This is a genomic window from Novosphingobium mississippiense (genome assembly GCF_044029535.1).
Lineage (GTDB): Bacteria > Pseudomonadota > Alphaproteobacteria > Sphingomonadales > Sphingomonadaceae > Novosphingobium.
Map to the genome: position 1 here is coordinate 398842 of NZ_CP147001.1, position 456702 is coordinate 855543.

Annotated in this window: 420 protein-coding genes, 5 tRNA genes, 1 other RNA gene and 8 pseudogenes (2 of these 434 cut by a window edge); 232 read left to right on the forward strand and 202 right to left on the reverse strand. The window is 63.3% G+C overall.

Annotated features, from left to right (window positions below; all coding sequences use genetic code 11):
- The 11 genes from secY to WBP06_RS01925 form a co-directional block, all read left to right on the forward strand.
- Nucleotides 1-103 carry the end of a preprotein translocase subunit SecY gene (secY, locus tag WBP06_RS01875; RefSeq protein ID WP_395331294.1) on the forward strand. It extends 1265 nt beyond the left edge of the window, so the window shows 103 of its 1368 coding nt (coding positions 1266-1368); the start codon falls outside the window, past its left edge; its stop codon occupies nucleotides 101-103.
- A 35-nt stretch (nucleotides 104-138) separates the two neighbouring features.
- Nucleotides 139-786: an adenylate kinase gene (locus tag WBP06_RS01880; protein ID WP_395331297.1), complete on the forward strand. Its 648-nt coding sequence runs from the start codon at nucleotides 139-141 to the stop codon at nucleotides 784-786.
- A gap of 100 nt (nucleotides 787-886) precedes the next feature.
- Nucleotides 887-1579 carry an SRPBCC family protein gene (locus WBP06_RS01885; protein ID WP_395331300.1) on the forward strand — a complete coding sequence of 231 codons (693 nt, stop codon included), beginning with the start codon at nucleotides 887-889 and terminating at the stop codon, nucleotides 1577-1579.
- 399 nt (nucleotides 1580-1978) lie between these two features.
- Nucleotides 1979-2347, forward strand: a complete 369-nt coding sequence (gene rpsM / locus WBP06_RS01890) for a 30S ribosomal protein S13 (protein WP_395331303.1) — start codon at nucleotides 1979-1981, stop codon at nucleotides 2345-2347.
- Between the two features lie 51 nt (nucleotides 2348-2398).
- Entirely contained in the window at nucleotides 2399-2788 is a 390-nt protein-coding gene (gene rpsK / locus WBP06_RS01895) for a 30S ribosomal protein S11 (RefSeq protein ID WP_007011846.1), read from the forward strand.
- A gap of 105 nt (nucleotides 2789-2893) precedes the next feature.
- Complete coding sequence (locus WBP06_RS01900) at nucleotides 2894-3961, forward strand: DNA-directed RNA polymerase subunit alpha (protein WP_395331306.1); 1068 nt, start codon at nucleotides 2894-2896, stop codon at nucleotides 3959-3961.
- 100 nt (nucleotides 3962-4061) lie between these two features.
- Nucleotides 4062-4490, forward strand: coding sequence for a diacylglycerol kinase family protein (locus tag WBP06_RS01905; RefSeq protein ID WP_395331310.1), 429 nt, complete (start codon nucleotides 4062-4064; stop codon nucleotides 4488-4490).
- 140 nt (nucleotides 4491-4630) lie between these two features.
- A complete protein-coding gene (gene rplQ, locus WBP06_RS01910; protein ID WP_395331312.1) occupies nucleotides 4631-5053 on the forward strand; it encodes a 50S ribosomal protein L17 in 423 nt (140 codons plus the stop codon).
- Between the two features lie 159 nt (nucleotides 5054-5212).
- Nucleotides 5213-7375 (forward strand): prolyl oligopeptidase family protein, encoded by a 2163-nt coding sequence (locus tag WBP06_RS01915; RefSeq protein WP_395331314.1) that lies wholly within the window; start codon nucleotides 5213-5215, stop codon nucleotides 7373-7375.
- 124 nt (nucleotides 7376-7499) lie between these two features.
- The gene (locus WBP06_RS01920; protein WP_395331317.1) at nucleotides 7500-7919 is read left to right on the forward strand and encodes a hypothetical protein; all 420 of its coding nucleotides are present in this window, start codon (nucleotides 7500-7502) and stop codon (nucleotides 7917-7919) included.
- 116 nt (nucleotides 7920-8035) lie between these two features.
- Nucleotides 8036-8434, forward strand: a complete 399-nt coding sequence (locus tag WBP06_RS01925) for a hypothetical protein (RefSeq protein WP_395331320.1) — start codon at nucleotides 8036-8038, stop codon at nucleotides 8432-8434.
- Here WBP06_RS01925 and WBP06_RS01930 read toward each other — a convergent pair whose 3' ends face one another.
- Together WBP06_RS01930 and WBP06_RS01935 are read right to left on the reverse strand one after the other, a co-directional pair.
- On the reverse strand, nucleotides 8435-9076 hold the full coding sequence (locus WBP06_RS01930; RefSeq protein ID WP_395331323.1) for a trimeric intracellular cation channel family protein: 642 nt from the start codon (nucleotides 9074-9076) through the stop codon (nucleotides 8435-8437).
- Between the two features lie 7 nt (nucleotides 9077-9083).
- A complete protein-coding gene (locus tag WBP06_RS01935) occupies nucleotides 9084-9533 on the reverse strand; it encodes a hypothetical protein (protein ID WP_395331326.1) in 450 nt (149 codons plus the stop codon).
- A gap of 271 nt (nucleotides 9534-9804) precedes the next feature.
- Here WBP06_RS01935 and WBP06_RS01940 point away from each other — a divergent pair, with 271 nt between their 5' ends.
- Nucleotides 9805-11130, forward strand: coding sequence for a cytochrome P450 (locus WBP06_RS01940; protein ID WP_395331329.1), 1326 nt, complete (start codon nucleotides 9805-9807; stop codon nucleotides 11128-11130).
- Nucleotides 11131-11262: 132 nt separating this feature from the next.
- On the opposite strand, the gene WBP06_RS01945 is transcribed toward WBP06_RS01940, so the two are convergent.
- A complete protein-coding gene (locus WBP06_RS01945; protein WP_395331332.1) occupies nucleotides 11263-12156 on the reverse strand; it encodes a DUF3617 domain-containing protein in 894 nt (297 codons plus the stop codon).
- 163 nt (nucleotides 12157-12319) lie between these two features.
- Here WBP06_RS01945 and WBP06_RS01950 point away from each other — a divergent pair, with 163 nt between their 5' ends.
- Complete coding sequence (locus WBP06_RS01950; RefSeq protein WP_395331334.1) at nucleotides 12320-13996, forward strand: hypothetical protein; 1677 nt, start codon at nucleotides 12320-12322, stop codon at nucleotides 13994-13996.
- Between the two features lie 113 nt (nucleotides 13997-14109).
- Here the strand turns inward: WBP06_RS01950 and WBP06_RS01955 are convergent, their stop codons facing one another.
- The 6 genes from WBP06_RS01955 to WBP06_RS01980 all read right to left on the reverse strand — a co-directional run bounded on the left by WBP06_RS01955 (nucleotide 14110) and on the right by WBP06_RS01980 (nucleotide 19088).
- Nucleotides 14110-15042 (reverse strand): zinc-binding alcohol dehydrogenase family protein, encoded by a 933-nt coding sequence (locus tag WBP06_RS01955; protein ID WP_395331336.1) that lies wholly within the window; start codon nucleotides 15040-15042, stop codon nucleotides 14110-14112.
- Between the two features lie 116 nt (nucleotides 15043-15158).
- Nucleotides 15159-16631: a DUF4403 family protein gene (locus tag WBP06_RS01960; RefSeq protein ID WP_395331339.1), complete on the reverse strand. Its 1473-nt coding sequence runs from the start codon at nucleotides 16629-16631 to the stop codon at nucleotides 15159-15161.
- Nucleotides 16632-16809: 178 nt separating this feature from the next.
- Nucleotides 16810-17232, reverse strand: a complete 423-nt coding sequence (locus WBP06_RS01965) for a VOC family protein (protein ID WP_395331341.1) — start codon at nucleotides 17230-17232, stop codon at nucleotides 16810-16812.
- Nucleotides 17233-17309: 77 nt separating this feature from the next.
- A complete protein-coding gene (locus tag WBP06_RS01970) occupies nucleotides 17310-17687 on the reverse strand; it encodes a hypothetical protein (protein WP_395331344.1) in 378 nt (125 codons plus the stop codon).
- Nucleotides 17688-17866: 179 nt separating this feature from the next.
- Nucleotides 17867-18262, reverse strand: a complete 396-nt coding sequence (locus WBP06_RS01975) for a UrcA family protein (RefSeq protein WP_395331347.1) — start codon at nucleotides 18260-18262, stop codon at nucleotides 17867-17869.
- A 424-nt stretch (nucleotides 18263-18686) separates the two neighbouring features.
- On the reverse strand, nucleotides 18687-19088 hold the full coding sequence (locus tag WBP06_RS01980; protein ID WP_395331350.1) for a UrcA family protein: 402 nt from the start codon (nucleotides 19086-19088) through the stop codon (nucleotides 18687-18689).
- 549 nt (nucleotides 19089-19637) lie between these two features.
- On the opposite strand from WBP06_RS01980, the gene uvrA reads away from it, so the two are divergent.
- A complete protein-coding gene (gene uvrA / locus WBP06_RS01985; protein WP_395331353.1) occupies nucleotides 19638-22538 on the forward strand; it encodes an excinuclease ABC subunit UvrA in 2901 nt (966 codons plus the stop codon).
- 180 nt (nucleotides 22539-22718) lie between these two features.
- Nucleotides 22719-23084, forward strand: a complete 366-nt coding sequence (locus WBP06_RS01990) for a hypothetical protein (RefSeq protein ID WP_395331355.1) — start codon at nucleotides 22719-22721, stop codon at nucleotides 23082-23084.
- 190 nt (nucleotides 23085-23274) lie between these two features.
- Here WBP06_RS01990 and WBP06_RS01995 read toward each other — a convergent pair whose 3' ends face one another.
- The 6 genes from WBP06_RS01995 to WBP06_RS02020 form a co-directional block, all read right to left on the reverse strand.
- On the reverse strand, nucleotides 23275-25290 hold the full coding sequence (locus tag WBP06_RS01995) for a DUF262 domain-containing protein (protein WP_395331358.1): 2016 nt from the start codon (nucleotides 25288-25290) through the stop codon (nucleotides 23275-23277).
- A gap of 634 nt (nucleotides 25291-25924) precedes the next feature.
- Complete coding sequence (locus tag WBP06_RS02000; protein WP_395331360.1) at nucleotides 25925-26485, reverse strand: hypothetical protein; 561 nt, start codon at nucleotides 26483-26485, stop codon at nucleotides 25925-25927.
- 368 nt (nucleotides 26486-26853) lie between these two features.
- Nucleotides 26854-27429 carry a septal ring lytic transglycosylase RlpA family protein gene (locus tag WBP06_RS02005; protein WP_395331362.1) on the reverse strand — a complete coding sequence of 192 codons (576 nt, stop codon included), beginning with the start codon at nucleotides 27427-27429 and terminating at the stop codon, nucleotides 26854-26856.
- A gap of 128 nt (nucleotides 27430-27557) precedes the next feature.
- Nucleotides 27558-28778: an argininosuccinate synthase gene (locus WBP06_RS02010; protein ID WP_395331364.1), complete on the reverse strand. Its 1221-nt coding sequence runs from the start codon at nucleotides 28776-28778 to the stop codon at nucleotides 27558-27560.
- Between the two features lie 89 nt (nucleotides 28779-28867).
- Nucleotides 28868-30112 carry a class I SAM-dependent methyltransferase gene (locus WBP06_RS02015; RefSeq protein ID WP_395333988.1) on the reverse strand — a complete coding sequence of 415 codons (1245 nt, stop codon included), beginning with the start codon at nucleotides 30110-30112 and terminating at the stop codon, nucleotides 28868-28870.
- A gap of 97 nt (nucleotides 30113-30209) precedes the next feature.
- On the reverse strand, nucleotides 30210-30947 hold the full coding sequence (locus WBP06_RS02020) for an SDR family oxidoreductase (protein WP_395333990.1): 738 nt from the start codon (nucleotides 30945-30947) through the stop codon (nucleotides 30210-30212).
- A 271-nt stretch (nucleotides 30948-31218) separates the two neighbouring features.
- Between WBP06_RS02020 and WBP06_RS02025 the strand changes: the two genes are divergently transcribed.
- A complete protein-coding gene (locus WBP06_RS02025) occupies nucleotides 31219-31710 on the forward strand; it encodes a nuclear transport factor 2 family protein (protein WP_395331366.1) in 492 nt (163 codons plus the stop codon).
- A 30-nt stretch (nucleotides 31711-31740) separates the two neighbouring features.
- Here WBP06_RS02025 and WBP06_RS02030 read toward each other — a convergent pair whose 3' ends face one another.
- Both WBP06_RS02030 and WBP06_RS02035 read right to left on the reverse strand, forming a co-directional pair.
- Entirely contained in the window at nucleotides 31741-32499 is a 759-nt protein-coding gene (locus WBP06_RS02030) for a sulfotransferase family 2 domain-containing protein (protein ID WP_395331368.1), read from the reverse strand.
- A gap of 186 nt (nucleotides 32500-32685) precedes the next feature.
- The gene (locus tag WBP06_RS02035; RefSeq protein ID WP_395331370.1) at nucleotides 32686-33024 is read right to left on the reverse strand and encodes a glycine zipper 2TM domain-containing protein; all 339 of its coding nucleotides are present in this window, start codon (nucleotides 33022-33024) and stop codon (nucleotides 32686-32688) included.
- 238 nt (nucleotides 33025-33262) lie between these two features.
- Here WBP06_RS02035 and WBP06_RS02040 point away from each other — a divergent pair, with 238 nt between their 5' ends.
- The gene (locus WBP06_RS02040) at nucleotides 33263-33643 is read left to right on the forward strand and encodes a VOC family protein (protein ID WP_395331372.1); all 381 of its coding nucleotides are present in this window, start codon (nucleotides 33263-33265) and stop codon (nucleotides 33641-33643) included.
- 256 nt (nucleotides 33644-33899) lie between these two features.
- Here the strand turns inward: WBP06_RS02040 and WBP06_RS02045 are convergent, their stop codons facing one another.
- Together WBP06_RS02045 and WBP06_RS02050 are read right to left on the reverse strand one after the other, a co-directional pair.
- On the reverse strand, nucleotides 33900-35387 hold the full coding sequence (locus tag WBP06_RS02045; RefSeq protein ID WP_395331374.1) for a methyl-accepting chemotaxis protein: 1488 nt from the start codon (nucleotides 35385-35387) through the stop codon (nucleotides 33900-33902).
- Nucleotides 35388-35609: 222 nt separating this feature from the next.
- Complete coding sequence (locus WBP06_RS02050; protein WP_395331376.1) at nucleotides 35610-36008, reverse strand: glycine zipper 2TM domain-containing protein; 399 nt, start codon at nucleotides 36006-36008, stop codon at nucleotides 35610-35612.
- A 158-nt stretch (nucleotides 36009-36166) separates the two neighbouring features.
- On the opposite strand from WBP06_RS02050, the gene WBP06_RS02055 reads away from it, so the two are divergent.
- A complete protein-coding gene (locus tag WBP06_RS02055) occupies nucleotides 36167-37006 on the forward strand; it encodes a PhzF family phenazine biosynthesis protein (RefSeq protein ID WP_395333992.1) in 840 nt (279 codons plus the stop codon).
- Here the strand turns inward: WBP06_RS02055 and WBP06_RS02060 are convergent.
- Together WBP06_RS02060 and WBP06_RS02065 are read right to left on the reverse strand one after the other, a co-directional pair.
- Complete coding sequence (locus WBP06_RS02060) at nucleotides 37003-38196, reverse strand: MaoC family dehydratase N-terminal domain-containing protein (protein ID WP_395331378.1); 1194 nt, start codon at nucleotides 38194-38196, stop codon at nucleotides 37003-37005. The two genes, WBP06_RS02055 and WBP06_RS02060, sit on opposite strands and share 4 nt — an antisense overlap.
- Nucleotides 38197-38266: 70 nt before the next feature.
- A complete protein-coding gene (locus tag WBP06_RS02065; RefSeq protein WP_395331380.1) occupies nucleotides 38267-38782 on the reverse strand; it encodes a nitroreductase/quinone reductase family protein in 516 nt (171 codons plus the stop codon).
- Nucleotides 38783-39037: 255 nt separating this feature from the next.
- On the opposite strand from WBP06_RS02065, the gene WBP06_RS02070 reads away from it, so the two are divergent.
- Nucleotides 39038-39712, forward strand: coding sequence for a 2'-5' RNA ligase family protein (locus WBP06_RS02070; protein ID WP_395331382.1), 675 nt, complete (start codon nucleotides 39038-39040; stop codon nucleotides 39710-39712).
- Between the two features lie 52 nt (nucleotides 39713-39764).
- Here the strand turns inward: WBP06_RS02070 and WBP06_RS02075 are convergent, their stop codons facing one another.
- The 6 genes from WBP06_RS02075 to WBP06_RS02100 form a co-directional block, all read right to left on the reverse strand.
- Nucleotides 39765-41600 carry a putative bifunctional diguanylate cyclase/phosphodiesterase gene (locus tag WBP06_RS02075; RefSeq protein ID WP_395331384.1) on the reverse strand — a complete coding sequence of 612 codons (1836 nt, stop codon included), beginning with the start codon at nucleotides 41598-41600 and terminating at the stop codon, nucleotides 39765-39767.
- A gap of 17 nt (nucleotides 41601-41617) precedes the next feature.
- Nucleotides 41618-42073, reverse strand: a complete 456-nt coding sequence (locus tag WBP06_RS02080) for a response regulator (protein ID WP_395331386.1) — start codon at nucleotides 42071-42073, stop codon at nucleotides 41618-41620.
- The gene (locus tag WBP06_RS02085) at nucleotides 42066-43529 is read right to left on the reverse strand and encodes a PAS domain S-box protein (protein WP_395331388.1); all 1464 of its coding nucleotides are present in this window, start codon (nucleotides 43527-43529) and stop codon (nucleotides 42066-42068) included. The genes WBP06_RS02080 and WBP06_RS02085 overlap by 8 nt, the downstream gene beginning before the upstream one ends.
- A gap of 285 nt (nucleotides 43530-43814) precedes the next feature.
- Entirely contained in the window at nucleotides 43815-44306 is a 492-nt protein-coding gene (locus WBP06_RS02090; RefSeq protein WP_395331390.1) for an asparaginase domain-containing protein, read from the reverse strand.
- 229 nt (nucleotides 44307-44535) lie between these two features.
- Nucleotides 44536-47931 carry an acyl-[ACP]--phospholipid O-acyltransferase gene (locus WBP06_RS02095; RefSeq protein ID WP_395331392.1) on the reverse strand — a complete coding sequence of 1132 codons (3396 nt, stop codon included), beginning with the start codon at nucleotides 47929-47931 and terminating at the stop codon, nucleotides 44536-44538.
- 180 nt (nucleotides 47932-48111) lie between these two features.
- On the reverse strand, nucleotides 48112-48732 hold the full coding sequence (locus tag WBP06_RS02100; RefSeq protein WP_395331394.1) for a TetR/AcrR family transcriptional regulator: 621 nt from the start codon (nucleotides 48730-48732) through the stop codon (nucleotides 48112-48114).
- Between the two features lie 66 nt (nucleotides 48733-48798).
- On the opposite strand from WBP06_RS02100, the gene WBP06_RS02105 reads away from it, so the two are divergent.
- Genes WBP06_RS02105 through WBP06_RS02115 form a run of 3 tightly spaced genes read left to right on the forward strand, consistent with a single transcriptional unit; the run spans nucleotide 48799 to nucleotide 52962 of the window.
- Nucleotides 48799-50259, forward strand: a complete 1461-nt coding sequence (locus tag WBP06_RS02105; protein ID WP_395331395.1) for an efflux transporter outer membrane subunit — start codon at nucleotides 48799-48801, stop codon at nucleotides 50257-50259.
- Complete coding sequence (locus WBP06_RS02110) at nucleotides 50252-51403, forward strand: HlyD family efflux transporter periplasmic adaptor subunit (RefSeq protein WP_395331397.1); 1152 nt, start codon at nucleotides 50252-50254, stop codon at nucleotides 51401-51403. The genes WBP06_RS02105 and WBP06_RS02110 overlap by 8 nt, the downstream gene beginning before the upstream one ends.
- Complete coding sequence (locus WBP06_RS02115; RefSeq protein WP_395331399.1) at nucleotides 51403-52962, forward strand: DHA2 family efflux MFS transporter permease subunit; 1560 nt, start codon at nucleotides 51403-51405, stop codon at nucleotides 52960-52962. The genes WBP06_RS02110 and WBP06_RS02115 overlap by 1 nt, the downstream gene beginning before the upstream one ends.
- 279 nt (nucleotides 52963-53241) lie before the next feature.
- Here WBP06_RS02115 and WBP06_RS02120 read toward each other — a convergent pair whose 3' ends face one another.
- Nucleotides 53242-54285, reverse strand: coding sequence for a chemotaxis protein CheB (locus WBP06_RS02120; RefSeq protein ID WP_395331401.1), 1044 nt, complete (start codon nucleotides 54283-54285; stop codon nucleotides 53242-53244).
- A gap of 202 nt (nucleotides 54286-54487) precedes the next feature.
- Here WBP06_RS02120 and WBP06_RS02125 point away from each other — a divergent pair, with 202 nt between their 5' ends.
- Genes WBP06_RS02125 through WBP06_RS02165 form a run of 9 tightly spaced genes read left to right on the forward strand, consistent with a single transcriptional unit; the run spans nucleotide 54488 to nucleotide 61234 of the window.
- Nucleotides 54488-54748, forward strand: coding sequence for an STAS domain-containing protein (locus WBP06_RS02125; RefSeq protein WP_395331403.1), 261 nt, complete (start codon nucleotides 54488-54490; stop codon nucleotides 54746-54748).
- Nucleotides 54745-56904: a chemotaxis protein CheA gene (locus WBP06_RS02130; RefSeq protein WP_395331405.1), complete on the forward strand. Its 2160-nt coding sequence runs from the start codon at nucleotides 54745-54747 to the stop codon at nucleotides 56902-56904. The genes WBP06_RS02125 and WBP06_RS02130 overlap by 4 nt, the downstream gene beginning before the upstream one ends.
- Nucleotides 56901-57770: a CheR family methyltransferase gene (locus tag WBP06_RS02135; RefSeq protein ID WP_395331407.1), complete on the forward strand. Its 870-nt coding sequence runs from the start codon at nucleotides 56901-56903 to the stop codon at nucleotides 57768-57770. Before WBP06_RS02130 ends, WBP06_RS02135 begins: the two co-directional genes overlap by 4 nt.
- On the forward strand, nucleotides 57767-58792 hold the full coding sequence (cheB, locus tag WBP06_RS02140) for a chemotaxis-specific protein-glutamate methyltransferase CheB (RefSeq protein WP_395331408.1): 1026 nt from the start codon (nucleotides 57767-57769) through the stop codon (nucleotides 58790-58792). Before WBP06_RS02135 ends, cheB begins: the two co-directional genes overlap by 4 nt.
- A gap of 4 nt (nucleotides 58793-58796) precedes the next feature.
- Nucleotides 58797-59381, forward strand: coding sequence for a chemotaxis protein CheD (locus WBP06_RS02145; RefSeq protein ID WP_395331410.1), 585 nt, complete (start codon nucleotides 58797-58799; stop codon nucleotides 59379-59381).
- A gap of 17 nt (nucleotides 59382-59398) precedes the next feature.
- Entirely contained in the window at nucleotides 59399-59770 is a 372-nt protein-coding gene (locus WBP06_RS02150) for a response regulator (RefSeq protein WP_132386747.1), read from the forward strand.
- A 13-nt stretch (nucleotides 59771-59783) separates the two neighbouring features.
- Nucleotides 59784-60239: a chemotaxis protein CheW gene (locus WBP06_RS02155; RefSeq protein WP_395331412.1), complete on the forward strand. Its 456-nt coding sequence runs from the start codon at nucleotides 59784-59786 to the stop codon at nucleotides 60237-60239.
- Between the two features lie 4 nt (nucleotides 60240-60243).
- A complete protein-coding gene (locus tag WBP06_RS02160) occupies nucleotides 60244-60591 on the forward strand; it encodes a hypothetical protein (protein WP_395331414.1) in 348 nt (115 codons plus the stop codon).
- A 40-nt stretch (nucleotides 60592-60631) separates the two neighbouring features.
- A complete protein-coding gene (locus WBP06_RS02165; RefSeq protein ID WP_395331416.1) occupies nucleotides 60632-61234 on the forward strand; it encodes a DUF938 domain-containing protein in 603 nt (200 codons plus the stop codon).
- Here WBP06_RS02165 and WBP06_RS02170 read toward each other — a convergent pair.
- The 4 genes from WBP06_RS02170 to WBP06_RS02185 form a co-directional block, all read right to left on the reverse strand.
- Nucleotides 61221-62558 carry an MATE family efflux transporter gene (locus WBP06_RS02170; protein ID WP_395331418.1) on the reverse strand — a complete coding sequence of 446 codons (1338 nt, stop codon included), beginning with the start codon at nucleotides 62556-62558 and terminating at the stop codon, nucleotides 61221-61223. The genes WBP06_RS02165 and WBP06_RS02170 overlap by 14 nt on opposite strands.
- Before the next feature lie 34 nt (nucleotides 62559-62592).
- Nucleotides 62593-64197 (reverse strand): FAD-dependent oxidoreductase, encoded by a 1605-nt coding sequence (locus WBP06_RS02175; protein ID WP_395331420.1) that lies wholly within the window; start codon nucleotides 64195-64197, stop codon nucleotides 62593-62595.
- A gap of 1022 nt (nucleotides 64198-65219) precedes the next feature.
- Entirely contained in the window at nucleotides 65220-66479 is a 1260-nt protein-coding gene (locus WBP06_RS02180) for a cytochrome P450 (protein WP_395331422.1), read from the reverse strand.
- A 14-nt stretch (nucleotides 66480-66493) separates the two neighbouring features.
- The gene (locus tag WBP06_RS02185; RefSeq protein WP_395331424.1) at nucleotides 66494-66820 is read right to left on the reverse strand and encodes a 2Fe-2S iron-sulfur cluster-binding protein; all 327 of its coding nucleotides are present in this window, start codon (nucleotides 66818-66820) and stop codon (nucleotides 66494-66496) included.
- A gap of 162 nt (nucleotides 66821-66982) precedes the next feature.
- Here WBP06_RS02185 and WBP06_RS02190 point away from each other — a divergent pair, with 162 nt between their 5' ends.
- Nucleotides 66983-67633, forward strand: a complete 651-nt coding sequence (locus WBP06_RS02190) for a TetR/AcrR family transcriptional regulator (RefSeq protein WP_395331426.1) — start codon at nucleotides 66983-66985, stop codon at nucleotides 67631-67633.
- Between the two features lie 114 nt (nucleotides 67634-67747).
- On the opposite strand, the gene WBP06_RS02195 is transcribed toward WBP06_RS02190, so the two are convergent.
- From WBP06_RS02195 to WBP06_RS02215, 5 genes are all read right to left on the reverse strand, one after another.
- Nucleotides 67748-68158 carry an acyl-CoA thioesterase gene (locus tag WBP06_RS02195; protein ID WP_395331428.1) on the reverse strand — a complete coding sequence of 137 codons (411 nt, stop codon included), beginning with the start codon at nucleotides 68156-68158 and terminating at the stop codon, nucleotides 67748-67750.
- Between the two features lie 74 nt (nucleotides 68159-68232).
- The gene (locus WBP06_RS02200; protein ID WP_395331430.1) at nucleotides 68233-69162 is read right to left on the reverse strand and encodes a 1-phosphofructokinase family hexose kinase; all 930 of its coding nucleotides are present in this window, start codon (nucleotides 69160-69162) and stop codon (nucleotides 68233-68235) included.
- Nucleotides 69163-69279: 117 nt separating this feature from the next.
- Nucleotides 69280-71403 (reverse strand): putative bifunctional diguanylate cyclase/phosphodiesterase, encoded by a 2124-nt coding sequence (locus WBP06_RS02205; protein WP_395331432.1) that lies wholly within the window; start codon nucleotides 71401-71403, stop codon nucleotides 69280-69282.
- A 293-nt stretch (nucleotides 71404-71696) separates the two neighbouring features.
- A complete protein-coding gene (locus tag WBP06_RS02210) occupies nucleotides 71697-71867 on the reverse strand; it encodes a hypothetical protein (RefSeq protein WP_395331434.1) in 171 nt (56 codons plus the stop codon).
- Nucleotides 71868-71938: 71 nt separating this feature from the next.
- Complete coding sequence (locus WBP06_RS02215) at nucleotides 71939-73531, reverse strand: isocitrate lyase (RefSeq protein ID WP_395331436.1); 1593 nt, start codon at nucleotides 73529-73531, stop codon at nucleotides 71939-71941.
- Between the two features lie 148 nt (nucleotides 73532-73679).
- On the opposite strand from WBP06_RS02215, the gene WBP06_RS02220 reads away from it, so the two are divergent.
- From WBP06_RS02220 to WBP06_RS02235, 4 genes are all read left to right on the forward strand, one after another.
- Nucleotides 73680-75068, forward strand: a complete 1389-nt coding sequence (locus WBP06_RS02220; protein WP_395331438.1) for a short-chain fatty acyl-CoA regulator family protein — start codon at nucleotides 73680-73682, stop codon at nucleotides 75066-75068.
- Nucleotides 75069-75210: 142 nt separating this feature from the next.
- Nucleotides 75211-76764: a class I adenylate-forming enzyme family protein gene (locus WBP06_RS02225; protein ID WP_395331440.1), complete on the forward strand. Its 1554-nt coding sequence runs from the start codon at nucleotides 75211-75213 to the stop codon at nucleotides 76762-76764.
- Nucleotides 76765-77031: 267 nt separating this feature from the next.
- Nucleotides 77032-77871 carry an IclR family transcriptional regulator gene (locus WBP06_RS02230; protein WP_395331442.1) on the forward strand — a complete coding sequence of 280 codons (840 nt, stop codon included), beginning with the start codon at nucleotides 77032-77034 and terminating at the stop codon, nucleotides 77869-77871.
- Between the two features lie 129 nt (nucleotides 77872-78000).
- Complete coding sequence (locus WBP06_RS02235) at nucleotides 78001-79047, forward strand: phosphotransferase family protein (protein WP_395331444.1); 1047 nt, start codon at nucleotides 78001-78003, stop codon at nucleotides 79045-79047.
- A 246-nt stretch (nucleotides 79048-79293) separates the two neighbouring features.
- On the opposite strand, the gene WBP06_RS02240 is transcribed toward WBP06_RS02235, so the two are convergent.
- The 4 genes from WBP06_RS02240 to WBP06_RS02255 form a co-directional block, all read right to left on the reverse strand.
- Complete coding sequence (locus WBP06_RS02240) at nucleotides 79294-80493, reverse strand: amidohydrolase family protein (RefSeq protein ID WP_395331446.1); 1200 nt, start codon at nucleotides 80491-80493, stop codon at nucleotides 79294-79296.
- Between the two features lie 86 nt (nucleotides 80494-80579).
- Complete coding sequence (locus WBP06_RS02245; RefSeq protein WP_395331448.1) at nucleotides 80580-81797, reverse strand: thiolase family protein; 1218 nt, start codon at nucleotides 81795-81797, stop codon at nucleotides 80580-80582.
- Complete coding sequence (locus WBP06_RS02250) at nucleotides 81761-82180, reverse strand: Zn-ribbon domain-containing OB-fold protein (protein WP_395331450.1); 420 nt, start codon at nucleotides 82178-82180, stop codon at nucleotides 81761-81763. Before WBP06_RS02250 ends, WBP06_RS02245 begins: the two co-directional genes overlap by 37 nt.
- Nucleotides 82180-83391, reverse strand: coding sequence for a CaiB/BaiF CoA transferase family protein (locus WBP06_RS02255; protein WP_395331452.1), 1212 nt, complete (start codon nucleotides 83389-83391; stop codon nucleotides 82180-82182). Before WBP06_RS02255 ends, WBP06_RS02250 begins: the two co-directional genes overlap by 1 nt.
- A 178-nt stretch (nucleotides 83392-83569) precedes the next feature.
- Between WBP06_RS02255 and WBP06_RS02260 the strand changes: the two genes are divergently transcribed.
- Complete coding sequence (locus tag WBP06_RS02260) at nucleotides 83570-84640, forward strand: phosphotransferase (protein ID WP_395331454.1); 1071 nt, start codon at nucleotides 83570-83572, stop codon at nucleotides 84638-84640.
- Between the two features lie 75 nt (nucleotides 84641-84715).
- Here the strand turns inward: WBP06_RS02260 and WBP06_RS02265 are convergent, their stop codons facing one another.
- Nucleotides 84716-87424 (reverse strand): TonB-dependent receptor, encoded by a 2709-nt coding sequence (locus WBP06_RS02265; RefSeq protein WP_395331456.1) that lies wholly within the window; start codon nucleotides 87422-87424, stop codon nucleotides 84716-84718.
- A 405-nt stretch (nucleotides 87425-87829) separates the two neighbouring features.
- Nucleotides 87830-88546, reverse strand: a complete 717-nt coding sequence (locus WBP06_RS02270; RefSeq protein WP_395331458.1) for a dienelactone hydrolase family protein — start codon at nucleotides 88544-88546, stop codon at nucleotides 87830-87832.
- A 198-nt stretch (nucleotides 88547-88744) separates the two neighbouring features.
- Between WBP06_RS02270 and WBP06_RS02275 the strand changes: the two genes are divergently transcribed.
- The 5 genes from WBP06_RS02275 to WBP06_RS02295 all read left to right on the forward strand — a co-directional run bounded on the left by WBP06_RS02275 (nucleotide 88745) and on the right by WBP06_RS02295 (nucleotide 93287).
- On the forward strand, nucleotides 88745-89512 hold the full coding sequence (locus WBP06_RS02275; protein WP_395331460.1) for an energy transducer TonB: 768 nt from the start codon (nucleotides 88745-88747) through the stop codon (nucleotides 89510-89512).
- 44 nt (nucleotides 89513-89556) lie between these two features.
- Nucleotides 89557-90630, forward strand: a complete 1074-nt coding sequence (locus WBP06_RS02280; protein WP_395331462.1) for a mannose-1-phosphate guanylyltransferase — start codon at nucleotides 89557-89559, stop codon at nucleotides 90628-90630.
- Nucleotides 90631-90653: 23 nt separating this feature from the next.
- Nucleotides 90654-91469 (forward strand): class I mannose-6-phosphate isomerase, encoded by an 816-nt coding sequence (locus WBP06_RS02285; protein ID WP_395331464.1) that lies wholly within the window; start codon nucleotides 90654-90656, stop codon nucleotides 91467-91469.
- Nucleotides 91470-91472: 3 nt separating this feature from the next.
- Nucleotides 91473-91934 carry a DUF2721 domain-containing protein gene (locus WBP06_RS02290; protein ID WP_395331466.1) on the forward strand — a complete coding sequence of 154 codons (462 nt, stop codon included), beginning with the start codon at nucleotides 91473-91475 and terminating at the stop codon, nucleotides 91932-91934.
- Nucleotides 91935-92006: 72 nt separating this feature from the next.
- Complete coding sequence (locus tag WBP06_RS02295) at nucleotides 92007-93287, forward strand: MFS transporter (protein WP_395331468.1); 1281 nt, start codon at nucleotides 92007-92009, stop codon at nucleotides 93285-93287.
- A gap of 286 nt (nucleotides 93288-93573) precedes the next feature.
- Here WBP06_RS02295 and WBP06_RS02300 read toward each other — a convergent pair whose 3' ends face one another.
- Nucleotides 93574-95334, reverse strand: coding sequence for a fatty acyl-AMP ligase (locus tag WBP06_RS02300; protein WP_395331470.1), 1761 nt, complete (start codon nucleotides 95332-95334; stop codon nucleotides 93574-93576).
- Nucleotides 95335-95513: 179 nt separating this feature from the next.
- Here WBP06_RS02300 and WBP06_RS02305 point away from each other — a divergent pair, with 179 nt between their 5' ends.
- The 4 genes and pseudogenes from WBP06_RS02305 to WBP06_RS02320 form a co-directional block, all read left to right on the forward strand.
- Nucleotides 95514-96068, forward strand: a complete 555-nt coding sequence (locus tag WBP06_RS02305; RefSeq protein ID WP_395331472.1) for a regulatory protein RecX — start codon at nucleotides 95514-95516, stop codon at nucleotides 96066-96068.
- Between the two features lie 3 nt (nucleotides 96069-96071).
- A complete protein-coding gene (locus tag WBP06_RS02310) occupies nucleotides 96072-96572 on the forward strand; it encodes a DUF192 domain-containing protein (protein WP_395331474.1) in 501 nt (166 codons plus the stop codon).
- A 271-nt stretch (nucleotides 96573-96843) separates the two neighbouring features.
- On the forward strand, nucleotides 96844-97251 hold the full coding sequence (locus WBP06_RS02315) for an NADH:ubiquinone oxidoreductase subunit NDUFA12 (RefSeq protein WP_395331476.1): 408 nt from the start codon (nucleotides 96844-96846) through the stop codon (nucleotides 97249-97251).
- Between the two features lie 248 nt (nucleotides 97252-97499).
- A pseudogene (locus tag WBP06_RS02320) lies at nucleotides 97500-97682 on the forward strand (DUF2155 domain-containing protein); the annotation flags it as partial.
- Between the two features lie 35 nt (nucleotides 97683-97717).
- On the opposite strand, the gene aat reads toward WBP06_RS02320, so the two are convergent.
- A complete protein-coding gene (gene aat, locus WBP06_RS02325) occupies nucleotides 97718-98521 on the reverse strand; it encodes a leucyl/phenylalanyl-tRNA--protein transferase (RefSeq protein ID WP_395333994.1) in 804 nt (267 codons plus the stop codon).
- Between the two features lie 177 nt (nucleotides 98522-98698).
- Here aat and WBP06_RS02330 point away from each other — a divergent pair.
- The 4 genes from WBP06_RS02330 (at nucleotide 98699) to nusG (ending at nucleotide 101538) form a co-directional block, all read left to right on the forward strand.
- A tRNA-Trp gene (locus WBP06_RS02330) sits at nucleotides 98699-98774 on the forward strand.
- Between the two features lie 298 nt (nucleotides 98775-99072).
- Nucleotides 99073-100635, forward strand: coding sequence for a hypothetical protein (locus WBP06_RS02335; protein ID WP_395331478.1), 1563 nt, complete (start codon nucleotides 99073-99075; stop codon nucleotides 100633-100635).
- A gap of 145 nt (nucleotides 100636-100780) precedes the next feature.
- Nucleotides 100781-100978 carry a preprotein translocase subunit SecE gene (secE, locus tag WBP06_RS02340; protein ID WP_395331480.1) on the forward strand — a complete coding sequence of 66 codons (198 nt, stop codon included), beginning with the start codon at nucleotides 100781-100783 and terminating at the stop codon, nucleotides 100976-100978.
- A gap of 23 nt (nucleotides 100979-101001) precedes the next feature.
- A complete protein-coding gene (nusG, locus tag WBP06_RS02345) occupies nucleotides 101002-101538 on the forward strand; it encodes a transcription termination/antitermination protein NusG (RefSeq protein ID WP_395331482.1) in 537 nt (178 codons plus the stop codon).
- Between the two features lie 96 nt (nucleotides 101539-101634).
- On the opposite strand, the gene WBP06_RS02350 is transcribed toward nusG, so the two are convergent.
- Nucleotides 101635-102339 (reverse strand): GNAT family N-acetyltransferase, encoded by a 705-nt coding sequence (locus tag WBP06_RS02350; RefSeq protein WP_395331484.1) that lies wholly within the window; start codon nucleotides 102337-102339, stop codon nucleotides 101635-101637.
- Between the two features lie 134 nt (nucleotides 102340-102473).
- Here WBP06_RS02350 and WBP06_RS02355 point away from each other — a divergent pair, with 134 nt between their 5' ends.
- The 3 genes from WBP06_RS02355 to rplA all read left to right on the forward strand — a co-directional run bounded on the left by WBP06_RS02355 (nucleotide 102474) and on the right by rplA (nucleotide 104837).
- Nucleotides 102474-103517, forward strand: a complete 1044-nt coding sequence (locus WBP06_RS02355) for an acyltransferase family protein (RefSeq protein ID WP_395331486.1) — start codon at nucleotides 102474-102476, stop codon at nucleotides 103515-103517.
- Nucleotides 103518-103699: 182 nt separating this feature from the next.
- A complete protein-coding gene (gene rplK / locus WBP06_RS02360) occupies nucleotides 103700-104131 on the forward strand; it encodes a 50S ribosomal protein L11 (RefSeq protein ID WP_395331488.1) in 432 nt (143 codons plus the stop codon).
- Between the two features lie 4 nt (nucleotides 104132-104135).
- Nucleotides 104136-104837, forward strand: a complete 702-nt coding sequence (gene rplA, locus WBP06_RS02365) for a 50S ribosomal protein L1 (protein ID WP_395331490.1) — start codon at nucleotides 104136-104138, stop codon at nucleotides 104835-104837.
- Nucleotides 104838-104872: 35 nt separating this feature from the next.
- Here the strand turns inward: rplA and WBP06_RS02370 are convergent, their stop codons facing one another.
- Both WBP06_RS02370 and WBP06_RS02375 read right to left on the reverse strand, forming a co-directional pair.
- Nucleotides 104873-105259 carry a hypothetical protein gene (locus WBP06_RS02370; RefSeq protein ID WP_395331492.1) on the reverse strand — a complete coding sequence of 129 codons (387 nt, stop codon included), beginning with the start codon at nucleotides 105257-105259 and terminating at the stop codon, nucleotides 104873-104875.
- Nucleotides 105260-105459: 200 nt separating this feature from the next.
- The gene (locus WBP06_RS02375) at nucleotides 105460-107013 is read right to left on the reverse strand and encodes an arylsulfatase (RefSeq protein ID WP_395331494.1); all 1554 of its coding nucleotides are present in this window, start codon (nucleotides 107011-107013) and stop codon (nucleotides 105460-105462) included.
- A 410-nt stretch (nucleotides 107014-107423) separates the two neighbouring features.
- On the opposite strand from WBP06_RS02375, the gene WBP06_RS02380 reads away from it, so the two are divergent.
- Nucleotides 107424-108272: a TauD/TfdA dioxygenase family protein gene (locus tag WBP06_RS02380; protein WP_395331496.1), complete on the forward strand. Its 849-nt coding sequence runs from the start codon at nucleotides 107424-107426 to the stop codon at nucleotides 108270-108272.
- Nucleotides 108273-108286: 14 nt separating this feature from the next.
- On the opposite strand, the gene WBP06_RS02385 is transcribed toward WBP06_RS02380, so the two are convergent.
- The 4 genes from WBP06_RS02385 to rimO form a co-directional block, all read right to left on the reverse strand.
- A complete protein-coding gene (locus WBP06_RS02385) occupies nucleotides 108287-108826 on the reverse strand; it encodes a hypothetical protein (protein WP_395331498.1) in 540 nt (179 codons plus the stop codon).
- Nucleotides 108816-109577, reverse strand: coding sequence for a competence/damage-inducible protein A (locus WBP06_RS02390; protein ID WP_395331500.1), 762 nt, complete (start codon nucleotides 109575-109577; stop codon nucleotides 108816-108818). The genes WBP06_RS02385 and WBP06_RS02390 overlap by 11 nt, the downstream gene beginning before the upstream one ends.
- Nucleotides 109578-109665: 88 nt before the next feature.
- The gene (locus WBP06_RS02395; protein ID WP_395331502.1) at nucleotides 109666-111117 is read right to left on the reverse strand and encodes a serine hydrolase domain-containing protein; all 1452 of its coding nucleotides are present in this window, start codon (nucleotides 111115-111117) and stop codon (nucleotides 109666-109668) included.
- A gap of 1106 nt (nucleotides 111118-112223) precedes the next feature.
- Entirely contained in the window at nucleotides 112224-113603 is a 1380-nt protein-coding gene (rimO, locus tag WBP06_RS02400; protein ID WP_395331504.1) for a 30S ribosomal protein S12 methylthiotransferase RimO, read from the reverse strand.
- 372 nt (nucleotides 113604-113975) lie between these two features.
- Here rimO and WBP06_RS02405 point away from each other — a divergent pair, with 372 nt between their 5' ends.
- Nucleotides 113976-114368: a DUF1761 domain-containing protein gene (locus tag WBP06_RS02405; RefSeq protein ID WP_395331506.1), complete on the forward strand. Its 393-nt coding sequence runs from the start codon at nucleotides 113976-113978 to the stop codon at nucleotides 114366-114368.
- Between the two features lie 31 nt (nucleotides 114369-114399).
- On the opposite strand, the gene WBP06_RS02410 is transcribed toward WBP06_RS02405, so the two are convergent.
- From WBP06_RS02410 to WBP06_RS02440, 7 genes are all read right to left on the reverse strand, one after another.
- Nucleotides 114400-115452 carry a potassium channel family protein gene (locus WBP06_RS02410; protein ID WP_395331508.1) on the reverse strand — a complete coding sequence of 351 codons (1053 nt, stop codon included), beginning with the start codon at nucleotides 115450-115452 and terminating at the stop codon, nucleotides 114400-114402.
- A gap of 12 nt (nucleotides 115453-115464) precedes the next feature.
- Complete coding sequence (locus tag WBP06_RS02415; protein WP_395331510.1) at nucleotides 115465-116550, reverse strand: LysM peptidoglycan-binding domain-containing protein; 1086 nt, start codon at nucleotides 116548-116550, stop codon at nucleotides 115465-115467.
- A complete protein-coding gene (gene surE / locus WBP06_RS02420) occupies nucleotides 116547-117311 on the reverse strand; it encodes a 5'/3'-nucleotidase SurE (RefSeq protein WP_395331512.1) in 765 nt (254 codons plus the stop codon). Before surE ends, WBP06_RS02415 begins: the two co-directional genes overlap by 4 nt.
- Nucleotides 117311-118591 (reverse strand): serine--tRNA ligase, encoded by a 1281-nt coding sequence (gene serS / locus WBP06_RS02425; protein ID WP_395331514.1) that lies wholly within the window; start codon nucleotides 118589-118591, stop codon nucleotides 117311-117313. Before serS ends, surE begins: the two co-directional genes overlap by 1 nt.
- Before the next feature lie 93 nt (nucleotides 118592-118684).
- Nucleotides 118685-119935 carry a methyl-accepting chemotaxis protein gene (locus WBP06_RS02430; protein ID WP_395331516.1) on the reverse strand — a complete coding sequence of 417 codons (1251 nt, stop codon included), beginning with the start codon at nucleotides 119933-119935 and terminating at the stop codon, nucleotides 118685-118687.
- 295 nt (nucleotides 119936-120230) lie between these two features.
- Nucleotides 120231-121337, reverse strand: a complete 1107-nt coding sequence (locus WBP06_RS02435; RefSeq protein WP_395331518.1) for an acyltransferase family protein — start codon at nucleotides 121335-121337, stop codon at nucleotides 120231-120233.
- Nucleotides 121338-121459: 122 nt separating this feature from the next.
- Nucleotides 121460-121534 (reverse strand) — tRNA-Val (locus WBP06_RS02440).
- Nucleotides 121535-121623: 89 nt separating this feature from the next.
- Between WBP06_RS02440 and WBP06_RS02445 the strand changes: the two genes are divergently transcribed.
- Nucleotides 121624-121911, forward strand: coding sequence for a DUF3297 family protein (locus WBP06_RS02445; protein WP_395331520.1), 288 nt, complete (start codon nucleotides 121624-121626; stop codon nucleotides 121909-121911).
- A gap of 63 nt (nucleotides 121912-121974) precedes the next feature.
- Here WBP06_RS02445 and WBP06_RS02450 read toward each other — a convergent pair whose 3' ends face one another.
- On the reverse strand, nucleotides 121975-122634 hold the full coding sequence (locus tag WBP06_RS02450) for a CHAP domain-containing protein (RefSeq protein WP_395331522.1): 660 nt from the start codon (nucleotides 122632-122634) through the stop codon (nucleotides 121975-121977).
- Between the two features lie 189 nt (nucleotides 122635-122823).
- Here WBP06_RS02450 and der point away from each other — a divergent pair, with 189 nt between their 5' ends.
- Entirely contained in the window at nucleotides 122824-124197 is a 1374-nt protein-coding gene (gene der, locus WBP06_RS02455; RefSeq protein WP_395331524.1) for a ribosome biogenesis GTPase Der, read from the forward strand.
- An 82-nt stretch (nucleotides 124198-124279) separates the two neighbouring features.
- Here der and WBP06_RS02460 read toward each other — a convergent pair whose 3' ends face one another.
- Complete coding sequence (locus WBP06_RS02460; RefSeq protein WP_395331526.1) at nucleotides 124280-125437, reverse strand: AI-2E family transporter; 1158 nt, start codon at nucleotides 125435-125437, stop codon at nucleotides 124280-124282.
- Nucleotides 125438-125669: 232 nt separating this feature from the next.
- Between WBP06_RS02460 and WBP06_RS02465 the strand changes: the two genes are divergently transcribed.
- Complete coding sequence (locus WBP06_RS02465; protein WP_395333996.1) at nucleotides 125670-127691, forward strand: prolyl oligopeptidase family serine peptidase; 2022 nt, start codon at nucleotides 125670-125672, stop codon at nucleotides 127689-127691.
- A 4-nt stretch (nucleotides 127692-127695) separates the two neighbouring features.
- On the opposite strand, the gene WBP06_RS02470 is transcribed toward WBP06_RS02465, so the two are convergent.
- From WBP06_RS02470 to WBP06_RS02490, 5 genes are all read right to left on the reverse strand, one after another.
- On the reverse strand, nucleotides 127696-128751 hold the full coding sequence (locus WBP06_RS02470) for an NAD(P)H-dependent flavin oxidoreductase (RefSeq protein ID WP_395331528.1): 1056 nt from the start codon (nucleotides 128749-128751) through the stop codon (nucleotides 127696-127698).
- A 22-nt stretch (nucleotides 128752-128773) separates the two neighbouring features.
- Nucleotides 128774-129253, reverse strand: a complete 480-nt coding sequence (bfr, locus tag WBP06_RS02475) for a bacterioferritin (protein WP_395331530.1) — start codon at nucleotides 129251-129253, stop codon at nucleotides 128774-128776.
- Between the two features lie 104 nt (nucleotides 129254-129357).
- A complete protein-coding gene (locus WBP06_RS02480; protein ID WP_395331532.1) occupies nucleotides 129358-129552 on the reverse strand; it encodes a bacterioferritin-associated ferredoxin in 195 nt (64 codons plus the stop codon).
- Between the two features lie 86 nt (nucleotides 129553-129638).
- Nucleotides 129639-130940 carry a DUF418 domain-containing protein gene (locus tag WBP06_RS02485; protein WP_395331534.1) on the reverse strand — a complete coding sequence of 434 codons (1302 nt, stop codon included), beginning with the start codon at nucleotides 130938-130940 and terminating at the stop codon, nucleotides 129639-129641.
- 177 nt (nucleotides 130941-131117) lie between these two features.
- On the reverse strand, nucleotides 131118-132299 hold the full coding sequence (locus WBP06_RS02490; RefSeq protein WP_395331536.1) for an SPOR domain-containing protein: 1182 nt from the start codon (nucleotides 132297-132299) through the stop codon (nucleotides 131118-131120).
- A gap of 281 nt (nucleotides 132300-132580) precedes the next feature.
- Between WBP06_RS02490 and WBP06_RS02495 the strand changes: the two genes are divergently transcribed.
- From WBP06_RS02495 to WBP06_RS02505, 3 genes are read left to right on the forward strand one after another with little or no spacing between them, the layout of a single operon-like run.
- The gene (locus WBP06_RS02495; protein ID WP_395331538.1) at nucleotides 132581-133306 is read left to right on the forward strand and encodes an AAA family ATPase; all 726 of its coding nucleotides are present in this window, start codon (nucleotides 132581-132583) and stop codon (nucleotides 133304-133306) included.
- 2 nt (nucleotides 133307-133308) lie between these two features.
- The gene (locus WBP06_RS02500) at nucleotides 133309-133995 is read left to right on the forward strand and encodes a hypothetical protein (protein ID WP_395331540.1); all 687 of its coding nucleotides are present in this window, start codon (nucleotides 133309-133311) and stop codon (nucleotides 133993-133995) included.
- Between the two features lie 23 nt (nucleotides 133996-134018).
- On the forward strand, nucleotides 134019-135326 hold the full coding sequence (locus tag WBP06_RS02505; RefSeq protein WP_395331542.1) for a tetratricopeptide repeat protein: 1308 nt from the start codon (nucleotides 134019-134021) through the stop codon (nucleotides 135324-135326).
- Nucleotides 135327-135604: 278 nt separating this feature from the next.
- On the opposite strand, the gene WBP06_RS02510 is transcribed toward WBP06_RS02505, so the two are convergent.
- Nucleotides 135605-136846 carry a dihydroorotase family protein gene (locus WBP06_RS02510; protein WP_395331544.1) on the reverse strand — a complete coding sequence of 414 codons (1242 nt, stop codon included), beginning with the start codon at nucleotides 136844-136846 and terminating at the stop codon, nucleotides 135605-135607.
- A complete protein-coding gene (locus WBP06_RS02515; RefSeq protein ID WP_395331546.1) occupies nucleotides 136843-137823 on the reverse strand; it encodes an aspartate carbamoyltransferase catalytic subunit in 981 nt (326 codons plus the stop codon). The genes WBP06_RS02510 and WBP06_RS02515 overlap by 4 nt, the downstream gene beginning before the upstream one ends.
- Before the next feature lie 154 nt (nucleotides 137824-137977).
- On the opposite strand from WBP06_RS02515, the gene sppA reads away from it, so the two are divergent.
- Nucleotides 137978-139876, forward strand: a complete 1899-nt coding sequence (gene sppA, locus WBP06_RS02520) for a signal peptide peptidase SppA (protein ID WP_395331548.1) — start codon at nucleotides 137978-137980, stop codon at nucleotides 139874-139876.
- Nucleotides 139877-139968: 92 nt separating this feature from the next.
- Here sppA and WBP06_RS02525 read toward each other — a convergent pair whose 3' ends face one another.
- Nucleotides 139969-140130, reverse strand: a complete 162-nt coding sequence (locus WBP06_RS02525) for a hypothetical protein (RefSeq protein WP_395331550.1) — start codon at nucleotides 140128-140130, stop codon at nucleotides 139969-139971.
- 211 nt (nucleotides 140131-140341) lie between these two features.
- Here WBP06_RS02525 and WBP06_RS02530 point away from each other — a divergent pair.
- Nucleotides 140342-140426: transfer RNA gene (locus WBP06_RS02530), tRNA-Leu, on the forward strand.
- 88 nt (nucleotides 140427-140514) lie between these two features.
- Nucleotides 140515-142080, forward strand: coding sequence for a trigger factor (gene tig, locus WBP06_RS02535; protein ID WP_395331552.1), 1566 nt, complete (start codon nucleotides 140515-140517; stop codon nucleotides 142078-142080).
- Between the two features lie 170 nt (nucleotides 142081-142250).
- On the opposite strand, the gene WBP06_RS02540 is transcribed toward tig, so the two are convergent.
- The gene (locus WBP06_RS02540) at nucleotides 142251-143726 is read right to left on the reverse strand and encodes a hypothetical protein (RefSeq protein WP_395331554.1); all 1476 of its coding nucleotides are present in this window, start codon (nucleotides 143724-143726) and stop codon (nucleotides 142251-142253) included.
- A 248-nt stretch (nucleotides 143727-143974) separates the two neighbouring features.
- Between WBP06_RS02540 and clpP the strand changes: the two genes are divergently transcribed.
- The 3 genes from clpP to WBP06_RS02555 all read left to right on the forward strand — a co-directional run bounded on the left by clpP (nucleotide 143975) and on the right by WBP06_RS02555 (nucleotide 146513).
- A complete protein-coding gene (gene clpP, locus WBP06_RS02545) occupies nucleotides 143975-144643 on the forward strand; it encodes an ATP-dependent Clp endopeptidase proteolytic subunit ClpP (protein ID WP_395331556.1) in 669 nt (222 codons plus the stop codon).
- A 148-nt stretch (nucleotides 144644-144791) separates the two neighbouring features.
- Entirely contained in the window at nucleotides 144792-146054 is a 1263-nt protein-coding gene (gene clpX / locus WBP06_RS02550) for an ATP-dependent Clp protease ATP-binding subunit ClpX (RefSeq protein WP_395331558.1), read from the forward strand.
- Between the two features lie 198 nt (nucleotides 146055-146252).
- Nucleotides 146253-146513, forward strand: a complete 261-nt coding sequence (locus WBP06_RS02555) for a hypothetical protein (RefSeq protein ID WP_395331560.1) — start codon at nucleotides 146253-146255, stop codon at nucleotides 146511-146513.
- Nucleotides 146514-146522: 9 nt separating this feature from the next.
- On the opposite strand, the gene WBP06_RS02560 is transcribed toward WBP06_RS02555, so the two are convergent.
- Both WBP06_RS02560 and WBP06_RS02565 read right to left on the reverse strand, forming a co-directional pair.
- Nucleotides 146523-147095 carry a nuclear transport factor 2 family protein gene (locus WBP06_RS02560; protein WP_395331562.1) on the reverse strand — a complete coding sequence of 191 codons (573 nt, stop codon included), beginning with the start codon at nucleotides 147093-147095 and terminating at the stop codon, nucleotides 146523-146525.
- Nucleotides 147096-147245: 150 nt separating this feature from the next.
- Nucleotides 147246-148217 (reverse strand): cation diffusion facilitator family transporter, encoded by a 972-nt coding sequence (locus WBP06_RS02565; RefSeq protein WP_395331564.1) that lies wholly within the window; start codon nucleotides 148215-148217, stop codon nucleotides 147246-147248.
- Nucleotides 148218-148576: 359 nt separating this feature from the next.
- On the opposite strand from WBP06_RS02565, the gene WBP06_RS02570 reads away from it, so the two are divergent.
- Nucleotides 148577-151177 (forward strand): TonB-dependent receptor, encoded by a 2601-nt coding sequence (locus tag WBP06_RS02570; RefSeq protein WP_395331566.1) that lies wholly within the window; start codon nucleotides 148577-148579, stop codon nucleotides 151175-151177.
- A 131-nt stretch (nucleotides 151178-151308) separates the two neighbouring features.
- On the forward strand, nucleotides 151309-151701 hold the full coding sequence (locus tag WBP06_RS02575) for a DUF1801 domain-containing protein (protein ID WP_395331568.1): 393 nt from the start codon (nucleotides 151309-151311) through the stop codon (nucleotides 151699-151701).
- Between the two features lie 56 nt (nucleotides 151702-151757).
- Here the strand turns inward: WBP06_RS02575 and mtgA are convergent, their stop codons facing one another.
- Nucleotides 151758-152423, reverse strand: coding sequence for a monofunctional biosynthetic peptidoglycan transglycosylase (gene mtgA, locus WBP06_RS02580; protein WP_395333998.1), 666 nt, complete (start codon nucleotides 152421-152423; stop codon nucleotides 151758-151760).
- 83 nt (nucleotides 152424-152506) lie between these two features.
- Nucleotides 152507-152887: a winged helix-turn-helix transcriptional regulator gene (locus tag WBP06_RS02585; RefSeq protein ID WP_395331570.1), complete on the reverse strand. Its 381-nt coding sequence runs from the start codon at nucleotides 152885-152887 to the stop codon at nucleotides 152507-152509.
- A gap of 100 nt (nucleotides 152888-152987) precedes the next feature.
- Here WBP06_RS02585 and WBP06_RS02590 point away from each other — a divergent pair, with 100 nt between their 5' ends.
- On the forward strand, nucleotides 152988-153737 hold the full coding sequence (locus tag WBP06_RS02590; RefSeq protein ID WP_395331572.1) for an SDR family oxidoreductase: 750 nt from the start codon (nucleotides 152988-152990) through the stop codon (nucleotides 153735-153737).
- 71 nt (nucleotides 153738-153808) lie between these two features.
- On the forward strand, nucleotides 153809-154870 hold the full coding sequence (locus tag WBP06_RS02595; RefSeq protein WP_395331574.1) for a patatin-like phospholipase family protein: 1062 nt from the start codon (nucleotides 153809-153811) through the stop codon (nucleotides 154868-154870).
- Nucleotides 154871-155082: 212 nt separating this feature from the next.
- Here WBP06_RS02595 and rpoH read toward each other — a convergent pair whose 3' ends face one another.
- A complete protein-coding gene (rpoH, locus tag WBP06_RS02600) occupies nucleotides 155083-155994 on the reverse strand; it encodes an RNA polymerase sigma factor RpoH (RefSeq protein ID WP_395331576.1) in 912 nt (303 codons plus the stop codon).
- Between the two features lie 89 nt (nucleotides 155995-156083).
- On the reverse strand, nucleotides 156084-157028 hold the full coding sequence (locus WBP06_RS02605) for an RluA family pseudouridine synthase (protein WP_395331578.1): 945 nt from the start codon (nucleotides 157026-157028) through the stop codon (nucleotides 156084-156086).
- An 18-nt stretch (nucleotides 157029-157046) separates the two neighbouring features.
- Here WBP06_RS02605 and WBP06_RS02610 point away from each other — a divergent pair, with 18 nt between their 5' ends.
- The 4 genes from WBP06_RS02610 to rnpB all read left to right on the forward strand — a co-directional run bounded on the left by WBP06_RS02610 (nucleotide 157047) and on the right by rnpB (nucleotide 159362).
- On the forward strand, nucleotides 157047-157496 hold the full coding sequence (locus WBP06_RS02610; protein ID WP_395331580.1) for a Mov34/MPN/PAD-1 family protein: 450 nt from the start codon (nucleotides 157047-157049) through the stop codon (nucleotides 157494-157496).
- A 48-nt stretch (nucleotides 157497-157544) separates the two neighbouring features.
- Nucleotides 157545-158201 (forward strand): histidine phosphotransferase family protein, encoded by a 657-nt coding sequence (locus tag WBP06_RS02615; RefSeq protein WP_395331582.1) that lies wholly within the window; start codon nucleotides 157545-157547, stop codon nucleotides 158199-158201.
- A 16-nt stretch (nucleotides 158202-158217) separates the two neighbouring features.
- The gene (locus tag WBP06_RS02620) at nucleotides 158218-158922 is read left to right on the forward strand and encodes an N-acetylmuramoyl-L-alanine amidase (RefSeq protein ID WP_395331584.1); all 705 of its coding nucleotides are present in this window, start codon (nucleotides 158218-158220) and stop codon (nucleotides 158920-158922) included.
- A 9-nt stretch (nucleotides 158923-158931) separates the two neighbouring features.
- An RNA gene (rnpB, locus tag WBP06_RS02625) (RNase P RNA component class A) lies at nucleotides 158932-159362 on the forward strand.
- A 227-nt stretch (nucleotides 159363-159589) separates the two neighbouring features.
- Here rnpB and WBP06_RS02630 read toward each other — a convergent pair.
- A pseudogene (locus tag WBP06_RS02630) lies at nucleotides 159590-160165 on the reverse strand (metallophosphoesterase); the annotation flags it as partial.
- A gap of 237 nt (nucleotides 160166-160402) precedes the next feature.
- On the opposite strand from WBP06_RS02630, the gene WBP06_RS02635 reads away from it, so the two are divergent.
- The gene (locus tag WBP06_RS02635; protein ID WP_395331586.1) at nucleotides 160403-161167 is read left to right on the forward strand and encodes a TorF family putative porin; all 765 of its coding nucleotides are present in this window, start codon (nucleotides 160403-160405) and stop codon (nucleotides 161165-161167) included.
- Nucleotides 161168-161335: 168 nt separating this feature from the next.
- A complete protein-coding gene (locus WBP06_RS02640; RefSeq protein ID WP_395331588.1) occupies nucleotides 161336-161764 on the forward strand; it encodes a VOC family protein in 429 nt (142 codons plus the stop codon).
- 27 nt (nucleotides 161765-161791) lie between these two features.
- Here the strand turns inward: WBP06_RS02640 and nhaA are convergent, their stop codons facing one another.
- Nucleotides 161792-163006 (reverse strand): Na+/H+ antiporter NhaA, encoded by a 1215-nt coding sequence (gene nhaA / locus WBP06_RS02645; protein WP_395331590.1) that lies wholly within the window; start codon nucleotides 163004-163006, stop codon nucleotides 161792-161794.
- Nucleotides 163007-163126: 120 nt separating this feature from the next.
- On the opposite strand from nhaA, the gene WBP06_RS02650 reads away from it, so the two are divergent.
- The 5 genes from WBP06_RS02650 (at nucleotide 163127) to WBP06_RS02670 (ending at nucleotide 169613) form a co-directional block, all read left to right on the forward strand.
- Nucleotides 163127-164656 (forward strand): glycosyl transferase family protein, encoded by a 1530-nt coding sequence (locus WBP06_RS02650; RefSeq protein ID WP_395331592.1) that lies wholly within the window; start codon nucleotides 163127-163129, stop codon nucleotides 164654-164656.
- Entirely contained in the window at nucleotides 164653-165981 is a 1329-nt protein-coding gene (locus WBP06_RS02655; RefSeq protein ID WP_395331594.1) for a hypothetical protein, read from the forward strand. The genes WBP06_RS02650 and WBP06_RS02655 overlap by 4 nt, the downstream gene beginning before the upstream one ends.
- Nucleotides 165982-166028: 47 nt before the next feature.
- On the forward strand, nucleotides 166029-166943 hold the full coding sequence (locus tag WBP06_RS02660; protein ID WP_395331596.1) for a sulfite exporter TauE/SafE family protein: 915 nt from the start codon (nucleotides 166029-166031) through the stop codon (nucleotides 166941-166943).
- Nucleotides 166940-167704, forward strand: coding sequence for a TIGR02186 family protein (locus WBP06_RS02665; protein WP_395331598.1), 765 nt, complete (start codon nucleotides 166940-166942; stop codon nucleotides 167702-167704). The genes WBP06_RS02660 and WBP06_RS02665 overlap by 4 nt, the downstream gene beginning before the upstream one ends.
- Before the next feature lie 121 nt (nucleotides 167705-167825).
- A complete protein-coding gene (locus WBP06_RS02670) occupies nucleotides 167826-169613 on the forward strand; it encodes an ATP-binding protein (protein ID WP_395331600.1) in 1788 nt (595 codons plus the stop codon).
- 35 nt (nucleotides 169614-169648) lie between these two features.
- On the opposite strand, the gene WBP06_RS02675 is transcribed toward WBP06_RS02670, so the two are convergent.
- The 3 genes and pseudogenes from WBP06_RS02675 to WBP06_RS02685 form a co-directional block, all read right to left on the reverse strand.
- On the reverse strand, nucleotides 169649-171079 hold the full coding sequence (locus WBP06_RS02675; RefSeq protein ID WP_395331602.1) for an MATE family efflux transporter: 1431 nt from the start codon (nucleotides 171077-171079) through the stop codon (nucleotides 169649-169651).
- 8 nt (nucleotides 171080-171087) lie between these two features.
- Entirely contained in the window at nucleotides 171088-171834 is a 747-nt protein-coding gene (locus tag WBP06_RS02680; RefSeq protein WP_395331604.1) for a 7-carboxy-7-deazaguanine synthase QueE, read from the reverse strand.
- Nucleotides 171835-172252: 418 nt separating this feature from the next.
- A pseudogene (locus WBP06_RS02685) lies at nucleotides 172253-174935 on the reverse strand (valine--tRNA ligase).
- Between the two features lie 174 nt (nucleotides 174936-175109).
- Between WBP06_RS02685 and WBP06_RS02690 the strand changes: the two are divergent.
- The 5 genes from WBP06_RS02690 to WBP06_RS02710 all read left to right on the forward strand — a co-directional run bounded on the left by WBP06_RS02690 (nucleotide 175110) and on the right by WBP06_RS02710 (nucleotide 179624).
- The gene (locus tag WBP06_RS02690) at nucleotides 175110-176225 is read left to right on the forward strand and encodes an MlaE family lipid ABC transporter permease subunit (protein ID WP_395331606.1); all 1116 of its coding nucleotides are present in this window, start codon (nucleotides 175110-175112) and stop codon (nucleotides 176223-176225) included.
- Nucleotides 176222-177139 (forward strand): ABC transporter ATP-binding protein, encoded by a 918-nt coding sequence (locus WBP06_RS02695; RefSeq protein ID WP_395331609.1) that lies wholly within the window; start codon nucleotides 176222-176224, stop codon nucleotides 177137-177139. Before WBP06_RS02690 ends, WBP06_RS02695 begins: the two co-directional genes overlap by 4 nt.
- Nucleotides 177140-177150: 11 nt before the next feature.
- Nucleotides 177151-178089 carry an MlaD family protein gene (locus WBP06_RS02700; protein ID WP_395331611.1) on the forward strand — a complete coding sequence of 313 codons (939 nt, stop codon included), beginning with the start codon at nucleotides 177151-177153 and terminating at the stop codon, nucleotides 178087-178089.
- A gap of 23 nt (nucleotides 178090-178112) precedes the next feature.
- Nucleotides 178113-178748 (forward strand): ABC-type transport auxiliary lipoprotein family protein, encoded by a 636-nt coding sequence (locus WBP06_RS02705; RefSeq protein WP_395331613.1) that lies wholly within the window; start codon nucleotides 178113-178115, stop codon nucleotides 178746-178748.
- 321 nt (nucleotides 178749-179069) lie between these two features.
- Nucleotides 179070-179624: an outer membrane protein gene (locus tag WBP06_RS02710; RefSeq protein WP_395331615.1), complete on the forward strand. Its 555-nt coding sequence runs from the start codon at nucleotides 179070-179072 to the stop codon at nucleotides 179622-179624.
- A 107-nt stretch (nucleotides 179625-179731) separates the two neighbouring features.
- Here the strand turns inward: WBP06_RS02710 and WBP06_RS02715 are convergent, their stop codons facing one another.
- Genes WBP06_RS02715 through crcB form a run of 6 tightly spaced genes read right to left on the reverse strand, consistent with a single transcriptional unit; the run spans nucleotide 179732 to nucleotide 183661 of the window.
- The gene (locus WBP06_RS02715; RefSeq protein ID WP_395331617.1) at nucleotides 179732-180430 is read right to left on the reverse strand and encodes an ATP12 family chaperone protein; all 699 of its coding nucleotides are present in this window, start codon (nucleotides 180428-180430) and stop codon (nucleotides 179732-179734) included.
- Between the two features lie 13 nt (nucleotides 180431-180443).
- Nucleotides 180444-180674: a hypothetical protein gene (locus tag WBP06_RS02720; RefSeq protein ID WP_395331619.1), complete on the reverse strand. Its 231-nt coding sequence runs from the start codon at nucleotides 180672-180674 to the stop codon at nucleotides 180444-180446.
- Nucleotides 180671-181321 (reverse strand): HAD-IA family hydrolase, encoded by a 651-nt coding sequence (locus WBP06_RS02725; protein WP_395331621.1) that lies wholly within the window; start codon nucleotides 181319-181321, stop codon nucleotides 180671-180673. The genes WBP06_RS02720 and WBP06_RS02725 overlap by 4 nt, the downstream gene beginning before the upstream one ends.
- Nucleotides 181318-181920, reverse strand: coding sequence for an FMN-binding negative transcriptional regulator (locus WBP06_RS02730; RefSeq protein WP_395331623.1), 603 nt, complete (start codon nucleotides 181918-181920; stop codon nucleotides 181318-181320). The genes WBP06_RS02725 and WBP06_RS02730 overlap by 4 nt, the downstream gene beginning before the upstream one ends.
- Nucleotides 181920-183257, reverse strand: coding sequence for an RluA family pseudouridine synthase (locus tag WBP06_RS02735; protein WP_395331625.1), 1338 nt, complete (start codon nucleotides 183255-183257; stop codon nucleotides 181920-181922). The genes WBP06_RS02730 and WBP06_RS02735 overlap by 1 nt, the downstream gene beginning before the upstream one ends.
- Nucleotides 183254-183661: a fluoride efflux transporter CrcB gene (gene crcB / locus WBP06_RS02740; protein WP_395331627.1), complete on the reverse strand. Its 408-nt coding sequence runs from the start codon at nucleotides 183659-183661 to the stop codon at nucleotides 183254-183256. Before crcB ends, WBP06_RS02735 begins: the two co-directional genes overlap by 4 nt.
- 166 nt (nucleotides 183662-183827) lie before the next feature.
- Between crcB and WBP06_RS02745 the strand changes: the two genes are divergently transcribed.
- The 7 genes from WBP06_RS02745 to gatB all read left to right on the forward strand — a co-directional run bounded on the left by WBP06_RS02745 (nucleotide 183828) and on the right by gatB (nucleotide 190141).
- Entirely contained in the window at nucleotides 183828-184481 is a 654-nt protein-coding gene (locus tag WBP06_RS02745; RefSeq protein ID WP_395331629.1) for a hypothetical protein, read from the forward strand.
- 242 nt (nucleotides 184482-184723) lie between these two features.
- The gene (gene rpsU, locus WBP06_RS02750) at nucleotides 184724-184930 is read left to right on the forward strand and encodes a 30S ribosomal protein S21 (protein WP_132386556.1); all 207 of its coding nucleotides are present in this window, start codon (nucleotides 184724-184726) and stop codon (nucleotides 184928-184930) included.
- Between the two features lie 355 nt (nucleotides 184931-185285).
- Nucleotides 185286-185858: an FKBP-type peptidyl-prolyl cis-trans isomerase gene (locus tag WBP06_RS02755; protein WP_395331632.1), complete on the forward strand. Its 573-nt coding sequence runs from the start codon at nucleotides 185286-185288 to the stop codon at nucleotides 185856-185858.
- A gap of 11 nt (nucleotides 185859-185869) precedes the next feature.
- Nucleotides 185870-186409 carry an FKBP-type peptidyl-prolyl cis-trans isomerase gene (locus WBP06_RS02760; RefSeq protein WP_395331633.1) on the forward strand — a complete coding sequence of 180 codons (540 nt, stop codon included), beginning with the start codon at nucleotides 185870-185872 and terminating at the stop codon, nucleotides 186407-186409.
- Nucleotides 186410-186537: 128 nt separating this feature from the next.
- On the forward strand, nucleotides 186538-186840 hold the full coding sequence (gatC, locus tag WBP06_RS02765) for an Asp-tRNA(Asn)/Glu-tRNA(Gln) amidotransferase subunit GatC (RefSeq protein WP_021234714.1): 303 nt from the start codon (nucleotides 186538-186540) through the stop codon (nucleotides 186838-186840).
- A 133-nt stretch (nucleotides 186841-186973) separates the two neighbouring features.
- Nucleotides 186974-188461: an Asp-tRNA(Asn)/Glu-tRNA(Gln) amidotransferase subunit GatA gene (gene gatA / locus WBP06_RS02770; RefSeq protein WP_395331634.1), complete on the forward strand. Its 1488-nt coding sequence runs from the start codon at nucleotides 186974-186976 to the stop codon at nucleotides 188459-188461.
- Nucleotides 188462-188638: 177 nt separating this feature from the next.
- Nucleotides 188639-190141 carry an Asp-tRNA(Asn)/Glu-tRNA(Gln) amidotransferase subunit GatB gene (gene gatB, locus WBP06_RS02775; protein WP_395331635.1) on the forward strand — a complete coding sequence of 501 codons (1503 nt, stop codon included), beginning with the start codon at nucleotides 188639-188641 and terminating at the stop codon, nucleotides 190139-190141.
- Nucleotides 190142-190589: 448 nt separating this feature from the next.
- Here gatB and WBP06_RS02780 read toward each other — a convergent pair whose 3' ends face one another.
- The 3 genes from WBP06_RS02780 to WBP06_RS02790 form a co-directional block, all read right to left on the reverse strand.
- Entirely contained in the window at nucleotides 190590-190889 is a 300-nt protein-coding gene (locus WBP06_RS02780; RefSeq protein ID WP_395331636.1) for a hypothetical protein, read from the reverse strand.
- A gap of 34 nt (nucleotides 190890-190923) precedes the next feature.
- Entirely contained in the window at nucleotides 190924-193866 is a 2943-nt protein-coding gene (locus WBP06_RS02785) for a M16 family metallopeptidase (protein ID WP_395331638.1), read from the reverse strand.
- Between the two features lie 222 nt (nucleotides 193867-194088).
- Nucleotides 194089-194544, reverse strand: a complete 456-nt coding sequence (locus WBP06_RS02790) for a nuclear transport factor 2 family protein (RefSeq protein ID WP_395331640.1) — start codon at nucleotides 194542-194544, stop codon at nucleotides 194089-194091.
- Nucleotides 194545-194893: 349 nt separating this feature from the next.
- Here WBP06_RS02790 and clpB point away from each other — a divergent pair, with 349 nt between their 5' ends.
- On the forward strand, nucleotides 194894-197473 hold the full coding sequence (gene clpB / locus WBP06_RS02795; protein WP_395331642.1) for an ATP-dependent chaperone ClpB: 2580 nt from the start codon (nucleotides 194894-194896) through the stop codon (nucleotides 197471-197473).
- Nucleotides 197474-197527: 54 nt separating this feature from the next.
- Here the strand turns inward: clpB and WBP06_RS02800 are convergent, their stop codons facing one another.
- The 3 genes from WBP06_RS02800 to WBP06_RS02810 form a co-directional block, all read right to left on the reverse strand.
- On the reverse strand, nucleotides 197528-198508 hold the full coding sequence (locus tag WBP06_RS02800) for a 2OG-Fe(II) oxygenase (protein ID WP_395331644.1): 981 nt from the start codon (nucleotides 198506-198508) through the stop codon (nucleotides 197528-197530).
- A 96-nt stretch (nucleotides 198509-198604) separates the two neighbouring features.
- On the reverse strand, nucleotides 198605-201760 hold the full coding sequence (locus WBP06_RS02805) for a TonB-dependent receptor domain-containing protein (RefSeq protein WP_395331647.1): 3156 nt from the start codon (nucleotides 201758-201760) through the stop codon (nucleotides 198605-198607).
- Between the two features lie 345 nt (nucleotides 201761-202105).
- Nucleotides 202106-202657 (reverse strand): hypothetical protein, encoded by a 552-nt coding sequence (locus WBP06_RS02810; RefSeq protein ID WP_395331649.1) that lies wholly within the window; start codon nucleotides 202655-202657, stop codon nucleotides 202106-202108.
- A gap of 434 nt (nucleotides 202658-203091) precedes the next feature.
- Between WBP06_RS02810 and WBP06_RS02815 the strand changes: the two genes are divergently transcribed.
- The 9 genes from WBP06_RS02815 to WBP06_RS02855 all read left to right on the forward strand — a co-directional run bounded on the left by WBP06_RS02815 (nucleotide 203092) and on the right by WBP06_RS02855 (nucleotide 214318).
- Entirely contained in the window at nucleotides 203092-206148 is a 3057-nt protein-coding gene (locus WBP06_RS02815) for a TonB-dependent receptor domain-containing protein (RefSeq protein WP_395331651.1), read from the forward strand.
- 116 nt (nucleotides 206149-206264) lie between these two features.
- Nucleotides 206265-208319 carry a tetratricopeptide repeat-containing sulfotransferase family protein gene (locus WBP06_RS02820; protein ID WP_395331653.1) on the forward strand — a complete coding sequence of 685 codons (2055 nt, stop codon included), beginning with the start codon at nucleotides 206265-206267 and terminating at the stop codon, nucleotides 208317-208319.
- 17 nt (nucleotides 208320-208336) lie between these two features.
- Nucleotides 208337-209557: an aspartyl/asparaginyl beta-hydroxylase domain-containing protein gene (locus WBP06_RS02825; protein ID WP_395331655.1), complete on the forward strand. Its 1221-nt coding sequence runs from the start codon at nucleotides 208337-208339 to the stop codon at nucleotides 209555-209557.
- 18 nt (nucleotides 209558-209575) lie between these two features.
- A complete protein-coding gene (locus tag WBP06_RS02830; RefSeq protein WP_395331657.1) occupies nucleotides 209576-211057 on the forward strand; it encodes a 2OG-Fe(II) oxygenase family protein in 1482 nt (493 codons plus the stop codon).
- A gap of 163 nt (nucleotides 211058-211220) precedes the next feature.
- A complete protein-coding gene (locus tag WBP06_RS02835) occupies nucleotides 211221-211571 on the forward strand; it encodes a hypothetical protein (RefSeq protein WP_395331659.1) in 351 nt (116 codons plus the stop codon).
- 154 nt (nucleotides 211572-211725) lie between these two features.
- Nucleotides 211726-212511, forward strand: a complete 786-nt coding sequence (locus WBP06_RS02840; protein ID WP_395331661.1) for an SDR family oxidoreductase — start codon at nucleotides 211726-211728, stop codon at nucleotides 212509-212511.
- An 11-nt stretch (nucleotides 212512-212522) separates the two neighbouring features.
- A complete protein-coding gene (locus WBP06_RS02845) occupies nucleotides 212523-213167 on the forward strand; it encodes a TetR family transcriptional regulator (protein ID WP_395331663.1) in 645 nt (214 codons plus the stop codon).
- Nucleotides 213157-214047, forward strand: a complete 891-nt coding sequence (gene mtnP / locus WBP06_RS02850; RefSeq protein WP_395331665.1) for an S-methyl-5'-thioadenosine phosphorylase — start codon at nucleotides 213157-213159, stop codon at nucleotides 214045-214047. Before WBP06_RS02845 ends, mtnP begins: the two co-directional genes overlap by 11 nt.
- Before the next feature lie 43 nt (nucleotides 214048-214090).
- Nucleotides 214091-214318 carry a hypothetical protein gene (locus WBP06_RS02855; RefSeq protein WP_395334000.1) on the forward strand — a complete coding sequence of 76 codons (228 nt, stop codon included), beginning with the start codon at nucleotides 214091-214093 and terminating at the stop codon, nucleotides 214316-214318.
- A gap of 43 nt (nucleotides 214319-214361) precedes the next feature.
- Here the strand turns inward: WBP06_RS02855 and WBP06_RS02860 are convergent.
- Nucleotides 214362-214437, reverse strand: a tRNA-Ala gene (locus WBP06_RS02860).
- A 389-nt stretch (nucleotides 214438-214826) separates the two neighbouring features.
- Between WBP06_RS02860 and WBP06_RS02865 the strand changes: the two genes are divergently transcribed.
- Nucleotides 214827-215471: a LysE family translocator gene (locus tag WBP06_RS02865; protein ID WP_395331667.1), complete on the forward strand. Its 645-nt coding sequence runs from the start codon at nucleotides 214827-214829 to the stop codon at nucleotides 215469-215471.
- 137 nt (nucleotides 215472-215608) lie between these two features.
- On the opposite strand, the gene WBP06_RS02870 is transcribed toward WBP06_RS02865, so the two are convergent.
- From WBP06_RS02870 to WBP06_RS02900, 7 genes are all read right to left on the reverse strand, one after another.
- Nucleotides 215609-216628: a type II secretion system F family protein gene (locus tag WBP06_RS02870; protein WP_395331669.1), complete on the reverse strand. Its 1020-nt coding sequence runs from the start codon at nucleotides 216626-216628 to the stop codon at nucleotides 215609-215611.
- A 15-nt stretch (nucleotides 216629-216643) separates the two neighbouring features.
- Nucleotides 216644-217615, reverse strand: coding sequence for a type II secretion system F family protein (locus WBP06_RS02875; RefSeq protein WP_395331672.1), 972 nt, complete (start codon nucleotides 217613-217615; stop codon nucleotides 216644-216646).
- Nucleotides 217616-217676: 61 nt separating this feature from the next.
- Nucleotides 217677-218948 carry a pilus assembly protein CpaE gene (locus tag WBP06_RS02880; protein WP_395331674.1) on the reverse strand — a complete coding sequence of 424 codons (1272 nt, stop codon included), beginning with the start codon at nucleotides 218946-218948 and terminating at the stop codon, nucleotides 217677-217679.
- Between the two features lie 4 nt (nucleotides 218949-218952).
- Entirely contained in the window at nucleotides 218953-219624 is a 672-nt protein-coding gene (locus WBP06_RS02885; RefSeq protein WP_395331676.1) for a CpaD family pilus assembly protein, read from the reverse strand.
- A 14-nt stretch (nucleotides 219625-219638) separates the two neighbouring features.
- Nucleotides 219639-221189, reverse strand: a complete 1551-nt coding sequence (locus WBP06_RS02890; protein WP_395331678.1) for a type II and III secretion system protein family protein — start codon at nucleotides 221187-221189, stop codon at nucleotides 219639-219641.
- A 47-nt stretch (nucleotides 221190-221236) separates the two neighbouring features.
- Entirely contained in the window at nucleotides 221237-222244 is a 1008-nt protein-coding gene (gene cpaB, locus WBP06_RS02895; protein ID WP_395331680.1) for a Flp pilus assembly protein CpaB, read from the reverse strand.
- Nucleotides 222245-222313: 69 nt separating this feature from the next.
- Nucleotides 222314-223021: a prepilin peptidase gene (locus WBP06_RS02900; RefSeq protein ID WP_395331682.1), complete on the reverse strand. Its 708-nt coding sequence runs from the start codon at nucleotides 223019-223021 to the stop codon at nucleotides 222314-222316.
- Nucleotides 223022-223150: 129 nt separating this feature from the next.
- Between WBP06_RS02900 and WBP06_RS02905 the strand changes: the two genes are divergently transcribed.
- Nucleotides 223151-224107 carry an alpha/beta hydrolase gene (locus tag WBP06_RS02905; protein ID WP_395334002.1) on the forward strand — a complete coding sequence of 319 codons (957 nt, stop codon included), beginning with the start codon at nucleotides 223151-223153 and terminating at the stop codon, nucleotides 224105-224107.
- Between the two features lie 94 nt (nucleotides 224108-224201).
- Nucleotides 224202-225305, forward strand: coding sequence for an NAD(P)/FAD-dependent oxidoreductase (locus tag WBP06_RS02910; RefSeq protein WP_395331684.1), 1104 nt, complete (start codon nucleotides 224202-224204; stop codon nucleotides 225303-225305).
- A 31-nt stretch (nucleotides 225306-225336) separates the two neighbouring features.
- Here the strand turns inward: WBP06_RS02910 and WBP06_RS02915 are convergent, their stop codons facing one another.
- From WBP06_RS02915 to ispH, 4 genes are all read right to left on the reverse strand, one after another.
- Nucleotides 225337-226461 (reverse strand): FUSC family protein, encoded by a 1125-nt coding sequence (locus WBP06_RS02915; RefSeq protein WP_395331686.1) that lies wholly within the window; start codon nucleotides 226459-226461, stop codon nucleotides 225337-225339.
- Nucleotides 226462-226621: 160 nt separating this feature from the next.
- Nucleotides 226622-227062, reverse strand: a complete 441-nt coding sequence (gene rnhA / locus WBP06_RS02920; protein ID WP_395331688.1) for a ribonuclease HI — start codon at nucleotides 227060-227062, stop codon at nucleotides 226622-226624.
- Nucleotides 227059-228048, reverse strand: a complete 990-nt coding sequence (thrB, locus tag WBP06_RS02925; protein WP_395331690.1) for a homoserine kinase — start codon at nucleotides 228046-228048, stop codon at nucleotides 227059-227061. The genes rnhA and thrB overlap by 4 nt, the downstream gene beginning before the upstream one ends.
- A 13-nt stretch (nucleotides 228049-228061) precedes the next feature.
- Complete coding sequence (ispH, locus tag WBP06_RS02930) at nucleotides 228062-229036, reverse strand: 4-hydroxy-3-methylbut-2-enyl diphosphate reductase (RefSeq protein ID WP_395331693.1); 975 nt, start codon at nucleotides 229034-229036, stop codon at nucleotides 228062-228064.
- A gap of 68 nt (nucleotides 229037-229104) precedes the next feature.
- Here ispH and WBP06_RS02935 point away from each other — a divergent pair, with 68 nt between their 5' ends.
- Entirely contained in the window at nucleotides 229105-229779 is a 675-nt protein-coding gene (locus WBP06_RS02935) for a hypothetical protein (RefSeq protein ID WP_395331695.1), read from the forward strand.
- A gap of 147 nt (nucleotides 229780-229926) precedes the next feature.
- On the opposite strand, the gene WBP06_RS02940 is transcribed toward WBP06_RS02935, so the two are convergent.
- The 7 genes from WBP06_RS02940 to WBP06_RS02970 form a co-directional block, all read right to left on the reverse strand.
- Nucleotides 229927-230403, reverse strand: a complete 477-nt coding sequence (locus tag WBP06_RS02940) for a DUF4440 domain-containing protein (RefSeq protein ID WP_395331697.1) — start codon at nucleotides 230401-230403, stop codon at nucleotides 229927-229929.
- 105 nt (nucleotides 230404-230508) lie between these two features.
- The gene (locus WBP06_RS02945) at nucleotides 230509-231276 is read right to left on the reverse strand and encodes a lysophospholipid acyltransferase family protein (RefSeq protein WP_395331699.1); all 768 of its coding nucleotides are present in this window, start codon (nucleotides 231274-231276) and stop codon (nucleotides 230509-230511) included.
- Nucleotides 231273-231710, reverse strand: a complete 438-nt coding sequence (locus WBP06_RS02950; protein WP_395331701.1) for a Fur family transcriptional regulator — start codon at nucleotides 231708-231710, stop codon at nucleotides 231273-231275. The genes WBP06_RS02945 and WBP06_RS02950 overlap by 4 nt, the downstream gene beginning before the upstream one ends.
- Nucleotides 231711-231887: 177 nt before the next feature.
- Complete coding sequence (locus WBP06_RS02955; protein ID WP_395331703.1) at nucleotides 231888-232334, reverse strand: MucR family transcriptional regulator; 447 nt, start codon at nucleotides 232332-232334, stop codon at nucleotides 231888-231890.
- A 178-nt stretch (nucleotides 232335-232512) separates the two neighbouring features.
- Nucleotides 232513-232995 (reverse strand): GNAT family N-acetyltransferase, encoded by a 483-nt coding sequence (locus tag WBP06_RS02960; RefSeq protein ID WP_395334004.1) that lies wholly within the window; start codon nucleotides 232993-232995, stop codon nucleotides 232513-232515.
- 14 nt (nucleotides 232996-233009) lie between these two features.
- Complete coding sequence (gene tsaB, locus WBP06_RS02965) at nucleotides 233010-233675, reverse strand: tRNA (adenosine(37)-N6)-threonylcarbamoyltransferase complex dimerization subunit type 1 TsaB (RefSeq protein WP_395331705.1); 666 nt, start codon at nucleotides 233673-233675, stop codon at nucleotides 233010-233012.
- 13 nt (nucleotides 233676-233688) lie between these two features.
- Nucleotides 233689-234267, reverse strand: a complete 579-nt coding sequence (locus tag WBP06_RS02970; RefSeq protein WP_395331707.1) for a NifU family protein — start codon at nucleotides 234265-234267, stop codon at nucleotides 233689-233691.
- Between the two features lie 153 nt (nucleotides 234268-234420).
- On the opposite strand from WBP06_RS02970, the gene WBP06_RS02975 reads away from it, so the two are divergent.
- From WBP06_RS02975 to WBP06_RS03000, 6 genes are all read left to right on the forward strand, one after another.
- Complete coding sequence (locus WBP06_RS02975; RefSeq protein ID WP_395331709.1) at nucleotides 234421-237483, forward strand: M16 family metallopeptidase; 3063 nt, start codon at nucleotides 234421-234423, stop codon at nucleotides 237481-237483.
- 1033 nt (nucleotides 237484-238516) lie between these two features.
- The gene (locus WBP06_RS02980) at nucleotides 238517-238648 is read left to right on the forward strand and encodes a hypothetical protein (RefSeq protein WP_395331711.1); all 132 of its coding nucleotides are present in this window, start codon (nucleotides 238517-238519) and stop codon (nucleotides 238646-238648) included.
- A gap of 123 nt (nucleotides 238649-238771) precedes the next feature.
- Entirely contained in the window at nucleotides 238772-240145 is a 1374-nt protein-coding gene (locus tag WBP06_RS02985; protein ID WP_395331713.1) for a class II 3-deoxy-7-phosphoheptulonate synthase, read from the forward strand.
- 216 nt (nucleotides 240146-240361) lie between these two features.
- Complete coding sequence (locus WBP06_RS02990; protein ID WP_395331715.1) at nucleotides 240362-240694, forward strand: hypothetical protein; 333 nt, start codon at nucleotides 240362-240364, stop codon at nucleotides 240692-240694.
- A gap of 130 nt (nucleotides 240695-240824) precedes the next feature.
- The gene (locus WBP06_RS02995) at nucleotides 240825-242747 is read left to right on the forward strand and encodes a CocE/NonD family hydrolase (RefSeq protein ID WP_395331717.1); all 1923 of its coding nucleotides are present in this window, start codon (nucleotides 240825-240827) and stop codon (nucleotides 242745-242747) included.
- Nucleotides 242748-242797: 50 nt separating this feature from the next.
- Nucleotides 242798-243547 (forward strand): SDR family NAD(P)-dependent oxidoreductase, encoded by a 750-nt coding sequence (locus WBP06_RS03000; RefSeq protein ID WP_395331719.1) that lies wholly within the window; start codon nucleotides 242798-242800, stop codon nucleotides 243545-243547.
- Between the two features lie 268 nt (nucleotides 243548-243815).
- Here the strand turns inward: WBP06_RS03000 and WBP06_RS03005 are convergent, their stop codons facing one another.
- The 5 genes from WBP06_RS03005 to WBP06_RS03025 form a co-directional block, all read right to left on the reverse strand.
- The gene (locus WBP06_RS03005; RefSeq protein WP_395331721.1) at nucleotides 243816-245123 is read right to left on the reverse strand and encodes a glycoside hydrolase family 1 protein; all 1308 of its coding nucleotides are present in this window, start codon (nucleotides 245121-245123) and stop codon (nucleotides 243816-243818) included.
- 27 nt (nucleotides 245124-245150) lie between these two features.
- Nucleotides 245151-245720 (reverse strand): TetR/AcrR family transcriptional regulator, encoded by a 570-nt coding sequence (locus tag WBP06_RS03010; RefSeq protein WP_395331723.1) that lies wholly within the window; start codon nucleotides 245718-245720, stop codon nucleotides 245151-245153.
- Between the two features lie 232 nt (nucleotides 245721-245952).
- Nucleotides 245953-247707, reverse strand: a complete 1755-nt coding sequence (locus WBP06_RS03015; protein ID WP_395331725.1) for a chloride channel protein — start codon at nucleotides 247705-247707, stop codon at nucleotides 245953-245955.
- A gap of 215 nt (nucleotides 247708-247922) precedes the next feature.
- Nucleotides 247923-248501 carry an HD family hydrolase gene (locus WBP06_RS03020; RefSeq protein WP_395331727.1) on the reverse strand — a complete coding sequence of 193 codons (579 nt, stop codon included), beginning with the start codon at nucleotides 248499-248501 and terminating at the stop codon, nucleotides 247923-247925.
- A gap of 309 nt (nucleotides 248502-248810) precedes the next feature.
- Complete coding sequence (locus tag WBP06_RS03025) at nucleotides 248811-249605, reverse strand: SDR family oxidoreductase (RefSeq protein WP_395331729.1); 795 nt, start codon at nucleotides 249603-249605, stop codon at nucleotides 248811-248813.
- Nucleotides 249606-249820: 215 nt separating this feature from the next.
- On the opposite strand from WBP06_RS03025, the gene WBP06_RS03030 reads away from it, so the two are divergent.
- Nucleotides 249821-250999, forward strand: coding sequence for a MaoC family dehydratase N-terminal domain-containing protein (locus WBP06_RS03030; RefSeq protein WP_395331731.1), 1179 nt, complete (start codon nucleotides 249821-249823; stop codon nucleotides 250997-250999).
- Between the two features lie 13 nt (nucleotides 251000-251012).
- Nucleotides 251013-251522 carry a nuclear transport factor 2 family protein gene (locus WBP06_RS03035; protein WP_395331733.1) on the forward strand — a complete coding sequence of 170 codons (510 nt, stop codon included), beginning with the start codon at nucleotides 251013-251015 and terminating at the stop codon, nucleotides 251520-251522.
- On the opposite strand, the gene WBP06_RS03040 is transcribed toward WBP06_RS03035, so the two are convergent.
- Nucleotides 251519-252430, reverse strand: coding sequence for an SMP-30/gluconolactonase/LRE family protein (locus tag WBP06_RS03040; RefSeq protein ID WP_395331735.1), 912 nt, complete (start codon nucleotides 252428-252430; stop codon nucleotides 251519-251521). The genes WBP06_RS03035 and WBP06_RS03040 overlap by 4 nt on opposite strands.
- Nucleotides 252431-252660: 230 nt before the next feature.
- Between WBP06_RS03040 and WBP06_RS03045 the strand changes: the two genes are divergently transcribed.
- From WBP06_RS03045 to WBP06_RS03075, 7 genes are all read left to right on the forward strand, one after another.
- Nucleotides 252661-253821, forward strand: a complete 1161-nt coding sequence (locus tag WBP06_RS03045; RefSeq protein WP_395331737.1) for a glycoside hydrolase family 76 protein — start codon at nucleotides 252661-252663, stop codon at nucleotides 253819-253821.
- 23 nt (nucleotides 253822-253844) lie between these two features.
- Nucleotides 253845-253919 (forward strand) — tRNA-Gln (locus tag WBP06_RS03050).
- Nucleotides 253920-254139: 220 nt separating this feature from the next.
- Complete coding sequence (locus WBP06_RS03055; protein WP_395331739.1) at nucleotides 254140-255426, forward strand: tyrosine-type recombinase/integrase; 1287 nt, start codon at nucleotides 254140-254142, stop codon at nucleotides 255424-255426.
- 451 nt (nucleotides 255427-255877) lie between these two features.
- Entirely contained in the window at nucleotides 255878-255958 is an 81-nt protein-coding gene (locus tag WBP06_RS03060) for a hypothetical protein (protein ID WP_395334006.1), read from the forward strand.
- Nucleotides 255959-256057: 99 nt separating this feature from the next.
- Entirely contained in the window at nucleotides 256058-256387 is a 330-nt protein-coding gene (locus tag WBP06_RS03065; RefSeq protein WP_395331741.1) for a LuxR C-terminal-related transcriptional regulator, read from the forward strand.
- Between the two features lie 326 nt (nucleotides 256388-256713).
- Nucleotides 256714-257052: a conjugal transfer protein TraD gene (locus WBP06_RS03070; RefSeq protein ID WP_395331743.1), complete on the forward strand. Its 339-nt coding sequence runs from the start codon at nucleotides 256714-256716 to the stop codon at nucleotides 257050-257052.
- Nucleotides 257053-257061: 9 nt separating this feature from the next.
- Complete coding sequence (locus tag WBP06_RS03075; RefSeq protein WP_395331745.1) at nucleotides 257062-257286, forward strand: conjugal transfer protein TraD; 225 nt, start codon at nucleotides 257062-257064, stop codon at nucleotides 257284-257286.
- 169 nt (nucleotides 257287-257455) lie between these two features.
- Here the strand turns inward: WBP06_RS03075 and WBP06_RS03080 are convergent, their stop codons facing one another.
- Entirely contained in the window at nucleotides 257456-257620 is a 165-nt protein-coding gene (locus WBP06_RS03080) for a hypothetical protein (protein WP_395331747.1), read from the reverse strand.
- Between the two features lie 319 nt (nucleotides 257621-257939).
- On the opposite strand from WBP06_RS03080, the gene WBP06_RS03085 reads away from it, so the two are divergent.
- Nucleotides 257940-258521 carry a hypothetical protein gene (locus tag WBP06_RS03085; RefSeq protein WP_395331749.1) on the forward strand — a complete coding sequence of 194 codons (582 nt, stop codon included), beginning with the start codon at nucleotides 257940-257942 and terminating at the stop codon, nucleotides 258519-258521.
- A gap of 378 nt (nucleotides 258522-258899) precedes the next feature.
- Nucleotides 258900-259301: a helix-turn-helix transcriptional regulator gene (locus tag WBP06_RS03090; RefSeq protein WP_395334008.1), complete on the forward strand. Its 402-nt coding sequence runs from the start codon at nucleotides 258900-258902 to the stop codon at nucleotides 259299-259301.
- Between the two features lie 810 nt (nucleotides 259302-260111).
- Here the strand turns inward: WBP06_RS03090 and WBP06_RS03095 are convergent.
- The gene (locus WBP06_RS03095; RefSeq protein WP_395331751.1) at nucleotides 260112-260582 is read right to left on the reverse strand and encodes a hypothetical protein; all 471 of its coding nucleotides are present in this window, start codon (nucleotides 260580-260582) and stop codon (nucleotides 260112-260114) included.
- Between the two features lie 200 nt (nucleotides 260583-260782).
- Nucleotides 260783-263107, reverse strand: a complete 2325-nt coding sequence (locus tag WBP06_RS03100) for an arylsulfatase (protein ID WP_395331753.1) — start codon at nucleotides 263105-263107, stop codon at nucleotides 260783-260785.
- A 170-nt stretch (nucleotides 263108-263277) separates the two neighbouring features.
- Here WBP06_RS03100 and WBP06_RS03105 point away from each other — a divergent pair, with 170 nt between their 5' ends.
- Genes WBP06_RS03105 through WBP06_RS03120 form a run of 4 tightly spaced genes read left to right on the forward strand, consistent with a single transcriptional unit; the run spans nucleotide 263278 to nucleotide 265398 of the window.
- Nucleotides 263278-263829 carry a DUF1254 domain-containing protein gene (locus WBP06_RS03105; RefSeq protein WP_395331755.1) on the forward strand — a complete coding sequence of 184 codons (552 nt, stop codon included), beginning with the start codon at nucleotides 263278-263280 and terminating at the stop codon, nucleotides 263827-263829.
- Entirely contained in the window at nucleotides 263823-264005 is a 183-nt protein-coding gene (locus tag WBP06_RS03110) for a hypothetical protein (RefSeq protein WP_395331757.1), read from the forward strand. The genes WBP06_RS03105 and WBP06_RS03110 overlap by 7 nt, the downstream gene beginning before the upstream one ends.
- Complete coding sequence (locus WBP06_RS03115; protein WP_395331759.1) at nucleotides 263977-264702, forward strand: DUF1214 domain-containing protein; 726 nt, start codon at nucleotides 263977-263979, stop codon at nucleotides 264700-264702. The genes WBP06_RS03110 and WBP06_RS03115 overlap by 29 nt, the downstream gene beginning before the upstream one ends.
- 54 nt (nucleotides 264703-264756) lie before the next feature.
- Complete coding sequence (locus WBP06_RS03120) at nucleotides 264757-265398, forward strand: hypothetical protein (protein ID WP_395331761.1); 642 nt, start codon at nucleotides 264757-264759, stop codon at nucleotides 265396-265398.
- A 263-nt stretch (nucleotides 265399-265661) separates the two neighbouring features.
- On the opposite strand, the gene WBP06_RS03125 is transcribed toward WBP06_RS03120, so the two are convergent.
- Nucleotides 265662-265886, reverse strand: a complete 225-nt coding sequence (locus WBP06_RS03125; RefSeq protein ID WP_395331763.1) for a hypothetical protein — start codon at nucleotides 265884-265886, stop codon at nucleotides 265662-265664.
- A 172-nt stretch (nucleotides 265887-266058) separates the two neighbouring features.
- Nucleotides 266059-266634, reverse strand: coding sequence for a hypothetical protein (locus WBP06_RS03130; protein ID WP_395331765.1), 576 nt, complete (start codon nucleotides 266632-266634; stop codon nucleotides 266059-266061).
- A 142-nt stretch (nucleotides 266635-266776) separates the two neighbouring features.
- On the opposite strand from WBP06_RS03130, the pseudogene WBP06_RS03135 reads away from it, so the two are divergent.
- Nucleotides 266777-267136 (forward strand): annotated as a pseudogene (locus WBP06_RS03135) (DNA polymerase IV); the annotation flags it as partial.
- Between the two features lie 600 nt (nucleotides 267137-267736).
- Here WBP06_RS03135 and WBP06_RS03140 read toward each other — a convergent pair.
- Nucleotides 267737-268552, reverse strand: a complete 816-nt coding sequence (locus WBP06_RS03140; RefSeq protein WP_395331767.1) for a transglutaminase family protein — start codon at nucleotides 268550-268552, stop codon at nucleotides 267737-267739.
- A 5-nt stretch (nucleotides 268553-268557) separates the two neighbouring features.
- Nucleotides 268558-269496, reverse strand: a complete 939-nt coding sequence (locus WBP06_RS03145; protein WP_395331769.1) for a transglutaminase N-terminal domain-containing protein — start codon at nucleotides 269494-269496, stop codon at nucleotides 268558-268560.
- Between the two features lie 14 nt (nucleotides 269497-269510).
- Here WBP06_RS03145 and WBP06_RS03150 point away from each other — a divergent pair, with 14 nt between their 5' ends.
- Entirely contained in the window at nucleotides 269511-270371 is an 861-nt protein-coding gene (locus WBP06_RS03150) for an N-formylglutamate amidohydrolase (protein ID WP_395331771.1), read from the forward strand.
- Between the two features lie 293 nt (nucleotides 270372-270664).
- On the opposite strand, the gene WBP06_RS03155 is transcribed toward WBP06_RS03150, so the two are convergent.
- The 3 genes from WBP06_RS03155 to WBP06_RS03165 all read right to left on the reverse strand — a co-directional run bounded on the left by WBP06_RS03155 (nucleotide 270665) and on the right by WBP06_RS03165 (nucleotide 273276).
- Complete coding sequence (locus WBP06_RS03155; protein ID WP_395331773.1) at nucleotides 270665-270979, reverse strand: hypothetical protein; 315 nt, start codon at nucleotides 270977-270979, stop codon at nucleotides 270665-270667.
- 456 nt (nucleotides 270980-271435) lie between these two features.
- Entirely contained in the window at nucleotides 271436-272176 is a 741-nt protein-coding gene (locus WBP06_RS03160) for an alpha/beta hydrolase family protein (RefSeq protein WP_395331775.1), read from the reverse strand.
- Nucleotides 272173-273276: a DUF3182 family protein gene (locus WBP06_RS03165; protein ID WP_395331777.1), complete on the reverse strand. Its 1104-nt coding sequence runs from the start codon at nucleotides 273274-273276 to the stop codon at nucleotides 272173-272175. Before WBP06_RS03165 ends, WBP06_RS03160 begins: the two co-directional genes overlap by 4 nt.
- A gap of 149 nt (nucleotides 273277-273425) precedes the next feature.
- Between WBP06_RS03165 and WBP06_RS03170 the strand changes: the two are divergent.
- From WBP06_RS03170 to WBP06_RS03185, 4 genes and pseudogenes are all read left to right on the forward strand, one after another.
- Nucleotides 273426-273638, forward strand: a pseudogene (locus WBP06_RS03170) (cold-shock protein); the annotation flags it as partial.
- A 170-nt stretch (nucleotides 273639-273808) separates the two neighbouring features.
- Complete coding sequence (locus WBP06_RS03175) at nucleotides 273809-274567, forward strand: SDR family oxidoreductase (protein ID WP_395331779.1); 759 nt, start codon at nucleotides 273809-273811, stop codon at nucleotides 274565-274567.
- Between the two features lie 793 nt (nucleotides 274568-275360).
- Complete coding sequence (locus WBP06_RS03180; protein ID WP_395331781.1) at nucleotides 275361-276761, forward strand: sensor histidine kinase; 1401 nt, start codon at nucleotides 275361-275363, stop codon at nucleotides 276759-276761.
- Nucleotides 276761-277132, forward strand: a complete 372-nt coding sequence (locus tag WBP06_RS03185; protein ID WP_395331783.1) for a response regulator — start codon at nucleotides 276761-276763, stop codon at nucleotides 277130-277132. The genes WBP06_RS03180 and WBP06_RS03185 overlap by 1 nt, the downstream gene beginning before the upstream one ends.
- 53 nt (nucleotides 277133-277185) lie before the next feature.
- Here the strand turns inward: WBP06_RS03185 and WBP06_RS03190 are convergent, their stop codons facing one another.
- The 10 genes from WBP06_RS03190 to WBP06_RS03235 all read right to left on the reverse strand — a co-directional run bounded on the left by WBP06_RS03190 (nucleotide 277186) and on the right by WBP06_RS03235 (nucleotide 284875).
- On the reverse strand, nucleotides 277186-277395 hold the full coding sequence (locus tag WBP06_RS03190) for a DUF2945 domain-containing protein (protein ID WP_395331785.1): 210 nt from the start codon (nucleotides 277393-277395) through the stop codon (nucleotides 277186-277188).
- Nucleotides 277396-277771: 376 nt separating this feature from the next.
- Nucleotides 277772-278146 (reverse strand): hypothetical protein, encoded by a 375-nt coding sequence (locus WBP06_RS03195; RefSeq protein WP_395331787.1) that lies wholly within the window; start codon nucleotides 278144-278146, stop codon nucleotides 277772-277774.
- Between the two features lie 109 nt (nucleotides 278147-278255).
- Nucleotides 278256-278495: a DUF1488 family protein gene (locus WBP06_RS03200; RefSeq protein ID WP_395331789.1), complete on the reverse strand. Its 240-nt coding sequence runs from the start codon at nucleotides 278493-278495 to the stop codon at nucleotides 278256-278258.
- Between the two features lie 54 nt (nucleotides 278496-278549).
- Nucleotides 278550-279734, reverse strand: a complete 1185-nt coding sequence (locus WBP06_RS03205; protein WP_395331791.1) for a mechanosensitive ion channel family protein — start codon at nucleotides 279732-279734, stop codon at nucleotides 278550-278552.
- A gap of 71 nt (nucleotides 279735-279805) precedes the next feature.
- On the reverse strand, nucleotides 279806-280009 hold the full coding sequence (locus WBP06_RS03210) for a ComEA family DNA-binding protein (protein WP_395331793.1): 204 nt from the start codon (nucleotides 280007-280009) through the stop codon (nucleotides 279806-279808).
- A gap of 253 nt (nucleotides 280010-280262) precedes the next feature.
- Entirely contained in the window at nucleotides 280263-281090 is an 828-nt protein-coding gene (locus tag WBP06_RS03215) for a PPK2 family polyphosphate kinase (protein ID WP_395331795.1), read from the reverse strand.
- Between the two features lie 381 nt (nucleotides 281091-281471).
- Nucleotides 281472-282011 carry an MgtC/SapB family protein gene (locus WBP06_RS03220; protein WP_395331797.1) on the reverse strand — a complete coding sequence of 180 codons (540 nt, stop codon included), beginning with the start codon at nucleotides 282009-282011 and terminating at the stop codon, nucleotides 281472-281474.
- Between the two features lie 174 nt (nucleotides 282012-282185).
- Nucleotides 282186-284180, reverse strand: coding sequence for a protein-L-isoaspartate(D-aspartate) O-methyltransferase (locus tag WBP06_RS03225; RefSeq protein ID WP_395331799.1), 1995 nt, complete (start codon nucleotides 284178-284180; stop codon nucleotides 282186-282188).
- A 9-nt stretch (nucleotides 284181-284189) separates the two neighbouring features.
- Entirely contained in the window at nucleotides 284190-284579 is a 390-nt protein-coding gene (locus WBP06_RS03230; protein WP_395331800.1) for a four-helix bundle copper-binding protein, read from the reverse strand.
- Nucleotides 284579-284875 (reverse strand): plasmid stabilization protein, encoded by a 297-nt coding sequence (locus tag WBP06_RS03235; RefSeq protein WP_395331802.1) that lies wholly within the window; start codon nucleotides 284873-284875, stop codon nucleotides 284579-284581. Before WBP06_RS03235 ends, WBP06_RS03230 begins: the two co-directional genes overlap by 1 nt.
- A gap of 415 nt (nucleotides 284876-285290) precedes the next feature.
- Between WBP06_RS03235 and WBP06_RS03240 the strand changes: the two genes are divergently transcribed.
- From WBP06_RS03240 to WBP06_RS03270, 7 genes are all read left to right on the forward strand, one after another.
- On the forward strand, nucleotides 285291-286442 hold the full coding sequence (locus WBP06_RS03240; RefSeq protein WP_395331804.1) for a glycosidase: 1152 nt from the start codon (nucleotides 285291-285293) through the stop codon (nucleotides 286440-286442).
- A 486-nt stretch (nucleotides 286443-286928) separates the two neighbouring features.
- The gene (locus WBP06_RS03245; protein ID WP_395334010.1) at nucleotides 286929-287498 is read left to right on the forward strand and encodes an SRPBCC family protein; all 570 of its coding nucleotides are present in this window, start codon (nucleotides 286929-286931) and stop codon (nucleotides 287496-287498) included.
- Entirely contained in the window at nucleotides 287498-288703 is a 1206-nt protein-coding gene (locus WBP06_RS03250; protein ID WP_395331806.1) for a zinc-dependent alcohol dehydrogenase, read from the forward strand. The genes WBP06_RS03245 and WBP06_RS03250 overlap by 1 nt, the downstream gene beginning before the upstream one ends.
- Before the next feature lie 9 nt (nucleotides 288704-288712).
- Nucleotides 288713-289498, forward strand: a complete 786-nt coding sequence (locus WBP06_RS03255; RefSeq protein WP_395331808.1) for an SDR family NAD(P)-dependent oxidoreductase — start codon at nucleotides 288713-288715, stop codon at nucleotides 289496-289498.
- On the forward strand, nucleotides 289495-290097 hold the full coding sequence (locus tag WBP06_RS03260) for a flavodoxin family protein (RefSeq protein WP_395331810.1): 603 nt from the start codon (nucleotides 289495-289497) through the stop codon (nucleotides 290095-290097). Before WBP06_RS03255 ends, WBP06_RS03260 begins: the two co-directional genes overlap by 4 nt.
- 219 nt (nucleotides 290098-290316) lie before the next feature.
- Complete coding sequence (locus WBP06_RS03265; RefSeq protein WP_395331812.1) at nucleotides 290317-290580, forward strand: DksA/TraR family C4-type zinc finger protein; 264 nt, start codon at nucleotides 290317-290319, stop codon at nucleotides 290578-290580.
- Nucleotides 290577-291203 (forward strand): alpha-ketoglutarate-dependent dioxygenase AlkB, encoded by a 627-nt coding sequence (locus WBP06_RS03270; protein WP_395331814.1) that lies wholly within the window; start codon nucleotides 290577-290579, stop codon nucleotides 291201-291203. The genes WBP06_RS03265 and WBP06_RS03270 overlap by 4 nt, the downstream gene beginning before the upstream one ends.
- 87 nt (nucleotides 291204-291290) lie before the next feature.
- On the opposite strand, the gene WBP06_RS03275 is transcribed toward WBP06_RS03270, so the two are convergent.
- From WBP06_RS03275 to WBP06_RS03315, 9 genes are all read right to left on the reverse strand, one after another.
- A complete protein-coding gene (locus tag WBP06_RS03275) occupies nucleotides 291291-292217 on the reverse strand; it encodes an NAD(P)/FAD-dependent oxidoreductase (protein WP_395331816.1) in 927 nt (308 codons plus the stop codon).
- 3 nt (nucleotides 292218-292220) lie between these two features.
- Complete coding sequence (locus WBP06_RS03280) at nucleotides 292221-295346, reverse strand: DEAD/DEAH box helicase (RefSeq protein ID WP_395331818.1); 3126 nt, start codon at nucleotides 295344-295346, stop codon at nucleotides 292221-292223.
- Nucleotides 295343-295897, reverse strand: a complete 555-nt coding sequence (locus WBP06_RS03285) for a PRC-barrel domain containing protein (protein ID WP_395334012.1) — start codon at nucleotides 295895-295897, stop codon at nucleotides 295343-295345. The genes WBP06_RS03280 and WBP06_RS03285 overlap by 4 nt, the downstream gene beginning before the upstream one ends.
- A gap of 335 nt (nucleotides 295898-296232) precedes the next feature.
- Nucleotides 296233-296409, reverse strand: a complete 177-nt coding sequence (locus tag WBP06_RS03290) for a hypothetical protein (RefSeq protein WP_395331820.1) — start codon at nucleotides 296407-296409, stop codon at nucleotides 296233-296235.
- 402 nt (nucleotides 296410-296811) lie between these two features.
- Nucleotides 296812-297297: a MucR family transcriptional regulator gene (locus tag WBP06_RS03295; protein WP_395331822.1), complete on the reverse strand. Its 486-nt coding sequence runs from the start codon at nucleotides 297295-297297 to the stop codon at nucleotides 296812-296814.
- A gap of 219 nt (nucleotides 297298-297516) precedes the next feature.
- Nucleotides 297517-297714 (reverse strand): hypothetical protein, encoded by a 198-nt coding sequence (locus tag WBP06_RS03300; protein ID WP_395331824.1) that lies wholly within the window; start codon nucleotides 297712-297714, stop codon nucleotides 297517-297519.
- 707 nt (nucleotides 297715-298421) lie between these two features.
- Nucleotides 298422-298643 (reverse strand): hypothetical protein, encoded by a 222-nt coding sequence (locus WBP06_RS03305; protein WP_395331826.1) that lies wholly within the window; start codon nucleotides 298641-298643, stop codon nucleotides 298422-298424.
- Between the two features lie 144 nt (nucleotides 298644-298787).
- Nucleotides 298788-298988, reverse strand: a complete 201-nt coding sequence (locus WBP06_RS03310) for a hypothetical protein (RefSeq protein ID WP_395331828.1) — start codon at nucleotides 298986-298988, stop codon at nucleotides 298788-298790.
- 580 nt (nucleotides 298989-299568) lie between these two features.
- On the reverse strand, nucleotides 299569-300099 hold the full coding sequence (locus WBP06_RS03315; RefSeq protein ID WP_395331830.1) for a MarR family winged helix-turn-helix transcriptional regulator: 531 nt from the start codon (nucleotides 300097-300099) through the stop codon (nucleotides 299569-299571).
- A gap of 58 nt (nucleotides 300100-300157) precedes the next feature.
- Here WBP06_RS03315 and WBP06_RS03320 point away from each other — a divergent pair, with 58 nt between their 5' ends.
- Together WBP06_RS03320 and WBP06_RS03325 are read left to right on the forward strand one after the other, a co-directional pair.
- A complete protein-coding gene (locus tag WBP06_RS03320) occupies nucleotides 300158-301474 on the forward strand; it encodes an alpha/beta hydrolase family protein (protein ID WP_395331831.1) in 1317 nt (438 codons plus the stop codon).
- A gap of 419 nt (nucleotides 301475-301893) precedes the next feature.
- Nucleotides 301894-304605, forward strand: a complete 2712-nt coding sequence (locus tag WBP06_RS03325) for a putative bifunctional diguanylate cyclase/phosphodiesterase (RefSeq protein WP_395331833.1) — start codon at nucleotides 301894-301896, stop codon at nucleotides 304603-304605.
- 498 nt (nucleotides 304606-305103) lie between these two features.
- Here the strand turns inward: WBP06_RS03325 and WBP06_RS03330 are convergent, their stop codons facing one another.
- Together WBP06_RS03330 and WBP06_RS03335 are read right to left on the reverse strand one after the other, a co-directional pair.
- Complete coding sequence (locus WBP06_RS03330; RefSeq protein ID WP_395331835.1) at nucleotides 305104-306678, reverse strand: PAS domain S-box protein; 1575 nt, start codon at nucleotides 306676-306678, stop codon at nucleotides 305104-305106.
- Nucleotides 306679-307291: 613 nt separating this feature from the next.
- Nucleotides 307292-307705 (reverse strand): low affinity iron permease family protein, encoded by a 414-nt coding sequence (locus tag WBP06_RS03335; RefSeq protein ID WP_395331837.1) that lies wholly within the window; start codon nucleotides 307703-307705, stop codon nucleotides 307292-307294.
- Between the two features lie 882 nt (nucleotides 307706-308587).
- Between WBP06_RS03335 and WBP06_RS03340 the strand changes: the two genes are divergently transcribed.
- From WBP06_RS03340 to WBP06_RS03355, 4 genes are all read left to right on the forward strand, one after another.
- A complete protein-coding gene (locus WBP06_RS03340; protein ID WP_395331839.1) occupies nucleotides 308588-309169 on the forward strand; it encodes an RNA polymerase sigma factor in 582 nt (193 codons plus the stop codon).
- 28 nt (nucleotides 309170-309197) lie between these two features.
- Complete coding sequence (locus WBP06_RS03345; protein ID WP_395331841.1) at nucleotides 309198-310181, forward strand: FecR family protein; 984 nt, start codon at nucleotides 309198-309200, stop codon at nucleotides 310179-310181.
- A gap of 189 nt (nucleotides 310182-310370) precedes the next feature.
- Nucleotides 310371-312791, forward strand: a complete 2421-nt coding sequence (locus tag WBP06_RS03350) for a TonB-dependent receptor domain-containing protein (RefSeq protein WP_395331843.1) — start codon at nucleotides 310371-310373, stop codon at nucleotides 312789-312791.
- 125 nt (nucleotides 312792-312916) lie between these two features.
- Complete coding sequence (locus WBP06_RS03355; protein WP_395331845.1) at nucleotides 312917-314905, forward strand: Atxe2 family lasso peptide isopeptidase; 1989 nt, start codon at nucleotides 312917-312919, stop codon at nucleotides 314903-314905.
- On the opposite strand, the gene WBP06_RS03360 is transcribed toward WBP06_RS03355, so the two are convergent.
- The 8 genes from WBP06_RS03360 to WBP06_RS03395 all read right to left on the reverse strand — a co-directional run bounded on the left by WBP06_RS03360 (nucleotide 314790) and on the right by WBP06_RS03395 (nucleotide 320878).
- Nucleotides 314790-316634: an asparagine synthase-related protein gene (locus tag WBP06_RS03360; protein ID WP_395331847.1), complete on the reverse strand. Its 1845-nt coding sequence runs from the start codon at nucleotides 316632-316634 to the stop codon at nucleotides 314790-314792. The two genes, WBP06_RS03355 and WBP06_RS03360, sit on opposite strands and share 116 nt — an antisense overlap.
- Complete coding sequence (locus WBP06_RS03365) at nucleotides 316634-317341, reverse strand: lasso peptide biosynthesis B2 protein (protein WP_395331849.1); 708 nt, start codon at nucleotides 317339-317341, stop codon at nucleotides 316634-316636. The genes WBP06_RS03360 and WBP06_RS03365 overlap by 1 nt, the downstream gene beginning before the upstream one ends.
- 8 nt (nucleotides 317342-317349) lie before the next feature.
- Entirely contained in the window at nucleotides 317350-317469 is a 120-nt protein-coding gene (locus WBP06_RS03370) for a benenodin family lasso peptide (protein WP_395331851.1), read from the reverse strand.
- 228 nt (nucleotides 317470-317697) lie between these two features.
- Entirely contained in the window at nucleotides 317698-317817 is a 120-nt protein-coding gene (locus WBP06_RS03375; protein ID WP_395331853.1) for a benenodin family lasso peptide, read from the reverse strand.
- A gap of 84 nt (nucleotides 317818-317901) precedes the next feature.
- Nucleotides 317902-318531: a GntR family transcriptional regulator gene (locus tag WBP06_RS03380; protein WP_395331855.1), complete on the reverse strand. Its 630-nt coding sequence runs from the start codon at nucleotides 318529-318531 to the stop codon at nucleotides 317902-317904.
- On the reverse strand, nucleotides 318528-319418 hold the full coding sequence (locus WBP06_RS03385; RefSeq protein ID WP_395331857.1) for a phytanoyl-CoA dioxygenase family protein: 891 nt from the start codon (nucleotides 319416-319418) through the stop codon (nucleotides 318528-318530). Before WBP06_RS03385 ends, WBP06_RS03380 begins: the two co-directional genes overlap by 4 nt.
- Entirely contained in the window at nucleotides 319408-320019 is a 612-nt protein-coding gene (locus WBP06_RS03390) for an acyl-homoserine-lactone synthase (protein ID WP_395334014.1), read from the reverse strand. The genes WBP06_RS03385 and WBP06_RS03390 overlap by 11 nt, the downstream gene beginning before the upstream one ends.
- Nucleotides 320020-320098: 79 nt before the next feature.
- Nucleotides 320099-320878 (reverse strand): autoinducer binding domain-containing protein, encoded by a 780-nt coding sequence (locus WBP06_RS03395; protein WP_395331859.1) that lies wholly within the window; start codon nucleotides 320876-320878, stop codon nucleotides 320099-320101.
- A gap of 263 nt (nucleotides 320879-321141) precedes the next feature.
- On the opposite strand from WBP06_RS03395, the pseudogene WBP06_RS03400 reads away from it, so the two are divergent.
- Both WBP06_RS03400 and WBP06_RS03405 read left to right on the forward strand, forming a co-directional pair.
- A pseudogene (locus tag WBP06_RS03400) lies at nucleotides 321142-321195 on the forward strand (hypothetical protein); the annotation flags it as partial.
- Between the two features lie 19 nt (nucleotides 321196-321214).
- Entirely contained in the window at nucleotides 321215-321844 is a 630-nt protein-coding gene (locus WBP06_RS03405) for a DNA -binding domain-containing protein (protein ID WP_395331861.1), read from the forward strand.
- A gap of 134 nt (nucleotides 321845-321978) precedes the next feature.
- Here the strand turns inward: WBP06_RS03405 and WBP06_RS03410 are convergent, their stop codons facing one another.
- Nucleotides 321979-322557 carry a MucR family transcriptional regulator gene (locus WBP06_RS03410; RefSeq protein WP_395331863.1) on the reverse strand — a complete coding sequence of 193 codons (579 nt, stop codon included), beginning with the start codon at nucleotides 322555-322557 and terminating at the stop codon, nucleotides 321979-321981.
- Nucleotides 322558-322840: 283 nt separating this feature from the next.
- On the opposite strand from WBP06_RS03410, the gene WBP06_RS03415 reads away from it, so the two are divergent.
- Nucleotides 322841-323092 carry a hypothetical protein gene (locus WBP06_RS03415; protein WP_395331865.1) on the forward strand — a complete coding sequence of 84 codons (252 nt, stop codon included), beginning with the start codon at nucleotides 322841-322843 and terminating at the stop codon, nucleotides 323090-323092.
- Between the two features lie 161 nt (nucleotides 323093-323253).
- Here WBP06_RS03415 and WBP06_RS03420 read toward each other — a convergent pair whose 3' ends face one another.
- Nucleotides 323254-323532, reverse strand: a complete 279-nt coding sequence (locus tag WBP06_RS03420; protein WP_395331867.1) for a DUF1971 domain-containing protein — start codon at nucleotides 323530-323532, stop codon at nucleotides 323254-323256.
- Between the two features lie 1365 nt (nucleotides 323533-324897).
- On the opposite strand from WBP06_RS03420, the pseudogene WBP06_RS03425 reads away from it, so the two are divergent.
- From WBP06_RS03425 to WBP06_RS03440, 4 genes and pseudogenes are all read left to right on the forward strand, one after another.
- Nucleotides 324898-325893 (forward strand): annotated as a pseudogene (locus WBP06_RS03425) (ArdC family protein).
- Nucleotides 325890-326294, forward strand: coding sequence for a DUF2958 domain-containing protein (locus tag WBP06_RS03430; protein WP_395331869.1), 405 nt, complete (start codon nucleotides 325890-325892; stop codon nucleotides 326292-326294). Before WBP06_RS03425 ends, WBP06_RS03430 begins: the two are co-directional and overlap by 4 nt.
- Nucleotides 326295-326397: 103 nt before the next feature.
- Nucleotides 326398-328362, forward strand: coding sequence for a ParB/RepB/Spo0J family partition protein (locus WBP06_RS03435; RefSeq protein WP_395331871.1), 1965 nt, complete (start codon nucleotides 326398-326400; stop codon nucleotides 328360-328362).
- A gap of 183 nt (nucleotides 328363-328545) precedes the next feature.
- Nucleotides 328546-328755, forward strand: a complete 210-nt coding sequence (locus WBP06_RS03440; RefSeq protein WP_395331873.1) for a hypothetical protein — start codon at nucleotides 328546-328548, stop codon at nucleotides 328753-328755.
- Nucleotides 328756-329274: 519 nt separating this feature from the next.
- Here the strand turns inward: WBP06_RS03440 and WBP06_RS03445 are convergent.
- Nucleotides 329275-329406 (reverse strand): hypothetical protein, encoded by a 132-nt coding sequence (locus tag WBP06_RS03445; protein ID WP_395331875.1) that lies wholly within the window; start codon nucleotides 329404-329406, stop codon nucleotides 329275-329277.
- 227 nt (nucleotides 329407-329633) lie between these two features.
- On the opposite strand from WBP06_RS03445, the gene WBP06_RS03450 reads away from it, so the two are divergent.
- From WBP06_RS03450 to rlxS, 8 genes are all read left to right on the forward strand, one after another.
- Nucleotides 329634-329891 carry a hypothetical protein gene (locus WBP06_RS03450; protein WP_395331877.1) on the forward strand — a complete coding sequence of 86 codons (258 nt, stop codon included), beginning with the start codon at nucleotides 329634-329636 and terminating at the stop codon, nucleotides 329889-329891.
- Between the two features lie 462 nt (nucleotides 329892-330353).
- Nucleotides 330354-330674, forward strand: coding sequence for a DUF736 domain-containing protein (locus WBP06_RS03455; RefSeq protein ID WP_395331879.1), 321 nt, complete (start codon nucleotides 330354-330356; stop codon nucleotides 330672-330674).
- Between the two features lie 98 nt (nucleotides 330675-330772).
- Entirely contained in the window at nucleotides 330773-331672 is a 900-nt protein-coding gene (locus WBP06_RS03460) for a HEPN domain-containing protein (protein WP_395331881.1), read from the forward strand.
- 208 nt (nucleotides 331673-331880) lie between these two features.
- Nucleotides 331881-332111, forward strand: a complete 231-nt coding sequence (locus WBP06_RS03465) for a helix-turn-helix domain-containing protein (RefSeq protein ID WP_324698925.1) — start codon at nucleotides 331881-331883, stop codon at nucleotides 332109-332111.
- Nucleotides 332108-332692, forward strand: coding sequence for a S26 family signal peptidase (locus tag WBP06_RS03470; RefSeq protein ID WP_395331883.1), 585 nt, complete (start codon nucleotides 332108-332110; stop codon nucleotides 332690-332692). The genes WBP06_RS03465 and WBP06_RS03470 overlap by 4 nt, the downstream gene beginning before the upstream one ends.
- Nucleotides 332680-333279: a lytic transglycosylase domain-containing protein gene (locus WBP06_RS03475; RefSeq protein WP_395331885.1), complete on the forward strand. Its 600-nt coding sequence runs from the start codon at nucleotides 332680-332682 to the stop codon at nucleotides 333277-333279. The genes WBP06_RS03470 and WBP06_RS03475 overlap by 13 nt, the downstream gene beginning before the upstream one ends.
- 231 nt (nucleotides 333280-333510) lie before the next feature.
- A complete protein-coding gene (locus WBP06_RS03480; RefSeq protein WP_395331887.1) occupies nucleotides 333511-333873 on the forward strand; it encodes a hypothetical protein in 363 nt (120 codons plus the stop codon).
- Between the two features lie 211 nt (nucleotides 333874-334084).
- Nucleotides 334085-336055: a relaxase/mobilization nuclease RlxS gene (gene rlxS, locus WBP06_RS03485; protein ID WP_395331889.1), complete on the forward strand. Its 1971-nt coding sequence runs from the start codon at nucleotides 334085-334087 to the stop codon at nucleotides 336053-336055.
- A 187-nt stretch (nucleotides 336056-336242) separates the two neighbouring features.
- On the opposite strand, the gene WBP06_RS03490 is transcribed toward rlxS, so the two are convergent.
- Nucleotides 336243-337634: an RNB domain-containing ribonuclease gene (locus WBP06_RS03490; protein WP_395331891.1), complete on the reverse strand. Its 1392-nt coding sequence runs from the start codon at nucleotides 337632-337634 to the stop codon at nucleotides 336243-336245.
- Nucleotides 337635-338409: 775 nt separating this feature from the next.
- Here WBP06_RS03490 and WBP06_RS03495 point away from each other — a divergent pair.
- The 5 genes from WBP06_RS03495 (at nucleotide 338410) to WBP06_RS03515 (ending at nucleotide 344576) form a co-directional block, all read left to right on the forward strand.
- Entirely contained in the window at nucleotides 338410-339477 is a 1068-nt protein-coding gene (locus WBP06_RS03495) for a dsDNA nuclease domain-containing protein (protein ID WP_395331893.1), read from the forward strand.
- Nucleotides 339478-339524: 47 nt separating this feature from the next.
- Nucleotides 339525-341234, forward strand: coding sequence for a hypothetical protein (locus tag WBP06_RS03500; protein WP_395331895.1), 1710 nt, complete (start codon nucleotides 339525-339527; stop codon nucleotides 341232-341234).
- 363 nt (nucleotides 341235-341597) lie between these two features.
- A complete protein-coding gene (locus WBP06_RS03505; protein ID WP_395331897.1) occupies nucleotides 341598-342878 on the forward strand; it encodes a DJ-1/PfpI family protein in 1281 nt (426 codons plus the stop codon).
- A gap of 13 nt (nucleotides 342879-342891) precedes the next feature.
- Nucleotides 342892-343878, forward strand: a complete 987-nt coding sequence (locus WBP06_RS03510; RefSeq protein WP_395334016.1) for a GlxA family transcriptional regulator — start codon at nucleotides 342892-342894, stop codon at nucleotides 343876-343878.
- A 572-nt stretch (nucleotides 343879-344450) separates the two neighbouring features.
- Entirely contained in the window at nucleotides 344451-344576 is a 126-nt protein-coding gene (locus WBP06_RS03515) for a DUF3363 domain-containing protein (RefSeq protein ID WP_395331899.1), read from the forward strand.
- A 67-nt stretch (nucleotides 344577-344643) separates the two neighbouring features.
- Here the strand turns inward: WBP06_RS03515 and WBP06_RS03520 are convergent, their stop codons facing one another.
- Nucleotides 344644-344790 (reverse strand): hypothetical protein, encoded by a 147-nt coding sequence (locus WBP06_RS03520; RefSeq protein WP_395331901.1) that lies wholly within the window; start codon nucleotides 344788-344790, stop codon nucleotides 344644-344646.
- A gap of 260 nt (nucleotides 344791-345050) precedes the next feature.
- Between WBP06_RS03520 and WBP06_RS03525 the strand changes: the two genes are divergently transcribed.
- Nucleotides 345051-345608 (forward strand): type 1 glutamine amidotransferase domain-containing protein, encoded by a 558-nt coding sequence (locus WBP06_RS03525; protein ID WP_395331903.1) that lies wholly within the window; start codon nucleotides 345051-345053, stop codon nucleotides 345606-345608.
- Between the two features lie 11 nt (nucleotides 345609-345619).
- Entirely contained in the window at nucleotides 345620-346237 is a 618-nt protein-coding gene (locus WBP06_RS03530) for a YbhB/YbcL family Raf kinase inhibitor-like protein (RefSeq protein WP_395331905.1), read from the forward strand.
- A 27-nt stretch (nucleotides 346238-346264) separates the two neighbouring features.
- On the opposite strand, the gene WBP06_RS03535 is transcribed toward WBP06_RS03530, so the two are convergent.
- The 7 genes from WBP06_RS03535 to WBP06_RS03565 form a co-directional block, all read right to left on the reverse strand.
- On the reverse strand, nucleotides 346265-346465 hold the full coding sequence (locus WBP06_RS03535) for a hypothetical protein (protein ID WP_395331907.1): 201 nt from the start codon (nucleotides 346463-346465) through the stop codon (nucleotides 346265-346267).
- A 1258-nt stretch (nucleotides 346466-347723) separates the two neighbouring features.
- Nucleotides 347724-347975, reverse strand: a complete 252-nt coding sequence (locus WBP06_RS03540) for a hypothetical protein (RefSeq protein ID WP_395331909.1) — start codon at nucleotides 347973-347975, stop codon at nucleotides 347724-347726.
- Nucleotides 347976-348037: 62 nt separating this feature from the next.
- The gene (locus tag WBP06_RS03545; RefSeq protein WP_395331911.1) at nucleotides 348038-348220 is read right to left on the reverse strand and encodes a hypothetical protein; all 183 of its coding nucleotides are present in this window, start codon (nucleotides 348218-348220) and stop codon (nucleotides 348038-348040) included.
- A 140-nt stretch (nucleotides 348221-348360) separates the two neighbouring features.
- Complete coding sequence (locus WBP06_RS03550; RefSeq protein ID WP_395331912.1) at nucleotides 348361-348666, reverse strand: patatin-like phospholipase family protein; 306 nt, start codon at nucleotides 348664-348666, stop codon at nucleotides 348361-348363.
- Between the two features lie 562 nt (nucleotides 348667-349228).
- On the reverse strand, nucleotides 349229-351259 hold the full coding sequence (locus WBP06_RS03555; RefSeq protein WP_395331914.1) for a glycoside hydrolase family 2 protein: 2031 nt from the start codon (nucleotides 351257-351259) through the stop codon (nucleotides 349229-349231).
- Nucleotides 351260-352050: 791 nt separating this feature from the next.
- The gene (locus tag WBP06_RS03560; protein WP_395331916.1) at nucleotides 352051-352236 is read right to left on the reverse strand and encodes a hypothetical protein; all 186 of its coding nucleotides are present in this window, start codon (nucleotides 352234-352236) and stop codon (nucleotides 352051-352053) included.
- A gap of 235 nt (nucleotides 352237-352471) precedes the next feature.
- Nucleotides 352472-353023, reverse strand: coding sequence for a TetR/AcrR family transcriptional regulator (locus WBP06_RS03565; RefSeq protein WP_395331918.1), 552 nt, complete (start codon nucleotides 353021-353023; stop codon nucleotides 352472-352474).
- Between the two features lie 211 nt (nucleotides 353024-353234).
- On the opposite strand from WBP06_RS03565, the gene WBP06_RS03570 reads away from it, so the two are divergent.
- The 3 genes from WBP06_RS03570 to WBP06_RS03580 all read left to right on the forward strand — a co-directional run bounded on the left by WBP06_RS03570 (nucleotide 353235) and on the right by WBP06_RS03580 (nucleotide 356023).
- Nucleotides 353235-353828, forward strand: coding sequence for a septation protein IspZ (locus tag WBP06_RS03570; protein WP_395331920.1), 594 nt, complete (start codon nucleotides 353235-353237; stop codon nucleotides 353826-353828).
- Nucleotides 353829-354265: 437 nt separating this feature from the next.
- Entirely contained in the window at nucleotides 354266-355372 is a 1107-nt protein-coding gene (locus WBP06_RS03575; RefSeq protein WP_395331922.1) for a sensor histidine kinase, read from the forward strand.
- 309 nt (nucleotides 355373-355681) lie between these two features.
- Nucleotides 355682-356023: a hypothetical protein gene (locus WBP06_RS03580; protein ID WP_395331924.1), complete on the forward strand. Its 342-nt coding sequence runs from the start codon at nucleotides 355682-355684 to the stop codon at nucleotides 356021-356023.
- 17 nt (nucleotides 356024-356040) lie between these two features.
- Here the strand turns inward: WBP06_RS03580 and tnpC are convergent, their stop codons facing one another.
- From tnpC to tnpA, 3 genes are all read right to left on the reverse strand, one after another.
- The gene (gene tnpC / locus WBP06_RS03585) at nucleotides 356041-357615 is read right to left on the reverse strand and encodes an IS66 family transposase (RefSeq protein ID WP_395334018.1); all 1575 of its coding nucleotides are present in this window, start codon (nucleotides 357613-357615) and stop codon (nucleotides 356041-356043) included.
- A gap of 129 nt (nucleotides 357616-357744) precedes the next feature.
- A complete protein-coding gene (tnpB, locus tag WBP06_RS03590; protein ID WP_395331926.1) occupies nucleotides 357745-358098 on the reverse strand; it encodes an IS66 family insertion sequence element accessory protein TnpB in 354 nt (117 codons plus the stop codon).
- Nucleotides 358095-358553: an IS66-like element accessory protein TnpA gene (gene tnpA / locus WBP06_RS03595; RefSeq protein WP_395331928.1), complete on the reverse strand. Its 459-nt coding sequence runs from the start codon at nucleotides 358551-358553 to the stop codon at nucleotides 358095-358097. Before tnpA ends, tnpB begins: the two co-directional genes overlap by 4 nt.
- A 530-nt stretch (nucleotides 358554-359083) precedes the next feature.
- Between tnpA and WBP06_RS03600 the strand changes: the two genes are divergently transcribed.
- The 17 genes from WBP06_RS03600 (at nucleotide 359084) to WBP06_RS03680 (ending at nucleotide 376606) form a co-directional block, all read left to right on the forward strand.
- Nucleotides 359084-361132, forward strand: a complete 2049-nt coding sequence (locus tag WBP06_RS03600) for a conjugal transfer protein TraG (RefSeq protein ID WP_395331930.1) — start codon at nucleotides 359084-359086, stop codon at nucleotides 361130-361132.
- Nucleotides 361129-361527, forward strand: coding sequence for a CopG family transcriptional regulator (locus tag WBP06_RS03605; RefSeq protein WP_395331932.1), 399 nt, complete (start codon nucleotides 361129-361131; stop codon nucleotides 361525-361527). The genes WBP06_RS03600 and WBP06_RS03605 overlap by 4 nt, the downstream gene beginning before the upstream one ends.
- Nucleotides 361528-361559: 32 nt before the next feature.
- Complete coding sequence (trbB, locus tag WBP06_RS03610) at nucleotides 361560-362525, forward strand: P-type conjugative transfer ATPase TrbB (RefSeq protein WP_395334020.1); 966 nt, start codon at nucleotides 361560-361562, stop codon at nucleotides 362523-362525.
- Nucleotides 362446-362871 carry a TrbC/VirB2 family protein gene (locus WBP06_RS03615; RefSeq protein WP_395334021.1) on the forward strand — a complete coding sequence of 142 codons (426 nt, stop codon included), beginning with the start codon at nucleotides 362446-362448 and terminating at the stop codon, nucleotides 362869-362871. Before trbB ends, WBP06_RS03615 begins: the two co-directional genes overlap by 80 nt.
- Entirely contained in the window at nucleotides 362868-363140 is a 273-nt protein-coding gene (locus WBP06_RS03620) for a VirB3 family type IV secretion system protein (RefSeq protein ID WP_324698935.1), read from the forward strand. The genes WBP06_RS03615 and WBP06_RS03620 overlap by 4 nt, the downstream gene beginning before the upstream one ends.
- Nucleotides 363134-365563: a conjugal transfer protein TrbE gene (gene trbE, locus WBP06_RS03625; protein ID WP_395331935.1), complete on the forward strand. Its 2430-nt coding sequence runs from the start codon at nucleotides 363134-363136 to the stop codon at nucleotides 365561-365563. Before WBP06_RS03620 ends, trbE begins: the two co-directional genes overlap by 7 nt.
- 50 nt (nucleotides 365564-365613) lie before the next feature.
- Nucleotides 365614-366384, forward strand: a complete 771-nt coding sequence (gene trbJ / locus WBP06_RS03630; protein WP_395331937.1) for a P-type conjugative transfer protein TrbJ — start codon at nucleotides 365614-365616, stop codon at nucleotides 366382-366384.
- Nucleotides 366385-366556: 172 nt separating this feature from the next.
- Nucleotides 366557-367858, forward strand: a complete 1302-nt coding sequence (trbL, locus tag WBP06_RS03635) for a P-type conjugative transfer protein TrbL (RefSeq protein ID WP_395331939.1) — start codon at nucleotides 366557-366559, stop codon at nucleotides 367856-367858.
- Between the two features lie 3 nt (nucleotides 367859-367861).
- Nucleotides 367862-368680, forward strand: a complete 819-nt coding sequence (trbF, locus tag WBP06_RS03640) for a conjugal transfer protein TrbF (RefSeq protein ID WP_395331941.1) — start codon at nucleotides 367862-367864, stop codon at nucleotides 368678-368680.
- Entirely contained in the window at nucleotides 368677-369495 is an 819-nt protein-coding gene (gene trbG / locus WBP06_RS03645; protein WP_395331943.1) for a P-type conjugative transfer protein TrbG, read from the forward strand. The genes trbF and trbG overlap by 4 nt, the downstream gene beginning before the upstream one ends.
- Complete coding sequence (locus tag WBP06_RS03650; protein ID WP_395331945.1) at nucleotides 369492-370769, forward strand: TrbI/VirB10 family protein; 1278 nt, start codon at nucleotides 369492-369494, stop codon at nucleotides 370767-370769. Before trbG ends, WBP06_RS03650 begins: the two co-directional genes overlap by 4 nt.
- The gene (locus WBP06_RS03655; RefSeq protein ID WP_395331947.1) at nucleotides 370766-370981 is read left to right on the forward strand and encodes a DUF2274 domain-containing protein; all 216 of its coding nucleotides are present in this window, start codon (nucleotides 370766-370768) and stop codon (nucleotides 370979-370981) included. The genes WBP06_RS03650 and WBP06_RS03655 overlap by 4 nt, the downstream gene beginning before the upstream one ends.
- Nucleotides 370978-371238: a helix-turn-helix transcriptional regulator gene (locus WBP06_RS03660; RefSeq protein WP_395331949.1), complete on the forward strand. Its 261-nt coding sequence runs from the start codon at nucleotides 370978-370980 to the stop codon at nucleotides 371236-371238. Before WBP06_RS03655 ends, WBP06_RS03660 begins: the two co-directional genes overlap by 4 nt.
- Before the next feature lie 513 nt (nucleotides 371239-371751).
- Nucleotides 371752-372525 (forward strand): histidine phosphatase family protein, encoded by a 774-nt coding sequence (locus WBP06_RS03665; protein WP_395334023.1) that lies wholly within the window; start codon nucleotides 371752-371754, stop codon nucleotides 372523-372525.
- 10 nt (nucleotides 372526-372535) lie between these two features.
- Nucleotides 372536-373447 carry an NAD(P)H-hydrate dehydratase gene (locus WBP06_RS03670; RefSeq protein ID WP_395331951.1) on the forward strand — a complete coding sequence of 304 codons (912 nt, stop codon included), beginning with the start codon at nucleotides 372536-372538 and terminating at the stop codon, nucleotides 373445-373447.
- Nucleotides 373448-373650: 203 nt separating this feature from the next.
- Nucleotides 373651-374811: a DNA topoisomerase IB gene (locus WBP06_RS03675; protein WP_395331953.1), complete on the forward strand. Its 1161-nt coding sequence runs from the start codon at nucleotides 373651-373653 to the stop codon at nucleotides 374809-374811.
- A gap of 586 nt (nucleotides 374812-375397) precedes the next feature.
- Nucleotides 375398-376606: a glycosyltransferase family 4 protein gene (locus WBP06_RS03680; protein ID WP_395331955.1), complete on the forward strand. Its 1209-nt coding sequence runs from the start codon at nucleotides 375398-375400 to the stop codon at nucleotides 376604-376606.
- A gap of 1020 nt (nucleotides 376607-377626) precedes the next feature.
- On the opposite strand, the gene WBP06_RS03685 is transcribed toward WBP06_RS03680, so the two are convergent.
- Entirely contained in the window at nucleotides 377627-378331 is a 705-nt protein-coding gene (locus WBP06_RS03685) for a hypothetical protein (RefSeq protein ID WP_395331957.1), read from the reverse strand.
- Nucleotides 378332-378591: 260 nt separating this feature from the next.
- Nucleotides 378592-379278, reverse strand: coding sequence for a hypothetical protein (locus WBP06_RS03690; protein ID WP_395331959.1), 687 nt, complete (start codon nucleotides 379276-379278; stop codon nucleotides 378592-378594).
- A 265-nt stretch (nucleotides 379279-379543) separates the two neighbouring features.
- On the opposite strand from WBP06_RS03690, the gene WBP06_RS03695 reads away from it, so the two are divergent.
- A complete protein-coding gene (locus tag WBP06_RS03695) occupies nucleotides 379544-380071 on the forward strand; it encodes a hypothetical protein (RefSeq protein ID WP_395331961.1) in 528 nt (175 codons plus the stop codon).
- A gap of 1238 nt (nucleotides 380072-381309) precedes the next feature.
- Here the strand turns inward: WBP06_RS03695 and WBP06_RS03700 are convergent.
- From WBP06_RS03700 to WBP06_RS03710, 3 genes are all read right to left on the reverse strand, one after another.
- Nucleotides 381310-381651, reverse strand: coding sequence for a hypothetical protein (locus tag WBP06_RS03700; protein ID WP_395331963.1), 342 nt, complete (start codon nucleotides 381649-381651; stop codon nucleotides 381310-381312).
- Nucleotides 381652-381821: 170 nt separating this feature from the next.
- A complete protein-coding gene (locus WBP06_RS03705) occupies nucleotides 381822-382424 on the reverse strand; it encodes a hypothetical protein (RefSeq protein ID WP_395331965.1) in 603 nt (200 codons plus the stop codon).
- A gap of 296 nt (nucleotides 382425-382720) precedes the next feature.
- Nucleotides 382721-382954, reverse strand: a complete 234-nt coding sequence (locus WBP06_RS03710; protein ID WP_395331967.1) for a hypothetical protein — start codon at nucleotides 382952-382954, stop codon at nucleotides 382721-382723.
- Nucleotides 382955-382984: 30 nt separating this feature from the next.
- Between WBP06_RS03710 and WBP06_RS03715 the strand changes: the two genes are divergently transcribed.
- Entirely contained in the window at nucleotides 382985-383731 is a 747-nt protein-coding gene (locus tag WBP06_RS03715; protein ID WP_395331969.1) for a hypothetical protein, read from the forward strand.
- A 214-nt stretch (nucleotides 383732-383945) separates the two neighbouring features.
- Here WBP06_RS03715 and WBP06_RS03720 read toward each other — a convergent pair whose 3' ends face one another.
- Entirely contained in the window at nucleotides 383946-384599 is a 654-nt protein-coding gene (locus tag WBP06_RS03720) for a TetR/AcrR family transcriptional regulator (protein WP_395331971.1), read from the reverse strand.
- A 279-nt stretch (nucleotides 384600-384878) separates the two neighbouring features.
- Between WBP06_RS03720 and WBP06_RS03725 the strand changes: the two genes are divergently transcribed.
- The 5 genes from WBP06_RS03725 to WBP06_RS03745 all read left to right on the forward strand — a co-directional run bounded on the left by WBP06_RS03725 (nucleotide 384879) and on the right by WBP06_RS03745 (nucleotide 389636).
- Nucleotides 384879-385814, forward strand: coding sequence for an alpha/beta hydrolase (locus tag WBP06_RS03725; RefSeq protein WP_395331973.1), 936 nt, complete (start codon nucleotides 384879-384881; stop codon nucleotides 385812-385814).
- 30 nt (nucleotides 385815-385844) lie between these two features.
- A complete protein-coding gene (locus tag WBP06_RS03730) occupies nucleotides 385845-386699 on the forward strand; it encodes an SDR family NAD(P)-dependent oxidoreductase (RefSeq protein ID WP_395331975.1) in 855 nt (284 codons plus the stop codon).
- 31 nt (nucleotides 386700-386730) lie between these two features.
- The gene (locus tag WBP06_RS03735; RefSeq protein ID WP_395331977.1) at nucleotides 386731-387675 is read left to right on the forward strand and encodes an SDR family NAD(P)-dependent oxidoreductase; all 945 of its coding nucleotides are present in this window, start codon (nucleotides 386731-386733) and stop codon (nucleotides 387673-387675) included.
- Nucleotides 387676-387869: 194 nt separating this feature from the next.
- Nucleotides 387870-388658: an SDR family NAD(P)-dependent oxidoreductase gene (locus tag WBP06_RS03740; RefSeq protein WP_395334025.1), complete on the forward strand. Its 789-nt coding sequence runs from the start codon at nucleotides 387870-387872 to the stop codon at nucleotides 388656-388658.
- 12 nt (nucleotides 388659-388670) lie between these two features.
- Nucleotides 388671-389636, forward strand: a complete 966-nt coding sequence (locus WBP06_RS03745; RefSeq protein WP_395331979.1) for an AEC family transporter — start codon at nucleotides 388671-388673, stop codon at nucleotides 389634-389636.
- A 123-nt stretch (nucleotides 389637-389759) separates the two neighbouring features.
- On the opposite strand, the gene WBP06_RS03750 is transcribed toward WBP06_RS03745, so the two are convergent.
- The 4 genes from WBP06_RS03750 to WBP06_RS03765 are packed head-to-tail and all read right to left on the reverse strand — an operon-like array spanning nucleotide 389760 to nucleotide 394162.
- Nucleotides 389760-390662, reverse strand: coding sequence for an NAD(P)-dependent oxidoreductase (locus WBP06_RS03750; protein ID WP_395331981.1), 903 nt, complete (start codon nucleotides 390660-390662; stop codon nucleotides 389760-389762).
- A gap of 22 nt (nucleotides 390663-390684) precedes the next feature.
- Entirely contained in the window at nucleotides 390685-392121 is a 1437-nt protein-coding gene (locus WBP06_RS03755; RefSeq protein ID WP_395331983.1) for an aldehyde dehydrogenase family protein, read from the reverse strand.
- The gene (locus tag WBP06_RS03760; RefSeq protein ID WP_395331984.1) at nucleotides 392121-393359 is read right to left on the reverse strand and encodes a CaiB/BaiF CoA transferase family protein; all 1239 of its coding nucleotides are present in this window, start codon (nucleotides 393357-393359) and stop codon (nucleotides 392121-392123) included. The genes WBP06_RS03755 and WBP06_RS03760 overlap by 1 nt, the downstream gene beginning before the upstream one ends.
- Entirely contained in the window at nucleotides 393356-394162 is an 807-nt protein-coding gene (locus WBP06_RS03765; RefSeq protein WP_395331986.1) for a crotonase/enoyl-CoA hydratase family protein, read from the reverse strand. Before WBP06_RS03765 ends, WBP06_RS03760 begins: the two co-directional genes overlap by 4 nt.
- A gap of 131 nt (nucleotides 394163-394293) precedes the next feature.
- Between WBP06_RS03765 and WBP06_RS03770 the strand changes: the two genes are divergently transcribed.
- From WBP06_RS03770 to WBP06_RS03780, 3 genes are all read left to right on the forward strand, one after another.
- Entirely contained in the window at nucleotides 394294-395184 is an 891-nt protein-coding gene (locus WBP06_RS03770; protein WP_395331988.1) for a LysR substrate-binding domain-containing protein, read from the forward strand.
- 74 nt (nucleotides 395185-395258) lie between these two features.
- The gene (locus WBP06_RS03775) at nucleotides 395259-396413 is read left to right on the forward strand and encodes an acyl-CoA dehydrogenase family protein (RefSeq protein WP_395331990.1); all 1155 of its coding nucleotides are present in this window, start codon (nucleotides 395259-395261) and stop codon (nucleotides 396411-396413) included.
- Nucleotides 396414-396424: 11 nt separating this feature from the next.
- Nucleotides 396425-397390 (forward strand): acyl-CoA dehydrogenase family protein, encoded by a 966-nt coding sequence (locus WBP06_RS03780; RefSeq protein WP_395331992.1) that lies wholly within the window; start codon nucleotides 396425-396427, stop codon nucleotides 397388-397390.
- 15 nt (nucleotides 397391-397405) lie between these two features.
- On the opposite strand, the gene WBP06_RS03785 is transcribed toward WBP06_RS03780, so the two are convergent.
- Genes WBP06_RS03785 through WBP06_RS03795 form a run of 3 tightly spaced genes read right to left on the reverse strand, consistent with a single transcriptional unit; the run spans nucleotide 397406 to nucleotide 403882 of the window.
- A complete protein-coding gene (locus WBP06_RS03785) occupies nucleotides 397406-398470 on the reverse strand; it encodes a nucleoside hydrolase (RefSeq protein WP_395331994.1) in 1065 nt (354 codons plus the stop codon).
- 13 nt (nucleotides 398471-398483) lie between these two features.
- A complete protein-coding gene (locus WBP06_RS03790) occupies nucleotides 398484-401648 on the reverse strand; it encodes a family 78 glycoside hydrolase catalytic domain (protein WP_395331995.1) in 3165 nt (1054 codons plus the stop codon).
- Between the two features lie 14 nt (nucleotides 401649-401662).
- The gene (locus WBP06_RS03795; RefSeq protein WP_395331997.1) at nucleotides 401663-403882 is read right to left on the reverse strand and encodes a glycoside hydrolase family 3 C-terminal domain-containing protein; all 2220 of its coding nucleotides are present in this window, start codon (nucleotides 403880-403882) and stop codon (nucleotides 401663-401665) included.
- An 84-nt stretch (nucleotides 403883-403966) separates the two neighbouring features.
- Here WBP06_RS03795 and WBP06_RS03800 point away from each other — a divergent pair, with 84 nt between their 5' ends.
- Nucleotides 403967-404692 carry a TetR/AcrR family transcriptional regulator gene (locus tag WBP06_RS03800; protein WP_395331999.1) on the forward strand — a complete coding sequence of 242 codons (726 nt, stop codon included), beginning with the start codon at nucleotides 403967-403969 and terminating at the stop codon, nucleotides 404690-404692.
- Nucleotides 404693-404769: 77 nt separating this feature from the next.
- Entirely contained in the window at nucleotides 404770-405114 is a 345-nt protein-coding gene (locus WBP06_RS03805; protein WP_395332001.1) for a hypothetical protein, read from the forward strand.
- A gap of 146 nt (nucleotides 405115-405260) precedes the next feature.
- On the opposite strand, the gene WBP06_RS03810 is transcribed toward WBP06_RS03805, so the two are convergent.
- The 3 genes from WBP06_RS03810 to WBP06_RS03820 form a co-directional block, all read right to left on the reverse strand.
- Complete coding sequence (locus WBP06_RS03810) at nucleotides 405261-406325, reverse strand: hypothetical protein (protein WP_395332003.1); 1065 nt, start codon at nucleotides 406323-406325, stop codon at nucleotides 405261-405263.
- Nucleotides 406326-406494: 169 nt separating this feature from the next.
- Complete coding sequence (locus tag WBP06_RS03815; RefSeq protein WP_395332005.1) at nucleotides 406495-407376, reverse strand: crotonase/enoyl-CoA hydratase family protein; 882 nt, start codon at nucleotides 407374-407376, stop codon at nucleotides 406495-406497.
- Nucleotides 407377-407438: 62 nt separating this feature from the next.
- Nucleotides 407439-408134, reverse strand: a complete 696-nt coding sequence (locus tag WBP06_RS03820) for a hypothetical protein (protein ID WP_395332007.1) — start codon at nucleotides 408132-408134, stop codon at nucleotides 407439-407441.
- Nucleotides 408135-408368: 234 nt separating this feature from the next.
- Here WBP06_RS03820 and WBP06_RS03825 point away from each other — a divergent pair, with 234 nt between their 5' ends.
- Nucleotides 408369-409277, forward strand: coding sequence for a sugar phosphate isomerase/epimerase family protein (locus WBP06_RS03825; protein WP_395332009.1), 909 nt, complete (start codon nucleotides 408369-408371; stop codon nucleotides 409275-409277).
- A 12-nt stretch (nucleotides 409278-409289) separates the two neighbouring features.
- Here WBP06_RS03825 and WBP06_RS03830 read toward each other — a convergent pair whose 3' ends face one another.
- From WBP06_RS03830 to WBP06_RS03840, 3 genes are all read right to left on the reverse strand, one after another.
- Nucleotides 409290-410255, reverse strand: coding sequence for an aldo/keto reductase (locus tag WBP06_RS03830; protein WP_395332011.1), 966 nt, complete (start codon nucleotides 410253-410255; stop codon nucleotides 409290-409292).
- Between the two features lie 247 nt (nucleotides 410256-410502).
- On the reverse strand, nucleotides 410503-411216 hold the full coding sequence (locus WBP06_RS03835) for a TetR/AcrR family transcriptional regulator (RefSeq protein ID WP_395332013.1): 714 nt from the start codon (nucleotides 411214-411216) through the stop codon (nucleotides 410503-410505).
- 15 nt (nucleotides 411217-411231) lie between these two features.
- Nucleotides 411232-413154 carry an FAD-dependent oxidoreductase gene (locus WBP06_RS03840; protein ID WP_395332015.1) on the reverse strand — a complete coding sequence of 641 codons (1923 nt, stop codon included), beginning with the start codon at nucleotides 413152-413154 and terminating at the stop codon, nucleotides 411232-411234.
- Between the two features lie 229 nt (nucleotides 413155-413383).
- On the opposite strand from WBP06_RS03840, the gene WBP06_RS03845 reads away from it, so the two are divergent.
- The 4 genes from WBP06_RS03845 (at nucleotide 413384) to WBP06_RS03860 (ending at nucleotide 418948) form a co-directional block, all read left to right on the forward strand.
- Nucleotides 413384-414466 carry a hypothetical protein gene (locus tag WBP06_RS03845; protein ID WP_395332017.1) on the forward strand — a complete coding sequence of 361 codons (1083 nt, stop codon included), beginning with the start codon at nucleotides 413384-413386 and terminating at the stop codon, nucleotides 414464-414466.
- An 81-nt stretch (nucleotides 414467-414547) separates the two neighbouring features.
- On the forward strand, nucleotides 414548-416929 hold the full coding sequence (locus WBP06_RS03850; protein WP_395332019.1) for a TonB-dependent receptor: 2382 nt from the start codon (nucleotides 414548-414550) through the stop codon (nucleotides 416927-416929).
- Nucleotides 416930-417020: 91 nt separating this feature from the next.
- Nucleotides 417021-418451 (forward strand): NAD-dependent epimerase/dehydratase family protein, encoded by a 1431-nt coding sequence (locus WBP06_RS03855; protein ID WP_395332021.1) that lies wholly within the window; start codon nucleotides 417021-417023, stop codon nucleotides 418449-418451.
- 77 nt (nucleotides 418452-418528) lie between these two features.
- Nucleotides 418529-418948 carry a VOC family protein gene (locus tag WBP06_RS03860; RefSeq protein ID WP_395332023.1) on the forward strand — a complete coding sequence of 140 codons (420 nt, stop codon included), beginning with the start codon at nucleotides 418529-418531 and terminating at the stop codon, nucleotides 418946-418948.
- A gap of 264 nt (nucleotides 418949-419212) precedes the next feature.
- On the opposite strand, the gene WBP06_RS03865 is transcribed toward WBP06_RS03860, so the two are convergent.
- Entirely contained in the window at nucleotides 419213-420430 is a 1218-nt protein-coding gene (locus tag WBP06_RS03865) for a cytochrome P450 (protein ID WP_395332025.1), read from the reverse strand.
- Complete coding sequence (locus WBP06_RS03870) at nucleotides 420427-420633, reverse strand: ferredoxin (RefSeq protein ID WP_395332027.1); 207 nt, start codon at nucleotides 420631-420633, stop codon at nucleotides 420427-420429. The genes WBP06_RS03865 and WBP06_RS03870 overlap by 4 nt, the downstream gene beginning before the upstream one ends.
- A gap of 125 nt (nucleotides 420634-420758) precedes the next feature.
- Between WBP06_RS03870 and WBP06_RS03875 the strand changes: the two genes are divergently transcribed.
- The 3 genes from WBP06_RS03875 to WBP06_RS03885 all read left to right on the forward strand — a co-directional run bounded on the left by WBP06_RS03875 (nucleotide 420759) and on the right by WBP06_RS03885 (nucleotide 426736).
- Nucleotides 420759-421604 carry a helix-turn-helix transcriptional regulator gene (locus WBP06_RS03875; RefSeq protein ID WP_395332029.1) on the forward strand — a complete coding sequence of 282 codons (846 nt, stop codon included), beginning with the start codon at nucleotides 420759-420761 and terminating at the stop codon, nucleotides 421602-421604.
- Nucleotides 421605-421796: 192 nt separating this feature from the next.
- Nucleotides 421797-423764: a cellulase family glycosylhydrolase gene (locus WBP06_RS03880; RefSeq protein WP_395332031.1), complete on the forward strand. Its 1968-nt coding sequence runs from the start codon at nucleotides 421797-421799 to the stop codon at nucleotides 423762-423764.
- A 92-nt stretch (nucleotides 423765-423856) separates the two neighbouring features.
- On the forward strand, nucleotides 423857-426736 hold the full coding sequence (locus tag WBP06_RS03885; protein WP_395332033.1) for a glycosyl hydrolase: 2880 nt from the start codon (nucleotides 423857-423859) through the stop codon (nucleotides 426734-426736).
- Nucleotides 426737-426951: 215 nt separating this feature from the next.
- Here WBP06_RS03885 and WBP06_RS03890 read toward each other — a convergent pair whose 3' ends face one another.
- Nucleotides 426952-427530 (reverse strand): helix-turn-helix domain-containing protein, encoded by a 579-nt coding sequence (locus WBP06_RS03890; protein WP_395332035.1) that lies wholly within the window; start codon nucleotides 427528-427530, stop codon nucleotides 426952-426954.
- A 1-nt stretch (nucleotide 427531) separates the two neighbouring features.
- Here WBP06_RS03890 and WBP06_RS03895 point away from each other — a divergent pair, with 1 nt between their 5' ends.
- The gene (locus WBP06_RS03895; RefSeq protein WP_395332037.1) at nucleotides 427532-428446 is read left to right on the forward strand and encodes a DMT family transporter; all 915 of its coding nucleotides are present in this window, start codon (nucleotides 427532-427534) and stop codon (nucleotides 428444-428446) included.
- 184 nt (nucleotides 428447-428630) lie between these two features.
- Here the strand turns inward: WBP06_RS03895 and WBP06_RS03900 are convergent, their stop codons facing one another.
- The 5 genes from WBP06_RS03900 to WBP06_RS03920 all read right to left on the reverse strand — a co-directional run bounded on the left by WBP06_RS03900 (nucleotide 428631) and on the right by WBP06_RS03920 (nucleotide 432361).
- The gene (locus tag WBP06_RS03900; RefSeq protein WP_395332039.1) at nucleotides 428631-428840 is read right to left on the reverse strand and encodes a cold shock domain-containing protein; all 210 of its coding nucleotides are present in this window, start codon (nucleotides 428838-428840) and stop codon (nucleotides 428631-428633) included.
- A 414-nt stretch (nucleotides 428841-429254) separates the two neighbouring features.
- Nucleotides 429255-430553, reverse strand: coding sequence for a PQQ-dependent sugar dehydrogenase (locus WBP06_RS03905; RefSeq protein ID WP_395332041.1), 1299 nt, complete (start codon nucleotides 430551-430553; stop codon nucleotides 429255-429257).
- Nucleotides 430550-430969, reverse strand: a complete 420-nt coding sequence (locus WBP06_RS03910) for a DUF2231 domain-containing protein (protein ID WP_395332043.1) — start codon at nucleotides 430967-430969, stop codon at nucleotides 430550-430552. Before WBP06_RS03910 ends, WBP06_RS03905 begins: the two co-directional genes overlap by 4 nt.
- A 358-nt stretch (nucleotides 430970-431327) precedes the next feature.
- Nucleotides 431328-431582, reverse strand: a complete 255-nt coding sequence (locus tag WBP06_RS03915) for a hypothetical protein (RefSeq protein WP_395332045.1) — start codon at nucleotides 431580-431582, stop codon at nucleotides 431328-431330.
- 254 nt (nucleotides 431583-431836) lie between these two features.
- On the reverse strand, nucleotides 431837-432361 hold the full coding sequence (locus tag WBP06_RS03920; RefSeq protein WP_395332047.1) for a BON domain-containing protein: 525 nt from the start codon (nucleotides 432359-432361) through the stop codon (nucleotides 431837-431839).
- 724 nt (nucleotides 432362-433085) lie between these two features.
- Between WBP06_RS03920 and WBP06_RS03925 the strand changes: the two genes are divergently transcribed.
- The 21 genes and pseudogenes from WBP06_RS03925 to WBP06_RS04025 all read left to right on the forward strand — a co-directional run bounded on the left by WBP06_RS03925 (nucleotide 433086) and on the right by WBP06_RS04025 (nucleotide 454451).
- Complete coding sequence (locus WBP06_RS03925; RefSeq protein WP_395332049.1) at nucleotides 433086-433922, forward strand: YihY/virulence factor BrkB family protein; 837 nt, start codon at nucleotides 433086-433088, stop codon at nucleotides 433920-433922.
- Between the two features lie 438 nt (nucleotides 433923-434360).
- Nucleotides 434361-435638 (forward strand): cation:proton antiporter, encoded by a 1278-nt coding sequence (locus tag WBP06_RS03930; protein ID WP_395332051.1) that lies wholly within the window; start codon nucleotides 434361-434363, stop codon nucleotides 435636-435638.
- Between the two features lie 567 nt (nucleotides 435639-436205).
- Nucleotides 436206-436388: pseudogene (locus WBP06_RS03935) on the forward strand (Ku protein); the annotation flags it as partial.
- Nucleotides 436389-436476: 88 nt separating this feature from the next.
- On the forward strand, nucleotides 436477-437421 hold the full coding sequence (locus WBP06_RS03940; RefSeq protein ID WP_395332053.1) for a TIGR03557 family F420-dependent LLM class oxidoreductase: 945 nt from the start codon (nucleotides 436477-436479) through the stop codon (nucleotides 437419-437421).
- Between the two features lie 407 nt (nucleotides 437422-437828).
- A complete protein-coding gene (locus WBP06_RS03945; RefSeq protein ID WP_395332055.1) occupies nucleotides 437829-438017 on the forward strand; it encodes a hypothetical protein in 189 nt (62 codons plus the stop codon).
- Between the two features lie 152 nt (nucleotides 438018-438169).
- Complete coding sequence (locus WBP06_RS03950) at nucleotides 438170-438691, forward strand: 2Fe-2S iron-sulfur cluster-binding protein (protein WP_395334027.1); 522 nt, start codon at nucleotides 438170-438172, stop codon at nucleotides 438689-438691.
- Entirely contained in the window at nucleotides 438688-439674 is a 987-nt protein-coding gene (locus WBP06_RS03955) for an FAD binding domain-containing protein (RefSeq protein ID WP_395332057.1), read from the forward strand. The genes WBP06_RS03950 and WBP06_RS03955 overlap by 4 nt, the downstream gene beginning before the upstream one ends.
- Nucleotides 439671-442004: a xanthine dehydrogenase family protein molybdopterin-binding subunit gene (locus WBP06_RS03960; RefSeq protein ID WP_395332059.1), complete on the forward strand. Its 2334-nt coding sequence runs from the start codon at nucleotides 439671-439673 to the stop codon at nucleotides 442002-442004. Before WBP06_RS03955 ends, WBP06_RS03960 begins: the two co-directional genes overlap by 4 nt.
- Nucleotides 442005-442478: 474 nt before the next feature.
- Nucleotides 442479-443138: a cytochrome c3 family protein gene (locus tag WBP06_RS03965; RefSeq protein WP_395332061.1), complete on the forward strand. Its 660-nt coding sequence runs from the start codon at nucleotides 442479-442481 to the stop codon at nucleotides 443136-443138.
- A gap of 32 nt (nucleotides 443139-443170) precedes the next feature.
- Nucleotides 443171-445978, forward strand: a complete 2808-nt coding sequence (locus WBP06_RS03970; protein WP_395332063.1) for a 4Fe-4S dicluster domain-containing protein — start codon at nucleotides 443171-443173, stop codon at nucleotides 445976-445978.
- Nucleotides 445975-447291, forward strand: coding sequence for an NrfD/PsrC family molybdoenzyme membrane anchor subunit (nrfD, locus tag WBP06_RS03975; RefSeq protein ID WP_395332065.1), 1317 nt, complete (start codon nucleotides 445975-445977; stop codon nucleotides 447289-447291). The genes WBP06_RS03970 and nrfD overlap by 4 nt, the downstream gene beginning before the upstream one ends.
- Entirely contained in the window at nucleotides 447284-447829 is a 546-nt protein-coding gene (locus tag WBP06_RS03980; RefSeq protein ID WP_395332067.1) for a DUF3341 domain-containing protein, read from the forward strand. Before nrfD ends, WBP06_RS03980 begins: the two co-directional genes overlap by 8 nt.
- Nucleotides 447830-447837: 8 nt before the next feature.
- Nucleotides 447838-448335, forward strand: a complete 498-nt coding sequence (locus tag WBP06_RS03985) for a c-type cytochrome (protein WP_395332069.1) — start codon at nucleotides 447838-447840, stop codon at nucleotides 448333-448335.
- On the forward strand, nucleotides 448322-449389 hold the full coding sequence (locus WBP06_RS03990; RefSeq protein ID WP_395332071.1) for a hypothetical protein: 1068 nt from the start codon (nucleotides 448322-448324) through the stop codon (nucleotides 449387-449389). The genes WBP06_RS03985 and WBP06_RS03990 overlap by 14 nt, the downstream gene beginning before the upstream one ends.
- Before the next feature lie 7 nt (nucleotides 449390-449396).
- On the forward strand, nucleotides 449397-449804 hold the full coding sequence (locus tag WBP06_RS03995) for a hypothetical protein (protein ID WP_395332073.1): 408 nt from the start codon (nucleotides 449397-449399) through the stop codon (nucleotides 449802-449804).
- Nucleotides 449801-450604: an SCO family protein gene (locus tag WBP06_RS04000; RefSeq protein WP_395332075.1), complete on the forward strand. Its 804-nt coding sequence runs from the start codon at nucleotides 449801-449803 to the stop codon at nucleotides 450602-450604. The genes WBP06_RS03995 and WBP06_RS04000 overlap by 4 nt, the downstream gene beginning before the upstream one ends.
- Nucleotides 450601-451554 carry a cytochrome c oxidase subunit II gene (gene coxB / locus WBP06_RS04005; protein ID WP_395332077.1) on the forward strand — a complete coding sequence of 318 codons (954 nt, stop codon included), beginning with the start codon at nucleotides 450601-450603 and terminating at the stop codon, nucleotides 451552-451554. Before WBP06_RS04000 ends, coxB begins: the two co-directional genes overlap by 4 nt.
- Entirely contained in the window at nucleotides 451551-453239 is a 1689-nt protein-coding gene (locus tag WBP06_RS04010; RefSeq protein ID WP_395332079.1) for a cbb3-type cytochrome c oxidase subunit I, read from the forward strand. Before coxB ends, WBP06_RS04010 begins: the two co-directional genes overlap by 4 nt.
- A complete protein-coding gene (locus WBP06_RS04015) occupies nucleotides 453232-453867 on the forward strand; it encodes a cytochrome c oxidase subunit 3 (RefSeq protein WP_395332081.1) in 636 nt (211 codons plus the stop codon). Before WBP06_RS04010 ends, WBP06_RS04015 begins: the two co-directional genes overlap by 8 nt.
- Before the next feature lie 2 nt (nucleotides 453868-453869).
- The gene (locus WBP06_RS04020; RefSeq protein ID WP_395332083.1) at nucleotides 453870-454133 is read left to right on the forward strand and encodes a cytochrome C oxidase subunit IV family protein; all 264 of its coding nucleotides are present in this window, start codon (nucleotides 453870-453872) and stop codon (nucleotides 454131-454133) included.
- A 111-nt stretch (nucleotides 454134-454244) separates the two neighbouring features.
- Nucleotides 454245-454451 carry a hypothetical protein gene (locus WBP06_RS04025; RefSeq protein WP_395332085.1) on the forward strand — a complete coding sequence of 69 codons (207 nt, stop codon included), beginning with the start codon at nucleotides 454245-454247 and terminating at the stop codon, nucleotides 454449-454451.
- Between the two features lie 175 nt (nucleotides 454452-454626).
- Here the strand turns inward: WBP06_RS04025 and WBP06_RS04030 are convergent, their stop codons facing one another.
- From WBP06_RS04030 to WBP06_RS04040, 3 genes are all read right to left on the reverse strand, one after another.
- Entirely contained in the window at nucleotides 454627-454782 is a 156-nt protein-coding gene (locus tag WBP06_RS04030; RefSeq protein ID WP_395332087.1) for a hypothetical protein, read from the reverse strand.
- Between the two features lie 740 nt (nucleotides 454783-455522).
- The gene (locus WBP06_RS04035) at nucleotides 455523-456506 is read right to left on the reverse strand and encodes a hypothetical protein (RefSeq protein WP_395332089.1); all 984 of its coding nucleotides are present in this window, start codon (nucleotides 456504-456506) and stop codon (nucleotides 455523-455525) included.
- A 149-nt stretch (nucleotides 456507-456655) separates the two neighbouring features.
- Nucleotides 456656-456702, reverse strand: the end of a protein-coding gene (locus tag WBP06_RS04040) for a DUF4126 domain-containing protein (protein ID WP_395332091.1). The gene runs 430 nt beyond the window's last position; 47 of the gene's 477 nt are visible here — the last part of the coding sequence; its start codon lies off the right edge, out of view; the stop codon is at nucleotides 456656-456658.

A 456702-nucleotide genomic window follows, 5' to 3' on the forward strand; every position in this document is an offset into this window, starting at 1 on the left:
CAACGTGACGGTGGACACCATCACCCAGATCCAGTCGCACCTGCTGGCGCACCAGTATGGCGACCTGATCAAGAAGGCCAAGCTGAAGGGACGCATGCGCTGAGGGGCGCAGGCACAGGGACAATTGAGGGGTAAGGCGTGAATATCATCCTGTTGGGCCCGCCGGGGGCGGGCAAGGGCACCCAGGCGCAGCGTCTGGTCGAGAAGCATGGCATGCGCCAGCTCTCGACGGGCGACATGCTTCGCGCTGCGGTCAAGGCGGGGACGCCGACCGGGCTGGAGGCCAAGGCCGTGATGGATCGTGGCGAACTGGTTTCCGACGCGATCGTCTCGGCCCTGATCGGGGACGAACTGGATGCGATGGGTGCCGGCACCGGCGCGATCTTCGACGGGTATCCGCGCACGGCCGCGCAGGCCGAATCGCTGGACGAGATCCTGGCCGCGCGTGGCCGCAAGCTTGACCATGTGATCGAACTGGAAGTGAACGAGGATGCGCTGGTCGAGCGCATCACCGGCCGCTTCACCTGCGCCACGTGCGGCAAGGGCTATCACGACAAGTTCGAACAGCCCAAGGTTCCGGGCGTGTGCGACAAGTGCGGTGGTACCGAGTTCAAGCGTCGTCCGGACGACAATGCCGAAACCGTGCGCACGCGCATGGCCGAATACCGCGCCAAGACCGCGCCGATCCTGCCGATCTACGAAGAACGCGGGATCGTCGCCAAGGTCGACGGGATGGCGGACATGGATGATGTGACCGCCGCTATCGAGGCGGCGCTCAAATCCTGACATACCGAAGGGCTCGCGGCATACCGCGGGCCCTTTTCGCATCTGGGCACAACAGCCGTGCGGCCGGGGCAGGCAGGCGGTGATTTCGGGGGTGATGGACATGAAGGCGACGGAGATTGCCGTTCTGATGCTGGCGGGGCTGACGCCGTTCGTCGCCACGCCGGCAACTGCGCGCGTGCAGGAGGCCAGCGAGCGGGGCATGGTCATGCGTTATGTCGCGCATGTTCCGGTTGGCCCGGACGAGGCCTGGGCCGTGCTGGTCAAGCCGGCGCAGTGGTGGGATGCCGAACACACCTATTCGCACGATGCGGCGAACCTCTCGCTAGACGTCCGGCCCGGCGGTTGCTTCTGCGAAGTGCTGCCGAACAAGGATACGCCGAAGGGGGCGCCGCGCGGCGGTGTCGAGCACATGCGCGTGATCTACGCCGAAAAGGGCAGGGCGCTGCGGATGTCCGGCGCGCTGGGGCCGTTGCAGGCCGATGCGGCGGTCGCCACGTTGACGTTCCAGTTCAAGCCCGACGAGACCGGCACCCAAATTCTGGTGGAATATGTGGTCGGCGGGTTCTTCCGGGGCGATGCGGCGAAGCTGGCGCCGATGTTCGACGGCGTGCTGGGCGGGCAGGTGGATCGCCTGGTCGAAAAGCTGGGCGGTAGTTTCGCGGCGGCATTCAAGCCGGGAACGCTGGAACTGCAGCCGCCGCAGGACGCGGGGCGGCCCGCGTCCGACGCTGCGGAAACGGCAGGGCCGCCCGCTCCGGAGCCGGATGCAAAGGCAAGGATCATCGGCCGTTGAGCGCGGATTGCACGCGCCTTGCCAGGGGCAGGTACTTGCCCTTGCAGCGGTTTCTTTGACTGGCCGGCACGGATGCGTTACAGTCCGCACATAACGGGTTCCGGATCGACCGCCCAAAGGTGGCAACGGTCCCGTCGGCCATGGAGCGCGGCAGGCCGCGCAAGCCGGGTCGCAGTCCGGGCCCAGTCGCCCGAGCGCTTGAAAGCGACTTCGCGGGCGTTGACATGCCTTGCGAATCGTTCTAAGCGCGCCGCTCACTTGACACTTGCGGCAAGTCCGGATGGCACAGGCAACATGGTTGCTGTGCTCCGGACCTTTTGCCATTTCAGCAGTTTCAGGTGTTTTCGCGTTGAGATGGGAAAGCCCGAAAGGGCATTCCTGTGGAGCATGGAGAATTAAGTGGCTCGTATTGCAGGGGTAAATCTCCCCACCAACAAGCGCGTGATCATCGCGCTTACCTATATCCATGGCATCGGTCGTACCAAGGCCCTGGAAATCGCCGACAAGCTGGGCATCGACCACAGCCGTCGCGTTCAGGACCTGTCGGACGCCGAAGTCCTGCAGATTCGCGAAACCATCGACGCTGAACACACCGTCGAAGGCGATCTTCGTCGCGAAACCGCGATGAACATCAAGCGTCTGATGGACCTCGCCTGCTACCGTGGCCTGCGTCACCGCAAGGGTCTTCCGGTTCGCGGCCAGCGCACGCACACCAATGCGCGCACCCGCAAGGGTAAGGCCAAGCCGATCGCCGGCAAGAAGAAGTAAGTCGCCTTTCGGCTTCTTTCCCGCAGCGACTAATCTACAGGATATACGGACATGGCACGCGAACCCCAGCGCATTAAGCGCCGCGAACGCAAGAACATCACCAGCGGCATCGCGCATGTGAATGCTAGCTTCAACAACACCATGGTGACCATCACCGACGCCCAGGGCAACGCGATTTCGTGGTCCTCGGCCGGCATGATGGGCTTCAAGGGCAGCCGCAAGTCGACTCCCTACGCCGCGCAGGTCGCCGCTGACGACGCCGGCAAGAAGGCCGCCGAACACGGCGTCCGCACCCTCGAAGTCGAAGTCAAGGGCCCGGGTTCGGGCCGTGAGAGCGCCCTGCGCGCCCTCCAGGCTGTCGGCTTCACCATTACCTCGATCCGCGACGTGACACCGATCCCGCACAACGGTGTTCGTCCGTCGAAGCGCCGTCGCGTCTGATCGAGCTAATACGGACGGCGAACCGGTCGTCGTCCGTCTTCGGAACGTCCCGAGCCTTTCCACCAGGCTTCGGGGCGTAACCGCCATCACTCCCAGGGGAAGTCCATGACTGTCAACATCAAGAACTGGCAGGAACTCAAGAAGCCGAACAGCCTTGAGATCAAGCCGGGACCCGACCCCAAGCTGAAGGCGACCTTCATCGCCGAACCGCTGGAGCGTGGCTTCGGCCTGACGCTCGGCAACGCGCTGCGCCGCGTGCTGCTCTCCTCGCTGCAGGGCGCCGCGATCACCTCGATCAAGATCGAGAACGTCCTTCACGAATTCTCGTCGCTGGCTGGCGTTCGCGAAGACGTCACGGACATCGTCCTCAACGTCAAGCAGATCGCCCTCAAGATGCAGGGTGAAGGCCCGAAGCGTCTCCAGCTCTCGGCTACTGGCCCGGGCGAAGTGAAGGCCGGCGATATCGCCGTGTCGGGCGACATCGAGGTCATGAACAAGGACCTGGTGATCTGCCACCTCGACGAGGGTGCGGTCCTGAACATGGAACTCACCGCCGACACCGGCAAGGGCTACGTCCCCGCCGTGTCGAACCGTCCCGTTGACGCGCCGATCGGTCTTATCCCGGTCGACTCGCTCTACTCGCCGGTCCGTCAGGTCAGCTACAAGGTCGACAATGCCCGTATCGGTCAGGAACTCGACTACGACAAGCTGAGCCTCTCCGTCGAAACCGACGGCACCGTCACCCCGGAAGACGCCGTGGCCTATGCCGCGCGCATCCTCCAGGACCAGCTGGCGCTGTTCGTCCACTTCGAGGACATCGCCCCGGTTGGCGCCTCGCCGATGATCGGTATGGCTGCAGGTGGTGCGACGACCTCGGAAGAGAGCGACACCAACCAGCTCAACCGCTACCTTCTCAAGAAGGTGGACGAGCTGGAACTGTCGGTCCGTTCGGCCAACTGCCTCAAGAACGACAACATCATCTACATCGGCGATCTGGTCCAGAAGACCGAAGCCGAGATGCTGCGCACGCCGAACTTCGGCCGCAAGTCGCTCAACGAGATCAAGGAAGTCCTTTCGTCGATGGGCCTGCGCCTCGGCATGGACATCCCGGGCTGGCCGCCCGAGAACATCGAAGAGATGGCCAAGAAGCTGGAGCAGGAACTGCTCGGCTGATCGGCACCTTCGGTACCGAATTGAAAAGGGCTCCGCAGCGATGCGGGGCCCTTTTTCTTTGCGCTGGTGGAGCCTGCCAGCTCAGGTTTAAGGTGGCGGCATGGTCGAACCGTCAGACGTGCTGCAAGCCGACGCGCTTCCAGCTTCCCACCGATTCAGTGTCGCCGCGCGCTTCCGCAGCTTCCTCTACGCCTGGCGCGGGTTGCGCAGGCTGGTGCAGAACGAGCACAATGCCCGGCTGCATCTCGCTGTGTCGCTGGCTGTCGTTGCGGCCGGCCTGTTCCTGAAAGTTTCGGCAGACGACTGGCGGTGGCTGGTTCTGGCCATGGCGCTGGTCTGGCTGGCCGAAGCCTTCAACACGGCGATCGAGGAACTGTGCGACCGGACGGAGCCCGGCTTCGACAAGGCGATAGGGCGCATCAAGGATGTGGCGGCAGGGGCCGTTCTGATTGCCTCCATTGCGGCCGCGGCTATCGGATTGCTGACGCTGGGCCCACCGTTGCTGGTGCTGCTGGGGCAGGGCGCTTGAGCCTCAATGCTTGACTCTCGCGCCGTTTTCGGGTTGAGGGCGCGCTTCACACATAAGTGAACCGGCTTTGGGCGGTGGCCGCACCACATCGCCCGGCAGGCAGTACCTTGAACGGCTGCCTGACGAACGGAGAAGAAGACATGCGTCATAAGTATGGCCAGCGCAAGCTGCAGCGTACCTCGGGCCACCGCGCCGCTCTGCTGCGCAACATGGCTGCCGCGCTGATCAAGCACGAGCAGATCCAGACCACCACGCCCAAGGCGAAGGAACTGCGCCCCTACCTCGAAAAGCTGATCACGCTCGCGAAGCATGGTGGCCTTTCGAACCGTCGTCTGGCGCACGCCCGCCTGATGGACGAGGCTCAGGAAAAGAAGCTCTTCGAAGTGCTCGCCGAGCGCTATGCAGGCCGCAATGGCGGTTACACCCGCATCATCAAGGCCGGCATCCGCGCTTCGGACGCCGCTCCGATCGCGATCATCGAACTCGTTGACCGCGACACTTCGGAAAAGGGCAAGGACTCGGGTCCGGTCCTGACCGAAGAAAACGAATACGCCGAAGCGTAATCGGCTTTGGGGGAGATGCGCTTCGGCGCATCCTCCTCGATCCGGCGCCAGTCGGATCAAGGCCTCAAGCTTTCCAACAAGGAAAGCCTCCGGCGAGATTGAAAGGGCGGTTGCGGGTGCTAGGCTCGCAGCCGCCTTTTTTCATTCTCGGAGAATAACATGGTGCGTCTGGCCGGCCGTAACGGGCTTCTTGGCGGGGCCCTCGGCATGGCGCTTCTTGCGGCCACTTCGCTTTCGGCACAGGATAAGCCGATCGCCTATCCCGAAACGCGCCGGGGCGAGGTGACGGATACGCTGTTCGGCGAGAAGATCGCCGATCCCTATCGCTGGCTCGAGGCCGATGTGCGCCACGATGCCGACGTTGCCGATTGGGTTTCGCGCGAATCCGCGTTTACCGAAACCTATCTGAAGTCGCTGCCCCAGCGCGCGTGGTTCCAGAAGCGCATCAGCACGCTGACCGACTTCGAACGCTTCGGCCTGCCGCAGAAGGCCGGCAAGCGTTACTTCTACACGCGCAATTCGGGGCTGCAGAACCAGTCGCAGCTGTTCGTGCGCGACGGGCTGACCGGCACGCCGCGTCTGCTGCTCGATCCCAATGCCTGGGCGAAGGACGGCGCCACCGCGCTCGATAGCTGGGAGCCTTCGGACAAGGGGCGCTATCTGCTCTACAGCGTGCAGGATGGCGGCAGCGATTGGCGCGTGCTGCACGTGCTGGACGTCGATACCGGCAAGGTCATGGCCGACGAACTGCGCTGGGTGAAGTTCTCCGCGCTTTCGTGGATCGGTGAGGAAGGTTTCCTCTATTCGCGCTTCCCGGCGCCGAAGGAGGGCGAGACCTTCCAGAGCCGCAATTACAACCAGGGCATCTACTACCACCGCCTCGGCACGCCGCAGTCGGCGGATGAGCTGGTCTATGCGACGCCGGATCATCCGGAATACGGCCATACCGCGCATGTGACGCAGGATGGCCGCCTGGCGGTGATCGCCTCGACCATCGGCACCGATGCGCGCAACGATATCCATGTGATCGACCTTGTCGCGCGCAAGGCGAAGGGCTGGCAGGCCGCGCCGATCGTCACCGGTTTCACCGACGATTGGCATCTGGTGGAAGGGGCTGGCCAGAAGCTCTGGTTCGTCACCAACCAGAACGCGCCGCGCTATCGGCTTGTCAGCATCGATCTGTCGCAAAGCGCGCCGGCCTTCACCGAGGTGGTACCGCAGCGCGACGATATCCTCGAACGCGCGGGCGTGATCGGCAACAACCTCGTGCTCAATTACATGCGCGATGCTTCCAGTCATGCCGAAATCCTGTCGCTGGACGGCAAGAGCGCGCGGTCGCTGGCGCTCAGCGGGATCGGCACGGCATCGGGCTTCCACGGCAAGCCGGGCGATCCGGAGACGTTCTATGCCTTCTCCAGCTTCAACCGGCCGGCTTCGATCTTCCGCCTCGACATGCAAAGCGGCAAGTCGGAAGTCTTTGCCGAGCCGAAGATGGACTTCGATCCCGACAAGATCGTGGTGGAGCAGCGTTTCTACACCTCGAAGGACGGCACCCGGATCCCGATGTTCCTGGTGCGCCGCAAGGATGTGGCGGCATCGGGCAAGCCGGTGCCGACGCTGCTTTACGGCTACGGCGGTTTCGATATCGCGCTGACGCCGGGCTATTCGGCGACGACGATGGCCTGGGTGCAGGCGGGCGGCGCCTACGCCATGGCCAACTTGCGCGGCGGCGGCGAGTATGGTCGCGCATGGCATGACGCGGGCAGGCGCGCCAACAAGCAGAACGTCTTCGACGACTTCATCGCGGCGGGCGAGTACCTGAAGGCGCAGGGCATCGCCGCCAGGGACGGCCTGGCCATCCAGGGCCGCTCCAACGGCGGCCTGCTGATCGGCGCGGTGACGAACCAGCGGCCCGATCTGTTCGCCGCCGCCGTGCCGCAAGTGGGCGTGATGGACATGCTGCGCTTCGACCGGTTCACGGCCGGCCGCTATTGGGTGGACGATTACGGCTATCCGAACCGAGAGGCGGACTTCAAGGTGCTGCGCGCCTATTCGCCCTACCACAATATCCACGATGGCACGGCCTATCCGGCGATCCTGGTGACCACGGCGGATACCGATGACCGCGTGGTGCCGGGGCATTCGTTCAAGTACGCAGCGGCGCTCCAGCATGCCTCGCTGGGCGACAAGCCGCACCTGATCCGCATCGATACGCGCGCGGGCCATGGCTCGGGCAAGCCGACCGACAAGCTGATCGAGGAAAATGCCGACGTTCTGGCCTTCATGGCGCAATGGACGGGACTGACGCCGATCAAGCCCTGACGTTCATGCAATGAGCGATAATCCTGAACCGTGGCTGTCGTCGCGGTTCAGGATGCTCACAAGCTCAGGCACTTAGTGTCCATTCCATCACCGGGCATCGGGCCCGAATTGGGAAGCGCGACACATGGGTATATTCGACGGTACATCGGGCAGGCTTGGCGGCGTGCTGCTGGCTACGGGTCTGGCTTTCGCCGTGGCCGCGCCGGCTTCGGCGCAGGGCTGGTCGCGCGATGCGGTTGGCCAGTGCAGCGCGGCGGCGGAGCGCACGGCCAGTCGCTACAGCTATGGCGGCCGCGCGCGGGTAACCGATATCCGCAGCGTCGATCGCAAGGACTATGGCTACAAGGTCAAGGGCCGGATCGCCGTGAACGCCATGGGTCGCGACTGGCGCGGGGGCGATCCCGATTACGGCCGGGGCTGGGGCCGCGATTATCGCGGGTGGAACGCGAATATGCGCGGTTGGGATTCGGGCACGTTCGAATGCAAGGTCGACCGGCGCGGGCGGGTCTACAACGTCGATTTCAAGGGCATCCGGGGCCTGTGACGGACGCGACGTTCTGACAGCGGGTTGAATTTCCGGGAAATGACAGGGATTATGAGCGGGGCGTGCAGGCGTGCGCCCCGCCATGATCGTTGTCCGAACCCGAAGGAGCCCGATTCATGAACGTCCGTCTCCTCGCCGCCGCTGCGATCTGCGCGGCATCCTTCCCCACTGCCGCGCTTGCGCAGGCGGTCAGCGCTGCCAACGATCCTCGACTGAACAACCAGCGCGATGCCTTCGGCGTCAGTTCGCGGCAGGCCGCACACATGTGCCTGGCCGCTGCCGAGAAGGCCCTGCAGGCCGCCGGCTATACCGGCGTGCAGGTGGTCGGGCTGAAGCAGATCGAGTCCAAGGCGGAAGGCTATGAGCTGGAGGCCTGGGTCAGCGTTTCCGGCGGTGGCCCCGCATGGCGCGGCGCGGATGGCGACAAGGGTGGTCCCTTGCGCGGCACCGTCGATTGCGAGGTCAAGCGCGGCAGCATCGTCGATCTCGATTTCGACGATATTCCGGGCGTGTAGCTAGCCTCTATCCTCCGGCCCGATGTGGGCCGGCAGGCCGAGCGAGAAGTGGATCGCCGCCCCGCGCAGGGCAAAGCCGGCAGCAGCGGCCAGCGCCCAGCTGAGGCCGGCCGAAAGCCCCAGTGCAATCCCGGCCGCTGCCAGGGATGAGGCGAGCGCGGCGGCAGTCACGTAAAGCTCCGGTCGCATCAGGATCGAAGGGCGCCCGGCCAGCACATCGCGGATGATGCCGCCGACGCAGCCGGTCACCACGCCCATCAGGATCGCCGGAACCGCAGGCACCCCCCAGGCCAGCGCCTTGATCGTGCCGAACACCGCGTAGACGGCAAGGCCCAGCGCATCCGCCCATTCCAGCAGGCGCCCCTCCCACCAGCGCACCGGCGTGAACCACGCCAGCAGCGCCACGGCGAGGCAGACCGGCGCCACGGTATGGTCGCGCACCCAGAACACCGGCGCCCCGATCAGCAGATCGCGCAAGGTGCCGCCGCCCACGCCGGTCATCAGCGCGAAGAAAGCGGCGGTCACGAAAGTCTGGCGCATCTGCACTGCCGACAGCGCGCCGGACAGCGCGAAAACGGCGATCCCGAACAAGTCGATCGCCGGCGGCAGGGCAGGGGCCAGAGGTGGGAGGATGGTCGGCATCTCAGTATCATAGACCCGTTGCGTGGAGTTCGGGAAGCGGCGCGAGATCGGGGGCGATCCAGCCTGCGCGCGCTTCGGCGCTCATCAGCACGCCTTCGCTCCAATACGTCAGCAGCCAGCCCGAACCGCCGAGCGGAGAGGCCATGATCGCTGCCAGCACGTGCGAGAGCGGGGCGTCCGGCCCATGCCGCGCCAGTTCCAGCGCGGCGATGCGCATGGAGGCTTCGGTGATCGTCGCGTGAAAGCCGCGCGTCGGGCTTTCCGGCACGCCCACCGCACGGTTGTAGCGGCGGATCACGCTCTCGATCCCGCCATGTTCGGCCAGTACGGCGGGGTGGCGCAGCAGCCAGAGCGCGGCGGCAAAGTGGGCGGCATGGCTCCACTCGGCATAGGGCCAGGTGGTGTCGAGCACGCCATCGGCAATGCGCGCGATCGTTTCGTCATCAAAACAAGTCATCGTCGGTTTCCTGTGTCTGGAGACCCGGACTCCGACGACAAGCGCGCATGTATCCGGCCGGCCGAAGGGGCCGGGCCTTGTCGCGGGTGGAGGGAAGGGAGGCCTTACCTGCCGCGCGCGCACGACCCGACGCTTTCGCCTTGTTGGCGACCGAGCGGGGCAGTGAGGGCGGCGGTGTGGGCCATGCCGGGGCGATATCACAGCGGCCGACCTTTGACCATCTCTGCAAATGTGATACACATAGGATCATAAATTCGGGAGATGCCGCGCCGTGCTCAATCCAGTGCCCAAAACACCGTCTTACGAAACCGCCGACTGGTACACCGACGTCTCGCTGGTGGACGATCCCCACGCCTACTTCGATTTCCTGCGCGCGCAGGGCCCGGTCGTGCGCCTGCCCTATCGCAATGCGGTGGCGGTGACGGGGTATGAGGAGACCATTCAGGTCATGCTCGATACCGAGCACTTCTCCTCGATCAACGGCGTTACCGGCCCGCTGGCCGAACTGCCGTTCACGCCGCAGGGCGACGACATTACCGATGCGCTGGAAGCGCATCGCAAGCAGATCCCCTTCGCGGATCAGGTCGTCACCGAAAGCGGCAGCCGCCATGCCGACTTGCGTTCGATCCTTGCGCGGCTGTTCACGCCGAGCCGGTTGAAGGAGCTTCAGCCCAAGCTGCTCGCCACGGCGGAAGGGCTGATCGACGAGTTCCATCGCGACGGGAAGGTCGATCTGGTGCTGCAATATGGCGGCCCCTACGGCGCGCTGGTGATCTCCGACCTGCTTGGCCTGTCGGAAAAGACGCGCGTGAAGTTCCGCGGACTGCTGGAAGGCGCGATTCCCGTGCCGATGGACGCCAGCGAGGAGGAGATGCTGAAGAATCCGCTGGTGGGCGTGGGCAAGGATCTGTTCAAGCTGATCGCCCAGCGGCGCCTTGCCCTGCATCCGCTGATGCGCCCCTTGCGTGGGGTGCTGGCACCGCAGGACATCCTCTCCGAACTGGCGGAGGCGCGCTATCCCGACGGCCGCAAGCCGACGCTGGTGGACCTGACCAGCCTGGCCGCCTTCCTGTTCGGGGCCGGGCAGGACACCACCAACCGCCTGCTCGCCAATGCCTTCAAGGTCATCGCCACCCGGCCGGACATCCAGCAGGAACTGCGGGACAATCCGGCGCGCATCCCGGCCTTTATCGAGGAAGTGCTGCGCTTCGACGGATCGGTGAAAAGCGGGGGCCGCATGTGCCAGAAGACCACCGTTCTGGGCGGCGTGGAGATCAAGGCGGGCACGGCGGTTCTGATGTCGCACATGGCGGCCAACCGCGATCCGGCCCGTTTCGCCGATCCCGGCACGTTCGACATGGATCGGCCGAAGATCAAGGAACACCTGGCCTTCGGGCGCGGCGCGCATACCTGCATCGGCGCCCCGCTCGCCCGGCGCGAGGTCGTCACCAGCATCGAGCGTTTGCTGGCGCGAATGGGCAATATCCGCCTTTCACCGGCGCATCACGGGCAGGATGGCAACTGGCGGTTCCAGTACGAGCCGACCTATGTCCTGCGCGCGCTGGCGAGCCTGCATCTGGAGTTCGATCCGCTCTGAGGGTGGCTTGATGGAAAGGCGATGTGCGCAGGCTAGAGCAGCTGATCCGATTGCATCGGATCAACTGCTCTAAGAATTTGGTTTATCGCGTTTTTCGGGTCATCAGGTGATTCCACCCGATTAGAAAACGCTCTAGCCCCTGGTGCACGCGCCGATCCGTTGGGCGCTGAGTTCGGATCGCGTCACGGCGAAGAAGGGCCCCTTCGGCAGCTTCACGACAAGGCGGACTTCCTTGGAAACCTCGATCCGGTCCGCATCGACATGGCCGGTGAGCTTGCCCTGATTGATCGCGCCGCCTTCGAGGAAGCAGGTTGACGATCCCGAGATATCCTTGCCCTTGATCCTGATCTTCCAGCTTCGACATGCCGGGCTGTTCACGGAGGCGTCGGGCGTTTGCAGCGCATTCGCGAAGACATGCAGGTCATCCTCGGTCAGACAGGCCTGCCATTGCCGAGCGGCCGGTGGCAGGCCGCGATTTCGACTGGTGGAATATGTGCTATATTCGACGAAGCGCCATAGCCCGGGCGGAATGGGGTGTCGTGATCCGGTGACGGTGATCTCTCCGGGGCTTTCGGCAGGCGGAGGTGCATCGCCTCGCGGGTTGGCATCGCCCTGCGCGCTGGTATTTTCCTGCGCACTGGCGAGCATCTGCCCGATTTCCGCGTCGAACGCGGCTTGAGCCGTGGCGATCGACACGTCCTGTTCGGCGAACCGGTGGATGCGATCGTCCAGGCAGGCCTTGGCACGCACTTCGCCCGAATGGCCTTCCAGCAGGCATTGCTGCAACATGCTGCACAGGATTCGGTCGGCGGCGGGGGATCCCACCGACGGGTTCGGCATACAGGCCCTGAGATAAGGGCCGCGCACGGTGTATTCGACCTTCGTGAAGCGCATCTTGCGGGCCGTGACGGTGATCGGATCGCCCACGGTTTCGGGTGGGTCAGCCAGTCCGGCGAAACCGCTGGACATCAGGATGAGGCAGGCAGAAGCCGCGAGAAATCGGCGCTTCACGCGCGAACGGTCCATCTCTTCCCCCGGCCTTTGCCCTGCTTGTCATGGATGTCCTAGCAAGGAACGCGGGGCAGGTCTTTGCGCAGTTGCACCGTTGCGGCGGTTCTCCCGGCTTTTCTCATGCGCGGCTTGGGTCTAGGGTCCGCGCCGAAAATAGACCCGAAAGGCTTCCCCCCCAATGCCCGGCTTGAACTCCGCCACCCGCCTCGCCCTCGTTCCGTTGTTGCTGGCTGCCAGCGCCTTGCAGGCCATGCCCGCCATGGCGCAGTCGGCCGAGCCTGCCTACGATCTGGCCGCGCAGAAGGCGAAGCTGGCGACGGTGCCGATGCAGGTGGACACCAAGTTCCTGAGCGCGGAGGAACGCGACGTGGTCAACCTGCTGATCAAGGTCTCCGACCTGTTCAGCGAGGTCTATCTGCGGCAGCGCTATGCCGAAAATCCGCAGGTTCGCCAGGCGATCGCGATGAACCGCCGCGCCGACCGCGATTTGCTGTTGGAGATGTACGATCGCAATTTCGGCCCCTGGGACGAACTGGCCGATCTCCACCCGTTCTGGGGCGACAAGCCGATGCCCGAAGGCGCGGGCTTCTACCCCGAAGACCTGACGCGGCAGGAGTTCGAGGCCTATCTGACCGCGCATCCGGACCAGAAGGCGGCGCTGACCAGTGCCTATACCGTGGTGCGCCGCGACGGGAACAAGCTGGTGGCAGTGCCGTACTCGCAGGCCTACAAGCAGTGGCTGGAACCGGCGGCCAAGCTGCTGGACCAGGCGGCGGCGCGGACCAGCAACGCCAGCCTGAAGAAGTTCCTCAGCCTGCGCGCCAAGGCGCTGCGTACCGACGATTACTTCGAGAGCGAACTGGCGTGGATGGATATCGAAGGCACGCCGATCGAACCGGCGATCGGGCCTTACGAAGTCTATACCGATCGCCTGATGGGGGCGAAGGCCTCTTTCGAAAGCTTCGTGACGCTGAAGGATCCCGAGGAATCGGCCAAGCTCGCCAAGTACAAGGCCTTCCTGCGCGATATGGAAGCGAACCTGCCGATTCCGGACGAATACAAGAACTTCCAGCGCGGCTTCGCCAGCCCGATCGCCGTGGCGGAACAGGTGCGCGGCGGCGGCGACAACGTGCCGGGCCCGCAGACCATCGCCTTCAACCTGCCCAATGACGAACGCGTGCGTGAGGCGAAGGGCGCGAAGAAGGTGATCCTCTCCAACGTGCTGGGCGCCAAGTTCGACCTGATCCTGAAGCCGATGGGCGCGCTGGTGCTGGCGCCGGCACAGGCCGGGCTGGTCGATCGCAAGTACATGCAGCTGGAAACGCTGTTCCACGAACTGTCGCACAGCCTCGGGCCGGGCTCGATCGTGGTGAATGGCGAGAAGACCACCGTGGACAAGGCACTGAAGGAGCAGAACTCCGCGATGGAGGAGGCCAAGGCCGATGTCGCCGGGGTGTGGGACTTGCTACTGATGATGCAGAAGGGCGAGCTTCCGGTGGCGGAAAAGCCGAAGCTGTTCGCCACCTACATGGTTGGCGTGTTCCGCGCGGTGCGCTTCGGCGCGGTGGAGGCGCACGGCAAGGGCGCGGCGCTGCAATACGGCTACCTGCGCGCCAAGGGGGCGTTCACCTACGATCCCGCCACCCAGCGCTTCACGGTGGATGATGCGAAGATGGAGGCTGGTCTGCGCGATCTGCTGCATGACATGCTGATGCTGCAGGCACGGGGGGACTATGCGGGCACGATCGCCTTCATGGACCGCTGGGCGAAGCTCGATCCCGATGCGCAAGGCGTGATCAAGGCGATGGGTACGCTGCCGGTGGACATCCGCCCGGTCTATCCCGACGGCGTCTGACCAAGGCGCCGGTCTAGAGCAGTTGATCCGATTGCATCGGATCAACTGCTCTAAGATTTTGGTTTATCGCGTTTTCCGAGTCATCAGGTGATTCCACCTGATTAGAAAACGCTCTAGGGCCGCAACACCACGCGGCCGTAGACGCCCCCGCGCATCATGAAGGCCCAGGCCTCGCTCGCCTCGCAGAGCGCGAATTCGTATTCCACCGGGATTTCCAACTCGCCGTTGGCCACCCGGCGGAGCGCGCTTTCGACAAGCGCGTAGACCGCCGGATCGTCCATCGGCGCGGCGGGGGCGATCGGCAGCAGGTCGAACCGGGTGGAGGCATGTTCATCCGCGTGGAAGCTGGCATAGCGCCCGCCCGATACGACCAGGCGAGAGAGCATGGGATAGTCCCCGCCCAGGCCGGTATCGACCACCATGTCGAAGCCGCGCCCCCGCGTCTCCTCCACGCAGGCGGCCAGGACATCCTCGTCCCACTTGTCGATCAGGCGTGACAGGCCGAAGCCGCCGAGGTTGGAGCGATAGGACGTGTCCGCCGCAATGCCCACCGCGCGGACCCCGGCCTTCGCGGCCATCTGCAGCACGACGATCCCGGTGGCGCTGGTCACGCCGTTGACCAGCATCGTTTCCCCCGCCTGCACCCCTCCGCGTGCGAAAAGCGTGGCGTGGACAGAGGCGACGACGTGCGGCGCAGCCGCCGCGAAGGCCGGATCGATCCCCGCGGGCATGTGCCATACCGCCCCTTCCGGCACGGCGAAAAATTCCGCGAAGGCGCCGCCGGGATGATAGCCGACCACGCGATCGCCCACTGCGAACCGGGTGACGGCGGGGCCGATCGCGACCACGGTGCCCGCGGCCTGGCAACCCGGGATCAGCCGGGGCACGGGTGCCGGCAGTACGACCAACTTGTGGATGTCCACGCATTCCAGCGAAGCCAGCTCCACCTGAATGAGCACGGTGTCGGTGCCAAGTGATGGCTTCGTCGCGGATGCGTAGCGCAGATCAATCCTGCCATCGCCGCCATGCTGGAATACCGCGTTCAACTTAAACTCTGCTTCATGCTTGCATTTTATTTCGTGTGAATATTGTATACGTGGTTTGACGGAGGCGCAACGGACTCCACCTTTCGTATGAGATGCCTGCCGGGGCGTGGGGACGATTATCGCGCAACCGTGATCGTGGCGAGGCCGCTGCCATGCACCGGCAGGTAGAGGCCTTGTCCCGCCGCGCGGATGGTGCCGGTGTGCGCTTCCTTGACCTCGGCACGGATGACCAGCTTGCCCTCGCGCTTTTCGGCGATGGCGCGATGGATCTTGCCGAGCAGGTCCTGATAGTCGTGTTCGAAGTTCTGCCCCAGCGCATTGGCCAGCGTGGCCGAAAGCTCCGGCGCGTTCGCGAAGCTGAGCAACAGCTTGCCGCCCACCATGTCGGTGCCGCCGCTGACATGCAGGTTGGTGAATTCCACCTTGCGCGAATCCGGCGCGTTGGCAGGCGTGGCGGTCAGCCAGACGGTGCCGCTGGATTTCTTGAGATAGCCCTTGTCCCCCCAGACCGACAGTTCGATGCCCACCGCAATGCGCCCGCCGGTGGTTCCGTAGATGGTCGCCTTGCGGAACTCCGCATGCACCGATCCGATGTCGGACACCACGAATGGCCGCTGCTGCCGCTTGACAAGCGCCTTCAGCAGCACCGGTTCCAGTTCGCGGTAATCGGCGATCACCGGGATGAAGAACGCCACCTTGCCGGTATCGCCCTTCAGCGGACGCAGCGGGGGCAGGGCGGTGGGCGCGGGATCGGGCGGGCGATCGCCCACGAAGGTTTCGGTCAGGGCCTTCAGGCCCAGGCGCAACTGCAGGTGGTGGCCGGAAACGGTGTAGCCGCCGTAGAGTGCTTCCTGCGGGGTGATCCGCATCCACACCGGTGGATTGCGGTGGTTGAGTTCCAGCGAGGTGAAGGCCGATGCCCAGGCCCGCTCCACATGCGGCCGCACTGCCACTTTCGCCAGTTCGGCCGCCAGTTGGCGTTCCAGCCCGGCGACGATCGGCGCCAGTTTCTTGTCGGCGGCCTCGGAAAGATCGATCCGCTTGCCCAGGAAATCGATGTGCGGGCTGTCGATCCAGCGATAGGTGATGTCCACCTTGCCGCGCAGCCGCCAGTCGGGCGTCAGGTCCAGGCGGACGCGTGCGGTGGCTTCGGCCCGTGCCGTCGCCGTCTCGTGCTTCAGCACGCCGGCAATGTCGCGCGCCTGCACTTGCGCGGTGATCGGCATCGAGAACACCACGTCGCTGCCCTTGCCGGTGAAGCGCAAGGGGCCGCGCCGTGCGGCGCCGACGATGTCGCACTTGATCCTGGGCGTCTTCACTTTGACGAACACGACCTTGACCTTTTTCGACGGGACGCAGTCCAGCCCGGACTTGTCGATCGACCATAGCGTGCGGGGTATTTCGCGCTCCAGCGCGGGGCCGATTGCGGAGGCATCGGCATCGATCGGCACCGTCAGCACCGAAGCCTGCGGCTCGACGACGATGGCGTCGTGGGTGCGCGGCGGCGGCCCTTCCTCTGCAGTGCGATGGCATCCCGCCGGCGCCAGCGCCAGCAGGATCAGGGTGGAAGAAACGCGCCTTGCCTTCATCTCACCTCGGATCCGCTTTCGCTGCCACTGGATTGACACGTACGCGAGTGGCCCGGGTTGTTCCAGCGCCGGGCATCGGGTGTTTCCGCTGGACGGAACGAAAGAAGCCGCAGTTCGTGCCGGGATTTCCCGTGGGTCAGGCTGGCCCGCCCCGCCCCGCCCCGATCCGTCCGCAACATCAGGTGGCGAACAACTGCCCCAGATCGGCGAAGGCCTTCATTTCGATGGCGTTGCCCGATGGGTCGCGGAAGAACATCGTCGCCTGCTCGCCCGCTTGCCCGGCAAAGCGAATGTAGGGCTCGATCCCGAAGGCGACACCCGCCTCTCGCAGGCGCAGCGCCAGCGCTTCCCAGTCTTCCATGGCCAGCACGATTCCGAAATGCGGCACCGGCACGCCATGCCCGTCCACCGGGTTGGAGCCGCTGTCGCCGCGCGCCATCCCGGGCACGAGATGGGCGACGATCTGGTGGCCGTAAAAATCGAAATCCACCCAGGATGCGCTGCTGCGGCCTTCGCGGCAGCCGATCAGGCCGCCCCAGAATGCACGGGCGGCATCAAGATCATGAACCGGAAAGGCGAGGTGGAAGGGGCGCAGGGTCATGGGAGTGAACTACCGTCGATCTTGGATGCACGCCACGGGAAACGCTGACCCCTGATGATGCCGCGAACCGGATCCGTTCAGCGGCAGCGCGAATAGTCGCCCGCGCGGCAGGCGGCAACGTCGCGACGCCACTTGGCCAGATCGGCCTTGTACTGGCGACGGGCCTGCGCATAATTGCGCGCATCGGCGCGCCCATCGTCGTCCCCGCGGTCGTCGTTGCCACGCTGGCCCCTGTAGGATTTCCAGCCTTCGGCATACTGCGCATCACGCTTGCGCACATAGGCCAATTGGTCCTGATTGAGCTTGCGGATGATGGCACGATCGCGGGCCACGGCATCGGGCGTCATCGTCGGATCGTGCGGATCGTCGGCCAGTGCCGGGCTCGATACGCCAGCCAGGATTCCACAGGCAAGCACCGGCGCGCCAAGCGCCAGCAGGATACGCGACCCCCTCATCATTATTCTCCGTCCCTGAGGTATTTGCGCCAAGCTCTGCCGCCGGGGGGCAGGCCGTGCAAAGCCTATGCGACGAATGGTGGCGTGCGGAGATGGAGTGTGCAGGGCCTGCGGTCAGCAGAGGGAATTGGCGGGAACCGGGATCGCCGCCCACGGGGGAAGGCGGCGATCCCGTCCCGTCAGCGCGCGGAACGCCCGGCGGTCGAACCGCGGGCAACCGCCAGGACGGCTACCTGCCCGCCGTGATCGCGAGCGGCGAGCACGGTGTCGCGCGCCGCGAATGCCTGTTGGGTGCTTTGGGTGCGGCATGTGCGCATGTCGGCATAGGCCGGCAGGTCGCGGATGTCGGCGCTGCCGCAAACATGGTCGACCGCCGTTGCGATGCGCGTATCCAGCTGCGCACGGCCTTGCGGCGTACCCAGATCGAGGTCGGCATAGTGGACCTCTTCGGTGGGACGATCCTCGACGACCATCATCGCCGCATCGGTTCCGGCGCGCGCCATGGCCGGCGCCGAAGCTGCCGAAACTACGAGAGCCGCGAAAGTCAGGACATTGCGAATGTTCGATTGCATCATGCTCGTATCTCCGTTCGGTCCGGGAACCTGCCCCGGCGCGGTGGTGGACTGCGAGCGACCCTCATGCTTGTGTCGATATTCGGACCAGTTGTCTGGTGGCTCTTATGGCGGCCGGTTTGCGAAGACCCGGGGCCGTGCCGGAACCCTGCCGCGCTTGCGGGCGCGACACGATTTTTCCTGAAGACCATGCTGCAGGATGCCGCATGGCCCAGTCTATTTCATTGGCTTGAAATATAAGTCCCCTTCGTGGAAAATGAGTTCCACGTCGATAAAAGTAATTTCAATGAGAAGTATTCTATAGGGTGTGTCTATTCGCCCATGCCACGGACGGCTTGCCGAAAGTTTCGGTGCGGCGTCCGATTGGTGCGTCCCTCCGGCCCGGTTTCATCCGGGCCGGGAGGAAGCTGCCGTTCACCTCTGCCGTTCACCTCTGGGCAAAAATCGCCAGGGTTTGCGGCGTCTTGGCCATGGCAAGGGTCTGTCCCTGGGCACGGGCGGCCATGTGCTGCGCGAAGAGTTCGTCACGGGCGGCATAGGCCCGCACGGTCGACTCGCCTCTACAGTCCATCATATGGCTCAACTCGTCGAGATTGCGGTAGTCTGCGGTGCCGCAGACGGTGCGAACGGCGGAATCGAGCCGCGTCGTCAGTCGATCGCGACCGGCCTCGCTGTCGAGGTTGAGGTCGTTGTACGTGACGAAGACGTGCGGCACGTTCGGGTCGATCGTGCGGTTCTTCACGATGACGTCCTCGGCGGCGGCGGGCATGGCAAGACCAAGCGCGGCGCCGAACAGGACGACGGAAGCGATCATGGAATTCCTGGACATCTTGGGTACTCCTCCTTCAAGGGCGCAGTTCCGCATCCCCGAAACCCGTGTTTCGCGGTGCAAGTGCTGCGGCGACCCTGTGCGATCTGAAAATATCCCTCTTGCACAGACGCTTGGCGCGGCCGTGCGCGATAATCCCCACACTCTTGTTTCGATCGGCAAATGAATGCTGTCGGCCCCTCACGATCGTTTCGGCTTTCCCTGATGTCTGGTATCTACTTATTTCAAGCAGATGGACATTTAAGCAAGAAGCGAGTCGTTATTCTTTTCGGGCAGCCTTTTTATTGCTGATCTCCGTGACGCTTTCAAGTCTGCAAACTAACGGATCGGTGAACTGCATTCGACGCCCGATGGACGACATTCCACCGCCGACGAAATGCATGATGGCCGGCAAAACGGCCGATTTCGCGGCAATGCGGGTGGTCCTGTTGCCATCCACGTTGCAAACCACGTTGCAATCGGGGCCGGCATTCCCACATGGCGGCCATGGTTGCGCGGCGCCTCGGCGTGCCTTGCGTATCGCGAACAAATCTGGAACATACCTCTCCCATGAGTCTCTCCCACATCACCGTCCGCGGCGCCCGTGAGCACAATCTCAAGGGTTTCGATATCGAACTCCCGCGTGAGAAGCTGATCGTCATCACCGGCCTGTCGGGCTCGGGGAAATCCAGCCTCGCGTTCGACACGATCTATGCGGAAGGCCAGCGCCGCTATGTCGAGAGCCTTTCGGCCTATGCGCGCCAGTTCCTGGAGATGATGCAGAAGCCGGACGTCGAGCATATCGACGGCCTCAGCCCCGCGATCTCGATCGAGCAGAAGACGACGAGCCGCAACCCGCGCTCCACCGTGGCGACGGTGACCGAGATCTGGGACTACATGCGCCTGCTGTGGGCGCGCGTGGGCATTCCCTATTCGCCCGCCACCGGCCTGCCGATCGAGGCACAGACCGTCTCCAACATGGTCGACCGGGTGATGGAACTGCCCGAAGGCACACGCGCCTACCTGCTCGCCCCGGTCGTGCGCGGCCGCAAGGGTGAGTATCGCAAGGAATTGGCCGAGTGGCAGAAGGCGGGATACACCCGCGTGCGGATCGACGGCGAACTCTACGCGATCGAGGACGCCCCCGCGCTCGACAAGAAGTACAAGCACGACATCGAAGTCGTGGTGGACCGCATCGCGGTGAAGGACGGCATCCAGACCCGCCTGGCCGACAGCTTCGAGCAGGCGCTGAAACTGGCCGAGGGGCTGGCCTATATCGACCTGGCCGACGGCGTGGTTCCCGGCCGTGAAGCGGAAGGGAAGGGCGCGAAGAAGACGCTCAAGGGCACCGGCCTGCCGCCCAACCGCATCGTCTTCTCCGAAAAGTTCGCCTGCCCGGTCAGCGGCTTCACCATCGAGGAGATCGAGCCGCGCCTGTTCTCGTTCAACGCGCCGCAGGGCGCCTGCCCGGCCTGTGATGGGCTGGGTGAAAAGCTGCTGTTCGACCCGCAGCTGGTCGTCCCGAACGAGCATCTCAGCCTCAAGCAGGGCGCGATCGTGCCCTGGGCCAAGTCCAACCCGCCTTCGCCTTATTACATGCAGGTGCTCTCCAGCCTGGCCGAGCACTTCGGATTCGACCTCACCACGCCGTGGGACGCGCTGCAGACCGAGCTGAAGATCGTCATCCTCTACGGCACCGGTGGCAAGGCCGTGCCGCTGACGTTCAAGGACGGCAAGAAGGAATACACGGTCAACAAGCCGTTCGAGGGCGTGATCGGCAACCTCAACCGCCGCATGATCCAGACCGACAGCGCCTGGATGCGCGAGGAACTGTCCAAGTTCCAGACCGCGCAGCCCTGCGAAACCTGCGAAGGCAAGCGCCTCAAGCCCGAGGCGCTGTCGGTGAAGATCGCCGGCAGCGACATTGCCGATGCCGCGCGCCTCTCGGTGGCGGACGGTTTCGCATGGTTCGGGGAGCTTGAGGGCAAGCTGACCAGCCAGCAGCAGCAGATCGCCAAGGCCATCCTCAAGGAAATCAACGAGCGGCTCGGCTTCCTCAACAACGTCGGGCTCGATTACCTCAACCTCGACCGTACCAGCGGCACCCTCTCGGGCGGGGAGAGCCAGCGCATTCGCCTCGCCAGCCAGATCGGCTCGGGCCTTTCGGGCGTGCTCTACGTGCTCGACGAACCCTCGATCGGCCTCCACCAACGCGACAACGACATGCTGCTGGAAACGCTGAAGCGCCTGCGCGATCTGGGCAACACCGTGATCGTCGTCGAACATGACGAGGACGCGATCCGCACCGCTGACCACATCGTGGACCTCGGCCCCGGCGCCGGCGTCCACGGCGGCGAAGTCGTGGCCGAAGGCACGCTGAAGCAGGTGCTGAAGAGCAAGAACAGCCTCACCGCCGCCTACCTCAACGGCACCCGCAAGATCGAGGTGCCGACGGAGCGCCGCAAGGGCAACGGCAAGAAGATCGTGGTCGAGAACGCCCGCGCCAACAATCTGCGGAACGTCACGGCGGAATTCCCGCTCGGCACCTTCTGCTGCGTCACCGGCGTGTCCGGATCGGGCAAAAGCTCGCTCACCATCGATACGCTGCAGGCCGGCGCCGCACGCCAGCTCAACGGCGCGCGCGTCGTTGCCGGGGCGCATGACAAGATCACCGGCCTCGAAAACTGCGACAAGGTGATCGAGATCGACCAGTCCCCGATCGGCCGCACCCCGCGCTCCAACCCCGCCACCTACACCGGCGCCTTCACCCAGATCCGCGACTGGTTCGCGGGTCTGCCGGAATCCGAGGCGCGCGGCTACAAGGCCGGGCGCTTCAGCTTCAACGTCAAGGGCGGCCGGTGCGAGGCGTGCCAGGGCGACGGCCTGATCAAGATCGAGATGCACTTCCTGCCCGACGTCTACGTCACGTGCGAGGAATGCCACGGCAAGCGCTACAACCGCGAAACGCTGGAAGTGAAGTTCAAGGGCCACTCCATCGCCGACGTGCTGGACATGACGATCGAGGATGCGGAAGAGTTCTTCAAGGCCGTGCCGCCGATCCGCGACAAGATGCACATGCTGAACGAAGTCGGCCTTGGCTACGTGAAGGTGGGCCAGCAGGCCACCACGCTGTCCGGCGGCGAGGCGCAGCGCGTGAAGCTCGCCAAGGAACTCGCCCGCCGCTCCACCGGGCAGACGCTCTATATCCTGGACGAGCCGACCACCGGCCTCCACTTCGAGGACGTGCGCAAACTGCTGGAAGTGCTCCACCGCCTTGTCGAGCAGGGCAATTCGGTGGTGGTGATCGAACACAACCTGGATGTCATCAAGACCGCCGACTGGATCATCGACATGGGCCCCGAAGGCGGCGTGCGTGGCGGGCAGGTGATTGCCGAAGGCACGCCGGAGGATATCGTGAAGGTGAAGAAGTCCTTCACCGGGCACTATCTGAAGCCGCTGCTGGGCAAGTGATCGATCCGCCGCGCCGGGGATACGCCTCGGCGCGGCGGACCGCTGCCAAACGGCACGTGTGAGCGGCATCACGCCCTTTGCCGCCACGGAGGCGTAGGGGCACGCTCAGTCATTCGCATGGTCAGCCGCGCCGTTTGGGCGCGAGACCCCGCGAATTGGCGCTTGTTTCGGGAGGGAGACATGCGCGCACACAGCAGAGCCAATGCCATCACCATCACCGTCCTGACGACTGCGCTTGCGGTCCTGCCGCAACCCCTTGCCGGCGCGAGCACCGCACCGCCCGCGGCGGACCCAGCCGGACAGATCGACCTGTTGCCGACCGCAGCGCCGGCCTCCCCATCGATCGCAACCCAACGCCGCGTGCAGGCGGAACCGACCGTGCGCTGCGACGATGGGCGCGGCGAGCAGGCCGGTAAGGATTTGCATCGTTCCGGCGTCCGCGTCCTGCTGCGGAGCAATGGCCGCACTTGGCGGCTCGATTTCAAACCGTCCGACGTGCGGCAGGGCTACGCCACCTGGAGCAAGTCACCCTACGCGATGATGTGAGGGCCTTGCTTGGCGGCTCTGCGCCGTATTCCGCCATTAAAAACCACACAGATCGTTCCCAAAAGCGGACGCTAGTGCCAGGCCATTTTCGTTCGACGGAGCGGGAGGGATCAAGAAAATGATATTATCAAGTTGGTAAATAACGATAATTCTATATCGCCATATTCCTGATCCCTCAAACGATCCCTCGTTACGAAACCTCTTCCATAACCTCGGGTTCCCGAGATTTTCCGCGCTTTACCGCAGTCTCATTTGCCTCAATCGGAAGCTTGGAATGATACCAGTCTAGACCAAGCAGTCCCAGATGCTCCTTCATTCCGCCTAGATCGAGATGCCAGCGCTTTTCCATAAAGCGGAGCAATTTCAGCCCCCGATCAGCAATCTGCTGCGGCCCCCATTCATCAAGACAAGAAACTTCGTTTTCCGCGTACGATCCGAAGCGAAAGCCAACAACTGCCTCTCCTTTGCCAACCACTTTCTCAGGAAACGGCTTATTAGAAAGGCTTGCATTCTTTGGCCGAGAAAGAGGCAAAAGGTTTCCGAGAGAGTTTCGCAATTGAACCTTTTGCTTATGCGTCAGTCCAGAAAACCTATCAACCCAATATTCAGCACGAGCCTGCTGCGGATAGATATGCTCCACCGTAATATAATCACTCGGACACTCTGCAAATGTCTTCCAATTGATTTTCTCTCTATTAGTTTTAGATTTATTTTGCAAATCTAGGTTATATTCATACAGAAAGTATCTTATCTTCGACCATCTGTAAAAACCCCTAACCTTAAATTGCTCCAAAATCCGAGACGAAATATTGTCCTTTTTAAGAAGCTCTGCCGTTGATTCATTGATTCGCCTAACAATGGCGTCGGAAGTTATTCGCTCTTGAGCAAAATCTTCTGCCAGCTTCACTGCCACAGTAGCGTACTCGTCACGATAATAATCAAAATACCTATCAATCAGAGCGCTTGCAAAAATTCGACGTTCAATCGCACTTAAAAGCGCGACCTGTTTCGTAGGATCGTCAACCTTTCTTAGAAACACCAACATCAGTGGATGATAAGACTCTGCACCAATTCTTTGCAGCTTATCCAACCAGATTTTTGTCCGCTCATCATACTGAGATTCAGCGGGATTGAAGATATCATACCAGATTTTTATGCTATCTTGGAGAGAGCTTACGTAGTCATAAACACTTAATAATGTGACCTTTTGCTCCGATGGGGCATCCTTGGCTACATTTTTCGGCACAAACATTTCTTCAAGCAGCGCAGCCGGATAATCATATCCGATATACTCCGCTGCCGTTTCTACAGCATTATCTACAGCACCAAAGTAAGTCACATAATGAGTGTATAAGAAGGCATCATCGCTCAGTGGTTTTTCTTTATTACGACCTAAGTTATGATAAATTGCTCGCCAACACTCATTTATGGCTTTTCTTAACTTCTGCCTTTCGTCAAAATCTTCATCGAATTTAATCGAAAGGTAGATGAGGCGATTCTTAAGGAGTTCCAGATAAGACAATGGCTTACCACGATTATTCATCGTCTCAAAGGCAATGCAGACATCAACATCATTAGAAATAGTAAATATGTTAAATAGAAGGTTTTGAGTCACCTTTCTATACAATATTTGCAATCCATCATTGTCTAGCGCCCCCACGCGTTCGGCAAAAAATGACTTAGCGCCTTCCAAATTACTTGTGTATACAGTCTGTTCTATATCACCAGATACGCGCTCGCCAAATATTTTGGACTTCAAGAAATTAAAACTCTTATCACTATCCTCATATCCGAATATGTAGGATCGGGATATAAATCCGTCCTTGGATTCAAATATAAACTTCTTTCTTATATCATCCTTGTCGGTATAATTTATCTTGTCGCCGTCATTTATTTTTTCAAGTATTACTTGAATTAATATGATTGCCGTGGTCAGCCGTTGCTGCCCATCAACAACAAAGTACGGCTCATAACTTTTAGAGCGAATGATCCACGCGTCGTCTTTCCAGCTATCGACAACAGCTTTAGGAACAGCCTCTAAGGTCAGAACGCCGGTATAGTGGTTCCGGTCTAACTCGAGTTGTTGCAAGTCTGACCAGAAATCCTTGAGCTGCTTTTCCGACCATGCATAGCCCCGCTGATAATCGGGTATCCGAAAGAGCCGTTCTGTAAAAATTTTCGATAAAGTAACGAGTTGATTATCCAAAACACCCTCCTGTTAGAGGTCGGTTCTGCACATGTCGAACGCAACCGCAAGCCCCTTTAGGTATACCCCATGGATACAAACTGTGAGGCGCGATATGTCGTCTCAATAGGGTTGTTAAGTCGACGCGGCATTTTCCTACACGTCCCCATATGCGATAAATGATCCGGTTCACCCCGGCGCGGCTGCGCCGGGGCTTTGGCTCCAGTCTTGGGGGTGAACCATGTCCGACCATTCACACTCTTCCTATCCCACCGCTGCCGGGCGGGGGTGGATTCCTGCTTCTCGCGATATCGGGTTGCCGGGGGAGTCCTTTCCGCGAACTCGGCGCTTGGGTGAGGGCGATCCCAGCTTGCGCTGGGATGACGTTGAGGGGGTGGGCGACGGTATGGGGCTGGGCGGCTCTGCGGGCTCGGGTGAGGCGGCGGGGCACAGTGACGCTCCTGACAGCGGGCAGGGCGCTTGGGCGCCGTCGGGCGCTCACGGAAGGTTTGGGGAGCGCGAGGGCGATGGCCCTCGCATTTTGTCTTCTTCTTCCTCCTTTGCCGATCTGGCGTTGGTGGAGGGGGCGAGTCCCCTCCACCATCCTTCGGATGGTCCCCCTCCCCGTGCCGGGGAGGACTTTTCATCTCACAATTCATGGACGGCTGAGCGCAAGGTTCGGTTTCTGCATCATCTCGCCGAGAAGGGCGATGTGCGCGCGGCGGCGGCGCGGGTGGGGATGAGCCGGCAATCGGCATATTTGCTCCGGCGGCGGGACGGTCTGTTTGCGCAGGGGTGGGCGGCGGCTCTGGTGCTGGCGCGGGCGCATGTGGAGGAAGTGCTGGCGACGCGGGCGCTCGATGGGGTGGAGGAGGCGGTCTTCTACCACGGCGAGCAGGTGGCGGTGCGGCGGCGGTTCGATGCGCGGCTGTTGCTGGCGCATCTGGCGCGGCTCGACCGGGCGGCGGAGGAGACCGAGGCGGGCGCCGATGCCGGGCGGTTCGACGAAGTATTGGCTTTGCTGGCGGGGGAGGCTCCCGGCGAGATGGCGTTGGCGGGCGTTCCGGGGCGCGCGCCACTGCCGCCGGAGCGGGCGGACTATGTTGCGGCGCTGGGCGATGCGCTGGCCGAGGCGGAGCGGGAGGCCTGGCTCGATGCGGCGGACGCCGGGGAGGATGTGGGCGACGCGCCCGATCTGGGCCGGGCCGAATGCCACGCGCTGGCGGCGGCCGAGTGGGACGGCTGGCAGGCCCGCGCCTTCGCGGCGGTGGATGCGGTGTTGGGGCAGGGCTGTGACGCGGCCGGGCCGATCGAGTTCAAGTCGATGGATGGGGCCGCTGTTGGCGGTGCGAGCGGCACGGTTCGGGCGGGTGTGGAAAGGGCTTGGCCGATTTCCGCTGGACCGTGTCAACCGTGTCAACCGGAGCGGGCAGGGCCGGCGCAGAAAAATGCGATGGCCGGGGAACCGGATGCCTCTGACGATGTTCTATTGGGTGAAGGCCGGCGCGGTGCTTCCCCCACCCCCCTCCGATACCGCGTCGGCCTAACCCCTCAGGATCAAGCAGCAGGACGCGGAAGCGGCGATCAGTTGTCGTCGTCCTCGTCGCGGACGGCGATTTCTACCTTGCCGGAACCGGCGCGGGAGATGCCGATCTTGTCGGCGGCGGCCTTGCTCAGATCGATCAGGCGGTTCGAATGGAACGGGCCGCGATCGTTGACGGTGACGATCACCGACTGGCCGTTGGCCGGGTTGGTGACGCGAACTTGCGAGCCGAGCGGCAGCGTGCGGTGTGCGGCGGTGAGCTGCGTAGGGTCGAAACGGTCACCGCTGGCGGTGCGGTTGCCGGCGAGTTCGCGGCCGTAGAAGCTGGCCATGCCGGAGCCGATGGTCTCGAACTCCTGCTCGTCGGCCTGGATGGCGTCCGTCAGCGGATTGGCGGGCAGGGCGGCCGGAGGCGGCGTCAGCGCGGCGGGCGGCACCATGGCCACCGGCGCGGTGATCGGCGCTTGCGCGGCAACGGGCTCTGCGCCCGGAAGTTTGGCCAGACGCCCCTCGGCAATCGCCGAAGAGGCAGGAGCTGCGATAAGCGAGGCCGTCGCAAGAACGAAGCCGAGGCGCTTGGCGCGAGCTTTAGGCGGTTGGTTTTGCTTCCCCGTCATGGGGATGGACTCCTACAGGCAGTTCATCGCCTTGAGGACCCATGGAAAAGCGGCCCGTCGCACTTTGGCAACGGGCCGCCGGATGTCGTTAACGCATTGAAAGGATTCGGATGGCCGAATCCGGGTGCTTACTTGGCGTCGCGCTGGGCCAGCAGGCGGAGTCGGAGGGCGTTCAGCTTGATGAAACCGGCCGCGTCCTTCTGGTCGTAGGCGCCGGCATCGTCCTCGAACGTGACGTGGCGTTCGGAGTAGAGCGAGTCCGGCGACTTGCGGCCGACGACCGAGGCATTGCCCTTGTAGAGCTTCAGGCGGACGGTGCCGTTCACCCGCTGCTGCGAGTGATCGATGGCGGCCTGCAGCATCTCACGCTCCGGCGCAAACCAGAAGCCGTTGTAGATGAGCTCCGCGTACTTCGGCATCAGCTCATCCTTGAGGTGGGCTGCGCCACGGTCGAGCGTGATCTGCTCGATCCCGCGATGGGCGCGGGCGTAGATCTCGCCGCCCGGCGTCTCGTACATGCCGCGCGACTTCATGCCGACGAAGCGGTTCTCGACCAGATCGAGGCGGCCGATGCCGTGCTTGCGGCCCAGTTCGTTGAGCGTGGTGAGGAGCGAGGCGGGGCTCATCGCGACACCGTTGAGAGCGACGCCGTCACCCTTCTCGAAGTCGATGGTGATGTATTCCGGTGCGTCCGGCGCGTCTTCCGGGTTGGCGGTGCGCGAGTAGACGTAGTCGGGGGTCTCTTCCCACGGATCTTCCAGCACCTTGCCTTCGGACGAGGTGTGGAGGAGGTTGGCGTCGGTCGAGAACGGGCTTTCGCCGCGCTTGTCCTTGGGGACGGGGATCTGGTGCTGCTCTGCCCAGGCGATCAGGGCGGTGCGGCTGGTCAGGTCCCACTCGCGCCAGGGGGCGATGACCTTGATGTTCGGATCGAGCGCGTAGGCCGAGAGTTCGAAGCGGACCTGGTCGTTGCCCTTGCCGGTCGCACCGTGCGCAACGGCGTCGGCGCCGGTCTCATGCGCGATCTCGATCAGGCGCTTGGAGATCAGCGGGCGGGCGATCGAGGTGCCGAGGAGATAGTCGCCTTCGTAGCGGGCATTGGCGCGCATCATCGGGAAGACGAAGTCGCGCACGAATTCCTCGCGCAGATCGTCGATGTAGATGTTCTCGTCCGGCAGGCCCATCAGCTTGGCCTTGGCGCGTGCGGGTTCGAGTTCCTCACCCTGGCCGAGGTCGGCCGTGAAGGTGACGACTTCGCAGTTGTAGGTGACCTGAAGCCACTTGAGGATGACGCTGGTGTCGAGGCCGCCGGAGTAGGCGAGGACGACCTTCTTGATGCTGTCGGACATGGGCGCGGGCTCCGCAGGAAAGGGCATGGGATTCGGGACGCGCGCCTATCAGCACGCGCCCCCTTGCGCAATGAAGGAAAGGTAAGGCCCTATTCGCCGAGCAGCGCAGCCTCAGCCACCGCCATGTAACCGCGGGTCAGCGGCAGGGTGCGGCGGTTGCGCGTATACTGGATCTGGTAGTTGCACATGCCGCCGCTTTCGAAGGCGGCCGTGGCGCCCGAGAGATAGAAGATCCACATGCGATAGAACCGCTCGTCCATCATCGCGACGATCGCCTGCTTGTTCGCGACGCAGCGCTTGTACCATTCGCGTAGGGTATAGGCGTAGTGGAGGCGAAGGTTCTCCACGTCCGTCGCGATCAGGCGGAACTTCTCGCTGGCCGCGACAGTCTCGCTCAGCGCGGGGATGTAGCCACCGGGGAAGATGTACTTGCGGGTGAAGGCATCGGTTGCGCCGGGGCCGCCCATGCGGCCGATCGTGTGGAGCAGCATCACGCCGTCATCGGGGAGCAGTTGTCCGCAGCCCTTGAAGAACTGCGCGAACTGCGCCTGGCCCACGTGTTCGAACATGCCGACCGAGACGATACGGTCGAACTTCTCGCCACGCGCCGCAAGATCCCGGTAATCGACGAGCTGGAACGTGCACTTGTCCGCCACGCCCGCCTGCTCGGCGCGTTCGCGGGCGAGTTCCAACTGCTCTTCGCTGAGCGTGATGCCCAGCACGGAGACATTGGCATGCTTGGCGAGATAGATCGCCATGCCGCCCCATCCACAGCCGATATCGAGCACGCGCTGGCCGGGCTCCAGCGCCAGCTTGGCGGCGATATGCGCCAGCTTGGCGGTCTGCGCCTGTTCCAGCGTCATGCCTTCGGGATCGGGCCAGTAGGCGCAGGAATACTGCATGTGTTCGATATCCAGGAACAGCTTATAAAGCTCGTTCCCGATATCGTAGTGGTGCGCGATGTTCTTCTTGGCGCTGGCGGCCTTGTTGATCCCGTCCACCAGCGTGACCAGCTTGCCGGTCACTTTTTTCAGCGCCGACTGTTCGTGCAGTTCGCCGCCCTTGTCCCATTTGGAATTGGCGCGCAGCAATTCGACGAGGCCCATGATGTCGTCATCATCGACGAGCAGTCGACCGTCCATGTAGGCTTCCGCCGCACCCAGGCGGGGGTCGGTCAGGATCTGCCGTTCGGCCTTGGCATCCGTGAAGCGGATGCGAACATCCGGAAAGCCGGCAGTCGCGGTGCCGAAGTGCTTTACGCTGCCATCGGGGCGGGTCAGTTCAAGCGTGCCCTGACGGACGCCGCGTTCGAGGAAGCGATCGAGAATTCCCATTGCCATCAGCCGTTTGTGAAGGGCGCTTGGGCCCGGAACAAGAAGTTTTCACGTGCGAATGTCGCAAGCGAAGGCGAGAAATCCGGCAGCTTTTCTCCTACTGCCGGGCAAGGAACAGCACATCGCGCGGCTGCGCGAGCAGGTGCTGGCCTGAATCAACGAAAAGCGTCTCTCCGCTCGCCAGCCAGCCATGCCCGAGGAACAGTGCGGCGTCGGCCACGTCGACGGGCGTGGTCTTGCGTCGGAGCAGGTTCAGCCGGTGCGAAACTTCGGTTTCCGCCTCGGTCTGGTCGTGGCTGGCCAGGATCGCGCCGGGCGCCAGCGCATAGATCCGATCCTCCTCACGCGGGCGTGCCATCGAGAGCATCGGCACTGTCGCGGCCAGCGCGTGCTTGCTCATCGTGTAGGAGAAGAAGTCGGGATTGGGATTGAGCAGCTTCTGGTCGGTCACGTGGATCACCCGTCGCCCGTGCGGGCTGCGTGAACGGGCAAGGAACGCCTGTGCCAGCCTGGCCGGGGTGCCCGCATTCACGCGCATCGCCTTTTCGAACGTTGCCGGTGCAAGATCCTGCGCGGTGTCGAGGTCGAACATGCCCGCGCAGTTCACCAGCACCCGCCAGTCAGGCAGCCGTGCGGCGAGGTCTTCGACCATGGCGACCGGGGCGTCCCAGTCGTCCAGTTCGCAGCTGACGATTTCGGCGCTGGGCAGTTCGGCGGCCAGCGCCTCTGCCTGTTCGCGCGATTGGCCGTAGTGGATCACCACGTGCCAACCCGCTGCGCCATAAGCGCGGGCGATGGCCGCGCCGATCCGCTTGGCGCCGCCGGTGACGAGCATTGCCGGCTTTGCGCTCACGCCCGGGCCGCTCCGTCGCCGGCTGGTTGACACAGTTGACACGGTTCAGGGAAAAATCCGCCGGCCTTCCCGACCGAGGCCGACAGGCATCGGTTCCAATCGCTTTCCGAGTGGGATGGGAGGGGGGAATTGCATCCGAACATCGCGCGCATAGGAGCATAGTCCGTCGGCTTAGGAAAGGCCCCTATCCACCGGGCAATACCTTGATTTCCCGTCCATTGATTTTTTGCCGAGGGGGCATAGGCTGCGCGCCATGATCCTTTTCGCGCTTCTTGCGGCAGCCGCCTCTTCTTCCGGGCCGACTTCCGCGCCGGCCTCCGCCGATCCACTGACGGCAGAGATCGCCGCGATCGATGACAAGGTCTTCACCGCGTACAACGCCTGCGACCTCGATACCTTTGCCCGCTATTTCGATCCCGATGTCGCTTTCTTCCACGACACCGGCGGCGCGACCTTCGATCGCAAGACGGTGGTCGACAACACCCGCAAGTACATCTGCGGCAAGGTCCGCCGCGAACTGCTGCCGGCCAGCCTGCATGTCTATCCGATCAAGGATTACGGCGCGATCGAGGAGGGGGAGCACTATTTCTGCGACCGCGCTTCCGGACAGTGCGAGGGGATCGCCAAATTCGTGATCGTCTGGGCGCGCCGTCAGGACGGTTGGCATGCCACGCAGGTGCTCAGCTATGGCCACCGCACGATGACCGAGGCGGAGCAGCGGGCGATACCGCAGGCGGAGCGATAGAGGGCCGGGCCATAGGCCAGCCCGCCCGGATCAGACAGGCAATGCAGTGCGGTTTGCCAGCGCCCGTTCGCGCAATTCGAAGTCACGCGCGTAGAAGCGGCGCAGGAATTCCAGCTGCGCCCGGCCCGGAAGTTCGCAGGGCGTATCGCAACGGTTGAACTGCGGCAGATCGGCAAGGTCCGCGCGGCCCAGCACGCGTCCGATCTCGTTCAGGCGCTCGTAGGGGAGGAGCCGGTCGATCGCCGGTTGCCCCCGGGCATCGAGCAGATACCAGGCCTGCGGGCGGAACACGTGATCGATGTCGAAGGCGCTGCGCGCGGATGCCAGGTGATCGATGGCATCGTCGATGCCGCGAAAGCCGGCGTAACGTTCCGCGAACGGTTGCGAAATCCTGCGATGGCGCGTCCCGCCGGAACGGGCATAGCGATAGGCGGAAACGAAGCGCTCGATCGGATCGCGCACGATCGCAAAGCTGGGCAGTGCCAGCAGGTCCGGCGCCGTACGGGCATAGTAGATGGCAGAGGCGTGCTTGGTCTGCGCGCCGTACAGGCGATCGCTGATCGATGTGCCGGCATTCTTCGGAACGTGGATGAAAAGAAGGCCGCTTGCGCGGATGCGGTGCAGCCGCTCGCGCCGTTTGGCATCAAGCCAGGGGCGCACACCCAGACGGGGCAGTCGTTCATGCACGTCGCTGACGAGCCGGACCCCGAAAGCGGACGCGACGATGCGGTTCAGGCCGCTCGTTCCGGAAGTCCGGTCGAGGGCGGGAGGCTGGAGGACAGTCGCCATGGCACATGGCAATGGCGGTTTCATGTGGGGGGCGAATTTCAGGATATTTCAGTTCCCGTCTTCGGCCCTGCATCCGAATTGCGGAAGCGTCGGGCCGGAAAGGAAAAGGGGCGCCCCGGCCTGTGCCGGTGCGCCCCCTGTCCTGTAAACTCGTGCAAACGGCCTTGCGGCCGGATCCGTGGTGGATCAGCGGCAGCGCGGGGTGCTGTTGTTGCGGTCGATCGAGCGACCCAGCAGCGCGCCGGCGCCGGCGCCCAGGATCGTGCCGGTGGCGCGATCGCCACGGGTGTCGATCGCACGGCCGACCAGCGCGCCGGCTACGCCGCCGATTAGCAGACCGGTGGTGCCGTTCGACTTCTTGCAGCGGTAACGACCGTCATTGCCGCGCCAGTAGCGGATGCCGTTGTTGGTGTGATGGTATTCCGGGCCACGGCCACGGCCGTGCGCCTCTGCGGTCTCTGCAACGCTCATGCCGACGGGAACGGCAACGGTGGCGATGGCAGCGGCGAACAGGGCTTTACGCAAGATATTTCCTCCTGATTTCATCTCTATTGCGACTTGCCCCCCTCTTTGCTGCCGGCACTTCAACGCACGATGAATGAGGCTGAAATCTCGCGCCTAAGCGATGGAATGTGCCTCCGCGTCGGTGAATGCCCCTTGCTATTGGGTAAAGTTACCGGGGTAGACTCGGCTTTGCGCAGGGGCCGTTTCCGGTGCCGTATGCGCAGGCCGGAATCGGGCCATAACGGTTGAAGGAGGAAGGATGTCCGAAGATCCGTCCATCGGCGCATTCGCCATCGTTCCATGCAACGACCTGCCCGGGGCCATTCCATTCTGGGAACGCCTGGGCTTCGCGCGCACCGGCGGTGATCCGCATTATGTGATCATGACGGGGTGGGGCTGCGAGGTTCATTTGACGCAGGCCGGCACCGGCCCCTGGCGCGTTCCAGCGGAGCACAACCCGTTCGGCCTCTTCATCCGCACCCCCGAAGTGGACGCCATCGCCGCGCGCGTGGATGATCTGATTATCCGGCCCGGCGGCGTGCTGAGGCACCGCGAATGGGGGCTCTACGAAGTGGGGATCAACGGACCCGATGGCCTGCTGGTACGGATCGGCTGGCCATCGGCATTGATGCCGAGGTGAATGCCTCCGGCGAAGGAAGGCGCGATCAACTGCTCTAAGTCGCCCGGCGCTTGGATAGGTCAGCCTGAGCGGGATTTGCTGGGAAACGGACGTGCGCTTGCTCATCCCGCTGCGGCTAACTGCGCTGCGCTTGGTAAGTCTCGCGCCCCTCCCGCTTGCAGGAGGGGGTGGGCTTTCACAATGTGGGCGGATGCGGAACGACGACTCTGAGCGCCTATAGACGCCGCGTCGCGGACGGTCGTCCCACTACGACCTCTCAGTAGCCGACCGCGCGCCGCACTTCGCGCTCGCCGCTGCGTGTGTAGCCATGCTCATGCGAACCCGGGCGGCGTTCGAACTTGAACTTGCCCACGGTCGAACTCATCGCGCCGGCCTGTTCGGTCAGCGCGCGGGCGGCGGCGTTGGACTGTTCGACCATCGCCGCGTTCTGCTGGGTATTGGTGTCCAGCTGCTGGATTTCCCCGCTCAGGCCGCGCATGGTTTCCGCCTGCGTGGCCGAATAGCGCGAGATGTCTTCCGCGCGCGCGGTGGTATCCGCCAACCTGGTGATGATCTCTTCCAATGCCGCGCGGGTCTGGGCGACGAGATCGACGCCCTCATGCACGTCCTGCGTCGATTTGGTGATCAGGTTCTTGATGTTGTTGGCCGATTCCGTGGTGCGATGGGCCAGCGCGCGCACTTCCGTGGCGACGACCGCGAAGCCCTTGCCGGCTTCGCCCGCGCGTGCGGCCTCTACCCCGGCGTTGAGCGCCAGCAGGTTGGTCTGGAAGGCGATCGCCTCGATCACGTCGATGATGCTGGCGATTTCGGCGGAGCTGGTTTTGATCTTGTCCATGGCGACGACGGCCGATTCCATCACGGTGCCGCCATGGCGCGCGTGGTGCGCCACTTCGGAAACGCTGGCGTTGACCTGCCCGGCATTGTCGGCCGTGGTGCCGATGGCGCCCGTCACCTCGCGAATACCCTCGGCAACGCGGGCGATGGTGGCGGCCTGGCTTTCCGTGCGGAAGGCCAGATCGTTAGCGGCGGCGCTGATCTCCTGCGCGCTGACTTTCACGCTTTCGGAGGAATCGGTGATGTCCAGCACCAGCGCGCCAATGCGGCGGCGCATCTCGTGGAAGTCTATCGCGAGCTTTTCGAACGCCGGTGGCAGGCCGCCCAGTTCGGCCTGGAGGTTGCCGTGGGCGACTTGCTCCATCGCATCGCTCATCGTGCCCAGCGCGCGGTCGCGGTCCAGCGCCTCGTGCACGAAGTAGGTGTTCAGGGCGATCTGCATGTCCTGCATGGAGGCCTTGACCAGCGTGGCGATGGCGTGGCCGGCGGCGCGGCTGGAAAGGGGGGTGATAAGGCGGCCGGTCATCATCGCGGTGATGACTTCCTCCAGCACCATTGCATAGGAGGAGACGTAGTAGTCCGGCGTCAGGCCGACGCGGGCGTGGATTTCGCCGATCTTCTCGCTGCGGGCGCGGGCCTCGCCGTCGAAACGGTTCGAGAACAGCTTGATCCAGTGTTCGTATTGCGCGTTGGATGCACGTTCGCGCACAGCGCTGGTGGGCAGCAGGCGCGAGAGTTCGGGCGTGGCCTCGATGCGGGTGTAGAGCTTGGCCAGCGCCTTGCGGGCGTGCTTGCGCATGGCGGCGCAGAGCTTGGGGAAATGCCGATAGTTCGCCTCGTCCAGCGGCGCGATGTTGACGCGCGGCGTTGCGGTGTTCGCGGCGTTCTTGGCGGCGGAAGTGGCGCTCATGTTCGGTCCATCCCATCGGCGGCCCGCCTCTGCCGCCGGGCGTCGGGGCGGCAGGCCGCAGTCTCCTGACACGGGCGGTTCGCCTGGATGGCAGGCCCGCGATAGGGGCGGGTTTACCGCCGATAGACTAAGATGATGAGATGGAACGACTAAGGGCGGGCCCTAGGACAAGGGCCGGTCAGAAGGCGCGGCCCGCGTGTCGATCGCGGGCCGGGTTTCAGATCAATAGCACTTCAGATCGCCGCGATCGACTTCGCGGCCCAGCAGGCCACCGGCGACGCCGCCGATGATCGCGCCCAGCGTCTGGTCTCCGCTGCCGGCGATCTCGTGGCCGGCCAGCGCGCCCACGCCGGCGCCGATGATCAGGCCGGTGGTGCCGTTGTCACGCTTGCAATAGTAGCGCCCGTCACGGCCGCGCCAGACATGGTCGTTGCGGCTGACGCGCGGCGGGTTGCGATAGCGGCCGCGCGAATCGTAGCGATAGTCACGCTGCGGCGGGCGATGCTGCGACGCGCCGTAGGAGGGGCCGCCATGCTGGGGGCCGCGATACGGGTCGGCCGAAGCGGGGGCCATCGGGAGGATCGCGCTCGCCATGGACAGCGCGAGCAGAAGCTTCTTCATGAATTCTGTCCTTGTTGGAAATCTGTATCTTAGGACGGTAACGGCCCTGATGGACTAAGGCTGCGGAACTCTGGATTAATGGCCACCGCCTGCCGCGCGGTGAGAGATGAACCGAGCCATACGGGCGACGAAACGAAGGGCTTGCGATGATGACGTCAATGCTGCTGGATCTGGTCGATGTCTTTGCCGGAGCGGGGCTGCGCGGCAACCCGTTGGCGGTCGTGCGCGGGGGCGGCGGACTGGATACCGGGGAGATGCAGGCGCTGACGCGCTGGCTGGGCTTTTCGGAAACCACCTTCCTGCTGCCGCCGACCGATCCCGATGCGGATTACCGTGTGCGCATCTTCTATCCGGCGGGCGAGTTGCCCTTCGCCGGACACCCGACGCTTGGAACCGCCCATGCCTGGCTGGCGGCGGGCGGCGTGCCGAAAGTGCCGGGCAGGATCATGCAGGAATGCGGGATCGGGTTGGTGGAGGTGCGCCAGCAGGACGGCATGCTGGCCTTCCGCGCGCCGCCCCTGCTGCGAGAAGGGCCATTGGAAGAGGCCGAACTGGCGGAGACGATCCGGCTGACCGGCGCGGATCCCGCAACGGTGATCGCCGCCGTTCATGCCGCAAACGGGCCGGGCTGGAAGTTGCTTCACCTGGCCAGCGCGGAGGCCGTGCTGGCTGCCGAACCGGTGGCCAAGGCGCCCAAGGGCACCGACGTAGCGCTGTTGGGGCCTTGTGCGCCGGGCGGCCCCGCCCAGTTCGAGGTGCGCGCCTTCTTCGCCGATCCGCAGGGCCGCATGTGCGAGGATCCGGTGACCGGCAGCCTGAACGCGGCGGTGGCGCAATACCTGTTCGGGGCGGGGCTGGCCAAGGGCAGCTACGTCGCGGCGCAAGGTCGCAAGGTGGGCGCGGACGGGCTGGTTCACTGCACCCACGCGGCCGACGGATCGATCTGGATCGCCGGGCGCGTGGATACGGTGTCTTCAGGCGGTGCCCTGCAGTTTTAACCCGCCTTCTTGGGCCCCGGTTTTTTGGGGAGCGCGATTTCGGCGGTGCCGAGGCACATCTTCACGCCGCGCTGGTTGGTCATCAGGTGCTTCACGTGGACGAGGTGGCGCCCTTCGGCATCGACCGATTTGTCCACCACTTCGGCGGTCTGGATCGTCACGTCGCCGGTCAGCGCCGGGCCGCGATAGTTGGAGACGGAATGGACCAGCATGCCATGCTCGCCCACCCAGCCCGAGAGGTAGTCGGTCACCCACGAACCCATCGACGCGCCGTAGCCATAGCCGCGCGGCATGCCGATGCGGCGGGCATACTTGGGGAACAGGTGACCGCGTGAGGGGCCGTAGTAGGCGCCGTCGGTGAGGAAGGGGTTCACCTTCATCATGTCCGGATCGTTTTCATACCCCGCCATCTCACGCGTGAAGCCCAGCGCTTCCAGATCGTTCTTGCGCAAGTTCATCGTGCCCCAGGTATTGACGATATAGGCGCGCCATTCGGTGGCGAAGCTGGCCAGCGAGTGTGGGCCGAACACGCGTTCGGGCAGCTGGTCGCCCACCTGCACGTCATCCCACCAGCGTTCCTTGTGGCCAAGGTCGTGCAGCATCTGCACCCAGGCGAAGACGCGCGCCTCGATGTCGGCCACTGCCTCGTCCGACCATTCGGGATCGGCGAAATCGTCCGGATTGACCGCCGCGCCGCCGGCGTGGGCGTTGTAGCGCAGGGCGGTGGAGCGCTGCGTGGCGATCTTCTCGCCATTCTGGTTGGTGTAGTTGTTGTCGCCCCGCTGGAAACAGGTGGGGCCGAAGCCGGTTTCCTTGACGGCATAGTCGAAGGGAATGCGCGTATTGGTGATCACGTCGCCGGCCTTGATCCGGGTATCGTGGAACCACCACTCGTCGCCCGCGAACAGCAGGTGCGAATTGGGAATGCAGCCGACGCAGGCCGGCGCGGCGCCGTGGCCGTCATCGGTGGCGATCGGGAAGCTCTGCGGGGCGACAAGGCCGCCCCAGCGGCTGGCCGCGGCAAAGTCCGGATCGAAATGGACGAGGTTCGGATAATGCATGGCATGGACCCAGCGCCGGATATCGTTGGCGGCGATCGGCTCGCGCAGGGGCGAGAAGTCCATGACCTTGCCGAGGTACTGGTCGATGTCCGAACAGTCGAGCGTCTGGGCGGTAGCGGTGGCGTTCATTGGGTATCTGTCCTCACGCGGTGGCCGCTCTGGTGCACGGGCCGCCGTCGGTTCTTGAAAGGGCGAAAGGTCAGGTCGTGCGGATGCCGGTGGCTTCGTCGGACTTGAACACGGGAATCTCGGTGTCCGCCTTCAGCATGACCAGCGGCAGCACCCGGTCGGTCGACTTCTGGTAGTCGGCATAGAAGGGGTGGCAGTCGATGAAGAAGTCCCACACCTTCTGGCGCTCTGCGCCTTCGGGTTCGCGCCAGGTGCCGCGGAAGGCCTGGGTGGCGATCTGGAATTCGATCTCCGGCGTGGCAACGATGTTGAGATACCATTGCGGGTGGGTATCGGCGCCGCCCTTGGATCCGCAGATCACCACTTCGCCGCCGATATCGGCGTAGCAGAGCGGGGTAATGAAGACCTTGCCGCTCTTGCGGCCGATGTACTTGACCAGGCAATGCGTCGCGAACTTGCGCCCGCCGACCGGGGTGATGTCCATGATATGGCCCTGCACGCCGCCGGAACCGAGATACATGTCGCGATGCTCGGTCACCCAATCGCGTCTGACGGCGCTGATCGCCGCTGCCGTTTCGTCGCTCATGATGTGCTCCTCTCCACGCCGTCTTTGGGCCCGTTCGTCTTCAGGACCGTTGGTCTTCAGACAATTCGGGCAGGAAGATCGCGAAGGTCGGGCGGCGGGTCCAGAAGCGATAGGCTCTGGCCGGCAAGTATCACCGGGGCGGGTTTTGCGGGGACCTGCGCATTCGCCGCCGATGCGGAGAGAGGGTGCCGATTACGCGCTCACGACCTAAGTATGGCCGTCCCCCTCGATTCGATTGTTGGAAACAGGCTCTTCATGCGTCGCTATTTCATCCCCGCGCTTACCGCGATCATGACGGTCGCCGTGCCTGCCCAGGCCGAGGACACCGTGAGCATCGACATCTATGCCATCCCTTCGCAGCCGATCGTGGACGCGGTGGCGCAAGCCAGTCGCGATCTTGGCAAGCGCGGCATGTCGACATTCTTTGCGCAGGGCCAGGCCGCCCATGTCACGCTGTATCTGACCCGATATCCCGCCAGCGCGGAGCCGCAACTGAAGGCGGCGGTCGCCAAAGTTGCGGAGGGCTGCAAATCCTTCCCTCTGGCCATCGAGGGTTCGGAGCGCACGGCCTCCAACTGGGTGTTCCTGAGCGTCGTACGCAGCGCTGCCCTGCAAAGGCTGGCGGACGAGATCACCCTGGCGGCGGAGCCATTTCGCGCGCACGACGTCACGCCGCCTGCATGGATGCGGGAGTATCCGGCGAAGCTTCCGGCGTTCGAGCGCTATGGCTCTCCCAATGTCTTCATGCAGTTCGAACCGCATCTGACATTGCTGGCGAACGAGACCAATCCCGGCCTTGCCGCATTCATGGCGGATTTGGAGCGGAACCCGCCCAAGGCGACGGGCAAGGTGGCAGGCATCGGCATCGGCGTGGTCGACGCCAATGGGCAGATCCTGAAGACTCTGTCCGAATATCGTTGCGATAGTTGAGTGCCGCCGGCGCCCGGCTCACGATGAGCCGGGCGCCGGCATTCTCAGCCGATCATGCGTTCAATTGGCGGATCGGCGTGTTTTCCTGCCAGCCTTCCATCCAGTCCAGCACGTCCTCGTACGGCATCGGGCGGCAGATGCCGTAGCCTTGGCCGTTGTGGCAGCCGAGCGAGACCAGCAGGTTGCGGATTTCCTCGTTCTCCACGCCCTCGGCGACGAGGGGGATGCCCAGGCTGTCGCAGAGCACCACCAGGCTGTTGACCAGCGACTGGTCGAAGCGGCTTTCGGTGAAGCGCTGGATGAACGAGCGGTCGATCTTGATCTCGCTGATCGCGAAATCCCGCAAGTAGCCGAACGATGTGAAGCCGGCACCGAAGTCGTCGATGGCGAGGGCGATGCCGTTGTCGCGCAGGCTTTCCACCACGCGGCGGGCTTGCGAGGGGTTGGTGATCAGCGCCGTCTCGGTCAGTTCCAGCGTCACCCGCTTGGGGTCGATGCGATGGCAGTTCACCATGTCGACCAGATCGTCGACGAAGCTGGGGCGTTCCAGCATCCGCGCGGACAGGTTGATCGAGATCGACGCGCCGTCGACCTTGTCCTGAATCTGGGCGAACTGTTCCAGCACCTTGTCGATGCACTGGTGCGTGAAGGTTTCCAGCAGAGGGCTGTGCTCCACCGCGCGGATCAGCTGGTCGGCGGGGATATTGCCGATGCGCGGGTGGTTCCAGCGGACCAGCGCCTCGAACCCGAGCACGCGGCCGTCGCGCATGTCCACCTTGGGTTGCCAGTGCCATTGCAGCGTGTCGTGCGCGATGGCGGCTTCCAGTTCTTCCAGCATGATCTTGGGATCGACCGCCGGATGGGAAGGCATGCCTTCCTGCCAGGTGGCCAGTTTGGCCAGGCCGCGCTTGGCCTCGTACATGGCGTCGTCCGCTGCCGAGAGCAGGCCGGCGGGCGAGAAGCCGCGCTGCGGACAGAGCGCGATCCCCAGCGAGGCGCCGACATGCATGACGCGACTTTCGTGGACGATCGGCTGTTCGATCAGGCGCACCAGCTTGGCGGCCAGCGCGGCGGCGTTCTCCTCGTCGTCCACGTCCTGCAGCAGCAGCGCGAACTCGTCGCCGCCCAGGCGTGCCACGGTGTCCACCTCGCGCAAGTGGCCGCGCAGGCGGCGGGCGACGGTGGTGAGGACGACATCGCCCACGGCATGGCCGAAGCTGTCGTTGATCTCCTTGAAGCGATCGAGGTCGATCATCATCACCGCGAAGCTGTCGCCGGTGCGGCGGGCGCGGGCGCAGGACTGGCCCAGCCGGTCGAACAGCAGCGTGCGGTTGGGCAGGTCGGTCAGCGGATCGTGGAGGCTGCGGTGCGTCAGTTCCTCCTCCGCGCGGCGCAAGTCCTGCCGATACTTGCGCCAGGCGATGCCTTCCTCGACCGAGGCGGCGACGCGTTCGGGCGAAAGCGCGCGCTTGGTCAGGAACTCGGTCATGCCGGACTTGATGGAATCGGCGGCAACCTGTTCGTCCGAATTGCCGGTGACGGCGACGATCGGGCAATCGGGATCGACTTCGGCGCGGATCGTCGGCACCAGATCGCGCCCGTCACCGTCGCCCAGGCCGAAGTCCAGGAACACGATGTCGAACTGCGGTTCGGCCAGGCGGATCAGTTGCAAGGCTTCGGCCTGCGACGCGGCCTCCATCACGTTGATGCGACGCGGGCAGCGTTCCAGCATGCGGATCAGGCGTTCGCGGTCCACATCGTCGTCATCGATCACCAGCGCCTGGATGTCGTTCGTGCCGTTGTGCAGGTATTCCATGCGCAATTGTCCTTCGATCGGCACGTTCTGGGGCGGAATGGGCAGTGAGGATGAGGAAGGTTGGTAAGTCATGACAATAGGGCCTCTCGTCAGGGGAGGTTCTGGGTGCAGGCGTATCGGGAAATGAATTCGGCAAGCTGAGAAAACTGCGGGCCGACCGCGGATTTCACCATGTATCCGGCGACATGTTCGTCATAGGCGCGCGCCCGGTCCTGATCGCGCGCGCTGGTGGTGAGGATGAAGACCACGGTGCGCGCCAGATCGGGATCGGAACGCAGTGCGTGAAGGAACTGGAAACCATCCATGTTAGGCATGTTGAGGTCCAGCAGGACGATCACCGGGGTCTCGACGTGTTTCGACGGATGGCGGCCGCGCAGGATCAGCAGCGCCTCCGCCCCGTCACCGGCGGTGATTTGCGGGCAGGGCACCCGACAGCGGGCGAAGCTGCGCAGCACGCCTTCCAGCGCGACGTCGTCGTCATCGACCACCAGTACGGTGCAGTGCATGTCCTGCAGGGCCTGCGCGGCCGGCCCGGCATCAATCATCGTCCATCTCCTTCAGAAGGACGCGCGGCCAATGGATTTCGAAGCAGGCGCCGCCCAGATCGCCGGGGGAGCGTACCGTGATCATGCCGCCGTGGGCGTTGATCATCCGGCGGGTGAAGGCCAGGCCCAGTCCCTCGCCGCTGGTGCCGGGCGAGGCGCGGTGGAACAGCTTGAAGATGCGTTCCTCGTTCCCTTTCGAGATGCCCGGCCCGTCATCGTCCACCGTGAACACGGTGTAGCGCCCGTTCTCGCGCACGCCGATGCGGATTTTGCCTTCGGCGCCGCCGTGGTGCTTCACCGCATTGCCGATCAGGTTGCGCAGCGAAGTCGCCAACGGGGCGCGGGGGGCACGGAACGAGCTGCCGCCTTCCGCGATATCCACGTCCACCGTGAAGGTGTCCGGCACCAGCGCCAGGCTCAGCGCCTCTTCCACCAGATCGCAGGGGGTGACGATCTCCGTCTCCAGATCGCGGTTGCCGGCGCGGGCATAGCGGAGCAGGTCGTCGATCATCTGCTCCGCACGATCGATGCGCAGGGCGATGCGGTCGAAATTGTGCCGGACCTCCGGCGTCATGGTGTCGTCGCCCAGATCCTCGCGAATCCAGGAGATAAGATCGGCAATCCCGCGCAGGGGAGAGCGCAAGTCGTGGCTGGCGACGTAAGTGAATTCTTCCAGCTGCGCGTTGGTCTGCTGCAGGGCTTCCTGCCCGCGCTTGCGCACGGTGATGTCGGTGACGATCGCCATGTAGAGCGGCTGCGCCATCGTCTCCAACCGCGTCAGCGCCACTTCCACCGGGATCTCGCGGCCCAATCGGTGCAGCCCAGTCAGGTCGCGCCCCAGCCCCATCGAACGCGCGACGGGCGAGTGGGTATAGCCGTCGACATGGTGATGATGTTCCGTGCGATAGCGCGGCGGCAACAGCGTATCGAGCGAACTGCCTACCAGTTCCTCCCGCGCATAGCCGAACAGGTCGGCCAGCGCCTGGTTGAGCTGGACGATGCGCTGGCGGCTGTCGATCACGATCAGCCCCAGCGGCAGGTTCTCGAAGATCTGGGAAAAGCGTTTCTCCGCCGTGGCAAGGCGGATCATGTTGCGCACGTGCAGGATCGCGAACTGGTCGAATGCGCCGGCACAGGGGGCCAGCGTGATCTCGCCCGGCTGTTCCGCGCCGTCGATCCGCGTGAAGGTCGTCGGGCGGGTCCATGGCAGCCGTGCCTCGGCCGAGGTGGCGAAGTGGGACTGCAGCATCTGGAGCAGAGCCTCGCCGTCCTCCTGCTCCATCCACAGCGTGACGAGGGAGAGCCGCAATGCCGCCGGATCGGCTTCCCCCACGATCGAGGCGAAAGCGGGGTTGGCCCACGAAATGACGCCGGCGCGGTCCACCACCACGGCGCCGGTCGGCGCGTGCTGCAGCGCCGCATGAACTTCGACAAGGCCATCGACTACGATCGACACGCAACCTCCCAGTACAGAAGCAGGCCTCATCCCCGGAATGGGAAGGGTCCGGCAGGGCGACCGGGAGGGTCGTTTCGCGTTCATTCAGTGACGCGGGTGGCGAACCTCCTGCGTCATACTTGGGCCAAGGGGCGTTTGCGGCTTACCAAGGGGGCGTTCCGTCGAACCCCCTAGGATTGATCGATATCCAGCCAATGTCGGCCTGCGGGCGCGACTTCGGATGCTTTTTGCACTTTCCGGCGACTGTTCCGCGTGATGCCGGGGTGTTGCCCCGGCACGGAAAAATCAGATTTCGACGAACTTGCCCGCTTCGCGATCCTTGCGGACTTTCAGGCCGTTGAACACCGATCCGCTCATCGTGATCCACACGCCCGGCTGGGCGGCCTGGCAGCAGGCGAAGGCCATGCCCAGGTTGAAGGTGGCATCGCTCTCCGCAAAGCGTGCAGGCGCGAGGGCGCCGGTCAGCACCACGGTCTTGCCTTCCAGCCCGTCCAGCGCCTTGGCAGTCTCGGTCATGGTGTCGGTGCCATGGGTGACGACGACGTGGCTCTCGGGCGCGGCGGCGATAGTGGCGCGGATCAGGGCGCGATCGGCATCCGTGAGTTCCAGGCTGTCCTTGCGCAACAGTTCCACCACGCGAAACGGATGGGCGACGCGCGAGGTCTTCAGCAGCTTTTCGATCACGCTTTCGGCGATCTGGTATTCGCTGAGGGCGTCGAAGTACTGCTTGTCGAAAGTGCCGCCAGTGGTGACGACGAGGATCGGGGGGAGGCTCATGCCCCGCCCTTTAAACCGGCGGCGGTGGTGCGGCAACCGTCAGCCGTTCCAGGCCATCCGCTGCCACCACATCCTCCCGCATCAAATCCCGTCATCCCCGCGCAGGCGGGGATCCCGCTTCCTTCTGCAACGTCGCCAAGAAGAGCGGGGCCCCCGCCTTCGCGGGCGCGACGAGGTTGTTGTTGCGGATGCCATGCTTCGTCGACCCGGCGGTTGAGGCGACCGAGATTCACGCCTTTGCCATCTCGTTCAGCGTCACATAGTCCAGCTTGCCGGTACCCAGCACAGGCAGGGCGTCCAGCACGCGGATCTCGCGCGGGATCATCAGTTCGGCAATGCCGTTGGCACGGCCCCATTCCTGAAGCGCCTTGTGATCGGCGCCCTTGGCGGTGGTGTAGAGCACCAGTTGCTCGCCCTTCTTGGCGTCCGGCCGGGTGACCACGGCGCTTTCCGCATCGGGCCAGACCTTGGCGGCATAGCCTTCCACCGCCGGCAGAGACACCATTTCGCCCGCAATCTTGGCAAAACGCTTGGCCCGGCCGCGAATGGTGACGAAGCCGATGTCGTCGATGGTGACGATATCGCCGGTGTCGTGCCAGCCCTCGACGGGCGGCTGGAGCACGCCGGGCGCGCTCGCCAGCAGGTAGCCGGCCATGACGTTCGGCCCGCGCACGTAGAGGCGGCCGCCCTCGGTAATGCCGGGCACGTCCTCAAGCCGCGCTTCCATCGCCGGCAACATGCGGCCGACCGTGCCCGCCTTGAAGTGCATCGGCGTGTTCACCGCGATCACCGGCGCGCATTCGGTGGCGCCATAGCCTTCGAGGATGCGCAGGCCGAACTTGTCGGCATACGTACGGCGGGTTTCCTCACGCACCTTCTCCGCGCCCGCGAAGATGTAGCGCAGCGAGTAGAAGTCGTAGCTGTGCGCCATGCGGGCATAGCCGGAAAGGAAAGTGTCGGTACCGAACAGGATCGTGGCATTGGCGTCGTAGGCGAGCGCGGGCACGATGCGGTAGTGCAGCGGGCTGGGGTAGAACACCGTGCGGATGCCGTTCAGCAGCGGCAGCAGGGTGCCGCCGGTCAATCCGAACGAGTGGAACACCGGCAGCGCGTTCAGCACCACGTCGGCGGGGTTGAAGTCGATCCGCGCGGCCAGTTGTGCGCAGTTGGACAGGAGGTTGCGGTGGCTGAGCACCACGCCCTTGGGCGCGCCTTCCGATCCGGAGGTGAACAGGATCACTGCGGGCGCTTCGGGTGAGACCTTGCGGCGGGCATGGCGGCTGGCGGCCAGGCGGCCGGTCAGCATGTGCCAGAGTTTCGCGCCCGTGCCGATCTCTGCTGCCAGGTCTTCGAGGTAGAGTACCGTGCGCCCGTCCGCCTCCAGCGCGGCGATCACGGGTTCCAGCTTGCCCTGTTCGACGAAGGCGCGGGCGGTGACGACGGTTTCGATCTTCGCAGTGGCGCAGGCGGAAACGAGGCTGGCCTGACCCACCGTGAAGTTCAGCATGGCCGGCACGCGGCCCTCGGCCTGAAGCGCGAAGAAGGCGAGGGCGACGCCGCTGACGTTCGGCAGCAGCAGGCCCACCGCTTCGCCGGGGCGGGTGCGATAGGCAAGCCGTTCGCCCAGCAGTTCGGCGCCCAGGATCAGGCGGTTGTAGGCGAGCGGTGTGCGCTTGATATCCTCCACCACCTTGGTCTTGCCGCCGTGGACCGCGCGCGCTTCGCAAAGCGCGGCGAACAGCGTGCTGTTCGTATGGCTGGTGTCGAAGATCATCCGGCTCATCTCGTCATAGAGACGGCGGCCGGCGATGGCGCGGCGCTGGCGGGCGGTCATCTCGCCCTCAATGCTGAAGCGGCGCGCGGGCAGCACGTCGATCGTCACCTTGGGGAACCAGCGCTGGCGCACCTTGCCCTTGAGGTGGGAGAAGGGCGTGTACTGCGGCCCGTCAAGGCGGACGGGCACGATCGGCGCGTCGGCCTTGTCGGCCACCATGCCGGGGCCGTCGAACACTTTCATCAGCGCGCCGGTTACGGTGATGCGGCCTTCGGGGAAGATCACCAAGGTACGGCCTTCCTTGACGGCACGGACCATCGCCTTGGCCGCCATCGGATTGGTGGGATCGACGGGGAAGGCACGGAACAGCTTGAGGAAGGGCTGGATCCACCAGCTTTGGGCGATCGCGGTGTGGACCGCGAAAGTCGGTTTGCCGGGCAGGAACGCGCCCAGCAGCACACCGTCCAGATAGGACAGGTGGTTGACGACGACGACGGCCGGTTCGCCGGGCTTGGGCATGTTTTCGATGCCGTTGATCTCGACCCGGTAGAGCATGCGCAGCACGGCGCGGATCACCGCCTTGAACAGCGTTTCGGGCAGCAGCCAGATCGAGATCACCGCCACCACCAGCGTCGCGAAGCCCAATACGCCGATCACGCCGGGCACGCTCACGCCGCTGGCCAGCAGCACCGCCACCACGCCGACGGCGAGCACGGTCATGCCCGCGTTCAGGATGTTGTTGGCGGCGATCACTTGCGAGCGTTCTTCGGGTGCGGAGTGGATCTGGAGGATCGCGTAGAGCGGCACGATGAACATCCCGCCCGAGAACGCGATGATCACGAGGTCGGCGAAGATCTTCCACGATTGCGGGTGGGCCACGAACTGCGGCACCGTGGCGTCGATCACCGTGGGTACGAAGAAGCGCGTCGACAGCCAGAGGTCGATCAGGCCGATGGCCAGCATCAGGGCGCTGACCGGCACGTAGCGGGCGGAAACTTCGCCCTTCAGCAGCCGATTCACCGTCATCGAGCCGAGCGCGATAACCACCGAGAAGACGACCAGGAACAGCGTCGCCACTTCCTTGCGCGCCTGAAGCGTGTCGGAGACGAGCGGGACGAACTCGGTCAGCAAGATCGCGCCGGCCGTGAAGAACCAGCTGATGCCCAGCACGGCGAGCCAGACGCCGCGCCCGCGATGGGCGGCGACCAGCACGGCCCATGTGCCGCGCGCGATATTCCAGTCGATCGGGTGCCCATCGCGGCTGGGCGGGGCGGCGGGGACTGCTTGCGCGGCCAGCCAGCCCAGCACCGCAAGGCCCATGGCGACCAGTCCGGCCTCCCACGGAACGACCTGTCCGGCCAGCAACTGGCCGCCCAGGATGGCAAGGAACGTGCCCGCTTCGATCAGGCCGGTGGCGCCCATGACTTCATGTTCGCCAAGGTGCTGCGGCAGGATCGAGTATTTCACCGGGCCGAACACGGTGGAATGCAGGCCCATCAGGAACAGGCTGCCGAGCAGGACCGGGATCGATTCCCACGCAAAGCCGACAAGGGCGAGGCCCATGATCCCCACTTCAGCCAGCTTGATCCAGCGGACCAGCTTGGCCTTGTCGATCCGGTCGGCAATCTGGCCGGCGAGGGCGGAGAACAGGAAATAGGGCAGCGTGAACAGCCCTGTCGCCACGACCGACAGCATCCCCGCCTTGTCCGGCGCATCGCGCAGCAGGCCGTAGTTGGCCAGCAGCAGCATCGCGTACTTCAGCAGGTTGTCGTTGAACGCGCCCAGGAACTGGACGCAGAACATCGGCGCAAAACGCCGCTTCGATAGCAATGAAAAGTCTGGTGCCGCCACGCCCGTATCCCCGTCTGTGAATGTGCCGTTTGGCCTTCAACGCGTTTGCGGTGGGTTAAGCCACCACCGATTCGCAATCGCGAGCTTTGGATTGCACAAAAATATACACCGTTCAATTTAAAAATAGACGGTGTTCAATTTTGTTTCGTGCGATGGTGAAGCCCGCTTAGGGGCGGTCGGTCAGGCGGCTTGGATTTCGGCGGGGGAGGGGCGGGGCCAGTCGATCAAGCCGATCGCGTTGTCCACGAAAGCCTCATGGTCCTTCAGCGTCGGCTTGTCCGGCCGCATCAGCACGTCGGAGCGATAGCCAACCATCGCGGAGACGATCAGCAGCGTCAGCCGCTGCGCTTGTTCTTCCGTGAACTTGGTTGCGAAGAACTGGGCCACGCAATTGCGGAACTTGGAAGGGCCGCGCGCGTAGAACATCTCGTTGATTTCAGGGAAGCGCTGGCCCTCGCTCACCACCAGGCGGAACAGCTGGACGGAGTTCTCGCGCAGCAGGCAGTCGAGGAAGCGCAGGCAGGCGCGACGCAGCGCGGCAAACGTGAAGTTCTGCCCGGTCAGCACCTCGTCCACGTCCTTCGAGAAGGCTTCCACCTTGTTGTCGACCACGGCGGCAAACAGCTCTTCCTTGGACGCGAAATGCGCCCACAGCGTCGCCTTCGAGCCGCCCAGCTCATCCGCGATCGCAGACATGCTGGTGGCGCCGTAGCCACGGTCGAAGAAGGAGCGAGTCGCCACTTCGACGATCTCTGCCCGCTTCTTGGCCTTGTTGAGTTCTCTCTTACCTACGTTTGTCATCTCAGTACTGCACAGTACACTTTCCGATTGACAGAGGCAAGGTCGAGGTCGATAAAAACTGTACTGATGAGTACGATCCCGCTCCCCCGAGTCGCGGCAGCATCCATGCTGGCCGTCGGCCTTTCGCTATCCGCCTGCGCGGTGCCCGACCTTGGGCCGAAGCCGCAGTTGCGGGCCCCTTCAACGCTGGACAGCGCCCAGTCGCTGTCTTCACAGCAGGCCGATGCCCAGTGGCCGCAGCAGCAGTGGTGGACCGCCTATGGCGATCCGCAGCTGAACGCGCTGGTGGCCGAAGCCCTCGCAGGCTCGCCGGATGTCGCCTCCGCACAGGCGCGCATCATGCAGGCGCGCGGCGCGGCCCAAGTGGCCGGCGCCGCGACCCTGCCGAGCCTCAACGGGCAGGGCTCTGCCGGCATGGCCAAGCAGAGCTACAACAACGGCATTCCTGCCGATTTCGTTCCCCATGGCTGGAAAAGCACCGGCGATCTGGCGCTATCGGGCGATTTCGACCTCGATCTCTGGGGCAAGAACCGCAAGCAGCTTGCCGCCGCCACGTCGGAACGCATGGCTGCCGAGGCCGATGCCCGCCAGGCCGAGCTGATGCTCTCGTCCAACGTCGTCTCCTCCTACTTTGACCTGGCGCGCCTGATCGCGCGGGGCGAAGCGCTGAAGGACGCGGTGAAGGCGCGCGAAACGCTGGTGGACCTTACCGGCCAGCGCGTGCGTCAGGGCCTCGATCAGGAAGCACCGCTGCGCCAGTCCGAAGCACTGGCCGCATCGGCTCGCGTCGCGCTTTCGCAGAATGACGAACAGATTCTGCTGCGCCGCCATGCTCTGGCCGCGCTGCTGGGTGCCGGCCCCGATCGTGGGCTGACGATCACGCCGACCGCGATCACCGCGATCCCCGTGGCCACGGTTCCTGCCGATGCCGGAATCAACCTGCTCGGCCGCCGCCCCGACATCGTTGCCGCGCGCCTCCGTGCCGAGGCGCAGGACAAGCGGATCGGCGCCGCCAAGGCCGCGTTCATGCCGGACATCTCGATTTCGGGCCTGATCGGCCTGCAGTCGCTGGGCCTGTCGAACCTGTTCAAGAGCGGTTCGACCTACGGCAACGGCACCGGCGCGATCAGTCTGCCGATCTTCGAAGGCGGCCGCCTGAAGGGTGACTACACGCAGGCACGCGGCGGTTACGATCTTGCCGTGGCGGACTACAACTCCACCCTGATCGGTGCCTTGCAGGAAGTGGCCGATGCCTTGGCAAGCCGCAATGCCGCGCAGGATCAGGAGCGCGCTTCGGCCGACGCCGCATCCAAGTCCTCCCGCGCGCAGGACCTGGCGTACCAGCGTTACCACGGCGGCATCGGCAACTATCTCGATGCGCTGACCGCGCAGACCACCGCGCTCGATGCGCAGCAGCAGGCGGTGGATGCCCATTTCCGGACGCTTTCCGAAGACGTCGCGCTGAAGCGCGCGCTCGGCGGCGGTTACGAAGACAATTCCAGCAAGAAGGCCCCCGAAAATGACTGACGAAGCGCAGGGTTCGCCTGCTGAAAACGCTGGATCCGGCAGCGTGCTGGGCAAGGAACGCCGCAAACCGCTGCTGGTGGGCCTTGGCGTTGCCGTGGTGGTCGTCGCCGCGCTCTACGGCGCGTACGATTTCTTCATCGGCAGCCGCTCGGTCTCTACCGACAATGCCTATGTCGGCGCCGATAACGCGCAAGTGACGCCGCTCACCTCCGGCCGCGTGGTCGAAGTGCTCGTCACCGATACGCAGCCGGTCAAGAAGGGGCAGCTGCTGTTCCGGATCGAGGATGCGGACCAGCGGATCGCGCTGGAACAGGCAGAGGCGGAACTCGCGTCAGCCCAGCGCACGTATGGCCAGTCGCTCGCCAACAACCGCGCACTGGGCGCTTCGGCAGACGCCAGCGATGCACAGATCAACTCGGCCAAGGCCAAGCTGACTTCCGCGCAGGCCACGCTGACCAAGGCGCAGGCCGATTACGGCCGCCGCGCCGCACTGGCCGGTTCTGGCGCGGTTTCGGCCGAAGACCTGACCACCGCGCGTGAGGCGCTGGCTTCGGCCAAGGCATCGGAAGGTGAGGCCCGCGCCGCGCTGGCCCAGATGCAGGCCAATGCGATCAGCGCCCGCCGCCAGGAAGACGCCTCCGTCGCCATCACCCAGGGCACCACGGTCACCACCGCGCCGCAGATCCGCCAGGCCCAGGCCAAGGTCGATCAGGCCAAGCTGGACCTTGAACGCACCGTGGTGCGCGCGCCGATCGACGGCGTGATCGCCAAGCGCGCGATCCAGGTCGGCCAGAAGGTCCAGATCGGCGCCGTCGCCATGACGGTGGTTCCGGTCGGCCAGCTCTATGTCGATGCCAACTTCAAGGAAACGCAGCTGGGCAACGTGCGCCCCGGCCAGAACGCCACGCTGACGTCGGACTTCTATGGTTCGGGCGTGAAGTTCCACGGCAAGGTCATTGGCTTCTCCGGCGGTACCGGCGCGGCATTTTCGCTGATCCCGGCACAGAACGCGACCGGCAACTGGATCAAGGTGGTGCAGCGCCTGCCGGTGCGCATCGAACTGGATCCCAAGGAACTGCAGGAACATCCGCTGCGCGTCGGCCTGTCGATGGACGCTGAAGTCGATCTGACGGACGCCCACTGATGGCCGGCGCTCCCCCCGGAGCCGGCACGGCGGGATCGGAAGATAGCGGCACCTTCACCGGTGCGAAGCTGCTGATCGCCGGCTTCCTGCTGGCGATGGCGAACTTCGTCGTCGTGCTCGACATGACGATCGCCAACGTCTCGATCCCGCACATTTCCGGCGGCCTTGGCGTCTCGGTGTCGAACGGCACCTGGGCGATCACCTCCTACGCGGTGGCGGAAGCGATCTGCGTGCCGCTTACGGGCTGGCTCGCGGGGCGCTTCGGCAGCCTGCGCGTGTTCCTGCTTTCGCTGATCGGGTTCGGCGTGTTTTCCGCGCTCTGCGGCATCGCGCACACGTTCCCGCTGCTGGTCCTCTTCCGTCTGGGGCAGGGCTTCTGCGGTGGCCCGCTGATGCCGCTGACGCAGACGCTGCTGCTGCGCATCTTCCCCAAGCACATGCATCCCCGCGCCATGGCGATGTGGGCGATGACGGTCGTCACCGCGCCGATCGCGGGCCCGATCGTCGGCGGCTACATCTCCGACAACTGGTCGTGGGAATGGATCTTCTTCATCAACGTGCCGATCGTCATACTGGTCTTCTTCGGCCTGTTCACGATCCTGCGCGGGATCGAGACGCCCACGCGCAAGCTGCCGATCGACGTCGTCGGGCTTGGCCTGCTGATCGCATGGGTCGCCGCGTTCCAGATGATGCTCGACCTTGGGCGCGAGCATGACTGGTTCGGCTCGCCTTTCATCGTCACGCTGGCGGTGATCGCGGTGCTGTTCTTCATCGCGTTCGTGATCTGGGAACTGACCGAGGATCACCCGGTGGTGGACCTGAAGGTGTTCCGCCATCGCGGCTTCTCCGCCGCCACGTTCTCGCTCACCATCGCCTTCGGCACGTACTTTGCCTCGGTCGTGGTGATCCCGCAGTGGTTGCAGACATCGATGGGCTACACCGCGACGCAGGCGGGTGAGGCGATGGCCTTCTCCGGCGTGCTGGCGGTGATCGCATCGCCGTTCGTGCCGAAGCTGATGCAGCGCTTCGATCCGCGCCTGCTGGTGTTCCTGGGCATTTCGTGGATCGGCATCTGCGCGATCTTCCGCACCAGCTGGTCCACCGAGGTTCCGTTCTGGACGATCGCCTGGCCGCAGTTGGTGCAGGGCATCGGCGTGTCGTTGTTCATGGTGCCGCTGACGACCATCAGCCTCGCCTCGGTTGACCCCGACGAGACGGCGGGCGCGGCCGGCATCGCCAACTTCGGCCGCACGCTGGCCAGCGCCATCGCCACGGCTCTGGTGACGACCACCTGGGAAGACATGGGCCGCGCCAACGGGGCGGACATGGCTGCCTCGATGAACGGGGCGCAGCAGACGATGGATCAGTTGCAGGCCGCCGGCTTCTCCATGGAGCAGGCACGCCAGACGCTGGCCAACCTCGTCAACGCGCAAGGGACGGCGCTGGGCACGGTGCATGTCTTCGCACTCTGCGCGGTCCTGCTGTTCATCGCTGCCTGCACCATCTGGATTGCACCGCGCCCCCCGCGTGGTGCGAAGCCGGCCTCCGGCGGGCACTAACCGCCTTAGCCTGCCGACCGGCTAGCCGCCGACGCCTCCCCCCCCCCCCCCCCCCTATCCCTGGCGTCGGCGGCTTTTTTTGGTTGTCCGGGCTTTTGCCCGGGCGCCATTCGCATCCGCGAATGGCTTGGCGGCACCGGCCCACTCCCCCACCCACGAGTGTATCCTGATGAGTGGTCGGGTGGGAGAGTGGGTCGATGCCGCAGGAGAGGCGGGCGCCCAAGCGCTCAAAGCTTTACGCTCCGTCGTCCCCGCGAAGGCGGGACTCCGCTTCCTTTTCTACCCCTCGGCCGAGCCGCACTGCCCCAGCACATCGGCCGCCAGCTCTTCCAGCTTCAGCTCCGCATCCACCGCGCCGGCTTCAACCGCCGCCGCCGGAGCCTGCGGCACCGTCGCCGTGCCGCGATCCTGCGCCAGCGTGCGGCATCCCGCCGCCTGCAACAGCTTAAGCCCCTTGGCGCCATCCTCGCCCATGCCGGTCAGCACCGCGCCGATTGCGGGCAGTCCGCCGCGCGCGATCGTGCCGAACAGCAGCGTGGCGGAAGGCCGGAAGCCCTCCACCGGATCGCGCTCCACCATGCGCAGCCTGGCCGGGCTGCCGGGCTCCACGATCACGTGCTTGCCCGGATTGAACGCGATGTGGACGGTGCCCGGCGTCAGCTCCGCCCCGTCTGCCGCTGCCTTCACCGCGCAGGCGCAGTCCTTGTCGGCGCGGGCGATGAACATCTCGGCCAGCGCGGGCTCGGTCTGGAGGATGATGACGGTGGGCGGGCAGTTCTTCGGATAGTGTCCCAGCACTTCGGTCAGCGCGTCCACGCCGCCCATCGATGTGCTGAAAGCGGCAATCTTGCCGTTGGGCGCATAGCCACCTGCGCCGGTGCTTTCGGCCTTCGGCGCGCGATGGCGCGGGCGGTCGCGCACGTTCGAATTGGCGGCGGCGATCACGATCTTCCCCAGCTTGCCCACCGTCTTGGCGAACTGTTCGGGCGTGGCTTTCAGCGGCTTGGGAAAGCATTCCACCGCGCCCAGTTCGAAGGCCTTCAGCGAGGTTTCCGTGCCACTTTGCGTTAGGGCCGAGAGCATCACCACCGGCATCGGGTTGGTGGTCATGATCTCTTCCAGGAACTCGATCCCGCTCATCCCCGGCATCTCCACATCCAGCGTGACGACGTTGGGCCGCAGTTCGGCGATCTGGTCGCGGGCCTCCGCCGCGCTGGCGGCGGTGCCGACGACGACGACGTTCTTGGATTGCTCCAGCACGTCGCAGAACAGCGCGCGCATCGCGGCTGAATCGTCGACCACCAGGACGCGGGCGTCATGCATGAGGGGTTCGCCTTTTCGGAAGTGAGTCCGAACGATCCGATAGCCCCCAGCCTGAGACCAATTCCCTTAGCCGCCATAAGGGCATCGCCTGAGTTTGCGGCAAACGCCGTGTTGGCATCGTCGTGGCTAGGACAGGGCGTTCGGCGCGCATTCCGCATCACGTGGGCGCGGAATCGGGGCCACTCAAAAAACGGGGTTTCTCATGACCAGCATCACTTTGCCGGCCCGTTGCGACCGGGCGGCCGCCGAAGCGCTCTGGCCCGAACTCGTGGCCGCGATGGGCAATGCGCCAACGCAGATCGACGGCACCGGCGTTGCCCATGTCGGGCAGGCGGTGCTGCAATTGCTGGTGTCCGCCCGACGAAGTGGGGGTGGGGCGCGGATCACGGCTTCGCCCGCGCTGGAGGAAGCCGCGCGGCTGACCGGCCTGATCGCCGAACTGTTCGAGGAGCCGGCGCTGTGAGCCCCGAGGAAATCCAGCAGATCTTCTTCGCGGAGTGCGAGGAATCGCTTTCCGCTGCCGAAGCGGGCCTGGCGGCCTGCCGCGAAGGCACGCAGGACGCCGATACGGTGAACGCGGTGTTCCGCGCCGTCCATTCGATCAAGGGCGGAGCGGGGGCGTTCGGATACATCGCGCTTCAGGCCTATACGCATACGTTCGAGACGCTGCTGTCCGACGTGCGCGAGGGGCTGGTGGCGATCGAGCCCAAGCTGGTGGACCTGCTGCTGCGCGCGCTCGATACCCTGTCCGATCATGTCGAGGCCGCTCGCGAGGGTGGGGCGCCGCCCCCCGATGCGGCGCTGATCGCCGAGATGGAAGCGGCGATGGCCGTCGGCGGCGCCGGTGCCGGCCATGCCGCCGTTGCGGAGCCCGAACCCGAGCCCGAACCGGCATCCGACGGAGCCGACGATTTCGGGCTCGATCTCGATGCCCTGCTGGACGATCTTACCGGCGGTTTCGACACAGCGGCCGCTGAGGACAAGCGCTGGAACGTCCATTTGCGCCCGCGTGCGGGTGCCATGCGCAACGGCAGCGAGCCGCTGCTGATGCTGCGCGAAATTCAGGCGCTGGGCGGGCAGGTCGAACGCTGCGATGCTGCGCCGGTGCCGCCGCTCGACAGTCTGGTGGTGTCGGAAGGCTATCTTGGTTGGACTTTCTCGATGCCCTCTGACGTTGCCGAGGACGCGGTGCGCGACATCTTCGACTTCATCGGTGACGATTGCGCGCTGGCTTTCGGCAAGGATGAAGACATTCCCCTCGTCGAACTTTCCATAACGGCGCCCGAACCAGTCAGCACGCCCGCCAAGCCGGAAGCGGCGTCCGCATCGCCGCCGGTTGCGCCGCCCGTGACCGCCGCCCCGACGCAGGCACCGGCCGCAACCGGCCAGTCGATCCGCATCGACCTGTTCAAGCTGGACCGGCTGATCGACCTTGTGGGCGAGCTGGTGATCGCGCAGGCCATGCTGGACCAGCGGCTGGAAGGGGCGGGCGTCACCGCGACCGAGGAACTGTCGCTGCTCGAAAGCCTGACGCGTGACATTCAGGAAAGCGCCATGTCGATCCGCGCGCAGCCGATCGGCAGCGTGTTCAGCCGGGTGCCCCGCATCCTGCGCGATCTGGCCGCGACCACCGGCAAGCACGTGAAGCTGGAAGTCTTTGGAGAGACCACCGAGCTGGACAAGACGGTGATCGAACGGCTGGGCGAACCGCTCACCCACCTGATCCGCAACGCGGTGGACCACGGGATAGAGACGGCGGAGGAACGCATCGCCGCCGGCAAGTCGCCCGAAGGCACACTGACGCTTTCGGCCGAACATCGTTCGGGCCGCATCCTGATCTCGATCGGAGACGACGGCGCCGGCATCAACCGCGAACGCGTGCTGGCCAAGGCCGTGGAGAAGGGCATCGTCGGCGCCGATGTGCAGCTTTCGGCGGAAGAGATCGACAACCTGATCTTCGCGCCCGGCTTCTCCACCGCGCAAGTGGTGTCCAACATCTCCGGCAGGGGCGTGGGCATGGACGTGGTGCGGCAGAACGTGAAGGATCTGGGCGGGCGCATCACTATCGACAGCACGCCCGGCAAGGGCACGACTTTCCTCCTTACCCTGCCGCTGACCCTGGCGATTTCCGATGGGATGATCGTCAACGTGGGCGACCAGACGCTGGTGGTGCCGCTGGCGCATGTGGTGGAGAGCCTGCGCCCCGAAGAAGGGGCGGTGCAGGGCCTTGGCTCCAGTCAGGCGATGCTCAACGTGCGCGGGCGGTTCATCCCGGTGATCGCGCTGAAGGATGCGTTGGGTTCGCCGCTGGGGGCGACTTCGCCCGAGGAAGGCGTCCTGGTCGTGGTCGATACCGAAAGCGCCGGGCAGGCCGCGCTGCTGGTGGATGACATTCAGGACCAGCGCCAGTTCGTGATCAAGAGCCTGGCGACAAACTTCCGCGTGGTGGAAGGCGTGGCCGGCGCGACGATCCTGGGCGACGGGCGCGTGGCGCTGATCGTCGATGTCGACAGTCTGGTGGCCTGCGCGCTGCCGCAGCAGGACCGCCCTAATCACGACCGCCCCAATCACGACAGGCCCAATCACGACCGATCCGGCCATGAAAGACACGCCGCGTGACCGTTCCGGCCCTCACCATGGATCCGATCCCCGGCATCAGCCCGGACATTTACAGCGCGCGCGATTTCGCGGCGGTGTCGAAGATCGTCTATGACGAGGTCGGCATCGTGCTGCCGCAGGGCAAGGCGATGCTGGTCTATTCGCGGTTGGCCCCGCTGGTGCGGTCCACCGGATCGGTCAGCTTCGGGCGCTATATCGAACTGATGCGGATAGACGGGGCGGAGCTGGCCCGTGCGGTGGCGGCGCTCACCACCAACCACACGTTCTTCTATCGCGAGGCGCATCACTTCGAACATGTCGCGTCGGAACTGCGCCCGCAGCTTATCCGCAAGCTGCACGCCGGGCAGCCTGTGCGGCTGTGGTCCGCCGGATGTTCCAGCGGGGAAGAGACATGGTCGATGGTCATGACCCTGCTGGGCCCGGACCGAAGGCAGGGGCTGGACCTGGCGCGGCGCGATCTGGCGGTGCTGGCCAGCGACATCGCCCCCCATGCGCTGGCCAAGGCACGGGCAGCGACTTACGCGGCCAAGGACGTGGAGCCGGTGCCCGCCGACCTGCGCACGGTGTGGAGCAGCACGCGGGGGGATGAGACCATCATGGCGGACCCGGTCCGCTCGATCGTGCGCTTCCGCCAGCTGAACCTCCTGGGCGATTGGCCGATGAGAGGCCGTTTCGACGCGATCTTCTGCCGCAACGTCATGATCTATTTCGACGGCCCCACCAACGAGCGGCTGGTTGCCCGCTATGCGCAGGCGCTCAACCCCGGCGGCTTTCTCTACATCGGCCATTCCGAACGCGTGACCGGTCCGGCTGCCGCCATGCTGCGGCTGGTCGGTCCCACCATCTACAAAAGGAACGAGGCGTGAGTATCCGGGTCCTGATCGTCGACGATTCCGCCACCATGCGCGCGATCCTGATGTCGCGACTGAGCGAGCAGCACGATATCGAAGTGGTCGGCACCGCGTCCGACGCGGCAGAGGGGCGGGCGCTGATCAAGCGGCTCGATCCCGACGTGGTCACGCTGGATATCGAGATGCCGGGGATGAACGGGCTCGATTTCCTGGAAAAGATCATGACCCTGCGGCCGACGCCGGTGATCATCGTTTCCGGCGCCACGCAGGAGGGCAACGACGTTACCGCGCGTGCGCTGGGGCTGGGGGCGGTGGGCTGCTATTCGAAGTACGACCCCACCGGCAAGCTGGCCCTGCAGGACGGCGGCGAACTGGCCGAACTGATCCGCGATGCCGCGCAAGTGAAGTTCCACAAGCCCGGCAAGACCGCCCCGGTGGTGGCCGAGGAGAGCAGACGTTCGATCCGGCGCGATACCCGGCTGATCGCCATCGGCGCCTCGACCGGGGGGGTGGAGGCGCTGCAGGTGCTGTTGCGCGAATTTCCCGCCGATTGCCCGCCGACCATGATCGTCCAGCACGTGAACCCGCGCTTCGCGCCGGCCATTGCCCGAACCCTGGATCAAGCCGGCCCGGCACAGGTGCAGGTGGCGGAGCCCGACATGCCCCTGCTGCCCGGCCACGTCTATCTGGCGGCCACGGCCGATCATCACCTGACCGTGCGCGGCGGCGCCACCCTCACGACGCGGCTGCGGCGCGGGCCGGCCGTCAGCGGCCATGTGCCCAGCGTCGATGCGCTGTTCGCTTCCGTGGCGAAGGAGGTGGGGCCGGGCGCTGTCGGCATCCTGCTCACCGGCATGGGGCAGGACGGCGCGCGCGGGTTGCTGGCCATGAGCGAGGCGGGCGCGCACACCATCGCGCAGGATGAGCAGACCTGCACCGTGTTCGGCATGCCGCGCGCGGCGATCTCGCTGGGGGCCGCGCGCGTCGTCGCCCCGATCGGGCGCATCGCCCGCCATGCGTTCAACAAGGCGGCCTGAGGCAATGACTTTCCAGCCCACGCCGACAGGCCCTGCGAGCACCGGAGAGCCCCTGCGCCTGACCGTGCTGCAAGGCCAGTTCAAGGTCAGCGCCGGGCCGCGTGTGGAACTGGGTACCGTGCTCGGCTCCTGCGTTGCCAGCTGCCTCTACGATCCGGTGGCGGAGCTGGGGGGCATGAACCACTTCCTGCTGTCCGAACCGCCTGCCAGCCACACGCGGGGCGAGGTGGACGTGCATTACGGCGTCTACCTGATGGAGATGCTGATCAACGAGATGCTGTCCTACGGCGCGCGCAAGGATCGTTTGCGCGCGCACTTGTACGGCGGTGCCAATATCCGCGCCGGGATGCAGCGGATCGGCACTGCCAACGCCGAATTCGCGCGCGGGTTTCTGGTGCGGGAGCGGATCGAGCTGGTGAAGCAGGATCTGGGCGGCGCCAGTGCCCGCCGCGTCGATTTCCGCCCCGCCTCGGGACTGGTGCGGTGCCGCACCGTCGCCGCGTCCGACGCGCCCGATTCCGTTGCCCAACCTGCCGCTGCGCTGGCCCCCGCCCAACTGGCGCAGCGCGGCGAAGTCGAACTGTTCTGAAGGAAACGAGGCCCCTGATGTCCAAGACCACCCGTGTCCTCACCGTCGACGACAGCGCATCGATGCGCGCGCTGCTCAACCATGCGCTGTCCACCAACGGCTTCGATGTCGCGCAGGCGGATGACGGCATGTCCGCGCTGGAATGGCTTGCCGCGAACGAGGTGGATGTCGTCATCACTGACATCAACATGCCCCGGCTCGACGGGTTCGGCCTGATCGAGCAGGTGAGGGGCGGCACCCGCCATCGCGATCGGCCGATCCTGGTCCTCACCACCGAAAGTTCGGACGAGAAGAAGGCCCGCGCCCGTGCCGCCGGGGCCACCGGGTGGATCGTCAAGCCGTTCGATACCGACAAGCTGGTCGCGGCCGTGCGCCGCGTCGCCCACTGAAAGGCCGAAAACCATGCATCGTGAACTCATCACCTTCGAAGTCGCCGGCCAGATCTTCGCGCTGGACATCATGTCGATCCGCGAGATCCGGGCATGGACCCCGGTAACCCCGATGCCGCGCGTGCCGCATTACGTAGCGGGGGTGGTCAACTTGCGCGGCACCGTGCTGCCGGTGATCGACCTTGCCGCCCGGCTGGGCTGGACGCCGACCGAGGCGACGCCGCGCCACGCGATCATCGTCTGCCAGGTGGACGGACATGCGGCCCATACGCAATCGCAGGGGCTGATCGTCGATTCGGTATCGGACATCGTGGCATTCAATTCCGAAGCCCTGCAGGCCCCGCCCAGCGCCGGCCGGGACGAAGTGATCCCGTTCCTCGAAGGGCTGGTGGCGATAGAGGATCGCATGGTCATGGTGCTGGACCTGCAGGCGCTCAGCGCGTCGGACGCACCGGTCCTGGCGGCGTGAACGGATGATCCACGATGCCAAATTAATGGTGCCGAAGTTCGTCGCCATGGCCGACGTGCTGGTGGAACTGGGCGCAGAGATAGAGGCGCTGGGCGAAGTGCTCTGCCGGGACGAGGACTTTGCCGCGCGGCATGTGCGCGAACTTCAGGCGATCGACCTGATCGCCCAGAAGCAGCGCGCGCTGGCCGCCATCGTCGCCGCCGGGTTCAGCGCGGCGGAGATGCGCCGGATCAATCTGGAAGCACTGCACCAGCGATTCTGCGGCTTTCTGGACGATAGCGAGACGCTGTGCGAAGTGCCGCTGGACCCGCCAGAGCCTGACGACATGGACTCGCTGGGCTTGTGGGAGTGAGCTTCTTGCAGGCGTAATCGGCCGGGGCTACCCCCACGCCATGTCAGACCTTCGCCGTACCGCACCCGCCGTTGCCCGCAATCGCGATCCGATCCTCGATCTCCTGCCCGATATCCTGCCGCCATCGGGCACGGTGCTGGAAGTGGCCAGCGGCACAGGCGAACACGCGGTGCACTTCGCGCGCGGTCTTCCCCACCTTGACTGGCAACCCAGCGATCCGGATGCCGATGCACGCGCGTCGATTGCGGCGTGGCGTGAGGCGGAGAGCGTGCCCAACCTCCTCGCGCCACTGGAAATCGACGCCGCCGCGCCGGATTGGCCGGTTTCCCATGCCGATGCGGTGGTCTGCATCAACATGATCCACATCAGCCCATGGGCGGCGACTGAAGGATTGATGGCGGCGGCGGGACGGTTGCTGCCCGCTGACGCACCGCTGGTGCTCTACGGCCCCTATCGGCGCGAGGGCCATGCGATCGAGCCGAGCAATGCCGCTTTTGACGAGGATCTGAAGCGCCGCAATCCGGCATGGGGGCTACGCCTGCTGGAAGACGTCGCGCGGCGGGCGGAGGCGCAGGGCCTCACCCTCGAACGCGTGGTGGAGATGCCGGCGAACAACCTTACGGTCGTTTTCAGGAAGCGCTGAAGCTGCTCCGGACCTTGCGCGGCAGCACGGCCAACTGGCTGCCCGCGCGGGCGACGAAGAACAGCGTGAAGGCCGTCCACAATCCCGCATTGCCCAGCGGGTGCAGCAGCCAGATCAGCGCGCCGTAGATGGCCATGGATACCGCCATCGTCCCCAGCATCGCCCGCGTCCAACCCGCGCCCACGAAGACGCCGTCCAGCACATAGGACGCATAGCCGGCGATGGGCAGCACCATGACCCACGGCACGAACTGCGCGGCGCGGGCGATCACGGCCGAATCGGTGCTGAAGCGCGCGGCCAGCGCCTCTCCGCCCAGTACATAGCCCAGCGTCAGCGCCAGAGCCGTGACTCCGCCCCAGAACAGCGCGGCGCGAACGGCGGCGTTGAAGCGGGATCGCTCGCCGGCGCCCAGCGCCTCGCCACAGAGCACTTGTGCGGCGCTTTCGAACCCGTCGAGGATCAGCGTGGCCAGCATGAACAGCTGGAACAGGATGCCGTTGGCGGCCAGCGTCACCGGCCCGCCCTGCGCGCCGGTGCGGGCGAACAGCAGCAGCACCGCCGTCAGCAGCAGGGTGCGCAGGAACAGATCGCGGTTCAGCGCGAACAGGGCGGCCAGATCGGCGCGGCGCCACGTCACCCGCTGGCGCATGGCGGCGAAGGCGGCGCGCGCGGCCGGACGGTTGAGCACGATCACGGCGAGGACGAGGAACTTGAACCCCTCGCTCGTCAGCGTCGCCGTCGCCACGCCGGAAACGCCCCAGTGCATCACCAGCACCAGGAACAGATCTAGCGCGATGTGGACCGCATTGGCCGCCACTTCCACCACCAGGATGTGGCGCACCAGTCGCTGGCCGATCAGCCAGCCTACCAGCACGCAATTGCCCAGCCACAGCGGCGCCGCCCAATAGCGGATGGCGATGTAGTGCTGTGCGCTTTCGCGCACCGCCGCCTTGGCATCCAGCAAGTCCAGCCCCAGCGGGATTGCCAGCGGCATCGCCGCGATCAGCAGGGTGCCGATCCCCAGCGCCACCGCCATGGCGCGCGCCAGCGTGGCCGCCTGTGCCTGCGCGTCGCCACGGCCCGCCCCTTGTGCCGTCAGCGCCACGGTACTGGTGCGCAGGAAGTTGAAGACGTTGAGCAGCGCCATCATGAACTTGGCGCCCAGTTCCACCGCGCCTTGCGCCGGCGCGTCGCCCAGCCTGCCGATCGCCCACATGTCCGCCAGACCGAACAGCGCCGTGGCCAGATTGGTCAGCATCGCGGGCAGGGCGATGGACCAGAGCAGGCGCGCCTGTGCGGTGTCGGGGCGGGAGAAGCGGGGCAAGCGGAACCTGTCGGGGTAGAGTGGAGCGGCCCGCCTATCCGACCATGTGGCGCACGGCAATCATCCCGAACACCGCGCCGACGCCGGCGGCGAAGCCGGGGGCAATGTCGTTGGGCCCGGAAAGCGGCGCGGTACAGCCGCCGATGGCGTAGAGGCCGGGGATCGGGCGAAGATCGCCGCGCAGCACTTGCGCATGGGCATCGACCAGCACGCCGCCGCAAGTGCCCAAGCTTTCCGCGCGCAGCGGAACGGCGAAGAACGGCGGCTGCGAGATGCGCCCCAGGCAGGGATTGGGGTATTGGCGCGGATCGCCGTGATAACGGTCGTAGGCGGAGGCACCCTTGGAAAACTCCGTGTCCTTTCCATGGGCGGCCATGCCGTTCCAGTGCGTCACGGTGGCGTGAAGGCCGGCGGGATCGATGCCGCAGGCGCGGGCAAGCGCATCCAGCGTGCCGGCCTTGAAGATCGTGCCGTCGCGCAGCCGTTCACGCGGGAGCGTTCCGGCCCGAAACGGACCGAAGCGGTAAAGTGCGCGATGGTGGGCGTCGCAGATCGCCCAGGCGCCGGGCGCGTCATCGGTCGCTCTCTGTCTGGCAAGGCAGGCGCGTCCTACTTCCATCGGTGGAGCGGCCTCGTTGACGAAGCGGTTGCCCCGCGCGTCCACCATCACCAGGTGGGGCTTGGCCAGTGCCGGCAGGACGATCAGAGCCGGCGGTGCCCGTTCGGAAGCGAGGCGCACGAAGCGCCAGGCTTCGTTCATCCAGGCGGTGCTGGCGCCAAGCCCGGTCATCGCCGAAATCGCATCGCCGACACCGTCCCCATCGCTGCCTTGCGATGCGTTGGGTGCCACGCGGCCGCTGGCCACGATCACCCCATGGCGGGCACGAACGCGGCGGTGCCAGCTTTCGCAATCGATCATCGCGCCGTTCACGCGGCCGCGTTCGCTTTCCAGACCCAATAGCGCGGTGCGGGTGCGGATTTCGGCGCCCAGTTCCAGTGCGGCCAGCAGTAGCCGCGCCTGCAATGCCGCGCCCGCCGTGAACAGCTCCTGCGCGCGCACTTTGCCGGCAAGCCGCCGCCAGCGCAGCCGCACCGCGCCCAGTCTGCCTTCCCACGTCGTGCCGGTGCGGCCAAGCCGTGCCAGTTCGGATGCGCGCGCCGGGATCGGCAGGCTTTGCGGCCGGATGCGCCGGCGCCAGGAGCCAAGCCTTTCCGCGTCGATCACCGATGTTTCCACCGCGCGCCCTTCGGCATGGCCGCCGGGCAGGGTGTCGTAATGGTCAGGATAGCCTTCGCAGCGGTGCAGCGGCACGCCGCGCGCATCGTAGAGTGCCACCAGCGGCGCCACCCCGTCGACGAAGGCGGCGCGACGCTCGGGCGTGGAGGCGGGGTCCCCCTCGGCCACGAAGTTGGCAAGGTAGTGGAGCGCTTCGCCGCGCGAATCAAGTACGCGGTCGCGCCGCATCAGCGGGCTGTTGGGCAGCCAGAGCATTCCGCTGGACAGCGATGAAGGGCCGCCGACCAGCAGGTCCTGCTCGATCACCAGCGTATCCAGGCCGGCCATGCGCGCGGCAATCGCGGCGGTAAGCCCGCCGATCCCGCTGCCGACGATCAGGACGTCGCATTCGATATCCGGCATCTCGACCAGTCCATTGTCCCGGCGATTCGAACCTTTGGCTCCCGCGAATCACCTGCCGCTTTTGCTTAAGCTTCAAGTTGATACGACTAATGCTGCAACTGCGCAAAAATCGCCGGGCGGATGGCCGAACGAACTGCGCCCCTGTCCTCGTTTTCCGAAGGACAGGGGCGCGAATTCAAGATATGCAAATAATGCTGCACCTGCGAAGGTATCGGCGCGCCGGAGAGTTTTTGACTCTCCCCGGCGCGCTCTCTCCCAACACCGGTAAGGCCGATAACAGCCCTTCGCCTTGCACCTTGAAACATTTTTCCGGTTTCGCAAAGTCTGAATTTGCATCGGCGAATAATGGACCGGTTAACTGTGGCCGACTGTTGCATTGCTGCAGCATCATCGGGGCCGGTGCAGACGGGGTTTCGGCAGCCTGTTCGCGGTGAAGGCATAATCGGGCGCTGCGTATTCGCCCAATTATCTCCGTTTTCGGTCGGTTAACCAATGCAGCAATGCGCGGCACTGCCGCAGTTCTCTTGCGGAAAATCCGGATGACACGACGCTGAATTCACTCGAATTTGGATCGATCCCGCCTTTCCAGCGGTTTGCCGCGATGCGATCCTGCACATCCGCTTCAGACAGCTTCGCGCTCCAGACCAGGGAAGGCCGCTGATCGAAGACAGATGTTCTCATGGATAATGGATTTGGGAGAGGATTGCCCCAGCCTTGCCGGCATCACCGGCCGGCAGCGCCGCGCGCATCGCGGCCCGTAGCTGAGGCAACGATCATCCCGTGTTTTCCGCCGGAGAGTCCTTCGAGGTCGCATGGGTCCCGGTGGACCGCAGGGGGGCAGGGCGCGCGCAAGGGGCGGCGCGGATTCGTCCCGGCGGCGCAATTCGGCAAACGACTTGCGCCGCCGCCCCCGCCTTTTTCCCCAAAAGATCGGTACGGTCAGGCTCGGGAAACGGGCTGGAAACGGAAAACGGGGGCTGCTTCCCGCCGCCCCCGTTTTCCGTTTCTGCTGACGCCGGTATTTACCAGACCAGCGGCACTTCTTCCGGCCCGATCACGCCGCCGGGGCGGTACTCGATCCGGGTGCCGGGCTTCAGTTCGAAGTTCGGGATGCGCTTCAGCCATTCCTGCAGCGCGATCTTCACTTCCAGACGGGCAAGGTGCCCGCCCATGCAGCTGTGCACGCCCACGGTGAAGGCCAGGATGGTCTTGCGTGGACGGTCGAAGTCCACCGTCAGCGGATCGGGGAAGACTTCGGGGTCGAAGTTGCAGGCGGGCAGGATGAAGGTGACGCGATCGCCCTTCTTCATCTGGACGCCGCGCATTTCGTGATCCTTGTCCAGCACACGGCCGGAGAAGGTGACCGACCAGCGGCGCAGCAGTTCCTCGACGATCTTGTCGATGTCCTGGGGGCGATCGATGATCTCCTGCCGCTTTTCCGGGTTCTCCGCCAGCCAGGCCCAGATGTTGTTCAGCGTGGCGAACACGGTGTCCAGCCCGGCGATGAACAGGAAGCAGACGAAGCCGAAGATCTCCTTTTCGGACATCGGCACGCCGCCCGGTTCGGCATGGGCGATCCGACTGACCACGCCGTCGTCCGGATTGGCCTGCTTTTCGGCGATGGCTTCCTTCAGATAGGCAGTGATGTTGCGCATCGCTCCGCCCATGATTGCGCGGTCGTTGGAATGGAGCAGGTCCATCGCCCAGGACACGAACGTATCGCGCATGTCCTGCGGCAGGCCCATGATGTCCAGGAATACGGCGACGGGCAGCGGACGGCCGAAATCCTCGGTAAATTCGCAAGTGCCACCGGCGGCCACCTTGGCTTCGATCTCATCGATCAGGGCGTTGGCGCGTTCGCGGATCAGCCCTTCCAGCTTGAGCACGCCCTGCGGGCTGAACACCGGATCGACGATGTTGCGATACTTGCGGTGGTGCGGCGGATCGATCTCGATCGGGATGAAATAGAAATAGTCGTCCGGATCGCGCGGGAAGGGCGTGGCGCCTTCGTTCGAGAACACTTCCGGATGGCGCAGGCCGAACAGCGCATCCTCATGCTTGGTGAGGTGCCACATGTTGCCCATCGGACTGACGTCGTAATAGATCGGCGGCTGCTTTTCGTGCAGCGCGGCCATGAAATCGTGCGGGGAGGCCAGGAATTCCGGCCCGAAGGTCAGCCCCACCTGCCGCACCAGATCGGCGGGCACGTGATCGGGAACCTGATCCATCCCCACATGGCGCGGGAAGCTGGGCGGAACGGGGTTGGCGGCGTCGATCGGCATCGTTTCTCTCCCGCTTAGAACTGGTGTTCGGGAAGATGGACGACCAGCCCGTCGAGCGCGTCGGTCATCACCATCTGGCAGGACAGGCGGCTGGAAGGCTTCACCTCGTCCGCCGCGGATTCGAGGAGTTCTTCCTCTGCCTGCGAAGCCGGGCCGCCCACCGTGCCGGTCCATGCGTCATCGACGTAGCAGTGGCAGGTGGCGCAGGAGAGGCCGCCGCCGCATTCGCCGGTAATCCCGTCGATCCCGTTGTAGAGGGCGCCCCGCATGACGTTTTCGCCGGCTTCGACCTCCACCGTCGTCGCGTGGCCGGAATGGTCGACGTAAGTGACCTTGGGCATCTTGCTCTCCTGAATTCCTGTCCGTCGCGTTGCTTTGAGAACGCTGTTCTCGATTTTGTAGCGCGAAGCGAGGCGACGAGTCAATCTCGCCTCCATCGCCGTGCGCGGGGGCGGGGCTGGACCATGCGGTGCGGAGGCGATAACCCTTTGGCGATGGCCACCATGAACCAGAGCCTCGACCAGTCCGTGGTCTTCGACGATGTCGCCGAGGATCGCACGCGCAGGCTGATCGCCGCCGCGCATGATCTGCTGGACGAGGCGGGGCTGGAAGGGCTGACCATTCGCGCCGTGCTGGCGCGCACGGGACTGGCGCGGCGGGCGTTCTACGAACGATTCCAGGGCAAGGACGATCTGGTCCTGGCGGTGTTCGATGCCACCTTGCGCGCTGCCGCGCACCAGTTCCGGGCGATGACCGCCGATGCCGCCGGCCCGGCCGAAGCGCTGGAGGGCGTGGTGCGCGGCATCGTGGTGGGGCAGGCGCAACTGGGGCAGATGCCGGTCGCCGGCGCCCATTTGCGCAGCGCCGCGCTCAGCCGGGAACACTTGCGGCTGGCGCAGCAGCGCCCGGCCGAACTCAAGGCGGCGCTGGAGCCGCTGCTGGACCTGATCGCGGGCTATATCGCCGAGGGGATGGCGGCAGGCGTGTTTCGCCAGGCCGATCCGCCGCTGCAGGCGCGGCTGATCTACAATCTCGTTTCGACCACCGTGCACACGCTCTTGCTGGAAGAGGAGGGCCGCGCCCCCGATCGTGCCGAGCGAGAGGTACTGGCAGAGGCGATCTGGTCGTTCTGCTTAAGGGCGATCAGGGTTTAGTTGGGCGGGGCATCGGCCCACCTCGTTAAGGGAGAGGGCTACGAGGTCTGGTGAGCCACAGGTGAACTTAGCAGCAGCGGGGTGGCCCAACGCAACCCGGCAGACGCGAACTGCCTACTCGACTTCCTCAGTCGAGAAGAAGCGCTGGATCACGTCACGCGCCAGTCGCGCGGGGCGCATGGTATCGGCATCCAGGCAGCACCAGCTGGACTTGACCTCTGCCAGAACTTCCTCACCGCGGCGGATCACGGTTTCGTAGAATGCGCGCGCGCCCTGCACCTTTTCCAGCAGGACCGTGGCGATCACGTCATCTTCCAGGAAGGCGGGCTTGCGGTACGTGATCTCATGCTTGATCGCGACCCACAGGTGCTGCGTGATCGCTTCCGTGGGCGCAATCGCGCGCCAGTGATCGAGCACGGCAGCCTGCACCCACTTCAAGTAGCTGGCATTGTTGACATGACCCATGAAGTCGATGTCCTCGGGATCGATGCCGATCGGGAAGCGGTGGGGAATCGCGTAGTTCACGTATACGTCAATAGCACCTCGCCGCGGCGCGAGATAGCGTCTTTGATGGTGCGCCGTGCGGTTTCCTCACGGCCTCAGGCCGGCTCCACCATTTCCAGCAATCGTGCGATGTCGGTGGGCCGCGCAAGGTCGGTACCGGCGCGCAGGACGGCGGCGGAACCTGCGGCAAGGCCGATGCGGAAGGCCGCCAGATCGTCGTCCCCCCGGCACAGCGCGTGGACCATGGCCGCGACGAAGCTGTCGCCGGCGCCGACTGCGCTGGCGGCATCGATCTTCAGTGCGGGAAGGAATCGGGTTCCCTCTGCATGGGCCAGCAGCGCGCCTTCATGGCCCATGGTGACGGCGACGAGACGCGCCTTGCCGGCTTCCACGATGTCCATCGCTGCCTTGCCGATCGCCTCATGCGTGTCGAGCGTGCGGCCGGCGTGCTGCGCCAGTTCGCCCTGGCTGGGTTTCACCAGCAGCAGTTCGCCCTGCTCGATCCCGGCGGCCAGGGCCGCGCCGGAAGTGTCGAGCACGATCTCTATCCCCTTTGGCCGCAGCAGACGGGTGACTCGGGCGTAGAAGTCGGTCGGCACGCCCGGCGGCAGCGATCCGCTCATCACCATCACGTCGCAATCGGCCTCTGCCAGCACCTCCAGCACGTGGGTCCATTCCGCCTCGCTTACCTGCGGGCCGGCGGGGGTGAAGCGGTATTCCTTGCCGGTTTCGTGCTCCAGGATGTCGGCGGCAATGCGGGTGGGCCCCTCGATTTCGATCCGGGTGCGAACCAGTTGGTGCAGGTCGATCAGTCCGTCCAGCGCGGGGCCGGTGGCGCCGCCGGAGAGGTAATAGCTGCGCGCGTTGCCGCCCAGGCGCACGAAGACGCGGGCCACATTGATGCCGCCGCCGCCCGGCGCATAGTGTTCATTGTCGGTGCGCATCTTGTGCGTGTGGCGGACCTTTCCGACGTCGTACGACACGTCGATCGTCGGGTTCATGGTCAGCGTGGCGATGCTTTTCATCAAGCGGCTCCGTGGCGGGGGGAGGGAGGTCCGGACTGTGCGGACCATGCCCGGCATCGCGAATGGGCGTCAAGCGGAGCGGGCCCCAGCTTGGGCCAGACCGCAATGCGGCTCGCGTCAGGCTGCGTCGCGGCTGCCGGTCTCGCGCGCTTCGAAGGTGATCGTGCCGGCCGGGCCGGGGCGGCCGAACAGGAAGCCTTGCCCCTGCGTGCAGCCTTCGGTGCGCAAGTACTCGCGCTCCATCTCGCGCTCGATCCCTTCGGCCACCACCGCCACGCCCAAACTGCGGCCCAGGCCGATCACGGCGCGGATCACCGCGCGCGAATTGGCCTCGCGCTGGAGGTTCAGGATGAACGACTTGTCGATCTTGATCTTGGTGAAGGGGTAATTGAGCAGGTAGCTGAGCGAGGAATAGCCGGTGCCGAAATCGTCCAACGAAATGCCGATGCCGAAGGCGCGCAAGTTGCGGATGATCGCGGCCGGGCGAGGGCCGCGTTCCATCAGCACGGCCTCGGTGATTTCCAGTTCAAGCCGTTCGGCCGGAAGTCCCGATGCGGAGAGTGCGTTGATCACCGTGCTCAGCAGGTTGCCGTTGCGGAACTGCAGGGGCGAGACGTTGACCGAAAGGCGCACTTGCGGCGGCCATGTCATTGCCTCCCGGCAGGCCGAATTGAGCACGAAGCGGCCGACCTGATCGATCAGACCCAGCTCTTCGGCCAGCGGAATGAACACTTCGGGGGAGACCAGCCCGCGCTCGCGATGGTCCCAGCGCAGCAGCGCTTCGCAGCATTCGATCTCGCCGGTCTCCAGATTGACCAGCGGCTGGTAATGGACCGCCAGCCCGCCTTCCTGAACCGCCTTGCGCAAGTCCTTCTCAAGCCGGCTCTTGGCCTGCGCGGCCTCGTCCATGCGGGCTTCGAAGCCACGGCACGAACCGCGCCGCTCTCCCTTCGCGGCATAGAGCGCCAGATCGGCGTAGCGGAGCAGGGTCTGCGGATCGGTGGTATCGTAAGGGGCGCTGGCAAAGCCGATGGTGGCGCCGATGTGCAGCATGTTGCCGTGCACGAAGAACGGCTCGCTCAGTGCCGTGATGATCGACTTGGAAACCAGTTCCGCCTGCGTCTGGCTGGAACGGCGGAAGATGATCGCGAATTCGTCGCCGCCGATGCGGCAGAGCAGCGCGCCGGGCGGAATCAGTTCGCGCATGCGCCGCGCCGCATCGGTCAGCAGCATGTCGCCGAAGTGGTGGCCGTAGGTGTCGTTCACCGCCTTGAAGTGGTCGAGGTCGACGAAGGCCAGCGTCACCGTGTCCGCCGGGGAGGCGTGTTCCAGCACCTGGCTCAGGTATTCGCGGCAATGCGCGCGGTTGGCCAGGCCGGTCAGTTCGTCATGCCGGGCCATGTGGGCCATGCGCTGCTCGATCCGGCGCCGTTCGGTCACGTCGACGATCGAGACGATCGTCACCGTCTCGTTCTCCAGCTGCGAAAGCCGGGTGGAGACCATCGCCTCCACCGTGCCGCCATCGCGGCGGAGCAGGCGCCAGCAGGAATCGCCTTCGGGGCAATCGGTGGCCAGCATCTGCGCGGCCGTTTCGCGGTCGGGCGCGGAAAACAGGCGGACGGCTTCGATGCCGGCGATCTGTTCGCCGGAATAGCCGAACAGGCGGCAGGCGGCCTCGTTGGCCGAGCGGACGGCGCCGGTGGCATCGTCATAGACCAGCATGGCCAGTGGGTTCTGTTCGAACAGCAGGCGGAAGGCTTCCTCGCGCTGCTTGATGTCGGTGATGTCCACCCGCACGCCGATGGTGCCGCCGCTTTCGGTCTTGCGTTCCTCGATCAGGATGCAGCGGCCGTTGGAAAGGCGCTGTTCGTGGCGGCAATCGGGCTGGCGCAGCTTGGCCACGCGTTCGGCCAGCCATTCCTCCTCGCGCCCAATCGCCTCGGGATAGTCCCCCCGCGCCACGCCGATGCGCAAGGTATCGCCCAGCTTCTCGCCCCGCTTCAGCAGGTCGGCGGAGCGGCAGTAGATTTCCTCGTAGCGGCGATTCCACAGGATGTAGCGATCATCCTCGTCGAGAATCACGATTCCCTGCGGCAACGCCTCTATGGCGTCGCGCAGCAGACGTTCGGCGCGCGAGGCGGCGGCAAGGGCGGCCTCGAGCGATTCGTGCGCGTCCGCGATCGCCGGTTCACCCGCCGTTTCGCTTGCATCGCCTTTGAATTCGTCCCCAGGAATCAACATGGTGCCCCCAAGCTGGCAGCTGAGGATATAGGCAAGCCGTTAATTTTCTTGTCAATGCGGATGCGACGGGACGAGCGGGCGCGACCAATATGCGCGAGTATCGTTTCTGCCCGCCTATCCCGGCGATCCGGATATTCCGATAGCCGATGAAAAAGCCCGCCGCACAAGAAGTGCGACGGGCGGCTTTCCTCCCCAGGAAAGGTCTTGAGTGGTCCCGCCCGGCTTTTGACCAAGGCGGGATTTCGGTGCCGGTTGATCCTCCGGCACCATCATTCTTCGTATCCGGTTATCGCTCAGCGCCGACCGGCGCTCCCGAGACGATGATAGAGGTTCGAGTACTGCGACGAGATCGGATCGTCCTCATGCGCGCGCATGTAGAAGAGCACGGCTTCCTGCAGCAGCTTGAAATCCTGGTTCGAAAGCACCGCGCGGGCGCGGGCCGGTTCGGTGGTCATGGTGGTCATCTACCTTCCTTTCCTTGCTTGGCGGCCGCGGACGGTTCCCGGCGACCTTCGAAGTTCGTCTCTTTGCGCTGTCAGGCAGCGAACTGGTTCATCGTGTTGTGGGCGCCGCCGGCCTTCAGTGCGGCCTCGCCGGCGAAGTATTCCTTGTGGTCGTCGCCGATGTCCGATCCGGCCATGTTCTGGTGCTTCACGCAGGCGATGCCCTGGCGGATTTCCTGACGCTGCACGCCCTTGACGTAGCCGAGCATGCCCGCCTCGCCGAAATACTCCTTCGCCAGATTGTCGGTCGACAGTGCGGCGGTGTGGTAGGTCGGCAGGGTGATGAGGTGGTGGAAGATCCCCGCCTCGCGCGCCGCATCCTTCTGGAAGGTGCGGATGCGCTCGTCGGCCTCGTTACCCAGTTCGGTGCCGTCATAGTCGACACTCATCAGCTTCGCCCGGTCATAGGCGCCCGTGTCGCGGCCTTCCGCTTCCCAGGCATCGTAGACCTGCTGGCGGAAGTTCAGCGTCCAGTTGAAGCTGGGCGAGTTGTTGTAGACCAGCTTGGCATTCGGGATCACCTCGCGGATGCGGCTGACCATTCCGCCGATCTGGCCGATGTGCGGCTTTTCGGTTTCGATCCACAGCAGGTCCGCACCGTTCTCCAGCGCATGAATGCAGTCGAGCACGCAGCGATCCTCGCCGGTTCCGCTGCGGAACTGGTAGAGGTTCGAAGGCAGGCGCTTCGGACGCATCAGCTTGCCGTTGCGGGTGATCAGCACTTCGCCGTGGCCGACCTGGCCCGCCGCGATCTCCTCACAGTCGAGGAAGCTGTTGTAGCGGTCGCCGATATCGCCCGGCTCGCGGGTGAAGGCGATCTGCTTGGTCAGCCCGGCGCCCAGCGAGTCGGTGCGTGCCACGATCAGGCCCTCATCGACGCCCAGTTCCATGAAGGCGTAGCGGACGGCGCGGATCTTCGCGATGAAGTCCTCATGCGGGACGGTGACTTTGCCGTCCTGATGGCCGCACTGCTTCTCGTCCGAAACCTGGTTCTCGATCTGGATGCAGCAGGCGCCGGCCTCGATGAACTTCCTGGCGAGCAGGTAGGTCGCCTCGGCATTGCCGAAGCCCGCATCGATATCGGCGACGATCGGCACGACATGCGTTTCGTGGTTGTCGATGGCGTGCTCAAGCCGCTTGGCCTCCACCTCGGCCCCCGCCGCGCGCGCCTTGTCCAGATCGCGGAACATCATGCCCAGTTCGCGGGCATCGGCCTGGCGCAGGAAGGTGTAGAGTTCCTCGACCAGCGCCGGAACCGACGTCTTCTCGTGCATCGACTGGTCGGGCAGGGGCCCGAACTCGCTGCGCAGCGCCGCGACCATCCAGCCCGAGAGGTAGAGGTAGCGGCCCTTGGTGGTGCCGAAATGCTTCTTGATGGAGATCATCTTCTGCTGGCCGATGAACCCGTGCCAGCAACCCAGCGACTGGGTATAGTTGGCGGGATCACGGTCATAGGCGGCCATGTCCTCACGCATGATGCGTGCGGTGTAACGCGCGATGTCGAGGCCGGTACGGAAGCGGTTCTGCAGGCGCATGCGCGCGACCGATTCCGCTTCGATGCCGTTCCAGTTGGGCTCGGTGCCAATGGTCTGGCCGGCTTCGGTGATCTTGCTCTGGTAGGTCACTGCCAAAAGTCCCCGTCGAAAATGTGATTGGGCGATGACCTGGAGCTAAGCCCGATTTGTGCAGCGCGGAACGGGCTGCGAAGTCCGGTTGTCAAACTTTACAGATATTCCTTGTAAAGAAGTGCAGGTGTGACAAGCTGCGGAAGTCATGGCGGAAACACGACCTCTCTACCTCGGCCCGCGGCTGCGCCGTCTGCGCCGCGAATTGGGGCTGACTCAGCAGGCGATGGCGGACGATCTGGAGATCTCGCCCAGCTACGTCGCGCTGCTGGAGCGTAACCAGCGCCCGGTGACGGCGGACATGCTGTTGCGCCTTGCGCGGACCTATCGGCTGGACATCGCCGATATCGCCGGGGACGATGGCGAGGATTACGCGCGCCGCGTGGGCGACGTACTGCGCGATCCGCTGTTCGCCGATATCGATCTGCCGTCGCTGGAAATTGCCGACCTCGCGATGAGTTTTCCCGGCATTTCGGAGGCGCTGCTGCGGCTTCACGGTGCTTACACCCGCGAAAGTCAGGCTCTGGCCGAGCAGCGCGCCTCCGGCCCCGCCGCCGAGGAGAACGAACCGGTGCGCGAGGCGCAGCGCTTCCTTGGAGCTTCGCGCAACTACTTCCACGCCATCGACTTGCGGGCGGAGGAATTGGCAACCGAGATCGAGCAGGCGGGCGGAGCGGTCGCATGGCTGGCCGCCAAAGGCGTGCGCGTGCGCTTCCTGCCGCCGGACGTCATGGTCGATTCGCTGCGGCGGTTCGACCGGCACAACCAGCAATTGCTGATCGACGACACGCTCGGCGCCTCAAGCCGCGCGTTCCAGATCGCCACGCACATCGCCCATACTGCGATGCGTGGCGATATCGTTGCGGTCGTGCGCGCCGCCGCCTTCGCCCAGACGACCACGGCGACTTTGGTGCGGCGGGCGCTGGCCGGCTACGCGGCGGCGGCGATCCTGATGCCCTATGCCAAGTTCGCTCGCGAGGTCGAGGCACGGCGATACGATATCGAGGCGCTCTGCGGACTGTTCGGCACCAGCTTCGAGCAAGTCGCCCACCGCCTCACTACGCTGCACCGGCCGGGCGAGGAGCGCGTCGGCTTCTTCTTCCTGCGCGTGGACGAGGCGGGCAACGTCTCCAAGCGGCTGGACGGCGCGGGCTTCCCCTTCGCGGCGCATGGTGGCGGCTGTCCCTTGTGGTCGGTCCATCAGGTGTTCCGCTGGCCGGGCGAGGTCCGCACGCAGTGGCTGGAATTGCCGGACGGCCAGCGCTTCTTCTCGATCGCGCGCACCGTGACGTCGGGTGAGGGGCGACACGGGCGGATGAAAGTCACCCGCGCCGTCGCGCTGGCTTGCGCGGCAGAAGAGGCGGGCAAGCTGGTCTATGCTGCTGGCGATGAGCCGAAAGTCACCCCCATCGGCGTCACCTGCCGCCTGTGCCAGCGCGCCGACTGCGCCGCGCGCTCGGTGCCGCCGATCGGACGGGACGTGCTGGCCGACGACTATCGCCGCGCCGCGCAGCCCTATACGTTCTCCGAAAGCTGATTGTTCTCCATTACGAATTTAAGTTCGCAAATGTGACGATTCCGCCCCGGCGATGGAGGCGCGTCCATGCTTGCGATCTAGCTTCCCGGCACGCAGGATCGCGCCGTCACAGGGCAGAGACCCCGGCGAGAGGATGAGTGCATTGAGCAGCGAAGGCACGCCGGGTGCGGCCCGGACCTTTCCCGAATTGATCCGCTCGGCCGCAGCGGCCTACGGCGATGCGGTGGCGATCACGCTGGAGACCGAGGCTGGCACGGAGAGTGCCACGTTTGCGGACCTTGACCGCCGCTCGGCCGAACTGGCGTGCGGACTGCTGGCACGCGGTGTAGGCAAGGGCGCGCGCGTCGGCTTCATCTTCGGCAACGGTCCGGGTTTTGCCGTGGCACTGGCGGCAATCGCCCGGATCGGCGCAGTCGCGGTGCCGATCAGCACGATGATCCGTGCCAACGAACTGGTCCGCGTGCTTCGCCAAAGCGACGTGCTGGGCCTGATCGTTCAGCGGGAGATGCTGGGCAAGGACCTTGTCGCGCGGTTGGTGGAGGCGCTGCCGGAATTGGCGGCGCAGACTTGCGGTGCGCTGCGCCTGCCGCGCGTGCCTTACTTGCGCTGGGTGGTGTCGAGTGGGGATGGGTTGCCGTTGGGCGTGGCGCCGATAGCATGGCTGGCCGATGCCGGCGCGGACGTCAGTGACGACCTGCTTCGCGAAGTCGAATCTGAAGTCCATCCGACCGACCAGATGATCGAGATCTATACTTCCGGCTCGATGGCGCTGCCCAAGGGCGTGCGTCATCTCCACGGTGCGGTCATGGCGCGCAGCCATTGGCTGGTGGAGATGCTCGGCGTGCAAACCGGCGAGGAACGACCGGCGCAATTGCCGATGTTCTGGGTGGGCGGGCTGATGCTGTACCTGCTGCCCGGTTGGGAGCGTGGCGCGGTTACTACCTGCACCGAACGCACGCTTAGCAACAGCCGTTTCGCCATGGGGTCCGTGCTGGCGGAGGAAGACCTCGAACGCATCCGGGGGCCGCAGCCGTGGTGGGGCCTGGGCATGAGCGAGACGCTGGGGCCCTATGGCTGGGGCGACGAGTTCCGCGTGCCCGGCCGCCCGGTCTGTGCGCCGATGGATCACTTCGCCCCCGGCTACGACATTCGCATTGCCGACGAAGACGGCCGCTCGGTGGGGGATGGCGAAGTGGGGGAAATGCAGGTGCGCGGCCCCGCCGTCGCGCCTGCGCTGCACAAGATCGATCCTGCCGAGCACTACACGGCGGACGGATATCTACACACCGGCGACCTCTGTCTTGTCGAGGATCGCGCGGATGGTCGTCGCATCCATTTCGTGGGGCGGGGCGGGGACATGATCAAGGTATCCGGCTCCAACGTTTCGCCCGCCGAGGTGGAGATGGAATTGCAGGCGCTGGACAGTGTGCACAGTGCCTATGTCGTCGGCCTGCCGGATCGCGAGCGCGGCGCGCTGCTGGTGGCGGCGCTGGTTCCGCGCGATGGGGCAGTGCTCGATATGACCGCCATCGAGGCGCGAATGCGCGACAGTCTTTCCGGCTACAAAGTGCCGCGCGCCTGGGTGGAACTGACGCGCGAGGACGTGCCGTTGCTCCATTCCAACAAGGTCGCTCGGCGCGAGATCGCACGGATCGTGGCGGCGCGGTTGGAAGCCGAAAGAGTTGGCAGCGCCTAGACGGCACGCCATCGACAGCACGCCATCGACAGCACTTTGGCCATTGGCCTCCAAGCCCGTCATCCCCGCGAAGGCGGGGATCCCGCTTTCTTTTGCGAGCGCGGCGGAAGGAAGCGGGGCCCCCGCCTGCGCGGGGGCGACGGAGTGTGGTTGGGAAGACCGGGGCTGGCATCCTTGGTACTCGTCCTGCCCGATCCCCACCAACCCATTGACGAACCCCTCCACGCGCCATAACCCGACAGGTAATTCGAAATAGCGAAAGCACCCATGTCGCGTTCTTCCCCCGGCGTCGCCCGCATGGCCGCCATCCTCAATTTCATCGCCGATCATCCGGGGCAGTCCTTCGCGCTCACCGATCTGGTGCGGGCGCTGAAGCTCAGCCGGGCGACCTGCCATGCGCTGCTGACGGGGCTGGTCGACGTGGGCTATCTCTACCGCACCAGCGACAAGACTTACGTGCTGGGCCCGGTGCTGGCGGCGATCGGGCGCACGGCGGCGGAACACTTCTCGCCGTTGCAGGTCGCGCAGCCGGAAATGCGCAAGCTGGCGGACGATTTCGACGTGGTTTGCGGCGCCTATTTCCTGGAAGGCGACATGATCCACCTGCGCGAGCGGGCCGCATCGGCCAGCCACGTCGGCTATCCGGTGCCGCTGGGCACCCGCATGCCGCTGCGCTGGGTGCAGGCCACCTCGTTCTTCGCCCGCACGCCGCGTGACGCCGATGCCGTGCAGGTCCGCACCAATCCCGCACCCACCGCCGAGCAACTGGAACAGCTTCACGGCGGCATGGCCTTCGTGCGCGAACACGGCTTCATCGCCCTGTCGCGCCGTGCCGGAACGGCGCCCGGTGACGGCATCGCCACGATCAACGGCATGCAGGATCCGCCGGTCGTGCCCGAAATCACCCTGGACGATGCGCGGACTTACTCGCTGATGGGGATCATGGCGCCGATCTACGACGCGCGTGACCGGGTCTCGATCTCGCTGGTGCTGGGCGGCTTCAACGATGCCATGACCGGCGCCGAAGTGCGCAAGGCGGGTGAGGCCCTCGCAGAAGCCTGCGCCCGCATCTCCCGCTTTCTGATCGGCCAGCCCGAAGACTTCTGACCTCCGCCGCCCCGGCGGTTCTCGCACCGTTCAAGCGCGCTTTGCTTGACCCATCCTGCTTGTCGACTTATCAAATAGTCGAAAATAAATTCGCGATTTGGAATTGCGATATAAGCGGGAGAGTGCTGGATGTCGGACGTGATCGTCGCGCCGGAAACCCGGGACCTTGGCGAACTGGCGGGTGCGCTGGCGCAGTGGCTGGCGGCACGGATGCCGCACGCGCGTGAGGTGTGGATCACCGATCTCGCCTATCCGCGCGGCGCCGGGCAAAGCCATGAGACGGTGCTGTTCGAAGCGCACTGGCGTGAGCAGGGCGAGGAACGGCAACAGGGCTGCGTGGTGCGGATCAAGCCGGGTGGCTTCACGGTCTTCCCCGACGACCTTTTTGTACAGCAGTACCGGGTGATGAAGGCGCTGGCCGAAGGTGGGGAGGTGCGCGTCGCCCGCCCGCTGTGGTTCGAGGAAAACCCGGCGCTGCTGGGTAATCCCTTCTTCGTGATGGAACGCAAGACCGGCCGCGTGCCGGTATCGATCCCGCCCTATGCGCGCGAAGGCTGGCTGAAGGATGCCACCCCGGCGCAGCGCCGCGTGCTGTGGCGCAATGCTGTGGAGCAACTGGCGGCCGTGCAGCGCGTGCCGCTGGACGGGTTCGATTTCCTTGCCGGGCCCAACGGGGAACGGGGTCTGGCGCAAGAATGGGACAAGTACACGCGCTTCGCCCGCTGGCTTCAGCAGGTTGAGCCGCTGCCCATACTCGACGCGGCGCTGGAGCGGCTACGCGGGCTCTGGCCCGGGAATCAGCCGGAGGGCCTGGTCTGGGGCGACGCGCGGATCGGCAACATGATGTTCGACGGGAACTTCGATGTCGTGGCGGTGATGGACTGGGAGCAGCCCTCGCTCGGTGGGGCGCTGCATGATCTGGCGTGGTTCTGCGTGATCGCGGATACCATGCATGGGCCCGCCTCCACCTATGGCGCGCCGCTGGAGGGCATGGGCAGCCGCGAAGAGACGGTGGCCTTGTGGGAACACCTGGCCGGCAAGTCCGCCGCCGATCTTGAATGGTATGAGGATTTCGCGAAGTTCAAGATGACCTGCACCGGCATCCGCCTTGGCCACCTGCGCGGTGCACCGATGATGGACGAGGCGACCATGGCGAAGCGCTTGAAGGTGGGGTGAGGGCTGGCCGGTCGGAGCTGGCGCGACGTTAGAACCCAACCTTCACACGGGCGAAGGTCGTTCCAAGCGCGACCCTTCGCCCGCAGGTTACGAGCACCACGAATATCAACATGCCCCGTCATCCCCGCGAAGGCGGGGATCCCGCTTCTCCTTCTTCTCCGCTTTCTTCGCCAAAGAAAGCGGGGCCCCCGCCTTCGCGGGGGCGACGGGGTGTGTTGGGTGATTGCATTTTTTTGGCCCGAGGACTTACGACAATCCCAGCAACCGCCGGCAATTGTCATGAATGATCGCGCGCACATCGGCCTCCGGCACCCCGGCGAAATCGCGCAGGATCACATCGCGAGAGTGCGGGAAAGTCGTTTCCGAATGCGGATAGTCCGATGACCACATGATGTTGCGCCCGCCCGGTTGGTCGCGATTCAAAATGCCCGTGCGGTCCTGGATGAAGGAGCCATAGACGTTGCGATCCATGTAGTAGCTGGGCGGGTTCTTCAGCGGGGATTCCGTCCAGTAGCGCTGCTTTTCCCAGGTGCGGTCGTTGTATTCGGCAAACCACGCGAACCAGCCCACGCCCGATTCCATCGATCCGATCTTCAGGTCCGGGAAACGGTCGAACACGCCGTTGTAGATCAGGATGCCGATCGGTTCCGCCATGGCCAGCTTGCTCATCGGCATGTCGGCCAGGAAGTATTCCTTCTGCCCGAAACGCGGCACCCGCGCGCCGAGGTGGAAGGTGACGACGATCCCGGCGTCCACCACGGTCTTCCACAACGCGTCGAAGGCGGGGTTCGAGTATTGCAACGCCCCCTTGGGATCGCCGGTGAGCGCGGAGACTTGCCCATCCTTCAGCGCCTGCACGCCGGAAGTGGTCTTCCACGCTTCGGGGTTTTGCGGGAAGGCCGGCAGGTTGATTGCGCGGAAGCCCTTGGCGGCGAGCCGGCGGACGTGGCTGCACGTTTCTTCGATATCGCGCATCGGCACGTAGCCGACCGGATAGAGCCGGTCCGGCGCGGCCGAGCAGAAGTCCAGCACCCAGTTCTGATAGGCTTCGTAGCTGGCGATGTAGAGTTCGTTGTCGAGCGAACCCAGCGGGCCGCCGCCGAACAGCAGCGCAGCGTCCATGCCGTCCGCGTCCATGTCGGCCAGGCGCGTGGCGGGTTCCCACACCTTGCGCTGGTCGGCCAGGCGGCCTTTCATCTTGAAGTTCCTGCCCTCTCGCCCGGCCTGATTGTTGATCATCATGAACGGGCGGCGGTTGCCTTCGAAGCAGATGTAATCGCCATCGTCGGCATGTTCGATATAGGGCGCGCGGTCCTTGAGGTGCGCGGGCAGATAGTCCTTCCACATGTCATGCGGCGGATCGATGTGCGCGTCCGCATCGAAGATCGGGCCATAGGCCCACTCGGTTGCGGCGCTTGCGCGGATGGCCGGATCAGCCTCGCTCATCTCCCGACTCCTCTCGTTTCATTATTCGCTATTGTGAATATATTATCGTCATAACGAACGTGAAAAGTCAAGGTGACGACTCATCGTCAATCCCGCCGCAGGAGCATTGCGCCGTATCCGAAGCCGCCGTTGGAAATCAGGCAGGTGCGGGCGTCGGCCACCTGTCGCCCGCCGCCGCGATGCCACAACTGCACGCAAGCCTCGTGGATATGGCCGTAGCCATGCAGGCGTCCGGCCGAGAGTTGGCCGCCGCCGGTGTTGAGGGGCAGTTCCCCGTCCAACCCGATCCGCGTGCCGCCCTCGACGAAGCGGCAGGCCTCGCCCTGCGGCACCAGTCCCAGCGCCTCCATCCAGAGCCATGTGTGGATCGAGAAGCCGTCGTAGAGTTGTGCGCAATCGAGGTCGGCGGGGCGCAGGCTGGTGCGGGACCATAGCATCTCCCCTGCGCGTCGGGCGGCGGGCAGGCTGGTGAAGTCTCCCTCATGCCGGCCGGCCCAGAGGCCGCCGACGGCCATTCCCATCGCTTCGATATGCAGTGGCGGATTGCGCAGATCCTTCGCGGCGTCGTTGTGCGATAGGACGATCGCGGTGGCGCCATCGACATGGGCGTCGCAGTCGTAGAGCCGCAGGGGAGAGGAGATCACCCGCGATTGCAGGTAGTCGTCCAGCGTCAGCGGCGCCTTGTAGATCGCGGCCGGATTGTGCGCGGCATGGCGGCGGGCGTTGACGGCCAAGGCGCCCAGTTGCGCCTCCGTCGCTCCGTACTTGTCGAAATAGGCTTGGGCGTAGAGCGCGAACATATTGATGGGGGAGAGGGCGTTGAACGGCACCGTCCAGGCGTTGGTGCCTTCCACCCGTGCGCCGCGTCCGCTCATCAGCGTGGAGGCGCGGGCCTGCGCGCGGGCGCTGGCCTGGGCGACGGTGCGGAACACCACGACATGCCGGGCAAGCCCGCAGGCGATCGCGGTCACCGCATTGAAGATCGGCGCCATGTGGCTGAAACCTTCACCGGATGCGAGGATCCAGCGCGGGTTGAGGCCCAGCACGGCGGCCGCTTCGGACGTGCTGACCGGGGCAATGCCGCCGCCTTCGGCCGATTTGGGTGGGTAGGTGGCGATGCCGTCGATCTCCCGCGGGGAGAGGCCGGCGTCGGCAATGGCGGCCAGGCAGGCGTCGGCAGTGAGTTGCAGTGCGCTGCGCGAGGAGGGGCGGGCCACTTCTGACTGCGCCGCGCCGGTGACGCAGACTTGCTTTTCGGGCAGGGTGGTCACGCTTCGACCTTCGGCGCGAAGAAGGGCAGCCACACGTCCTCGTGCTGTTCGAACCGGACGGTGACGGGCAGGCCGATGCGCGCGCGCGTAACCGCGCCATCGAGATTGGCCATAACGTAGAGCCCAGCCTGTTCGGCCAGTTCCACCGCCGCCAGCACGAACGGCACCGGCAGGCCCGGCAGCCATGCCTCGTGATTGATGGTGTAGCTGGCGATGCTGCCCTTGCCGGAGGTCGGCTCGGCCGCCATCGCTTCGCTGCCGCAAGTGGCGCAGCGGGGAAGTGGCGGGTGCTGCCATGTGCGGCATTCGGCGCAGCGCTGGATGCGCAACCGGCCATCCGCGCCCGAAGTCCAGAAGAACGCGGTTTCGGGTTCGAGCGTGGGCAGCTTGCGGGCGGGCGCCCCTTGGGATGCCATCAGAACACCACTCCCTGCACCTTGAGGTCGATCACCGCATCCTCGTCATAGCCCAGTTCCGCCAGCACGGCATCGCTGTCCGCGCCCAGCTCCGGCGCGCGGGTGGAGGCTAGGGCCTTGCCTTCGAACAGCATGGGGCTGGCGACCATCGGGATCGTTTCGCCGTCGCCCGCGTCGATCCGGCGCAAGTACTGATTGGCCTGGACCTGTGGATCGTCCTGCAATTCACCCACGTCCTGCACCACGTCCCACTGGCCATCCTGCCGGGACAGGATCTGCTTCCATTCCGCCAGCGACCTGGACGCGAACAGGGCCGTCACTTCGGCATGGCATTCGGCGCCGTTCGCGCGGCGGGCGGCATCGTTGGCGAAGCGCGGATCGGTGGCAAGATCGGGCCGTCCGGCCGCTTCGCAGAAGCGCGCCCAGTAGCGGTCCGCCTGCAACATGCAGAGCGCGACGAAGCGATGGTCGGCGGTGCGATAGTTCGCCACCAGCACGTTGTGCGGCGGGCCGGACGGGCGCGGGAAGCGCTGCACGCCGTCCGCCGTTGCCTGGCAGATCAGCCGCTGCTGGGACCACATGGCAGTGCCCAGCAGCGACACGTCCACTTCCCCGGCCTCTCCGGTCATCGCCCGCCGCGCGATGGCCGCAGCGATCGCGCCAGCCAGCATCGCGCCGGACAGGGTATCGCCGAATGCGGGGCCGGGCGGGCCGACTGGGGCGGGCGCGTCGTTCTCGGTGAGGGAGGAGGCAATGCCGCCGCGCGCCCAGAAGGTGATCGCATCGTATCCGCCTTTCTCGCCATCCGGGCCGTTGGGCCCGGTGCCGCTGCCGCTGGCATAGATCAGGTTGGGGAAGCGCGCGCGCAGCGTGGCTGCATCGATGCCCATCGATCGGCGTGCGGGGGGGAGAAGGCTGGTCAGGAAGACATCGGCCTGTTCCAACAGTCGGCCCAGCACCGCGCGGCCCGCCTCGTGCCGCAAGTCCAGCGTGATCGATCGCTTGCCCCGGTTGTAGCTTTCCCACGACCAGTCGTAGGAAGCATCGGCCGAACCAAGGCTACCGATCTTCAGTCCGCGCAGTGGATCGCCGGCAGGCGGCTCCACCTTGATCACTTCGGCGCCAAGATCGGCCAGCATTCCGCCGCAGGCGGGAACGAAGGCCCACATCGCCACTTCCACAATGCGGATGCCTTCCAGCGGCTTTGCCATTGCGTCTCTCTCCCTGTCCCGAACCGTCGAACGGTCTTGACGCGACAGGTCTGGACGACGATCGCGTGACCGATGGAATTCTCTATTGCGAATGATGTACCGAAATGGAGAATTGGGCAAGCCGACGAGATGGCAGAGAGAAGTCGGCGAGATGCCAGCTCGCCAATGGGAGAAGCCGATGACGATGACCGCCACCCAGTTCATGAATGGGCCTGTCGAACATGCCGGGCCCGTCCCCGCCACGCTGGTCGAGGCGCTGAACCCTTACTGGTTGGCGCCGGTGCTGGCGCATGTTTCCGGCGGCAAGGGCATTGCGAGTGTCGAAACGCTGGAGGTGATCCGGACCGTGGCCACCAAGGTCCGCTTCGCCGTCCGCTTCGAAGGGGAGCAGGCCACGCACCAGTTCTGCATCAAAGGTCTGCTCGATGTGGACGAGGGGACCGCGCGCGGCGGGCCGACCTGCGTGCTGGAGGCGGACTTCTACAATCGCCTTGCCCCGGTGCTCGATCTGCGCGTGCCGCCCTGCGTCGCCACGGTGGTCGATCGCAAGGGGCAGCAGGCGGTGACGGTGATGCGCGACCTGATCGCGCAAGGGGCTTCGTTCTGTTCCGCGCTCGATCCGTTCACGGCGGACGATGCCCTGGCCAGCCTGACGCAATTGGCCCGGCTTCACGCGCGGGCGGACCTGCTGGCGGACTGGATCGCGCCGCGTGCCGCCCAACTTGCGCGGATGACCTATGTGACGCCCGAAGTGCTGCAGGATTTGCTAGACGGGCCGCGGGGGGAGGGCATCCTGCCCGAAGTCCGCAATGCCGCTCGGCTCGTTTCGGCGATGCGGGCGCTGGCGGAGCGCGATGCCGCGCGGCCGCAGTTCCTGCTCCATGGCGATGCCCACGCCGGCAATCTCTATCGCACGCTGGAGGGGATGGGCCTGATCGACTGGCAGTTGCTCCAGCGCGGCGGCTGGGCGCTGGATGTGGCCTATCATCTCAACGCGGTGCTGCCGGTGGATGTCGCCGAGGCGGAGGAGCGCTGGCTGCTGGGCGAATATCTTGGGGTGATGCGCGGCCATGGCTGCACCATGCCCGATCCGGAGGAAGCCTGGGCACAATATCGGGAGGCGGTGGTCTACGGTTATTACCTCTGGGCGATCACCCGCCGCGTCGATCCGCCGATCATCGAGACTTTCGTCGGCCGGCTTGGCCGTGCGGTGATGCGGCATGACAGCTTCGCCCTGCTGGGCGTTTGACACCTGCATTTCCGACAAACGAAAGGGGCCGCACGTCACAACGCGCGGCCCCTTTTATAGGGCGTTCCTGCCGGATCAGCCGCCGAAGTGATACTTCAGGCTGAAGCCGTACATGCGCGGCGCGCCCACCGATGCGGTTTCGAAACCGGTGCCGGTCGAGAGGCCCGGATAGAAGGTGTAGTACTTTTCCTTGGTCACGTTGGTTGCGAAGAACGCCGCGTCCACCGGCAGGCCTGCGATATTGTCCCAATTGACATTGAGGTTCAGCAGGTCGGTCGACTTCAGGTCGGTCAGGCTCTGGATATAGGCGACCGTCGCCGGGTCGGAGACCGCTCCCGCCTGGCAGTTCGGCAGGTAGGTGTTCGCCGTGCCGTTGCAGCCGAAGTAGAAGCGGTTGCCGGTGTTCGCCAGCATCTTGTCGGTATGCGTGAAGGTGGCGCCGAACGAGATCTTGCCGATGCTGTCGGACAGCGGCAGCGTGTAGGTGGCGGAAGCGGTGACCTTGTTCTTCGGGCTGAGCGCCAGCGGGTCACCCACCATGTAGGTGCCCGAAAGCACATAGGGCGAACCGGGTTCGAGCGAGAATGTCTCGACCGAGGTCAGCTTGGTGTTGAGGTAGGTATAGCCGACCTGCAGCAGCATCCCCTGGAACGGGCTGGCCGAAGCGTCCACTTCGATACCCCAGATCCGGGACTTGCCGGCGTTGACCGGCGCGGCCGTGGGCGAGACCGGGGCCGCGATGCACGCGCCGGTGGTGGCGTCGGTGAACTGGCACGGGTTGGCGTTGAAGCCCAGCTGCAGCTGCTGGTTGCTGAACTTGTTGTAGAAGCCGGCGATGTTGAAGTTGCCGGGCACCGAACCGCGCCAACTGGTCTTGGCGCCCAGTTCGAAGGCGTCGACCTTTTCGGGGCCGAACACCGCGAAGGCGGATGTCACGTTGGGCGCGATGCCGCCGGCGCGATAGCCTCTGGCGTATTTGCCGTAGATCAGCACGTCCTGGACCGGCGTGTAGTCCAGATCGATCAGCCAGGTCGGCTTCTGCGATTTCTGCTTGATGTCGCGCCGGCAGCCGTTGGCGGCGGTGGGATCCTGTATCGGGGCGTCCGGATACGTGCAGTAGGTGAACAGCGGCGCGGCCGGGATCGGCTGGAAGAACGGGAAGCTCAGCGGATAACCGGTGATCGTGGTCGTCTGGACGCTGGTATTGTCCTCGCGGTCCCAGGTGTAGCGGAAGCCGCCGGTCAGCTTGAGCTGATCGGTGAACTTGTAGGTCGCCTGCGCATAGAGGCCGACGTTGTGGAACGACGTGCGGCCCGCCGTGGTGTTGATCGCGCCGGCGTGCTGGGTGGGATCGAAGGCGCCGCCGAAGAACACCGGCGTGACGGCAGCCAGATAGCCCAGCACGTCATAGCACTGGCTGGCGGCCAGCGCGGCGGAATCGGCGCAGGACTGGATCACCGGAGATTTCGAGCCCACCAGGCCGAGCGGCTGGACGGATTCCAGATAGGCGCCGGTCTGCCAGTTCAGCTTGTCGTCGCTGCTGCGACCCTGGATCTGGAATTCCTCGGTGAACGTGGATTCCGCTGCGGTATCGCGGCCGGGCAGCGGGCGGCTGCTGGCAAAGCCGAAGCGATAGCTGGACAGGCCGATCTGCGGGATCGCCGGCGTTTCGAAGGCGGTGCCGAAGATCGGGTTGTTGAAGCTGTCCTTCAACTCGCCATAGCTGGCGATGTTCTTGAAGGTCAGCGTGTCGCTGGCGTGCCAGGTGGTGGTGTTGATCACTTGCCAGACGGTCAGCAGCGAGCGGGCATCGGGCACGTCCTGCGCGAAGTCGTAGAAGCCCGAACCCTGATAGTTGCTGCTGCCGGGGGTAAGTTGCTCGTCCGCGAAGTGGCCCAGGCTGTAGGCCGGGTCGGCGGCGATCAGCTTCTGCGCGTCACCATGCGTATCGGACCGCGAATAAGTGGCGATCGTGTAGTTCTCGAGGTCCGGCGTCAGTTCCGCGACCACGCTGAGGCGGACCGAGGTATAGTCGACATCGTTGAAATCCTTCGGGCCGACGCCGCTGGTATTGTGCAGATACCCATCGCGCTTCATGCGATCGACGCCCAGGCGGACCTTGAAGGTATCGGCCAGCGGCACGTTGATCACGGCCTGCACGCGGCGCATGTCGTAATTGCCGATCGATCCCTGGACATAGCCTTCAAGAAGGTCGGTCGGCTTCTGCGGCACCAGCAGCACGGCGCCGCCGGTGGTGTTGCGGCCGAACAGCGTGCCCTGCGGACCCTTCAGCACCTGCACGTTCTGCAGATCGAAATAGGCGCCCGGACCGGCGCCGTCACCCGAAGGCAGGCCGTTCGACGCGCCGCGCGGGGCCACCACGTCGGCGAAGTAGACGCCCACCGAAGGCGCGGTGCCCAGGTCCTGCACGAAGCCGCGGATCGCGAAGGACGAGTTCTGCGAACCGAAGTTGGTGTTGGCGGAAAGCGAAGGCGTGCTGGTGGCAAGGTCCGCCGCGCTGACGACGTTGCGGTTGGTCAGCTGGTCCTGGTTGAACACGGTGATGGAGATCGGCACGTCCTGCAGGCGTTCTTCGGTACGCCGGGCGGTGACGATGATGTCGCCGGGATTGACGGTGGGGCTTTCCCGCCTGCCGGACTGGGCTTCCTGTGGGGCGGGGGCGGCCTGATCCTGCGCCAGCGCGGGTGATGCGGCAACGGCTGCGCCGGCCCCCATCGTGGCGACACCGAGCATCAGCGAAGTCCTGAAATTCCTTGCAAGCATGTTCTTCCTCTCCTCACGGAAACCATGTTCTCACGGCAGACTGGCTCGGGATCGAGGCCATGCGCGAAGCCGGTTCTTGCCGGTCTGCGGGCACCATCGGGTCTGCATCGAAATTCTTGGGAATCGGTATTTCTGGGAAAAGGGCGCATGGCCGGCGGATCACCGCCCGGCGATGCATGCATCTTCCCGCTTCAGTATCGTTTTGGCTCCGGTTCCCCGGGACCGTCCTCCCCACGTTCTCCCGTGCCGATATGCGGCATCTTCTGGGCGGTTTTTCCGCGCGCGCCTTGATTCTGCGCCTGCGGGAAAAGTATCGCTCCTCTTGTTCCGGCGCAATTCGCCTGATGAACCTCCCTCATTTCTTCGCGTGGCAGCAATTGCCTGTAGAAGACAGTTCGGAGCGGTTCAGCTGTCTATTGTCTCTTCAAGCAGCGCGATTGTTCCTTTCCAGGCAATACGGTGTGCCGTTCGATCGTAGGCGATCCCCGGGGCGATACCGTCATGATCGGGGTCGGTGAACGCGTGTGCTGCCTTTGCGAACAGGGTTAGCTGATAATCCGCGCCCGCCGCGTCCAGTTCGGCGCGCAGCGCTTCCACGTCGGCGGGCGGGGCGTAAGGGTCTTCTCCGCCGGTCCACACCGCGATCCGCGCCAGCACGCGACCGGCGACGGCCGGATCGTGGGTGCCGAGCAGACCATGAAAACTGGTGACCGACCGCACGGCCGCGCCGCTGCGTGCCAGTTCCAGCACGCACTTGCCGCCAAAGCAGTAGCCGATCGCCGCAATCCGGTCCGGATCGACGCCGGGCAACGCGCGCAGCGTCTCGAACCAGACGAGCACGCGTTCGCGCAGCAGGGGAGGATTGGCCATCAGCGCGGCGAAATGCGTGCCGGCAGCCTGGTTGGAAGAGATGTCCGCATCGGCCCCGTACATGTCGGGCGCGATCACCAGCCTGCCGCCGGCGGCCACTTCGCGCATGGCCGCATGAAAGCTATCGGAAGGCCCGGTGGCGCCCGGAAACATCAGCACGGCCGCGCCGGATGGCGTCCCTTCCGGACGCGCGACAAGCCCGCGCAGCCTTACGCCGCCATGTTCGCATTCAAGGGATTCGAAACCCGCCATGCGCCTCCCCTCCTTGTACCCTGTTCTCTGTCGTCGGCGACGGAGGCGCTGGATAATCCGGCGAATCAATGTCGCATTGGGGAACATGGGTTCGGATATGAGAATGACGGCGACGATCCGTGCTGTCAAAGGGCAAGCATCTAGCCACTTGTTCCGCATGGCTTGCCAGCCTCGCGCCCGCCGTGGCATCGAAGGTGCATGGCACCGGTGACGACAGGAGCCGATCTGCGGCCGCCGCGATCCATCCGATGGGGCATGGCCGCGCTGGTCACGCTGCTGCATCTGCTGATCATTGCCGTGCTGGTGCAGGCCTTCGCGCCGACATTCGCAGACGAACTGGTGCGAACGACGACGCAGGCGTTCGATATCCCGCTTTCGCCCCCTCCCAGCCCGCAACCGGAAGCCCGCCAGTCCGCCGCGGTGCCCGCGCAACCGGGCGCGCAAGGCTCCGCAGGTGCGCCCGGCCAGCGCGCCCTGCCGCGTGAGGTGGCCGCGCCCCGAGCCCCCGTGGCGATCGTGCCGACGCAGGCGCCCCCCGTGGTCGGTTCCGGACGTGACGATGCTGCCGGAGCCGGTCAGGCAGGGACGGGCTCCGGCGCCGGGGGCCAAGGCGCGGGACCAGGCGCCGGGGGAAGCGGATCGGGGCAGGGGGGCGGCGGTGCTGCCAGCAGGCCGGAAAAGATTGCCGGGGACATCAACTCTGCCCGGGACTATCCCGCCGCCAGTCGGCAGCTTCGGCTGGGGCATCAGGTCGTCGTCATCCTGCGTGTGGGTGTGGACGGGAAGGCGAAATCCTGCCGGATCGCACAGCCCAGCCCCGATGCGGAGGCGGATCGCATCACTTGCGCCCTGGCCATGGACCGTTTCCGCTTCCGGCCCGCGCGGGACGCTGCCGGCAATCCGGTGGAGGCCGACTATGGCTGGCGCCAGCGCTGGTTCCTGAAAGCGCAGGGCGAGATGCCGTAATCAGCGCCGTTGCATTGCCCAGAGGGAGCGGTATGGCGATTCCCATGTCCTCCGATTCCCGCGATGTTTCGCTTCCCACGATAGTTCCGGTCATCCTGTGCGGCGGCAGCGGCACGCGGCTGTGGCCGCGCAGCCGTGCAGCCAAGCCCAAGCCGTTCCTGCCGCTGGTGGGTGACAGCACCTTGTTCGAGGCAAGCCTGGCCCGCTGCCCGGCGCATCTCGGGTTCGCCGCCCCGGTGGTGGTGACCGGCACGAAGCATCTCGATCATGTCGAGGCGCAGCTGGCCGGCGCTCCCGGCGCCAGCGTGATCGTCGAGCCTGCCGCGCGCAACACGGCGGCTGCCATCGCGCTCGCCGCCTGTCGTCTGCCCGAGGATGCGGTGATGCTGGTCTGCCCCAGCGACCATCACATCGGCCGCCCGGACGTCTTTGCGAAGGCGGCCTGCGCTGCTGCCGCGCTGGCGAACGATGGCTGGCTGGTCTCGTTCGGGATCGAGGCGACCGCGCCCGAGACCGGCTTCGGCTACCTGAAGCGGGGCGAGGCGATCGCGGGCACCCCTGGCTATCGCACCGCGCAGTTCGTCGAGAAGCCGGACCTCGATCGCGCCAAGGCGTTCCTCGAACATGGCGGCTATGCCTGGAACGGCGGCATCTTCGCCTTCCGCGTCGGTGATTTCATGGCCGAACTCTCCGCCCACCGTCCCGAGATCGCCGCCAAGGTGCGCGAGGCAGTGGCGAAGGGGGCCGAGGATGGCCACCGTTTCCACCCCGATGCCGCCACGTTCGGCGACGTGCCCAGCGATTCGGTGGACTATGCGGTAATGGAGAACACCACACGCGCGGCGATGGTGCCGGCGGACATGGACTGGTCCGACATCGGCAACTGGCAGGCGCTGCACGATGCGCTGGCGCGCGACGAAGGCGGCAATGCGGTGCGCGGGCCCGGCGCGGCGGAACTGGTCGACTGCACCAATGTGCTGGTCGACAGCGATGGGCCGCGCGTCTCGGTAATCGGGCTTTCCAACGTCATAGTTGTGGTCGACGGGAACGAGGTGCTGGTCACTACGGTTGAAGGTGTGCAGAAGGTCGGAAAGCTGCACGGCGCCGTAAATCAGTAAGTACACCAGTAGAGGATCGAGCAATGACTGCCGCACTCGCCATCCGCGAAGTCGAGAAGCCCTGGGGCAAGGATGTCCTGCCCGCGCCTTTCGTCGCCCCGGAAGGTGAGCGCATCGGCGAAGTCTGGTTCGAGCCGCCCGCCGGGCTGCCCGATCTGCTGGTGAAATACATCTTCACCAGCGAGAAGCTGTCGGTGCAGGTCCATCCCACCGATGCGCAGACCATCGCCAAGGGGCTGGGCAAGCAGGGCAAGGAAGAATGCTGGCTGATCGTCGCGGCCGAGCCGGGCGCCACGCTGGGCATCGGTTTCGACGCGCCGATCTCTCAGGAGGACATGCGCGCCGCCTCGCTGGACGGCAGCATCGAACGCCTGATGACCTGGCACGAAGTGCAGCCGGGCGATTTCTTCTACATTCCGGCCAATACCGTGCACGCCATCGGTGAGGGCGTCAGCCTGATCGAAGTGCAGCAGAACAGCGACATCACCTACCGCCTCTATGATTACGGCCGCCCGCGCGAGCTGCATCTGGACGATGGGATTGCCGTGTCGAAGGGCGAGGCTTACGATCTGGCGCGCTGGCACAAGCGCGTGTCCCCGCACGAAACGCAGGTCCTGGTCGATGGCCCGCTGTTCCTGCTCGATCAGGTGGCGGGTCAGCCCACGCCGGATATCGCCGCCCGCTATCCCGGCGCCTTGCTGGTGATCCCGCGGGAGGAATCGGTGAAGATCGGTGACGATCTGATCGCGCCCGGCGGTTGCGGGCTGGCCTCCTCGCTGGCCGAAGTGGCTTTCGCGGATAACGGAGTCTGCCTGCTGGCACGGGCCTGCGAAGCCTGATTCGTGTTTGCCATCAGCGATTCCACGATCGTCCAGACCATCCAGCTGGCGTTGACGCCGGTGTTCGTGCTGGTCGCCATCGGCAATATCCTGAACATCCTTTCGACCCGACTGGGCCGGGTGGTGGATCGCGCGCGTACGCTTCAGGAACGCCATAACGAAACCAACGGGGCCGACCACGATATCGTGGTTCTGGAAATCCGGCTGGTCGACAAGCGCATCAACATCATCACCAACGCCATCCGCTTCATGGTGCTTTCCGCGCTGTGCATCGGCACGACCGTCGCCGTGCTGTTCCTTCAGGGGCTGGCCGGTTTCGACATGCACGGTATCGCGGCGATCATCTTCCTCGCCTCGATCGTGCTGCTGCTGGTGGCGCTGGTGCTGTTCCTGCGCGAGACGCAAGTGGCCAAGGAAGCCCTCAGCATACCGCGCGATTATCTGGAACTGCATCGGACCATTTGATTGCGCGGGTATCGCACCCGCGATTGGCGTTTCCCACGCATCGCCTAGGTTCTCTTCCAAGGGAGAGAACAGATGCACGCACCGGGTAGAGCCGCGCCGGATCGCACCGGCCAGCGCGAGGAATGGCGACGGGGCTGGAAGCTGGTGCTGGCTTCTGCGGTCGGCTTCTCGTTCTTTTCCGTGCTGCTGGCCGGCACCGGGCTGTTCTTCGAGCCGCTGGGCAAGGAATTCGGCTGGAACCGCTCACTGCTATCGGCAGGGCCGGGCATCGCCACGTTCGTCACCGCCATCCTCTCGCCATTCTATGGTGCGCTGATCGATCGCGTGGGCTCTCGCCGCTTGGCACTGCCGGGGATCGTGCTGGTCATGGTGTCGATGAGTTCGTTCGCGCTGGTGAACGGATCGAAAGCGCAGTGGATCACGCTGTGGGTGGTCTTCGGCATTCTGCTCACCACGATCAAGTCGACCGTCTGGACCACGGCCGTTGCCGGCCTGTTCGACAAGGGCAGGGGCCTTGCGCTGGGCATGACCGTGGCGGGCACGGCCGTCGCGCAGGCGGTGGTGCCGCCGCTGGGCAATTTCCTGATCGAGCACACCGGCTGGCGCGGCGCCTTCGTCTGGTTCGGCATGGGCTGGGGCGGGTTGACGCTGCTGCTCTGTTCGCTGTTCTTGTACGACGTTCACGATCGCGCCCGGCGTGCCGCGCAGCAGGCGGGGCAGGCCGCCGCAGCGCGCAGCACGCTCCACCTGCCGGGCCTCACTCCGCGGCAGGCGTTGCGCAGCCGGGCGATCTGGCAACTGGCGGTATCGACCTTCATCGTCATGGTGCTCACCGTGGGCCTTGGCATCCACCTCTTCCCGATCCTGACCGAAGCGGGCGTCACCCGCGCCAACGCTGCATGGCTTACCGCGCTGACCGGTGTGGCGGGGATCATCGGCAAGCTCGTCACTGGCGCGCTGATGGACCGTTACAAGCCGAACTGGATTGGCGGTGTGACCATGGCCGTAACCGCCGTCACTTTCATCGTGCTGATCTGGTGGATCGATTCCACCGCTGCCGTGGTCTTCGGCCTGCTGGTCAACGGCTATGCTGCCGGAACGAAGACGCAGATCTGCGCCTTCCTTACTGCCGGTTATGCCGGAATGCGACACTTCGGCGCGATTTACGGGGTGATGGCGGCGATGGTGGCTTTCGCCTCGGGGCTGGGGCCCTGGCTGGCCGGCGTTGTCTACGACAAGTTCGGAGGGTACGGGCCGTTCCTCTGTGCCGGGGTGTTCGGCTGTGTGGTCAGCGGTGTGCTGCTGGTGACTTTGCCGCGTTATCCGGATTGGGAGGCAGAAGGTGCGGGCTGATTCGCAGCACGTTGTCATCACCCCACTCAAGTTCAGACTTCAAACACCTCGTCATCCCCGCGAAGGCGGGGATCCCGCTTAAGGTGCGGAGACGTCGCTGAAACCCACCTCTATGCGTTAGCCGTCAGAAAAGCGGGGCCCCCGCCTTCGCGGGGGCGACGGGATTTTATGTTCGAATGATCAGCGGGACTGAGGACGTTTACGCGAGAAGCATTGCCACCGGAATCGAAACGGGCCGGAAAGCGCAGTGCTTCCCGGCCCGGTCCTGAAATCAAAAAGCTTTAAGTCAGGCGGCGAGCTTGAACGGCTCGATCTCGCCCGAAAGGTACAGCTTCTTCGCCTTGGCGCGGCTGAGCTTGCCAGAGCTGGTGCGCGGCAGGCTCTTGGGCGGAACCAGTTCGACCACGCAGTTCATGCCGGTGATCGAGCGCACCTTGTCGCGGATCAGGTCGCGCAGTTCGATGCGCTTCACCGGATCGGAGACGCGGCAGTGGACCAACACCGCCGGCGTTTCCTCACCATTGTCCATCTCAACCGAGAAGGCAGCGATGTCGCCATGGTTGAAGCCCGGCAGCTGCTCCACGGCCCATTCGATATCCTGGGGCCAGTGGTTCTTGCCGTTGATGATGATCATGTCCTTCGCACGGCCGACGATGAACAGATAGCCATCGGCCATGTAGCCCATGTCGCCCGTGTCCAGCCATCCGTCGACGAGGCAGGCCTCGGTCGCTTCGGGGTCGCGGAAGTAGGAGTGCATGACGCTGGTGCCGCGGCACCAGACCTTGCCGATCTTGTGGTCGGTAAGGCTGTCGCCATTCTCGCCCCGGATCACCACTTCCATGTCGAGCACGGGCTTGCCGCAGTTGACGATGGCGCGGTAGCGGGCCGGGCGGCTGAGGTCGCGCGGGGAACCGGAGAGGCGTTCTTCCTCCACCAGTTCGACGCGGATGCCTTCGCCCGGGGGCATGATGGTGACCGCCAGCGTCGCTTCGGCAAGGCCGTAGCTGGGCAGGAAAGCGGTTGCCTTGAAGCCGGCCTGCGCGAATGCGTTGACGAAGCTCTGCATTACGTCCGGGCGGATCATGTCGGCGCCGTTGCCGGCAAGCCGCCAGCGCGACAGGTCGAAACGATCGTCGACATGGCTCTGGCTGGAAATGCGGCGGGCGCAGATGTCGTAGCCGAACGTGGGCGAATACGAGATCGAGGTGCCCTGGTTGCGCGTGATCAGGTCCAGCCATGCCAGCGGACGGCGGGCGAAATCCTCGGTCTTCAGGTAGTCGCCCGAGACCTGGTTGGCGATCAGCGAGAGGAAGCAGCCGACCAGGCCCATGTCGTGATACCAAGGCAGCCACGAAATGCAGCGGTCGCTGTCGATCAGTTCCATGCCGTGGCTATGCGCGGCCAGGTTCGACATCAGCGAACGGTGCGTGACGGCAACGCCGTGCGGGAAGCGGGTGGAGCCGCTGGAATACTGCAGATAGCAGATATCGTCCGGGCTGGCCTTGGGCAGCGCGACTTCCGGCGCGTCCTTCGCTGCGAAATCGGCCCAGGTCGCGTGGCCGCAGCCCTGCTTGTCAGCGGCGGCGGCGGTCATTTCGGCAATCTCGTCCGGGCCGACCAGCAGCATCGGGTCCGAGCTGGAAAGCTGGACGGCCAGCTGCTCGATATAGTTGTCCTTGCCACCGAAGCTGGTGGGCAGGGGCAGCGGCACCGGCCAGGCGCCGGCGTAGACCACGCCGCAGAACAGCGCGGCGAAATCGGTGCCGGTTTCGGCGATCAGGGCGATGCGATCGTTCGGCTTCACGCCGCGCGCGATCAGCGCATGGGCGACCTTGATCGAATCTTCGCGCAGCTCCGAAAAGGGATAGACGCGTTTCAGCACGCCACGCGGATCGTGGAAATTGAAGCCGCGCTGGCCCTGCGCCGCATAATCGAGGGCGTCGCAGAAAGTGTCGAAATCGGCAAAACGGCGGGCAAGCGCGTCCCCGTTGGGGGTTGCGACCAGTGCTTCACTCGCTTGCGGCACCATGTTGATGGTGTCGTTCATCTCGTTATAACCCGTTGTTGTTATACCGTTTAATTCTCTACGGAACCTGGGACTTCTACCCGGCCCAACCTGAACCGGACCCGACCTGGATCGGAAACAGCAATTTTCACAGCTATCCCATCTGCATGGTTCCGTGCGCTCTCCCCATTCTGAGCCGACTGTGGCACGAATAGGGCAAGATGTCCGACAAGCGTCGCAATCCACAACCGCTTAACCAGACCCGCCTGGAGGAATTGGCGCTCGCCTATGTCGCGCGTTTCGCCACGACGCAAGGGAAGCTGCGCGATTATCTGCAACGCAAACTGCGGGAGCGGGGATGGGATGGTGGCGATTTTCCCGATCTGGATGGCTTGATCGCCCGTTATTGCGAGCTGGGCTACGTGAATGACGAGGCGTGGGCGCGGATGAAGGCGGGCAGCCTGCTGCGGCGCGGCTATGGCGCAAGGCGCGTGGGCGAGGCGTTGGGGCATGCGGGCGTGGACGAGGATCTGCGCCATGCCGCCAGCCCGGATGAAGGGGCAGGGCGGCGCGCGGCGCTTGTATTGGCGCGGCGGCGTCGGTTCGGCCCGTTTGCGGTTCAGCCGGCCGACAGGCCGCTGCGCGAAAAGCACATCGCGGCCATGCTGCGCGCGGGGCACCGTCTCGACATGGCGCGCGCGATCATCGACGCGGAGAGCCCGGAGGCGGCAGAGGACTGGGTGCAGGAAGCAGAATCGGAATCCGGAGACGCCTGAACCATGCCCTTCCATCGCTTTATCGCCAGGTGCCTGCTGGCCCCCGCCCTGCTGCTGCCTGCCGCCTGTTCGAAAAGCGGCGCGGAAACCGCAATCGGCGCGGCGACGCAAACCGGCGCGGTCCATCCCGAATCGGGGCTTTCCGTCGTGCCGCTGACGGTGGCGTCCGCCGGCAAGTCGCACGTCTTCCAGGTCGAAGTGGCCGAAAGCGAGGCGGAGCAGGCGAAAGGCCTGATGTTCCGCACCGCGATGGGCGCGGACGAGGGGATGATCTTCCCCGAAAAGGCCCCGCGCAAGGCCGCGTTCTGGATGAAGAACACGGTGATTCCGCTGGACATACTGTTCATCGGGCCTGACCGCCGCGTGCTCAATATCGCTGCCAATGCCGTGCCTTATGACGAGCGGTCCCTGCCTTCCAAGGGGCCGGTGATCGGCGTGCTGGAACTGAACGGCGGCCGCGCCGCCGAACTCGGCATCGCGCCGGGCGACAAGGTGACCTGGTAAGCCGGTGACCGGCTAAGGCGGCGTCTGGCGCGGCGGTTGAAAAAGCGCGCCGGGGCTCGGCGCCGAATGCAAGCGCGCGAAGGCACGCCGAGCATCGCCGTATTGGCAATGTCCCCGCCCGCGGCGCGTTCAGGCGTGCCTCCCGCTTGAAGACCTGCTTGGCCCAGTCGGCCGGAACGGGGCGCAGGGCTGCCTCACCATGCGGCATAACTGTCGTTTTCGCGCGGGAACATGCTTGGCATCGGCGTGGAAGGGCGCTAACGCGCAGCCCATGGGAATCCTGACCAAGATCTTCACCTGGTGGGACGGCGCCACCATCGGCACCTCGCTCTGGAGCTCGCGCAATGGCGAGCACGTCGGCACCGACGCGCAGGGCAACAAGTACTATCGCTCGAAGTCCGCCAAGGTGCGGACGACCGAGGGGTACGAACGTCGCTGGGTAATCTATGCGGCCGCCAACGACGCCAGCAACGTCCCCGCCGAATGGCACGGCTGGCTGCACCACAGCTATGACGGCGTTCCCGAAAGCCACCTGCCGCCGCCGCGCATCTGGGAAGTGGACTACACTCCCAATGCCACCGGCACCGGCGCCGCCTATCGCCCGCAGGGTGCGCTCGAACGCGGTGGCGTGCGTGCGCCGGCCACCGGCGATTACGAGGCCTGGTCTCCCGAAGCCTGAGGGACGCGCCAGTGAAGCGGGTCTTCGCCTACGCGCCGATTATCGCCTTGCCGCTGGCGCTGGCCGCCTGCGGCAAGGGTGAACCCGCGCCCGAGGCGCAGGACACCTCCATCCCCGATGCCATCGCCGGCATGCAGGCCGGCCCCGCGCAGGCGGCGCAGGGCCAGCAACTGGGCACGCCCAACAAGGACCGCGTGGTCACGCTGGGCGTCCTCAACAAGCGCAACAACCTGACGCAGGACCTGGTGATGAAGCCGGGCGAGGCCAAGCGCCTGGGCAACCTGGTCGTCAAGGTTTCCACCTGCGAGAAGTCGCTGCCGTGGGAGCGTCCTCAGGAAGAGGGCGCCTTCGTGCAGGTCTTCGTGGAAGAACGCGCCAACGCCAACGAGAAGCTGGCCTGGCACAAGGTCTTCTCGGGCTGGCTGTTCAAGAATTCGCCTGCGCTCAACACGGTGCAGCACCCGGTCTATGACGTGTGGGTCAAGAGCTGCGCGATGACCTTCCCGGGCGAAGAGGCGTTGCCGCCGTCGGCAACCAGTTCCAGCAGCGCCGCGAAAGCATCGGGCAAGGCAAGCACCGCGCCGTCTTCCTCCGAAGCCACCAATTCGGCCACGGCTGCGCCGGTGACCGCCCCGACGCCATCCGCATCGCCTTCCCCTTCGGGCGATACCGCCGACTGAGCCTGCTGCAGCAGGCTCAGGTAGCGCTTCTGCGGCATCTCCACCGCGCCCAGCGAGGCGAGGTGCGGGGTCATGAACTGGCAGTCCAGCAGGGTCGTGCCGCCCAGGCGCAGCGCCGCCACCAGCCAGGCCAGCGCCACTTTCGAAGCATCGGTTTCGCGCGAGAACATGCTTTCGCCGCAGAACACCCGATCGAAGCCCACGCCATAAAGCCCGCCCACCAGCCTGCGCGCGCCGTCTTCCTCGCGCCAGACCTCGATCGAATGGGCTTGCCCCATGAAGTGCAGGTTCTCGTAACTGGCCTGGATGCGGTGGCTGATCCAGCTGCCCGATTCGTCGTCGCTATCGGGACGTACCTGCCGCGGGGCGGCGCACGCCTCCATCACCTCTGAAAAGGCGGCGTTGCAGGTAACGGTGAAACGGCCGCGCCGCAGCGTTCGCGCCAGCGAATGCGAGAGGTGGAAACCGTCGAGCGGAAGAATCGCCCGCAGGCGCGGCTCTATCCAGAAAATCTCCGGATCGTCGCGGCTGTCCGCCATCGGGAAGATCCCGCTGCGGTAGGCGAGCATCAGAAGCTCCGGCTCGATCATGCGTGTGGAACTGGGGGCGTGCACGTGTCTGGTCTGATTGAGAGGGCAAGGCTTCAGCGTGCCTCTACCGGTGGTCGGAATGCAAGTCGGGAATAGGCCTGTGGATTAAGTTCTGCAGTATCTGCCGTAATCCCCTTGTCATCCTGCGGAACAGTGTCTAGAGGCCAGCCCGCCCGCAGGAGTGTAGCTCAGTTGGTAGAGCATCGGTCTCCAAAACCGAGGGCCGTGGGTTCGAGTCCCTCCACTCCTGCCAGCATCTTCCTTCGCCGGAACGCGCTGGAAAACAAAGGCCCCGGACAATTCCGGGGCCTTTGCGCGTTCAGGGCGAAGTGATTCGCGTTCGGATCACGCGTGGGCCGGCAGGGCCATTGGCGGGCAGGGCCCGTCTTCGCATTTGCGATAAGCCGCAAGCCGCGATACCGTGATTCGCTTTGCCGATACCGCGATTGCGGTTAGGCGCGCTCAAGGAGGGGCCGCGTCTGGCGATTCGGGCACCCGTGGAGAATTCGGCAAGCTTGCCGATCTCCCGCCCCGTTGGGCACCAGACTGGCTTGAAGTCGGGAAAGATTACGCCGCAGATGCACGGTACCGCGCAACCGCAGACCCAGGACCTGTTCAAGACGGCGGCCAGTCGCTTTGGCAGCCGCTTCCGCCTGCCGACGATGGATCGCGGGCTGATGTTCGCGCTGGCCATGGCGGTGCTGGCGGCATTGCCCGTGCTGGTCGCCTGGGCCCCGCAGATGACCGACTATCCCTCGCACCTGGCGGGATACAAGGTCGCGCTCGATCACGGGCAGGACCCGTATCTGACGCGCTATTTCCGCTTCAACTGGGAATGGACCGGCAATCTCGGCGTCGAACTGCTGATGGTGCCGATGACGCCGATCTTCGGGCTGGAGCAGGCCGGGCGCATCATCGTCGCGCTGATTCCGTTCCTGTCGGTGCTGTCCGTCCATGCCCTGTGCCGTTCGCTCGGCCGCAAGATGGGCGTGGGACCGATCCTCTCGCTGGCGATGATCTGGTCGCCCTCGCTGCTGATGGGCTTCGTCAACTGGTCGCTCTCGGTGGCGCTGGCGCTGTTCGTCTTCGCGGCCTGGGTGAAGCTGGAAGGCAAGCCATGGCGTTGGGCGGCGATGGTGCCGGCCAGCTTCGTCGTCTGGCTCAGCCACGTGTCCGGCTGGGGCGTGATGGGCGTGCTGATCTTCGGCTACGAATGGAGCCACCGGAAAAGCTGGCGCGACTGGCGCCCGTTCCTGAAGCCCTGGCCGCTGATCTTCCCGCTGCTGCCGATGCTGATGGGCATGGGCAGCAATTCCAAGGTTTCCTACGGACGCTGGGTGCTCGATTACAAGTGGAGCATCCTCTACAAGTCGATGCGCAGCTTCGACTACACGTTCGATATCGCCAGCCTGTGGATCGTGCTGGGCGTGCTGGGCGGGGCGCTGGCGCTGCGCAAGATCGACGGCCGCTTCGGCTGGGCCGCGCTGATCCTGTTCGTGCTGACGCTGATCGTGCCGCGCCAGATCTTCGGCGGCGACTATGCCGACTATCGCCTGTCCACGATGGCGCTGATGGTGGCCTGCCTCGCGATCGACTGGAACCTGCCGCGCTGGGCGGTGCGGGGGGCGACCGCGCTGTTCGTGGCGCGCACGCTGGTGACCACGGCGGTCTGGTACCAGGACGCGCAGACCGCGCGTGAACTGATCGCCGCGCTGGACAAGGTGCCGGAAGGCGCCCGCGTCGCTACCGCCGTGGCGATCCCGCGCAGCCAGTGGCGCTTCGGCCCGTTCGAGCATTTCGGATCCTACGCCGTGGTTCGCCGCAGCGCGATGGAGAATTCCAACTTCGCGCTGCCCGATGTGCACATGCTGTCGATGCGCGATCTTTCCTATCGCTTCGCAGATCCGACGCAGCGGATTCTCTATTCGCCGCAGCAGCACATCGATCTGCGCACGTTCCCGCCCGCGCGCCATGCCGATTACCTGTGGTATATCGGCACGATCAAGCCGGTGGCGCTGCCCGATGGCGCGCGCGTGCTCTATTCCAGCTCCAACTCGTTCCTTGCACGTCTTGCCGATCCGGCAGACCTTGCAAATCAGGGCGACGGGCGCTAAGTCGCGCTTTCCTTCCGACATACGGATCTTATCTGCCCCTCCCGGTCTAGGCCGGGGCGGCGATGAGCCCTAGGCGGAAGCCACGAGACTTTTTCCCGCCCGGAATGCCTTTCGGGCACCAGGCAGAGACGCGAGTACGACTGACATGGCCAAGACCACTCCGGGCGAATTCTTCCGCCAGGTGCGCACCGAAGCCTCCAAGATTCACTGGCCCTCGCGCCAGGAAACGGTGACGACCGCGATCTTCGTCGGCCTGATGACGCTGCTGCTGGCAGTGTTCTTCCTGGGCATCGACGCATTGTTCGGCTGGATCGTCAGCTCGCTCCTGTCGCTGATCGGCTGAAACCAGACAACGAAGAGAGAACCATGGCCCGCTGGTACATCATCCACGCCTATTCCGGCTTCGAGAACAAGGTGAAGGAAGCCATCCTCGCCGAAGCCGAACGTATCGGCCTCTCGCAGCTCGTCGAGGACGTGCAGGTCCCGCATGAGACCATCACTGAGGTCAAGCGCGGCAAGAAGGTCCAGGTCGAACGCAAGACCATGCCCGGTTACGTGCTGGCCAAGCTGACCCTGAACGACGACGTCTACCACCTCGTCAAGAACACCCCGAAGGTCACTGGCTTCCTGGGTAACAACAGCAAGCCGCAGGCGATCAGCGAGAGCGAGGCCGCGCGCTACTTCGGCGCCGCCGAAGCCGCCGCCGCCGCTCCGCGCAAGCAGGTCAGCGTCGATTACGAGATCGGCGATTCGGTCAAGGTGCTGGACGGCCCGTTCGCCAGCTTCAACGGCATTGTCGAGGAACTCGATTTCGACAAGAACCGCGTCAAGGTCTCGGTCTCGATCTTCGGCCGCGCGACGCCGGTCGACCTCGACTTCGAGCACGTCGAACTCAGCAAGTAAGCCGGGCCGCTTCGCTTCGGCGGAGCAGTCGGTACGAAAAAGGGGCGCCTTCCACTCGGAAGGCGCCCCTTTTTCGTACCGGCCGGGTGGGTCAGCTCAGCTCCGGGGCGCGTAGATCGTCAGGCTGACCCGCGCGCGTTCCACGAAGCCCAGCTTGCGGTAGAGCGAGAGGGCAGCCTCGTTGTCGGCATAGGAATGCAGGATCGGTGTGCGTCCCCCGTCGAGGATGTCCGCTGCCACCCGGCGCGAGAGCAGGCCGGCAAGCCCGCGTCCGCGCGCATCGGGATGGGCGCAGACCGCGCTGACCTCGATGAAATTGCCGGTCCGGGTGCGCTGTCCGGCCATGGCAAGGAGGCGGCCGCCTTCCTTGATCCCCCAGAAATCGCCCAGTTCGCCGGTGCGTGTGCCGAATGGGCCGGGTTGGGTCAGCGTGGCGAGTTCCAGCATTTCCGCATGGTCCTGCCGGTCCAGCGGCGCAATCCGCGAATCGCGCGCCGCTTCGGCAATGGCCTCCAGCGCCGCGGTTTCACCGGCGAAGATCATCTGCACGCCAAGTGCGGATTTCACGAGGTCGATGCCGGGTACTTCCACCGGCTCTCCCGGTTGCATCAGCGCCAGCGGCCCGTGCGCATTGGCCAGCGCGGCAAAGTCGGCCAGGCTTTCGGCCGAAAAATCGCGCACAGCGGCCAGCGGGCCGATCTCGGGATGGAAGCGGCGGGCGTTCTGCGTGCCCAGCGCGAAACGTGCCTGTTCGCCGGAAAGTGCGGTCCAGATCAGGTGGTCGAGTTCGGCATTGTCCATGGCGGGTCGTATGGCGAGGTGTAAACACGGTGTGAAGGCGCAATTATCGGCCTTTTAACCCTGAGCCTGTAATAATCCCGGCGATGGGGATTTTCGCGACCTTGAAAGGAGAGGCGACAGGGCCGGGCGGACGCTTGACGCGTCTCGACGGTCTGCGCGGTCTCGCCGCCTGCGGGGTGGCGCTGCTCTACCACCCGCAGTCGCTGTTCACCTCGGATGTCAATGAAGCGCTGCCTGGCCTGTTGCGCTGGTTCCAGCACTGGGGCTGGACGCTGGTGGACCTGTTCTTCCTGATCTCCGGCTACATCTTCGCGCACGTCTACCTGGTCGAGCGCGCACCCGGGCAGGGTTATGCCCTGAGACGGAGCACGATGGGATCGTTCGCCGTTGCACGGGTTGCACGACTTTATCCGTTGCATCTGGTGATGCTGCTGGTCTGTGCATTGGCGTTCCTGGGCGATCCGAACAACACCCCGCTCGCCTTCATGGCGAACCTCTTCATGCTTCAGGGGTTCGTCGGCACCGTGGGCCAAAGCTTCAACGGGCCGAGCTGGTCGATCTCGGTGGAATGCCTGTGCTACGTGCTCTTCGCGCTGGGCGCCGTCGGCGGCAGGCGGATGCTGCAGCGGGTGACCGTGCTGGCGATCGCCGGTGCCTTGCTGCACTTCGCGCTGCAGGGCAGGGCGGGCGGCCCCTGGGTGGGGGATGGCCTTCCACGCGGCCTTCTGGGCTTTTTCCTAGGCCAAGTGCTCTGGCATGCGCGGGCGCGGCTGCGCCATGCGCCCACCGCGCTGCTCGTCTGCCTGATGGCGATCGGCATCGCGCTCGACATGGGGCGGATGAGTTCGCTGCTACCGCTCAGCCTGCTGGCCTGGCCGGCATTGCTGCTGCTGGCCCTGCGGCTGAAGTTCATGGGTTCGGTGCCGATGCGCTGGTTGGGCGATCGGTCCTACGCGATCTACCTCGTCCACTGGCCGATCCTGCGCCTGTTTGAGGGGCATTATGGCCCGATCTCGGGCGGGATCGGCACCTGGTTTGCAGTGACGCTGGGCTTCGGCGCGTTGGTTCTGCTGGTGTCCGACCTTTCGTTCCGCTATCTCGAAACACCGGCGCGCCGCGCTGTCCGTGCCGTGTGGCAGCGTCACGCCGAAACCCGGCGATCCGCGCAGGCGGCGTGAAGCGGTTCGGTTCGCCGGGCTGCATTCCGTCCTTTTCTTTTCATCCGATTTCGGTTAGGGGCGCGCCCTTCGGAGCGGCTTCGTGCTGCCCGATTCCCTGCGGGAGGATGCCCCGGCGTCCGTAAGACCGCTAAACATGAGCATCTGCCCGGCAGGTGCGAAAGTGTGAAAGGAGTGGCCACATGGCCAAGAAGATCGAAGGTTACATCAAGCTGCAGGTCAAGGCCGGCAGTGCCACGCCGTCCCCGCCGATCGGCCCTGCGCTGGGTCAGCGCGGCGTGAACATCATGGAATTCTGCAAGGCGTTCAATGCCGCCACGCAGGAGCTCGAAAAGGGCATGCCGATCCCGACCATCATCACGGTCTATGCGGATCGCAGCTTCACGTTCGTCACCAAGACCCCCCCGGCGACCTTCCTCATCAAGAAGGCCGTGAACCTGAAGTCGGGCTCGAAGGAGCCGGGCAAGATCAGCGCCGGTACCGTCAAGCGTTCGCAGCTTGCCGAGATCGCCCAGGTCAAGATGGCCGACCTCAATGCCAACGACATTGATGCCGCCACCAAGATCATCGAAGGTTCGGCCCGCGCGATGGGCCTGCAAGTGGTGGAGGGCTGATTCCATGGCCAAGGTGACCAAGAAGCAGAAGTCGCTGACCGAAAAGCTCGGCGAAAACCTCAAGCACTACCCCGTCGCTGACGCGCTGCAGACGCTGCGCGACCTGAAGACGACCAAGTTCGACGAAACCATTGAAGTCGCGATGAACCTGGGCGTTGACCCGCGTCACGCCGACCAGATGGTTCGCGGCATGGTTTCGCTTCCGGCCGGCACCGGCAAGACCGTTCGCGTCGCCGTGTTCGCCAAGGGTGACAAGGCTGCCGAAGCCCTCGCCGCTGGCGCCGACAAGGTTGGTGCGGAAGACCTCATGGACGACATGCAGGCCGGCAACCTCGACTACGACCGCGTCATTGCCACCCCGGACATGATGGGCGTCGTCGGCCGTCTCGGTAAGCTGCTGGGTCCGAAGGGCCTGATGCCGAACCCGAAGCTGGGCACGGTTACCCCGAACGTCACGCAGGCCGTGAAGGACGCCAAGGGCGGCCAGATCGAGTTCCGCGTTGAGAAGCAGGGCATCATCCACGCCGGCATCGGCAAGATGTCGTTCTCGGACGCCGACCTGCTGACCAACTTCAGCGCGTTCGTCGATGCGATCGTCAAGGCCAAGCCTTCGGGCTCGAAGGGCAAGTACGTTCGCAAGATCTCGCTGTCGTCGTCGATGGGCCCGGGCCTGAAGATCGACACGACCGATATCGCCGGCGCGTAAGCACCGGTTGGCGATATCGCCGGCGCCTGATTTCTTCAGGAACCGCGAAACGGATAGAAGGGCCGGGGGGAAACCTCCGGCCCTTTTTCTTTGTCTTTGAGGGAGAGCCGCCGAGAGGTTGAAATCCTGTCGACATCCCCGCGAAAGCTGGGATCGTCGTCGGCAGGATGTACGCTTTCACGCATGGGCGGCTGGACGTACAGTCTCACCAATAGCCCTCGCGGCGTGTCGTACATCGGCGTCACCAGCAATCTCGCCGCACGCATGATGCAGCAGGGTCGGTCTTCTGCCGAAAATACGGCCTGACAAGACTGGTTCCGATCGAGGAACACGCGGAGATCACGACGGTAATTGCGCGTGAAAAAGCGCCCAAGGCTTGGAACCGGGATTGGAAAATTCAACTCGTCGAGCAGCAATCCCACATGGCGCGATTTCTTCGATTGCCTTGTCCGAGGGCGAGGCGTTTGACCGAGGGCGATTCCAGCTTTCGCTGGGATGACGATGGAGGAGGATGACGCGAACGTGGCTCGCACTTCCATCTCTGGTGGCATTGAAGAAAGGGCCGGAAGGATCGCTCCTTCCGGCCCTTTTCATCGGCAGCGGGGTTGCTGCCTGCCGGTCGTCAGTTGCTGCTGGCGGCCGGGTTGTCGAGCTTGGCCATCGCCGCTTCCAGCGCTTTGTGCATGCTCAGCGTATCGGCTGCCTGGCGCGGCGGATAGGCTTGCAGGCTCTTGAGGTGGGCCGCCAGGTACGGCGTCGCCGCGGTGGGCGCCCACAGCTTGGAGGCGAAGAACTTGCGGCCGATGTAGCCCCATTCGTGGCTTTCGGGGTCCATCTTCTCCATCGGGTCCATGCGCAGGTTGAAGATGTAGGGCACCGAGGGATAGCTCTTGGCATTCCACCACGAGCCTTCCTTCTTCACGCCGATGTGCATCTTCCAGTTGCCCACGCGCACTGCGGTCAGTTCGGTCTCGTCATAGTAGTAATAGGTCATGCGGGCCGATTTCTCGGTCTTGCCGGTCCACGTGTCGAGCTGGTTGAACCCGTCAAGGTGCACCTTGTAGGTCAGTTCTCCGGTCAGCTTGGTGCCTTCCAGCAGCTTTTCCTTGATGTCCGGCATGCCGGCCGCAGCGGCCAGGGTGACGTAGACGTCCTCGTGGTTCTGCAGCGCGTTGCTCTTGCTGCCGGCCGGGATATGGCCGGGCCAGCGCGCCAGCATCGGCACGCGCACGCCGCCTTCCCAGGTGGTGCCCTTTTCGCCGCGGAACGGGGCATAGCCGCCGTCCGGCCAGAGCATCATCTCGTTGCCGTTGTCGGTGGAGTAGATGACGATGGTGTCGTCGGCCAGGTTGTTGTCGTCCAGCCACTTCAGCAGCACGCCGATCTGCTCGTCATGCTCGATCATCTTGGCGCGGACCACGTCTTCCTCGGCGCGGCCTTCGTCCACGGCCATCTGCTTGTACTTCTGCTGGGGGTGCGAGAAGATGTGGATGGCGGTGGTGTTGAACCAGCAGAAGAACGGGCCTTCCTTGTTGCGGTCCAGCCAGTCGATCGTCTTTTCCAGCACTTCGCCGTCGAAGGTTTCCATGCGCTTGCGGGTCAGCGGGCCGGTGTTCTCGATCTTCTGCTTGCCGCGTACGCCGAAGATGCCGTCATCGGTATCGTCATGCGTGTCGGTGGCCCAGGCGTGAAGCACGCCGCGCGGGCCGTACTTCTTCTTGTATTCGGGATCCTTCTGGCCCGGATAGTCCAGCTCCTCCGGCTCTTCCTCGGCGTTGAGGTGGTAGAGGTTGCCGAACCACTCGTCGAAGCCATGGACGGTGGGCAGGAAGTCGTTGCGGTCGCCCAGGTGGTTCTTGCCGAACTGGCCGGTCTTGTAGCCCGCCACCTTCAGCACTTCGGCGATCGTCGGGTCTTCCTTCTGGATGCCGCGCGGCGATCCGGGAATGCCGATAGTGGTCATGCCGGTGCGAACCGGAAGCTGGCCCATGACGAAGGCGGCGCGCCCGGCGGTGCAGCTGGGCTGGCCGTAGTGATCGGTGAAGATCATGCCTTCCTTGGCGATGCGGTCGATGTTCGGGGTGTCCCCCATCATGCCGTGGGTATAGGCGCCGACATTCCACATGCCGATGTCGTCACCCCAGATGACAAGGATATTGGGTTTTCCGTTGGGCATCGGGACTCTCCTTCTCGCCAGCGGTCTGGCAGCGAGCAGGTTGGAGGCTACCGATGCTCCCCTGAGGCGATATCGGGGTTTCCCCCTAAGAGCGGGAGAGGAAGTGACCAGCAGGGGTGTTGGAGGCATCCGGTTGGCGCAACGGTTTCCTACAGGCCCGCCCGCAGGCATGATCGCCATTGCAACCGCTCCTTGAAATCGTTGGAATTCGGCGTGTCAGGCCGCTTCGGAAACGGGGGCGGGATTTGGCTTCAGGATAGTGTCAACCGTGTCAACCTGACTGTCACCTTGCGGTGCGGGAACGGCATTTTCGGGGCAACGACGCATCCCTTGTGCGATCGTGTGCGATTGCCAAGCGGTGCGTTGCGCTGTACATGTGTTCAGCATAACGAAACGGGAGAGGCGGCCAGATGGCTATCCGCTTTGAAGACATCAAGGAACACATCGGATCGCGCGTGGTCTGGGACGATCGCGCCGACGTATTTACGCCTGAAGCGGCCAAGGCGATCCGCGCGAAGGTGGAGGAGCGCACCGTGGTGGTGTTCCCCGAACTGAACCTGACCGACGCCGAGCAGCTGGAAATCACCAACCTGATGGGCGAGAAGGTGCGCCTGACCGCGCGCAACAACGTCCAGTCGAATGACGAGGATGTCTATCAGGTCACGCTGGACGAGAAGATCAACCCGCAGCCCGAATATGTGCTGGGCACCTTCTTCTGGCACATGGATGGCATCACCGTGGACATGCCGCCTCCGTTTGCGACGCTGCTGTCCTGCCGCATCGCGCCAGACAAGGGTGGCGAGACGGAGTTTGCCAGCACGTACGCGGCCTACGAAGGTCTGCCGGACGAAGAGAAGCGCGAACTGGAAGGCATGAAGGCCGTCCACTCGGTGCGGGCCAGCCTCTCGCCGATTGCCGATGCGATCCCGGAGAAGCACCGCGAGAAGGTGCTGGGCATCGGTCTGATCAAGGAGCATCCGCTGGTGTGGACACACGAATCGGGACGCAAGTCTCTGGTGATCGGCACGACGGCGGACCACATCGTCGGCATGGAAGTGCCGGCCGGTCGCGCGATGCTGATTCGCCTGCAGGAATGGGCGGCGCAACCCGCTTACTCGCTGCGGCACAAGTGGACCAAGGGTGACTTCGTGATCTGGGACAATACCGGCGCGATGCATCGGGCGATCCCCTATGACAAGTCGACCGGCCGCATGATGCACCGCACCTCGATCGCCGGGACCGAGGCGGTAGCAGCGTAACGGCGCAGCTTGATCTATTTCTCCAGCGCCTCTCGCTGGTAGCATTCGACGACGAGGCTGATCGGTCTCCCGTCCGGCAGGCGCAGCAGCGCCCGGTGCGTCAGGAACGTGCCGGGCGGGCAGCCTTCAAGGCGTCCGTGTCGCGATTCGAGCCGTTCCCGCGTGAAGTGGAGCGGGGCGACGACTTTGCCGAACGGCGTATCGGTAGTGGCCAAGGTGGCGTTCATCGCGTCGGTCAGCCGCGCGGGCACGAACCAGTTGTGCGCTTCGGACAGGGTCACGCCATCACAAGTGAGGCGGACGTGGCGATAGCCGAGCGGTTCCTCGCCACTGGCTTCCAGCAGCGCCCGCGCGTCTGAGGGGAGGGCGGCGTCCTCGCCCTTCACCGGCTTGGCGGTGACCACCGGCGCGTCGGCGCTGCGGTGCAGGGCGCACCATTCGCCCAGCGCGGCGGTGGCGCTGTCGTTGCTGGCCAGCAGGCGTTCGAATTCGGCCTCTTGCGGCGCAGCGCCGGCAAGAAAGATCGGGGCGAGGGAGATGAGGCTAAATCCCACCCGGCACGGCCGCCTTGCCCAGTGCTGCCAGCCCTTCGACCAGCGTGCGGGTGCAGGCGGCAAGCTGGTCGGCATCGACCGAACGAATCACGAAGTTGGCACCGGTGCGACCTTCGCCCCAGAACGGGTAGGAGCCGATCTGGCAGCCTGCGAAGGCTTTCTCCGTCTCGCGCAGCAGGTCCGCCACTTCGCTTTCGCCCACCCAGCAGCCGACCGTTTCGGACAGCAGCGGCGCGCCGCCGTCCAGCGTGCCGGTCAGCGCGTCCAGCATGCCGGCGGTGATGCTGGGCACGCCGGCCATGATGAAGACGTTGTCGTAACGGATGCCCGGCGCGCCGGTGTAGCGGTTGGGGATCAGGCTGGCGCCGTCCGGCGTGCGCGCCATGCGCAGGCGCGCTTCGGTAAGGCCGCCGCGCGTCTCGTAATAGGTTTCCAGGATCGCCCGCGCTTCCGGATGGACGATCACCGGGACACCCAGCGCCTCGGCAATGGCGTCCACGGTGATGTCATCGTGCGTCGGGCCGATACCGCCGGTGGTGAAGAGGTAATCGTTGCGCGCGCGCAGCAGGTTCACCGCCTCGACGATGGCGGGCGTATCGTCCGCCACCACGCGCACTTCCTTCAGGCGGATGCCCTGCACCTGTAGCCAGGTGGCGACCTGGGCAATATTCTTGTCGTGGGTTCGGCCCGAGAGAATCTCGTCACCGATAACGACGAGGGCGGCGGTGTAGATACGCGACGAATCGACCATCCGCCTTGGCTAGCCGACCCGACGGGACACCGCCACCCGCCCGACGGCGTTTGTGCCGTCAATCGTCAGCCCGACGGCGTTTCTGCCGTCAATCGTCAGAAGGCATTACGATGAACTGCTCCCACGCGCCCTTTGCGCCGGGGTCTGCGTAAGTGGAGACTGCCAGTTTGCGCATGCCGAAGGTGGCGGTGAAGGTGCGGTTGACGAAACCGCCGCGCAGCTTGGGCTTGCCGGCTGGTTCGAAGGCGGTCAGCGGGCCCAACGGCGTCAGGCTCTCGCGATAGTCCTTGCGCACGGCGGCCGAGAAGTAGTCCTGCGCGTGGGCGGTGAAGTGCGCAGCGTCGAACTTGCCGGCGATCAGTGCTTCCAGTTCGGCGCGCGCGTCGGCGGTGCGCGGTGCTTCGCCGCTGTCGAGCGGCAAGTCGCGCGGCATGACGATATCGGCGATTGCGGAGGTGACGGAGCCGGTCACCGAACCGAAATCGGCATTGGTCAGGACGACGATGGCGACATCGCTGTCGGGATACATCGTGGCCTGCGAGAGGAAGCCCGTCGATTCGCCGCCGTGGTTGATGATGCGGCGCCCATCGGCCGTGCGGGTGAAGACGCCGAGGCCGTAAGCGCTGTTGGTGCCGTCTGCCAGGATCACCGGGGCTTCCTGCTCCGCCCAGTCGGCAGCGGGCAGCAGGGTGCGGTGGAGGCGGGCGATATCCCAGCGCGCCAGATCGGATGCGGTCATCGAGATTTCGCCGGCCGCCCAGAGCCAGCCCGAGGCAGGTGGCGTGGCCGGAACCACCGGGCCGAGGGCATAGCGGTGATAGCCCTGCGGGAATCCGGGCTTGTTGGTATCGTCCAGCTTGAGCGGGTGGAGGCCGAGGGGCTGGAACAGCTCACGCTCGAACTGCTGCCACAGTGGGGCGCCGCCCGCTTTCTCCGCAATCAGGCCGGCAACGACATAGCCGGTGTTCGAATATTGCCAGCGCGTGCCGGGCTTGTAGTCGAGCGGGGCAGTGCCCCAACGCTTGACGATCTCCGCCGGCTTTACCGGGGTGCGCATGTCGACGAAATCGTAGTCCTGTGGCCAGAAGTCGCGCAGGCCCGAGGTGTGTGACAGCAACTGACGGATCGTGATCTCGTCCCCGCCGGAAACGCCGGTCAGGTACTGCGAGACCTTGTCGTCCAGCGAGAGCTTGCCCTGATCGCGCAGCTTCAGGATCAGCGCGCCCAGGAACTGCTTGGAGTTGGAGGCGATCTGGTAGGGCTGGTCGGGCCGCGCGGGCATACCGTCTGCCGCCTTGCCCCAGGCCTTGGCCAGCACGATCTGGCCGCCGCGCGCGATGGCGACTTGGGCAGAGGGCACGCCGCTGTGGGCGAGGGCCTTGGTCACGGCCTCGTCGATCGCCTTTTCCTGCGCAGGCGTGAGCGCGGCACTTGTCGAAGCGGCAGCCGCCGGTTGCGGCGCGGGAGCGGCGGCAAGGGTGGTCGGCGTGAGGATGAGGGCGCCGGCCGTGAGCAGGCGGGTGAGAACGGTGCGATTCATGGCGCGACGCTACAGCGAAGCCCGGCAAACTCAATGCCAAGGCTGCGCGGAAGCGGGGCAAAAAGAAAGGGCCGATCCGAAGACCAGCCCGTGAAAGTTTTTGGGAGAGGATGCCTGAAAGGCCCGATCCTTATGCTGCCAGACAGGTTTTGCTGCAAATGCGAAAAAATGGAGCATGATTGCATAGTGTGCAACTCATCGCTGGGGCGAACCAGCGGAACTGCGTGCATTCGGCTTGAGGCATTTGCATTCTCCAGCGGTTTTCGCGGGTTTGAGCGTGCCGGAGGGCGCGTCGTTACATGCGCGCGAAGGGCCGGCGCTTCATGCGATGGGTAGGCGCCATGCGTATGGGGCTACCGTCGCGGACATGCCGTGGAAGAGGTGTGCGCAATAGCCTTGCCGAAAGCTGGTCGGGCTGCGGGCAAAAAAGAAGGGCCGGTCCGAAGACCAGCCCCTTGGAAAGTTTTTGGGAGAGGATGCCTGAAAGGCCTGCTCCATATGCTCGCCGGACCGATTCTCCGCAAACGCGAAAAACTGGAGTGTAGTTGCAAGAGGTGCAACTTAGGCTTGGGAAAAATCCCGGAAATGCGTGGAAGTGGTTTGAATGAATTGCATTTCCGCCGTCTTTTGACGGATTAATGGATGATCCTGGTCACTGCGGTGGATGCGTTGAAGGATCGCGAGCGACGTTCCCAGAGCACGAAAAATTCGCTGACCATCCAATCAGTCCATCCAAGTCGTCATCCCCGCGAAGGCGGGGATCCGGCTTCCTTCTGCGGGGCGTGGTGGAAGAGAGCAGGGACCCCGCCTTCGCGGGGAGCGACGAAATGTTCGGGGCAGCGTTCAGTGGCTATAGGTGAGGGGCGCTTTCCGGACCGGGCACAAGCCCAGGAGTGCTGCGCGCGCAAGCTGACCGGGGTAATTGGCGCACGCGTGCAGCAGGCAAAAAAGAAGGGCCGGTCCGAAGACCAGCCCCTTGGAAAGTTTTTGGGAGAGGATGCCTGAAAGGCCCGCTCCATATGCTGTTGCGATCGATTCTCCGCAAACGCGAAAAAATCGCCCCCGATTGCAAGACTTGCAACTCTAGGGCGCAGAACCGATCGGGATCAACCCTGGGTCAATGCGCCGTAAAGGTCGTGCTCGTCGGCATCTTCGACAAGAACGTCAACGATATCACCGACTTGCAGATCGCCTACATTGCGCAGGAAGACATTGCCGTCGATCTCCGGCGCATCGGCCTGCGAGCGGGCGGTTGCACCGATTTCGCCGTCTTCGTCAGGCTCACCCACTTCGTCGATGATCACCGGGATCACGCGGCCTACCTTGGCCTGAAGCTTGGCGGCACTGATCGCGGCGGTCTTTTCCATGATCCGCGCGTAACGCTCTTCCTTCACCTCTTCCGGAACAGGATTCGGCAGGTTGTTGGCGGAAGCGCCCTCGACGGGTTCGAAACGGAACGCGCCCACGCGGTCGAGCTGGGCTTCGTCCAGCCAGTCCAGCAGGTACTGGAAATCGTCCTCCGTCTCGCCGGGGAAGCCGACCACGAAGCTGGAACGGATGGCGATATCCGGGCAGATTTCCCGCCACTTGTGCAAGCGTTCGAGGACCTTCGCTTCGTTCGCCGGGCGCTTCATGGACTTGAGAACCGACGGCGCCGCGTGCTGGAAGGGAATGTCGAGGTAGGGCGTCAGCAGCCCTTCCGCCATCAGCGGGATTACCGCGTCGACGTGGGGGTAGGGATAGACATAGTGCAGGCGCACCCAGGGGGCGCGGCCTTGCGCATCCTTCAACTGGCCCAGTTCGCGGGCCAGATCGGTCATGTGGGTGCGGACCTCATGGTCCTTCCACATGCGCGTTTCATGCCGCACGTCCACACCATAGGCCGAAGTGTCCTGGCTGATCACCAGCAGTTCGCGGGTGCCGGCCTGCACCAACTTTTCCGCTTCGCGCAGTACCGCGTCGATACGGCGGCTCGCCAGCTTACCGCGCAGCGACGGAATGATGCAGAAAGAGCATGCGTGGTTGCAGCCTTCCGAGATCTTCAGATAGCTGTAGTGGCGCGGCGTCAGCTTCACGCCGGCTTCGTCGTAGATCTGCGGGATCAGGTCGACATAAGGCGAAAGCTCGGGCGGGGCGGCGTCGTGCACGGCCTCCACCACGGCTTCGTACTGGTGCGCGCCGGTGACGGCCAGCACATCCGGGAAGCGGGCGCGGATCACGTCAGCCTCATTGCCCATGCAGCCGGTGACGATCACGCGGCCGTTTTCGGCAATGGCTTCACCGATCGCGGCGAGGCTCTCTTCCTTCGCGGAATCGAGGAAACCGCAAGTGTTGACGAGCACGACATCGGCGCCGGCATAGTCCGGGCTCATCGTGTAGCCATCGGCGCGCAGGCGGGTGAGGATGCGTTCGGAGTCGACAAGCGCCTTGGGACAGCCGAGGCTGACCATGCCGACCTTGGGCGGGGAGGGGATTTCAATAGCCATAGGAATGGCGCGCCCGATACTCCGATTGTGCCCCGGAGTCACGAATTGAATGGAATCCGGGCGAGTCGGCTTGCGGCCGCCGGGCCGCGGTGGCGCGCAAGTCATGGAAATTGCGTTCGCAAGGGGCCGAGTTGCGGGCACGGCGCCCGATGATCGAATTCACCAAGGCGACTGTCGTGAGGCAGGGCGGCGGGTGTTTTCGTTCAAAAAGCGGCAATTCAAAAAGCGGCAATTCAAAAAAGCGGCAAGGGGGGATTCGCGTGCGTTGCTGCGCGGATCGCTTGCGAGAGTTCCGCCGTACCACTACGCCGGTGGCATCAGGATGCGGCGGGCGCGGGTTGTGCCTGTGCCGCAGGGACGAAAGGGTGTGCAATGGGTCCGGTGAACTGGCTGGCGGTGTTCCTTGCGGCGGCGCTGGCGATTGCGGTGGGAATCGTGTGGCACGGGCCGATGTTCCGCACCGGGCGGCAGCTGTTTCCGGGCAATGCGCAGCGCACGGCCAACTATGGCGTGGTCGGGCTCGTCATGCTGGTTTCCTCGATCATGCTGGGCCATAACTTTGCGCGGATCGGCGAGGCGACTTTGGCGGCGAAGCCGTGGCTCTATTTCATGCAGACGGGGGGTGTGGCCATCGCCTTCGTGATTCCGGCGGTGTGGTTGACGCACTTGCGCCTTTCTACGGAGCCGCTGAAGCGCGTGGTCGACTGTGCGTTCTGGCTGGTGGCCTATCTGGCCATGGGGCTGGTGTTCTGGGCGCTGGCTTGATTGGAGCTTGATCGATTGGGGCCGTCTGCTTTCAGCCTGACGGTTCGGCGTCGGACGCCTTGGTGGGCGCAATCTCCACCACGATGTCGCCGGCCTGCAGTCTTTTCGCATCGTCTTCCCAGAAGCCGATGCAGCGATCACCGCGATAGACCCTGAGGCCGCGTCCGCCGGTGGCCAGGCGATCCAGCGGTTGGCCGATTTCGGCCGGTTCCACCGGCCGCTCCACCAATTGTACCCGCCCCGCCACCGAGGCGAGGTCCGATAGATATTCGGCCACGTGCTGCCCCTCGGCCGATCCCGCCAGCAGCAGCCCGGTGAAGCGCACAGGGTTGATCACGTTGTTGGCGCCGGCCTGACGGGCCAACAGTTCGTTGTCGTCGGCGCGGATCACCACGGTGATCGGCACGTTCGGGGCGAGGTGGCGGGTGGTGAGGACGATCAGCACCGAGGTATCGTCCCGTCCGGCGGAAACCAGCACGGTGCTGGCGGTGCCCACGCGCACGGCGTTCTGGATTTCGTCCCGCGTGGCGTCGCCCTGAAGCACGTTGCAGCCCAGCCCCTCCGCTTGCGCAAGCCGCGCCTGTGCGGGATCGACCACGACGATCCGCGCCGGATCGGTGCCGCGCTCGATCAGTTCCTTGACCGCTTCGGAACCGCTGACCCCGAAGCCGAGCACGACGATATGGCCTTCGAGCCGTTCCTGGATGTGCTTCATGCGCCAGGTCTCCCAGCTTCGCTTGATGAGGAAATTGTAGGCGGTGCCCACGAAGATGGTGATCACCGCCAGGCGGATCGGCGTGACCAGCACCGCCTCGATCAGCCGCGCGCGGTCGCTGACCGGGGCGATATCGCCAAACCCGGTGGTGGTGATCGAGATCATGGTGAAATAGACGACGTCGAGGAAGCTGACCTGCCCGTCATGCGTGTCGTTCAGGCCCGCCCGATCGGACCAGTGGACCATGATGACGATGAAGATCAGCAGGAACGCGCCGCCCAGTCGCAGGACGACATCGGCCCAGACCGGAACCGCCAGAGAGCGGCGCAGCGGCCTGAACACCGCACGGACGGGGCGCTTTTTCGACATGCGCCGGGAAGCTTAGGGGGCCTTGGGCAACTCGTCCAGCGGGTCTACGGGCTTGCCGTCGCGGCGCACTTCGAAGTGCAGTTCGTCACCCTTGGCAAGGCCGGTTTTGCCGACCAGCCCCACGCGCTCTCCCGCGGCGACTTTCGCCCCTGCCTTCACGGTAACCCGGCTGAGGAAGCCGTAGGCGGTGAACCACCCGTTGCCATGATCGAGCAGGACGAGGTTGCCGAACTGCTGCTTTTCCGCCCCGGCGAACTTCACGGTGCCGCCGGCGGCGGCGCGGACCATCGTGCCTTCGGGCGCCTTGATGTCGATACCGTCATGCGGATCGGCGCCGGCGGCGAACTTGCGACGAAGCGGGCCGGAGACCGGCCAGAGGAAGCGCGTGGCGACGGGTTTCGCGGCGGAGGCCGGAGTGGTGGCGGATGCTGGGGGCGCAACCGGCGCCGACTTCGCATCGACCAAGGTGGGAATCAGCAGCGTTTGACCCGGTTTGACCGAGCCTTCGGGATCTAGCCCGTTGGCCAGCGCAACCTGTTCCCATGGCACGGCGTATCGCATCGCGATCGAGAAGCCGGTGTCGCCTGCTTTTACGGCGTAGCGCCGTGTGCGCGGGATCTTCAACTGCTGCCCGGTGCGCACGGCAAACGGCGGTTGCAGCGCATTCGCCTCGATGATCAGCACCCTTGCGACGCCGGCGCGCTGGGCGATGCCACCCAGCGTTTCACCGGGTTCCACCACATGGATTTCCTCCGTCTCGGCAGAGGCTGCGGCGGCCTTGCGCGCCACCGTCTGTGCCCGTGCGGCAGTGCGCGCCTCGGGCGTGGGCGTGGCGGTGGGCGTCGGTGTGGAGGCTGCCGACGGCTTGGTCGACGCCGCGCGCGGGATCGTCAGTTTCTGGCCGATCCTCACGGCGTAAGGCGCTTTCAGCCCGTTGGCCTTGGCGATCGCACTGGCCGAAACGCCTGCGCGATTGGCGATGCCATTCAGCGTCTCTCCCTGCTCGACCACGTGGACCTTTTCGGTCGCCGTTGCGGCAAACGCGGGCGCACTGGCCAGCACCAGCGTTGCAAGCAGGGTAAACGTACGGCGGATCATGCCTCGTAACGGCTCGCGATCTGCGCCAGCGAGGCGTCGTGCGTGAGGTCCAGCTGCAGCGGCGTTACCGAGATACAGCCCTCGGCAATCGCCTCCAGATCGGTGTTGTGGCCCGGCGTGTGCTCGATGCCGTGCAGGCCAAACCAGAAGTAGGGGAACCCGCGCGGATCCATGCCTTCGACCACCGAACCGCGCGCATAGTCGTGGAAGCCCTGACGGACCACGCGGATGCCCTTCACGTCGGCGGCGGCCACCGGCGGGAAGTTCACGTTGATCAGCGTGCGCGGTGCAAACGGAATGTCCAGCAGCGGGCGCAGCACTTTGGCGCCCCATTCTTCGGCCGCGGAGAAGCTGACGTTGTTGCCGTGGCCTTCGCCTGCATAAACCTGGCTCAAGGCGATCGAGGGGATGCCGGCCATCGCCCCTTCCATAGCTGCCGAGACGGTGCCCGAATAGGTGACGTCATCGCCCAGGTTGGCGCCGCGATTGACGCCGGAGAGAATCAGGTCGGGCGGGCCGGGCAGGGCTTTCTTGAGGCCCAGGGTTACCGAATCGGTCGGCGTGCCGGTGACCGAGAAACGCTTGGGCGCATGTTCGCGCATCCGCACCGGGCGGCCCAGCGTCAGCGAGTGGCCGGCGCCGGACTGTTCCTCGCTCGGCGCGCAGATCCAGATGTCGTCAGAAAGCTGCGCGGCGATCTTTTCGAGGACATAGAGGCCGGGAGCGTTGATGCCGTCGTCGTTGGTGAGCAGGATGCGCATCAGAAGCAGGGCTCCAGCTTGTCGATCCCGGCCATCCACGGCTTCAGCGCTTCGGGCACGAGGACGGAGCCGTCTTCCTGCTGATAGTTCTCCAGTACGGCGACGAGGGTGCGGCCGACCGCGAGGCCGGATCCGTTGAGCGTGTGCAGGAACTCGGTCTTCTTCGAGCCTTCCGGCTTGAAGCGCGCGTTCATGCGGCGGGCCTGGAAGTCGCCGCAGTTGGAGATCGAGCTGATCTCGCGATAGGCCTGCTGGCCGGGCAGCCAGACTTCCAGGTCGAAGGTCTTGTTCGCGGTGAAGCCCATATCGCCCGAGCAGAGCAGAACCTTGCGATAGGGCAGTTCCAGCGCCTGCAGGATCGATTCGGCGGCAGCGACCATCTTTTCGTGCTCGGCTTCCGACTGGTCGGGCTGGCAGACGGTGACGAGTTCGACTTTCTCGAACTGATGCTGGCGGATGAAGCCGCGCGTGTCGCGGCCCGCCGAACCCGCTTCGGAGCGGAAGCAGGGGGTCAGCGCGGTCATGCGCAAGGGCAGGGCCTCAAGATCGACGATCTCGTCCTGAACCGCGTTGGTCAGCGAGACTTCGGCGGTGGGGATCAGCCAGCGGCCGTCGGTGGTCTTGAACAGGTCTTCCGAGAACTTGGGAAGCTGGCCGGTGCCGAATACCGCTTCGTCCTTCACCAGCAGCGGCACGATGCATTCCATGTAGCCGTTGGTGGCGGTCTGCGTGTCCAGCATGAACTGCGCGAGCGCACGGTGGAGGCGGGCCATCTGGCCTTTCAGGAACGTGAAGCGCGCGCCGGAAAGCTTCGCGCCGGTTTCGAAATCGAGGCCGAGCGCCGGTCCGAGGTCTGCATGTTCCTTCGGCGTGAAGGCGAAAGTGCCGGGCGTGCCCCACTTGGAGACTTCCAGGTTCTCGGTCTCGTCCGCGCCTTCGGGCACTTCGGCTACCGGGATGTTCGGCAGGCCGGCCAGCGCGTTCTGAAGCTGGGCCGAAAGCTCCTTCTCCTCGGCTTCCAGCGCGGGGAGGGTGTCCTTCAACTGGGCGACTTCGGCCTTCAGTGCTTCGGCGGTGGCGGCATCGCCCTGGCCCATGGCCTTGCCGATCGCCTTTGATGCTTCGTTGCGGCGATTCTGGCCTTCCTGCATGCGCGTCGCGACCGAGCGGCGCTGCTCGTCGAGGGCGAGGATGTCAGCGGCCACGGGGGCAACCCCACGGCGGGCGAGGCCGGCGTCGAATCCTTCGGGATTCTCGCGGATCAGGCGGATATCGTGCATGGGCCGGGGCTATGCCGTCTCGCGCTCGCAGGTGCAAGCGCGAGGTAGAACGGCCAATTGTGTTTACTTGCGCGCTTGCGGCGCAACGTCATTTCAGATGCGCCCGCTCACCAGCATCGGGCGGAAACCGGCCGGAGCGGGGGTCATGCGAAAGCGCTCCGCCTCGGTGGCCAGCGCCGCCACTTCTGAAGACAGATTGCGTGCAGCTGCCGAGGTTTCCTCCACCATCGCGGCGTTCTGTTGGGTCGAATGATCCATGGCGCTTACCGCCGCATTGATTTCCCCGATCGCGGCGGCCTGCGCATCATTGTCGGCGGCGATCTGATCGGCCAGGCGTGTCACTTCCTCCCCCGAAACCGAAATAACTCCGAACGCCGAATCAACCTTGTGCACAGCCTCCACCGCCGCTTCGATGTCGGTCTGGGTCACGCCCAGCTGATCCCGTGCGCGTTTCGATTCTTCTTCGGCGCGCATCGCCAGTGCCGAAACCAGGTCGGCGACCACGGCGAAACCCCGCCCTGCATCGCCGGCGCGTCCTGCCTCAACCGCGGCATTCATGGCCAGCACGCGCGTCTGGAACGCGATCTTGTCCAGCCCCTCGATCACGGCATCGATGCCCTTGGCGCTTTCGCTGACGCGGTTCATGGCATCCACTGCTGCATCCGTGCGGGTCCGTCCTTCATGCACCGCCGCCATCGCCTGCCCGGATGTCTCTACCGAACGGGTCGCCGCCTCCGCAGTGGCTTTCAGTCGCAAGTCGATCTGCTGGATCGCGGCAGCCGTCTGTTCGAGGCTGGCGGCATTGGCTTCGGTACGTCGTGCCAGGTCTTCGGAAGCCTGCGCGATCTCGCGGGAGCCGACCAGGCTGTTCTGCGTGCCGGTCTTTACCGTTCCCAGCAGTCCGCGCAGGCTGGAAAGGGCTTCGTTGAAGCTATCTTTCAGTGCCGAATATTCGCCGGGATAGTCTTCGACGATGTCGGCCGTCAGATCGCCGGCGGAAAGCCTGCGGAAGTTATCGGCCATGCCCTGCACCACCTGGCCATGGCGTTGTGCTTCCGCGCCGCGCGCGATTTCCGCCTGCGCGGTGGCCCGGAATTGGAACATAGCCTGCGTCATGCGCCCCACGCAGTCCCGGAAATGGGTGAATTCGATCGGACTTTCGAGATCGCCGGCAGCCAGCCCCTCCATTCGGACCACCGTGGCGACATAAGGCCCGGCGATAGCCTCGCGATAGGCGGATCCCAGAACCGCTGCGACAGCGCTGGTGGCAAGAACGACCCAGAGCGCCGTTTCATGCTGAAGATAGATGCCGGCCAGCCCGCAGGCCAAAGTCAATATGACCATACTACCATATGAAATCAGCAGCTTAAGCCTAATAGGCGCGTTTGCCCTGAACCATTCCATAGATTTTACCCCAATCCCGCCTGCGAAAGCCGGAACCGTTCCAGATCTAGCAGGCCCCAAGGGGTTTATAGGTGGTGCAGCAAGTCTTCGTTTGCGACGAACTATCAACAGATCTGTTGTAAGCTTATCTTGCCAAAATTTAATGGTTTTTTTCGTCCGAATAGGACGTGCTCTTCCTGTTTTTGGCTATTGTTGGGATGGGAGCGGGAGGTGCGACGTACGCCATAGGGTGCTGTTATCCGGCGAACGGCTCGGCATCCGTGTTCGATCCAGGGTGTTGGGCTTCGGCGGGGGTGTCGGGTGTGCGGCCGTTGTTTCCGTGGGCCCGGATCCGTGCGCGAAGGTGTTCGATCTGCGGGTCGATGGTGGCCGCGGACAGCAGGCCGAACGCCATGGAGATCGGCAGGGTAAGCGCGCAGAGCGATAGGCGTTGCCACAAGTGTTCGCCCTGCCAGTCCAACATCCAGGCGATCACGAGGCCGACGATCCAGTGTGAGATGTAGATCGGATACGACAGATCTCCCAGACGCTTGTCGATACCCAGCGGAACGGGCGTCCAGTTGCCGACGGCAAGAGGTGCAATCGCCAGTAGCATGATCGGCCCGGTCAGGATCAGGGCAATCGCGTCAACGACGCTTGGCCCCCACAGAATCCGTGCTGCGATGCGCACGGCGATGACCAAGGTAATCGCCCCAAGGGCAAGGCACGCAAGCTGGGGGCCCCGACCGGCGATACGCACGCCGATTTCGTCCCGATAGTGATAGAGCAGCGCGCCGATGCAGAAGGGCAGGCTTCCGCCCGGAATGGCCAGGTAGGCAAGTGCGCCCGAGTCCCCGGAGAATATGGTCAGCACGCTGTAGGCCAGCGACAGGCCAAGCCATGCCAGCGTGGCGCGGCGGCTGCGGGAAAGCCCCAGGCTGATGAGTAGATAAAAGGCGAGTTCGCAGGTGATTGCCCAGGTGGCGGGCGCCATGCGCGGCGACACCGTGCTGGGTATGATCGCGGGGTAGACCATCGTCAGGTTCGCCAGCCATTGCGCAGGGCTGGCCGGAATTGCCATCTCCGGCTTGAAGGCGGCGCGAAATCCATCGGGTATCAGGGCGAGCAGGCCCACCGAAAACGCAATCACCAGCAGGTAGGATGGATATAGGCGCAACGCTCTGTTGCACCAGAATCGGCTGAAGCCTTCCGGCGTATATCCGTAGGCTCGCTGCATGACGAAGGTCATCAGGTAGCCGGAGATCACGAAAAAGCCGACGACGGCATTGTCTCCGCCGAACGGGAAGCGGCCGATATGCTGGATGAGGACGACGATGGCGAGGATCAGGCGAAGGGTTCCCATGTCGGGATCGTTTCGCAATTCCGGTTCAAGGCCAACCGCAGACAGGTCCATTCCGGTCGCGTTCGCAACCTTGCGTCAAGCCTGCCGATTTCATTGGAAAGTTTGCCATTCCAGGGAAGGAATGGTGGGCGCGGCAGGGATTGAACCTGCGACCCCACCCGTGTGAAGGGTGTGCTCTACCACTGAGCTACGCGCCCGTCGATTGGACCGTGTCCATCGGGGAAGCGCGCCTCTAGATGAGTCGGATCGAATTGACAAGCGGTCATCTGCAATTAAATCGCGGGGCATGACCGAAGAGACCAAGACCGGCGCAGACGTGCCGCCCGACCACCTTGCCATCAACCCGAAGAGCCCGTTCTTCGATGAGGAAAAGCTGAAGCGCGGCGTCGGCATCCGCTTCAAGGGCACTGTGCGCACCAATGTTGAGGAATATTGCATTTCCGAAGGCTGGGTGCGCGTGCAGGCCGGCAAGACGCTGGATCGCAAGGGCAATCCACTGACCGTCAAGCTCGCCGGTCCGGTCGAAGCCTGGTACGAGGATCTGGGCGAGGACGCGCCGGTCGCCAAGCTCTGAACGTAGATCGGGCCGCAGTGACGATACAGCGAGCGGCCCGATTTCTTCACAGCGCGGTTTTCTTCAACGATAAATCCCGGCGATGATGTCGCCGATGGGGTCGCTTCGGCGGCCCTTTTTCTTGGACGGCGTTGGAGGTGCGGGCGATTCGTCCGTCACGGCAATGGCGTCCAGGCGGTCGTCGCCCAGGCTCTTCGTCCCGCCGGGTCTGGCGTTGTAGATGAATCCCGAAACCGGCCAGTGCGTCGTGCCCAGGTTATGGATCGGTGCGTACCACACGCGCACTTCGCTCCAGTCGTTCTCGGGCGAGACGTCCAGCACCGTCACGTTCTTCTCGATCTGGCCGCGACGGCCGTTGATCGGAGACCAATTGGAATGGCTGACCAGTATCGTGCGCGAATCGACGACCTTGCTGACCGTCGCCACGTGGCCCAGTTCGGAATTGGCATAAGGCTGCATCGCCATGACTGCACCCACGCGCGGCGTATGGCCGGTGGCGTAGCGCCCGTGGGCTTGCTGCCACCAGGTATGCGCATCCCCGAAGATGCGGATGCCGGAGAGCTGGCGTGCGTAGGGCACGCATTCCAGATAATCCGGGCCTTTCGACGCGTCCGCGCTGCCATCAGCGCCGCCGTTCGCGCCGGCCAGGGAATCGTCGATGGCGGCGCTTGCCACGGCGGGATTGATGGCTGGTGCCGCTGCTGCAAGAGCAAGGCCCAACATGATGAATCTGCGGTAACCCTTCATATTTGCCATGTTCGACGGGCAGGGTTAGGAGCTTCCTGCATTGTATGGTTAATGGCGCAGTAACTATTTCGGCGCCGAAACCGCAGAAATTCGTGCCTTTTTGCAGGGACGTTTCCATTTCATGCGAATTCCCCTATCGGCGCGAATCCTTTATCGAGTTCTTATATGCTTCCCCAGGTGATCATCATCGGCCGACCCAACGTCGGCAAGTCCACGCTGTTCAATCGGCTCGTCGGCAAAAAGCTTGCGCTTGTCGACGATCAGCCAGGCGTCACGCGTGACCGTCGCTTCGGCGACGCAGAATTGCTGGGGCTGAAGTTCCAGATCGTCGACACTGCCGGTTGGGAGGACGACGAGGCGGAGACGCTGCCCGGCCGAATGCGCCAGCAGACCGAGGCTTCGCTGGAAACGGCCGACGTCGCGCTGTTCGTGGTGGACGCGCGCGCGGGCCTTACCCCGCTGGACGAGGAAATCGGCAACTGGCTGCGCGCCTCGCCGGTGCCGGTGATCCTGTTGGCGAACAAGGCCGAAGGCCGTGCGGGTGAGGGCGGTCTGCTCGAAGCCTATTCGCTGGGTCTTGGCGATCCGGTTGGCATCTCGGCCGAGCATGGCGAAGGCATGGCCGACCTGTTCGAGGCGCTGCTGCCGCACCTGGAGCCGCTCCAGCCCGAAGAGCAGGAGTTCGAGGAACTGGACGAGGAAGCGCTGCTGCGTGCACCGCTGAAACTCGCCATCGTCGGCCGTCCCAACGCGGGCAAGTCCACGCTCATCAACAAGCTGCTGGGCCAGGATCGCCTGCTGACCGGGCCGGAGGCGGGCATCACCCGCGATTCGATCGCGATCGATTGGGAATGGACCGATCCCAAGACGGACGAAGTCCGCCCGGTCCGCCTGATCGACACCGCCGGCATGCGCAAGCGCGCCAACGTGACCGAAAAGCTGGAACGCATGGCCGTGGCCGATGCGCGCCATGCGATCGACTTTGCCGAAGTGGTGGTGCTGCTGCTCGATGCCACGCGCGGGTTGGAGCATCAGGATCTGACGATCGCCTCCAAGGTGCTGGAGGAAGGCCGTGCGCTGATGATCGCGATCAACAAGTGGGACGTGGCCGAGGACGCCTCGAAGCTGTTCCAGGGCATTCGCGGTGCACTGGATGACGGTCTGGCCCAGGTCCGCGGCGTGCCGTTGCTGGCCGTGTCCGCACGCACGGGCAAGGGGCTGGACGAACTGATCGCCGCTGCTTTCTCGATCCGCGAGGCGTGGACGCGCCGCGTGCCGACCGCCGCGCTCAACCGCTGGTTCGACGATGCGCTTTCTGCCAATCCGCCGCCGGCGCCGGGCGGCAAGCGCATCAAGCTGCGCTACATCACCCAGGCCAAGACGCGCCCGCCGGGCTTCGTGCTGTTTGGTACGCGTCTGGATCTGCTGCCGGAGAGCTACAAGCGCTATCTGGTCAACGGCATCCGCCGTGAATTGGGCTTCGATGCGGTGCCGATCCGCCTGAACCTGCGCAGTGCGAAGAACCCGTTCGCCAAGTAAGCGGTCATTGCATTCGACATAAAAAGGCCCGCTTCCGCACCGTGCGGAAGCGGGCTTTTTTATGTGACCGTGAAGCGTTGGCTTACGAGGGGTGCGCTGCCGTTTCGGCGCTGGCGCCGCGCTGTTCGGCGGCTTCGTCTTCCAGTTCGATGGCGTCGGGTTCGATCATGCCGTCCACGCTGCGCATCTCGCGCATCAGGTTCCAGACGCAGATGAACAGCGCGGCGATCACCGGGCCGACGATGAAGCCGTTGAGGCCGAAGATCTGCAGACCGGCGAGCGTGGCGATCAGCACCACGAAATCCGGCATGCGGGTGTCGCGGCCGACCAGGATCGGGCGCAGAAGGTTGTCGATCATGCCGATCACGAACATGCCGCAGAACGCAAGGATGGAGCCCTGCCAGACATGGCCCGTCGCCAGCAGGTAGAGCGCCATGGGCACCCAGACGAGGCCGGTTCCCACCGCGGGCAGCAGCGAGAAGAAGCCCATCAGCACGCCCCAGAGCAGCGATCCGGGAATGCCCAGCAGCGAGAAGATGATCCCGCCGACAAGCCCCTGCAGGATGGCGACGACCACCGTGCCCTTCATCGTCGCGCGTACGACCACAAGGAAGTTGGTGATCAGCCGGTCGCGCAGATGCGGGCGCAGCGGCAGCGATTCACGGATCAGTTCGCCATAACGGCGCCCATCGCGCAGCAGGAAGAACGTGAGGTAGAGCATCACGCCCAGCGCGGCGAGGAAGCTCAGCGCGCCCTGACCGGCGGAAACGAGGCGCGTCGCCAGCCCCTGCAAGCCGCTGGCGATCCCGGCGCCGAACTGACGACGCAACGATTCGAAGTCGGCCAGGCCATAGCGGTCCACCAGACCCTCCACCGAATCGGGCAGGGCAGCGCGCAGCTTCGCGATCGTATGGCCGACATCCAACTGGCCGGTGGCGATCTTTTCGTAGATCGCGCTCACTTCCTGCACCAGGCTGATGCCCAGCAGGATGGCGGGAATGATGAACAGTGCCAGCAGCGCCAGCAGCATCAGCCCGGCGGCGGTATTGGGCCGCCCGCCCATCTTCTGCGAAAGGCGGAAGGTCAGCGGTTCGAACAGGATCGCGGCGACCACGCCCCAGAGCACGGCGCCGAAATAAGGCATCAGCAGCCATGCGAAGGCGACCGATACGGTAATGACCAGAAATGCGAAGCCGTAGTCTTCGAGGCGATAGGGGGGCTGTGGACGGGGACTCTCCATGGTCCTGTCTTAGCACGATTTCATATTGCGCCAGCCCGGATCGGGTGCGGGGTGGATTTTTTCGGGCGGCTGGGCAAGACAAGGCGCATCGGGCGGGGGGCGAAAGGCTTTCCGCGCATCCATAAGAAGAACCGGAGCCCGCTTCTTGCGCACAACTCTTGCCTCCAAATCGCTCAACCTGCGTCTCGCAACGCTCGCCCTTGGCTGTGCCGTCGTTCCCTTCACGCCTGCAATGGCGGACGATGCCGGACCCCAGCGCGCCTTTACGGCAGACGATCTGTTCAAGCTTTCGGGCGTTACCGATCCGCAGATTTCGCCGGATGGCAACCGCATCGCCTATGTACGCTCCAGCGCGGACGTGATGGTGGACAAGCAGGTGCCGTCGATCTGGCTGGTGGATGTGGCGAACGGCGCGCAGCGACCGCTGGTCACCGGGCAGGGCGCGCATTTCTCGCCCGTGTGGTCGCCGGATGGCAAACGTCTGGCCTTCGTTTCCAGCGATGGCGACGGTGCGCCGCAACTCTACGTGCTGTGGCTGGATTCCGGTGCCAAGGTGCGCGTCACCGGGTTGCCGGACAGCCCCGGCAGCATCGCCTGGTCGCCCGATGGCCGCCAGATCGCCTATACCATGCGCGTTCCGGGCCAGGCGATGAAGCTGGGTTCCGCCCCCGCCAACAAGCCGGAAGGCGCCAAGTGGGCCGATCCGCTGGAAGTGATCGATCGCGTGACCTACCGCGCCGATGGCGGCGGCTATACGCAGCCGGGTTACGACCACCTGTTCCTGGTCTCCACCGACGGCGGCGCACCGCGTCAGCTGACCTTCGGCAATTTCGACGATCAGGGACCGCTGTCCTGGACGCCGGACGGCAAGCGCATCCTGTTCTCCGGCAACCGCAATGCCGACTGGCAGCGGGATGCGAACAATTCCGAGGTCTATTCGCTCGACATCGCCAGCGGTTCGTTGACGGCGCTCACCACGCGCAAGGGGCCGGATGCCAATCCACTGGTCTCGCCCGATGGCAAGCACGTGGCCTATCTGGGCTATGACGATGTGAACCGGTCCTACGAGAACACCGAGCTTTACGTCATGAACATCGACGGTTCGGGCGTGAAGGCGCTGACCGGCAAGTTCGACCATTCGATCGATTCGATCGCGTGGAGCGGCAATGCGACGGTGCTTGCCCAGTACGACGATCATGCGAAGACCTATGTGGCGCGCGTGGGCCTCGACGGTTCGGTCCGCAATGCGGTGGAGGGGCTGAGCCCGGGCAAGGGCTATGACCGTCCCTATACCGGCGGCGAGTTCTCGGTCTCCGGCAACGGGCGCATCGCCTATACCTCGGGCACGGCGTCGCGCCCGGCGGATCTCTGGGTCAGCACGGGGGGCGCGGGCCGCAAGCTGACCGACCTCAACGGCACCTGGATGGAAGCCAAGGCCATGGCGCCTGTGCGCAAGCTGGCCGTGACCGCACCCGACGGTCGCTCGATCGACGCCTGGCTGGTGACGCCGCCGGGCCTTGCTCCGGGCCAGCGCGCCCCGCTGATTCTGGAAATCCACGGCGGCCCGAACACCGCCTACGCGCCGGGCTTCGCGACCGATTACCAGCTCTATGCGGCGCATGGCTACGCGGTGCTCTATACCAACCCGCGCGGCAGCACATCCTATGGCGAGGAATTCGCCAACCTGATCGACCGCGCCTATCCCGGCAAGGACTACGACGACCTGATGGCCGCGGTGGACGCCGCGATCGCCGATGGCGTGGCGGATCCGAACAACCTCTTCGTCACCGGCGGTTCGGGTGGCGGCGTGCTGACCGCGTGGATCGTGGGCAAGACCGACCGCTTCAAGGCGGCGGTCACCCAGAAGCCGGTGATCAACTGGATCAGCGAGGCGCTGACGATGGACGCCACCACCTTCACCTCGCGCTACTGGTTCGACAAGAAGCCCTGGGAAGACCCCATGGAATACTGGCGCCGATCGCCGCTGAGCATCGTGGGCAATGTGAAGACGCCGACGATGGTCGTGGTGGGTTCGGAAGACTATCGCACCCCGGTCAGCGAGGCCGAACAGTACTACGCCGCACTGCAGATTCGTGGCGTGCCGACGGCACTTGTTAAGGTGCCGGGCGCCAGCCACGGCGGCATCGCCGCGCGGCCTTCGCAATCGGCGGGCAAGGCGTCGGCGATCCTGGCGTGGTTCGACAAGTACCGGACCGACAAGGTGGCGCCGGTGGAAGCGCCTAAGGGCGAGTAAGTGACTAAGCCGTAAGAGAAAGTTCGGCGGCGAGCTGGGCAACCAGTTCCGCCGCCGGCAATGGGCGGGACAGCGGCGCGCCCTGTCCCGCCCATTGCGCGCCGTAGAGCGGCTCGCCCCTGGCTTTGGCAGCGGCGTTGAGCGCCTTTCCGGCCAGATAGGTGCGCGGATAGGCGGGGACCGGTGGGATGCCGGAACGCTCGCCGAATTCCGTAAAGCGATTGGCAAGGCAGCGGGCAGGGCGGCCTGAAATGGCGCGCGTCATCGTCGTGTGCAGCGCCGCGTCGCTGGCGAGCAGGGCGCGGTAGCCGGCGTCGGCGTTCGATTCGGAACAGGCGACAAAGGCAGTGCCCAACTGCGCGGCCGCGGCGCCAAGGTTCAGCGCGGCGCGGATACCGGCGCCGTCCATGATGCCCCCGGCTGCGACGACCGGCAGTCTGCCCCATGCAACCAGCAGCCGCGTCAGCGCGAACGTGCCGAGCCGGTCATCCCGCGCATCGGGATCAAACATGCCGCGATGGCCGCCGGCCTCCCACCCTTGCGCGACCAGCACATCGATACCCGCCGCGGACGAGAGTTCCGCTTCGGCCGGACTGGTGACGCTGCCGAGGAGCAGGCAGCCTGCCGCTTTCAGTGCCGCGATGGTATCGGCATCGGGCAAGCCGAAGTGGAAGCTGACGACGGCGGGGCAGGCTTCCAGCACGACGTCCAGCATCGCCGCGTTGCCCGCGAAGCTGTCGTAGATCGTTTCCAACGCGGCAGGCGGCTCTGCGCCATGTTCGCGGAACAGCGGGGCGAGGGCATTCAGCCACGCCTGCTCGCCCGCAGGATCGGGCTGCGGCGTCTGGTGAACGAAGAGGTTGAGGTTGAAAGGCCGGTCAGTACGACTGCGCAGATCGGCGATCTGCCTGCGGGCTTCGTCGGGACTGATGGCACCGAGCGCGAGCGAACCGAGCGCCCCGGCATTGCAGACTTCGGCGGCAAGGGCCGGCGTCGAAGTGCCCGCCATCGGGGCCTGAATCAGCGGAACGGAAAGGCCAAGGCGCGCGAGAAAATCCATCGGTCCCGCGCGCCTTCCGAAATCAGTCTTCCGCCGGCTTGCTCTGCAGCTGGCAGTAGTTCTGGATGCCCATGCGCTCGATCATGTCGAACTGCTTTTCGAGGAAGTCGACGTGCTCTTCCTCGCTTTCGAGGATGCGCGCGAAGATTTCGCGGCTGACATAGTCGCGCACGGCTTCGCAATGGGCGATGGCTTCGCGGAGCAGCGGAATCGCGTCGTATTCCAGCGCAAGGTCGGCCTTCAGCACTTCCTCGACGCTTTCGCCGATGCGCAGCTTGCCCAGCGCCTGGAAGTTGGGGAGCCCGTCGAGATAAAGGATGCGATCGGCCAGCACGTCGGCGTGCTTCATCTCGTCGATCGACTCGTGGCGCTCATACTCGGCCAGGCGCTTGATGCCCCAGTTGTCGAGCATGCGGTAATGCAGCCAGTACTGGTTGATCGCGGTCAGCTCGTTGAAGAGAGCCTTGTTAAGGAAGTCGATGACCTGCGGGTCGCCCTTCATGGGGGGATGCTCCTGAAAATTTCAGGGCGCATTATGGGCGCGTATGCAAACGGGTGCAACCCGCGGAAGTCCCGCGAGTGGAACCTCTTAGCGTGAGCGCGCGGTCAGGCGGCGGCGCTGAGTGGTGCGTCCAGTGCCGTCATCTCATCGGCAATGATGTCTTCAGCGTCTTCGAGGCACTGTCCGCACTGCGGTGTCCGGCCGAGCGCGGCGTAGAGCGCATTGGCGTCTCCACGGCAGCAGCGCGCGGCGGTGCGCAGGTCGGTTTCCTTAATCGCATTGCAGATGCAAACGTACATGGGCGAATCCTCTTACAAGGCCCATCATATGCAACTGCAAATGGATCGCAATAGCATTCTTTAGCGCCGAAAATCCGCCAAAAAACTCAGATGGATAGCGCGCGCCGATTGGGCAGAAGGCGCTTTTCGACCAGAGAACGCCACACCAGTTCCAGCGGTCCGCGCCGATATCGACGCAGGAATGGCGCGCTCCAGGCCAGCATGATCGACCAGCCCAACAGCACGAACAGCCACTGCTCCGCCGCGCCCACTTTGCCGTAGAGCGCAAAGCCCCAACCGAAGAACAGCGCGCCCATCAGCAGGCTGGTGCCGATGTAGTTGCTGAAGGCCATCTGGCCGCAGGCGACGAGGCGCCGGCCCGCTGCGGTGCGCAGCAGTGCCGGCGCCGCGGCGAGCATCAGGGCGCCATAGCCAAGCGCGGTGACGAAGTGCGCCGGCATCAGTCCCTTACCCAGCAGCACATACATGGCGATCGGCGGGAAATGGCGCGGCCATGCCCAGCCCAATGCAATCAGGGTGAGGGCGAGGCCGGCGCCTGCCGTCACCGTGCCGAAGATCGCCAGCGTGCGGCGGGGCACCGCACCTTGCGCCAGCCCCATGCGTTGAAGCACCAGGCCGACCAGCATCAGCGGGATTACCTCGCTCCAGGCGTGCAGCGTCATCGACACCAGCCAGAACGGATCGTCACGCAACTTGGCCGCGGCGATGTTCCAGAAGCCCGCGTGGTAAAGGGTGGCCTGTGCCTGGGCTGCCTCGCGGTACTGGGCGAGTCGGTCGGCAACTTCGTGCCGTTCCGCCAGGGTGGCGACGCCCAGGCGAACGGCTTCCTCAGCACGAAGCAACGGCAGCGTGGCGGTCAGATTGATGATCGCGGCGGTAAAGGCGATTCCTCCGGCCAGCCCCAACAACACCGCGCTGCGCTGGCGGCGCACGAACAGTACGGCAATGCCGCAAGTCGCGTAGACGAACAGGATATCGCCCCACCACAACAGCAGGTAATGCAACTGACCCAGCAGCATCAGCCAGGCAAGGCGGCGGACCTGCAGCACGTCTCCATCGCGCCCGGCGGCATCCATCCGCTCACAATAGAGAGCGATTCCCGCACCGAACAGCATGGCGAACAGCGCGCGCATCTTGCCTTCGAATAACAGGAATCCAAAGGCATAGCCCCATTCGTCGGCGTTGCTGGCATGCAGTGCAAAGCCGGGGGAGGCGGATCCCACTGCTGGCCCGGCAAAGCCCGAAATGTTGATGGCCAGGATGCCCAGAACGGCAATCCCGCGAATGAGGTCAAGCGTTTCGAGCCGGTCGACAGCCTCCGCCGCGCCGGTCGCCTCGAAATCGTAGTGGACCTCGCGGGCGTTATCGCCCGTCAATGCCTTCGGCATAGCCCCTGTCTCCCAAGGGGAGGCTATGCCTGCGACTCGCCGAAGTCCATGGAAATTGGTGATGGGTGACGGAAGGGCGGGGGCTATCGCCCTGACGCTTGTCTCAAGTCGCCCTCAAGTGACCCTCAAGTGACCCTCAAGTGGCCCTCAAGTGGCCCTCAAGTCGGCCTCAAGCCGTTATTTGGGCGGCGTGGCGATGCACTCGTGGCCGGAAGTCTTCAGCGCCGCGCAAGCCTTGTCGGCTTCCACCTTGTTGGCGAAGCCGGTGGCATAGAGAAAGACCAATGCGCCGCCGCGCACCTGTTCGCGGTGCCTGCCGGTCAGTTCGGGGCGCTTCGACAGGCTGGACCACAGCTTGTCGGCATTGCCGGCGACGCCGAACGCGCCCAGTTGGAGCCGCCATCCACCTTGTTTCGCAGGCGTGGGCGTAGGAGTGAGAGCCGGGGCCGACGAGACCGGTTTGGCGACAATGGCAGGTTTCGCCGCCTCGGGTTTTTGAGCCATGGGTTTCGACAATGCGGGCTTCGCCACGGCCAGCGGAGCCGGTTCGGGCGTGACTGCGCGGGGGGCGGCGGCCACGACGGCCGGCTTCTTCGCCGCTGCGACCGCCGGTTTGGAGACCGTTGCCGCGATTGGCCGCGCATAGTCGGCTCCGGCCGTCGCGGGGCCACTGGGCTGCACCGATTCGCGTGCGAGTTGCGGCCGATTCGCGGTGGCTCCGGGCGCACCCAGCGCGGCGGATGCATCCATGCGCGCCCTTGCGGCATCAGCCTCGGCGGATAGCTTGGCCGCCAGCGGCACGCTTTCCTGCCTTTGGTCCAGCGGAATGTGCTCGTCCATCTGGGCAAGCGCGCGGGTGGCCTGCGGCAAACCCGCCTGTTGCGCCAGACTGACCAGCGCATAGGCGCGCACCCAATCCTTCTCGGCAAGGTCGCCGTTGAAGCAGGCGACGCCCAGTATGTACTGCGCCCGGGCATCGCCGCGCCCGGCGGCGGCGGCGATATAAGGCATGGCCTTCTCGCGCTCTCCGCGCTGGAACAGCAGCAGGCCGTAATTGTCGGAGGCCTGAACATGGCCCTGCGCGGCGGCCTTGCCATAGAGCGTTTCCGCTTGGTCCAGATCCAACGGCACGCCCCGGCCCATCTTGTAGGCCTGCGCCATGTTGAATTCGGCGTCGGCATCGCCCTTGTCGGCCAGCGGCTGCCATTGCTGCACGGCGGCTTCGTACTTCCCGTCTGACCAGGCATCGACTCCGGCCTTCACGTCGGCGGCGGCAGGCGTCGGAATCAGGGCGCAAATGGTGCAGAGGGCGGTCGCCGAGGCGGAGCCCGTGGCAAGGAAACGAAGAATTTTCTGCATCTTGATCCGCCCCGATGACCGTTCCCGGCTGGAAGACATGCTACGCGAAGATTGACGGATGGCACCAGCCCGGGCGCGGGACAATACGGGCTACTGCCGAAAATCGCCCTTAACCGGCATGGTAAACAATTTCCTGACGCATCAGTGGCATGAAAGGATGGGCGCTGGAAAGCTGCGCCCGGGAGCGCAGGGTACGTAATTAACTCTAAATTAGGAACGATCTGCGATCCCAGCCCTCAGACAGGTTCACATTCCTTATGGAATTCTCAGGGGACAGGGCTTTGCGAGTACTGGCATTGGCATCGCAGAAGGGCGGCTCGGGCAAGACCACGCTCTCGGGACATCTTGCCGTCCAGGCGCAGCGCGTCGGCGCCGGGCCGGTCGTTCTGATCGACATCGACCCGCAGGGCTCGCTGGCCGACTGGTGGAACGAGCGTGAGGCCGAACTGCCCGCCTTCGCCCAGACCACCGTGGCGCGACTCGCCGCCGATCTTCAGGTGCTGCGCCAGCAGGGCTTCAAGCTGGCCGTGATCGACACGCCGCCGGCCATCACCATGGCGATCCAGAGCGTGATCTCGGTTGCCGAACTGATCGTGATTCCGACCCGCCCCAGCCCGCACGACCTGCGCGCCGTGGGCGCCACCGTCGACTTGTGCGAGCGTTCGGGCAAGCCGCTGCTGTTCGTCGTCAACGCCGCCACGCCGAAGGCGCGAATCACGGCGGAGGCCGCCGTTGCCCTGTCGCAGCACGGCACCGTTGCCCCGGTCACGCTGCATCAGCGCACCGATTTCGCGGCATCGATGATCGATGGTCGCACGGTGATGGAAGTCGATCCCAACGGCCGTTCCTCTCAGGAAGTGGCCGCGCTGTGGAACTACATTTCCGATCGCCTTGAAAAGAACTTCCGCCGCACCGTGTTCTCGGCCCCGCCGGTTCCCGGTCAGCCGGTGATCCAGGGTGCCCAGCGCCCGGTCGGTGGCTTCGGCCGCCGCGTCGCGGGGTCCTGATCATGTCCGGCGCGATGAGCGAGCCCCGTACATTCGCGTCGCTTTCGCCGAGCCTGCTGGCTCGCAAAGGCAGCGCCAAGCCGGCGATGCGCCGCCAGGACAACGCCTCTTTCGGCATGAGCGGCATGACCGCCTCGCCTGCACCGATCGACGACCTTGGCTGGAACGACTGGGGCGCGCCCGAACAGGCAGCGCAGCAGGTCGCTCCCGCAGCGGTTGAGGCCCCGGTCGAGGCTGTGGCACCTGTCGCAATCGTGGTTTCGAACCCGGCTCCTGAACCGGCTTTCGAGGAAGAACATTTCGAAGAGGCGCATTCGGAAGAAGCGGGCCTCGACGACATGCATTTCGGCGAGGAAGAGGGCGAGGACGGTTCGACCGACGCGCCGATGGCCTCGCTCATGCCCGAAATGCCGGCGCTTGCGCCGCGCAAGCCGGACGTGCTGCGCCAGATCGAGGATCTGGCCGAACGCATCAACCGCACCGCTGCGCCGGTGCGCCCGATGATCACCGAGGGTCGCCGCGCCGCCTTCACGCTGCGCCTCGATGCCGAACGTCATTTCCGCCTCAAGATGGCCGGCGTGCTGCTGAACCGCAGCGCCCAGACCATCGTGACCGAAGCGCTGGACAAATACCTTGCGGAATTTGCCGACGTTTCGGCGCCGGCCCGCATGGCCGCGAAGCGCAGCTGATCTGTCCTAGGGGGGACATTCTGATGGAACGCCTCAATTCTTCTCGCACCCGTACGGTTGGGCTGACGGTGGGCGCGGCCATGGCGGCGGCGCTGCTGGTCAGCTGTGCGAGCCACGGACCGGTCGCCAGCTCCGGCGCCCCCGCCACGGCATCGGCCGATGCGGGCGACAAGGGCATTGCCCGGGCCGAGCAGCGCGTAGCCAAGTCTCCCCGCGATGCCGCCGGGCGCACGGCGCTGGCGCAGGCCTACCTTGCAGCGGGGCGCTTCGATTCGGCGGCCACCACCTTTGAAGACGCGATTTCGCTGGGCGACCAGAATCCGCACACGGCGCTTGGCGCGGCCCTCGCCTATATCGGCGCCGGCCGCAATGCCGAGGCGCTGGCCGTGCTGGAGCGCGTGCAGGACAAGCTTCCTGCCAGCGATTTCGGCCTGGCCGTGGCGCTTGCCGGTCAGCCAGCCACCGGCGTTTCGATCCTGACCGACCTTGTGCGTGGTGGAGAGGCGACGCCCAAGGCGCGCCAGAACCTTGCCTATGCCTACGCCCTTGATGGTCGCTGGCGTGAAGCGCGCCTGATCGCGTCGCAGGATCTTTCGGGCGATCAGCTTGATGCGCGCCTTAACGAATGGGCTTCCAGCGCGGCACCCGCGCAGGGGCGCGAGCGTATCGCCGCGCTGATCGGCGCGCCGCTGCGTGGCGATGCCGGCCAACCGGCCATGCTGGCGCTCAACCCGACGACCGATGGCGCGCAACTCGCAGCCGCCGAGGTTCCCGCACCTGCCGCCGATGTGCCGGCCGCCGCTACAACGCCTGCTCCGGTGCAGGTTGCGGCCGCTGGCGGCGAACTGCCGGCCGTGCAGTCCGGTGAAAGCTTCTGGGGCAGCAGCCAGCCCGAGGAAGCGGCTCCCACGCCTGTCGCCGCGCCGCGACCGGCCACGACAGTTGCCGCGCGCAGTCTTCCCAAGCCCGCCTTTGCACAGGCACCGGCCGCGCGCCGCGCTGCTGCTCCGGCCCGTGTTGCAACCGTCGCTCAGCCCAAGCGGGCGGCCGGTGACACCACCCATCTCGTCCAGCTCGGTTCGTTCCGCTCGATGGACGGCGCCAAGCGTGCCTGGGCCATCTTCCAGGCGAAGAACCCGAAGCTGAAAGATCACACCCTGCGCATCACCGAGGCGCAAGTGAACGGCCAGCGCTACTATCGCGTCGCTGCCGAGGGCTTTGACCGTGATGGCGCACAGTCGCTGTGCTCCACCGTGCGCCAGGGCGGATCGGCCTGCCTTGCCTATTCCGAACGCAGCCCCTTGCCGGGCGCGAAGCTCGCGAGCCGCTGACGCGTCTCGCCTCTACCAGTTCCATGTGAACCTGAACGGCTCCTGTCCTCGGACAGGGGCCGTCTTTTTTGGTGGGGGGTGGGGAGTTGGCTGGTCAGCGATCAGCGGAGCTTATCAAAAGCAACCCGTCGCCCCGCGAAGGCGAGGGGCCCCGCTTTCTTTTTGCCCAGCGCGCAAGAGAAGCGTGATCCCCGCCTTCGCGGGGATCACGGTGCGTTTTGAGAGAGATTTGAGCGGGGCGGCGTCGCGCTCGGCCCCGCTTCGGTCCATGAAACTGCTTACTTCTGCAGAACCGGCACGCCGCCCTTGAACAGCGCCACGGCGCGGCCCTGCACGGGCTGTTTGTCGAACGGTGTATTGCCGGCAAGCGCAGCCATCTTGTCCGAATCGACGATCCACGGACGGTCCGGCGCGATCACCGCGATATCCGCTTCCGCACCCACTTCCAGCTTGCCGGCGTTCACGCCCAGCAGTTTTGCCGGGTTGGTGGCCACCAGTTCGAACGCGCGCGCCATGGAGATGACGCCGTCGCGGACCAGGTTCATGGTGTGCGGTAGCAGTGTCTCGGCGCCGGCCATGCCGGGCGCCGAATCGGAGAACGGCAGGCGCTTGTCCTCGGGGCCGCGCGGATCGTGGCCGGATGCGATCACGTCGATGGTGCCGTCGCCGATCGCGGCGATCACCGCCTTGCGATCGTCTTCCGAACGCAGCGGCGGGGAGAGGTGGGCGAACGTGCGGAAGCCCGCCAGTGCCAGGTCCGACAGCATGAAGTAGGCCGGCGTCACGCCCGCCGTCACTTTCAGGCCGCGCGCCTTGGCTGCGCGTACGAGGTCCAGTCCCTTGGCGGTGGTCACCTTGCGGAAGTGGATCGGCGCGTTCGCCAGTTCGGCCAGCGCGATGTCGCGGGCAATGGCCAGCGCTTCGGCTTCGGCGGGGGCGGAGGGCAGGCCCAGACGCGTCGCCATTTCGCCGGAGGTGGCCACGGCCTTGCCGACAATGCCCGCATCCTCGGAATGGGTCATCACCACCATGCCCAGCATGCCGGTGTACTGCAGCAGGCGCAGCATCGTGCCCGAATCGCCGATCCAGTGGCGGCCGGTGGCGACCGCCTTGGCGCCGGCATCGCGCATCAGCGCGATCTCGGCCAACGAAGTGCCCTCCAGCCCCTGCGTGGCGGCGGCCAGCGGGTGAACCCAGAAGTCCGGCTTGCCCGACTGCGCGGCGAAGCGCACGCGGGCCGGCACGTCCAGCGGTGGGTTCTGATCCGGCATCAGCGCCGCGCGGGTAATGCCGCCGAAGTGGAAGGCCGGCTTGTCGATGGCGAAGACGCCCAGATCGACAAGGCCCGGCGCGATCAGGTGGCCGCCCGCGTCATGGACGGTATCGCCCGGCTGCGCGGCAACCTGGGCGCCGATCGCGGTGATGAAGCCGCCCTCGCAGCGCAGGGCGCCGGGGGTGATGGTGCCGTCGGCCAGGACGAGCTTGCCGTTGGTGACGGTGAGGGGTGCCTGATTGCTCATGCCCAGCCCTCCACATTGCGGGCTTTTCGGGTCAGCACATCCAGGCAGGCCATGCGCATGGCAACGCCCATTTCCACCTGTGTGGTGATCTGCGAGCGGCCGACCAGATCGGCCACGTTGGAATCGATCTCGATGCCGCGGTTCATCGGTCCCGGATGCATGACGAGGGCGTCGGGCTCTGCCTTGGCAAGGCGATCGAGCGTCAGGCCGTAGAGATGGCGATATTCGCGGGGGGAGGGAATGAACTGGCCTTCCATGCGCTCCAGCTGAAGGCGCAGCATCATCACCACGTCCGCCCCCTTCAGCGCGGCGTCGAAATCGTGGAACACCTTCACGTTCATCCGTTCGATATCGGCGGGCATCAGCGCGGGAGGCGCGCAGACGCGCACTTCGGCGCCCAGCGAAGCGAGCGAGAGGATGTTGGAACGGGCGACGCGGCTGTGCAGGATATCGCCGCAGATGGTGACGCGCAGGCCGTTGAAGGCGCGCTTGGCCTGGCGGATCGTCAGCGCGTCCAGCAGGGCCTGTGTGGGGTGTTCGTGCTGGCCGTCACCGGCGTTGAGTACGGGGCAGTCCACCCGATTGGCGATCAGCTGCACCGCGCCGGAACTGGCGTGGCGGATCACGATGGCATCGGCGCGCATGGCGTTCAGCGTCATCGCCGTGTCGATCAGCGTTTCGCCCTTCTTCACGCTGGAATTGGCGACCGCCATGTTCACCACATCGGCGCCCAGACGCTTGCCAGCAATCTCGAAACTCAGCAGCGTGCGCGTCGAATTCTCGAAGAAGGCATTGATGATCGTCAGGCCGGAAAGCAGATCGCGCCGCTTCTGCGTGCCGCGATTCATCTCCACCCATTGCTCGGCTTCGTCGAGGAGGAACCAGATCTCATGCGGGGCAAGACCACCGATGCCCACGAGACCGCGATGCGGGAAGGCCATGGCGCCTTCCGGATAGATATATTCTGGGGATGTCATCGAAGATCAGGCACTAGGCCCAGCTGGCCTCGGGCTCAAGCATTTTACGGGCAATAACACGCAAGAGAAACGCTGTGACCGGAAACCTTGTTTCACGGTCTGGCGGCAGGCGGCAGTGGAGCGTATGCAGTTTTCCGGAAAGGCGGGTGAATCCATGAAGTTCGCGCACAGGGTCTGGAAATTGCTGGTCGGCGTGAAGGATGCGCTGGCGCTGGTTTTCCTCTTGCTGTTTTTCGGGTTGCTCTACGCGGTGCTGACATCGCGTCCGGCGGCGACCCGCATTCAGGACGGTGCGTTGGTGCTGGACCTCAACGGATCCATCGTCGAGGAAAAGAGCAGGCCCGATCCGTTCAGCCTGCTGGCCGGCAGCCAGGCGCCCGCCGGCCAGTTCCAGGCGCGCGACGTGGAACGCGCGCTGAAGCTGGCGGCGACCGACAAGCGCATCAAGGTCGTCGTGCTGGACATGTCGCGCTTTCTGGGCGGCGGCATGGTCCATATCGAGGAGATCGGCCAGGCGCTGGACGATGTGCGCAAGGCGGGCAAGCCGGTGCTGACCTTCGCCAATGCCTATGCGGACGATGGCGTACAACTGGCCTCGCACGCCAGCGAAGTCTGGATCGATCCGATGGGCGGCGCCTTCGTGGCGGGGCCGGGCGGCAACCAGGTCTATTTCAAGGCGCTGCTCGATCGCTTCAAGGTCAATGCCCACGTCTATCGCGCGGGCACCTACAAGAGCTTCGTGGAACCCTATATCCGCAATGACATGTCGCCCGCCGCGCGGGAGGCCTATCAGGACATCTATGGCGCGCTGTGGGGCAGCTACAAAGCGGATGTCGCCAAGGCGCGCCCGAAGTCGCAGCTTGACCGGATGACCGGCGATCCGCTGGGTTGGGTCAAGGCGACCCGCGGCGATTTTGCCGCAGGGGCGAAGGCCGCCGGGCTGGTCGACCGCATTGGCGACAAGAGCGAATTCGATGCCCGCGTGACCGAGATCGCGGGTGAGGACGATGCGCGGGACGATAACGACCTGCCTTACCGCCACACCGATCTGGCAGCCTGGCTGAAGGCCAATCCCGAAAAGCAGGAAGGTGCGAAGATCGGCGTCGTCACCATCGCGGGCGAGATCGTCGACGGCGACGCGGGCCCCGGCACCGCCGGCGGCGACCGTATCGCCCAACTGCTGGACGACAATATCGACGAGGGCTTCAAGGCGCTGGTCGTGCGAATCGATTCGCCGGGCGGCTCCGCCATGGCTGCCGAACGGATGCGCCGCGCTATCGACCGGTACAAGGCCAAGAAGATTCCGGTGGTCGTGTCGATGGGCAACCTTGCCGCCAGCGGCGGCTACTGGGTCTCCACGCCGGGGCAAACGGTGTTCGCGCAGCCGGCGACGATCACCGGCTCGATCGGTGTATTCGCGGTGGTGACCAGCTTCGAGAAGACGCTGGGCGAATACGGCGTCAACAGCGATGGTGTGAAGACCACGCCGCTGTCCGGCCAGCCCGACATTCTGGGTGGCTTCACCCCCGAAGTGGAAGGGATGCTGCAGGCCTCGGTCGAGAACACGTATGGCAAGTTCGTCGCCCTTGCCGCGCAGGCGCGCAAGACGACACCGGAAAAGATGGACGTGATCGCGCAGGGCCGCGTCTGGCCGGGATCGGAAGCGCAGAAGATCGGCCTTGTCGACAAGATGGGCGATCTTGACGCGGCGCTGGCCGAAGCGGCCCGGGTCGGCGGCGTCGGCAACGGCAAGTGGCACGCGGTCTATCTGCAGAGCGACGAGGACACTTTCAGCAAGTTTCTCAGCAGCATGACCTCGCAGGCCCCGGACGACAGCGCCCGCGTGCAGGCGGGGGCCTATGACTTCGCCAGCCTGGTGTCCCGCCGCCGTGACGAACAGGCTTCGCGCGTGGCTGGGCAGTTGACCGCGATGCTCTCAAGCCGCGGGGCGCAGGCCTATTGCCTCGAATGCCCGGTGGTGCCGGGCAGCGCCCGCAAGGCGGACGATATGTCGACGCTGCACATGCTGGCGAAGCTGGTGGGCTTCGACTGAAGGTGGGAGGAACGCGCCAGTTTCAGGCGCATAAACGTCCCCGCGAAGGCGGGATCGCGCTTGCTGCTCCAGAAACCTTGGAAAGCCGTCGCTCAATCGGGCGGCGGCATCTCCAGTGGGCCGGTATCGGGCTGGTCGAAATCCGGCCCTTCGGGCGGCAGTTCCTCGGGCAAGTCCGGCGCGCCGGGCTCCATCGGCGGAACCGGCGTTTCGGGCGGGGTATTGCCGGGATCGTCTGCGGGTTGGGTGGCCATCTTGCCTCTCGCTATCGCTGATAGACCTTTATCTGGGAAGTAACGCGCGGGCGGGCAAGTTGGTGCCATGCAAGGGGCCGGCGATCCATCCTGCGGCCGGAACGCCATGGCCCTTCCGCCCACAATATAAGGACGCGGCGAATCGCCGCCCTTGCCCTTTCCCGCGTGTCCTTATAAGGGCACGTTCCTTGAGTTTCTGGCTTTCATCCATGCGGGCGTGGCGGAACTGGTAGACGCGCTGGTTTTAGGTACCAGTATCGAAAGATGTGGGGGTTCGAGTCCCTTCGCCCGCACCAGTCTCGTCGCCCTGGGGGAGGGGAGTCGCGAGAATCGGCCCGCAGGCTCGTTGCTGGGCCCGTTGAATTGCACAGGAAGGCATTTGAAATGCAGATCGTCGAAACCACCAACGAGGGCCTCAAGCGCGCCTACACGGTGACCATTCCCGCCACGACCATCACCGCGCGCGTCGAAGGCGAAATCAAGAAGATCGCCCCGCAGGTGAAGATGCCCGGCTTCCGCGCCGGCAAGGTTCCCGCCAACCTGGTCAAGAAGATGCACGGCGAAGCGATCCACCAGGACGCGCTGAACGCCACCATCCGCGAAGCCATGGACAAGCTGGTCACCGACCACGCGCTGCGCCCGGCCATGAACCCCGACGTCGCCCTGGGCGAAGGGTACGAGCAGGGCAAGGACGCCGAGCTGACCGTCAGCCTGGAAGTTCTCCCGGTGATCGAAGCCCCGGCCATCGACGGTCTGAAGCTTGAAAAGCTGGTCGTGCCCGTGTCGGAAGACGCGGTGACCGAAGCGGTCGAGCGCATCGCCTCGCAGCAGCAGCGTTTCGAAACCAAGGACGGCGCAGCTGCCGACGGCGACCAGCTGATCATCGACTTCACCGGCAAGCTCGACGGCGTCGAGTTCGACGGCGGCAAGGCCGAGAAGGCCCCGCTCGTGATCGGTTCGGGCCGCTTCATCCCCGGCTTCGAAGAGCAGCTGGGCGGCGCCAAGGCTGGCGACGAGCGCACCATCACCGTGACCTTCCCGGAGGATTACCCGGCCGCGAACCTCGCCGGCAAGGAAACCACCTTCGACATCGTCGTGCACGAAGTGAAGGCCCCGGCCGAATCGAAGCTGGACGACGACTTCGCGAAGGAACTGGGTCTTGAGAGCCTTGAGCAGCTCCAGGGCCTGCTGAAGGGCCAGCTGGAGCAGGAAACTGCCGGCCTGACCCGCACCGCCATGAAGCGCCAGCTGCTCGACCAGCTTGCCGCCGGTCATGACTTCGACGTGCCGCCGACCATGGTGGAAGCCGAATTCTCGCAGATCTGGCAGCAGCTGACCCAGGAAGCCGCCGGCGAGGAAGATCCCGCGGCCGCTCTGGCCGAGATCGAAGCCGAGAAGGACGACTACCGCAAGATCGCCGAGCGTCGCGTGCGCCTTGGCCTGCTGCTGTCGGAAATCGGCCAGACCAACGGCGTCGAAGTGACCGCGCAGGAAATGTCGATGCTGGTCGCGCAGGCCGCCCAGCAGTATCGTCCGGAAGACCGCCAGCGCTTCATGGAATACGTCCGTCAGGACCCGATGATGGCCGCTCAGCTGCGCGCGCCGCTTTACGAAGACAAGGTCGTCGACTTCCTCATCGAGAAGGCTGACGTCACCGAGCGTGAAGTGACCCGCGACGAACTGCAGGCCGCCATCGAAGCCGACACCGACGGCGAGAAGGCGACGGAAGCCAAGAAGCCGGCCGCCAAGAAGGCCCCGGCCAAGAAGGCTGCCGCCAAGAAGGACGAAGCCGAAGCGCCTGCTGAGGAAGCTGCGGCCGAGGAAAAGCCGAAGAAGGCTCCCGCCAAGAAGGCTGCTGCCAAGAAGGACGAGGCTGCTGAGGCCGAGGCCGAGGCCAAGCCGGCCAAGAAGGCTCCGGCCAAGAAGGCGGCTGCCAAGAAGGAAGACTGATCGCGTCGCGTAGACCGCTGACCGATCGTTGAAGGCCCGCCGCGCGCAAGCACGGCGGGCCTTTCCTTTTTCGTATCCCGGTCCCTGTTGGTTTTCAGGCCTCGTCGATTTTCAGACCCAGTCGATTTTCAGGCCCAGTCGGTTTTTGGGCCTGCCAGTTCCGGGCCCGATCAGCTCCGTGGCTGCGCGATCGCGACCCAACCGTAGCCGATCCGCCTGACCTCGATGGCGTTCACCGCAAAACCGCTGTCGCGCAAATGGGCAAGGATGCTGACATCGTCGAATCGATGGCGGGTGTCGTGCTCCGCCCAGAACAGTGTGGGGCAGCCCCGTGCCAACCGGCGTGAGCTGTCCGGCTCCAGCGCGATGGCGAAGTGCCCGGCAACCTCGCGATAGGCCCACGGGGCGACGGCGCGATTGTCCGCCGGTGGCATCGCCATCACATCGGCATTCCAGAATGGGTCGACATGGACAAGCGTGCCGGGGCAGTCCCTCACTTGTCCGGCGATGAAACGGGCGGTTCCGTACCACGAATTGCGCGTGGCCGCCTTGCCGGTGTTCTGCACCATTCCCCAGATCGACAGCGCGAGCGCTGCGATCAGGCTGAGCGCGGCCATGCGCGGCCCCAAGGCGTGCAGCAGGCGGCCGCAGCCCAGCGCGATACCCACGCTGAGGGCGCCGACCATCGCGGTGAGGTATTTCTCGATCAGCATCGGATGCAGCATGTGCAGCGCGACGAGGGTGACTATGCCGAGCGCCACGCCGCCGGCCAGCAGTGCCAGCGTGCTGACGCCGGCACAGGCGGCGCGCGTGCGCATAAGGTCGCGCCCCATCAATGCAACGCCCAGCACAGAGCCGGCCAAGATCAGCGGATTGGCCTCAAGCGTGCGGAGCAGGGCATATTCGACCGACCAGCGCGCCGACGCAAACCCCGGTTCGATCCAGAACTTTTGCGTGTTGGCCTGCCAGTGCGGCAGCTGGATCAGGCAGGTCGCCACGAAGACCGTGCCGGCCAGGACCGCCGGTACCGCCACTGCCCGGGCGTAGGCCCAGTCCCGCCGCAACATTGCCGCCATCAGAAACGGCGCGATCAGCGCTCCTGCGATCAGGGTGGTGACGATATGGGTATTGAATGCCACCATGACGGTTATGGCATAGACCGCGCGCCGGGCCGGCGAGCCCCCGCTCCGCGCGAGCCCCAATGCGGCGAGTGAAAGCGCCAGCAAGGTGCCGGCGCAGAGCGAGAGGAAGTAGGAGCGCAGTTCGCTGCCGCTCAGGATCGACCATTCGTTGCCCGCCAGCAAAACAAGCAGAGCCGCGCTCGCCGGTCGCAAACGCGGCACATCGCGCACGACAAGAACCCCGCCGAGCAATGACAGCGCCCCGATTGCCAGGTTCAGCAATCGATGAGTCTCGATGGCGCCCATCCAGTCGGTCGCACGGACGAGGGCGTAGTAAAGCGGCGGATGATTGTCCGCCAGCCAGCTCTTGCCCAGCGCATCGCCCCAGCCAGGGCCGGTCTGCGTGACGTATTGCGTGTAGAACTCGTCATACCAGGGCCCGCGATGCAGGCACGCCCAGGCGATGGCCACGGCGAGGGCGATGGCGGCAAGCACCGCCGTGCCCACTTGGAGCGTCTTAGACATGCTGGGCTCCCCCCGAAGCCGGCGACAAGGATTTTCGTTATGCGGCCAAGGGATGACGGAAATATTGAGGGAGGGCAACGGGAGCGTGAAGGATCCGCCTTACATTCGGTCGGAACCGGCACAAGTTGCGCTGTTACACGCGGTTGCCCCCCGATAGTTGTGTGTCCTGCATCGAATGAAGGGTTAAAGCCCTTGAACATCGGGCAGGGGCACGCGACATAGGCGGTCCAAACCAGAAGAGGACTCCCATGCTCGACCTGTTTGGCGCCTCGGGCGCCCAAGGAAAGTTCACTACCGACCCCGTGACCGGCGCTCTCGTGCCGATGGTCGTCGAGCAGACCAGCCGTGGTGAGCGTAGCTTCGACATCTACTCGCGCCTGCTGCGCGAACGCATCGTCTTCATCACCGGCGAAGTCGAGGACCACATGGCCTCGCTGATCGTCGCGCAGTTGCTGTTCCTCGAATCGGAAAATCCGTCGAAGGACATCTCGATGTACATCAACTCGCCGGGTGGCGTGGTGACGGCCGGCATGGCCATCCACGATACCATGCAGTACATCAAGCCGCGCGTTTCGACGGTGTGCATCGGTCAGGCCGCCTCGATGGGCAGCTTCCTGCTCGCCGCCGGTGAGCCGGGCATGCGCATCGCGCTGCCGAACGCCCGAATCATGGTGCACCAGCCCTCGGGCGGGGCACGCGGCATGGCTTCGGACATCGAGATCCAGGCGCGTGAGATTCTGCGGATGCGCAAGCGTCTCAACGATCTCTACGTGAAGTACACCGGCAAGTCGCTCGACGAGATCGAGAAGGCGATGGACCGCGACACCTTCCTCGAAGCCGAGGAAGCACTGGCGTTCGGCCTCGTCGACAAGGTCTTCGAAACGCGGCCCGACGCCGACAAGCCGGCCGAAGCCTGAGCATGACGCGGAAGGTCGGTGCCTGCGGGTATCGACCTTCAGTTCTTTGCAACGGTTATCGGGGTACCCATATCGGGCTAGGATTGCAAAACCGGCCCCGTCCAAGGTAGACTCGACGAGTCGCCTGGAAATGGCCTAAAGACGGAAAATGACGAAATTGAGCGGATCTGACGCGAAAAGCACCCTGTACTGCAGCTTCTGCGGCAAGTCGCAGCACGAAGTGCGCAAGCTGATCGCGGGCCCCACGGTGTTCATCTGCGACGAATGTGTCGAGCTCTGCAACGACATCATTCGCGAAGAAACCAAGGCCGGGATTGCGGGCAAGAAGGACGGCGGCGTGCCGTCTCCCCGCGACATTTGCGAGACGCTGAACGACTACGTGATCGGGCAGGACCGCGCGAAGCGCGTGCTGTCGGTAGCGGTGCACAACCACTACAAGCGCCTGAAGCACAGCGGCAAGCAGGGCGATGTGGAACTGTCGAAGTCGAATATCCTGCTGGTGGGCCCCACCGGTTCGGGCAAGACGCTGCTCGCGCAGACGCTCGCCAAGACGTTCGACGTGCCCTTCACCATGGCCGACGCCACCACACTGACCGAAGCCGGTTACGTGGGCGAGGACGTGGAGAACATCATCCTCAAGCTGCTCCAGGCTTCCGACTACAATGTCGAGAAGGCGCAGCACGGCATCGTCTACATCGACGAGATCGACAAGATCAGCCGCAAGGCCGAGAATCCGTCGATCACGCGCGACGTTTCGGGCGAGGGCGTGCAGCAGGCGCTGCTGAAGCTGATGGAAGGCACCACGGCTTCGGTTCCGCCGCAGGGCGGCCGCAAGCACCCGCAGCAGGAATTCCTGCAGGTGGACACGACCAATATCCTGTTCATCTGCGGCGGCGCCTTCGCGGGTCTTGAGAAGATCATCGCCGACCGCCTCCAGAAGCGCTCGATCGGCTTCGGCGCGCATGTCGCCGATCCGGACAAGCGCCGCGTGGGCGAACTGCTCCAGAAGGCGGAGCCGGAAGATCTGCTCAAGTTTGGTCTCATCCCCGAATTCGTCGGCCGTCTGCCGGTGATCGCGACCCTGAACGACCTCGACATCGAGGCGCTGGTGAAGATCCTGCGCGAGCCGAAGAATGCGCTGGTGAAGCAGTACGCCAAGCTGTTCGAGCTGGAAGATGTGGAACTGACCTTCACGGACGAGGCGCTTGAGGCGATCGCCCAGAAGGCCATCGACCGCAAGACCGGCGCACGCGGCCTGCGTTCGATCGTGGAAGGGCTGCTGCTCGACACCATGTTCGACCTGCCGACCGAAGGTGATATCGCCGAAGTCGTCGTGGACAAGGACGTGGTCGAAGGCCGCAAGGAACCCGTCCGCGTGCTGAAGGGTGACAAGGCCGAAGCCGCAGCCTAAGCGCCGCCGTCAAGGCTAAGACGAAAAGGGCCCGTCCGGATTATCCGGGCGGGCCCTTTTCGTTGTCCGCCGCAATTGCCGTGTTCCTTTTGGTGTGCTTCGGTTAGGTGATGAAGCGCTATCTCTTCGTTTGTAGCCAGAACAAGCTGCGCAGTCCGACGGCGGAACAGATATTCTCCAGCCGGGGGCGATATCGAGGTGGCTTCGGCTGGAACCAACGTCGATGCGATAGAGCCGTTGACCGGTGAACTGATCGCTTGGGCCGATGTGATCGTCGTGATGGAAAAGGCGCAGCGCACCAAAGTGCAGCAACGGTTCCGTCGCCATCTCAATGGACAACGGATGATCTGCCTCGACATTCCGGACGACTATGCATTCATGGATCCGGCGCTGGTCGAACTGCTCGAACAGCGGATGTCCCGGCATCTGCCGCCCCGGCCGACTGGTCGAGGCGGATAGATACAGACTTCAGTTGCCGTCGGGCCGCGGACCCATGCCGCCACCACCGGGGCCGCGCTGGCCGCGCGGCGGCATCGGATCGCCCTTCTTCATCGTGCGCACGACCTGACCGTCGCGAGAGATCGTCATCTGCTCGGTCTCGGTCGATTTGAGCAGCCAGCCCTTGTCGCCCTGCACCCAGGTATCATGCGAAAGCTCGCTCATCGCGAACACATGCGATTGGCCATCGCGGTCCTGCCGGTTGCCCGAAGCGTCTTGGCGCTGTTCGACTTCGGCCGTCTGTCCGTTGACGGTCACCGAAAGGATCGTGTTGGTGGACTTGCGGCTGGGGTCGACGGGAATGTTGGCGAGGCGATCGATCATGTCGTCGGCATTCATCGAATTGCCGCCCAGATCGGTGCGCTTGAAGTCGGGCGTGAGGAACGGCTTGATATCGTCCGGCTCGCGCGTGTCCATGGCGGTCTTGAGGGCCGCGTAGCGCGCTTCAAGGTCGCTCTTGGTGTCGGCATGGGCAAGGCCCGGCAGCAGGGCGCAGCCAAGCGCTGCGGAGAGGAGCAGGCGGGCGGGGTATCGACGTGTCATTGCGGATCTGTCCATCCAGTCGGTGATGGACACGATTCCTAGCTGGCGGCAGCCATGCCGCAATCGGGATTATTGTACCTTATTGTCGCGGAATCGGCTGGGCGTGCATCACTCTGCAAATGCCGCCCAAGGTATGGGCCAATCCGATTCTCAGACGACCATCTCGCTTTCCAAGGCGCAGGCGGTGTCAGCTTCGGTCTCGATCTGGATGGTCGGGTGGCCGATCTTGAATTTGTGGTCCAGGTCGTGGGCAAGGCCGTGCAGGAATTCGTCGCCGGGCTGTCCGGCCGGCATCACCAGGTGTGCGGTAAGCGCGGTTTCGGTCGTGCTCATTGGCCAGACGTGAAGGTCGTGCACGCGGGCGACACCGGGGCGTTCTTCAAGGAAACTGCGCACTGCGGCGATGTCGATGCTTTCGGGCACGGCCATCATCCCCATGCGCAGCGATTCGCGCAGCAGGCTCCAACTCGACCAGGCGATGACGGCGGTGATGATCAGAGAGGCCAGCGGATCGACCATCGCCCATCCGGTCCATACGATCACGATGCCGGCGATCACCACACCCGCCGAAACTGCAGCATCGGCCATGAGGTGCACGAAGGCGGCACGAAGGTTGAGGTCGTCCTTGCTGCCCTTGGCGAACAGCATGGCCGAAAGCGCGTTGACCGCGATGCCGATCGCGGCGACGACGATCATGGTCGTGCCGGTTACCGGGGCGGGTTCGGCGAAGCGGCGGATCGTTTCCACCAGGATCGCACCGATCGCGACCCAGAGCAGGGCGGCATTGGCGATGGCGGCCAGGATCGAGGAGCTTTTCAAGCCGTAAGTGAACCGCTCCGTCGGTGGCCGCGAGGCGAGCACGCTGGCTGCCCACGCGAGCAGCAGCGACAACACGTCGGACAGGTTGTGCCCGGCGTCGGCCAGCAATGCCATAGAGTCGCTGATGAAGCCGGCCGCCACTTCCGCCACGACGAACACCAGATTGAGCCCTACCGCGAGTGCGAAGGCCCTGCCTACATTGCCGGGAACGGCATGGTGATGCCCGTGGTGATGGTGCCCGTGATGATGGCCATGGTGGTGATGGCCGTGATCGTGGCTGTGATGTTCGTGTGCGGCGCCCATGGACCGGGGGATTGCCACGAGCGGCCCGTCGCCATCAAGCGATGTCGTAACATGTCATGGCAATTCAAGGCTTCGCGACCGGCCTGCGGAAAACTCCGTTCCGCTTTTCCGTGACATTTATGCCGCAATGCGAAATCGGAAATGTTTCGGCAATTGACGGAAATCCAAGGAAAAATCGGGGCAGGCTGTGTTTATTGCGCCATACAGCAGAAAAATTGCTGCGACGTCTTCAGAAATGAATCCACTGTGTCAGAGACTTGTCATATTGCGCTGCTCTTAGCAGCCGCAGCAAAGTCTGTGGCGGGGCAAATCCTTCCGCAAATTGCAACAACCCATTCTGAAGGCTCCAGGGGGCTAAGATGAAAATTCAAACCGTTCTCTCCACGGCGACCAGCACGCTGGCCGTGGGCGCAGCGTTCCTCGCCATGCCGGCATTTGCTCAGTCGACCGGTTCGACCGAGTTCGACAACGCCATCGTCGTGACCGGCAATCGTACCGTCGACATCACTGGCGTTCGCACGCCGGATTCGCCCAAGGCGAAGGTCGAAATCAACAAGGAGTTCATCGCGAACCAGCGTGCTGGTCAGACTGTGAATGAGATGATCAACCTCGTTCCGGGCGTGAGCTTCACCAACAACGACCCCTGGGGTTCCAGCGGTGGTTCGTTCAGCATCCGCGGTTTCGATTCCAGCCGCATTTCGCAGACGTTCGACGGTATCCCGCTGAACGACTCGGGCAACTATGCGATCTATTCCAACCAGCAGGTCGATCCCGAACTGATCGAGACGGTCAACGTCAACCTCGGTTCGACGGACGTTGACAGCCCCACCGCTTCGGCCGTCGGCGGCACCGTCAACATCAACACCAAGGTTCCCGACGATCACTTCGGCGCCATGACCAGCATGTCGTACGGCGATGTCGTCGCCGATGGCTCGGGCGGCTCGGATCGCTCGTACCAGCGTCTGTTCGGCAAGATCGAAACCGGCGAGTTCACCTCGTTCGGCACCAAGGCCTGGGTTTCGGGTTCGTGGGCCCGTAACGGCGCCGCTTTCGCCAACTACGGCAAGGTCGAGAAGCAGCAGTACAACGCGAAGATCTACCAGCCGCTGGGTGGTGACGACTTCATCTCGATCGCGGGTCACTACAACGAAAACCGCAACAACTTCGGCGGTTCGCCGTTCCGCGCCAGCGCCTTCTCGGGCGACAAGACGGATCGTTTCTACGATGTCGCCGGCGGCGCGCCCTGCACCCTGGCCGACGCCCGTCCTGGTGTTGCTGATACGCCGAATGCCTGCGGCACCGATTTCGAACGTCGCTACAACCCGTCGAACACTGGCAACGTGCGCCTTGCCTCGCTGTTCCACCTGACCGAAAAGCTGACCCTGTCGGTCGATGGTGCCTACCAGTACACCAAGGCCAACGGCGGCGGCACCACGAGCGCCTATGAGCGCGCCTACACCAGCGGCGGCTTCACCGGCACCGGCAACTATGGTGGTTCGTTCTACTTCGGCCGCGATCTCAACGGCGACGGCGATACGCTTGACCGCGTGACCCTGCTCCAGCCGAGCCAGACCAACACGAACCGCTACCTGGCGATCGCCAACCTCGGTTACGAGATCAACGACAACAACCGCGTTCGCCTGTCGTACACGTTCGACCGCGCCCATCACCGCCAGACCGGCGCTGCGGGCCTGCTTTACCCGAACGGCGAGCCTGTCGACGTCTTCCCGATCAACGATCCGCTGACCGACCTGGCGGGCAACGTCCTCCAGAAGCGTGACCGTAACTCGTATGCCACGCTGCACAAGATCGCCGGTGAATACCGCGGTTCGTTCCTCGAGGACAAGCTGACGGTTCTGCTCGGCGTCGCCGCTCCGTTCTACAAGCGTGATCTCAACCAGAACTGCTTCACCACCAGCTCGGGCGGCTTTGTCGACTGCGTGCCGGAAGACCAGCAGGCTGCCTACATCGTCGCCAAGCCCTATTCGTTCAACGCGACGACCGGCAAGGCAACGGGTTCGGCTCTGCCGCAGGGGCGCAAGCTCGACTACGACAAGATCCTCCCCAACGTTGGCCTGACCTACAAGATCACGCCGTCGGTGAGCATCAGCGGCAGCTACTCGAAGAACCTCTCGGTGCCCAGCACCGACACGCTGTACAACGCCTTCTACTTCCCGGCGGACAGCGATGCGGCTTACCGCGTGCCGGAAACCGCAGACAGCTTCGACGCTTCGCTGCGCTATTCGAGCTCGATGGTTCAGGCGGCGCTGACTGGCTGGTACACCAAGTACAAGAACCGTCTCGTCACCGCTTATGACATCGACGGCAATGCCACCGACACCAACCTTGGCCCGGTGAAGAAGTACGGCATCGATGCCAGCGTCTCGGTCCGTCCGGTCCAGCCGCTGTCGCTCTACGTCTTCGGTTCGTGGATCAAGTCGGAAATCCAGGACGACACGGTCACCAGCAGCTGCGCCGCCACGAGCGACATCGCTCGCGCCGGTCTCTGCTATGCCGTGACGGACAACGGCACGACCACCTACTATCTGCGCACCTCGGGCAAGACCGAACGCGCCACTCCCGAGTGGCTCTTCGGTGGTCGCGCGCAGGTCGATCTGGGTGATTTCAGCATCGGTGCGCAGGCCAAGTACACCGGTTCGCGCTACCTGAACGACATCAACGGCGAGATCGAAACGGTGAGCGTCAACGGCACGCCGACCACGATCTATCCGGGTGCCAAGTTCAAGAGCTTCACCACGGTGGACCTCAACCTGCGCTACAAGCTGAAGAACCTGGGTCTCGCCAACAGCGAAGTCCAGCTCAACGTCACCAACCTGTTCGACGAATACTACGTCGGTTCGTACTCGGGCGGCCTCGACACGCTCCCGACCTCGACCTCGGCCTTCGTGAACTTCGGTGCGCCTCGTGCGGTCAGCGCCACGCTCATCATGGGCTTCTGATCGAAGTAAATCGCGTCACGCGAAACAGGGGAGGGGAGAGAACTTCGGTTCTCTCCCCTTTTTTGTTGCGCCTTACGAGCGCCTTGCGGGTAAAGCCGGTGGCAAAGCACTAGGCATTGGGAGAGGCGGAGATGGCCGAAGACAACGACGCGTCGCGATTGATCGATCGACGGATCGCGGAACTGGACGACTGGCGTGGTGCAATGCTCGCACGGCTGCGCGCCATCGTACTCAAGGCCGATCCGCAAATCGTCGAGGAATGGAAGTGGCGCGGGGTGCCGGTATGGTCGCGCGGCGGCATCATCACCACGGGCGAGACCTACAAGGCGGCGGTCAAGCTGACCTTTGCCAAAGGGGCGTCGCTGGCCGATCCCAAGGGCCTGTTCAACGCCAGTCTGGATGGCAACACCCGCCGCGCCATCGATTTTCATGAGGGTGACGAAGTGGACGAGGTGGCGCTGACCGCGCTCGTGCAAGAGGCGATCGCGCTCAATCTGGCAAAGAAGCCCGCCCGCTCGAAATGAGCGGGCTCATGCCCGCAGGAGAATGCTGCCGCGAGAAGTAGGCGTGCCGGAAATCCTCAGTCGTAGACGCAGGAATCGAAGCCTTCGCGCTTCACCGTGCCGATGCGCGCGGCGATGATGTTGCCGTAGCGACGCGTGAAGCCGGACGGGTTCTTGACGTCGCGGGTCTTGGGGCTGGGCAGCGCGGCGGCAATGCGGGCGGCCTCCGTCGGCGTCAGGCTGGTCGCCGACTTGCCGTAGTAGCGCTGGGCGCCTGCTTCCACACCATAAGTGCCGATGCCGGTCTCTGCGACGTTCAGGTAGACTTCCATGATCCGCCGTTTGTCCCACAGGTTCTCGATCAGGAACGTGAACCAGACCTCGAAACCCTTGCGCAGATAGCGGGTCCAGCCTTCGCCCTGCCAGAGAAACACGTTCTTGGCGGTCTGCTGGCTGATCGTGGAGCCACCGCGGATGCGGCCGCCGGCGGCATTGCGTTCGAACGCCTTTTCGATGGCGTCGGTATCGAAACCGTTGTGCGTGCAGAACTTGCCGTCTTCGCCGGCAATCGCAGCGGCCACCATGTTGCGGTCGATCCGGCTGAGCGGCTGCCAGTCCTTGGTGATGCCATTGCCGTCCACCAGCATCGTCACCGTCACCGGCGGCGGCACGAAGCGATAGAGCACGGTGACTCCCACGCTGATGGCAACGAACCCGACGATGACCTTGGCAAGAATGCGCAGCAAGGAAGTAGTGCCCCTGAGAATTTCGACAGTCGAACCCGCTGCCTAGCGAGGTTGGGCGGCGTGGGGAAGGCGGGGTGCGATCAATCGCGTGTGTCGAACGCGTCGCGTGCCGCCGCGACGTCGCCCAGATGCGCCTCTGCCCACAGCCATACGCCGCAAAACGCCTCGCCCAGGCTGTGCCCCAGCGGTGTCAGGCGATAGTCGACATGGGGCGGGATCACTGGATGGACGGTGCGGTGGACGAATCCGTCGCGCTCCATCTGCCGCAGCGTTTGCGTCAGCATCTTCTGGCTGATCCCCGGCACGAGTCGCGCCAGCGCACTGAAGCGCTGTTCGCCGTGCTCTTCCAGTGCTTCCAGGATCAGCAAGGTCCACTTGTCAGCCACGCGACCGATCAATTCGTTGACGAGCGCGTCGACACCGGGGATGCTCGAATAGTTGGTAGTGCCTGGATTTTCCATTTCTTACCTCACGGTATGTACCGTACGTTCAGGTGCCTGCTTTCCAAAAGAGAGTATAGAGCTACAACTGTCTTCACAACCTCTCACCCAGGAGTTTCCCATGAAGACCAGCGGCAACACCATTCTGCTTTCCGGCGGCGGTTCCGGAATCGGGCGCGAACTTGCGCAGCGTTGGCATGATGCCGGCAACGTCGTGATCGTTACCGGCCGCACGCTCGCCAGCCTTGAGGAAACCGCCAGGGGGCGCGGCAACATCCATCCGATGACGCTCGACGTTACCGATGGGGACACCATTCGAGCCTTTGCTGCGGATGTGTTGGCGAAGTTCCCGGCGCTCAACGTGCTGGTCAACAATGCCGGGGTCATGCCGCTGGAGGATATCTCGGTCCCCCGCGACCTGTCGCGGGCTGAGGCTTGTGTGACGACCAATCTGCTGGGGCCGATCCGGCTGACCGATGCCCTGATCGCACATCTGTCGAGCCAGCCCGATGCGGCCATCGTCAATGTCAGTTCGGGCCTTGCCTTCGTGCCGCTGGTGGCGGCGGCGGTCTATTCGGCGACCAAGGCAGCGATCCATTCGTGGACCGATTCGCTGCGTTTCGCGCTGGCTGGCACCGTGGAAGTGATCGAACTCGCTCCCCCGGCGGTGCAGACCGAACTGACGCCGGGGCAATCCACGCGCGAAGGGTACATGCCGTTGGGCGATTTCATCGACGAGGTCATGAGCCTGTTCGCGCAAGTGCCGACGCCCGAACTGATCGGCGTGCAGCGCCTTGGCTTCCTGCGCAACGCCGAAGCGGAAGGCCGCTATGCACAGACGTTTGCGACGCTGAACGCGCCGCACGCCTGAAACCGGGCTGATTGCTGGAACCATCCGGCCGCCGGTGCTATCACTGCATGCTGCAGCGCAGCAATGGCGGCATGGCTATGTTTTCCGAGGACAAGCACGTACATCGCCTGGACCTGGCGCTTCAGGGGGGAGGCGCTCATGGCGCCTTCACCTGGGGCGTGCTCGATGGGCTGTTGCAGGATGAGCGCCTGATTCCCGGCGCGTTGAGCGGGGCAAGCGCCGGGGCCATGAATGCCGCGGTGCTGGTTTCGGGCCTGGTTTCCGGCGGGCGTGCGGAGGCGCGGGACAGACTGCGCAACTTCTGGAAGGAACTCAACCGTTCCGGCCGCGAAGCGGGGCCGCTGATCCCGATGATCGAGGCGTTTCCGCAGACCTCCCGCGCACTCTCATCGTGGTGGTCGACCGTTTTCGGGGACGTGGGAATGGCCCATGCCTCCCCGGAGCTGGGCCGCGAGATGCAGGAAATCCTGCGCAAGGTGATCGAGAAGCACGTCGACTTCGCTGCCATCCGCAGCGAAGGCGCGCCGCCTCTGTTCATCTCCGCCACCAATGCCCGCTCCGGCGCCTTGCGGTTGTTTCGCAACGCGGATCTGACCGCTGATGCCCTGTTGGCCTCGGCCTGCCTGCCGCTCTATTTCCCGCCGGTCACGATCGACGGGAAGGACTATTGGGACGGCGGCTACAGCGCCAATCCGCCCCTGGTTCCACTGGTACAGGAAAGCGCCAACGACGATCTGCTGCTGATTACCGTCAATACCCAGGTGCGTTCCGAAACCCCGCGCAATGCGGCCGCCATCATCGACCGGCTGACGGAGATCGGCTTCAACCAGTCGATGCGGAAGGAATTGCAGGGATTGGTTCTACTGCAGCACGCGATCGGGCGGGCACGGACGAAAGCGGGCGCCAGAGACGGTCTGGTCGCGCAAGTGGAGCGCCTGCGCCTGCACGAAATCCATGACGAAGCGACGCTGGCGGCGATGCCGGCGCAGACCAAGCTGCTGCCGGTGCGCCACTTGTTGCTCAAGCTGCATGATGCCGGTCAGGCGGCGGCCAAGCACTGGTGCGAGACGTGCGTTGAGCATCTGGGCAAGCGGAGCACGGTGAATCTGGCGCAGCGCTTCGGGCCGGCGTGAGGGGCTCCAGTTCGGACACGCCGCTATTGTGCTCTAATTAGTCCGTCATCCCCCTTAGGCGGGCCCCCGCCTGCGCGGGGGCGACGGGGTGTTATGCCGACCGGTTGCGTCCGCGCTAATATGATTGTGCCGACGGCAAGGGCCTCTCGCCCAAAAAAGACCGGGCCGTCCCGATGGACGACCCGGCCAATCTTTCAGCATTCCCGTGAAGTTTAAACCGCCGGGACCAGCTTCTTGTCCAAGGCGATGCGGTTCATCGCCTTCTGCAGCTTTTCGAAGGCGCGAACCTCGATCTGGCGCACGCGTTCGCGGCTGACCTTGTAGACCTGGCTCAATTCCTCGAGCGTCTTCGGGTCGTCGGTCAGGCGACGTTCGGTCAGAATGTCGCGTTCGCGATCGTTCAGCGATTCCATCGCCTCGACAAGCATGTCGTGGCGAACGGTCGATTCCTGGGCCTCGGCCACGGTTTCGTCCTGCAGCGGGCGGTCATCCGCAAGGATGTCCATCCACTGGCCTTCGCCTTCCTCGCGCAGGGAGACGTTCAGCGATGCATCGCCGCCCATCATCATGCGCCGGTTCATGTTCACCACTTCCTGCTGCGACACGCCGAGCGTGGTCGCGATCGTGGCGACATCGTCCGGATGCAGGTCGGTGTCCTCGTAAGCGTCGAGGTTCTTCTTCATGCGGCGCAAGTTGAAGAACAGCTTCTTCTGGCCCGCGGTGGTGCCCATCTTCACGAGCGACCACGAGCGCAGAATGAACTCTTGAATCGACGCCTTGATCCACCACATAGCATAAGTGGCAAGGCGGAAGCCCCGATCCGGCTCGAACTTCTTGACCCCCTGCATAAGGCCGATGTTGCCTTCGGAGATCAGTTCGGAAACGGGCAGGCCATAGCCACGGTAGCCCATCGCGATCTTCGCGACGAGGCGAAGATGGCTGGTTACCAGCTGTGCAGCTGCTTCGGGATCCTCGTGTTCCTTGTAGCGCTTGGCGAGCATGTATTCCTGCTCCGGCGCAAGTATGGGGAACTTGCGGATCTCGGAGAGATAGCGATTTAGGCTCTGCTCGCTGCCCAGCGTCGGAACAGCCGGGAGATTGCGTTGCTTGGTGCTCACTGTCATCCGTCCTTTCCGGTCGGCCCGCGGTCGAAGACCCTATGCAGGCATCTTAGCTTGGGGCCACCTTTATAAGATAGCATGTTAATCCGATTTCACTGACGCAGTTCGTCGATCAGGGCCCGCATGTCGTCGGGCAAGGGGCTGGAAAATCGGACTGTCTCCCCGGTAACGGGGTGGACGAAGCCAAGTTCCGCTGCGTGAAGCGCTTGGCGGTGAAATCCGAGTCGTTGAACGACCGGGCGAATCGCAGGGGGTGTACGTCCATATACTGGATCCCCCAATAGCGAATGCCCGATTGACGACATGTGAACGCGTACTTGATGCGTTCTTCCCGTTTCGAGGCGACATTCCACGAGCGTGGCGCCTTTGAGCGCTTCGATCGTGCGATAATGAGTCACGGCGTGTTTGCCCCTGCCTTCTTCGACCAGTGCCATCTTCTTTCGGTTGGTATTCGAACGGCCGATGGATCCGGTTACAGTGCCGCTGACAGGAATCGGTTTTCCGGCGACGATGGCGCGATAGGCGCGCTCGATCGAGTGGTCTGCGAACTGGACGGCCAGCCCTTCGTGGGCGCGATCTGTCTTGGCGACCACGAGAAGGCCGGACGTATCCTTGTCGATGCGGTGGACGATGCCGGGCCGCGCCACGCCGCCGATTCCCGAAAGCTGGCCGCGACAGTGATGGAGCAGGGCATTGACCAGCGTGCCGTCCAGATTGCCGGCAGCGGGATGGACGACAAGGCCGGACGGCTTGTCTACGATGATCAGGTATTCGTCTTCGAACACGACGTTCAGCGGAATGTCCTGAGCGATGGCCTCGGCGGGAATGGCTGCCGGCACGGCGATGGCGAAAGGCGTACCGGGTTCGACCTTGAGCGAGGCTTGCGCGGCCGGCTTGCCCGAAAGCGTGACACGGCCTTCGCCCATCAGCGCCTTGATCCGTTCGCGCGAAAGGCCGCTGGCCTCTGCAAGCGCCTTGTCGAGGCGGCCACCGGCCTCCCCGATCGTACCTTCAATGATGTTTTCCATGACCCCCATTGTCTGTACGATTTGGGGATGAATGTCGAAGTGACAAGGGCAGTTGTGACCGCTTTGCTGGATGAGGCGTCACGTATTTTTCCGGAGGAGTGCTGCGGGCTGCTGCTGGGACGGGAAGGGCGCATCGAATCTGCCGTTCCTGCCGCCAATGTCGCTCCGGAACGCACCCGCCATTTCGAGATCGATCCCGCTGCACTGCTGGCCGCGCACCGCGCAGCGCGGGCCGGCGGACCGCAGATTCTGGGCTACTATCATTCGCACCCTGGGGGGCAGCCCATACCTTCCGCCGTGGATCGCGAACATTCCACCGGCGATTTGCGGATTTGGGCGATCATCGGCGACGGGCGTGTTGCATTCTGGCGCGATAGCGGGAATGGTTTTTCACCAATAATCTGCGATGTCATCGGCGGGAATCATCCGGATTCTCCTATAGATTCTGCTGATGCGGCGCGGGTTGCCAAATCCTGATCGCCACTTATCTGTTGGCCACCTGAAAGCATGGAAGTTTCCGCGAATATGAGCACCAGTGCGATCGAACTTGCCAGTCTCCTCTGTTCGCGCCTCTGTCACGATATGTTGAGCCCGGTGGGCGCGTTGTCGAACGGGCTTGAGCTGCTGTCGGACGAGAAGGATCCGGAGATGCGCCAGCGCTGCTTCGAACTGCTCGACCAGAGCGCGCGGATTTCGGCGGACAAGCTGAAGTTCTTCCGCCTGGCCTTCGGCGCGGCGGGTGGTTTCGGTGATATGGTGCCGGTTACGGAGGCGCGGGCGCTGGTCGACGCGCTGATCGTCAACAATGCGCGGATCGTGGTCAACTGGTCGCTGGGCAGCGATACGATGCCCAAGCCGGCGATCAAGACGCTGCTCAATTTCGCGCTGATCGGTATCGAGGCGCTGCCGCGTGGCGGCACGCTGGATATCGCCGCCGAACTCCGTCCTGACCAACTCACTTGCGGCACCAGCGAGATCGTGGTGCGCGCGGCAGGCCCGCGCATCGCCTTCGACCGCGACGTCGGCCGTGCGCTGGAAGGCGCGCTGCCGGAAGGCGACTTGTCGAGCCGCACCGCGCCGGCGGCGATGATCCAGCAGCTTGCGCAAAGCCTGGGCGGCCGCCTGCAATATGCCTTGGGTGACGACGCGCTGGTGCTCGGCGCGGTCCTGCCGGGCATCTGATGGAGCCGATGGGACGATGAACCGCTGGTTGGTCAACAAAATCGTCCAATCGCCCAACTGCAACGAGCGCAAGCTGCCGGTGTCGATGGTGGTGCTCCATTACACCGGCATGAAAAGCGCCGACGAAGCGCTGGAGCGCATGTGCGATCCAGCGGCCGAAGTCTCCGCGCACTACATGATAGACGAGGAGGGCGTGGTCACCTCGCTCGTGCCCGAGGACAAGCGGGCGTGGCATGCCGGCCGATCCTACTGGCGCGGGGTTACCGACGTGAATTCCGCCTCGATCGGGATCGAACTGGTCAATCCCGGCCACGAATGGGGCTATCGGCCGTTTCCCGAACCGCAGATGGATGCGTTGCTGCCGCTGCTGGCCGACATCATGGACCGGCACGATATCCCGCGCGCGAACGTGGTCGGCCATTCGGACATCGCACCCACGCGCAAGCTGGATCCGGGCGAATATTTCGACTGGGCGCGGCTGGGCGATCTGGGGCTGGCGCTGGAAATCCCGCCGGCCAAGATGAACCTGTTCTACGACAATCCCGGCGCCTTCTATCTGGCGCTGGAACGGTTCGGCTATGATATCGCGGATGGCCGCGCCGCAGTCAGCGCGTTCCAGCGCCGTTGGCGGCCCGAGATCATCGATGGCGTGATCGACGGTGAAATCGGCGGAATTCTCTTCGAACTCCTGTTGGAGCGCGACACCGGTCGTGCTAGGTGACCGCCCGCACCGGGGAGCCGGGCAGCCGCGGGCGTCTTCGGACGCGCGAGGAAAGTCCGGGCTCCACGAAACAAGGGTGGCGGGTAATGCCCGCCGGGCGAGTCGGGTTTTCAGGCCCGGCGAAGCTTAGGGAAAGTGCCACAGAGAGCAGACCGCCGACCGGGGCAACCCGTTAGGTAAGGGTGAAAGGGTGCGGTAAGAGCGCACCGCGCTACCGGTAACGGCAAGCGGCAAGGCAAACCCCACCCGGAGCAAGACCGAATAGGGGCTGCGCGCCATCTTGAATGGCGGGTCTGTTTCGGACCCAGGCAGCCCGGGTTGGTCGCTTGAGCGGCGCAGCAATGCGTCGCCTAGAGGAATGGCTGCCACCGCGGCGTAAGGTCCCTCTGTTTGGGAGACCACGCCAGGTACAGAACCCGGCTTACAGGCTCCCCGGTGCGTTTCGATCCTGAGCGGCGACCTGGATGGCAATGCCGTCGGCCGTTTCGCACGCCTGGATGAACCAGCGATTTTCGCCTTCCAGCCCGATCGCGGTCAATGTGCCGTGGACGTAGGCGCCGGTGTCGATGCCGATGCGATTGGCGCGGATTTCCGGCTGCTGCGTGATCGTGTGGCCATGCACGATCACGGCTCCGAAGTCCCCGCCATGCGTCAGGAACGGTTCGCGGATCCAACGGCAGTCGTGCCCCAACTGGTGATCCAGCGGGGTGTCCGGGCGCACCCCGGCATGCACGAACAGATAGTCGCCGATGCGCACCATCTTCTCGAACCCGTCCACGAAGTCCAAATCGTCCTGCGGGATGGCGTCCAGCATCGCCAGTTGCAGCTCTTCCGGTTCGGCGGCCATCACGAAGCCGGGGTCGACGCCATAAGATATGATCGTCTCGCGCCCGCCGTACTTCAGGAAGCTGCGGAATGCGTCCAGCTTGCGCGTGGCGACCAGCAGCATTTCCTCGTGATTGCCCTGGACGAATTCCACGCGGCGTTCGTGCGACCAGCGCCGCGCCCGGTCGATCACGCCGGCGCTGGCAGGCCCCCGGTCGATCAGGTCGCCCAACAGGATGACGTTGGTGATGGCCTCACCCCGACTGGCGTCGTCGCGCTCGATCGCGGCGATGAGTCCCTCGAAGAGGTCGAGCCGGCCATGAATGTCCCCCACGGCATAGACGCGCTGACCTGATGGCAGCTTGGGCGTCCATTGTCTGGCGGGACGGGCGACAAGATTTTTGAGCTTGGCAAGCATTCTATGCCCGCCGGTATACGCCGCGCCCGAACCCTGGGCAAGCGGGCTGCGCTGCAAGTGCGAGTGGCAAAAAGCCCACACTTCGTTTCCCGATTGTTGCTTTTGTGAAATTTTCCTTGTGCGCCCTCTTGGTGCGATGCAGCATTATTGTGCTGATGCACGCTGTCCCAAAACGAGGACGCGGCGAAAAGCGCAGGTGGGAACGAAGCACCAAGAAGAATTTGTGAGGGAATGAACATGGTTATGTCCGTCCGTGGCGTTATCGCCGCGACCCTTCTTGCGGGCTCCGCGCTCGCAGCGACCCCCGCCTTCGCTGATGAAGCTGACGCTCCCAAGGACTTCACCGTCACCGGCAACGTTGCGCTCACCACCGACTATCGCTTCCGCGGCGTCTCGCTTTCGAACGGCGATCCGGCCATCCAGGGCGGCATCACCGTTTCGCACAAGAGCGGCGTCTACGTCAGCACCTGGTCGTCCTCGATCCATGGCGGTGACCTCTATGGCGATCAGGAACTGGACCTGATCGCGGGCTGGACCGGCGGCCTTGGCAGCAGCGGTCTGACGCTTGACGCTGGCATGCTGTACTACGCCTATCCCAGCGGCCACGTGGGCGATGCCAACTATTGGGAACCATACGCATCGCTGGCCTATTCGGTCGGACCGGCCAAGCTCAAGGCGGGTGTTGCCTATGCGTGGAAGCAGAAGGGCCTTCTGACCATCGACGGCTACCACCACGACAACCTCTACGTTTACGGCAATGTCGACGTCGCCATTCCGAACACCCCGGTCACCGTTTCGGGCCACCTCGGCTACACCGACGGCGTGCTGGCGCCCTGCTACACCTGCAATGGCGACAAGACCGGCATCGACTACTCGATCGGCGCTTCGATGACCGTCTATGGCCCGCTCTCGGTGGGCGTCAGCTACATCGGCGTCAGCGGTCCCAGCATCGACAGCTACACCAACGATGCCGTCGTCGGCACGCTGACCGCTTCGTTCTGATCCAACACAATATTTGCAGGAGGACCCGCCCGGAGCATTTCCGGGCGGGTTTTTCGCGTCCGTACGCTGCAATTGCGAGAACATGGTGGAGTGGCGGCCGCGGTCTGGTCTATCGTAATGCGGCGTAGACGCCGCAGAGGCGCGCCGCTCTCTTCCAAAGGACATCCCGTGACCAAGTACCTCCACACCATGATCCGCGTGACCGATCCCGACGCGACGATCGCCTTCTTCGAACTGATCGGCCTGAAGGAAACGCGCCGCTTTTCCAGCGAGCAGGGGCGTTTCACGCTGATCTACCTGGCCGTGCCGGGCGAGGAATCGGAAGTCGAACTGACCTACAACTGGCCGGCCGAGGATGGTTCGTTCGAGGAATATACCGGCGGGCGCAACTTCGGCCATCTCGCCTTCCAGGTCGACGATATCTACGCCACCTGTCAGACGCTGGCGGATGCCGGCGTGACGATCAACCGTCCCCCGCGCGACGGTCACATGGCTTTCGTGCGTACGCCCGACGGCATTTCGGTGGAACTGCTGCAGGACGGCCGCCTCGAACCGGCGGAACCCTGGGCTTCGATGCCGAACGTGGGCGCTTGGTAAAGACCTGATGCGAAGGCCGGCGCGGTGTCAGGCCGCGTCGGTCGTTTGCCCGCTACGGCCCGGCTGCGGCGCGAAACGCAGGATCGCGAAGCCCAGCAGGGATGAGAGCAGCGATCCCGCCAGCACGCCCAGCTTGGCTTCCTCCACCAGTTCCGGAAAGCGCGGGAAAGCCAGCGCGCCGATGAACAGGCTCATCGTGAACCCGATGCCGCACAGGACGGCCATGCCCCACAGCTGAAGCCAGCTGGCGCCTGCGGGGCGCGATGCGAAACCGGTGCGGTCGGCCAGCACGATGGCAGCGAAGATGCCGATCTGCTTGCCCAGGAACAGGCCCAGCGCCACGCCCAGCGGCACCGGGTCCAGCAGACTGCCGCCAGCGCCATGTCCGGACAGCGCCACGCCGGCATTGGCAAAGCCGAACAGGGGCACGATCAGGAAGCTGTTCCAGGGCGCCAGCGCATGTTCCAGTCGCAGCAGCATCGATTCGCGGCGCAATGGACGCAGCGGGATCACGAAGGCCAGCAATACGCCGGCGACCGTGGCATGGATTCCGGAATTCAGCACGCAGATCCAGAGGCCCAGACCCAGCAGCAGGTAGACCGACAGGAACGGAACGCGCAGCCGCCCGCAAGCCAGCAGCGCGATCAACACTGCCCCTGCCGCCATGGCCCAAGCCGGATCGATCCGCGCGGTATAGAAAAGCGCGATCACCGCCACAGCGCCCAGATCGTCGACGATGGCAACGGTAAGCAAGAACAGGCGCAGCGATGCTGGCACGCGGCGGCCCAGCAGGGCCAGCACGCCGACCGCGAAGGCAATGTCCGTCGCCGCGGGAATCGCCCAGCCCCGCCGGGCCGGTTCGGCAAGGCCGGCCGTCGCCAGATAGATCAGCGCGGGGGCCATCATCCCCGCCAGCGCGGCCAGGACCGGCAGGCGGCGCCGTGCCGGGCTGGACAGTTCCCCATCGATGATCTCGCGCTTGATCTCCAGCCCGACGACCAGGAAGAATACCGCCATCAAGGCATCGTTGATCCAGGCGTGCAGAGTGTCGAGTCGCGGCAGCGGGCGCCAACTCAGCGGATGGTGGAACAGTTCGTGGTAACTATGACCGAGCGGCGAATTTGCCACCAAAAGCGCCATAAGTGCCACGAGGATCAGCAGAATCCCTGCTGCCGCCTCGCTGCTTATTAACTTTGTGAAACGAAACGCCAATTCATTGGCGTAATTGCGCTGAGAATTCATAAGTCCTGTCTCGGGCAGACTTGATGGCGATGCAAGCCACCAGGGCAGTCCGGTCGTGGGCCTGACACATCGTCGCGTGCTCCACCGGGCTGCCGTCTTGCCGGGGTTCGGGGGGACTACGTGATAACAGCTGGTGTGATCGATCAGGCGCTCGCCTGCCTGCAGCATGTCGAGCAGGAACTTTTGCTTTTCACGGCATTCTGGCTCCTGATGGGGGCCTGTGACGATCTGGGAACGGATGTCGCGTGGCTGTGGCTGCGGCTTACGGGCAGGGCGCGCAGCGTCCGCCTTTCGAGCGAGGCTTGTGATGCGCCTTTGACCGGGCGCGTCGCGATCCTTGTGGCGGCCTGGCATGAGGATGAGGTTATCGGCCACACCATCCGGCACGCGCTCGCCGCATGGCGGCAGCAGGATTTTCGCCTCTATATCGGCTGCTATGCCAACGATCCCGCCACGCTGGCGGCGGCAATGGACGGCGTGGGGCAGGATACGCGCGTGCGCCTGGTGGTTCACTCCCGCCATGGGCCCACCACCAAGGCCGATTGCCTGAACCGCCTCTATGACGCGCTTTGCGAGGATGAGCGGCGCTGGGGGCAGGCATTCCGCTGCGTGGTGCTCCACGATGCGGAGGACATGGTCCATTCCGCCGAACTGACCGTGATCGATCGCACGCTGGACCATGCCGATTTCGTCCAATTGCCGGTCCGCGCCGAACGCGAGGCGCGGTCGCGCTGGGTGGCGGGGCACTATCTGGACGAATTTGCCGAAGCTCATGGCAAGTCGCTGGTGGTGCGCGATGCGCTGGGCGCGGCCTTGCCGGCGGCGGGTGTGGGCTGTGGTTTTTCCCGTACGATGCTGGCCCGGATCGCGGGGCAGCGGGTGGCGGCCGGGGGTAAGGGGCCGTTCGCGGCCGAATGCCTTACCGAGGACTATGAACTGGGCGTGCTGGTCTGGCGCGAGGGCGGCAAGGGGCGCTTCGTGCGGGCGCGCGATCCGCAGGGCCGACTGGTCGCCACGCGGGCCTATTTCCCGGACAGGCTGGAGGATTCGGTGCGCCAGAAGACGCGCTGGATCCACGGCATCGCCTTCCAGTCGTGGGATCGTCTGGGCTGGAGCCGGATCGACGGTCGTGCAGGCCTGGGTGCGAGCATGGCCGATGTCTGGATGGCGCTGCGCGATCGTCGCGGGCCGCTGACGGCGGTGATTCTGGCGGCAAGCTATCTGCTGATCGTTGTGGAGGCCGCGTTGGCGGTGCTTCGCCTCAGCGGTTGGCAGATCGCGCCGATGCAATCGCCGGTGCTGCGGATCATGCTGGTGGCCTGCGCGATCAGCCTGGTGTGGCGCTGCGCCTTCCGGGCGCTGTTCACGGCGCGCGAATATGGGGCGATGGAGGGCTTTCTGGCGGTTCTGCGCCTGCCGGTTGCCAATATCATCGCGATACTCGCCACGCGCCGGGCCTTGACCAGTTATGTGCGGACATTGGCAGGGGGCGCGGTCGTCTGGGACAAGACGCGCCACGCGGCCCATCCTGCGGCCCATCCCACAGGGGTTCCGACCGAACGGCAGCGGGCGCCACAACATCGGCCCGCCATGGCCGTTCCGTCGATGCGCGGCGTTGCCGCGCCCGATGCCATGCGGACGGCAGCATGATGGGCGGGCGGATGCGCGGGCAACCCGTCGTCGCTCTGCTTGCCGTGCTGTGCGGATGGGCAGGCGGGCGGCTTTCGGCATGGGATGCGGAACCATCGATCGCGGCGCCCGCGGCGAATGCTGCAATTTCCGGCGCGGAAGGGCAGGGCGGCTACCGCGTCGATCCGGCAGTGGGGCCTCAGTCATTAGCTGGACAGGCGCTAGGCAGTCCTGCGCTTGCCGATGGATATGGGGCGGAGCCACCGCCGATCTACGGTCTGATCCCGGGCTACGAAGGCCGGCAATATTGGCAACCGGGCGCGATGATGCCGCGCGGAGCGGTGCTGCGGCAGGTTCGCGTCGCTGGATATCCAGGTGGCGTGGCCTACGTTCTCGTACCCGGCCCGGCGGGGCATGGGGGAGGCTGGCCGGTTGCGGAGCGCGATCCGGCGCTGTTCGCGCAGGGGGATGTTGGCGGTGAACCGGTTACGAACTGGACGGCAGGCGACACGGGACGCGACTTTCCGCAAACGCCGACCGGCGCCGTTACGGCCCGGCGACTGCCGGCCGGTCTGCCATCCTTCGCCCTGCTTTCCACGCCCTTGCCGATCGACGCGCCTGCGGGTGCCGGCCAGGTCGCGCCGCCGGAGGCGCAGGATGGCGCCGCGCGGCCCGCGTTCGCGTTGAAGCGGTGGTCCGCCGATTCCTGGGCGCTGCTGCGCGGCAACGGCGCCGGGCCGTTGGCGAATGGCGCGCTGCCGGCCACGTACGGCGCGAGCCAGACGGGCGCGATCGTCCGCTATCGACTGGCGCGGCAGTCCCCCTATCGGCCTGAAGTCTATCTGCGGACGACGACCACTCTGGGGCAGACCCAGCACGAAATCGCCACCGCAATCGGCCTTGCGGCGCGCCCCGTGCCGGCATTCCCGGTGGTGGCGGCGCTGGAGGCGCGGCTGACCCAGCAGACCGGCCAGCATTGGGTTCAGCCGGTCGCCATGGCGATCACGGCGCTGCCGCCGTTCGAACTGCCGCACCGGCTGCGTGGGGAAACTTATGCCCAGGCCGGCTATGTCGGGGGTAAGTTCGCGACACCTTTTGCGGAAGGTCAGCTTCGCGTCGATCACGGCCTGTTCACTCTGGCCCGCGCGGAAACCCGGCTTGGCGGCGGGTTGTGGGGCGGCGTCCAGAAGGGGGCGGGCAGGCTGGATGCCGGTCCTTCGGCAACCTTGGCGCTGCCGCTGGCAAAGAACGTGTTCGGACGTCTGGCCGTCGATTGGCGGTTCCGCGTTGCAGGAGACGCCAAACCGGACTCCGGACCGGCGGTGACTCTTTCCGCAGGTTTCTGATTCGCGGCTTTTCTCCGCTGCCGTGCTGCGTTAGCGAGAGAACTGGAATGGATGTATATCTTCCCATCGCCAATCTCTCGGTCAACGGTCTGGTCATCGTTGCGCTGGGTGCACTGACAGGAATCCTGTCGGGAATGTTCGGCGTGGGCGGCGGCTTCCTGACCACGCCGCTGATGATCTTCTACGGTATTCCCCCCACGGTCGCGGCGGCTTCTGCCGCCAGCCAGGTGACGGGGGCCAGCGTTTCGGGCGTCTTTGCCCATGCGAAGCGGGGCGGGGTGGATTACCTGATGGGCTCGGTCATGGTGTTCGGCGGCATCGTCGGCACCGGGATCGGCGCACTGCTGTTCAATGTGCTGGCGCGGCTTGGCCAGATCGATACCGTGATCAACATCCTTTACGTGGTCATGCTCGGCTCCATCGGCAGCCTGATGGCCAAGGAGAGCATCCAGGGGATCCGGGCGGAGCGCAGCGGCGTGCCGATCGCCGCGCGCAAACGGCGGCACCACCCGATGGTCGCCAGCCTGCCGATGCGCTGGCGCTTCTATCGATCCGGCCTCTACATCTCGCCGCTGGCGCCGCTGCTGCTGGGGATCGCCACCGGCATTCTGACGATGCTGATGGGCATCGGTGGCGGCTTCATCCTGGTTCCGGCGATGCTCTACATATTGGGCATGAGCGCCAACGTCGTTGTCGGCACCTCGCTCTGGCAGATCCTGTTCACGACGATCGCGACGACCATGATGCACGCGATGACCACGCACGCGGTGGATATCGTGCTTGCCTCGCTGCTGCTGTTCGGTTCGGTCACCGGGGCGCAGATGGGCGCCCAACTCGCGCAGAAGGCCAGCCCGGTGAAATTGCGCCTGATCCTGGCGGTGATCGTGCTGCTGGTCGCGGCGCGCATGGCCCTCGGGCTTGGCTATCGGCCGGACGAAATCTACACGGTCGCGCCGTTGTGAAGGCTCTTGCCGCATCCGCCTTCGCGCTTCTGGCAACGGTTCTGCTGGGCGGTGCGCGCGATCCGATCCTGGTGCCCGAAGTTTCGCAACACGAAGTGGCCCTGCAGCAGGGCTTCACCGGCACCGAACTGCTGCTGTTCGGTGCGATCCTGACGCCGGAGGGGTCGCGTGCGGCGCAGGACTACGACATCGTGGTGGTGCTCAAGGGGCCGACCCAGTCGATCGTCCTGCGCGAAAAACGCAAGGTGGCCGGGGTCTGGATCAATGCAGACAGCACCGAACTGCGCTCCGCGCCTTCGTACTATGCGATCGCCTCGACCCGTCCGATCGCCCGGATCGTCGACGACAAGACGGCGGCGATCTACGAACTGGGCCTCAAGTGGCTGCAACTCTCGCCGATCGGTGCGATCGATCCGGACGAGCAGACTCGCTTCGCCAACGGCCTGGTAGACCTCAACCGCCGCAATGGCCTCTATCGTGAGGACGAAGGTGGCGTGAAGGTCAGCGAGCAGGTGCTCTACCAGGCCCGCATCGGCCTGCCCTCACGCGTGCCCACGGGCACCTACACGGCCGAGACCTTCGCGGTATCGAAAGGGCGCGTGGTGGCATCTGCCAGCAGCCAGGTGGAGGTGCGCAAGCTGGGCATGGAGCGGGCGATCGCCGGTTTCGCCGAGAACTACGGCTTTGCCTATGGCCTGCTGGCGGTGGTGGTCTCGGTAGGCATGGGCTGGATCGCGGGACGCCTGTTCGCGCTGCGCTGAAGCACCGGCAAAGGCTGGCACTGAGACTTTTGTACGAGCGCGATCTTAGCTGGAAATTAACTGGCCGGTCATAGCTCTCGATGGCCCGGAATTTTCCTTCCGGTACCGTTTCGAGGGCACAATGAACCAGATGCAGATGGAAGGCTTCGATCCCGCGCGCGCGCCGCAGGCCGGGCAACCGGCAGCGCAGCACCCGGGGCAGGCTACGGCGCAGGGCGCCGGGGGGCAAGCCAACGTGCATCCGGCCACCGGTGCCCCCAATCCTCACGCGCACGCCGCAGCCCAGCGACAGGCGCCGCGTCTGGACACCGGACGCGAACCGATCGGCGTGATCCTGGAGATTTCGGGCGCCGGCACGCGCATCGCGCTGGACATCAACCGGTTGGGCGAAGTGATGAAGGATGGCGATCCTTCGGTCGCGCAGTCCGGGCAAGTCGGCAGCCAGGTGAAGATCCGCGTCGGCAACGGCTGGCTGCTGGCCAGCATCCGCAATCAGAAGAGCGACAGCAAGATTCCCGGCGGAATCGTGGCCGAGGCGGACTTTCTGGGCGAGGGCAGCGAGGAGCGGCTGACCGGGCGCATTCACGGCTTCCGCCGCGGCGTCACCTTCTATCCCTCCCCAGGTGCGCTGGTCTATCCCGCGACGACCGAGGATTTGCGTCAGATCTACGCGAGTGACGGACGCAGCGCGATCCAGATCGGCAACGTCTATCCCACCAAGGACATCCGCGCGGGCCTTTATGTCGACGCGCTGCTGGGCAAGCACTTCGCGCTGCTGGGCTCCACCGGCACCGGCAAGTCGACCAGCGCGGCACTGATCCTGCATCGCATCTGCGACCATGCGCCGGAGGGTCACATCATCATGATCGACCCGCACGGAGAGTATGCGTCCGCGTTCCGCAATACCGGCGTGATCCTCGACGTGTCGAACCTGCAGATGCCGTATTGGTTGATGAACTTCGAGGAGCATTGCGAGATCCTGCTGACCTCGCGCGGGGACGATCGCCAGCTGGATACCGAGATCCTCGGCAAGTGCCTGCTGGAAGCGCGCGGTAAAAGCCGGCTGGCCGAACAGCTGGGCAAGATCACCGTGGATTCGCCGATCCCCTATCTGCTGTCCGACCTGTCCATCATCCTCAACAACCACATGGGCAAGCTGGACAAGGGCCACTCCAGCGCGCCCTACATGCGCATCAAGAACAAGCTTGATGAGATGAAGGGCGATCCGCGTTACCAGTTCATGTTCTCCGGCATGCTGGTGGGCGATACGATGGCGGAGTTCATCTCCAAGGTCTTCCGCCTGCCCTCGAACGGGCGGCCGATCTCGATCATCGACGTTTCGGGCGTGCCTTCGGACATCACCAGCACCGTCGTCGCCGTGCTCAGCCGCATGGTCTTCGACTATGCGATCTGGGGGCGTGAGGAGAAGACGCGGCCGATCCTGCTCGTCTGCGAGGAAGCGCACCGCTATGTGCCCAGCGAGAAGAACGCCGACGGCTCCTCGGTAGGCCGCATCCTCTCGCGTATCGCCAAGGAGGGCCGCAAGTACGGCATCTCGCTGGGCCTGATCACCCAGCGCCCTTCCGACCTTGCCGAGGGTGTGCTGTCGCAGTGCGGCACGATCATCTCGATGCGCCTCAACAACGATCGCGACCAGGCCTTCGTCCGCGCGGCCATGCCTGAGGGCGCGCGCGGGTTCCTCGATTCCATCCCCGCGCTGCGCAACCGCGAATGCATCATCTGCGGAGAGGGTGTGACGATCCCGATCCGCGTCTCGTTCGACGAGCTTGAAGAGTACAAGCGGCCCGCCTCGGCCGACCCTTCGTTCACCGAACTGTGGAACAGCTCGGGCGGCGAGGAAGAGTCCGTCCTGCGCACCGTCCAGCGCTGGCGCGCGCAGGGCCGTTAATCGACCAGGGCGCCGGTGTTCGCCGGCGCCTCAATTCACAGGTCGAAGGCCGCGCGCCATTTGCCCCAGCGGTAGTAGGCCAAGGTCAGCGCCACGGTCAGCGCGGAGCCGACCGGGTAGGACCACCACAGCGCCTCACTGCCGATCACCGGATAGGCGAGGTGATAGAAGCCCAGACGGCCCGGATAGAGCCCCAGGAACATGATGATCAGCGGCACCACCACCGCCCCATAGGCGCGCAGCGTGCCGGTGAGGATCATGGTGATGGACACGATCACGAACGAGGCGGTGCAGACCAGCTGGATATGCCGTGCAATCGGCATCGCCGGGCTGTCTCCGCCCAGGAACAGCGCCAGCAGCGGGTGGTCGAACACCACGATCAGCGCGGCCATCAGCGTCGACAGCGCCAGGTTGGTGACAAGGCCGATCTCGGTCACCTTGCCCACGCGGCCGTGGTCGTGCGCGCCCAGCGACTGCGCGACCATCGCGCTGACCGCGGAACCGATCGCCATCGCCGGCATCTGCAGGTAGTTCCACAGCTGCAGCGAAGCGCCATAGGCGGCCGCCGCGTCCAACCCTTCGCGGTTGACGAGGCTGACCATGATGAGGCCGGCTGAGGATACCAGCAGCATCTGCGCGCCCATCGGCAGACCCTTCAGGATCACGTACTTCAACTCGCTGCCACGCGGGATCAGGTAGCCCAGTTCCGCGCCGCGCAGGCGCATCGGCAGGTCCTTGCGGTAGATCGTCCAGACCTGGAACACGAGGCCCGCGAAATTGGCGAAAGCGGTGGATAGCGCCGACCCGGCGATCCCCAGTGTGGGCAGGGGGCCGGGGCCGATGATCAGCAGGGGGTTCAGGATCACGTCCAGCGCCACCGTCAGGATCATTGCATAGAGCGGCGTCTTCGAATCGCCGGCGCCGCGCATGCCCATCGACACCATCAGCGAGAGCGAGCCCAGCGGCAACGTCACGAAGATCACGCGCAGATAGGCCAGTGCCTCGATCCGGCTCTGGCCCGGCGTGCCCAGCGCGTGCAGCAGCGCGTCCGCGCCGAACCAGCCGGCAAGGCCGCAGCCGATCGCCAGCAGCGAACAGAAGCCGACGCCCGATCCGAAGGTCTTTCGCGCCGCATCGATATCGCGCGCGCCGAAATGCTGGCCCACGCGCACCGTGGTGGCCATGCCGAAGCCGAACACCAGCGCGATCATCAGGAACATGATGATGTTGGCATTGGCCGTCGCCGCCAGCGCGCTTTCGCCCAGTAGCCGGCCGACCCAGATCGCATTGACCGATCCGTTCAGCGTCTGGAGGACGTTCGAGATCAGCATCGGGATCGAGAACACCAGCAGCGTCTTCAGGATCGGGCCCTGCGTCAGGTCGCCCTTCATGCGCTGCTGCTGCGCCGGGGTTTCAGGTTCCCCCGGCTCGGTTTCCCCGACGGGAATCGGCGATGCTTCGTTCATATGTCCCCTTACGTGCCCCGCGTATCGCCCCAGATGTGGATGTGCAGGCGGTCCGTGAAGCGATAGCCTTCGCGCGTGCATAAATCCGAGAGCCAACCCGAACGTTGCCTGATGACATCGCTGGAGCGTCCCTCCGGCATCAGGAATAGCCGTGCGCGCGGGATCGCGTAAGTGTCCCTAAGCGCTTCCACTTCTTCCACGTCGGCCGGTTCCGCCACCACGAACTTGAAGTAGGCGCGCGGATCGGCGGCCCATGCGGCCAGCCGTTCGGGCACCAGCGCCAGCTCTGCCGGATTGCCGCTGTGCGCCAGCTTCGGGCTGACGTTGTACTGCTGCACCCGGGCATCGAGCGCGGCGTGCGGGGCGACCGATCCGTTGGTCTCGATCTCCACATGCATTCCCGGCCGCACCTCGTCGAGCGCGGCCAGCATCCGCGCCAGTTGCGGGCCCTGCAGCAGCGGCTCGCCGCCGGTGATGACCAAGCGGTCGGGCGGCAGGTCCGCCACCATCTGCGCTACGTCCGCCTCTTCGGCCATGACCTGATTGGCCTTGCGCTCGAAGGCCAGATCGTCGCGGTGGAAGCGATTGTCGCCGGTGAAGCGCCAGGTGTAGGCCGTATCGCACCACTGGCAGGCAAGGTTGCAGCGCGAGAGGCGGACGAACGTGCTCGGCCGCCCCATGCTGGGGCCTTCGCCCTGAAGCGAGGCGAAGATCTCGGGTTCGCCGGGGGTGGTGGTGGCAAGCGCAAGCGTCACGGAAAATCTCGAATGCAAGTTTACGGTTTCGGGGCGGGCGGTTGACACAGTTTACACGGTACAGGGGAAAAAGTGTCACCTTGTGTCGGAGGTGTCACCTTGTGGCTGTTGTCGAGGGGGGAGAGCAGGGCGGTCACGCGCGGAAAAGTGGCAGATGCGCGTGGGGTAGGAAAACGAATTCATGGAGAGCAGACCGGGAACGAGGCCTGCAAAACCAAAACTCCGTCATCCCCGCGTAGGCGGGGATCCCGCTTTCCTTTTTTGAGCACGCGGAGGCGCGGAGGCACGGAGAAGTGGATTGCGGCCCTGTCTCTCCGCGCCTCCGCGTCTCCGCGTGGAACCAGAAAAGCGGGGCCCCCGCCTTCGCGGGGGCGACGAGGGAATGGGGCGTTGTTAGCCCCACTCCCTCCGCTTCATCTTAGCCCAATCGCGCCAGCGCGGCCGCCAGACGCTCCGCCTCGGCCGAGTGGTGCGCCTGATCGGCACGGGCCTTTTCGATCGCTTCCGGCTTGGCCTTCTCGACGAAGGCCGGGTTGCCCAGACGCTTGTTCGAGCGAGTCCCGTTCCTTGACCGAAGCGGCCATCGCCTTTTCCAGACGGGCCTTCTCGGCGGCGATGTCGATTACGCCTTCCAGCGGGATCGCGAGGGTCGCGTCGCCCGCGCCAACCTGCATGGCGGCACCGGCGGGAGCAGTCTCGAAGTGGATCGCATCCAGACGGGCCAGACGGTCGATCGCGGTGCCGTTACGGCCGATCACCGCGCGGGTCGCGTCCGAGGGATCGGCGACATAGGCGGTCAGGCGCGCGCCCGGTGCGATGCCGAGCTCGGACTTGGCGCCGCGCAGGTTGCCGATCAGCGCGATCAGCCATTCGACTTCGGCCTTGGCCCCGGCATCCACCTTGGCTTCCGGCGCAGGCCATGCGGCGACGATCAGGTCGTTTTCGCGCGTGCCCATCTTGCTCCACAGCTCTTCGGTGACGAAGGGCATGAAGGGGTGAAGCATGACGAGGATCTGGTCGAGCACCCAGCCGGCGACGGCCTTGGTTTCCTCATCGAAGTTGCCCTTGATGAGTTCGATGTACCAGTCGCAGAACTGGTTCCACACGAAGTGGTAGATCGCATTGGCAGCCGCGTCGAAGCGCAAGTCGGCCATCGCCTTGTCCAGCGCGGCGACGGTCTCGACGACTTCGCCGATGATCCACTTGTTGACCGCGGAGGTCGCTTCGGGCGCCTTGACCGAGGTGCTGGCGACGATGCCGTTGGACTGGCAGAAGCGCGCGGCGTTCCACAGCTTCGTGGCGAAGTTGCGGTACCCTTCGACGCGCTTTTCATCCATCTTCACGTCGCGGCCCTGGCTCTCCATGGCGGCCATGAAGAAGCGCAGCGCGTCGGCGCCGTATTTGTCGATCAGGCCCAACGGATCGACCACGTTGCCCTTGGACTTCGACATCTTCTGGCCATCGGCGGCGCGGACGAGGCCATGGAGGTAGAGCCGCTTCCACGGCACTTCCTTCATGAAGTGAATCCCCTGCATCGCCATGCGCGCATCCCAGAAGAACAGGATGTCGAAGCCGGAGACGAGCAGGTCGTTCGGATAGTGCTTCTTCAGCAGCGGCGCATCTTCATCGGGCCAGCCGAGCGTGGCGAAAGGCCAGAGCGCGGAGGAGAACCAGGTGTCCAGCACGTCGTTGTCGCGGGTCAGCTTCTTGTTGCCGGCCTGCGCCTGTGCTTCTTCCTCGGTTTCGGCGACGAAGATTTCGCCGTCCTCCGAATACCACGCCGGGATGCGGTGGCCCCACCAAAGCTGACGGGACACGCACCAGGGCTGGATGTTCTCCATCCAGTTGAAGAAGGTCTTTTCCCAGGTCTTGGGAACGATCTCGATCGCGCCCGAGCGGACGGCTTCCATCGGCGGGCCGGCAAGGGTCTGCGCATCGACGTACCACTGGTCGGTCAGCCAGGGTTCGATGACGACGCCGCTGCGGTCGCCGAACGGGGTCTGGATCACGCGATCCTCGACCTTTTCGAGCAGCCCGTCGTCTTCCAGGAACGCGACGATCGCCTTGCGCGCCTCGAACCGGTCCATGCCGATGAACTGCGCGGGGACGAGGCCGTCCTGCGTCTGGCAGACATGGGCATCGGCATCGAGCATGTTGAGCATGTCGCCGGCCTTGAAGCCTGCGCGCTTGCCCACCTCGAAGTCGTTGAAGTCATGACCCGGGGTGATCTTCACCGCGCCCGAACCCAGTTCGGGATCGGCGTGTTCGTCCGCGACGATCGGGATTTCGCGGCCGGTGAGGGGCAGGGTGACGGTGGCGCCGCGCGCCAGCAGGCCCTTGTAGCGCTCGTCCTCCGGGTTCACGGCCACGGCCATGTCGGCCAGCATCGTCTCGGGGCGGGTGGTGGCGACGTGGATGTAGCCCGAACCGTCCGAAAGCGGATACTTGATGTGCCAGAAGTGGCCGTTGGTCTCGCGCGTCTCGACCTCAAGGTCGGAAATGGCGGTGCGGAACTTCGGGTCCCAGTTCACCAGACGCTTGTCGCGATAGATCAGGCCCTGCTTGTGCAGGTCCACGAAGACCTTGACCACGGCCTTGGTGAAGTGCGGGTCCATCGTGAACTGTTCGCGGCTCCAGTCCATCGAGCAGCCCAGGCGGCGCAGCTGGCCGGTGATGGTGCCGCCGGATTCGGCCTTCCATTCCCAGACCTTCTCGATGAACTGTTCACGCGTGTAGTTCGCGCGCTTGTCCTGCTTCGCTTCCATCTGGCGTTCGACCACCATCTGCGTGGCGATGCCGGCATGGTCGGTGCCGACCACCCAGAGCGCGTCCTTGCCCTTCAGGCGCTCGTGACGGATCACGATATCCTGCAGCGTATTGTCCAGCGCGTGGCCGATGTGGAGCGAACCGGTGACGTTCGGCGGCGGGTTCACGATGGTGAACGGCTGCGCGTCAGGGCGCTCGGGGCGGAACAGCCCTTCGCCTTCCCAGTGCTGGTACCACTTCGCCTCGATCTGGGCGGGGTCGAAAGTCTTGTTGAGCCCAGAATCGGGCCCAGATTCGAAAGCGGCTTCGGGTGCGGTTTCTGGAGTGTCGGTCATGGCGCGGCGCTTTGCCAGTGCGGCGTCTCGCGCGCAAGTGCGCGTAGGGAACGGGGCGGGCCTGCCATCAAATTGCCACGGACTATTCCCAGACAGACTCTTGCGAAATCAACAATCCGTCGCAGCCGGGGAACCCCTTGCCGGTACAGGCATTTTCCCCCAATACGAGCGCACATGCGGGAATGGGCTGAATTCACTCTGTCGGGAAGCGACAACGATGGCGTCCGCACGGTGGCGCTGGCGGGGCCGCTTTGCGTGCATTCGCTGGGCAATCTGGATGCCAAGATGGCCGAGTGCGGCGGTCCGGTGAACCGGATCGACATGTCCGGCGTGACCGATATCGACACCACTGGCGCCTGGCTGGTCAAGCGTTTCGCCGAAGAGCACAAAGTTGAAATCGTTGGGCAAAGCGATGCGGCCAAGCGGCTGTTCACGGCCATCGGCCGGATGCCCGAGGACGAATCCAAGGTGGAGCCGCGCCCCGGCCTGCTGATGCGCACGCTGGGCGAATTCGGCGACGTGATCGTCAATTGGGGCAGGGGGCTGGTCAAGGCCGTCGGCTTCCTGGGCGAACTGATCCTGGCGCTGGGCGTGGCGATCCGCCACCCGTCGCGCCTGCGCGGCACGGCGCTGGTCTTCCACATGCAGCATGTGGGCATCAACTCGCTGTGGATCATCGGCTTGATGAGCTTCCTGATCGGCATCGTCATCGCCCAGCAGGGCGCGGTGCAGCTGGCGCAGTTCGGTGCGGAGATCTACACGATCAACCTTACCGGCCGCCTTGCCATGCGCGAACTGGGCATCCTGATGACCGCGATCATGGTCGCCGGTCGCTCCGGTTCCGCCTTCGCGGCGCAGATCGGCACGATGAAGCTGACCGAGGAAGTGGACGCCATGCGCACGATCGGCGTCTCGCCGATGCAGGCGCTGGTGGTGCCGCGCGTGCTGGCCGCGATGCTGATGATGCCGCTGCTGGGATTCTATTCCACCGTGCTGGCGATCATCGGCGGCGCCTTCATCGCCAATTTCGCGCTCGACATTCCATTCTGGACCTTCCTCCAGCGCACGCAGGAAGTGGTGCCGGTCACCGATATCTGGGTGGGCCTGCTCAAAGCGCCGGTCTTCGCGCTGATCGTGGCGCTGGCGGGCTGCTACCAGGGTATGCAGGTCACCTCCAATGCGGAGGAGGTTGGCCAGCGCACCACGCAGGCAGTGGTTACGGCCATTTTCACCGTGATCGTGCTCGACGCGTTCTTCGCGATCTTCTTTACCAAGATCGGCTGGCAATGACCGACCTTTCCAGCGAAACCGAAACCAGGGATGCCGTGGACGCAGCGGGCCGTCCGGAGGCGAACGCAGAATATCCGATCGTCGTCGAAGGGCTGACCAATGCCTTCGACGGCTTCGTGGTGCATGACAACCTGTCGCTCAAGGTCCGCAAGGGCGAGATTCTGGGCGTGGTGGGCGGCTCCGGCACCGGCAAGTCGGTGCTGATGCGATCGATCATCGGGCTGCAGCAGCCGGAATCGGGCGATATCACCGTCCTTGGCCACCACATGGAGGATTCCACCGACGAGGAGGGCATCGACCTGCGTTCGCGCTGGGGTGTGCTGTTCCAGGGCGGTGCGCTGTTCTCCACGCTGACGGTGGGCGAGAATGTGGAAGTGCCGCTGAAGCAGTTCTTCCCCGAGATCGGTGATGAACTGCGCGCCGATATCGCGCGCTTCAAGGTGCGCCTTGCCGGCCTGTCCGAAGAGGCGGCGTACAAGTACCCCAACGAGCTTTCGGGCGGCATGAGGAAGCGTGCCGGGCTTGCCCGCGCGCTGGCGCTCGACCCGGAACTGCTGTTTCTGGACGAGCCGACCGCCGGGCTGGACCCGATCGGCGCCGCCGCTTTCGATCGGCTGACGCGCGGGCTGAAGGAGACGCTGGGCCTCACCGTGTTCCTGATCACCCACGATCTCGACACGCTGCACGCCATCTGCGACCGGGTGGCGGTGCTGGCGGACAAGAAAGTGATCGCGGTGGGCACGATCCCGGAGCTTCTGGCGCTCGACCACCCGTGGATTCAGGAATACTTCAACGGCCCCCGCGGCCGTGCGGCGTTGAGCGCCAAGGACGAGATTTCGGAAGGCGGTGCGGACGAACCGCTGATCGCCGCCGCAGCAGACAACACCGGCAATTCTGAAGAGCCGGGGGCATAGGGCACCAGAGTATGGAAACACGCGCCAATCACGTCTGGGTCGGAGCGGTCACGTTGGTGCTGCTTGCAGCGCTTGCTGCGTTCATCATCTGGATTGCCCGCCTGAACGAAGGCGCGCGCAACGAATACGACATCTTCTTTAAGCAGTCGGTAGACGGGCTGGCGAAGGGTTCGGGCGTCGATTATGCGGGCGTGCCGGTGGGCCAGATCCGCGAGATCGAGCTGTGGCCGCAGGATCCCAGCTTCGTGCGCGTGCGTATCCGGGTCGACAAGAAGGTGCCGGTTACCGTGGGCACCACGGCGACGATCCAGGGCAGCTTCACCGGCGTTTCCGACATCCAGCTGGAAGGGGCGGTGAAGGATGCCCCGCTGCTGACCGAGCCCGGCCCCGAAGGCGTGCCGGTGATCCCCACCAAGCGGGGTGGCCTGGGCGAGATCCTGTCCAACGCACCGCTGCTGCTGGAACGTCTGGCGACGCTGACCGAGAACCTGAACCTGCTGCTGTCCGAAGATAACCGGCGTTCGATCACCGGCATCCTCAAGAACACGGACAAGATGACCAAGGACCTTGCGTCCGCGTCGCCGGAAGTGCGCAAGACGCTGGTTCAGCTCCAGGGCACGCTCGACCAGGCGACCAAGACGCTCAACGCGTTCGAGGGCGTGGCCGGCAAGGCGGACAACCTGCTGGGCGATCAGGGCAACTCGCTGGCGGACCAGTTGCGCAAGACGCTGGCATCGGCGCAGAAGTCGATGGATACGCTGGACCAGACGCTGCAACACGCGCAGCCCGCGTTCGACAAGGTATCGGACCAGACGCTGCCCGCTGCAGAGGCCGCGATCCGCGACTTGCAGGCGACCAGCCGCGCCTTGCGCTCGGTAACCGAAAAGATCGACGAACAGGGCGCCGGCGCGCTGCTGAAGGGGCAGAAGCTGCCCACCTATAAGCCATGATGGGGCCAAGGATGCGAACTGAGATGCAAACCGCGAAAAGCAGCGCCACCGCAGGCAAGGCTGGCGTCCGCAAGGTTCTCGGCAGTGTTCTGGCGGTTGCGGCCTGCCTGGCGTTGCCCGGCTGCATCAGCCTGGCCGCCAAGCCGCCCGCGCAGCTGATCCGCCTGACGCCTGACGAAAGCGCGCCCGCCGGTTCGCAGGTCAGCGGCCAGTTGGCCGAAGCGATCGTCGTGCTCGATCCCGAATCCGATCGCAGCCTGGATACGCCGCGCGTGCCGGTGAAGATCGATGCCTCCAGCCTGTCCTACCTGAAGGACGCGTTCTGGACCGAAAAACCCGCGCGCCAGATGCGCACACTGCTGGCCGAAACCTTGCGCGCGCGCACCGGCCGCCTGGTGGTGGAAGGGCTGGATTTCGAAGGGCGCGGACAAGTGCAGATCGGCGGACGGCTGCTGGCGATGGGGTATGACGTGCCGACCCGTTCGGTGATCGTCCGTCTCGACGTGACCCGATCGGAACGCAATGGCCCGATCACCACGCGCCGGTTCGAAGCCAGCGTGCCCGATGTGAAGGCCGATGCCGCCGCTGTGGCGCCGGCGCTGAACCAGGCTGCCAACGACGTTGCCAAGCAGGCGGCCGATTGGATCAAGGGCACCTGAAAAGACTTGATGGAAATTGAGTGAAGGGCGGTAACAGTAATTGTCACCGCCCTTTGTGCATTTCAGCGTCGGTGTGAAATTTTTGTAGTCCGGTCGTTTATATTTGGCGGCATGATCCGCGTTGCAGACGCTTGAATTGCCGGACCCAGCATTTCCGCGGGTCGCGCCGACATTCTCGATTATTCCTGTGTGACCGGATTGCAACGTCTGGCTGACGGGGGGTGTCTTTTGCGCCCGCCCCCGGTTGCAACATGACGGGTGCCCTGTATTCGGCCCCCACTCCGCGCCAGGGGGCGGGAGTGAATACAGGTGCGATTTAACATGAAGAAGATCACTCTCGCGGCTGCTGCTGCCGCGCTGTTCGCCATGCCTGCCGTTGCCAATGCGCAGGCCTATGTGCAGGTGACCGGCGGCTACGACAACGCGTCCTATTTTGACGACGTCAATTCGGATGGCTTCGACTACGGCGCCGCAGCCGGTTACGAACTGCCGGTCAGCAATGCCCTGTTCGTGGGCGTCGAGGCGACCGTTGCAGGCAGCACCGGCAAGAAGTGCTATGGCGATGCCGACACCGGCCGCCTGTGCATGAAGACCGGCCGCGATCTCGCCGCCGTCGTTCGCGTCGGCACCAATGTGGGCGCCAACAGCAAGCTCTACGTCCTTGCCGGCTACACCAATGGCCGCGTGACCGCGAGCTATGAAGATGCGGACATGAAGATGAAGGCCAGCGGCAATGGCGACGGTCTGCGTCTGGGCGCCGGTTTCGAGCAGGACCTTGGCCACAACATGTTCGGCAAGATCGAATATCGCTATTCGAACTACGAGGGCGGCTTCTCGCGCAACCAGGCGCTGGCCGGCTTCGGCATCAAGTTCTGATCGACTGACGTACCGTCGCTGACGGATGGGGCGTGCGACCCTGCCCCATCCGCGCGATGTGGCCCGTTCCGGTTCTTCCGGGGCGGGCCTTTTCTTTCGTCTTCGGTTTAACGGGGTCGCGATAGACGGGCGAAATCCATCGCCAGCTGGAACGCGGCGAAACGCGTGGCGCGGCGTTCGGCGGCTTCCCAGTCCTCGCCCCAGAGTTCGACCTGCCAGTCTTCCTCAAGATTGGCGGCCTTCCACAGCGCTTCCGCATCGGCTTCGGGCGCGATGGCGGCAAGCGCGATCACCAGCGATGCCGCCAGGCTGGCCAGCATCCGCAGCGCGGCAAGGGTGAAGGCGTCCTCGGCGGCCAGCATGGCTTCCAGCCGGGCCAGCGTTTCGGCGGGCAGCGGCTTGTGGAGGATGCCGGAAACGCGCGGGAACTGCACGCCGTGGCGTGCCTCGGCGGCGGTCAGCAAGGGCTCCCACACCGTCAGCTGGCGCTGGTACAGCGCGTCTTCCGGATCGGCGCGATAGGACAGCGTGTCGGTCTCGGCGTACGGAAGGATTTCGCGCAGGGCCAGCGCCGGGTCGGCGCCGATGGCGTCCACCGCGAAATCGGCAAGGTCGCGCAGCGGGAAGGTCTGCGGATCGATCTTTTCGCCTTGCGCGGCCCATTCGGCGGCCAGCGCCTCTGCCAGGGCGCGGGTCGGCACCACTTGCGGGCGGCCGCCGGCAGTCTTGATCCCGCGCCCGTCCAGCAGGGCACGCCAGCCGCCGTCCTGTTCGGCGACGGTAACTTCCTTGTAGAAACGCTTCACTTCGGTGTTCCGGTTAGTTGCGGCTGCGCCATTTGCGCGCGAGCATGCGGGGGATGACGAAGACGTCGATCATGCCGTTGGCGATGAGCAGGTAGCCCACCCAGAGCGGCCATTGCAGCTTGTTCGACCCGATCGCCAGGCCCGCGGCGACGCAGGCGACGCCGAACAGGCGGACGATCTGGATGATGATCCAGCGATTGCGGGCCGGATCCCTGGCGCCCGCGCCTGAGGTATCGGTCGTCATGCGAGAAGGTGCTCCAGCAATTCGTGCGGGGCTTCGAAGACTTTCTCGGCCCCGGCAGCGGTCAGTTCTTCGGGGTGGTGATAGCCCCAGTCCACGCCGATCGCACGGGTGCCGGCATTGGCGGCCATCTGGATGTCGTAGACGGTATCGCCGATCATCACCGTCTCCCCGGGCCGCGCGCCGGCATCGTCCATCGCTTCCTCCAGCATCGCGGGGTGCGGTTTGGACGGGTGGCGGTCGGCGGTCTGGAGCGTGACGAACAGATCCTTGACGCCGTTCGCTTCCAGGCAGAACGACAGGCCGCGATCGGACATGCCGGTGGCGACGCCCAGCGTCCAGCCGGCATCCTGCAACCCGTGCAGCACTTCGGCGATGCCGGGAAACAGCGGCTGCGAGACGCGGCCCTCGGTACGGGCCTGCCGGAAGGCGGCCTTGTAGGCATCGGCCATGGCGTGCTGCTGCGCCTCGTCGCTGTCGGGCAGCAACTGGCGCATCGCCTGCGGCAGCGAAAGGCCCACCGCGCGGCGGATCAACCCGCGCGAAGGAGGGGCGAGGCCGAATTCGGCGAATGTCGCCTCCATCGCCTCGCAGATCGGGGCCTGCCCGTCGACGAGGGTGCCGTCGCAATCGAAAACCGCCAGTTTCATCCGACCAAATCTCGCATCAATTGGGCGATGGCACGGGACCCTTCGGCCTCCAGCCCCAACGCCACCCGCTCACGTTCGTCGGCGGGCTTGTTCTGGGACAGTTTGAAGGTGGGCCGCCAGGCCTGCACTTCCAGTTCGAAGCCGACGATTCCGGCCTTCAGCTTGGCCAGGTAGCCGGGCGAGACTTTGTCCATCGTCCAGACCTTGCCTTCGGAAATGCGGGCCTCGTTACGGGCGGAGAGACCTTCCAGAAGGCCCATCAGCCCTTCGTCGTCCATCCGCCGCACGCGGCCTTCCATTTCCGCGCTGACGTAGTTCCACGTCGGCACCTGCTCGCTGTCCGCATACCAGCGGGGGGAGACATAGGCGTCCGGCCCGTTCACCACCGCCAGCACCGTGGCATCGGCGATATGACGGGTGAGGGCGTTGCCCCGCGCCAGATGGAACTGCACGGCGCCATCCCCGGTCCACAGCAGCGGCGTATGGGCCACGCGCGGTCCGTCCGGCGTGGCCGCGAAGATCATGCCGAAGCCGACCTCCTCCACCAGCGCCTCGGCCATCGCACGATCGGCCGGACGGAACTGCGCGTTGGGGTGCATCAGCGCTTGCCGCGCGGTGCACCGCCACCGGCTGGACGACCGCCACCGGCCGGGCGACCGGCAGGCTTACCGCCGCCGGTGCCGCCGGCGCCGCCGGGCTTGCGTGGGCCGGACGGCTTGCGCACGCCGGCAGGCTTGCCGGCAACCGGCTTGCCTGCGGCCTTGCGCGGACCGGCCTTGGCGCCGGCCGGTTTGCCAGCGGCCTTGCCCGAAGGCTTCCCGCGCGAGCCGGGGCGTTCGGAGCCGCCATCACGGCGCGAGCGGCGTTCGCCGCGGCGTTCCTTGCGGTACTGCTTGGCGTGGGCCTTGGCGGCGCGCTTCTCGTCGTCCTTGGTGAACTCCGGTGCGCCTTCGGGCAGTTCAGCGCCATCGGCCTCATCGAAGCCGAGCGATTCCATCGAATTGGCGAAGTGCTCGGGCAGGGGGGCGGTCACGTCCAGCGGGGCGCCGTCCGGATGCTCGATGATCAGGCGGCGCGCGTGGAGGTGCATCTTGCGGCTGATCGTGCCGGACAGGAACGCTTCCTGCCCGCCGTACTTGCCGTCACCCACGATCGGGTGGCCGATCGCCGCCATGTGCACGCGCAGCTGGTGGGTGCGGCCGGTCAGCGGGTGCAGTTCCACCCATGCAGCGCGGTTGCCGGCGCGGTCGAGCACGCGGTAGCGCGTCTTCGCCGTCTGGCCTTCCTTCTCGTCCACATGCATTTTCTCGCCGCCGGTGCCCGGCTGCTTGGCGATCGGCAGTTCGATCATGCCGTCGTTGATGCTGGGCACGCCCACCACCAGCGCCCAGTAGATCTTCTTGGCCGTGCGCCCGGAAAAGCGCTTGGAGAAGAACGCCGCGCTGCCCGGCGTGCGGGCGACCAGCAGGACGCCCGAGGTGTCCTTGTCCAGACGGTGGACCAGACGCGGGCGCGGACCCTTGTCCGCATAAGCGTCAAGCAACCCGTCGACATGCTCCTTCATGCCCGATCCGCCCTGGGTGGCGAGGCCGGGCGGCTTGTTGAGCACGATCGCGGCGCGATCCTGCGTCAGCACCATGGCGTCGGCACGCTCGATCTCTTCCTCGGTCAGTTCGCGGCGCGGGCGCGAGGCGCCAAGGCCGGGCTTGGGCTCTCCACCCGGCGGCACGCGCAGGATCTGCCCGGCGGTCAGCCGGGTGTCGACATCGGCGCGCTTGCCGTCGACGCGAAGCTGCCCGGTACGCGCCCAGCGCGAAACCATGGCGAAGCCGACTTGCGGCAAGTGGCGTTTGAACCAGCGGTCCAGGCGGACGCCCTCGTCGTCGTGGCCGACGGTGAACTGGCGGACGGTATCGGTATTCTCAGGGCGGCTCATGCGGCGCTCCTCATCATGGTAAGGCCGAGGAACAGCGCGCAAAGGCCGGCGGCCAGCGAAATCGCGACGTAAAACACGGCAAGCCCCGGCTGACCGCGCTGGGCGAGCGCGATCGTATCGAGGCTGAAGGACGAAAACGTGGTGAAACCCCCCAGCACGCCCACTCCGACGAGCAGGCGCAGGCTTTCCCCACCCGACGCCGAGCGGCCGAGCCACCCGACGAGCAGGCCCATCACAAGACTGCCGACGATGTTCACCGTCAGCGTCCCATAGGGAAACGCCAGTGCGCGGACGGGGCCGAGCAGGACACTGTAGGCATAGGCGACGACGAAGCGCAGCCATGAGCCGACCGCACCGCCCAGCGCCACCATGCAGGAGGCGAGGAGAAAGGAAGGTTGGGGCATGGTGCCCGCCTTAGCCGCGAATGCACGGATTTCCAATCGTGGTGGAAGCATGGAGGCAAACGGGCACGTCATCCGTGCAGATACTTGTGTGCAGTTTGACCGTTTGCGCGATCCGGCTCTCTATAAAGAGCCTCGGGTGCGACCCCACTCCGCAAGGAGACATTCAATGCAAGTCTCATCCGCAACGAGCGCCATGAGCGCTCTGTTCAATCCGCGCAAGGATATGGACGACAAGATCTCGTCCGCCGTCAACAGCGGTTCGATCACCGATACCGACGCCACCGCACTGGAATCGGCACTCGATTCGATCGACGGCTCGCTGTCTTCCAGTTCCGGCACTTCGGGCAGCCGCCTCGATCCCTCGCAGATGAAGGATCGCATCGATTCGCTGATCTCGGATCAGGTATCGTCCGGCGCGCTGACCGAGGACCAGGCGAGCGCGCTTCAGTCGCTGTTCGCGCAGGGCCCCTCGGGCTCATCGTCGTCCGACGCATCGGCTTCGGCCGGCGGCGAACAGGCGATGGGCGGTGTCGAAGGCATGGGGGGCATGGGCGGCCCCGGCGGCCCGCAGGGCGCAGGCGGCCCGCCTCCCGGTCCGCCGCCGTCGGGCGGAGCCGATGAAACCGATGATTCGACGTCCACCGATTCGACCGATTCCACGGACTCGACCGATTCCACGGATTCCACCGAGGATGCACTGAGCGCGATCCTGGCCTTCATCCAGAATCTGAAGGATACGCAGGGCACCAGCACCACGTATTCGGCCACCGGCGTCAGCGAAGCCACGACTTCCGGGCTGATCGTCGATCAACTGGCCTGATCGCGAACAATGGTGTAAAACTTCCCCCGTCGGGCAGCCGTGTCCGGCGGGGGACTGTTTGAAGGCAGCTTTCCGGCCCTAAAATGAGCCGAGATTGCTTGCCTTGCAGCCCCGTTGGTGCTAGCGGCCCCCAACTTCGAGCCGACCTCGCAAGGGATTCGGCGTATTTTCGTATTTTCTCAGGGCACCTTCCGCGTCGGAATGCGGAAACAGTGCTTTCGATTTGTGAGGTGTGTCGGTTTATGCAGATTCTCGTCCGCGACAACAACGTTGATCAGGCTCTCCGGGCTCTCAAGAAGAAGCTGCAGCGTGAAGGCGTTTACCGCGAGATGAAGCTGCGTCGTCACTTCGAGAAGCCCTCCGAGAAGCGTGCACGCGAAAAGGCTGCTGCCGTTCGCCGCGCCCGCAAGCTGGAGCGCAAGCGTCTCGAGCGCGACGGCGTCAAGTAAGAGCACCTGCCGATAGGGCGTGGGGATTGCCCCCCGCGCCTTGCGGCTGGCTCTGGCGGCTCGCGCCCCCACCCGATCCCGCGCCGGTTCTGCCGGTCGGAATGTCGGGTGAGGGCGCGGGCCGCTTTCGTTCGTCCGGGCCATGGGCATGGCGACCCGCTTCGGTCCGGCGATCTCCGGCCCGGCTGTGGACTTGCCTGCATATCGGGCAACCGGAAACGCGGCTTAATCGCTTGATGGTTGCGTTTTCCTGATCCATGAGGGCGCGGACGAATCCCGCGCCCTTTTGCCTATCCGCGCCCCGTGCGCGCCTATGCAGACCAAACCGGCGCCACAAGAAAACCAGGAAGGCTCCATGACAGAGATCACCCGCGTCCCGCTGCAGCCGATTGCCAAGGGCGCTGTTGCCAAGATCTGGATCGGCGTGGCTGCCATCGCGCTGGCCGCTGCCGGTATCGCCTATGCCTCGCTGCCGCCTGCCGTCCATGTCGAGACGATCAAGGCCGGTTCGGGCGAATCGCCGACCATGGATGACGTGGTGCTGATCAACTACAAGGGCACGCTGCCCGACGGTAAGGTGTTCGACGAGCAGAAGAACGCTCCGATGGCACTGGCGGAAGTCATCCCCGGCTTCGGCAAGGCGATGGTGAAGATGCAGCGCGGCGGCAAGTACGACGTCGAAATCCCGGCTGCGCTCGGCTATGGCCCCAAGGGTGCCGGCCCGATCCCGCCGAACAGCGACCTGAAGTTCGAGATCGAACTGATCGACTTCAAGAGCCGTGCTGAGATCGAGCAGCAGCAGCGCATCCTGCAGCAACTGCAGCAGATGCAGGCCCAGCAGGGCGGTGCTGCCGGCGCGATGCCGGGCGGTGCAATGCCCGGTGGCGCCATGCCTGAAGGCGCGCCCGGCGCCCCGGTCCAGCCCTGATCGCGCGCCCGGTGAAGATCGCTTCTCTCGCGCTGGCTTCCGTGCTGGCGCTCGCACTGCCCGTGGCTGCTCAGGCTGCTGCGAAGCCCGCTGCTGCCCCGGCGCCCGCCGCTGCCGCTCCGGCCGCACCCACTTCAGCCGCACCCACTTCAGCCGCACCCAAGGTTACCGTGGAAACGGTGACCAAGGGTGATGGCGCCATGCCCACGCGCGACGACTTCGTGCTGATCGCCTACAAGGGCATGCTCAAGAACGGCACCGTGTTCGATCAGTCGGACGCGACGCCGATGGCCGTGGGCGACGTGGTGCCCGGCTTTGCCGATGGCCTGGTGCAGATGCAGCGCGGCGGTTCCTATCGCCTGACGATCCCCGCCGCGCTGGGTTACGGCGCCGAGGGTTCGGGCCCGATCCCGCCGAATTCGGACCTGGTGTTCGAAGTTCAGCTGATCGACTGGAAGACCCGCGCCGAATTCGAACAGATGATGGCGCAGGCACAGGCCCAGCAGCAGGAAGCTCCTGCTGATCCGCAGGCCCAGCAACCCAAGCAATAAAGACGTCGGCGGTCCTTCGGGGCCGCTCGATGCTTGAAGCAATTCCGGCCGGGTGCTAGCGCCCCGGCCAGAACTTCTGGCGTCCGCGCGTTTTATCGGCGCGGTGCCGGTCTAACTGAAGGAACGCCATGTCGGTCGATACCGCAACCGTTGCGAAGATCGCCAGCCTTGCCCGCATCAAGGTGAGCGAGGCTGAAATCGAGGCGATGGTCCCCGAACTCAACGGCATTCTCGCCTGGGTCGAGCAGCTCGGCGAAGTCGATACCTCGCAAGTCGAGCCGATGACCGCCGTCATCCCCAACACGCTGCGCCTGCGCGATGACGTGATCGATGCTGATCCGCTGACCGGCGGCGACAAGCGCGATGCCGTTCTGGCCAATGCTCCCGCCGCCGAACACGGCTTCTTCGGCGTGCCCAAGGTGATCGAATGATTCCGACGGAGCGCCTTGCACTCCCATCCTTCGACAAGCTCAGAATGAGCGGGTCGGGGGACAGGAACGTACTTTTCCCCGCTCGTGCTGAGCTTGTCGAAGCACTGGCGGCACACAACGGCTGGATTGCAGCATGACTGATCTTACCGAATTCGGCGTCGCGCAGATCCGCGACGGCGTTGCGAACGGCGATTTCTCCGCCGTCGAAGTGGCTACGGCGTTCAACGCGAACGTCGCGGCCGCGCAGGAAGCGCTGAACGCCTTCATCGTCGCCACGCCCGAAAAGGCGATCGAGGCGGCGCAGGCCACCGATGCCAAGCGAGCCAAGGGCCAAGCGCTGGGCAAGATGGGCGGCGTGCCGATCGGCATGAAGGACCTGTTCGCCACTTTCGACGTGCAGACCACCGCCGCCAGCCACATGCTGGAAGGCTTCAAGCCGCAGTACGAATCGACCGTCTCGCAGAAGCTGTGGGACGCCGGTGCGGGCATGCTGGGCAAGCTGAACCTTGATCAGTTCGCCATGGGCTCGTCGAACGAGACCAGCTACTTCGGCAACGTGATCTCGCCCTGGAAGCGCAACGACGGTGGCAACGCCGCGCTCGCGCCGGGCGGTTCCTCGGGCGGTTCCTCGGCCGCGCTCGCCGCGCGTCTCTGCCCGGCGGCAACCGGCACCGACACTGGCGGTTCGATCCGCCAGCCGGCAGCCTTCACCGGCACCACCGGCATCAAGCCGACCTACGGCCGTTGCTCGCGCTGGGGCGTGGTTGCTTTTGCAAGCTCGCTCGACCAGGCAGGCCCGATGGCCCGCTCGGTGCAGGACTGCGCGATCATGCTCGAAGCCATGGCCGGTTTCGACGCCAAGGATTCGACCAGCCTCGACCTCCCCGTGCCGAACTGGGAAGCCGCGCTTTCCGGCGACATGAAGGGCAAGAAGGTCGGCATTCCGAAGGAATACCGCGTCGAAGGCCTGGACGATGACGTGTCGAAGTCGTGGGACGACGGCATTGCCTGGCTGAAGGATGCGGGCGCGGAGATCGTCGAGATCTCGCTGCCGCACACCAAGTACGCGCTGCCGACCTACTACATCATCGCGCCTGCCGAAGCCTCGTCGAACCTCGCGCGCTATGACGGCGTGCGCTACGGCCTGCGCGACTTGCCGGACGGTGCAAACCTTCAGGACATGTACGCTGCGACCCGCGCCGCCGGTTTCGGCCCCGAGGTGAAGCGCCGCATCCTGATCGGCACGTACGTGCTCTCGGCCGGTTTCTACGACGCCTACTACACGCAGGCCCAGAAGGTCCGCGCGCTGATCGCGCAGGACTTCGCCAAGGCCTTCGAGCAGTGCGACGTGATCCTCGCCCCGACCGCGCCCTCGGCCGCTTTCGGCCTGGGTGAGAACGTGGACGATCCGCTGAAGATGTACCTCAACGACGTCTTCGCGGTTCCGGCTTCGCTCGCGGGTCTTCCGGCGATGTCGGTTCCGGCCGGCCTCAACCGCGAGGGTCTGCCGCTGGGTCTTCAGGTCATCGGCAAGGCTTTCGACGAACAGGGCGTGCTGAACGCCGGTCTCGCGCTTGAACAGCGCGCGCAGTTCGCGGCCAAGCCGGAGAAGTGGTGGTAAGCTGGTCGTTTCTCTTCGAGCTGGTCGGCGGCATTGCAAACGTGCTGACTGACCATGCTCCGAAGCGAAAGGACGACCGACCCGCTGCCCGGCGTATAGTGCCGGAGCGGGAAACAAATGACGGGGTGAGGCAGCGGCACCGGCTGCTGCGTCGCCCCAGAAGTGGACCGAAACACGATGACTGAATCAACCTATCGCATCCAGGGCGCCACCGGTGACTGGGAGGTCGTGATCGGCCTCGAAGTCCACGCGCAGGTCACCTCGAACTCCAAGCTGTTCTCCGGATCGGCAACGGCATTCGGCGCGGAGCCGAACAGCCAGGTCTCGCTGATCGACGCGGCGATGCCGGGCATGTTGCCGGTTCCGAACCGCGAATGCATCCGTCAGGCCGTGCGCACCGGCATGGCGATCGAGGCGCAGATCAACAAGTGGTCGCGCTTCGACCGCAAGAACTACTTCTACGCAGATCTTCCGCAGGGCTACCAGATCAGCCAGCTCTATCACCCGCTGGTGGGCGAGGGTTCGCTGACCATCGAGGCGGACGAGAAGGCGGGCATCCCGGCCGACAAGGTGATCGGCATCGAGCGCATCCACGTCGAGCAGGACGCGGGCAAGCTGATGCACGACCAGCATCCGACGATGTCCTATGTCGACCTGAACCGTTCCGGCGTGGCGCTGATGGAAATCGTCAGCCGCCCGGACATGACCTCGCCCGCCGAGGCTGGTGCCTACCTGTCGAAGCTGCGCACGATCCTGCGCTATGTCGGCTCGTGCGACGGCAACATGGACCAGGGCTCGATGCGTGCCGACGTCAATGTCTCGGTGCGCAAGCCCGGCGACGAACTCGGCACCCGCACCGAGACCAAGAACGTCAACTCCGTGCGCTTCGTCATGCAGGCGATCGAGCATGAGGCGAGCCGTCAGGTCGACGTGCTGGAGAGCGGCGGCAAGATCGTGCAGGAAACCCGCCTGTTCGATCCGGGCACCGGCTCCACCCGCTCGATGCGGTCGAAGGAAGATGCGCACGACTATCGCTACTTCCCCGATCCGGACCTGCTGCCGCTCGAACTCGACGACGCTTTCCTCGAGGAATGCCGCGCCAGCCTGCCCGAGCTGCCGGACGCCAAGCGCGCCCGCTACGAAGGCGAACTGGGCCTTTCAGCCTACAACGCCGCGGTGCTGACCGCCGACGTCGATACCTTCGCGTGGTTCGAGGCGCTGTTGGCCGAAACCGCTTCGGCACAGGGCAAGGCGCCCGCTGAAGTCGCCAAGCAGGCGGCCAACTGGCTGATCTCCGAATTCTTCGGCGCGCTCAACAAGCAGGGCAAGTCGCTGGAAGACTCGCCGATCAGCCACGAGCAGGCGGCGGAACTGCTGGCGCTGGTGGGCAAGGGCACGATCTCCGGCTCGATCGCCAAGCAGGTGCTGGAAACGATGTTCGAAACCGGCGACAATGCGGGCGTGATCGTCGAGCGCGAAGGCCTGAAGCAGGAATCGGACACCGGCGCCATCGAGGCGAAGGTGGACGAGATCCTCGCCGCCAATGCCGACAAGGTCGCTCAGTACCGCGAAGGCAAGGTCGCGCTGTTCGGCTTCTTCGTCGGCCAGACGATGAAGGCCATGGCCGGCAAGGGCAACCCGCAGGTGGTGAACGAGATCCTGAAGGCCAAGCTGGGCTGATTTCGTTTCGGATCGCTTAGAAAAGCCCCGGAAAGCAGTGTGCTTTCCGGGGCTTTTTCGTGGGCGTGGTGAATGGCCCACCCCGCTGCGACTAGGTTCGCCTGCGGCTCACCAAGTCTCGCTCCCCTCCCGCTTGCGGGAGGGGTTGGGGGTGGGTTTTTGCATTCTTGTGTACGGGGAGCGTTGACGGATCAACGCGGGCTATCCCTCAATCCGGGTATCCCATTCCGTCGCCCCCGCGGAGGCGGGCGCCCCGCTTTTCTTTGCCATGCGCGCAAGAAAAAGCGGGATCCCCGCCGTCGCGGGGATGACGGGGTTTGTTTTGGGAAATGGATGGGCGTTGTTCTGGCGGTTGGCCGAACATGGGTTCGGGTGAGCGTCAACGATGCCGCCTTGCTCGGTCCGCCCCTGCGGGACGGGGCCTTGCCCGTCTCGCAGGGGCGGACAATCAGCCGACCTTGGTGCCGTTCAGCTGCATCGTGCCGAAGAAGCCGGCCTTGATCGTGCCGGTCAGGTCGGTGCCGTCGACGGTCGCCTTGCAGTCGAGGTCGATCGGCATGGGCGAGGTCATCTTCATCTTCCAGCTCAGCGTATTGCCGCTGATCGTGCCGTTGCGCAGTTCCATCGTGCCCAGATCGCCGGTGATCTGGCCGGTGAAGGTGTCACCTTCCGGCACGATGGTCAGCGTACCCTTCTGGTGGCCCATCGGGGTCTTGGTGGAGCATTCGTAAGTTCCGCCGAGCGACATCATATTCTCCTGTCCATGTCTGTGCGCGGGCGCATCATTGCGATTCGTCGCCCGCGCCGTCTTGCGCGGCGGGTGCCTGCTGGATTTCGATCGGCAGGCCAAGCCCCTTGAGCTGAGGTTCCACGACCTTGCGATCGCCGACGATCACGAAGACCAGCCCCTGCGGGCGCAGGAACTGCGTGGCGGCAGCGGCCACGGTGGGCTTGCCGATGGCGCGGTACTTGGCCGCCAGCGTGACGTAATAGTCCCCCGGCCGGCCCAGACGGTCGTTCTGGCTGATGGCGCCGGCAACCTGGCCGTTGGTTTCGAACAGGTTGGGAAGCTGGCGGATGGCGCCGTCCGTCACGCGCTGGAATTCCTCGTCCGTGATCGGCTTGGCGGCGGGATAGGCGGTCATGTCCGCCATGATCGCCTTGATCGCTGCGCCCGTGCGGTCCGACTGGACGGGGGCGGAAAGCGTGAAGGCGCTGGGCCCGATCGGCTTGCTGACGCCGCTGTAGACGCCGTAGGACCAGCCCTTTTCCTCGCGCAGGTCCTTGTTCAGGCGCGAGAGGAAGCCGCCGCCCAGCACGTCGTTGGCCAGTTGCAGCGGTTCGGTATCAGGCGTGCGGCCGGTGATCGGCAGGACCCGGCCGGCAAGGATCACCGACTGGGGCGAGTGCGGCCGGTCGATCAGCACGATGCGCGGCTTGCCGGCGGTGATCGGGGCGGCCAGCGGCTTCACGGGCGCGGGGGTGGCCGGGGCCTGCCAGTTGCCGAACGCGCGTTCGAGCAGGGGCTTCAGCTGATCCATCGACACGTCGCCCACCACGGTGATGCGGGCAAGATCCGGCCGCAGCCACTTGTCATGCGCGGCCTTCAGCGCATCCGGCGTCAGTGCGGCCAGCGTGGCGGCCTGGCCCAGTCCGTCGTTGGGCTGGGCATAGGGGTGCGCGCCGTAAAGCGCGGCGCCCAGCGCGCGGCGGGCAAGCGCCGGGGGGGAAGACAGCGTCTGCGACAACGAGGCTTCGGCCTGCGCCTTCACACGCTCCACTTCGGATGGCGCGAAGGCGGGGTGGCGCACCACATCGGCCAGCAGGTCCAGCGATGGGCCGAGGTTGTCGGTCAGCGCCGTCAGCGTGGCGCTGGAGGTATCGAGCGATCCGTCGATCGAGATGCTGGCGCCCAGCCGTTCCTGCGCTTCGGCGATGCCGGTGGCGTCCAGCGTAGCGGTGCCCTGGTCGAGCATCGAGAGCATCAGGCCCTGCGTACCCGGCGTGTCCAGCGCGTCCGCCGCGTAGCCGGCGTCGAAGTCCATCGTCAGCACCAGCTTGGGCACGGCGGTGCGGCGTGCCAGCACCACCGGGATGCCGTTGGACAGCGTGGTGCGCTCCATCGCCGGGAAGGCCAGCGCGCCCACCGGGGCGACCGGCGGGGCGGAGATCTTCGGCGCGGGCGGCAGTGCCGGGGCGGGCTTTTTCGGATCCGGCCTGGGCGCTGGCGTCTTGTCCTCATCACCCCAGCCGCCCAGCTTGGCACCGTCCATCGTGCGTTCGCCCGGCACCACGTCCAGCGCGTAGACGGGGCGGGAGAGCCACTTGTTCATCGCCGCCTTGATCTGGTCCGGCGTCAGCGCGGCCATGGCGGCAAGGTCATGCTTGTATTTGGCCGGATCGTTCGAATAGGCCTGACCCTCCGCCAGCGTGGCGCCCTTGCCGGAAAATCCGCCGACGCGTTCCAGGCCGCCGATCTCTTCGGACAGGGTGCTGACGACGGAGCGGCGCACTTCGTCCTCGGTCGGGCCGTCGCGCAGGAAATCGGCCAGCACCTTGTCGAAGGCGGCATTGGCCTTGGCGCGATCGACGCCGGGCTTCACCTGCATCGCCATGCCCAGGAAGCTGACGCTTTCCTCGATCTGTGCGGATGCCGTGACGCCCACTGCAAGCTGCTGGCCGCGCACCAGTTCGTTGTCCAGCCGCGAACTGGCAAGGCCGCCAAGGATGTCCATGCCCACTTGCAGGGCGGGCGCATCGGCATCGTTGAGGCCGGGGCCGGTCCAGTTGCGGCTGAGGTAGAGCAGCGGCACCTGATCGGCGATCTCCCGGTGGATCGGTGCGGGCAGCGTCACCGGGCCGGCGGAAACCGGCGCAACCTCAGGCCCGCGCGGGATCTGGCCGAACCATTTTTCGACCAGGGGCTTGGCGGTGGCAGCGTCGATATCGCCGGAGAGCACCAGCACGGCGTTGTTGGGGCCGTAGTGATCGGTGAACCATGCGCGCACATCGGTCAGCGTGGCCGCGTCAAGGTCGGCCATCGAGCCGATGGTGGTGTGGCGATAGGGGTGGCCGACCGGCAGCAGTCCTTCGTTCAGCGCATATTCGACCAGGCCATAGGGCTGGTTGTCACCCTGACGCTTCTCGTTCTGGACGACGCCCCGCTGCTTGTCGAGCTTGTCCTGGGTGACGGCCGGCAGCAGGTGGCCCATGCGGTCGCTTTCCAGGAACATCGCCAGTGGCAGGGCGCCGGTGGGCACCGTTTCGACATAGTTGGTGCGGTCGTAGGAGGTGGAGCCGTTGCTGGAGGTGGAGCCGGCGGCGTCCAGCGGCACGTCGAAGTCCGGCACGTTGGACGATCCGCCGAAGAACAGGTGCTCATAGAGGTGCGCGAAGCCGGTCTTGCCGCGCGGTTCGTTGCGAGAGCCGACATGGTAGTAAAGCGTGACGCCGACGATCGGCGCCTTGCGATCGGTGTGGACGATGGTGGTGAGGCCGTTGGCCAGCACGAACTTCTCGTAGGGGATATCCACCTTGGAAACGAGTGCGGCGGGCGAGGCGCGCTCTTCCGCTTCCAGCGCGGATGCTGCGGTCTCGACATCGCGCGCTGCGGCACGGGTTTCTGCTGAGACCTGCGCAGGGCTGACTGCTTTCGTGGTCGCACAGGCGGACAGGAGAAGGGCGGTGGCGAGCGCGATGGCGCTGGAACGATGGGCAAGACGCATGGCGCAAGGTCTATCACGTTGATCACGACTGACCAGAGTTTCCATTGGAGCTTGCCGATCGGCCCGTATTTATTTCAGTCGGTTGGGGCTGCATTTCTGCAAACCCTTTCGTCATCCCCGCGTAGGCGGGGGTCCCGCTTTTCTTTGCGAGCGGGGCAAGAAGAAGCGGGGCCCCCGCCTTCGCGGGGGCGACGAGGCCGTTTGGGTGAAGTCTTGGCCGGCTCAACCGCGCCGGAAGATCTGGCCCGAATCGAAGCGCGTGATGCGCCATTCGCCGTCCGGATCGCGGCGGCATTCCATCTTCACGTCGGCCACCGCCAGCGGATCGCAATACTTGTCGAACGGCGCTTCACCTTGCGCGGCGAAGAACACCAGCAGGTAGCCGACCTTGGCATTGTCCGCATCGTCGAACGACACGCGCAGGGAGGTGATGATGTGGCGCATGGTCATCAGCCCCGCACCGGCGCGCAGGGCCTCTGCCCGGCCCTGGTAGAAGGCTTCCACGGCCTTCAGCCCTTCACGCCATTCACCGCCGACGTTGTAGGCCACGTCTTCCGCCAGCACGTCGGACTTGCGCATTTCCAGGCCGTTGTGGATGTCGAGCTCGTCGCCCCATTCGTAGACGACCTGCTTGATCGCCAGCACGTCCGCTGCCTGCTGGGGGGTGAATTTCGCCACTGTCGATCCCTCTTCCCGTTGGTTCCGGCCGTTGGTTCCGGTCCTGCCCGCGCAGGCTAGGCAAAGGGCGGCCCAGCGCCAAGTGTTTGCGCGCCAAGGATCCGCTTCACCGCCCGGGCGACGTTTGCCGGAATGGGGTTAGGCAAAATTGTCGGCAGGTTCAGGGTTATCGGGGACTGGCAATCTGGCGGCGGAGCCCCATCTTGTGCGGGCCGGTTCCGGCACCCAGTGATTCACTTGTGATTACACGATTTTCCTTGCGCCACGCTGCGCGCAAAAAAGATCATGGCATGTCTTGTGTTGCAATAATGCAACACTATATGATCGGGATCAGGAGGCAATTCAGACCATGAATCTCGAAAAATTCACCGACCGGGCCAAGGGGTTCCTGCAAGCCGCGCAGACCGTGGCGATCCGCATGAACCACCAGCGTATCAGCCCGGACCATATCCTCAAGGCTCTGTTGGAAGACAGCGAAGGCATGGCCGCCGGGCTTATCAAGCGCGCGGGCGGCAATCCCGATTTCGCCGTGCAGGAAGTGGACAAGGCGCTGGGCAAGCTGCCCGCCGTCTCGGGCAGCGGCGCGCAGGCCTCGCCCGGGCTCGACAACGATGCCGTGCGCGTGCTCGATCAGGCGGAGCAGCTTGCCACCAAGTCCGGTGACAGTTTCGTCACCGTGGAGCGCATGCTGCTGGCACTGGCGCTCGCCACCACGACCACGGCCGGGCAGGCGCTGAAGGCCGCCAACCTGACGCCGCAGGCGTTGGAGGCGGCGATCACCGACTTGCGCGGTGGCCGCAAGGCCGACAGCGCGGGCGCGGAAAACGCCTATGACGCGATGAGCAAGTATGCGCGCGACCTGACCGAGGCGGCGCGGGCCGGCAAGCTGGACCCGGTGATCGGGCGCGACGAGGAAATCCGCCGCACCGTGCAGATCCTTGCCCGCCGCACCAAGAACAACCCGGTGCTGATCGGCGACCCCGGCGTGGGCAAGACTGCCATCGTTGAAGGCCTTGCCCTGCGCATCGCCAATGGCGACGTGCCGGACAGCCTGAAGGACCGCACGTTGATGTCGCTCGACATGGGCTCGCTGATCGCGGGCGCCAAGTATCGCGGCGAGTTCGAGGAACGCCTGAAGGCGGTGCTTGACGAAGTGAAGGGTGCGGACGGGCAGATCATCCTGTTCATCGACGAGATGCACACGCTGATCGGCGCGGGCGCCTCCGAAGGATCGATGGACGCGGGCAACCTGCTGAAGCCGGCGCTGGCACGCGGCGAACTGCACTGCATCGGCGCGACCACGCTGGATGAATACCAGAAGTACGTCGAGAAGGACGCGGCGCTGCAGCGGCGTTTCCAGCCGGTCTTCGTGGGCGAGCCGACCGTGGAGGACACGATCTCGATCCTGCGCGGGCTTAAGGAGAAGTACGAACTGCACCACGGCGTGCGCATCACCGATGCGGCGCTGGTGGCGGCGGCGACGCTTTCCAACCGCTACATCACCAACCGCTTCCTGCCGGACAAGGCGATCGACCTGATGGACGAGGCTGCCAGCCGCATCCGCATGGAAGTGGAAAGCAAGCCTGAGGAGATCGAGAAGCTCGACCGCCGGATCATCCAGCTGAAGATCGAGGAAATGGCTCTGGCCAAGGAGACCGACGAGGCTTCCAAGGATCGTCTGGTCAATCTGCGCGAGGAGCTGGCCAATCTGGAGCAGCAGTCGAGCGAGCTGACCACCCGCTGGCAGAACGAGCGCGACAAGATCGCTGCCGAGGGCAAGATCAAGGAACAGCTCGATCAGGCGCGGCTGGAACTGGAACAGGCGCAGCGCAATGGCGATCTGGCCAAGGCGGGCGAGCTGTCCTACGGCACGATCCCCTCGCTGGAGCGCAAGCTGGCCGAGGCGCAGGCCCAGGCCGGAAATGCCCTGCTGCGCGAGGAAGTGACCGAGGACGACATCGCCTCGGTCGTCAGCCGCTGGACCGGTGTGCCGGTCGACAAGATGCTGGAGGGCGAGCGCGAGAAGCTCCTCAAGATGGAGGAAGTGATTGGCGCGCGCGTGATCGGGCAGAAGGATGCGGTTTCCGCCGTGTCCAAGGCGGTGCGGCGTGCCCGTGCCGGGCTGCAGGATCCGAACCGGCCGCTGGGCTCGTTCCTGTTCCTTGGCCCCACGGGCGTCGGCAAGACCGAACTGACCAAGGCGCTGGCCGGCTTCCTGTTCGACGACGACAGCGCGATGGTCCGCATCGACATGTCGGAGTTCATGGAGAAGCACGCGGTGGCCCGCTTGATCGGCGCGCCTCCGGGCTACGTCGGCTACGAGGAAGGCGGCGTGCTGACCGAAGCCGTGCGGCGCCGGCCCTATCAGGTGGTGCTGTTCGACGAGGTGGAGAAGGCCCACTCCGACGTGTTCAACGTGCTGCTGCAAGTGCTGGACGATGGCCGCCTGACCGATGGGCAGGGCCGGGTGGTGGACTTCACCAACACCCTGATCATCCTGACCAGCAACCTGGGTAGCCAGTACCTGACCCAGCTTGACGAAGGGCAGGACGTGGACACCGTGGAGCCGCAGGTGATGGAAGTGGTGCGCGGGCATTTCCGGCCCGAGTTCCTCAACCGCCTGGACGAGATCGTGCTGTTCCACCGTCTGGGCCAGGAACACATGGGCCCGATCGTCGATATCCAGGTGGCGCGTGTCCAGAAGCTGTTGAAGGACCGCAAGATCACGCTGGACTTGAGCGATGCGGCGAAGCGCTGGCTGGGCCGGGTCGGTTACGATCCGGTGTACGGTGCAAGACCGCTGAAGCGTGCGGTGCAGCGGTATCTTCAGGATCCGCTGGCGGAGAAGCTGCTGGCAGGCGAGATCCCCGATGGTTCGCACGTCAAGGTAGACGACGGGGACGGGGCGCTGGCAATCAGCGTGGCGTAATCGCTGCAGTGAAAGGGGGGGGGACGGGCAACCGTCCCCCCGTTTTCGTTCCCGTCACGCGCGGCTGCGATGATTCCATACGTTGAAGGGTTCCGCGCGAATCCAGCGCGTGGCGGCCCATTTCGCGCCTTGGCGGACAGGCGCTCCCGCATGGCTGCTGCGGGGATCGGGGGAGCCGTCCGCGAGAGTATTGTGGAAGGCGACCATGTCACCGCCCCCGCCCGCCACCGAGAGGCCCTGTCGCGGGAATCGCGTCTCGCCGCCCAGATAGCCGGTGTTGAGATAGATGAGCGCGGTGGCGACCCGCTGGTTCGGTTCGTTGGGCAGGGTATCCATGTGTTCGCGATATTCCTGCCCCGGCGCGTAGTGGAGCACGCTGAGCGGTTCCCCCTGCTCGACGCGGGTGCCGGTGGCTGCGGCGATCCGTCGCAATATGGCCTGCAGGGGCAGGGATTCGCGCGTGGGGCCGAGGACCGCAGCGGAGGATGTGCGGATGGGATGGGCCATCAGCCGACCGGTTCGCGGGTCGCTTACCATCGAGGGTTCCATCAGATCGCGGGCGGCCATGGCGATATGCGCGCATTCGCCGGGCGTGAAAAGCTGGCGCCAGCGCCGCACTTGACAGGCCCGGTCCAGGATTTCCGGATCGCCAAGGGAAGCGGGATAGCCCTGCGCGTCAAGGCGCATCTGTTCCACCAGGGCAAGATCGTCTGCAGCCGGGCCGCCGTAACGATCCGCCGCCGCCTTCAGATATTCCATGGCGCATGCCCAGTCTGCGGGCGCGCCGGTGCCGTTGGCGGTCAGCGCCACTTCCATCAGGGCAGCGTCTTCATGTCCGGCGAGCGTCGCTGCGCGCAGCAGCCGCCGGGCTTCCGGCAGGTCGCGCGCCAGCGGGCTGCCGATCAGTCGCCACTGCCCGAGCAGGGCCAGGGCATCGGCATCGCCATGGGCGGCGGCATCTTCGGCGATCGCGAGGGCATCGGCATTGTTGCCGTTCTGAAGGGCGGCAAGGGCCCGCTCGCTGGCTTGGGTCATGGAACGTCTCTTGGCCTTGGATACGGTCAAAGAAAAGGGGCGGCGGGATAACCCGCCGCCCCAAGGCTTCTATCGTCTGGTTCGTGATCGCCAGGATCAGAACTGGGCGGTGATGCCCGCGTAGAAGTAACGGCCCATGTTCGGGTAGACGCCCGAACCTTCGCCCACGCCGGTCAGACCGTACGGAGGCATCTTGTTGAACACGTTGTCCACGCCGAGGTAGAACGAGTAGTCCTTGCTCAGCTCCGCTTCGAGGCGGATGTCGTGGTAGAACACGTCGGGGTACTTCTTGATCGGGGCGTAGTCCGCGTTCTGCGGAGGATTGCCGTTGACCGAGTTGTAATCCTCGTAAGCGTTCAGGTACATCGCATCCAGCCAACGCAGGCCATAGCTGAACTTCACCGGACCGGTCTGGAACGTGGCGTTCAGGTTCACCGAGTCCGACGGATAGCTAAGCTCGTCGAGGTAGGTGTCCTTGTAGCTCGGATCGGTCGGGTCGGTGAAGGTGTCGTTCTGGAGGTAGTGCGTCCAGTAGGCCGACAGCGTCAGGCGACCGAAGTCGAACCGGTGATCGTAGGTGGTTTCCACGTTGATCCCGCGAACCTTCATCTTCGCGTAGTTCAGCGAGCTTTCCAGCAGCGAACCTTCGAGGATCTGGTACGGCTGTTCGCCGTTGGCACCACCGGACGCACCGGCGCGCTGGAACAGCCCGCAGTACGGGTTGTCGAGCGAAGCCGAGTCATAGCACAGGTCCGCAATGGTCTGCGCGTCGACAGAGGCGATCACGTTGTTGACGGTGATATCCCAGTAGTCGACCGAAACCGACAGGCCCGGAATCCAGCGCGGCTGGATGACGGCGCCGACAGTGTACGAGTCCGAGGTTTCCTCACGCAGGTTGACGTTGCCGCCGCTGAGGATTTCGAGCGAGCTCGAATAGGCGTAGTCGTACGAGCTGGGGATGCCTGCCGCGGCGCAGTTGGCGGGGCGGTTGGCAGTGCCGGTCGCGATGTTGCGGGCCGAGCACGGATCGGTGAAGTTCGGCGCGTAGTTCTGGCCGACGGCCGAGTACAGTTCGCTCAGGTTGGGTGCGCGAATTGCACGGGCATAGGTGCCGCGGAACTTGAGGTCGCGGACCGGGCTCCAGATCGCTTCGGCGCCGTAAGTGGTCACGGTGCCGGTTGCGCCCTTGTAGTCGGAGATACGGCCGCTGCCGCGCACGCTCAGATCTTCGAAGAACGGACGGTCCTTCAGGATCGGAAGTGCGATTTCCGCGTAGGCTTCCTTCACTTCGAACGCAGGCGAATCGAAGCCCGGAATGGCGTTGTAGAACGCGTAGCCTTCCTGGGTCAGGTCATCGAGGTCGTACTTCAACGTCTCACGACGGTATTCGCCACCGACCGAGAAGGCCACCGGGCCGCCCGGCAGGTTGAAGAACTGGCTGGTGTCGCCCGAGATGAAGCCAACGGCGTCGAACTGGGTGATCTTGCCGGTCGCGACGCTCTTCGTCAGGATATAATCCTTGGCGGCCTGGCTCACCGAGCCCTGACCGAACGGATTGAGCGGAACGCAGGATGCGATGTCGCCGGCCAGACGCGGATCGGTGGCGGTGCCGCCACCGGTCACGTAGGAGAACGCTGCCGAGGGATCGATCTGCGAACGGCAGACGATGTTGCCGTTGGCATCGGTCGTCGAGTCAAGCGCCAGCAGGTAGCGCTGGACGTTGACGTTGCCGGTGATGACGTTGCGTTCCTTGTGCTGGCCGTAGTTGGCGGACAGCTCATAGTGCCAGTCGTCGTTGAAATCGCCCTTGACGCCGCCGACGATGCGGAAGGTCTCACGCTTGATCTGCTCGTCGCGCATACCGAAGTCGGTCCAGTTGCGGCGCAGATTGAACTGGAACGAACCGTCGGCGATCGCGGCCTGCTGCGCGGCAAGCGCGCTGGCCGAGAGCGCGGCGCCAGTGTTCACGTTGACGGTCGATGCCATGAATGCATCGGTCAGCGTCTGGCGGGCGTCGGCGCTCAGATACGGGTTGTCGAGACGAACGCGCTCACGCGGATCGCCCAGCGTGGTGCCCTGCGAGAAGAACGGGCCGCTCTGCGAACCGCGCGCGTCGGTGCGGCTGTACTTCGCTTCGAAGAACGGCACCAGCGCAGGGGTGATCTCGTAGTGACCCGCGAGGTTGACCGTGTAGCGCTGCAGGTCGGGCGACAGCGCGACGAGCTGGCCTTCGCGGCCGGTCGTGCCGTTGCCGCCCTGGAAGCTGCCGTTGGGGCCGATGCCGATGCGCTCACCGGTCTGCGGCACGAGCGAGCCGTTCGGCTGGAACAGGTAGTTGCAGGTGAACGCACGGCCGTTGCCGCCCACGCCGCAGGGGGCTGCGGTGGGGTTCACATAAGCTGCGACCTGGCCGCCCAGCGAGATGGTTGCCGAGTGGATGTCGTTGTAGAACGTACGGTCCGGAATGCCGTTCGAACCGTTGGGCGAACCGGCCGGATCGACGTCGGTGATGACGAAGTTCTGGTTGCGGCGCAGACCGGGACGATCCGATGCATAGAAATCGTCCGAGTGCGAATATTCGGCCGCCAGCGTGATGTTACCACGGCCTTCGGCGAAGTTCTTGCCCGCCACGAACGAGACGAACTGCTTGCCCGCGTCGCCATAGGTGGAAATGCCGGTCTGGCCACGGGCGCGAATGCCGTCGAAGTCTTCCTTCAGGACGAAGTTCACGACACCGGCGATGGCGTCGGAACCATAAACGCCCGAGGCGCCGCCGGTCATGATGTCGACGCGTTCGATCAGGTCGGCCGGAATCGTGTTGACGTCAACCGAGACGCCATTGACCAGCACGTCGCTGCCGACGTGGCGGCGGCCGTTGACAAGCACCAGCGTGCGCTGGGTGCCCAGGCCGTAAAGGTCGAGCAGGTTGAGGCCGCGCGTGCCGAGGAAGCGGGTCGAGTTCGCCTGGCTGAAGTTGCTGCGCAGCATCGGCAGTTCGTTCAGCTGGTCGCCAACCGACAGGTTGCCCGAGCTGAAGATCTGCTCACCGGTAAGAACGGCGACAGGGTTGGCCGATTCGAGGTTCGGCGACGAAATGCGCGAACCGGTGACCACGATGGCCTGGCCGGCTTCGGCGTCGCTTTTGGTATCCGCCGGCGCTTCCTGCGCATAGGCCTGGGTCGAGCACAGGACGGCAAATGCCGTCAGGCTCGTGGCACCCCGCAGGGCACCCTTCATGAGAGTGGATTTCAAGTGTGTGTCCCTTGTTTGCGACCCGCCTCCCGCAGCGTGACCAAACAGGGAGGGGGTTGGATGTAGCTGACGGACATCGGAAAATGCCCGCCGCCATGGGACGATGTCTTGCCTTATGAGACGGGCGGTTCAACCCGTATTGCTACCTGAATGACCAATGAATTTTGCTTTGTGGCGTTTATGTAACAGATTTGTTGCACCTAAATTTCAGGCAATTTTGACGTGATGCAATCGTTTTGGAATGATGCGATAAATCGGCAGCAATGCGGGTGGTGAAAATTCCATACGTGGCGTTTTTCTGGCAATTCTATTGCTGCGCCCGGCAAGTCACGATCAAAGTGTGAACTATTGAACGCGGCGCATCTTCAAGGCCGTCTGCCCACGTACCGAAACGAAATAGGTGCCAAGGGCGCCGCGGGTGATGCGGGCATCGTTGCCCGGCTTGGGCGACAGGACGAAATCATTGAGGTCGTTCTGCTCCCACGTGCTGCCATCGGCGAAGGTGATGACCCAGCCATTGGCGTTGTGGCGGGCGCTTTGGACGGTCGTGGTCACTTCCTTGATCTCGCCCTTATCCTCGTCGCTGCCGCCGAAGCCCATCAGCTTGGCGACGGGCGCGCCGAATCCGAATAGACCGCGCTTTGCGCGCTGCACCGCCTGCTTGTCCGCAACGACGATTTCCTTCTTGCGTGTGGCCTCATCCAGGGCAGCGGCCTGGCGGTCGAAGCAGGAAAGGCGTTGGGTGCTGTCGGTAACGGCGCGGCAGTCCATCAACTGCTGGAACAGCTCGGGCTGGGGTGGGGTTTCCTCGGCCTTTTTCGCGGCCGAGGCCGGCAGTGGGGACAGCAGGGCCAGAGTCATGACCGTCTTCAGGCTTGTGCTGATCGTCCCGCGCATCGTGTTGCCCCTTTTGCTGTGTAGCCGTCCGGTTGCATCCGGCGGTCGCGGGGTGGTTAGCAAGGCCCGGACGGCTTTCGCAAGGTTGTGCGCATGCGGTGCAATGGATGGGGAGTCTCGCCTGCGTATTGCGCAACAATACATCTCGTTTTCGGGCCGTGTTTCTTTCAATGTTGCGACAATGCCACGACCAATCGGTTGAAGTCGGCGGCGGCGAAGCGTCGCTCCGGAGCGCCGCAAATCTGTAATGTTGCGCATATGCCACAAGGTAACGGTAATGTTGCGCGGCAAGAGGCAAGGGCCTTTGCGATAGCCCAGCTTTGCGCAATGAAACGTCATCTTCCGGGGGCGCGACACATCGTCGCACGATTATTGCGTTGCCGGGGAATTCAAGGCGCATGGGTCACGCCGCGCCTTACGAAAGGGACACACCAGTGAAAAAATCCACTCTTACCGCGCTGAAGGCAGGTGCAGCACCCGTGGTGCTGGGCTTCGCCCTGGTCAGCAGCGCCGCATATGCGCAGGACGCAGCTGCACCCGCAGACGCCGCCCCCGCCGATGCCGGCACGCCGATCGTGGTTACCGGTTCGCGCATCGCCTCGCCGAACCAGACCTCGATCGCGCCGATCACCACGGTGACCTCGCAGGACATCAAGCTGCAGGGCACGATCCGCACGGAAGACCTGCTGAACTCGCTGCCGCAGGTTGTTGCCGGCCAGAGCTCGGGCCTCGCCAACGGCGCCACCGGTACCGCCACGGTCGACCTTCGCGGTCTCGGGCCGTCGCGCACCCTCGTGCTGATCAACGGCCGCCGTCTGATGACCGGCGACCCGAACAGCACCTCGTCGGCTGCCGACCTTAACTTCATCCCCGCCGCCCTGGTGAAGCGCATTGACGTGCTGACCGGCGGTGCGTCGGCCACCTACGGCGCGGACGCTGTCGCGGGCGTCGTCAACTTCCAGATGGATACGGAGTTCGAAGGCTTCCGTATCGACGCCAACTATGGCCTCTACACGCACAGCAACGGCAACGACTTTGCCCAGAGCGTGCTGGACCAGAAGGCCGGCAATCCGGCCTACACCTATCCGACCGGCACCAATGCCGACGGTGGCCAGTATGACGTGACCGCCGCGTTCGGCACCAGCTTCGACGACGGCCGTGGCCACGCCACCGCCTATGTCGGCTATCGCCGTGCCTCCGCCGTCACGCAGCGCAAGCGCGACTACTCGTCGTGCTCGATCGGCGCCAGCGCATCGGGCAAGTTCAGCTGTGGCGGTTCGGCCACCTCGAACCCCGGCAACGTGCTGTACTACGATCCCGCCAACCCCTCGTCGTCGACCATCGGCGCACTGGGTGCCGGCACGATCACGCAGGGCGCGCAGAACATCTACAACTTCGCCCCGCTGAACTACTATCAGCGTCCGGACGAGCGTTATACCGCCGGCGTCTTCACTGACTACGAGATCAGCGAAGCGATCCATCCGTACATGGAATTCATGTTCATGGATGACCGCACCGTGGCGCAGATCGCTCCCTCGGGCGACTTCGGCAACACGCTGACGATCAACTGCGACAACCCGCTGATGTCGGCTGCCCAGAAGGCCGAACTCTGCCAGGCGAGCAACCTGATCACCGGTTACATCGGCAACTTCCCGGTTGCTTCCGGCGCGCCGTTCAACTCGAACCCGGGTGCAGGACCGATCTCGTTCATCGATCCCACCACCGGCACGACCTACAACAAGGCGTTCATGCAGCTGCTGCAGCGTAACGTCCAGGGCGGTGCTCGTGAGAGCGACCTCCAGCACACCGCGTTCCGTACCGTCATCGGTTCGCGTGGCGAGCTGGGCAAGGCCTGGTCGTACGACGCCTACTACCAGTACGGCCGCACCAACTACTCGCAGGTCTACTCGAACGAGTTCTCGGCCTCGCGTCTCGCCAATGCGCTTGACGTGGTGCAGGGTCCCAACGGTCCGGTCTGCCGCGTTGCGCTGTCCGATCCGTCGTCGCGTTGCGCACCTTACGACGTGTTCAGCGGCAACATCTCGCAGGCCGCTATCGACTACCTGTCGGCTACCGGCTTCATGAAGGGCCAGACCTCGCAGCAGGTCGCCAGCGCCACCTTCACCGGCATGCTGGGCGAATACGGCATCCAGTCGCCGCTCGCTTCGGATGGCGTGAACGTTGCTCTCGGCGCCGAATATCGCCGTGACTCGCTGGAACTGAACACCGACGAAGCCTTCACCACCGGCGACCTCACCGGCCAGGGCGCTCCGACGCTCTCGACCGCGGGTAGCTACAAGGTCAGCGAACTGTTCGGCGAAATCGACGTTCCGATCGTTCAGGACGGTTTCGTCCAGAGCCTGTCGTTCAATGGCGGTTACCGCTATTCGCACTACAGCATCTCGAACGGCCGTACGTTCAACACCAACACCTACAAGCTTGGTCTCGAACTGGCTCCGATTTCGGACATCCGCCTGCGCGCCGGTTACAACCGTGCCGTTCGCGTGCCGAACATCCAGGAGATCTTCTCGCCGCAGATCGTCGCGCTTGACGGCACGACCGATCCTTGCGCCGGCGTGGATACGCTGTCGGCCGCTTGCGCCGCACAGGGTCTCACCGGCGGTACCTCGCTCAACCCGGCAGGCCAGTACAACGGCCTGATCGGCGGCAACCCCGATCTGAACCCGGAAAAGTCGACCACCAAGACCCTTGGTGTCGTGCTTGCTCCGCACTGGATCCCGGGCCTGACCGGCAGTGTCGACTGGTTCGACATCAAGGTGAAGGACGCCATCCAGCGTTACGGCGCCGATGCGATCCTGGCCGCTTGCGGTGACTCGGGCGGTACGGCGGACGCGTGCGATCTCATCCATCGTAACCCGGCCGGCTCGCTGTGGCTCAGCTCGGACGGCTACGTGGAAGACATCAACCACAACGTCGGTAGCGTGAAGACCCGCGGCATGGAGTTCAACGCCAACTACACCACCGAAGTGGGTAGCGCCGGTCGTCTGACCCTGAACATGGTCGGCACCTGGCTGAACCACTACACCGTCGATAATGGCCTGACCGAAGTGTACAACTGCGCCGGTTACTACGGCCCGACTTGCGGCACCCCGCTGCCCAAGTGGCGCCACAAGGCCCGCGTGTCGTTCAATACGGCCAACGGCATCGGCGTGTCGCTCCAGTGGCGTCACCTCTCGTCGGTCACCACCGAGTTCGCCAACCCGTCGAGCACGCTGCAGGACTCGCGCGCTCGCCAGCAGAACTCGCTGGACGACAAGCTGAAGTCGATGGACTACTTCGACCTGACGCTGACGGCAGCTCTGGGTGATCACCTGACCTGGCGTCTGGGTGCGACCAACCTGTTCGACAAGGATCCGCCGCTGGTCACCTCGACCGGTTGCGCCAGCGTGGTCTGCAACGGCAACACCTACCCGGGCACCTACGACGCCCTGGGCCGTTATGTGTTCACCGGCATCACCATGAACTTCTAATCGTTCCCTTGAACGTTTAGTCTTTGGCGGCGGTCTTCCCAGGGAGGGCCGCCGCCTTTGTATCCGGCCTCCGCGTAAATCGCGGGAAATGGCCCAGAATTTTCCGGATCCCGCGCATGACCGATACCGCCACGCCCTCCGATGAGCTTCGCCGGATCGCCGGACTTGCGCGCATGGGGCGGCTTGACGAAGCGGCCCTGGCGGTTGTCACGGCCGTGGCGGCGAACCCCGGCGATCCCACGCTGGCGGCGCTGGGCGGCGCGGTGGAGTTCCATCGCGGACAGTTCGCGCGCGCGGTACCCTATCTCGAAAGCGCCCATGCGCTGCGCCCGCAGGATCTGGTGGTGCGCGCCAATCTTGCCGAAAGCCGCTGGCGGATGGGCCGCGGTGACGAAGCGCTGGCGCTGTGCGACGAGACTTCCGCACGCGCCGACCCCAGCTTGCGGCTGGCTGGCCTGGGTGCGCATCTGGCCCAGGAAGCGGGTGATTTTCCGCTGGCAATCCGGCTCTATCGGATCGTTCTGGCGAAACGGGCCGACGACTGGTCGCTGCTGAACAATCTTGGCAATGCGCTTTCGCATGAGGGCGAACATGACGAAGCGGTGGAGGTGCTCCAGCGCGCGATGAAGCTGGCGTCGGATTCGCCGCCGATCCGCGTGAACCTGGGTACCGCGCTGCTGCGAGCCGAACTCACCGACGAGGGCATACAGGTTCTGCGCGATGCCGCGCGTGATTTCCCCGACGACCACGTGCCGATGCTGACGCTAGCGGCGTTCTACCGCGATACCGGGATGGACGCGCCGCATTACGAGGCGATTGCCGAAGCCGCCCGCCGCGCGCCCGCAGACGCCGGCCTTCGTTCCGATTACGGGCAGGAAGCCGCGCGCCGTAACGACTATGCCGTGGCCGAAAACGAATTCGAGGCGGCGCTGGCGCTGGAGCCTGCGCTGGGGCCGTCATTCGTCGGGCTGGCAGCAGTTTACGAACGCAGCAATCGCGAGGCCGAACTGGAGCCGCTGCGCGCCCGTGCCGTTGCGGGTGGTGCCGATGCGCCGACGATCGCCTTCATCGACGCCCTGCGTTGGAAGCGGACCGAGCAGTTCGAACAGGCTTTCGCGGCGCTTGAAGAGGCGGGCGAGGTCGTGCAGGCCAGCCGACGCCATCAGCTGCGCGGCATCATGCTGGACCGCATGGAGCGCTATGACGAGGCATTCGCCGAATTTACGGCGATGAACGCCAGCCTGCTGGACGATCCTTCGGGGCCCAGCGACCGCGCGGCACAGTTCCGCGCAGACATCGTGCGCAGAAAGGCATTGGTGACGGCGCCGTGGGTGGCAGGCTGGACCGATACGCCGGCCTGCGATCGCGCCGCGCCGGTCATCTTGCTGGGATTCCCGCGTTCGGGCACCACGCTGCTCGACACCATGCTGATGACCGCGCCCGATACGCTGGTGCTGGAGGAAGAGCCGTTTTTCGACCAGATCGAAACGGAGCTGGGTGGTGTCGAGGCGCTGGCGCAATTGGACGGCGCAGCCATTGCCGCCGCGCGCGCGCGCTATTTCGAACGGGTTTCGGCGCTGGGCACGCTGGGGCCGAACACCACGGTGATCGACAAGCACCCGCTTCATCTCAATAAGGTGCCGGTCATCCGCCGCCTGTTTCCCGACGCGAAGTTCGTACTGGCGCTGCGTCATCCCTGCGACGTCATCCTCAGCTGCTTCATCACCAACTTCCGCCCGAACAACGCGATGAGCAATTTCCTCGATCTGGAAACGGCTGCAACGTTCTACGACCTGACCTTCTCCAACTGGGCACAGGCACGCGCGGTGTTCGATCTGCCCGTGCGGACGGTCGTGTACGAACGGCTGATCGCCGATCAGGCGCGCGAGTTGGCGCCGCTGTTCGATTGGCTGGGCCTGCCCTGGCAGGGTGAGGATTTCGATCACCGGCAGGCAGCCCGATCGCGCGGCGTCGTACGAACGGCTAGCTATGCACAGGTGACCGAAGCGGTCTACACGCGCGCGGCCGGTCGCTGGCGGCGTTACGAGCGCCACCTTGCACCCGTTTTCGCAACGCTGAAGCCCTGGGCGGAGGGCTTCGGATATTCGCTCGATGACGATCGAGTACCGTCATGGTCGGAACCGCCCGGTTCCGACTTGCTTCAGAGCTGACCTGACCCGGGGGGGTAATGAATTCAGGCCTTTCGCAAACAGAATCGCAACTTGCGGAAATCGATCGACTTGTCGCGGCGGCGCGCTTGCCCGAGGCGGCGGATACACTTGAAAGGCTGCTGACCGGCAATGCCGGGGCTTTCGCCGGCGCGCAGGCTCTGACGCAATGGCTGAAGCTGGCGGCACTACGCCGTGCGCTGCGCCAGCCGCGCCGCGCGTTGGACGCGGTGCATCGGGCGCTGGAACTGGCGCCGCTCGACGTGATGGCGCTGGTCATGCGCGCGGGCCTGCTCGAAAGGCTGGGGGATCCCGGCGCCGGAGAGGCGTGGGGAGAGGCGATCGCGCAGAAGCCCGAAGGCGGGCTGCCCGCGCCGCTGGCCGCCGCCTACACGGCGGGCGAGGCATTCCATGCCGACTGGCAGGCCAAGCGCGAGCAGAAGCTGGCAGAAGCCAGCGAGGCCGCGCTCGCCCGGGCCGAGGCTGACGTCGGCGCGGCAGCCGCTGTCGAAGCGGTCGATCCGACGGGCGACGACGTGGCGTGGAAGCTGGCGCGGTTCCGTGACAACATCCTGCACAAGACGCGGGTCTATCACTCGAACCCCACCCATTTCCACTATCCGGGACTGGTCGAGCGTGAGTTCCATCCTCGCCACACGATGCCCTGGCTGGCCGATGTGGAGGCCGGTTTCGACGCGATCCGCGGGGAAATGCTGGCTCTGATCCAGTCCGAACGGGCCGAGTTGGAACCCTATGTCCAGTACGAGGAACGCCAGTCGCTGGACCAGTGGCGCGCGTTGAATCACAACCCCGACTGGAGCGCGATCCACCTGCTGCGCCATGGCAAGGTGGTGGAACGCAATGCCGCACAGGCGCCGCGCACGATGGAGATCCTGTCGCGCCTGGCGCAGCCGCAGGTTCCCGGTGCCTCGCCCAATGCGATGTTCTCGCTGCTGGCGCCGCGCACGGCGATTCCGGCGCATGTCGGCGTCGACAACACGCGGCTGGTGTGTCACCTCCCGCTGGTGGTGCCGCCGGGCTGCTGGTTCCGCGTGGGCGCCGAAACCCGCGAATGGCGTGAGGGAGAGGCCTTTGTCTTCGACGATACCATCGAGCATGAGGCGATGAACCCCAGCGACGTGCTGCGCGTGGTGCTGATCTTCGACGTCTGGCATCCCGGCCTTTCGCAGCCCGAACGCGATGCGGTGGCTGCGACCATCGCTTCGGAAGGGCGGGGCTGACCAACCATGCGGCCTGTCATGGCAGAACGGGACGATCCCGAAACGCTGGCCGGGCTTGCCGGGCAGGCGCTGGCGGACGGTGGCGAGGAAGCGGCCGAAGCGCGGCTGACCCGCTATCTGGATCGGCATCCGGCCGACCCCGCACTGCTGCATTGGGTGGCGATGCTGCGCCGCGCGCTCGACCGGCGCGACGGGGCAATTTCCGCGCTGGAGCATGCCCTTCGCCTGTCGCCCGACAATGGGGGCATCGCCCATGCCTTGGCGCATGTGCGGCTGGAGGCGGGCCTGCCCGCGTCGGCGGCGTTCGAGCAGGCGATCCGGCTGGCACCGGCCAAGGCCGAGATCCGGCTGGGTCTGGCATCGGCGCGCCATTCCGAAGGAGAGGGCGCGCGGGGGCTGGCTGAGATGGAGGCGATGCTCGCGGCCAATCCGGGCTGGATGGAAGGGCATCGGCAATTCGCGCAACTGGCCACGCATTTGGGCCAAAGCGCGCGGGCGCTGGCGACGATAGAGGCGGCGCTTTCGCGCTTTCCCGACAGCGATTCCTTGCGGGGACTGGCGGTGGACCTGCTGCTGGCGGGTGAGCGCTTTGCGCCCGCTTTGGCGGTGGCGGATCGTGCGCTGGCACGAAACGGCCCGAGCGCGCGGTTCCAACTGGCGCGCGCGGCAGCGCTGGACGATCTGGGCCGCATCGATGACGCGGCAGCGCAGTTCGCCGTGCTGGGGGTTCCGGCCGATCAGGGGCATGCGGTCTGGCTGGTGCGCCATCTGCTGCGCGCGGGCCGCCATGCCGAGGCGCGCGAGACCATCGAACCGTGGCTGACGGCACCGGGAGCCGAGGGCATGTGGCCCTACGCCGCGCTGGCATGGCGGCTGACGGGCGATCCGCGTTCGCAATGGCTGGACGGGCAGGCGGGCCTGACCCGCGTGGTCGATCTCGACCAGCAGGAGATGGGCCTTGGCGAATTGCGGGCTTTCCTGTCCCGTCTTCATGGCCGTTCGGGCCGGTTCCTGGATCAATCGGTGCGCGGCGGCTCGCAGACCGACGGCGCGCTGCTTTCGCGAATCGAGCCGGAAGTGGTGCGCCTGCGCAGGCTGCTGCGCCGGGAGGTGGCGCGCTATATCGCCGATCTGCCGCCGGCGGACGCGGCGCATCCCTTGCTCTCCCACGCACGCCCGGCGCGGCCGCGCTTCACGGGCAGTTGGTCGGTCCGGCTAGCGGGGGCGGGGTTCCATACCCCCCATCACCATCCGCAGGGCTGGATCAGCTCGGCGCTCTATATCTCGGTTCCCGAGGGGCTGGAGAACGGGCAGGGGCATCTCGATCTGGGCGGCGCCCCGGCATCGCTGGGAATCGAATTGGCTCCGCGTCTTACGGTGGCGCCGCAGCCCGCGCGGCTGGTGCTGTTCCCGTCGTGGATGTGGCACGGCACCCGCCCGTTCCCGTCGGGCGAGCGGATGTCGGTGGCATTCGACGTAGCCCCGCCGCCGCGCACCTGAACGCGGATGCCAGTATCTGCCTGCTATCCGCCCGCGCCTCCCTGCCGTTTTCGCCCCTGCCTGCTCATATCCTGGGCACTTGAACCGCACCGCGACGCGGCATAGATTCGGTCCATTGAGAAAACGGCGCAGTGCCTGCGGGGCGCGCGCCTGGGAGAATACAATGTTGAAGCGTACCCCTGTTCTGATTGCCGCCTTTTTGTTGACTGCGACACCTGCATTTGCCGCCGGCCAGACCACTGCGCCGACAGCCCCGGCTGCTGCCGACGCAACCAACGGCGCCGCTGCTGCCGCCAGCCCCGCGACCGGACAGGCTGCGGCCCAGCCCGCCGCGCAAGTGACGCCGATCGAAAAGAAGGATCCCATCGTCTGCCAGCGCCAGCAGGAAATCGGCTCGCTGCTGCACGCGAAGAAGGTCTGCATGCCCAAGAGCCAGTGGGATGCCCAGCGCCAGCTCAACCGCGAGAATATCGAGCGTTCGCAGATCCAGCGCGGGATGGACCCGGTTCAGTGACGGTCTGCCTCCGGCGGCGGGTAACGTCGCCGGGGCGGGTTTTCGTGCTGAGTGTTGACCTGTCCACGAAGGCCGCTTAACCGGCCGATTAAATTGTCGTGCAACCTTCCCGCACAGGCGGAGGGCGGGCGGCTTCGTGGAACGGGAGAATTCGATGATTCTGGACAGCAGCACGGCCGCCGTAGTCACCGGCGCAGCCTCCGGCCTTGGCGCGGCTACGGCCCGCGGCCTTGCGGCCAAGGGCGTGAAGGTGGCGATCTTCGATCTGAACGAGGAAGCCGGCGAGGCGATCGCGGCAGAGATCGGCGGCGTGTTCTGCAAGGTGGACGTGACCAGCGACGCCAGCGTCGATGCCGGTTTCGCCAAGGCCCGTGCCGCGCATGGCCAGGAACGCGTGCTGGTGAACTGCGCGGGCATCGCGCCTGCCGCCAAGACCGTGGGCAAGAACCGTGAGACGGGCGAACCGCGCGCGCATGACATGGCGGTGTTCGAAAAGGTGATCGCGATCAATCTGGTCGGCACCTTCCGCTGCATCAGCAAGTCGGCCGCGGGCATGGTCACGCTGGATCCCGTCGACGAATTCGGTGCGCGCGGGGCGATCGTCAACACGGCTTCCGTCGCGGCGCAGGACGGGCAGATCGGCCAGGCCGCCTATGGCGCGTCCAAGGGCGGCGTGCTGGCGATGACCCTGCCGGTCGCGCGCGACCTGATGAGCGAGGGCATCCGCGTCAACACCATCCTGCCGGGCATTTTCGAAACGCCGATGATGGCGTCGATGCCGCAGCAGGTGCAGGATGCGCTGGCGGCGATGGTGCCGTTCCCCAAGCGTCTGGGCAAGGCAGAGGAATACGCCAAGCTGGCGCTGTTCATGGTCGAGCACGACTACCTCAACGGCGAGAGCGTCCGTCTGGACGGCGCGATCCGCATGGGGCCGAAGTAACGGCGGCGGCCATGGCTCCGACCGGCACGACCAGCAGCGAAGAGACCGCGCCGCCCCCGGGCGCGCGGTCGCATCTGCTCGACACGGCGAGCGCGATCATGCGCGAAGGCGATGTGATCGACATTTCGCTGTCCGAACTGTCCTTGCGCTCGGGCCTCAATTCGGCGCTGGTGAAGTATTACTTCGGCAACAAGGCCGGGCTGCTGAAGGCGCTATTGGACCGGGACTGGCAGGCCATCGTCACCAGCGTGGACGCGCTGCTGGCGAAGGACGGCTGGTCTCCGGAGGCCAAACTGCGCCGCCATCTCTGGAAGGTGGTCGATACCTTCTACGAAGTGCCGTACCTCAACCGCCTGACCATGCGCATGGTGCGCGAAAGCGACGATGCCGAGGCGCGGCGCATTGCCGACAGCTACCTCTCGCCGATCTATCGTGCTTATGAGGAACTGATCGGCAACGGCGTGGATGCCGGGGTTTTCCGCGAGATCGACCCGCAACTGTTCTACTTCACGGTGACGGGGGCGGTGGACCGGTTCTTTTCGGCGCGGCTGGTTCTCAAGCACTGTTTCGGTCAGGACACATTGACCGAGGAACTGCGCGACCGCTATCGCGAGCATACCATAGACATCATCATGGCAGGTATTCTTGCGCGCTGAAAAAGGCAGCTTCTGGCACATCGGGGTGATCGGCGGATCGGGCCTGACCGCCGGGATCGAACTGGAAGAAGCACAGGAGATTTCGGTCTCCAGCCCCTTCGGAGACGCTTCGGGGCCGGTGGTGACCGGGCGGCTGGAAGGGATTCGCTTCACTTTCATCGCCCGCCACGGGGCAGGGCACGCGATCCCGCCGTCCGCCGTGAACTATCGCGCCAATATCGACGTGCTGGCGCGCTGCGGCGTGACCGACGTGCTGGCGCTTTCCGCCATCGGTTCGCTGCGCGAGGAGATGGCGCCGGGGCAGATGGTGATGGTCGATCAGTTCATCGACCGCACCCATGGCCGCAACGGCAGCTTTTTCGGCACCGGCATGGTGGCGCATGTCTCATTGGCCGATCCGGTCTGCCCGCGCCTTTCCGCGCTGGCGGGCGAAGCTGCCAAGCTGGCCGGGGCCACGGTGCATCCGGCCGGATGCTACCTGGCCATGGAAGGGCCGCAGTTCTCCACCCGTGCCGAAAGCCGGATGTATCAGGCCTGGGGCGCGGACGTGATCGGCATGACCGGAATGCCCGAGGCGCGGCTGGCGCGCGAGGCGGAACTGCCTTACGCGATGCTGGGCATGGTTACCGACTATGACGCATGGCGCGAGGATGAGGCCGGCGTCGAAGTCAGCCACGTGCTGGAAGTCATGCACGCCAACGCCCGGATTGCCCGCCAGACGTTGCGCCTGCTGGCCGCCACGCTGCCGGCAGAGCGGACGCATAGCCCTATCGACCATGCGCTGGACCACGCGCTGATCACCGCGCCCGATGCGCGCGATGCCGGCGTGCTGGCAAGGCTGGACGCGGTGGCGGGCAGGGTGCTTGCCCCGCAGGGGTGATCCGGCTGTGGCGAAACGCAAGAAGCGCTATCTGACGGCGACGATGCCCGATGGTTACGTAAAGACCATCGGGCCCACGGCCGATCCCTTCACGCATTACTGGCGCATCGTTGCCGAGCTGGAAAACGGCAAGACCGAGGTGTTCTGGGGGCACGAGCGTTCGCTGGCGGAGGCCAAACGCAAGCGCGCGGCCACGGAAGAGGCCAAGCGCATGCGCGGCTGGAAAAGCTATCAGTTCGAGATCGTGGAACTGGTCGAAGTCCCAATCTGAACCATTTGATCTTGGTGGCAAATCCGCATCGGCGGAAGGGAAATGGTGGAGCCTAGCGGGATCGAACCGCTGACCTCCTGCATGCCATGCAGGCGCTCTCCCAGCTGAGCTAAGGCCCCAATCATTTCAGCAGATCGATCCTGGGAAGGCCGATCCGTGCCCCTGCTTGCGCCGGGGAGGAGCGCCCTTTGGCGGGACTTTGCCGGGCTGGCAAGAAGAAAATGAAGTTATCGACAGGCTGTTTTGCCCGAGCCGCCGATCCGGCCCTGAAAATGGGATTCGCCCCATCGGCTTGCGGCGGATTTGCTGCGCCAGAACCATTTCCACACGGCGCTCTGCAGCGCGACTCGCGCGGCGCTGATTACCGGGCGGAACCACCATTCCGCCTCCTTTGCCGGGATCGCCAAGCTGGTGACCGGCGGCCTTCGCGGCGGACTCCGCAGGATTGGGCAATAGGATTTAGGGCAACAGGGGTGGCACGGTCGCAGTGCGCCTGTAGAAGCGCGTCATGACCGGCCTTTCCCTGCTGCTCGCTTTCGTCGTCGCGGCGACGATCCTGACCATCACGCCCGGCGTGGACACGGCCATGGTGCTGCGTTCGGCCACCGTGGACGGGCGCCGCCCGGCCGCCTTTGGCGGGATGGGCATTCTGGTGGGCTGTCTGATCTGGGGTGCGGCGGTGGCGCTGGGCCTGGGCGCGCTGCTGCGGGCGTCCGAAATGGCGTATGCGATCGTGAAGTTCGTCGGCGCGGCCTACCTGTTGTGGCTGGGCGCCAAGCTGGTGTTGCGCCCGCGTGAGGCTCTGGACGTGAAGGAGGGGGCGGCAGATGCGGCCCCGGCGGGGCGAGGGGCGTTCCTGCAGGGCTTCCTCACCAACATGCTCAATCCCAAGATCGGCGTGTTCTACGTAACCTTCTTGCCGCAATTCGTGCCCCACTCGGTAACGGGCAGTGCGGGCGTGGCCGGCTACACGTTCTTCCTTGCGGTGGTCCATGTGCTGCTGACGGTCGTGTGGTTCGCGGCACTGATCTGTGCGGCGGCGCCACTCGGCCGGTTCCTGCGCCGCCCTGGTGCGGTGAAGACGATGGACCGGCTGACGGGCGGGGTGTTCGTGCTGTTCGGGCTGAAGCTGGCGACATCCTCGGCGCGTTGAGCGGGTGCGTGCTCGCCCTCTGCGCAGGAGACTGCGCGGATGATGAAACCGGGCGCGTAGCCAACCCCCAAAAGCAAACCCCCTTCCGCGGCCTGTGCCGGGAAGGGGGCTGGTATCGTGGTGAGGTCGGCGGCCGTTTACTTCGGCGGCGGGTGCGGGTCACCGCCGGAGAAGGCGTCGGCGATCGAGCAGGCGGCCGGGCCCAGAATGACGACGAACAGCGTCGGCAGAATGAACAGGATCAGCGGCACGGTCATGATCGCAGGCAGGCGCGCGGCCTTTTCCTCGGCACGCATCATGCGCTCGTTGCGGAATTCGGCCGAGAGCACGCGCAGCGCCGATGCCAACGGGGTGCCGTAGCGCTCTGTCTGGATCATGGTTGTCACCACGCCCTTCATCGCATCCAGATTGACGCGATAGGCCAGGTTCTCGAAGGCCTGGCGGCGCTCGGTCAGGAACGAGAGTTCGATCGAGGTGAGCGAGAATTCCTCGCCCAGTTCCGGATAGGCGCGGCCCAGCTCGCGGGCGACGCGATCGAACGCGGCGTCCACGGTCAGGCCGGCTTCGGCGCAGATCACCAGCAGGTCCAGCGCGTCCGGCAGGCCCTTGCGGATCAGGTCGGTACGCTTGGTGATCAGGTTCTGCAGGAAGATGTCCGGGCCCTTGTAGCCCAGCAGGAGCATGGCGGCGAAGCCCATGAAGCGTTTGAAGGCGCTCCATTCGGGGAAATAGTTGATGCCGTAGATCACCAGCGCGGCGGTGCCGCCCAGCACGATCGGGGCGACCATGCGGGCGAAGACGACGGCAACGGCCCATTCCTTGTTGCGGATGCCGGCCTGCGCCAGTTTCTGCTGGATGACCTTCAACTGGCTGTCCTGCAGCACGCGCATCGCGCCCAGCACGCTGCCGATCTTGTCGGTCGTCTCGTTGCGGCGGACGACCGAGGTGCGCTTCTTGGCGGTGCTGGTGACGAGGCCGGACTTCAGCGCTTCGCGGCGCTGGTTCAGCGCCTTCACGCGCTTTGCCATCGGGTCGCGCACGGTGACGGCGGCATAGATCGCCATCAGCACCGAGACGGCGGCCACTGCGGACAGCAGCGTGGCGACGAAGTAGACGTCGAAACCGAGAAGGGTGGGGCCGGCGGATTGGTTGAGCATGGTGATTCTTTCCGCTCAGATCTCGAAGCTGACCATCTTGGCCATGATGAAGGCGCCGATGCCCATCCAGATGCCGCCGCCGATGCCGGCGACCATCAGGCGTTCGTCGATGAAGAACTTTCCGATGTAGCCCGGGTTGATCCAGTAGATCATGCCGAAGACGATGAAGGGCAGCGAGCCGACGATGTAGGCGGAGGCTTTCGATTCCGAGCTCATCGCGCGGATCTTCAGCTTCATCTGCGAACGCTTGCGCAGCACGTCGCCCAGGTTGGCCAGCGTTTCCGCCAGGTTGCCGCCGGTTTCGCGCTGGATCGCCAGCGTGATGCAGAAGAAGTTGAATTCGGGGATCTCAAGCCGGTCGGCGGTATTCTGGAGCGCTTCCTCCATGGTCTTGCCGATCTTCATGCGTTCGGTGACGAGCTTGAATTCCTCGCCCACCGGGCCGGGCACTTCGGCGGCGACGATACCCAGCGTCTCGGTAACCGGAAGGCCCGAACGCAGGCCGCGCACCAGAAGGTCGATGGCGTCGGCGAACTTCACGTTGAAGGAATTGGTGCGGCGCGAGATCAGCTTGCCCAGGACGAAGTGCGGCAGCCAAATGCCCAGGAACCCACCGAAGGCCAGCGCGAACAGAGGCACGCCGGACTTCAGATAGACCAGCAGGGTCAAGGTGACGGCCAGTCCTATCGAACCATAGATGTACTGCGATACCGTCCAGCTCTGGCCCGAACGGTGCAGGCGCAGGGCCAGCGCGTCGATCCTCGAACCCGATCCGGCAGCCTTGTGCACGCGCGGCTTGCGGGCGGCGACGGCACGGCGCATCTGCGCCTCCATCCGGTCGGTCTGGCTCTGCGAATGGCGAAAGCGCACCGACTTCAGGCGGCGGGAGGATTCCTTGGTCGGCGAAGGGCCGGAGAACGCGGCAAGAACCAGCCCGATCACTGCGATCAGGCCGACTGCCACCAGGATGAGCTGCATCACATTCATTGCCGTCGTCCGTCCGTAACCGGGCCAGGCCCGCCGCGTGGGATGGCCCCACGCGGCGGCATCAGGCCGCCGTTTCCTTCTTGGTGCTCTTGCTCATCATCGCCTTGAGGTCGAACTTGCCGAGCAGCGACGGTTTGGCCGCGCCCTTTTCGGACGCTTCGCCCGCTTCATCGAGGATCATGCGCGAGAGTTCGCGGATGGCCCCGCCCGCGCGGGTGGAGCGGTTGGCGTCGGCGAAAGTCTGGCCCAGCTTGGCCGCCGTGGAAGCGGCCTTGAGGTCATAGGGGATCGAGAGCTGAATGCGCGTCTCGATCGAAGCCTCGAAATCGGCCTTGCTGATTTCCGCCAGACCCGACTGGATCTTGTTGGCCACCACGATCACCCGGGCATGGGGGGCGTGGGCCTTCAGCCAGGACAGCATGCGAATGGTGTCGCGCGCGGAAGCCAGCGTCAGTTCGGTGGCGAGCACCACCACGTTCACGTCGGCCACCAACTGCGGGAAGTTGATCAGCATGTTGCGCGGCAGGTCGATCACCGTCATCTCGAAAGCCTGCCGGAACTCTTCCTCCAACTGGACGAAGGCGGAACCGTCGGTCATCAAGGGAGCGCTGATCGGCGCTTCGGCGGACAGGATCGCAAGATTGTCGTTGGCGCGGATCATCGCGCGTTCGATGAACAGGCCGTCGATACGGCTGGGATTCTCGATCGCGTCGGTCAACCCGCGGCCCGGCTCCAGATCCAGCACCAGCGCGCCGGTGCCGAAATGGATGTCGAGATCGAGCAGGGCAGTCGGCAGCTTGTTGTCGGCGCTGAACAACCAGGCGAGCGAGGTGGCGAGCGTCGATGCGCCGACACCGCCGCGCGTGCCGATCACCGCCGTTGCGATGTGCGGCTTGGTGATGCCGCCGTCATGGCTGCGCGGCGCGGTGAACACGGCCTGCGCCTGCGCCAGCGAATCGCGCACTTGCGAGGGCGAAAGCGGCTTCAGCAGATAGTCGTGAATGCCGCTGGCAATCAGGTCGCGGTAGAGGCGCACGTCGTTGACCTGGCCCACCGCGACGACGACCGTGCCCGGTTCGCACACTTCGGCCAGGGCATTGATATCGTTCAGCGGATCGCCGCTTTCCGACAGGTCCACCAGCAGGATGTTGGGCGATGCGGTAATCGCCAGCGACTGCACGGCGTTGCGCAGGCCGCCCTTGTTGCACTTCTCCGGCTGCCAGCCCATCTCGATCGCGATCGGACGCAGGACGTCGAGCGAGGCCTCGTCGCAGAGATAGGCGGCGAACTGGTCGCGGCCGGTGGGGCCGCCGGATTTCCAGGGTGCGTTCACAGGATTAGCTCCCCTTCGAAGAGGTGGAAGAAACGGCAGTACCGCCACTGCCGGTCGGGGCGGCGTTGCGCCAGGCGTCGATCGCCTTGGAGCTGCGCACGCTGGAAGTGCCATCCGATTGCTGGCCGTGAACCAGATCTTCCGGGTTGGCGACCATCGCGGCAAGGTTCGAATTGTTGGCGCAGCCATAATTGCTGGACAGGCCGTTGCCGGGATTGAAGTCGCTGTTGGTCGACCAGTTCGGGCAACCGGGCACCGACGCCTTGGCTCGCACCAGCACCACGCGCGCGCGGCCCTGATCCAGATAGCCTTCGGTGGCCGGCGCGCCTTCGCTCAGCTGCATGCCGAAGCGCGAGGCAACGGCTTCGACCGCGCTGCGCGTGGCCGGGTTGCCGCTGGTGTCTTCGATATAGACGCGGTCGCCGTAACGGGCGCCCATGGCGGTGAACCAGTCGGCAAGGCGGGTCTGCTCACCATAGGCCAGGCCATCGCCGCCGATGCCGACGTCCAGCGTATAGTTCACTTTCTCCACCACCGGCTGATGAACCGAATTCATCGAGCGGTTGGTCGGAATGCCACCGCAGGCGGACAGCGCGAGGCCAAGCGAGAGGGCGAATGCGCCCCCGGCGATGCGGCCGGAAAGAGCCCGGTTCGGGGCGCTCTTGATCAGGATCATCGGTTTCACCTTTCTCACTTCATGCTGAAGCCGGGGCGGGCACCGGACGCCGAAGCGCCCTTGGAGCCTTTCCCGTCGCTTGCGCGGGCTTCGCCACCCACCGACGGACCCGCCGGAGCGCTGTTCCCGTTGGCGGCCGGCGCGGGTGTGGCGTTGCCGGCGCCGTCGCTGGCCATGTTGCCCAGCAGGCGCTGCAGGTCGTTGGGCGCGTTGAAGCCGTCGGTCGGCAGCTTGATGTCGTTCGCGTCCACCGGGTTGACGAGGTAGGGAGTGACCACGATCACCAGCTCGGTCTCCCCACGCTTGTAGTTGGTCGACCGGAACAGCGAGCCAAGGATCGGGATATCACCCGCACCGGGCAGCTTCTGGATAGTGTTCTGCGAATTGTTGCTCAGCAGGCCAGCAATCATGAAGCTTTGGCCGGAACCCAGCTCCACCGTCGTTTCCGCGCGGCGCACGTTTAGCGCGGGGACCGAATAGCCGTTCAGCGAAACCGCGCCGTCAGCCGTAAGCTCGGATACTTCGGGGCGTACGCGCATCGAGATGCGGCCGTTCGACAGGACTGTTGGCGTGTAGCTGAGCGAGACGCCATAGTTTTTGTATTCGACGGAAATGGTGTTGCTGGTGCCGCCCTGCGCAACCGGGATCGGGTATTCGCCACCTGCGAGGAAATTGGCCGTCTCGCCCGAAAGCGTGGTCAGGTTCGGCTGGGCAAGGGTGGTGGAAAGGCCCACCGTCTCGCCCGCGTCCAGCGCGCCAAGGATGTTCATGCCGAACAGCTTGCCCATGCCCGCCAGCGTGCTGCCAGTGGTGATGGGATTGACCCCGGTGCCGGGAGTCGTCGTCCCATCAGGGTTGGTGCGGACGATAGTGTTTCCCATGCCGAGAGGGCCGCCCGTGTTGAATTTATCGTACCAGCCGCTGCGGCCTTGGCCGAGGCCGAACTGAAAGCCGCCGGTGCCGTCGATCGTGGTGATGTTCGTTTGCAACTGCTTCACCAGCGTGCGGCTGACTTCGGCGATGCGAACCTGCAGGTTGACCTGCACGGGCGTCGCCAGCCGCAGGCGGCTGATCACATTGGCCTCCTTGCCGACATAGGCCTGGACCAGACGCTCGGCCTCGGCCGCATCTTCGGGCGACTTGACGGTGCCGGTCAGCAGGAACGTGCCGGTGCCCACGGTGGAGACGCCGATCCTGGCTTCCGGCATGGCGAGGTGCAGCATCGAATCGACGCTGTCGATGTTCGAACCGACCCGGATCGTGGCCGACCAGACTACCGCGCCCGCTGCATTGCTGGCGTAGACGGTGGTGGTGCCGCCGGCCTTGCCGAACAGGTAGAACTGGTTGCGCGACTTGACCTGGACGTCGGCGACCGCGTCGTTGGCCACGAACACGTCGGTCATCGCGCCGGGCACGTTGACCAGCTGGCCGTTGCCGATTGCGAGCGAGATGTCCTGCGCCGGACGGACCACCGACTGTGCGGTAACCGGGGCGGCAAACGGCATGGCCAGCGGCGAAAGCACGCAGGCGGCGCGCAGCAGGGACTTGAGAAGGCGCGTGTTCATCGGATTGCCCTTCGTCGGATAAAAGCGGTTGAGGTGCGGCGCAGACATCAGTGGCCGCCCACGGATTCGACGGTGACGTTCTTGCCGCGGGTCACGCGGACCACCGGGCCCAGCGGAACGGTCGGGCCAGCGGCGGCGGGAACCCGTGCGGGCGACATGATCGGCGCGGCCGGGCCTGACATGGCCGGACGGCTGGAACGCTGGAAGCGCGAGACGTCGCCGCCGGTCTGGTAGGTGGTGTTGCCTTCCATCGGCTGGTTCATCGCCGTGCGCATGATCTGTTCTTCCTGCGCCTTGGTCGCGCCTTCGGGCACCTTGACCTCACCGGCGGCGAGGATGCGATCGAAGTCGCTCTGGTTGTCCGCGATCGAGCGGAGCGAAAGGCTGATCGTGCCCAGTTCCTGCGCGACGGCCACCTTCTCGGCGATGCGGGGGGTGACTTCGAGGGTGACGGTGCTGAAGGCGTGGACCACGGTCTTGCCTTCCACCACTTCGTTGTCGGTGGCCTGGTCGGTGGCGAGCACGCGCATGTTGCGCAGGATCGTTTCCGAAGCGCGCAGCGGCTGGCCGCCATCGTTGCCGGTGACCTGCTGCGTGAGCACGAGGTCGACGTGGTCACCTGGGAAGATGAAGCCGCCGACGCCGGTCTTGGCGGAAACGGGGATGGTCACCGCACGCATGCCCGGCGCCAGCGCGGCGGCCAGGAAGCCGCGATCGCCCGGTGCGACGAGGCCGCCCTGGGTGATCGGCTGGCCGGCAGTGATGGGATAGCGGACCACGGTGCCGAGCAGCTTCTGCATGTCGGCCTCGCCCTCGATGAAGTAGGCGTCCTTCACCAGTTCCTTGGGCCAGTCCTGATAGGAGATCGAATCGGCGGTGATGATCGTCCCGACCGGCAGCGCGCGTTGGGCCACCAGGACCTTGGGGCCGGTGGGCACGGCCACGGCGCCGGCCTGCGGTGCAGCGGCACCGCTGAACAACGATCTGGCGACAAAGGCGGTGCCGGCTGCGACAAGCAACGCGACGACCAGCAGCACCAGCTTCTTCTTATCCATGGCTCAAAAGCCCCCTGAGTATCCCCGACTAACTCTGTGTACCTTCGGGTAAATTGGTTAAAATCAGGTTCACCCCAGCAGGGCGCCCGATTGGACATTGGTATGAATTGCCGAAATCGCGCGGTCCGCGATCACCCAGAGCCCGGCTGCCGCGATGGCGACGCCGTAGGGCACTTTCAGCTTCGATTTCTGGCGGCGCTGAATGTGGATGAAGGCGAGGGTGAACAGGACGACCACGGCAAGCCCGATGGCTGCCGCCGCCAGGCCGGACATGCCGGCGAAACCGTTCGGCATCGCCAGCGGCTGGCCGGTCGCCAGCGTCCAGATCATGCTGGTTGCCAGCCAGACCCAGCCCGCGGCAAAGATCCATGCAAGAATGTCGCGCGCCTGTTCGCCGGGGCGACGCTGCATGTTGAGCGCGGCCATGGCGACCGAGGCGCCCCCGCCGGCAATGGCCATCAGCACCACCAGCACCAGAAAATGCTGGGGGGAGAACCACAATGCCAGCGCCGTCAGCAGTTTGACGTCGCCGCCGCCCATCTGGCGCACGATGAAGAGGAGGCAGGCCACCACGAAAGTCACCAGCGCAAGGCCGATCTGGAATCCGGCCTGCGTCCAGCTGTAGCCCATCGCCAGCCACCACAGCGGGGCGGCCAGTGCGATGCCAAGGTTAAGCGCGTTGTCTATCTCGCGCCGCTTCAGGTCGGTGAAGGCGGCGACGAGCAGCGCGGTTGCCAATGCGGCCAGCAATGCGTAGGCAAAATACGCGGCGAACATGCGTTAGGACCCCCCTTAACAGGGGAATGATCTAGCGAGTATCACTTACCAAATAGTAACCAGTGCGCTGAGGCTGGAATTAGCCACGTGACCATCGAAACAAGCGAAATTCCCCATCCTTTCAAGGTAATGGAAAAGAAGGACCAGGCCCGCCGGGCGATCCCGCACGATGCCGTGGAAGGCCGCTGGCTGGCGGCGGACGGCAAGACCGCGATCCGCCGGATCGACTGGGCGGCCCCCGAAAGCCCGCGTGGATCGCTGCTGTTCCTGCCGGGGCGCGGCGACTGCTACGAGAAGTGGCTGGAGACGCTGGAACAGTGGGCGGAAGAGGGCTGGGCGGTCAGTTCGATCGACTGGCGCGGACAGGCCCTAAGCGGTCGTCTGGGGCGTGACGGTACCACCGGCCATGTCGACGATTTCGCCACCTGGATCGACGATCTGGCGAAATTCTGGGCCGATTGGGCGGGCCGCACACCCGGCCCGCACGTCCTTGTCGGCCATTCGATGGGCGGGCACCTGGCCATGCGCGCGGTGGCGGAAAAGCGCGTCGATCCCGATGCGCTGGTGCTTTCGGCGCCGATGCTGGGCATCCATCCCACCGCGATTCCCGCCGCGCTGCTGCACCCGGTTTCCCGCGTCATCGCCGCGCTGGGCGATTCGCGCCGCCCGGCGTGGAAAGGCAACGAGAAGCCCCAGTTGATCCCGAATGCCCGGGCGCTGCTGCTGACCCATGACGAATCGCGCTATGCCGATGAGGACTGGTGGCGGCGGGAACGCCCCGCCATCGCCATGGGCCCGGCGAGCTGGGGCTGGATCGAACGGGCGCTGGCCTCGATTCGGGGGCTGGAGGCGAAGGGCGTGCTCGAATCGGTGGACGTGCCGGTGCTGCTGCTGGCCGCCCGGCATGACGGTTTGGTCTCATGGCCGGCGATTCGCCGTGCCGCTGCCCGCCTGCCGCATTCCCGGATGGTCGATTGGGGCCGCGAGTGCCGGCACGAGATCTTGCGAGAGGTCGATCCCGTGCGCGATCGGGCGATGGCCGCGATCCGGGATTTCCTGAACGATACGGCGCCCGTCAGCGTCTGAATCGGATCGCGAGCCGGCTATTTCTGGATTGCGGCATTTTCCGGAGCGCCAGGTGATGCCACCCGCGTCGAAAATGCTCTAGGGGCTGCCCCCTATGGATTCGCGGTTCGATATCGTCGTCGTCGGCGCCGGCATGGCCGGTGCCTCGCTGGCTGCGCGGCTTTCAGGCCATGGCGACGGGAATCCGGGCGTGCTGGTGATCGAGGGCGAGGATCGCCCCGGGTATCACGCCACCGGCCGCTCCGCCGCCTTCTGGACCGAGAGCTATGGCGGGCCGGGCGTCCAGCCATTGACGGCGGCGTCCGGCCCCGAACTTCGCGCACTGAACATGTTGGCGCCGCGCACGGCGCTGACGCTGGGCCGCGCGGGCGAGGAAGCCGAAGTCGAGCGCTTCGCGCGGGTCTACGGCGATCTGGGCGTAGAGGTTCATGTGCTGGACCGCGCAGGGATCGCCGCAAGGGTGCCCGGTCTGCGCGACGGCTGGACCTCCGGCGTGCTGGAGCCGAGCACCTGCGATATCGACGTGGCCGGGCTGCACCAGCACTATCTGGCCACCGCCCGCCGTCAGGGGGTGGAGATCCGCTGCCGCGCAGGCCTGCGCGCGGCCATGCGCACGGCGACCGGCTGGACGCTGGCGCTGGCCGATGGCGGCGAGATCACGTGCGCGGTGCTGGTCAATGCCGCCGGGGCATGGGCCGATCCGGTGGCGCGGCTGGCGGGCATCGCGCCGCTGGGGATCGCGCCCTATCGGCGCACGGTCGCGCAGCTGGCTGTCGGCCGCCCGGTGCCGGACGACCTGCCGCTGGTGCTGGATCTGGGCGAGACATTCTATTTCAAGCCCGAACACGGCCGCCTCTGGCTCAGCCCGCATGACGAAACCCCCAGCGCCCCGTGCGATGCCGCGGCCGAGGAACTGGATGTGGCGCTGGCGATAGATCGGCTGGAACGCGTGGTGGACTGGCCGGTCGAGCGCGTGGAGCATCGCTGGGCGGGCTTGCGCTCCTTCGCGCCGGACCGGCTGCCAGTCTATGGTTTCGATCCCGCCGATCCGGCGTTCTTCTGGTTCGCCGGGCAGGGCGGCTTCGGCATCCAGACCGCGCCGGCGGCGGCGGCGCTGGGCGCTTCGCTGCTGATGGGCGGGAAGGGCGGCGATCTCGATCCCGCGCCTTATGCACCCGGACGTTTCGTGACGGCCTGAAGCCCCGCGGGCGGCGGGTTTTCAAGAACAGTCATTCCGAACCCGGTGCATCCTCCGCGCGCCCGGCGGGTTTCCTGCCCGGCGCCACGAAATGCCATACCAGCAGCACCGGCTCCAGCACGGCCATGCCGATCAGGATGCTGATCAGGCGGTGGATGGCGGGCAGGATATGCGCGTCCGCATAGGAATCGGGCACCAGCACCACCAGCACCGTCAGCGTGAATTGCAGGCCCAGGTAGGTGATCTGCGGCAGGCCATTCTCGATATGGCGGCCGATCACGATGCCAAGGCAGGTGCCCGCGATCAGCACCGGCGCGCTGCCTTGCGCCACCAGCAGCACGATCAGCGCCAGCGCGCCGCCGGCCAGGCAGCCCAGCGTGCGATGAAACAGGCGCCGCGTCACCGGCACGAAGCCGCTGGCGCCGATCCCGCCGATCGGCACGATCATCACCGCCATCACGGTGACCGCCGCCTGCGCCATCTCCGGCAGATCGAACAGCGCATGGAGCAGCGGCAAGACGGAAATGGCGATGCCCGCCTGCATGGCGTGCCGCGCGGCGTGGGGATGCCAGCCCATCCGTTCGGGGCGGGGGCTCTGCAGGTCCAGCCACTTCCGGCCCGCCAGCGTTGCCGTCACCAGGCTGACGATCACGCAGGCGATGGTGCCCGCGATCACTTCCAGCAGGCGCGTCTGGGCGAAATCCATGGTGTCGAGCGCGGGGTGTTCCAGCTTGTCCAGCAGGACCATCTCGAACGTCAGGCCGAACAGCAGCCAGGCATAGGCGCGCCGGGCGGTGATCATGCCATAGAGGCCGATGGTGCCGACGATCGCCGCGCTGGCCATCGCCAGCGGCAGAGAGCGGGCCGCCCACGGCACCACGATCAGCGCTAGCCCCGATCCCAGCGCGGTGCCGGCGATGCGCAGCACCCCGCGCAACATCGTTTCCGAAGCCTGGCTCTTGAGCAGGACGAACGCGGTAAAGGCGGCCCAGCCGACCATCTTCGCGCCGATCAGGTGGGCGATGACGATGGCCAGCATGACCGAGGCGACGCAGGCCCACTCATCCGCCATGCGTGGCCCGGGCGTGACCAGCGCGCGTGTTTCCTGTCGGAATGCCTGCCGGAAGGCGTCGAGTGTCAGAGCCCGATCCGGCAAACCGTCAGGTCCCGTTTGAAAATCCGCCGCAGGCGGATTTTGCGGCACCGGCCCGCTCCCCCACCCGACCTCCCACCAGGGTACACTTCGTGGGAGGTCGGGTGGGGGAGCGGGCCGGTGCCGCGCAAAAATGCCTCTTCAGGCATTTTCAAACCGACTCTCAGCTCTTGCCGGCTGCGACCGCCGCGTCGCTCGCCAGCTTGTCCACGCGCTCGTTCTCGACATGGCCGGAATGGCCGCGCACCCATTGCCATTCCACCTGATGGCGGCCGCTGGCCTCGATCAGGTCATGCCACAGGTCCGCATTGCGCACCGGCTGCTTGCTGGCATTGATCCAGCCCTTCTTCTTCCAGCCGTGGACCCATTTGGTGATCCCGTCGATCACGTACTTGCTGTCGGTATGCAGCGTGACTTCGCAAGGCTCGGTCAGGGCGTTCAGCGCCTTGATGACGGCCGTCATCTCCATGCGGTTGTTGGTGGTGTCGGGATCGCCGCCCGACATCTCCTTCTCATGCACGCCCATGCGCAGCAGCACGCCCCAGCCGCCGGGGCCGGGGTTGCCCTTGCACGCGCCATCGGTGAAAACGTCTACCTTCTTCATGCGCCGAAGATACCGTGGTTCGCCGGATCGGCATAGAATTCAAGGCGTCGTGCGAAAGCCATCGGGTCCTTCGGGGTGACAAGCGCGTCTGCGGGCGTGTTCAGCCAGTCGTAGGCGCGGGTGGCAAGGAAGCGCACGGCGGCACCGCGCGCCAGCACCGGCAGGGCGGCGCGTTCGGCGGCGGAGAGCGGGCGCACGCTTTCGTAACCCTCGATCAGCGCGGCCGAAAGCGCGGCGTCGAACCGCGTGCCGTCGTTGGAGAAGCTCCACGCCGCATGCGTTACCGCCACGTCGTAGGCCAGCAGATCGGTGCAGGCGAAGTAGAAGTCGATCAGGCCGGTCACCCGGTCGCCCAGCATCAGCACGTTGTCCGGGAACAGGTCGGCATGGATCACGCCGCGCGGCAGGTCCGCCGGCCATTCGATCGCAAGCGCCGGCAGTTCACGCTCCACCAGCGCGGCCAGATCGGCATCGATCGAGGCCAGCCCGTCATGCCCGCAATCGCCCAGCAACTGCTGCCATGCCGGCAAGTCCAGCGAATTGGCGCGGTTCATCGGGAAATCGGCGGAGGCGCGATGCACTTGCGCCAGCGCCGCACCCACTGAGCGGGCCTGATCCACCGTGGGTTCGGATACCGAAACCCCCGGCAGGTATTCGATCAGGGCCAGCGCCTTCTTGCCTTCCGGCGTATCGATCAGGCGATGGCTGGCGCCGTCGCGATCATGCATGGTGCGCGGCACCGGGCAACCACGCTCTGCCAGATGGTCCAGCAGATCGAGGAAGAACGGCAGCTCCGCCACTTCGGTGCGGCTTTCGTAGACGGTCAGGATGAAGCGGCGGGCTTCGTCGCCCTGCTGCGTTTCGATCAGCCAGTTGCTGTTGGAAACGCCCTCGGCGATGCCCTTGGCGGAGATCAGCGTGCCGACGTCGAAGGCATCGACGATCGCCGCCATCTCTTCGGCGCCGAGCCGGGTATAGACTGCCATGTCTGGAAAATCCTCAGCGGACGAGCTGGCGGGGCAGCTTGAAAGTGATGGTCTCTTCGGCGGTGACGACCTGCTCCGCCGTCACGTCGCGCAGTTCCGCGATGCGGGCGATCACTTCGTTGACCAGTTCCTCGGGCGCGGAGGCGCCGGCGGTAAGGCCGACGTTGGAAATCCCGTCGAACCAGGCCGGATCGATATCGGTGGCGCGCTGAATCATGCGGCCGATCGACCCCGAACGCTCCGCCACTTCGACAAGACGCAACGAGTTGGAGCTTTTGGGAGAGCCGATCACCAGCACCAGTTCGCACTGCGGCGCGATCTGCTTGACGGCGGCCTGCCGGTTGGACGTGGCGTAGCAGATGTCTTCCGCCTTGGGGGCGACGACATGGGGGAAGCGTGCCTCGATCGCGGCGATGATCGCGTGGGTATCGTCGACGGAGAGTGTGGTCTGCGACAGATAGGCCAGTTCGCGATCGGCGGGCACGTCCACGGTGGCGACGTCTTCCACCGTTTCGATCAGCGTCATGTTGCCTTCGGGAACCTGCCCGAACGTGCCGATCACCTCGGGATGGCCGGCATGGCCGATGAACAGGATGTGGCGGCCATCGGCGATCTGGCGTTCGGCCTGGCGGTGCACCTTGCTGACCAGCGGGCAAGTGGCGTCCAGCCACTCAAGCCCGCGTGCGCTTGCCTCGGCAGGAACCGACTTGGGCACGCCGTGGGCGGAAAAGATCACCGGCACGCCGTCCGGCACCTGGTCCACGCGTTCGACGAAGACCGCACCCTTGGCCTTCAGGCTATCGACCACGAACTTGTTATGCACGATTTCGTGGCGCACGTAGACGGGGGCGCCATAGATTTCGAGCGCACGCTCGACAATCTCGATGGCGCGGTCGACGCCGGCGCAGAATCCACGGGGGGCAGCGATCAGCAGGCGCAGGGGCTCGTTCGTTTCGAGCGTCTTCTCAGGCGGAAAGGGCGCGTTCATGAATGGGCCTCTAGCGCTTTGCCGCGCGCGCCGCTAGGGCAAGCGCACGCCACTCGAGGGATGTACCGATGAATGCACGCCGCCTGACTGCTACCGTCCTCTGCTCCGCTGCTGCGGTGACCGCGCTGAGCGGTTGTGCAAAGAAGGGCGATATCGTGGTCGATTCGGGTGTCGGCATCACGGCGGTGCGTACGGCATGCCCGGCGGTGGGCGTTCCCGACTACACGGGCGACATCACGCTGTTCCGTGCGCCGAACGACAAGACCTCGACCAATATCGACGTCGTCGCCGCGATCACCAACGTGCGTTCGCAGTGTGGCGACCAGAACGGCGCGCAGGCGAACGACAAGGTTACCTCGCAAGTCAGTTTCGACGTGCTGGCCCGCCGCAACGATACGCAGGGCGCCCGCCAGGTGACGCTGCCGGTCTTCGTCAGCGTGCTGCAGGGCGGCTCTGCCGTGGTCTCCAAGCGCGTGGGCCAGGTGCAGGTCAGCTTCGCCGCCGGTCAGGACCGCGCGCAGGCGCACTTCTCCGGTTCCGCCTTCATCGATCGCGCCGCCGCCACGCTGCCCGCCGACATTCGCGAACGCATCACCCGCCCGCGCAAGGCCGGCGATCAGGACGCGGCGGTCGATCCGCTGTCGCAGCCCGACGTCAAGACCGCCGTGGCACGCGCCAGCTTCGAAGTGCTGGTGGGCTTCCAGCTCGACGAAAGCCAGTTGGCGTACAACGCCACGCGTTGAGTTTGGTGGGCGGCTTGTACCCCGAGCCGCAGAGTCGTTCGGGGGTGCACGCCTGCTCGGCTTCGGATTAGCTGCCCTTTGGGATGTCTTCCGGCGGAACCAGTCCAGGGACAACAAGCCTGCGGCTATGGTGACTGGGCGGGCCTTTTATTTCACTGGCTTTCCGCGTTCATCAAGTCTCATGTCGCCTCCGCGTAGCCGTTGGATGGTCGTTACTTTGCCATCGGCCACATCATAGGCCACCGCATCATAGGACCAGCAGCAATGCGACGGGATGTCGGTGCCCCAGCTTCCGGCTGAATTGAAATATTCAATGAACAGCAGGCGGCGCGTGGAGGAAAAGCCGGGAGATATCTTGAACGCCACACCATGTGCGGCCAGCTTCTTGCCATATTGGGCGATCCAGTCAGGTTTGCCGTGCGCTATTTCCTTGCCGTCTTCGGTAACGACAACGTCATCGGCCAAGAGGGCGGCGTAACCGTCCACATCTTTGCTCTCGATGGTGCGGACCAGTTGCTCCGCCAAAACGGCTTGCCCCGGCAACGATGGCGGAGGCGGTACTTGAGCTTCTGTCGCCAGAGGCGTGCTTAACATCAGAAGCGAAAAGATTATCCTGCCGAGCATGTCTGCTTCCCGTCGCTGATGCCAGCTTTCAGGCTCTCACACAGGCCGACCTATGGCAACAAATCGTCGTGCGGGTGGCGGCCCGTCAATTGGCGACCTTGAGCCTTATTCCGCCATCGCCCGTTCGATCGCCTCACGCGCGTGGCGGGCGATCGTCTTGCGATCGGCGCGCTGTTCGGCGGTCAGTGGCGGCAGGAAATGAAGCGTCAGGTGCAGCGGTTTCCAGCGCGCCAGGATGCGCAGGAAGTTGTCCTGACCCGGTTCCTCACCCACCCAGGCCATGTCCGCCACGCGCGGGCCATAGTCCAGCCAGACCGGCTGGATCGCCAAATCATCGCAGTTCGCCTCGACGGCGGACAGCAGCGAGGATTTGAACGGCAGCAGTCCCGTGCCGTCGCTGGTGGTGCCTTCGGGGAAGATCGTCAGGCTGCCGGTATCGGCGATGGCGTTGCGGACTTGTTCGATCTGCGCGGCGACGCTGCGGCGTTCGTGCCGGGCGACGAAGATCGTGTCGTTCAATTCGCAGAGCCAGCGCAGCGGGCCGAAATCGGCAAGGCCGTCATGCGCCACGAAGGCGGTGCCCGTCGTCCCGGCCAGCGCGGGAACGTCCAGCCAGGATACGTGATTGGCCAGAAGCACGCTGCGCGCGGCGGGGCGGGGGCCGTGTATGCTGATCCGCAGGCCGGAAATCGCCGCCACCGCGCGCAGGAACACGCGCGGCGCGGGGTTGGTGCGCGTGAAGATCGCGATCAGGTAATAGGCGGCAAGGCTGACGAGCAGCGTGGCAAGAAGCGCGGCCAGCCGGATGACGACAAGCGGCCAGCCCCAGAGCGCGATGGCGCGCCCCGGCACGGCCGCTGCCGTCTGTGTCACTTGCGGGTTTCGCCGTCCTCGCGTTCGATCTTCACGCCGAACAGTTCCATGCGGTGATCGACGAGGCGGAAGCCGAGGCGTTCGGCAACCTGGCGCTGCAGCGCTTCCAGTTCGGGATCGACGAATTCGATGACGGCGCCGGATTCGACGTCGATCATGTGATCGTGATGCGCTTCGGGCGCGGCTTCATAGCGGGCGCGGCCGTCGCCGAAATCGTGGCGGTCCAGAATGCCCGCTTCCTCGAACAGGCGCACGGTGCGGTAGACCGTGGCGATCGAGATTCCCGGGTCGAGCGCGGAGGCGCGCTGGTGCAGCTTCTCCACATCGGGGTGGTCCGTGCTTTCGGACAGGACCTTGGCGATCACCCGGCGTTGTTCGGTGATACGCAGGCCGCGTTCGGCGCAGAGGGCTTCGATGTCGATAGGTTGATGCACGTTTGACCTGTATCAATGAAAAGAGGCGCACCCGCTATTTAGGCTGGTGCGCCTCCAATCACAACCTTTGGGGGCGCTGGACCATCCGCCTTTCCGCAGTTTGGTCCCTTCGCGATGCTGCGAAGGGGTGTTTTTGCGGTGCCAGGCGGCGATCAGGCGGCCTCAGGGTGCTGTCGCTCAGGCGGCGGCAGTCTTGGGCTTGCGGCCGCGGCGCGCGTTGGGCTTGCGGCCCAGGCCGATCTTCTTGGCCAGTTCGCGACGCTTTTCGGCGTAGTTGGGGGCAACCATCGGATAGTCGGCGGGCAGGTTCCAGCGCGCGCGATATTCTTCCGGCGTCATGTTGTAGTGCGTCATCAGGTGGCGCTTCAGCATCTTCAGCTTCTTGCCGTCTTCAAGGCAGACGATGTAGTCAGGCTTTACCGAGGCGCGCACCGAAACGGCGGGCTCAGGCTTTTCTTCCTCGACCACGGGCGTGCTGCCGAGACCGGCAAGGGCGCCGTAGACATTGGTGATGAGCGCAGGGAGATCTTCCACACCGACGCTGTTGTTGCTGACATGTGCGGCGACAATGTCAGAAGTAAGCGTGATAAGTGTTTCGTTGGCGTCAGCCTGGATAGCGTCCATTTTCTTACGACCTTTTATTTTTGCGACCTATAGGAGCGGGATCGACAGGGCGATTCACGTTCCGCACTTCGCAATGAACCAATCTTGTGCAGAAAACAAGGCGTTTCCCTATTGGTTCCTACTTGTCGTAATTATTGCGCGTTAATCCAGCGTGAATACTGCCGATTTGGTTGCAATGTCAGTGCAAGCCGGTCGCAATAGCGTTGCAAATGTTGCAGGCGAAGGTGATTGCATCGATCCGCTCGCCATTGGGCAGGCGATAGTAATCCTTGCGTTCGCCAATGGGATAGAAGCCGAAACCGGAATAAAGGAACTCGGCAGGATTGCCTTTTCTCATTTCAAGCAGCAACCGTTGGGCGCCGCGCGATGCGGCATCGTCGCGAAGGGTGTCCAGAAGGGTGCGGCCAAGTCCAAGTCGCCGATATTCGGGTTTAACGCCAAGAAGAAGCAGCTCTTCTTCTTCGTAACCGGTGCGCGAAAGAGAAAAGCCGGCCGCTTTTTCGCCTTCGTCAACCGGCTGGCCTTGCGGCGAAACCAGTCGGTAATGGCAATTGCCGATCGCCAGCGCATCATCCACCTGACGGCGGCTCCAGGCTTCGCCCCATGCCGGATCGAAGGCCGCTGCCATCACGTCCATGATGCGGTCCAGATCGTCGAACATGCGTGCGCTGGTCATTACTGGGCTCCGGTGGTGGCCATCGGCTTGGCATCGGGTGCGCGGCCATAGAGCGGATGCGCCTCTGCCGTCAGCGTGAAGGCCGGCAGCAGCGGCAGGCAGCGCGCGTCCGGCCAAAGGGCAAGCGCATCGCCTGAACCGCGAGCGGCCACCAAGGCCTCTGCCTGCGTGCCGGCCACCAGTCTTTCCGCGCACTCGGCCGAGGCGGCATCCGGGCGCAGCGAGGCGAGCGGGCGGATCGTGGCGCCTGCCGCGTCGAAACCCTGCACGAACCATTCGCCGTGGCCGCCGGTCATCGCCACGGCCACCGGCGCGTCACCGCGTTGCTGACGGGCCATTGCCGCGATCAGGTCCATCGTCGGATAGCCCAGCACGTCGGCGCCCCAGGCCAGGGCCAGTGCGCGGGCGGCGGCAAGCCCCACGCGCACGCCGGTGAAGCTGCCCGGGCCCAGGGCCACGGCGATGCGGGCGGCGCGGCCGCGATCGGGCAGGGCGGCGATCATCGGCACCAGCGCCTCGGCATGGCCGCGGCCCAGCATATGGTAATCGCCCGCGATCAGCGTGCCATCGGCGAACAGCGCCACCGAGCAAGCCTCGGTCGCGCTGTCTATCGCGAGAGTCAGGCCGGGAAGATCCGGCGCTCGGCTATCGGCGGATGCGGTCACGATCGCGTCGGGATCAGGCGGCGCGAACTTCGGTGACTTCGGGAACGTAGTGCTTCAGCAGGCTTTCGATGCCGTGCTTCAGCGTTGCGGTGGAAGAGGGGCAGCCCGAGCAGGCGCCTTGCATGGCCAGATAGACCACGCCGTCGCGGAAGCCGCGATAGACGATGTCGCCACCGTCGTTGGCAACGGCCGGGCGCACGCGGGTTTCGATCAGGTCCTTGATCTGCTCCACGATGTCGGCATCGGCCGGATCCTCGCCATAGTCCTCTTCCTCTTCGGGCGGGACCGAGAAGCCGCTGGCGCTGCCGCCGGCGAACAGCGGCGCCTGCGACACGAAATGATCGAGCAGCACCGAAACCACCTGCGGCTTCAGGTCCGACCATTCCACGCCGGGCGCGGCAGTGACGGAAACGAAATGCTCGCCGAAGAACACGCCGGTCACGTCGCCAAGGTCGAACAGGCCCTGCGCCAGCGGCGAGGCTTCGGCCGCCTCTGGCGAGGTGAATTCGCGCGTGCCCGCGGGCATGACCTGCCGGCCGGGCAGGAACTTGAGCGTGGCGGGGTTCGGCGTGGCTTCGGTTTCGATGTACATGGTTCCCGCGATGTAGGAGCAGTGGCCATCGGGTCAAGTGCGGCGATTGCCGGAATGCGGCAAATTACGCGCGTGCATTGCAACCGATGGTGCGTTTCCGGTGTTATTTCTATTCACTGGCCCTTAAGCAATCGCGGTCTTATACCAAAAGTGATGACGACTACTTCGCGCGCCGCTCGCTCGCTCGCCGCCCTGCTGCTTCTGGCACCGCTCCCGCAGCCCTTCCTTGCACCGGCACTTGCCGGAACGACGGCGAATACCGGCAAGGGTGCTGCCGCCACGACCGCGCAGAAGCCGATGGAAGGCACCAGGAAGCAGCAACCCGGCGCCCCGGCTTCCGTGCCTGCCTCTGCCCGGCAGCGGCCGCTGCCGGTGGTGGTGAAGCAGGATGGGGACGATGCCCCGCTGGTGGGCGACGCCGATCCCTGGCTCTATCGCGGCAGCGACATCCCGCATGACAAGGAATGGCACTTCGGCGAACTGCCCAACGGCCTGAAGTACGCCGTGCGCCGCAACGGTGTGCCGCCGGGCCAGGTTTCGATCCGCATCCGCGTCGATGCCGGGTCGCTTTACGAAACCGATTCGGAGCGCGGCTATGCCCACTTGCTGGAACACATGCTGTTCCGCGAATCGAAGTACATTCCCGAAGGCACCGCCATCGCCGCCTTCCAGCGCCTGGGCGCGACCTTCGGCAGCGACACCAATGCGGTGACGTCCACCACGCAGACCGTGTTCAAGCTGGACTTGCCCAACGCCACGCCCACCTCGCTGGACGAGACGTTCAAGCTGATGAGCGGCATGGTCACTGCGCCGGCGCTTTCGGCATCGAACCTGAAGCAGGACCTGCCGATCGTCATGGCCGAAATGCGCGAGCGCGGCGGCGCGTCGAAGCGCGTGCAGCAGGCGATGCAGCAGGTGCTCTACGCCGGCCAGCCGCTAGCCCAGCGGGAGCCGATCGGCACGGTGGAAACGCTGACCGCCGCCACGCCGCAAAGCGTGCGCGCCTTCTATTCGCGCTGGTACCGTCCGGACAACGTGGCCGTGATCGTGGCGGGCGACGCCGATCCGGCGACGCTGGAAAGCTATGTGAAGAAGTGGTTTGCCGACTGGAAGGCCACCGGCAAGCTGGCCACCGCGCCCAGCTTCGGCGATCCGGCCGCGCCCGCCGATGCCGATCCGAAGAACCCGGTGGGCGAGACGCGCGTGCTGGTGGAGCCGGACCTGCCGCCCTCGCTGCTCTACGCCACCTTGCGCCCGTGGCGGCAGGTGACGGACAACATCGCCTATAACCAGGGCCTGATGGTGGACGCCATCGCGCAGGCCGTGATCAACCGCCGCCTGGAAACGCGCGCGCGGGCAGGCGGCAGCTATCTCTCCGCCTCGGTCGACCAGCAGGACGTCTCGCGTTCGGCAGATGCCACCTTCGTTTCGATCACCCCGCTGGGAGACGATTGGAAGGCGGCGCTGCGCGATGTGCGCGCGGTGATCGCCGATGCCTTGACCCATCCGCCCACGCAGGAAGAGATCGACCGCGAAGTGGCCGAGCTGGACGTCAGCTTCCAGGTCCCCGTCGAACAGCGCCGCATCCTGCCGGGATCGAAGCTGGCCGACGACATGGTCAACGCGCTGGACATTCGCGAGACGGTGGCCGGGCCGGAAGACGTGCTGAACATCTTCCGCGAATCGAAGCCGTTGTTCACCCCGGCCAAGGTGCTGGAACACACCCAGCAGCTGTTCTCCGGCACCGTCACCCGCGCGCTGTTCACGACGCAGAAGCCGGGCGTCGTCACCGACGATTCGCTGCGCACCGCGCTGATGGAGCCGGTGAAGCCCGATGCCGCCACGCGCACCGCCAGCAACGCGCCGCCGGTCTCGTTCGACACGCTGCCCGCCATCGGCAAGCCGCAGAAGGCGATTTCCGACAAGCCGACCGGCCTGCTGGATATCGAGCAGCTGGACTTTGCAAACAACGTGAAGGTCCTGCTCTGGCCGGTTCAGGAAGAGCCGGGCCGCGTTACTGTGAAGGTGCGCTTCGGCGGCGGCACCCGCTCGTTCTCGCCCAAGGACGCGCCGTACCTTGGGCTGGCGGACTATGCGCTGGTCGGCTCCGGCCTGGCCACGCTGGGCCAGGAAGACCTCGACCGGATTTCCACCGGCCGCAAGATGGGCTTCGACTTCAATACGCAGGACGCCTCGTTCGTCTTCACGGCCGAAACGCGTCCGCAGGATCTGGCGGACCAGCTCTACCTCTTTGCCGCCAAGCTGGACCTGCCGCGCTGGGATCCCAGCCCGTTCACCCGCGCCAAGGCGGCGGCGAAGATCCAGTACGATACTTTCGCCACTTCGCCGCAGGGCGTGCTCAACCGCGACCTGACGTTCTATCAGCGCGGGCAGGATCCGCGCTTCGCCACGCCCACGCCCGCGCAGCTGGCCGGCACCACGGCCAAGGGCTTCAAGGCGGCGTGGAGCAAGGCACTGGCCAGCGGGCCGGTGGAAGTGCAGATCTATGGCGATTTCGACAAGGTGGCCGCCATCACCGCGCTGGAGAAGACCTTCGGCGCGCTGAAGCCGCGCAGCCCGGCGCCGATCGTGCCCGCTGCCGAGGTGAAGGTGCCCGCGCCTTCGGACGTGCCGATCGTGCTGCACCACCATGGCGATCCCGATCAGGCGGCGGCGGTGATCTCGTGGCCCACCGGCGGCGGCGCCATGGGCATCAGCGAATCGCGCAAGCTGGAAGTGCTGACCCAGCTCTTCACCAACCGCCTGCTCGATGCCGTGCGTGAGAAGCTGGGCGTGGCCTATTCGCCCTACGTCTATTCGCAGTGGCCGGTGGACATGAATACCGGCGGCTCGATCACCGCGATGGCGCAGATCGATCCCAAGTCGGCCACGGTGTTCTTCCAGACCGCCGACGAGATTGCCGAGAACCTGATCGCCAACCCGCCCAGCGCCGAGGAACTGGCGCTGGTGACGGAGCCGATGCGGCAGCAGGTAACCCGCGCGGCATCGAGCACGGCCTTTTTCATGAGCCAGCTGGAAGGCGCCACCTACGATCCCACGCGCATCGGCACGGTGCGCACGATCCTGAACGACTACACCCAGGTCACCCCGCAGCAGATGCAGCAACTTGCCGCGCGCTATCTGGGCAAGGACAAGTCCTGGCGGCTGGAGGTGATGCCGGAGGGCAAAAGCTCCGGCACGGTGGCCAAGCGCTGAATGAAACGGGAGGCTTCGGCCTCCCGTTTTCGTATTAGTGTTCCGTTTCGGATGACGTGTGGGTGTTCGCCGGCGTCCGCAACGCTGAATGCGTCTACTACAAAACCACCGGCTATAAACTCACCGTCATCCCCGCGAAGGCGGGGATCCCGCTTGTTCTAGCGGCGCGGCGAAGAAATACGCAGTTTTCTCTCACGGCAGCTATCGCGATTCTCGCTGAAAAAGCAGCCGTTTTGGAGGTGCCAGCATAGCGGTCACCAAAGAGTGATCGTATGTGCTGCACATGAGGTTTGTCGACTCGAAAATTTCTCGCGATAATCGCTATGCGCTCGGTACTGACTTGGTAACAGGGGAGCATTACCTAAGCATCCTTGTCGCCAATCGAATGGTCGACTATGACGAATATTATAAGCTCTCTGAGGTGGAGTTAGACCTTTTTTACTCTAATGCCGCAGATGCCGCCGACTTCGCGGCCAAGTGCAGACGTCACGAAATGGACGCACGCCTAATAATTTCACCCGGCGCGGATCGTGGAATTGGGTAGCCCTCAACTCCACCGCACCAACGCATGCGTGTAAGCCCTGGGAAGCGGTCGGCGGTCCAGCGGAAAGGCAGCTCCGCAGTTCTTACAACGATTTTCTGCCGGTCCGGAGCCGCCAACATTGCAGTCGTACACTGCTTGTCGCAGAAATAGGCTTCGCATCCTGTCCGGCTATGGATGGTTAAGGATCAACATTGATGCTCTTCCAGCGGTTTTTACCCTGTTTGGTTAGTGCGCTTATAACCAACGCGCTCATATGGCTCGTTTTTCGAACCTTCTTTCCTTGGTTTGCGACCTGGGAGCGGCTGGTCGTTGTTAGCGCAGGGGTACTGATCGGTTTTCTGCTTTGGCCCTGGCGGGCGAAGTCAGGAAACCACTCGAACGACTGATTCCCCCAACATTCCTGTCAAACGGATCGCTAGACCGTTTTGCCGAAACCCGCCGATCATTCAGCGTAAAGAGCATCGATGTACCCGCGTAAGGAATGGCGAGGTGCTGATCCTTCAAGGAAGCCTTGACCGGATCGATGACATCGATCGAAAAACTCTTCCCCGCTCACAGCATCGCAACAATCTTGCCCATCGCCCCGGTGTTGCGGCGCAATCGATCACGCTGATCGGCTAAACCGGCTTTGCAAAAATTGCTTGGAGCGGCTATGGCGCGCGCCTTGTTTGCGGTTCTTGCCGGTTTGGCCCCATGCATTTGGCGCGGGGAGAGAAGGCGAAGGAACCGCCAGGAGTACGTAACGTGGCTAGCAATTGGACCCCGGAAAGCTGGAAGGCCAAGGAAGCCCGCCATCTTCCGGTTTATGGCGATGCGGAGAAGCTGGGCGAGGTCGAGGCCACGCTTGCAAAGTTTCCGCCGCTGGTCTTTGCGGGCGAGGCACGTGCTCTGAAGGCGGATCTGGCCGAAGTCGCCGCCGGTCGCGGTTTCCTGCTTCAAGGCGGGGACTGCGCGGAAAGCTTCGCCGAATTCAGCGCCGACAATATTCGCGATTCCTTCCGCGTGCTGCTGCAGATGGCGGTGGTGCTGACTTTCGCCAGCAAGCAGCCGGTGGTGAAGCTGGGCCGCATGGCGGGCCAGTTCGCCAAGCCGCGCTCGGCGCCGACCGAGATGGTGGATGGCGTCGAGATGCCCAGCTACTTCGGCGACATCATCAACGGCATCGAGGGCACCGCCGAAGCGCGTCGCAACGATCCGGAGCGGATGCTGCGCGCCTACACCCAATCCTCGGCCACGCTGAACCTGCTGCGCGCTTTCGCGCATGGCGGCTATGCAAACCTGCGCCAGGTGCACCAGTGGACGATGGAACACATCAACCGCAGCCCCTGGGGCCAGAAGTTCGAACAGATGGCCGACCGCATCGGTGAGGCGCTGGACTTCATGGCCGCCTGCGGCGTGGACCCCACCTCGGTTCCGCAGCTTCAGGGCACCGACTTCTACACCAGCCACGAAGCGTTGCTGCTGCCTTACGAGGAAGCGCTGACGCGTCGCGATTCGCTGACGGGCGACTGGTACGACTGTTCGGCCCACATGCTGTGGATCGGCGATCGCACCCGTTTCGAGGGTTCGGCCCACGTCGAATACCTGCGCGGCGTTGGCAACCCGATCGGCATGAAGTGCGGACCCAGCCTTGAGCCCGATGCACTGCTGCGCATGTTGGACACGCTGAACCCGGCGCGTGAGCCCGGCCGCATGACGCTGATCAGCCGCTATGGCTATGACAAGGTGGAAGCCGGCCTGCCCAAGCTGGTGCGCGCGGTGAAGGCCGAAGGTCATCCGGTGGTGTGGTCGTGCGATCCGATGCACGGCAATGTCATCAAGGCGGAAAGCGGCTTCAAGACCCGCCCGTTCGACCGCATCCTGTCCGAAGTGCGCGGCTTCTTCGCCGTTCATCGGGCCGAGGGCACCCATGCCGGCGGCATCCATATCGAGATGACCGGGCAGGACGTGACCGAGTGCACCGGCGGCGCGATCGCCATCACGGACGAGGCGCTGAAGGATCGCTACCACACCCATTGCGATCCGCGCCTCAACGGTGCGCAGTCGATCGAACTCGCTTTCGAGCTGGCCGATCTGCTCAATCTGGAAGCGACCGAACGGCAGAAGCAGGCGGCCTGATCCGCCGTTTCCCGGAAAGCCTGAAGCCAAGGATAAGCGGGCAGGGGAGCAAGCGCTCTCCTGCCCGTTTGCCTATCCGGGCCCACTCCTCCGGGCCCACTCCTCCGGTCCCACTCGCCCAGCGTCCCCCGAACTTGCCGACCCGACGATGTTGCCGTAGATTTTTCCGCAGGGTGACCGGGCGAAGCGCCGGGGCATTCATGGGGAGGCTGGGCGATGGCGGTGTTTACGCGACGAGTTCTTGAATCTGTTGCCCTGATCGGCGCCACTCTGGCGCCCGGCTCCGTTCATGCGCAGCAGACCCAGCCCGCCCCCACCTCTCCGATCGTCGTGCAAGGGGACAAGCCGGCAGCGGCGCCTCAGCCCGCCGCTTCTCCCTCCGCGATCGATCAGGCCGATCCCGTGGTCTGCGAGAAGATCCAGGAAATCGGTTCCCGGCTGAAGGTCAAGAAGGTGTGCCTCACGAAAAGCCAGTGGGATGCGCAAAGGCGTGAGGACCGGATGAACATCGAACGCTCGCAAATCACGCGCGGCGTGGGGCCCAACTGACTGCGAGCTGCGGTTCCTCCCGGTGAGATGACGGTGGAGGGGGCCGGAAAACATAGAAATCAAGCGGTCGTCGGGTCCAACGCCGCTTCACGCTTGACCGTGTGAAATGCACGGGCCACCAATCGCGGCCATGATAAGAAACATCGGGATCGCCGCGAGTCTGGCCTGCGCGCCGCTCGCTCTCGCCGCTGCCACGCAGCTTTCCGCGCAGGATGCGGGTCAAGACAGGGTGGTGGCGCACACGGACACCATGGCGAACGAGCAGGTCGCCGCGTACGATTGGGTGCGCCCGCAGGCGGATTACATCCGCCGCGTGGTGATGATCCCGATGCGCGACGGCAAGAAGCTCTACACCGTGATCGTGATGCGCAAGGGCACGCATGACGGGCCGATCCTGCTCAGCCGCACGCCTTACAATGCGGACAAGATGACCAGCCGCAACCGCAGCCAGAAGATCGAGGAGATCTTGCCGGTCGCGGACGCGGATTTCGTGAACGATGGCTATATTCGCGTCTATCAGGACGTGCGCGGGCTGGACGGGTCCGAAGGCGATTACGTGATGAACCGGCCGCTGCGCGGGCCGCTGAACCCCACCAAGGTGGACCACGCCACCGACACGTATGACACCATCGACTGGCTGGTGAAGAACGTGAAGGAAAGCAACGGCAAGGTGGGCATCACCGGATCGTCCTACCTCGGCTTCACCTCGCTGATGGCGCTGATCGATCCGCATCCCGCGCTCAAGGCTTCGGTGCCGCAGAGCCCGATGGTCGATGGCTGGATGGGCGATGACTGGTTCCACAACGGCGCCTTCCGCATGTTCGGCTTCGATTACGATCTGGGCCAGACGGTGAAGAAGGGCGGCGGCGCGGTGCCGAAGGGCACGGGCGACGAATACCAGGCCTATCTGGAGGCCGGTTCGGCGATGGAATACGCCAAGGCCTATGGCCTCACGCAACTGCCGGTGGTGCGCAAGGTGCTGGAACATCCCAGCTATGACGCATGGTGGCAGGGTCAGGCGGTGGACAAGCTGCTGGCCGCGCGCAAGCTGACCGTGCCGACCATGCTGGTCGTGGGCCAGTGGGACCAGGAAGACAGCTATGGTGCGCCGGCGGTCTACAAGGCGCTGGAGCCGCAGGATACCAACAACGACATGGTTTCGCTGGCGATCGGCCCCTGGCGCCATTCGCAAGTGAACTATGAAGCGCGTGAACTTGGCCCGCTGAAGTGGGAAGGCGATACCGGCAAGCAGTTCCGCCAGCGCTACATGAAGCCGTTCTTCGACTGCCACCTGAAGACCGACGCGCCGAAATGCGATACGCCGCCGGTGCTGACGTACGCCAGCGGCGTGGACCGCTGGGAAGTTTCGCAGAAGTGGCCGGCGGGGAACTATACCCCGCTCTATCTCTCGGGGAACTACGGCCTGTCGTGGGCGAAGCCGACCTCGGGCAGCGACAGCTATGTCTCCGATCCGGCCAAGCCGGTGCCGATGCTGCCGCGCCCTGTCCACATGCAGGGCGACGAGTGGCGCACCTGGCTGGTGCATGACCAGCGCTTCGTTGATGGCCGTCCGGACGTGCTCAGCTACACCACCGGCGTGCTGGACAAGCCGGTCCACATCATGGGCGCGCCCAAGGTGGAACTGCACGCCAGCACCACCGGGCAGGACAGCGACTATGTGGTGAAGCTGATCGACGTCTATCCGCAGGAAAACTCGGCCAATCCGGAACTGGCCGGCTATCAGCTGGGTATCGGCATCGAGATCTTCCGTGGCCGCTATGTCAACGGGTTCGACAAGCCGCAGCCGCTGGAACCGGGCAAGGGCTATACCTTCCAGTGGTCGCTGCCGAACGTCGATCACGTGTTCCTGCCGGGCCACAAGATCATGGTGCAGGTGCAGTCCAGCCTGTTCCCGCTCTATGACCGCAACCCGCAGTCCTGGGTGCCTTCCATCATGGAGGCGATGCCGAAGGACTATGTGAAGGCCACGGAGACCGTGCAGTATGGCGGCGACGCGGCCAGCGCGGTCTGGCTGCCGATCGCCGGGAACTGACGCTTATCGGATCGTCTCCCGGTGGACAGAAAAGACACCGGGAGACGATCATGAGCGGACCTTTCGACCTTTCGGGGCGCCTTGCGCTCGTGACCGGCGGCGCCAGCGGGATCGGCGCGGGCATCTGCGCGGTGCTGTCGTCCGCCGGCGCGCGCGTGGTGATCCTCGATCGGGATGAGGCCGGGGCCCGCGCGCAAGTCGACGCCGGCGTGGCCGTGGACGCGGTGCCGGTGGACCTTGCCGATGAGGCGTCCATCGTCGCCGCCTGCGCGGAGGTGGGCAGGCGGCACGGAACGCCCTGGCTGCTGGTGAACAACGCCGGGCTCCAGCACCGCGAAATGCTGCTGGAGGGCACGTCCGCGCATTGGCAGCGGATCGAGGCGATCAACGCCCGCGCGCCGTTCCTGATGATCCGCGAAGTGGCACGCATGATGATCGAGGGCGGAGAGGGTGGCCGCGTGGTCAACTGCTCCTCTTCCGGGCTGGTCGGCCAGTTCGTGCAGGGATTGGCCGCCTACATGGCCAGCAAGGGCGCGCTGGCGGCGCTGACCACCAGTGCGGCGTTCGAGCTGGCGGCGCATGGGATCACCGTCAACACCGTGCTGCCGGGCGGCGTCGGCACCCCCGGCGCGATCCATGCGGAGGGACCGCCGCCGGTAGGCCCCGGTAATCGCGTGCCGCCGCTGGGCCAATGCACGGCGGAGGACATCGCTTCCGCCGTGCTCTACTTCGCAACGCCGATGGCGCGGAAGGTGACCAATCAGGTGCTGGCCGTCGATGGCGGGTTTACGGTGACTTAGGTGCCCGCCCCACCAGCAGGCTCAATTCCTTCCCTTAGGCCACCAACCAACCTTTCCCGTCATCCCCGCAAAGGCGGGGATCCCGCTTCTCTTTTTTGATGCACGCAGAGACGCGGAGACGAAAAGAGGTTGCGCAGCGATGCGCTGCTCATCTGCGTCTCTGCGTGAACTCCAAAAAGCGGGGCCCCCGCCTTCGCGGGGGCGACGGGGTGTGAGTGTAGTGCACGAGACGTATTGGCCGCGCCTCCACCGGAGCGGCCATCCCGCCCTACACCGCATTCCGCTTGGCAATCGCCCCCAGCACCGCCGCGCTTGGCTTGGGCGTGCGGGCGAATGTCGCGCGGTCGACAGAGCACAAGCCGTACTTGTGCTTGAACCCGAACACCCATTCGAAGTTGTCCGCCAGGGTCCAGTGGACATAGCCCAGCACCGGCACGCCATCGGCAATCGCCTGCTGAAGCCCGGCCAGCGCTTCGGGAATGAACTTTGCGCGCACCGCATCGTCCTCGATGCCGATGCCATGTTCGGTGACCATCACCGGCCGTCCGGTCGCTTCATGGGCATAGCGCACCGCACCGGCGAGCGAGGCGGGGTAGATTTCCGTGCCCATCTGGTTGCGCGGGGTATCCGCCGGCGGCTGGACCTGCCCTTCGGCATTCCAGATGGCGCGGGCATAGTTCTGCACGCCGATGAAGTCGTCCTGCTTGGCCAATTCCAGCCAGGCGCCATAGAACTGCTTGCGGATCGCATCGCGCTGGGAATTCGCGCCCACGGCCTGATCGTCGCTCATGGTCAGGCTGACGCCCACCGGCAGATCGCCCCGCGCGGCCTTTATCGCGGCGCGGCCGGCCTTGTGCGCGGCCAGCATGTTCGCTTCCAGCAGCGGAATGTCGTCATGCTCGGGCAGCATGCCGTTCTTGAAGTTGCTGGCCCCGCACGCGGCCCCGGCCGCCTGGTTCATCGCCTTGACCATGCCGGCCATCTGCGGCGGCAGGCCCTTGTCCACCAGATGGATCATGTTCGGCTCGTTCAGCGTGGTGGCATAGCCCATGCCCGCCGCCAGCCGCCGCGCCGCCTTGTCGCAATAGCGCGCGAACAGGTCCGCCGCGTCCTTCTGCGTCCAGCCGCCCTGCGCCGCGAACCAGCGGGGCAGGGTGAAGTGGTTGAACGTCACCATCGGCGTCAGCCCGCGTTCGTGGCAGCCTTCGATCATCCGCGCATAGTGATCGAGCATGGCGATGGAGAACACGCCCGGGCGCGGCTCGATCCGGGCCCATTCGATCGAGAAGCGATAGGTATCCAGCCCCATCTGCTTCACCAGATCGAGGTCGCGCGGCCAGAGTTCGAAGGAATTGTTGGCGTCGCCCGAAGGCTCCATGAACATCGTGGGCTTCACCTGTTCGACCAGCCAGAGGTCGCTCAGCGTATTGTTGCCCTCCACCTGATGCGCGGCGCTGGCGGTGCCCCAGCGGAAGCCCTTGGGAAAGCCCTTCGGCGTCGCCGCCATCACCTTGCCCGCCTGTGTGGCGAGCGCGCCAGCCGCCAGCCCGGATGCCAACATCGTTCTACGGTCCATCTCTCTCTCTCCCTGTTTCGCGCCGGCTTATGCGATCAGCCGGTCTGCGGTTTCGTTCCAGCTTGCCATGAGGTCGAAGTCGCGATCCTCCTGCAGCCATTGCAGTTCCAGCCCGTCCATGGCCGCGATCACCTGCCGGGCAAGCCGGTCCGGGCTGTCGCTCAGGGGGCCGAGAATTTCCGCGAAGCGCCGGCGAGCGAGCCGGTCACGCGTGACGAAGTAGGCGTGGGCGGGATGGTCGGGCGCCAGGGCCTCCACCCGCAGCATCGCGTAGAGCCGCACCAGTTCCGGCCGCTCCGCGTTGCGCGCGACCACGGCGGCGAACACGCGCAGCACTTCGCCGCGGTCGCGGGCAGGGGCGTCGCGGGGGAACAGGGCGGCGATGGCGTGCTCATCCTGCGCGTCGCGATGGTCCAGCACGGCCAGCAGCAGGTCGGTCTTGGAGCCGAAGTGATGGAGCAGCCCGGCGTCGGTCATCGCGCAGCGCATTGCCAGATCGCGGATGGAGAAGCCGTGGAACCCACGCTCGCCGATCACGGCGATGGCCGTATCGAGGATCGCGGCGCGGCGGTCTTCGCGGTTCATGCGGGTGCGCATGGCGGGCCTCTTTCGTTACCTAGTGAGTGCTAGGTAAGCGGATTAGCCGGGCGCGGGAAGCGGGGGTGAGCAGGCATCGCCGGGGCGAATGGAACTGTCCTCCCCGGTACGGGGAGGTGGCAGTGCAAAGCACTGACGGAGGGGAGGCGCGGCGTTAGGGGGCGTCTTAGTAAACCGCGATTCCCCTCCACCACCTTCGGCGGTCCCCCTCCCCGTGCCGGGGAGGACAGGCTCAACTCTCGCCGAACAGTTCCCGTTGGGACGCTTCGATTTCCTCGAAATACCGCCGCCTTGCATGGCGCTCGGTCACGACACCGACTACCTTGCCCACGCCGTCGACCACCGCCAGTTCGTCCGCCACGGCAATGTCGAAGGCCTTGATCATCGCGCGGATGTCGGTCGCCGGGGCGAGGGTGGTGTCCACCAGCGTCGCCAATGTGCCCACTTCGGTTTCGGGATCGAGGTTCGGGTTCCACGCTGATGCAGTGGTGACGATGCCGGCATAGCGGTCTTCCGCATCCAGCAGGATCGCCTTGCTGGTGGAGCCCAACGGCACCCGCGCGCGGAATTCGGATAGCGGCAGGTCGGCCGGCGCGGAAACCCAGTCGGTGCGCATGATCCGCCCGGCGGTAAGGCTGAGCATCCAGCCGATGTCGCGCGGGGACCGGATGATCGAGCCGCGGATGTGCAGGCGCCAGGTGGAGAAGGAGTAGCCGAACGTCTCCCGTGTGAAGGCGCTGGACACGAGCGAGGCGGTCAGCACCACGCCCATCAGCGCGAAGTCGTGCGTGGTCTCCAGGATCAGCAGCGCCAGCGTCATCGGCCCGCCGACGATGGACACGGCCACGCCAGCCATGCCGACGAGGGCGGACTGCGTGGGGTCCAGCTCGATGCCGAACGGCAGCATCTGCACCGCGTCCGCAAAGATCAGCCCGACCAGCGATCCCAGGAACAGCGAGGCGAAGAACAGGCCGCCGCGAAACCCGAAGCTGAGCGAGATGACGGAGGCCATGATCTTCAGCGCCAGCACCATCAGCAGGAACTGGATCGCCGGCTGCATCGCCAGGTTGAGGTGCATCGCCCCATGCCCGGCCGAGAGTGACTGGGGGGAAAGCCACGCCAGCGGCATCAGCAGCAGCCCGCCGATCAGCGGCCGCCAGCGGGCGATGCGGGTCAGCTTCTGGACGTGGATCTCGATGAACGTCACCAGCCGCATCACCAGAATGCCCACCAGTGCGCAGGCAAGGCCAAGGATGGCGTAGATGAAATAGTCGGGCGTGGTCAGCGCGCGGGTGCTGGATGCCGCGATCAGATAGGGCTCCACGCCCAGTTGGCGGGTAATGAACGCCGCGCCGAGGGCAGCGGCGATGACGGGGGCGATCGCCGCCGGCGTATACGTGCCGATCACGATCTCGAAGGCATAGAACGCACCGGCCAGCGGCGCGCCGAACGCTGCGCCTACGGCTGCGCCGGCACCGGCGCCGACCAAAGTGCGCATATCCGCGCGGCGCAGCTTGAACCACTGGCCCAGCACCGAGGCAACGCCGCCGCCCATCTGCGCATAGGCGGCTTCCAGCCCGACGGAGGCGCCCGCGCCGTTGGAAACGATGGTCTGGGCGGAGATGATCAGGTTGTCGATGAACGGAATCCGCCCGCTGTGCAGGGCGTTCGCCTCCACCACGTCGATCGGTGCGCGGCGGCGGCGGCGCAGCAGATAGGCGATGCCGATCAGCACCAGTCCGCCCAATGGCAGGGCCAGCAGGCGGATCGGGTGGCGGATTTCGCCGATGGCGCTCAGCCGGTTGCCGGTGACGCCGTAAAGCACCTGCTGGATGGCATGCGCCAGGAAGCCCTGCAGGTTGGTCAGCCACCCGGCAGCGATGCCGGCGCCGACGGCGAGCAGGATGAACGCCAGTTCGCTTTCGCGCATGCGCCGTCGCTGGCGGACGATCAGGGCTTTGAGGGCATTGACGGCGGGACGTCGCATCGCCGCCGATTGGGCCTCACGGTGGGCGAGAGTCAAGGCGGGTATTGGGAGAAAAGGAGGAATTTGGGTGAGATCAGTCCTCCCCGGCACGGGGAGGTGGCAGCGCGCAGCGCTGACGGAGGGGAGTCGCGGCCTCATCAGACGGTTGCGCCTTGGCGAGATTCCCCTCCACCACCCTTCGGGCGGTCCCCCTCCCCGTGCCGGGGAGGACTGGCTCAGGCCCCGAACCAGCCTTTCGCGTCCGCCGCCGCCAGTTCGCGCTCCATATATTCCCACAAGGCCGGCGCGCCGAGGCTGATCTGCGGCTTCAACCGCTTGACCACGCGATCATGGCTAATGCCGTTCTCGCGCCAGCTCTGCCCTTCGTTGCGCAAGTTCAGCAGCGCGGGCATCGCGCGATCGATGGCATGGGCGAAGCGGGCCTCGACGGACTTCTCCTCCTCGAACTCGATCCACAGGCCGCGCAGGTAATCCGCCTCGGCATCGGGCAGGATGCCGAAAATCCGGTCGATGGCGGCGCGTTCGGCGGCCTTGCGGTCGGCCAGGCCTTCCTCGAAGAACACCATGACGTCGCCGGTCTCGATCTCGCCAATGTCGTGGACCAGCAGCATGGCCATGACGCGGCCGATGTCCGGCGAGCCTGAGGCGTAAGGCGCCAGCGCGACGGCGAAGAGCGCGATTTGCCAGCTATGCTCCGCCGAGTTCTCATAACGGTCCAGCCCGATCGGCTTCACCTTGCGGGTGACGGCCTTGAGCCGGTCCAGCTCCATCACGAAATCGATGACGTTCTGCATTGCCCACTGCCTCCTTTGCCGACCGGGTGGCCGCTCTGGAGGTTTGGCGGGCGATTCTCAAGCCGTGAGGTCGTTTCCGATGCCCGCCTCACCTCAGCTAACACAACCCCCGCCGAAAACTCCCCGTCATCCCCGCGAAGGCGGGGATCCCGCTTGTTCTTCTGGTGTGGCGAAAGGAAAGCGGGGCCCCCGCCTTCGCGGGGGCGACGGAGTGTTTTGTATTTGGGCAGTGCGGAGAACGGGATGTGACGGTTCGTTTTTTAGCTGGGTCGGGGTGCGCGGTGCGCTCACTTCGAAACCGTCACTCCATCACTTCGGCGGCATGCGGATGCCACCGTCCAGACGGATGCACTGGCCGTTGAAGTAGGTGTTGCGCGTCAGCTCCATCACCAGAGAGGCGAACTCGTCCGGATTGCCCAGGCGCTTGGGAAAGGGCACCGCCTTGCCGAGGCCATCGTAAACAGCTTCGTTCATTTCCTTCACCCGCAGCATCGGCGGGGTGGCGAACGTGCCGGGCAGGATGGCGTTGACGCGGATGCCCAGGTCCATCAGGTCGCGCGCCATCGGCAGCACCATGGCGTTCACCGCGCCCTTGCCGCCGCCATAGGCAACCTGGCCGATCTGCCCGTCCTGCGACGCGGCGGAGGAGGTGAGGATGATGCAGCCGCGCTCGCCATCGTCGTTGATGGGATCGGAATTGGCCATGCCCAGCGCGGCGATGGAAGCGACGCGGTAGGATGCGGTGAAGATACCCTCGGCCGACTTGGCGATCTGTTCGGTGGGCGCGCGCTTGTAGGAGCCGGTAGCCTTGTCGAAAGAGACGGTCTTGCCGCCGCCGGCCACTACCGCGCAGTGCACCACCACGCGCTCCTGCCCGTGGGCGGCGCGGGCCTTGGCGAAGCCGGCCTCCACGCTGTCCTCGTCCAGGATGTTCACCTTGCAGAACACGCCGCCGATTTCGGCCGCGAAAGCCTCGCCCGCTTCCTCGCTGATGTCGAACACGGCAACCTTCACGCCGGCATCGGCCAGTGCCTTGGCGCTTGCCCGGCCCAGGCCCGATGCGCCCCCGGTGACGACGGCGGCAAGCGTGGTGTCGATCTTCATCAATGGTCTCCCGGCACGATTCGTATTTGCGCAAGGGCTAGCGCAAGTGGACGGGCGGCCGCGCGGGAAGATTGTGGGCGGGCGGCAAGTATCGCTCCCACGCGATGGCCTCATCAGGCTTGCGCCGATTGCCGATGGCGCTGCACCTTCGGACAGGCGCGGGGCGGGCGGCAGTGGAAGACCGTCCGGCAAACGAGAATGCGGGAGAGAGTGCAATGGCCGAAGGGGATGTGGTGCTGGACACCAGCGATGTCGACAAGTGGGTGGGCAAGCCCGTTATCTTCGCGGAGTTCTGGGACCCCTGCAATGCGACCGACATCCGCCGCTGGGTGCAGGCGATGGACTATGCCAACCCCCTGCATTGGGACGAGAATTTTGCCCGTTCCAGCACGTTCGGTGGCATCGTCGCGCCGCAGAGCTTTGCGGTGGCGATGGACTACGGGCACGGTTGCCATCCTTCGTGCGTGGGCAAGATTCCGGGATCGCACCTGATCTTCGCGGGGGAGGAATGGTGGTTCTACGGCAACCCCGTCCGCCCCGGGGACAAACTGACGCAGGAACGCACGTTCGCCGGCTATCGCATTGCCGAAACGGGCTTCGCCGGGCCGACGATGTTCGCCGATGGCGATACCGTGCACCGCAACCAGCACGGCGCGCTGGTCGCCAAGGAGCGGGCGACCTCGATCCGCTACCTCGTGGAAGAGGCGAACAAGCGCAAGGTCTACGACAAGGAGAACCGCACGCCGAAGCTGTGGACCAAGGCGGAGCTGGACGAAGTGGCGAAAGTCCGGCTGGACTGGATCAAGTCCGGCCGCGAGGGAATCTCGCCGCGCTGGAGCGCGGTGAACGTGGGCGATGCACTCCAGCGCCGCGTGATCGGGCCGCACAGCCGCGTGACGTTCGCGCTGGAATGCCGCGCGCATCGCCAGAACGTCTGGGGCACCTGGCGCTGGAACGCGCCTGAGGGCATCCATGATCCCGCGCAGGAAGACGCCGGCTTCGGCGGCGACATGACCTACGATTTCGAAGCGCGCAAGATCGATCCGCGCCAGGCGGACGGCCTGTTCCACGGCCCCAGTTCCGGCCACATCAACCCCGAAAAGGCGGAGAAGGTCGGCATGGGCGGCGCCTATGGCTACGGCGCGTCGATGAACGCCTGGCATCTCGACACGGTGGCCTATTGGGCAGGGCATCAGGGCTATATCTGGCACTCCAAGACGCAGTTCCGCAGCCCCGCTTTCGAGGGCGACGTGACCTATGTGGACGCCACCGTGGTCGACAAGCAGGAGACCAGCGAATTCGGGATGCCGGTGGTCACGGTGGAGACGCGGATGACGACGCAGGACGGGTCGACGATCCTGAAGGGCACCGCCACCGTCTCGCTGCCGCTGTAAGGGAGAGGGGACCATGGCGGACCGGGACGACATCGTCGAACGGCTGAACCTCTACGGGCTCGCCATGGATACCCGGCGCTGGGATCTGTTCGATCAGATCTTCACGCCCGATTGTGCGGTCGATTACGGCCCCGGTTCCTGCTGGAACGCGCTAGGTGCCTTCAAGGACGCCTTCGGTGCGTTTCACGCGCTGTTCGACGCGACGCAGCACATGATGAGCAATCACCTCGTCCGCGTGGAGGAAGATCGCGCCTTTTCCATGACTTACGGCCAGTGGCGGCTGATCCGCCATGCGGCAGGCGACCCGCCGGTGTGGGACGGCAGCGGTTACTACGATGACGAATGGAGCCGAACCGAAGCAGGCTGGCGCATCGCGCGGCGCACCTGCCGGGTGATCTACTGGACCGGCAACCCGCGCGTGCAAACGCCCAGTGAAGACCTTGAATTCAAGCTGGATCTCGTGGCGCTGCACAAGGAGGTGGAGGGCGGGAGGATCGGCCTCCTGGCCAATCGAACGCCCTAGCCCAGCACGAAACGAGCCGGTTCCAGCCGCATCCCCGCCACCGGCGCGCGGGTGCGGTAGAGGTGGGAGTTGCGCGCGGTGATCTCGCCGCCTTCCTTCAGCGTATCTCCGCCATCGGCCGGCACCGAGTTAAAATAGAGATCGCGCATGTCGGGCCCGCCAAAGCGCAACTGGGTAATCGATCCCTTCTCCATGTCGAGGCGCGCCAGTTCGGCGCCGTCCGGATCTAGGCAGGTCAGGTGGCGGGATCGGAAGCCGGTCAGCCAGAGGTTGCCCGCGCTGTCCAACGCCATGCCGTCGGCATCCTCCTTCTCCAGCAGCAGGCGACGGTCCGTAACGGAAAAGTCGGCGGCAAGATCGAACCTCCAGGTGCCCCGGAAGGTGTCGTTGCAATAGAGGTGGCGACGGGCGGGATCGAACATCACGCCGTTCGAAAAGCCGATGCCGTCGGCAACGCGAACGAGGTGCCGGTCTGCCGTCAGTCGATAGATTTCGGTGGTTTCCGGCGTCGTTCCGGCGATCACGCTGGCGATGTCGATTGTGCCGAACAGAATGCCGCCGGCACCGTCCGAAACCATCTCGTTGATGCCGTTCACGGGCTGCTGGCCCAGCGTATCGATCAACCAGCCCGATCTGCCGGAGACCGGATCGTTCCACATGATCCCGCCTTGCCCGCTGGACAGGACGCAGCCGTCGGCGTTCATCATCACCCCGCCGGTCCACATGCGCGCGGGGTTGAGCGTGGCAATTGCGGTCCCATCCGGCCGCACGCCATGGATGCCGCCGCCGATCACATCGCTGTACCAGATCGCGTCGCGGTCATGATCGAAGGCCAGTCCTTCCAGATAGATGCCTGCCGCGATGGCGTTGCACACCGGCACTGCCCGGTCGGCCAGGTTTTCGTCCACGATCCGCTCCCGCATTGTCTTTACCGGGTCTGTTGGCGGGGGTGCCGCAAGTCAAGCAGGCGGGCAGCGCCACGGCGATCCGCGTTTTCGAAGGGTATGGGCTCCCAGATCGGCACGGGTCTGTTATGGAGGCGTGGCTGCGGCGATGATCGGTGCGCTCCGCGATTACGGGATTTTGGATTGACGTGTTCGGGTTACGAAGGCTGATGCGGGCAGGGGCTGTTTTCGGGATGCGGCGCGCGCTTCTGGCCCTGTTGCCCGGGCTGCTTCTGGCACAGGCGACAGTGCCTGCATTTGCGCAGACGGGGGCTCCCGCCCAGGCTCAGGAGACAGCATGGCCGGCCCGCGCGCGCACGGCGGTCGACTATCTGGATGCGCAATGGGGCAAGCCTGCCGATTGGAACGGGATCGAGGCCTGGCAGCGCTTCGTCGTGGTCGATGCCTTGCTGGATTATCAGCGACGGACCGGCGACCGCCGATTGCACGAGAAGGTCGGTGCTGCCGTTCGCAACCGAACCGGGCTCTATCTGAACGACGATGCCTTGTGGGCCGTCATCGCCAACATCCACGCCTGGCAGGACGATCGCGATCCGGCGCTGCTGGACTACGCTGCGACTACCTATAAGCAACTCGTCGGTACATATTGGGACGATCGCTGCGGGGGCGGCTTGTGGTGGAATCCGGCGCGGACCTACAAGAACGCGATCACCAACGAACTCCTGCTCTATGCCTCCAGCCAGCTATTCCTCGCAACGGGAGAGCAGGGCTACCGCGATTGGGCGCTGCGGACCTGGAACTGGTTCGAACACTCGTCGATGATCGGCCCGGATGGCCTGGTGAACGACGGGCTGGATGCCAATTGCCGCAACAACGGCCAGCCGTACTTCACTTATAACCAGGGCGTGCTGCTGGGCGGACTGACCGATCTGACGACGATCACCGGCGATGCCCGCTATCGCGCCGTTGCGGTGAAGACGGCCATCGCCGCCGCGCGCGGCCTTTCGACGCCGGAGGGCATCTTGCGAGAGCCCGTTCCAATCGGGTCGGACGGGCTGATCTTCAAGGGCGTGTTCGCCTTTCACCTCGGCCATCTGCTGGACGATATGGCTCCGGGCCCTGAACGCAGCGAATTGACCGACTGGGTTCGGCGCAACGCCGATGCAGTGTGGCGATCCAGCGCATCCGGCACGCGGGCGATCGGCAGCGACTGGTCGCTGGACGGAACCCTGCCAGCTAGCGCGGCGGCGCAGACCTCGGGAATCGCCATGATGCTGGCGGGGACCGGCATGCCCTTGCCCCATCGCGACGCACAGGTTGCCGGGAAGGAAATACCGGCCGCGAAGGATCCTGCGGAAAACTTCTCTCAAAGCCTCTTTTCACCGCGCCGCTAACCCGCTAAGCGCGCAATCCCTGCTGGGGCGTCGCCAAGTGGTAAGGCACCGGTTTTTGGTACCGGCATTCGCAGGTTCGAATCCTGCCGCCCCAGCCAATATTTTGACCCATTTTGACCAACAAGGTCCCAAGGGGTCTCAGTAAAAAATCCTGTTTTCAAAGACTTATTTCGCATATTCTGTCCCAGCCCGGAGCCATTCCGATCAGACAGTTTCATGCGACTTGTTGGTCATCCTGTTGGTAAAAACAGGTCTCGAAGGCAGAAAACTGGACCAGGCAGGATTCGGATCCGCGACGGCAAAGCCGGAGTGCCGACCATGCTGACCGATCAATTGCTCACCACCCTCGCTGCCCGCGACAAGCCGATCAAGAAATCCGACGGCGGCGGCCTGCATATCGTCGCCATGCCGAGCGGAAAAAAGCGATGGCGTCTGGCCTATCGCTTCGATGGCAAGCAGAAGACCGTCGATGGCGGGGAATATCCCGCCGTGAGCCTGCACCGCGCCCGCGTCTGGGGCGAAGAGATGAAGGATCTTGTCGCAAAAGGCATCGATCCCATTGCTCATAAGAAGGAGGCGAAGTTTCAGGTCGCCGCCGACAAGACAACGTTTGAAATGCTCACGCGCGAATGGATCGAGGCCCGCCGGCCGGCATGGTCGCCCCGCTATGCGCGGTTGATCGAAGGGCGCCTCAAGAACGATATCCTTCCCGTCATCGGCAACAAACCGGTCCGCTCGATCCTGCCTCGTACGATGCTGGAAGCCTTGCGCGTCATCGAGGCTCGCGGCTCCTACGAAATGGCGCATCGCATCAAGAACCACTGCAGCGAGATATTCCGTTTCGGCATCCCGGATGGGCGCTGCGAAAGCGATCCGTGCCGCGACTTGTCTGCCGCAATGATCAAGCCGCCGCCGGTCCGCCACCGCGCCAAAATTGAAATCAAGGATCTCCCCGAATTCTTTGCCCGCCTCAATGCCGATGAAGGCTCACGCCTGAGCCATCTGGCTCTTCGCTGGACCATCCTGACCATGGTTCGCACACAAGAGACCCGATTCGCGCAATGGACCGAGTTCGAGGGCCTGGGTGGCGATGAGCCGATCTGGCGGATACCGGCCGAGCGCATGAAAATGCGGTCCGAACATCTGGTGCCATTACCACCGCAGGCTGTGGATCTGCTCCGCCAGATCCGCGATGCCAATCCCTTTGGCAAAGCCGGCAACGAAAGGCTCGGAAAATTTCTCTTTCCAGTTGCTGGATCGCGTTCTGACGTCATCAGCGAGAACCGCATGCTCGATGTCATGTACCGCATGGGCCTGCGCGGGAAAGCAACCGTCCACGGGTTCCGGTCACTCGCAAGCACGGTGCTGAACGAATCGGGTCTTTTCATGCCCGACTGGATCGAGATGCAACTGGCCCATATGCCCCGTGGCGTCAGGGGGGTGTATAATTCGGCGCGGTATCTTTCACATCGCCGCAAGATGATGGGGTGGTGGGCGCAGTATCTGGATTCTGCCGAGGAGGCCGCACCGCTCGTCCTCGAGGGATACAAGACCACCTCGCGCAAGCAGGAAAAGATGCTCGCCTGGTTCCAGACCGATTGGTGAGGCCTGGCATTGCCAATGCTTGGTATAGCTGATGGTCGACAGTTTAATGGCGTGAATCGGCGAAGATGCAGCGATTGACCCTGTTCGGCAGAGGTTCGTTTCCTTTGACGAACGATCCTTCGGGAGATGCTGAAGGTTGCGTGGGAATCGAAAATCTATCCTCGGGCAAATGCTTACGGCGTTCAGGATTTGGGCACCACTAACCCTGTCAGGGTTTTTACCGATGGAGTACCCCTACTCCAATCCCTTAGGTAGTGTGGAACGAATACGGGTTGCCATAATCGTCCTGAACTATTGAAATTTTCACGGTGGCTTATGGCTCAACGATTGGCACGAATTCTGCTCGCAGACCCGTATGAAGTCCTTCGGCTAGGTGTGCGAGATATATTATCCGGCCATGGGGGGGGCGGACATAGTGGCCGAGGCGAGTGACGGTCATCAAGCGTTGCAAATGGCGCAGGAATTAGCTCCTGACATTATTATTCTCGAACACGCGATGCCGACACTGAATGGCCTGGATTTAACGAGGTGAATTCGAGAAAATCTGCCGAACTGCAGGGTGATTTCCTACACTTCATGTTACAAAGACGATTTAATAATCGATTACATTAGATCAGGTGCTCGAAGTATCGTGCTTAAGAGCGATGATTGCGAAGAATTAGTCGCCGCGGTGAAGAGAGTTTCTCTTGGTAAGCCGTACCTGTCATCGTCGATCTCGGGCACTCTGGCCGAAAAGCTCACTGACGAGCAAGGATGCGCGCAGTCGGCATTGACGCCGCGCGAACGAGAAATTGTTCAATTGATATCCGAAGGGAAAATAAACAAGCAGGTGGCGTGCCATATTGGAATAAGCACAAAGACAGTTGAAAGCCATGGGGCTGCAGTTATGAGTAAATTAAATTTGATATCTGGCGCGCAATTGGTGCGATATGCGGTCAGAAACAGCCTGGTAAGTGTTTGATTATTCAACTCTTGTGGGTCGTGTATCGACGTTATTAATTTTAACTGAGTGCAATCCGCAGGGCTGGAAATGCCGCAAGTTGAAGCAGCGTGGAGATGTGGTAGAAATTTGGCCTTTGAAAGGAAATACGGAGATGCCGCAGCGTGGCCGGCGCCTGCACCCGGTCCACGGTCATGCCTTGGGCCTTGTGGCGTGACGGCATAGCCGTGCCCTCGACCGATTTCATCGCACTCGGGAACCGAAATCCCGAGAGATTTCACGCTATTGTTCGGCGCTGAGACTCCCGATAGCTGAACCGTCCGCCTCGAACAACGAAAGGACGGACGATGCGCAAACCCCGTGACTATGACGCCGAACTCAAGGCACTCACCGACAAGGCGCGGCAACTCAAAACCCGCAAGACCAGCCAGCTCGGAGAACTGGTGAACGCGACAGGTGCCGATGCTCTTTCCGCCGAGGTGCTGGCCGGCGCTTTGCTCGACGCCGTCACCACCACCGACGCGGCGAGAAAGGAAGCGTGGCGAGGGAGAGGTGCCGCGTTCTTTTCAGCGGAAAGCAAAGTCGCTCGCGCAGGAGCTGGCAGCGAACCTCGCAGCAACTTGGGCAGCGCTGCGGCGGAACCAGGCAGCGCGCAATTGCCACTTGGCGAGCCAGGCGTGACATGATGCCCGCGCGTGGCAAGTGAAGCGGCGCCCCGCCAGCTTATCGAGCTGGGCGGGCTTGTCGCGAAGGCTGAGCTGGTGGAACTGACCGAGGATGACCGTGCGGTGATCCTCGGACTGCTCGTCGAAGCGGCGGCCAGGTTGCGCGGCGAAGATCGCGAACAAACACTGGCGCTATGGCGGCGGCGCGGCATGCGGGCGTTCGCTCAAGAACCTGCTGGCGTGGATCGAGAGTGAGCTAGCCGCAGTCAAAAAATCGGCAGGGACGGTTTTGTTGTTCTGCGTCCGACGCGGACGGATGAAATGGACGATACTGGCCTCGCAAAATTGTGCTATATAGTCGGTGCGCGGACGACTCCGTGGCGAAGAGTGGAACCCCGGCTGCGAGTTCCATCAGGCCGCCTTTTTACAGTCCTGCCGGTTTGGAGCGTCCGCGCACCTTTGACCTTACCTCCCACTGCGCGGCGAATTGCTCGTACGCCTGCTCCGCATGGCGGGCGATGTTCATTTCCCGGTCGCGCAACGCTTTGACGTAGCAGGCGTGAGCGGTGCCGGGCTTGTTGGCCTTCATCTGCGGCTTTCCAGTCTTGATTTCCGATCGCTTCGCACGCCCTTGGCGTAAGGATTCCCGTCTGTTATCCTGCCAGGGCGCTGCGCAAAGGGCAGCGCCGGGACTGGTAATCCCGCAAGTGAAACAAGCTCGGAAAACACAGTTTTCCGGGGTGCCGTCGCGCATGTCCAAACCTTCGGGTGAAAGGCGGCGGCGCATGTCACTTGCATGTTACCAGCTCCGGCGGCTCCCGCGCGTTAGCGTGCGGGAGTTCGGGACCGGTCCGCAAGTTGTCTCGAGCCTTCCGCCAACCCGCCTTGATGCGGACCCGGAGGTGCCAATGGACGTTTGTGTTCCTGCTGCTTCACCCGATGAAATCGCCGCTGTCTCTGCGGCGCTTGCTTCCTTGCCCGATGACAATTCCGCGCTCGCTGCGCTCTGGAAAATCTACGGCGCTGAGCCGGTCCGATTGCTGCGCACCCAACAGGGTCGCAGCCTCAGCCGCGCGCGCTCCAGAAGGGCCGAAGAGTTCATGCGCTCGCTTGCGCCCGACGCGCCCTTCGACTGGCACTATTTCCTCTACACTTCGGGGATCGTCACCCAGCTGGCGCTGTCCTCGCACCTGCTCGATGTCGGCTTTCCCGATAGCTGGTGCGCGCGTCATGTCGGGCTCCATGTCGACCGGTCGCTGGCTTACGCCAACGTCACCGGCTTCGGCTACGATTGCGCCGAGACCGCGCGGCTGATGCAGATGCTGTCACCGTACTGGAAATGGAACAAGACGCGTCTGGTCGACGACAAGGTTCTCGATGACGGCGGCTTCACCCCGGACCAGATCCGAGGGCTCGTCGGCGCGCTGATCGATCACGTCTGCCACGTGACGGGCCATGCCCGTTCTCGAGAGCGGTCTATGCGATCCTGAGCGGACGGCACACGGCGGCAATCTGAACGACGGCCGCACGGAGCGATCCACCGTCGATGTGCGGCGTGATTCGCGCTGCCGACATCGCGGCATTGCTCGCGCACGACGCATGCAGGCCGCGCTCTGAGACGACCTGAGACCGAACCGCCGGTCGCGGGCTCCCGGCGGCAACTTTTTGAGTGTCCGGAGAGTGCCGCCAAGGTTCACTACGGTGCACGGAGAGGAATCTCGTACGTTCCGCGCTGTTTAGCGCTGTTCTGCGCCCTTGCACCGGGCTTGATTTAGCCCAATCTTGCTCATGGCCGGCCAGTCCACCTCACGAAAACCGGAGGACATGCCACATGAACATTGCTCCCTTTGTTCGCTTCGTTCGCCTCAATGACGTTCTCGATCGCACGGGCCTTTCCTTTCGCGCGCGACCCTCTACCGCAAGATCCAGTCTGGGACTTCCCGAAGCAGGTTCGCATTGCCGAGCGCTGCTGCGGGTGGCGCGAGAGCGCCATGACCGAATGGATAAACAGCCCCATCTCGTTCTTGAAGCAGGCGGCGTGCGCCTTGGCGCCGATAGCGGCATGCTTAAACCTCGCGCGCTACTGCACGTCGGGCCCGGCGGAGGAGAAAGTTATCCGTTGTCACGTCTGGGGATGTTCTCCGCCGCTGCTTTACCGTGCCTGCGGGCGCCCGGCGACGATCGGTTCGAGGCGCCCAACCGAGGTGGTTGGGATTGACGCAGCCCTTGCGTCCGTTCTCGCAGCTCTGCCTGGCGTCGTAATTCCGTGACGGGGCCGGGCCATGCTTCCACTCGCACATGACCCGGTGGCAATACTCGTTTCGGCCGTCGACGTGCACGACGCCGAAACCTTCGGCTCTGAGACCGAACGGCCAGAGCAGGCAATCGTCACCTCTGTAGCTGCGGCGATTCTTCAGCCACGCAAGGGGAACGCCGCGAAAGTCACCCCAGCGTACGGGGTGCCATATTTCCGCACGCGGTCATTATGCGGCTCGCAATAGCCGTTGCGCAGATTTCCGCGCCTGATGCACCCCGGAACGGAGCACTTGCCGAGGAATGCCATAGTCGCCCCCGCAACGAATAGGTAGCTCACGGCCGGACAAGCTTGGATAGTCGGACCGGCTCGCGGTCCATCGCGGAAAAGGGTGACGCTATCAAGGATTAGGGCGCAGCTTGGCACGGCGAGCCCGTCCGACTCAACCGAGAGCGGCCGTGTCACGCTCAATGAAGTCGGCCGACCAGATGCCCACGTGCGACCCCTTCAGGATCTCGTTGCGAACCTCGGGTTCCGACCGCCGCTCAGCGGCTCGCCGAAGATGATAAACGCAACATCCGTATCAACGTAGACCTCGACCTCGCGCATGTGCGGGGCGACCGCGTCGATCTGGGCGGAGCATTCCCGATACGGGACGCCGCCGGCACGCGGCCCCGCGCCTTACCGCTTTAACCTGTGAGACCTGGCGCCGGCGGAACTTAGTTCTCACCGGCGCCCCCTTGGTGCGACCCGAGGGGTGTTGCCCGATCCATAGCGCGTGCAGCCAGCAACGTGAAATTACTTTTCGGACATGAAGCGATCAGTTTCATAGGAGAAACTCGTTGATCTCTGTAACCAAAAAATAACCCGGACCAGCACTGCCAGTCCGGGTTAGGTAATAGGGACACGTAGTCGTCGTCCCCTCGGGTCGCGGTCGCACAATTGCGCAAAACATCATCGCGATCAAGGCAATAAGACTACTTCCGAGAAAGATTATCAATTCTGTAACGACACAATTGAGATGCGACCTTGTGTGCTGATTTGTACACATGGTCGGTCTTAACTTGAGGGCCTCCGTATTTGCGAGCAGCAGCCCTTGTGTTTTTGCAGACGCGGCGAGTGACTTGGTGATGACGACCAGCGCGCCGCTGCAAATGCCGCGCAGGTTTTCGACCTCCTCCACCCGGACGATCAGGTCCAGCCGCTTTACCTCGTCCTCCAGCCTGGTGAGGTCGTGCGAGTCACGCCATTCGCGCACCGGATCCCAGACCGGGATCGAGATCACCTTCTTCATCATGCCGGACGTCATGTAGGCGGGAATGGCAGGTTCATGGATGAAGATGCCGGGGAGGGCTATGGACCCGGCTATACGCGCGAGTGGGTTTAGGCGGCCGACTGCTTAGGTGTCTGGTTGCGACACATCGTGCAATGAAAGTTCGCCGCCGCCCCGAGCGGACCAGTGATTTCGTACTTCACGCCCCTCGCATTACCTGCGCATCAGTCTCTTGCAAACGCCGCGGCGAGGTGCTGCTCGACATCGAGATAGTGGTCATCCGCGATGTCGAAGATAACTTTCTCGATTTTCCCGCCGACGAAATCGAAGCCCGCACCATATTCGCTGCTGACCGCATCTCCCGCATCGCGGCCGATCGCGAGACCTTCACCGCATAGCGCGTAGCGCCCGGACTGGGTGCGGAAGTTTTCCTGCGCGGTAACCTTGTCATCAAGGTAGAGCGTCATCTTGCCGGTCGCCTCGGCATACTGGCCATGGCCTTCCTTGATGAACTCGACCCCGACGATGTGTTTTCCATCCGCCGGCGCATCGCTGATCAAGCGCTGCTCGGGCGGGATGCCGAGGAAATTGTAGCTGAAGATCAGCTTGCCGCCTTTCACGAACAAGGAATAGCCGCCGAAGCGCGATCCCTGCGCAAAGATCACACCCTTGCTGTCAGGCGTGAACTCGACCTCGGCGAGGGCCTTCCACGATGCTCCCAGCGTGCGGGCTGCCGAGGCCTCGGGCACTTCGGTCGTGCCGGGATAGTAGACATACCGGCCACTCTTGAGTGGGGCAGCGTGATACTCCGCTGCGTGCATGGTAACGACGCCCAGATCTATGAGCGGCAGCACATCGTGCTTCCGGGCTTCCTCTAGCCAAAGCTCCTGCAATTCCTTGAGTTTTTCGGGGTGCTGATCGGCAAGGTCGCGTGCTTCTGAGCGATCCTCTTCGGTGTTGAACAGCTGCCAGCGGTCCTTGTCGAAATGGCCTTGGTCGGATGGAAGCGGCCCATGTTCAGCAGCAGCCTTCCAGCCCTTGTGCCAGATGCCCCGCGTGCCGCACATCTCGTAGTATTGCGTCTCCTTGGTGGTGGGGGCCGACGTGTCATCGAAGCTGTAGCGCATCGAAACACCGGCCAGCGGCGCTTGCTTCACGCCGTCGAGGGCCTCGGGCATCGGGACGCCGCAGCATTCCAGGATGGTGGGCACGATGTCCGTGCAATGGTGATACTGGTGGCGGATCTCGCCCTTGGCCGCGATGCCCTTGGGCCAGTGGATGACCAGGGGATCGCATGTTCCCCCGCTGTAGGAGGCATAGCGCTTGAACATGCGATAGGGCGTGGAGAAGGCGACCGCCCAGCCTGTGGGATAATGATTGTAAGTGTCCGGCGATCCCAGCTTGTCGATCATCGCCATATTGCTTTCGAGATCGTCGGGATAACCGTTGAAGAAGCGGTTTTCGTTGACCGATCCGTTGGGGCTTCCTTCCCCGGAGGCGCCGTTGTCCGCGCAATAGAAGATCAGCGTGTTCTCGAGCTGGCCGGATTCCTCCAGATAGTCGATCACGCGCCCGATCTGCACGTCGGTGTATTCGGAAAAGGCGGCGTAGACCTCCGCCATGCGGGCAAAAAGTTTCTTCTCGTCATCGCTCAGGCTATCCCACGGGCTTACGCTGTCCGCCTCGGGCAACACGCCTTCCGGTAATGGGTTTATCGGCGTCAGCTCCGTGTCTGCGGGCAGGATGCCGCGCTCGATCATTCTTGCCAGCACCCATTCGCGATAGGCCTCATAGCCGTCGTCGAACTTGCCCCGGTACTTGTCGATGTAGTCTTGCGGGGCATGGTGCGGCGCGTGGTTCGCGCCCGGGCAATACCACATATACCAGGGCTTTTCGGGGTCGGACTGCTTGGTATCGCGTATGAACGTGATCGCCTTGTCGGCAATGTCCTTCGAGAAATGATAGCCTTCCTCGGGCTGGTAGGGTTGCTCGACGAAGTGATTGTCCTCGATCAGTTCAGGATACCACTGGTTCGTTTCGCCGCCGATGAAGCCGTAAAACCGATCATATCCAAGGCCCAGCGGCCAGCGCTTCTTCGAGGCCCCGATGCTGAAGGCATCGACGGGCACGTTATGGTTCTTGCCGATCCAGAATGTACTCCATCCCGCATCGCGCAGGATATGGGCGATTGTGCCATTCTCTAGCGGGATGTGGCCGTTGTAGCCGGGGAAACCGGTGGCTGCTTCCGAAATGGTGCCAAAGCCGTTGGAATGGTGGTTCCGTCCGGTCAGGAAGCAGGACCGCGTGGGCGAACAGACTGCCGTTGTGTGCCATTGGGAGTACGTGAGGCCGTTCCTGGCCAACTTGTCCATCGTCGGCATCTGGATACCGCCACCGTAGGGCGACCAGGCCGCCTGGCCGGTGTCGTCGTAGAGGATGACGAGCACATTGGGCGCGCCTTCGGGCGCCTTCGCGTCCAGGTAGGCATCCCAGTCCGCCTGCGAATCGCGAATGTCCAGCTCAACGCGTCCCTGGAATGGCCGTGGCATAAGTCACCTCTCCATTGAAATGAGAGTCAGCATATGGCTCGCTCGAGACGCCTGCCATCGGGGGTAACCCCGGGATCGAGGGGCTTCCCCCACGTGGACCTAGGGACAATCCCAATGGAGGCCCTCCAAGCCATCGCGCAATCTCGCCATCTTCTGGAGGAGCAAGTCTCATGGCCGATGCCAGCGCTTCAACGAATGCGAGCGATGTCCTTTTCCGCCTCGGATTTCCCGATCCGGAAAACGCGCAGCGCGCCTATGATGCGGCCGACCTGAGCCGCGCGGTCACGGCCTATCGCTTTTTCTATCCAACTGTGGTCGGCGCAGCGATCGTGAAGGGGGATCTGGATTGCGGACTTGTGCCCAACAAGGTGTTCGGCACGATGCATTCCGGGCCTGAGCAAGTCCTCTATACGACCAACAACGACACGCCGTACGGCCCGTTGCTGCTGGACCTCGGGGTCGGTCCGCTGGTGATCGAGCTTCAGCCGGGACCGCTGATCGTCTGCTCGATCGACGTCAACCAGCGTTGGGTCGCCGACATGGGCCTACCCGGACCGGACGGAGGCAAGGGCGGGAAGCATATCCTTGTGCCCCCGCTTACCAGGGCGAGCTTCCCTCAGACGGTAGCTTCTACATTCATGAGGCGAGCAGCAACCTCCAGGTTATCGGAGCCCGTGCACTGCCCGTGGGAGGCGATGTGGAAGGCGCCAAACGCTTGCTGACCACTATCAAAGTCTACCCGCTCGATCCGGCGACCGAATGGAGCGAGCCCGAGTGGATCGACCTCACCGGTGTGCGGCAGGACGGGACGCCGATTGCCTACGAACGGGACTTTCACTTTTGGGAGGTGCTGCACGAGACCGTCGACCATGAGCCGGCCTATCAGGGGCTACCATAACGAGTACGGCGAACTGGCCGCGCTCGGCATCGAGAAGGGCAAGCCCTTTGCGCCCGACGTGCGGATGAAGGACATTCTCACCCGCGCCGCGCAGATCGCCAACGACCAGATGCGCGTCCAGTCATTTGCCGACCGTCGTCCCGACCGTTTTCCGTGGGCCGACCGCAAATGGGAATGGGCGAGCCTTCGTTTTGAGGACGGCGACTTCAACACCGCTTTCCACACGGATATTGAAGCGCGCGAGAAGTGGTTTTTCCAGGCGATCGGGGCCTCGCCCGCGATGTTTCGACGCGATGCCCAGGCCGGCTCGCTCTACTGGCTCGGCCTGAGGGACAAGGACGGCGCCTATCTCGACGGCGGAAAGAACTACAGGCTGGCGGTGCCGCTGCCCGTGCCAGGACGGCTTTTCTGGTCGGTTACCGTCTATGAGACCGACACGCGCAGCCAGATCCGGACCGATCAGAACAAGGCTGCGCTACGTTCTATGTTCGAGTTGAAGGACGTCTCGGGCGATAGCGTGGACCTGTGGTTCGGTCCACAAGCTCCCTCCGCCGGCGATGCCCGGTGGATCAAAACCACACCTGGCAAAGGCTGGTTCGTCTATTTCCGCATCTATGGTCCTGAAGCAGGGGGCGTTCGACGGCAGTTGGAAACCCGGCGATTTCGAACTTGCGAATTGAACGTCAGCGCCAGTTGATCCGGAATCCGATTTTCCCTTCCCAGGCGTGGGCCGCTGGTGCCGGATCTCGTCATGATCGATGCCGAGCCCAGTGCCGATGCCGAGGCCCTGGAAAAGCTCGCCCTGTGGTCGCTGCGCCGCTGCTCGCCGATGATTGCACTCGATCCGCCGGATGGGCTGATGCTGGACGTGACCGGAGTCACCCATACTCATGGTGGTGCCGCCGGCCTCCTGAGAGACGTGCTGCGGCGCTCGCCGATGTCGAGACGGCGGGAAGGGCGGTCTGTGCCCCGACTTATGAGGCGGCCCATGCGCTCGCCCGCTTCGCGTTATCGATCCGCTCGAACTGGCAGATGCAATAGCGGACCTGTCGACGGCAGCGCTTCGCCTGGAGCCAGACACGTTTCGCAAGCTTGCGACGCTCGCCCGGCGCTTTTGCCGCGACCCGAGACGATCGAGACGGTGGCGCTTCTGCCCGACCATCCGCCGGTCCATTTTGTGTGGCGTGGTGTCAGGCGGCGCGTGATGCGTGCCGATGGACCCGAGCGCATCTATGGCGAATGGCATTTGAGCGAGGCAGAGTGGCTCAGTGTGCGGGACTATTTCCTGGTCGAGGATGAGACGGGCGCGCGCTACTGGGTGTTCCGGCAGGGTGACGGCATGGATCTGGCAACCGGCGGGCAGGGCTGGTTCCTGCACGGGTTGTTTGGCTGAAGTGCTCAGGCCCTCATCAGCGGAGGGCCAAAAAAAAGCCGACCACATGGGCCGGCTTGGGAAGTTTTTTGGGAGAGGATGCCTGAAAGGCCCCCGGCATATGTGTTCCGAAAGCCGGTCTCGCAAATGCAAGAAATGCACTCGGTGTTGCTTCACATGGTTACATTCCGTGAAATCGCGTCCGCCCAGTTTTTGGGAGCGCTGGTGGGCGGATACGAACGAGCCTGACGGGCTTTCATCAGCTTAAACGCGACCGCACTTGATTATCCAGCGGGGGCGGGCATCGCGACCGCATCCGTCTGCCGGAAGATCGACCAGAGGCCGGTTCCGTTGGGCTGAGCCGAGAAAATATAAGTGCGATCGCGATGCACATGGACCTCGCCGCAACCGAGCCGCTCGATGAGGGGAAGAACAGCGCCGGCGTCCAGAGCGATTATCTCGACTAATTGATAGGACGTGTCTACGGGCACGATGGTGAAGCGATGCATGACTGTGCTCCTCGGTAATGGGCGGGAGCACGCAACGATCGGATGTCTCTCAGGCGCCAGCAGGCCGTTCAGGGCTGACGATGGGGATACAGTACTCCCCTTGGCGTAATGCTCCTACACATTTCGGGCTATGCTTGCCGAACTCGTGTTCATGTCGGAGCCAATTCATACCTCAAATCGCCTCGCGCCAACGCGCCATGGCTGCCTCATAGGCTTTGCAAGCCTGATCGCGGCGGCTGGCGAGTTTGGCGCGGCGACGACCGGCCGCTGCGCGCCGGGCAGAAATCTTTTCCGAAATTCGCGTTTGCTCTGCTTCAAGGGCCGCCATTTCCACTTCAATGTCACGGTCGTGTCGGGCGAGAGCTTCGTCAGCTTCTTCGAGCTTGGTCCTGCTCGGTCGTGGCGGAGGACGTTTTGGCTCTGGCGGTGGAGCAGGTTTTGGGCGCCGTTGTGGGGCCGGCTTATCCCCGGCCGCCGGGGCCGAGTGCCTGGATGACGGTTTGCGAGGGGCATCAGCAAGCGAGGACAAGTGCTCTGCGGTGGTGCCCCGCGGAACTTTGATAACCATGCCGGGACTTTCGAGCGGAGCCTTCGTCAGCGCTGGATCATCGACCCGCTCGGCAAATCCACTGGCGAAAAGATTGCTGTCTGCGCCCCAGGCCGTGAGCGCGGCTTTCTGACTGGGCGCAGCGACATAGGCATCGTGGAAACCGACAGCCGTTCGGAAAACTCTCAGTTTGGCAGCCATCGGCGATCTCCTGATTAAGGAGCGGGTCACGGCGGTAATCGTTCCATACGATGACGATCCGTGAAGGCGAAATCAATTGCAAGGCATCCCTTTTCTCAAATTGTGTTCACTTAATGTTCTTTTTTGACGTAAGGGTCAGCCCATGGCCGATTCCGCGGCAAGGAAGATCATTCACGTCGACATGGACGCGTTCTTCGCGTCGGTCGAACAGCGCGACAATCCCGAGCTTCGCGGTAAGCCTGTAGCGGTCGGATACCCGGCCGCGCGCGGTGTTGTCGCCGCGGCAAGCTACGAAGCGCGCGCCTTTGAGATTCGCTCCGCCTTGCCGTCCGTAACCGCGCTGCGCCGCTGCCCGCACCTGATCTTCGTGCCGCCGCGCTTCGACGTCTACAAGGAGGTATCGCGGCAAATCCATGCGATCTTTGCCGATTATACCGATCTCATCCAGCCGCTCCCGCTCGACGAGGCCTATCTCGACGTCACCGGCAATCGCCGGGGGTTGCGCCGGCACCCGGTTGCATTCCTGCGCGAGGAACTGGCGGCGTGGAAAGTCCTGCCGTGTGCTGCGCTTGAGGCCGCGCGCGACGGCCGATACATTTCTTTGGCGGGCCTTGTGCTTGTTCGTCAGCGACCGGGCTCTGCCAAGGGCGTGCTGTTCATTACCATCGAGGACCAGACCGGCATTGCGAACCTGATCGTCTGGCCGAATGTTCGAGGAGAATCGGCGGATCGTCATGGGTGCTCGCATGCTCGGCATCGAGGGGCAGCTTCAGCGTCGGGAAGGGGCGGAATTTCAAGTGACGGGGGTTGAGGACGAAGCGCTGCCATTCCCGAGCGAGGGTCGGAATGTCCGGCTTCGCCAGGAATGGACGGATAAGGTTTACGGTGTCCGACATCCGTCGCTAGCCCATTTTGACCAGGAAGTGACAGCCAGCTCCCGGCTTAGAAGCCATGGTACTGTCCTTAGGAGAGCGGCCCTTGCGCCGAATCATGTTCGGTTGCGACTTTGAATGCGGGCACGAAATCCTTGGACCGATCTTGCGCAAACGGCGGCGCGCCGTTTGGACCGTCTCGGTGACCCCGAAACGGGTACACCAGTTGATCATTCAGCGGACTGTATCTCGTCGGTATGGACTTCGAACCGCACCAGGTTCGCCTGACCGAATGCCGTCGTCAAAGCGACGTCGGTCGCATCGCGTCCTCGCGCCATTAGGATACGGCCGATCCGCGGTGTGTTGTGGCGAGCGTCGTAAGTATACCAGCTGCCGTCGATATATACGTCGAACCAGGCGCTGAAGTCCATCGGCGCATCGACGGGTGGCACCCCGATGTCACCCAGGTAACCGGTGCAGTAGCGGGCGGGAAGGTTCATGCAGCGACAGAGCGTGATGGCTAGGTGCGCAAAATCGCGGCACACGCCCTGCCGCTCCTGATAACCGTTCCAGGCGGTCTTGTCGGGCCGGGCGTAGTGGTAACCGAACTCGAGATGGCGGTGAACGAATTCGACGATCGCGTCCACGCGGTCGCGAGCATTGGTGTAGTGGCCGAAGTTGCTCCAGGCCACGTCCATGAGGCGGTCGGTTTCGCAATAGCGGCTGCCCAGCAGGAAAGGCATGACGAAATCGGGCAGATCCTCGACGGGCAGCTGCGGGCGATTGGCCGGGCGCATATCCGGCTCGCCGTTGTCCTCAATGACGAAATCACATGACAGGGTCACGCCGCCGGACGGTATGCCGAGGCGCGTAGCGACGTTCCCGAAGCCGTCCTCGAACTGATAGAGCGGGATATCAGGGTAGGCCAAAAGGCGCTGGGCCGTGCGCAGGTCCTGGTGGCGTGATGGATGAAGGCTAAGCATCGCCATCATCGCGGTCTTCGTTTCAGTTTCAAATCGGATATCATAGCCACAGCGGATCAGCATGGGTGTCATTTTCCTGTAGCGCCGGTGCGGCGGCTGTTTACGGCACCATGGCCGGTTGAAGGGAACTGGTCGGGATCGGCCCGGTGAACGTCGACCGTTACATCCATGCCGAGGAAGCTGGCCGGCAGGCCGAACCACGTACCCGACAGCGGCAGCGCCTGGTAAGGATCGCGCGCCACGGCGACGCGGATGAGGCCGCGATTGCCGACGATGCCGTTGGTGGGGTCGAACTCGACCCAACCGGAACCGGGTAGGAAGATGCGGACCCAGGCATGGGTGTTGCCGCCGCCGACCACGCCCTCGGACCGCGATGGATTGTAGACGTAGCCGGAGACGAACCGTGCCGCGAAGCCGAGCGCGCGGACCGCCTCGATCATCAGCACCGCGAAATCGCGGCAGGTCCCCTGACGCTGCTTCAACGTCTCGATCGGGGACTGGGTCCCCTTTTCGTGACGCGGGACATAGGTGAAGTCTCGCTTGATGCTGGTCGCGATCTTAGTCAGCAGGGGAATAGTCCCGGTGCTTGCGTCGTTATTGAGGAATGCGCGGGCCCAATTGTCGACGATGCGCTCGGGGTCGAGGTGCTGCCGCTCAATCGATCGCAGAAGGTCGGGCATGTCCTCCGCTGAATAGGTAAATGGAAACAGACGCGCATAGTTCTCGACGTCCACCTGCGTCTGGGAGAGCGGTGCATGCTCCAGCGTTGTCTCGCTGGTGATCGTAAGTCGCGCGGTGCGGCGCTCGAACGAGGCGACTGCGACCGAATTGCCGAAGACGTCATGCAGCCATCGCAGTTCACTGGGCTCAGGGTCGATGATCAGGCGCGCGAACAGCAATCGCTGGTCAAATCCTTCCCGTGGCCGCATCATGATGCGATGTTCACCAAGCGAAACGGGTTGTTGGTAGCGATACAGCGTTGTGTGATGGATTGTCAGCAACGGCATGAACGGACTTCCTGTTGACCGGGCTCATTTCTGAGAGCGTGCTGGGTCCGGAAGATCCCGCGCCATTTGGTGTTTTCAACGCACACGGAGCCTCACCGTTCCTGTTGATCGGCGACCACGCGGGATCAGCCGTTCCCCGCGCCCTGGCATCACTCGGCATGCACGCCGATGACCTGCAACGCCACATAGCGATCGACATCGGCGTGTTCGGCCTTGGCCAGGCTATGGCTCTCCTGCTGGACGCGCCATTCCTGTATCAGGTCTATTCGCGCCTCGTCATCGACTGCAATCGTCTGCCTGCTCGGCCCGACGCTATCCCTGAGGTTTCGGATGGAACCCCCATTCCCGGCAACCGGCATCTTGCAGATCGGGAGCGCGATGCCCGGACCGCCGCGATTCATGGGCCCTATCATGCCGCGATCGCGTCACTCCTCGATGCCCGGCGCACTGCCGGCGAACAGACGATTCTACTGTCGCTGCATAGCTTCACGCCCGAAATGGACGGGCTAACTCGGCCTTGGGAGGTGGGGATATTGCATGGTTCGGGTCGCACGCAATTTGCCCATGGTCTGCGCAATGCACTCGCCGAGCAGGCAGACCTGGTCGTTGGTGACAATGTTCCCTATCGCATGGATGAGACCGACTACACCGTCCCGTTCCATGCGTTCCCGCGAAATCTCAACTATGCCGAGATCGAGGTGCGACAGGATCTTATCGACAGCCAGCCCACACAAGAAGCCTGGGCATCACTTCTGGCCAAAGCGGCGCGACGGGCCGCGGGAATTTCGCCGATGCGTCACAGGTCAGCGCAAGAATTTCCTGCTCTTGGAGATGAAAGCATTCGAGGGGACGACGGGCGGACTGGCAAATCCTGACGCGGGGGTGACCGTCATCGCATCAATCCTACGTTCCGTAGCGCGTCCTCGATGATTTGCACGCCGCCGCCCCGATCGCATCCTGGGGGCGGCGAAGCGGCGTGGGCGTGGCCACGGCCGCTCGGATTAGCCCGTAAGCGGCTAGGACACGGACACGCTCGCCGACGATCTGGCCGCTGTGATCGATGCTCTCGAACTCGAAGACGCCATTCTCGTTGGCCATTCGGGGCCGATATAGTCGGGCAAGTTCACATGATAGCCAATGAGGGAGAAGGCACCGGCTGCGGCAAACGCTAGCCCAAAAGCCAACGTCGCACTTCTTCAGCCACAATATCCACCTTTCCTACAAGGCTTTCGACCTCGATGGATACCAGCGACCTTCCAAACATTCCCTTTTCCGAAACACTCACTATCAGCGCATTCTCTCCAAGCGATCTTTCGGTCAGCATCACATCGAGTTCGACCCGAGGGGATACGACGTGCAGAACAACTTCACGCACGCGCCATGCATTATAAGCACTACGGATAAACGCTTTTGATCCCAAGGCTTGCACGGCCTGAAAGAGTTCAACCTGGGCCTGCCGTTCAGGATCTAAGCCGTATGCCATAAGCGCAACTCGCCATTTGATACGATCCGAACGGCAAGAATGTCATCCGGTTACGCATAAAGCCATATTTGAAAGAGAAGGAAGGGGCGGCCAGTTCCTGCCAGAGACCTACCTTCAACTCCCAAAGCGTTAGCATCGGATGCTGGAAAGGCTTCCCGTTTCGCATTGCCCATGCCCTGGCGAACCGGGGATTCTTCTTCGCAATTGATGATTTTGAACGTGGCTGTGCGCAGTTCTGGGCAAGAAGGAGAACCGTGCGGCCTCCCACAAAGGCGGCCGCATCGGCGCATCGTCACGAAAGCTTCCGCAGCGGTGAACTAGGGCTAGGAAGCCCGCGAGGATGCGAAAAGGAGGAACCGATCATAGCACTCCGTTCGCCGAAATCTGCCGCAAAGGCGCAGGCAATTGCCAAGCGCGACTTTTGAAATGCAATCAACCGCAAACGCTGTCGCCCGTTCAGGATGCGCGCCGGATCTCGCGGACCATTTCCTCGATCCAGTTGATCAGCAGCGTATTGTACTTCCTGCGGTGGGTTTCGTCGCGCAGGGCATGGTCGGCGCCCTTCAACACGCGATAGTTGAGCGATCGGGTGCAGCGGAAGGCCGCCATGAACGAGCTGATGGTGGCATGCGGAACATAATCGTCCCGTTCGGACTCGACGATCAGGACATCCCCTGTGAACCGCTCGCAAGCTGCCAGGGCGCGATCCTGGTGGCCGCTGCGGAAATGATTGCGGTAGCGGTTGATCGTGCCGCGATCGAGCAGAGCTTTGGGTACGTCCCAGTCCGCATCCGGGTAGAGGGCAGGCACCCGCAACGCCAGCCACGCCACCGGGCGCTCGGCGGTCAGCAGAGTTGCCAAATAGCCGCCGTAGCTGGTGCCGACGACGGCAATGGCGGACGCATCCACCCCCGGCTGCGCGACGAGAAAATCGTAGGCGGCGATCACGTCCGCAAGACCATCAGACCGGGTAACCCGGTTCCGGTCCTCGTCGTGGCGGGCATGGCCCCGCAGGTCGAACGTGAAGCAGACGCACCCCAATTGGGCGATCTCCTCCGCGCGAAGCAGATCCTGATCCTGACACCCACCCCAGCCATGGATGAAAAGCACGCCGGGTGTGAGCTTTGCGGGGGTCAGGACTGTTCCGTCCAGTGTCTGCCCCCCGATGTCGAGCATAACCTGATGCGTCGTCTTCATTCCATCACCATTGCATACTTCGTCATCGGCCCGGCCACCGGATCGACGCCTGCATAGTAAACCATCGCGCCGATCGGCGCGGCGTTGTGATCGCCATGGACCTCCACGGTTGCGCAGACCGTTGCATTGCATGCTGGATCTACCTCGAACCGTTCGAAGGCCGCGATTTCGGCTGGTGTCGCGCCGCCGACACGCCAGCTCTGTTCCAGTACCCCGATCCGCCGCTGGCCCCGATGATCGGTGCCGACGGCCACGTCATAGTTGCGCCGCGAGGCAAACATTTCCGGAAACCGTTCAAAGATCTTGCGATCGTAATCGCGAGCCTTCTCGATCGCTTCAGCGAGTTCAATGGGAAATTCGCATGCGGCAAGATCGGCAAGGCCACCGCGAACCGCGTGAAGGCATGTACCGCCATAGACGGTCTCGCCCTCCCGATTGGCGGTAATGGCCTGTGTTCCCCAATAGGCGATGGATCTGTCGAATATCGTGGCGGAACCGATGCTGTAGGTTTTTACGTCCAGCAGGTTCTCCTCCAGCACCAGCCCCTCTCGACGCACGGTTTCAGGGTGTAGCTGGCGGAGCGAGGCCTCAAGTTCGTCCGGTGTTCGCACCACGGTCTGACCGCGACCCGCAGTCGCCTCAACCTGTTTGATGCGGGTCGGGCCGACGGCAAGGAGGCTGAGCCCTGCGCGGCGCGCATCGTCCAAGTCAAACGCGGAAAATCCCGAGAGTACGGTCCCCTCCAGCGAAGGACCAAGGTCCGGATCCCAACCATCCGGGATCACGGCAGCGTCGTGCACCAGCGGATGGCCGACAGCTTTGGTGGCAACAAAGCGGAAAGGGACGACGCCGCCCAAAAGATCGCTCTCGCCAAGGATGCTGATTGCACTTGCCTCGTCTATTGTGAGCGTATCGCGCGGAATGTAGAACGGCCTGGGATGGCCGTCCGCATCGAAGCAGGTAATTCGGTCCTGTTCATGAGATGCAATGCCGCGGCAGAGAGCCGCTAGTCTCCGAGCCATTTCCTGACGGGAAGACCTGTCATGTTCGTTGTCGAACTGGCCTCGTGCCGGCTCGGAACGGGTGTAATCGGCCCTCATGTGTAACCGCCAGGTGCTTTCGTCCACTGGCTTGGATAACGCACAAGTCGGATAGGGGATGCATGGGAATGGCGCGTTCTGGCCCCGTTTGCGGAACGTTCAACATGGGAGATGAAAGCTGAAATGGTCGCGTTACCGGGGGTTACGGCTTCATCGCGCGCTATGACAACGGCAACGATTGCTTCGTTCACCATAGGGAGATCAGCGAATTGGATTTTTCCCGGCTCGCGAAGGGACCGCCCGTCGATTTTCGAGAGCGGGTCACCAGAAATGGTAGGCAATTGGCCTGGGAACGCACACTTGAGCCCGCCCGGCGAGTGATTGGAAGATTGCGCGATAATTCTCTTACCTCGTGGTTTTGAAAGCAGATTTTTCAGGGACTAACTGGCTCGCTTCGTATCGAGGATACCGGCGATCGATAGTGTCCGGAAGCACGGGTCATTGTCCCCGACACCGGCCAACGGAACACTTGCGATGCCGCGAGGTTTGCTTGGGCGGGCTGCATCACAACGGGCTGAGGAACCTTTGCGACATGACTGACCTGTCCGACGCACACACCGCCGTCACTTCCCTTCGCGGCCGCAAAGCCGTCATAACAGGCGGGACTACAGGCATCGGTCGCGCCATCGCCGTGCTGCTGGCGAGCGAGGGAGTAGAGGTGTTTATTTGCGGCCGCTCTCCCGATCATCTGGCCGATGCGTTGCAGCGCATACGTGAGGTCGGGAAGGGCGATGGAATTACCCTCGATCTTGCAGATCCCGATCAACTCGAAAGCTTTTTCGCGCAGGCGCAGGCTTCCCTTCGCACTCCGGACATCGTCATCATCAATGCGGCTATCCCTGCAGGTGCGCTCTCCAGCATGACGGCCGAAGAGATCCGCTATGCGGTCGCGGTCGATTTTACCGCCTACATTCTCAGCGCCAGTGCTGCTCAGCGCATGCTTGCCGACAAAGGAGACATTGTCCTGATCGGCTCGATGTCCGCTCACGTGCTCGGTCCCGGCTCCACCGTCTATGCGGGGATGAAGGCAGGAATTGCCGGCTTTGCCGAGGCACTTCGCCGCGAATTGGGACCTCAGGGCATCAAGGTGGGTCTGATAGAGCCCGGGAAGACCGGTGCGGACTTTCAGTATCCTGACATTTCCGCCGAAAAGCAACGCGACATGATCGGTAAGGAAACCATGTTGCGTGCCGAAGATATCGCCGTCGCCGTACACTATTTGCTCACCCAGCCGAGACGCGCCGTGATCCAGCAGATCACGATTGCCCCGCGCAAACAGGAAGGCGAGTGATGTCCAGTTTCCAATGCTCCGGACGCGACGACGCGATGACAATGCGAGGGCGAGGAGCGGAGTACTTGGCGGCCGAACATATCGGCGCTGCGCTTGGCGGGCGCCGGATGACGATGCGCAGTGCTTCGAACCCTAGGCGTGCGAGCGCTTGATCCGCGCATCAGCGGGTGGATGGATGCCGTCCGCCCCGCCGGTTGAACAAGGCGCATGCCGAACGGTTCATGCGCAGGGTGGGGCGAACCGGCACCATCACGGGGCGTTAATGGTTCGGTCAGTGATACCGCGCGCGATTCCCGTCGGAGGGAGGGCACCGTTCGGGGTCTGGCGCAGGCGAGGTCGATGGAATGGCCTGAAAAATAATAGCCGGACCGACTTGGCATTTTGACCAACACGCAGTTCTGCGGGCACACCGGCTTGCCGGTCATCAACGCGATCGGCGCCTGGCGCTATCTTGTCGCATCGCCGCGCCAGGACGCGTGTGCATTTGTGCGCGCGGGGAACGCCTCGGACATTCCGCGGGTTAGCCTCGGGTAAGGCAGCATGTCGATCCAAGGGGAACTCCCATGACCGCGACGCGAGGACGAGCGATCACGATCGGTTTGTGAAGGACGTGCACGTTGCGGCTTCAAGTGGATTTATCCAGGTAAGCTTGGGAAATATTTTGTGCATCTTGCAACGGTACGGCTGGCAATCTTGGTAGCGCAACTCGTAAGGATGGAGCGATTGTCCTCCGACGGCGTTGCTGGACATTGGAAGGCAAGCGAGGACTTTGTGTATGGGCGATAGGTCGGCGATGCCGTCGCACAAGGACAGTGGCGGATCGCCCGAGGCAGCGCTGAGGGAAAGCGAAGCGCGATTTCGCGCTTTCGTGAATGCTAGCACCGATATGGTCTACCGCATGAGTCCGGATTGGTCCGAGATACGAGAGCTCGACGGGCGCGGCTTTGTAGAGAACGTTGATGCGAGCCGACGGTCCTGGATCGCGGACTACATTTTTCCCGACGATCAGCCGCACGTGCGCGCCGCGATCGATGCTGCCATTCGTAACAAGCGAAAGTTCGAGGTCGAGCATCGCGTCTGGCGAGTGGACGGGTCTGTCGGATGGACACTTTCCCGAGCGGTGCCGCTGTTTGACGAGCGTGGGGAGATAGCGGAATGGTTCGGGGCTGCCAGCGATGTGACCGAGCGCCGCGAGATGCAGGATGCCCTTGCCCGCATGACCAGCGAGCTCGATCGGCAGAAGCGCTCTTACGAGGGGCTGATATCGGCGACACCGGACCTCATCTACGCATTCGACAAGGACTATCATTTCACCTTCGCCAATCGCGCGCTCCTGACAATGTGGGGAAGGACGCTTGAGGAATCGATCGGAAAGCGCTTGATTGAGGTCGGGTACGAGCCGTGGCATGCCGAAATGCATGAACGAGAGATCGATCAGGTCATTGCCACCAAGAAGGGGATCCGCGGCGAAGTCGGCTTTCCCCACGCAACGCTGGGCTGGCGAACCTATGACTACATTTTCATGCCGATGTTGAACGACGCTGGCGAAGTGGAATCGATTGCCGGCACGACCCGAGACATAACCGACATCAAGCGGGCGGAAGAACACCTAAGGCTACTGGTCAACGAGCTCAACCATCGCGTCAAGAACACGCTTGCGACGATCCATTCGATCGCCAGCCAGACCTTCCGCGGCGACGCCGCCAGCCCGCAAGCCCGCGTCGCGTTTGAAGGGCGATTGATCGCCCTGTCGGACGTTCACACCGTCCTCACCCGTACGAACTGGGAGGGTGCCAATCTGCGCGAAATCGTCGCGCAGGCATTGTCGCCATTCGATGACGGGACCACGGATAACAGGCTTACGATCGCAGGGCCCGACAAGAGCCTCCGGCCGCAGGTTTCGCTGGCGATAGCGATGGCGTTGCACGAGTTGGCGTCGAATGCCGTCAAGTATGGTGCATGGTCGAATGCGACTGGCAGGGTGGAGGTGAGGTGGACGATCGATGCCGGACAGTTGCATCTGGAATGGGCGGAAAAAGACGGACCATCCGTAGCGGCACCGCTTCACCGGGGCTTCGGTACGAGGTTGTTGCAGCGCGGCCTTGCCCGCGAACTCGATGGAGAGGTGAACCTGGATTATCGAGAAACCGGGCTGGTTTGCACGATCGACATGATGGTTGAGGAACCGGCCTGATGGCTTCACTTCTTGCAGGTCGACGTGTCCTGATCGTCGAGGACGAGGCGATCGTCGCAATTCTTCTTGAGGACATTGTCGAGGAAATCGGCTGTACGATTGTCGGGCCTGTTTCGAAAGTGGTCCATGCCGTTGCTGCGCTGGAGAACGAGCGGGTGGATGCGGCCATACTTGACGTCAATCTGGCCGGCGAATGGAGCTATCCGATTGCGGATGCGCTTGCGGCTCGTGGCATACCCTATGTCTTCGTCACGGGTTATGGCGAAGCCGGTATCGATGCGGCGTACCGCAGCCAGCTGGTAGTACAGAAACCGTTCACCCGCCTATCGCTCGAGAGCGCGTTAGAAAGGCTCATAGCACCTCCGGCCTAGCTTGCGGGGCAGGAGTGCAAAATGGGAAGCCGACGGTGTCATGAAAGAGCAGGTCAAAGGCCCCGGCGGAGCGAAGCCGGTTTGTGGGCGGATTGCTTGCCTTCATCTGTCTCGACAAGATATTCCACATTCTCTTTCGATGCGGCGACCTTATGGCCCTTGATCCGCAACGGTTCGGTGAGCTTTCCGACAACCTTGCCATGGGCTTTGCCGCCATGGCTGTTCCAGTCCACCGGGTCGCCCTTTTTGAATGACTTTGCCATCACGTCCTCATCGCAAATGCCTGTGTTATGTTGAGGTCAACTGACGGGCGGATGTATGGTTCTGCGTGAAGCACTGGGTAGCCGCGAAGGCGCGCCACTTTGCGACGAACTGGGTGTCTGCCATACGTGGACGATCAAGGTTGACCGCTCGGCGAGGGGTGAGCGAAAATCGCCGGGCGGGGTTTTCTTCAGAACAACGCCATGACCATGACGATCGGGCAGAGTTCGGAAAAGATGAAGGACATCGACTTCGCGGTACGCGCAAGCCAACCAGCCCGAGGCACCATCTCGCTTCCCGCCGACGGCCGATCGACCGCATGATCGCAGGGTAGTCGAAGATAGCCCGATCATTCCGGTTTGGTAGGCATCGTCCAGCCTATCGGTTCCACCGCGCGGGATAGACGTCGATCGCGATGGGCGGATGCATTTCCAGCCATCCGGCCTTCAGCAACTCGTTGCTCTCCCGCGCCACGCGTCCCTGCGCCAGTGTCCAGGTGATGTGGAAATGGCTGCCATCGCCGCGATGAGTGGTACCCGCGATCTCTACCACCAGCGCCTGGACGCCCCTGCCGTCGTCAGCCTCGCCGACCACAAGGGCCGTCCGCTGGGTAGGAAGAGGAGTTTCATCGTCGGTGCCGAAGCGCAACGTCACATGGTCGGCAACAAGGCAGATGTAGCGGGGCGGGAAGCGGGCGAGCAGCCGGTCCCGTTCCTCCGCCGGCAGTTTCCATCCCGTTATCAACTCAGGCATTCCAGAACCCCTTGCGACCCAGCCCGCCATGCCTAACCGGACAAACTAGGAGGCTCTATCATCCCGCTGGAATTTCCGAAGGAATTCCGCGTGATCACATATTCCTCCTTCACCTTGTCTCTGTGCGGCCAAAGGAAGTCCGCGGCAGGTACCAAGACGCGTGGTGGTCGTCGAACACCTCCAGCGCACTGTCGATGTTCACGCCATGCTTCGGGCCGACCATATCTTCGAGCGCCTCGTCCGTGACATAGAATCTATACTGCGTGGCTTCCCACTGGCGGGAGAACTCGACCGCGCGACGATCGAGCAACCATGCCCGGGCAGCCGTCGTCAATGTCAGATTGGGCATGGCAGGCTCCCTTCAATGCGGCGATCGCAAATGGAGGATGTGGCGGCGGGTTGATCAGCGGACTTCCCTGACGGACTTTCGCTCTTCGTGGTGGTTGGCATTCGCCTGCGGGGCGGCCGCTTCTGGCGCGCCTTTCTCCGTGACGAGGTTGATCTGCGTGGGATAGGCGAAGCCGATGTCATGCCCGCGAAAGCGCAACAGGATTGCGGCAGCCACCTTGTCGCGCGCGTCGGATGGGAAATCGGTTTCGGCGGACTCGAATTCCACGTCATACTTGAGGCCGCTGTCGCCGAACCCTTTCAATCCACCATGGACGAGGGTAAATCCCTCGCTCTCAACGGCTTCGCGGAGCATCGCGGGCACCAGCAGGACGACGTCCGCCGGTGTGGCGTAACCCAGATGGAAGTCGAACTTGAAACGATTGTGCAGCCGGCGTGAGGTATTGAGTATCTCGAAATCCAGCAGGTTCTTGTTTGCAACGATCCGCTCCTCACCCGCCGCGCCGCGAATTCTGGTGGATTTCAGCCCGATCTTCTCCACCGTGCCCGACCCCGCCCCATTGTTGTAGGAAATCGCATCCCCCACCCGGAATGGCCCGTCGAACAGGATCGCAAGCGCCGCGAAGAGATCGGCGAAGATGCCTTGGGCGGCCAGGCCAATGGCGATGCCGCCGACGCCAAGACCGGCGATCAACCCGGTGACGTTTACCCCCAGGTTGCTGAGGATCAGAACCAGCGCCACGGCCGCCAGCGCGAGCGTGACGAGCAGGCGGATGATGCCGAACGCGCTGGCAAGCGCCTGCCGGTGCTCCGAGTGCTCGACCGTTCGCTGTTCGATCGCGCCAAAGACGACTTCTCTCGCCCAGAACGCCGCCTGGATTACGGTTCCCACGGTGAACAGGGAGACAATGGTGGTCAGAACAAGCGGAGGCGGCTTGGTGTAGCCCGCCACGAGACGGATGGCGACCAGCAGCAGAAAGACCCGGCTAGTTCTCGCAATCGCGCGTCCGATGATGTTGTCCCAATCCGTCCTCGTGCCTCGGCGACAAAGGCGGATACCCGTCGCCCGGATCAGATTGAGGAGAAGATAGATTGTTGCGGTGGCGGCGCATGCCAGCAGGACGTCCAGCCAGCGGGCGCTAATCCACTCCGAGGTCTGTTGGTAGAGGGGGCCCAGCTTGGTGTTGGGACCTGCCACGGCTACCGTTGCGGCAGATAGCGCGGAATAGGGTTGGGCCATCGTGTTCAGACCTGCGAATGGAGGAAGAGTGGCGGGAAGGCTTGCAGGGCACCGGCATGCTTGCCGCGTGATCAGCGCTCGCCGACCGTCAGCCGATCGTCGTAATCGACTTTGCCGGCGAGGCCGGGCACTTCCTCAAGCTGCCGCAGTTCGGTGAAGCGCCCCCGTTCGTCACGATAGCGCACGATTTCGAAGCCGTGGCCCTTGAGGCAGGCGACTGTGTCCAGTTCCTCGGCAGACGCGAGGTTCACGTCGATCAAACCGTTTCTTTCCATGGCGGGGCGAACCTTTCATCTGTTCTCAAACGACAAACGTTCCCCCCGTTGGCAGGTTGCCTCAAGGCCGGGTTTCGGCCGAATCAGCCGACGACCACTGGTCGACTCTGTGTTCTGACCGGGATTGAGGTGCCCGTCCTTGTCCGGGTGATTTCACTCGTTTGGGAAATCGTTGTTCGATCCTGAAACCGGTCATGTCCCACTAGCTGCCCACGAGATTGGGATGGGAGTCTTGACCAAGGTTTGCCTTACATCATTTTTCCGCCGTATCGTGAAATTTGCGCTTGATCTCTTGGATGTCCGCCTGGACCGGGGGAGTGCGAAGCTGCATCCGCCGCAATGATCGAAGTATGATCCGTGAGACAGCGTAATTACGGAACCATTTGTGATCCGAAGGAATGACGTACCAGGGCGCGATCTTCGTACTTGTTCGTCCAAGCATCTCTTCGGCCGCCGTCTGGTATTCCCGCCAGAGCTTTCGGTCGTCGTAATCAGCCTCGTCGATCTTCCAGTGACGTGACTTGTCCTCCAACCGGCGGCGGAAACGATTGAGCTGTTCCTCGGGCGAGATGTGCAAATAGAACTTGAGGATTTCAGTGCCATTTTCGGCGAGCAGAGATTCAAACGAGTTGATCATCGCATAGCGTTCGGCCCAGATTTCCCGTGACACCAACTTGCGCACCCGCTCGGCGAGTACGCCCTCATAGTGCGAGCGATTGAATATCGCGATCTCGCCTTTCGCAGGTGTCCGCAAATGCACGCGCCACAGGAAATCGTGACTTGCCTCAGCCTTGCTTGGTTCACCGAAAGGGGTGACTTTGACACCTTGCGGGTTCACGCCGGAAAAGACATGGCGGATCAGACCGTCCTTTCCCGAGGCGTCGGGACCCTGCAACACGACCAGTAGCGACCGATCGGCTCCCGCATAGAGCAGATACTGGAATTGGCCGATAGTCTCGACCAATTTGCGCGTCTTCGATTTCGCAGGATTTCGTTCGATGCCATCGGCCGTTCGGGTCTTGAGCGCGCCAAGGCGAACTTTGTCGTGAGTATCGACGCGATATTTTCCAGCGAAACCCATATGCGGAACCTAACACGCAATCAGATGAGACGATAAACGATCGAATTTTCCTGCGAGGCCGAGGTCTTCGCCGAGCCGACGCAATTTGTCGCAAGTCCACCTTTCCTTCCCGCAGCGCATTATCTTGGGCAGTGGGTCTGCGAGTTCGAAAGCCGCGCCCTGTTTCTCTGGGCTCGGGAAATCTATGATGGTTTCCGCAGGAGACGGCATTGGCGAACCTCCAGCTCTTAGCTTCGCATGAATACGAAACGCCAGGAATAAGGCGTAGTTGCCAGCCAAGATCGGCGGCCGCCACGTCTTCGGATACAACAGCCGATGTAACTCTCGTGCGCTCGATGCTTCTCGTGCTGATCGGAGCGTTATCCCGGATCAGCCGCAGCGCTATCGCTCGTCGCGCGTAGACCTGTCTTCTCGATCATCTGGGTGGGGGGACTGCGAAGTAGAGCCGCGGCGGTTCGGCATCTGTATTTCTCCCTGGCAATCCGGCTCGCGTTTCCGATCCGGGAAAAAGCGTTCCACGGCAGTTACAGCGGCAAGCAACATCAGCGCCAACCCGGTGCCGGCCAGAACCAGAACGTATTGGCCGGCACCGGCGGTTATGCCTATGGCGGCTGCCATCCAGAGGCTGGCCGCAGTCGTCATATTGCGCACGTCTCCCCCGCGCACAAAAATGAGACCGCCAGCGATAAATCCGATCGCCTGGGCGAGCCCTTGAATCACCCGGACGGGATCGCCCTCGCCATGCACCTCCACCAGTTCCAGAGCGGACAGGGTCAGCATGCCTGAACTGAGCGCCACCAAACCGTGCGTACGAATCCCTGCGTCATGACCTCGTCGCTCACGCTCAAAGCCGAGTGCAAGGCCCAGGAGAGTAGCCAGGCCGAGACGCATGAGTGTGGTGGTCAGATTGTCTTCAAGCATTTTGGCGCCATCCGTGTCTTGACCCTTGCCTATGTGTAACCGAGCAGCGAATACCTTTCCACGTTCGCGAGCCTGAGATGGATGTTACTGGAGCGAAAACGTGGAAATGTTCGGTCAAGTGGCCCGAAGCTTCGAATCGACATGGGGTCGCCATGTGTTCGCCATGAGTTCGCCTCAGACGCCAAACGGATAGGTTTCAGGCATCCCGCGATGATGCTCTGGACCCAGCGGTGTCACAGCCCGGGTTTCGTCGAACCAGACGAAACCGTCGAACTGCTCAGGCAGGATTGCCTGACTATAGTGGCTCCAGAGCTCGGTCTCTGGCCGGTAGATGACCCCGATGAAACGTTCGAGGAGCGGTTCGCACAGCCGCCGGCGCAGCGGCGGATGCGCCGCTGCGCCAAGATCGAGCAGGAAGCGGTCGACGCCGCTGTCGTGCAACTGGCGCTCATAGCTGTCGCGCCTTGACGGGTTGACACGCTTCACCTCCATGTCGCCGTCCCAGTCGGTCGAGGCTGCGACAGTGCCCGTATGCGTGCCAAACCCGATCAGCGCGACGGCATCGCCCCAGCGCTCGCGTGCCAACTGACCGATGTTCAGTTCGCCCCGGTTCATCCCCATATCGGTGTGGCGGGCGTCGCCGATGTGGCTGTTATGTGCCCATACGATAGCTTTCGCCGCGTCGCCTTTGGCTTCGAGAAGATGCATGAGCGTCTCGAACATATGCCTGTCGCGAAGGTTCCAACTCTCCGCGCCGCCATAATACATGGTGCGGTAATAGCGCTCCGCGGCGGCGATCAGTCGGGCATTCTGCGCCGCGTCGAGGAAATCATCGCCGTCGTTCGCATCGTAGTTGAGCCTGCGGGCGAGGAGATCGCGGCACTGGTCGATTACCGCCTGTTCGCAGGCTGCATAGCCTCTGCTGAGCGCGGCTCGCCCATAGGTCGCCGGCTCCCGCTGCCAGGGTGTGAGACAGCCGTAGCGCTCGCGCGCTACCGCCGCAGCCTCGGGATCGACCTCGTCGAGATAGTCGATCACCGCGCCAATCGAAGCTGACATATTGTAGATGTCGAGGCCGTAGAAGCCGGCCCGCTCGGTCATTGGAAGCTCGGAATTCTGCGCGCGCTGCCATTCCGTCAGAGCCCGGATATCGGTATTGCGCCACATCCAGGTCGGGAAGCGTTGGAACGGCGGTTCGGCGGTCAGGGCGGGCTCGCGATGGCGCACATAGCGGTCGACGGTCGCCGCGTCTGGCCAGTCGGCCTCGACCGCGACGATGGTAAACTCGTGATGCTTGATGAGATGGCGTGTGATCGCGGCGCGCGCCTGATAGAATTCGCTGCTCCCGTGGCTCGCTTCGCCGAGCATCACCACGCGCCGGTGGGCAAAGCGATCGAACAGCCTGCCGAACGCTGGGTCGTCGAAGTCCGGCAAGGGTTCTGCGGCGTTGGCGATCATATCGGGCAGTTTCTGATCGCGCGATGCGCCGGGCAAATGGTTGCTCGCCGCCCGGCTGCCATCCTCCCGCCAGCCCTGTGTTCCGATAAGCGGCACGAACTTGACTGCGCCCAGACTCTCCTCGTCGAAGCGGTCAGCGGCGACACGTGTCACCTTGCAAAGCGTTTGTTCATCAGCACCGCCGACCGGCACGACGAGAATTCCGCCGACCTTGAGCTGGTGCTTCAGCGTCGCCGGCACGTCGGGTCCGCTCGCCGCGACCAGGATGGCGTCAAAGGGCGCGTCTTCGGGCGTGCCACGCGTTCCATCGCCGACGCGCACCTCGACGTTGTCATAGCCGAGCGTTGTCAACCGCGCTGCGGCGAGCTTGGCCAGGCTTGCATGGCGTTCGATCGCGATCACCTGCTTCGCGATGCGGCCGATCACCGCCGCCGCATAGCCCGAGCCGGCACCCACCTCGAGCACACGATCGCCCGGCTGAACCTCGGCCGCCTCAATCATGGCGGCGACAATATACGGCTGCGAGATGCTCTGACCCGCTTCTATTGGCAGCGCGGAATCCTCGTAAGCGAACTCTTCGAGTCCTTCGCGCACGAAACGTTCGCGAGGGACCGCGCGCATGGCATCCAGCACCCGGGCGTCGCGAATTCCGCGGCCGGCAAGATGCGTATCGACCATTCGATCACGCTGCACCTCGAAATCGGTAGCCATGTGCGTGCGTCACTTGACGGTGAGCAGTGCGGCGCGGCAGTCGGCAGCGCATTCCTGGCACATTTCGGCGCAGAGCTGGCAATGTCCGTGATCATGGCGCGCGCATTCCGCGGCGCATGCCTCGCAGACCTGAGCGCAGGCCTCGAGCAGCAGGCGCATTGTCTCGATATTCTGCCCGGTGCGCCGCACCGCGAGCCGTCCGGTCGCGGTGCAAATGTCGGCGCAGTCGAGGCAGGACCGGATGCACTGGCGCATGTCCATCGGCTCGGCGATGCAGGCATCGGCGCAGCTGGTGCACATTTCCGCGCAAAACATCGCGTGGCGTGCGGCGGTCGCAAGCGTTTCGTTGAAGTCCTCACCCACATCGGGGTGAAGTGCAATCATCTTGTGGATCGACATCAGGTTTTACCCTTCTTCCGGCGGGTTTCCCAACCCTTTTTGGCCGCCTCGGAGCGCTTCTCGGCGCTCTGGCTGGAGCCACCCTTGCGGCCGCCTTTGCGCGAACTGTCGTGGTTCTCCGCTTTGCCGCGGCCTGAGCCGGACTTCTTGCCGCCGCCCGATTCCTTGTTGACGGTCGCCCATGCCCGTCGCTCGGCCTCTTCTTTGCCGACACCGCGATCCTCATAGCCTTCCTCGATATGCTCAGCCTTGCGCTTCTGCTTGTCGGTGTAGCTCGACTTGTCGCCGCGGGGCATGATCCGTCTCCTTGCTTGCGTGCCTCCACTGATCCCTGAACGCCACAGCAACGAATTGGCTTCCCATCGGTCGCAATTGCGCGCAGCAAATCCATGAGACGCGCGAAGGCCACTGTCCGCGGCTCGCTGCAGCGGTACCTTGAAGAATGCGGCAAACCGCGCCGCCGACCGCTCAAGGCCGCAGATTGCCTCGCAAAACTATCGCCGCGCTACGTGGCCTCGGCAGGTTCCGGTAGAAGCGGGCAGCCATTCAAGTCTGCAGTATCGCAAAGACAAGTGACAGCTCTGCCGCCGGTCGGCCTTGGATACGATTTTGTGTCGGGGTGATGCGGGCTTACGTCACGGACGGATGAGCGGGGACTTTTCCGGCCAAAACGAGTTTATGACAGCATCGTACACGCCACGAGGTTCTCCCATGAATTTCGACACCGATGCCTTGGTGCTGCTCCCTGACGATATCGATCTGACCCGGTCGCCCTTGGCTGGTCACCTGGATGTCGAAACCTATGTGCTGGGCGTGTTCAATCCGGGCCTGACGCGGCTGGCCAGCGGCAATCTCATGATGATCGCCCGCGTCGCAGAAGCGCTTCGCCAGCCGATCATGAATGGTCATGTCCATTCGATCCGTTGGGAAGCCAGCGAGGAGGAGGCTGGCCGCTACCTGCTCGACGCCTGGCCTCTCGAGCATGCCGATACGGCAGATCCGCGCACGTTCATGCTGCGTGGCGGCGGCTGGAAGGTGATGGCGCTGACCTCCATATCCTGGCTGCTGCCAGTAGAACTGGCACCGGATGGGCTGACAATTGTCGCGATGCATTACGACCGCGTTATCGCACCGCGCGCGAGCTGGCAGTGCTACGGCGTGGAAGACCCGCGTATCAGCAAGGTCGATGACCGCTATCTCATGACGACCTGCTCGGTAAGCCCAGAACGTCAGTCGACGACGCTCTACAGCTCGGCAGATGGTCTGAAATGGACGTTCGAGGACATCCTGCTCGACCATCAAAACAAGGACATGTTGATCTTCGAAGGATTGATCGACGGAAAATATTGGGCACAGACACGGCCGCTCGGTGATCTTTACTTCGCCTATCCGCCTGGTAGCGAATGGCGCGCCGGTCCTTCCATCAACCTTGCGCTGTCCCCAGACGGCCATTTCTGGAAGCCATTCCGTGGTCCAGGGATAAGGCCCCATTCCGGTACAGTAGCAACTGCCCGTATCGGTGGCGGGACGCCCCCGATCCTTACCGACGAGGGCTGGTTGACCCTTTGGCACGGGGTCGAGCCTAAGGAAATTATCGGTATTTACCGGACCTATTGGTCGATCCTCGACCGAGATGATCCGAGCAAGGTAATATGGACACAGCATGTGCCGCTGCTGGAAGCAAATCCGGCTCTGACGCAGCCCATCGATCACCAGATGTATATTCGAGATGTCGTGTTCACGACCGGGATCGTGGATGGTGGAGACCATTACGTTGTCGCGTCCGGCGAGGCCGACCTCGCATGCCGGATTAGCCACATCCCTAAAGAGGTATTTCGCCGCGCGCTCACAACCGCCGGATGAGACGCTGGCAGCATGAGCATCTGCCATTGCGTCGAGTCGAGCGGCCGAGGCTCATGACGGACTTGGCGCATCCGGTCGGACACGACACTGGCGGTATCAGGCTCTCATTTTGGTTTTTAAACCCCAGCTCGCTGAAGAGGCACAGCTTGCGCAGTTTTTCGCTCGGTGGCTCTTGCGTGGGCGCTCTGCGCGGGGCGCGATTGCTTGTGGGCCATCGCGCGCAGGTCGTCGCGGAGAGGTTTTGCGTCAAGGCTCGTTTTTGTGGCGGGCAGTCATAGAGCTGCCCTCTCGTCCGCGCTGGATAAGTCATTTCCTGATTGTATTTGTTCGACAGCAGCGATGTTCTGAAAATCCGCTTAGCGCAGGGAATAGTCGTTCGTCGCAAAGCTGCCCTAAGCCTGCGATCGCCGGGAACGGCAGCGCACCGATAAGGTTACACAGGTTCATCAAGGGAGAACTGCTGTGACCGACACGCCGGCCCGTGCCGTGCGCGATGACGCGCCCCTGTCCACCTCCAAGTCCGCTCAAGTCGCTCGCGAAGCTGCCGACTTGAGCGTCGACGCGCATGCAGACCAATTGGTCGGACGCACTGTGACCATCAATCGCGATCGCCATGAACTCTACGCTTTCTGGAGGGATTTCGCGCGACTTTCGACATTCATGGACAATGTCGAGCGGGTAGAGGTGATCGACGATACCCGCAGCCATTGGGTGGTGCGGGCGCCTGCAGGCAAGACCGTTGAGTGGGATGCAGTCATCACTGAGGATCGCGACGGCGAGCTGATCGCTTGGAGCTCGGCCGAGGGCGCCGATGTTCCCAACGGGGGCCGAATTGAATTCAGAGATGCGCCGGGCGGGCGCGGAACCCAGGTTACCGCCACTATCATCTACGATCCGCCCGCCGGCGTTATCGGCAAGGTCATTGCCAAGGTCTTCCAGCGTGAGCCGGCTATCCAGGCGCGCCGCGACCTCCGACGGTTCAAGCAGCTTATGGAGACAGGCGAGATCGCTACGGCTGCGCGCACGCACAAGCAGCTCGAAGAGGAGAAGGCCTGATGCGCGCGCTGACCTGGCATGGCAAACATGATGTCCGTGTCGAAACTGTCGACGATCCCGAAATCCTCAACCCGCGCGATGCGATCATCAAGATCACGGCGACCGCGATCTGTGGCTCGGACCTGCATCTCTACGATGGCTACATTCCGACCATGCAGGCTGGCGATATCCTGGGGCATGAGTTCATGGGTGAGGTCGTGGAGGTCGGTCCCCGTTCCACGCTCCGAAAAGGCGATCGAGTCGTGGTCCCGTTCACGATCGCGTGTGGGAACTGCTTCCACTGCGGCAAGCACCAATATTCCGCCTGTGACAACGCAAATCCCGCCGACAATCAGGACATTGCACAGGAACTCTACGGTCAGCCGATGTCCGGCCTGTTCGGGTACAGTCACATGACTGGCGGTTATTCTGGCGGCCAGGCAGAGTTTGTGCGCGTTCCCTTCTCGGACGTCGGGCCGATCGTCATTCCCGACGGCGTCCCGGACGAGAAGGTACTGTTCCTCTCCGACATACTTCCCACAGGATGGATGGCGGCGGAGAATGCGCAGATCGAGCCCGGGGACACCGTTGCCGTCTGGGGTTGCGGACCGGTCGGACTGTTTTCGGTCCAGTCGGCATTTCTCATGGGCGCTGCGCGCGTCATCGCCATCGATCACTTTCCGCACCGCCTCGAGCTGGCAAAGAGGTTCGGGGCAGAGATCATCAATTACGAGGAAACCAGGACCTACGAAGCTTTGATGGAGATGACCGGGGGGATCGGTCCGGACGCGGTGATCGACGCAGTCGGGCTCGAGGCGCACGGTTTCTTCCTCGACAACGTCCTTGACCAAATCAAGGCGTCGACATTCCTCGGCACCGACCGGACCCATTCGATCCGCCAGGCGATCGTTGCCTGCCGCAAGGGCGGGCGAGTGTCGATGCCAGCGGTATACGGCGGTTTCGTCGACAAGTTCCCGCTCGGTGCCTTCATGGAGAAGGGCCTGACGCTCAAGACCGGGCAGACGCACGTCCAGCATTACATGCCCGGGCTGCTGACCGCGATCCTGGAAGGCAAGATAGATACGACCTTCCTGATCAGCCACACCTTGCCGCTCGAGCAGGCGCCCGACGGCTACAAGATGTTTCACGACAAGCAGAACGAGGTGACCAAGGTCGTCCTCAAGCCCGGCCTCCAGCCCGCTGCCTCTGGCGCGGCATCAGCATAGGAGCTTCCCATGGCAGGCAAATTTGCGATTGTTACCGGTGCTTCGAGTGGCATCGGACTGGAACTTGCCAAGCTCGCCGCGAAAGATGGCTATGACCTCCTGCTGGGCGCCGATACGCCATTCACGCAGGCGGAGCGCGAACTCGAAGGCCTGGGTGTTGCGATCGAGACGGTGGAAGTGGATCTTTCGACCCTGGAAGGTGTCGACGAACTCCTGGCTCGGGCGGCAGAGCGCCAGATCGATCTTGCCTGCGCCAATGCGGGCCACGGGTTGGGCCACGCGTTCATCGACCAGAACGTGGAGGCCTGGCGCAGCGTCATCGACACCAACATAACCGGCACGATCTATTTCATCCAGCAAGTGCTTGGGCCGATGCTTGCGCGCAAGAGCGGCAGGATCCTCGTCACCGGGTCGATCGCGGGCTTCATCCCGGGCTCCTTCAACGCGGTCTACAACGGCACCAAGGCATTCGTGGACAATTTCACCGAGGCGCTCCGCAACGAGATCAAGGACTGCGAGGGTGTGACGCTCACGACGCTGATGCCGGGCGTTACCGAAACCCAATTCTTCAAGCGTGCCGGGTTGAGCGATACCAGCGTCGGCCAGGACGACAGCAAAGCGGACCCTGCCTATGTCGCCAAAGACGGTTGGGATGCGCTGATGGCCGGTAAGGGCCATGTCGTGTCAGGTTGGAGCAACAAGCTGCAAGTGGCCGCCGCGGGCGTCGTCCCGCAATCGATGCTGGCCGAGCAGCACCGCAAGATGGCTGAGCCTGGCTCGGGAGGATCACAATGAGCGTGGTGGTGCAGCCGATCAATTGCACGCTAAAGGCAAGCGGCGAGAGTTCGACAGAAGCGATGATCGCAGTCGTCAAAACGGCATTCGAGGAGAAGGGGGCGAGCGTCGAGAAGACGATCCGCATCGCTTCGCTGAACATCAAGCCGGGCGTGACGTCGGACGAAGGAGAGGGCGACGATTGGCCCCAAGTTCGCGAGAAAATCCTCGCGGCCGACGTGCTCCTGTTCGGTACGCCGATCTGGATGGGTCAGGCGGGCAGCATTGCCAAACGTGTGCTGGAGCGAATGGACGCATTCCTGTCGGAGACCGATGAAAGGGATCGCATGCCGAGCTACGGGAAGATCGCCGTCGCAGCAATCGTAGGCAACGAGGATGGCGCCCATGCCGCCTCGGCACAGATTTTCCAAGCGCTCAACGACGTGGGCTGGACGATCCCGGCGATCGGTGTGTGCTATTGGGTCGGAGAGGCGATGGGCTCGACTGATTTCAAGGACCTCACGGAGACCCCGGCAATGGTGGCGAAGACAGCAAGGATGCTCTCTTCGAATGCCGTCCACCTTGCCGGTTTGCTCAAGGGGGACACTTATCCGGGCTGAGGTCCTCGTCCGGCAATCCGAAACTGTGTTTCTTGTGGGTTCCTCCCTCTAAATCGCGCTCCCACCGATCGCGTTTCCCGTTTTCAAATCCGGCGACAGGCTTCGGGCTGGATATGCGACGAACGGTGCGCAAAGCGATTGGCAAGCCGAGGACAGAAGAACAGGAAGAGGGTGAAATCGGGGAGCCTGTTCCTATCTCCTGAGGTGAGGAGAAACCCAATGGCCAATGGCTGGGCGCCGGATGGCGCTGTGCAGGATCAGATCGAGGACAGTCTCAACGACGCGGTGTCCGCCGCCCGGGCATCGATACCGCGAGGCGATAGCCTCGCTGATTGCGAGGTCTGCGGTGACGCGATCCCCGAAGGTCGCCGCCGCGCGTTGCCCGGCGTGCGTACCTGCGTGACGTGCCAATCGGGGCGCGAGCGCCGGCCGGTGTATTCTGCAATCAATCGACGCGGCAGCAAGGACAGCCAGCTTCGATGAATTATCGCGGTGCCAGATTGCGGGCAAAGGACGATTACGCAGAGGCAGGGCAACTTGGCTTGTTCGGGGGGCTCCCGGTTACGCCGGGGAGGGGGCCTGCCGGCCTCGAGAGTTGGGGAGACGTTATTTCCCGTGGCGAAGAAATCGAGCTTATCGCCCGGATCGATGCCTCGAATCTCGAGCCGTTCCGGTTTCGGAAGTGGATGGGCAAGCGGCTCACCTGCTCGTTTGGATGGACGTACGATCACGTCACTGGCCGCGCAGAGCGCGGGGCACGTATTCCGGACTGGTTGCTTCCTGTCAGAACTGTCGTAGCCGCCCATGTCGGGTTGGTGCCCGAGCGTTTCGAGCAAGCGCTTGTGATCCGCTATGATCCGGGTGCAGGGATCGGCTGGCACCGCGACAGGCCCATGTTCGAGCATTTGGCAGGGCTGTCGCTCGGCAGATCGGCACCCGTTCGCCTCCGGCGCCGGATCAGTCAAGGCTTCGAGCGCTTCACCCACGAGGCCAGCCAACGTGGCTTGTATCTTCTGGGGGGAGAGGCTCGGCATTTGTGGGAACACAGCATCGCCGAATTGGACAGTCCCCGATGGTCGATCACATTTCGGAGCCTCGCCCTTTAGAAGGCCAGACAATCCAGGTGAGGCAGGAACTGCGCTCTGCGCCGAATTCCTACGCACAAAAAGGACGGCGGGGGAACAGCTGGACGCTCAGCGCAACAGCAGCATTTTCGCCGAGAGGTCGTTGCGGATGGTCGTGGCGGCCACTCCGGCATGGCCCATGGCGTGGCTGATCTGATCAAGCCCCTTCGCGACATCGCCGGCGGCATAGAGCCCGGGTACGCTTGTACGCTGATGGTCGTCAATGACCAGACAACCGTCCTCGGTTGCATCCGCGCCGAGCATGATCGCGAGATCCGAGCGGATAATTGAACCCAGCGCGGGATAGATGGTGTCGAAAGCGAGCGTCCCGCCCGGCACCGGTGCAAGGATTGCGTCGCCTTCTATTCGCAGCGGTGCGCACGGGCCGTCACGCAGGGTAATCCCGGCCTCCTGAATTCGGGCCATTTCATCCTTGCTGAGGTCAAGTTCGCCATCGGGAGCGATGAGCGTCACATCCTTGGAGTACATCCTCAGAAACAGCGCCTCGTTATGACCACGCGTCCTCGTTCCTATGACCCCAACCCGCCTGTCGGTAACCTCGTAGCCATCACAGATCGGGCAATAGCGCAGCAGACCGCGCGCGAGTGCCACGTCGTGAATCTCCGGTGCGATTTCCGGACGATTGTTCACCACGCCAGTGGCGAGCAGGACGCTGCGGGCTTCAACCGTCGTGCCCCCGAATTGGGCAAGGAAGTGCTCGCCATTTTGCTTCAGCGATTCCACCAGACCGGAGCGCACGGTGACGCCGAAGTTTGCTGCCTGCTCGCGCATCAGAGCCAGCAATTCTTTTCCAGGAATACCATTGGGATAACCGGCGTGATTGTGCGTGCGGGGAATGAGTGCGGCTCGGCTGTTCCCAGCATCGACCAGCCCGACCCGCAAACGGAAGCGTGCAAGATAGATTGCCGCTGTAAGGCCGGCGGGACCGGCGCCGATGATCAGGCAATCGAGAAGTCCGGTTTGCTCCCTGGACACCGCTCAGTCTCCCTCCAGCGTCAGTGTTTCAAGGAGGGCCGCCACCTGCGACGGCCTGTCCGCTTCGCCTGTTTCCTTCTTCAAAAGCCACCGGCCATTCTGCTCGACGAGATCAGTGCCGTCCGGCATCTCGCTGCGGTCCTTGCGCGGGGTAAGCCCGATTGCGGCTGGTCCGGCATCGATCCGCGCGATCCCCGCGGCACGCGCGAGAATGCCGATACGCCTTGTTGCGAGGAGACGCTCCGTGGGAGCCGGAGGCGGCCCGAACCGGTCGGCGAGTTCCTCTTCGAAAGCACCGAGTGCGCTTTCGCTGGAAAGGCGCGCAAGGCGGACATAGAGCCCGAGGCGGATGTCGGGATCGGGTATCCATTCCGCGGGCAAACCGCCGGCCTCCCCGAGATTGAGGTCGGGAGCCCACAGGCCGGGATCTCGCCCCTGCACTTGCTCCAGAGCGGCTTCGAACAGGCGCTGGTAGAGATCGATGCCGATCAGTTTCATGTGGCCTGCCTGGGTGTCAGCGAGAGGGTCGCCGGCACCACGCTGGTCCAGATCTGCCACACTTATCTCGAAACCGGCACCAAGTTGGTCAAACGTCGCTAGCGTCCGCAGCCGTTTCACGGTGCGGGAGGCGATCTCGCCTTCTTCGGTCAGGAGGATAACCTGGCCCCGGCGGTTGCCCCGTCCGACCCGGCCGCGCAGCTGATGCAGCTGCGCCAGGCCGAAGCGGTCTGCTCGCCAAACGATCATTGTGTTTGCGCGTGGAATGTCGAGGCCGGCCTCGATGATGTTGGTCGCGAGAAGGACGTCGCCTTCGCCGTCGCCGAACCGGACCATGGCGTCGTCCATCTCGCTTGCTGGCATCTTGCCGTGGGCTTCAATGAGCACGAGATCGGGAGCGATGCGCGCGAGCCGTTGGGAGAGAGGGCCCAGATCCTCGATTTGCGGGGCCACGACGAAGCTTTGGCCACCGCGGCTGCGTTCACGCAATAATGCGGTCCTTATCATGGCGTCGTCGGAATTGGCGAGGGAGGTTCTGACCGGCTGGCGCCGTGCCGGCGGCGTGGCAATGACAGATATCTGCTGAAGCCCGATCATGGCCCGGTGCAGCGTTCTCGGGATGGGAGTCGCGCTCATTGCCAGGAGATGGATCTCGGCGCGGCCGCGCAGCCTTGATTTGTCCGCGGCCCCGAAGCGCTGCTCCTCATCGATGATCACGAGGCCCAGTTTCGCATATCGCACGTCTTTCGCCATGACTGCTGCGGTACCGATGACGATATCGACCGACCCATCGGCCAGCGCGGCTTTCACCGACTTCTTTTCGCTCGCACTGGTTAGACGGGAGAGACCCGCGATGCTTATCCCAGTATCCGCGAACCGGCGCTTGAAGGTCTGGAGGTGCTGGCGCACAAGTACGGTCGTCGGAGCAGCTAGAATGACCTGATAGCCGGCGAGCGCGCAGAGCGCGGCTGCCCGCAGGGCGACTTCCGTTTTCCCGTAGCCGACATCACCGATGACAAGGCGGTCCATTGGGCTGCCGGAGGAAAGATCGTCCCGGACCGCTTGGATCGCCCGAAGTTGGTCGGCGGTCTCGTTGAACGGAAAAGTGGCGAGAAAGCGCTCATAGGCGGCGGCTTCGGGCTCTATGACGGGAGCTGCGAGTTCCCTCCTCTCTTGTGCGAGACGCAGCAGCTGGCCGGCATTTTCGGCGATCGCCAAATCGATGGTGCCGCGGCGCTCATGCCAACTCGACCCGTCGAGTTTGTCGAGCTTTACAGCTTCCCCATCGGCGCCGTAGCGCCACAACCGGCCGGCCTCGTGGGCTGGTAACAGGCGCCGACTGCCGGCAGCATATTCGAGCGCAATGAATTCTGAAGCGGGGCCGTCATGTGCCGGCTCTAGCCCGAGGACCCGCCCCACTCCGTGGTCCTCATGGACGATGAGATCACCGGTGCGGATGTCGCCGCTAGCAATGAGCAGTTCGCCTGCGCCTTGCGGAGCTTCGCCGACGAGCGCCCGACTGCCGAGAATGTCGGCGGCGGCGATCATCACCGTGTCCTCATCACCGCCACCCCGATCGATCGGTGCGGGAAGCGCAGCGATAGCCCCTCGCGGCAGATCCGCCGCATCGTCAAGCGATTGGACCGTTGGTATGTCTCTCTTCAAAGACTCAGCGATCCGGCGCCGAAGGAACCGGATATCGCGCTCGCTGCCGACAAGCAGCAGCCGCTTACCATCAGCCAGAAGCGGAGCGGCGAAGTGGCGCAAGGCCAGCATGGGCGACGGTTGCTCGGCGAAGCGTGGCACCGGATAGGTGGCGGAAGGCGCGGGTTCAGCCCAGGACGCGAGGCCTCTTGCCCAAACCACCTCCGATACCGCGTCGATGGCTGCAGCGTTTTTACCGGCAGCGTCCTGGGCAAGACGAATGAAACGCCTTCGCCGCTCGTTGGCCTTTCCAGACATAATTATCTGCCCGGGCACCAAGTGATCGAGGATTGATGACCTGCCGGCGTTTTCGGGTTCGACAGCCCTGCCAATCTCAAGGGCTTCAAGCGGTTCGTCCGTGCGCTGTGACGCAGGATCATAGCGCCGGATCCCGGCGATCCTTCCTTCCGCCACATCAATGCGTGCAGGCGAGCCGGCATCGGCGGGAAAGATATCGATGACATCGCCGCGCACCGCAACCTCACCAGGCTCGTCGACCCGGTCATCGGCGACATAGCCGAGACCTTCCATTTGGCTCGCGAACCCTGCTGTATCGATGGTCTCACCGAGACACAGGAGGGGAGGAACTGCATCGAACGCGGCAGGTGCGGCGTATAGTCGTGCCGCGGCTTCCCCGCTCATGATTGCTGCGAGGTGGGCTCTCTGGCGATCCTGAGCGAGGGAGCGAAGATGTCGCAAGGCAGCTATCCGGCGGCCAATATTTGCAGGAGAGGCCGGCGCACGATCCCCCGGCAACGTGTCGCTCGACGGCAGGAAGACCACAGGATTGCAGGGGAATAGCGCTGCCAGCGCGTCGGCCAATGCCTCTGCTTCCTGCTCGTCGTCGGCGAGATAGAGAAGATCGCCCTCCCGTAATGCGCGAGCAAGCAGGAGGATGGTCTCGCCACGAGTTTTGGAATGGCTCATCGCTGGTCCGTTTGAGCAAGTTCGCTTGGTGTCGCGGGCCAATTCCCCTCCGAGAGGGGCGGGAGGCCCTCGAACCATGCGCGCGACCCTCGCAGAGTCAATCGGTTGCAGGCGAAATCGATTTGCGTTCGGTTAACGGCCCGCAGTTCTTCGCCGATGCCGCCCGTACCGTTCGTTGCGACCACCACATAGCTGACGCTGCCGTAATCGCACGTCATCAGCGCTTCGACGGCTTTGCCGATCGTCTCGCCGTCGGCGACGACAGGCATGCCGGCGATGCCTGTCGCTGTGAAAAGGTCGGGGTAGCCGGAGCGTCTACTCGCTGCGGTTGCAGATTTACCGCCGTCTTCATACGCGCGCTGTTTGCCGAGCCAGCGCCAGATACCGATCAGGTTTACCAATGTCAGAAAACCATTGGTGGCGACGAGGTTCGTTTGTCCGGATGATAGCCCGACGAGCGACCAGGCGACCGAGCCGATCGTGAAAACGACAAAGCCCCATCCCGTTACGCGCGCGCCAAGATTGGATGCGGTCATCATTGCTGCAATCATCGTGGTGATTGGGGCGATCCACCCGGCAATGTCTTCCAAAGAGGCCGCTCCATGAGTGCAAAGGTCAGTCTCCAAGAACGCCAAGCCGCGCCTTTGGTGCCGATCCTGAGGAGATATCTGAAAAGTGCCTTCCACGTACGAAGGTGTGCCGAGCAATGCCCACGCTGAGCAACGTCGCTACTGGCGTCGTGAGGGAGTGGGTGTGCCTCGCGCGCGCCTCAAGGCTTCGTGCCGCATAGCAATTCCAAAATAATGAATGCGACGTCCAATTCTTCGCAAGCGCGGTTTGTCGTCGCAAATCTCGAAGGCCGACTTCCCTTCCTGCAACCTCGGCGTCAGTTCAGACCGTTGCGTTCCTTTTCGCCGGTCTGTTCTTCGTGTTTGAGTTCCTCGGCGTGCCAGACGTTGCGTCCTACAAAAACCAGGACGATGACAAGAAGGATCACCCCGGCGACGAACGCCCCGGCCCGACCCAGCCTTCGGGAACTCGGCTTGTCTTCATCCTTCATCATGGCGCCTGGTTCTCCCTTCCATTTTGCGGGGGCACCCGTCGAGCATAACTGCTTCAAACTCAGGGCGCTTCGCCGGCTCGGCAGCGGTCGATTATCCGAACCGGTCACCATTCGCGGTGGCATGTTCGAGCAGCAAGCGGCTCCCTGCGTTGCCGAAACGCGAGCGAGGCGGCGCAGTTCCCCTTTCGATCGCACCGGGCTTGGCGTCACCTCTTGCCAGGCCGAGGAGGAGGAACGTTTCGACTCCTGCTAAAGGTCAGGGGCAAGTGAACCGACAGCTTGGTCGCGCGTGCATCGGGGACGATGGTCCTGTTCCGCGTCTCGCCACATTTTGCCGATGGCAGTGCCAACGTGGGGGACATGCGGCAGTGCGAGTGAACCTGCCGCATGGCCGGTGAGATGTCAGGTGGTGATACCGAGCTTGCGGCGGCCCTTGGCTGGCTTGCCGGCCCCGGGTTCCGGAACATCAGTCGCGGTTCCGGCCGGCGCTTGCTTCTTGCGGCCTCCTTTGTTGCCGAGACCGATTGCGGAAGCGATGGCCCGGCGCCGTTCAGCGTAGTCTGCCGAAACCATGGGGTAACTCGACGGAAGGTTCCAGCGCGCGCGATAGGCCTCGGGCGTCAGATCATGCTCTGTTTGCAAATGGCGCTTCAAGGTTTTCAGCTTGGCACTGCATTCAAGGCAAATGAGCGCCTCGCTTTTCACCGAAGCGCGTACGGAAACGGCAGGCGTCCGCTCCTGTTCAGTCGGTTGGGGGGCGCCCAACGCTGAGAGCGAGCTGTAAACCGCCTGGATCATTTCTGGCACTTGATCTGGCGTAACAGCGTTGTTGCTGACGTGCGCGGCAATGATATCCGACGTGAGTTCGAGAAGTATCTGTTCCTGCATGTGAAATCGCTACCCGTTTTAATTGATGTGTCGCACTTCAAATGAGAAAAGCGTTTCGCTGCGCCAAGGGCAAGATTGACCGCTTTTTGATTTACCGTTTGTCGACAGAATCTTGGCTTGCGTGCTGGCATTTGGGAGTACGTCGTCACAATTTAGGACGGCAATGCAGGCCCTTTGGTTGGGCGCAATTCACTCTGTTGGCTGGTTGAAATGAGGCGCTCACGTTGAATGCTTCTCTGCGCGCAGGCGATCGACCAGACGATTCCTGATCGCCTCGGCGGCAGCAAACGCGCCCGTCATATATGGGCCATCATCCTGCTCGCCTGACCGGATTTGCCGTAGGAACTCACGGTTCTCCAAGCCGCGTTGCTCGAGGGCCTTGGCGACTGCGTCGCGAATAATGTCGATTTGCTCCATCCCATTGCTCTTCGAAAGGAAGCTTCGGTGGAGGAAAGCTCGCGATTCGGTCAACCGTTGCCGAGCGGACACCCAAAAATGAGTTCGGCGATGTGCCTTGCTCGCTGCCGCGAAGGCAACAACACGGAGGCGGTGACGGAAACTGGCAAGAACCGCCTGGCCAGGCGCATTTTACCAGGCGCGCCGCGCGGTGCGGATAGCTTGGGGATGCCCGGGGGCGAGCCGATCGTAATCGGCAGGACGGGCTATGGGATGAAGAGGGAATTTCGCAAGGGTGAGTGCGCCCTTGGCACGGTTTTCGACGGTTCCTCGACAGGATAACCGTGCCGGCACGGAAAGGGTACCAATGGAAGGCGCATGGCTGCAACACTATCGAAGAGCTGATCGCAAGCCTCGCTCCCTAGCCAGCTTGCGATAGATAAATCGAAGAGACGCTTTCCGCCTTTCGCTGGGGGACAGGCCAAATATGCCGCATGTCAACGGGACGCCAACGGTTTCGAACGCAACCAGGATGCCTGCAGCTTGTACGGCAAGACCTACCCCTAGCGCGCCACGCCGAGGCATTGGCGAACGAGAATTTTGCCGATCATGGGTCATCTTTGATTGTGGACGGTGCGGCGTGGTATCCGCGCCGCACCGTCCTTTTCGGGGACCGCTCCCCCCTCGGCGCGGTCTTGCCCGAAATCCGCTCGCTTCATGCGAGCCCGTCAGGCCATCTGTCGCATGGGCGAGAGTGCTTGCGCATCATTCTCGTTTGCTTCGCGCCGCACGGTGCAAAGCTTGCGTTCGCCATCCCAGAGTTCCGCAGTCCGGGTGGCGACCTCGCGATGGGCAATGATGAGCGCCGCTGGCAGGTCTTCGGCCTTGAATTCTACGCGCCTTGCCAGACCCTGGCCGTCGTCCCTGAAACGCAGCGTATAGATTTTCATGTCCTTCCTCCATCGGTCTTGCGGACGTATGCGGACAGACAAACCGCAATGATCGTCCAAGAGTTCCCGGCTCCTCCAGCGGTTGATCGATAGCCGCCAGGTAACCCCCACGGCCGCAACGATACTGTGCTGCGGCATCCGTCTTCAGGCGCTAAGCTGCCAAACGCCGCCGGCGCCTTGTGTGAGCGTGCAGATTTTGCGGGTGCCCTCCCAGAGTTCGGCGGGCCGCTCGGGCGCTTCTCTTTGTGCGAGGAGGAAGGCGGCGCCCGGATCGACAGCTTCGAACTGGATGTCTTTGGCCGGGCCGTGCCGATGCTCGGGGAATCTGAGTGTGAAGATCGTCATAGCGTTCTCCTTGCGCGGGCCTTGCCCCGCTATCACCAAACGACTCCTGAATTCTTCAATCGACGGGCGCCGCGATCCATATCTGCTGCGACAGACGGCCTCTCCGCTGCGACCAAATGCTATGTGTCTTCATCTTGGCGCCAAGCGCGCCTGCCGGTCGCAGACGAACAGCGCGTGGTTGGGGCCGTCCGGGCTAAGCCGCGACTTCGAAGGCAGGAGGAACGCTCGGACGCGAACGGATTGCCGTGGGACTATTGCTCTCGACGCGGATCAGCCTGCAGGTTACCGCGCATCTCGCAGGGTGCTGAAATGCGGCCGGGTTAACGGATCTGGGGAGGTCGTATGGCGGAACGGAGTTCCATGGGCGCGGCGAGGACGATGCCTTATCGCTCCTACCCAGCACTCAGCGCTCGAGTCCTGAATGCCGCCGAGCAAATATTAGACGCTTTTTACAAAAAAGCGGACGTGCAAGGTCTACGAGCGACTGCGGCTGGCGTGAACTGCCGGTATCGGCCGCGGCACCCATCATCGGCTAGGCTGCTGTAGAACTTGATAACCGACGCTTTTCGGACAGCTGAGCTTAGTGAGGATCGCTCTCGCAAGCGGCAGCTTCATCGCGCAGCCTATCCGCGAAGCGCCTTTGGCGCAGAGCTGCCTCAAGTCCCCAGAGCTCTGCAAAAATGCCCGGCGCGACCTCGTCCATCAACGCCACGGATGCCCCTTCCATGAGCACCAGCGCGCTGCGCAAGCGCACCACTTCCTGGCGCCCCTCGTCCGTCAGCGCGATGATCGAGCGTCGGCGGTCCCGAACATCGGTCTGCGCCTCGATATAACCAAGCGACGTGAGTTGTCGGCACCAGTCGATGACCAGCGGGTGCGACTGGCTGAGCAAGGCGGCGATTTCGGTCACTCCCAACGGACCATGTTCATCGAGCGCGAGGAGTGTCGAGGTGGTCCGTGGTGGCGCGGTAACACCCATTTCCGGATACCATTCACTACCCCCGCGCACGAGTTCGTCCGCCAGGCGCCGCAGAATGTGCGCGAGGTAGGCAGGGCCCTGCGCGCGGATAAAATCGTCGATGGGTTTGCCTCTGGAGTCGCCGTTTGACATAATATGTAAAACTTTACATAAAATGCGGGACGAGGCCAACGGGTTTGAGGAATCGTCTATGAGGCTGGCGTTGCTGCCGCTTTTGCTCCTTCTTGGAGCGGCCGCACCCGCACCCGCGCACGAGAATTGCGCTGTCGGAACTTATGCGTTTGCGAACCGCGACTTCATCGACGTTGCGGCGGGCGCAGGAGAGCACCTGCGTTGGCGCCGGCCCGACGGCACCACCGGTGAGCTTTCGGAAACGAAGGAAGGGCGCTGGACAAGCACTTACGGATGGACCGGACGACCGGACGGCCATCGAATTTCATTCGACTGCGCGCATGACTTGATGCGCTACGATGGGCGGAGGGCGGAACGCATAGCATTCGACGTGACAGAGACCCGCTTCGAAGTGGACGGTGCGTCGCTTGCCGGGCGCCTTGTCATGCCCAAAGGCAATGGAGCGGTCCCCGTCGTCGTCCTCATCCATGGCGCTGAACACGCCTCGGCGCGTCAGGACTATGCGTTGCAAAGAATGTTTCCGGCTGCCGGTGTTGGGGTATTCGTCTATGACAAGCGCGGCACTGGCGCATCGACCGGACAATACACGCAGGATTACGCGACACTGGCAACGGATGCGATTGCTGCATTGCATGCCGCTCGCCGAATGGGCGGTGCCCGAATTTCACGCATCGGCTATCAAGGCGGCAGCCAAGGCGGGTGGGTGGCTCCCCTTGCTGCGCGTATCGAGCCTGTCGATTTCGTGATTGTCAGCTTCGGTTTGGCGATATCCGTCGTGGCTGCGGAGCACGAGCTGATTTCCGCCGATTTGACCCGCCACGGTTACGGGCCGGAAGCAATAGCCAAGGCCCTTGAGATTTCGCAGGCCGTCGAAACCCTCGTCGATAGCAATTTCCAGACAGGCTACGAGGAACTCGAGCAGGTTCGCTCGCGCTATCAACACGAACCGTGGTTCGGGTATGTGCGCGGAAGCTTCGTCGGAATGATACTCGACATGTCGGCCGACCAGCTTAGGCGCGAGGCACCCGCGCTGGCGCCGAACATTTCGCTCTACTACGATCCGCAGCCGGTCCTGCGAAATCTCGACGTGCCGCAGCTATGGATATTGGCGGAGGATGACGTGGTGGCGCCCAGTGCCGAAACCGCACGTCGCCTCGGCGCATTGGCGCAATCCGGGCTTCCAATCACGACGGCGATCTTCGCAGGTGCCGATCACGGCATGTACAGATACGAACTGGCCCCAGACGGGTCACGCGTATCGACCCGCGCACCGGATGGATACTTCCCCATGATGCGCGACTTCATCGTCTCTGGCCGCACCGCAGAGCAGTATGACGCGAAGATCGTGAAGCCCGCTTCGGATGTGTCACGTTAGGGCGCGATGTGCCATTTAAGAGTTTGCGTCCCAAGCCCTGGCCGGATCACCAGGCTGCAGCAGATGGTCCGGTGCCGCTATGCCATCGCGCGGCATGATCTGTTTGAGCGCGTCGACAAGACCCGGTGTGGGATCCGTTTGACCGGCGGCGCTGCACAGGAAGGGGGAGGATCTCTCGGTCTGGTTGATTGCCAGAGGGTCTTCTCTGAGCAAGAGTGCAGCTTTACGCGTTTCGGCTTTCGAGGCTGGCCAGTCTTTTAGCGTGGACACGCCGATCGGTAATGCGGCACAATTCGGCGTCAGATGATCATATTGCTGATGCTGGACCTGTGCGTGGACGTTTGAACGTACAATGCTGCTATAATCAATACATGAACCGAGGATGTCGGGTGATACCTGCCGAGCCAGGTCAGGAGGCAATGCTTCAGGCGCGATACAGCGATTTGCGAGCGCAAATTCCGTTGATGTACGGTCTGATCTTTGTCGACGCCTGTTTTCTAGCGCTGGTAAGCTACGGAAAAGTCGCAGACATCCTTAGTCTGGGGGTGCCGGCCTTCCTCTCCGTCCTGATCGCATTGCGCGCTGCCCTATGGATATCTCGGCGTCGGAAACCTGCGAGTCCGAGCCAGATCCAGCGCTTTGTGAAGGGATTGATCGTCACATCGGTCGTTCTGGGCCTGGCGTTCGGGAGTTGGGGCTTCGTTCTGATGGGAGAGATCGAGCCGGGCAGGGTGACTGCTGTGGCCCTCTACGTGTTCCTAGGGGCAATCAGTTGCTGTTATTGCCTCCAGGCCTTGCCGATTGCGGGCCGGCTGGTCCTGTTTTGCGGTGCGCTTCCAGTTACGGTGCGCCTCGTGGTGTCGGGCGACCCATATCTGTCCGGTATCGGCCTGACGTTCCTGATCGCGGCGTGCGTAATCTTGCGCATGCTTGCCAATTCCAATGCAGCTTTCGAGGAAGCCATCGAAGCCCGTGCCGAGATGACAGTGCTTATCGAACAGCTTCAGGCCAGTCAGGAGCATTATCGACACTCGGTTGCATTGAATCCGCAAATTCCCTGGATAGCCGACGGAGAGGGCGCAATCATCGAGGTCAGTCCACGCTGGTCAGCCTATACCGGGCTCAATTCCCTGGAGGCGCTGGGGTGGGGATGGACGGAGGCTGTTCATCCCGATGATTTGCCGCGGGTGCGGGAGCTGTGGAGTGCTGCGCTGTTGCTGCCCGACGGCGCCGATGTCGATGTGCGTTATCGCCTGCGCCAGTCGGATGGAGAATACCGCTGGTTCCGCGCGAGGGCGCTCCCGCGTCGCGACGCGCAGGGCGATGTGCAGTGCTGGTATGGCACGCTGGAGGATATTCACGATCAGGTACTGGCCGAAGATGCATTGACGCTGAGCGAAGAGCGCTATCGGCTGGCGTCGCTTGCCACGAACGATATCATCTGGGATGTTTCCTTGGTAAACGATCTCATCGTTTGGAGCGGCGGTGCGGCAACGGTTCTCGGCTATCCGGAAGTAGTGGCCGGAACTTCCCGCAAATGGTGGGTCGAGCGGATACATCCCGACGATCGTGACCGGGTGCTGGCCCGCTTCCCTCAATTTGAGGATGCTGGCGTTGCGCATTGGGTCCAGGACTTTCGCTTCCTGGCAGCAGACGGAGCCTATCTCGATCTGTTCGGGCGCGGTCACGTCGTGCGCGACGGTGAGGGGCGTCCCGTGCGGCTCATCGGTTCACTTCAGGATATGACCAGCCAGAAGCGCTACGAAGACAAACTTCGCTGGGCGGCAAACCACGATTATTTGACGGGGTTGCCCAATCGACGACTGTTTGCGGATCGGTTGGACCGGGCTCTTGGCGATGCCGCGAGCAACGGCACCCAAGTTCGCCTCCTTGTCGTCGATGTCGATCGGTTCAAGGCCACAAACGACGATCTGGGGCACGATGCCGGCGACGCATTGCTGCGCGAGATTTCCAATCGCCTTGTGAAATACGCTCCTTCCTCAGCGACCGTGGCTCGGCTTGGGGGAGATGAATTTGCAATCATTCTGCACGAGCGGATCGAAGACGAGAACGGGAGGAAATTTGCCCGGACACTGCTATCCCGGGCAGGACAGACGGTGTTCTTTCGCGGACGCCAACTCGACATCAGCCTGAGTGCTGGCTCGGCAGTCGGATTTCGGGACGGGCAGACGCCGGAAGAGTTGCACAAGAGCGCTGATTTGGCTCTTTATGCCGCGAAAAACGATGGTCCCGGGCGGTTCTATTCATTCAGAAACGATCTTCGCGAGGCGGCAGAGCGCGAAACTCAAATGCTTCACGATGCGCGAGAGGCCTTGTTGGAAGACCGGGTGGTCGCGTTCTATCAACCCAAGGTTTGCCTTTGTACCGGGAAATGCGTGGGGTTCGAGGCGTTGCTACGCTGGCATCACGCTTCCGGTTTGCGGTCTCCGGACGCAATCGGCGCGGCGCTCAGTGATCCCGACCTTTCCACCAGCCTGACCGATCGCATGCTCGATCAGGTGATTTCCGATCTGCGTCATTGGCGAGATACCGGCGTGGATGTCGGAAGAATCGCGATCAACGGCGCGGAAGGCGACTTTCGCAGAGGTGATTTTGCGGACAGGATACTCGGGCGTCTGGCCAGAGTGGGCCTCCCTGCCGAGGCGCTCGAACTGGAAGTAACGGAGAACGTCTTTGTCGGACAACTCGCCCAGAACGTGAGCTCGGCGCTGCATACGCTGTCGAGGGCCGGGGTCAAGATAGCGCTGGACGACTTTGGCACGGGCTATGCGTCGCTGACGCATCTCAAGCAGTTCCCCGTGGATACCCTCAAGATCGATCGCTCATTCATTTCCCGGCTCGAAAATTTCGAGCGAGAGGATGCCGCAATCGTGGGCGCGGTAATCGATCTCGCCCGAAATCTCAGTATCAGCACAGTGGCGGAAGGTATCGAGACTGCTGCTCAAGCTGCCCATCTGGCCCGGAAGTATTGTGATCACGGCCAAGGCTTTCTTTTTGGAAGACCCACTCCAGCCTCACATATCCCCGCGATGCTCAGGAACTGGAATGAGACCTCGGTACTGGCCGGCATCAACGGGGGAAATGATGGCGCTGCGCGCCATCGAAGTTGATTGGACGTAGGCAGGTGAAACACGCAATTGCGCGCGATGGTCGAAATCCGCAATTGGTCTCACCGCCGGCCGAACCGTGGGAATTTCGCTGGGGGGCGCCGGCAAATCGCCGAGTTGCAACCACCAACTCGAACCCGGATTATATCATTGGCCTCCCAAGGTCTGGCCATCTTCTGCAAGAGCCGATCATCGCCAGTGTCTTCCCTTCGCATGGAAGCATCCGCCGAAGAACAGCCCTATGCTGCTTGCGTCGGATGAGGGGCAAATCATAACCCAGCGCCTTTACCCGAGCCTGCAACCTCCAGACGAAATCAGCGCTAAAGTGGGCTTGGCGAGTGAGAACCTTTAGGTATCGGCCGGAGGGCTCGCCACCGATCGACCACTTTCGCGCGCCGCGGGCCGAGTTTTCAGGGCCGAGCGCTCCTCGTTGTCTTCCTGCAAGGGCTAGCGAAGCGGAAATCCATCAGAGCGCCCTTTGGTCTCAAGGCTCGCTCACACCTAACGGGATGATTCCATTGCGGGAAGCGCAAGGACCAAGGCCAGGCCCTCGGTATTCCATGCCTTCGATACCGATGCGTTCAGACTCGCTAGGCTTGCAGCCTCGAGTTTACTGCCGAAGCCGTTGTGTGCAGGCGGTGCCAACACAGCCGGCCCCCCTCGTTCACACCAATCTACATGAACTGCCTCTCCCGCACTTCTCACGTCAATCTTGAGGCTGCCGGACGGCGTCGACAATGCGCCGTATTTCGCCGCGTTGGTGGCGTATTCGTTGAAGAGAAGTGCCAGTGAGTTAAACGCCACTCCATCGATCATCACCTCGTCCCCGGCGATCTCTACATCAACTCCCTGCGATGAATGATAAGGTTCCAAGACAGCCTTGAGCAGATCGGTCAGCCTGGCGCCCGTCTGGATAGTTGCATCCTCATCCAGCTGCATTGTCAAGCTGTGAGCCCGGGCCAGGGCATGTATACGTTCGCGAAGGGTTCGGGCCAACTCTTCGACGGATTCTGCCATGCGCGAACTGGTTCCGACTAGGCCATCGATCAGGGCAAACAGGTTCTTGACGCGATGGTCCATCTCTCGCAGCAACAGGCGTTGTCGCGATTGCGCTTCGACGCGATCTTCGATGTCCCTCGCGATTGTCGACGCCCCAACGACAATGCCTTCCTCGTCGCGGATCGGTGAAATCGACAGCGAAACTTGGAGCAGGGAACCATCCTTTCGCCGTCGCACCGTCTCGAAATGGTCGGTCCGCTCGCCAGTCCGGATACGAGCGAGGATTTCGTCTTCCTCATGAAGTCGATCTTCAGGAATAAGCAGGGTAATCGGTCTCCCGATTACCTCGTCGACCGCGTAACCGAACAGGCGCTGCGCGCTCTCATTCCAGCTTGTAATCGTGCCATTCAGCGATTTGCTTACGATCGCGTCTTCCGAGCTTTCGACGATCGCGGCGAGACGAGCACTGGTGTGGTGCGCGGCGCGGCGAAATTCCGCCTCTTGCCTTGCTTCGGCGATGAGGGCCGCGTTGTCGATGGCTATGGCGGCGTGAGCTGCGATGGCCTTGACGACTTCCTCCGCTTCCTCGTCGAACATGCCTCGCTCATCGTGGGCAATGAAAAGCCCCCCGTGAACCTTACCGTTTCTCGAAATTACCGGAACGGCGAGGTAGCTCACAACGGGCAAATGCCCCTTTGGCATGCCGAAATAGGGTTCGTTACGGCCAAAACGGGGATCCGCACGAATGTCATCCGATCGCACCACGCCCGTGCCGTCAAACGTTGGTGCGAAAACTGCCGTGTTGCGCGGCATCGGAAAGCCGGAAAAGTGAGACCGCGAAACTCCTGAGAGCGTATAAAGGCTGTATATCTCGCTCTTATCGTCAATCTGATTGTAGAAAAAAGCGCCGAATTTTCCGCCTGTAGCCTGGGTCGCGGCATCGGTGACCATTTGAACGAGTTCTTCTAGGTCGAAATCCCCGGCGACTGTTTGCGCGATGAGACTGAACAATCTCAGCCGCTGGATCTCGGCCGATACGATGCTCTCGTCGGTACCCTTTGATGAACCCGATTGCATAAAGTTCTGCGGAAGCCGATTTTTTCTGACCGAATGCTAGCCGATCGCTTTTGCATCCGACCAGCGCGGATTGATCCCAATTTTAGCCATATGCCGGGTTTTGACAAGTGCCTCCAACATCGCAGTGCGCGCGCTTGCATGCCGCCGACGCCGTGGGGCAGAGGGGCGGATCGCTTCGCCAGACGAGCGAGCCGCCCGCAATAAGGACAGTCTTCCTTCGAAGCCGATCCGGCCACCGGAACCTGTAACCGACATCGAGGCCATGTTGAAGTGTCGAGGGTGTTCAGAACTGCGGAGACGGTCATGGCCGATGATAAGCCCAACATCCTCGCTATCTGGGGTGACGATTCGGGATATCGAACACAAGTGCCTACTCTCATGGCCTGATGGGTTACGGGACGTCCGATATCGACCGGCTTGCCGATGAAGGCCTGTAGTTCTTTCACTACTATCGCAAACAGTCCTGCACCGCTGGACGATCTCGGCGATAGGGTGCGTTCCGGATCGTCGACGAACAGTCTGCCGAACTGTATCGTGATCCGTCCGATCAGGCCCGGTCTACTCAGAACGCCAGGCCGATGTCGCTAAAAATTCCCCGAGGCGGATGCGATCTTCAATATCGGCTCAACAACGTTTCGACTGTGCGTTCGGCAGTTTTCGTTTTGTCGTCGCTATCTTCCTTGATGTCGGCTTCGAGGGCATTACGGATCTCGCAGATTTGCGCATCGGTTAAATGCTCGATGCCGACGAACTCCACCCGAGCCTTATCAAGCGCCCTCAGAATTTCATCGAGCTTTGCCTGCATGGCTGCGCCGTCCCGGTTTTGACTATTCTGGATGAGGAATACTGCAAGGAACGTCATCACCGTGGTTGCCGTGTTGATGATAAGTTGCCAGGTGTCGGAATAGTGGAGGAAAGGCCCGCTTATGGCCCACAAGACTACCAGAGCGACCGAGGTAATGAAGGTCAAGGGCTGCCCCATCACCTGAGCACATTTGCTTGCGATTGCGGTGAAGGTTTTATCCATGTCACATTCCTTGGCGAGTTGTCCTGCCAGAACACATACGATCAGTCGGGGTTGCAAAAGTGAACGCATCTTGTGCGCCTCATTGGCGGGGACCTTTGACCCCGGAAGTATCCGGGCGAATGCTGATCCTTATTATTCAGCAGGCTTTACGGATGCGCCAACGTCACACTCGCCACCAGCCTCGGTTCGGATGACCCGTCGTTTCGGCTGCGTCGGCTTGACAACAGCGTGCCTCCATCTCCTCGCGAGCCCTTGTCTTTTCCCGAGAACAGGGACCCGGATTTTCGGGTCGGGGGATCATTGAGTCACATGGTTCAAGGCACGAGGTATACAGAAATTTAACTTCCCGACATTCGAGAGGATACTATGGTTGTATTGACCGTGGCGGGGCTCAAGTAAACACCGTTAGGTGAGTGTCTATTTCCCATCCATCCTTTGATGGATCAATTCTTTTGCGCTGGCTTTTTCAGTGATCGAAAACTTTCCATGCCGGGTGGCCGTAGCGAATGTCCAGGCCATTATTTGACTAAAGGCGTCGGCCCAGCTTCCATGACGCTGGCTCTTCACGCCCGGCAAGTTCTCTGTTTCTTTTCCCCTTGCAAGTCGGCGGCCAATCCGTAGCTTGGACGTTGGCGCGGTCAGGCTGCGCCGAGGCAAGTCAGCCACACCGATGGGTTACTGCAGCTCGGACTTGAGCCGGGCCGTTGCCGCGAATGTCCAGGCGTCAGCTAAAGGCGGCAACAAGCGAACCGGGGTGAAATGGCACCGTCTGGCTACGCCGGATGGCCTCCTTGATTGGAGAATGCCCATGACTTTGGGCACCGTTTTTGCGCATGTCGAACGCGGCATGGCGAGGAAGGTATTGTCGGGAAAGATCCGGCCATGCTGCTGAAGTTCGATGACGACGCATGCGATGGCACGCGGATCGCCGAAAGTGATCCATTGCCTCCCGAGGACCGTGTTTCGATAAGAAAAGCAGATTGGCTGGAGCGGCTCTATAGGGCTCACAGGGACAGACTGGTTCGTTTTGCCTTGCGTCACGCGCAGTCAGACCAGGCAGCAGATATCGTCCAGCAATTGTTTGTTCGCCTGGCGGCGAGGGGGAAAGGCAACCCGCTGAAAGTCGACGCTCCCAATGCCTATTTGCGCCAGGCAACCATCAACCTCATTCGCAATGATGCACGTTCGCAGGCGCGGCGATCAATCAATCAACATGTTTCATGCGACGACATCGAGCTTGCTGATGTCGATCCCGTTGCCGGATACGAGGCGAGGGATATGCTGGAACGGCTTGAGGCGGTCGTTGCCGAGTTGGAACCAAGAACACGCGAGATCTTTCTCGCACACCGGATCGACGGCTTGAGCTATGCGCAAATCGCGGCCAGGACAAACCTGAGCATCAAGACGGTCGAGAAGCACATGAGCCGAGCCATCGGGCATGTGATCCGGCGTTTCGAGGCATGATCCGGAGATCCAGCACTGTGGGAATTGCATGAATCTCGAACAGGATGCCAACGATTGGTTTGCGCAGATGCGCGGTCCGGAGGCAAGCGAGGCGCAAGACGCTTTCGCGGCCTGGTACGCGGTTCCCCAGCATGCGCAAGCCTATGACAGGCGGGCGCGGCTGTGGGACGCCACCAAGTTCCTGACAAATACGCCCACCGGCAAGGCGCGCGATCTCGATCTGGCAAAGCCCAGGTCGTCCCGTCGCCCGGTTTGGGGCATGGCTGCAGCAACCCTTGGCGGGCTGGTCATAGCCACCCTTGCTGTCGGCACGGTGTGGCGGATGAACGTCGCCCCCTCAGAGCCCGTTCGCACGGAGATGGCCTCGCTTGAAGAGGCGCCGCGGACCTTGACCCTCGCCGATGGTTCGACCTTGATACTCGATCGCGGGGCTCGTTTGCAAATTGCTTTCAAGGGCAAGGAGCGGCGGCTGCGGCTGTTGACGGGGAGGGCGCGCTTCTCGGTCGCCCATGACAGGTCCAGGCCCTTCGTCGTTGAGACCGGGGCAGGGAGCGTGACGGCGCACGGGACACTCTTCGATGTGGATTTGGCGCAAGGATCGATGAGAGTCGGCCTGCTCGAGGGGGCGGTCGAGGTGCGCAGCCGACCAGGCGGACAGGGGCGTGGCAGCATCGAGCTGAAGGCCGGTCAGCAGGTAGCCGTTAAAGACGGTGTTCTCGGAGAGACCGGCAAGATTGCCTCCGTCGATCGGGAATGGCCCAATGATATGCTGGTGATCACCGGCATGGATATCGGCGATGCCGTCAGCGCGTTCAATCGTACCGCTTCGGTTCCAGTGAGCTTCGATGTTCGATCCACCCGCTCGCTGCGGGTCACCGGAGCATTCAAACGCTCCGACCCACACCTCTTCGCCAGCCAACTGGCCCAGACTTTCGGGCTTGCCGTGGAGACGCGCGAAGACGGGAGTTTGGCCCTGGTCGACAGAAGCCATAAAAATTTTCGACTGCCGTAGGGGGACGCACGCGCGCGGTGTCTCGGCCTTGAAGGATCTCGCTGCGAGCGGATCCCGGGGGACGGAGGTTCATAAGTGCGTTACCAATTCTTGGCGTGCTGCAGCACTGCTGCAGCCGCGACGGTCCTTTGCGCGCCTGTCTCGGCGAAAGCCGATGTCCGCGCCGAAGTTCACATGCCGGCGCAATCATTGGCGGGAGCGCTTCGTGAAATCGGGCGCCTGTTCGGGCGCAACGTCAGTGTCGACGATGATGCCATTTCTGGCCGGCAAGCCAGGGCCGTCGACGGCAATCTCACATTCGAAGAAGCCCTTTCAGCGGTCCTGACGGATAACGAGCTCAAGGCGAGGTCCGCAGGAGACGGGGCGGTTGTCATCGGGCCTGCCGAGAGTGAAGCCAATGCGGGCTCCATCGTCGTCACCGGATCGCGCATTCGGGGCGCGCCGGTGGCGTCCACGACCCTGACGTACGACCGGGAGGACATGCGCAATGCCGGCCAGTCGTCGGTTGCCGATGTCATTCGCACCATTCCGCAGAACTTCGGCGGCGGTCAGAACGCCGGGCTGGGATACAACGTGCCCTCTGCGAGCGGGGCGGATCTCGACGGCGGCTCCTCCATCAACTTGCGTGGCCTGGGAAGTGACGCCACGCTGACCCTGCTTGACGGTCGCAGGATGAGCTATGCGGGGGCGGCGCAGGCGGTAGATGTCTCCGCCATACCTTTTGGCGCGATCGAGCGGATCGATATCGTCCCGGACGGCGCTTCGGCATTGTTCGGGTCCGATGCCGTGGCAGGCGTTGCCAACATCATTCTGCGGCAGGGGTTCGACGGGCTTGATGCGAGCGCGCGGCTTGCCGGATCGACAGACGGCGGCAACTTCCAGCAACAGTATGGGGTCACGGCAGGGAAGATCTGGAAGTCGGGAAGCGCGACGCTCTCTTACGAGTACGCGCGGACCACGGCCATCGAGGCGGACCAGCGGTCCTATGCCGAACACCGTGTCCCCGGACTGACACTGTCGCCTTATCTGCGCCATCACAATGCCTCGCTGGTGTTCAGGCAGAACCTTCTCGACAACCTGCGGTTCGATCTTGACGGGCTCTTCAACCAGAGGTGGTGGAAGCAGACGATCCCGCTCAATGCGGCAGGCGATCTTTCGGTCAGTCGGGCGGATTTCACACGCCCTTCCAAGTCCTGGAGTGCAGCACCCTCGCTCACGCTCACTCTGCCGGAAGACTGGCTTGTAACCCTGGGCGGGAGCTACGGTTGGAACCGCTCGAAGTTCGGCGGGACGTACGATTATGGCGGCACCAAGATCGACGCTGCCTCCGGTGTCTATCGGAACGAGACTTCCAACATCGAATTGTCGGGCAATGGCAAGCTGATCAAGGTCCCGGGTGGCGACATCAAGGCTGCCGTCGGCGCCGGCTACCGAAAGAGTACTTTCCGGCGAACGGGATCGAGCGCCAATGCCTTCGTCGACGCGTCGCAGGACAGCTATTACGCTTTCGGCGAACTGAGCGTGCCGGTGTTCGGCGCAGGGCAAGTGCCGGTGCTGGGTCGAAGCCTCGATCTCAGTCTGGCCGCCCGATACGAGCGCTATCCCGATGTGGATTCCGTGGTGACACCAAAGCTCGGGGTGGTCTACGCGTTGAATGCCGACGTTTCGATCAAGGGAAGTTGGGGGCGGTCGTTCCGGACACCGACGCTTTACGAACAGTACCGGCCCGGGACCACCTTGCTCTACAATGCTTCGACACTGGGCGGCACGGCCGGCGGGACGGCAATCTATGTTTCGGGAGGCACTGCCGGCCTCAAGCCCGAACGGTCGACCAACTGGTCGGCAACGCTCGACATCCACCCGCATTGGCTGGAAGGCGGGCAGGTCCAAGTCAGCTATTTCGACATTCGCTACCGCGATCGCATCGTCGCGCCCATCACGTACACATCGCAGGCGCTGTCGAACCCGGACTATGCCGACTACGTAACCCTCGATCCCACGGTTGATGAGCAAGCGGCGGCCATCGCCAGGGGAGCGACGCTCACCAATTACACGGGAAGTCCGTACGATCCGGGCACGGTCGTCGCCATTGTCGACAATTCGAACGTCAACGCCGGCCGGCAGACCGTTCGCGGCGTGGATCTCATCGCCAGCTACGAATGCAAGCTTGGAGGCGGGACGCTGCGGTCGGCCGTAAACGCCAGCTATATCGACAGCAAGCAGCAGCTGAGTGCGGCGCAACCGGTGACGCCGCTGGCCGGTACCGTCTTCAATCCGCCGCATTTACGCGGTCGAGGCGAGATTTCCTGGGGCAGGGACGGAATTTCGCTGGTGGGTGCCGTGAACTACATCGGCCCGGTTCGCGACACCCGCTCCGCGCCCTCTGTTCGGGTGGATGGAATGCTGCCCGTCGACCTGACTGTTCGTTATTCTTTCGATCAGTCCGAAGGCGTTCTTGGCGGCGTCGATGTGGTTGCCTCGATTCAGAACGCGTTGAACGACAAGCCCAGTTCGATCGCGATCACGTCTTACTTCGACACCCCTTACGACAGCACGAATTACTCGCCCTACGGCCGCGTTCTCAGCCTCACGGTGTCCAAGAAATGGTAAGGTCCCTATTTAGCGCTCTCGTGATTACGGGCGCCTTCGGTTTGTCGAATCCGGCTCGGGCCGCCTGTGAAGACTTGCTCCCGACAAGCGCCGAAACCGCTGTTGCGCCTCGCACCGTTACAACGATGGATCTGGCTCGGTTCCGCGATATCGGCGACCCCGACGACACGGGCAATGCGAGTAGCCCTTATGCTCTGGCGCCTGACGGCAAGTCGCTGGCCTTCGTGATATCGCGCGGAGATCCGAAGTCCAACCGGTACTGCTCCGCTTTGGTCGTCATGCCGGTTACCGGAAAGCAGGCACCCAGGATCATCGATCGTGGAGGTGCGATCCCGCGATTGGCAGCCCCATTTCGTGATCTCTATATCACGACGGGTTTTCCAGAATTGATCGTTCCTATCTGGTCTCCCGACGGCCGATCGATTGCCTATCGCAAGCTGATCGACGGGGTCGTGCAACTGGTTCGGGTCTATGCCGATGGCAGCGGCACGCAAATCGTCACGCACGAAACCAGCAACGTCGAGGACTTCGCGTGGACGGCCGACAGCGCGCGGTTGCTCTACGTCACTCGTCCGGGACGGCAGCTTGCAAAGGAGAGGATCGCGCGGGAAGCCCCTTCCGGCTGGCTTTACGACAAAAGCATCCTGCCCATGCAATCGTGGGCGCCACAACCATGGGCTTCGGATCTCGTTCGCAAGAGCTTCGCAGCCGATCTTTCCTCCGGCGAGATCCGCGCCGCGACGCCGGACGAAGAGAAGGCGATCAATCCGCCGCCGCCGCCCGGATCCCCATATGAATTGAGCGTGAGAAATGCAGAAGGTGCTCTGGCATGGACCGCGCGTGTAGGCGACCATCCCGCGTCCAAGCGCAAGGTCTGGGCGCAGTTCCCCGGCGGCCCGAAGATTTCCTGTGATCAAATTGGGTGCGAAGGCAGAATCTCCCGGCTGTATTGGGAAAAGGGCGGAAAATCAGTCGTCTTTCTTGGAAACGAAGGGTGGAACAGGGAAGAATATGTCCTTCACCGCTGGTTCCCCAGGACCAAGCGCCTGACGACCATCCTGCGAACCACCGATGCGCTCACGGCCTGCATCTTTGCGGGTCCCGAACTGATATGCGGCCGCGAGAATGCCGCCACGCCCCGGCGCATCGTAGGGGTAAACCTTGCGTCGGGGCGGAGTCGCCTGATCTTCGATCCCAATCCCGAGTTCGCTGATTTCCGGCTCGGCAAAGTTACGCGCCTGAAGTTCTCGACCAATGCAGGTCTTCCTGCCTGGGGCGATTTCGTGCTTCCTCCCGATTATGACGGCAAAAGCAAGCTTCCGCTCGTCATCGTGCAGTACCATAGCGATGGGTTTCTGCGCGGGGGTGTCGGGGATGACTACCCGATCTACCCGATGGCGGCGAACGGGCTCGCTGTCTTGAGTTTCGAGCGTCCACCGGATGTCGCGAACAGCGATCCATCGGTAAAGACATGGGAGCAGAACCGGGCGGCCAGCAGGCGCAACTGGGCCGATCGCCGAAGCATCCTGTCGGCGCTCGAGAACGGCGTCGAGGCGGCGATCGCGACCGGCACTATCGATCCCGACCGCATCGGGATCAGCGGATTGAGCGACGGAGCCTCTACCGTGGAGTTCGCGCTGATAAATTCGCGCCGCTTCAAAGCGGCGGCGATGAGCACCTGTTGCGATGATCTCCTCACTCAAACCGTCCTGGGCGGTTTTGCATGGGGCGAGGAAAACCGGCGCGGCGGAATTCCGCCGTCGGTGGACAACAATCGTGACTACTGGAAACCGATTTCGCTCTCGATCAACGCGCGCAACATCGACACCCCCATTCTCATGCAATTGGCCGATCGCGAAGCGTCGCTTGGATTGCCTGCGATGGGAGCGCTGGTCGAAGCCGATAAACCGCTCGAGGTGTTCGTCTTCGATGACGAGTATCACAACAAGTGGCAGCCCGCGCACCGTCTGGCAGTGTACGATCGCGACATCGACTGGTTCAAATTCTGGTTGAGCGGCTACCGGGATCCGTCGCCAGCGAAGCATGATCAGTATATGCGTTGGGATATCCTTCGCGCGAAAGCGAGGTCGGCCGCGCAGCCGTCACCGCACTGATCTCCCGGGCCCATTTTTCCGCATCCATCAATCTGACGATCCGGCTGAATTCCCGACCCTGGAACGGAGCCGGATCGTCCAGCACCTTAAGTACGCAGGTGGGAGAGATTACGCCCTCTCTGGCAAGCAGTCCGTCGATCAAGTTCTTACGGATGTAAGCGCGATTGGCCTCGAATAGCCTTACCACGAAACTGTCCGGTATGCCTTTGCCGCGCCGCCATGCGACTTCGCGGGGAAGGTTGCGATCGAACGCGTGGCGGGCGACGGCGCGATTGCACCCATTCTCAAACCAGTGCCAGCTTGGAATCGAGAGGCAATGCTCGATGAGCGGCTGGGAAACCAACGGCGAGAGCACGGCGTCCTTCGTCCCGCTGGGTCCATCCTCCATGAAGCTTTGCGCAGCTACCAGCAGGGCGATCTGGCCCGCGCGCCCGGGCATTCCCGGCGACTGGCTCGCAAGCCAGGGGTGGAGGCTCCTTTCTCCGGCAGACGCCACAGCGTCGGGAGCCAGCAGCGTGTCATTGGTCGTCCAGCGATATGGCCGCGATCGGCGGCTGGCCCGGAGCACGGCCTTCCACGCCACGCGCCAGACAGAGGCGTGGGCCATGTCGCCAATTTCCTGGCAGGTTCGCCAGAATGACACGACGCCGCCGCCGCCGAGGAGGCAATCAGCAGCAGGCGAAGCGGATTGAAGCGAGCAGAATACGTTGTCCCCGCCCCCGCCATCGACGATTGCATCGCATCCAAGCTGATCGGCCGAGGCCTGCGCATCCTGATAGAGACGTTGTTCAAAGCTCCGCGCGACAGGGCGTGGCAAGCGAACGGCTGGCAGGTCCCCAAGCGCAAGCGCCTGTTCAGGCATGTCCCTTTCCGTGAGGCCGCGACCTGCGAAAGCCGCGACCGCGCGGGCATAGGCGCGCTCATCCCCCGCTGCCGCCGGCGCCACGAGGTTCAGGCAGCAAAAGTCGCGTCCGCGTGCAGCGAGACAGGCCGTAACGATCGACGAATCGAGACCCCCGGACAGCATGACGAGAGGGTTTGATATCGTGGAAGTCTTTGCGGCGACGCAGTCGATCGCAACGTCCCTGAGAATCTGGGCGTCGGCGTCCGAAGATGGCCGATCATGTGCACCCGCCGAAATCATCCAGGGGGACCACAAAGCCTCGTGAGCCACATTCGCATGGGATAGTATGACAGCCTCGCCGCCCCGAACCTCACGCACGCCGGCGATGCAGGTCTCGGAGCCGCGTCTGTCGCCTGCAAACAGCTGGAACGCGACTTCTCCATAATCGACCGCGTTTTGCGTGCCGGAAGCCTCCTCCAGTGCGTCGATATCGGAGGCGGCGATCGTTGCGCCAGCCCGGCTGCGGTAAAGACAGGGAAGAGTGCCAAACGGACTGCGCAAAAGGAATGCGGCATCCGGCTTGCGAATGATCGCAACCCAATCCCCCCAGTAGTGTTCGATCAACCTTCGGCCGTTCGACCTCAGGATTTCCTCGCATTCCTGTGCGTCGAGAACGGCGATCCGTTCCATTCGCTGGCGGCAATAGAGGGCGCCGATCACCACGCCGGCGTCAAGCAGACGCAGCGGTTCTCCAACTTGCCATGCAGAGACAAAGAGGCCCGGCCTATCAAGAGCGATCAGGCGATTTGCCAGGTTTGCGGCCGACCGCAGCCGTGCTTGCGCGTTCTCGTCCAGATTGTTCGCGATCGTGAAGTGCGCCGCCATCACAGCACCGCGATGGGCGTATAATGAGCCGCCGTCTCGATACGCTCGTTTACAAGCACGTCGCGCCACTGGACCCAGGCGTGAGCCCGGAACGGCGGCATTCCGATGCCGATCACGAAATCGACCGCCGCTCCAGCTGCGTACAGGCTTCGCGCGACCGCGATGGCGTAGGGAAGGCATCGATCGTGGGATCCGATGATCGCGGCGCATCGGCGATAGGCATCGGCAACGGCGGCGACTTCGCCGGGATCGGCATGATCTGAGGCGGGTTTTGCCCTGCGCATCGAGGCAAGGGTTGAGGCGAGCCCACGGCGTTGCAGCATGCTTCGAGCATGGAGAAAACGCGCGCAGAGGCGAGCAACCGCCAAACGGCTACCGGGGACCGAAGTCTCGTCAAGCGCACTTCGAGTGACGGGAACTCTGGCGCATTCCCGGAAGACCAAGGGGCCCGCCGCTCGCCTGATGATGCCGGACCTCGCAAGCATGGCGCGTTCGAACTGCGCGATGGGTTGGCCTGCGCAGGCTCTTGAAAAGACCTCTTCGACTTCGTGTGAAAGGCAGAAATAGCGATCGGCCGGGATGTCGAGGAACACTGGCCGGCTGTCCAGCCGGCAGAATGTGAGGCCGTCGCGCAAGGACGTGGTCATGTCGGCACCCGGTGCAATTTGGCGATAAATCGGGAAGGATGCGCGGCGTGCGCCGCGCATCCTCGTCGTCAGTCGTCCGACAGGCCCGGATTCTTCTGGGCGAGGACGACGTCATCGCCCTGACCGATCGGTCCCTTGGTCTCGACGCTGGCGGTGCCCAGGTCGATGGTTTCGCTTTCCTGTACCATGTCACTTCCTCGTCTGACGCCGCGGAATTGCGGCAGAGCAATAGTGACGTGATTCGTGGATTATAAAAAATTTATAATAAAAATATAAAATAGACGTTAGTTATTTTCGTTGCATCAATACTGTATTCTTTGCAAATGAACCGGTTTTAATGGTCTGATTGTTAGTTGTTGATGCTGTATTCCGGTTGGAATAACGGCGGTCGTGGAAGTTGTTTTACGGGCGGGAAATCAATCCTCCAGGGTGCCTTCTACTGTTTGCGCCAGGACAAGATCGCCGTTCACTCCGTAAGGTCCCTTGGTCTCGACGCTGGCAGTACCCAGGTCGATCGTGTCGTTTCCTCGCTCCATTTTCGTTTCTCCTCTTTGTTTGCCGCATGCATGCGGCACAAAAGGATGTCCCCTTTTGAAAAATATAAAAAATTTATAATCGATTTATAGAATTGATATTGGATCGTGGGTTGTGCCGGCGATTTTGTAAATCGTTGCCAGAATTTCTCTCGAATTTCCAAGGCGGCGCGCGTGGTACTTGCGAAGTTCAGTTGTCAGGGTCCCGGACTTTAGGGCGATGGATTCGCAAATACCGTCAATTTCGGCAGAAGCATCGCCGAACAGCAGGTGTTCGGCCGCGCGCGCCGCCATAAGGCGGTCGTTCGCCGATGCAATCTGCGCGACGATTTCCGCTCGGGCCGACTTTTGCGCGATCGCTGCGAACAACGAGGCGGCGTCGCTCGCCGGGGTTTGGGCGAGTTGCGCCCTGTCGCGTTCTCCCTCCTTCCAGCCGGGAGACGCGACAGCGATGCGCAGGACCTCGAAGGTCCAGCGATAGAGCTCCATCAGCGTCGTCTCGGTCATCACCGGCAATTGGAAGCCGGTATTCTTGCGCATTTCGACGACCCTTTCGCCCGCGAGGCGGAGCAGAGCCTCGCGCACCGGCGTAACGCCGGCGGTAAGACCAGTCGCAAGCCGGATGGGATCGAGCCTTTGGCCGGGGGCGATCGATCCTGACAGGACAAGGCGCTTTACCTCCTCGTAGGCGAGTTCCGCTCGGGTGCCGGCATTCATAGGGACTGAACCTGATCAGCCGACCAGGCAGCGAGGGCTTCCGCCTGGTCCGGACGGAGCGCATCGGTAGCGCCAGGCAGGTCGAAGGGCTGCTGGCTGAGCAGGACCGACGGGCACAGGCCTTCGTAGTTTCCAAGATTGGGCCGATGCTGCGCGTAGCCGACAAGCGCTGCCAGTTCGGGCGAGAATCGCCTGGCAATGGCTGGCGGATAGGCAAGCCATTGGTTCTCGTAGGGCTTGAGCCAGCCAAGGCAGTAACTGACGATCATGCCGCGACGGATCTGATCGCTTCGGTTGGCGCCGGCGCCATGCAGGGTCGAGCCCAGGAACAGCAGGGCATCTCCCGGTTGCATGTCGATCGCGATGGGACCCTCGTCAGTGTCGGGCCGGAGCGCTGCAGGGCCGTGGCTTCGGGGCCATACGAGGGTTGCGCCGTTTTCCTGCCGGTAACTGGTAAACGGCCACATCACGTTGACAAGGTATTCGACTTCACCAGTCACGCCGCGCCACATGTCCTGATCGCGGTGCGGAAACTGCGGCGGCGCGCCGGGATGGAGGGCAAGGCCCTGGGTGAGGTTGAGCTGGATGGTATCACACCACGGCGAGAGGATTTGCCGGATTGCGCCGAGGATGGCCTCATGCTGGACGAACCGCTCGGCGAGAGGGGAGCGCAGCAGCACGCGGCCAAATCGCTTGGTGCTCGGTCCGTAGAAGTCACCGTTGCAGAAAGGCGTGGTCTCGAACGCAGGTGCAAGGCCGACATCGAGGGCGTTCACGAGATCGGGGTCCACGATCCCTCGCAGCACTGCGTAGCCGTGCGCCTTGAGGTCCGCTGCTATGAGCGTCGAAAGATGGCTCGCTTTGGCCGGTGCAAGATCAGTGGACATGGGCAATCTCCCTGGCGGGCTGGAGTGCAGATATTCCGCTGCGTTCAAGAAGGGCCGGCGTGTCGGCGTCGATGTCGATGATCAATGCGCCGATGCGTGAGCGGCCCCAATGGTGGATCGGCCCAAGCGGACGGCACCGCCATCCGAATTCGAGAATCTGCTGCAGCCAGGCTTTCTCGGCGATGCCGGTGTACTGGGTGATCCCGTTTTCCAGCGCATGCTCGACAAGGGCGTGAACCAGCTCATTCCTGACCGCACGCCGCTCGGTGCTGGTCAGACGCGGGTCGAGGCAGAACCGGGATATCTCCCTGCAAGTCGGCCCCCGTGGCACGCCGTCCCTGCACAGCCAGGGAAAGATGGAGTCGAGCAGATGCGGGGTATGGGTCGGCAGCAGTCGTGCCGATGCCCGGTGCAGCGATTGGCCATTGGCGAGGACGATGTACTTGGCCTCAGGCGTGTCGAATTGGTCGAGTTCATACTTCCCGGCTAGAGACGGAACATCCCATCCAAGGATGTCGATGAAGACGCGTTTGCGCGCCTCGAACATGCTTCGTAGGACGGAATGCTCCATCGCTTGTTGCAATTGGGAAATGTCGTGGATCACTTGGGCCTCCATGAGTTGGAGGCTGCAGCCTGAACTCAGGAGGGATCTGACTGTATCCTACAAGTGTAGGATACAGTCAGATGGGTACTTGGGCGTAACTGATCTCTCCACTGCGCAATGCGCGATAGGTGAGAGCGGCCCGGTCATGGACACCCAGCTTTCCAAAGCTTTCACTGACATGCTGCCTTGCCGTGTGCGGACTGATCCCGAGCATCCTTCCGGCCTCCTTGTTGCTCTTGCCCGCGGCCACGAGCCTTGCGATCTCGGCTTCGCGATTGGTGAGGAGCGGGGCGCGTGGCGGCATCGCAAGCAGGTGTGGATCGAGGAGTCGCCGCGCGACATCGAATGCATAGAGCCCGATCAGTTGCGCCAGCAGCAGATTGGGAGCCACCATGGCCCGGCCCGGCCTTACGGCAAAGGAGCAGGACCCCATGTGTTCGCCCGGCAGGTGGAACGGGACGGTGAAGCCATCGCCAATTCCGTGTTCCTCTGCCAGCGTGAAGATCTGGCGATCCTGGTCGCTGAGGGGAATGAAATCGCCGATCCGGCGCCATCGGAACCCGAAACCGGCGCGCTCGCTCGCCCGCTGGACCGGATCGGCCCCGCCAAGGCCGCTCGAATCGAAGAATTGGACCCATGCCTCGGGATAATTATGCAGGCGAACGGCTCCCGGCACTCGCCGCCTCCAATCGACATGATGGGTGAGTGCGAAATAGTCATAGCCGAGTTCGCGGGCAGTATGTGCCAGCACCAGATTGAGGTCGAAAAGATTTGCGGCTTCATTTGTCGAGCGCATGAACGCGCTGAACGTGTCGAAAATATGCATTGGCTGCATCGCCCCGGCACGGCGGTCCATGCCGCAGACTCGTGCCGGGCCGTCCTTCGTCACTTGAGGCATACGCCAAGCCGACCTTCATTTCGGCAAGGCGATGCGGTTTGGTCGCTAGTCGGTTCTAATACATTCGCCACGACGCGCAAACACCTAAATGTCTTTAAAGTGTCATTTTTCTTCTGCCATTCTGGCGAGGCTCTATGAAACGGTCCCCGCCGTCCGATATGGACGGGTGGCGCGATCCGGCATTCTACCAGGATTTACAGGGCATCGATCGTGCCGGGCTGATGTGGGAATGGCTGCGCCGCGATGCCGCCTACATCGAGTGGTATCGTTGCGCGAGCCACAGGACCAAGGGCCATGATGCGGAGGCGGCATTGCGGTGGGGGCTCCACTTTCGCGGAAGATCCACGCACGCCTGCGCCGGCCGCGCGGCTCATCTGGCATGCGCAGGTCGATCCCGGAACCCTGGTGGTCGATGCCGTGCCGGCGTGCCCGAATGATCCCGAGGCATTCGATCCCGCGATTCTCTCGCGGTGGCTGACCGTAGTCAGGGGAAACGATGGTTACGAACATGCGGTGCTGAGCGATGGTACGCGCCGTGTCAGGCTCGACGTCACTTCGGGAACGCTGCGGGGCGGCCCGGTCATCCTGCGTTTCGAAGTTGCAGGCATGGCCTCGCTTGGCGCCAAGCTTATGCCACTGCGGAGGCTGGAAGCGCTTTGCAGAGGTGGCCGCTTCGTAGTTGCGCTGTTTCCGGCAGATCCGAGAATGAAGCACTGGCTGGAAATCCTGCGCGTCCATGACGCGCTTCAAGGGCGGGCCAGCCAACGCGAGATCGCGCAGGTCCTGTTCGGATTCATGACCCGCGAGGATGGCACCGAGGGCGCCGCCGATGCCGTCCGGTCCCGCGTGCGCCGCCGTGTGCGCCTCGCACGTCAGTTCGCGCAGGGAGCCTATCGCCAACTGATGAATGGCGCAGAGCATTAGAGCGTTTTCTAATCGGGTGGAATCACCTGATGACTCGGAACACGCGATAAACCAGAATCTTAGAGCAGTTGATCCGATGCAATCGGATCGAAAACTGCTCTTGGTCCGCGCCATTCTCCCTGGATGTCTGTTGATCAGGCTTCCTCGGTTGGGCCTGTGCTCTGGGTATTCCCTTGATCCTTGGATGCGCTTCTGGCTGACGCCGTGCGCTTTGCCTTGCCTGTGGCAGGTGCTTCAGACGGCTGCATGTCGCTCGCTGCTGCGGGCATTTCTGCGCCGGCTGTGGCCTCGACGGGGCCCGGGACTTTCTTCCTGCGACCGCCCTTGCTGCCAAGGCCGATCTCTTTCGCCAACGCAGCGCGTTTTGCCGAATAGTCGGCGCTCGTCATCGGATAGTCGTCGGCAAGCTTCCAGCGCGCACGGTATTCGTCCGGGGTGAGGCCATGCTGCCTCGCGAGATGTCGCTTCATCATCTTCTGCTTCGAGCCGCATTCGAGGCATGTGAGTGCATCCGCCTTGATCGAGGCTCGGATGGAGACGGCAGGGTTGCCCCTGTGCTCCGGCTCTGCCGGCTCAGGTTCCTTCCCGAGCGATGCCAGCGAACCGTAGACCGCCTCGATGAGCTGGGGGAGGGTGTCGACAGAAACGAGGTTGTTGCCGACGTGAGCCGAGACGATGTCGGACGTCAGTTCGAGAAGTTCTTCTTGGATCACTTTGCTGTGTTTCCTTGCTGTACCCGTGCAAACGTTTGTATTCCCGTTCTGGGTGCTGTAAAGTCCGTAAAAGCAGCGTTTTTCCAACGAGTTGAGCGCGCGAACCTTGATCCGGGGCGCGACGAGCGTTTCCGACAGTGTCCCTCGTCGATTCCGAAGCCAGTATACCACCCTGCGGCCTTGGAATAACCACCAGGTGTGACGCGGCTCACGAATACCGAGGAGCCGGGTTGTCTATGACGGCATCTCGCGGGCGCATCTTCACAGGATTCTTGAGGACTTTATGACCCTGGACATACTGCTTGCCGCCGCCGTCGACATGGCCGGAACCTCGATGCGGCTTATCGCGACCTGTGCGAATGTCGACACCGAGGTGCGTCGTTTGCCCAATGAAAACGCGATAGCCTGCGCCCGTGAGCTTCGACGACTTGCCGACGTCATTGAGGAGTTGTCGCAACGCTCACGTCTCTCGACCTGCGTCACTGAGGACATGCGTCATTTCGCCGACCGTCTGGTTGCGGCCTTGCTTCACTGACCTCTCGCCTGGTTCGTCGCTCCCGCGGGGGGCGCTCTGGAAAACTGGCGCTTGGCCCGACGCTGGGGCCGGCCCTGGCTGGCAGCCTTCACGACGCGGGTGGCCATGCGCGGGCTTTCCCTTCATGCCATGCAGTGCTTGCTGTGCGGGAATGCCGCTCATCAGTCCGAAAGTGGCGGTTCGCGGTAGAACTCGACCTGCATCTGCATCGGCCCGCCAACTTCCACGTGATGGATGTCTTCCGGGTTGATCTGGGCCGGATTGCCGGGCGTGACGGTGTGCACCGCATACGGCGCGTGAAACACCAGGTCGACGCTTCCCTGCAGCACGCGCAGCACGCCCCATACTCCGGGCTTGGTGCTGTGTTCACTACGGATGGCTGCGGGAAGGGTTTCGGCGTCGAAGACCGGTGTCGTCTTGTAGGGTAGGGGATCGCTCATGCTCGCTCCTGCCTGACGCTACCGTCGAGGCGGGCAATGCCTGCCGCGAAGTGCATGGGATCGTCCCGGAAGGTTAGGGACGGCGACGGCCAGGGGGTCGTTAGGCCGATCGCCGCTGCCGGGATCGGGTCGCACCTTCCGGCCCCCTGTTCCCTTCTGACGAAGGAGGTCAATATGAACGAGAGGGGCTGACGGGCAACTGCAAATTGGAGGGAGTCAGTCGGTAGGCAGCGTCCGCCCCACCGGTGCTGGGCCGGCAGGGATAATTGGTGATGGCGGATCGCGTCTGGAGGAACGTATTCGGGTGCAGCGGCGGCGTGGTTGGCGCTCTGGGCGCTGTTTCTGACCGAGCATCGTGTTGTTCGGCATCGCGCGAGCTGCAGAAGAACCGCTAGCGTCCCTCTATGGCATCGACACGCTCGAGCGCATTTCTCGGGACGAGGCGAGCTCCTCCCGGCATACCGCCCCGCTCTCCTGTCCGACGCGGGGGAATGGCAGGCGCGAGATAAAATCGAGGTCGGAGGAATCACGCTAACGTCTGCGGCGTAAGGGTATCCAGGGAGCGCGGATCGCGATCCCTTTGTCATGCCGGCGAAATGGGCTCTCATCTCTGAATGGTACCTGCGTCCCGTGGCTCCTCGAACCCTCGGGTCCGAACGCGGGAAGTCCGAAGCCGCAGAATGTGTGACGCGCGTCATGGCAGGGCGTACGGTCAGGCGCCGACGCGCCGGATAATTCGGAGTTGGCCACCAGGGCGGGGGGAGCGGTGCGCCTCGCGCCCTTCGGCGCGATCGTGCTCCATGCCCCTCGCCGAGGGCTAATCGCCCTGAGCCGGCTCGAGCGGCACCGAGCCCCGTGCCCGGGTCTCGACCTTGTCGGTGACGATCACTGGCGCGGGGGTGGCGGGCGAGCAGGCTCGCCCGGATGCGGGCGCGGGCGTCCTTCGTTCGCCCGCGGCGCTATTGGTGAGCCTCTCCCGGGCAAAGCCGGGGGTGGGCTCGACGCCCGTCTAGGCCCGCCCCCGGCCCCTGCAAGCCGCATGACTGCGGCTCCTCCACTTCGTTTCGGCCCTTGCCACCCTGCCGCTGCGCGGTAGGGATCCCGGCTGCGCGTGCAGGTGCCGCCTGAAGGCGGGCCTTGGCGGTCGTCCGGGCCGCCCACCCCCGCCTTTGCCGGGGAGGCCCATGGTGGGTTTTGGGCGGGTCTTGGAGGTGAGACATGCGCAGCAATCGCAAGGATTCGCAGGGGCGCGAGCCGCGAAAGAGGAAGGCAACGGGCAACGCCTCCCAGGCAGCCAATGGCCATACTGTAAGAAAATGCCAGCCATCGGACCCCAAGTGCCTTGTCGAGGCGAGCAAGCCTGTAATCCGCTACCAGTCTGCGACCGCAAAGCACGGCGCTGACAGGGCGTCGCTTTATGACGAGGTGACGACCCGCATAATCCGCGAACTCGAACAGGGCCGGGTGCCGTGGGTGCAGCCGTGGAGCAGCGAGGCCTGCGTGGGCGGCGGATCGGGTGCGCCGGTGCCGGGCCTTCCCCGCAACGCTCTGACAGGGCGAACCTATTCGGGAATAAACGTGCTGATCCTGTGGGGCGAAGTCATTGCGCGCGGCTGGCCTTCCCAAGGCTGGCTCACCTTCCGCCAGGCGCTCGGCCTTGGTGGCCATGTCCGCAAGGGCGAACACGGAACATGCGTCGTCTATGCCGATCGCTTCACGCCCGAAGCCGAGATGGAGCGCGCGCGCACGAGTGGCTGCGATGCCCGCTCCATTGCATTCCTAAAGCGTTTCACGGTCTTCAACGTCTCGCAGTGCGAGGGTCTGCCCGAAGAGCTTCCAACCCAGGCGGTCGCACTGCCCGAGCGCGAGATCGTGCCGGTGGCCGAGGCGGTGATCCGCGCAAGCGGCGTCGATTTCCGCATCGGCGGACCCAAGGCGTTCTATTCACCGGGCGCGGACTTCGTGGCTGTTCCGCCGCAACCGGCCTTCCACGATCAGGTGAATTATTACCGCACGTGCCTGCATGAGCTGTCCCACGCGACGGGCCATGCCTCGCGGCTCGGCCGAAATCTGACCAATGCCTTCGGAACCAGGGACTATGCCCGCGAGGAACTGATTGCGGAAATGGGCTCGGCTTTCCTCTGTGCCTAGCTCGGTATCGTGCCGACCGTACGCCATGCCGATTATCTGGGAGCGTGGCTCGAGGTGCTGCGCGAAGACAACCGCGCGATCTTTCGAGCGGCGTCACTGGCAAGCAAGGCTGCCGACTGGCTTTTGGCCCGCTATGAGAACGCTTGCGGCGCGGATGCGCCATCCGATCCAGACCCGGCATCGCTCGGCACGGGGAGGGCGGCGCAATGACCCTCCTGACCCGTTCGATACGCTCGATGTTGAGCGCAAATTTCGAGCATTGCATGGCAAACCCCCGGTTCGATCCGCTGCCGCTGGTCCGCCTGTTCAATCCGATGGGACGCGCGGTCTGGCTGGTGACCGAACTCTATGCCGATGACGATACCCTGTTCGGGCTGGCCGATCTCGGCTTCGGGTGCCCGGAACTTGGCATATTCTCGCTTCGCGAAATCGAGGCGATCCGCCTTCCCATGGGGCTCGCCATCGAGCGCGACATCGGCTTTTCGACCCGGCACCGGCTGTCCGTCTGGACCGAGGCCGCTCGACTCACCGGCTCGATTCCCGATGCTGCGTTGTTGCTGGACCGCCTCGTACATGAGGATCCGTCCGCGATCAGGCTTCTGCCCCGCTGAAGGGCGGATGACGAAAGGCGGGCGTCTCCCGCCAAACCTAAGCCGGTCCACCTTATCCCATTACAAACTCGGTGGACCGGCACTCACATCAGGAGTGCTATCCATGAAACTCGAATTCATCGCCTTGTGCAACCTTGTCGTCAGCAAATCGAATATGCGTCACGCCCGCAAGGCCCCCGATATCTCCGATATCCTGCCGACCGTCAGGGCGCGCGGCGTGATCCAGCCAGTCCTTGTACGGCCGAGCGGCGCGGCCAACGGAGCTGGTGCCAAGGAAGGTGGGAGCGAGGACGGTGGGACCGGGGAAGGTGGGGCGCTATACGAGATCGTCGCCGGTTGCCGCCGCTTTCATGCGGCGCTGGCCGTCGCCGCCGAACGCCTGGCGGCGTGCAGCGAGGCAGGCGAGCCCGAACCCGAAGCGGCCATGCTGCCGTGTGCCATTCTCGACGATGCCGACGACGCCAGCGCCATCGAAGCCTCGCTGATCGAGAACCTTGCCCGGCTTGAACCCGACGAAGTGTCGCGCTGGACCTGTTTCACCCGGCTGGTGAAGGAAGGGCGCACCGCCGAGGATATCGGACAGACCTTCGGCCTGCCGGACCTTGCCGTGAAACGCATTCTCGCTCTCGGCAATCTCCTGCCTCGCATCCGTGAACTCTACAGGGCCGAGGAGATCGACGCGGCAACGGTTCGGCATCTCACGATGGCATCCAAATCGCAGCAGAAGGCATGGCTGGCCCTCATGGACGATCCCGATGCCTACGCGCCGCGTGGGCATCAGGCGAAATCGTGGCTGTTTGGCGGGCAATCGGTGCCGACCGGCCACGCCCTGTTCGATGTCGAGGCGAGCGGGCTTGCCACCGTTGCGGACCTCTTCGGGGAACAGGCCTATTTCGTGGACGGGCAAGCATTCTGGTCGGCCCAGAACGCCGCGATCGAGGCAAAACGGGCGCAATTCCTCGAGGCTGGCTGGGCCGACGCCGTGATCCTTCCTCCCGAAACCCACTTCCATTCGTGGGAGCATGAGAAAATCGCCAAACGCAAGGGCGGGCGGGTCTATCTCGATGTGCGCGCCAGCGGGGAAGTCGTCATCCACGAGGGCTACCTCTCGCGCAAGGAAGCGGCGCGGCTCGCCAAGGCGGAAGCGGCTGGAGAAGGGGCGTCGTTTCCGTTGAAAGCGGACCGGCCCGAACTGACTTCGGTGACCCAGACGTACATCGACCTCCATCGCCATGCCGCCATGCGCGCCGCCCTGATCGATCATCCCGGCATCGCGCTTCGGCTCATGGTCGCGCACACCATTGCCGGTTCGCCTCTCTGGCGGATCGTACCCGAACCGCAGGCCGCCAAGAGCGATGCCGTCAAGGCAAGCCTCCATGACAGCTGGGCAGAGGCCGTCTTCGATGAGCGGCGACGCCCGGTTCTGGCGCTGCTGGGATTGCCCGATGACGAGCCGACCCTGATTGGTGGGTCTGGCTATGGAACGCGAGGGGGAGGCCGCGACCTGTGCGGGTTGTTCGCCCGTCTCGTCGAACTGCCCGATAGCACCGTGATGGAGGTCGTGACCCTCGTCATGGGCGAAGGGCTCGCGGCGGGAAGCGCGGCGGTGGAAGCGGTAGGCTGCGCAATCGGCGTGGACATGGCCAAGTGGTGGGAGGCGGACGATGCCTTTCTCGATACGCTGCGCGACCGCGAAGTCCTGCTGGCGATGGTTGGCGAGGTGGCCGGGAAGCTGGTCGCGCAGGCCAACGCGGGCGAGAAGGCGAAGACCTTGCGGACGATCATCCGCAATCACCTCGAAGGGGCTGGCGGCCGCACCAGGCGGGAGGCCTGGGTGCCGCGCTGGATGGCATTCCCGCCCGGCGCCTACACCGAACGCGGGGGTGTCGGCACGGTAGCCGCGCACGCGCTCGCCTTTGCCAGGCCGCAGGTCGGCGACGACGAGCCCGAGCGAATCGAAGGTGTCGATGGCGATGAGCGCGACTCGCCCGAGGTTGATGTCAGCGCTGATCCCGATTGCGACGTCGGTGCTGCACCGGCTTGCGAGGGGGATGGGCTGGCCGCCTGAAAAGATCGACCGGAGACGGATATCCCGCCTCCGGTCGATCCTCCTGCCGGCGCTGGAAAATCTGCGACGGGACCGCACCTTGAAAGGCGCGGTCCCGCCGCCCACACTAAAAGTTCATTGCCTGCCGCTAAACGACACGGCACGGCACCGCATTTACGAATGCGGGATCACGAGGACAGGGCCATGACCGAACTTCAAGCCATCGAAAAGCTGGTCACCCGGCTCTCCCCCGAGCCGGTCTGCGACGACTGCATCACCCAGACGCTGGGGCTTTCTCCGCTCGAAAACGCAGACCATGCGGCGCGCGAGCTGGCGGGTTCGAATGGCTTCGAACGCCGGAAAGACACCTGCAGCCTGTGTGGAGAAATCCGCCTCGTCACAAAGCGTCATTGAAGCGCCGACACAGGACCGCTTTCACGATGAAGTGTGTTTCCTCGATCAGGCCCGGCTAGGCCAAGCCAGGTCCGTTGCCCAGTTCGTCCCGGTGCCAGCGCGTCCGGCTGGCCCGGCGGATTGCTGTCCGGCAATTCTCGCACCTCCCGACATAGCAGAGGCCATCCCAGAATACTTTGTCCGATTCGGGGCGATGCCGGTCGAACCGGCAGTGCAGGGCCCGGAAAATGATCGATATCATATAAGAGTTGTCCTTCGATCTGCGTCGCGTCCCGCTCGGCCTATCGAGAGGACCGCCCATGAACCGAAGCTGTCACGCGCCGCCTGCGCGGGCTGGCGATACACTTTAGCGGCCTGCGAAAATGTCGCGGTCGACTTGAGGCCTGGGTTGCCGTCTGTCCGAAAGGACGGTCCGGCTCGCTAGTTGCGCGTCGGCGCCGTCCGGACATCGGCCGCTGCCTTCACCGAGACGGCCCAGGCCCTGAGGTAATGACCGCGCGTCTGGTACTGCTCGCCCGCCTAGAGGTGGACCATCGCAGCATGGCCAAGCGACTGGGATACTTCGGTAGCGGTGCAGACGCCCTTCTCCTCGAGTAGTCCGGTTATCGCGGCGAGCGTGCTGCCGAAAGCGAACACGGCATCCTCATCCATCGGCCTCTCCTGGTCGTGCTGTGGTCCAGAGAATTCTGCCTTTTGTGCGCTTGCAAAGCCAGTCCCTGCGGCGCGCAAGTTACGACTTGCCGCAAGCCTCATATTCCGTGGGTGCCGCTGCCGATCAAAGACGTTCCGCGCTGATGCTTATGGGCAGAGGCGTGGGTTCACCCGGGCCGAAGTTGAAACAGCTGGCGAGAAATTCTGCGCCGGGTACACTTCCGCCTATGGAAGACACGGACAGTGAGGAAGAAGCAGCGATCCTTCGCGCCATCCAGATCGCGACCGCGCCCGACGACGCGGCTTACTTTCAACGTGCGCGCGACCTGATCGAGGAACTCGGAGAGGGCGTCGGCCCGTATCTTGAAGCCCAGCTCGAACTGGCGCGAGTTCGCAATCAACACGACAAGGTGCAGGAATGGTTTCGCATTCGCAATTGCGCCGGAATGATCGTGAATAATGGGCATTCCATCACGCGGCAGTAACCGAATTAGCCTCTGCAGGTTCTGGTCGGTAAGCTGCTTAGTTGCGGCGTCCCTCGCGAAAAGCGACGGAAGCTACCACGGTTAGGATGAGGGTATCGGTAGGTTGGTCTTGGGGACAACCATCCGGCGGCGTCAGTTAGCGGTAGCTTTGACAGAAACGCGGTTTTGCAGGGTAAGAACCCGATTGGGAGAGCATTGTCTCCGCAGTAGGACGCCGGGCCAATTCCGGCTCCCGGCCACCGACCTGGAACGGTCGCACCTCTTCGAAACCATCGCCGATCGGCATATTTCCCCGCCCGCCAGAGCGGGCTCCTCGCGGCCGCTTCGCTCTCAAATATGACCGACGTCTCCGATCCTTCGCCAAGGCTTCGGCCTGCCGGTTCGAAGCGGTGCTGTAACCGTCCCTGAAGTTCGGGCCATCGCCCGGAAATGGTTCGGGCGAACCGTCCAAGGAGACGAGAAATGCCCGCAATTGGATATGTCACCCGCGAAGGCCGCAGCTTCAAGGGTCAGCTTCGCACCCTTTCGATCCGCGCAGAAATCGAGATCGCGCCCAACCCCCGCAAGACGTCCGACACTCATCCGGATTTCCGGGTCACCTCCAACGGCATCGAGGTCGGTGCAGGCTGGCTTCGCCGTAGCGAAGCGTCCGGCAACGACTACGTGTCGCTGACCCTTGCCGCTCCTGAGTTCGGACCCCGTCGCCTCTATGCGAACCTCGGCCGGGCTGCCGGCAAGGACGACGAGGACAGCTTTGCGATCATCTGGAATCCCGCCGACTGACTGCTCATCCCCGCGCCGGAGACGGCGCGGGGATTTCTTCCGCTCAAGAACAATGCGGGTGTTGTTCTCTTCCCGAACTCGTCTAGAATCAGGTGATTATGAAGACCGATCTGGAACATCTGCCTGACAGGAAGCGCCGCGACCTTTCGCATGCGATGAAGATCATCTTCACCGAATTCGACGATGTTCTCGCGCTTGCGACCCAGGGCTGGAAGAAGCAGGGCCGGATCCTGAAAGTGATCCTCTACGGATCCTATGCACGCGGTGATTGGGTCGACGACAACATCAATGGCTACAAGTCGGATTACGATTTACTCGTTGTCGTCAGCGACGAAAGACTTGCCGACGAAATCGAATACTGGGGCAAAGCCAAGGACACGCTCATGCGTGAGCATGCCATGTTCGAGCGTCTGTCGGCCCCTGCAAATCTCGTCGTCCATTCGCTGGACGACGTGAACTATCAGCTCTCGCGCGGCCGTCCATTCTTCGTCGACATGATGCGCGACGGCATCGTTCTTTACGAGCTTGGCGCCACTCCGTTTCAGACGCCGAAGCTGCTCGATCCCGAGGAAATTCGTACGGAGGCACAGCACCACTTCGACCAGTGGTTCAAGAGCGCGAGTGGGTTCTTGAAGCTTGCAAAAACGGCGATTGCAGATGGCCTGACCAACCACGCGGCCTTCATGCTGCACCAAGCTACCGAGCACTTCTATCACACCGTTTTGCTGGTGCAGACGCTCTACAGCCCGCGCTCGCACAACCTCAATTTCCTGCGCGGTCGCGCCGAGGATATCGCGCGCGATCTGATCCCGATCTGGCCGCGCGATGCCAAGTTCACGCGGCGCTGTTTTGAGCTTCTGCACCAGGCCTACATCAAGGCTCGTTACTCGCCTCATTACACGATCCGCGACATCGAACTGGAATGGATCGTCGAGCGCGTCGAATTGCTGCAGGCCGAAGTGCAGGCGCTGGCCGAGAAGCGCATCTCCAACATCTGAGGCAAATTCCGGCCGTTGGTCAGGCATTTTGCGGCCGAGTTTCGGAAACTCTTGGGCGTGATCCGCGCGCATCATTGCCGCGCAATCGGGGAGGGGGTCGAATACCGCCACCCCCCGTTTTCGACCCTGCCGCAAATGCTTTTTTCCGTACAGATGAGGTGTCCATGCGGCGACATAGGGTCGTCTGCAGTCAGGGAGGCACCCCGACATGGACAAGTCTCACGACATCGAAAGGGCCCAGCGGGCCAAGCATGGTTCGCCCTACCTGAACCCGGTTCAGGCCGCCGATTATCTGAAACTCACGCCGCGAGTTTTGCGCCGGATGCGGCAGTCCGGGAAAGGTCCCAACTACCGTCGACACGGCAAGTACCTGCAATATCACATCGATGACCTGGACATCTGGAGCGAGGAAAACCTCGGCCGGAAGGTGGGCCGATGAGCGCCCTCAGGACCTCGCGCGGCGACGCGCCGCTGCACGCCTGGGGCGCAGCCTTGCGCAAAGCCCGGATGCATCGGAAGCGCATCCGGCGCGCAGCGATTTCGATAGGCATTCTGGTCAGCGCGGTGAGCTGGACCATCAGTTTTCAGCCAGCGCCTCGCCTGGTCTGGAACGCCAGTGCGAGCGCGCCGATCGGACTCTATTCCGTCTCCCCCGGGACGGTGGTTTCGACCGGCGACATGGTCATTGCCAGACTGCCTGAACCATGGCGCGCGTTCGCGGCGAGCCGTCGGTATCTGCCTTCCAACGTCCCGCTGGTGAAGCGGGTTGCGGCTGGCCCGGGAGATCAGGTTTGCGCGATCGGACCGCGCATATTCGTGGAGGGCATTCCCGTTGCGATTCGCCGTCAATTGGATGGCCGTGGCCGGTTAATGCCGCGATGGGAGGGATGCCGGCTCCTGCGGGGTGGGCAGTTCTTCCTGCTGATGGAAGGCTCACCCGACTCGTTCGACGGGCGTTATTTCGATGTCACTGCCGCCTCGGAAATTGTTGGTCCGGCGAGGCTTTTATGGGCGCGGTGAAGGGGCTTCTCGTAGCCATCGCGATGGTCGTGACGCCGACCGCCACTGCCGATGAAGTCGCGCGCTGGGATCCGCTCATTGCCGAGGCGTCGCAGCGTTTCGGCGTGCCCACCAGCTGGATTGCGCGGGTCATGCATGCGGAGAGCCGAGGGCGCACGCAGATCGATGGGCGACCGATCCGCAGTCTCAAAGGCGCTATGGGGCTCATGCAACTGATGCCGGGAACTTGGAGCGAAGTACGCGCACAGCTCGGTCTCGGCGACAATCCTGACGATCCTCGCGACAACATCCTGGCCGGTACGTTCTACCTGCGTCAGCTTTACGATCGCTACGGCTATCCAGGGCTTTTCGCAGCCTACAACGCGGGGCCGGGGCGCTACGAAAAGTATCTCTCTGGCACGCCGCTGCCGGCCGAGACACTCGGCTATCTTGCTGCGGTCGGAAGCGGCAGGGTCAAGCGTGAGGCGATTGCCGCTCCTCCTCTGTTCGTCGCCCGGCCGGACGGCGTGGCGCCGGAATTGGCCCCTGCGGATGGAAGAGCAGAGGGTGTCGATCCGTTGTTCGCGGTTCGTCACGATGCGCACTGAGAGCTGGCGCCCAGACGAGAGGTTTAATGCTCGTCTGAGAATTCCAAGTGTGACGGGCGCCGACCGGTCTATCAAGGTCCGCGGGTACCCCCCAATTTGCTGCGCAAATCGGTTCCCCCCACGTCCGCTTCGCGGCGCAGGGCTGAAGCCCTGCGGCCATGACAGACCGCCCGTCGCCCGTCTTCGAGGGGCCGTTCTCATCGTCGGGAACGGTCACTTGAGGAGCTTCACATGCAGATCGATCGCACCATCGCCGGCACGCATAGCGGCGTCTTTGCAAGTCTCGTTCACGGGCTCGAGATCGAGTTCGGAGAGGGCGCAGGCCAGGCGCTTGCGCAACGGTTTATCGAGGCTGAGGAAAGCGACTTCCTCTGGGATGCACGCGTCTCGGAGCGCTGGCTCGGAGGCTACGAATGCCTTGATGCCGACGAAGGAGTTGAGCTGGATCGGGTCGCTGTCATCGGTCGGCTGGGGTGCCGTTGGTTCGCTGCCACGGTCATTGTCAATGGCGATGGCGAGGCGGTTGGGCTCATTGCGCGCCGCGACTTTGCGAGGCGCAGAGCCGCAGAACAGGCCTATGCCCGGGCGCACTGACGCGGGGCCATGCTTGGGGGCGGCGTCGGTACGGCGCTGCCCCCTGGATTTCGAGGATTGACGGGCGGTTGGAGGGTGAAGGGCGCGGAGAACAAGATAGAAGCATTGCCTCGCGGCCCTGCAGTTTCCGGGTCTGCACAATATGTTACCGCGAGCCTCTCCCTTCATTCGCGAGCCTTTTGCGAGGCCCTCTTTTTGATGGGGGACGCTGATGTCGGACGATGAGGATTTCGAGCCTTGGCTCGGTCGGCAGGGAAGGGCGGGGCGAAGCAGGCCCCGGCGCTATGCGGCGCGCATTGCTGTAGGGGCAGGACTGAACGTGAGGCGTCTTCCAGGGCAGTCCGGCCGGTTCGATGGTAGTCGGATCGGACGGGGTGCGTCGGTCGGGCGTCTGCTGTCCACGCGCAAGGACCTTGCAGGTCTGCGTGGTCGGCACGTTATCGTGAAAACGCGCTTGGCGAAGCTTGGCGGCAAGGGCTTCGCCGCAGCGCGCGCACATCTCCATTACATCCAGCGTGATGGCGTCACTCGGGAGGGCAGGGCCGGCGTCCTTTACGGGCCCGGCGAGGACCGGGTTTCGGGCGAGGATTTTCTCGCGGGCAGCAAGGACGATCGCCACCAGTTCCGCTTCATCGTCTCGGCCGAAGATGGGGACCGTTATGGTGATCTCAAGCCCTATGTCCGAGGCCTGATGAAGCAGGTGGAACAGGACCTTGGAACCACGCTCGATTGGGTTGCTGTCGACCACTTCAATACTGGCCATCCGCATAGCCACATCGTGCTGCGCGGCATCGACGAGCAGGGCAAGGATCTGGTGATCGCGCGCGAGTACATCTCGCACGGCCTTCGCGAGCGCGCAGCCGAGATCATGACCCGCGATCTGGGGCCGCGAACCGATCTCGAAATCGAAGAGCGGCTTCGGCACGACGTCGCCCAGGAAAGGCTGACGGTCATCGATCGGCGACTGCTTGCGCGGATGGGGCCCGATCGGATCGTCGCACCGCAGCGGGAGGACGGATTGTTCCAGTCGCTCGAGACGGGACGCCTACGTGTCCTCGGCAAGTTGGGGTTGGCGGAGGAGGTCGGCGAGGGTTCCTGGCGGCTGTCGGACGGGATGGAAGACAGACTCAAGGGCCTGGGTGAACGCGGTGATATCATCCGGCTCATGCAACGTGAATTGACGCGGGCACGGATCGACCGGCGGGATCATCAAATCCACACGCCTGCCTCAGGTCCGTTGATCGGAAGGGTGGTGCAGCGGGGGCTCTCCGACGAGCATCGGGATCGCCATTACCTGCTGGTCGATGGCACGGACGGGCGATCGCACTATGTCGAAATCGGCAATGCCACATCGGTCGAGCCGTTTCCGGCTGGAGCAACCGTCAGGGTGACGGCGAGACCGGCGCGGGTGCGGGATATGGACCGCACCATTTTTGCGGTGTCCCAGTCCAACGAAGGGCGTTATTCGTCGGCTCTTCATCGCGCTCAAGATCCATCAGTTTCGGCCGAGTACGCCGACGGCCACTTGCGCCGTCTCGAGGCGATGCGCCGGTCTGGTATCGAGTTGACGCGTGAGGTCGATGGAACCTGGTCGATAGGACCGGATCATCTCGCTCGCGTTGAGCAGTACGAGGCGCGGCAGCATCGGGCCCGTCCTGTGGATGTCGAGGTCCTGGCTTTCGGCGGACCAGAGCGCCTGGCCTCCGTCGAGGGCGCATCGTGGCTGGATCGGGAATTGGCCGGTTCTGCGGGCAGGGACATGCGCGCTTCCGGGTTCGGGCGCGAGGTTCGCGAGGCTTTGAACGCGCGGCGGCAATGGCTGGTCGAACAGGGGCTGGTGGAAGAGGAGTCGGTGCAGGGAAAACGGGGGCGTATCGATCGCGGCGTGCTGGCGGTGTTGCAGCGGCGCGAGCTACTTCGCATTTCGGAAGGTCTCGCCGTCGAACTCGGAAAGGGGTTTGTGGAAGCGAAGCCCGGGCAAAGGGTCGAGGGCAAGCTGACCCGGCGGATCGATGCCATTTCCGGGCGCTTCGCTCTCATCGAGAAGAGCTGGGAATTCACGCTCGTCCCTTGGCGTCCTGTCATGGAAAAGCAAGTCGGGAAGCAGGCCAGCGGCATCATGCGTGAGAGCGGCAGCAATTGGGAGTTTGGTCGAGGCCGGTCGGGACCGGGAATATCATGAGGGTTACCGGCACACTGAAGCTCGGCTTAAATCAGCTGCTTGCGAGCCCATGCCAATTGGGCGCGGGGCGGCAGTTGCTCCTTCGGCTCGTACAAAACGCAACGCCTGCAATAACAATCAGACCCCGCCGGCGAACCGATCCAGCTTGAGGTGGGCGAACTACGCTTGAACGTTGCCCTTCCTCTCATCATCGCGATGCATTTACTGCCGCGAAGCGTAGCTCCCGGCGCTCCGGATCAGCCACAACCAGTCTAACGGTCACCTTTTGCCCGGCGCGCGCGTTTTCGCTGTCGACCCTGGCTAGCACCGGAAGATCACGCAACTGAATGCGTGCACCTTTCTCGTCCAACTGCGTCACCGTGGCTTCGAAGATTTCACCCTCGTGGCCCATCAGAAGAGAGGCTTCGGCCAGATCGATGATTGCCCTCTCGACCGCGCCTTGGCGCGCATCGGCAGTGTTCATGATTGCCGGGAGCTGCTCGAATGCGCGCATGCAGCCCGGGCTCACGCTCCGGCCGCTCGCCAGATCGAGCGTTGCTTCCAGTACATAGCGATCCGCAAGCCGCCGCATGGGTGCGGTCGCGTGTGTGTAGGTAGCCCCCAACGCCGCGTGCCAAGGGATATGCCCTGGGGTGAACTGGACATACTGCGCGCGGCCGGTCAATCGTCGCACCGCCAGCTGAAAGCATGCGCCCGCTCGCGACGTATCATCGATCGATCGCTCGAACTGCGCCAGGGACATAGCAGCCGGCCAAGCCAGTCCGAGTGCCTTGGCGGTGTTCCGCAGACTGCATACAGCGTGCTCGTCAGGTTGTGGCATCTCGCGAAAGAGGCCCGTGCCGGCATTCAGAAGGGTCTCTGCTATCGCCATGTTCGCCGCCAGTGAGAGGCGGGAATTTGCCTTCTCCGAAGCAAGCCACGGCCGGAAGGTCAAACTGAGTCGCCCATGTTCATCGCGCTCTACAGTCTGTTCGGGAGGATCGACCCGGGTAGCAGCGCGAGCATCTTCGCCTCTGCACATGCGCTCGGAAAAGTCGGAAAGGTGGGGAATGTCGTCTACCCCTGTTGTCTCATAACCGAACTTGTGGCGGCTTTGCACAATCGCGCGCGTCATGCCATCGAGCATGACGGTGCCCTCGGGGCTGCACCGTATGCTTGCCACGATGGCGGGCCGTGCGCCGCCGGGCAGCAGGCTAGCGGCACCTTCGCTAAGCATCGAAGGGTAAAGGCGCGCCTTGCCGTCGGGCAAGTAGAGCGTAACGCCTCTCTTCCACGCTTCGACCTCGAGTGCACCGCCATCGGGCACGAACCAGCCGATGTCGGCAAGCGCGTAGTGCAGGACAAGATCGGCGCCCGCCGGTTCGATCAGGAACGCCTGGTCCAGATCGGTCGAGGAGGAGGGGTCGAGCGTGACGAATGCGCGCTCGGTCCAGTCCGCGTGTTCCGTGGGCTGTCGATGTCGCGTTCGGTCAGCCTCTGCAACCACTGGCGCCGTAAAATCACGCGGTACCGCGTACTGCGCGCGGATGGCTGCGAGCCCCTTAACAAGGACGCGCTCAGGATCAGCAAGCACTTTCACGGTGAGAACTTAGGACGGCCGTGCGAAAATGGGAAGCAAGTCATCAGTAGCGGTCGGCCCCAAGGCAAAGCGACAGTGTGAGAAAAGCGACTTGCCGACTGGGGTGCTGTAGACGGGTAGCAAACGCTCTTACCATCGATTCAACTCAAGACATTTCCCTCTAATTGCCGGAATGAAGGCTTCTGACGAAATCGGACAGATTGCAGCCTTTTAAGATTTTAACCTGGAACCGGCCATTCGGATTTCGCCGAAAGTCAAAATACCGCGTCTCATTTGCGCCCTCTGAAGCGGCGCATCGTTCACGAGGCCGTGAGCGGCGGTAAATGGCCGACTTTGGGACATACGCGACAGTCAGCTGCAGGACGAGAAATCGAGGTAAGCTGACATTCACGGCCCTTTGAAAGCCTACAGCCGGAGGGCGGCAAGGCGCCCCAAGGCGGCCATAGCGGCGAGTTCGAGCCGACCGCCGTTACCGACGGTCCGCTATTTCGCATTCTCGGAGCCGCTGTTGTTCTTGCACGCCGTAGCCTGGAATTTTGTGCTCCGTCGGCTTTGAAGCAACATCGGCTCGATAGCGAGGCGCTAAGGCCGGAAGGCGTGATGCCCGCTTTGCTCCTAATAAGTGGCTATTCACGAAGCTGCCGTCAACTCAGGTCTCTTGGGCCTCTTCTGTTGGCGGAAGGCCGTTAATGACTGGCCAGCGCGAGTACTACGTTCTTGACGATTGAATTATCAGGCGTTTGAGGCCATCAAGTCACGTCTATTGGGGGGCGGCATGGTTTTAGCAACAGATCTGGTCAGCAAGCCTTTACGTGAGAAGGGAGCGACTGGAGGTCGATACGATTTTCAGACCATGTGGGGACTGGCGTTGCTATTCCAGCAGCACGGGACCAATGATGACTATGCGATCGTCTTCGAGTTTCACGATGATGTCGCATTGCTCGATAGCGCAACCAATCCCACAAATGTCCGCTTCTATCAGGTCAAATCCAAGGACACCAACGGCGGCTGGACGCTGACCGCGCTGCTCAAGCGAGAGAAAGTCAAGACTGAAGAAGGTACGAAAGAGAAGCCCTCTTTCGTCGACAAAATGTTCGACAATGTCGACAAGTTTTCGAACGCGGTCCTTTCTGCTGATTTTGTTTCGAACCAGCTTTGCGGGTTCAACGCTGGCAAGACTTCCTTTCGCCTGAGTGCATGTGAGCCTGGTCATTTCAAGAAAATCGTCGGGTCGATCCAAGAGGCTTATCCCAGTGCGACCGAGGCACAGATCGGACTGCTCGGATTTCAACGCACCGATCTCAGTCTCGGGGACGTGGCCTCCCACACAAAGGGCAAGCTTCAGACCTTCATCGCGGAACAGCTTGGTACAGTCTGGTTCAGTCCCGAGGCCGTCTATCAGGCGATCGCCGACGAATGTCGCAGGAAGGCAAATTTCTCTGGCGAAACCACCTCTCTCCAGCAGGTTATCAAGGAAAAGGGGCTGACCAAGGCCAATGTTCAGGAATGGTTGGATGCCATCCAGAGCAACAGCCGGTCCCCGGATTGGGGAACGATCGCGCCAAGCCTAACATATCCCTTCGCAGATCAGCTTCGCATCAGCCAGGAATATGCGGTTTATCGTGCTGCCGCGCTGAACTCGGCTGACCGCGCGGTTCAGCGCATCCGCATGAGGATCGCAGAAGCGCTGCCGACCGTCATCGAGGACGCAACGCTCAGTCTCGTCGATATGGTCGAGAAGCTCTACCTTCATGCCGAAGAGGTAGGGAAGAAGTACCTTTCACCATTTAGTCCCTTAAGACTGAAGGCGATGATAATATATGAAATATACGCTCATCATTAAAACCGAACAATACAAGCGATTAGTTAGAAGTCTCAGAAAGAAGTCTTATGAAAAACTTGAAGTTGCGAAGGCTTCTTCTCCTCTCTCGCCTCGAGGGGAAGGCGAGGCAGGAGAATTTTGACGAAAGCACGACGGTTGTGTTCGGTGAGAACGACACCGGGAAATCGCATCTCATCAAGTCCATCTATGGTGCCTTTGGGGCAGACGCCTCGGTCGCGAACGAGAAGTGGACCAAGGCATCCGTCGCCACGATGCTCGAATTTTCCTTGGACGGCGCAATCCACTCGATCCTTCGCTTCGACAATCAGTTCGCCTTGTTCGATGCTGCGGGTGATCTCCTCTGGACCGGAACCTCGCTGGTGAAGGAGGTCGGCCCGAAGGTCGCCGAACTACTCGACTTCACCATTCAACTGACCACCAAATCTAACGATCTCGTGGTTCCGCCGCCGCAATTCTGCTTCCTCCCATTTTACCAGGACCAAGACCGGGGCTGGGATGACAGCTGGAGCTCGTTCAAGAGTCTCGCTATGATTCCCAATTTCAAGAAGAGCATCCTCGATTATCACACTGGGATACGTCCTAGGGAATACTACAGCGCTCAAGCGCAACGCGCGGATGCGCAGCGCGAGCAGAACGAGCTCAAGGCCGAGCGGCGCGCACTCGACCGCGCGAGCGCTCGGCTCCGGAACGGGCGGTCGCCGGTGACGGCAACTTTCTCGCCGGAGTTGTTCGGGGATCAGATCGAACAGTTGCTGGCGGAGCTGAACGAGCTTCGCGCCATCTATGAGGGCGTGAAGTTCAAGATATCTGAACTCCAGTCTCGACGCGCTGTGCTAGTCGAGGAAATCGAGATCGCTCGCACTGCGTTGGCGGAGCTCGATGCGGATGTGAAATTTACCCAGAACCTGTCGGAGGCGCAGGTTATATGCCCCACCTGCAATACCGTGCATGAAAATGATTTTGCCAACCGCTTTAGCCTTATCAGCGATGCGGATGCGTGCAGGGGGTTCCTTGCGAGCGCGCGGCACTCTCTGGTAGAAGTCGAGGCCGATGTGGCACGACAGATGCAGTCGCTACGTTCGTATGACGACCGGATAGGGCGGATCGACGCCCTGCTGGAGGAAAAGCGGGGCGAAGTGAGGCTCCGCGACATGCTCAACGACGAGAGTGAGCGCATCGTCGACGCCACAATCGCGGCCGAGCGCGCCGTGATCGACGGGGGTATCGTTGAATGGCAGTCCAAGGAGGACGAGGCCCTCAAGCTGATGAAGGCGCATAGCAGCGCCAAGCGCAAGGCAGAGATCACAGCCTTCTACACCAAGAAGCTCAGCGCCTTCGCTGTAGAGCTCGGCGTGACGTTCGGAGCCGCTGCTAAGAAAAACATCTCGCCCAAGATAAACGAGACCGGCAGCTACGGCGCGAGAGCTATTCTGGCCTATCATTTCGCCTTGCTACATACGATCCGCGAGTTCACGACGTCCTGCCTGTGTCCGATCATCTTGGATACTCCGCTTCAGCAGGACCAGGACGATACGAATGCCGCCGCGATCATCGGTTTTGCACTCAAGAACAGGCCGCGCGACATGCAACTGGTCCTTGGCACTGTCTCGCTACATGGCGCCGAGTATGGCGGGCACGTCATCAACCCGCAGGTGAAAGAGTCGCTGCTTCAGAGCGACCAGTTCGACACGGCCAACGCCTATATGCGCCCCTTCATCAACAAGATGCTTGGACAAGACCAGGGAGAGCTTATCTAACCGTCGGTTTTCGACTCTGACGGCACCGCTCAAGGCAGGCAATTAGGGGCTGCTTTTATAGTGCCTTCCCTCTAAATCTGACATTCGCCTATCGGCCAGTCGTGGGCATCCCGATTGGGAAAGCGGACAGGCCGCGACTGGGAACGAAAAATCGGATCCTGGGCGACTAGGAAGGGTTGGTTTTGCCGAGCGCCAAATGCCACGTCAGGGACAAACGTGCCATTCGCGAACATGCGGGTGACGGGCAAGACACGCTCGAAGCGGACGTTCGCGGATCCAAGGCAATTGGCCTTGGAACGATCAATCTAGCCGTTTTCTGCCCGACAGCTTTTTGCCCGGAATATGGGGACAGCTGCCATTCCGATGCCACGCGAAGTTGAGCTTGATCTCTTCCGCCGTGGTTGTGGGACCACACTGGCAGAAAATGACGGAACATCGGCATTTGAGCCATCCAGGTTTAAGCCCATGACGGTAGCCACATTCACTCAGAACGGCTCTATCATGTATCTCAACCGCAGCGTTCGCGCCTCCATGACTTTCTTCTCCGCAGCAAGCCTGCTTGTCGGTTGCGGTTCAATGGCAGCGAGCGCTCCCAAACAGAATCGTGCCGCCTCGCAAACAGTAGACGAGCACATCACGCCCTATCAGGCGCGCTTTGGCCGCACGCGGCCTGTCATCGCCATCGTCGGAGAGAACAGCGGAACCGAACTGACAGACTACGTCATTCCCTACGGAATTCTGCGCGAAGCCGATGTCGGAGAGGTTCTCGCGGTTGCGACCAAGCCCGAGCCGATGACGATGCGACCTGCGCTGCGCCTTCAGCCGCAGGCCTCCGCGGCCGACTTCGACGGGCGATATCCGGAGGGGGCAGACTATGTGGTAGTCCCGGCGGTATCTCGGCGCGATGACCCTGCCTTGCTTGCCTGGATCCGGGAGCAGGCAGCGAAAGGCGCTACGCTGGTGAGCATCTGCGACGGCGCACTCGTGGTTGCTGGCAGCGGTGTGATGGACGGCCATCGCGCCACCGCACATTGGGCAACGGCAGGCTATCGCCGCAAGCAATATCCCAAAATTCACTGGATCGATAACCGCCGCTATGTCGCGGATGGAACGGTAGTTTCCAGCGCGGGGATCAGTGCCGCCATACCCACGTCGCTGGCACTGGTGGAGGCGATTGCGGGGCATGAGCGCGCCGCCTCGATAGCAGCGGAGATCGGCGCATCCGACTGGAGCCCGATCCATGATAGTCGGCGTTTCCATCCCAAACTTGGCCGTAATTTGTCGGCTTTTGCCGCGACGGAATATTTCAATCGCTGGCTCCACAAGCCGGAGGCCTTTGGGTTTCCGGTAACCACAGGCGTAGACGAGGTCGCTTTGGCGTTTGCGGCTGACGCTTATAGCCGGACCGGCCGAGGGCGGGCTTACGCGATCGGTGCCGGGAAGGCGTCCGTGCAGACGCTTCACGGGCTGACCGTTCTGCTGGATGATCCCGCCGAGATCCACGTCAAGCGCACCGTGACCGTTCCCGCCGGTAAGCCTGCGCTCGCCCTGGACAACGTACTGGCCGATATCGCCCGGTCTTACGGCAGGCAGACGGCCTATGGCGTAGCACTCGGATTCGAGTATCCCGACTTCCATGATTGACGCTGCCATTGAGATGTCTGCTGGGCGCCCGACGCAATCCTTGCGAGTGGTCCTTCTCGCCCATGACGGTATGAACCTTCTTGACCTTGCCGGACCGTTACAGGCGCTAACGACAGCTAATCGCAGTGTCGTTGTGGGAGATGCTCCCCGCTATGAGACGATTGTGGCATCCGGCGTCGGGGGCGCGATCGTCACCAGTTCCGGGCTGCCCGTGATCACAGTCTCGACTGCGTCTCTCGCTGAGTTGCCGATCGATACGCTGATCGCACCAGGCGGGTGCTGGGGTGAGGAATATGACGTCGATCCGGCGCTGCGCGACTTCATCGTCGCTCGCGCGGGCTCGGTACGGCGCCTGTGTTCGGTGTGCACCGGTGCGTTTCTGTTGGCCGCGGCGGGTCAACTCGATGGTCGCAAGGTGGCGACGCACTGGGCATGGCTGGCCAAGCTGAAGGGGAGACATCCCACGCTTGAGGTGGATGCGGACAGTATCTTCATTCGGGACGGGGCGTTATGGACGTCGGCGGGTGTCAGTTCCGGCATTGACCTGACGCTTGCCCTGATCGAGGAAGATTTCGGCCCACGAGTAGCGATCGATGCCGCACGGCAGATGGTGGTGTTCATGAAGCGGGCAGGCGGACAATCGCAGTTCAGCGTACCCCTTGCCGCGCAGACACGAGACGATGGTTTCGTCGAGTTGCACGCCTGGATGGCCGCCAACCTCGCCTCAGACCTATCTGTTCCCCGCCTTGCGGACCACGCTGGCATGGCTCCGCGCACCTTCGCGCGCACCTATTCGAAAAGGGTCGGTCAAACACCTGCCAAAACGGTAGAGCGGATGCGGTTGGAGGCTGCTTGCAGGGCCCTTGAAGAAACGAACCTTCCGCTCAAAAGTGTCGCCGCCCAATCAGGCTATGCCGACGAACAGAAGCTGCGTCGCGCGTTCCAACGCCACTTCGGTTCCAACCCGACCACTCACCGCGCGCGCTTCTCCGGTCACTAAGGCGATTTCCTGAAGTTTGATCCCATCCGGGATGGCATGATCTGTCGCGTCGAAACACTTTGCGGTGATAAGCTGCGACAATCAGCGTCGGAATTTACGCCGAGCCGTTTGGGCTGATTAGCCAATTCACCATTTCAGCCAATCGCCAGGACGCTTCTCTAACAAAACCGACCTGCCGCTTTTAGGGTCGGCAAAATGACCAGCTTGGGCGCATAGCCGACCCGTGGCGGTCCAGCTTCTGGAAGACCGGTTTCAGCGGATGCTGTCGTTCAAAACCCGACCAGCAAACGGCGTTTGCTGGGTCGCGAGTTGCCGAAACCGGACAGTCCGCACCACTACCCGAATCTCGTCATATTTCGGCAACGACGGCTTTGCCTTAAGTCGAGCCATAACCGGACTTGCAAGAAAGTTCCCGAGTACTGTTATTCCTCCGGCGTCAGGTTCTCGGGGCGCGGTGCGCCTTGTTATTCAAATGGCGGAGTTAAGTAGATCCGGACATTCTCAGGGTTTCTGGTGAACGACTAGGTCTGGGTCGAAAGCAGCGGTCTCATCATCGTCAAACAACACGTGACATGACCCTAAAGTTATGGCGCGACGTCCTTGAACGCAATCGTGGGAAACCGGCTTCGGGCCTCATGCGTGCGGAGCGAATCAGCTGGCAATTCGGGCGTAGCCGAACTGGACCAATAATCGGCTGATTAAGATCGCGGCCACACGCCCTTCTTATGTACCGAACATGCTTCAGCTCGGGAGATTGCGACGGCCTTAGCAGCGCGACGCTTTCTTGCCGCCCTTCTTCCCGAGTTCGGCCTGAGCCGCGGATGATTTGCGAGGATTGCTCTTGCCCTCCTTCGCCGCCTTGGCGTTCGCCTTTTTCGCGGTCTCGCTGCCCTTGCCCTTCTTCTCGGTCATACAACCATCTCCTGTGTAGTTGGCGCCTGCGCGGAGCCTGGAAAGCGAACGATCGAGGAAGCAACTGGGCTCACATCGGCCCGTCGAGGCCGCCAAGGCGGTCGCGGATGCCGCTTGAAACGCTCGATGCGGCACCGTTGCGCGACCCGCGGGAACGGCCTGGCCGACCAGTTGGTTATCGATACAGGCCCGGCGGATGCCGGCACAGCACGGTCGGCGCCATAAGCTTGGATCGCCGCAGACATATCGAAAGGCATCAGATGTCCCTTGAAGGCAAATCCATTGCGATCCTGATCGCGCCGCGCGGCACCGAAGAGCCGGAGTTCGTCCAGCCCAAGCAGGCGGTCGAGCATGCCGGGGCCGAGGTCACGGTCATCAGCCTGGAAGGCGGCACGGCCAAGACCAATAACAAGGACCTCGATCCTGGCGGCGAATATGCAATCGACAAGACCTTCGCCGATGTCTCCGCGGACGCGTTCGACGGCCTGATCATTCCGGGGGGGTGCGTCGGCGCGGACAAGCTGCGCGCCGCCGACGACGCGATCGCCTTCGTCAAGGCGTTCTTCGATCAGAAAAAGCCGGTCGCGGTGATCTGCCACGGCCCTTGGCTGCTGGTCGAGGCCGATGTCGTCGACGGCCGTCGTCTGACCTCCTTCTCGAGCATCCGCACCGATATCGAGAACGCCGGCGGCAGCTGGGTCGACGAAGAGGTGGTGGTCGACGAGGGCCTGGTGACGAGCCGCAAGCCCGACGATCTGCCGGCATTTTGCGCAAAGCTCGTCGAAGAGTTCGCTGAAGGTCGGCAGGCCGGGGCCTGAAGAAAGCCACCATGCTTGAACATGTGCCCGCGTGGCTCGGCTCCGCGCTACGCAACGTCCGCGCCGGCCATGGCGCTCTGATGATCGCCGATCCCGAGGTCGCCGTTCCCGAAGCGCATCTGGATCTCGGCAGCCCGGCATTCGCCGCTGGCGGTCGGTTACCGGACCGCTTCACGGCCGACGGCGCCGGGCTGTCGCCACCCCTGATCTGGAACGCGCCGCCCGCCGGTACGCAGATGCTGGCGCTCGTCGTCGAGGACCCAGATGCGCCGGCGCCGCATCCGCTCACTCATGCGATCCTGTGGAGCATCGACCCTACCGAACATAGTCTGGCGGAAGGCGCGCTGAGCGACGCCGATGTCGGCAGCGCCGCGATCGGGCGCAACTCTTACCTCGCGAGCGGATGGCTGCCGCCCGATCCGCCGACCGGACATGGCGAGCATGATTATGTGTTCCAGCTTTACGCGCTGGCCGAAGCGCGGGGCCTCGGCGCGCATCCCGGCCGCGGTGCCGTCCTCGACGCCCTGCGCGCGATTCCGGTTCTCGCCGTTGGCGTGCTGGTCGGCACCTATTCGCGGAATGTGGCGCCGTCCGCCGATCTAGCTGGCGCGCCGGTTTCAAGCGGATAGCATTCCGGTCAGCTTGCTTGGCGAGCCCTACACGGCCTGCTTGAGCGGTTCGGGCTTTTTCCCGTCCGGTAGCTTTTCACGCAAATGACTACGCACGATCTCGACGCTGAACGGCTTGGCAGTGAACGTCGCTTTCTCCGGCATCTCACCATCTCCTGGCGTCATCCGGCCGCTGGCGACCACGATCTCGACCTCAGGCCAATGGTCGGCGACATGGCGGGGGAGCATCGGCTTTTCGCCGCATCAAACGGCGATTTCGCCGTTACCGATTGCTACCCGCACGCCTGCGTCGTCATTGGCACGCTCATACGCTCGTGGATACGCCGCAGGCAAAGGACTGGTATCGGCCCGAGCAGACGCTCAGGGTCCGCCCCCGGATGGCTCAAGCTCGGTCGCACCGAGACAAGCTGAACGGCAAAGAAGGGCTACATGGGTAGGCGGAAGGGGGCTTTGCAGCCATTCGCGTTCGTATCGGAAAGGACAGGATTGGGCGGAACTCGGACGTCATACCTGCATATTTCCCGGCAGGCGGCGAGTTCGGAAGATTATACCGACCACTAGGGTTACTCACTCGAGGCTACTCAAACTGCCATGATTGCCTATCTCAAGGCCGCAATTGACGAGTAAAATCTCCGCCTTCGGCTCGCTAACGTTCAAACTATGTGTTACCCCCTAAGCCTCAAAAGTGGGGCGCAACGTGGGCAAAACGGCCATTCCAATGCATGAAGCTCGAGAAATTCTTGAGCATCTGGAGGAGGCTCTCACGCGTCTCGACATTTGCGGGCAAGCGATGGTCGCGACACACGTCCAGATGGCAATCGACATGCTCCGCGGTACAGTCGCTATCGACAAGACAGCGAGGGGCTCTGAGCAGCATTCGAGTTAGTCGACCTTCTCACTCAACCCATGTAGCACCTCGGACAAGCGTTGCACCTGGCGGGATGAAATGGATCGGCGCGCGACGCGCTCGCCTTCGTTCTGCGCTCTCAAAGTGTCTGAGCGACGCCGAGGGCGAAGCGCAGCAGATCCAGAGCACAATCTTGGTTGCGCCAGTTTATTGCCACGGCCGCGCCAGGCCCATCGAAACGAGATACTTGCCCGCATCCCGGCCGTTGACGGAAAGCCACGCCATGGTGCGACCATATCGATCGGTTTCGGTGTGCAGGATCTGCGGTGAGCCCGATGACGGAAAGGACCGGAGCTTGTCGCGGCTCGCGAGCCGGCCTCGTAGTGGCACCAGGGCGGGTTATTTGACAATGCCAGCTTCGCGCGGCTTGCAGCGCGACGACCCTGCCACTTCCGCAGAAATCGACGTTGACCAGGCGCATCCGCTGCCCGTCGCAGAGGCGGACGGTGAGTCCGTCGTTCACGGAAAGCAATGCAGGCGACCGTTGAGGCGGCAAGGATCGGAGGCACGGCGATTGCTTAGTGGTGCACCCAATGAAATGTAATGAAAATTCTGCCAGGCTTGGATGATCGACCTCACTCAGCAGGCCGCCTGCTGAGACCGCTCCGCCTTTTTGTCTTCCGTGATCAACGGGTTTTCCTGGCGTCCCATAGTCCAGTTTTTCCCGAGGCGAACGGTAGCGTTGGGCGCGCACCAAATTTCACCCGAACTGTCGAGCGCGGTGACCCAGATAAGATTGTGCTCCTGGCCGTAGTCGATCATTCCGATCGCATAGCCGTCGCCCTTGCCTACGACGTGAAGGGGAATGGTGGGATTGAGCTGCGTGAACATTCGGGGCCTCTTGATCGTAAAGAAAGGGCCAGCGCACACGAGCGCGCTGGCTCCTGTCAGGTTTACTTGGGCTTGTCCGCACCAGGCTCGGAGGTCTTCGGCGCCTTGCCGTCCTCGATACGACCTTCATTGCGCAGGTCGCGACCTTCCTGGGCCTTGCGTTGAGCTTCCGGCGACTTGCCGTGCTCGTTCAGTTCTTCCTTGATATAGCCAGCGGCTTCTTTCATTTCGCCCTTGATGCTCATCGATCTCTCCTTTGGGGGTGCCACGATAACGCGTGGCAGATCATAAAGCCTCAAGAGCGAGTTTGGCTCCTAAGTACAAAAGTGCCCGATTTGCGGACTGTTTATCTTTGTCGGGACGGCTAAGCCGGGGTTAAAACGCTTCAGCTCATCGGCTCGAGCGTATCAAGATCAGTGGTTGCAACCAGCAGTAGTTGTCCCTTGGCATATTCTGCGGCAATCGCATCCAGCGGCGGTTTGTCGACAAAGCGCCTGAAGAGCTGCGTCAAAGGGGTTGTATCGGCCATCCCGTTACTGAAAATGGCCTTGATCAGTTCGCGCTTCTTCATGATGTCGGCCGGCGATATGGCCGTGTAGACTTCTGTCAATCGCTTATCATAGTCCGGGCCCAGAAACGCGAAGGGCGCGGTGAGCGCCCCGGCACTGATCCCGGCTACAACCCCAACCATGGGCGGGTGCCCGACGCAGTCCAGCCATTGAGCAGGCCAGCATCGAAGGTGCCATTGTCCTCACAGCCGGGGGCAAGCCTCAATATGTCGGGTCATGCGTGAAGACTACTCGCAAGTTAGCAAAGCTTGCTGTGCGGGAGGATCGATGGAAACCCCTAGACGGGCCGGCACTTTTCCGAGCTCGTCGTAGTTTAGACGCTGGCAGGGGCAGTGCTGGATAACTCGATTTGAGCCGCCCTCGGTCGCGGGCACGATCTGATGAGCTGGTGTCGCAGCGCTTTGGAGGCGGAACGATCCATCTCGGGAGGAACCGGTCGTGCCAATGCCGAGCGGCCGAAGTTCATGAACATGGCCCACTATAGATCGGGCTACGCCAAGGCGAACCGCCGGCCCGGATGGCGAGGTAGTGATCGATATCGTAGCGATACACATCGCCGTCGAGAAAGCCCTACTTCGATCCCTGTAAGACAAAGACTGGCGTGGGCCTCTAGAGCAAGTCGCGGTGAGGCTGATTTCGCGAAGATATACGATTTTTATGAGGCCGCCGGGGGTAATTATTGCATTATTGTCCTGGTGGTTTGTTCGTTGGGATTGAGGACGTTTGGGGCATTACGTTCTGCGGTATCTCGGATGCACCGAGGGCCGAGGGTACAATCCGAACCAAATGCATCTCATCGCGGGCACCGGGTGTTTCTACGACTATCAGGTTATCGCCCATCTGCAGCGGCACGCTCCGCCACTGCACTATATGGTCTGTTACCTCGGCACGTCCCAAGCTGCGACCATTGACGCTGAGTGTAGCTTCTGAGTCATTGGTAAAGGCGCGAACCAAGGTCTGCGCCTCACTGCGACGGGCCAACCGCCTGTCCGCCAGATGGATCATCGGCACCGAAGACCAATTAGCCTGGTACCAGTAGAACGCATCTTTTCGTACTGATCGATCGTAGGTGACCAAGCCCTTATCGTTGATCCCGGGCCTGTCTCCTTCATGTCGACCGTCGGAAGCAAGGTCGAAGGCTACCCACACGAATTTGCCCCAGACGTAGGAAAGGTCCTTCAGTTCACGCCAATTCTCGATGTGATAACGTGTCTGCGCCTGTTCTGGATGCCAGCCACTGGCAGGCGCATTGTCTTCAGGAGGGACAAGCTGTTGGTGGAGGATGCTGCCACCGGCGCCGTATTCGCTGACTGCAAACGCGCGTGAGGGATGTTGCGCATGGTATCGCTGCGCCCAACTCCCGATTGTGCCTTCCTGTCCGGGGTACCAACCGAAATAGCGATTAAATCCGATCACGTCGGTGACCATCGCTTTTTTGTCGTCGTCTGCCTGACAGCAATGAGCATAGACGGTCGGCCGGCTGTGGTCCTCCTCGTGGGCAACGGCCTGCAGCGCCCCGAGCAAGCGCGGGACATCCGGCGTGGTGGCGTAAACTTCGTTGCCCAACCCCCACAGTATTACTGACGGATGATTGTAGTTCTGGCGGATAAGCTCGCGCAGTTGCATCGCTGCATTTTGTAAGAATTTCTGGCCTGGATCACTTACTCCGTTCAGCCCGAGTTCGGTCCAGATCGCAAAGCCTCGGCGATCCGCTTCATCATAGGCCGTTTGCGAATGTTGAAAGTGCGCAAAGCGCACCCCAGTGACGCCTAGTTCATCCAGAGTCTGCATGTCCTGAACAACTTCAGAATCGCTTACGGCCAGACCTCTGCCGGGTCTGCCTGAGTGGAATAGATTGACCCCGTGAAGGAGGTATGGCTGCCCATTGAGCAAGAAACCGCGCTTGGGGTCGAAAGCAATGGATCGCAGTCCTAGGGGGACTGTAACGGCATCGCCTCCAAGCTCAGCAGTGACTGAATACAGATACGGATCGCTGCGGCCTTGCCACATGTGCGGAGCATCAATCGAAAGGCTAATCGTGGTTGAGATCGCCATGTTCGCCGTTATTCGCACCAGGCGACGCGAAGTGGAAACGATGTTGCCGCTTGGGTCACGTACGAGCACGGTAAGTGGCATTCGGTCGTCCGCAGGCCCGTCATTGCGCAGTAGCACGCGGGCCTCGATTTTCGCCCGCTTTGCATCTAGTTCACGGGTCGTAACATAGACCCCGGGGCCTCCCAAATCGGCCATATCGATATGAGCCAACGGGACTTCGACCAGCCAAACGTGGCGATACAGGCCGCCGAATACCGTAAAATCACCGCCAAGAGGTGTGATGGAACGTGATGGTGCATTGTCGGTACGAACGGCAATGGTGTTGTTTCCGGCGCGGAGCACAGAAGTTACATCGAATCGAAACCCGGCATATCCCCCTTCGTGGCGGCCCACTTTTTGCCCATTCACCCAGACCTCAGTGGCTATGGCCGCACCATCAAATTGTAGCCAGACGCGTCGTTCAGGGACCAACCGCTCGAGCGTCATGGTGCGCCGATACCAACCGGCACCTCTGAAATATGTGCCGCCGTCGTCACCATCGGCGCCATTGAAGGTATGAGGGAGAGTAATCGCCGTCCACTCTCTGTCGTCGAACGCGGGTTCCTGCGCGTCTTTGACGTCGCCGCGATGGAACATCCACCCCGCATCCAGCGAGATCATGCTCCGCGCCAAACTTCCATCAACCTTACTTTCGGCCTGTCGAGGCAGGAAAACTAGGAGAAATGCCAACACGCATAGGCGAATGGAAAAAGTGGGCAATGAAGGCACTTTCGGTAGTTGGATCAATGGCAATTTGCTGACGGGCGGAACCCGCACGGTGTATCAGGCCGAGCTTAGCTGAAGCTATTGTTTTCTGGCCAGAACTGCATGGACGGCGGCTTCACCCTTTCGCAAAGCGCAATCACTTTGTCGTTCTCGCAAGCCATTCCACTGCGAACAGATCTTGCCTGGCAGGGTCACTGCTTCGCCGTAGGGCTGCGGGCTGCCGGATTGACCTGAGCGACTAGCAGATTTCGCGGGTTCTGTTCGCGCAGATCCCACAGGAACTACTGGTTGTGGCTCGTTAGGGCAGGGGCAGGTGCTGGCCGTATAAATCGACCGCCGCAGCTCCGCCGTAATTTATGACCTTAATGCCTGTTTCCGCGCGAATTCGCATCCCATGCCGCTTCAACCTGACCGGCGAATCGTGCCCGCCCAACTGGCCCGCAAAAGCTGAGGCAGGACGGTAAACTTGAAACTGCGCCTGCTGAGCGATACCGATCCGGCCCATATGGCTCGCAAGCGCTGCTGGAGAGAGAACCGGCAACGCCGTCGGTGCGACAACGGGCGGAATGACGACGGCACAAGCCATGCCGATACCGGCGGTGACCTTAATGACCTTTCTCGGACGCTTCCTGGCAAGTGGAAGAGCGTAACGGCGCCGATGGCGAAGAGTGAGGGATGGAGCGGGGCTAGATAATAGTCCTTGCCGTGGTCCAACCTGACAATGACAACCACGACAATTGCTGCAATGGCACGAAACGTAGGTTCTTGAGTAGCGCGACCCTGAACGGTGCGAACAATCTGGCAATGCCCAACGCGGCGAACAGCGGGTTCATCACAATGGCGTGGTTGGTCATGAACGGGGCCAGCGCCATCTCCACCCGCCCGAGAGCGCCTCTGGTCACCGTCGTTCAGGCCAATTAGCGCTAGGACGTCTTGAACGGCAGGTTCTGGAACGGCATTTGGCAAGCGGAACGACTTGCGTCGTCGCCTAGCCGATGGCAGCTGTCCAATTTGCGAAAGACTGGTCTGACGTCAGCGGACAGTCAGCAACCTCACGGGAAGGGCGTAAGTTGGGTCGGAATAACCCCCTGAACAGCTTGCGCTCGTTCAGGCTCCTTGCGTGAGATGGCAGGCAATCAGCTCGGACAAAAACTGTTCGAAGGCATCTCGTTCAACCGCTTCGCTGGCACCCGCGTTACGTAACTGCCCGCCAAGAAGGGCGTCGCCGAGCGCGGCCACTGTGATGAGGTGGATGGTCCTTCTCGTGTCGGCTATGTCTGGAACGGGACCAGGTCCTGCGAAGCCAAGGCGAGCTCGGTGCAGGCTCTCGACGACTTCGTCGAACATCTCAAGCCGCCGCCCCTTTTGCAGGGCGTCAGACTGGATCAACCAGATCAGGCGTTGCGCAACGCCATCGCGGTAGGTCGCAAAGGTGCGCGCCACACTTTCGCGGCCCGATTGCGCGGAGGCCATCGCCCCGGATAGGTCGCGAGTGAGCTGTCGGATGGCGCGCGCGTTCAGGGCCTGGAGCAGCCCTTCGCGGCTTCCGAAATGATGTAGGATCGTGGGATGCGATACCCCGGCCTCGCGTGCGATATCCTGCAGCCGCATGCCCGCCGGCCCGTTGCGCGTAGTGCGTTCTGCAGCATCGAGAATCATTTCGCGTGCTTCTTCAGCGGTGCGGCGAATGCGTTTGGATCGTTCAGTCACCTTTTGGGGATAGCAACTACTGACAATTTTGTATACAGCGACGCCACATCGCTCAAAACCGGAGTTGCTGTCTTATGCGCCGAACCGCCATCTTCGGTAGGGATCTTGGTCCGATTAATCCCGACACCGTGATGCCGCGGCGTTCCTGGAATGACCGGGCATGAAGGACCTCTTCGGAGCCGCCCGTGGAATTCTTTTTGATTTGGCCGGGACGCTGGTGTTCTTCGCGCTCCACGCATGGACCGGCAGCCTCATTCCCGCGCTGCTTCTCGGGCTCGCCGTGGCGCTAGGTCAATTTGGTTGGCGGCTGTGGCATCGCCAGCGGATCGACGCCCTGCAGTGGATCGGATTGGTGGTAGTCCTCTCGGGAGCCGGTGCGACGTTGTTGACGCACGACATTCGCTTCATGCTCGCCAAGCCTTCGGTCGTCTATGTTTTGATAGGCTGCGCCATGCTGCAGCGAGGCTGGATGGACCGATACATGCCTCCGCGTGCGCGCGAATACGTGCCGGATCTGATCGTCATTTCAGGCTACGTCTGGTCCGGCCTGATGTTTGTCTCGGCAGCGCTGAACCTCGTGCTGGCCCTGAGGTACAGCGTGGTGGCGTGGGCCAGTGCGATGGCAATCTGGTCGATGGCCATCAAGTCGCTGCTGTTCATGGTGCAGTTCACTTTGCTGAAAGGCATCGGGAAGAGGCGAGCACGCCGGCAAATGCGAAACGCAGCGACCGCTGCGTTAGGACAGTCATTTTGAAAACCGTTGCATCTAGCGCCGTAAAATCCAGGTGTAGATCCTGAATGGCCGAGGTTCTGCCGCCAGAAAAAATTGATGACTGAAGGACAGTAATGGATCGGTCAAAGACGTCGGCACCGAGGCAACAGAATGTCGGCCATTCCTTTTCGCGATTTCGAGGAGCCCATTCGTGGCTGATCCAAAACTCAGTCGCCCAACACACTTGGTGGTCACCGTAAGAGCAGCCATTCCCCAAGCCAACATGCTGGATTTTGCCATCACCATGTCAATCCGACTTGCGGGCTAAGGAAGTAGGAGCGGCTAGCACCCATCCACCGACAGCGTAAAAACGATCATGCCGCCATCATAACCTCTTTCATCGAGATTTCATTTGTCAGAAATTGAAGAGGCGGTACGAGGGTTGGCACACTGAGGGGTGGTGCTGTGAACGGAAAGCAATGGATCAGACCAAGGATGCATCGGAAGAAATCGCACCGGCCGACGGCATCATAACGGAACGACCGGCTGTTGAAGGACTCTCGCCCTCCTCGATCATGCGCCGCAAGGTCGACGAGTATGATTGGAGCAGGACCCCTCTGGGCCCTCGCGCCGAGTGGCCGTCCGAACTTGAGATCTTAGTTGGGCAAATTCTCGATTCCAGCTTCCCCAAGGCAATTGTCTGGGGGCCGGACCTGACAACGATTTACAATGACGCTTTCCTGCCCATCCTGGGAAACAAACCAGAACCCCTCGGACAATCGTTTGCGGCCATCTGGGCAGAAGCATGGGATACGATTGGGCCCATTGCCGAGCGCGCCTATGCCGGCATTCCAACATACATCGAGGACTTTCCGCTCCTCATCAACCGCTCCGGTCAGAGTGAGCAAGCCTGGTTCACGTTTTGTTACAGCCCTCTGCGTTTGGCTGATGGAAGTATCGCGGGCATGCTGGATACCGTGGTGGAAACCACTGGCAAAATGGAGGCGCAAGCCAACTTGGCGTTGGTCAACGCAGAACTTGGGCATCGCCTCAAAAACACGCTTTCGCTTGTCCAGGCGATTGTCTCGCAAACGTTACGTGGCGCAGCTGATCCGAGTGCAATGGAAAGTCTTTCCCGTCGGCTTCAGGCACTTGGACATGCCCATGACGTCCTCTTGCGCCGCGATTGGGCTGCCGCCTCTCTGACCGAGGTAATTCAAGCCTCGCTGGAACCGCACAACCACGATCATCGTATATCCGCGAGGGGCCCTGAGCTTCCGATTGGCTCGCAAACAGCCATCTCTCTTTCGTTGATCCTCCACGAACTTGCCACCAATGCAGCCAAGTATGGTGCACTTTCTCGTTTTTCGGGCCGCGTAAGCCTTTGCTGGTCGATCGAGGACGAAAACCTGACCCTTTGCTGGCTGGAAGCGGGAGGGCCGCCGGTTTCCGAGCCGGACCGAAAGGGATTTGGCACTCGCCTCGTAGACATGGGGCTGGGGAGCCGAAGTACCTTGATGCGCAGCTACGAAACCAATGGCTTCAAGCTGGAAATGCGAACACCGCTGACAGAACTCCTCAGCTAGGAATTTGCGGAGTATCCGTTCTCATAGCTACTCATCGTACTACGCAATCCACATGATGAATTTTCCAAACGGTCCTGCTGCAGCGCGGACACTGGACGGCTGCTCCAGCGGACCTGAAATACCGACCCAGGGATATTAGGCGGCGGCTTTGGGGCAGTGAATACATAGCAGCGGCGCGCAATTCCGGCATTCACTTTCACTCGCAAGCTGACTGTGCGTAAGCGTCCGATTTTAAAGGTCGGTCGCAGAAAAATGCCCCCCTAACCGCTGTTGCATGGTAGGATGCTATCCAGTCTCGGAGGTTGGCGCATGACCTTAGTCATCATTGCGGTTCTCTTTGCTTTGGCGCTTTGTGGCCTAGCTCGATCGGCTAATGCCCGGTTCCGCCTTGAAGATCGATTGCCGATGCAGTGGTGGCTAGACGGGAACGTGACCTGGTCGGTGCCGCGGCTAGTGGCCCTCGCTTTTATTCCGGCGCTGGCATTCTGTGTGCTTCTGAGTTTTGTCGTTTTGTCACTCAACATGCAACCGAGGCCAGGCCAAGAGGGCATGGTAGTTCCGACACTCATCGGGATTGGTGCTTTGTTCGTTCTCATCCAGCTTCTTCACTTCTGGATGATCGACAAGACTCTCCGCAGGAACGGCAGCTGACCACTCAAAATGGGCGCTCACTCCAGCGGGGTGGGCCAGTTCCACGGTAGCAATTCATTGACCCGGTTGATCGGGTGGCCCTTGCCGATGCGATCGAGCACATCCGCGAGCCACTCCTGCGGATTGACGCCGTTAAGCTTGGCCGTTTCGAGCAATGAGTACATGGCGGCAGCTCGCTCACCGCCGCAGTCGGCGCCAGCAAAAAGCCAATTCTTCCTGCCGAGGCAGATACTCCGCAGGGCATTCTCCGCCGGATTATTGTCGATCTCCAGCCTGCCGTCGTCGGTGTAGGTGAGCAGTTGCGGCTTGAGCTTCACGGCATAACGCAGCGCCTCGGCCAGCGGCGACCGGGCCGATGCCTTGGACAGTACGTCATCGGCCCAGACGAAGAACTCCAGCGCCTTGAGCTTCGAGAGCTTACGGGCCTTGCGACGAAAATCCGCCGGCTCACGCACGATCTGCCGCTCGACGTCGTAAAGCGCGCCGATCATCTGCAGGCCCTTGAGCGCAACTGAGTGCGGATCCGCCTTGTAGACATCGTTGAGTTTGCGCCGCGCATGCGCCCAACACGCGACGGGCGTGATCGGGGCTGGCTGGCGATCACTCGCGTAGAGGCGCTCGAAACCGGCATAGGCATCGGCTTGCAGGAAGCCTGCGAATGTCTTGAGGTGCTCACGCGGTCGCTCGCCCTTGCGATCGGGGCTGTAGCGGAACAGCGCTGCCGGCTTGTCCAGATGGCTCCATCGTCGGTTATCGCGAAGGTAGACCCATAGTCTGCCGGTCGCCGTCTTCCCGGTCCCCGGCGCTAATACCGGGACGGGTGTGTCGTCGGCGTGGAGCTTCACGCTGGCCATGACGTGGTCGGCGATCCGATCGACCAGCGGCTGCAGCAGCCAGCTTGCCTGGCCGAGCCAGTCCGCCATGGTCGAACGGCTGATCTCCACGCCCTCGCGAGCGTAAATCTGTGACTGGCGGTACAGCGGCAGATGATCGGCAAACTTGGAAACGATAACGTGGGTCAGCAGGCCGGGACCAGCACGGCCGCGCGGCACAGGAAGCGCCGGGGCCGGTGCCTGGCTGATTGCATCGCAGCGGTTGCAGGACAGCTTGGGCCGGACATGACGGACGACGCGGAAGCGGCCGGGGACATATTCCAGCACTTCGGTCACGTCCTCGCCGAGCTTGCCCATCGTGCCCCCACACGCGGAGCAGCCGTCGGCATCCGGCGCTGCGTGCATGACCTCGTCGCGAGGAAGATGATCGGGCAGCGGAGCACGGCGAGGCTTGCGAGGGGCAGCCCTAGCCGGGGAATCTTCGGGCACATGCCCCTCGATCACACACTCCGCATGGGCATGCTCGGCCTCGAGATCCTCCAGCGTCAACTCGAGCTGGTCGGCCTGAAGGGCAAGGCGTTCCGATGATTGACCGAACTTCATGCGCCGGAGGCGGGCCAGCTGGACCTTGAACTTCTCGATCTGCAGCGCCGTCAGCTTGATCGAGTTTTGAGCAGTCTGAAGCTTCTCGCGGGTCGCGTCATGGTCCGCCCGTTCGGCTTCCAGCGCCTGCTCCGAAACAGCCAGACGTGCGCGCATGGCCTCCGCAAAAGCGCGCAGTTCTGCGGGATCGGTAGGGAGTTCGAGATCGTCGGGAGACACGCTTCCCGTTAGCAGAATCCGGCCTTCCGCCCAAGCAGAAAGCCCGGAAATGCGGCGATTATCGCGTCAAATCTGCACCGGCAGGCGGGGCGGATCAGGGGCTACTGTGCGCCGCCAATCCATTGCTTCGATCAGCAGCGCAAACTGCGCTGGGGTGAGTACGACACCGCCGTCGATGAGCGGCGGCCAGACGAAACGGCTGCGTTCCAAACGCTTCGCGAACAGACAAAGCCCGCTCCCGTCCCAATGCAGTGCCTTCAGGTAGTTGCCGCTCTTGCTGCGGAACAGGAAGACATGCCCGCCGTAGGGCTCGACCGCGAATAGCGGGCGGACCAATGCAGCCAGCCCATCGAAACCGAGCCGCATGCTGACCGGCTTGCTCGCCAGATAGACCTTCGTTCCGGGCGCCAGCGAAATCACGACACGTCCCGGAATGCCCGTAGAACGCGGGCCAATGCCTTCTCGTTGACGTAGCTGTCCACCGACAGGCGAACGCCGCTGGGCAGATCTATGTCTATCGCGCCGGGGCGAGCGCCGGGATGCGGTCGGACCAGTTCGTCCGGCGCTGGCGGCATCGGCGACGAAACAGGTCGCGGCGCCTTCTGGGGCTCGGGAACCGCCGGCGCGGCCGCAGGTTCCGCCGTTATGATCGCGCCATAGGGAATGAACTCGAGCGCCTCGCTGGCGATGGCCGCCGCCTGACGACGCGCCGATCGCCAGTTGTAAATTCGGCTCTCGGCAATCTCGTGGCGCTCTGCGACCTGACGGACCGATACTCCGTCTGCATCTGCCTCGGCGAGGATCGCCGTCTTCTCGGCATCCGAAAACTTTCTGCGCCGCTCGGTGCGTGTGATGATCTCTACCCGGTCCTTCACTCGGCCTCCTTCTGGAGTCCAGAAAGAGACTCCTTAGCGGAAGTCCATCAGCGCCAACGCCGGATGCGACAACACGCCGGAGGCCGTACGCTTACGACTGTGCCGCGCATGCTCTCGGTCAGGTCGGCGAGGAACCGCGCGTCGAGCGTTACGTCACGATCTGTGATGAGGTCGTCTTTGGCGTGGGGCGATCGGTATTCCATATTCTGGGCTGCACGGACGGGGACTTAGAAGCAGTCGAAGACCGAGATCACCAAAATCAGCGGTCCCTTCGTGGTGGACTGCCTGAAACTCTGAAGTCCCCGATTGCGTTTTTGTTGGTTGGCGCAAGCCGGGTTCACATCACCGCGACTCGGGGAATGTGGAACGGATCTCGATTCGGAAGCTGACTGTGGCAGCTGGTTAGGACGGGCACTAACTGCTCACTATGTGAACCTTAAGGGGCACTATCGGTATCTGTCCCGAGGATGCAAAATTCGGGACTCTTCCGGAGCTTCGAAGGATATTCCTTCGGCGCGCCGGAGAGCGCCATGACCCCGACCCGACTGCTCATCGACCAAATCCTGCTTGTACTGGCGATCGTCGTCGCCGGCGTCTGGGTTTCGACGCAATGGGCGGCGGCGGAGCTGGCCTACCAGCCTGAACTCGGCGGCGCATGGTTCTGGATCGGAAAACTTCCCGTTTATCGCCCCTGGTCCATTTTCGTCTGGTGGTACCACTTCGATGCCTACGCGCCGATTATCTTCGATGAGGCAGGGGCCATTGCTGCGACCAGCGGGCTTGTTGGTTGCGGCGTTGCCATCGCCGGTTCAGTCTGGCGCGCACGCCAAGGCAAGAACGTCACGACTTACGGCTCCGCCCGCTGGGCAAGCTTTCGCGACATCCGCAACGCTGGCTTGCTGGCTTCCCGTGGTGTTTTTCTCGGCCATGTCGACGGGAAGTACCTGCGCCATGACGGTCCGGAACATGTCATGGCATTTGCGCCGACCCGTTCGGGCAAGGGCGTTGGGCTTGTCGTGCCGACGCTTTTCGCGTGGACCGGCTCTGCCATCATTCACGATATCAAGGGCGAAAACTGGAATCTGACGGCCGGCTGGCGGTCGCGGTTTTCGCATTGTCTGCTGTTCAATCCGACCGATCCGCGCTCTACGCGCTACAATCCGCTCCTGGAAGTGCGCCGCGGCATCCACGAAGTGCGCGATGTCCAGAACATTGCCGACATCCTCGTCGATCCTGAAGGCGCTCTGGAACGCCGCAGCCACTGGGAAAAGACCAGTCACTCCCTGCTGGTGGGCGCCATCCTCCATGTGCTCTACGCCGAGGAGGAAAAGACGCTGGCGCGTGTCGCGACGTTCCTTTCCGATCCATCCCGCAGCTTCGCCAACACGTTGCACGCCATGATGGCGACCAACCATTTGGGCAGCAAGGAAGCGCCCCGTGTTCATCCGGTCGTCGCTTCGGCTGCTCGCGAGGTCCTCAACAAGTCGGTAAACGAGCGTTCCGGCGTCCTTTCAACCGCGATGTCGTTCCTGGGTGTCTACCGCGATCCAACGGTTTCGGCGGTGACGGCAGTGTCCGACTGGCGCATCGCGGATCTCGTCAGTGGCCGGCATCCGTTGTCGCTCTATCTGGTCGTTCCGCCCTCGGACATCAGTCGCACCAAGCCGCTCATTCGCCTGATCCTCAACCAGATCGGTCGCCGGCTGACCGAGGAACTGCCAAGCCAGCCGGTCGCGGGTCAGCGTTCGACAAAAGCCTCGCGCCACCAGATCCTGATGATGCTAGACGAGTTCCCGGCGCTTGGCCGCCTCGACTTCTTCGAGACCAGCCTTGCTTTCCTTGCGGGCTACGGAGTCCGCGCCTTCCTTATTGCGCAGAGCCTAAACCAGATCGAGAAAGCCTACGGCGAATTCAACTCGATCCTCGACAATTGCCATGTTCGGGTAGCCTTCGCGACCAACGACGAACGCACGGCCAAGCGGATTTCCGATGCCCTCGGCACTGCGACCGAGCAGCGGGCTATGCGCAATTACGCCGGGCACCGGCTCGCGCCGTGGCTCGCCCATGTCATGGTGAGCCGCCAGGAAACGGCCCGCGCGCTGCTGACGCCCGGCGAAGTCATGCAGCTGGAACCAAGCGAGGAGCTGGTGCTCGTCTCCGGCACTCGCCCAATCCGCGCGTCCAAGCTGCGCTACTACAGCGATCCGACATTTTCCGGCTGTGTACTTGCTCCCCCGCAGCCAGGTGAGACCGGATATCGGGATGTGCCACCGGCGAGTCCCAACGATTGGTCGGGCTCCATTCGCGCGGTCGATGATCGTCTGGCGGCAATGTTTGGCGATGGGGATAACGACGAAGATGGCCTCGATCAGGCCCGCCAGCCAGAAGCCGCTGGGCCGCCTGCTCCCGTCGATGAGCCGGCGCCCGCCGATGCCCTGGGTCTACCCGATGATGTCGACGATCTCGCCGCCGAGAAGCGTGCGCTCGACCGATTGGCCCAGCAGCGACTGGTTCGGGCTACCTACGCGCTCAATGCCGGCGAACGCGCCGACCAGCTTCAATTGGGGCTCGGCGAATGAGCAGGAAGATCCGCCATCAGGTTTTCCTGACACAGCCCGTGAGCGATAGGCTCGCCAATCTCGCGGCAGGCAAAGGTGTCAGCAAGTCCGATCTTCTTGCAACGGCATTCGTCGCCTGGCTCGATCGCGCAGCGTACTCCGAGCTGGACGAGATGTTCGGCCGCAGGCTCGATGCAATGACGCATAAGCTGGATCGGCTGGTCCGCGAGAGCTCCATCGAACTCGAGACCCTGGCTCTCTTCATTCGCTACGTTCTCACGGTGAGCCCGCCGCTTGCCGAAGACGATCAATCGGGGCGGGCTGCCGGGAGCCTGCGGTTTGAAGCATTCCTCTCGCAAGTCGCTCGGCAGGTCGCGCTTGGAAAGCGCACGCTTGGTGGTGAGACCGGGCGGTGAGCGGCGACGAAACCGCCGCGCGCCGGCGCGCAATGCTGCGCACGGCGATGGGCCCGGCGATTGAGGCAGCGCTCGGCGATCCGCGCGTTATCGAGATCATGGTCAATCCTGACGGCACGCTGCGGGTCGATTTGCTTGGCGAGGGCAGGGTGGATACCGATGTGCGTCTCGCAGCCGAACAGGTCGAGCGCATTATCCGCCTGGTTGCAAGCCACGCCCGCGCCGAAGTCCACGCCGACAGCCCGATCGTATCGGCGGAACTTCCCCCGCATGGCGAGGGTGCTGGTGAGCGTTTCGAAGGCGTGTTGCCGCCGGTGTCGCTGGCGCCGTGCTTCTCCATCCGCAAACCGGCCGCGCGCATCCACACGCTCGCCGACTATGTGGCGGAGGACATCATGACGCCGGAGGCGGCGGAGATCCTGCGCATGGCGGTGCTGGATCGCCGGAACGTGCTGGTCGTCGGCGGCACCAGCTCCGGTAAGACCACGCTCGCCAATGCGCTGCTCGCCGAGATAGCCGCGCTCGATGAACGCGTGGTGCTGATCGAGGACACGCGCGAACTCCAGTGCCCGGCGCCCGATACGGTAGCGCTGCGTACCCGGCAGGGCGTCGCGACGATCGCCGACCTCGTTCGCTCGACCCTGCGCCTGCGGCCCGATCGCATCATCGTCGGAGAAGTGCGCGGACCCGAAGCGCTCGACATGCTCAAGGCCTGGAACACCGGTCATCCGGGCGGGATCGCAACGATCCATGCCAACGGCGCATCCGCCGCGCTGCACCGGCTTGAAGGACTGGTGCAGGAGGCCGTCGTTACGGTGCCGCGTCACCTCATAGCCGAAGCCATCGATCTCATCGTCGTGATCTCGGGGCGCGGCCTTGCCCGCCGGATCTCGGCCATAGCCACTCTCGATGGCTTCGATGCGGTTAGCGGCGAGTACCGCCTGCACGAGCTCTGCTTTCCGTCCGTCTGCTTCCCTTCCACCAAGCAAGGAGAATGACCCCATGAAGACGTCAAGACTTCAGCACATCGACCCGCGCACGGCGGTGCCCGCGATCATCGCGATCGCTGCCTCGCTCACGGTCTCTGTGCAAACCTGGGCTGCTGGCTCCGGCATGCCCTGGGAGGAACCGCTCGAGCAGATCCTGGAATCCGTGCAGGGACCTGTCGCCAAGATCGTTGCGGTCATCATCATCATTGTCACCGGTCTGACGCTGGCGTTCGGTGAGACCTCGGGCGGCTTCCGCCGACTGATCCAGATCGTCTTCGGCCTCTCGATCGCGTTTGCCGCTTCGAGCTTCTTCCTCTCGTTCTTCAGCTTCGGCGGCGGAGCGCTGATCGCATGATGGCGGCCGGCCAGCACATCGAGGGCTTCGAGGTCCCGATCCATGTGAGCCTCGGTGCACCGATCCTTCTGGGCGGGGCGCCGCGCGGGATCGCCATCGTCAATGGAACGCTCGCCATGGCCGTCGGCCTCGGGCTCCAGCAATGGCTGGCCGGCCTCTTCATCTGGGCAGCGGGGCATAGCCTCGCCGTGCTCGCGGCACGGCGCGATCCCGACTTTGCGCCTGTCCTGCTCCGCCATTTGCGCCAGAAAGGATATCTCGCGTGCTGAACCTCGCCGAATATCGGAGCAAGGCCGCCCGCCTTGCCGACCATCTGCCCTGGGCTGCGCTGGTCGCGCCCGGTGTGGTGCTCAACAAGGACGGCAGCTTCCTGCGGGTCCTTGCCTTTCGCGGACCCGATCTGGAATCGGCGACCGAAGCCGAACTCGTCTCGATCGCGGCGCGGGCCAACAATGTGCTGCGCCGTTTCGGCTCGGGCTGGGCGCTGTTCTTCGAGGCCGAGCGGCGCGAAGCGGCTAGCTATCCCGACGATCCCTTTCCCGACGCGGCAAGCTGGCTGGTCGACCGCGAACGACGCGCCGCCTTCCTGGCCGAGGGCAAGCATTACGAGAGCGCCTATTTCCTGACGCTGACCTGGCTGCCGCCGGCCGACAGCGAGGATGCTGCAGGGCGACGGCTTGTCGAGCGCGCCGACGATGAGAAGGGCCGCGATTGGCGCGCTTCGCTCGCAGGCTTCATTGCTGAGACCGACCGCGCGCTCGATCTCTTCGACGGCTTCATGCCAGAGATCCGCGCGCTCGATAGCGCGGAGCTGCTGACCTACCTTCACACGACGATCTCGGACCGGCGGCATCCGGTGCGCGTGCCTGAAACGCCGATGTATCTCGATGGGCTCCTCGTTGACACACCGCTGGTGGGCGGGCTCGAACCGATTCTGGGCGATCGGCACATCCGAACTATCTCGGTGCTCGGATTTCCCAATGTCAGTCGGCCCGGCATCCTCGATGCGCTCAACCATCAGGACTTTGCCTATCGCTGGGTCACCCGCTTCATCGCGCTCGACAAGGCGGAGGCCACCAAAGTCCTGACCAGCCTGCGCCGGCAATGGTTCAACAAGCGCAAGTCGCTGACCGCCATGCTGCGCGAAGTGATGTACAACACGCCCACGCAGCTCCTCGACAGTGATGCCGACAACAAGGTCGCCGATGCCGATCTCGCGCTCCAGGCGCTGGGGGGCGACCATGTCGCCTTCGGCTATCTGACGACGACGATCACGGTGAGCGATACCGACTGCAGTGCCGTCGAAGCCAAGATGCGACAAATTGAACGTGTGCTGGGTGGTCTCGGCTTCACGACGATCCGCGAACGCGTCAACGCGGTCGAAGCCTGGCTGTCTTCGCTTCCGGGTCACGTCTACGCCAACGTCCGCCAGCCGATGGTTCACACCTTGAAGCTTGCCCACCTGATGCCGCTTTCGGCGGTCTGGGCCGGACCTGCTGGCAACGATCATCTGCGTGGCTCGGCCTTGCTCCATGCCAAGACCTCGGGATCGACGCCGTTCCGGCTGTCGAACCACGTCGGCGATGTCGGGCACATGTTCGTGGCCGGGCCGACCGGCGCGGGCAAATCCGTCTTGCTGGCGCTGATGATCCTGCAGTTCCGCCGCTATCCGGGCGCGCAGGTCTATGTGTTCGACAAGGGACTGTCGGCGCGGGCGGCGGTACTCGCCTGCGGCGGCGCGCATCATGCGCTTGGGCTCGGCAGTGAAGCAGGTGAGATGGCCTTCCAGCCCCTGCGCGAGATCGATGACCCGGCGCAGCGCGCATGGGCAGCCGACTGGATCGGTGCCATCCTGGCGCAGGAAAACGTGGTCGTCACCCCGGAGGTGAAAGATCAAGTCTGGCTGGGGCTGGGCAGCCTCGCGAGCGCGCCGCCTGCGGAGCGTACAATCACGGGCCTTACCCTGCTGCTGCAATCGAAGGCGCTGCGCACGGCGCTCGGACCTTACACGATCGACGGGCCTTATGGCGGTCTGCTCGATGCCTCGGAGAGTTTGCTCCATCTCGCGGACCTGCAATGTTTTGAGACCGACGCGCTGATGGGGCATGCCTCGGTCGTCGGTCCGGTACTGACCTATCTGTTCCACCGGCTCGAGGAGCGTTTCGACGGTCGGCCGACTTTGCTGGTGCTCGACGAGGCGTGGATCTTCCTCGATCATCCGCTGTTCGCGGCGCGCATCCGCGAATGGCTCAAGGTCCTACGCAAACGCAACGTCTCGGTGCTGTTCGCCACGCAGAGCCTCGCCGACATCGCCGGCTCGCCGATCGCGCCCGCGCTCATCGAAAGCTGCCCGCAGCGCATCCTTCTGCCCAACGACCGTGCAGTCGAGCCGCAAAGCCGCGAGATATATGAGCGCTTCGGCCTCAGCGAACGGCAGATCGAGCTGATCGCCCGCTCGACGCCAAAGCGCCATTACTACCTGCAATCGGCCCGAGGGAACCGGCTGTTCGAGCTTGGGCTGGGGGATGTGGCGCTGGCGCTGTGCGGCAGTTCCGATCCGATGACGCAGGCGCGGATCGATGCAGTGCTTGCCGAACATGGTCGCGACCAGTTCTTCGCGCGCTTTCTTGAGGGAACGCGCGCTGCCTGGGCGGGCGATCTGATCGGAACGTATCCGGGGCCAAGCGCCTGACCCGAGCTGCCCGAAGTGAAGCACTGACACCGACCTGAAGGAGAATGATGATGCAGATCTCGTCTCGCCCATTTCCGACCAAGCCGATCCGCAGGTTCGGTACCGGCGTTGCCGTCGTGGCGCTCGTGGCTACCTGCGGCCTTGTGCTCGATGCGATGATTGCCAGTCCGCCTGCCCATGCATTGGTCGTCTACGACCCGAGCAACTACGCGCAGAACGTGCTGACGGCGGCCCGGGCACTCAAGCAGGTCAACAACCAGATCCAGTCGCTGCAGAACGAGGCCCAGAGTCTCGCCAATCAGGCGAAGAATCTCTCGACGGTGAGCTTCCCCGAGCTGCAGGCGCTGACGCAGACGCTCCAGAAGATCGACATCCTTATGGGGCAGGCGCAGAACATCCAGTTCAAGATCGCGAGCGTCGATCAGGAGTTCAGTCGGCTCTATCCGGGCGCCTTCAGTCAGTCGCTAAAGCTCGATGAGCAGGTGACGGCGGCACGTTCGCGGCTCGACACCGAAGTCACGGCCTATCGCCACACGGCGGTGATGCAGGCGCAGATCGCCGAGAATGTCGAGGCCGATGCGACGACGATGAATGCGCTGGTCCAGCGCAGCCAGGGCGCAGAGGGGGCGCTGCAGGCACTGCAGGTGACCAACCAGCTGCTCGCACTGACGGCCAAGCAGCAGTTCCAGATCCAGCAGATGCTGGCCGCCCAGTTCCGCGCCCAGTCGGTGGGCGATGCCAACCGGGCGCAGGCCGAGAGCGAAGCGCAGGCCGCGATGACAAAGTTCCTTGGCTCAGGCTCTGCGTACACTCCGCAATAGGTCGCAGCCGGCTCGCCACATCCGATAGCGGCGGCGGACTGCCTCTCCCGTCGCCGCGTCGCGGGGCACGTGCTCCTATCCCCGGCCGTGCCCCGCGACACCCTCCAACTCAGTGCTGCGCTGAGCGCGATGTCTCGCGCCTTGCTCACGCAGCCAAACAGGATGAACGCACGTGGACGACCTCAACATCATCGATCAGTTCATGACCGCCTTCGTCCGCTACATCGACAGCGGCTTCGGGCTGCTGGGCGGCGATGTCCGGTTCCTGACCGCGACGCTGATCGCGATCGATGTGACGCTGGCGGGCCTGTTCTGGGCGCTCGCCGGCGAGGACAATGTGCTTGGCCGGTTCATCCGCAAGGTGCTCTACGTCGGCGCCTTCGCGTTCATCATCAACAACTTCTCGACGCTCGCGGGCATCATCTTTCGGTCCTTTGCGCAGGCCGGGATCACCGCCGGCGGCGGCGCGCTCACCGCCGACGACCTGCTGCGGCCCGGGCGCCTGGCGGGGACCGGCTTTTCTGCAGCATGGCCGCTACTCGAGCAGGCGGGCAAGCTGCTCACCGTCACCAGCTTCTTCCAGAATGCCCTGCAGATCGTCGTGCTGCTGCTCGCCTGGCTGCTGGTGATCCTCGCCTTCTTCATCCTCGCCGTGCAGATGTTCGTCTGCATCATAGAGTTCAAGCTGGTGGGGCTTGCCGGTTTTATCCTGGTGCCGTTTGCGCTGTGGAACCGGACGAGTTTCCTGGCCGAGCGCGTGCTGGGCCACGTCGTGAGCTCGGGCATCAAGGTCATGGTGCTCGCTGTCATTGTCGGCATCGGCTCGAACTTCTTCGATCAGTTCACGCAGGCGCTGCAAGGGCAGGAGCCCGATGTCGGCCAGGCGATGAGCCTTGTGCTCGCGAGCCTCGCGCTTTTCGGCCTCGGTATCTTCGCGCCGTCGGTCGCCAGCGGTCTGGCGTCAGGGGCACCGCAGCTCGGAGCCGGCGCGGCCGCCGGTACGGCGCTTGGCGCCGGCGGCGTTGCCATGCTGGCAGGCGGCGGCGTGGTCGCGGGTGCCCGTCTTGCCGAGACTGCGCTGACGGGAATCCGCGCCGGTACCTCGATGGGTGCGAGCGCATCCGTCGCAGGATCGGGTAGCCACGGCGGCCCGGGCCATGCGGGGCCGAGCGGCGGCCATTCGGCTCCAGCCGGAGGGGCTGGGCATGCCGCGGCTCCGTCGAAGTCAGGGCCATCAGCGCCGCAGCCCTCCGCGGGTACCTCCTCCCCGAATTCGCAATCCGACAATTCGAACGCTTCCTCATCGCCATCGGAAACGACGGCCGAAGGCGGAGAGGGAACGCCGCAATGGGCCAAGACCCTGCGGGCCGAACAGACCGCCCGTCATCGCCGCGATGTCGCGATCCATGCCGTCCAGCAGGGGGATCGCGGCGGCGGCTCCACCACACCCGACATCAGCGAAAGGAACGATTGACCCATGCGCTTCAAACGCAGCGTCCAGCTCTATGGGCGCACTCCGCTTCCCGAGACGCCTTTTCAACGCGCCGCGCAGCTCTGGGACGAGCGGATCGGCTCGGCCCGGGTTCAGGCCCGGAACTGGCGGATCATGGCCTTCGGCTGCCTCGGGCTCTCCTGCAGCATGGCGGGCGGCCTCATCTGGCAATCACTACAGAGCCGTGTGGTGCCCTATGTCGTGGCCGTCGACAGGCTCGGCGAGCCGCGCGCGGTCAGCGAGGCAGAGGCCCGCTACCAGCCGACCGATCCGCAGATCGCTTGGGCCTTGTCCAAATTCATCGGTCATGTGCGGGGTATCTCGCTCGACCCGGTCGTCATGCGCGAGGGCTGGCTCGAGGCCTACGATTTCTCGACCCAGCGCGGGAGCCGTTTCCTGAGTGAATATGCACGGGCATCGGGAGCGTTGACGGGGCTCGGGGAACGCAGCGTGTCGGTCCAGGTGACCAGCGTTGTCCGGGCTTCGGACACCAGCTTCCAGGTCAAGTGGATAGAGAACGCATACGAGCGCGGCAGTGCCTCGGGGACCAGCCATTGGACGGCGATCCTGAGCATCGTCGAGCAGCCGCCCAAAGACAGCGAGACGCTGCGCAAGAACCCGCTCGGCATCTACGTCGATGCCATCGATTGGAGCCGTGAGCTCGAGGTCCCCGCACCGCCGGTGGCTGCTTCGCGGCCGCCATCACCATTGCCATCCAATCTGTCCGACCCAGTCCGCGAAGAGCCTGCGCCGGTCACACCAACCCTTTCCAATCCTGATGAAGCCAAGGAGGTTCTGCCATGAAGACTTCGCTGCTGGCCGCAGCGGCCTTTGCCGTGGGTGTCCATCCGGTGGATTTGCCGGCGAGCGCAAAGGTGCCCGTGGGCGTCATACGCCACGGCAGCGCGGAACCGTCATCCAACGCCTGGGTCAATGCCCGGCAGGTCTATCTCTGGTCGGATGGCACCGTGTATCATGCCTATACGCAACCGGGCATGATCACCGATATCGCCTTGCAGGCGGGCGAGAGCCTGATCGCGGTCGCCGCCGGTGACACGGCGCGCTGGGTGATCGGCGATACCTCCAGTGGAACTGGCGACGACAAGCGCACACATGTCCTGGTGAAGCCGTTCAGTGCCGGGCTCGCGACCAACCTCGTCATCACCACGGATCGGCGCACGTATCATCTTTTGCTGACCAGCCAGACCAGCGCGGGAATGACGGCGCTCTCGTGGAACTATCCGCTCGATGAGCTGGTGGCGGTCAAGGCAGCACAGGCTGCGGCCGAAGCGGTGAGGCCGGTTGCATCCGGGCTTGGCGTTGATCAGCTCTACTTCGGTTATGGGATCACTGGCGACGTGCCGAGCTGGCGCCCGCTGCGCGCCTTCGATGACGGCAGGCAAACCTTCATCGAGTTTCCGGCCTCGATCGGTGTGGACGAAGCGCCGCCGCTGTTCCTGATTGGCGCGGATGGCGCGGCCGAACTGGTCAATTACCGCATGAAAGGCCGCTTTTATGTGGTCGATCGGATCTTTGCGGTCGCGGAGCTTCGGCTTGGCACCAGGAAGCAGCAGGTCGTGCGGATCACCCGAGGCGGCGAGGGGAGGGCGCGGCGATGAGCGACGAACCAACGACACAACCCAATCCGGACGCGGCCCCGCCCACTTCGGCATCGTCCCGGGACGCCGCAGAGCGACCCGAGGCGGAGGTTCGGTCACCGGCGAAGCTCGATCCCGAGACGCTGGCGATCCGGGCGATGACGCCGCGAGTCACGCGGTTCAGGAAGGAAGTGATCATCGGTGGCAGCGTCCTGGCGGCGCTCGCGTTGATCGGCATCGCCTGGATCGCGCTCCAACCCCGCGTGGCTGGCCGGATGATCGCTGAGAGCACCGTGTCACAGCCGGACCGGAAGCCTTCGGATGAGGCACTGGCAGGGCTACCCAAGAGCTATGGCGACGTGCCGAAACTCGGACCTCCGCTTCCCGGCGACCTCGGCCGGCCGATCCTGATGGCGCAGCAGCGTCAGTTGGCCGGTGCTGGCCTGGCGCCTGTCGTCGCGCCGGGTACCGGTGAGGTGCAGCAACAGCGCGCGGCCGAGCTCAAGGCGGCGATGCAGTCTTCGCTGCTGGTTCAAGGTGCGCATCCCGCTGCCGGGGCGAACGTGGCCGCCGCCCCATCGGTGGCGGCAACGGGCACTGATGCGGGACCAACGGAATGTGGCGAAACCGCTGCGTCTGGGGGCACTGATCGCAAAAGCCAGTTCGCCGAGAAGCTCGAGGAGCGCGGCGATGTGAACCCGCATAGCGTGGCAGCGCCAGTCTCGCCCTACATGCTGATGGCGGGCAGTGTGATTGCCGCGAGCCTTGTGACGGGCGTCAATTCCGATGTGCCGGGAATGGTCGTGGCCCAGGTTACCCAGAGCGTATTCGACAGCACTACGGGGCAAATCTTGCTCATCCCGCAAGGCGCGCGGCTCGTTGGCAAGTATGACAGCGTCGTTGCCTATGGGCAGAGCAGGGCGCTGGTCATCTGGCAGCGGCTGGTGATGCCCGATGGGAAATCGCTGCGGCTCGATAACATGCCGGCGGCCGATCCGTCGGGCTATTCCGGACTATCCGACAAGGTGAACTTCCATACGGGCCGGCTGCTGAAGGGTGTTGCCATCGCCACGCTCCTCGGCGTCGGCACGGAGCTATCGATCACCGGCGAAAGCGATCTGGTGCAGGCGATCCGCGAGTCCGCACAGACCAGCGTGTCGCGGGCCGGGGACCAGATCACCCAGCGCAATCTCGACGTTCAGCCGACCATCGATATCCGGCCGGGCGCGCCGGTGCGCCTGGTGGTCCGGCAGGATCTGGTCTTGGCACCGTGGAATGGGGAGGGATCGCGATGAGCACGATCAAGCTGGCGAAGCTGCCGGACAAGACGCCGATCAAACTCACGATTATGATGACACCGGATCTCCAGCAAAGCTTGCAGGACTATGCCGGCGCATATGCGGCCGCGTACGGAGGCGCGTTGCCTGTCGCGGAATTGGTCCCTGCCATCTTGAGTGCATACCTCGAGGGCGACCGCGGTTTTCAGCGGCAGAGAGGGCAAAAATGACTGGCGGGGATCAGCCGAAGCTGGCTAAGGGGGAGGGACGAGGGGCTGCGGCTAGCGTCCAATCTCACGAACGAATTCTGCGCCTTTCCGCGGTTCTTGACCAAACGGGTCTTACGCGCTCAACATTGTACAGGAAGATCCAGGCTGGCACGTTTCCTCGGCAGCTTCGGATCGCGGAACGCTGTACCGGATGGCGTCAAAGTGCGATCATAGAGTGGCTTAAAGATCCAATGTCATACGAGGACGATTCATCCTGAATCGTGCTTTCCTGCGGGAGGGAGATGAACGGAGGTCGGCAATGCGCGCCATGGGGGATTTTCGACCGATCCAGTAAGCTTCGTTTGTCAGAGCGCCAGCGGGCAGCCGCAGGTCAGCTATCGGTGCTTCCCCCTCCGAGCAACCCAGGCGACTCAATCGCGCTGCGAGCGGTGGAAGATGTGATTATTGGGCTTACAGCGTGCTCAGCTTACGCAAGCAATGGCGGCATTTTCAAACCCATCGATTATCGCATCGAGGATTGAGATCAGCGAAAGGTGGTTGAGCTTGATGGGCCGCATGTCGCTGACAGGCTTCCCGATCTATCCATTCTCCTTCGGTCGGCGAATACTCAATTCTTCCCCTCGCCGCCAACGCCGCCGCCCGGCGCCGGTCGGAAAAGTTCAATGCGCAGCACCGCGCAAGAGCCGAAAAACACGTATTCTTACGGCACTCGATATAGTTCGGGCGTCGTCCCAGTTGGAACCAGCCTGCTGAGCCTCCGTTCAATGGAGATGGAGAGTAAGGCAAACCGATCGCCCCGCTGGCCGAGCATGCTCTGGCTCATCCGCCATGGCCAGAGCGCCGGAAACGTTGCGCGCGACATGGCGCACGCCAACGGGTTGCATCGCATCGCGCTGGACCATCGCGACGTCGACGTTCCACTCTCGCCGCTCGGCATGGACCAAGCGCGAGCGCTGGGCCACTGGTTCGCAACCGGCGAGGAAGGTCAAAGGCCCGAAGTGATACTTTCGAGCCCTTACTTGCGTGCGCTTCAAACCGGCGAGATTTTCCGCGAGGCAGGGGGCTGCGCATCAGACCTCAGAATCTGCCTTGACGAGCGCCTTCGCGAGAAAGAGTTCGGAATACTCGACGGGCTGACCACCGCCGGCATTCGCGAATTACAACCGGAGCAAGCGAACTTCCGGAAGATTCTGGGTAAGTTCTATCACCGTCCTCCGGGCGGGGAGAGCTGGGTTGATGTGATCTTCCGGCTGCGCGCGCTGCTGGACACGGTCTCGCTGCACTATGCCGGACAACGCGTGATGATCATCGCCCATCAGGTGGTAGTATTGTGCATGCGCTATGTCCTCGAAAACCTGACCGAGACTGAAGTCCTGGGAATCGACGCGGAGGGCGACGTGGCTAATTGCAGTGTCACGCAGTATCGGTTTGACCCGCAAGTCGGCCGGCTCGCGCTGCAACGGTACAATGTGGTCGCGCCGCTGGAGCGCGAAGGCACGCCCGCCACCCATGAGCCCGATCCAATGATAGCGGCTCGTGGTTGAGCGGAGGGATATGGAGACGAACTGCGTCTCGCTCGATGCGTCCTGGCTTAGCGCGAATCCGGTACCAATGCCTTCCGAGGCCGTTGACAAGAATGCACGTGGGCGCGTGCTGGTTATTGGTGGGTGCCTGCAAGTTCCCGGCGGCATCCAGCTGACCGCAGAGGCGGCATTGCGCGCAGGCGCCGGCAAAGTGCGAATCGGCACGGTGGCTTCGGCTGTCATCCCCATCGGCACCCTGCTTCCCGAAGTCGGAATGTTGCCGCTGCCCGAGGGGCCGGGCGGCGAGATCGAGGCGGATGTCCAATTGCTGGTCCCGCATCTCTCGCGCTCCGACGCTCTCGTAGTCGGGCCGGCGATGGCGTGCGAGCACCATGCGTCGCGCCTTGTAGAGGCTGTGCTGGACGCGATGGCTTTGGCCAGGTTAGACGCCTTGGAACTGGGCCTGGTCATCGATGCATCTGCGCTGATGAGGCTGGCCGATCACGCTGCGCGCTTGAGGACCCTTCAAATGTCTTGCGTGCTCACGCCGCATATCGGCGAGATGGCAGCCCTGCTGGGACGCGAGGCAAGCGACATAGAGCGCGATAGAGTGGCTGCTGCGCGTCAAGCCGCGGACCGTTTCGACGCAGTGATCGTGCTTAAGGGCGCAACCACGCTGGTCGCCGATCCGGGAGGCGCATGCTTCGTCTATAGTGGCGGAAACGTGGGCCTTGCGACCGGCGGATCAGGCGACGTTCTAGCAGGGATCGTCGGGGCTCTTCTGGCACGGGGCGCTCGGCCGCTTGATGCCGCGCTGTGGGCAGTCTGGCTGCACGGCGAGGCCGGCCGGCACTGCGCGCAAACGATCGGGCCGGTGGGCTATCTCGCCCGCGAGCTGCTGATCGCCTTGCCGCGAATGCTGGGGATTGCGAGCGAAGAGTAAGACCTGGCGCAGAGCTGTCGATCTCTTTCCGGCGCCAGCAAATGGGATCGAGTTCGATGGCAAGCTGGTAATTCCAGCGCCTGCGAGGCGTCTTTTAATACAGCTTCGCTCTCGCGCAACGAGCGCTCACCGGCATGCGATGAGAGGGACCAACCTCGATTCGTACAGGGGACGGGCCATCGATCGGCGAACGGGACAGCGCGATGGGAACGGGGAACGAAAAAGCCCCTCCGCGCGCTGTTGCCGACATGAAGGATGTGAACGACAAGCAAGACAAGGGCGCCGAGTCCGGCACGATCGTAGACCCGCAGGAAGCGGCTGAAAATGCTGGGCTCGTCTATATGACGGATGAGCGCCCGGGCATTTCCCGGGAGAGTTGGCGTGGCAAGTTCCGCTACCGCGACTCCAAGGGTAATCTCGTCAAGGACGAGAAGACGCTTAAGCGGATCGCCTCACTCGCGATCCCGCCCGCTTATTCCGATGTATGGATTTGCCAAAAAGCCAACGGCCATGTCCAGGCGACAGGCCGGGACGCGAAGGGCCGCAAGCAATATCGATACCATCCACGCTTTCGCGAAGTGCGGGACGGAACCAAGTTCGAACACATGCTCGAATTCGCAAAGGCGCTGCCTTCGGTGCGCGAACGTATCGACACTGATCTCGCCAAGCGCGGACTGCCTCGGGAAAAAGTCCTGGCCGCTGTAGTCCATCTCCTCGAAACAACAATGATCCGTGTCGGTAATGCCGATTATGCCAAGCATAACAAGAGCTACGGTCTTACCACGCTCCAGGATCGGCATGTCGCGATCGATGGCGCTGAGCTGCGTTTCAATTTCAAGGGCAAGAGCGGGAAGCAATGGAGGCTGAAGCTCAAGGATCGACGCATCGCCCGGGTCGTGAAGGCGAGCCAGGACCTGCCAGGCCAACACCTGTTCCAGTATCTGGGTGAAGACGGCACGCAATGTGAGGTTACGTCGAGCGACATAAATGCGTATCTGAAGGACGTTTCCGGATCGGACATCACGGCAAAGGATTTTCGGACCTGGAACGGGACTGTGCTCGCAGCGCTCGCGCTTACGGAATATAGGAAGGTCGATAGCCTGGCAGCGGCAAAGCGCAATGTCCGCGAGGCGATCGAGGCGGTAGCCTCGCGGCTCGGAAATACGCCGGCGGTCTGCCGCAAGTGCTACATTCACCCCGAGATCTTCGAGAGCTACCTGAGCGACGAGCTCGTTCTGGAAGCGCGTGACGCAGTGGAGAAGGAACTGCGGGAGGACGTCTCCATGCTACGGCCCGAAGAAGCAGTCGTGCTTGCGTTTCTGCAGCGGAGGCTGGCTGATAAGGCCGACATTCCGGCTCTTTAGCGAACCGCGAGATGTCGAGTGTCAATGCCCAATAGCCGCCGATGATAAGGCGGTTGAGAAGGTGGTTTGCGGCTTGGGCACCTCTAGTGTCGTTCTTGCGTCAACGATTTCGAGGAGCGTCGCTATCCGGGTTGGATTTCGCTCTTCTCCTTCTCCCGACGCGGCCGGCCGTTCTGCTTGATAAGATCGGAGCGTCCCGCATCTCGGTCCTTGCGCACCGCTAGCGCGATTGCTGCTGGTCCCGCATCGTTCGGCTCAATCCCTGCGGAATGAGTGAGCATGCCGCTACGCCTTGTTGCGAGTAGCCGAACGGGGGGCCCGAACTTGTCGCGTGCCCGGGAAAAATGGATGTTGGAAATTCGCGGCCGCAGGCAGGGGAACTGCGGGAATTTCCGACCGTTTACTCAGGAAATCCTTCATCATTGGTGCCGGCATGCCTCATCTCACGAACGTTTCATTCGACCTCAAATCGGCAGCCCCCATTCGATTCTCACTCTCAGCGCTTTCCCGACCCGATACTTGCAAGGTAGTCCTCATAGGCACGTATGCGCCCCGTAAGTGCGGGATCGCGACGTTCACAGAAGACTTGAAGACAAAAGTTGAAGAGTTCCATCCAAACATAACATTCGATGTCTACGCGCTGGATCGCAGCCGTTCGGAGCTCGGCTATTCGTCCGACGTCCATGTTATCGCCCAGGACGATCCCAAAGCCTATCGTCTGGCGGCCGAGCGTATCAACGCTTCTGGCGCGGACGCCGTATGGCTTCAGCACGAGTACGGGATTTTCGGAGGACCGGACGGGAAACTCATCATCGATCTCGTCGAGAGGCTCGCAGTCCCGGTCGTCTTGACCCTTCACACCATCCTTTCGACACCTTCTGACGGTCAGCGCCAGGTGATGGAGCGCTTACTCGCGCGCTCGTGCGAGGTGATGGTCATGTCCCAGCACGGTCGAGATCTCCTCATCAGCCTCTATGGAGTCTCGCCGGAGCGTATCACCGTCATCGCACACGGAGCGCCAGATCGTCCGTTTGGTCGCGAAGAATATTTCAAATCCCGCCTCGGGATCGCCAATCGACCTGTCCTGATGACCTTTGGCCTTCTGGGGCCTGGCAAGGGTATCGAGCATGCAATCGAAGCACTTCCGGCGATAGCCCGCCGACATCCAGACGTGCTTTATCGGATCGTGGGCGCAACACATCCCGATCTCGTGCGAGATCACGGGGAGACGTACCGCGAACGGCTCAAAAAGCGCGTGGCGGAGCTCGATCTGCAAAACAACGTCGTATGGGAGGATCGCTTCCTCGATACGGATGAGCTCTTAGACCAACTCGAGGCCTGTGACATCTACTTGACGCCGTATCCGAATCTTCAGCAGTCTACGTCGGGGACGCTCAGCTATGCCGTTGCTCTCGGCAAAGCGGTTGTGTCTACCACTTATATCCATGCGCAAGAGCTTCTAGCCGATGGCGTCGGCATGCTAGTGCCGGCCGGAGAACCTTCGGCAATCTCGAATGCAGTAAACAAGTTGCTCGATACTCCGGGATGCCTCAGCGCTCTCAAGATGCGCGCCTATGAAAAGGGCCGTTCAACGATCTGGCGACATTTTGCCGGGGCCAGCGCCAACTTGGTGGAGAGGGCGGCTGCACGTAACCGGGCATCTGCCGAATGCGTTCGGAGCGCCGGAGAAATCGCGAGGTCAGTCTCGTTGGCCGCGGGGGGCGGGCTACTTTTACATCCCGAGCAATTGGATGTGCCAGCGGGATTGCAGCGTTCTTTTCCACTGCACCCCTAAGGTCGGGTGTAGTTCTCACTGGCTGCCGTCAGGGAACGCGGGAAGGACCCCGGCTCCAACGTCATAAACACAGATCAGATCGTATCGGACGTCAGTGGGTCGCCGGGAAGGGGGCGATCGCGAGGCCGGACAAAAGTTTCCCAGTCTCCGCATACGCGATGAGCCTCAGTAAGGAAAATCGTCATCGCAGATGGCATCGTCGTGTGGTTGGCACAAAAGGAGTTGGTGAGAATTCGGGGTCATGGCGGCCGCCGTCCAGGCACGGTTTCTTGGTCTGCAAAGGCTGTCATCGACATTGCAAGAGAGGCTGCTTTTGGGGACGAAGCGGCCGTTGCCGAGCGTGCGCCGCAATGTCGGGTTTCGCCAGAACCGGACAGATGGCGGCTTTTCACGATTTTGACCCGGAACCTGTCATTCCGGAGCCGCCAACATAGCGGACATCGACGGGGCACGCGGCCTCCCCGAAACCTGTCCTGAGATAATGCGACCGCCGCTGGCGAGTCTGGCCGCGTTCAGCCTGATCGCATGCGAGTTCCAAATTAAAGACAGTTGCCGTTCCGCTGCCACACAATTCACGAAAATGCCGTATCCTGCAGGAACCACTGATTGGCCACCGGTCCGAAAAAAGGAGTGCTAATGTATCGCGTGTTTTTTGATAGCAATGCTGGCGACCATGAGGTCGGTTACATTTTGTGGTTTGACCAGTCCCGCGAGGATATTTCCCAAATCCCACCAGAACGGTGAGATGGGGCGAAAGTCATCTTGTACATGCCTGATGAACTGGAATTTGTAGGCTCCCTAAAATACGATGCCGCGTTGGAATGCTGGCGCGGGATTCCAAGGGATAACACTTGATATGTGGCAACCTACATGTCGTAGGAAGGTCGCAAACCCGACAAAAGGGATTGGCTGATTTTCAACGATTTAACGGGAAACTTGACGTTCCGGACGCGCCAGCTTCGGAGCCGCCAACTTCCTGTTGATCGTGGCGTGGCAGGCCAAGATAGAGCCTCGGACTGATCAATTCAAAATTTGGAAATACCCAGTGCCCAAGCGATCGGCTAATTCATTTGATGCCACTGAACTATTGGGCGTGTTATTGAGGTTGACCTGTCTGATTTGATAATCCTCCAGCCATGGAAGGCGTTTTACGATCTCCTGCGTGATCGCCTCTTTAGTCATCCTAACGGTAATCCGTCGCAGCTTTACGCCCCTTCCGAAGGTTTTCTCGAGGTGTCCAGGGTCCACCATCTTCACCGTAGAAGGGTTTTTGATATCCTCGAATGTCACTAATTGTGGATACCCGTGGTAGTAATTGCTCGGCGCGCGAGGATCAGTTCCAATCGTCGGGGGATACGGTTTCACCACAGCCAGGCGCATATCTGCTTGCGCAGAATCCAATATCGCCCGGGAATCTGCCCCAAAGGCCGTCTGCATTGTGATATAAGGATCAGATTCCAGCAGAGCAAACATCGTCCGTCCGCCAGGTAAATCAACAGCTACGGCTTCCCCTTGTTGCGTGACATGCGCACCCGAAGAATCAGCCAGCTTTAGGGCTTCTTGATACGTTATTTCACGAACCGCTGCCCCTGTTCGCAATCCCTCCAGCGTTTCGACTTCAATCGTCATTCGATATCTATAGCTCCGGCCAAAAGGTGAGCAACTCTGCGTTGTAAAGAGCGCTGCTGCAATCAATATAACCAGCGTTTTCTGTTGTGCACCCATTCTTATTCCATCGATTGCGAAGCTTCACTCTATCCGCAAACGGTTAATTGTAATGACCGCTTCCCCGACTTAGCCGTCCTTCAGGTGGCCTCTTCGGCCCCCTGATAGCGGCCATTCGTTGCCTTGGTCGATCACAATCTGAACGGATGACCGGTTTAGATGGGTCGGATTGAAACACGCTACGACCAAAATGTTGGGGTTTGCCGCCTAAAGCCTTTCGAGTGGGCTAATGCCGCTTTTGGCTGGTGACCCGCGGAAGCTTACTCTGACGCGCCCGCCCTCTCCAGCATGTAGAGCTTGTCAGTTGGGTTAGCCGACACAACCGTTGGGTTGAACGAACACCCTGGCGGGCCTACGACGGAGTAATAGTAGGCGATGTGTTTCTGCACCCATGCTTTCTCATTGAGATGGAAACTCACTCCAAGGGGGATGGTCGCACATTTCGTGAACAAACTTGCAAACACAATCACAATCTTCCGACTAGCCATAGGTCGATGAAGCCGCACTGTTAGAGTTTCCGCACACTCGTCATCGGTCGCTTCCCGGACATTGAAACCGGCGCCGCGCAAGCTTACTTCATCAAGATTACGGGTTCGAAGATCCGCTCTCTTCGCAGTCAACGTCTTCAGATCTCGCCGGAAGCCGCGAGACTCGGGTGATCCTGTGTCATTGATGGGCTTCGCAAACATCCCAGGAGTATTTTCATCCACCGCAGGAAGACGTGCCTCGAGACAGAATGATTTCATACTTCTGCCGATGGTGTCGCTACGTAACAATTCATAAATAGCAGCGTTTTCGGCGGGAACAGAATTTTCGTAGGTGCGGGCATGCGCTAGATTCGTGAATAAGGGCGCAAATGCCACTATTATCAAAGTGCGTGATAAGGGTGCTGTAATTTCTCTGCCGCAATCGGGATGCGTGTTATTCTTTTTATTCAATTCGGCCATCAATTACATCCCTTCCAGAAATGCCTGGGCATTCTGCATTAATTTGAGTTTATTTTCCATCCTCCGCCTCGGCGTAACCCCTGCAATGTCGGCGTGTCCGGGAGGACTGTTTTCAAATTAAAATCGTGAAATCCGGTCGTTCCGGTCTCGGGAACGCCAGCGCGCCGCCCGAATAACCATAATTGCGGGGAACCGGAAGTTAATCAAAGTCGTCTAAAGGAAGTCCTGTTCTGACTGCCTGTCTACGCAACAAGGAATAATGTTGATGCGGTTTCTCGCAACGAAAGTTGTGGCAGCGACCTTGCTGTTTCATGCATCTTCGGCGCTGGCCTGTGTCCCACCGCCTCCGCCGCCACCCGACCAGCCTGTACCCGATCTTGGGGCTGAGGCGCGTGAGGCGGCAACAAGGCGTTTCAAAAATTCGTACAACATCGTGTACGGCGTTATCATCGACGCGCCGGACCATGGCGGGAAAGCTCGTTTCCGTGTGCTACATGTGTATGCAGGTTCATTGAGTGTTGGCGAACGGCTGGATGCTTGGTCGGTCGATTACTTCACACTCGGCCATCCAACTTGTCCGCCTGCCGTAGGCCCACTTTTTCCAAAGAAAGGGGAATACGGAGTATTGGCTTTCAAAGGCAATCTCCCGGTTCTTGACTTCGTAGATCGTTGCACGCTCGACTACTGGTTTCGGAACAAGTGGATAAAGCGGGCTGCACCCCCCGTACCTCTCAAGCGACTGGGCATCACTTGCCAAGTTTACGACTTCAAACCTATCGCGGGAACGGAGTGAGGGTTCCGAGCGGACGGTCGCGCCTCCCCATTGTCCGCAATGTCGGCGGATCCGGTAAGGCCGCCTTCGGATTAAAATCGTGCAATCCTGCCATTCCGGTTTCGGGCGCGCGGCTGCGCGCCGCCTATGACTGGGAGGGGTGGAAAGCCGACGTCAGGGTCGATCAGTGCTGCCGCCGAATTTCTAGCAATCGCTGGACGAGCATAAACGGGAACAGCGTCACCGCTGCTGATACCGCGAGAAACAGTGGAGTGAATGCCAAGTAGGCCCACCACACACCAAACTCGTAAGCTATGTCGGCAGAATAGCTCATCGTGAACCACGACGCGAACCACAGAGGAGCAAGCCATAACACCGTAATCAGTAGCGCCCGCATCCTGCTCCTGCGGAGGCATCCCAGAAGACCTGACGCTACAATGGCCGCCAAGACAATCGTGTGCGTTGTAGACATAGCCAGAAGCTATCCTGCGGTTCAAATGTCCGCAACGGGGCGTGTCCGGAACGGCGGCAAATCACTGGACAGTCGGGGGAAGCCGCCCTTTAGCGCGGCCTACATCGGCGCTATGTCGGCTTACCGCAGATGGAATTGAGGTGGATGTGTTTCGGCTAGTTTACGATCTGGGGGCGTCTCCCGATCAATGGTGGAGGGACATTGGTTGGATGTTCTTGCTTCCGCTTGCGGGGGTACTTTCGATGTTTATACCGGAAAAAATACTCAATTCTCCTTTCTATCACGGCCCTAAAGGAAATGCAGCGAAGGTATTTGGCTTTATTTTCTTTCTGTTCACGGGATCAATCGCGAGTTTCACGACTATAAATCATTTCCGTACAAAGGCAGATTTTGAAGCGTTGGAACGAAGACAGCAGTTGGCGTTCGTTGAGGGGTGCCTGCAGGGTTTTCACCCTATGCCGCATTCGGGGCATGACTCGGAGCGTTTGTTAATAGCTGGGCGGCGATTTAGCTACTCCGACTTCGACGAGAGTTCGCCCGCCTTCAACAATACAGAAGCGCACGGCGGCCCGATACACGCTGACAGCAGCGTAAGAATTTGGCACTATGGAAATAGTATCATCCGGTTGGCGGTACGAGATCATTCGTGCCCATCGGCGCCTGACGTGCCTTAAATGTCGCCATTGTCGGCGGGTCTGGTCAGACACCTTTCGGATTAAAATCGTGCAATCTTGCCATTCCGGTTTCGGGAGCGCAGCTGTGCGCCGCCTATGATGGAAAGGGGTGGTTAGTTGCCGTTCCGACGAAGCGTCTTTTCGATCAACCAAAAGTGAAGAATCTGGATAAAAACGAACGTGGCACCAAGCCCGATAAGGGTTGGAAGGACCATGCCTTCTTGCCCAGGCCGAGGCGCTACATTGCGAGACAGAACGATCAGACTTGCAAACACACAGAACGCCAATGCGGGGATAAAAGCGAGGGCTATTGCGCGCGGCGCAGACCACGTGACCTCGCCGTTCAACCACCACTGCATTGGCAGACGATTTTCACGCAGGAACCGTCCGTTTGCCCTCCAGGCAAGACCGAAAAGCACTAAACTGAAGAGCGCAGCAGTGATAACCAAGGTCATAGGCTAAAACTCCTATGACTTCAAAATAACACACGGAGCTACGTCCGCAATGTCGGCGTGTCCGGAACGGCAGGTATCAGATTAAAATCCTGAAAATCTGCCTTTCCGCGTTTCAGGAGCGATGCGCGGTTCGCGAGTGACCGGCATGTCGGGGCGACCCGTCAACTTTATCAATCAGAATTGTCGGCTAATACAAACAGCCTCAATCTTTCCTTAGCTCCGGGGAAATTATTTATAATCTCCGTCATGCGGACAGCCTCACCCGGATCCGCCAATAGTTTGCAAACATTTTCCTCGGTCGCATCGAGAGGATAAACACCTTCTCTAATTTCGCCTAATAAATGATCAGCCGTCAGGCCAATGCCCTCAACCCTGTCGCGATAATCTTTAGAAATTTCAGGATATTTTTCATAAGGATATGTGAAGGCTCCCGCATTGCTTTGATAATAATGACGACATAGGTCTATTACTGGAGACATCATGTCTTCTGCGATCGCTACTGGTGACAACTGACCGGCGAATGGTCGACATGCAGTCCCACTATTTTGGTGGTGTGCGACCTGAATGCGAGCACGCTTAATCGCTTCAGGCGGTAATCCATCTAGAGCCCTACGCCACCAATGAATTTCCTCTTCCCACCCAATAAATAAACCACACAGAATGTCGCTGATGCGAGGATAAACGTTGAAAACTTGGAGCGTAAATCCCGATCTAATTCCCCAACAGTCATCGGTCCAAGACTCTGCGAAACCTAAGGTTGTCCAATCAGTCATCCGGCCCTTGTGTCATTATAAAGTTACCTGATCTCTAATATCTTAGCACCTTACTCTAGGGGCGACGATCTTGAGAATGACCGCCTCGTCGGCGGTTCCGGAAATGCGGGTTCCGGATTAAAATTGCGCAAAGCTGCCATCTGTCAGGTTCTGGCGGGAGCGGCCATTCCAGGTGCCGGCTCGGACCGGCAACAATTGGGTCGAAAGCCGCCCTTCAGCTGAACGATCGCCCCCTCCTGGCACTTGATCTGGTCGCCTCCAACCGCCGGAAAGCGATCAATCCGGCGGTTTGAGGTTCAGTGCGGATCAGTCACCAGACGAGCAAGAATGGCCGATTGCTGAATGTCGCCTTCGGGATCTGTTCCGTGAATTGCCGCGGCTGGGTTGTGTCGAGAATTCTCGACTAACGTGATTTCCGACAATTCGCCGTTCCGACCGAGTTTTTCGTGCACCCCCTCCGCACCAGCGGTGAGAAGTCGTATGCGCGAAATGTGTTTGGCGAAAACTGCAGGCACCCTGTCGGAAATCATGCGAATTTCGTCAGCCACCGATTTTTAAAGATGGCTGGCTATATCAGAAAAATGAACGATGCAGACCGACAAAGTTTTCAGCGGCAGTTTCGCGAACTGGTCGAGCGGAGTCCGTTGGCGGAAGTGGAAAATCTTTTACACCATGCCATAAATGCGTCCGATGATCCGTTGCTTGTATCGCTGATCAAGAGGCGGGTGGCTGACTTTCAAATTGATCGGTGGCCGTCCATCGATACTGCGATGAAAAATGCGGGAAACGGTCTTACCGAGGGGATAATGGGGGCGATGATCTTGAGCCTTGTGCATCGCAACGCTCCCGATCTCGACATGACCATCGAAGTGACCTTTGCCAGAAGCGCGGCGGAAGCTTCGTTCGTGGAACTGCCGTTCTCGATTTTTAACCGAGATGCCGCCGATTATGTAGAGCGGCTCAACAGAGCGCGCTCATTTGCGCGATTGCCAGACCGCCCGCACTCCAGTCCCGCCCCGCTCAATCCCGAGCCTAGGCTTGTCGGAATGGAAGACGTCAGCCCCATTTACGAACGATTTTGTGAGCCGGGAGAGGGCTGGAAGGATCGGGCCGAGACGCACAGCACCATTCAAAAACTCGCCTCTGACCTCGTTTTCCTGCGTTTTTGCCAAGCCGCAGAGCGACATCTCGTGCATACTGATACTGTTCGGCTTCCTACGTTCCTGTCGGTGAAGATGGAGGCTTGGCCCATGGAAACGGGAATCATCGACTATTGCGACCCGGCGGTAAGAATGGTGCCTGCCTAACCGCAAATCAGGTGTTTTCCGACGAGGCGGGTTTCAGGAGTTCGCCTAAAACTGCGGAACGACTGACATGAGCGCCTTGCCGCCCTCCGCCGGTAGGCTTTTCTGCAAGCTGTGAACGGCCGCTTCCTGGGAGCCGGAATCCGGCTTTCGCGAATTTCCCAAAGTCAATCATCGCGCTAATTCGCCTGCACCGATTGCCTCTAAGACCAGGGGTTTAAGTTTTGCGGTCGCCTCCCAGGCAGCGCTTTATGGCGGCATCACTTAAGCCGATGCCTCTACAACAAAACCACGTGGCGTGCCGTGCAAGGTCCTCGCCCGATTCACCGTAAGGTCGCGAGGCTTCAGGGAGTGCGACGATCGCTCCCATCATCGTACCGATGTGCTCGATAAACATCGCGGTGGTTGACGGCTCCAGCGGCTCTCCGGTGATATCACCGGCAAGCCTCGCTGCATGATGTTCCTGGGCTATGGCTTTTGCGTTTCGACGCTGAGATCGCCGATAAATCAGGCTTGCATATGACCCATCTCCCGAGAGACTGGCCAAGGTCAGCCGATAACGGTCGAGAGACTCAGGCGTGAGATCACCCTGCGCAGCAAGCACGAAGAAACTATGTATCGCGGCAACCAGCCCCTCCGCACCGTTTTGGTGAAATCCAAGTTGCTGCCAATTTTCGTCCTGTTCGATGAATAGCTGCCGAAGGACCGCCCTGTAGAGCGCCAACTTGGAGGGGAAATGGCGGTAGACTAGCGCTTCGGAAACGCCGGCCTCTTGAGCGATTTGGGAGGTTTTTGCGCCCTCGTAACCGTCTCGCGAAAAGACCTTGCGTGCTGCAGTTACGATTGCAGCGCGGCGTTCATTAGCTGGCATCCTTGGTTTCTTCATATGCACTTACTTACTTTTGCGTTCCGCCATGGCAAGACGGAAACACGGATTAATGCGCAGAACCGCGTCATCGATGTTTCGAATGTTCTGATGACAGATCTCATTGACTCGCATTTTGCGTATCATATAAGAAGTAAGTGAGCGCTCATTAAATTCGAGAAATAATGCCGAATTTTGAACGCCGACGCTGAATCCAGAGCGGCTACCAGTCCACGGTGGCCCCGGTTTGGCGTCTGGGTTTTCGCCAGGGAAAGGACGACAGAATTGGCCATCGATCCACAGATCGCGCAGATGCTTGCAGCCATGCCGACGTGGCCTGGAGTACGGCACGTTCCGCTGGACATCTTGCGTAAGTCGGTTCGGGAAAGCTCTATCGCCATTCCGCCGGCTGCTGATGCAATAATCGGTCGAACCGAAGAGCGTCTCGTGCCGCGGCCGGGAGGCGAAATTCCGGTCAGACTGTATTGGCCAGAGGCAGAAGGCCGACTGCCGATCACCGTCTACATGCACGGTGGCGGCTACGTCGTCGGGGACCTGGACACACAAGACATGATCGCGCGCGCGCTCTGTGCTTGGGGCGATAGCATCGTAGTCTCTGTCGACTATCGCCTGGCCCCGGAACATCCTTTTCCGGCCGGTCCTGAAGATGCCTTCGCTGCTTTTCGATGGGCCGCTGACAATGCAGTCGAGCTTGGCGGTGACCCTGACCGACTGGCGCTTGCCGGCGACAGCGCGGGAGGAAACTTTGCCTGTGCCGTTGCGCTGATGGCGCGCGATGCAGGCGGCCCACAAGCGCGAGCCGTCATCAACATCTATGGGCCATGCAATTGTCCGGAAACGGAGACACCGTCGGCGCTGGAGTTCGCTGACGGGCCGCTGCTAACGCAAGATGATGTAAGCTGGTTCTGGGAACAGTACCTTAGCGACCCGGCCCAGGCCGAGGACTACCGCGCCTCACCGGTTCGTGCGGCGAGCCATGCCGGGCTTCCCCCTCATTTCGTTGTTACTGCCGAATGCGACCCCTCGCGGGACGATGCCGAATTCTATGCAGCCAAACTCGCTGATGCGGGGGTGACTGTGGAAGCGAAGCGTTACGCTGGAATGGTGCACGGTTTTGCATCCTGGGTTGGTTTCCTCCCGGGGGCCCGCGAAGCACTGAAAGATGCAGGGGCGTTCCTCAAGACGCACTGCGCAGCGTAAATCGACAATCAAAACTGCGGGAGAACAGCCATGGCGCGCGACGCCGAAGTTTTTGCGGGCGGCGTCGCCGTCATAACCGGAGCGGGCTCGGGCATCGGCGCGGGCCTTGCCCGGCGCGCGGGTGCACTGGGCATGACCGTGGTGGCAGCCGACATCAACGAGGCGGCGGCCACCGCGACCGTCGACGCCATTGTGGCAACCGGGGGCAAAGGGGAGGCTGTCCGCGTCGATGTCTCTCGGCCGGAGGAACTGGACGGGTTGGCCGATTACGTATTCGAACGGCATGGCGCAGTGCGGTTGCTGGTCAACAATGCGGGGATCGAGACGGTCGGCTTCACCTGGGAAATCCCGGTGTCGCGCTGGGAAGCCACGCTGGACATCAATATCCACGGCGTGATCCATGGCGTCCGCGCCTTCGTGCCGCGCATGTTGGAAAGCGGCAAGGAGGCGTGGATCGCCAACTTGTCCTCGATCGGCGGCTTTTCGGTGATGCCGGCGCAGACGGCCTATATCGTCACCAAGCACGCAGTGCAGGCCTTCAGCGAGTGCCTCTATCTGGAGATGCAGCTGAAGGGCGCGCCGATCCACGTTTCCTCGATCATTCCGGGCATGCTGAAGACCAACATCTTCAATGTCGAGGCAGGGCTGGGTGAACCAGCAGCGGCGGTCAGTCATCGGCGGAAAATGGCCGAAATGATGAGTTCCTATGGCATGGATCTGGACGAAGGCTGCCGCTTGTTCCTGGAGCAGATCGCCGAAAACAAGTTCTGGGTTCACAGCCAGCCCGAAATGAGCCGGCAAGTGCTGGAGGGGCGCATAGCTTTCTTCCAGCACGAAACGCCGCCCTACATGCCTGACATTGCACGTGAGATCGCCGTCGATTGAACGGAGCGACGAACACTCGGGAGAGAACGTGATGAGTGAGATGCGGTTCGACGGAAAAGTCGCCATCGTCACTGGAGCGGGGGGTGGGCTCGGCAAGGCCTACGCATCGCTGTTGGCAGAACGCGGCGCCAAAGTGTTGGTCAATGACCTCGGCGGCGATTTCATCGGCAATGGCGCAAACGGCGGATACGCTGCCCGTGCTGCGGAAGAAATTCGGGCGGAGGGCGGCGAAGCAGAAGCCAACGGCGAGAGCGTCGGGACAGCGCAGGGGGCCGCAGCCATCGTTGAAGATGCGATGGTTCGCTGGGGGCGGATCGATATCCTCGTTAACAATGCCGGCATTGTCAGCGGTTCTGGACCCATCGCCACCATCACCGACGCGCAGTGGACGAACGACCTTGCGGTTTCCGCAGGCGGCACCTTTTGGCTATGCCGTGCGGTTTGGGAGTCGATGAAGGCGCAAGACTACGGCCGCATTGTCAACGTCGCCTCTGGCTCGTGGTTCGGGATGGGCTCGGGTGTGCCATATCCGGCCGCAAAGGGGGCCATCTGGGCGATGACCCGCGCGCTAGCTTCCGCCTCGCAAGCCAATGGTTGGAACATCAAGGTAAATGCGATCATGCCGATCGCCGGCAGCCGGATGACTGCTCTGATGGGAGAACCGATCAACGGCTTGATGCAGCGCGACTTTCCTCCGCGCGCGGTGGCGCCGGTGGTCGCCATGCTGGCACATGCCGAAGCGCCGTCGAATGGCGAAATGTTTTCAGTGGGCGGGGGAGGGTACGCTCGCGTATTTGCTGGGGTTTCGCAGGGATATCGCGGCACCGACAAGGATTGGTCGCCCGAAGATGCGATCGCTCATTTTGACGAAGCCTTCACAACCGAGCGCTTTTCAGTCCCCGCAAGCTCGATGGATGAGGCCGAACTCTACACGTCAGAGGTGCCTTGGGACGTCTTTCGCCAATTCGTTGCCTGAACAATCGGGAGGAGGGGAATCCCATCGTCGTGTTGGACAGCGGGGTGATGGCGGCGACCAACGAGAAGTAGGCGGGAGAAGATTGAGATGAGCGACGGACGCTGGGGAACCGAAGCCCAAATGACCTATGCGCATCGACGCGACGGGCGTCATTCCGGGGTTGAACCAGGGGAAAGCTGGACGGCAAGGTCGCCATTGTCACGGGTACAGGCCGACCGGGAAACATCGGGATTGCAGTCGTGCGGGCTTATCTCGCACAAGGCGCGCGCGCGGTGATCGGAACCGATTATCGACGGGAACATGCTGATGAGATTGCGGCAATGATCGCCAATGACGGGGCTTCGGGTGATTTCCGTCTGATAGAGCACGATGTCACAGACGAAGCTGCGTGGGATCAGGTGGTCCAAGCAACGATAAGTGAGTTCGGGCAGCTCGACGTCCTGGTGAACAATGCCGGCATGTCCATCCATGGCGGGATAGCCGATACGGCGCTTGGCGATCTACGCAAGGTGATGGCCGTCAATCACGACGCGCTGTTTCTGGGCATGAAGGCGTGTCTTCCCCATCTATCGTCGGCCGTGGAGCGCTTCGACGGCGGTGGTGCCATCATCAACAACCTGTCGATGGCGTCTTACATGCCCAACGCGACCAACATCGGCTATCACGTCTCGAAGGCCGCCGGACGGATGCTGACGATTTGTGCCGCGCTTGAATTTGGCGCGCACAAGATCCGCGTGAACTCGATCCATCCGGGCGTGACGATGACCCCGATCATTCGCGAAGGTCTCGATGCCTGGGTCGCTTCGGGAATGTGGGAGTCGGTTGAAGCGGCGGAAGCGGGACTCGCGGCGATGAACCCGCTTGGGACGGCCAGCCAGCCCGAGGACGTTGCTCACGCTTTTGTCTACCTCGCGTCTTGCGACGCGCGGTTCGTCACCGGTGCATCGATCTACCACGATGGCGCTATCGGCCTTCGCTACTGACGGGGACGATCTGTGCTGACAATTTTGAGCGCCTTGCTGCCTGTGTTTGGGCTGATCGCGCTTGGCTTCGTTGCCGGACGGACGGGGTATCTGGGCGAGGGCGCCGATGGCGTTCTCAGTCACTTCGTCGCCCAAGTTACGCTTCCCGTGCTCACCTTTCGCGCGATTGCGACGATGACACCGGAGGATCTCGGCGTTCCGGCAATGGCGACGGTGGCCATCGCAGGGCCGGCGCTGGTCTGGATCAGCGCATTCCTGTTCGAACGTTGGCGCGGCGAGCAAGCGGGCATGGCCAATGTGGTCGCGATGGGAGCATCGTTCGGTAATGGTGCCTTTATCGGATTGCCGGTCAGTTTGGCACTGCTCGGTCCTGCTAGCTTGGGGCCCTGCGCGGTGGCCATGGCGCTCTACACGATGGTGGTGTTCTCCTGGTGCGTCTTCGTTGGCGTCTTGGCGCAAGGTGGGCAGCATAGCGTGGCGCAAGCCTGCGGTGCCGTGCTGAGGCAACTTTGCCGCAGTCCCTTGGTGATTGGCTGCGTGCTGGGGATTGGTTTTGCGTTGGGGCGCCTACCTCTCACACCTCCCGTTGATCGACTGCTGGAGACGCTTGGCAATGCGACCGGACCTTGCGCGCTGGTCGCGATCGGCATGGTCGTGGCAAAACCCTTGGAAGGACGAGCCGGGCGAGGCTTGGGCATCGCCGTTATCGGCAAGCTCCTAGTCCTGCCGGGGATTACGCTTTGTCTGCTTGCCGTACTCCCGCCGCTACCGCCTGTCTGGGCGGCGACCGCGATCATTATGGCGGGCGCGTCCAGCGCTACCTCCACGTTCATTCTCGCGGCGCAAACAGGACCACGTGAACGGCAATTGGGAGCCGCCGCAGTTGTTCTTTCAACGATAGGAGCCGCCTTCACATTGCCTGGCGTTTTGCTGGCGATCGAGGCGCTTGGTATCGCCCGGTTCACAGTGCCACTCTAGGAAGTGCGTAGAAAAGAGCCCCGGGAAGGCTGACCGCTCCCCGGGGCTCAGGTGATGGCCCTTACCGTGAGAAAGGGCCTATGACGCACGGCTGACGGGAGTGGAATCCCCCCCAGGATCCCGTCATGCAGCCGTGCGCGGAGAGACGATGGCGGCGTTGCTGCAGGCAAAATCGAGCAGCGCCGAATAGTCTTGATTGGAAAATTCGCTGGCACGCGCCGCGCCGTAGACAGCGTGGGCGGCCGCCCCGACGGGGAGGCCCATACGCTGCTCGGCTGCAGCAGTCATCGCCAGGGTCATGTCCTTGAAGGCCAGGTCGATGGTGAAACCCGGTGTCGTATCGCCCTTCAACACCTTGTTGACCATCAGGGTGTGAAGCTGGCCGTTCTGCGCGGTTGTGCCCCCTGTAACCTTGAGGATCGTTTCAATATCGAGGCCAAGCTTGGCGCCTAGCGCGACTGCCTCCGCGCTCACTTCCGCGATGGTGAGAAGGAGGAAATTGTTCACCAGCTTCATGCGGCTGCCGGTGCCGGTGCCACCGCAGCGGTAGATGTCCTTGCCCATTGCCTTGAGCAATGGCTCTACCCTGGCGAAATCGCCGTCGTCGGCTCCGACCATAAACAGCGATTCCCCGCGCTCTGCGTGAAGTACGAGGCGCCCGATCGGGCTGTCTACGAAGGCGATACCATTTTCGGCGCAAGCCTTGGCCACGCGATCGGTGCCGTTGGCATCGATCGTCGACATGTCGAGGAGGAGTGCGCCCGGAGCTGCATTAGCCAGCACTCCATCGTTCCCCAGTACCACCGCTTCGACATGCGGCGTCGCGGGTAGACAGGTGATGATCACTTCGGCGCCACGGGTCGCTTGCGCCACCGAGTTGGCCTTGCTGCCACCCAGAGCGACGATTTCGTCCGCACGGTTGGCATCGAGGTCGAACGCGGTCACGTTATAGCCGGCGCGCTGGAGATGGCGGGCCAATGGCAGCCCCATTGCGCCAAGGCCTATGTAGGCGATCTTCGTCGTCATTTCAGGCTCTCCTCCGGGCGCATCAGGCGGCACCGTGGTTGATGTAGGATGTCTTGCTTTCGGTGAAGAATTCGGCGCTGGCGGAGCCTGTTTCGCGCGGTCCATATCCGGACGGAGCACGAGCGCCGAGCGGGACATGATACTCGAGGCCGGCGGTCGGTGTATTGACCATGACCATGCCGGCCTGTGAGCCCTTGCGGAAGCGTTCCGCGCTCTTGAGGTTCGTTGTCGCGATACCGGCGGTCAATTTGTAGTCGCAGCCATTGGCTGCGGCGATCGCTTCGTCGAGATCTTCGACCATGACGACCGATGCAATCGGACCGAATGACTCCTGCTGATTGCATGCCCACTCGTTGCGTGTTCCGACAAGCAGGGTGGGCGCCATGTAGTATCCGCGGGTTCGCGCTTCGAGTGCGATGCCGCCTGCGGCCAGTTCTGCGCCTTCGACCTGCGCGTTCTTCACAAATTCAAGGTTGGCATTGAACTGGGGTAGATTTGCAACTGGTCCGATCTGTGTGTCGGCATCAAGCGCATGCCCGACCCGATAGCTTTTCGCTGCCTTTTCCAGGCGCTCCACGAACGCGTCATGGATGCCGCGGGTGACGATGAATCGCTCGGTTCCCGTGCAGCGCTGACCGGTCTGAATCCATGCGCCGTTGGCTGCAATCTCGACGGCGAGTTCGAGATCGGCATCGTCGAGAACGACCAGAGGGTTCTTTCCGCCGAGTTCGAGCTGACACTTCGTCATCGTTTCGGCCGCCCGCTTCAGGACGACGCGCCCGGTTTCGGTGCCGCCGGTGAACGTAAGTGCATCTGCGGCGTCGATCATTACGTTGCCGGCCGCGCGGCCATCACCCATGACGAGGTTGAACACCCCGCCAGGCAGTCCGGCTTCTTCAAGAATGGCTGCGAGCTTTACTGCACAACCTGGGACGAAGGTCGAAGGTTTAAGCACGACCGAATTGCCATAGGCGAGCGCGCCAGCGACCTTCCAGGACGGCAATGCGATGGGAAAGTTCCACGGCGTTATCGCTGCGACTACGCCCACCGGTTCACGTGTAACCAGCACGTTGTGGCCTTCGCGCATCGAGTTGTACCACTGGCCCTGGGGTCGGACGACTTCGCCGGCATAGAAATGGAAACATTGGGCTGCACGCAGGGTTTCGCCGATTCCTTCGGCGAGTGTCTTGCCTTCTTCGCGCGCCAGCAGCGTGCCGATATCCCGGCTTTGAGCGACAAGCAGCTCTCCGACCCGGTGCAGAAAATCCGCGCGCGCCTGCATGTTGAATGCGGCCCAACCCGGTTGCGAGCGGCGCGCAGCGTCCATCGCTTCCTCGACGTCTGCGATCCCCGCTTTCGTGTAGTGCCCGACTGCCTCGTCGAGATCGGAAGGGTTGATCGTTTCGAACGGCGTGGCACCTTCGCGCCATCGGCCGTCGATAAAGTTCCTGCCTTCCATCAGAGTTTCTCCGCGATCACGCCGGTCGACTCTAACCGCGCAATATCATTATCAGTAAGTCCTAACTTATATTTTAGAGTTGCAAAGGTGTCTTCGCCCGAACGAGGAGGGGCGTGCCGATAATCTGCCGGTGTCGCACTAAATTTTGCAGGAAATCCAACGAACTGGACTTTGGCACCATCGCTGCGGTCGATCGAGTTGACCAGCCCACGCGCGACGATCTGTGGGTGTTCGAGGATTTCCGGGATGGTGTTGACCTTGCCGCCTGGCAGCTTTGCCATTTCCATAGCGGCAATGAGCTCCGCGGAATTCCATCGCGCCACGGCGGGGCGCATTTCAGCGAGAAGTGCGTCGCGATGGATACTACGTCCGGCGTTGACGACGAACCGTGGGTCCTCCGGCAGGTCAGGCCTCTCGATAAGTTCACAAAAACTGCGAAATTGACGGTCGTTGCCGAGTGCCACCAACACTTCTCCATCCGCACAGGCAAAATCCTGGTACGGGACGGTATTGGGATGCTGATTGCCGAGGCGACGGGGGATCAGCCCTCCGTTCATCCAATTCGACGCCTGGTTGGCAAGGAGCGCAACTTGGGTGTCGAGCAGGGCAAGATCGATTTGCTGGCCCTCACCAGTACGGTCCCTGTGATTGAGCGCAGCCAGAACGGAGATTGCCGCGTAAAGTCCGGTGGTGAGATCGCTGATTGGAATGCCGACCTTCATCGGACCGCTGCCCGGCTGTCCATCGGGCAGCCCTGTTACGCTCATGAGCCCGCTCATGCCTTGGACCAGGAAGTCATAGCCGCCATTGTCCTTGAGAGGACCGTGCTGGCCGAACCCGGTGATTGAGCAATAGACAATGTCCGATCTGATTGCCTTGAGGCTTTCGTAATCGAGCCCGTATTTGACAAGCCCGCCAACGCGGAAGTTTTCGAGAACGACATCCGCTTGGCTCGCCATACTACGGATCAGCTCGGCGCCCTCGGGATCGGCCATGTTGATTGCGACCGAACGCTTGTTGCGATTGGCGCAGAGGTAATAGGCGGAATCGCCTGACCCATCCTCAAGGAACGGTGGCCCCCAACGGCGCGTGTCATCACCATGGCCGGGCTGCTCGACCTTGATGACCTCGGCGCCGAGATCGCCAAGGATTTGCGAGCACCATGGGCCGGCAAGCACTCGCGATAGATCGAGCACACGAATGCCTGCCAGTGGGCCGGTGGCAGTCAGCTCGCTCATTGCCCGATGAACTCTGGGGCGCGCTTTTCGAGGAACGCAGCGACGGCTTCGTGGTGGTCCTGGGTGTGGTGCGCAAGCGCCTGATAGGCTGCCGACAGCTCAAGAAGAGGCGCAAGCTTCATGTCCTGACCTTCGCGAAGAAGCCGTTTGGCCATGCGGGTGGCCTGGCCTGGATTGGCAGCGATTTGCCTGGCGACATCCAGGGCGCGATCGAGGACGCATTCGGGCGGAACGACTTCCGAAACGAGGCCATACTCCTGGGCTTTCTGGGCATCGATGGTTTCGCCAGTCAGCGTCAGCAGGCTGGCGCGCGCCATGCCGATCACCCGGGGAAGCAGCCATGCGCCGCCATCGCCTGGAACGATGCCCAGCTTCACGAAGCTTTCTGCGAATAGCGCGGTGTCCGAGGCAATCCGTACGTCGCACATGCATGCAAGGTCGAGGCCCGCGCCGATCGCCGGACCATTGATGGCCGCAATAACCGGGACTTCGAGTTCATAGAGCGCCAAGGGAATGAGCTGGATGCCGGTGCGATAGGCGTTACGGAGCGGGAATGGAGCCCCCGCGAACATACCTTTGCGCTCGTGCATGTGCTTGACGTTGCCGCCGGCGCAGAAGGCTTTGCCTGCGCCAGTGAGGACGACGGCGCGCACTGAAGCGTCGCGGGCCATGCTTGCGCAGAATTCCGCGATTTCCTCGCTGTGAGCAGTTTCCGAGATTGCATTGCGGGTCTCAGGGCGGTTGAGGGTCGCCACTACAACAGGACCATCGCGAGCTACGCGCAGGAACGGCTCTTCGGCCATCTCGTCATCCTCTCCGGTTGGGGGGAGGATAGCCGCCCCCCTCAGTTCTTGTTGGGATGGACAAAGGGCTATGCCACGCTGCGCGGTCTGGCTAATATTGATTTTCATTAAACCGATATGCGATCGATATCATGGATCTTCGCCAACTGCGCTATTTCTCGGTTCTCGCCGAGACCCTCAATTTTCATCGGGCAGCCGAGCGGCTCAATATGTCGCAGCCACCGCTGACCGTTTCCATCCGCAAGTTGGAGGAAGATCTCGGAGCCCCCTTGTTCGAGCGCGAGACACGCGGGGTTCGCCTGACCGCCGCTGGCCTGGCAGCACTCGGGCCGGCGCGAGCGGCGCTGGCACAAGCCGATATGGTGCGTGACGCAGTTCGGCTTGGCGCGGCGGGCCTTAGCGGCCGCCTGGCCATAGGGTTCATTGGTTCTGCCGTTGGCGGAGTCCTGCCACGCATCGTCTCCCCATTTCGAGAGAAATACCCGCAGGTCGATCTCGTCCTTGAGGAAATGAACAGCGTTGAGATTGTGCGCGCCATCGCAGGGCGGCGGTTGGATGTTGGGCTCGTCCGCCTCCCTGTAATGGACAATAGCCCCGTCGCGATGGAGATAATCGAGCGGGACAGTCTGTACGCCGCTTTGCCGTCGAACCAGGTGCCAAAAGCGTGTCGCTCCATCGGGCTAGCCGAGTTCGCTCACCATCCCCTGATCATCTACAGCCCGGTCAGCGTGCTGCAATCGGTGATCCGGCTTGCTTTCCAGCGCGCCGGGATCATTCCGCGCATCGCACAAGAGGCAACGCAAGTGCAGACCATTCTCGGATTGGTCCAGGCCGGACTTGGCTGGGCGCTGGTGCCGGCCCGCACAGCACGTTTTGTGCCGGACGGGGTTACCCTGCTGCCTCTGGTTGATCGCATCGCGATCGATATGGGAATCGCCTCCGCGCACGACGCGGGACCATTGGCGCGAAACTTCGTGACCACCGCTCTTGATATTCAGTCGGTATCGGAAGCGCCCGATTAAATATTTGAATGAGGCGTCGGGCAGGGGCATCGCAGCGGACCCAGGCGGCACGATACCCGCCACGTTCCGAGAGGATGCCCGAAGTGTTCGATACGCTAACGTTGGCGTCGCTGCCGCCCGTGGATGAGGCATTGCGGCCGCTCATTCGTGATTTCGTCGCTGCCCATGTCGAAGGACTGCCGCTCGACCGTCGCGCACGATCCTGGCAGGGCTTCGACGCCGCCTTCAGCCGTTCTCTCGGCGAGGCGGGCTTTCTCGGGCTGACCTTACCCAAGGCGTATGGGGGGCAGGAGCGGGGACCTTTTGCCCGCTTCGTGGTTGTCGAAGAACTGCTCGCTGCCGGCGCGCCGGTCGCAGCGCACTGGATTGCCGATCGGCAAAGCGCTCCGCTGATCCTTCACTATGGGACCGAGGAGCAGCGAAAGCGTTACATTCCCGCGATTTGCCGCGGCGAGGCGCTATTCTGCATCGGCATGAGTGAGCCGGGAGCCGGTTCGGATCTTGCGAGCGTGCGTACCCGAGCCGAGCGCACGGCTGGCGGATGGCTGCTGAATGGGCAGAAGATCTGGACGACCAATGCAATGCACTCGCACTTCATGATTGCGCTAGTCCGGACTTCGGGAACGCCTGCTGATCGCCAGTCCGGGCTTTCGCAGTTGATCGTCGACCTTTCGCTGCCAGGAATCACTATACGGCCAATCATCGACCTGACTGGCGATGCCCATTTTGCCGAGGTCTTTTTCGACAACGTCGAATTGCCCGACGACGCGCTGGTTGGTCAGGAGGGGCAGGGCTGGGCGCAAGTCACCGCCGAGCTCGCGTTCGAGCGCTCGGGGCCGGAGCGGATCTATTCCAGCGTGGTTCTGCTCGACGCGTGGATCGCGCATTTGCAGAAAATTGGCCGCACCGATGCTGCTCCGCTGGTGGGCCGGTTTATGGCCGAATTGGCAACGCTGCGTGCTATGTCGATCGCCTGCACCGCACGTTTGGCGCTCGGTGAAAGCCCGGTGGTTGAGGCGAGTCTGGTGAAGGACCGCGGTACTACATTCGAGCAAGAACTGCCGATCGCCATCGGCGATGATCTCGCCGGGCATCCCGACGAGCCGGTCGCACCGGAACTGTATCGCACACTGCTCTACGTCACGCACATCGCACCAAGCTTCTCGCTGCGCGGCGGCACTCGAGAGATTTTACGCGGCATTATCGCGCGTGGCATGGGCCTGCGCTGACGGAGGGCAAGATGGACACCAATCAACTTCTCGAACCCTTCGTGCGTATGCTCGAGACAATCTGTCCGCCTGCGGCGGTTCGCGCAGTCGAACAAGGCGAACCGATCGAAGCGATCTGGAACGAATTCAACGCTTCCGGCTTTCTGGACGCGCTGGTGGACGACGACCGAGGTGGGGCAGGGCTTTCATTTTCAGACCTGGAGCCGTTGTTTGAAGCAATGGGGGCCAACACGGTGCCACTGCCGGTTGGCGAAACGATGATTGCGCGCGCGCTATTGGCAAAAGCGGAAATCGAGTTCGGACAAGGCCCTATCGCTCTCGCGACTTCGCACTTCGGGCCGGTGCCATGTTGGTGCGTCGCCGATCAGGTGCTGGTCGATGACGGGGAGCACTTGGTGCTCGTTGACACTCCAATGGTCGCACCGTGTTCTAACGCGCTGCCATTCACTTTCGAGTTGTCGAATGCGGCACTCCCGAAACGGGTGATTCCGCGGCCGGCCGGAGGACTTCGCGTACTGGCTGCCGTTCTGCGGTCGGCGATGATTGCAGGTGCGGCCGGCCGATTGCTGGAAACTACTGTGGCATTCGCCAATGAGCGTGCGCAGTTCGGCAAGCCGATCGGGCGGCAGCAGGCGCTTCAGCAGAACCTTGCGGTGATGGCGCAAGACATCGTAGCCGTCAGGATCGCCGCACAGATAGGCTGTGCGTGTGGTCTCGAGCCCAATCCGCTGGCCGCGGCGGTTGCTAAGGTTACGGCATCCACCGCTGCAGGGCGCATTGCCGCAACGGCACACGCTATCCATGGGGCGATCGGCATCAGTGAGGAGTTTGACCTTCAGTTGCTTACGCGTCGCCTGCACGATTGGCGACTGGCCGATGGTGCTGAAAGCTACTGGTCCGCGAGTTTGGGCCAGGCGCGGCTGAGTTCGTGCGCACGCTCCGTTGATTGGGTTCGGACCGCAGTCAGCATGAGCTGACTGCGGTTTTGCGCACTACTCCGCTGCCTGCTGAAGTTTGGCGTAAAAGTCCTCAAACATCAGGCGAGTGTCGAGGCTATGGTAGGCCCTGATGCGCCTGCCGTCAGTGCGAGGCTGGTAGGTTCCATTGGCCTGGAGCAATGGTGCGAAGATCGTTTCGAAGCGGCTCGCGCCGGTCCCCTCGTACCGCTTCACGGGTGACATTTCTGTGGGCTGTGCGGCCGAGAGTCCAGAAAGCAGCACCAAGGGGCTGTCGCCCATCGTCCACGTTTCGCCACTGTTCAACTTGTAGCGCTCGCCGTACGTGCGGATCGTCTCGTACATTTTCGTGTACAGCCACTCTCCAACCGCGCCTTGGCGCGCCACGCGATTATGGAGCTCGACGATCGAGACTTGGCACTGCGAATATGCCGCGTCTGGAACCTGCCACAGCGGCACGACAGTATCGTTGAAAACGTATTGAGCGGCCTGACGGTCGATACCGAAATTGTATTCGGAAGCGCCGCCTGCAGGATAGGCCCCCCCCCCGATCCAGATCAGCGTGAATTTCTGAGCAATTTCCGGTGCGATCATCAGCGCGCTGGCGACCTCGGTTAGTCCGCCGCCCACAGCGATGTACAGCGGTAATGCGCTGTCAGTCCTCATCGCCTCCTTGATGATCGCCATTGTGCCGGCCGACCGATCAGGCGTCACCGGTGTTGGAAGCTTATGCTCGGCACCGGTGACGACCTGCACTCGGCTTTCGCGCCCCATGACCGAAAGCATTTCGTGCGCAATGGCCGTTGCGTTAGCCGCGGATTCCGAGCGGACTGGAGTGCCGGTGGCGATTATACCGCGCAGATCTAATGAAGGGGACAACACGGCGTGTACCGCCGCAAACAGTCCGTCGACATCGCCGGCCAGATCGTTCACCAGCAGGAAGCGGGCACGCGCTCCGAGCGGAGGCATGAATGCAGGCAACTGCCTGGCTATCGGAGCGGCGATGGAGAACGATGGGCGGAGCGAAGCGGCCAGCATAGTCGCTGCACCGCCAGCTATCATCTGCCGGCGGTCTATGCAGAGCCCTTCTTGTCGTTTCATTGCCGGTGCTCCCCTAGCTTGCGTCGCGGTGAGCAATCGGCGGGATCGTGCCGGAAAAGCGGTTCAAGCCAGATCGCGCCGTTGCCGCACGCCTGCCGGGCAGGGCAACCATCCCAGTGACGCCGGAGGGGAGTTCGACGTCCAGGCGATAGCGATTACCGGACGTGCTCCAATCGGTTGAGATTGTACCGCGAATACTGTGGTAGGTGGCGCCGCCGCCACCCAGTCTTGGGTCCATGATCGGCGCGATCTCGGCCTTTGTGAAGCCGGGTTCGGCAGGGGCAATCCCCCCTATGCGTCGAAACAGAAACGAACCTATGGCCCCGAATGCGTAATGGTTGCGGCTGTTCATTCCGACATCGCCTTCGTCGCTATTCCATCGCTCCCACATCGTGGTAGCCCCTTGCTCAACCATATACCCCCAGGAGGGTTTCGAGCGCTGAAGCAACAGGGTCACCGCCATTTCGACCTGCCCCGCCAAAGCGAGGGCATCGAGGATGTGCGGGGTTCCGAGGAAGCCCGTCGAGAGATGGTTTTTGCGTCGCACGATGTCGGTCACCAGATGCTTGCCGGCTTCCAACGCTAGATCAGGCGTCAGGAGCCCGAACCGGATGGCCAGGACATGGCTTGTCTGACTACCATTACCGACCGTGCCGTCCGGTTTGACGTAGGCGGAATTGAAAGCGGCCCGGATCGTCTCGAATAGGGCTTGGTACTTGGCGGCAGCCGCAGGATTGCCGATGGCTTGCGCCATCTCGGCCATCATTCGTGCGTTTTGGGCCCAAAATGCTGTGCCGATGAGAGCCTTTGACGTAGTTTCCATGCCTGGATTGGCCGTAGTCGCATCCACGGAAAGCCAATCGCCATAGTCGGCTCCGCGTCCCTTGGTCCACAGATGGTCGGGGTTCGCGCCAAGGATCCACTCCATGTAGCGTTCCATGGCGGACCAGTTGGCGGCGATCACGCCGGTATCGCCGTATTGCCGCCATGCAGTCCAAGGCAGGATGATCCCGGCGTCGGCCCACCCCGGAGAAGACAGGTTGACGGTTGGCACGTAGGGCGGGATGCAGTCGGGAAAGCCACCTTTCGCCGATTGGCCGTGCCGAACATCTTCCATGACACGGGCCGTGAATGCGCCGACATCCATATTGAAGGCAGCGGCGGGCCAAAACACCTCCGCATCGCCCATCCAGCCCAGACGCTCATCCCGCTGGGGGCAATCTGTCGGAAGGCCGAAGAAGTTCGACTTCTGACTCCACACCGCATTCTGCCAGAACTTGCGGACTACCGGGTCGCCCACGCGAAACTCGCCAGTCAGCTCCAGATCCTGATGACCGACGAGCCCCTCGATCGACCACGCCGTGACATCATCGGGAACTCCAGACACTTCGACATAGCGAAAGCCATGATAGGTGAAGCGCGGTACCCATACCTCATGCCCGCGACCGGCGGTGATGTAGATATCGCGTTGCCAGGCCGTCCGCAGGTTTGACTGGTCGGCACGGCCATCCGCAGTCAGCAGCTCCGCGAACCGCATTTCGATTGAGGTGTTGGAACTTGCCGTGACCGTGAGGCGCGGCCACCCGGCGAAGTTCTGGCCGAAGTCGAGAAGGAACCGCCCAGGGCCAAGGCGCCGGGTCGATACGGGCATTTTGGTTTCGCAAACGCGGATTGGCGGGCACCGCTGCGGTTCGACCGGAACCGAGGGAGCATCGATCAATTCAGCGTCGCGCCAACCTTGCGTCTTTCCATCGGCAACTGCCCAATCGGCTTTCTCCAGGCGTGCGTCGTAGATTTCGCCATCGTAGATGCTGGCAGCCCGGATCGGTGCCTCTGAGATCTGCCATCCAGGCCCCGTCGCGATTGTTTCGCGCCGTCCGTCGACGTATTCGATTTCGAGCTGGGCCTTGAGGCGGCAGGGGGCATGGCCGAATGAGAAACGGCCATTGACGCTGAACTTCGAGCCATACCAGCCATCGGCGATCATGAAGCCGAGGGCGTTATCCCCGTCACGGAGCGCATGCGTGATGTCGTAGGCCTGGTAAAGCACTCGCTTCGATGGATCGGTGAACTCAGGTGCAAGCTTGCGATCATCGACCGCTGTGCCGTTTACATGTGCCTCGTAAGCTCCAAGCGCGGTGGCATAGAGACGCGCAGCGCGCACCTTACCGTTGAGTGTGAATGTCTTGCGGAGCAAATTTGCCGGATAAACCGGCCAAGGCTCTCCAATCGGCAGGGTTCCGGTGGCCGGGAGCACATCGGTCCAGGCGCGGTCGTCAAACTCTGTGCGTTCCCATCCATCTGGCGCCTCATTCGTAATCTTCCAGCCAGGAGACGCGGAACTCAGACGTTCGTTCATGCCCGGACCGTGGCGGAGCACCGCGGCAAGAACGGCGGGCGCGATACCGAAGCCGATCTCCCGCCGCACCGCCACGGCAAACACGTTACGCCCTTTCTTCAAGGCGACCCGGTAGACCGCCATCTGGGTCCAATGGATCGGCCCGTCCTGCGGATACTCCTGGGGAACGGGAAGGGGGACGCCATTCAGCCACAGGCCGGTTGTTTCATTTGCCGAAATGCAAAATTCAGCGGCGCCTCCCGGATGATCGAAGCTCCATCGAAAATGCCGATGGGCGCCAGCCTTGGGATTCTCGGTTCCCGCAATCCAGTGTAGGCCAGCCAAACGGTCGGCGCGCGCGACTTCGGTTTCGCTGGCGAGCCATTGCGCTTGCCAGTCGTTAGCAGCCGCCAAACCGGTCTCCCAAATGGCTGCGGGGCTGCGCAAGGGCGCCGGGGATGACCCGTTCCAGACCTCGACCTGCCAAAGCGCGCGTGAGTGCGATGGCAAAGGCGTCCCGCCATAGGGAACATCGACCGACTGGGCGGAGCTGACTTTGCCGCTGTCCCACAGCAGATTTCGGCCGGCGGCCAGGTCCTCATCGCTCCGCGCGACAGTAACGCGATATGCGGTCTGAGCTGTACGCGCCGCTGGATCGCCGTACTGCCAGGAGAATCGCGGCGGCAGATCGCCAAGCGACAAAGGGTTCGCAAGGCCGCAGGTCCGAAGTGTAGAAACCTCGGGGATACCTGAGGTCCGTGCGCAGACATCGAGGGGGCGGAGCGCCAGGCAGGAGCCGGCAACGCCGATGCCGATCGCTTCTCGACGGTTGAATTGCATAGCGCGTGTTTCCTTCACGGACGCAGGGTTGCGGCGTCGATGCGGGTTTGTGCGGTCAACACGGGGTCGATAGCCGATCGGCTCAGTTCCACGCGGATATTGGCTGCCGAGACGGTCCAGTGCCGCTTAGGGACATCGTAGGATGCCAACAGGCGCGGGTCGGCGGTAAGTGTCACCGTCCGTTTTTCACCAGGCGCAAGTGCTACCTTGTCCCATCCGATGAGGCGTTTCGCCTTGCCGGGGAGCGTCACGTAGACTTGCGGCACGTCGGCGCCGGCCACGCTTCCGACGTTGGTCACTGTGAAGCGGACGGTGAGAGCCTTGCCGCCTTTGGCCTGGAGCTTGGAGTACGCAAACTGCGTGTAGCTGAGGCCATATCCGAAGGCATAGGCCGGCTTTGCCGCCTTGCGATCGAACCACCGGTATCCTGCGTCCGAGCCTTCTGGATAGCGAATGTCGAATGCCGGCGAGTTGGTGTTTATGCCGTAGTTAGCGCGGTCCTCTTTGCTGGGAGGAGGCAAGTTGGCGCCAGGCAGAGTGGGATTGGGCAACTGGTCGAGGCGTGCAGGGAACGTCACGGGCAGGCGGCCGGAGGGATTGACCTTACCGGCAAGGATATTCGCGATAGCTTCGCCCCCGCGCTGGCCGGGGAACCAGGCCAGCAGGATCGCCCCCGCTTTGTCGGCCCACGGCATTGCGACGGGGTTGCCCGTCTCCAGCACGACGATATTGCGTGAATTGGCCGCCGTAACCGCAGCAATCAGCTCATCCTGCCCGGCATCGAGCGAAAGGTCTCGCTGATCGAGTGCTTCGGTGGCGTATTTCTCGCCGAAGACTACTACCGTATCGGCAACGCGCGCTGCGGCGGCTGCGGCCTGGACATCGCTGCCGTCGAGGAATGTTACTTGGGCAGTCGGGAAGGCGTGGCGGATCGCCTCGAGAGGCGGAGTACCACCGTACCCCTTGCGGGCGAAGGAGGCGGCCACGCCTTCGCGTACCGGTTCGACCTTGCGGAATCCTCCAACTGGAGCGACCTGACTGGATCCGCCCCCGGAAAGCACGCCAATATCGGCGTGGCCGCCAATCACCGCAATCTTCCGCGCCGCTGCCCTCAGCGGAAGCAGGTTTTGCTGGTTGCGCAGCAGCACAATACCTTCTTCGGCGGCACGGCGAGCGACCACGCCATTGGCGTCATAGTCGATACTCGAGGTTGTCGATGGATGGGTGTCGAGCCCATGCGCATAGAGGCTGCGCAGGATACGCCGAGCGGCTGTATCTACGGCACTTTCAGCGAGGGGCCCGGCGTTAAGTGCGCTTATCAGCTCGGTGGAAAACCAGCGCTTGGCGTCGAGCTGTTCGCCTTGCTGTTGATCCAGACCCGCCTCGAGCGCGGAAAGCGAGTGAACAGCGCCCCAGTCCGACATGACAAAGCCCCTAAAGCCCCAGTCCTTGCGCAAAACCTGCGTCAGCAGGAACGGGTTTTCGCAAGCGTAAATGCCCCCAACCTTATTGTAGGCGCACATCACCGAGCCCGGATTTCCCTTTTCGATGCCGATTTCGAAGGCGAGGAGGTCGCTTTCGCGCATGGCCGCCTCGTCCATTTCCACCGATGCGCTCGAGCGACCGGTCTCTTGGTCGTTGAGAGCAAAATGCTTGATGGTTGAGATGACGTGGTTGGATTGGATGCCCTGGATCTGCGCACCGGCAAGTGTACCGGCGAGCAGCGGGTCCTCTCCCAGATATTCAAAGTTTCGACCGGCCCGGGGATCGCGCACCAAATTAACGCCGCCTCCAAGCATCACGTTGAAACCCTTGGCGCGCGCTTCTGATCCGATCATCCGTCCGCCGTCCCGAACCAGTGCGGGGTTCCAGGTAGCGGCAAGCGCCAAGCCTGAAGGGAGGGCGGTCGCAACGTCGCCGCGACGCATGTCCATGAGGTTGGAAACCCCAAGGCTCGCATCCGTCGCTATTTGCGGCGGGACGCCCAGGCGCGGGATACCGTCTACGTAGCCGGCGCCAAGTGTGACGCCTTCGGGGCGCGATGCGGGGGCAACCATCATCAGCATGCGCCCGTGGAGAAGTGAGACCTTTTCCTCTCTTGTCATCTCGGCGAGAGCCTTTTCTGCTCGGGCATCGACGTCGTCCGAGCCAGGCGCCGCGTTCGCAGAAATCGCGGTCGCAGCGAGTGCGAATAGACCGGTACTTGCGAACAGGCGCGTCGTGATCTTCGCCATCGAGTCATTCCTTCCCAAATCTGTTCGCGCTCCGGCGAAAACTTGAGACGGGAATATTGGCGAGCAACGCGTCCTGTCAATAAATTGTTCGATACCGTTCGATTTAGTGATGCAAGCTACGCATGGGCGGCTTGCCGCCGTGTTGAGCATGTGAAAAAAGCCACCGTGATGAATAGTCAGAACAAGCCTAAACAAACTCGCCGAGGGCGCCCGAGCCTGGCCCGTGCGTCCGCGATCGATCGGCTGATCGTCGACATTGCCCGCGCGCAGTTTCTTGCTGACGGTTTCGACGCCGTCCCGATGGAGCAGATCGCGGCGAAAGCCGGTATCTCCAAAGGCACGCTCTATGCCCGCCATCCGTCCAAGGAGGTGCTGTTCAGCGCCGTGATCGAGGCGTCGATCAAAGACTGGTCGGACGAGGCCGCAAAACAGGATGATCAGCTTGGCGACAGCATTGACCAGCGATTGCGTCATCACGCGCGGACGATCGCAACGTTTCTGCAGAAACCAGATGTGATGGCGTTGCAGCGCCTCCTGCTTTCGGTACGCTCGCGCTTTCCAGAACTCGCCGCAACCATGCACGAGCGCGGCTATCGTTACATCGTCGACCTTATCACGGCCGATATGGTCGCCGCTGGTGAACGCGATGGCTTGCCACCTCGGCAGCCCGAAGCGGTCTCTGCCATGCTCGTTGCTGCGCTCTCCGGCTTCCAGATGCAGGAAGAGGGCTTGGCAGATAGCGGCAAAAGTCTGGAAACCTTTGCCGAGCGGCTGGTCGATGTGATTGTCGCGGGGCGGAATGCTTGGTGACCTCTTGATATTCGAACGATACCGTTCAATATAATCGAGTCTGAGGATCCATTTCCTCGACTCGATGAGGATGACTGATGCGCAAGTTTTCGATTGTTTTCGCCGCCGCGACGTTGGGTGTTGTTGCGATGCCCGCGCTCGCCGCCAAGCCTGCAACCGCGGCCCCGGCGCCGGCAAAACCGGCTGCGGCGACTCCCGCAGCCAAGGCAAAGTACACAACCGCCGACACCGATATTGGCACGCTGCTTGACGATCCCGTAGCCAAGGCGATTGTCGAGAAGAATATCCCGGGTTTCACCACCAACGATCAGGTCGAGATGGCGCGCGGGATGACGCTCAAGGCGGTCCAGCAATTCGCGCCGACAGACGTCACCGATGAGCGCCTTGCCGCTATCGATGCCGAGTTTGCGAAGTTGAAGTAAACCGCAGTTCTGCGAAAAAGTGACCCCGCGCACGAAAGCAGTACGCGGGGTTTTTTTGGTCTGCAGGTTGATCGGTTCACGCTACGCCGATCAGACCTGCGCGTGCATATGTTCGCGAAAGTCTGATCGTTTTCTGTCCGCAGGTGTCAGGCCGCCTGTGGGCGGAGGCGTTCGTCGGGTTCGGGCGGGAAAATGGCTGGCTGACCCGGATCGTATGTGCGGGTCAGCAGAGCGATAAATGCCTTGTCGGTCATGGGCTCGCTTGGCGTCTGCAGTACTTCGCCGCGGGCGCGCAGGTCCGCGATTAGCATGTCGATGATCTGATCGTGTGTCAGATCGTCAGAGTGGTCCAGCGCGACCTTAAGTTCGTTGTAGTCCATGTAGACGTCTGCTCCCCAGTGCACGAGGAAGCGGAACTCTTCCTCGGGAATCTGCTGGATCACCTTGCCGTTGGTGGTGATTTGCCAGCCCGTTGGATTGTCGGGGTCGGCTCCCATGAGCGAGTTGATCGCGAGTCCTTCGGGGCGACGCATCGCTGCCGGACCGTTGGATTCCGCCGTGTGGAACATCATCTCGTTTTCAACGACTACCGCGCGCCCCCACATAGGGGCTCTGATCTGTTGGGGCGCTGCCTGGGGCCCATCCGGCCAACAGGTGAAGCCGCCGCCGACGCGACCCTTGTAGTACCACGTGATGACCTGCGCTTTTTTGGCCTGCCAGCGCTTGAAGAGCCCGGTCTTGACCATCGTATTCATGAGCCAGATCGGGGTGTTCTGGTAATTGATGCCGCGAAAGCGCGTGGCGTCGACATGTGGACTGCCACCGCCGGAACAAGGCCCCTGGATGTTGAAGAGCATGTTCTCCGGGGTTGCGTATTCAGCTCCCCAATATCCGCGAACCAGATCCAGAAAGCCGGTGTTGAAGAAGCAATCTTCGATCTCCGGATGGATTACCGTGTGGCCTTGGGCGAGGTAGCCCCGGAATACGGGAGTGAGAAACATATCCCACGTTGGCGTAAAGCCTTCCGGTACTGCCCCCGAGGTTGTGGCGATAACTTCTTCGGGCGAATTGAAGTGCTGGGCAAGGATCAACGACCACGGTCCGTTCCTGCGCACAACGTCGAGAAGGCGGGCGTGCTGATCTGCGGAGAATGCGTCTTCGATCACACGTGGCGGCGCGATCGGTCGAAAGATGGATGTGGTCTGATTCATGTCATCGATCTCCTTTGCAGCGGCCGCTCTCAGGCGACCTTTCTGTTGATCCGCGTCGTCGTGGCCTCTGGCGTCGCCACCCTGACACTCGCATTCGCGTTGGATTTCCGGTCGGAATGGAGCCTCGCTGAAGCCCTTGGATTCTGGACAGGCTCTGGTGTGAAGGAAGCTATTCTGCCTGCCATGGGACGAAGGACGGCAGGTCTGACGCTTTTCCTTCAAATGCCGGACTACGCTTTTCCAGGAAGGCTGCGACGCCTTCCTTCCCATCGCCGATGCTGGTGTGAAACATCGCCAGCGACTCTACATCGTGAGCGCTGCGAGGATGTGTTTCGGCGCTGTTGCGCAGAACCATTTGACGGATCAGCGCGACGCTGACGGGCGAACGATCCCGGACCAATGAGCGAGCGAAGGTGCAGGCGTCCTCCATAAGCGCCTCGGGAGCGTGAAGCGATCGGGCAAGCCCCTTTTCGAACGCCTCCTGAGCGCCGAAAATGTCCGCGCGATAGAACCATTCAAGCGCGTGGGATAATCCGACTATGCGGGGCAGGAACCAAGTGGAACACGCTTCTGGCGTAATGCCAAGACGACCGAATACGAAGCCCATTCGCGCTTGGTTGGACAGAAGCCGAAAGTCCATCGGCAGGGTCATGGTGGCACCGATACCGACCGCTGCTCCGTTGATGGCGCCAACGATTGGTTTGCTGCATGCGAACATGGCCAACGCGACCCGGCCACCTGTATCGCGAACACCCGTCTCCATCTCTTGGGGTAGCGGGCGTTCCCTGAGGTCCGCCAACGACGGCGCCAGAGCTTCATCGAGGCCAAACACATTGCCTTCGACCGAAAGATCCATGCCGGCGCAAAAGGCGCGTCCTTCCCCGGTCACGACGATGGCGCGTACCGCGTCGTCATCGTTCGCGCGGCGGTACGCGTCGACCAATTCATCGGCCATGGTGACGGTGAAGGCATTGAGGGCTTCAGGGCGATTGAGTGTCAGACGCAACAGCCCGTCGTCATGTTCGTAGCGGATCGTGCTGTAGCTCGTCATTTCACAATTCCATGCAAGGCGGGTGATAGCGTCGGAAGCGAAAAGGCGCTTCCCGCAGGATTTCACATTTCAACTACCGAGAGGATGTGGTTCGCCTGTCCGGGGAATACGTAGTCGAATTCGAAGTGCATGCTCTCGCCCAATTGGCCGGCACGGATCAGGTCGGTCTCCACGAATACCTGTACACCGGCGCGGCCGTAAGCAAATCGTTGGCACTGGCCGAAGACCGGCGAAGCGTCGAGCCGAGCATCGATCGCCGCATCCCCCGGCCGGGCGCGATTCATGCTGATGTGAATGCGGCTTCGAAAATCCGGATCGTTCGTAGCAAGGTCCTGCAAGGCAACGGTAAGGGCTTCGAGGTCTTCAAGCTCACGGATAAGGAAGCCGAAGTGAAAGCTGGCTTCGGGATCAGCCGCAAGCATGGCGCGGTAGGCGGTGACGGCGTCGTCTTGCTGATCCGTGCCAACGCCCAGGGCGCTGCGAATTGCATCGATCAGCCTGACTTGGGGCTCAGGCAGAGCCGAGAGGTAGATGATTCCGTCCCCGCGCGCATAGTGGCTCGGAGCAACGACAAATCGATAGAAATTGCCACCGGGCAGCGGCAGCATCTGCGTTTCCTCCAACCCGAACAGAGCAAGTAGTTGGGCGGCCAGGGGGCCGTCGTCGGGATTGCGGTAATGCAGTGCCAAATGGCCCACGGTGCGACCCGTAGGGCTGGTAATGTGCTCGCTCTCTTCGCGTACGGTTACGCCAGTCATGTTTCGGTGTTCCCTCTGAACCTGCAGTGGTGTCCCGACCGATATTTTGCCGATGATTCCCGGGCACCCGCCCGTGGTCGTTACAGGGGCTAACTAAATAAGTGAGCACTTACAAGATAAATTGACATCAATCCATCGCGCTGCGCATTTATCCATTGAATTCGTGCATATGTAGCAATCTACGCATTCAGATTCATCCGAAATCACGCGTATGTGGTGTAAAGGGCTCCTGTCGTGACGAGCGAGAAAATGCCGAAACCTAGGATTTTGTATGAATCGGCCGCCGAAAGTGCCGCTCTGAGAACTCTCGCTCTCGACCATATCACCGCCGTCGATACGACGCCGCGGCAGTTGGCCGAGGCGGCCGCTCAAGCCGGCTGCGCGGGAATCTGCCTGTTCATGGAACCCATGGCCGTGCTGCCCGCGATGCTGCCATTCGATCTTTATGGTGCTCCGCGAGCCCGGCGCGAATTGGCCAGTTGTTTCGCCGATCTCGCGCTCTCGCTCGATCTTGCCTATCCGTTCACGTTGACCGGGCGAAGCGACCTTGCGTTGTTCGACACGGCCTTCGAAACCACCGCCGAACTGGGCGCGCGTTTGGTGAACGTGTTGGCTTATGATCGCGATCCGGCGCGCCGCCTCGATAACTTCGGCCGGTTCTGCGATAGTGCGGCTGAGTTTGATCTGGGCGTTGCGGTCGAATTCTATCCGCCTTCGCAGATCTGTTCGCTGGCGGCGGCGCTTGAGCTGGTGGGGGCGGTCGACAGGCCTGGGCGAGTGGGCGTAAATGTCGACATTCTGCACCTCGTGCGCTCAGGCGGAACGCTGGCCGAACTGAAGGCTGCACCGGCCGGTTCCATCCTCTACGGACAGCTCTGCGATGGCATGCTTGCTGCGCCCGAGGATATCGAGCACGAAGCCTCCCGCGCGCGCATGCTAGCCGGTGAAGGGCAATTCGATCTTGCGGGTTTCGTGGCGTCGCTGCCACTTGAGACCCGGTTCAGCGTGGAAATCCCGCGCGATCACGCGCTGGCTCAGTCATGCGAACGCCGCGTAGCCGATGCGGTGGACAGCGTTCGTGCGGCGCTTGGCTGGGAGGAAAGAAAAACGGCGGAGAGCCCCCCAGCTCTCCGCCGTCCCTGACCCAAGGGTGGGTCAGATCGCGCGGAGTCGGGAGAGTTCCGCTGCGGATAGGGTGAGGGAGGCGGCCTTGACGCTTTCGCGCACCTGCTCGGGGCTGGAGCCGCCGAAGATCGGCACCGTCTGGTCGGGCTGGTTGGTGAGATAAGCCAGCACCACTTCGTTTACCGATACGCGGTGCCGTTCGGCCAGTTCGATTGCGGCAGCAAGGCGGGCGTCGTTGGCAGAGTTGGCGTAGCGCGCGATGAGTTGCTCGCCGAGGTCTGCGCCTTTCGCACGCTTGGTGAAATAACCGCCGCTCTGTGCGGCGTAGGCCAGGATCGGCAAGCCGGCGGTGTGGACGCCCTCGTACTCGCCCTCGTAGTAATGGACATAGCCCTGCTGCGCAGCGGCGGCCGCGTCAGGCACGGCGAGACCCCAGAACGTTTCGGAAGCGACGAAGCCCGGCTTGCCGATCGAGGCGGCGTAAGAGTTAGCCGCCTTGATGCGCTCGGCCGACCAGTTGGAGGCGGCGAAGTGGCGGATGCGTCCCGCCTCCTGATGCTGGACGAGGGCATTGACGATCACCTCGACCGGCGCATCCTCATTGTCCATGTGCAGGAAATAGAGGTCGATCGTCTCGATGCCGAGGTGATCGAGGCTCTGTTGCAGGTCCTGCGCCACATCCTCGGGCGTGCAGCGGTTGCGATAGTCGCCTTTGCGCAAGTCGAAGAAGCCGCCCTTGGTGGCGATCACGAAATCCTCGCGCTTGCGGGTCTTCAGCCAGGCGCCGACCGCGCGCTCGCTGGCGCCCGCCGGAGCATCCGGCATCCAGTCGCCATAGGACCGGGCGGTGTCGATGAAGTTGCCGCCGTGGGCGGCGAACGTATCGAGGATGGCGTTCGACCGGGGCTGGTCGATCATCCAGCCCAGCATGTTGGTGCCGTAGCATAGCGGGCTGATCGAAAGATCGGTCTGGCCAAGTGTCACTCGTGCAAGCATTTAGGTTTCTCCCATGAAATTAGATTGGCTGCCGTGTCGGCGTCGCTTGTTAATCTGAAAGGGCAGCGGTCGGTCGGGTGCCACCAGGTGGAGTGGATAGATCGACGGCGCACGCGGCGGTGTCCCGCGGCGACTCTGCTCGTGCGGGCTTGGGCGCCGGGCGCGTCCGCGGGATCGGCGAAAAGGCCGATCGAGGAGGTGGAATGTTAGGTTTTGCGGCCGCGCGCTGGCTTTGCCAGCATCGAGGCTAGCTGGCGTAGTGCCGTTCGAGCGCTTCGTCGGTGAAGCCAATGCCGCGGCAGCAGAACCAGACGGCATCGCGCACGATGCGGTCGCGATCTCCCTCGTATGGGGAAGCCTGCGGGCCCAACGCCTGGATGGCGTTGAGCATGGTGCCGACGTGTTCGATGAACATCGAGGTGTTGCGGTCGTCGATCGCAATCCCGACAACGTCACCGTCGGCGCGCGCCTTCTCAAGGGCGACGCGGATGCGTTCGCCCATGATGCGTCGGGAGCGGCGATAGACAAGCGCGGCAAAGCTTCCGTCGCCGGTAAGGCTCGCCAGCAGAAGTCGAAAGCCTTCCTTGAAGTGCTCATGCCCATCGGAGGCCACAAGCATGAAATAGGAACGCATGTTGACGACCAGACCTCTGCCGTTCAGTTCCTGCAGCCCCAGCATGGCATAGCTCTCGTCCTGCTCGCGGATCGTCTGCCGCAGGACTGCGCGATACAGCGTCTGTTTGGACGGAAAGTGCTGGTACATCAGGGCTTCGGAAACGCCGGCCCCTCGCGCGATATCCTGCGTGCGCGCGGCTTCGTAGCCTTGGCGGGAAAAAATCCGGCGCGCTGCCTCCAGGATCAATGCCCTGCGTTCGCCTGCTTTCATCCTGGTCCGGGTCATCGCTGGAAATCCTAGGGGCGAAAGGCCTGCTCGCGCAAGGGCGAGCAGGCTTTCCCACAATTTGATGACCCTGCGTCACGGGTGCAGCCGATAGGAGCCGTCCTCAGGATGACGCGTCTCGTTGAAGAAATCGACGAGACGCCAGGGCCAGGACAGGAAAACCCTGCCTTTCGAATTGTTGTAGTAGGAATTGGCCCGGGGATGGGTCCAGATCATCTCGGGCATGCGCGCCTCGACCTTGCGGTTCCAGGTATCGAACGCTTCCTGGGTGACCTCGAAAGCGCGCGCGCCGGCGGCCACTGTGCGGTCGAGGGCCTCGATGATCCAGTTCACCTGGGCTTCCGAGATAAGATTCTGTCCGGCGGCATGGTTGGGCGCGCTGTTGGGCCCGACCGTGTGAAAGTAGTTCGGATAGCCGGGTATGCACATGCCAAGGTAACTGCGAGGATCCTCATCCCCCCATTCTTCGCCGAGCTCCCGTCCACCGACCCCCTTGATGGATAGGTCCCCGATCATTTTTGCGACATTGAAGCCTGTCGCGCACACGATCACATCGCATTCGAAGACGGAGCCATCCTTCGCTTCGATGCCGTTCGGCAGAATGCGAGCGATGCCGCTGTCCTCCAAATGGACGTTGGCGCGCGCGAGTGCGTCGAACCAACCATTATCGAGGATGATACGCTTCGAGAAAATGGGAAAATCGGGCGTCAGCTTGGCGACCATGTCGGGCCGGCTCCCGAATTTCTGATTGAGATACCAGAGCGCATATTGGCGCGCCTGCTCGTTGTGGGCGGAGACGGAGTGGTCGTTGCCTTCCCAAGCTGGGTCCTTGAGCACGTTGGCGAACAGGCCGTCGGCCGCCGACCAGTATACCCTGAAGCGGAACCATTCCTTGAAGCTGGGGATGTTGGCGAGAGCCCACTTCATACCCTCGTTCACTTCGTGCGCGATTTCCGGGTTGTAGATCACCCAGTGCTTCGTGCGTTGAAAGACGGTAAGCTCGGAAACTTCTGGGGCAATTGCGCCGACGAGCTGCGCCGAGCTCGCACCGGTACCGATCACTCCCACGCGCTTGCCGCGTAAGTCCAAATCGTCCGGCCAGGCTGCCGTGTGCACCAGAGTGCCCTGGAATTCGTCGAGCCCGGCAATGTCGGGCCACTTGAAGCGGTTTACCGGCCCATGCCCGTTGATCACAGCGTTGGCGACGAGGATCTCGACTGTGCCATCCTGCTTGCGGACCGAGACGCGCCAGACGGCATCGATCTCGTCGTAGACCAAGGTTTCCACCTTCGTTCCAAATTGCGTGTCGGCACGCAGTTCGTACTTGTCGGCGATCGCGAGCATGTACCGCTGCATGTCGGCGCCGTGCGGATGATAGTGCTGCCAATCTGGCCAAATCTCCCAGCTGTAGCTGTAGAAATGACTGGGCGTGTCGACGCCTACGCCGGGATAGCGGTTCTCGAACCAGGTACCGCCCACGTCGGGATTTTTCTCGATCAGAGTGAAATCATAACCGGCCTCGCGCAGTTTGATGGCTGCGGCCATCCCCGTCATGCCAGCACCGATCACCAAGACCTTAAAGCCGGCAGGTGGTTCGGTACGTCCGGCGACCTTGGAGCGATCGATCCACGGACGAAAGCCGCACTGATCATAAACTAGCTCGAGAAATTCGGCGTCGACCGGTTCGCCTACCGTCACGCTCATGATGCGCAGCATCAGTGCATCCGAAGGGGTGCCTTCTGTGAAGCCGGCTCCCGAGGTCAGCAATCGATGCAGTCGCGATCGCAGCTCGTTAGCAAGCGCATCGGGGATTTGCGTCGGATTTGGTGAAAAGGCTGGCCTGATATGATCCGCGAAGCGTTCGAGGAAGGCGCCATCGTGGGACAGGTAGGAATAGGCCGCCAAAAGCGTGGGAATGTTCGCCTCTTCCAGCGCTTTTGCCAATGCTGGCGTATCCGCGAGACGCGTCGCCGCTCCAGCCTCAAGGGTTGCTTCCATAGACTTGAACTCTCCCTATTTGTAAGTGCACACTTATATATCGCAATCGCGAATGCAAATGCCGGTTTTGATACGCAAAGCGTCAATTCATGCATGGCAAAATGCTGGAATGCAGTGTTGAGTCTTAAAAATTGAACGCGTCCGTGCGAATCTCGTTGACGGCGCCTGCGAGTGTAGTAAGTATGAACTAACTTATATGCACTGCAAGGTGCAAAATGGGAGAAGATTGATGACTGGCTTGGCCAACCGGCAGGCGCTTTCCGACGTCCTGCGCCCGGTCTCGATGCCACGTGTTCTCGAGAACGTTTACACGGAAGATCAGCGCGAACGTCTTCTCGAAGTTGTCCGGACTGAGGGGCCGTGGCGGCTGATCATCGCGCAGCACTTTGCCAGTGCCGAAGAACTGATTGCGACAATGTCAGGGGCGTTGCCGGAAGGTTTCGCGCCCAGCTTGGACATGTTCCTGACACCGACCTTCCGCGGATTCTACGCAAACTATTCGGCGGCCTTGTTTCCGGAAATTCAGGACTGCTTTTACAACGAAGCATTCCTCGAGCACGCCAAGTCCTACTGGGGCGCCCAGTATGCAAAGCCTCAGATGATGCTGTTCAACATCAACGGGCCTTGCGGCAACACCGACCCCGGCCATCTCGACTCGCCCAGCTTTCGCGGGATCCGTTATGAAAACGCGCCAACTTGGCTGTGCTCGGTGATGGGCAAATCGGGACTTTTTCGCGACTACCTCATCAAAATGGCCCAGGTGATAACCTGGTTCAGTCGGGATCCGGCGAGCGGCTTCACCTATTGGCCGGAAGGTCCCGCACGGGCACCGCAGCGGCTGCAGCCGCCGGTATGGAACCGCGGCGTGGTGGTTCAGAATGAAATGATGATGCACCGCGGCGAGGCGAATGGCCCCGTCGAATTGCAGCGTCCCGCAGGCCTCGCGTTCGACACGGTCTTCACCGGCGATCCCTCGGATCGCGACAACTGGAGGCTGATGAACGGCAGCGAGACGATCGCCAATGTGCGCACCGAAGATCTGCGCTTTCTGGTGCACTGGTCGGCGGAAGTCTTCGAAGATTTCACGGAACTCAAGAAGAACATGGATGGCAGCGATGACCTGACGTACGATCAGGTTTTCGACACTTTCCTCAAGGACATGCGGGCGCGGGGAATTGCCGTCGAGACCCCCAGCGATCCGCTGCATGATCCGCAGTTCATCCGCGCTCTTGTTGCGGCGTACGACTTCGGAACACCCGCCACTTACCCGTCTGAAGCGCCAGTAACGGCGCTCTACACACACGCCGCCTGATTGGCCGGCGATTGTTCAAACTCGGGATGAACTTGTCGACAAGAGGCGGGGCGTCCCAGAAGGATCCAGGGGAGGATACTAATGAATAAAGCCAATATTGCGCGCAATCGGGGATGGCTCCTGTGTTGTGCTGCCAGCGCTATTGCTTTGCCGCAGATGGCTTGGGCGGCCGAACCCGACGGCCAGGCGCAGGATGCGTCGGCACAGGCGGCGACTTCGGTGAACGAGATTATCGTTAGCGCGACACGTCAGCAGCAAACGCTGCAGGATACGCCGATGGCCGTCGATGTCGTCACCGCGGATGCGGTGTCCAAGCTCAACGTCTTCGACGCCAAGGAAATCCAGAATCTGTCACCGGGCCTGCAACTCACGAACAACGATGGGCGCTCGAACATCGCAACGCTGCGTGGCGTGACGTTCGACCCGGACTCCGGCAGCAGTCCGGCGGTCGAGATTTTCCTGAACGAAGTGCCGACCGATGCGCAGACGGTGTTCACGGCAATCTACGACGTCGGCCAGATCGAAGTGCTTCGCGGGCCTCAGGGACTGTTCCGCGGACGCACCTCGCCGGCGGGGTCGATCCTGCTCGGCACGCAGAAGGCCAATGTCTACGACTTTACCGGTTATGCGCAGGGGACTGCGACCGATCGTCATGCGATCAATGCCCAAGTGGCGGCGAACCTCCCGATCGTTCCAGGTGTACTCGGCATGCGCGCCGCGCTGCTCTACGATCAGAACCGCGTTGGCAGTGTCACCAATGTCGATGGACGGCATTCCAGCAGCAAGACTATGAGCGGGCGCGTCAGCTTCGCGCTGGATGCAGGGCCGCTAACTGCAAACCTGATGTATCAGCATCTCAATGCCGACACGACGCCGTTCGTGGCAGTATTCGGTGACGGGAACCAGCCAAGTCTTGCTCTGGGGGATCCTACGTCGACCGGACCGGTACTGACGCTCAAAGATCGCAAGTCGGTGACGGAAGGTGATTTTCGTTTCCAGAACCGCACGGACTTCGTGACTTTCAACGCGGCATACGACTTCGGCGGACCGCGTCTGGTCTACAACGGCGGCTATCAGAACAGCCTGCTGAAGCAGGAGCGAGATCAGGACGTTGGCAACGCAGTACCGAATTACGTTCGCAACCAGAGCCTCGCTACCGGATATAAGATTTGGAACAACGAGCTGCGGCTTGAATCCGCTCCCGCCGCTCGTTTCAGCTGGGCGCTTTCGGGCAATTACCGTTGGCAGGACAATTCGGTCCCTCTGACACAGAGCAATGACCAGCTGTTTGCTTTGATGGGGGTGGGGCCGATCCCGCCGTCGGTTAGCTATTTCCCGATCATTGTCGACGCAGACATTTCCGTGAAGCTCAAGGAGTATGGCCTCGCTGGTACACTGGGCTACAAGATCACCGATGACCTGAAGATTACCGCAGGCCTTCGGCATACCTGGACTGATGTTCATCGCGTCCAGAGCACAGTCGTGTCGCTCCCCGACTTCGGGATTTCGCTGCCGGCTACGGTTGACGATGCGACGCAGAAGGCGAGGGCGTTCACAGGTGGCGCCAATATTAGTTGGCAGGCTTCCCCTGACATCACCGCCTATGCGAGCTACGGGCACTCGTTCCGTCCCGGCGTCTTTGCAGTGGGCGTGACCACTCCGCTTGATCCTTCGCTGCTCCAGACGAAGGATGAAACCTCAGACGGCGGCGAAATCGGCGTAAAATTCAATCTGCTTCGCGGCAAGGTCGCGCTGAATGTCGCCGGTTTCTACCAGAAGTTCAGCAACTACATCTCGTACTTCCCGTCGTTCCACACCGCTTCGGCTCGCGATGGTGTGATCGACTCGGCGATTTCACCCCTGCCTTTCACCGGCAACGCAATTTCGCAGGGCGCGGAGATTCAGCTGTCCGTGCGGCCGACGGAGAATATCGATTTCTCGATCAACGCTTCTTACGCCGATGCGCATTTCGACAACGCGGTCATCCCCTGCAATACCTATGACGCAGCGGGCAATCCGACGGTACCAGTCGGCCAGCAGATCTCGACGTGCCAGAGCAAGGACCGTCTGGCGCAAATCCCCAAGTTCAACCTCAGTGCGAATGGGGAGTTTCGCATGCCGGTGGGATCGGTCACGCCTTTCCTGCGCGGTCTCGTGACCTACCGCCCGGGATTTAACTCGCTGCGTGATAATTACAGCTATCGCGATTATGTGAAGATGGATCTATTCCTCGGCGTTCGCGGAGAGAACGGGCGTTGGGAGGTCAATCTCTTCGCCAAGAACCTGCTCAATCAGACCCGAGCCCTTTCGGTCGGTGATAGCGTCTTCACGCAGGCGACCAGCGAGCTTGATTTCACGTTCAATCCGACTGGCGCGGGCGGGATCCCCTTCAACTCCGGCTATCGTACGGCCACCATCACGCCGCCTCGCGAATTTGGCCTCACCACGATCTTCCGCTGGTGAATCCCAGGGCGGAGCGCTTGCGCTCCGCCCATTCGCGTTGCCAGGATCGCAAGTTCGCCGAAGGCTGAAACATTTAGTGGAAGGGGTGCCGGTGGCGCACGTAGACAAGAAGACAATCTTGCTGACCGGTGCGACGGGCAACATGGGTAGCGCCACTCTGGCCGAGTTGCTTTCTCGAACGGATCGGATGCAGGTGAGGGCGTTGGTCCGCGCCGAGGAAAGGGCCCATCCCGTCGTCCAACGGTACGAGGGGCATCCTGGTCTGCAGTTCGTCTGGGGTGACCTCACCCGTTACGAGGATGTTATCGAAGCCGTTACCGGGGTCGATCAGGTCCTCCATATCGGCGGTCTGGTTTCGCCAATGGCGGATCACGTTCCCGAACTGACCATGAAGGTCAACGTTGGCGGCGCGCGCAATATTGTCGAGGCCATCAAGGCCCAGCCTGATCCCGATCGCATCGCCCTCGTTTACATCGGGACGGTCGCCCAGACCGGTCATCGCAACCCGCCTGTCCATTGGGGACGCACCGGCGATCCCATCAAGATCAGCCGCTTCGATCAGTACGCGGTCAGCAAGACCATGGCCGAGGCTATCGTGGCGCAGTCCGGCATCAAGCGCTGGGTGTCGCTTCGGCAGACCGGGATCGCCCACCCCAACATGTGGAAGATTTTCGATCCGATCATTTTCCACAATCCGTGGAATGGGGTTCTCGAGTGGGTGACGGTTGGCGATTCCGGACGCCTTGCGGCCAACACGTGTGAAGACGCGGTCCCTGAGAGCTTCTGGCGTGGTTTCTACAATATCGGTGGTGGCCAGGCGATGCGCGTGGTCAACCACGAATTCGCCACCTTGACCGCCAGTGCACTGGGAGCGCGAGCTCCGTTCTCGAACTACCGGCCGAACTGGTTTGCCACCCGCAACTTCCATGGACAGTGGTACGCAGATTCAGATCGGCTTGAGGCGCTCGTGCCATTTCGTCGTGAAACACTCGACGACTTTGCCGCTGGATTGTCGAAGGCAGTCCCAGGATATGTGAAATTCGTAGCCCGGCATCTGCCGGGTTTGGGCCGCAAGCGGCTCGAAAAGCTGGCACGCGGGCCAGGTGGCACGCTTCATTGGCTGGCGCAGGACGATCGCCCGCATATCGAGGCCTATTTTGGTTCCCGCGCGGCGTGGGAAGCGCTTCCGACCGATTGGGAAAACTTCCAACTGCGGCAGCCTTCGCGCGAAGTTATGCTGTTGGATCACGGGTATGCCGCCGATGCAGACGTCTCCGGCTGGTCGGCATCCGATTATGCGCAAGCCGCAGAGTTTCGCGGCGCGGTGCACCTCGGAGGCGGCTGCGGTGCAGATGAGCCAACTTCGTGGCGCTGCGCACTCGGCCATGATTTCACGATGACGCCGCGGCTCTATCTCAAGGGAGGGCATTGGTGCCCGACCTGTATGCTCGACCAGGATGCGTACGGCCGAAATGCGGAGGTAAATCCCTTCTTCAAACAGGTCTGGCCAGACACCGACTGAGGGCGGCGAAGCAGAGGGACTCATGAGCCCCGCCCTATCATCAAGAACGTTGCGAGAAATATTGGGAGACTATCCGTATGAGTGACCAGCGTCCTACCGGCTCATTGCTCGGCATGACCTATATGTTCGCCAAGACTTTTGTTCATGACCTCGAAGCGATGGGCAAGTTTTACGAAACGGTCCTTGGTCTCGTGCCGTTTGCACGGCACCAGGACGAAATGTTCGGCCGCAAGATCGATGAGATCATGTACCAGGCCAGCTATCCTGGCGGGCCAGCGCTCACGCTGATCAAGTACGTGGACTCTACCGGGCCGCAAGTGGGCGAGGCCGTTCAGGGGTTCGTGGCGACGGACCTTGAAGGCGTCGTCGAACGCGCGCTGGCGAATGGTGGCACGGTACCCGGGCCGATCCGCGAGATTCCGGAATACGGAATCAAGGTCGTGTTCGTGCTCGATCCCGAAGGGCACATCAACGAAGTGATCCAGATGCTTGGCTGATGCACGGGATTTCCGTGCGGTCAGCATTGCCGGCGTATCGACGCCTGGGGCTATTACTGAGCCACGTCAGTTCCTCCGGTTCCGGGAGCTGACGTGGCTTATTGGCACCGACAACAATTTGCGGCTGTGGCGCAATGGTTGATCGCGTTGACCTTGGGATCACGGCGGTCCCTGATTACCGGACCCGCCAAGCTCCCCGGTAGAGCCTTGTGCGATCTCTGGACCGCGCCGGGCGCAGCAAAACATTCACAAGCACATTCCCGGTCACCAGCGCAACTTCAACGTGGTGAAGCCCATCACCGACCCTCCGAAAGCCGACCCCGCGTCCTGGTCGGGATCAAGTTCGAAATCGGGAATGGCCTTCAGCCACTCCTGAAGCGATATCATGATCTCGCGCTTGGCGAGGTGAGAGCCCATGCAGCGATGCGGACCGACGCCAAAGGTCACGTGATTGTTAATCTTGCGATCAAGATCGATCTCGTGCGGATTTTCGAATACCGTGGCATCACGATTTGCGACGGTATTGGGCAGGATCACGCGGTCGTTCCGACGAAACCGGATACCACGATATTCGCAGTCATGCGTCACGCGGCGGAACAGGTTGGAAACGGCGTTGATGCGCATCAGCTCTTCGATCGCGAGCAAAAAGGCGGATGGATCATTCAGCCTTTCGCGAAAATGCACCCGTGCCTTTGGCGTCGTCGCCAGGTAGCGCCACACGTAGGCCATCGTATTGGTCACCGTGTCCAGTCCGGCAACGAAGAGCAGGAAGCCGCAATTCAGCACATCCTGCCAGGGATAGGGCTGGCCGCTTTCGTCCCGGGCAGCGACGATGGTCGATGCGATGTCACTGCCGGGAGCAGCTTGCTTCTCTCGGAACAAAGCATCCAGAACCCCATAGATATCCTGTGCGTTTTTGGCGCGAACTTGAGGATCCGTGCTTCGAAAGAACGTGTGGGCAAGCTCCAGAAATTCGCAGAGGCGAGACTCGGGAAGACCGAAGAGATCGAGGAACGTGCTGGTCGGAAAGCGCGAGGCATAGTCCGCGACGAAATCGCATCTACCTTGGCCTGCGAAGGAGGAGATCATGCCGCGCGCCCGGTCCTGGAGGTCCTGCGTCATGCGGCGAACCGCCAGCGGCGTGAACATTGGCGCCAGGACCTTGCGGAAGACGTCATGCTGCGGCGGATCGATGCCTTGCGGCTGCATGACCGGGAATGGTTCGATCGGCGGAATCGGCGTCTGGTAGGTCGAGAAGACCTCGTGGCTTCGATAGGCCTCCGCTATGTCATGGTACCTGAGAAACACCCAGTGACCGCCGTTCTGACGGGTGTAAAAGATCGGAGGAACACCTCGATCAACCAGGTCGTGCCAAATCCGGACCGGATCGGAAACGCTAGTCGGCACGTCGAAGAAGTCGAAGTCGACCACGAGATCGTCCGGCACATGGTCAGATGCCGGCGGCGCCCAAAGTTGCGTCATGCCGCGTCTCGCTTGATGATCCGCAGGGCTCCTTCGGGACAGTTGCGTACTGCAAGACGCACTCGATCCTCTTGTTCTTCCGGCACTTCAGGCCGTTCGACGACGACTTTTCCTTCTATCGCGTCGGTCGAAAAGACCGCAGGACACAAATCCTCACAGCGTGCGTGGCCTTGGCAAAGGCCCAGATTGGCGACAACGCGCATTCGCCTCGCTCTCCCATGTTGTTGGAGTGAGCGATCTACCAAGCCTCGCCAGGCCAGCCCATCACGGTCCAGGAGCCGAAGCGGACGATTGGAACAAGTTCGGACATCAAATCAGGCGAGCCGAGATGGACTTCACCCCTAGCAGCCGCAATCGCCTTGCCATTCAGGAGGGCTGGTTCGAGCTTCTAGAATGGCGTTGGCCCGACATGATCGACTTCGTGAAGGCCGAAGACGAGCTGATGCTCGAAATGTCCCTGCCGCCCTATGCAACGGATGCATCGGCCGAGTTCCCGCAGGTCGCTGCCGGGCGGTACTGCTTCATGGGCACGCTGTTTGTCCGCTATCCCGGTGTGGTCGTGCACGGCCGCGGCGAAGGCGGGCGAATCAGGGTCCTGCGCTCCGTGTTCTCACGATCGCTGGCCCGCGCGATCATGGGCGAAGAAATCGAGCTTTCCGTGGAGGTACTGCAAGGTCTCCTCGACATTCGCAGCGACATTCTGCGCACCTTGATGGGGCTCGTCTTACGCGAAGTCACTCGGGGCGATGGATTGTCGATGCCGGCGCTCGAGGCCCTGCACGCGCTTCTTGCAACCGAACTGCAGCGCCACTTTGAGAAGCAGGTTCATTCATCGCGAAGCGGGCGATTAGCGGCATGGCGGTACCAGCGAATCCGCGCCCGGCTGTTCGAGTGCGAGCAGCCTCCCTCCAACGATGAACTGGCGACGTTGTGCGGGCTCAGCGCGCGTCATCTTAACCGTCAATTCCATGCGCTCACGGGGAGTACCCTCGGAGCGTATGTCGAGGATTTCCGAATGGAGCGAGCGCGCGCGCTGCTTGGCGACCATGAGCAGCCGATCAAGGGGATCGCAGCACGGCTAGGGTATGCGCATGCCAACAGCTTCGCGCGCGCGTTCGCAAAGGCCACCGGGATGACTCCCCGTGAATTTCGTCAGCGCGAGGGGGGCGGGTGAATAGAGGTGTTTGGCTCATGCTATTGGGGCGGGCCCAAGCGCTTCAGAGCCGCGTGCACGCTGATGAAATTCGCAATCTTCCTCTCGCTCGAAAACGCTTGATAATCGAACGATAGTGTTCGATTAATTCCCAAACATGTTTGGGAAGGTGGGTGGATGACGGTGAGAAGGTGGAAGCCTTGGGCAGCGCAAGTGGGCAAAGTGCTTGCGATCGGAATGGCGCTGGGCGGCTTGAGCGGGGGGGCAGCGCTCGCGCAGAGCACCCTGCCACCGGCAGCCGCTCGCGATTTGGGAAAGCTTTCCCAGACCGGCAGGTGGATTACCGACAGAGCGGGGCGCACGATCTTGCTGCATGGCGGAAACGTGAGCTTGCCCGCCGACGCGGAGCAGGGAAGGGGGGCCTCCTGGAGTCCTCGGACGCCGGCACGTATGGCGGACCAGGGCTTCAATGCCGTTCGTCTGGTGCTCTTCCTCTCGCAGATCATGCCCGAACCGGGTCGGATCGATGCGGGCTTCCTTGATCGCGTTTCCGCAGTGGTGCGTGATTATCATGCCGCAGGTATCCAGACCCTGATCGACTTTCATCAGGATGAGTACAGCGCGCTTGTGGGCGTGCGGGGAATGCCGGCTTGGGCTGTGTTTACCGACGGGCACGAACGCATCCCGGGAATGGCTTTCCCGATGGGCTACTTCAAGGACCCGGCGGTTCAGCACGCCTTCGACAACTTTTGGGGTAACCATCCCGTCGAGGGAACCGGCAAGGGGGTACAGGACCTCTATATCGATGCCCTCGCCGGCGTTGCCAGGCGTTTCCGCGACGAACCGGGCGTGCTTGGCATCGACATCATGAATGAACCGGCCACTGGGAGCCTTTGTGCGGCGCCGGACCCTGACGCCTGGAGGGCTTGTATCGATCTTGAGCAAAGGCTGCTCGCGCCGTTCTATGAGAAGGCAAGCCGCGCTATCGGCACGGCTGCTCCGGGAATGCTCGTTTTCGTCGAGCCTTTCATGTTGCAGGGCGCGATGGGAACCCCGATCAATACGCCGATCGCAGCATCCGAAGGCAGTCGGGGGCTTTCGTATCACAATTATGGGCCCGTGAAGGAAACGCGGGATCGCGTGAACGACGGGGCTTTGGCGCTTGCGGTCGGTCAGCGCGCAGCCATTCTCAACACGGAGTGGGGTTTCGATAACGATCCGGCTGTCATTGCGGCGCAAGCCGCCGATTTCGATGCCCGCCTGATCCCTTGGTTGGCGTGGCCTCGCGGGGCGTTCGAAGCACTGGCCGATCCTGATCTCGACAATCGTGGGAACGGCAATCGTCTCGCACTATTGCGGGCCTATGCGCGCCCCTATCCGCAAGCGGTTGCCGGAACGCCGCTCTCGCTAGCCTTCGATGCTGAGGCCGGGATCATGCGGTTGCGTTACTCCACGCGCTTGCCATCCGGTGCAAAGGCCCGGCGCGGCCTGACCACCGAGATTGCTGTTCCGCAGGCAAATTATCCGAGCGGCTATCAGGTGACGGTGACAGGGGGGACGGTCTCGTCTCCGGCAGGAGCCTCCCCGCTTGTGTTGCAAAACCTTCCTGGGGCGACGGAGGTGAACGTTACGCTTATGCGTACCGGCACTCTTGCGCCCCTGCCTTCGGATCCATCGTTGTCGAACGCCGCAGACGAGGCGCTCTATGCGCTGCCGCCCATTCCTAATGCCCCGCTCACGCGCAAATCACTTCTTGGCCATATCGTACTGACGGCTGGGGGGCGCGAGGCGCTCGAAAGCCAGGTTCCGGGTCTGACGACCGGTCTCAAGCAACTCCAGGGCTGGGAAAAGATGACGCTGGTCCAGATCCAACAACTGGCTGGCGGAGCGCTGGACGAACCGCGCCTCGTTGCGATCGATGCGGCCTTGTCGCGACTTACGGTGACACCCGGGCCGGTGAAGCGTGCGTCTCCCAGCCGTATGGGGATCGACTCCTTCACCAGTGACTTGCTCGCCGATCCGAAGGCCAGGGCAATCGTCCTGCGCGAAGCGCCCGGGCTCGAGACTTCGCCCGAACGCGCTCTGTTTCCGCAAACTCGGCTCCGCGACCTGCAGCCGCTCATGCCTGAGCTCCTGACCAATGCCGTGCTCGATCGGATCGCCAAGGGGCTCGGGGAATGAGCCCAAATGCGCGAGCGCAGTCCCAGCTCGCCCGATCATGTGTGCACTCACGCGAAAGAGGCAATTCAGTGCAAAGATCCCAGGCCAAATCGATGTTGATTTTTGCCAGTGCATTGGCGCTGATCTCCTCGGTCGCCGTCGCAAAATCCAGTTCCGCCGATCCACTCGTCGAAGCGTTCTCACATCCGGACAAGGCTGCGAGACCGCAGGTGCGTTGGTGGTGGCCAGGAGATGCTGTCGACATCACAGAAATCGAGCGTGAAATTGCGCTCCTCGACGATGCGGGCTTTGGCGGCGCAGAAATCCAGGCGTTCAACCCCGGTATTCCCGGGCTTTCCGCCGACGAGCGCGCGGCAGTGGATCGCTATGGGCAGCCTTCGTTCTTCGAGCACGTAGCTGCGGCGGCCAAAGCAGCTGGGCAACACGGCCTCACTCTCGACTACACGTTCGGATCTGCCTGGCCATCAGGAGGCGGCACGGCCATCACGCCAGAACGCGCACTGCTTGAGCTCACGATGTCAGTTCAGGCGGTCGACGGCGGTACGGGCAAGCCGATCATGATCACGCTGCCGCCGCGCACGAAGCGGATGGGTGCGCTCAACCTCATGGATTCCTTCTTCCGCACCCCGGAAGGGAGCGATTGGCGACAACGCTTCGATGCACGCTCCAAGACGGTCGCCGTTATGGCGATGCGAGGCACCGCGCCGATCCTGAAACCAAAGCCCACGGGCGGCTTGCAAATGAGCGCCTGGAGCGATGTCGAGGCGCCCGGTCGGCTAGACAGTGGTACGTACATCGATCTGACCTCCAAGCTGGCCGCCGACGGCACGCTCGATTGGACTCCTCCGCCTGGGCATTGGATTATTCTGACATTTCGTCAGCATGCGTCCAATATGCCGGTCACAGGCGCTGCCGGTCGCGGTCCGCAACTGGTTCTCAATCACTATGATCCCAAAGCCTTCGCCGCACACGCGGCGCGGGTAGGCGACCCGCTGATGCACACCCTGCCGGCAGGTTCGGGCCTGCGGGCCACGTTCGTCGATTCTCTCGAATTGTTCCAGGACCTCCCGTGGAGCGAAGATTTCCTCACCCAGTTCGAGAAGCGTCGCGGCTACGATCTGCGGCCGTGGTTGCCCTATATCCTACAACCCGGTTGGATGCAGGCCTGGGCCGGGCACTATGGCTCGCCGTATTTCGAATCCGGCGACGACAGTGACGTTTCGGGCCGGGTTCGAGCGGATTACCAGCAGACCGTTTCCGATCTTCTGGTGGATGGCTTCCTGAAACCCTGGACAGCTTGGAACCAAGTTCATCACCTATCGTCGAAGTTCCAGGCGCATGGCGCTCCAATCGATGTGCTGCTCGGTTATGGCATGGCGGATCTCCCCGAGACCGAGGACCTCCACGATGGCGGCAGTTGGCATTTCATGCGCCTCGCTCGGGCTGCCGGGAATATCTACGGTCGTAATGTGATATCTGCCGAGAGCATGGCTTGGAAGGATCGACCGTTCTCCGTCACTCCGCAGGATATGCGGCGTCGTGCCGACCTACTGTTCGCCTCCGGGGTGAACGCGCAGACCATGCACGGATTTCCCTATTCACTCCATGCGGACAAGTGGCCGGGTTGGTTCCCTTTCGCGCCGAGCCCCTTCGGCGGCGGCTTCTCCACCATGATCGCTCCTGCCAACCCAGTTTGGCCCGCAATACCGGTGCTGGCGCAGTACATGTCCCGCATGAACGCGGTCATGAGGGCCGGCTCCAGCGTCGTCCCTGTCGCGATCTATCTCGGTGAGATCGGCTATTACGAGGGGATCGACGGCCAAGGAGAGGCCGAAGCGAAGCGTGAAGCGAGGCTTATGGCCAGCGGATACGATTTCGATCGCATCAATGCCGATGGGCTGGTTCGCAGCCGGGTCGTCGGAGGCGCACTCGTGACGCCGGGCGGTCACAGGTATGAAGTCCTGGTGTTGCCGGCTGTCACGTCGCTGCGGGCTGAGACTGCCGAGGCGGTGGCGCGCTTCGCCGCCGCAGGCTTGCCGGTGGTCTACATGGGCTCCGCACCAAAGCGCGAGACAGGCTTTCTCGACTACCGTCAACGCGATGCCCGGGTGAGGAACGCGACGAAGAGCAGTCTAACGCACGGCGCCAAGATCGTCGCTGAAGAGGCTTTGGTGGCGGCATTGGCAAGCGCCCGCGTGTCGCCAAACCTGAGATACCTGAACGGCACTGTCGAAGACGTCGTGTTCACGCAGCGTCAGGTCGGCAACCGTCTCGTCTATTTCCTATATAACGCAGGCGCCGTAACCCGCGATGCCAGCTTCGTCGCGCCGATCACCGCCGGCGCCGAGCGGTGGGACGCCATGCACGGGCAGCGATCTGCGCTTGGAACGCGGCAGGCGAAGGCCGGGACCGCGGTTTCGTTTAGTCTCGAGGCAGGAGAAAGCGCGCTAGTCGTTCTGGATCGCCGCAATCCGCGAGGCTCTGCCAAGACAAGCCGCGAACTGGCGGCGATCCAGCTTCCCATGGATGGCTGGCAGATTTCATTCCAAGGGCATGTGTCTGGAGGCACCCCATATGTCCGTGATCTTCCGGACGGGCGGCTTGGGGATTGGCGCGATCAAGCCGACTTTCGTTTCTTCTCTGGCGAAGGAACGTACACTCGCAGCTTTGACGTCCCCGCTGAATGGCAGAGCAAACGCCAGCGCGCGATACTGACCCTTCAAGGTGTTCACGACATCGCGCTTGTCGCGGTCAATGGCCGAAAGTTCAGACCGCTTTTTGACCAGCCCTGGTCCGTCGATATCACCGACGCTCTGCGCGCCGGACGCAATGCGTTGGGCATCACCATTGCCAATGTGCCTCAGAACGGTGTGATCGGGACCAAGCGCCCAGGCTACGATGCGTTGACGCCCGTGCCTGCAGGGCTCGGCGGACCTGTGACGATTCACTTTGTCGGGGTGGGACCGGCATGACCTCACGCATGCTGTTACTAACGTGTGCCTTGTTGTTGACCACCCGGCAACCAAACTCCTTTTCTAGGACCTGCCGTTACGAGAAATCTAATGCCTGCTGGCCTGAAGCGTCAGTTCTGGGGACAAAACTGCCATGATCGGCGGTTCGGTCTTTCGGCAGCTTCAGGCCCAGTTTCTGCCGTTCATCTCACTCTGCGCTAATCCCGAGAGTTTTCCTAGCATACAACGACGCGCGTGAAGCACGTCACGGCATCGCCCGCGTTCGAATATGAAAACTGCTGAGCACTGCTATAGATCGCGAAGTCCCCGGCGCTGACCGTCAGCGCCCCATCGTCCTTGTCGATCCGCAGACGGCCCTCCGAGACGAAGATCATTTCGTGCCAGCCCGGAGGATCAGGCTCGGCAACATAGCTATCGCCAGGTCCAAGCGTCCATGACCAGAGCTGAGCGGATGAGGCCGCCGGTACGCTACCGAGCAAGGTAGCGACGCTTTTCTCGTCGCCCCCACGCCAGGTCAAGGCCTCGATGCGCTGAACGGTGGCTGCAGGGTCCGCGACCATCGCGACAAAATCGACACCCAAAGCCCACGCAAGGCGATCCAGGCTCGACAGGCTGATATTCGTGTCGCCCCCCTCCAGATTGACGATCATCCTGCGACTGACACCGGACGCCTTGGCAAGCGCCTCCTGGCTAAGGCCTGCAGACTGCCGCAGTCTCCTGAGGTTGCTGGAGGCGTGCGCCAACACGTCGCTACGATCAGATTGACTGTGCATTATATTGCTCATATGGGGCATTATGATGCACAGTCCGCGGAATCGCAAATCGCTCTTCTCCCGTCAGGAATTGGCGTTGATAGGGATCACCCTGTTGTGGGGCGGAACCTTCCTCATCGTGCACTCCGCCGTTTCCCACGCCGGGCCACTCTTTTTCGTCGGCGTGCGCTTCATCACGGCTGGAGTCTTGAGCCTCATCGTCTTTCGCAAGGCGCTGAGCGGGCTGACGCGAGTGGAGTTGATGGCCGGCAGCGCCATCGGCGTTACCATTTTCCTGGGCTACGCGCTTCAGACATATGGGCTTCAGAGCGTGAACAGCAGCACGTCGGCTTTCCTGACGGCGCTCTACGTACCCATGGTGCCGCTCCTGCAATGGGCGACAATGCGCCGACCGCCGCAAGCGATGACATGGGTGGGGATCGCGCTGGCCTTTATCGGTCTGGTGTTGCTTGCCGGCCCGGACGCCCTTCATCTCGGCCTTGGGGTAGGCGAGATCGCTACACTGCTCAGTGCCGTGGCCATTGCTAGTGAGATCATTCTTATCGGGCGGTTCGCATCCATGGTCGACAGCAGCCGGGTAACCGTAGTGCAGTTGCTGGTGGGCGGCGGTTTGTCTTTCGCCGCGATGCCGCTCGCGGGAGAAGCTATTCCTGCGTTCTCCTGGATCTGGTTGGCGGCGGGGGTCGGGCTCGGTGTGGCGAGCGCGCTCATCCAACTGACCATGAACTGGGCCCAGAAGTCTGTTTCTCCTGCCCGTGCCACAATCATCTATGCGAGCGAGCCGGTATGGGCTGGTCTGATCGGACGCCTCGCGGGCGATAGGCTCCCTGCGCTGGCCCTGTTGGGAGGCACGTTCATCGTCGGAGGTGTCTTGGCCAGCGAGCTAAAGCCGCGTCGCCGTCGTCGTGAAGCGCCGTCTACATGCGCGGCGCAGTGAGACAGGCGACCTCAACCATATCAGCGCGAGTGGCGACTGTATCACGCGGCACGAGTGACGGGTTTCAGAAATAGCTGCCGTTCACATCAACGATGCTGAATGTCTTGAGCTGGGTCGCAAGTCGCCGGAAGTTTGCGTAGCGCACTGTGTCTAGCCGGTCTGCATTGCGATCGGATTGCGGGAACTAGTCGAGGAGTGCCAGATCAACAGCGGAGACTTTTCCGTTACGGGCCACCAAGAGTTGATAGGAAACCTGCTGTCCGGAACGTAGAACGCTCAGGCCGGCAGCCTTCACAGACGTCAAATGAACAAAATGTTCGCTGCCGTCGTCTTCCGATTTTATAAATCCGTATCCTTTCGCCGCGCTGAAAAACACTACTCTTCCGATAGACATGAAATGCCCCCGATGCCCTGCGTGAAGGTTCACAGGCGGCAATAAATTGGTCAACTATCAGGGTGAATAACTTGGTTAACTGTATTGAAATGATACGATAATTGTGTGCACTTTTGATCTTTCTAGGGATTTGTCGGCGCCTTTCCCAGCGTTGTCTTGATGAACTCTGGAGTAAGGATTTCTACCGTTTCAGCAGCTTTCGCGAAGGCCGCACCCTGCAAAACGGGTCGATCATGGCTTCTCCCGGTGCATCTTGGCGCGCAGTGATCGGAGATGGTCCCCATGTCTTGACGAAGTTTATGAAATCCGCGCCCCGCCGAGTTCCATCCCGTCGGCTTCTCGCCATCCGGTCGCGCGTGCTGGCGGCGACGCCTGGAAACGATTGAGCATCATCAGAACAGTACTCCCGCTGGCTCAACGGGCTGATGTGATCCGCCATATGGTATTGGAAAGATCATCCGCCACGAGTACGGCGTGGCGAACAGTATCGTAAGTTACGCCGACTGGGCGCCCGCGCGCCCTTCCATCGGTCCCGATGAAGCCCGTGATGAAATCCCGAGGCTTGCCGGACGGACGCCCATTGGCGAACGGTATCCAGACGACCTTGTACCCGGCAGGTTCCGAACGATTCCAGCTGCCGTGTTCACCTACGAATGCGCCTTCGGCGTAGTTGGGACCTAGTTCGCCTCCATCGGTGAAGGCGAGACCTAGCGGGGCTACATGCGATCCCAGCGCATAATCGGGCGCAATGGCCTTTCGCACCATCTCGGGTTTCTGCGGGTGAACACGCGGATCAACGTGCTGGCCGTAGTAGCTGTAAGGCCAGCCATAGAATGCCCCTGGCGTCACCGAGGTGAGATAGTCTGGCACCAGATCCGCGCCCAGCTCATCGCGTTCGTTGGCAACGGCCCAGAGGGCTTTCGTTGCAGGATTGATTGCAAGTGCAGTGGGATTGCGGATTCCCGATGCATAAGTCCGGTGAGCACCCGTTAATGGATCAATTTCCCAGATTTGCGCGCGTTCCTCCTCGACGGCGAGACCGCGCTCCCCGATATTGCTGTTGGACCCGATACCGATATAGAGCAACGAGCCATCGGCGCTGGCGGTCAACGCCTTTGTCCAGTGGTGGTTGGGGTTGGCCGGCAGCTTTGTGACGAGTTGCCCCGGGCCGGAAATTCGCGTCGCACCGTCGACATAGGCAAAGCGCAACAGCGCGTCTTGATTGGCGACATACAGGTCGGATCCGACCAAGGCCATGCCGTAAGGTGAGTTGAGCCCGCCGATGAATTCCGTTTGGAGTTCGTATTTTCCGTCCCCGTCGCGATCGCGCAACAGCGTGATGCGGTCGCCGCCCTTTACGCCGCTCTTGCCCAAGCTCTTGATGTAGCCAGCAATGAAATCCTTGGGCCGGAGTTTCGGCTCCGTCCCGCCAAGGCCTTCCGCGACAAGTACGTCACCGTTGGGCAGAACAATGGTCTGGCGCGGCACCTTGAGCCCCGTGGCGATAGGCGTGATCGTGAAGCCTCTCGGGACAGTGGGCGTGGCGCCGTGCCAGTCAATTGGCCGCGCGATCTTCATCGGTGGCAGGAGTGTCTCATCTTGTCCGGGTAACTGGGGTTGCGAGCCAGTTTGATCCAGGTCCGGCGTCCTGCTGCAGCCAGCCAGAACAATCGATGCAGCCAGTCCGGCGAAGGCGATGCGAAGTGTATTCATGGGTGTGCCTCCTGGCGCGCGCTGTAGCCGGTCCAGCCAGCGGCGAGGGCCAGGATTGCGGAAATTGCCGAAAGCACGAGCCCTGTGATGCCAACCGAGGTCCATCCGTCGTGACTGTGTTGAAACGAGTTGATCAGGCCCACCAAGAAAAGGAGAGCGAGTATGAGGGTGAGCCAAGCGCTCCCGGGGCGGCGGATGGCGACGCGCACAACGCCCCAGACAAATGCCAATCCACAAAATAGTACGCCGCCGGCGATTAGCCATGCGGCGAAGTTTGACCATTGCATCTCGGCACTGTTGAAATAGGCGACGTCGGTCGCGAGCGCTGCTGGAAACAACGCCACAGGAAAAGCGAGAAGAAGTGCGTGAAGGGGATGTAGTGCCGCTGGGACACCACGCAGGATCGCACGAGGCACTTTGCGTTCCTCCCGGATTGGGCTGGTAAACGGGAAATGCTTTGGCAGGACAAGAGTTGCGTGGGAAGGTAGCTGAAAGTGGGCGATTGTGGCGCTTGGCTCCCACAGCCGTGAGCCGGAAGGCAAACCCGGTCGGTCGGCATTGATGTGATGGCGGAGCACCTCCGGACTTTCGAACTGGAACTTTCAACATCGGATGCCGGGCGTTCTAGCCTATCAACTAGGCCCACAATTTTGCCATGGCGAGATTTGCGGAAAGTCCAAGCCGTGGATCGAGCAGTTCGCGCAAGCTAGCATCCCGCCGTCTTACCTAACGGTAGAAAACGTTGCGATCGGGCAACTTCGTTTCAGATGGTCTTCACTGCGACACTCGCTCGACCTTAAGATGAATGATCTGATCATAAACTTTCGCAAGATCGATCACGGCATAGAGGCTAGCCATGCTCCTCCGACGGCGATCGACGATGACGCAATCCTCGCCCCGCAGCAAGTTGCCGATATGTTGTGCGCCAGGCGCTTCTGTCGGGCAATGGTTGATCGGAACCGCCGTCTCGTCGCGGCAGAAGGCGAGCGTCGCCGCAGTTCCAATCTCGCTATCGCCGCCGGTCCCCATCGTTTTCCTAGCTGCAGGCGGCAGCTCCTGCGATAAGTCATCGCGCCGCAATCTGGGGCGGGTGCGCGGTGCACTGGGGCGCTGCCCGGCGGTGCTTCTGCTCGGGAAACGCTTTGGGCGTAAAGCGGTTGGTCAGGTTCGCATCTGCGCGTCTTCTTCGGCGAGGGGAGGGGGAGAGGGTCCCAAAGAACCTGAGCGAATCGGACGCGCGAGGGGCTGTACCCGCGCGTCCTCGCTTATGCGCCGACGCGCCTTCAGCTGGTGGATACGCCCGGTTCCGACCTAGTCCCGGCGATCGTTTCCGATCCCGTGTCGCCCAAGCGGATGCCGGGGCCTACGCGCAAGTTGTTCTGGACGTGCTTCACTCCGGATATGTCGTGCGCAATATCCTCGGCCCGGCGCTTTTCCGGTCGGCTGGCCACCTGTCCCTCCAGCGTGACTTCGCCGCCGGATACGCTGACCTTGACGTGGCTGGCATCGATCTGCCAGTCGGCGGTCAGGCGTTCGTTGGCATCCTCGCGGATGCGTTCGTCGGACCGCGTGTAGTCCGAAGGCCCGCGGCCGCGATAGTCTTTCTCTCGGCGACCGTTTTCGCGGTGATCGTTTTCGCGGCGTCGCGCGGCATCGTCGTTGCCGAACCAGCTGGCGACCTCGTCGCTAGCGCGTTCGAAGAACCCGCGCTCTTCCCCATAAGACCGCCATTCGCCATATTCGTTGCGCTCGACCGAATTCCATCCGTCAGGGTCGCGGTTCTGGCGATAGGATCCACCGGAGCGCAAGTCGGCGCGTTCGCCTTGGTCAAGGTAGTCTCCTGCCTGCCGTGGCGGACTGGGCCGTTGCTCCCTCTGCTGACGGGGCATGGCGCCGATATCGGAATTTATGGAATAACTCCCTGACAGGCGGTTCCGGTAAGCTTCGTCTCGTTGGCCCATTTCTGCTCTCCATCAGCTTTTCGAGGAAGCGCGGAGGTGTTTCTCCGCGCTCTGGTTGCTGAACGCCGCAGAAACGTTCCGCTATCCCCACTTCGGCGCGGGACTGCGCAAATCGGTCGCAATTTCCATTTTGGACGAGGTAGAATGCCTCACTGTCATCGGCCGGCTGAAGATTTGCGGAAGATGCAGATTTCTCAAACTCGTCGACCATCGTGCGGTCGAGGGGCGGATTATCCCGGCCCCTGACGCACAGTCGCGGCGCGTCCGTGTCGAATGAAAAAATTTGGCATCCTCGTCGCGCCTGTCTCAGTGCGGGCTCGGGCGATGCTGCTGCGGTTGTTTCGGGCGCGTGACGAGCGGGAATAGTTAGGCTGCCGGACCAGAGCGGAACGCTGCACCGACAGGCGGCGTTACCGCTCTGAACGCACACGCCGCGCGGTCGGCGAGAGACAGGGAGATCACTACTGGCCCTCCGATTTTCGCTTTGCCCGGCACCGCTCGCATGAACCTGCAAGGGGGGCAGTCGCACGCGACATCCGCGTGGCGCCTGTCATGGCGGGATTGGAGGGCGGTGTTCGTCAGGACCTGGAAGGAAACTGGCGTCGACAATGTCAGCCTGGTCGCTGCGGGCGTCGCCTTCTACGGGTTTCTCGCACTCGTGCCGCTACTGGGCGCGGCGATCCTCTCCTATGGGCTGATCGCCGATCCCCAGGACATCGTTCGGCACGTCACCAGTATGAGCGAGGTGCTGCCCAAGGATGCAGCCGCCCTGATTGGCGACCAGCTTCTGAACATCGAGCGTACGTCGGGTGAGAAGAAGGGGCTAGGGCTGGTCCTTGCGCTGGCGCTCGCCCTGTTCGGCGCGCGTAACGGCGCTGCCAGCATCATCACCGCGCTCAACATCGCCTACGAGGTGCAGGAGCGGCGCAACTTCATCTGGATCAACCTGCTTGCACTCGCCATCACGGCGGGTGCGGTCGCGGTCGGCATCCTCGCGGTGATTGCGATCGCCAGTCTGGGACATCTGGAGGACCTGCTGCCCTGGCTGCCCTGGTACGCTCTCGTCGCGGGCAAGATCCTTTCTTACGTCGTCCTCGTGCTGGCCGGTGCCGCCGGCGCGGCGACTCTGTACCGCTTCGCGCCCTCTCGCCACCGGGCGCGTTGGTCGTGGCTGACCCCAGGGTCGGTCGGCGCAGCGGTCCTGTGGCTGGCGATGACGGCAAGCTTCGGCGTGTACGTCGCCAATTTCACCGATTACGGCGCTACTTACGGATCCCTCGCCGCAGTGATAGTTTTACTGACCTGGCTATATCTATCGTCCTACGTGCTGGTGCTGGGTGCCGAACTCAATTCAGAACTGGAACGCCAGACGAGTGCCCGTACCACGGAAGGGACGGGCACGCGGTAAACCAACGGCCATTCCGGATCTTTGGCCGCTGACCGGCACTGATAAGAGGCAACAATGGAACAAAGCCTTGGCCATTACGATCACAGCCTTCTTCCCCCAGCCGAAGGGACGTGGAACTGGGGGTACAGCATCTCATCCAGGACTACGGGATCGAGTGTGCCGACATTTTCATAGATCCTTGCGGAGACTGTAACAGCGCCGGCGACGGAAACGCCGGTGCCTGACGTCGAGAGCGGCCATCCTGGCCATCCGCACACGAGCTAAGCGTCCTGCCAAGGGCAGCTGAATGGTTTCGGTCGATATGAACGAGGCTGAGACCGACCTTGTCGCGAAAGCATTGCGCACTACCGGCGCCACTGATGTCGCCGCCGGCCGAGCCCGCTAGGGTACCGTTCGGACCTGTCCGGCCGAACGACAGGGCCGGCCGTGCGTTGCAGCATGATGAACTTCCCGTTCCCCGCACCCGATCCATACATCCTGGTCGTGACCGGCGCGGGCATTCTCGTTGCGCTCGTCACCTGGTTGCCCCGGGCCCTCAGGAAGCTGCCGCTATCGCTGCCGATTGTCTGCATCGGACTGGGGGCGGCGATCTCGACGCTGCCGCGTGTCAGTCTGCGAGTGTCTCCGCTCGACCAGCCGCTGCTTGCCGAACGGTTCTCCGAATTCGTGGTGATTATCGCGCTGATGGGGGCGGGCCTGAAGCTCGACCGGCCGTTCAGCCTGCCGCGCTGGGCTGTCACCTGGCGATTGCTGGCCATCACCATGCCGCTCGGCATTGCCGTGCTGACGGTTCTGGGCGGAACTCTCCTCGCCCTCAGCTGGCCCGTCGCTTTGCTGCTTGCGGCAAGCCTGGCGCCGACCGATCCGGTTCTGGCGGCCGATGTCCAGGTCGGGCCGCCGCAAACCGAGGAGGAAGATGAAGTCCGCTTCGGCCTGACATCGGAGGCCGGCCTGAATGATGGCCTGGCCTTTCCCTTCGTCCACCTGGCAATTGCACTGGGCGCGCTTGCGGCGTCGGGCAAGGCATGGGCCGCGCACTGGGTTTCCGTGCATGTCCTATGGGGAATTGCCGCAGGCATCGTGGTGGGCTGGCTGGTCGGCAAGTTGTTTGGCTGGCTGACCTTCCACCGACCCCGGGGCAAGAGCCTGGCCAGGACCGGCGATGGGTTGATCGCCTTATCTGCGACATTCGTCTCCTACGGCCTGGGCGAGATCGTCCACTGCTACGGCTTTCTCGCCGTCTTCGTCACGGCCATGACGCTGCGCGCCTCACACCGAGAGCATACTTTCAACGTCGATATGCACGAACTCACCGAACAGGTGGAGCGGCTGGCGATGATGACGCTGCTACTGCTTTGTGGCAGCGCGGTCATGCATGGCCTGCTGGCACCGCTGCGCGTGACGGACGTGCTGTTCGTTGCACTGGCGATATTTATCGTACGTCCTTTGACGGGCATTCTGGGCTTGGCGGGGCTGGCGGCCCAAAAAACGGAGCGATGGGCCCTGGCCTTCTTCGGCATTCGCGGCGTCGGCTCAATCTACTATCTGGCCTACGGGCTAAACCATATGCAAACGCCGGATCCCGAGCGGCTCTGGGCGATTGTGGGGCTTGCGATATTGATTTCCATTCTGCTGCACGGATTGACAGTAACCCCGGCCATGCGCTGGCTCGATCGTAGGCACGGTCGCGATCCGGACCGAGATGCGCTTGCCTGATTGCCTTTGCGAGGGATTGTGCCGACGGCAGCGGGTCTCACAGGAACGCAAGGGGTGTCGATTTCGTTCTGCCTGTATTCAGGATTTCTTCGAGGCTCGTATCATGACCGCACCCCGTTCCACGCACCCGACCGACCCAGGTCCCATCCCAAGCGCCAGTCTCGCCCCCAGGCCCGCCTATCCACCGATCCGGGACAAGCCCGATGCCAGCCAGCCCCGTCATGCCGAAAGCCCCTGTGTGTCGCGTGACTTTGGCGTTCCCCCGCGCCGCAAGTCGGCCGCGCGCGATGTGATGGCCGCACCGACACCGGAACGGATAGATAGCGATAGGACCGGGGCGCACGGACATTGCTAATCGCCTGAACCGCTCCTTTGTTGGCAGCGCGCTTCGCAACGACGACTGCCGGACGAGTGGAGGTTATAAGCGATATCGACATCGGAAACCCATAAGGTTTCCAGGATTCTCGGCTTCACGCCAGCGAGCTAACGCTTCAAATAATCGACGGCAAATACTGGAACGTGGACGTCGGTCTGGGCTTTCTGGCTAGGATTTGGAAGGAAGTTGCGATGCCGGCACGCCCCTATTGGAGAGGCCAGATTCGTCTGGCGTTGGTCTCGATCCCGGTCGAGGTCTATTCAGCGACCAAGAGCGGAGCGACTATCGCTTTCAACCAGATCCATGAGCCCTCCGGCAAGCGCATCAAGTACGAGAAAGTGGTTCCCGGCATCGGCCAGGTCGACGGACAAGAATTCACACCGAGCCCCACACGGATCGTCGCCTCGCTGAACCGTTCCGGTTGCGCGAGCGTTGGATGCAGGACTGACAGGGAGACGATCGATGGCGCGTTTCGGATACAAGCTCATGAGCGAGGAACACGGTCCCAAATCGCTCGTGGAAAATGCGATCGCGGCAGAAGCGGCAGGCTTCGATTTCGTATCAATCTCCGATCACTATCACCCGTGGCTGTTCGACCAGGGTCATGCATCCTTCGCCTGGAGTGTTTTGGGGGCGATTGCGCACGGCACATCGCGCGTCGGGATCACCACCGGCCTGACCTGTCCGATCATCCGCTATCATCCTGCCATCATCGCTCAAGCCTCAGCGACAATTGCAGTGATGAGCGACAATCGCTTCTCGCTCGCCATTGGCGCCGGCGAGCGGCTCAATGAGCATGTTACAGGAGAACATTGGCCTTCGATTCCCGAGCGTCACGCCATGCTGGAGGAGGCCGTCGAAATATTCCGCCTTTTGTGGGGCGAAGGGGCACACAACTATCAGGGTAGTTACTTCACGGTCGATCACGCGCAAATTTTCGACCGGCCGAATGAGCCCATCCCGATCATCCTGGGAGTGAGCGGGCCTGCATCGATCGCGCTCGCCGTTTCGAAGGCGGACGGAATCATGACAACCGACCCTTCACCTGAAATCGCGAATGGATTTTCCAATGGCCCCAAATATGTCGAGGTCGCTCTGGCTTACGCGCCAACCGAGGACGAGGGGCGCAAGATCGCGCATGAGCGCTTCCGCTTTTCGGCATTCGACTGGTCGGTAAATAGCGAAATTCCGACTGTCGAAGGTTTCGAGACGGCGACGAAGTTCGTGCGACCTGAGGATCTTGCCGAGACCATCCCCGTCGGCCCGGATCCGGACAAGCACTTGGAAGCGATCCGGAAAGCTCTCGATGCCGGCTTCGATCACATCGTGCTGACAGGCATCGGGCCGGATCAGCGAGGCTTCATCCGCTTCTTCGAGGAGAGCATTCACCCCAGGCTTGCCGAATGAGGAAACGGCATCGATCGTCGCTGCTCCGAGCCCCATAAAGGAAGGGGTCGGCTGATCGACTGGCGGCAAATGGCGGCAGTTCCATCGCATTGAAGGTGCCGCCCCGTTGTTGGCGCGAACCTATCCGCGGCCCAGACGTTGTATTTGCAAAGGCGGGGACCCAGGTGCGGGTCCGCAACCGACAAGATCGCCGACGGCCATCAAGGCGCAGGCAATCAACTGTACACTGAAATCAGAACCGAAGGAGCGTTTCCTCCAGCGATCCGATAATCGCGGTCCTGAAACAGGCGTTCGCCGAAAGGCAGGTTGCCGTCACCAAGACGGTATGCGCCGTCGACTCTCAAGATCACGCCTGGCGTTTCTTTGGACGACGGCGAGCAGGGCGGGGCTGAAAAAAGGATGGAAACATGACCGAACGAAACGAAAAGGAGACTGCAAAGGGCGTTGCTTCGATCTTCAAAGGCTATGCCAAACGTCTTGCCGGTGAATTGTCACCGCGCCCCGATCTGGTGGTGGAAGGGGAAAAGGAACAGACCGAGGGGCTCCGGCGGATACGACGCTCACGGCGATCCGAAGCCCACCGAGGAGACCACTGAAGGCTGCGGAGCAAGGATCGAATGTCCCCCTCAGTGCGCGGCGCGGGCTAATGGTCCGGCGGTTTTATCGGGCACAATCTTCGTGGATCCGAGTTGATTTTCCAGGTTCGACATTCCGATTGGGCGGCGTCGGACCAGAAAGGTCGATGGCGATGAACATGACCGTCAATGGCAGCGCCGTTGAAATGCCGCGGGATCCGCGCGTTTCGCTTCTCGATTATCTGCGCGACCACCTTCACCTTACAGGCACCAAGAAGGGCTGCGATCAGGGAGCCTGCGGCGCCTGCACCGTTCTCGTGGATGGTCAGCGGATCCTCTCATGCCTTTCGCTGGCGGTGCAACTCCAGGGTCGGTCGGTGACCACGATAGAGGGAGTGGGCCAACCCGGGCATTTACACCCCTTGCAGCAGGCCTTCGTCGATCATGACGGATTCCAGTGCGGCTATTGCACGCCAGGCCAGATTTGCTCCGTCCTTGGCATGGTGGCGGAGATCGGACGCGGGGTGCCGAGCCACCTGACTCTCGATCTAGAGGCCGAGTCGATCGCGCTTACCCCCGGTGAATTGCGCGAGCGAATGAGCGGCAACTTGTGCCGCTGCGGTGCTTACAACGGTATTGTGGCGGCCATAGCCGAGACTTATGTGGAAGGCCCGCTGCCAGAGGCAGTCGAATGACGCCGTTCACCTACGCCCGCGCCGCCGATGCGACAGACGCAGTCCGGCAAGGCGGTGGGACAGGCGCGAAGTACCTGGGAGGCGGCACCAACCTCGTCGATTTGATGCGCGAGACGATCGAGCGGCCGGAGCGGCTGGTAGACGTTACTGGGTTGTCGGAGACAATCGCCGAGTTGCCCGATGGCGGGCTGTTAATCGGTGCGGCGGCGCGCAACACGGCCGTTGCTGAAAACCGGCTGGTCCGCCACCGCTATCCGATGCTTGTCCGAGCCATCGTGGCCGGTGCCAGCGCGCAGATCCGCAATATGGCGACCGTAGGCGGCAACATCCTCCAGCGCACGCGGTGTTCTTACTTCTATGACGCGGCGGGATCGCATTGCAACAAGCGTCGGCCCGGCGATGGGTGCGATGCGATGGAAGGGTTTAACCGCAACCACGCAATTCTGGGCGCCTCTACCGCTTGCGTAGCAGTCCACCCGTCGGACATGTGCGTCGCCCTCGCGGCACTGGATGCCGTGGTCCATTTAAGAGGGGCTGACGGCGAGCGCCGTCTGGCGCTGACGGATCTGCATCGCCTGCCGGCCGAGCGTCCGGACATCGAGACCGTGCTGGAACCGGGCGAACTGATCACTGCGATCGAGTTGCCGGCGCTCCCCTTCGCCGCGCGTTCCGCCTATCGAAAGGTGCGTGACCGTTCGAGCTACGCCTTTGCACTCGTCTCGGTAGCGGCAGCGCTGGAAGTCGAGGGCGGGCAAGTGCGCGACGTACGGATCGCGCTGGGCGGCGTGGCCCCTAAACCATGGCGAGCGGAGCGGGCCGAGACCGCGCTGCGCGGCGCACCCGCGACCGCTGCGTCATTCATTGCGGCAGCGGATGCAGAACTGGCGGGGGCAAAGCCGCTTTCCGGCAATGCCTTCAAGATCGAGCTTGCGCGCCGCACGCTGGTCGCCGTCCTTAAGGAACTTGCCGGAGAAGACGCATGAGCATCGCGGACGACGCCAAGCAGGCAGTTCAGGGCGCCATGCAGGGTATCATGGCAAAGGCAGTTGCGCTTGCTCCCGACAGTTGGATTCCGGGCGGCGATCCGGATCCTCTGATCCGCGAACGCTATGGCCATGTCGGCAAGCCGCTATCGCGCATCGATGGCCCGCTCAAAGTGACGGGGAGGGCAACTTTCGCGGCGGAATTTCCCATAGAGCACATGGTCTACGCCGCGTTGGTGTTCAGTACGATCCCCAAAGGACGGATCGCCGCGCTGGAAACGGCGCATGCACGGTGCGCGCCCGGCGTCGTCGCGGTCATGGACCACCGCAACGCTCCTCGTCTTGCACCGCCACCGGTCTTCATGTCGGCGCCCAAGGCGGCCAACGGGGACAGCCTGCCGATCATGCAGGGCGGGGAGATCAACTGGAATGGTCAGCCCGTCGCCGTAGTGCTGGCCGAGACGCAGGAACAGGCCAACCACGCAGCCTCGCTTGTCGAGGTCGCCTATCAAGAGACCCCCGCGCTTACCGGGCTCGCCGAAGCGCGAGCGAGGGGCATGAAGCCCGCCATGTTCATGGGGCAGCCGCTTCATGATGAGCGCGGCGACGCGGAAGCGGCGCTGGCGCAGGCAGACGCAAAGGTGGACGCTATCTACTCGACCCCGCGCCACAATCACAACGCCATCGAACTGCACGGGGTCACTGTTGCATGGCAGGGCGATGTGCTGCGCATCCACGATGCGTCGCAACTGGTTGCGCATACGGCCTGGTCGATCGCCAGCATGTTCGACATGCCGGAAGACAAGGTCATCATCACCTCACCCTTCGTGGGCGGCGGGTTTGGTGGCAAGTGTCTGTGGCAGCATCAGGTTCTGGCCGCGATGGCCGCAAGAATGTGCGGCCGTCCGGTGCGCCTGGTCCTTTCGCGCGAGGGTGTCTACCGCGTGGTCGGCGGTCGCTCACCGACCGAGCAACGCGTCGCCCTTGGCGCGGATCGGGACGGACGTCTCAAGGCATTGATCCATACGGGTCTCACGGTGAAGACGGCCACCAACGCCATGCCGGAGCCTTTCATCCTGCCCACGCGTAGCGCTTACGCTTCCGAGACGCTGAAACTGGATGTGCAGACGGTGGAACTCGACATGCTGGCCAACACGTTCATGCGCGCTCCAGGAGAGTCGGTCGGCACATTCGGGCTGGAAAGCGCGATGGATGAACTTGCCGAAGTGCTAGGAATGGATCCGGTCGAACTGCGTATCCGCAACGAGCCGGAAAAGGACCCGGGCTCAGGCTTGCCGTTCTCCTCACGCCATATCGTCGAGGCCTGGCGTGCGGGCGCGCAGCGTTTCGGCTGGGATCGACGCAATCCACATCCCGGTGCGCGGCGCGAGGGCGAATGGCTGATCGGCATGGGCTGCGCCACCGCGACTTATCCCTATTACCGCATGGCCGGAGGGGCCGCGCGGATCACTCTGACTGGTGAGGGTCGGGCCGTGGTCGATATCGCCGCGCACGAGATGGGCATGGGCACCGCCACCGCGCAGACCCAGGTCGCCGCCGAGCGGCTCGGCCTGCCCATTGCGGCGGTGGAGTTCCATTACGGCGATTCCACGTTGCCGGGCGTCGTACTCGCCGGCGGCTCGCAGCAGACGGCCGCGATCGGCGCGTCGGTGGGAGCGGCGCATCGCGAACTGGTGAAGGCTTTGCTCAAGCTGGCCGGCAACGATTCCCCGCTCGCGGGCCTCAAGCCGGACGAGGTGATCAGCCGCGACCAGGGTCTGTGCAAAAGCGATGAGCCCACGCGTCATGAAAGCTATGCCTCGATCCTGTCGCGGGCGCGGCAGGAGTGCATCAGCGTTGAGGCGGAAGGGCCGCCACCGCTTGAGACGATGCACTGGTCGATGCACAGCCACGCCGCAATGTTCTGCGAATTGCGGGTTAATGCGGTTACCGGCGAGCCGCGGGTCAGCCGCTTCCTGGGCTCGTTCGACTGCGGCCGAATTCTCAACCCCAAGACCGCCGCCAGCCAGTTTCGGGGCGGTATCATCATGGGACTGGGCCTCGCGTTGATGGAGGAGGCTCAGTTCGACGAACGCAACGGGCGCGTGATGAACCCCAGCCTATCCGAATACCACGTACCCGTGCACATGGACGTGCCGGACATCGAGGTGATCTGGACCGACATTCCCGATCCGCACGCGCCGATGGGCGCGCGTGGGATCGGAGAAATCGGCATCACCGGTACGGGAGCGGCGGTGGCCAATGCAATCTACAACGCCACGGGCAAGCGGGTACGCGATTTGCCCATTACGCTGGACAAACTGCTTTAGTGCATTCCAACACCTCATCGGTCCCTTCATCCCCACCAGAGTTAGGGTAAAGTTGGGAGCCGGGTCGATCCTGCCGGACGTTCCGAAGAATACCCGGATGATCACGTGCGATGCCGGCGCGCGACAAGAACCGCTATGCCGAGCACTGGACCAAGGAGCGCTGGTGGCAGCAAGGCATTCGCCCGGGATCTTCAGGTCGAGGTGGCCGGCGAGCGGGCGCGTTACCGGGATGGCGAGGACGAGGGGGAGGCCCGCCTGTCCAAAGCCGGTGGATCGCCCGCCTGATCGTGCCGGGATCGAAAAAGCGGGTGCGTGCCCGTTCCGGGGGCTGCAAGGGCAGTTTCCTGTGCCGAGCGGGCCTCCCTCCATCGGCAACGGGATGGCTTGAGGCGCCGTCATGGCAGCAACCGGGAACCGTGCGCCCATCGATCGGTTGCCTATGGCGAAAGTTCACTGGCAGGGATCACGCGCGCATTGCAGGTCTTCTCGCCTTCGGCAGATACTTGGCTGCGGTTCGGCATGGTCGGCGTGCTGTTCCTGCTGGTCTGCGGCGCATTGGCGGCGGCCGGCTACGCCAACTCCGGCTACGCGACGCAAGTCGGCTGGTTCCGCGATCAGGAGGTGCCGTTCAGCCACAAGCACCACGTGGGCGAATTGGGCATCGATTGCCGTTACTGTCACAGCAGTGTCGAGACATCAGCCGATGCCGGCCTTCCCGCCACGCAAGTCTGCATGACCTGTCATTCCCAGATATGGACCGACGCACCGATGTTGGCGCCTGTTCGCCGCAGCTTTGCTCTTGATCGCCCGCTGCGCTGGCACCGCGTCGCGCAATTGCCGGACTATGTCTATTTCGATCATTCGATCCATGTGCAGCGCGGCGTGGCCTGCGTGGAATGCCATGGGCGGCTTGACGAGATGCCGCTGACCTATCGTGCCAAGGCACTGCAGATGCAGTTCTGCCTGGACTGCCATCGCAATCCCGCACCCAACTTGCGCCCGCCCGAGCAGGTCACCCGGATGGACTGGCGCGGCTGGAACAAGGACATAGCCACGCGCTACGGCAATGCGGCGCTGGCGCGCTTCCATATCGTGCCCGGCCGGCTCGACAATTGCGGACTGTGCCACCGATGACCCAGTGGCGAGCCCTTGAGGACCGGCTGCAAATGCCGGACATGCAAGAGCGCATCGCCCGCGAATTTCCGATGCTGGCGCGGCTGCGGCCGGAAACGGACCGTAGGGGAGCTTTCCAATTTCTGGCCGGTGCCATTGCGCTTGCCGGGCTGGATGGATGCGAGCGCAAGGCTGACGAGGACGCCTATCCGATGGCGCGTATGCCGGAAGGCAGCGAGCCGGGCAACGTGCGTCACTACGCAAGCGCAGTGGAGCTTGATGGCGTGGGGCAGCCGATCATCGGTACCTGCCGCGATGGGCGCCCGATCAAGCTGGAGGGAAATCCCCGGCATCCGGCAAGCGGCGGCGCCACCGATGCCTTTACCCAAGCGGCGCTGCTAGGTCTCTACGATCCCTTCCGCAGCGCCGCGCCGCAGAAAGGCCGCGAGACTGCGGACTGGGGTGCCGCGGCGCTTGCGATCCGGGACTTGCGTCAGCGGCTGGACGCGCGGGGAGGGGAAGGTTTCCGGCTGCTCACCGGGCCGGTGGGATCGCCGACCCTGCTGCGCCAGATTGCGGCGATGAAGGCGCGTTGGCCGGGCATGCACTGGCATGTCCATGCGCCCGCGTCGGACGGCCTTCATTCGGCCAATGCTCCGGCCGAGAGCGTGCTGCACCTCGACCGGACGGAGGCGCTGGTGTGCCTCGATGCCGATCCGCTGGGGAATGGACCCCTGCAGACATGGCATGCGCAAGGCTGGGCTAGCCGTCGCCGGGCATTCCAGCAAGGGCAGGGGAGCGCCGCGCTGATGGTTGCCGAACCCACCCCCACCCTGACGGGGACAATGGCGCAGGAGCGACTGGTGGTAGCGCATGGCCGCATCGAGCCGCTGCTCGCTGCGCTGGAGAGGCGGATCGCGGGCGCCGCAGTCGAAGGGCTCTCGCCGCAGGAAACGGGCTGGGCGGATCAGGCCGCTGCCTTGTTGGAGGCGAACCGGGGCCAAGGGGTGCTGCTGGTCGGTGCCCGGCACGGTCGGCGGGTTCAGGAGCGGGTCGCGGCGCTGAATGTCGCTCTGGGGAACGGCGGGCAATCCGGTCAATGGAGCCGCCGGGTAGAGGATCCTGTGCCCGAAGACGTGGTATCGCTCTCAAGGGCGATGCGCGGCGGCACGGTAGGGGCGCTGCTCGTCCTGGATGCAAACCCGGTCTATACTGCGGCGCCCGATCTGGCGTTCGCGCAGGCGCTGGGCAAAGTGGCGCTGCGCATTCATGCCGGGCTCCATCGCGACGAGACCGCCCGCCTTTGCCACTGGCACCTGCCGCTGGCGCATCTGCTCGAAAGCTGGAGCGACGTGCGCTGCGCCGAAGGCTCTGCTAGCGTGGTTCAGCCGATGGTGCGGCCGTTTCTCGACGTCCGTTCGCGCCATGAGATCGTCGGCCTGCTGCTGGGCGCGCAGGAGGCGACGCGCGGGCGCGATTTCGTGCGCGATACCTGGGGGGAAAGTGCCGCAGACGATGCGGGCTGGCAGGCGATGTTGCTTGGCGGAATTATCGAAGAGTGTGGACATGGCAAAGGCGTCGCCGTTGCTCCGTCCATGCCAGCGCCTGTTGCCGAGCCGGTGCGCGACGCCCCGCCGGGCTATGACGTTCTGTTCCGCCTCGATCCCACCGTTCATGACGGCAGCCTCGCCGGCAATCCCTGGCTTCAGGAAATGCCCAAGCCGCTGACCAAGCTGACCTGGGACAATGCCGTCCATGTCTCTCCCCAGATGGCGCAAGCCGAAGGGCTGGAGAATGAAGACCTCGTCGAAGTCCGCATCGGCGACGCGCGCATCGAAGGGCCAGTCTGGATCGTGCCCGGGCAAGCCCCGCAGACGATCCTGCTCCATCTCGGGTATGGGCGCCGCGCCGGTGGTGAGGTGGCGCTGGGTTGCGGCTTCGATGCCCATGCGCTGCAATCCTCCGCCTCGCCCGGATATCGGAGCGGGGCACAGCTGCGCAAGCTTGGTGGCAAACGTGCGCTCGCCTGCACGCAGACCCACTGGGCGCTTGGCGGGCACGAGTGGGTGCGAGAGGTCGGCGAACCGGGTGAGAGCCTGCCGCCCAAGCGGGAGCAGGCGAATTTCTATCCCCCTCAGGAGCGCGTGCCGGACGAGCCGGCCTGGGCCATGGCGATCGATCTTGACCTCTGCATCGGCTGCAACGCCTGCGCCACTGCATGTGTTGCGGAAAACAACGTGCCGATGGTCGGGAAGGAACAGGTGGCAAAGGGCCGCGAGATGCACTGGCTGCGGATCGACCGGTATTACGAAGGCCCGCCCGAAACCCCCGAGCATCGCTTCCAGCCCGTGCCCTGCATGCATTGCGAGGATGCCCCTTGCGAGATGGGCTGCCCGGTCAATGCCACTCTCCACAGCCCTGACGGGCTCAATCTGCAGGTCTACAACCGCTGCATCGGCACGCGCACCTGCTCGGCCTATTGTCCCTACAAGGTGCGGCGTTTCAACTGGCTGGATTATACGCGCAAGGCACCCGAGGAATTGAAGGCGCAGCGCAACCCCGAAGTCACCGTGCGGGATCGCGGCGTCATGGAAAAGTGCACTTACTGCATCCAGCGGGTTACACAGGCGCGTATCGCGGCGGACAAGGAAAACCGCCCGTTGCGCGATGGCGAGGTGCTGACCGCGTGCCAGCAGGCCTGCCCGACCCAGGCCATCGTTTTCGGAGACCTGTCCCAGCGGGAGAGTGCCGTCAGCCGCCGCAAGGCGGACGGGCGCGACTACGCATTGCTCGAAGAGGCGAATACCCGCCCGCGAACGACTTACGGTGCACGGATCAGAAGCGGGAAGGGCAAGGCATGAGCCGGAACGAGACCTTCCGCCGCGTTACGGGAGAAGTGATCACCATTCCCTTGCGCTTTCCCGCGCCGCGCACCTGGTGGATCATGTTCGCGGTCACCGGCACAATGACGCTGCTGCTGTTCGTCTCTGCCGGGATGGTGCTGGTGAACGGGCCGGGCGTGTGGGGCAACAACATCCCGGTCGGCTGGGGCTTTCCGATCGCGAACTACATCTGGTGGATCGGCATCGGCCATGCCGGCACGTTGATTTCGGCAATGCTGCTGTTGCTTCAGCAGGGCTGGCGCAATTCGCTCAACCGTTTTGCCGAGGCGATGACCCTGTTCGCCGTTGCTTGTGGCGGTCTCTATCCGATCATCCACCTCGGGCGTCCCTGGTATTTCTACTGGATGGCGCCGTATCCCAACACCATGGATATCTGGCCGCAGTTCCGCAGCCCGCTGACCTGGGATTTCTTCGCGGTGCTCACCTATCTGCTGGTTTCGGCCGCGTTCTGGTACATCGGCATCATCCCCGATCTTGCCTCTGCGCGCGATCGGGCGACGAAGCGGCGATGGCAGGTGTTCTACGGCTTGCTGGCATTGGGCTGGCGGGGTGCCGGGCGGCACTGGCTGCGCTGGCGGCAGGCCTATGTGATAACCGCCGCGATTGCCGTGCCGCTGGTCGTCTCGGTCCACTCCGAGATTTCGATGCTCTTTGCCGCAGGCCCGATCCCGGGATGGAACTCGACGGTCTTTCCCGCCTACTTCGTGCTGGGTGCGGCCTTTTCGGGTTTCGCGGTGGTGACGATGATCGCCATCGTGCTGCGGCACATGCTGCGCCTGCAAGACCTCGTGACCGCGCGGCACCTCGACATGCTGGGGCGGATGACACTCGCGACCGGGCTGATGACCGGATACGGCTATGTCATGGAGGTGTTCACGGCCTTTTACGGCGGCGGTTACGAGCTTGAGACGCTTCAGGACCGCTATGCCGGGCCCTATGCCTGGACCTTCTGGGGCGCGATCCTGTTCAACTTCGTGCCCCTGCAACTGCTGTGGTGGCGAAAGTGGCGCGTATCGCCGGTGACGGCGTTCCTTGTCTGCCTTTGCGTGGCGGTGGGCATGTGGTGCGAACGGTACATGCTGCTGGTCACTTCGCTCTATCGGGACTGGCTCGATTCCTCGATCAACCTGTTCCATCCCACGTTCTGGGACTGGTCGCTCTATGCCGGATTCATAGGCCTGTTCCTGAGTGCCCTGCTGCTCTTCGTGCGCTTCCTGCCGGTTATCTCCGTCTTCGAGATCAAGGAGCGGATCGAGGCCGGCGATGGCTGAGCGCAGCATCCCCTACGCCGTCCTCGGCGAGTTTTCGGAGGCGGACGCGCTTCTCGGCGCCGCCGGCACGCTGCGCGAACAGGGCTGGCGGGTCGAAGTCTTCTCGCCCTTTCCGCTGGACGGCCTGGCCGAAGCGCTGGGCTGGCACGAAACGCGGGTGCCGCGCTCCTTCCTGATCTGGGGCGCGGTAGGCGCCGTGGCGGGTTTTGCCATGCAGGCAGCGGCCACGCGCGATTTTCCTCTCGATATCGGCGGCCGCCCGCTGGTTGCGGTACCGGCGTTCCTGATGATCACCTTCGAACTCATGATCCTCTTCGCGGTATTCGGCGGGATCGGCGCGATGTTTTCGGCCAATCGCCTGCCACGCCTCCATCATCCATTGTTCGATGCCGAACGCTTCGGCCTTGCCAGCGACGATCGTTTCTTCCTGGCGGTATTCATCGGGCAGGGCGGCCCGTCGTCCGAAGAGGCCCGTGCCGCGCTGTGGCGCCTCAAGGCCGACGAGGTGACCGACGTGGCCGAAAGCGAAGCATCGTGAGGCGCCTGATGCCTCTTGCCCTTGTGCTGCTGGCTGCTTGCGGGAAAAACATGGTGCAGCAAGCGCGATACGATTCGTACGAGCCTGCGGGCCTGTTCGGCAACGGCATGGCAATGCAGCGCGCGCCTGAAGGCACCCTCTCGCGCGAGGATGCCGCCCGAATGGCAAGTGAGCAGCGCCCGGCGATGAACCGCGCGCTTGTAGAGCGCGGGCGCGAGCGTTTCGCGATCTTCTGCGTGCCCTGCCACGGCCGCGATGGGTCCGGTGATGGGATCGTGCCGGCGCGCGGCTTTCCCCGGCCGCCGGATTTCCATGAGAAACGCTTGGTTGAGGCAGCTGACGGTCACTTCTATGCTGTCATGACCCAGGGCTATGGCGTCATGTATTCCTTCGCAGACCGCGTGCCGCCGCGCGATCGCTGGGCCATTGCCGCCTATATTCGCGCGCTGCAGGCCACCGGCCAAAAGCCGGGCAGCGAGGAGGAGAGCGTCCATGCGGCTCCCTGAAACGCTGCGTGCCTTCGGATTGCCGGGCCTTGGCATCGTCGGCGTGCTGGGGGCGATCGCCTGCATTGTCGAAGCGCCTAGGGCCGGGTTGACCGGCTGGCTGGCGGCGGCCGTCCTGCTTCAGGGCATTCCGGTGGGCGGGCTGATCCTGCTGGCGATGATGCCGCTGGTGAAAGGGCAGTGGGAGGGGCAACTGCGCGACAGTTGCGAGGCCGCGATCGGGCTGTGGACGCTGGCGATCGTGGCCTTCGTGCCCGTGCTGCTGGGGATCGGCGCGATCTACGACTGGATGAGCGTGACGCCGGCAACGGCATTCCAGCGCTTCTGGCTCAGCCCGGTGCCGTTTGTCTTGCGTACCGTCCTGTGGTTCGGCGCGCTGGGCGTCATTGCCCGCGCGCTCGTCGGAGGCCGGGCTTCGCAGGGGATCTGTGCGCTCGCGCTGATCGTGCTGGTGCTGGGAGGATCGCTGATGGCGGTCGACTGGCTGATGTCGCTGGACGTCGATTTCCATTCGTCCGGCTTCGGGCTGCAAGTCCTCGCGCTGGAAACCTGCACTGCCTACGCGACGATCCTGCTCGTGCGGCTTGTGAGCCGGCCCGAACCCGGCGCTCAGAGGTTTGGAGCTTCGTCCACCGCCCCGGCAATGCTCGGCGCGCTCCTGCTCGTGTTCCTGCTGCTCTGGCTCTATTTCCAGTTCATGCCCTACCTCATCACCTGGTCGGGCAACCTGCCGGAGGGTGCCCGCTGGTACGCGATGCGGTCGACCGGGCAATGGCCCTGGCTGCTGGCTCTGGCGGGTGCCTTTGGCGGGATACCGCTGCTGGCGCTGCTTTTTACCCAGGTTCGCAAATCGCCGCGTGCGCTGGCGCTGGCGTGCATCTCCGTGCTGGCCGGCAAGGCGATCGAATTCGCGTGGCTGGCGATCCCTGGGCGCGGCCCCGTGGCCGGGCTGTCCTTCGTGTTCTCGACCCTTGCCCTGGGCGCCTTTTCCCTGTCCTACCTGGCGCCAGCAACCGCGCGGTGGCCGCAGCGGCGCCGTCGTGGTCGGGCATGATCGCGCCATGATTCGCGACCTCCATCCGCACACGCGCCCGCAGCGCACGCGCGATCCCAAGGACGTCAGCAGCCAGGCACGCGAACTGGGCTACGAGCCGAGCGACTGGCCGGTGGGGCTGATATTCCGGAGTGCACCGGCATTGGCGCTGCTACTGGGTGTGGCACTTGGCGCAGGCTGGCTGGCAATCTCCATGCTCAAGCCCGACCGGCCAGCGGCCGGCGCGCAAGGGACGGTGGCTGAAACCCCGCCGCCGCCCCGGCTTCAACCGCATCCGGCACGCGATCTGGCGCGCAACTTCGAGGGGCAAGACCGCAACCTCAGGCAAGCTCCCGTGTCTGTCGAACGGGCGATGGATCAAGTCGCGGCGCAGGGCTGGCGAGAGGATCGGCCCGCGAAGAGAGAGGGCCGGTGACGCGCGCGCTCATCGTTTTTCTGATGGCGATGATCATCGCATTGCCGGCATCGGCGGCCGCGCCGTTCGATCCTTTCGGCATCGCCCGTATCGACGGAAATTCGGGAGCCATAGTTCCGCTGGACGGCATCCTGCGGGATCAGGATGGTCGGATCACAAGCCTACGCCGGCTTGGACACGGCTTGCCGCTCATAGTGGTGCCGGTGCTTCATGACTGCCCGAACATCTGCGGCATCACTCTGGCGGGCGTGGTCGATGCCGCGCGGCAGCAGCGGCATTTCGTGGCGGGGCGCGACTTTGCGATCGTCGCCTTCGGCATCGACCCGTCCGAGACGGCCGACGCCGCACGCGCCGATCTGGCGCGGCTCGAAAGCCAGACGGTACAAGCGCACTCCCTCCCGGTGCCGATTGCGGCCACGACCGGCGGGCAGGGGCCCGTCCATGCGGTGACCGATGCACTGGGTTATCATTATGCCTTCGATCCGCGCATCGGCCAGTACGCCCACGCGGCGGCCAGCGCCGTGCTGACCCCGGACGGCCGTCTGGTGGGCTGGCTCTACGGGCTTTCGCCCGATGCCGCCGCGCTGGACAAGGCGTTGAGCGACGCACGAGCAGGCCGCACCGGGGGGCTGGCCCGGCAGTTGATCCTGCTCTGCTATCATTACGACCCCGTGGCCGGCACTTATTCGCTGGCGATCGAGCGGCTGATCCGCTGGGCGGGCGTCGCCACCGTGCTGGGTATCGTGGCGCTGATCCTGTGGCTCGGGCGCAAGCCGGGCGGGGGAGAGCGCAGGGCATGAGTTCCCCGATCCTGCTGTGGCCAGCCGCCGCATCGGCCTATGCCGGCCAGGTGGACCTGTTGATCGCCTGCTTCGGCGCGCTCGTGGCTCTCCTTTCGGCGCCGGTCTTCATCCTCATGGCCATCTGGGCAGCGCGCTATCGCAAGGGGCGGCGTGCAGACCGTACCCCGGGGAAAGATCGCAATGTCTGGCTGGAGGTCAGCTGGTCGGTGATCCCGTTCCTGCTCATCATGGGCTTTTTCTTCTGGTCGACCGCGATGTTCCTCGATGCGCGGACGCCGCCCGGCGATGCACTGGTGATCAACGTGGTTGCCAAGCAGTGGATGTGGAAGTTCCAGCACGCGAGCGGCGCGCGTGAGATCAACGAGGTGCACGTACCGGCCGGGCGCCCGGTGCGCCTGGCGATGACGTCGCAGGACGTGATTCACAGCCTCTATGTTCCGGCATTGCGCATCAAGCAGGACGCGCTGCCCGAACGCTATACCGAGCTCTGGTTCAATGCCGATCGACCGGGCACTTATCCGCTGCGCTGTGCCGAATATTGCGGCACCGATCACAGCGTGATGGTTGGCCGCGTGATTGTGCAGCGGGAGGAGGACTATGCCCGCTGGCTTGCAAGGGCCGGCACCGACGGCGGGCTGGCGGGAAGGGGGGAGGTATTGTTCCACCGTCTCGGCTGCTCAAGCTGCCACAGTGCCCGCTCCACGGCGCGTGCGCCCGGTCTGGCGGGGATCTACGGGCGAACCGTGACGCTGGCCGATGGGCATGGCGTTCGCGCGGACGATCAGTATCTGCGCGATGCCATCATGCTGCCCAACAAGGATGTGGTCGCCGGCTACCGTCCGATCATGCCGCCCTTTGGCCATGTCCTCGACGAGGAGCAGGTGGTCGAACTCGTGGCCTACCTCAAGTCGTACCGCAGTGCTCAGCAGGGGGAGCAGGGCTCATGAACGCGCGCACCTCGCAGGATGCCATTCCCGACACTGCCGAGGAGCGGGCCAGCTACCTCAACGCGGGCCATGGACTGCGATCCTGGTTGCTGACCACCGATCACAAGCGGATCGCCTTGCTCTATCTGGTCTCGGTCACTTTCTTCTTCGCTGTGGGCGGCAGCGCCGCCTCGCTGATACGGTTGGACCTGCTGACGCCCGAGGCCGACCTCCTGACCAACGACGGCTACAACCGCGCGTTTTCCCTTCACGGCATCGTCATGGTCTGGTTCTTCCTGATCCCTTCGATCCCCAATGTCTTCGGCAATTTCCTGATCCCGCTCATGATCGGTGCGCGCGATCTTGCCTTTCCCCGGCTCAACCTGGCCTCATGGTATATCTACATGGCCGGCGGCCTCATCACGCTCGGCATCGTCGTGATGGGCGGAGTGGATACCGGCTGGACATTCTACACGCCGTTCAGCTCCACCTATTCGAACGGCTATGTGCTGGGGGCGCTGGCCGCGGTCTTCGTCTCGGGGTTTTCCTCGATCCTCACCGGCCTCAATTTCATCGTCACCGTGCACAAGCTGCGCGCGCCGGGCATGACATGGGGGCGGCTGCCGCTTTTCGTGTGGTCGCACTATGCGACTTCGGTGATCTTCGTGCTGGCGACGCCGGTGCTCTCGATCACGCTGGTGCTGGTCGCTCTGGAGCGGATCTTCGGAGTGGGAATTTTCGATCCCCGATTGGGCGGGGATCCGTTGTTGTTCCAGCACCTTTTCTGGTTCTACAGCCATCCGGCGGTCTACATCATGGTCCTGCCCGCCATGGGCGTGGTCACCGAACTCATCACCGCCGCGGCGCACAAGCGCGTGTTCGGTTACTGGTTCATCGCCGGCTCGTCGATCGCGATTGCGGTCATCGGCTTCATGGTCTGGGGCCACCACATGTTCGTCTCGGGACAAAGCCCTTATGCGAGCACGATCTTCTCGTTCCTCTCGGTGATCGTGGCGGTCCCTTCCGCGATCAAGGTCTACAACTGGGCGGCAACGCTCCACAAGGGCGAGATCCTGCTGGATGGTCCGTTCCTGTTCGCGATGGGCTTCATCGGGTTGTTCGTGGTCGGAGGCCTCACCGGCCTGATGCTGGCGATGCTGGCGATCGACGTCCATGTGCACGACACGATGTTCGTGGTGGCCCATTTCCACTACATCATGGTCGGCGGCACGGTCAGCGCCTTCTTCGGGGCGCTGCACTACTGGTGGCCCAAGATCACCGGCCGCCTTTCCAACGACACTTGGGCGCGCGTGAGTGCGCTTGCCATCTTTATAGGGTTCAATCTTACCTTCTTTCCGCAGTTCCTGCTCGGTTACGAAGGGATGCCGCGCCGCTATCATGTCTATCCGCCGGAATTCCAGGTACTGCAGGTCATGTCCTCGATCGGCGCGTCGATCCTGGCGGTGGGGTATCTCCTGCCCCTGGTCTACCTGTCCTGGTCGCTGCGCTACGGGAAGCCGGCCGGGCCCAATCCCTGGGGCGCGACGGGGCTGGAATGGTCGGTCTCCTCGCCGCCGCCAAAATACAACTTCGATGAGATTCCCTGGGTCGACACCGTCCCCTATTGCTATCCGGTCACCCCGGACGAGCCGGTACCCGAAGGCGGAGACCGCACGCACGAGGAGGAGAAGGCGGAACATGGCTGATCCCTCGCTCTCCCAATGCCGGCACGAACCGTTCGCCACCTTGGCCCGGCAGCGTGAGGCCGACAGGCTCGGAATGCTTCTGTTCCTTGCCAGCGAACTCATGCTGTTCGGCGGCGTCTTCGCTGCTGCCTTGCTGATCCGCATGACCCACGCACAGGACTATGCGGCCGCTTCGGCCGCGATGCATTTCTGGCTTGGCGGGATCAACACCGCGCTGTTGCTGACGTCGAGCCTGCTGGTGGCTCTTGCCGTTTCGCTTTGCCGCGAAGGCCGGGCCCGTGCGGCGGGCTGGGCACTGGCGGGTGCCATCGCGCTGGGGCTTGCATTCCTGGCCGTCAAAGGCTTCGAATATGGTCTGGAATGGCGGGATGGGATGGTACCCGTCCTCCGGCCAAAGGGGCTGGAGGGCAGCGTGCAGACGTTGTTCATGACGCTCTATTTCACCGCGACCGGCCTTCATGCCGTCCATGTGACCATAGGGTTGGTACTGCTTGCTGCGATGATCAGGCCTTTCAGCAGCGCGCGCCGCGATCCGGCTGCGACCACGCTTGGCAACGTCGCGCTCTATTGGCACTTCGTCGACGTGGTCTGGATATTCCTATACCCCACGCTTTATCTGGCGCGCTGACGATGGCTGACCTGCCTCGTCTCATCCTGGTTTGGCTAGCGCTTCTGGCGATGCTGGCACTGACGATCGGGGCCAGCCTGCTGCCGCTCGGCCCGATCCTGCCGCTTGTCAGCTACGGGTGGGCGGCGGCCAAGACCGCGCTGGTCTTCTGGTTTTTCATGGAGATGCGCCGCGAACCGCAGCTTGCGCGGCTGGCGGCTCTCGCGGGATTTGCCTGGCTTGTACTGCTTTTCGCTTTTGTCGCCGCCGACGTGGCGACGCGTTGATCGCGCCCCGCGAATAAATCTTCGAAACTTGGCGCTCTCGGCAACTCCAAGGCGCCCTGGTGTGTTGGTCATACGCGGGCTTGGCTCGCGAGCTTGGCAAGGAGCGCACAAATGGATGGCGACAGAGACAGTGCGCATCCCCGCACTCCAGCTCCCCACGAAGGCGGCACGCCGCGATTTCTTCCGCTGATGGTGATAGCCATCCTGGTGATGTTCGTTGTGGCTGGGCTGATCGTATTTGCCCTGCGTCACGAATGGGCAGCGCCGGGGTCCGATAAACCCGCTCCGGCCTCGCAGGTCGCGCCAGCGGACAAGTGATCGACATTGGCGGGAGGGAAGGCGTTTGTCTCGGGCGTGCCGACGGACCCGATCGCTCCACAGCCACTGCCCGAGAAATTAGGTCAAGGGCGAGGTGGGCAGCGATCGAGGATCAGGAGCTTCGATGGTGAAACTTCATTTCAGACCAACTCTCAAAATGGCATCGGCCGTGCGGCTAGGCTTGGGTCTTCGCCAGAGGTTCGGTCGTCGCGGTACGCGCGTGGGCATTGACCGAGGGCATCAGTTGGCAGAGCGGCGCGATCTCTCGCAGGGCGAGGGCATGCATAGCGCCTTCGCCCGCCATGCCGTCGATCGGGAAACGAAGACCCATACGTGGAATTCGGACAGCGACCCTTCCGCCGGTTTTATCGCCTGGCTGCTTTGGGGCGGCGATGCGGGCAGGGCTTGGGCCGAACGAAAGTTGCCGCGACTAGACAAGCTGGGGGGAGAGCGATGAGCTCTACTACTCACCGGGTACGTGCAGCCTTGCCAGTCATATCGCGCTTATTGACGTCGAGGGATAAAGGTCGACCTCAAGGCCAAGATCAGTGAGGACGGCGGCGATTTCGGCGTGATCAATCCCAAGGGCTACGTGCGTGTTCTTGGACTGGACGACGGGACCGTTTTTACCGAAACGTCGCGAACCTCAGCTATATTGCAGAGCAGGCGCGCGATCTCAGGCTCCCGGGTGAGATGGGCAAATCAAGGGTGCTGGAAGCGCTCGCATATATCTTGGTGGAGTTGCACAACGGCATCAGGCCGTTCGTCAGCCGAGCCTCCCAAGAAGACAAGGCGAGGGCACGAGAGGCCCTTGCCAAGCGATTTGCGCTCATCCCCGACGGTCTGGCAAGCACACTATCTCTTCGTGATGCTGCGGGGGTGGATCTGCCCCCCAATCTTCCGCCTGTCGAGAACGCTTTCCGGCCCGGGAAGGCATCCGCAAAGCCTTGGCCGATGAAGGGGCGGGTAAGCGGCGTGGAGCTTTGCTTTCGAACGACCTCTCGCAAGTCGGAGGTTGCCTCGCCCCTAAGACAGTCGTTTTCGGCACCGACGGCAAGCATATCGGAAAGGTTATTTCGCGCCGAGCAGCAGCGTCGTGTTGTGGGAACGCGCGGCTTCGCTGGGCAACCTGTCGGCAGCCAAGGCCTCGCACTGAATGACGCGATGAAGAGTCGCGGGAATTCCAAATTGTCGCTTGGCCAATCTGCCAGGAAATATCGCCATTGTATCGGGAGAAATCGGCAGGTCGATCCACTCGCCAGCGGCGTGAACTTGGGTGCGGATCGTTTCGCGTGAGCCGCAGATCGCGCTGAAATAACGACTGTCGTAGTGTGGCATCTCGATGAGTTGTTGGCCCTCTTCCAACCCGTTCACCGTACCGCGTTTCGCTAGACGCGAATTTATTCCCCTCAGCGGCGCCGAAATCAGCGGCATGGCACCGACCACGCCGAACAGGTCGGCAATGACTTTCGTGGAGAAAGGGCCAGCGGCACTTGCGCGCGCAACGTCCATCGCGAAACCGAGCTTGCCCCACCGGCCCAGGGAATTGCGAAACATCGCGGTTGTCGCATCGAGCGCGGCGGCATCGTGAAGGTACTTTATCCGTTGCACCGCCACGCGGTAATCCGGCGGCCTGACTGCGGGCATAGTCATGGCAATCAGGATGCGGGACGAAAGCAGCCAACAGTCCGCGACCAGATCGGCGGCGGGCGACAGGATTCTGCCGTCCTGGGTGAAGCCATCCGGACGGGTGGATAACCGGTCCCCATGTCGAATGATCTCAAACTTGCGGGCGATGTGGCCATGAAAATTGGTCTGGAAGTAGATCACATCACCGATGCTTTCAGTAATGCTGCCAGTTCCGTGATGGTTCTCCGCCATTGTACTCAGCGGGGTTTCCCATGGCATTCGCTCGGGAGTATCTCGCAGCAGTCGATTCCATAATTGTCCGACGATGCTGTTGCGTTTGATCAGCGCGGCGACGGCACCTCCGCAAAAGGCGTTGGCAAGCGTACCTGCTTCCAGTTGCTCAAGGGCGAGTTCGACGATGGCCAAACCGATCTCCTCGACAAGATGCGCGGCACTTTTGCGGGAGCGCAGCCGTCTGTCGCACAATCCCTCAATTCATCTACCATTTGCGCCGCGTCGTCGCGAATTGCGATGTCTGATGGCTCCCCACACGCTGGCCCGGACACGATCGACGGTTAAATCCGTGCGGTGAAGCGTGAGGGGAGTAAATCGGGGTTGGCTG

Bases quoted from the DNA above. Each gene is read 5' to 3' on its own strand.
- WBP06_RS01885 (WP_395331300.1), top strand. From the start codon at position 887: ATGAAGGCGACGGAGATTGCCGTTCTGATGCTGGCGGGGCTGACGCCG.
- rpsK (WP_007011846.1), top strand. From the start codon at position 2,399: ATGGCACGCGAACCCCAGCGCATTAAGCGCCGCGAACGCAAGAACATC.
- WBP06_RS01900 (WP_395331306.1), top strand. From the start codon at position 2,894: ATGACTGTCAACATCAAGAACTGGCAGGAACTCAAGAAGCCGAACAGC.
- WBP06_RS01905 (WP_395331310.1), top strand. From the start codon at position 4,062: ATGGTCGAACCGTCAGACGTGCTGCAAGCCGACGCGCTTCCAGCTTCC.
- rplQ (WP_395331312.1), top strand. From the start codon at position 4,631: ATGCGTCATAAGTATGGCCAGCGCAAGCTGCAGCGTACCTCGGGCCAC.
- WBP06_RS01915 (WP_395331314.1), top strand. From the start codon at position 5,213: ATGGTGCGTCTGGCCGGCCGTAACGGGCTTCTTGGCGGGGCCCTCGGC.
- WBP06_RS01920 (WP_395331317.1), top strand. From the start codon at position 7,500: ATGGGTATATTCGACGGTACATCGGGCAGGCTTGGCGGCGTGCTGCTG.
- WBP06_RS01925 (WP_395331320.1), top strand. From the start codon at position 8,036: ATGAACGTCCGTCTCCTCGCCGCCGCTGCGATCTGCGCGGCATCCTTC.
- WBP06_RS01930 (WP_395331323.1), bottom strand. From the start codon at position 9,076: ATGCCGACCATCCTCCCACCTCTGGCCCCTGCCCTGCCGCCGGCGATC.
- WBP06_RS01935 (WP_395331326.1), bottom strand. From the start codon at position 9,533: ATGACTTGTTTTGATGACGAAACGATCGCGCGCATTGCCGATGGCGTG.
- WBP06_RS01945 (WP_395331332.1), bottom strand. From the start codon at position 12,156: ATGGACCGTTCGCGCGTGAAGCGCCGATTTCTCGCGGCTTCTGCCTGC.
- WBP06_RS01950 (WP_395331334.1), top strand. From the start codon at position 12,320: ATGCCCGGCTTGAACTCCGCCACCCGCCTCGCCCTCGTTCCGTTGTTG.
- WBP06_RS01960 (WP_395331339.1), bottom strand. From the start codon at position 16,631: ATGAAGGCAAGGCGCGTTTCTTCCACCCTGATCCTGCTGGCGCTGGCG.
- WBP06_RS01965 (WP_395331341.1), bottom strand. From the start codon at position 17,232: ATGACCCTGCGCCCCTTCCACCTCGCCTTTCCGGTTCATGATCTTGAT.
- WBP06_RS01970 (WP_395331344.1), bottom strand. From the start codon at position 17,687: ATGAGGGGGTCGCGTATCCTGCTGGCGCTTGGCGCGCCGGTGCTTGCC.
- WBP06_RS01975 (WP_395331347.1), bottom strand. From the start codon at position 18,262: ATGATGCAATCGAACATTCGCAATGTCCTGACTTTCGCGGCTCTCGTA.
- WBP06_RS01980 (WP_395331350.1), bottom strand. From the start codon at position 19,088: ATGTCCAGGAATTCCATGATCGCTTCCGTCGTCCTGTTCGGCGCCGCG.
- uvrA (WP_395331353.1), top strand. From the start codon at position 19,638: ATGAGTCTCTCCCACATCACCGTCCGCGGCGCCCGTGAGCACAATCTC.
- WBP06_RS01990 (WP_395331355.1), top strand. From the start codon at position 22,719: ATGCGCGCACACAGCAGAGCCAATGCCATCACCATCACCGTCCTGACG.
- WBP06_RS02005 (WP_395331362.1), bottom strand. From the start codon at position 27,429: ATGACGGGGAAGCAAAACCAACCGCCTAAAGCTCGCGCCAAGCGCCTC.
- WBP06_RS02010 (WP_395331364.1), bottom strand. From the start codon at position 28,778: ATGTCCGACAGCATCAAGAAGGTCGTCCTCGCCTACTCCGGCGGCCTC.
- WBP06_RS02015 (WP_395333988.1), bottom strand. From the start codon at position 30,112: ATGGGAATTCTCGATCGCTTCCTCGAACGCGGCGTCCGTCAGGGCACG.
- WBP06_RS02020 (WP_395333990.1), bottom strand. From the start codon at position 30,947: ATGCTCGTCACCGGCGGCGCCAAGCGGATCGGCGCGGCCATCGCCCGC.
- WBP06_RS02025 (WP_395331366.1), top strand. From the start codon at position 31,219: ATGATCCTTTTCGCGCTTCTTGCGGCAGCCGCCTCTTCTTCCGGGCCG.
- WBP06_RS02030 (WP_395331368.1), bottom strand. From the start codon at position 32,499: ATGGCGACTGTCCTCCAGCCTCCCGCCCTCGACCGGACTTCCGGAACG.
- WBP06_RS02040 (WP_395331372.1), top strand. From the start codon at position 33,263: ATGTCCGAAGATCCGTCCATCGGCGCATTCGCCATCGTTCCATGCAAC.
- WBP06_RS02045 (WP_395331374.1), bottom strand. From the start codon at position 35,387: ATGAGCGCCACTTCCGCCGCCAAGAACGCCGCGAACACCGCAACGCCG.
- WBP06_RS02050 (WP_395331376.1), bottom strand. From the start codon at position 36,008: ATGAAGAAGCTTCTGCTCGCGCTGTCCATGGCGAGCGCGATCCTCCCG.
- WBP06_RS02055 (WP_395333992.1), top strand. From the start codon at position 36,167: ATGCTGCTGGATCTGGTCGATGTCTTTGCCGGAGCGGGGCTGCGCGGC.
- WBP06_RS02060 (WP_395331378.1), bottom strand. From the start codon at position 38,196: ATGAACGCCACCGCTACCGCCCAGACGCTCGACTGTTCGGACATCGAC.
- WBP06_RS02065 (WP_395331380.1), bottom strand. From the start codon at position 38,782: ATGAGCGACGAAACGGCAGCGGCGATCAGCGCCGTCAGACGCGATTGG.
- WBP06_RS02070 (WP_395331382.1), top strand. From the start codon at position 39,038: ATGCGTCGCTATTTCATCCCCGCGCTTACCGCGATCATGACGGTCGCC.
- WBP06_RS02075 (WP_395331384.1), bottom strand. From the start codon at position 41,600: ATGACTTACCAACCTTCCTCATCCTCACTGCCCATTCCGCCCCAGAAC.
- WBP06_RS02080 (WP_395331386.1), bottom strand. From the start codon at position 42,073: ATGATTGATGCCGGGCCGGCCGCGCAGGCCCTGCAGGACATGCACTGC.
- WBP06_RS02090 (WP_395331390.1), bottom strand. From the start codon at position 44,306: ATGAGCCTCCCCCCGATCCTCGTCGTCACCACTGGCGGCACTTTCGAC.
- WBP06_RS02100 (WP_395331394.1), bottom strand. From the start codon at position 48,732: ATGACAAACGTAGGTAAGAGAGAACTCAACAAGGCCAAGAAGCGGGCA.
- WBP06_RS02105 (WP_395331395.1), top strand. From the start codon at position 48,799: ATGAGTACGATCCCGCTCCCCCGAGTCGCGGCAGCATCCATGCTGGCC.
- WBP06_RS02110 (WP_395331397.1), top strand. From the start codon at position 50,252: ATGACTGACGAAGCGCAGGGTTCGCCTGCTGAAAACGCTGGATCCGGC.
- WBP06_RS02115 (WP_395331399.1), top strand. From the start codon at position 51,403: ATGGCCGGCGCTCCCCCCGGAGCCGGCACGGCGGGATCGGAAGATAGC.
- WBP06_RS02120 (WP_395331401.1), bottom strand. From the start codon at position 54,285: ATGCATGACGCCCGCGTCCTGGTGGTCGACGATTCAGCCGCGATGCGC.
- WBP06_RS02125 (WP_395331403.1), top strand. From the start codon at position 54,488: ATGACCAGCATCACTTTGCCGGCCCGTTGCGACCGGGCGGCCGCCGAA.
- WBP06_RS02145 (WP_395331410.1), top strand. From the start codon at position 58,797: ATGACTTTCCAGCCCACGCCGACAGGCCCTGCGAGCACCGGAGAGCCC.
- WBP06_RS02150 (WP_132386747.1), top strand. From the start codon at position 59,399: ATGTCCAAGACCACCCGTGTCCTCACCGTCGACGACAGCGCATCGATG.
- WBP06_RS02155 (WP_395331412.1), top strand. From the start codon at position 59,784: ATGCATCGTGAACTCATCACCTTCGAAGTCGCCGGCCAGATCTTCGCG.
- WBP06_RS02160 (WP_395331414.1), top strand. From the start codon at position 60,244: ATGATCCACGATGCCAAATTAATGGTGCCGAAGTTCGTCGCCATGGCC.
- WBP06_RS02165 (WP_395331416.1), top strand. From the start codon at position 60,632: ATGTCAGACCTTCGCCGTACCGCACCCGCCGTTGCCCGCAATCGCGAT.
- WBP06_RS02175 (WP_395331420.1), bottom strand. From the start codon at position 64,197: ATGCCGGATATCGAATGCGACGTCCTGATCGTCGGCAGCGGGATCGGC.
- WBP06_RS02180 (WP_395331422.1), bottom strand. From the start codon at position 66,479: ATGCCGATCGACGCCGCCAACCCCGTTCCGCCCAGCTTCCCGCGCCAT.
- WBP06_RS02185 (WP_395331424.1), bottom strand. From the start codon at position 66,820: ATGCCCAAGGTCACTTACGTCGACCATTCCGGCCACGCGACGACGGTG.
- WBP06_RS02190 (WP_395331426.1), top strand. From the start codon at position 66,983: ATGAACCAGAGCCTCGACCAGTCCGTGGTCTTCGACGATGTCGCCGAG.
- WBP06_RS02200 (WP_395331430.1), bottom strand. From the start codon at position 69,162: ATGAAAAGCATCGCCACGCTGACCATGAACCCGACGATCGACGTGTCG.
- WBP06_RS02205 (WP_395331432.1), bottom strand. From the start codon at position 71,403: ATGTTGATTCCTGGGGACGAATTCAAAGGCGATGCAAGCGAAACGGCG.
- WBP06_RS02210 (WP_395331434.1), bottom strand. From the start codon at position 71,867: ATGACCACCATGACCACCGAACCGGCCCGCGCCCGCGCGGTGCTTTCG.
- WBP06_RS02220 (WP_395331438.1), top strand. From the start codon at position 73,680: ATGGCGGAAACACGACCTCTCTACCTCGGCCCGCGGCTGCGCCGTCTG.
- WBP06_RS02230 (WP_395331442.1), top strand. From the start codon at position 77,032: ATGTCGCGTTCTTCCCCCGGCGTCGCCCGCATGGCCGCCATCCTCAAT.
- WBP06_RS02235 (WP_395331444.1), top strand. From the start codon at position 78,001: ATGTCGGACGTGATCGTCGCGCCGGAAACCCGGGACCTTGGCGAACTG.
- WBP06_RS02240 (WP_395331446.1), bottom strand. From the start codon at position 80,493: ATGAGCGAGGCTGATCCGGCCATCCGCGCAAGCGCCGCAACCGAGTGG.
- WBP06_RS02250 (WP_395331450.1), bottom strand. From the start codon at position 82,180: ATGGCATCCCAAGGGGCGCCCGCCCGCAAGCTGCCCACGCTCGAACCC.
- WBP06_RS02255 (WP_395331452.1), bottom strand. From the start codon at position 83,391: ATGGCAAAGCCGCTGGAAGGCATCCGCATTGTGGAAGTGGCGATGTGG.
- WBP06_RS02260 (WP_395331454.1), top strand. From the start codon at position 83,570: ATGACGATGACCGCCACCCAGTTCATGAATGGGCCTGTCGAACATGCC.
- WBP06_RS02265 (WP_395331456.1), bottom strand. From the start codon at position 87,424: ATGCTTGCAAGGAATTTCAGGACTTCGCTGATGCTCGGTGTCGCCACG.
- WBP06_RS02270 (WP_395331458.1), bottom strand. From the start codon at position 88,546: ATGGCGGGTTTCGAATCCCTTGAATGCGAACATGGCGGCGTAAGGCTG.
- WBP06_RS02275 (WP_395331460.1), top strand. From the start codon at position 88,745: ATGGCACCGGTGACGACAGGAGCCGATCTGCGGCCGCCGCGATCCATC.
- WBP06_RS02280 (WP_395331462.1), top strand. From the start codon at position 89,557: ATGTCCTCCGATTCCCGCGATGTTTCGCTTCCCACGATAGTTCCGGTC.
- WBP06_RS02285 (WP_395331464.1), top strand. From the start codon at position 90,654: ATGACTGCCGCACTCGCCATCCGCGAAGTCGAGAAGCCCTGGGGCAAG.
- WBP06_RS02295 (WP_395331468.1), top strand. From the start codon at position 92,007: ATGCACGCACCGGGTAGAGCCGCGCCGGATCGCACCGGCCAGCGCGAG.
- WBP06_RS02300 (WP_395331470.1), bottom strand. From the start codon at position 95,334: ATGAACGACACCATCAACATGGTGCCGCAAGCGAGTGAAGCACTGGTC.
- WBP06_RS02305 (WP_395331472.1), top strand. From the start codon at position 95,514: ATGTCCGACAAGCGTCGCAATCCACAACCGCTTAACCAGACCCGCCTG.
- WBP06_RS02310 (WP_395331474.1), top strand. From the start codon at position 96,072: ATGCCCTTCCATCGCTTTATCGCCAGGTGCCTGCTGGCCCCCGCCCTG.
- WBP06_RS02315 (WP_395331476.1), top strand. From the start codon at position 96,844: ATGGGAATCCTGACCAAGATCTTCACCTGGTGGGACGGCGCCACCATC.
- aat (WP_395333994.1), bottom strand. From the start codon at position 98,521: ATGATCGAGCCGGAGCTTCTGATGCTCGCCTACCGCAGCGGGATCTTC.
- secE (WP_395331480.1), top strand. From the start codon at position 100,781: ATGGCCAAGACCACTCCGGGCGAATTCTTCCGCCAGGTGCGCACCGAA.
- nusG (WP_395331482.1), top strand. From the start codon at position 101,002: ATGGCCCGCTGGTACATCATCCACGCCTATTCCGGCTTCGAGAACAAG.
- WBP06_RS02350 (WP_395331484.1), bottom strand. From the start codon at position 102,339: ATGGACAATGCCGAACTCGACCACCTGATCTGGACCGCACTTTCCGGC.
- rplK (WP_395331488.1), top strand. From the start codon at position 103,700: ATGGCCAAGAAGATCGAAGGTTACATCAAGCTGCAGGTCAAGGCCGGC.
- rplA (WP_395331490.1), top strand. From the start codon at position 104,136: ATGGCCAAGGTGACCAAGAAGCAGAAGTCGCTGACCGAAAAGCTCGGC.
- WBP06_RS02375 (WP_395331494.1), bottom strand. From the start codon at position 107,013: ATGCCCAACGGAAAACCCAATATCCTTGTCATCTGGGGTGACGACATC.
- WBP06_RS02380 (WP_395331496.1), top strand. From the start codon at position 107,424: ATGGCTATCCGCTTTGAAGACATCAAGGAACACATCGGATCGCGCGTG.
- WBP06_RS02390 (WP_395331500.1), bottom strand. From the start codon at position 109,577: ATGGTCGATTCGTCGCGTATCTACACCGCCGCCCTCGTCGTTATCGGT.
- WBP06_RS02395 (WP_395331502.1), bottom strand. From the start codon at position 111,117: ATGAATCGCACCGTTCTCACCCGCCTGCTCACGGCCGGCGCCCTCATC.
- rimO (WP_395331504.1), bottom strand. From the start codon at position 113,603: ATGGCTATTGAAATCCCCTCCCCGCCCAAGGTCGGCATGGTCAGCCTC.
- WBP06_RS02405 (WP_395331506.1), top strand. From the start codon at position 113,976: ATGGGTCCGGTGAACTGGCTGGCGGTGTTCCTTGCGGCGGCGCTGGCG.
- WBP06_RS02410 (WP_395331508.1), bottom strand. From the start codon at position 115,452: ATGTCGAAAAAGCGCCCCGTCCGTGCGGTGTTCAGGCCGCTGCGCCGC.
- WBP06_RS02415 (WP_395331510.1), bottom strand. From the start codon at position 116,550: ATGATCCGCCGTACGTTTACCCTGCTTGCAACGCTGGTGCTGGCCAGT.
- surE (WP_395331512.1), bottom strand. From the start codon at position 117,311: ATGCGCATCCTGCTCACCAACGACGACGGCATCAACGCTCCCGGCCTC.
- serS (WP_395331514.1), bottom strand. From the start codon at position 118,591: ATGCACGATATCCGCCTGATCCGCGAGAATCCCGAAGGATTCGACGCC.
- WBP06_RS02430 (WP_395331516.1), bottom strand. From the start codon at position 119,935: ATGGTCATATTGACTTTGGCCTGCGGGCTGGCCGGCATCTATCTTCAG.
- WBP06_RS02435 (WP_395331518.1), bottom strand. From the start codon at position 121,337: ATGGGAACCCTTCGCCTGATCCTCGCCATCGTCGTCCTCATCCAGCAT.
- WBP06_RS02445 (WP_395331520.1), top strand. From the start codon at position 121,624: ATGACCGAAGAGACCAAGACCGGCGCAGACGTGCCGCCCGACCACCTT.
- WBP06_RS02450 (WP_395331522.1), bottom strand. From the start codon at position 122,634: ATGTTGGGCCTTGCTCTTGCAGCAGCGGCACCAGCCATCAATCCCGCC.
- der (WP_395331524.1), top strand. From the start codon at position 122,824: ATGCTTCCCCAGGTGATCATCATCGGCCGACCCAACGTCGGCAAGTCC.
- WBP06_RS02460 (WP_395331526.1), bottom strand. From the start codon at position 125,437: ATGGAGAGTCCCCGTCCACAGCCCCCCTATCGCCTCGAAGACTACGGC.
- WBP06_RS02465 (WP_395333996.1), top strand. From the start codon at position 125,670: ATGGCGGACGATGCCGGACCCCAGCGCGCCTTTACGGCAGACGATCTG.
- WBP06_RS02470 (WP_395331528.1), bottom strand. From the start codon at position 128,751: ATGGATTTTCTCGCGCGCCTTGGCCTTTCCGTTCCGCTGATTCAGGCC.
- bfr (WP_395331530.1), bottom strand. From the start codon at position 129,253: ATGAAGGGCGACCCGCAGGTCATCGACTTCCTTAACAAGGCTCTCTTC.
- WBP06_RS02480 (WP_395331532.1), bottom strand. From the start codon at position 129,552: ATGTACGTTTGCATCTGCAATGCGATTAAGGAAACCGACCTGCGCACC.
- WBP06_RS02485 (WP_395331534.1), bottom strand. From the start codon at position 130,940: ATGCCGAAGGCATTGACGGGCGATAACGCCCGCGAGGTCCACTACGAT.
- WBP06_RS02490 (WP_395331536.1), bottom strand. From the start codon at position 132,299: ATGCAGAAAATTCTTCGTTTCCTTGCCACGGGCTCCGCCTCGGCGACC.
- WBP06_RS02500 (WP_395331540.1), top strand. From the start codon at position 133,309: ATGTCCGGCGCGATGAGCGAGCCCCGTACATTCGCGTCGCTTTCGCCG.
- WBP06_RS02505 (WP_395331542.1), top strand. From the start codon at position 134,019: ATGGAACGCCTCAATTCTTCTCGCACCCGTACGGTTGGGCTGACGGTG.
- WBP06_RS02510 (WP_395331544.1), bottom strand. From the start codon at position 136,846: ATGAGCAATCAGGCACCCCTCACCGTCACCAACGGCAAGCTCGTCCTG.
- WBP06_RS02515 (WP_395331546.1), bottom strand. From the start codon at position 137,823: ATGACATCCCCAGAATATATCTATCCGGAAGGCGCCATGGCCTTCCCG.
- sppA (WP_395331548.1), top strand. From the start codon at position 137,978: ATGAAGTTCGCGCACAGGGTCTGGAAATTGCTGGTCGGCGTGAAGGAT.
- WBP06_RS02525 (WP_395331550.1), bottom strand. From the start codon at position 140,130: ATGGCCACCCAACCCGCAGACGATCCCGGCAATACCCCGCCCGAAACG.
- tig (WP_395331552.1), top strand. From the start codon at position 140,515: ATGCAGATCGTCGAAACCACCAACGAGGGCCTCAAGCGCGCCTACACG.
- WBP06_RS02540 (WP_395331554.1), bottom strand. From the start codon at position 143,726: ATGTCTAAGACGCTCCAAGTGGGCACGGCGGTGCTTGCCGCCATCGCC.
- clpP (WP_395331556.1), top strand. From the start codon at position 143,975: ATGCTCGACCTGTTTGGCGCCTCGGGCGCCCAAGGAAAGTTCACTACC.
- clpX (WP_395331558.1), top strand. From the start codon at position 144,792: ATGACGAAATTGAGCGGATCTGACGCGAAAAGCACCCTGTACTGCAGC.
- WBP06_RS02560 (WP_395331562.1), bottom strand. From the start codon at position 147,095: ATGACACGTCGATACCCCGCCCGCCTGCTCCTCTCCGCAGCGCTTGGC.
- WBP06_RS02565 (WP_395331564.1), bottom strand. From the start codon at position 148,217: ATGGGCGCCGCACACGAACATCACAGCCACGATCACGGCCATCACCAC.
- WBP06_RS02570 (WP_395331566.1), top strand. From the start codon at position 148,577: ATGAAAATTCAAACCGTTCTCTCCACGGCGACCAGCACGCTGGCCGTG.
- WBP06_RS02575 (WP_395331568.1), top strand. From the start codon at position 151,309: ATGGCCGAAGACAACGACGCGTCGCGATTGATCGATCGACGGATCGCG.
- WBP06_RS02585 (WP_395331570.1), bottom strand. From the start codon at position 152,887: ATGGAAAATCCAGGCACTACCAACTATTCGAGCATCCCCGGTGTCGAC.
- WBP06_RS02590 (WP_395331572.1), top strand. From the start codon at position 152,988: ATGAAGACCAGCGGCAACACCATTCTGCTTTCCGGCGGCGGTTCCGGA.
- WBP06_RS02595 (WP_395331574.1), top strand. From the start codon at position 153,809: ATGGCTATGTTTTCCGAGGACAAGCACGTACATCGCCTGGACCTGGCG.
- rpoH (WP_395331576.1), bottom strand. From the start codon at position 155,994: ATGACAGTGAGCACCAAGCAACGCAATCTCCCGGCTGTTCCGACGCTG.
- WBP06_RS02605 (WP_395331578.1), bottom strand. From the start codon at position 157,028: ATGGGGGTCATGGAAAACATCATTGAAGGTACGATCGGGGAGGCCGGT.
- WBP06_RS02610 (WP_395331580.1), top strand. From the start codon at position 157,047: ATGAATGTCGAAGTGACAAGGGCAGTTGTGACCGCTTTGCTGGATGAG.
- WBP06_RS02615 (WP_395331582.1), top strand. From the start codon at position 157,545: ATGAGCACCAGTGCGATCGAACTTGCCAGTCTCCTCTGTTCGCGCCTC.
- WBP06_RS02620 (WP_395331584.1), top strand. From the start codon at position 158,218: ATGAACCGCTGGTTGGTCAACAAAATCGTCCAATCGCCCAACTGCAAC.
- WBP06_RS02635 (WP_395331586.1), top strand. From the start codon at position 160,403: ATGGTTATGTCCGTCCGTGGCGTTATCGCCGCGACCCTTCTTGCGGGC.
- nhaA (WP_395331590.1), bottom strand. From the start codon at position 163,006: ATGAATTCTCAGCGCAATTACGCCAATGAATTGGCGTTTCGTTTCACA.
- WBP06_RS02655 (WP_395331594.1), top strand. From the start codon at position 164,653: ATGATGGGCGGGCGGATGCGCGGGCAACCCGTCGTCGCTCTGCTTGCC.
- WBP06_RS02660 (WP_395331596.1), top strand. From the start codon at position 166,029: ATGGATGTATATCTTCCCATCGCCAATCTCTCGGTCAACGGTCTGGTC.
- WBP06_RS02670 (WP_395331600.1), top strand. From the start codon at position 167,826: ATGAACCAGATGCAGATGGAAGGCTTCGATCCCGCGCGCGCGCCGCAG.
- WBP06_RS02675 (WP_395331602.1), bottom strand. From the start codon at position 171,079: ATGAACGAAGCATCGCCGATTCCCGTCGGGGAAACCGAGCCGGGGGAA.
- WBP06_RS02690 (WP_395331606.1), top strand. From the start codon at position 175,110: ATGCGGGAATGGGCTGAATTCACTCTGTCGGGAAGCGACAACGATGGC.
- WBP06_RS02695 (WP_395331609.1), top strand. From the start codon at position 176,222: ATGACCGACCTTTCCAGCGAAACCGAAACCAGGGATGCCGTGGACGCA.
- WBP06_RS02700 (WP_395331611.1), top strand. From the start codon at position 177,151: ATGGAAACACGCGCCAATCACGTCTGGGTCGGAGCGGTCACGTTGGTG.
- WBP06_RS02705 (WP_395331613.1), top strand. From the start codon at position 178,113: ATGCAAACCGCGAAAAGCAGCGCCACCGCAGGCAAGGCTGGCGTCCGC.
- WBP06_RS02710 (WP_395331615.1), top strand. From the start codon at position 179,070: ATGAAGAAGATCACTCTCGCGGCTGCTGCTGCCGCGCTGTTCGCCATG.
- WBP06_RS02720 (WP_395331619.1), bottom strand. From the start codon at position 180,674: ATGACGACCGATACCTCAGGCGCGGGCGCCAGGGATCCGGCCCGCAAT.
- WBP06_RS02725 (WP_395331621.1), bottom strand. From the start codon at position 181,321: ATGAAACTGGCGGTTTTCGATTGCGACGGCACCCTCGTCGACGGGCAG.
- WBP06_RS02730 (WP_395331623.1), bottom strand. From the start codon at position 181,920: ATGCACCCCAACGCGCAGTTCCGTCCGGCCGATCGTGCGATGGCCGAG.
- WBP06_RS02735 (WP_395331625.1), bottom strand. From the start codon at position 183,257: ATGAGCCGCCCTGAGAATACCGATACCGTCCGCCAGTTCACCGTCGGC.
- crcB (WP_395331627.1), bottom strand. From the start codon at position 183,661: ATGCCCCAACCTTCCTTTCTCCTCGCCTCCTGCATGGTGGCGCTGGGC.
- WBP06_RS02745 (WP_395331629.1), top strand. From the start codon at position 183,828: ATGCAAGTCTCATCCGCAACGAGCGCCATGAGCGCTCTGTTCAATCCG.
- rpsU (WP_132386556.1), top strand. From the start codon at position 184,724: ATGCAGATTCTCGTCCGCGACAACAACGTTGATCAGGCTCTCCGGGCT.
- WBP06_RS02755 (WP_395331632.1), top strand. From the start codon at position 185,286: ATGACAGAGATCACCCGCGTCCCGCTGCAGCCGATTGCCAAGGGCGCT.
- gatC (WP_021234714.1), top strand. From the start codon at position 186,538: ATGTCGGTCGATACCGCAACCGTTGCGAAGATCGCCAGCCTTGCCCGC.
- gatA (WP_395331634.1), top strand. From the start codon at position 186,974: ATGACTGATCTTACCGAATTCGGCGTCGCGCAGATCCGCGACGGCGTT.
- gatB (WP_395331635.1), top strand. From the start codon at position 188,639: ATGACTGAATCAACCTATCGCATCCAGGGCGCCACCGGTGACTGGGAG.
- WBP06_RS02780 (WP_395331636.1), bottom strand. From the start codon at position 190,889: ATGTCGCTCGGCGGAACTTACGAATGCTCCACCAAGACCCCGATGGGC.
- WBP06_RS02785 (WP_395331638.1), bottom strand. From the start codon at position 193,866: ATGCGTCTTGCCCATCGTTCCAGCGCCATCGCGCTCGCCACCGCCCTT.
- clpB (WP_395331642.1), top strand. From the start codon at position 194,894: ATGAATCTCGAAAAATTCACCGACCGGGCCAAGGGGTTCCTGCAAGCC.
- WBP06_RS02800 (WP_395331644.1), bottom strand. From the start codon at position 198,508: ATGACCCAAGCCAGCGAGCGGGCCCTTGCCGCCCTTCAGAACGGCAAC.
- WBP06_RS02810 (WP_395331649.1), bottom strand. From the start codon at position 202,657: ATGCGCGGGACGATCAGCACAAGCCTGAAGACGGTCATGACTCTGGCC.
- WBP06_RS02820 (WP_395331653.1), top strand. From the start codon at position 206,265: ATGACCGATACCGCCACGCCCTCCGATGAGCTTCGCCGGATCGCCGGA.
- WBP06_RS02825 (WP_395331655.1), top strand. From the start codon at position 208,337: ATGAATTCAGGCCTTTCGCAAACAGAATCGCAACTTGCGGAAATCGAT.
- WBP06_RS02830 (WP_395331657.1), top strand. From the start codon at position 209,576: ATGGCAGAACGGGACGATCCCGAAACGCTGGCCGGGCTTGCCGGGCAG.
- WBP06_RS02835 (WP_395331659.1), top strand. From the start codon at position 211,221: ATGTTGAAGCGTACCCCTGTTCTGATTGCCGCCTTTTTGTTGACTGCG.
- WBP06_RS02840 (WP_395331661.1), top strand. From the start codon at position 211,726: ATGATTCTGGACAGCAGCACGGCCGCCGTAGTCACCGGCGCAGCCTCC.
- WBP06_RS02845 (WP_395331663.1), top strand. From the start codon at position 212,523: ATGGCTCCGACCGGCACGACCAGCAGCGAAGAGACCGCGCCGCCCCCG.
- WBP06_RS02855 (WP_395334000.1), top strand. From the start codon at position 214,091: ATGCCCGATGGTTACGTAAAGACCATCGGGCCCACGGCCGATCCCTTC.
- WBP06_RS02865 (WP_395331667.1), top strand. From the start codon at position 214,827: ATGACCGGCCTTTCCCTGCTGCTCGCTTTCGTCGTCGCGGCGACGATC.
- WBP06_RS02870 (WP_395331669.1), bottom strand. From the start codon at position 216,628: ATGCTCAACCAATCCGCCGGCCCCACCCTTCTCGGTTTCGACGTCTAC.
- WBP06_RS02875 (WP_395331672.1), bottom strand. From the start codon at position 217,615: ATGAATGTGATGCAGCTCATCCTGGTGGCAGTCGGCCTGATCGCAGTG.
- WBP06_RS02885 (WP_395331676.1), bottom strand. From the start codon at position 219,624: ATGATCCTGATCAAGAGCGCCCCGAACCGGGCTCTTTCCGGCCGCATC.
- WBP06_RS02890 (WP_395331678.1), bottom strand. From the start codon at position 221,189: ATGAACACGCGCCTTCTCAAGTCCCTGCTGCGCGCCGCCTGCGTGCTT.
- cpaB (WP_395331680.1), bottom strand. From the start codon at position 222,244: ATGGATAAGAAGAAGCTGGTGCTGCTGGTCGTCGCGTTGCTTGTCGCA.
- WBP06_RS02900 (WP_395331682.1), bottom strand. From the start codon at position 223,021: ATGTTCGCCGCGTATTTTGCCTACGCATTGCTGGCCGCATTGGCAACC.
- WBP06_RS02905 (WP_395334002.1), top strand. From the start codon at position 223,151: ATGGAAAAGAAGGACCAGGCCCGCCGGGCGATCCCGCACGATGCCGTG.
- WBP06_RS02910 (WP_395331684.1), top strand. From the start codon at position 224,202: ATGGATTCGCGGTTCGATATCGTCGTCGTCGGCGCCGGCATGGCCGGT.
- rnhA (WP_395331688.1), bottom strand. From the start codon at position 227,062: ATGAAGAAGGTAGACGTTTTCACCGATGGCGCGTGCAAGGGCAACCCC.
- thrB (WP_395331690.1), bottom strand. From the start codon at position 228,048: ATGGCAGTCTATACCCGGCTCGGCGCCGAAGAGATGGCGGCGATCGTC.
- ispH (WP_395331693.1), bottom strand. From the start codon at position 229,036: ATGAACGCGCCCTTTCCGCCTGAGAAGACGCTCGAAACGAACGAGCCC.
- WBP06_RS02935 (WP_395331695.1), top strand. From the start codon at position 229,105: ATGAATGCACGCCGCCTGACTGCTACCGTCCTCTGCTCCGCTGCTGCG.
- WBP06_RS02940 (WP_395331697.1), bottom strand. From the start codon at position 230,403: ATGCTCGGCAGGATAATCTTTTCGCTTCTGATGTTAAGCACGCCTCTG.
- WBP06_RS02955 (WP_395331703.1), bottom strand. From the start codon at position 232,334: ATGGACGCTATCCAGGCTGACGCCAACGAAACACTTATCACGCTTACT.
- WBP06_RS02960 (WP_395334004.1), bottom strand. From the start codon at position 232,995: ATGTTCGACGATCTGGACCGCATCATGGACGTGATGGCAGCGGCCTTC.
- WBP06_RS02970 (WP_395331707.1), bottom strand. From the start codon at position 234,267: ATGTACATCGAAACCGAAGCCACGCCGAACCCCGCCACGCTCAAGTTC.
- WBP06_RS02975 (WP_395331709.1), top strand. From the start codon at position 234,421: ATGACGACTACTTCGCGCGCCGCTCGCTCGCTCGCCGCCCTGCTGCTT.
- WBP06_RS02990 (WP_395331715.1), top strand. From the start codon at position 240,362: ATGGCGGTGTTTACGCGACGAGTTCTTGAATCTGTTGCCCTGATCGGC.
- WBP06_RS02995 (WP_395331717.1), top strand. From the start codon at position 240,825: ATGATAAGAAACATCGGGATCGCCGCGAGTCTGGCCTGCGCGCCGCTC.
- WBP06_RS03000 (WP_395331719.1), top strand. From the start codon at position 242,798: ATGAGCGGACCTTTCGACCTTTCGGGGCGCCTTGCGCTCGTGACCGGC.
- WBP06_RS03005 (WP_395331721.1), bottom strand. From the start codon at position 245,123: ATGGACCGTAGAACGATGTTGGCATCCGGGCTGGCGGCTGGCGCGCTC.
- WBP06_RS03010 (WP_395331723.1), bottom strand. From the start codon at position 245,720: ATGCGCACCCGCATGAACCGCGAAGACCGCCGCGCCGCGATCCTCGAT.
- WBP06_RS03015 (WP_395331725.1), bottom strand. From the start codon at position 247,707: ATGCGACGTCCCGCCGTCAATGCCCTCAAAGCCCTGATCGTCCGCCAG.
- WBP06_RS03020 (WP_395331727.1), bottom strand. From the start codon at position 248,501: ATGCAGAACGTCATCGATTTCGTGATGGAGCTGGACCGGCTCAAGGCC.
- WBP06_RS03025 (WP_395331729.1), bottom strand. From the start codon at position 249,605: ATGAAGATCGACACCACGCTTGCCGCCGTCGTCACCGGGGGCGCATCG.
- WBP06_RS03030 (WP_395331731.1), top strand. From the start codon at position 249,821: ATGGCCGAAGGGGATGTGGTGCTGGACACCAGCGATGTCGACAAGTGG.
- WBP06_RS03035 (WP_395331733.1), top strand. From the start codon at position 251,013: ATGGCGGACCGGGACGACATCGTCGAACGGCTGAACCTCTACGGGCTC.
- WBP06_RS03045 (WP_395331737.1), top strand. From the start codon at position 252,661: ATGCGGCGCGCGCTTCTGGCCCTGTTGCCCGGGCTGCTTCTGGCACAG.
- WBP06_RS03055 (WP_395331739.1), top strand. From the start codon at position 254,140: ATGCTGACCGATCAATTGCTCACCACCCTCGCTGCCCGCGACAAGCCG.
- WBP06_RS03060 (WP_395334006.1), top strand. From the start codon at position 255,878: ATGGCGCAGGAATTAGCTCCTGACATTATTATTCTCGAACACGCGATG.
- WBP06_RS03070 (WP_395331743.1), top strand. From the start codon at position 256,714: ATGCGCAAACCCCGTGACTATGACGCCGAACTCAAGGCACTCACCGAC.
- WBP06_RS03080 (WP_395331747.1), bottom strand. From the start codon at position 257,620: ATGAAGGCCAACAAGCCCGGCACCGCTCACGCCTGCTACGTCAAAGCG.
- WBP06_RS03085 (WP_395331749.1), top strand. From the start codon at position 257,940: ATGGACGTTTGTGTTCCTGCTGCTTCACCCGATGAAATCGCCGCTGTC.
- WBP06_RS03090 (WP_395334008.1), top strand. From the start codon at position 258,900: ATGACGTTCTCGATCGCACGGGCCTTTCCTTTCGCGCGCGACCCTCTA.
- WBP06_RS03095 (WP_395331751.1), bottom strand. From the start codon at position 260,582: ATGATGAAGAAGGTGATCTCGATCCCGGTCTGGGATCCGGTGCGCGAA.
- WBP06_RS03100 (WP_395331753.1), bottom strand. From the start codon at position 263,107: ATGCCACGGCCATTCCAGGGACGCGTTGAGCTGGACATTCGCGATTCG.
- WBP06_RS03105 (WP_395331755.1), top strand. From the start codon at position 263,278: ATGGCCGATGCCAGCGCTTCAACGAATGCGAGCGATGTCCTTTTCCGC.
- WBP06_RS03115 (WP_395331759.1), top strand. From the start codon at position 263,977: ATGAGCCGGCCTATCAGGGGCTACCATAACGAGTACGGCGAACTGGCC.
- WBP06_RS03120 (WP_395331761.1), top strand. From the start codon at position 264,757: ATGATCGATGCCGAGCCCAGTGCCGATGCCGAGGCCCTGGAAAAGCTC.
- WBP06_RS03125 (WP_395331763.1), bottom strand. From the start codon at position 265,886: ATGCATCGCTTCACCATCGTGCCCGTAGACACGTCCTATCAATTAGTC.
- WBP06_RS03130 (WP_395331765.1), bottom strand. From the start codon at position 266,634: ATGGCTGCCAAACTGAGAGTTTTCCGAACGGCTGTCGGTTTCCACGAT.
- WBP06_RS03140 (WP_395331767.1), bottom strand. From the start codon at position 268,552: ATGCTGATCCGCTGTGGCTATGATATCCGATTTGAAACTGAAACGAAG.
- WBP06_RS03145 (WP_395331769.1), bottom strand. From the start codon at position 269,496: ATGCCGTTGCTGACAATCCATCACACAACGCTGTATCGCTACCAACAA.
- WBP06_RS03155 (WP_395331773.1), bottom strand. From the start codon at position 270,979: ATGGCATACGGCTTAGATCCTGAACGGCAGGCCCAGGTTGAACTCTTT.
- WBP06_RS03160 (WP_395331775.1), bottom strand. From the start codon at position 272,176: ATGAAGACGACGCATCAGGTTATGCTCGACATCGGGGGGCAGACACTG.
- WBP06_RS03165 (WP_395331777.1), bottom strand. From the start codon at position 273,276: ATGAGGGCCGATTACACCCGTTCCGAGCCGGCACGAGGCCAGTTCGAC.
- WBP06_RS03175 (WP_395331779.1), top strand. From the start codon at position 273,809: ATGACTGACCTGTCCGACGCACACACCGCCGTCACTTCCCTTCGCGGC.
- WBP06_RS03180 (WP_395331781.1), top strand. From the start codon at position 275,361: ATGCCGTCGCACAAGGACAGTGGCGGATCGCCCGAGGCAGCGCTGAGG.
- WBP06_RS03185 (WP_395331783.1), top strand. From the start codon at position 276,761: ATGGCTTCACTTCTTGCAGGTCGACGTGTCCTGATCGTCGAGGACGAG.
- WBP06_RS03190 (WP_395331785.1), bottom strand. From the start codon at position 277,395: ATGGCAAAGTCATTCAAAAAGGGCGACCCGGTGGACTGGAACAGCCAT.
- WBP06_RS03195 (WP_395331787.1), bottom strand. From the start codon at position 278,146: ATGCCTGAGTTGATAACGGGATGGAAACTGCCGGCGGAGGAACGGGAC.
- WBP06_RS03200 (WP_395331789.1), bottom strand. From the start codon at position 278,495: ATGCCCAATCTGACATTGACGACGGCTGCCCGGGCATGGTTGCTCGAT.
- WBP06_RS03205 (WP_395331791.1), bottom strand. From the start codon at position 279,734: ATGGCCCAACCCTATTCCGCGCTATCTGCCGCAACGGTAGCCGTGGCA.
- WBP06_RS03210 (WP_395331793.1), bottom strand. From the start codon at position 280,009: ATGGAAAGAAACGGTTTGATCGACGTGAACCTCGCGTCTGCCGAGGAA.
- WBP06_RS03215 (WP_395331795.1), bottom strand. From the start codon at position 281,090: ATGGGTTTCGCTGGAAAATATCGCGTCGATACTCACGACAAAGTTCGC.
- WBP06_RS03220 (WP_395331797.1), bottom strand. From the start codon at position 282,011: ATGCTTGAAGACAATCTGACCACCACACTCATGCGTCTCGGCCTGGCT.
- WBP06_RS03225 (WP_395331799.1), bottom strand. From the start codon at position 284,180: ATGGCTACCGATTTCGAGGTGCAGCGTGATCGAATGGTCGATACGCAT.
- WBP06_RS03230 (WP_395331800.1), bottom strand. From the start codon at position 284,579: ATGTCGATCCACAAGATGATTGCACTTCACCCCGATGTGGGTGAGGAC.
- WBP06_RS03235 (WP_395331802.1), bottom strand. From the start codon at position 284,875: ATGCCCCGCGGCGACAAGTCGAGCTACACCGACAAGCAGAAGCGCAAG.
- WBP06_RS03240 (WP_395331804.1), top strand. From the start codon at position 285,291: ATGAATTTCGACACCGATGCCTTGGTGCTGCTCCCTGACGATATCGAT.
- WBP06_RS03250 (WP_395331806.1), top strand. From the start codon at position 287,498: ATGCGCGCGCTGACCTGGCATGGCAAACATGATGTCCGTGTCGAAACT.
- WBP06_RS03255 (WP_395331808.1), top strand. From the start codon at position 288,713: ATGGCAGGCAAATTTGCGATTGTTACCGGTGCTTCGAGTGGCATCGGA.
- WBP06_RS03260 (WP_395331810.1), top strand. From the start codon at position 289,495: ATGAGCGTGGTGGTGCAGCCGATCAATTGCACGCTAAAGGCAAGCGGC.
- WBP06_RS03265 (WP_395331812.1), top strand. From the start codon at position 290,317: ATGGCCAATGGCTGGGCGCCGGATGGCGCTGTGCAGGATCAGATCGAG.
- WBP06_RS03270 (WP_395331814.1), top strand. From the start codon at position 290,577: ATGAATTATCGCGGTGCCAGATTGCGGGCAAAGGACGATTACGCAGAG.
- WBP06_RS03280 (WP_395331818.1), bottom strand. From the start codon at position 295,346: ATGAGCCATTCCAAAACTCGTGGCGAGACCATCCTCCTGCTTGCTCGC.
- WBP06_RS03285 (WP_395334012.1), bottom strand. From the start codon at position 295,897: ATGATTGCAGCAATGATGACCGCATCCAATCTTGGCGCGCGCGTAACG.
- WBP06_RS03290 (WP_395331820.1), bottom strand. From the start codon at position 296,409: ATGATGAAGGATGAAGACAAGCCGAGTTCCCGAAGGCTGGGTCGGGCC.
- WBP06_RS03295 (WP_395331822.1), bottom strand. From the start codon at position 297,297: ATGCAGGAACAGATACTTCTCGAACTCACGTCGGATATCATTGCCGCG.
- WBP06_RS03300 (WP_395331824.1), bottom strand. From the start codon at position 297,714: ATGGAGCAAATCGACATTATTCGCGACGCAGTCGCCAAGGCCCTCGAG.
- WBP06_RS03305 (WP_395331826.1), bottom strand. From the start codon at position 298,643: ATGAAAATCTATACGCTGCGTTTCAGGGACGACGGCCAGGGTCTGGCA.
- WBP06_RS03310 (WP_395331828.1), bottom strand. From the start codon at position 298,988: ATGACGATCTTCACACTCAGATTCCCCGAGCATCGGCACGGCCCGGCC.
- WBP06_RS03315 (WP_395331830.1), bottom strand. From the start codon at position 300,099: ATGTCAAACGGCGACTCCAGAGGCAAACCCATCGACGATTTTATCCGC.
- WBP06_RS03320 (WP_395331831.1), top strand. From the start codon at position 300,158: ATGAGGCTGGCGTTGCTGCCGCTTTTGCTCCTTCTTGGAGCGGCCGCA.
- WBP06_RS03325 (WP_395331833.1), top strand. From the start codon at position 301,894: ATGCTTCAGGCGCGATACAGCGATTTGCGAGCGCAAATTCCGTTGATG.
- WBP06_RS03330 (WP_395331835.1), bottom strand. From the start codon at position 306,678: ATGCAATCGGGTTCATCAAAGGGTACCGACGAGAGCATCGTATCGGCC.
- WBP06_RS03335 (WP_395331837.1), bottom strand. From the start codon at position 307,705: ATGGATAAAACCTTCACCGCAATCGCAAGCAAATGTGCTCAGGTGATG.
- WBP06_RS03340 (WP_395331839.1), top strand. From the start codon at position 308,588: ATGCTGCTGAAGTTCGATGACGACGCATGCGATGGCACGCGGATCGCC.
- WBP06_RS03345 (WP_395331841.1), top strand. From the start codon at position 309,198: ATGAATCTCGAACAGGATGCCAACGATTGGTTTGCGCAGATGCGCGGT.
- WBP06_RS03355 (WP_395331845.1), top strand. From the start codon at position 312,917: ATGGATCTGGCTCGGTTCCGCGATATCGGCGACCCCGACGACACGGGC.
- WBP06_RS03360 (WP_395331847.1), bottom strand. From the start codon at position 316,634: ATGGCGGCGCACTTCACGATCGCGAACAATCTGGACGAGAACGCGCAA.
- WBP06_RS03365 (WP_395331849.1), bottom strand. From the start codon at position 317,341: ATGCGCGGCGCACGCCGCGCATCCTTCCCGATTTATCGCCAAATTGCA.
- WBP06_RS03370 (WP_395331851.1), bottom strand. From the start codon at position 317,469: ATGGTACAGGAAAGCGAAACCATCGACCTGGGCACCGCCAGCGTCGAG.
- WBP06_RS03375 (WP_395331853.1), bottom strand. From the start codon at position 317,817: ATGGAGCGAGGAAACGACACGATCGACCTGGGTACTGCCAGCGTCGAG.
- WBP06_RS03380 (WP_395331855.1), bottom strand. From the start codon at position 318,531: ATGAATGCCGGCACCCGAGCGGAACTCGCCTACGAGGAGGTAAAGCGC.
- WBP06_RS03385 (WP_395331857.1), bottom strand. From the start codon at position 319,418: ATGTCCACTGATCTTGCACCGGCCAAAGCGAGCCATCTTTCGACGCTC.
- WBP06_RS03395 (WP_395331859.1), bottom strand. From the start codon at position 320,878: ATGGACCGCCGTGCCGGGGCGATGCAGCCAATGCATATTTTCGACACG.
- WBP06_RS03405 (WP_395331861.1), top strand. From the start codon at position 321,215: ATGATGCGGAGGCGGCATTGCGGTGGGGGCTCCACTTTCGCGGAAGAT.
- WBP06_RS03415 (WP_395331865.1), top strand. From the start codon at position 322,841: ATGACCCTGGACATACTGCTTGCCGCCGCCGTCGACATGGCCGGAACC.
- WBP06_RS03420 (WP_395331867.1), bottom strand. From the start codon at position 323,532: ATGAGCGATCCCCTACCCTACAAGACGACACCGGTCTTCGACGCCGAA.
- WBP06_RS03430 (WP_395331869.1), top strand. From the start codon at position 325,890: ATGACCCTCCTGACCCGTTCGATACGCTCGATGTTGAGCGCAAATTTC.
- WBP06_RS03435 (WP_395331871.1), top strand. From the start codon at position 326,398: ATGAAACTCGAATTCATCGCCTTGTGCAACCTTGTCGTCAGCAAATCG.
- WBP06_RS03440 (WP_395331873.1), top strand. From the start codon at position 328,546: ATGACCGAACTTCAAGCCATCGAAAAGCTGGTCACCCGGCTCTCCCCC.
- WBP06_RS03445 (WP_395331875.1), bottom strand. From the start codon at position 329,406: ATGGATGAGGATGCCGTGTTCGCTTTCGGCAGCACGCTCGCCGCGATA.
- WBP06_RS03450 (WP_395331877.1), top strand. From the start codon at position 329,634: ATGGAAGACACGGACAGTGAGGAAGAAGCAGCGATCCTTCGCGCCATC.
- WBP06_RS03455 (WP_395331879.1), top strand. From the start codon at position 330,354: ATGCCCGCAATTGGATATGTCACCCGCGAAGGCCGCAGCTTCAAGGGT.
- WBP06_RS03460 (WP_395331881.1), top strand. From the start codon at position 330,773: ATGAAGACCGATCTGGAACATCTGCCTGACAGGAAGCGCCGCGACCTT.
- WBP06_RS03465 (WP_324698925.1), top strand. From the start codon at position 331,881: ATGGACAAGTCTCACGACATCGAAAGGGCCCAGCGGGCCAAGCATGGT.
- WBP06_RS03470 (WP_395331883.1), top strand. From the start codon at position 332,108: ATGAGCGCCCTCAGGACCTCGCGCGGCGACGCGCCGCTGCACGCCTGG.
- WBP06_RS03475 (WP_395331885.1), top strand. From the start codon at position 332,680: ATGGGCGCGGTGAAGGGGCTTCTCGTAGCCATCGCGATGGTCGTGACG.
- WBP06_RS03480 (WP_395331887.1), top strand. From the start codon at position 333,511: ATGCAGATCGATCGCACCATCGCCGGCACGCATAGCGGCGTCTTTGCA.
- rlxS (WP_395331889.1), top strand. From the start codon at position 334,085: ATGTCGGACGATGAGGATTTCGAGCCTTGGCTCGGTCGGCAGGGAAGG.
- WBP06_RS03495 (WP_395331893.1), top strand. From the start codon at position 338,410: ATGGTTTTAGCAACAGATCTGGTCAGCAAGCCTTTACGTGAGAAGGGA.
- WBP06_RS03500 (WP_395331895.1), top strand. From the start codon at position 339,525: ATGAAAAACTTGAAGTTGCGAAGGCTTCTTCTCCTCTCTCGCCTCGAG.
- WBP06_RS03505 (WP_395331897.1), top strand. From the start codon at position 341,598: ATGCCACGCGAAGTTGAGCTTGATCTCTTCCGCCGTGGTTGTGGGACC.
- WBP06_RS03510 (WP_395334016.1), top strand. From the start codon at position 342,892: ATGTCTGCTGGGCGCCCGACGCAATCCTTGCGAGTGGTCCTTCTCGCC.
- WBP06_RS03515 (WP_395331899.1), top strand. From the start codon at position 344,451: ATGACCCTAAAGTTATGGCGCGACGTCCTTGAACGCAATCGTGGGAAA.
- WBP06_RS03520 (WP_395331901.1), bottom strand. From the start codon at position 344,790: ATGACCGAGAAGAAGGGCAAGGGCAGCGAGACCGCGAAAAAGGCGAAC.
- WBP06_RS03525 (WP_395331903.1), top strand. From the start codon at position 345,051: ATGTCCCTTGAAGGCAAATCCATTGCGATCCTGATCGCGCCGCGCGGC.
- WBP06_RS03530 (WP_395331905.1), top strand. From the start codon at position 345,620: ATGCTTGAACATGTGCCCGCGTGGCTCGGCTCCGCGCTACGCAACGTC.
- WBP06_RS03535 (WP_395331907.1), bottom strand. From the start codon at position 346,465: ATGCTCCCCCGCCATGTCGCCGACCATTGGCCTGAGGTCGAGATCGTG.
- WBP06_RS03540 (WP_395331909.1), bottom strand. From the start codon at position 347,975: ATGTTCACGCAGCTCAATCCCACCATTCCCCTTCACGTCGTAGGCAAG.
- WBP06_RS03545 (WP_395331911.1), bottom strand. From the start codon at position 348,220: ATGAGCATCAAGGGCGAAATGAAAGAAGCCGCTGGCTATATCAAGGAA.
- WBP06_RS03550 (WP_395331912.1), bottom strand. From the start codon at position 348,666: ATGGTTGGGGTTGTAGCCGGGATCAGTGCCGGGGCGCTCACCGCGCCC.
- WBP06_RS03555 (WP_395331914.1), bottom strand. From the start codon at position 351,259: ATGATCTCGCTGGATGCGGGGTGGATGTTCCATCGCGGCGACGTCAAA.
- WBP06_RS03560 (WP_395331916.1), bottom strand. From the start codon at position 352,236: ATGGCGCTGGCCCCGTTCATGACCAACCACGCCATTGTGATGAACCCG.
- WBP06_RS03565 (WP_395331918.1), bottom strand. From the start codon at position 353,023: ATGATTCTCGATGCTGCAGAACGCACTACGCGCAACGGGCCGGCGGGC.
- WBP06_RS03570 (WP_395331920.1), top strand. From the start codon at position 353,235: ATGAAGGACCTCTTCGGAGCCGCCCGTGGAATTCTTTTTGATTTGGCC.
- WBP06_RS03575 (WP_395331922.1), top strand. From the start codon at position 354,266: ATGGATCAGACCAAGGATGCATCGGAAGAAATCGCACCGGCCGACGGC.
- WBP06_RS03580 (WP_395331924.1), top strand. From the start codon at position 355,682: ATGACCTTAGTCATCATTGCGGTTCTCTTTGCTTTGGCGCTTTGTGGC.
- tnpC (WP_395334018.1), bottom strand. From the start codon at position 357,615: ATGCGCGCACGTCTGGCTGTTTCGGAGCAGGCGCTGGAAGCCGAACGG.
- WBP06_RS03600 (WP_395331930.1), top strand. From the start codon at position 359,084: ATGACCCCGACCCGACTGCTCATCGACCAAATCCTGCTTGTACTGGCG.
- WBP06_RS03605 (WP_395331932.1), top strand. From the start codon at position 361,129: ATGAGCAGGAAGATCCGCCATCAGGTTTTCCTGACACAGCCCGTGAGC.
- trbB (WP_395334020.1), top strand. From the start codon at position 361,560: ATGCTGCGCACGGCGATGGGCCCGGCGATTGAGGCAGCGCTCGGCGAT.
- WBP06_RS03615 (WP_395334021.1), top strand. From the start codon at position 362,446: ATGCGGTTAGCGGCGAGTACCGCCTGCACGAGCTCTGCTTTCCGTCCG.
- WBP06_RS03620 (WP_324698935.1), top strand. From the start codon at position 362,868: ATGATGGCGGCCGGCCAGCACATCGAGGGCTTCGAGGTCCCGATCCAT.
- trbJ (WP_395331937.1), top strand. From the start codon at position 365,614: ATGCAGATCTCGTCTCGCCCATTTCCGACCAAGCCGATCCGCAGGTTC.
- trbF (WP_395331941.1), top strand. From the start codon at position 367,862: ATGCGCTTCAAACGCAGCGTCCAGCTCTATGGGCGCACTCCGCTTCCC.
- trbG (WP_395331943.1), top strand. From the start codon at position 368,677: ATGAAGACTTCGCTGCTGGCCGCAGCGGCCTTTGCCGTGGGTGTCCAT.
- WBP06_RS03650 (WP_395331945.1), top strand. From the start codon at position 369,492: ATGAGCGACGAACCAACGACACAACCCAATCCGGACGCGGCCCCGCCC.
- WBP06_RS03655 (WP_395331947.1), top strand. From the start codon at position 370,766: ATGAGCACGATCAAGCTGGCGAAGCTGCCGGACAAGACGCCGATCAAA.
- WBP06_RS03660 (WP_395331949.1), top strand. From the start codon at position 370,978: ATGACTGGCGGGGATCAGCCGAAGCTGGCTAAGGGGGAGGGACGAGGG.
- WBP06_RS03665 (WP_395334023.1), top strand. From the start codon at position 371,752: ATGGAGAGTAAGGCAAACCGATCGCCCCGCTGGCCGAGCATGCTCTGG.
- WBP06_RS03670 (WP_395331951.1), top strand. From the start codon at position 372,536: ATGGAGACGAACTGCGTCTCGCTCGATGCGTCCTGGCTTAGCGCGAAT.
- WBP06_RS03675 (WP_395331953.1), top strand. From the start codon at position 373,651: ATGGGAACGGGGAACGAAAAAGCCCCTCCGCGCGCTGTTGCCGACATG.
- WBP06_RS03685 (WP_395331957.1), bottom strand. From the start codon at position 378,331: ATGGGTGCACAACAGAAAACGCTGGTTATATTGATTGCAGCAGCGCTC.
- WBP06_RS03690 (WP_395331959.1), bottom strand. From the start codon at position 379,278: ATGGCCGAATTGAATAAAAAGAATAACACGCATCCCGATTGCGGCAGA.
- WBP06_RS03695 (WP_395331961.1), top strand. From the start codon at position 379,544: ATGCGGTTTCTCGCAACGAAAGTTGTGGCAGCGACCTTGCTGTTTCAT.
- WBP06_RS03700 (WP_395331963.1), bottom strand. From the start codon at position 381,651: ATGACCTTGGTTATCACTGCTGCGCTCTTCAGTTTAGTGCTTTTCGGT.
- WBP06_RS03705 (WP_395331965.1), bottom strand. From the start codon at position 382,424: ATGACTGATTGGACAACCTTAGGTTTCGCAGAGTCTTGGACCGATGAC.
- WBP06_RS03710 (WP_395331967.1), bottom strand. From the start codon at position 382,954: ATGATTTCCGACAGGGTGCCTGCAGTTTTCGCCAAACACATTTCGCGC.
- WBP06_RS03715 (WP_395331969.1), top strand. From the start codon at position 382,985: ATGGCTGGCTATATCAGAAAAATGAACGATGCAGACCGACAAAGTTTT.
- WBP06_RS03720 (WP_395331971.1), bottom strand. From the start codon at position 384,599: ATGCCAGCTAATGAACGCCGCGCTGCAATCGTAACTGCAGCACGCAAG.
- WBP06_RS03730 (WP_395331975.1), top strand. From the start codon at position 385,845: ATGGCGCGCGACGCCGAAGTTTTTGCGGGCGGCGTCGCCGTCATAACC.
- WBP06_RS03735 (WP_395331977.1), top strand. From the start codon at position 386,731: ATGAGTGAGATGCGGTTCGACGGAAAAGTCGCCATCGTCACTGGAGCG.
- WBP06_RS03750 (WP_395331981.1), bottom strand. From the start codon at position 390,662: ATGACGACGAAGATCGCCTACATAGGCCTTGGCGCAATGGGGCTGCCA.
- WBP06_RS03755 (WP_395331983.1), bottom strand. From the start codon at position 392,121: ATGGAAGGCAGGAACTTTATCGACGGCCGATGGCGCGAAGGTGCCACG.
- WBP06_RS03760 (WP_395331984.1), bottom strand. From the start codon at position 393,359: ATGAGCGAGCTGACTGCCACCGGCCCACTGGCAGGCATTCGTGTGCTC.
- WBP06_RS03765 (WP_395331986.1), bottom strand. From the start codon at position 394,162: ATGGCCGAAGAGCCGTTCCTGCGCGTAGCTCGCGATGGTCCTGTTGTA.
- WBP06_RS03770 (WP_395331988.1), top strand. From the start codon at position 394,294: ATGGATCTTCGCCAACTGCGCTATTTCTCGGTTCTCGCCGAGACCCTC.
- WBP06_RS03775 (WP_395331990.1), top strand. From the start codon at position 395,259: ATGCCCGAAGTGTTCGATACGCTAACGTTGGCGTCGCTGCCGCCCGTG.
- WBP06_RS03780 (WP_395331992.1), top strand. From the start codon at position 396,425: ATGGACACCAATCAACTTCTCGAACCCTTCGTGCGTATGCTCGAGACA.
- WBP06_RS03785 (WP_395331994.1), bottom strand. From the start codon at position 398,470: ATGAAACGACAAGAAGGGCTCTGCATAGACCGCCGGCAGATGATAGCT.
- WBP06_RS03790 (WP_395331995.1), bottom strand. From the start codon at position 401,648: ATGCAATTCAACCGTCGAGAAGCGATCGGCATCGGCGTTGCCGGCTCC.
- WBP06_RS03795 (WP_395331997.1), bottom strand. From the start codon at position 403,882: ATGGCGAAGATCACGACGCGCCTGTTCGCAAGTACCGGTCTATTCGCA.
- WBP06_RS03805 (WP_395332001.1), top strand. From the start codon at position 404,770: ATGCGCAAGTTTTCGATTGTTTTCGCCGCCGCGACGTTGGGTGTTGTT.
- WBP06_RS03810 (WP_395332003.1), bottom strand. From the start codon at position 406,325: ATGAATCAGACCACATCCATCTTTCGACCGATCGCGCCGCCACGTGTG.
- WBP06_RS03815 (WP_395332005.1), bottom strand. From the start codon at position 407,376: ATGACGAGCTACAGCACGATCCGCTACGAACATGACGACGGGCTGTTG.
- WBP06_RS03820 (WP_395332007.1), bottom strand. From the start codon at position 408,134: ATGACTGGCGTAACCGTACGCGAAGAGAGCGAGCACATTACCAGCCCT.
- WBP06_RS03830 (WP_395332011.1), bottom strand. From the start codon at position 410,255: ATGCTTGCACGAGTGACACTTGGCCAGACCGATCTTTCGATCAGCCCG.
- WBP06_RS03840 (WP_395332015.1), bottom strand. From the start codon at position 413,154: ATGGAAGCAACCCTTGAGGCTGGAGCGGCGACGCGTCTCGCGGATACG.
- WBP06_RS03845 (WP_395332017.1), top strand. From the start codon at position 413,384: ATGACTGGCTTGGCCAACCGGCAGGCGCTTTCCGACGTCCTGCGCCCG.
- WBP06_RS03850 (WP_395332019.1), top strand. From the start codon at position 414,548: ATGAATAAAGCCAATATTGCGCGCAATCGGGGATGGCTCCTGTGTTGT.
- WBP06_RS03860 (WP_395332023.1), top strand. From the start codon at position 418,529: ATGAGTGACCAGCGTCCTACCGGCTCATTGCTCGGCATGACCTATATG.
- WBP06_RS03865 (WP_395332025.1), bottom strand. From the start codon at position 420,430: ATGACGCAACTTTGGGCGCCGCCGGCATCTGACCATGTGCCGGACGAT.
- WBP06_RS03870 (WP_395332027.1), bottom strand. From the start codon at position 420,633: ATGCGCGTTGTCGCCAATCTGGGCCTTTGCCAAGGCCACGCACGCTGT.
- WBP06_RS03875 (WP_395332029.1), top strand. From the start codon at position 420,759: ATGGACTTCACCCCTAGCAGCCGCAATCGCCTTGCCATTCAGGAGGGC.
- WBP06_RS03885 (WP_395332033.1), top strand. From the start codon at position 423,857: ATGTTGATTTTTGCCAGTGCATTGGCGCTGATCTCCTCGGTCGCCGTC.
- WBP06_RS03890 (WP_395332035.1), bottom strand. From the start codon at position 427,530: ATGCCCCATATGAGCAATATAATGCACAGTCAATCTGATCGTAGCGAC.
- WBP06_RS03895 (WP_395332037.1), top strand. From the start codon at position 427,532: ATGATGCACAGTCCGCGGAATCGCAAATCGCTCTTCTCCCGTCAGGAA.
- WBP06_RS03900 (WP_395332039.1), bottom strand. From the start codon at position 428,840: ATGTCTATCGGAAGAGTAGTGTTTTTCAGCGCGGCGAAAGGATACGGA.
- WBP06_RS03905 (WP_395332041.1), bottom strand. From the start codon at position 430,553: ATGAATACACTTCGCATCGCCTTCGCCGGACTGGCTGCATCGATTGTT.
- WBP06_RS03915 (WP_395332045.1), bottom strand. From the start codon at position 431,582: ATGGGGACCGGCGGCGATAGCGAGATTGGAACTGCGGCGACGCTCGCC.
- WBP06_RS03930 (WP_395332051.1), top strand. From the start codon at position 434,361: ATGATGAACTTCCCGTTCCCCGCACCCGATCCATACATCCTGGTCGTG.
- WBP06_RS03940 (WP_395332053.1), top strand. From the start codon at position 436,477: ATGGCGCGTTTCGGATACAAGCTCATGAGCGAGGAACACGGTCCCAAA.
- WBP06_RS03945 (WP_395332055.1), top strand. From the start codon at position 437,829: ATGACCGAACGAAACGAAAAGGAGACTGCAAAGGGCGTTGCTTCGATC.
- WBP06_RS03950 (WP_395334027.1), top strand. From the start codon at position 438,170: ATGAACATGACCGTCAATGGCAGCGCCGTTGAAATGCCGCGGGATCCG.
- WBP06_RS03955 (WP_395332057.1), top strand. From the start codon at position 438,688: ATGACGCCGTTCACCTACGCCCGCGCCGCCGATGCGACAGACGCAGTC.
- WBP06_RS03960 (WP_395332059.1), top strand. From the start codon at position 439,671: ATGAGCATCGCGGACGACGCCAAGCAGGCAGTTCAGGGCGCCATGCAG.
- WBP06_RS03970 (WP_395332063.1), top strand. From the start codon at position 443,171: ATGCCGGACATGCAAGAGCGCATCGCCCGCGAATTTCCGATGCTGGCG.
- nrfD (WP_395332065.1), top strand. From the start codon at position 445,975: ATGAGCCGGAACGAGACCTTCCGCCGCGTTACGGGAGAAGTGATCACC.
- WBP06_RS03980 (WP_395332067.1), top strand. From the start codon at position 447,284: ATGGCTGAGCGCAGCATCCCCTACGCCGTCCTCGGCGAGTTTTCGGAG.
- WBP06_RS03985 (WP_395332069.1), top strand. From the start codon at position 447,838: ATGCCTCTTGCCCTTGTGCTGCTGGCTGCTTGCGGGAAAAACATGGTG.
- WBP06_RS03990 (WP_395332071.1), top strand. From the start codon at position 448,322: ATGCGGCTCCCTGAAACGCTGCGTGCCTTCGGATTGCCGGGCCTTGGC.
- WBP06_RS03995 (WP_395332073.1), top strand. From the start codon at position 449,397: ATGATTCGCGACCTCCATCCGCACACGCGCCCGCAGCGCACGCGCGAT.
- coxB (WP_395332077.1), top strand. From the start codon at position 450,601: ATGAGTTCCCCGATCCTGCTGTGGCCAGCCGCCGCATCGGCCTATGCC.
- WBP06_RS04010 (WP_395332079.1), top strand. From the start codon at position 451,551: ATGAACGCGCGCACCTCGCAGGATGCCATTCCCGACACTGCCGAGGAG.
- WBP06_RS04015 (WP_395332081.1), top strand. From the start codon at position 453,232: ATGGCTGATCCCTCGCTCTCCCAATGCCGGCACGAACCGTTCGCCACC.
- WBP06_RS04020 (WP_395332083.1), top strand. From the start codon at position 453,870: ATGGCTGACCTGCCTCGTCTCATCCTGGTTTGGCTAGCGCTTCTGGCG.
- WBP06_RS04025 (WP_395332085.1), top strand. From the start codon at position 454,245: ATGGATGGCGACAGAGACAGTGCGCATCCCCGCACTCCAGCTCCCCAC.
- WBP06_RS04030 (WP_395332087.1), bottom strand. From the start codon at position 454,782: ATGGGTCTTCGTTTCCCGATCGACGGCATGGCGGGCGAAGGCGCTATG.